The sequence below is a fragment of the Terrabacter sp. Soil810 genome (assembly GCF_001429645.1).
Classification (GTDB): Bacteria; Actinomycetota; Actinomycetes; order Actinomycetales; family Dermatophilaceae; genus Terrabacter.
Genome location: NZ_LMSW01000001.1, coordinates 371,959 through 702,055 on the forward strand (window position 1 = coordinate 371,959; position 330,097 = coordinate 702,055).

The 330,097-nt window shown below is 71.7% G+C and carries 298 protein-coding genes, 1 tRNA gene and 1 pseudogene; 170 read left to right on the forward strand and 130 right to left on the reverse strand.

The window, feature by feature from the left end; translation table 11 throughout:
* The 5 genes from ASG96_RS01665 to nhaA form a co-directional block, all read right to left on the reverse strand.
* The coding region (locus tag ASG96_RS01665; RefSeq protein ID WP_162262002.1) for a S8 family serine peptidase at nt 1-2,844 on the reverse strand (2,844 nt) is incomplete at its 3' end.
* A gap of 406 nt (nt 2,845-3,250) precedes the next feature.
* Nucleotides 3,251-4,078 carry a serine hydrolase gene (locus ASG96_RS01670; RefSeq protein ID WP_057586204.1) on the reverse strand — a complete coding sequence of 276 codons (828 nt, stop codon included), beginning with the start codon at nt 4,076-4,078 and terminating at the stop codon, nt 3,251-3,253.
* A 1-nt stretch (nt 4,079) separates the two neighbouring features.
* Nucleotides 4,080-4,991, reverse strand: coding sequence for an alpha/beta fold hydrolase (locus ASG96_RS01675; RefSeq protein WP_057586206.1), 912 nt, complete (start codon nt 4,989-4,991; stop codon nt 4,080-4,082).
* A 22-nt stretch (nt 4,992-5,013) separates the two neighbouring features.
* Nucleotides 5,014-5,565: a phage holin family protein gene (locus ASG96_RS01680; RefSeq protein WP_057586208.1), complete on the reverse strand. Its 552-nt coding sequence runs from the start codon at nt 5,563-5,565 to the stop codon at nt 5,014-5,016.
* A 99-nt stretch (nt 5,566-5,664) separates the two neighbouring features.
* On the reverse strand, nt 5,665-7,038 hold the full coding sequence (gene nhaA, locus ASG96_RS01685) for a Na+/H+ antiporter NhaA (RefSeq protein ID WP_057586211.1): 1,374 nt from the start codon (nt 7,036-7,038) through the stop codon (nt 5,665-5,667).
* Nucleotides 7,039-7,362: 324 nt separating this feature from the next.
* On the opposite strand from nhaA, the gene ASG96_RS01690 reads away from it, so the two are divergent.
* From ASG96_RS01690 to ASG96_RS01710, 5 genes are all read left to right on the forward strand, one after another.
* A complete protein-coding gene (locus tag ASG96_RS01690; RefSeq protein ID WP_057586212.1) occupies nt 7,363-7,608 on the forward strand; it encodes a hypothetical protein in 246 nt (81 codons plus the stop codon).
* 125 nt (nt 7,609-7,733) lie between these two features.
* On the forward strand, nt 7,734-8,915 hold the full coding sequence (locus ASG96_RS01695; RefSeq protein WP_057586214.1) for a nucleotide sugar dehydrogenase: 1,182 nt from the start codon (nt 7,734-7,736) through the stop codon (nt 8,913-8,915).
* Nucleotides 8,912-9,667 (forward strand): glycosyltransferase, encoded by a 756-nt coding sequence (locus ASG96_RS01700; protein WP_057586216.1) that lies wholly within the window; start codon nt 8,912-8,914, stop codon nt 9,665-9,667. Before ASG96_RS01695 ends, ASG96_RS01700 begins: the two co-directional genes overlap by 4 nt.
* Nucleotides 9,664-10,686, forward strand: coding sequence for an NAD(P)-dependent oxidoreductase (locus ASG96_RS01705; protein ID WP_057586218.1), 1,023 nt, complete (start codon nt 9,664-9,666; stop codon nt 10,684-10,686). Before ASG96_RS01700 ends, ASG96_RS01705 begins: the two co-directional genes overlap by 4 nt.
* Before the next feature lie 12 nt (nt 10,687-10,698).
* The gene (locus tag ASG96_RS01710) at nt 10,699-11,370 is read left to right on the forward strand and encodes a bifunctional 2-polyprenyl-6-hydroxyphenol methylase/3-demethylubiquinol 3-O-methyltransferase UbiG (protein WP_057586220.1); all 672 of its coding nucleotides are present in this window, start codon (nt 10,699-10,701) and stop codon (nt 11,368-11,370) included.
* 40 nt (nt 11,371-11,410) lie between these two features.
* Here the strand turns inward: ASG96_RS01710 and ASG96_RS01715 are convergent, their stop codons facing one another.
* The gene (locus tag ASG96_RS01715; RefSeq protein ID WP_057586222.1) at nt 11,411-12,898 is read right to left on the reverse strand and encodes a glycosyltransferase family 39 protein; all 1,488 of its coding nucleotides are present in this window, start codon (nt 12,896-12,898) and stop codon (nt 11,411-11,413) included.
* Nucleotides 12,899-13,333: 435 nt separating this feature from the next.
* Here ASG96_RS01715 and ASG96_RS01720 point away from each other — a divergent pair, with 435 nt between their 5' ends.
* The 3 genes from ASG96_RS01720 to ASG96_RS01730 are packed head-to-tail and all read left to right on the forward strand — an operon-like array spanning nt 13,334 to nt 15,329.
* Nucleotides 13,334-13,822, forward strand: a complete 489-nt coding sequence (locus ASG96_RS01720; protein ID WP_082591557.1) for a GtrA family protein — start codon at nt 13,334-13,336, stop codon at nt 13,820-13,822.
* Nucleotides 13,819-14,739, forward strand: coding sequence for a glycosyltransferase family 2 protein (locus ASG96_RS01725; protein WP_057586225.1), 921 nt, complete (start codon nt 13,819-13,821; stop codon nt 14,737-14,739). Before ASG96_RS01720 ends, ASG96_RS01725 begins: the two co-directional genes overlap by 4 nt.
* A complete protein-coding gene (locus ASG96_RS01730) occupies nt 14,736-15,329 on the forward strand; it encodes a bifunctional 2-polyprenyl-6-hydroxyphenol methylase/3-demethylubiquinol 3-O-methyltransferase UbiG (protein WP_057586227.1) in 594 nt (197 codons plus the stop codon). The genes ASG96_RS01725 and ASG96_RS01730 overlap by 4 nt, the downstream gene beginning before the upstream one ends.
* Before the next feature lie 16 nt (nt 15,330-15,345).
* Here ASG96_RS01730 and ASG96_RS01735 read toward each other — a convergent pair whose 3' ends face one another.
* The gene (locus tag ASG96_RS01735; protein ID WP_157610596.1) at nt 15,346-16,719 is read right to left on the reverse strand and encodes a hypothetical protein; all 1,374 of its coding nucleotides are present in this window, start codon (nt 16,717-16,719) and stop codon (nt 15,346-15,348) included.
* 194 nt (nt 16,720-16,913) lie between these two features.
* Here ASG96_RS01735 and ASG96_RS01740 point away from each other — a divergent pair, with 194 nt between their 5' ends.
* Entirely contained in the window at nt 16,914-18,062 is a 1,149-nt protein-coding gene (locus tag ASG96_RS01740) for an acyltransferase (protein ID WP_162262003.1), read from the forward strand.
* Here ASG96_RS01740 and ASG96_RS01745 read toward each other — a convergent pair.
* Both ASG96_RS01745 and ASG96_RS01750 read right to left on the reverse strand, forming a co-directional pair.
* The gene (locus tag ASG96_RS01745; RefSeq protein WP_057586233.1) at nt 18,038-19,423 is read right to left on the reverse strand and encodes a hypothetical protein; all 1,386 of its coding nucleotides are present in this window, start codon (nt 19,421-19,423) and stop codon (nt 18,038-18,040) included. The two genes, ASG96_RS01740 and ASG96_RS01745, sit on opposite strands and share 25 nt — an antisense overlap.
* A complete protein-coding gene (locus ASG96_RS01750) occupies nt 19,420-20,595 on the reverse strand; it encodes a glycosyltransferase 87 family protein (protein ID WP_057586235.1) in 1,176 nt (391 codons plus the stop codon). Before ASG96_RS01750 ends, ASG96_RS01745 begins: the two co-directional genes overlap by 4 nt.
* A gap of 666 nt (nt 20,596-21,261) precedes the next feature.
* On the opposite strand from ASG96_RS01750, the gene ASG96_RS01755 reads away from it, so the two are divergent.
* The 10 genes from ASG96_RS01755 (at nt 21,262) to ASG96_RS01805 (ending at nt 32,700) form a co-directional block, all read left to right on the forward strand.
* Nucleotides 21,262-21,669: a TadE/TadG family type IV pilus assembly protein gene (locus ASG96_RS01755; RefSeq protein WP_057586237.1), complete on the forward strand. Its 408-nt coding sequence runs from the start codon at nt 21,262-21,264 to the stop codon at nt 21,667-21,669.
* Between the two features lie 17 nt (nt 21,670-21,686).
* Nucleotides 21,687-22,874, forward strand: coding sequence for a hypothetical protein (locus ASG96_RS23060; protein ID WP_157610597.1), 1,188 nt, complete (start codon nt 21,687-21,689; stop codon nt 22,872-22,874).
* Nucleotides 22,875-22,919: 45 nt separating this feature from the next.
* On the forward strand, nt 22,920-23,717 hold the full coding sequence (locus ASG96_RS01770) for a Flp pilus assembly protein CpaB (RefSeq protein ID WP_057586243.1): 798 nt from the start codon (nt 22,920-22,922) through the stop codon (nt 23,715-23,717).
* Complete coding sequence (locus ASG96_RS01775; RefSeq protein ID WP_057586246.1) at nt 23,714-24,886, forward strand: AAA family ATPase; 1,173 nt, start codon at nt 23,714-23,716, stop codon at nt 24,884-24,886. Before ASG96_RS01770 ends, ASG96_RS01775 begins: the two co-directional genes overlap by 4 nt.
* Nucleotides 24,883-26,280 (forward strand): CpaF family protein, encoded by a 1,398-nt coding sequence (locus tag ASG96_RS01780; protein WP_057586247.1) that lies wholly within the window; start codon nt 24,883-24,885, stop codon nt 26,278-26,280. The genes ASG96_RS01775 and ASG96_RS01780 overlap by 4 nt, the downstream gene beginning before the upstream one ends.
* Nucleotides 26,277-28,259, forward strand: a complete 1,983-nt coding sequence (locus ASG96_RS01785) for a type II secretion system F family protein (protein ID WP_057586249.1) — start codon at nt 26,277-26,279, stop codon at nt 28,257-28,259. The genes ASG96_RS01780 and ASG96_RS01785 overlap by 4 nt, the downstream gene beginning before the upstream one ends.
* Nucleotide 28,260: 1 nt before the next feature.
* Nucleotides 28,261-29,178, forward strand: coding sequence for a type II secretion system F family protein (locus ASG96_RS01790; protein ID WP_057586251.1), 918 nt, complete (start codon nt 28,261-28,263; stop codon nt 29,176-29,178).
* An 8-nt stretch (nt 29,179-29,186) separates the two neighbouring features.
* Nucleotides 29,187-30,617 (forward strand): hypothetical protein, encoded by a 1,431-nt coding sequence (locus ASG96_RS23545; protein ID WP_056760202.1) that lies wholly within the window; start codon nt 29,187-29,189, stop codon nt 30,615-30,617.
* Nucleotides 30,614-31,513: a glycosyltransferase 87 family protein gene (locus tag ASG96_RS01800; RefSeq protein ID WP_162262004.1), complete on the forward strand. Its 900-nt coding sequence runs from the start codon at nt 30,614-30,616 to the stop codon at nt 31,511-31,513. The genes ASG96_RS23545 and ASG96_RS01800 overlap by 4 nt, the downstream gene beginning before the upstream one ends.
* 101 nt (nt 31,514-31,614) lie before the next feature.
* Nucleotides 31,615-32,700: an acyltransferase gene (locus ASG96_RS01805; protein WP_057586255.1), complete on the forward strand. Its 1,086-nt coding sequence runs from the start codon at nt 31,615-31,617 to the stop codon at nt 32,698-32,700.
* 373 nt (nt 32,701-33,073) lie between these two features.
* Here the strand turns inward: ASG96_RS01805 and ASG96_RS01810 are convergent, their stop codons facing one another.
* The 10 genes from ASG96_RS01810 to acs form a co-directional block, all read right to left on the reverse strand.
* Nucleotides 33,074-34,915 (reverse strand): DEAD/DEAH box helicase, encoded by a 1,842-nt coding sequence (locus tag ASG96_RS01810; RefSeq protein ID WP_369813558.1) that lies wholly within the window; start codon nt 34,913-34,915, stop codon nt 33,074-33,076.
* 82 nt (nt 34,916-34,997) lie between these two features.
* The gene (locus ASG96_RS01815; RefSeq protein WP_082591561.1) at nt 34,998-35,828 is read right to left on the reverse strand and encodes an NYN domain-containing protein; all 831 of its coding nucleotides are present in this window, start codon (nt 35,826-35,828) and stop codon (nt 34,998-35,000) included.
* Between the two features lie 119 nt (nt 35,829-35,947).
* Nucleotides 35,948-36,589, reverse strand: a complete 642-nt coding sequence (locus ASG96_RS01820) for a hypothetical protein (RefSeq protein ID WP_057586257.1) — start codon at nt 36,587-36,589, stop codon at nt 35,948-35,950.
* A 24-nt stretch (nt 36,590-36,613) separates the two neighbouring features.
* Nucleotides 36,614-36,742 carry a hypothetical protein gene (locus ASG96_RS24430; protein ID WP_255359533.1) on the reverse strand — a complete coding sequence of 43 codons (129 nt, stop codon included), beginning with the start codon at nt 36,740-36,742 and terminating at the stop codon, nt 36,614-36,616.
* A 344-nt stretch (nt 36,743-37,086) separates the two neighbouring features.
* On the reverse strand, nt 37,087-37,632 hold the full coding sequence (locus tag ASG96_RS01825) for an NADPH-dependent FMN reductase (RefSeq protein ID WP_235509020.1): 546 nt from the start codon (nt 37,630-37,632) through the stop codon (nt 37,087-37,089).
* A 118-nt stretch (nt 37,633-37,750) separates the two neighbouring features.
* Nucleotides 37,751-38,368 (reverse strand): hypothetical protein, encoded by a 618-nt coding sequence (locus tag ASG96_RS01830; protein ID WP_056760188.1) that lies wholly within the window; start codon nt 38,366-38,368, stop codon nt 37,751-37,753.
* A complete protein-coding gene (locus tag ASG96_RS01835; RefSeq protein ID WP_057586261.1) occupies nt 38,365-41,520 on the reverse strand; it encodes an ATP-binding protein in 3,156 nt (1,051 codons plus the stop codon). Before ASG96_RS01835 ends, ASG96_RS01830 begins: the two co-directional genes overlap by 4 nt.
* Nucleotides 41,517-42,665, reverse strand: a complete 1,149-nt coding sequence (locus ASG96_RS01840; RefSeq protein WP_056760184.1) for a hypothetical protein — start codon at nt 42,663-42,665, stop codon at nt 41,517-41,519. The genes ASG96_RS01835 and ASG96_RS01840 overlap by 4 nt, the downstream gene beginning before the upstream one ends.
* Nucleotides 42,653-43,705 (reverse strand): trypsin-like peptidase domain-containing protein, encoded by a 1,053-nt coding sequence (locus ASG96_RS01845; RefSeq protein ID WP_057586263.1) that lies wholly within the window; start codon nt 43,703-43,705, stop codon nt 42,653-42,655. The genes ASG96_RS01840 and ASG96_RS01845 overlap by 13 nt, the downstream gene beginning before the upstream one ends.
* 360 nt (nt 43,706-44,065) lie before the next feature.
* The gene (gene acs, locus ASG96_RS01850; protein WP_057586266.1) at nt 44,066-46,060 is read right to left on the reverse strand and encodes an acetate--CoA ligase; all 1,995 of its coding nucleotides are present in this window, start codon (nt 46,058-46,060) and stop codon (nt 44,066-44,068) included.
* 280 nt (nt 46,061-46,340) lie between these two features.
* Between acs and ASG96_RS01855 the strand changes: the two genes are divergently transcribed.
* Nucleotides 46,341-48,005, forward strand: coding sequence for an alkaline phosphatase (locus ASG96_RS01855; RefSeq protein ID WP_057586268.1), 1,665 nt, complete (start codon nt 46,341-46,343; stop codon nt 48,003-48,005).
* A 107-nt stretch (nt 48,006-48,112) separates the two neighbouring features.
* Here the strand turns inward: ASG96_RS01855 and ASG96_RS01860 are convergent, their stop codons facing one another.
* The gene (locus ASG96_RS01860) at nt 48,113-49,177 is read right to left on the reverse strand and encodes a hypothetical protein (protein WP_157610598.1); all 1,065 of its coding nucleotides are present in this window, start codon (nt 49,175-49,177) and stop codon (nt 48,113-48,115) included.
* A gap of 183 nt (nt 49,178-49,360) precedes the next feature.
* Here ASG96_RS01860 and ASG96_RS01865 point away from each other — a divergent pair, with 183 nt between their 5' ends.
* Nucleotides 49,361-50,227 (forward strand): 1-acyl-sn-glycerol-3-phosphate acyltransferase, encoded by an 867-nt coding sequence (locus ASG96_RS01865; RefSeq protein WP_200962639.1) that lies wholly within the window; start codon nt 49,361-49,363, stop codon nt 50,225-50,227.
* Here the strand turns inward: ASG96_RS01865 and ASG96_RS01870 are convergent.
* The 3 genes from ASG96_RS01870 to ASG96_RS01880 form a co-directional block, all read right to left on the reverse strand.
* The gene (locus ASG96_RS01870) at nt 50,188-50,805 is read right to left on the reverse strand and encodes a nucleotidyltransferase domain-containing protein (RefSeq protein WP_057586272.1); all 618 of its coding nucleotides are present in this window, start codon (nt 50,803-50,805) and stop codon (nt 50,188-50,190) included. The two genes, ASG96_RS01865 and ASG96_RS01870, sit on opposite strands and share 40 nt — an antisense overlap.
* 38 nt (nt 50,806-50,843) lie before the next feature.
* Entirely contained in the window at nt 50,844-52,010 is a 1,167-nt protein-coding gene (gene trpS, locus ASG96_RS01875) for a tryptophan--tRNA ligase (protein WP_200962640.1), read from the reverse strand.
* Between the two features lie 162 nt (nt 52,011-52,172).
* The gene (locus ASG96_RS01880) at nt 52,173-53,102 is read right to left on the reverse strand and encodes a hypothetical protein (RefSeq protein ID WP_057586275.1); all 930 of its coding nucleotides are present in this window, start codon (nt 53,100-53,102) and stop codon (nt 52,173-52,175) included.
* 53 nt (nt 53,103-53,155) lie between these two features.
* Between ASG96_RS01880 and ASG96_RS01885 the strand changes: the two genes are divergently transcribed.
* The 8 genes from ASG96_RS01885 to ASG96_RS01920 all read left to right on the forward strand — a co-directional run bounded on the left by ASG96_RS01885 (nt 53,156) and on the right by ASG96_RS01920 (nt 59,684).
* Nucleotides 53,156-54,082 (forward strand): Fic family protein, encoded by a 927-nt coding sequence (locus tag ASG96_RS01885; protein WP_082591563.1) that lies wholly within the window; start codon nt 53,156-53,158, stop codon nt 54,080-54,082.
* A 698-nt stretch (nt 54,083-54,780) separates the two neighbouring features.
* Nucleotides 54,781-55,578, forward strand: a complete 798-nt coding sequence (locus tag ASG96_RS01890; protein WP_057586277.1) for a hypothetical protein — start codon at nt 54,781-54,783, stop codon at nt 55,576-55,578.
* On the forward strand, nt 55,575-56,930 hold the full coding sequence (locus ASG96_RS01895) for a TadA family conjugal transfer-associated ATPase (RefSeq protein WP_082591564.1): 1,356 nt from the start codon (nt 55,575-55,577) through the stop codon (nt 56,928-56,930). The genes ASG96_RS01890 and ASG96_RS01895 overlap by 4 nt, the downstream gene beginning before the upstream one ends.
* Entirely contained in the window at nt 56,927-57,880 is a 954-nt protein-coding gene (locus tag ASG96_RS23550) for a hypothetical protein (protein ID WP_057586280.1), read from the forward strand. The genes ASG96_RS01895 and ASG96_RS23550 overlap by 4 nt, the downstream gene beginning before the upstream one ends.
* Nucleotides 57,877-58,542 (forward strand): type II secretion system F family protein, encoded by a 666-nt coding sequence (locus tag ASG96_RS23555; RefSeq protein ID WP_162262005.1) that lies wholly within the window; start codon nt 57,877-57,879, stop codon nt 58,540-58,542. Before ASG96_RS23550 ends, ASG96_RS23555 begins: the two co-directional genes overlap by 4 nt.
* Nucleotides 58,543-58,618: 76 nt before the next feature.
* Nucleotides 58,619-58,822: a DUF4244 domain-containing protein gene (locus tag ASG96_RS01910; protein WP_056760167.1), complete on the forward strand. Its 204-nt coding sequence runs from the start codon at nt 58,619-58,621 to the stop codon at nt 58,820-58,822.
* Entirely contained in the window at nt 58,819-59,187 is a 369-nt protein-coding gene (locus tag ASG96_RS01915) for a TadE family type IV pilus minor pilin (protein WP_235509022.1), read from the forward strand. Before ASG96_RS01910 ends, ASG96_RS01915 begins: the two co-directional genes overlap by 4 nt.
* Complete coding sequence (locus ASG96_RS01920; protein WP_304437873.1) at nt 59,184-59,684, forward strand: Rv3654c family TadE-like protein; 501 nt, start codon at nt 59,184-59,186, stop codon at nt 59,682-59,684. The genes ASG96_RS01915 and ASG96_RS01920 overlap by 4 nt, the downstream gene beginning before the upstream one ends.
* 72 nt (nt 59,685-59,756) lie before the next feature.
* Here ASG96_RS01920 and ASG96_RS01925 read toward each other — a convergent pair whose 3' ends face one another.
* The 7 genes from ASG96_RS01925 to ASG96_RS01955 all read right to left on the reverse strand — a co-directional run bounded on the left by ASG96_RS01925 (nt 59,757) and on the right by ASG96_RS01955 (nt 67,571).
* Nucleotides 59,757-60,221 carry an Rrf2 family transcriptional regulator gene (locus ASG96_RS01925; protein WP_056760160.1) on the reverse strand — a complete coding sequence of 155 codons (465 nt, stop codon included), beginning with the start codon at nt 60,219-60,221 and terminating at the stop codon, nt 59,757-59,759.
* A gap of 533 nt (nt 60,222-60,754) precedes the next feature.
* Nucleotides 60,755-61,765 carry a sulfate/molybdate ABC transporter ATP-binding protein gene (locus ASG96_RS01930; RefSeq protein WP_057586284.1) on the reverse strand — a complete coding sequence of 337 codons (1,011 nt, stop codon included), beginning with the start codon at nt 61,763-61,765 and terminating at the stop codon, nt 60,755-60,757.
* A complete protein-coding gene (cysW, locus tag ASG96_RS01935; RefSeq protein WP_057586286.1) occupies nt 61,762-62,568 on the reverse strand; it encodes a sulfate ABC transporter permease subunit CysW in 807 nt (268 codons plus the stop codon). Before cysW ends, ASG96_RS01930 begins: the two co-directional genes overlap by 4 nt.
* Entirely contained in the window at nt 62,565-63,572 is a 1,008-nt protein-coding gene (gene cysT, locus ASG96_RS01940) for a sulfate ABC transporter permease subunit CysT (RefSeq protein WP_082591566.1), read from the reverse strand. Before cysT ends, cysW begins: the two co-directional genes overlap by 4 nt.
* The gene (locus tag ASG96_RS01945; RefSeq protein WP_057586288.1) at nt 63,569-64,606 is read right to left on the reverse strand and encodes a sulfate ABC transporter substrate-binding protein; all 1,038 of its coding nucleotides are present in this window, start codon (nt 64,604-64,606) and stop codon (nt 63,569-63,571) included. The genes cysT and ASG96_RS01945 overlap by 4 nt, the downstream gene beginning before the upstream one ends.
* Nucleotides 64,607-64,848: 242 nt before the next feature.
* The gene (locus ASG96_RS01950) at nt 64,849-65,040 is read right to left on the reverse strand and encodes a DUF5818 domain-containing protein (RefSeq protein WP_056760150.1); all 192 of its coding nucleotides are present in this window, start codon (nt 65,038-65,040) and stop codon (nt 64,849-64,851) included.
* Between the two features lie 203 nt (nt 65,041-65,243).
* Nucleotides 65,244-67,571: a DEAD/DEAH box helicase gene (locus ASG96_RS01955; protein WP_235509023.1), complete on the reverse strand. Its 2,328-nt coding sequence runs from the start codon at nt 67,569-67,571 to the stop codon at nt 65,244-65,246.
* Between the two features lie 176 nt (nt 67,572-67,747).
* Here ASG96_RS01955 and ASG96_RS01960 point away from each other — a divergent pair, with 176 nt between their 5' ends.
* Together ASG96_RS01960 and ASG96_RS01965 are read left to right on the forward strand one after the other, a co-directional pair.
* Entirely contained in the window at nt 67,748-68,119 is a 372-nt protein-coding gene (locus ASG96_RS01960; RefSeq protein WP_056760146.1) for an anti-sigma factor antagonist, read from the forward strand.
* Complete coding sequence (locus tag ASG96_RS01965) at nt 68,116-69,702, forward strand: methyltransferase (RefSeq protein ID WP_057586293.1); 1,587 nt, start codon at nt 68,116-68,118, stop codon at nt 69,700-69,702. The genes ASG96_RS01960 and ASG96_RS01965 overlap by 4 nt, the downstream gene beginning before the upstream one ends.
* Nucleotides 69,703-69,755: 53 nt before the next feature.
* Here ASG96_RS01965 and ASG96_RS01970 read toward each other — a convergent pair whose 3' ends face one another.
* A complete protein-coding gene (locus ASG96_RS01970; RefSeq protein WP_056760141.1) occupies nt 69,756-71,321 on the reverse strand; it encodes an OFA family MFS transporter in 1,566 nt (521 codons plus the stop codon).
* Nucleotides 71,322-71,491: 170 nt separating this feature from the next.
* Between ASG96_RS01970 and ASG96_RS01975 the strand changes: the two genes are divergently transcribed.
* The 3 genes from ASG96_RS01975 to ASG96_RS01985 all read left to right on the forward strand — a co-directional run bounded on the left by ASG96_RS01975 (nt 71,492) and on the right by ASG96_RS01985 (nt 76,168).
* Nucleotides 71,492-72,238, forward strand: a complete 747-nt coding sequence (locus tag ASG96_RS01975; protein WP_235509025.1) for a TetR/AcrR family transcriptional regulator — start codon at nt 71,492-71,494, stop codon at nt 72,236-72,238.
* Nucleotides 72,239-72,311: 73 nt separating this feature from the next.
* Nucleotides 72,312-74,042 (forward strand): ABC transporter ATP-binding protein, encoded by a 1,731-nt coding sequence (locus ASG96_RS01980; protein WP_056760139.1) that lies wholly within the window; start codon nt 72,312-72,314, stop codon nt 74,040-74,042.
* The gene (locus tag ASG96_RS01985) at nt 74,042-76,168 is read left to right on the forward strand and encodes an ABC transporter ATP-binding protein (RefSeq protein ID WP_056760138.1); all 2,127 of its coding nucleotides are present in this window, start codon (nt 74,042-74,044) and stop codon (nt 76,166-76,168) included. Before ASG96_RS01980 ends, ASG96_RS01985 begins: the two co-directional genes overlap by 1 nt.
* 91 nt (nt 76,169-76,259) lie before the next feature.
* Here ASG96_RS01985 and ASG96_RS23065 read toward each other — a convergent pair whose 3' ends face one another.
* Both ASG96_RS23065 and ASG96_RS01990 read right to left on the reverse strand, forming a co-directional pair.
* Nucleotides 76,260-76,415 carry a hypothetical protein gene (locus tag ASG96_RS23065; RefSeq protein WP_157610599.1) on the reverse strand — a complete coding sequence of 52 codons (156 nt, stop codon included), beginning with the start codon at nt 76,413-76,415 and terminating at the stop codon, nt 76,260-76,262.
* Nucleotides 76,416-76,502: 87 nt separating this feature from the next.
* Entirely contained in the window at nt 76,503-79,697 is a 3,195-nt protein-coding gene (locus ASG96_RS01990; RefSeq protein WP_057586295.1) for a BTAD domain-containing putative transcriptional regulator, read from the reverse strand.
* A gap of 327 nt (nt 79,698-80,024) precedes the next feature.
* Between ASG96_RS01990 and ASG96_RS01995 the strand changes: the two genes are divergently transcribed.
* Nucleotides 80,025-80,570, forward strand: coding sequence for a murein hydrolase activator EnvC (locus tag ASG96_RS01995; RefSeq protein WP_057586297.1), 546 nt, complete (start codon nt 80,025-80,027; stop codon nt 80,568-80,570).
* 285 nt (nt 80,571-80,855) lie between these two features.
* Nucleotides 80,856-81,386: a hypothetical protein gene (locus ASG96_RS02000; protein WP_056760133.1), complete on the forward strand. Its 531-nt coding sequence runs from the start codon at nt 80,856-80,858 to the stop codon at nt 81,384-81,386.
* Between the two features lie 100 nt (nt 81,387-81,486).
* Here the strand turns inward: ASG96_RS02000 and ASG96_RS02005 are convergent, their stop codons facing one another.
* The 14 genes from ASG96_RS02005 to ASG96_RS02070 all read right to left on the reverse strand — a co-directional run bounded on the left by ASG96_RS02005 (nt 81,487) and on the right by ASG96_RS02070 (nt 97,856).
* Nucleotides 81,487-82,161: an N-acetylmuramoyl-L-alanine amidase gene (locus ASG96_RS02005; RefSeq protein ID WP_057586298.1), complete on the reverse strand. Its 675-nt coding sequence runs from the start codon at nt 82,159-82,161 to the stop codon at nt 81,487-81,489.
* Nucleotides 82,162-82,349: 188 nt separating this feature from the next.
* The gene (soxR, locus tag ASG96_RS02010; RefSeq protein ID WP_056760129.1) at nt 82,350-82,781 is read right to left on the reverse strand and encodes a redox-sensitive transcriptional activator SoxR; all 432 of its coding nucleotides are present in this window, start codon (nt 82,779-82,781) and stop codon (nt 82,350-82,352) included.
* Nucleotides 82,782-83,345: an AAA family ATPase gene (locus tag ASG96_RS02015; RefSeq protein WP_057586300.1), complete on the reverse strand. Its 564-nt coding sequence runs from the start codon at nt 83,343-83,345 to the stop codon at nt 82,782-82,784. It abuts the gene before it with no gap.
* A 158-nt stretch (nt 83,346-83,503) separates the two neighbouring features.
* On the reverse strand, nt 83,504-84,382 hold the full coding sequence (locus ASG96_RS02020; protein ID WP_057586302.1) for an FHA domain-containing protein: 879 nt from the start codon (nt 84,380-84,382) through the stop codon (nt 83,504-83,506).
* On the reverse strand, nt 84,379-85,677 hold the full coding sequence (locus ASG96_RS02025; protein WP_057586304.1) for a VWA domain-containing protein: 1,299 nt from the start codon (nt 85,675-85,677) through the stop codon (nt 84,379-84,381). The genes ASG96_RS02020 and ASG96_RS02025 overlap by 4 nt, the downstream gene beginning before the upstream one ends.
* Nucleotides 85,670-86,974, reverse strand: coding sequence for a protein phosphatase 2C domain-containing protein (locus tag ASG96_RS02030; RefSeq protein ID WP_057586305.1), 1,305 nt, complete (start codon nt 86,972-86,974; stop codon nt 85,670-85,672). Before ASG96_RS02030 ends, ASG96_RS02025 begins: the two co-directional genes overlap by 8 nt.
* Nucleotides 86,971-89,406 carry a serine/threonine-protein kinase gene (locus tag ASG96_RS02035; RefSeq protein ID WP_057586307.1) on the reverse strand — a complete coding sequence of 812 codons (2,436 nt, stop codon included), beginning with the start codon at nt 89,404-89,406 and terminating at the stop codon, nt 86,971-86,973. The genes ASG96_RS02030 and ASG96_RS02035 overlap by 4 nt, the downstream gene beginning before the upstream one ends.
* A complete protein-coding gene (locus ASG96_RS02040) occupies nt 89,403-90,632 on the reverse strand; it encodes a hypothetical protein (RefSeq protein ID WP_057586309.1) in 1,230 nt (409 codons plus the stop codon). The genes ASG96_RS02035 and ASG96_RS02040 overlap by 4 nt, the downstream gene beginning before the upstream one ends.
* 5 nt (nt 90,633-90,637) lie before the next feature.
* On the reverse strand, nt 90,638-91,624 hold the full coding sequence (locus ASG96_RS02045) for a glutamate ABC transporter substrate-binding protein (protein ID WP_057586311.1): 987 nt from the start codon (nt 91,622-91,624) through the stop codon (nt 90,638-90,640).
* A complete protein-coding gene (locus ASG96_RS02050) occupies nt 91,621-92,955 on the reverse strand; it encodes a hypothetical protein (RefSeq protein ID WP_056760116.1) in 1,335 nt (444 codons plus the stop codon). Before ASG96_RS02050 ends, ASG96_RS02045 begins: the two co-directional genes overlap by 4 nt.
* Nucleotides 92,952-94,664: an AAA family ATPase gene (locus ASG96_RS02055; RefSeq protein ID WP_056760114.1), complete on the reverse strand. Its 1,713-nt coding sequence runs from the start codon at nt 94,662-94,664 to the stop codon at nt 92,952-92,954. The genes ASG96_RS02050 and ASG96_RS02055 overlap by 4 nt, the downstream gene beginning before the upstream one ends.
* 16 nt (nt 94,665-94,680) lie before the next feature.
* Nucleotides 94,681-95,247 carry a hypothetical protein gene (locus tag ASG96_RS02060; protein ID WP_056760313.1) on the reverse strand — a complete coding sequence of 189 codons (567 nt, stop codon included), beginning with the start codon at nt 95,245-95,247 and terminating at the stop codon, nt 94,681-94,683.
* 191 nt (nt 95,248-95,438) lie between these two features.
* On the reverse strand, nt 95,439-96,698 hold the full coding sequence (locus tag ASG96_RS02065; RefSeq protein ID WP_056760311.1) for a toxic anion resistance protein: 1,260 nt from the start codon (nt 96,696-96,698) through the stop codon (nt 95,439-95,441).
* Between the two features lie 378 nt (nt 96,699-97,076).
* Entirely contained in the window at nt 97,077-97,856 is a 780-nt protein-coding gene (locus ASG96_RS02070) for a class III extradiol ring-cleavage dioxygenase (protein WP_056760112.1), read from the reverse strand.
* A 465-nt stretch (nt 97,857-98,321) separates the two neighbouring features.
* On the opposite strand from ASG96_RS02070, the gene topA reads away from it, so the two are divergent.
* The 5 genes from topA to ASG96_RS02095 all read left to right on the forward strand — a co-directional run bounded on the left by topA (nt 98,322) and on the right by ASG96_RS02095 (nt 104,287).
* The gene (gene topA / locus ASG96_RS02075; protein WP_057586313.1) at nt 98,322-101,093 is read left to right on the forward strand and encodes a type I DNA topoisomerase; all 2,772 of its coding nucleotides are present in this window, start codon (nt 98,322-98,324) and stop codon (nt 101,091-101,093) included.
* A gap of 120 nt (nt 101,094-101,213) precedes the next feature.
* Nucleotides 101,214-101,714, forward strand: coding sequence for a GNAT family N-acetyltransferase (locus ASG96_RS02080; protein WP_235509026.1), 501 nt, complete (start codon nt 101,214-101,216; stop codon nt 101,712-101,714).
* 34 nt (nt 101,715-101,748) lie between these two features.
* A complete protein-coding gene (locus tag ASG96_RS02085; RefSeq protein WP_056760108.1) occupies nt 101,749-102,540 on the forward strand; it encodes a PIG-L deacetylase family protein in 792 nt (263 codons plus the stop codon).
* Nucleotides 102,541-102,594: 54 nt separating this feature from the next.
* On the forward strand, nt 102,595-103,062 hold the full coding sequence (locus ASG96_RS02090; protein ID WP_056760106.1) for an SCP2 sterol-binding domain-containing protein: 468 nt from the start codon (nt 102,595-102,597) through the stop codon (nt 103,060-103,062).
* A 10-nt stretch (nt 103,063-103,072) separates the two neighbouring features.
* Entirely contained in the window at nt 103,073-104,287 is a 1,215-nt protein-coding gene (locus tag ASG96_RS02095; RefSeq protein WP_057586315.1) for an acyl-CoA dehydrogenase family protein, read from the forward strand.
* Nucleotides 104,288-104,483: 196 nt separating this feature from the next.
* Here ASG96_RS02095 and ASG96_RS02100 read toward each other — a convergent pair whose 3' ends face one another.
* Nucleotides 104,484-106,706, reverse strand: a complete 2,223-nt coding sequence (locus tag ASG96_RS02100) for an NADP-dependent isocitrate dehydrogenase (protein WP_057586317.1) — start codon at nt 106,704-106,706, stop codon at nt 104,484-104,486.
* 168 nt (nt 106,707-106,874) lie between these two features.
* On the opposite strand from ASG96_RS02100, the gene ASG96_RS02105 reads away from it, so the two are divergent.
* Together ASG96_RS02105 and ASG96_RS02110 are read left to right on the forward strand one after the other, a co-directional pair.
* Nucleotides 106,875-108,281 (forward strand): serine hydrolase, encoded by a 1,407-nt coding sequence (locus ASG96_RS02105; RefSeq protein WP_235509027.1) that lies wholly within the window; start codon nt 106,875-106,877, stop codon nt 108,279-108,281.
* Nucleotides 108,281-108,880: a GNAT family N-acetyltransferase gene (locus ASG96_RS02110; RefSeq protein WP_235509028.1), complete on the forward strand. Its 600-nt coding sequence runs from the start codon at nt 108,281-108,283 to the stop codon at nt 108,878-108,880. The genes ASG96_RS02105 and ASG96_RS02110 overlap by 1 nt, the downstream gene beginning before the upstream one ends.
* 140 nt (nt 108,881-109,020) lie before the next feature.
* Here the strand turns inward: ASG96_RS02110 and ASG96_RS02115 are convergent, their stop codons facing one another.
* Nucleotides 109,021-109,758 (reverse strand): TetR/AcrR family transcriptional regulator, encoded by a 738-nt coding sequence (locus tag ASG96_RS02115; RefSeq protein ID WP_057586319.1) that lies wholly within the window; start codon nt 109,756-109,758, stop codon nt 109,021-109,023.
* A gap of 103 nt (nt 109,759-109,861) precedes the next feature.
* On the opposite strand from ASG96_RS02115, the gene ASG96_RS02120 reads away from it, so the two are divergent.
* Nucleotides 109,862-111,430 carry an MFS transporter gene (locus ASG96_RS02120; RefSeq protein ID WP_057586321.1) on the forward strand — a complete coding sequence of 523 codons (1,569 nt, stop codon included), beginning with the start codon at nt 109,862-109,864 and terminating at the stop codon, nt 111,428-111,430.
* A gap of 130 nt (nt 111,431-111,560) precedes the next feature.
* On the opposite strand, the gene ASG96_RS02125 is transcribed toward ASG96_RS02120, so the two are convergent.
* Nucleotides 111,561-111,869, reverse strand: a complete 309-nt coding sequence (locus ASG96_RS02125; protein ID WP_056760095.1) for a hypothetical protein — start codon at nt 111,867-111,869, stop codon at nt 111,561-111,563.
* A gap of 85 nt (nt 111,870-111,954) precedes the next feature.
* Nucleotides 111,955-114,018, reverse strand: a complete 2,064-nt coding sequence (locus ASG96_RS02130; protein ID WP_235506806.1) for an MMPL family transporter — start codon at nt 114,016-114,018, stop codon at nt 111,955-111,957.
* Between ASG96_RS02130 and ASG96_RS02135 the strand changes: the two genes are divergently transcribed.
* Nucleotides 114,011-114,664: a MarR family winged helix-turn-helix transcriptional regulator gene (locus ASG96_RS02135; protein ID WP_235509029.1), complete on the forward strand. Its 654-nt coding sequence runs from the start codon at nt 114,011-114,013 to the stop codon at nt 114,662-114,664. The two genes, ASG96_RS02130 and ASG96_RS02135, sit on opposite strands and share 8 nt — an antisense overlap.
* Nucleotides 114,665-114,667: 3 nt before the next feature.
* Here ASG96_RS02135 and ASG96_RS02140 read toward each other — a convergent pair whose 3' ends face one another.
* The 8 genes from ASG96_RS02140 to ASG96_RS02175 form a co-directional block, all read right to left on the reverse strand.
* Nucleotides 114,668-115,570, reverse strand: coding sequence for an anti-sigma factor (locus tag ASG96_RS02140; RefSeq protein ID WP_056760090.1), 903 nt, complete (start codon nt 115,568-115,570; stop codon nt 114,668-114,670).
* Complete coding sequence (locus ASG96_RS02145; protein ID WP_056760088.1) at nt 115,554-116,126, reverse strand: RNA polymerase sigma factor; 573 nt, start codon at nt 116,124-116,126, stop codon at nt 115,554-115,556. The genes ASG96_RS02140 and ASG96_RS02145 overlap by 17 nt, the downstream gene beginning before the upstream one ends.
* A 23-nt stretch (nt 116,127-116,149) precedes the next feature.
* A complete protein-coding gene (locus tag ASG96_RS02150; protein ID WP_082591570.1) occupies nt 116,150-116,908 on the reverse strand; it encodes a class F sortase in 759 nt (252 codons plus the stop codon).
* Nucleotides 116,909-116,938: 30 nt separating this feature from the next.
* Entirely contained in the window at nt 116,939-117,760 is an 822-nt protein-coding gene (locus ASG96_RS02155; RefSeq protein WP_056760084.1) for a DUF4397 domain-containing protein, read from the reverse strand.
* Nucleotides 117,761-117,881: 121 nt separating this feature from the next.
* On the reverse strand, nt 117,882-118,574 hold the full coding sequence (locus tag ASG96_RS02160; protein ID WP_056760082.1) for a fasciclin domain-containing protein: 693 nt from the start codon (nt 118,572-118,574) through the stop codon (nt 117,882-117,884).
* Between the two features lie 119 nt (nt 118,575-118,693).
* On the reverse strand, nt 118,694-119,941 hold the full coding sequence (locus ASG96_RS02165; RefSeq protein WP_056760080.1) for an NAD(P)/FAD-dependent oxidoreductase: 1,248 nt from the start codon (nt 119,939-119,941) through the stop codon (nt 118,694-118,696).
* Between the two features lie 198 nt (nt 119,942-120,139).
* Complete coding sequence (ddaH, locus tag ASG96_RS02170) at nt 120,140-120,910, reverse strand: dimethylargininase (RefSeq protein ID WP_056760078.1); 771 nt, start codon at nt 120,908-120,910, stop codon at nt 120,140-120,142.
* 51 nt (nt 120,911-120,961) lie between these two features.
* Nucleotides 120,962-121,936 carry a LysR family transcriptional regulator gene (locus ASG96_RS02175; RefSeq protein ID WP_057586325.1) on the reverse strand — a complete coding sequence of 325 codons (975 nt, stop codon included), beginning with the start codon at nt 121,934-121,936 and terminating at the stop codon, nt 120,962-120,964.
* Nucleotides 121,937-122,054: 118 nt separating this feature from the next.
* Between ASG96_RS02175 and ASG96_RS02180 the strand changes: the two genes are divergently transcribed.
* From ASG96_RS02180 to ASG96_RS02210, 7 genes are all read left to right on the forward strand, one after another.
* A complete protein-coding gene (locus tag ASG96_RS02180; protein WP_235509030.1) occupies nt 122,055-122,843 on the forward strand; it encodes a MerR family transcriptional regulator in 789 nt (262 codons plus the stop codon).
* Between the two features lie 71 nt (nt 122,844-122,914).
* On the forward strand, nt 122,915-123,949 hold the full coding sequence (locus ASG96_RS02185; protein ID WP_056760073.1) for an aspartate-semialdehyde dehydrogenase: 1,035 nt from the start codon (nt 122,915-122,917) through the stop codon (nt 123,947-123,949).
* 165 nt (nt 123,950-124,114) lie between these two features.
* Nucleotides 124,115-124,774 carry a dTMP kinase gene (gene tmk / locus ASG96_RS02190; protein ID WP_057586330.1) on the forward strand — a complete coding sequence of 220 codons (660 nt, stop codon included), beginning with the start codon at nt 124,115-124,117 and terminating at the stop codon, nt 124,772-124,774.
* On the forward strand, nt 124,771-125,931 hold the full coding sequence (locus ASG96_RS02195; RefSeq protein WP_057586332.1) for a DNA polymerase III subunit delta': 1,161 nt from the start codon (nt 124,771-124,773) through the stop codon (nt 125,929-125,931). Before tmk ends, ASG96_RS02195 begins: the two co-directional genes overlap by 4 nt.
* 189 nt (nt 125,932-126,120) lie before the next feature.
* A complete protein-coding gene (locus tag ASG96_RS02200; protein ID WP_057586334.1) occupies nt 126,121-127,674 on the forward strand; it encodes an alpha/beta hydrolase in 1,554 nt (517 codons plus the stop codon).
* Nucleotides 127,668-129,449 (forward strand): alpha/beta hydrolase, encoded by a 1,782-nt coding sequence (locus ASG96_RS02205; RefSeq protein WP_057586335.1) that lies wholly within the window; start codon nt 127,668-127,670, stop codon nt 129,447-129,449. Before ASG96_RS02200 ends, ASG96_RS02205 begins: the two co-directional genes overlap by 7 nt.
* A gap of 113 nt (nt 129,450-129,562) precedes the next feature.
* Entirely contained in the window at nt 129,563-131,161 is a 1,599-nt protein-coding gene (locus ASG96_RS02210) for an alpha/beta hydrolase (protein WP_162262006.1), read from the forward strand.
* Nucleotides 131,162-131,347: 186 nt separating this feature from the next.
* On the opposite strand, the gene ASG96_RS02215 is transcribed toward ASG96_RS02210, so the two are convergent.
* Nucleotides 131,348-132,274 carry an NADP-dependent oxidoreductase gene (locus tag ASG96_RS02215; RefSeq protein WP_200962644.1) on the reverse strand — a complete coding sequence of 309 codons (927 nt, stop codon included), beginning with the start codon at nt 132,272-132,274 and terminating at the stop codon, nt 131,348-131,350.
* 281 nt (nt 132,275-132,555) lie between these two features.
* On the opposite strand from ASG96_RS02215, the gene ASG96_RS02220 reads away from it, so the two are divergent.
* Nucleotides 132,556-132,632: transfer RNA gene (locus ASG96_RS02220), tRNA-Thr, on the forward strand.
* Nucleotides 132,633-132,983: 351 nt separating this feature from the next.
* Here ASG96_RS02220 and ASG96_RS02225 read toward each other — a convergent pair.
* Both ASG96_RS02225 and ASG96_RS02230 read right to left on the reverse strand, forming a co-directional pair.
* Nucleotides 132,984-133,685 carry a peptidylprolyl isomerase gene (locus tag ASG96_RS02225; protein ID WP_235509031.1) on the reverse strand — a complete coding sequence of 234 codons (702 nt, stop codon included), beginning with the start codon at nt 133,683-133,685 and terminating at the stop codon, nt 132,984-132,986.
* Between the two features lie 285 nt (nt 133,686-133,970).
* Nucleotides 133,971-134,891, reverse strand: coding sequence for a helix-turn-helix transcriptional regulator (locus tag ASG96_RS02230; protein ID WP_057586343.1), 921 nt, complete (start codon nt 134,889-134,891; stop codon nt 133,971-133,973).
* A 148-nt stretch (nt 134,892-135,039) separates the two neighbouring features.
* Here ASG96_RS02230 and ASG96_RS02235 point away from each other — a divergent pair, with 148 nt between their 5' ends.
* From ASG96_RS02235 to ASG96_RS02250, 4 genes are all read left to right on the forward strand, one after another.
* On the forward strand, nt 135,040-136,029 hold the full coding sequence (locus tag ASG96_RS02235; protein ID WP_057586345.1) for an aldo/keto reductase: 990 nt from the start codon (nt 135,040-135,042) through the stop codon (nt 136,027-136,029).
* A gap of 859 nt (nt 136,030-136,888) precedes the next feature.
* The gene (locus ASG96_RS02240) at nt 136,889-137,458 is read left to right on the forward strand and encodes a dihydrofolate reductase family protein (protein WP_056760055.1); all 570 of its coding nucleotides are present in this window, start codon (nt 136,889-136,891) and stop codon (nt 137,456-137,458) included.
* A 463-nt stretch (nt 137,459-137,921) separates the two neighbouring features.
* Entirely contained in the window at nt 137,922-139,061 is a 1,140-nt protein-coding gene (locus tag ASG96_RS02245; protein WP_057586347.1) for a hypothetical protein, read from the forward strand.
* A complete protein-coding gene (locus tag ASG96_RS02250; RefSeq protein ID WP_057586350.1) occupies nt 139,058-139,534 on the forward strand; it encodes a GNAT family N-acetyltransferase in 477 nt (158 codons plus the stop codon). Before ASG96_RS02245 ends, ASG96_RS02250 begins: the two co-directional genes overlap by 4 nt.
* Nucleotides 139,535-139,738: 204 nt before the next feature.
* Here ASG96_RS02250 and ASG96_RS02255 read toward each other — a convergent pair whose 3' ends face one another.
* Nucleotides 139,739-140,983 carry an MFS transporter gene (locus tag ASG96_RS02255; protein WP_056760049.1) on the reverse strand — a complete coding sequence of 415 codons (1,245 nt, stop codon included), beginning with the start codon at nt 140,981-140,983 and terminating at the stop codon, nt 139,739-139,741.
* Between the two features lie 261 nt (nt 140,984-141,244).
* A complete protein-coding gene (locus ASG96_RS02260; RefSeq protein WP_057586725.1) occupies nt 141,245-143,713 on the reverse strand; it encodes an HAD-IC family P-type ATPase in 2,469 nt (822 codons plus the stop codon).
* A gap of 172 nt (nt 143,714-143,885) precedes the next feature.
* Here ASG96_RS02260 and ASG96_RS02265 point away from each other — a divergent pair, with 172 nt between their 5' ends.
* The 3 genes from ASG96_RS02265 (at nt 143,886) to ASG96_RS02275 (ending at nt 147,151) form a co-directional block, all read left to right on the forward strand.
* Entirely contained in the window at nt 143,886-145,334 is a 1,449-nt protein-coding gene (locus ASG96_RS02265) for an NAD-dependent malic enzyme (protein WP_056760047.1), read from the forward strand.
* Between the two features lie 15 nt (nt 145,335-145,349).
* Nucleotides 145,350-146,681: a nitrate/nitrite transporter gene (locus ASG96_RS02270; protein WP_057586352.1), complete on the forward strand. Its 1,332-nt coding sequence runs from the start codon at nt 145,350-145,352 to the stop codon at nt 146,679-146,681.
* Nucleotides 146,682-146,785: 104 nt separating this feature from the next.
* A complete protein-coding gene (locus tag ASG96_RS02275) occupies nt 146,786-147,151 on the forward strand; it encodes an MmcQ/YjbR family DNA-binding protein (RefSeq protein WP_057586354.1) in 366 nt (121 codons plus the stop codon).
* Nucleotides 147,152-147,245: 94 nt separating this feature from the next.
* Here the strand turns inward: ASG96_RS02275 and ASG96_RS02280 are convergent, their stop codons facing one another.
* From ASG96_RS02280 to ASG96_RS02295, 4 genes are all read right to left on the reverse strand, one after another.
* On the reverse strand, nt 147,246-148,472 hold the full coding sequence (locus ASG96_RS02280; protein ID WP_082588872.1) for an MFS transporter: 1,227 nt from the start codon (nt 148,470-148,472) through the stop codon (nt 147,246-147,248).
* Nucleotides 148,469-148,930 (reverse strand): MarR family winged helix-turn-helix transcriptional regulator, encoded by a 462-nt coding sequence (locus ASG96_RS02285; protein ID WP_057586356.1) that lies wholly within the window; start codon nt 148,928-148,930, stop codon nt 148,469-148,471. The genes ASG96_RS02280 and ASG96_RS02285 overlap by 4 nt, the downstream gene beginning before the upstream one ends.
* Nucleotides 148,931-149,022: 92 nt before the next feature.
* Nucleotides 149,023-149,949, reverse strand: a complete 927-nt coding sequence (locus ASG96_RS02290) for an LLM class F420-dependent oxidoreductase (protein WP_057586360.1) — start codon at nt 149,947-149,949, stop codon at nt 149,023-149,025.
* Between the two features lie 17 nt (nt 149,950-149,966).
* Nucleotides 149,967-150,515, reverse strand: a complete 549-nt coding sequence (locus ASG96_RS02295) for a TetR/AcrR family transcriptional regulator (RefSeq protein ID WP_056760037.1) — start codon at nt 150,513-150,515, stop codon at nt 149,967-149,969.
* Between the two features lie 231 nt (nt 150,516-150,746).
* On the opposite strand from ASG96_RS02295, the gene ASG96_RS02300 reads away from it, so the two are divergent.
* Both ASG96_RS02300 and ASG96_RS02305 read left to right on the forward strand, forming a co-directional pair.
* Entirely contained in the window at nt 150,747-151,001 is a 255-nt protein-coding gene (locus tag ASG96_RS02300) for a hypothetical protein (RefSeq protein WP_057586363.1), read from the forward strand.
* Between the two features lie 8 nt (nt 151,002-151,009).
* On the forward strand, nt 151,010-152,518 hold the full coding sequence (locus ASG96_RS02305; RefSeq protein WP_082591572.1) for an MFS transporter: 1,509 nt from the start codon (nt 151,010-151,012) through the stop codon (nt 152,516-152,518).
* 240 nt (nt 152,519-152,758) lie between these two features.
* Here ASG96_RS02305 and ASG96_RS02310 read toward each other — a convergent pair whose 3' ends face one another.
* The gene (locus ASG96_RS02310; protein ID WP_056760033.1) at nt 152,759-153,277 is read right to left on the reverse strand and encodes an inorganic diphosphatase; all 519 of its coding nucleotides are present in this window, start codon (nt 153,275-153,277) and stop codon (nt 152,759-152,761) included.
* 146 nt (nt 153,278-153,423) lie between these two features.
* Between ASG96_RS02310 and ASG96_RS02315 the strand changes: the two genes are divergently transcribed.
* The 5 genes from ASG96_RS02315 (at nt 153,424) to ASG96_RS02335 (ending at nt 158,833) form a co-directional block, all read left to right on the forward strand.
* A complete protein-coding gene (locus tag ASG96_RS02315) occupies nt 153,424-155,025 on the forward strand; it encodes a D-alanyl-D-alanine carboxypeptidase/D-alanyl-D-alanine-endopeptidase (protein WP_056760030.1) in 1,602 nt (533 codons plus the stop codon).
* Between the two features lie 123 nt (nt 155,026-155,148).
* On the forward strand, nt 155,149-156,255 hold the full coding sequence (locus ASG96_RS02320; protein WP_057586365.1) for a zinc-dependent metalloprotease: 1,107 nt from the start codon (nt 155,149-155,151) through the stop codon (nt 156,253-156,255).
* A gap of 21 nt (nt 156,256-156,276) precedes the next feature.
* A complete protein-coding gene (gene tilS / locus ASG96_RS02325; RefSeq protein ID WP_056760027.1) occupies nt 156,277-157,275 on the forward strand; it encodes a tRNA lysidine(34) synthetase TilS in 999 nt (332 codons plus the stop codon).
* 166 nt (nt 157,276-157,441) lie between these two features.
* Nucleotides 157,442-157,993, forward strand: coding sequence for a hypoxanthine phosphoribosyltransferase (gene hpt, locus ASG96_RS02330; protein WP_056760026.1), 552 nt, complete (start codon nt 157,442-157,444; stop codon nt 157,991-157,993).
* A 15-nt stretch (nt 157,994-158,008) separates the two neighbouring features.
* On the forward strand, nt 158,009-158,833 hold the full coding sequence (locus ASG96_RS02335; protein WP_056760024.1) for a DUF1028 domain-containing protein: 825 nt from the start codon (nt 158,009-158,011) through the stop codon (nt 158,831-158,833).
* 100 nt (nt 158,834-158,933) lie between these two features.
* On the opposite strand, the gene ASG96_RS02340 is transcribed toward ASG96_RS02335, so the two are convergent.
* Entirely contained in the window at nt 158,934-161,114 is a 2,181-nt protein-coding gene (locus ASG96_RS02340) for a translation factor GTPase family protein (protein WP_057586367.1), read from the reverse strand.
* Nucleotides 161,115-161,460: 346 nt separating this feature from the next.
* Here ASG96_RS02340 and ftsH point away from each other — a divergent pair, with 346 nt between their 5' ends.
* The 5 genes from ftsH to ASG96_RS02365 are packed head-to-tail and all read left to right on the forward strand — an operon-like array spanning nt 161,461 to nt 166,441.
* Nucleotides 161,461-163,566 carry an ATP-dependent zinc metalloprotease FtsH gene (gene ftsH, locus ASG96_RS02345; protein ID WP_057586370.1) on the forward strand — a complete coding sequence of 702 codons (2,106 nt, stop codon included), beginning with the start codon at nt 161,461-161,463 and terminating at the stop codon, nt 163,564-163,566.
* Nucleotides 163,567-163,568: 2 nt separating this feature from the next.
* Complete coding sequence (gene folE, locus ASG96_RS02350) at nt 163,569-164,141, forward strand: GTP cyclohydrolase I FolE (RefSeq protein WP_056760016.1); 573 nt, start codon at nt 163,569-163,571, stop codon at nt 164,139-164,141.
* 46 nt (nt 164,142-164,187) lie between these two features.
* On the forward strand, nt 164,188-165,078 hold the full coding sequence (gene folP / locus ASG96_RS02355) for a dihydropteroate synthase (protein WP_057586373.1): 891 nt from the start codon (nt 164,188-164,190) through the stop codon (nt 165,076-165,078).
* Entirely contained in the window at nt 165,078-165,965 is an 888-nt protein-coding gene (gene folK, locus ASG96_RS02360) for a 2-amino-4-hydroxy-6-hydroxymethyldihydropteridine diphosphokinase (protein WP_056760014.1), read from the forward strand. The genes folP and folK overlap by 1 nt, the downstream gene beginning before the upstream one ends.
* On the forward strand, nt 165,962-166,441 hold the full coding sequence (locus tag ASG96_RS02365) for a DUF3180 domain-containing protein (RefSeq protein WP_057586375.1): 480 nt from the start codon (nt 165,962-165,964) through the stop codon (nt 166,439-166,441). The genes folK and ASG96_RS02365 overlap by 4 nt, the downstream gene beginning before the upstream one ends.
* Before the next feature lie 105 nt (nt 166,442-166,546).
* Here the strand turns inward: ASG96_RS02365 and ASG96_RS02370 are convergent, their stop codons facing one another.
* Both ASG96_RS02370 and ASG96_RS02375 read right to left on the reverse strand, forming a co-directional pair.
* Nucleotides 166,547-166,777 (reverse strand): hypothetical protein, encoded by a 231-nt coding sequence (locus tag ASG96_RS02370; RefSeq protein ID WP_057586377.1) that lies wholly within the window; start codon nt 166,775-166,777, stop codon nt 166,547-166,549.
* Nucleotides 166,778-166,785: 8 nt separating this feature from the next.
* On the reverse strand, nt 166,786-167,973 hold the full coding sequence (locus ASG96_RS02375; RefSeq protein ID WP_057586379.1) for an NADH-quinone oxidoreductase subunit D: 1,188 nt from the start codon (nt 167,971-167,973) through the stop codon (nt 166,786-166,788).
* An 82-nt stretch (nt 167,974-168,055) separates the two neighbouring features.
* Between ASG96_RS02375 and ASG96_RS02380 the strand changes: the two genes are divergently transcribed.
* The gene (locus ASG96_RS02380) at nt 168,056-169,270 is read left to right on the forward strand and encodes a cytochrome P450 (protein ID WP_057586381.1); all 1,215 of its coding nucleotides are present in this window, start codon (nt 168,056-168,058) and stop codon (nt 169,268-169,270) included.
* 32 nt (nt 169,271-169,302) lie between these two features.
* Entirely contained in the window at nt 169,303-169,698 is a 396-nt protein-coding gene (locus ASG96_RS02385; RefSeq protein ID WP_056760005.1) for a glyoxalase/bleomycin resistance/extradiol dioxygenase family protein, read from the forward strand.
* Between the two features lie 97 nt (nt 169,699-169,795).
* Here ASG96_RS02385 and ASG96_RS02390 read toward each other — a convergent pair.
* Both ASG96_RS02390 and ASG96_RS02395 read right to left on the reverse strand, forming a co-directional pair.
* A pseudogene (locus tag ASG96_RS02390) lies at nt 169,796-170,327 on the reverse strand (copper resistance protein CopC); the annotation flags it as partial.
* Between the two features lie 5 nt (nt 170,328-170,332).
* A complete protein-coding gene (locus ASG96_RS02395; RefSeq protein ID WP_057586384.1) occupies nt 170,333-171,418 on the reverse strand; it encodes an SAM-dependent methyltransferase in 1,086 nt (361 codons plus the stop codon).
* A 23-nt stretch (nt 171,419-171,441) separates the two neighbouring features.
* Here ASG96_RS02395 and ASG96_RS02400 point away from each other — a divergent pair, with 23 nt between their 5' ends.
* The 6 genes from ASG96_RS02400 to ASG96_RS02425 all read left to right on the forward strand — a co-directional run bounded on the left by ASG96_RS02400 (nt 171,442) and on the right by ASG96_RS02425 (nt 178,391).
* The gene (locus ASG96_RS02400) at nt 171,442-172,350 is read left to right on the forward strand and encodes a Rossmann-like and DUF2520 domain-containing protein (protein ID WP_057586387.1); all 909 of its coding nucleotides are present in this window, start codon (nt 171,442-171,444) and stop codon (nt 172,348-172,350) included.
* Between the two features lie 77 nt (nt 172,351-172,427).
* Nucleotides 172,428-173,300, forward strand: a complete 873-nt coding sequence (panC, locus tag ASG96_RS02405; RefSeq protein ID WP_057586729.1) for a pantoate--beta-alanine ligase — start codon at nt 172,428-172,430, stop codon at nt 173,298-173,300.
* A 61-nt stretch (nt 173,301-173,361) separates the two neighbouring features.
* On the forward strand, nt 173,362-173,796 hold the full coding sequence (panD, locus tag ASG96_RS02410) for an aspartate 1-decarboxylase (RefSeq protein ID WP_056759998.1): 435 nt from the start codon (nt 173,362-173,364) through the stop codon (nt 173,794-173,796).
* A gap of 12 nt (nt 173,797-173,808) precedes the next feature.
* Nucleotides 173,809-175,635 (forward strand): L-aspartate oxidase, encoded by a 1,827-nt coding sequence (locus ASG96_RS02415; protein WP_057586389.1) that lies wholly within the window; start codon nt 173,809-173,811, stop codon nt 175,633-175,635.
* A complete protein-coding gene (gene nadC, locus ASG96_RS02420; RefSeq protein ID WP_057586391.1) occupies nt 175,632-176,516 on the forward strand; it encodes a carboxylating nicotinate-nucleotide diphosphorylase in 885 nt (294 codons plus the stop codon). The genes ASG96_RS02415 and nadC overlap by 4 nt, the downstream gene beginning before the upstream one ends.
* Nucleotides 176,517-176,750: 234 nt before the next feature.
* A complete protein-coding gene (locus ASG96_RS02425) occupies nt 176,751-178,391 on the forward strand; it encodes a LuxR family transcriptional regulator (RefSeq protein WP_057586393.1) in 1,641 nt (546 codons plus the stop codon).
* Nucleotides 178,392-178,504: 113 nt separating this feature from the next.
* Here the strand turns inward: ASG96_RS02425 and ASG96_RS02430 are convergent, their stop codons facing one another.
* From ASG96_RS02430 to ASG96_RS02440, 3 genes are all read right to left on the reverse strand, one after another.
* Entirely contained in the window at nt 178,505-179,620 is a 1,116-nt protein-coding gene (locus ASG96_RS02430; RefSeq protein WP_057586397.1) for an NAD(P)/FAD-dependent oxidoreductase, read from the reverse strand.
* 160 nt (nt 179,621-179,780) lie between these two features.
* Nucleotides 179,781-180,479: a class I SAM-dependent methyltransferase gene (locus ASG96_RS02435; RefSeq protein WP_056759988.1), complete on the reverse strand. Its 699-nt coding sequence runs from the start codon at nt 180,477-180,479 to the stop codon at nt 179,781-179,783.
* The gene (locus ASG96_RS02440) at nt 180,476-181,276 is read right to left on the reverse strand and encodes a hypothetical protein (RefSeq protein WP_056759986.1); all 801 of its coding nucleotides are present in this window, start codon (nt 181,274-181,276) and stop codon (nt 180,476-180,478) included. Before ASG96_RS02440 ends, ASG96_RS02435 begins: the two co-directional genes overlap by 4 nt.
* A 251-nt stretch (nt 181,277-181,527) precedes the next feature.
* Here ASG96_RS02440 and ASG96_RS02445 point away from each other — a divergent pair, with 251 nt between their 5' ends.
* From ASG96_RS02445 to ASG96_RS02470, 6 genes are all read left to right on the forward strand, one after another.
* Nucleotides 181,528-182,754 carry an ankyrin repeat domain-containing protein gene (locus tag ASG96_RS02445; protein WP_082591575.1) on the forward strand — a complete coding sequence of 409 codons (1,227 nt, stop codon included), beginning with the start codon at nt 181,528-181,530 and terminating at the stop codon, nt 182,752-182,754.
* 9 nt (nt 182,755-182,763) lie between these two features.
* The gene (locus ASG96_RS02450; RefSeq protein ID WP_056759984.1) at nt 182,764-183,390 is read left to right on the forward strand and encodes a TetR family transcriptional regulator; all 627 of its coding nucleotides are present in this window, start codon (nt 182,764-182,766) and stop codon (nt 183,388-183,390) included.
* Between the two features lie 10 nt (nt 183,391-183,400).
* Entirely contained in the window at nt 183,401-184,162 is a 762-nt protein-coding gene (locus ASG96_RS02455) for an ABC transporter ATP-binding protein (RefSeq protein WP_056759982.1), read from the forward strand.
* Nucleotides 184,159-184,893 (forward strand): ABC transporter permease, encoded by a 735-nt coding sequence (locus tag ASG96_RS02460; RefSeq protein ID WP_056759980.1) that lies wholly within the window; start codon nt 184,159-184,161, stop codon nt 184,891-184,893. The genes ASG96_RS02455 and ASG96_RS02460 overlap by 4 nt, the downstream gene beginning before the upstream one ends.
* A gap of 173 nt (nt 184,894-185,066) precedes the next feature.
* Nucleotides 185,067-185,996 carry a Ppx/GppA phosphatase family protein gene (locus ASG96_RS02465; protein WP_057586399.1) on the forward strand — a complete coding sequence of 310 codons (930 nt, stop codon included), beginning with the start codon at nt 185,067-185,069 and terminating at the stop codon, nt 185,994-185,996.
* Between the two features lie 70 nt (nt 185,997-186,066).
* Entirely contained in the window at nt 186,067-186,864 is a 798-nt protein-coding gene (locus tag ASG96_RS02470) for a sugar phosphate isomerase/epimerase (protein WP_057586400.1), read from the forward strand.
* Between the two features lie 111 nt (nt 186,865-186,975).
* Here the strand turns inward: ASG96_RS02470 and ASG96_RS02475 are convergent, their stop codons facing one another.
* The 3 genes from ASG96_RS02475 to ASG96_RS02485 all read right to left on the reverse strand — a co-directional run bounded on the left by ASG96_RS02475 (nt 186,976) and on the right by ASG96_RS02485 (nt 190,219).
* Nucleotides 186,976-187,743, reverse strand: coding sequence for an SDR family oxidoreductase (locus ASG96_RS02475; protein WP_057586401.1), 768 nt, complete (start codon nt 187,741-187,743; stop codon nt 186,976-186,978).
* Between the two features lie 153 nt (nt 187,744-187,896).
* Nucleotides 187,897-189,123 (reverse strand): acetyl-CoA hydrolase/transferase family protein, encoded by a 1,227-nt coding sequence (locus ASG96_RS02480; protein WP_057586404.1) that lies wholly within the window; start codon nt 189,121-189,123, stop codon nt 187,897-187,899.
* Nucleotides 189,124-189,244: 121 nt separating this feature from the next.
* The gene (locus ASG96_RS02485; RefSeq protein ID WP_057586406.1) at nt 189,245-190,219 is read right to left on the reverse strand and encodes a Ku protein; all 975 of its coding nucleotides are present in this window, start codon (nt 190,217-190,219) and stop codon (nt 189,245-189,247) included.
* Nucleotides 190,220-190,237: 18 nt separating this feature from the next.
* Here ASG96_RS02485 and ligD (ASG96_RS02490) point away from each other — a divergent pair, with 18 nt between their 5' ends.
* Nucleotides 190,238-191,185 (forward strand): non-homologous end-joining DNA ligase, encoded by a 948-nt coding sequence (gene ligD / locus ASG96_RS02490; protein ID WP_057586408.1) that lies wholly within the window; start codon nt 190,238-190,240, stop codon nt 191,183-191,185.
* Nucleotides 191,185-192,069, forward strand: coding sequence for a non-homologous end-joining DNA ligase (gene ligD / locus ASG96_RS02495; protein ID WP_057586410.1), 885 nt, complete (start codon nt 191,185-191,187; stop codon nt 192,067-192,069). The genes ligD (ASG96_RS02490) and ligD (ASG96_RS02495) overlap by 1 nt, the downstream gene beginning before the upstream one ends.
* A gap of 233 nt (nt 192,070-192,302) precedes the next feature.
* Here ligD (ASG96_RS02495) and ASG96_RS02500 read toward each other — a convergent pair whose 3' ends face one another.
* Both ASG96_RS02500 and ASG96_RS02505 read right to left on the reverse strand, forming a co-directional pair.
* Nucleotides 192,303-192,635: an Lsr2 family protein gene (locus tag ASG96_RS02500; RefSeq protein ID WP_056759964.1), complete on the reverse strand. Its 333-nt coding sequence runs from the start codon at nt 192,633-192,635 to the stop codon at nt 192,303-192,305.
* A 198-nt stretch (nt 192,636-192,833) separates the two neighbouring features.
* Nucleotides 192,834-193,040: a hypothetical protein gene (locus ASG96_RS02505; protein WP_056759962.1), complete on the reverse strand. Its 207-nt coding sequence runs from the start codon at nt 193,038-193,040 to the stop codon at nt 192,834-192,836.
* 71 nt (nt 193,041-193,111) lie between these two features.
* On the opposite strand from ASG96_RS02505, the gene radA reads away from it, so the two are divergent.
* From radA to ASG96_RS02520, 3 genes are read left to right on the forward strand one after another with little or no spacing between them, the layout of a single operon-like run.
* The gene (radA, locus tag ASG96_RS02510; RefSeq protein ID WP_056759960.1) at nt 193,112-194,527 is read left to right on the forward strand and encodes a DNA repair protein RadA; all 1,416 of its coding nucleotides are present in this window, start codon (nt 193,112-193,114) and stop codon (nt 194,525-194,527) included.
* A gap of 55 nt (nt 194,528-194,582) precedes the next feature.
* A complete protein-coding gene (gene disA, locus ASG96_RS02515) occupies nt 194,583-195,659 on the forward strand; it encodes a DNA integrity scanning diadenylate cyclase DisA (protein ID WP_056759959.1) in 1,077 nt (358 codons plus the stop codon).
* Nucleotides 195,660-195,682: 23 nt separating this feature from the next.
* The gene (locus tag ASG96_RS02520; protein ID WP_056759957.1) at nt 195,683-196,576 is read left to right on the forward strand and encodes an A/G-specific adenine glycosylase; all 894 of its coding nucleotides are present in this window, start codon (nt 195,683-195,685) and stop codon (nt 196,574-196,576) included.
* Nucleotides 196,577-196,692: 116 nt separating this feature from the next.
* Here ASG96_RS02520 and ASG96_RS02525 read toward each other — a convergent pair whose 3' ends face one another.
* The gene (locus tag ASG96_RS02525) at nt 196,693-197,082 is read right to left on the reverse strand and encodes a PPOX class F420-dependent oxidoreductase (protein ID WP_304437874.1); all 390 of its coding nucleotides are present in this window, start codon (nt 197,080-197,082) and stop codon (nt 196,693-196,695) included.
* A gap of 109 nt (nt 197,083-197,191) precedes the next feature.
* Between ASG96_RS02525 and ASG96_RS02530 the strand changes: the two genes are divergently transcribed.
* From ASG96_RS02530 to ASG96_RS02540, 3 genes are read left to right on the forward strand one after another with little or no spacing between them, the layout of a single operon-like run.
* Nucleotides 197,192-197,986: an ABC-2 family transporter protein gene (locus ASG96_RS02530; RefSeq protein ID WP_057586733.1), complete on the forward strand. Its 795-nt coding sequence runs from the start codon at nt 197,192-197,194 to the stop codon at nt 197,984-197,986.
* Nucleotide 197,987: 1 nt separating this feature from the next.
* Nucleotides 197,988-198,794, forward strand: coding sequence for an ABC transporter permease (locus ASG96_RS02535; protein WP_369793633.1), 807 nt, complete (start codon nt 197,988-197,990; stop codon nt 198,792-198,794).
* On the forward strand, nt 198,791-199,723 hold the full coding sequence (locus ASG96_RS02540) for an ATP-binding cassette domain-containing protein (RefSeq protein WP_057586412.1): 933 nt from the start codon (nt 198,791-198,793) through the stop codon (nt 199,721-199,723). The genes ASG96_RS02535 and ASG96_RS02540 overlap by 4 nt, the downstream gene beginning before the upstream one ends.
* A gap of 78 nt (nt 199,724-199,801) precedes the next feature.
* Here the strand turns inward: ASG96_RS02540 and ASG96_RS02545 are convergent, their stop codons facing one another.
* From ASG96_RS02545 to ASG96_RS23560, 11 genes are all read right to left on the reverse strand, one after another.
* Entirely contained in the window at nt 199,802-200,308 is a 507-nt protein-coding gene (locus tag ASG96_RS02545; protein WP_057586414.1) for an amino-acid N-acetyltransferase, read from the reverse strand.
* A complete protein-coding gene (locus tag ASG96_RS02550; RefSeq protein ID WP_157610600.1) occupies nt 200,305-201,453 on the reverse strand; it encodes an LCP family protein in 1,149 nt (382 codons plus the stop codon). Before ASG96_RS02550 ends, ASG96_RS02545 begins: the two co-directional genes overlap by 4 nt.
* 133 nt (nt 201,454-201,586) lie before the next feature.
* A complete protein-coding gene (locus ASG96_RS02560; protein ID WP_157610601.1) occupies nt 201,587-202,918 on the reverse strand; it encodes an FtsX-like permease family protein in 1,332 nt (443 codons plus the stop codon).
* Nucleotides 202,915-203,805 (reverse strand): ABC transporter ATP-binding protein, encoded by an 891-nt coding sequence (locus ASG96_RS02565; RefSeq protein WP_235509033.1) that lies wholly within the window; start codon nt 203,803-203,805, stop codon nt 202,915-202,917. Before ASG96_RS02565 ends, ASG96_RS02560 begins: the two co-directional genes overlap by 4 nt.
* Nucleotides 203,806-203,970: 165 nt before the next feature.
* Nucleotides 203,971-206,589 carry an ATP-dependent Clp protease ATP-binding subunit gene (locus tag ASG96_RS02570; protein ID WP_056759944.1) on the reverse strand — a complete coding sequence of 873 codons (2,619 nt, stop codon included), beginning with the start codon at nt 206,587-206,589 and terminating at the stop codon, nt 203,971-203,973.
* Between the two features lie 271 nt (nt 206,590-206,860).
* Nucleotides 206,861-207,601: a hypothetical protein gene (locus ASG96_RS02575; protein WP_057586735.1), complete on the reverse strand. Its 741-nt coding sequence runs from the start codon at nt 207,599-207,601 to the stop codon at nt 206,861-206,863.
* Between the two features lie 400 nt (nt 207,602-208,001).
* Nucleotides 208,002-208,487 (reverse strand): nucleoside deaminase, encoded by a 486-nt coding sequence (locus ASG96_RS02580; protein ID WP_056759943.1) that lies wholly within the window; start codon nt 208,485-208,487, stop codon nt 208,002-208,004.
* Nucleotides 208,484-209,236, reverse strand: a complete 753-nt coding sequence (locus tag ASG96_RS02585) for a cyclopropane-fatty-acyl-phospholipid synthase family protein (RefSeq protein WP_057586424.1) — start codon at nt 209,234-209,236, stop codon at nt 208,484-208,486. Before ASG96_RS02585 ends, ASG96_RS02580 begins: the two co-directional genes overlap by 4 nt.
* Nucleotides 209,237-209,342: 106 nt before the next feature.
* Nucleotides 209,343-210,629 (reverse strand): lactate 2-monooxygenase, encoded by a 1,287-nt coding sequence (locus ASG96_RS02590; RefSeq protein WP_056759939.1) that lies wholly within the window; start codon nt 210,627-210,629, stop codon nt 209,343-209,345.
* 85 nt (nt 210,630-210,714) lie between these two features.
* Nucleotides 210,715-211,518 carry a maleylpyruvate isomerase N-terminal domain-containing protein gene (locus ASG96_RS02595; RefSeq protein ID WP_235509034.1) on the reverse strand — a complete coding sequence of 268 codons (804 nt, stop codon included), beginning with the start codon at nt 211,516-211,518 and terminating at the stop codon, nt 210,715-210,717.
* Nucleotides 211,518-212,249: a hypothetical protein gene (locus ASG96_RS23560; protein WP_162261993.1), complete on the reverse strand. Its 732-nt coding sequence runs from the start codon at nt 212,247-212,249 to the stop codon at nt 211,518-211,520. Before ASG96_RS23560 ends, ASG96_RS02595 begins: the two co-directional genes overlap by 1 nt.
* 175 nt (nt 212,250-212,424) lie before the next feature.
* Between ASG96_RS23560 and ASG96_RS02600 the strand changes: the two genes are divergently transcribed.
* From ASG96_RS02600 to ASG96_RS02615, 4 genes are all read left to right on the forward strand, one after another.
* Nucleotides 212,425-213,375 (forward strand): proline dehydrogenase family protein, encoded by a 951-nt coding sequence (locus ASG96_RS02600; RefSeq protein WP_157610602.1) that lies wholly within the window; start codon nt 212,425-212,427, stop codon nt 213,373-213,375.
* A 12-nt stretch (nt 213,376-213,387) separates the two neighbouring features.
* On the forward strand, nt 213,388-214,194 hold the full coding sequence (gene proC, locus ASG96_RS02605) for a pyrroline-5-carboxylate reductase (protein WP_056759936.1): 807 nt from the start codon (nt 213,388-213,390) through the stop codon (nt 214,192-214,194).
* Nucleotides 214,195-214,209: 15 nt separating this feature from the next.
* Nucleotides 214,210-214,722 (forward strand): N-acetyltransferase, encoded by a 513-nt coding sequence (locus ASG96_RS02610; protein ID WP_056759934.1) that lies wholly within the window; start codon nt 214,210-214,212, stop codon nt 214,720-214,722.
* Nucleotides 214,723-214,814: 92 nt separating this feature from the next.
* The gene (locus ASG96_RS02615; protein WP_056759932.1) at nt 214,815-215,342 is read left to right on the forward strand and encodes a GNAT family N-acetyltransferase; all 528 of its coding nucleotides are present in this window, start codon (nt 214,815-214,817) and stop codon (nt 215,340-215,342) included.
* Nucleotides 215,343-215,438: 96 nt separating this feature from the next.
* Here the strand turns inward: ASG96_RS02615 and ASG96_RS02620 are convergent, their stop codons facing one another.
* Nucleotides 215,439-216,107 carry a TrkA family potassium uptake protein gene (locus tag ASG96_RS02620; RefSeq protein ID WP_057586425.1) on the reverse strand — a complete coding sequence of 223 codons (669 nt, stop codon included), beginning with the start codon at nt 216,105-216,107 and terminating at the stop codon, nt 215,439-215,441.
* A 50-nt stretch (nt 216,108-216,157) separates the two neighbouring features.
* Here ASG96_RS02620 and ASG96_RS02625 point away from each other — a divergent pair, with 50 nt between their 5' ends.
* The 6 genes from ASG96_RS02625 to ASG96_RS24520 all read left to right on the forward strand — a co-directional run bounded on the left by ASG96_RS02625 (nt 216,158) and on the right by ASG96_RS24520 (nt 223,019).
* On the forward strand, nt 216,158-217,354 hold the full coding sequence (locus ASG96_RS02625) for an acetoin utilization protein AcuC (protein ID WP_057586428.1): 1,197 nt from the start codon (nt 216,158-216,160) through the stop codon (nt 217,352-217,354).
* 411 nt (nt 217,355-217,765) lie between these two features.
* Entirely contained in the window at nt 217,766-219,082 is a 1,317-nt protein-coding gene (gene aspS / locus ASG96_RS02630) for an aspartate--tRNA(Asn) ligase (RefSeq protein WP_057586430.1), read from the forward strand.
* A 183-nt stretch (nt 219,083-219,265) separates the two neighbouring features.
* Complete coding sequence (locus tag ASG96_RS02635; protein WP_020145054.1) at nt 219,266-219,466, forward strand: helix-turn-helix domain-containing protein; 201 nt, start codon at nt 219,266-219,268, stop codon at nt 219,464-219,466.
* A gap of 227 nt (nt 219,467-219,693) precedes the next feature.
* Complete coding sequence (locus tag ASG96_RS22460) at nt 219,694-219,792, forward strand: 30S ribosomal protein bS22 (protein WP_003792170.1); 99 nt, start codon at nt 219,694-219,696, stop codon at nt 219,790-219,792.
* Nucleotides 219,793-220,062: 270 nt separating this feature from the next.
* On the forward strand, nt 220,063-221,109 hold the full coding sequence (locus ASG96_RS02640; RefSeq protein ID WP_056759924.1) for an NAD-dependent epimerase/dehydratase family protein: 1,047 nt from the start codon (nt 220,063-220,065) through the stop codon (nt 221,107-221,109).
* On the forward strand, nt 221,106-223,019 hold the full coding sequence (locus ASG96_RS24520; protein ID WP_057586432.1) for a 1-acyl-sn-glycerol-3-phosphate acyltransferase: 1,914 nt from the start codon (nt 221,106-221,108) through the stop codon (nt 223,017-223,019). Before ASG96_RS02640 ends, ASG96_RS24520 begins: the two co-directional genes overlap by 4 nt.
* A gap of 82 nt (nt 223,020-223,101) precedes the next feature.
* On the opposite strand, the gene ASG96_RS02650 is transcribed toward ASG96_RS24520, so the two are convergent.
* Together ASG96_RS02650 and ASG96_RS02655 are read right to left on the reverse strand one after the other, a co-directional pair.
* Nucleotides 223,102-224,403, reverse strand: coding sequence for a DUF5667 domain-containing protein (locus tag ASG96_RS02650; RefSeq protein WP_057586434.1), 1,302 nt, complete (start codon nt 224,401-224,403; stop codon nt 223,102-223,104).
* Between the two features lie 347 nt (nt 224,404-224,750).
* Nucleotides 224,751-225,488 carry an RNA polymerase sigma factor gene (locus ASG96_RS02655; RefSeq protein ID WP_056760292.1) on the reverse strand — a complete coding sequence of 246 codons (738 nt, stop codon included), beginning with the start codon at nt 225,486-225,488 and terminating at the stop codon, nt 224,751-224,753.
* A gap of 165 nt (nt 225,489-225,653) precedes the next feature.
* Between ASG96_RS02655 and ASG96_RS02660 the strand changes: the two genes are divergently transcribed.
* The 7 genes from ASG96_RS02660 to ASG96_RS02690 all read left to right on the forward strand — a co-directional run bounded on the left by ASG96_RS02660 (nt 225,654) and on the right by ASG96_RS02690 (nt 232,273).
* Nucleotides 225,654-225,956: a glutaredoxin family protein gene (locus tag ASG96_RS02660; protein WP_082588867.1), complete on the forward strand. Its 303-nt coding sequence runs from the start codon at nt 225,654-225,656 to the stop codon at nt 225,954-225,956.
* Between the two features lie 143 nt (nt 225,957-226,099).
* Complete coding sequence (locus ASG96_RS02665) at nt 226,100-226,783, forward strand: redox-sensing transcriptional repressor Rex (protein ID WP_056759918.1); 684 nt, start codon at nt 226,100-226,102, stop codon at nt 226,781-226,783.
* A complete protein-coding gene (gene hemA / locus ASG96_RS02670) occupies nt 226,780-228,162 on the forward strand; it encodes a glutamyl-tRNA reductase (RefSeq protein ID WP_056759916.1) in 1,383 nt (460 codons plus the stop codon). Before ASG96_RS02665 ends, hemA begins: the two co-directional genes overlap by 4 nt.
* Entirely contained in the window at nt 228,159-229,127 is a 969-nt protein-coding gene (gene hemC, locus ASG96_RS02675) for a hydroxymethylbilane synthase (RefSeq protein ID WP_057586436.1), read from the forward strand. The genes hemA and hemC overlap by 4 nt, the downstream gene beginning before the upstream one ends.
* Nucleotides 229,124-230,773 carry a bifunctional uroporphyrinogen-III C-methyltransferase/uroporphyrinogen-III synthase gene (locus ASG96_RS02680; RefSeq protein ID WP_057586438.1) on the forward strand — a complete coding sequence of 550 codons (1,650 nt, stop codon included), beginning with the start codon at nt 229,124-229,126 and terminating at the stop codon, nt 230,771-230,773. Before hemC ends, ASG96_RS02680 begins: the two co-directional genes overlap by 4 nt.
* Nucleotides 230,774-230,786: 13 nt before the next feature.
* Nucleotides 230,787-231,752, forward strand: a complete 966-nt coding sequence (gene hemB / locus ASG96_RS02685; RefSeq protein ID WP_056759910.1) for a porphobilinogen synthase — start codon at nt 230,787-230,789, stop codon at nt 231,750-231,752.
* Nucleotides 231,753-231,787: 35 nt separating this feature from the next.
* Nucleotides 231,788-232,273 (forward strand): MarR family winged helix-turn-helix transcriptional regulator, encoded by a 486-nt coding sequence (locus ASG96_RS02690; RefSeq protein WP_056759908.1) that lies wholly within the window; start codon nt 231,788-231,790, stop codon nt 232,271-232,273.
* Nucleotides 232,274-232,331: 58 nt separating this feature from the next.
* On the opposite strand, the gene ASG96_RS02695 is transcribed toward ASG96_RS02690, so the two are convergent.
* Nucleotides 232,332-232,943, reverse strand: a complete 612-nt coding sequence (locus ASG96_RS02695) for a GNAT family N-acetyltransferase (protein ID WP_057586440.1) — start codon at nt 232,941-232,943, stop codon at nt 232,332-232,334.
* A 114-nt stretch (nt 232,944-233,057) separates the two neighbouring features.
* On the opposite strand from ASG96_RS02695, the gene hemL reads away from it, so the two are divergent.
* Nucleotides 233,058-234,395: a glutamate-1-semialdehyde 2,1-aminomutase gene (gene hemL / locus ASG96_RS02700; protein ID WP_057586442.1), complete on the forward strand. Its 1,338-nt coding sequence runs from the start codon at nt 233,058-233,060 to the stop codon at nt 234,393-234,395.
* A 195-nt stretch (nt 234,396-234,590) separates the two neighbouring features.
* Nucleotides 234,591-235,211, forward strand: a complete 621-nt coding sequence (locus tag ASG96_RS02705; RefSeq protein WP_056759902.1) for a hypothetical protein — start codon at nt 234,591-234,593, stop codon at nt 235,209-235,211.
* A 12-nt stretch (nt 235,212-235,223) separates the two neighbouring features.
* Here the strand turns inward: ASG96_RS02705 and ASG96_RS02710 are convergent, their stop codons facing one another.
* Nucleotides 235,224-235,841 carry a LysE family transporter gene (locus ASG96_RS02710; RefSeq protein WP_057586444.1) on the reverse strand — a complete coding sequence of 206 codons (618 nt, stop codon included), beginning with the start codon at nt 235,839-235,841 and terminating at the stop codon, nt 235,224-235,226.
* Nucleotides 235,842-236,039: 198 nt separating this feature from the next.
* Here ASG96_RS02710 and ASG96_RS02715 point away from each other — a divergent pair, with 198 nt between their 5' ends.
* From ASG96_RS02715 to ASG96_RS02740, 6 genes are all read left to right on the forward strand, one after another.
* Nucleotides 236,040-236,708: a histidine phosphatase family protein gene (locus tag ASG96_RS02715; protein WP_057586447.1), complete on the forward strand. Its 669-nt coding sequence runs from the start codon at nt 236,040-236,042 to the stop codon at nt 236,706-236,708.
* Complete coding sequence (locus ASG96_RS02720; RefSeq protein ID WP_082588865.1) at nt 236,708-237,322, forward strand: TlpA disulfide reductase family protein; 615 nt, start codon at nt 236,708-236,710, stop codon at nt 237,320-237,322. The genes ASG96_RS02715 and ASG96_RS02720 overlap by 1 nt, the downstream gene beginning before the upstream one ends.
* A gap of 9 nt (nt 237,323-237,331) precedes the next feature.
* Nucleotides 237,332-238,075 (forward strand): cytochrome c biogenesis CcdA family protein, encoded by a 744-nt coding sequence (locus ASG96_RS02725; protein ID WP_057586449.1) that lies wholly within the window; start codon nt 237,332-237,334, stop codon nt 238,073-238,075.
* 148 nt (nt 238,076-238,223) lie between these two features.
* Nucleotides 238,224-239,858 (forward strand): cytochrome c biogenesis protein ResB, encoded by a 1,635-nt coding sequence (locus tag ASG96_RS02730; RefSeq protein ID WP_057586738.1) that lies wholly within the window; start codon nt 238,224-238,226, stop codon nt 239,856-239,858.
* Nucleotides 239,855-240,853, forward strand: coding sequence for a c-type cytochrome biogenesis protein CcsB (gene ccsB / locus ASG96_RS02735; RefSeq protein WP_057586450.1), 999 nt, complete (start codon nt 239,855-239,857; stop codon nt 240,851-240,853). Before ASG96_RS02730 ends, ccsB begins: the two co-directional genes overlap by 4 nt.
* A gap of 2 nt (nt 240,854-240,855) precedes the next feature.
* Entirely contained in the window at nt 240,856-241,182 is a 327-nt protein-coding gene (locus ASG96_RS02740; RefSeq protein WP_057586740.1) for a DUF4229 domain-containing protein, read from the forward strand.
* Between the two features lie 32 nt (nt 241,183-241,214).
* On the opposite strand, the gene ASG96_RS02745 is transcribed toward ASG96_RS02740, so the two are convergent.
* The 5 genes from ASG96_RS02745 to ASG96_RS02765 all read right to left on the reverse strand — a co-directional run bounded on the left by ASG96_RS02745 (nt 241,215) and on the right by ASG96_RS02765 (nt 246,651).
* Nucleotides 241,215-242,444, reverse strand: coding sequence for an NAD(P)/FAD-dependent oxidoreductase (locus ASG96_RS02745; RefSeq protein ID WP_057586451.1), 1,230 nt, complete (start codon nt 242,442-242,444; stop codon nt 241,215-241,217).
* 113 nt (nt 242,445-242,557) lie between these two features.
* Nucleotides 242,558-243,433 (reverse strand): 1,4-dihydroxy-2-naphthoate polyprenyltransferase, encoded by an 876-nt coding sequence (locus tag ASG96_RS02750; protein WP_056759892.1) that lies wholly within the window; start codon nt 243,431-243,433, stop codon nt 242,558-242,560.
* 18 nt (nt 243,434-243,451) lie between these two features.
* Complete coding sequence (locus tag ASG96_RS02755; RefSeq protein ID WP_056759890.1) at nt 243,452-243,769, reverse strand: PLD nuclease N-terminal domain-containing protein; 318 nt, start codon at nt 243,767-243,769, stop codon at nt 243,452-243,454.
* A 12-nt stretch (nt 243,770-243,781) separates the two neighbouring features.
* Nucleotides 243,782-244,966, reverse strand: coding sequence for an o-succinylbenzoate--CoA ligase (gene menE / locus ASG96_RS02760; protein WP_056759888.1), 1,185 nt, complete (start codon nt 244,964-244,966; stop codon nt 243,782-243,784).
* A complete protein-coding gene (locus ASG96_RS02765) occupies nt 244,966-246,651 on the reverse strand; it encodes an MFS transporter (protein ID WP_235509036.1) in 1,686 nt (561 codons plus the stop codon). Before ASG96_RS02765 ends, menE begins: the two co-directional genes overlap by 1 nt.
* A 130-nt stretch (nt 246,652-246,781) precedes the next feature.
* Here ASG96_RS02765 and ASG96_RS02770 point away from each other — a divergent pair, with 130 nt between their 5' ends.
* Entirely contained in the window at nt 246,782-247,759 is a 978-nt protein-coding gene (locus ASG96_RS02770) for an alpha/beta hydrolase (RefSeq protein ID WP_082591579.1), read from the forward strand.
* 24 nt (nt 247,760-247,783) lie between these two features.
* On the opposite strand, the gene ASG96_RS02775 is transcribed toward ASG96_RS02770, so the two are convergent.
* Entirely contained in the window at nt 247,784-248,743 is a 960-nt protein-coding gene (locus tag ASG96_RS02775; RefSeq protein ID WP_056759883.1) for a 1,4-dihydroxy-2-naphthoyl-CoA synthase, read from the reverse strand.
* A gap of 35 nt (nt 248,744-248,778) precedes the next feature.
* Here ASG96_RS02775 and ASG96_RS02780 point away from each other — a divergent pair, with 35 nt between their 5' ends.
* The 4 genes from ASG96_RS02780 (at nt 248,779) to ASG96_RS02795 (ending at nt 251,438) form a co-directional block, all read left to right on the forward strand.
* Nucleotides 248,779-249,279, forward strand: coding sequence for an NUDIX domain-containing protein (locus ASG96_RS02780; protein ID WP_057586454.1), 501 nt, complete (start codon nt 248,779-248,781; stop codon nt 249,277-249,279).
* Between the two features lie 135 nt (nt 249,280-249,414).
* On the forward strand, nt 249,415-249,675 hold the full coding sequence (locus ASG96_RS02785; RefSeq protein ID WP_057586456.1) for a hypothetical protein: 261 nt from the start codon (nt 249,415-249,417) through the stop codon (nt 249,673-249,675).
* A gap of 21 nt (nt 249,676-249,696) precedes the next feature.
* Nucleotides 249,697-250,701 carry an o-succinylbenzoate synthase gene (locus ASG96_RS02790; RefSeq protein ID WP_057586458.1) on the forward strand — a complete coding sequence of 335 codons (1,005 nt, stop codon included), beginning with the start codon at nt 249,697-249,699 and terminating at the stop codon, nt 250,699-250,701.
* Nucleotides 250,698-251,438 (forward strand): 3-keto-5-aminohexanoate cleavage protein, encoded by a 741-nt coding sequence (locus tag ASG96_RS02795; protein ID WP_057586460.1) that lies wholly within the window; start codon nt 250,698-250,700, stop codon nt 251,436-251,438. Before ASG96_RS02790 ends, ASG96_RS02795 begins: the two co-directional genes overlap by 4 nt.
* A 115-nt stretch (nt 251,439-251,553) precedes the next feature.
* On the opposite strand, the gene menD is transcribed toward ASG96_RS02795, so the two are convergent.
* Together menD and ASG96_RS02805 are read right to left on the reverse strand one after the other, a co-directional pair.
* Nucleotides 251,554-253,299, reverse strand: coding sequence for a 2-succinyl-5-enolpyruvyl-6-hydroxy-3-cyclohexene-1-carboxylic-acid synthase (menD, locus tag ASG96_RS02800; RefSeq protein WP_057586462.1), 1,746 nt, complete (start codon nt 253,297-253,299; stop codon nt 251,554-251,556).
* A 10-nt stretch (nt 253,300-253,309) separates the two neighbouring features.
* Complete coding sequence (locus ASG96_RS02805; protein WP_057586465.1) at nt 253,310-254,605, reverse strand: isochorismate synthase MenF; 1,296 nt, start codon at nt 254,603-254,605, stop codon at nt 253,310-253,312.
* A gap of 94 nt (nt 254,606-254,699) precedes the next feature.
* Between ASG96_RS02805 and ASG96_RS02810 the strand changes: the two genes are divergently transcribed.
* From ASG96_RS02810 to ASG96_RS02900, 19 genes are all read left to right on the forward strand, one after another.
* Nucleotides 254,700-255,392 carry a demethylmenaquinone methyltransferase gene (locus ASG96_RS02810; protein WP_056759869.1) on the forward strand — a complete coding sequence of 231 codons (693 nt, stop codon included), beginning with the start codon at nt 254,700-254,702 and terminating at the stop codon, nt 255,390-255,392.
* A gap of 129 nt (nt 255,393-255,521) precedes the next feature.
* Nucleotides 255,522-256,841, forward strand: a complete 1,320-nt coding sequence (locus tag ASG96_RS02815) for a geranylgeranyl reductase family protein (RefSeq protein ID WP_057586467.1) — start codon at nt 255,522-255,524, stop codon at nt 256,839-256,841.
* 136 nt (nt 256,842-256,977) lie between these two features.
* The gene (locus ASG96_RS02820; RefSeq protein ID WP_056759866.1) at nt 256,978-257,337 is read left to right on the forward strand and encodes an NADH-quinone oxidoreductase subunit A; all 360 of its coding nucleotides are present in this window, start codon (nt 256,978-256,980) and stop codon (nt 257,335-257,337) included.
* Between the two features lie 69 nt (nt 257,338-257,406).
* On the forward strand, nt 257,407-257,961 hold the full coding sequence (locus ASG96_RS02825) for an NADH-quinone oxidoreductase subunit B family protein (RefSeq protein WP_056759864.1): 555 nt from the start codon (nt 257,407-257,409) through the stop codon (nt 257,959-257,961).
* The gene (locus ASG96_RS02830) at nt 257,958-258,740 is read left to right on the forward strand and encodes an NADH-quinone oxidoreductase subunit C (RefSeq protein ID WP_057586469.1); all 783 of its coding nucleotides are present in this window, start codon (nt 257,958-257,960) and stop codon (nt 258,738-258,740) included. Before ASG96_RS02825 ends, ASG96_RS02830 begins: the two co-directional genes overlap by 4 nt.
* On the forward strand, nt 258,740-260,128 hold the full coding sequence (locus ASG96_RS02835) for an NADH-quinone oxidoreductase subunit D (RefSeq protein WP_056759859.1): 1,389 nt from the start codon (nt 258,740-258,742) through the stop codon (nt 260,126-260,128). The genes ASG96_RS02830 and ASG96_RS02835 overlap by 1 nt, the downstream gene beginning before the upstream one ends.
* Nucleotides 260,125-260,895 (forward strand): NADH-quinone oxidoreductase subunit NuoE, encoded by a 771-nt coding sequence (gene nuoE / locus ASG96_RS02840; RefSeq protein ID WP_056759857.1) that lies wholly within the window; start codon nt 260,125-260,127, stop codon nt 260,893-260,895. Before ASG96_RS02835 ends, nuoE begins: the two co-directional genes overlap by 4 nt.
* Nucleotides 260,892-262,223, forward strand: a complete 1,332-nt coding sequence (gene nuoF / locus ASG96_RS02845; protein ID WP_056759856.1) for an NADH-quinone oxidoreductase subunit NuoF — start codon at nt 260,892-260,894, stop codon at nt 262,221-262,223. The genes nuoE and nuoF overlap by 4 nt, the downstream gene beginning before the upstream one ends.
* The gene (locus tag ASG96_RS02850) at nt 262,220-264,661 is read left to right on the forward strand and encodes an NADH-quinone oxidoreductase subunit G (RefSeq protein ID WP_057586471.1); all 2,442 of its coding nucleotides are present in this window, start codon (nt 262,220-262,222) and stop codon (nt 264,659-264,661) included. Before nuoF ends, ASG96_RS02850 begins: the two co-directional genes overlap by 4 nt.
* A complete protein-coding gene (gene nuoH / locus ASG96_RS02855; protein ID WP_056759853.1) occupies nt 264,658-266,079 on the forward strand; it encodes an NADH-quinone oxidoreductase subunit NuoH in 1,422 nt (473 codons plus the stop codon). The genes ASG96_RS02850 and nuoH (ASG96_RS02855) overlap by 4 nt, the downstream gene beginning before the upstream one ends.
* Nucleotides 266,072-266,887, forward strand: coding sequence for an NADH-quinone oxidoreductase subunit NuoI (gene nuoI, locus ASG96_RS02860; protein ID WP_082588862.1), 816 nt, complete (start codon nt 266,072-266,074; stop codon nt 266,885-266,887). Before nuoH (ASG96_RS02855) ends, nuoI begins: the two co-directional genes overlap by 8 nt.
* Entirely contained in the window at nt 266,884-267,672 is a 789-nt protein-coding gene (locus ASG96_RS02865) for an NADH-quinone oxidoreductase subunit J (protein WP_057586473.1), read from the forward strand. Before nuoI ends, ASG96_RS02865 begins: the two co-directional genes overlap by 4 nt.
* A gap of 5 nt (nt 267,673-267,677) precedes the next feature.
* Nucleotides 267,678-267,968 carry an NADH-quinone oxidoreductase subunit NuoK gene (nuoK, locus tag ASG96_RS02870; RefSeq protein ID WP_369793636.1) on the forward strand — a complete coding sequence of 97 codons (291 nt, stop codon included), beginning with the start codon at nt 267,678-267,680 and terminating at the stop codon, nt 267,966-267,968.
* Between the two features lie 15 nt (nt 267,969-267,983).
* Nucleotides 267,984-269,969 carry an NADH-quinone oxidoreductase subunit L gene (nuoL, locus tag ASG96_RS02875; RefSeq protein WP_082588861.1) on the forward strand — a complete coding sequence of 662 codons (1,986 nt, stop codon included), beginning with the start codon at nt 267,984-267,986 and terminating at the stop codon, nt 269,967-269,969.
* Between the two features lie 8 nt (nt 269,970-269,977).
* The gene (locus ASG96_RS02880) at nt 269,978-271,579 is read left to right on the forward strand and encodes an NADH-quinone oxidoreductase subunit M (RefSeq protein ID WP_057586476.1); all 1,602 of its coding nucleotides are present in this window, start codon (nt 269,978-269,980) and stop codon (nt 271,577-271,579) included.
* The gene (nuoN, locus tag ASG96_RS02885; protein WP_056759845.1) at nt 271,576-273,189 is read left to right on the forward strand and encodes an NADH-quinone oxidoreductase subunit NuoN; all 1,614 of its coding nucleotides are present in this window, start codon (nt 271,576-271,578) and stop codon (nt 273,187-273,189) included. The genes ASG96_RS02880 and nuoN overlap by 4 nt, the downstream gene beginning before the upstream one ends.
* A 34-nt stretch (nt 273,190-273,223) precedes the next feature.
* Complete coding sequence (locus ASG96_RS02890) at nt 273,224-274,243, forward strand: polyprenyl synthetase family protein (RefSeq protein ID WP_057586478.1); 1,020 nt, start codon at nt 273,224-273,226, stop codon at nt 274,241-274,243.
* Nucleotides 274,244-274,420: 177 nt separating this feature from the next.
* Nucleotides 274,421-275,602 (forward strand): alanine racemase, encoded by a 1,182-nt coding sequence (locus tag ASG96_RS02895; RefSeq protein WP_056760278.1) that lies wholly within the window; start codon nt 274,421-274,423, stop codon nt 275,600-275,602.
* 13 nt (nt 275,603-275,615) lie between these two features.
* On the forward strand, nt 275,616-276,938 hold the full coding sequence (locus tag ASG96_RS02900) for a D-arabinono-1,4-lactone oxidase (RefSeq protein WP_235509037.1): 1,323 nt from the start codon (nt 275,616-275,618) through the stop codon (nt 276,936-276,938).
* Nucleotides 276,939-276,959: 21 nt separating this feature from the next.
* Here ASG96_RS02900 and ASG96_RS02905 read toward each other — a convergent pair whose 3' ends face one another.
* Nucleotides 276,960-277,274, reverse strand: a complete 315-nt coding sequence (locus ASG96_RS02905; protein WP_056759843.1) for a hypothetical protein — start codon at nt 277,272-277,274, stop codon at nt 276,960-276,962.
* A gap of 117 nt (nt 277,275-277,391) precedes the next feature.
* Here ASG96_RS02905 and ASG96_RS02910 point away from each other — a divergent pair, with 117 nt between their 5' ends.
* On the forward strand, nt 277,392-278,258 hold the full coding sequence (locus ASG96_RS02910; protein WP_057586479.1) for a VOC family protein: 867 nt from the start codon (nt 277,392-277,394) through the stop codon (nt 278,256-278,258).
* 57 nt (nt 278,259-278,315) lie between these two features.
* Here ASG96_RS02910 and ASG96_RS02915 read toward each other — a convergent pair whose 3' ends face one another.
* On the reverse strand, nt 278,316-279,728 hold the full coding sequence (locus tag ASG96_RS02915) for an aspartate ammonia-lyase (RefSeq protein ID WP_056759834.1): 1,413 nt from the start codon (nt 279,726-279,728) through the stop codon (nt 278,316-278,318).
* A gap of 150 nt (nt 279,729-279,878) precedes the next feature.
* Between ASG96_RS02915 and ASG96_RS02920 the strand changes: the two genes are divergently transcribed.
* The gene (locus ASG96_RS02920; protein WP_157610604.1) at nt 279,879-281,618 is read left to right on the forward strand and encodes a sialidase family protein; all 1,740 of its coding nucleotides are present in this window, start codon (nt 279,879-279,881) and stop codon (nt 281,616-281,618) included.
* A gap of 53 nt (nt 281,619-281,671) precedes the next feature.
* On the opposite strand, the gene ASG96_RS02925 is transcribed toward ASG96_RS02920, so the two are convergent.
* The 4 genes from ASG96_RS02925 to ASG96_RS02940 all read right to left on the reverse strand — a co-directional run bounded on the left by ASG96_RS02925 (nt 281,672) and on the right by ASG96_RS02940 (nt 287,284).
* Nucleotides 281,672-283,234: an MFS transporter gene (locus tag ASG96_RS02925; protein ID WP_056759832.1), complete on the reverse strand. Its 1,563-nt coding sequence runs from the start codon at nt 283,232-283,234 to the stop codon at nt 281,672-281,674.
* A gap of 77 nt (nt 283,235-283,311) precedes the next feature.
* Complete coding sequence (gene rarD / locus ASG96_RS02930) at nt 283,312-284,313, reverse strand: EamA family transporter RarD (RefSeq protein WP_056759831.1); 1,002 nt, start codon at nt 284,311-284,313, stop codon at nt 283,312-283,314.
* Complete coding sequence (locus tag ASG96_RS02935) at nt 284,310-285,389, reverse strand: 2-oxoacid:ferredoxin oxidoreductase subunit beta (RefSeq protein WP_057586483.1); 1,080 nt, start codon at nt 285,387-285,389, stop codon at nt 284,310-284,312. The genes rarD and ASG96_RS02935 overlap by 4 nt, the downstream gene beginning before the upstream one ends.
* Nucleotides 285,386-287,284: a 2-oxoacid:acceptor oxidoreductase subunit alpha gene (locus ASG96_RS02940; protein WP_056759824.1), complete on the reverse strand. Its 1,899-nt coding sequence runs from the start codon at nt 287,282-287,284 to the stop codon at nt 285,386-285,388. The genes ASG96_RS02935 and ASG96_RS02940 overlap by 4 nt, the downstream gene beginning before the upstream one ends.
* 283 nt (nt 287,285-287,567) lie before the next feature.
* Here ASG96_RS02940 and ASG96_RS02945 point away from each other — a divergent pair, with 283 nt between their 5' ends.
* From ASG96_RS02945 to ASG96_RS02990, 10 genes are all read left to right on the forward strand, one after another.
* Nucleotides 287,568-287,927: an NADH-quinone oxidoreductase subunit A gene (locus tag ASG96_RS02945; RefSeq protein ID WP_057586485.1), complete on the forward strand. Its 360-nt coding sequence runs from the start codon at nt 287,568-287,570 to the stop codon at nt 287,925-287,927.
* Nucleotides 287,928-288,052: 125 nt separating this feature from the next.
* On the forward strand, nt 288,053-288,619 hold the full coding sequence (locus ASG96_RS02950; protein WP_235506821.1) for an NADH-quinone oxidoreductase subunit B family protein: 567 nt from the start codon (nt 288,053-288,055) through the stop codon (nt 288,617-288,619).
* Nucleotides 288,616-289,140, forward strand: coding sequence for an NADH-quinone oxidoreductase subunit C (locus tag ASG96_RS02955; protein WP_057586489.1), 525 nt, complete (start codon nt 288,616-288,618; stop codon nt 289,138-289,140). Before ASG96_RS02950 ends, ASG96_RS02955 begins: the two co-directional genes overlap by 4 nt.
* Nucleotides 289,137-290,105, forward strand: a complete 969-nt coding sequence (gene nuoH / locus ASG96_RS02960) for an NADH-quinone oxidoreductase subunit NuoH (RefSeq protein ID WP_056760274.1) — start codon at nt 289,137-289,139, stop codon at nt 290,103-290,105. Before ASG96_RS02955 ends, nuoH (ASG96_RS02960) begins: the two co-directional genes overlap by 4 nt.
* A 317-nt stretch (nt 290,106-290,422) precedes the next feature.
* Nucleotides 290,423-291,346: an NADH-quinone oxidoreductase subunit I gene (locus tag ASG96_RS02965; RefSeq protein ID WP_057586490.1), complete on the forward strand. Its 924-nt coding sequence runs from the start codon at nt 290,423-290,425 to the stop codon at nt 291,344-291,346.
* On the forward strand, nt 291,343-291,918 hold the full coding sequence (locus ASG96_RS02970) for an NADH-quinone oxidoreductase subunit J (protein ID WP_056759818.1): 576 nt from the start codon (nt 291,343-291,345) through the stop codon (nt 291,916-291,918). The genes ASG96_RS02965 and ASG96_RS02970 overlap by 4 nt, the downstream gene beginning before the upstream one ends.
* Nucleotides 291,915-292,343: an NADH-quinone oxidoreductase subunit NuoK gene (nuoK, locus tag ASG96_RS02975; RefSeq protein WP_157610605.1), complete on the forward strand. Its 429-nt coding sequence runs from the start codon at nt 291,915-291,917 to the stop codon at nt 292,341-292,343. Before ASG96_RS02970 ends, nuoK (ASG96_RS02975) begins: the two co-directional genes overlap by 4 nt.
* Entirely contained in the window at nt 292,340-294,253 is a 1,914-nt protein-coding gene (locus ASG96_RS02980; protein WP_057586491.1) for an NADH-quinone oxidoreductase subunit L, read from the forward strand. Before nuoK (ASG96_RS02975) ends, ASG96_RS02980 begins: the two co-directional genes overlap by 4 nt.
* Nucleotides 294,244-295,749, forward strand: coding sequence for a NuoM family protein (locus tag ASG96_RS02985; RefSeq protein ID WP_057586493.1), 1,506 nt, complete (start codon nt 294,244-294,246; stop codon nt 295,747-295,749). The genes ASG96_RS02980 and ASG96_RS02985 overlap by 10 nt, the downstream gene beginning before the upstream one ends.
* Nucleotides 295,746-297,329, forward strand: coding sequence for a proton-conducting transporter membrane subunit (locus ASG96_RS02990; RefSeq protein WP_056759815.1), 1,584 nt, complete (start codon nt 295,746-295,748; stop codon nt 297,327-297,329). The genes ASG96_RS02985 and ASG96_RS02990 overlap by 4 nt, the downstream gene beginning before the upstream one ends.
* A 54-nt stretch (nt 297,330-297,383) precedes the next feature.
* Here ASG96_RS02990 and ASG96_RS02995 read toward each other — a convergent pair whose 3' ends face one another.
* The gene (locus tag ASG96_RS02995; RefSeq protein ID WP_235506790.1) at nt 297,384-297,983 is read right to left on the reverse strand and encodes a hypothetical protein; all 600 of its coding nucleotides are present in this window, start codon (nt 297,981-297,983) and stop codon (nt 297,384-297,386) included.
* A gap of 195 nt (nt 297,984-298,178) precedes the next feature.
* Here ASG96_RS02995 and htpX point away from each other — a divergent pair, with 195 nt between their 5' ends.
* The 4 genes from htpX to ASG96_RS03015 all read left to right on the forward strand — a co-directional run bounded on the left by htpX (nt 298,179) and on the right by ASG96_RS03015 (nt 302,992).
* Nucleotides 298,179-299,054 carry a zinc metalloprotease HtpX gene (htpX, locus tag ASG96_RS03000; RefSeq protein ID WP_056759812.1) on the forward strand — a complete coding sequence of 292 codons (876 nt, stop codon included), beginning with the start codon at nt 298,179-298,181 and terminating at the stop codon, nt 299,052-299,054.
* A 70-nt stretch (nt 299,055-299,124) separates the two neighbouring features.
* Nucleotides 299,125-301,623, forward strand: a complete 2,499-nt coding sequence (gene pepN, locus ASG96_RS03005) for an aminopeptidase N (protein WP_057586495.1) — start codon at nt 299,125-299,127, stop codon at nt 301,621-301,623.
* A gap of 5 nt (nt 301,624-301,628) precedes the next feature.
* Nucleotides 301,629-302,453: a hypothetical protein gene (locus ASG96_RS03010; RefSeq protein ID WP_057586497.1), complete on the forward strand. Its 825-nt coding sequence runs from the start codon at nt 301,629-301,631 to the stop codon at nt 302,451-302,453.
* On the forward strand, nt 302,450-302,992 hold the full coding sequence (locus ASG96_RS03015) for a GNAT family N-acetyltransferase (RefSeq protein WP_057586499.1): 543 nt from the start codon (nt 302,450-302,452) through the stop codon (nt 302,990-302,992). Before ASG96_RS03010 ends, ASG96_RS03015 begins: the two co-directional genes overlap by 4 nt.
* A gap of 171 nt (nt 302,993-303,163) precedes the next feature.
* Here the strand turns inward: ASG96_RS03015 and ASG96_RS03020 are convergent, their stop codons facing one another.
* The 7 genes from ASG96_RS03020 to ASG96_RS03045 form a co-directional block, all read right to left on the reverse strand.
* Nucleotides 303,164-303,562 (reverse strand): VOC family protein, encoded by a 399-nt coding sequence (locus tag ASG96_RS03020; RefSeq protein ID WP_057586501.1) that lies wholly within the window; start codon nt 303,560-303,562, stop codon nt 303,164-303,166.
* Between the two features lie 198 nt (nt 303,563-303,760).
* A complete protein-coding gene (locus ASG96_RS03025) occupies nt 303,761-305,281 on the reverse strand; it encodes an SDR family NAD(P)-dependent oxidoreductase (RefSeq protein ID WP_057586503.1) in 1,521 nt (506 codons plus the stop codon).
* Between the two features lie 221 nt (nt 305,282-305,502).
* Nucleotides 305,503-306,789 carry a S1C family serine protease gene (locus tag ASG96_RS03030; protein WP_057586505.1) on the reverse strand — a complete coding sequence of 429 codons (1,287 nt, stop codon included), beginning with the start codon at nt 306,787-306,789 and terminating at the stop codon, nt 305,503-305,505.
* Between the two features lie 68 nt (nt 306,790-306,857).
* Nucleotides 306,858-308,399 (reverse strand): cell wall metabolism sensor histidine kinase WalK, encoded by a 1,542-nt coding sequence (locus ASG96_RS03035; protein WP_057586507.1) that lies wholly within the window; start codon nt 308,397-308,399, stop codon nt 306,858-306,860.
* Nucleotides 308,400-308,403: 4 nt separating this feature from the next.
* Nucleotides 308,404-309,126 (reverse strand): response regulator transcription factor, encoded by a 723-nt coding sequence (locus ASG96_RS03040; protein WP_057586509.1) that lies wholly within the window; start codon nt 309,124-309,126, stop codon nt 308,404-308,406.
* Nucleotides 309,127-309,176: 50 nt separating this feature from the next.
* The gene (locus ASG96_RS23725; RefSeq protein WP_200962641.1) at nt 309,177-309,353 is read right to left on the reverse strand and encodes a hypothetical protein; all 177 of its coding nucleotides are present in this window, start codon (nt 309,351-309,353) and stop codon (nt 309,177-309,179) included.
* A 312-nt stretch (nt 309,354-309,665) separates the two neighbouring features.
* Nucleotides 309,666-310,199 carry a hypothetical protein gene (locus ASG96_RS03045; protein ID WP_157610606.1) on the reverse strand — a complete coding sequence of 178 codons (534 nt, stop codon included), beginning with the start codon at nt 310,197-310,199 and terminating at the stop codon, nt 309,666-309,668.
* Nucleotides 310,200-310,358: 159 nt separating this feature from the next.
* On the opposite strand from ASG96_RS03045, the gene ASG96_RS03050 reads away from it, so the two are divergent.
* Nucleotides 310,359-310,607, forward strand: coding sequence for a hypothetical protein (locus tag ASG96_RS03050; protein ID WP_057586513.1), 249 nt, complete (start codon nt 310,359-310,361; stop codon nt 310,605-310,607).
* A gap of 126 nt (nt 310,608-310,733) precedes the next feature.
* Here ASG96_RS03050 and ASG96_RS03055 read toward each other — a convergent pair whose 3' ends face one another.
* Nucleotides 310,734-312,389 carry a DNA repair helicase XPB gene (locus tag ASG96_RS03055; protein WP_057586514.1) on the reverse strand — a complete coding sequence of 552 codons (1,656 nt, stop codon included), beginning with the start codon at nt 312,387-312,389 and terminating at the stop codon, nt 310,734-310,736.
* A gap of 104 nt (nt 312,390-312,493) precedes the next feature.
* Here ASG96_RS03055 and ASG96_RS03060 point away from each other — a divergent pair, with 104 nt between their 5' ends.
* Complete coding sequence (locus tag ASG96_RS03060) at nt 312,494-313,426, forward strand: hydroxymethylglutaryl-CoA lyase (protein WP_057586515.1); 933 nt, start codon at nt 312,494-312,496, stop codon at nt 313,424-313,426.
* A gap of 76 nt (nt 313,427-313,502) precedes the next feature.
* Here the strand turns inward: ASG96_RS03060 and ASG96_RS03065 are convergent, their stop codons facing one another.
* Entirely contained in the window at nt 313,503-313,874 is a 372-nt protein-coding gene (locus tag ASG96_RS03065) for a DNA polymerase ligase N-terminal domain-containing protein (RefSeq protein ID WP_235509038.1), read from the reverse strand.
* Between the two features lie 9 nt (nt 313,875-313,883).
* Nucleotides 313,884-316,301, reverse strand: a complete 2,418-nt coding sequence (locus ASG96_RS03070) for a helicase-associated domain-containing protein (protein ID WP_057586516.1) — start codon at nt 316,299-316,301, stop codon at nt 313,884-313,886.
* Between the two features lie 70 nt (nt 316,302-316,371).
* On the opposite strand from ASG96_RS03070, the gene ASG96_RS03075 reads away from it, so the two are divergent.
* Complete coding sequence (locus ASG96_RS03075; RefSeq protein ID WP_057586747.1) at nt 316,372-317,313, forward strand: aldose 1-epimerase family protein; 942 nt, start codon at nt 316,372-316,374, stop codon at nt 317,311-317,313.
* A 47-nt stretch (nt 317,314-317,360) separates the two neighbouring features.
* On the opposite strand, the gene ASG96_RS03080 is transcribed toward ASG96_RS03075, so the two are convergent.
* On the reverse strand, nt 317,361-317,837 hold the full coding sequence (locus ASG96_RS03080; protein ID WP_056759778.1) for an SRPBCC family protein: 477 nt from the start codon (nt 317,835-317,837) through the stop codon (nt 317,361-317,363).
* A gap of 156 nt (nt 317,838-317,993) precedes the next feature.
* Between ASG96_RS03080 and ASG96_RS03085 the strand changes: the two genes are divergently transcribed.
* Together ASG96_RS03085 and ASG96_RS03090 are read left to right on the forward strand one after the other, a co-directional pair.
* Entirely contained in the window at nt 317,994-318,389 is a 396-nt protein-coding gene (locus ASG96_RS03085) for a cold-shock protein (protein ID WP_056759777.1), read from the forward strand.
* Between the two features lie 4 nt (nt 318,390-318,393).
* Complete coding sequence (locus ASG96_RS03090; RefSeq protein ID WP_057586517.1) at nt 318,394-319,314, forward strand: DUF3027 domain-containing protein; 921 nt, start codon at nt 318,394-318,396, stop codon at nt 319,312-319,314.
* 73 nt (nt 319,315-319,387) lie between these two features.
* Here ASG96_RS03090 and ASG96_RS03095 read toward each other — a convergent pair whose 3' ends face one another.
* Nucleotides 319,388-319,654: a DUF2530 domain-containing protein gene (locus ASG96_RS03095; protein ID WP_057586519.1), complete on the reverse strand. Its 267-nt coding sequence runs from the start codon at nt 319,652-319,654 to the stop codon at nt 319,388-319,390.
* Between the two features lie 59 nt (nt 319,655-319,713).
* On the opposite strand from ASG96_RS03095, the gene ASG96_RS03100 reads away from it, so the two are divergent.
* The 4 genes from ASG96_RS03100 (at nt 319,714) to ASG96_RS03115 (ending at nt 323,879) form a co-directional block, all read left to right on the forward strand.
* On the forward strand, nt 319,714-321,210 hold the full coding sequence (locus tag ASG96_RS03100) for an NCS2 family permease (protein ID WP_057586521.1): 1,497 nt from the start codon (nt 319,714-319,716) through the stop codon (nt 321,208-321,210).
* A 200-nt stretch (nt 321,211-321,410) separates the two neighbouring features.
* Complete coding sequence (locus ASG96_RS03105; protein ID WP_057586523.1) at nt 321,411-321,860, forward strand: MarR family winged helix-turn-helix transcriptional regulator; 450 nt, start codon at nt 321,411-321,413, stop codon at nt 321,858-321,860.
* Nucleotides 321,857-323,143: an MFS transporter gene (locus tag ASG96_RS03110; RefSeq protein WP_056759770.1), complete on the forward strand. Its 1,287-nt coding sequence runs from the start codon at nt 321,857-321,859 to the stop codon at nt 323,141-323,143. The genes ASG96_RS03105 and ASG96_RS03110 overlap by 4 nt, the downstream gene beginning before the upstream one ends.
* 205 nt (nt 323,144-323,348) lie before the next feature.
* Complete coding sequence (locus ASG96_RS03115; RefSeq protein ID WP_056759768.1) at nt 323,349-323,879, forward strand: ferritin; 531 nt, start codon at nt 323,349-323,351, stop codon at nt 323,877-323,879.
* A gap of 101 nt (nt 323,880-323,980) precedes the next feature.
* Here the strand turns inward: ASG96_RS03115 and ASG96_RS03120 are convergent, their stop codons facing one another.
* Complete coding sequence (locus ASG96_RS03120; RefSeq protein WP_057586525.1) at nt 323,981-325,315, reverse strand: lytic transglycosylase domain-containing protein; 1,335 nt, start codon at nt 325,313-325,315, stop codon at nt 323,981-323,983.
* Between the two features lie 163 nt (nt 325,316-325,478).
* Nucleotides 325,479-326,603, reverse strand: a complete 1,125-nt coding sequence (serC, locus tag ASG96_RS03125; protein ID WP_057586749.1) for a phosphoserine transaminase — start codon at nt 326,601-326,603, stop codon at nt 325,479-325,481.
* Nucleotides 326,604-326,974: 371 nt separating this feature from the next.
* On the opposite strand from serC, the gene ASG96_RS03130 reads away from it, so the two are divergent.
* On the forward strand, nt 326,975-327,256 hold the full coding sequence (locus tag ASG96_RS03130) for a hypothetical protein (protein WP_057586527.1): 282 nt from the start codon (nt 326,975-326,977) through the stop codon (nt 327,254-327,256).
* 67 nt (nt 327,257-327,323) lie between these two features.
* On the opposite strand, the gene ASG96_RS03135 is transcribed toward ASG96_RS03130, so the two are convergent.
* Both ASG96_RS03135 and ASG96_RS03140 read right to left on the reverse strand, forming a co-directional pair.
* Entirely contained in the window at nt 327,324-328,016 is a 693-nt protein-coding gene (locus tag ASG96_RS03135) for a helix-turn-helix transcriptional regulator (protein ID WP_056759764.1), read from the reverse strand.
* A gap of 126 nt (nt 328,017-328,142) precedes the next feature.
* Nucleotides 328,143-329,264 carry a citrate synthase 2 gene (locus ASG96_RS03140; RefSeq protein WP_057586529.1) on the reverse strand — a complete coding sequence of 374 codons (1,122 nt, stop codon included), beginning with the start codon at nt 329,262-329,264 and terminating at the stop codon, nt 328,143-328,145.
* A 95-nt stretch (nt 329,265-329,359) separates the two neighbouring features.
* Between ASG96_RS03140 and ASG96_RS03145 the strand changes: the two genes are divergently transcribed.
* The gene (locus ASG96_RS03145; protein ID WP_057586531.1) at nt 329,360-329,986 is read left to right on the forward strand and encodes a pentapeptide repeat-containing protein; all 627 of its coding nucleotides are present in this window, start codon (nt 329,360-329,362) and stop codon (nt 329,984-329,986) included.
* Nucleotides 329,987-330,097 lie beyond the last annotated feature (111 nt).

The window sequence follows — 330,097 nt, forward strand, 5'->3', positions numbered from 1 at the left end:
GGTGTCGCCGTACGTCTTCGACTTGGCTACGGCGTTGACGTTGAGCGTCGCCTTCTTGGCTGCCACGGTCTGCGACACATCAGTGGCGGAGTTGTAGCTGCCGTTGCCTGCTTGCGAGGCGACGAGGACACAGCTGGTTGTGCTGCTCGTCATGGTGACGTCCCAGCCGCTGGCTGCGGTTGCGAGAGAACAACCCCCACTGGCCGCCAGTGTGACAGAGAGCCCGGAGCTTGCGGTCGGACTGACGTTGAACGTGGAGCCGTAAGCCGCGGGAGTGGTGGGCTGCACGAAGGTAATGGTCTGGTTCTGCTTCGCGATCCTGGCCAGGAACCTGTTGTCGGCACTGGCGCCGGTGACGTTGCTGCCCGAGGGGAAGACGACCTTGATCACGTCGTCGGACAGGGCGGTGGTCGTTGCGCTCGGGACGTCGGTGCCCTTGGTGGAGCCGGTCGACGAGTACCCAGAGGGGTTGGTCCGAACCACGAAGAACGTCCGGATGGTGCTCGCTCCGAGGTTGATCGGGCCGAAGGACCAGTCACCGGTGCTCGTCGTCGTGATGCTGTTGGTGGTGACGCCTGTCGAGACCAGGTCCGTCCCCACGTTGTAGGAGCCGTTGTTGTTCGTGTCGAGGTAGAGCTTGACCGTCGCGCCGGGCAGACCGGGATCCGTCTCGTCCCAGCCGTTGGCGTTCGCGTCGTCAAACACCGTGCCGGAGACACCCGGGACGACGACGGTGGTCGTGACCTTGCTGTAGTTGTCCGCGAGGTTCGCCTCGTTCTCGGCGCTCAGGATCTTGGCGTCGTTGGTGAAGGTCGCATTGTTGGCAAGACTCCCCACCTTCACCCGGTAGGTCCGAGTCACGCTCGTGGAGCCGCCGTTTATCGTTCCGAGCTTCCACGACAGAGTGTTGCTCAGAGCGTCGTACTTGCAAGGGCTGGAGCAGCTGTTGGCCACGTAGGAAACGCCTGCGGGCAGGACGTCTGTCATCTGCACCTTGGTGGCAGCATCCAAGCCCGCGTTGCGATAGGCCAAGCTGTAGGTCACCGTCTGGCCGGGCGCTGCGGTGGCGAGAGCGGTCTTCACCAATCGCAGGTCCGGAGCACCGGGCGCCGCCTGAGGCTTGGTGAAGCCGATGGTCCCGCCGCCCGGCGTGAGCTGGACTGACAGCGAGTTGCCGGTGAAGTTGTGCGCACCTGCCATGAGCGCAGTGGTGAAGGCGATGAAGCCGGAGTTGTTGTCTGTCAGCTTCACGTCGAACGCGTAGTTGAGGGTCTCGGCACCGGCGCCATTCGTGGTCCTCGAAAACACCACGTTGGTCAAGGTGACGTTGGGGCTGCGGTTCGCTGCGTCCTGCAGACCCTCGAGGATGTCGAGGCCCTGGCTCCCGGACTTGGAGTGGTCAACGGCAATCTGGAAAGTGGTCGTCGCCGCGCTCTGCTGCCCCGCCGGGAAGAAGACCCGCATCGGCACGGTGGCGAGCTCGCTCCAGCCGGGGCTGGTCGAGTTCAGGCTGGTGGTCTGCCACGGCGACGTGCAGCCGGATCCGCTGATGCAGAACGGATTGTCCTGGGCTTGGAGCTGTCCGCTCACATTTGCCGCGGCGACGTACGGTCCGACGATCGGACCGCCGTTGCCGGCGACACCAACGGGCACGACGGCATCGGTCGAGTCGTCGCCCAGCGCGCGCGCCAGGTTCACGCGACCGTTGCCGGTGTCGGAAACCGAACCGGCGGCATCCGTGGTGCGGGCCAGCCGTCCGACGATGACGCCGTTCGAGGCGGCGGGGTCGTTGGCCTTCACGAGGGCTGCAGCACCCGCGGCGATGGCGGCGGAGGCCGAGGTGCCGGTGACCGCTCCGGCTCCGGAGGCGATGTCATCTCCAGGCGCGGCCAGGAAGGTGTCGTCGCCGGAGTTGGAGCCGGCCCATAGGTTGTCGTCACGGGTCGTGGCGGAGACCCCCACGACCTTGGCGAGACCCGCGGGGTACGTCGCCACGGTGGACGCGTCGTTGCCGGTCGCTGCGACCAGGACGACGCCCTTCGACCAGGCGTAGTCGGCGGCGGCCTGGAGTGCATCACTGCGGCCCGGGTTCGAGAAGGCCATCAGGATCACGTCGGCACCGTGGTCGGCGGCATACACAACTCCGGCGACGATGTCGGAGTCCTGACCGGTGCCATCCGCGCCGAGGACCTTGACGGGCATTACGGAGACGCCCGCGAAGCCGACACCGGCGATGCCGGTGCCATTGTTGGTGCCGGCCGCGACGATGGAGGCCATTGCGGTGCCGTGCCCGTTGGGGTCCGCAGTGTCACTGACCCCCTCGAGCATGGAAGCGCCGGCAACGAGGTTGCCGGTGAGATCTGCTGTGGGGTCGACGCCGGTGTCCAGCACCGCGACGGTTGCCGATCCGGCGGGGGTCACAGTGCCGTACGCCGAGTCCCAGCCGATCTTGGGTAGCGCCCACTGGCTGTCGTATGCCGGGTCGTTCGGTGTTCCTTGTGCCTCGCGCACCTTGTCGGCCTCGACCCGAGTGACGTCCGGGTTGGCGCGAAGCGTGGTCACCCCTGCGTCGGTAAGGGAGGCGGAGTGCATGCGTAGCGCAGGAATGGCTTGAGTGCTCACAGCGTCTGCCGCGTCCAGGGCGTCCTGCTGTTGAGCGGCGGACGTGCCAGAAATGAACTCGACGATGTAGCTGTTGCGGGGTTCGGTCGCTACCGTCGTGGAACTCGGTGCCGTCGACGGTGTTGGGTCGCTGGTTGCGGTGGGGGAAGGGTCGGAGGATGTCAGAGCCCCGGCCGGAAGGGTGGTCCCGCCCAGCACCGCCACGGTGGCCATGACGGCCATGGCGGCAGTTGTTCGACGTGCCCAGCGGAATGGCCGAAGTCGGCGCCCGTTCTTCTTAATAGTCGGCGCAGCGAGAATTCGGCGTGCAGGCATGGCGTGGGTCCCTCCCCTTTGAGCGTCGACACTCCCGCCCCCGCGACTCGACGTGGGCACAAAGTAAGACGACGAGAGGACGCGCGTATGCGGAATCCATATATCTGGGTTCCTTTGAGGGGCATGGGAATTGGCTGTGTCTGAATTGCGGTGTTTTGCTCCCGCATAGGTGAGGCCTTTACGACAAATCACGCGTCTCACCACCACCGATCCCATAAGAATGAGTGGCGTTCGGTGAAGGACAAGTGCCTTCCATCGGCGCAGCCTGTTGATGATTGCTTCGGTTTGCGCGGGGATGCCGGTTCGGTATTCCTCAGAGCTGGGTGAGGACCTGCTCGCCGATGTGGCGCATCCCGCGAAGCACTGCCCAGACCGTGAGGTGGTCGAGCGTCGTGCCGGGGGAGGGGTCCCAGTTGGCCACTGCGGCCCAGGTGACCGTCCGGTCGCCCGCGGTCACCGCGCCGACGTCGGCCCGCACGCCTGCATCGGTCCCGGTCTTGTTCCAGAACGTCGTCGGCAGGTCCAGCGACGCATGGTGGGCGATCGGGTCGAGGCCGCCCTGCTCGACGAGGGCCGAGCCGACCATTGACTGGTCGACGTTGGCCGAGAGCCACTGGCGCACCAGCCGATCCGCGTCCGGGCCAGCCGCGGTGCCCGACGCGAGTCGTGCCATGAGCTGGCTCAGCTCGGCGGCGGTGCCGGTCGACAGGGTGGCCGGGTGGTCGGCGCCGCGGACGTCGCGCACCCGGTCGTGCAGGGCGGTTGCACGCAGGCCGAGGGACGTGGCGCGGGCTGCGACCTCGGCGAGCCCGACGCGCCGGAGCAGGACGTTGGTGGCGAGGTTGTCGGAGACGGCGCCGATGAGGGCCGCGACGTCGATGAGGGGCAGCGTCTCGACCGACAAGGTGTGCCACAGGCCGGAGTCGCCGACCCAGAGGTCGACCGACCGGGTCAGCGGCTCGTCGGGTGAGAGCTCGCCGGCAGCGATGAGCCGGGCCGTCTCCACGAGGAGCAGCACCTTGCCGACGGAAGCCGTGCGCAACGGAGCGTCGGCACCCGCGGAAGCCAACGGCATACCCAATCCGTCACGGACGCACACCGACCACGTGACTCCGCCGGCGTCGGGAAGCTCGAGATCCATGTCAGGCAAGGGAACCCAGCCAGGTGAGGAGGGCGGCGTTGACCTGGTCGGGGGCCTCCTCGGTGAGGAAGTGCCCGGCACCGGGGACCTTGACGTGGCGGTAGTCGCCGAGCACGAAGGCTCCGGACCCGTGGGTGGCGGGGGCGATGACGCACCCGTCGTCGCTGCCCTGCAGCTGGAGGACCGGGACGCGGACCGCGTGCCGGATGCGGCGCATGAAGATCGGGCCGTCCGGGCGCACCGACGACCGGCCGAGCCAGCGGTAGTGCTCCGCGGCCGAGTGGGCGACGAAGGGGATCATCATCGCGTCGCCGTACCGGGAGACGTCCGCGGCCGTGGGGAACGAGCCGAAAGGCGAGGCCCACGAGCGGAGGAGGTCCTCGACGTAGGCGTGCGACTTCGTCATCTCGCGCTCGGGGGAGAAGGGCTTCTGCAGCCCGGCGATCCACGACGAGGCCCGGCGCTGCTTGGGGTTGGACCACGTCGCGTGCCGCATGATCCGCGGGTGCGGCATCGACAGGGACGTGATGGCGCGGGTCACGTCGGGTCGCAGGGTCGGCATGCACCAGGCGATCCAGCCGCCGAGCCCCTGGCCCATGACGACGGCGTCCTTCTCACCGAGGGCCCGGATGACGCTCGCAGCGTCGAGGGTCGCCATGTATGTGTCGTAGCCGCGCGGCGGCTTGTCGGATCCGCCGTAGCCGCGGAGGTCCATCGCCGCGACGCGGTAGCCGGCATCGGCCAGGGCGACCATCTGGTGGCGCCACGCGTACCAGAACTGCGGGAAGCCGTGGAGCATCAGCACCAGCGGTCCATCGCCCATCTCGGCCACGTGGAAGCGGGCGCCGTTGGCGGAGACGTAGCGGTGCTCCCAGGGGCCGTCGATGTTGACGAAGGCAGCGTCGACGGACATGGGTGCGGTCAGGAGCTCCGGGTCAGGCGTCGCGAGACGGGTCGGGCGTGCCGGGAGCGTTCCCGTTGCTCGACGACGTGGGCGCAGCGGGGGTGCCGGGTGCGTCGGCGCGCACCGGGGCCGGGAGGCCCGGGCGGTCCCACTCGGGGCGCGGTGCCGGGACCGTCGTGCCGGGGTGCTCGACCGCTGCCTTGATCGCCTCGATCGTCCCCTGCGCCTCGGCGATCGTCTTCGCCGGAGTCGGGTCGACGGTCTTCATCTTCCGCACGCCGAGGTAGCCGAGGACGGCGGCGACGAGCAGCATGAAGACGGTGACGATGAGGAAGCTGGCCCAGCGCGGCAGGCCCAGCGCCTGGAGGCCCTCGGCGATCGTCGTGAACAGGAAGTAGACCGAGTAGAAGACGATGACTGCCGCTCCAGCGAGCAGGCCACCGCCCACGCCGGCCTTCTTGACCTGCACCGAGACCTCAGCCTTGGCCAGGGCGATCTCGCTGCGAACCAGTGCCGAGATGTCCTGTGTGGCGGACGCGACCAGCTGGCCGAGTGTCCGCTCCTGCCGGGGATCCGTGCTCATCGGCTCACTTCCTCGGTGATCGTCGGTGACTGCGCGGTCGCGCCTACCAGATGCAACCCTACTGCGCAGTCCCTACCCGAACGTGCAGGGCAGGCACCATCACGCCGGATCGAGTCGTCCCTCGGTCTCGTAGACGTCCGGGACGCCGTCGTTGTCACGGTCCGCGGTCTCACGGACCTCGACGAGCCGGTAGTGCCGATTGCGCACCCGCAGCACGACGCTCGAGAGCAGTGCGGCGATGAGACTGCCGCAGAGAACCGCGAGCTTGACGTGGTCGTCACGCTCGGAGCCGTTGCCGAAGGCGAGCTCACCGACGAGCAGGCTGACGGTGAAACCGACCCCCGAGAGCATGGAGAGACCCAGGACGTCGGTCCAGGCCAGGTCCTCGTCGAGCTCGGCGCGCGTGAACCGGGCGACCGCCCACGTGCCCCCGAGGACGCCGACCGTCTTGCCCACGACGAGCCCGACGACGACGCCGACTGCGGCCGCGTCGCCGAGAGCTGAGCCGAACCCGCCGCCCACGACGGTGACGCCGGCAGCGAAGAACGCGAAGACGGGCACCGCGAAGCCCGCGGAGAACGGCCGGATCTTGTGCTCGATCCGCTCGGCCAGCGAGTGCCGGTCCGGGTCGTCCTCGACCTCGCGGTTGACGGGCACGAGCAGGCCGAGCAGGACGCCGGCCACCGTGGCGTGGACGCCGCTCGAGTGGACGAAGACCCACGCGAGCAGGGCCGGGATCGCGAGGACGAGCGGGTTGGTGATCTTGCGCTTGAGGAGCAGGCGCCAGGCGGCCAGGGGGACGACCGCGGCGAGAAGCCAGAGGAAGCTGACCGTGTCGGTGTAGAAGACGGCGATGATCGTGATGGCGATGAGGTCGTCGACGACCGCGAGCGTCAGCAGGAACGAGCGCAGGGCGCTCGGCAGGTGCGTGCCGATGACGGCGAGCACCGCCAGCGCGAACGCGATGTCCGTGGCCGTCGGGATGGCCCAGCCACGGAGTATGCCGCCGAGCTCGCTCGCGCTCTCGCCCCGGCTCATCAGCGTGGCCGTGACGACGAACAGGATCGCGGGCAGCGCGACACCGCAGACCGCTGCCGCGATCGGGAGGGCGGCCTTGCGACGGTCGGACAGGTCGCCCGCGACGAACTCACGCTTGAGCTCGATGCCCGCGACGAGGAAGAACACCGCGAGCAGGCCGTCGGCCGCCCACGTCCCCAGCGAAAGGTCGAGGTGAAGGGCGTGCGGGCCGATGACGGTGTCACGCAGGGCGGCATAGCCGTCACGCCACGGCGAGTTCGCCCAGACGAGGGCAGCCACCGCGGCTGCCAGGAGGATCGCGCCGCCGACGGTCTCGGCCCGAAGCGCGTCGGCGACGAAGCGAGCCTCGTGCCAGCTGCCGCGGCCGAGGAGCTTGTTGCCGGGGCCGCCTCCGTCCGGTGTCGACGGGGTCGCGGTGGGGTGCGGGTCGCTCACCTTGTGGTCCCTTCAGGGGATGGGTCATGCGTCGCCGACCAGACTTCCCGGCACACCATGGCCACTCGCATCGTCGCCGTGAGCCGCTTCGATCCTAGCGAGACGGTGCGAGCGGCCTGGGCGGTGTACCGGTAGCCGGAAGAGATGGCGTGGCGCGCTGCGTCCAGCCGGTGCGTTGACGCGCCATCAGTTCGGCCGGAACTCGTTGCGCCACGGTCAAATCGGACTAATTAGACATCAGTGGTTTGCGACCGGTTGGCGGCCCTAGATTGTGTCTAGGGAGGGGGAATCCCACACGTGTGGATTGAGTCTTGGGGGTCACCTATGAGCGAGAAGCCGGCGGGTTGGTACTACATCGGCGACGGCACGCTGCGCTACCGCGACGACTACGGGTGGACCGAGTACTACATGGACACCAAGGACCCGCGCGCGCAGGACTGGCCCCCGCCGAAGCCGAAGACCATGCTCCAGCAGCTGCGCGAGGACGAAGCGGCCCGCTCGGCTGCGGCCGCGGCCCACCGAGGCTCCCGCATGTCGACCATCTTCGGGCGACGGCGCGCGCGACACTGACCTATGCCCGGCGGCGCGCCATTCTGTGCCGTGACGATTCCTCCATTCTCCTGCGCGCCCCGTCACCTCGGGGAATACTCCACCGCTGAGGGGCTGAAGTGGCCTTCCGGGGATCAGGGGGACCAATGCGCATCTGCATCGTTGGCGGTTGTGGGCACGTCGGACTGCCGCTCGGACTCGTCCTGGCTGCCGCCGACTGTGACGTGGTTGCGCTCGACACCGATGCCGACGCCGTCGCTCGTGTGAACTCGGGCGTCATGCCCTTCCAGGAGGAAGGAGCCGCCGACACCCTGCTCGCGGTCCGAGCGGCCGGCCGCTTCTCGGCGACGACGAATGCCCGTGCGATCGCCGACGTCGATGTCGTCATCGTCGTGATCGGAACGCCGGTCGACGACCACCTCAACCCCGACCCGAACGCTGTGGTCGCAGCGATCGAGGAGTGCCTCCCTTACCTCAACGACGGCCAGCTCGTCATGCTGCGAAGCACCATCTACCCGGGCGTGACGAGGTCGGTCGGTCGAATGCTCGAGGAGCGAGGCGTCAGGGCGCCGGTTGTGTTCTGCCCCGAGCGCATCCTCGAGGGTCACGCGCTGCGCGAGCTGCGCACTCTGCCGCAGATCGTCGGCGCCATGTCGCTCGAGGGCGCCGAGCGAGCCACTGCAGTCTTCGACCATCTCAACGTCCAGTGCATGGTCGTCACCCCGGAGGAAGCAGAGCTGGCCAAGCTCTTCACGAACACCTGGCGCTACATCAAGTTCGCCGCTGCCAACCAGTTCTGGGAGATGGCCAACGACGCCGGTCTCGACTTCGCACGAATTCGCGAGGCGATCACGTTCGACTATCCGCGAGCAGCTGACCTGCCCGGCCCGGGATTCGCTGCCGGCCCATGTCTTTTCAAGGACGCCATGCAGTTGTCTGCCTTTGCCAAGAACACCTTCGCACTGGGTCATTCGGCCATGCTCGTCAACGAGGGAATGCCGCTCTACGTGGTCGACAGGCTCGCTGGGCGCTTCGACCTCGAGAACATGACCGTGGGCATCCTCGGGATGGCTTTCAAGGCCGAATCTGACGACTCCCGCTCGAGCCTCTCGTACAAGCTGAAGCGAACCCTGCGGTTCAGGGCGAAGCGAGTGCTCACAACCGATCCCTACGTCACGAGCGATCCATCACTGAGCCCGCTCGACGTCGTCCTCGACCAAGCGGACTTGCTCGTCATCGGGGCGCCGCACCAGGAGTACAAGGCACTGTTCACGGACAAGCCCGTCGTTGACGTGTGGGACCTCCAGGGGAACGGGACCCTCGTATGACGGCTCCTCGAGCCACGATCGTCCTGCCCGCCTACAACGAACACGAGTCAATCGTCACGGCGCTGAGGCGCATCGAAGACGCGGTGTCACTGCCACACGAGATCCTCGTCGTGGTCGACTCCGAGGCCGACACCACCATCGCGGCAGCCCGGGATGAGATCAGTCGTATGCCGCATGCGCGCGTTGTCGTCCAGGACTACGGGCGGGGCCCCGCCAACGCGGTTCGTTACGGGATCGACCATGCACAGGCGCCGTGCGTGGTCGTCACGATGGCTGACGGATCCGACGACGTTCGCGTCATCGACGACCTCGTACGTCTCGTGGAGCGAGGCTTCGTCGTCGCGTCCGCGTCCCGCTACATGCCCGGGGGAGCCCAGCGCGGGGGTCCGGTCGGGAAGCGGCTGATGTCGGAGACAGCGGGGCGAAGTCTCAACCTGCTGGCCCGCGTGGGCACACGGGACGCGACCAACGCCTTCAAGGCATACGACACCGCCTTCGTGCGTGAGGTCGGGATCGACTCGCGATCCGGCTTTGAGATCGCGATCGAGCTGGTGGCCAAGGCTCGGCGTGCGCGCAGGCCAGTCGCCGAGGTCCCCACGATCTGGCTCGACCGTGAGGTCGGGGCCTCGCACTTCAAGATCCGAGAATGGTTGCCGAAGTACCTCTACTGGTACTCCTTCGCCTTTGGCCCGGCTGTCCCTCAAGAGAGCGTGCACGCTCACGTCAGCCCGAAGGTGATGGGTTCACGATGAAGGTTTTGGTCACGGGGTCCGCCGGCTTCATCGGCGGCTACGTCGTTCAGGAGCTGCTCAGGCAGGGCTGGGACGTCGTCGGCATCGACAACTACTCGAAGTACGGTCCAGTCCGGCACTCCTACGACGACCACCAGCGCTACGCGTTCGTCGAGGGGGACGTGCAGGACACGGCCCTGATGCGCCGGCTCATGGGAGACGTCGACCACGTCATCGCCGGAGCGGCGCTCATCGGTGGGATCACGTACTTCCACAAGTACGCCTATGACCTACTGGCGCAGAACGAGCGGATCATCGCCTCGACGTGCGACGCGGCCATCGCCGTCCGCCGCGAGGGCGCACCGCTGCAGAAGGTCACGTACCTGTCGTCGTCGATGGTCTTCGAGTCGACGGACCGCTGGCCATCGGCTGAGGGCGACCAGCGGCTCGTGCCGCCCCCGCGATCGAGCTACGGCTTCCAGAAGCTGGCCGTCGAGTACTTCGCCCAGGCCGCCTGGGACCAGTACCAGCTGCCCTTCACCATCCTGCGTCCGTTCAACTGCGTCGGGATCGGGGAGCGCCGTGCACTTGGCGACCTCGAGGTGTGGTCGGGCAACGTCCCGTTGGCCATGAGCCACGTCGTCCCGGACCTTGTCCAGAAGGTCATCAAGGGCCAGGACCCTCTCCACATCCTGGGCGACGGCAGCCAGGTCCGGCACTACACCTACGGGGGCGACCTCGCGCGTGGCATCGTCAGGGCGGTCGCCCACCCCAAGGCGATCAACGAGGACTTCAACCTCTCGACCGCGACCGGGACGACCGTGACTGAGCTCGCCCAGGAGATCTGGACCAAGGTGAACGGTGAGCGCCCGATGACGGTCGTGAACGACCCTGCGTTCGAGCACGATGTACAGAAGCGCGTGCCCTGCGTCGACAAGGCGAAGCAGGTTCTGGGGTTCGAGGCGACGACGACTCTCAGCGACATGCTCGACGAAACCATTCCGTGGATCCGCTCGGCCGTCGCGTCGGGGATCCTCTAGTAGGGCGGCACCATGGACTCCGACTACCTCAAGGCCACGTACGAGGCCCGGTTCTCAGACGCCGAGCTCGGGGACAAGCAGACTCTCTGGTCGGTGCTCTGCGAGGAGCAGTTCCAGCAGTACGTGCCCGTGGACGGTACGGTCCTCGACCTCGGTGCTGGCTACTGTGAGTTCAGCAACAACATTCGAGCGAGGCGACGCATCGCCGTCGACCTCAACCCGGACACCGCAGCCTTCGCTGTGGAGGGCGTCGAGGTGCTCGAGACGAACTCGGCTGACATGCACCGGATCGCGGACGGCACGGTCGACACGGTGTTCACGTCGAACTTCTTCGAGCACCTCCCCGACACCGAGGCGTTGCTCGCGACTCTCGGCGAGAGTCAGCGGGTCCTACGTCCGGGCGGTTGCATCGTCGTGCTCATGCCCAACATCAGGAACCTTCCAGGCGCCTACTGGGACTACCTCGACCACCATCTCGCGCTGACGCAGCACAGCCTCTCGGAAGCGTTGACGTTGACCGGTTTCGAGGTGACGCGAGTCGTACCGCGATACCTGCCATATACGGTGCGCAACTCGCGAATGCCAGTGTCCCGAATGTCGATTCGCGCGTATCTTGCCTTCAAGCCAGCTTGGCGGGTGCTCGGCAAGCAAATGCTCGTCGTCGCCCGGAGTCCCAGCAACTGACCGGCGACCGCTGAGGTCGACGCGGCCGTCACAGCGTTTGTCACTCGTCTTTACGACCGATGGTGTAGATCTGGCGGTCGGCGGTCGGCGTAGCCTGCCAACCGGCCGGGAGGTAGTCCGCGGGGTCGAGTCTCGGGTCGCACGAGACCAGGTGCGTGTAGGTGTGCATCGACGACTGCGGCGGCAACGCGTCCGCCGTGTCGTTGCGGATCATGAAACCCGTTCGGTCGGCCCCATAGAGAAGAGTCGGGTCCCAGTCGCAGCCGATCACGAGCAGTTGATCGTCTGGACCTGTCTGTTCGGCGACTCGTGCCGGCAATGATGGCACGGTGTTGGAGTGCTTGAACTGGGAGACCTCGTCGGACCCCAGGGGAACGACCGCCGCAACCATGATGACCACTCCAGTGAGCAGGGCGGTCACCCCGGGAAGAGCCGGCGCGCCCATTGTCAGGCGTTCTACCGCAGCCAGAATGCCCAAAGCCATCAAACAGGTCAGGGCCGGGAACGACGCAATCCAGTAGTACGAGTGAATCGCGTACAGGTTGAACAGGACGAGCGGGCCAGCGACAACCGTCATCAGAAGGCCCGCCCGGTGCCACGCAGTTCCGACCCCCAGAAACGCGCCGACGAGCGCGAGGACCAGGCCCAAGCCGACTGGTCCCCCCACCTCGAGCAGCGCGTGGTACGCCAAGCCCTTGTTGGACGTGAGCGACAGGCGGCTCTCGATGGTCCCGAAGTTCCAGTCGACCAGCTCCGTGCTGGTGAGGAACCGAGTAGCTGCTTCGCTGGCCTTGATCGAGTCCGCGTATCTGCTCCACGTCGTCGCGAGGAGGAGGCCGAGACCGGGTCCGAGGATCGCGGCTGCAGCTGAGCGGAATACGGCTTGTCTGGTACGGGCGAGCGATAGTGCGGCGAAGACGAGAAGCACCGCCCAGGGCACCAACGTCGTGACTTTGACGAGGGCGCACGTCCAGGCGGCCACAGCCCCCACCGCCAAGTGAACTCGGGTGCCTCGACGCAGGTAGGTGTCCAACGCAACCACCATGGCAAGGCCAAAGGCCACCGCCATGAACTCGATCAGCGCGGCAGCTCCCCACGCAAGTGCGAACGGTAGGAACTGCATGAGTGCCAGCGCGACGTGCGCCGCTCGAATGGAGTGCCACCGACGGACGAGGACCCACAGCAGGAGCGTAGAGAGCTGGAAGAACGTCAAACCCAACAGCCGAGCGGACATGTCGACGCTCAGTCCCGTGTGTGTCAGGAGGGCGGCCAAGGCTTGAAAAAGGGGGAGCTCGAAGGGGACGTCTGCTCCGGCGCCGAACACAGGCAGTGGCGTGCTGAGCAGATCGATGCCGAAGCGGCTGTACTCGCGGATGACCAAGGCCGTCTGTGTCTGCCGGAAGGCATGTGACTCGTACAGAAGGTGTCCCAGCTGTGGGAGTCGGATCGCCGTTCCCAGGGCGATGATCGCCACGACCAGGAGCCCGTCTCGCCGCCCGACCGGTGGGAACGCTGGTCCGTCGCTCATCTGTCCGTTCCTGTGTTGGCCTCGTGCTTCGGCGAAAGTACAAGATTCGCCGCGAAAAGGTGGTGAAATGCCACCTGCCGCAGCTGACCGGCTATTCGTCCACCGGGGGTTGCAGGTGATGCCAGTGACGGGTCGACCATCGCGAGGCAGCCGGTGTGTCTCGGCCTGGGTGGTGCCGGTTGTCAGCGCGGTCGCTCGGCTGATCCTGGTGTCGCGACTCGCGCCCTTCGATCCCAGCATGCCCGGCGCAGGACGGGATCCTTCCTGGCAGTGGGCGCTCAACGAGGCCGTCCCGCGCAGGATGCCGTTCGCCTCGCACGCTGTTGCGCAGGACCAGTCGAAGTTTCTGATTCGGCGGACATGAGTTCTTTGTCAAGGCATGCTGGGCCGCGGTAGGCGCCAAAAGGGGAGCGTCGCCGGCTCTGGGGAGGGCACATGACGGCACAGGCGGACAGCGGGGTGGAGGTCCTCGTCGTACGGCCTGCCGCCGTGCGGCCGATCGACCGGCTGGTGGGTCTCGGTCGCCGTGTTCTTGCCGACAAGCGCGTGAAGTTCGTTCTCACCGGCGCCCTCAACACCGCCTTCGGCTTCGGGTGCTTCGTGGCCTATCAGTACCTCGTGGGTGTGCGCTTCGGCTACATGTGGACTCTCGTTCTCGCTCACATCACGACGGTGCTCTTCGCCTTCGTCACCCATCGTCGCCTGGTGTTCCAGGTGTCCGGTTCAGTGCTGCGCGACCTCTGGCGCTTCGAGTCGGTCTACCTCGTGGCGCTCGGCATCAACGCCCTCCTGCTCCCGCTCGCGGTTGAGGTGGCGGGGCTGCCGGTGCTCGTCGCCCAGGCCGGCATCACGGTGCTCAACGCCTTCGTCAGCTGGATGGGTCACAGCCGGTTCAGCTTCCACCGGAAGGCGGTCGAGGCATGAGCGCCAGGGCGACTGAGCCGCTGGTTTCAGTCGTCGTCCCGACCTACAACAACGCCGCCTTCGTGCGCGACACCCTGCGCTCGATCCTGAGCCAGACGTTCACGGACTTCGAGCTCATCGTCAGCGACCATTCGAGCACCGACGGCACGTGGGAGCTGCTCCTGCCGTTCGCGTCAGACCCTCGCGTGCGACTCCTTCAAATGCCGCGCACGGAACATCCGCACGACAACTGGGCCAACGCGAGCCGGTCCGCCACCGGCAGGTACATCAAGCTCGTCTGTGGTGACGACCTGCTCGCTCCCGAGTGCCTCGAGCGACAAGTGACCGCGATGCGCACCCACCCGGGTGCTGTCATGGTGGCCTCGCGCCGCAACGTGGTCACCGCTCGTGGCGAGGTCGTTCTGCGGTCGTGGGGGTTGCCCAAGATGGTGGGCGAGCTCCCGGGCAGGACGGCGGTGCGCCGGGCCGTCCGGTCGGGCACCAACACCTTCGGCGAGCCAGCCTGTGTCCTGCTGTGCCGAGCGGGCCTCGAGGCCGTCGGGGGCTGGGACGGCACGCACTCCTACGTGCTCGACCAGCACACGTACTCCAAGGTGCTCACGCGTGGGACGTTCGTCGGCCTGGCCGAGCCGTTGGCATCCTTCCGTCTGAGCGACAGCCAGTGGAGCCACGCGCTCGCGCGCAAGCAGTACGGTCAAGTCGTGGCTTTCCACCGAGACCTCGCTGCATCGTGTCCCGATCTACTGTCTCGAGCTGACCTCGCTCGCGGACGTGCTCGCGCCAAGGTCCTCGCCTACGCGCGGCGTCTCGCGTACTTCTCGCTGGCCCGCGAGCTGCGTACGCCGCTGCCGCCCATCGAGATGCCCGTCTCGTCACCGGCGGTAGCCGTCCCGGTCACGGGCCTGACCGCCGAATGAGCGGGGACACCGCAGATCCCGATTACGCGGACCGGCTGGAGCATGCCCAGCGTGTCTGGTGGAAGCGTGTCGTCCCGGTCCAGCTGCCGTACCAGCTCCACCTTCGACGTCAACGTCTCGGCCGGACGCTCGATGTCGGATGCGGCATCGGGCGCAACCTACGGACGCTGGGCCCCGGCTCCGTCGGGGTCGACCACAACCAGGCGGCTGTGACGTACGCCCGCGGTCTGGGCTTCGACGCGATGACGGTCGACGAGTTCCTGGCGAATGATCGGGCCCAGCCGGCGGCCTTCGACTCGATCCTGCTCGCGCACGTCATCGAGCACATGGCGCGACCCGATGCCGAGGCCCTGCTCCGGACGTACCTGCCGTACCTCAAGACCGGCGGCACTGTCTTCTTCATCTGCCCACAGGAGCGTGGTTACGCGTCGGATCCGACGCACGTCTGGTTTGCCACCGGTGATGACCTTTTCCAGTTGTCCCGGACCGTTGACCTGGAGCCACAGCGTGCGTGGAGCTTCCCGTTCCCGCGGCGCGCCGGAAAGTTCTTCGTCTACAACGAGTTCTGCGTCAGGGCGACCAAGCCCTGACGGGGCACGCCCTCGCTCATGGCACCTGCACCAGCTCTCGCGAGACGATGAGGCAGTAGCGGATCCACCACCACTGTGCGGCCACGCCGACCAGCGCGAACACCACGGCGACGAGGACCCGCTGGCGTGGCCGGTCCTCGGGGACTCCAGCGCGGACGAGCGGCCAGAAGACGGGGATCGCGAGCAGGTAGTAGCGGACGGCACTCCAGTTCCAGTCGACAACGGCCAGCACGTAGACGATGTAGGCGATCGTCCACGCTCGAAGCATTGGCTCTTGCTGCCCGAGCGTGAAGAGCCAGATCAGCAGGACGGCCCACAGTGCGGCAACGACAGCCGCGGTCGTCACCCCACCCGGCATGTCGCTGTTGCGCTCGAGGAATCGGGCTATGGGAGTCGACGTCAGTTCCGGGTTCCACGCTTGTTGGGTCAACAAATAGGCCCGGGGCATCCCGGTGGCCACACCGACGATGACCGGCCAGATGATACCGACGAGTCCGGCCCAGACCGCCAGCAGGCCGAGGGCGACGGTGCGTCGACGCGACAGTGATCCCTGGCGCCACAGAAGGAACGCGTACAGGACGAGCGCCGGCGCGAACGCCACGGCAACCCCCCGGGTTAGCCCGAGGAGCAGGAGTACGAGGGCCGCCCACCAGTAACGCTGCTGCGTGATGCATGTGATCACCGCGAGCACGAACGCAAGAGCGAGCCCCTCCGTGTAGCCGATCTGCATCACGGGCGCGCAGATGAACGTGCTCATCGCCAGCACGGCGATGATGCCGCCCACTGATCCATGGGGGCGGGCCACGAGTCGGTAGAGCAGGAGCATCGCAACCGCGCCCGATACGAGCGAGACGGCCACAGAAGCGAGAGGGAAGTCGAGCCGCGTCACGAACGTGACGCCGCGCACGAGGTAGGGGTAGAGCGGGAAGAAGGCCCAAGGGTTCTGCTCGACGTTGCCGGACGCGTCGGTGGGCAGCTCGGACGGGTAGCCGTGGGCAGCGATCTCCCAGTACCACTGCCCATCCCATCGGGTCACGGCGGTGAGATATCCAGGCGGCGCGGTCCCGGCATCGGTGCCGAAGTGAAGGTGGCCGCGACCGACGAACTCTTCGAGCGTGATGGAAGAGTTGCTCGCGACCACGATCATGACGGCGTTCACCAGGCGGGTGCCCAGATAGATCACGAGCGGCCACAGCCACCAGCGCCGCGGCAGCGGGTCTGTTCCTGCCGGCCACCCCTGGACTGATCTGACCGGTGAGCCGGTTGCACGCGGAGCATGGTCGCCGACGTGCTGCCGAGCCATCTGGTGGTCCCCGTTCCTGGCCTGATCTGCGCCCGGAGCATTTGTGCGGGCACCCGCGGCGTCACGATATCGCGACGAAATGGACACGGTCGCAGTTTGGTCGATTGGACGACCGCCATGGTCACTCGACGACGGCAACCCGGCCAGGGTGACGAATCGGACCTTTCGGAAATGCCCTCCCGGGGGCGGTGTCCCACCCCTACTCTCGGGCTCGGGGATGCGGCAGGCGCAAGGCTCGAGTCGCAGGGTTGCGGGCCCCGCGCCCGCGGGTTGGGGGAATCGTGACGGCTTCACCCGGCGCACATCTGCGTTCACTGACCGGTCTGCGCTTCGCCGCAGCCCTTCTCGTCGTCGTCTTCCATCTGTCCTTGGTTGCACCCGGCCTCGGTCAGCTGGGGCGCCTCGCAGCGGCCGGTTACGTCGGGGTCACGTTCTTCTTCGTGCTGAGCGGCTTTGTGCTGACGTACTCGTGGGGCGGTGACGCCACCGCCCCGCGCTTCTATCGACGGCGGTTCGCTCGGATCTATCCCGTGCACGTTCTCTTCGTGGCGCTCGCGATGCTGCCTTGGGGGGCGAGGCCGAACTGGGGAGCACTCCCTGCGAATCTTGCCCTGCTGCAGGCGTGGTCGCCGGACGATGCTGTCGCACGGTCGTTCTCCGGGGTCTCGTGGTCGCTGTCGTGTGAGTTCTTCTTCTACGCGACCTTCCCGATCCTCGTGAGGGTGTTCTGGCGCTGGGTCCGACGGCCCTTGGTGGTCGGCGCCGCTACCGTCGCGCTGGCTTTCGCCGTCGGGGTGGCGATGCAGCTGCATGATCCCGAGTGGGGCGCATGGCTCTTCCACCTTCCGGCTTTCCGCATGGTCGAGTTCGTCGCCGGGTCGCTCGCCGCCCTGGCGATGACGCGCGGATGGGTGCCGCGCCTGCGACTGCGTTGGGCCGGCGTCTTCGTCGTCGTCTCGTACCTCAGCGTGCTCGTGATCCCCGTCGCCATCGGCTACCGCTTCGAGGATCGGTGGGCGTTGTCCCTCGCGATGGTTCCGAGTCTCGTCATGCTCATCGCGGTCTGCGCGCATGTCGACCTTGTCGGTGCGCCGTCACCGCTGCAGGGCCGCACCGTGGTGAGCCTCGGCCAGTGGTCCTTCTGCATCTACATGGCCCACCCGCTCGTGCTGGGGTTCACTCAACCCTTGCTCGCCTCCGCGGGTGTCTTCGGTTCGCTACTGGGCTGCGCGCTGGTCGTGCTCGCTGTCGTGGGGGTTTCGTTCGTGCTTCACGTCGCTGTGGAACGGCCACTCGAGCGACGGCTGCGCGGCGCAGGAGACGTGCGCGCGTCCGGCGCCGTCGACACAGTGAGCGACGGGGTGCCCGTGCCGCTGGTCACGAGGCCGTCGGTCATCGCGACCAGCTATCCCCGGCGAAGCAGCACGTAAGCGCCGACTACCTGCCGCTGGGTGTAGCCGCTGGCCAGGGCTGCACGCGCAGGGGCCGAGCCAGGCTCAGCCACGACGACGTCCGCTTGGTCGAGCGCGCGCGCCGCGCCTGCGGCGTCGCCATCCGTGAACGCAAGGTATGCCGTCTGGTCGGCGTGGTCGAACGCATCGAGCGGGTTGCTCACCCACACCGTGGCGCCCGCTGCGGCCATCGACTCGGCGAGCGGCTCGGCCACGAGCACGACCTGCCCACGGGTGGCCGAGGCGAGCCGTGACGCCTCAGCGTCGGCGACGCGGAACGTGGGTGACCGAACGGTCAGCAGACCAATCACGGCGATGATGACCGTCACGGTGGTCGCCGCGGGCACCAGCCACGGCCTGCGCGTCGGCGCTGGGGCGCGGTCTGACGGAGCCGTTAGGGTCAAGGTCGCGGGGACGGCCAGGAAGAGCACCAGCCAGATGCCGTGTCGGGCCGCGAGAACGCTCGCTCCAGCGAGACCCAGCCCGGCGGCATACTCCCACGTCGGTCGACGATGACGAAACGCCATGTATGCCAAGACGATCGAGGCCGCGAGCAGCATGACGTCGAACGGATTCGAGAGGCTCAGCCGGCTCCACATCCCTGAGTCGTCACTCGTCGCTGCACCTCCGAAGACGCCGAGGTAGTACTGGGGCGCTCGGAGCAGGCCAGGGTTGAGGCACGTTGCCGCGAGCGATGCGAGCCCCACTCCGAATGCCGTCCACGGTTCGAGGCGCAGGCGTGAGAAGACCAGGTAGCAACCCAGCACCGCGACGCCGACCAGCACCGCCCCGTGGAGGTTGCCCCAGAGTGCGATGAGCGGGATCGCCACCCAGATCAACCTCGACGGGCGATCGTGGTCGCGGCGGAGCAGGACGAGAAGCGCGGCATACGGCACCAGAGACAGCAGCTGTGCCCGCGCGATGAGCAAGGGCGCGGCGCCGCCGACCAGGACGAGCACCAGCACCGAAACGATCACGGTCGCCCGTGCGCCGCCACGCCGCGCGGCTGCCACGAGGAGCCACACGGTCCACGTGACCGCTACGACCTGGGCCGCGACGATGCCGATGCTTCCGCCGATGTACAGAACGGAGAAGACGACCTGCCCGAGTGCCGTCGTGTTGACCCAGTCGCCGGACGGCGCAGCCGCGAAGGGCACGCCCACGGGGATCCGGCGATCGGCGCGGATGGTGTCACCAAGGGCGCTCAGCCACAGCGCGTCAGAGCCGACGATCGAGAGCCACGTGACGACGCAGGCGAAAGCGCCGAGTGCGACCAGAGCGATGGTCGAGGTGGTCCCGGACTCGCCTGCCCTGTCCCAGCGCTCGCGCGCCCCGGTCATGGTCGCGGCGCCACGATCTGAGTCGGTCCGGATCGCCGCCGATTGGTCAGGGCAGTGGCTGCGGACGCCAGCAGAAGCAGGACGGCGACCCAGAGGTAGGCGTAGGCGACGAGGAGCTGGGCGGCGGTCAGTGGTCCGGTCTCCGGAACCGTCCACATGGGGGCCACGTAGAACACCAGCCCGATGATGGCTGCAGCGACAAGGTGCCGGAGGCGGACGAGTGCGACGAGCGTCGGCACGACCCACACCCAATGATGGGTCCAAGAGATCGGAGAGAGGAGCAACGTCGCGCCCGCCAGACTCAACGCGACGCTGGTCCAGTGGCCACGACGTGCTTGTAGGACGGCCGTGGACAGGGCGAGCACCGCGGCAGCGGCGATCACGGCCCACATCACCCAGGGTGGGGCGTCTGCTGCGGCGCGGGACACGAACGACCGCACCGACTGGTTCACCGGGGAGAACGCCAGTTCGCCGAAGCGGTCGAACTTGTCGAAACCGCCCAACCAGTAGCCCTGCGAAGAGCCAGGCGCGGCAATCCAGCCCACCGCGACGGTCGCAGCGCCGGCCGCTGACGCGATGGCTGCGGCACGCCAGTCACGCCGGAGGAGGAAGTAGACGACAAAGAGGGCGGGCGTGAGCTTGATCCCCGCCGCGATGCCGACGAGCAGGCCGCGGAAGCGCGCCGGCATCAGGAAGCAGTCCGCCAGGACGAGCGCCATGAGGATGACGCCGACCTGCCCGAGGACCAACGTCCGGACCACGGGCTCGAGTGACAGACCCGCGACCCCGAGGAGGATCGTGGTGGCCCAACGAGCGCCGACGGCTCGCCTCACGGCGATGAGGCACATGGCGTAGGCGATGAGGGTGCCCACGGTAAAGGCCACCTTCGACGCCGAGAGTCCGATGACGGCGAGCGGGACGAAGGCGACCGCGGCGAACGGCGGGTAGTTGAAGGCCAGGACACCGGGACGCGGCGCGTAGACGTCGACACCGTCGAGGACTGAGACGCCGCCGTAGTAGAAGTCCGTCAGGTCGACGAAGTTCCAGGTGACCGTGGCGCTCCAGCGGAGATACAGCGCTGCCAGCACCACCAGCCACACGGCCACCAGTGAGATGCCAGGCGGTCGCCGGAGGTGGCGTCGCGGCGCGGTCAGCGTGCCGTCGGTGGTCATTCGTCTCCTCTCGGTGTCCATTGGTGCAGTCCAAGCCACCCAGGTCGGCTGCGGCTTCCAGGCCATGAGACCGGTCTGCGGTGACCGCCACAACCGTGCCATCTGACGCTGTCCGAAAGGTGCGTTTTCACAAGGCGTCGTGAACTTCAAGCATTCTCAGGACACGTCGACAGCGCCCGCCTACTCTCTCCTCAGCGGGGGGCACATTCGGGTGGCCCTGCATCACTGGGAGGAACCCTTCACCATGACCAAGATTGCTGCCAAGGTCCAGACGCTGCTCAACAAGGAGCGCGGCGCGACCGCCGTCGAGTACGGNTTGTCCACGACGTTCAACAACGTCGCCGGCAAGATCTGAGCACGACCACGGGTGCGGGGCCGGGGGTACGGCTTCGCACCCGTGACTCGCTCGTGGGCGGGGGTCACACGAGTCCAAACAGACATCTGCGCTGTGACACCACCGACAAACACCCACTAGGGAGTAACCAGAATGACCAAGCTTGCTGCCAAGGTCCAGACGCTGCTCAACAAGGAGCGCGGCGCGACCGCCGTCGAGTACGGTCNTCGACGACGTTCAACAACGTCGCCAGTCAGATCTGATCTTTCGTACAACGTCCGCGCCGGGGGGCACGGGACGACACTGCACAACTCTGGGGAGGGCGATCTGGCATGGCCAGAACTGAGCGCGGCGCGTCTGCCGTGGAGTTCGCGATCGTTCTCCCTGTGTTGTTCCTCGTCCTCGCCGGGATCGTCGACTTCGGTCGCGCATATTTCGCACAGATCGAGCTGTCCAATGCCGCCCGAGAAGGTGCTCGGGCCGCGGTGGTGCTGCCGTTGGGTTCGACGCCCGCGCCGACGACCGAGGTCGCAGCTCGTGTGGCCGCGGCGCTTCCCGGGATCTCTGACGCAACGGTGACGCCCGTCTACTGCCCATCCGCCAACTCCACACTGCGAGCGACGGTCACAGTTTCGCGGCCGTTCCAGTGGATCGTCCTGGGCCCCGCCATGCGCATCATCGGCGGCTCCCTTGCGGACGGCACCATCCGAGCGACGGGAGTCATGCAATGCGGTGGTTGAAACGAGTGCGGCAATCCATGCGCCCCGACCGTGGTGCGGCCGCCATCATCGTCACGGTCCTCGTCAGCTGCGGGGTGGTGATCGGGATGCTTGCCATCACCGCTGACCTCGGATCGGTCGCGTCCCAGCGCCGTTCCGTGCAGAACTCCTCCGACGCCGCTGTGATGTCTCTGGCCGTCGCATGTGCCAAGAAGGACGCAACCATCTGCTCGACGGCCAACGCGACGACGGCGCTGGCGGGCCTGGCCGGGGCCAACTCGACCGGGGCTACCGTCGACGCTGCCTGTGCCTCGACAGTGGCCCAGGCGTCCCCCTTGCTGGTCCCGATCTCCACGACGTGCGCAGCCGGGGTCACGAGCGACCTCGGTGCGTGTCTGCCAGCCTCCACGGCAACCGCCCTGCTGCCCTATGTGGAGGTTCGCACTTCCAACTCGGCAAGCACGCCTTTCGGTGGCGCAATGGGGTCGGGCGATTCCCGACCGGTTCCGGCCTGTGCCCGCGCGGCGTGGGGGGCGCCCGGCGACTACACCGCCCAGGTCCCCATCGTGGTCTCCGAGTGCGAGTGGAAGAACAACACGTCCGACGGCTCGGTCTACCAGACCGGACCGGCCGGGCCCGCTCCCGGATATGGCACTGCCGCGGGACAGACCCCGTGGCCAGCGGCCTCGTCGGAGATCACGATCTACCTCAAGAGCACGACGACAGTCCCGTGCGCCATCAACGGCAAGGACACCGCGGGCGGTTTCGGCTACGTGGACGACACGGCGGGGCTCTGTGCCGCTCTCGTCAGTGTCAACGGCTGGGCCTCGATCGACACCGGTAGCTCGGCACCCAGCGGCTGCGACGCCGCCATCGCTGCCCTGCGGGGCAAGGTGATCGAGCTCCCGATCTTCGACTGCCTCGTCAAGCAGCTGACCCAGCCCACGGGACCGATCTCCGGCTACCCCGACTGCACCGGGGCCGGTGCTGGTGGCGCGAAGTCCTGGTACCACATCGCGGGTTGGTCCAAGTTCTACCTCTCCGGCTTCAAGGTCGGCGGATCGCAGGAGGCGGCCAGCCTCCGCAGCGGCGTCGTCCCCTGCAGCGGCGGCGACCGCTGCCTCTCCGGCTGGTACGTCACCGGCACGCTCACCGGCTCCGGAACCATCGTCCCGCCAACGCCCGGCAACTCGTTCGGCGCGGTCCTCGTGGCACCCGCCGGCTGATCATCAACGCAACACCATGAACACCTTCTCTGGGGGCATCTCCGCATGAACCGTCGTATTCTCGCCATCGTCGTTGCACTCGCACTCGCCATCGGCGGCGGCTTGCTTGTCATCAGCTACGCCCGCAACGCCGACGCGCGGGCCATCGCGGAAGCGTCACCGGCGCCGGTGTGGGTGTCCCAGCAACCCGTTCCCGTCGGCACGACCCTCAAGGACGCCCAGCGGACCGGTCTCATCGCACAGACCTCCGTCAGCTCCAAGGCCGTGCCTGCCGGCGCGCTCCAGGAGATCAACGCGGACAACAACGCGCTCCTTGCCACGTCTGACATCCCGGCCGGAGAGTACCTGCTCGCCGCTCGATTCGGCACGACGCCACAGGGCACGAAGGCGATCGAGGTGCCGAGCGGCATGCTCGCGGTTTCCCTGGCCCTCTCCGACCCGGCGCGCGTCGGGAAGTTCGTCACGCCCGGCTCGCACATCGCGCTCTTCCAGACCTACACGATCAAGGACCTGAGGGACACGCCTGAGGCCAAGATCCTCAACGAGAACCAGGTGCATGGCACGAGCCTCCTGCTCCCCGACGTGCTCGTCATCGCCATGGGTGACGCCCCCCTTGCCGGGCAGGCTGCGGCGCCGCCGGCCGAGGGCCAGCCGGCGACCGCCGCCGGCGCGGCGGGCGGGTACCTCGTCACCGTGGCCGTGAAGCCGGCAGACGCCACGCTCCTCATCCACGGCATCGCCAACCGCCAGCTGTACGCGGGTCTCCGTGGCTCCGACGTCAAGGTCGACCCGAAGCTCGAGGTCACCGACCTCCAGCTACGAGACGCGGTGGCCGGCCCATGACCATCCTGTGGGACTACGACCCGGCCGCGGTCGACACCTACCGCTTCGCGCTCGGCGGTGACGCGGTCCACCTCAACTCGGCGCCCCGCGTCAGCCGCGCCCTCGAGGAGGACCGCAACCAGTCGCTCGTCGTCATCGGCCCCGACATCGACCTCGACTCGGCCTGCGAGCTGGCCGAGCGGGAGCGCATCGACCGGCCCGAGCTCGGCGTCATCCTGCTCCGTCACCGCCTCGACGTGACGGCCCTCGCCCAGGCGCTGCGCAGTGGTGTCCGCGAAGTCGTCCAGGCCGACGACCAGACGGCGCTGGCCGACGCAGTCCGCCGGTCGGTGGCACTGACCCAACAGCTGACCGGCCACGGCACCAACGTGGGTGGCCGTGACGGCAAGATCATCACCGTCTTCAGCGCCAAGGGTGGCGTCGGCAAGACGACGATGTCGACCAACCTCGCCGTCTACCTCGCCTCCGTGGGGGCCAAGACCCTGCTCGTCGACCTCGACCTGATGTTTGGCGACGTCGCGATCAGCCTCCAGCTCCAGCCGCACGGCTCGGTGCGTGACGTCGTCGCGATGAGCGGGCACCTCGACGACGCCGGCGTGCAGTCCGTCGTGACGCGCCACGAGGAGAGCGGCCTAGACGTCATCGCGGCGCCGGCCGACCCGGCCGACGCAGACCGCGTCCCGTCGCACGTCGTCATCGAGCTCCTCCGTGTCGCCCGCGGGCAGTACGACTACGTCATCGTCGACACCCCGCCGTCGTTCACCGAGCACGTGCTCGCGGCGTTCGACGTCAGCGACCTCACCATCCTCATCGCGACACTCGACATCCCGGCCGTGAAGAACCTCCGGATCGCGATCAACACACTCGACACGCTCGGGGCGTCGAGGGAGGCCCGGACCATCGTGCTCAACCGCTCCGACGCCAAGGTTGGGCTCAAGCCCGACGACGTCGAGGCCGCCCTGAAGGCGCCCATCTCGGCCAACGTCCCCAACAGCCTCACGGTGCCGGCGTCGGTCAACCGCGGCGTCGCGCTCGTCCTCGACGACCCGCGCAACCCGGTGTCGCTCGCGATCCGCGACCTCGCCGACCACGAGATCCGACGTCGCTTCGGCGAGGACCTGCAGAACGGCGCCAAGCGCAGCTTCGGCCTGTTCGGAGGAAAGAAATGAGCAACCTCGCCGACCGCCTGGAACGGGCCCGTCAGTCCAGCCACATCAACGATCCGGCACCGACCAACGGCGGCCAGATCCGCATCACCAACGGTGCGGTGCCCGTGCGTCGCCGCGGTGTCGACCCCTTCGCAGGCGTCAAGGAGCGCGTCCACCAGGCGCTCGTGGCGTCGTTGGGCCCTCGTCTCTATGACCCCAACCTCAGCGAGGGCGAGCTCGCCACGCAGGTGCGCACGACCCTGCAGGAGGTCATCGACTCCGAGCAGACCCCGCTCTCGCACGCCGACCGCACCCGCATCGCCCAGGACGTCTCCGACGACATCCTCGGCCACGGTCCCCTCGAGCCCTACCTGCGCGATGCAGAGGTCTCCGAGATCATGGTCAACGGCGCCGAGGACATCTACATCGAGCGCGCGGGCAAGATCTACCCCGTCGACGCGCGCTTCTCCGACGAGACCCACCTGCGCCGCACCATCGACAAGATCGTGGGTCGCGTCGGTCGTCGCGTCGACGAGTCCAGCCCGATGGTCGACGCGCGCCTGCCTGACGGCTCGCGTGTCAACGCGGTCGTGCCGCCGATCGCTCTCGACGGGTCGATGCTGACGATCCGCAAGTTCTCGGCCGACCCGTTCACCGACCGCGACCTCATCTCGTTCGGCACGATGACCGAGAACGTCCGTGACTTCCTCGACGCCTGCGTCAAGGGCCGCCGCAACATCATCATCAGCGGCGGCACTGGCTCGGGCAAGACGACGACGCTCAACGTCATCAGTTCCTTCCTGCCGAACGACGAGCGGATCGTCACGATCGAGGACGCCGCCGAGCTCCAGCTCCAGCAGCAGCACGTGCTGCGCCTCGAGGCCCGACCGGCCAACATCGAGGGCCGCGGACTCGTCTCCATCCGCGAGCTCGTCAAGAACACCCTGCGCATGCGCCCCGACCGCATCATCGTCGGTGAGATCCGAGACGGCGCCGCGCTCGACATGCTCCAAGCCATGAACACCGGCCACGATGGCTCGATCACCACGGTCCACGCCAACACCGCTCGAGACAGCCTCGCGCGTCTCGAGACGATGGTCCTCATGGCCGGTGTCGACCTGCCCGTGCGCGCCATCCGCGAGCAGGTGGCAGGCGCCGTCGACCTCATCGTCCAACAGTCACGCCTCAAGGACGGCACACGTCGCATCGTCGCGATCTCCGAGGTCGTCGGCATGGAGTCCGACGTCATCACCCTCCAGGACATCTTCACCTTCAACTACGGGGCTGGCCGCGACGAGAACGGTCGATTCCTCGGCGGCCTTGTGCCGACCGGCATCCGTCCGAAGTTCACCGCCGACCTGGCCGATGTCGGTGTCGAGCTGCCTGTCTCACTCTTCGCGCGGTCGGTTCTGTGAGCGGCACGACTCGTCGCCTCGTCACCGCCCTGACCGCCCTCGCGGTCGGACTCGTGGTCCTGCCGGCAGGCGTCGCGCAGGCGGCCGACGTGTCGGTCGGCCTGAGCAGCGTCAAGGCGACCTCGACCAGCTCGGGTTCGACGCTGACCGGCGTCATCACACTGAGCAGCAAGGTCGACGTCCAGGTCGACCCTGCGTCGCTGAAGGTGAAGGTCGACGGTCAGGAGTTCCCGACCACGGTCAAGCAGGCCGCGAAGCTGGACCGCAAGGCGATGCTCGTCATCGACACCAGTGGCTCCATGGGATCCCAAGGCATGTCGACCGTCCGCAAGGCTGCCGCCACCTACCTCAAGACCGTGCCGGCCGACGTCAAGGTCGGCGTCGCGTCGTTCGCCAACACCGCCGGCGTCGACCTCGCCCCTACGCTCGACCGCGCGGCCGCGCAGCGCGTCATCAACGGCCTCGACTCGCGCGGCGACACCAGCCTGTATGCCGGGATGCAGAGCGCCGCTGCGGTGCTCGGGGGGAGTGGTGACCGCAGCATCGTCCTGCTCAGCGACGGAGCCGACACCACTGCCGACAACAAGGCGCTGGCCCTCAAGAACACCGTCGCCAAGCTCAAGGCCGGCGACATCCGGGTCGACGTCGTGCGCTTCAAGACCAACGACCCGGACGCCACGGGCGCGCTCAAGGCCTTCGCCGACACCAACGGCGGAACCGTCGTCGGGGCCGACAACACGGCTGGTGTCTCGGCAGCGTTCGCCGCATCGGCCCGGGCGCTCAACCGTCAGGTCCAGTTCTCGACCGCGATCCCCAAGTCGCTGTCGGGACTCCACCAGTTCGACGTGTCGGGAGTTGCCGGCACCACCGCTTTCGGGTTCAGCCGTCAGGCCACCTTCGGTGCACCGGTTGCAGCGCCCTCGCCGACACCGTCGGCCACGCCGGGACCTGGCGCCCCTGCTCCCCAGGCCGCGGGCATCGGACCGGTCACCTTCACCGACCGGACGCCCTACATCGCCGGTGGACTGCTTGCCCTTGCCCTGTTCGTCCTGCTGTCGACGTCGCTCATGCCGACGCTCCAGACCAAGCGCGAGCGTCGGATCGCATCGATCGGCTCCTACGTCGTCGGTGACAGCGTCGCCCTCTCGCGGCAGGAGATCAAGGCAGCCCAGAGCACCATCGCGGCGCAGCTGCTCGACATGGGTGACCGGGTCATGAAGGACCGGAAGTCCACGAGCAAGACGATGGCCCTCATCGAGCGCGCCGACCTGCCCTTCCGTGCCGGTGAGTGGCTCATCCTGCGTGTCGTCGCCGTCATCGTGGGGGTGGCACTCGGAATGGTGCTCGTCGGTAACGCCAAGGTCCTCGGGCTCATCCTCGGTGGGGTCCTCGGACTGATCCTCATGCCCGTCGGTCTGCGTTTTGCTGCTTCGCGCCGGTCGCGGAAGTTCGAGGCCCAGCTGCCACAGATCCTGCTCCTCATCTCCACGAGCCTCCGCAGCGGTTTCGGTCTGCCGCAGGCACTCGATGCGGTCGCCCGTGACGCGGCGGAGCCGGCGGGCAAGGAGTTCAGCCGAGCGCTTGCCGAGACCCGGATCGGCACCGACATCTCCGATGCTCTCGAGCGAGTCGCCACGCGCATGGAGAGCACGTCGATGCACTGGACCGTCATGGCGATCCGCATCCAGCGTGAGGTCGGCGGCAACCTGGCTGAGACACTCCGCACGACGGCCGGCACGCTCCGCGAACGCGAGTCGCTCCAACGACAGGTGTCGACGCTCTCGGCCGAAGGTCGCCTCTCCGCCTACATCCTCATCGCGCTGCCCATCTTCATCTTCATCTACATGACGCGGGTGAACTACGGGTACGTCAGCCTGCTGTGGACGACGACTGTGGGCCTCGTCATGAGCGTGGGCGGGCTGGTCGCGCTCGGTGTCGGCATCCTCTGGATGCGCCAAGTCGTCAAGATCGAGGTGTGACGTGAACCTGAACCCCGTCTACGTCGCTGCAGGCCTCTTCGCCATCGGCGTGCTCGTCGCGGTGCTCAGTCTCGGCTTCAGCAGCGGCGAACCCCGCGGCGTGGCCAAGTCCCTCATGCTCATCGACCAGTCGGTCGACCGACGCGAGGTGGTCACGACCGACCTTGCGGCGAAGGACCGGCTGGTCGCACCGTTCCTCGAGCGCACCAAGGGTCTGGCCCGTGTTCTCTCGCCGGGAGGCACCGACGACCGCTACTCGAAGCTGCTCGACCAGGCCGGCAATCCTGAGGGCTGGACGGTGGAACGCATCCTCGGTCTAAAGGGCGCCGGACTGCTGCTCGGCATCCTCCTCGGCGCGCTCTACGGCAAGTTCCAGATGCCGAATGCCCTCCTCTTCGCCGTGATCGGCGGCGCGGCCCTCTTCTTCCTGCCCGACCTGCTCATCAAGAACGTCGCGCTCCGCCGACAGGAGCAGACGAGCAAGAGCCTCGCCGATGCGCTCGACATGCTCAGCGTCTGCGTCGAGGCCGGACAGGGCTTCGACGCCGCGCTGCTCCAGGTCGCGCGCAACGTCGACGGCCCGATCGCGGGTGAGTTCGCCCGAGTGCTGTCCGAGATCCAGATCGGCAAGTCGCGCGGTGAGGCGTTCTCCTCGATGGGCGAACGCGTCACGCTGCCCGAGGTGAGGAACTTCATCACGGCCCTGGTCCAGGCGGACCGCCTCGGACTTCCCATCGCCGCCGTGCTGCGTGAGCAGACCGTCAACATGCGCCTCGTCCGTCGTCAGAAGGCGGAGGAGAAGGCGCAGAAGGTCACCATCAAGATCCTCTTCCCGCTGATGTTCTGCATCCTGCCGGCCCTCTTCATCGTCATCATCGGCCCCGGTGGCATCCGCATGATGCAGGCCTTCGGGGGCTGACTCCTTCCGTGGCCGTCGTCGCGGACGCGGAGGCCAAGGCCGCGCAGACCCCGGGCACCAGCCCCCCGGCTGCGCGAATCGGTTGGATCATGCCGCCGCTCGTCCTGGCCCTCTACGCCCTGAAGCCGCTCGGTCCGATCAAGGATCCCGACGCCTTCTGGCACATCGTTGCCGGTGAACACCTACTGGGGACAGGGCAGTTCGTTCTCGAGGACCCGCTCGGTGCAGCGACGGAGAAGATCTGGATCCTTAACCAGTGGCTGCCCGAGGTGCTCATGCACTGGGCGCACACGGCATACGGCCTCCCCGGAGTGGCGTGGCTGCTCTGCCTGACGTCGTTACTCGTCGGGCTCTCGGTGTATGCCGCCTGCCGACGCCGGTCGTCGGCGTTGGTCACGGCACTCGTGCTCGCGGTCGCCTTCGTCGCCCTGAGCGGCAGCCTGTCGCCGCGGCCCCAGCTCGTGACGTTCGCGCTCGCTGCAATCACGACCAGCACGTGGCTGCTGACGCGCGAGGACGGGCGCGCCCGCTGGTGGCTCGTGCCGCTCACGTGGCTCTGGGCGTGCAGCCACGGAATGTGGTTCGTCGGTCCGGTCATCGGTGGCGTCGTCGTCGTCGGCATGCTCCTCGAGCGACGGGTGACGCTGCGCCACGCGGCTCGTCTGGCCGTGGTGCCTGCGCTCTCCGTTGCCGTCGCGGCTCTGACACCCGTGGGGCCGCGCCTGTTCAGCTCGCCCTTCCAGGTGAGCGGCGTGACCGCGATGATCAGCGAGTGGCAGCCGCCGGGCCTGACGGATCCGGGCCTGGTCGCGGCGCTCCTGCTCGTCGCTGTGGTGGTCGTCGACCAGGTGGTGCGTGGCCGTGGTGAGTGGACCGTCGCGCTCCTCACGGTCCTAGCCCTCGCGCTCGCCGTCACGTGGTCGCGGACGACGGGGCTCGCCGCGGTCGTGCTGGCGCCGCTGGCGGCCCTGGCGATTCAGCGACTGACCCGGCAGCAGGTCTCAGGCGTGCCACGGCGCGAGCGGGTGGCGGTCCTGGTGTCGGGGGCCGTCAGCCTCGTGCTGGCCGGTGCGCTCGCCCCCGCGGCCGCGGCATCTCCCGGGATCGGGCCGAACGGGCTCGACGCCGCGCTCGCCCGACTGCCGGCCGGCACCGTCGTGTGCAACGACCAGGCGGACGGTGGATGGCTTATGCTCCAGCACCCCGGCCTGCGCGCGACGATGGACACGCGCGTCGAGCTCTACAGCGTGGAGCGCATCAGGGCCTACCTCGGATTCATCGCAGCCGAGCCCGGGTGGCAGTCCTATCCCGAGCAGGTTGGATGCACGTATGCCGCCCTCCCGGCCGACGCCGCGGTCGTCTCCGCGATGCGCGCCACCGGTGTCTGGCAGCTGGTCGAGCAGGCCGGCGGCTACGCGTTGCTGAGGTCTCGGGGATGATGGGCGACGGTCGGGCTGACCTCCACGGAGACGAGGACGTCGTCCCTGCGGCGGAGGAGGCGGATCCGAGCCGCGGTGCCGGTGCCGGGGAGCGACCGCTCGCGGACGTGGGCCGGACGGCGCTGTGGATCGCGCTGCTGCCGACGCTCTGGATCCTCTTCGGCAGCCGCCTGGCGTCCTTCGGCACGGACTCCGCCCACGCGTACTGGAACGTCTGGAGGGTCGGCCCGTACACGCTGCCTCCAGGGTCTCCGGACGCCTTCAACTACACCCCGGCCTTCGCACAGGTCATCTTCCCGTTGACGCTCCTGCCGTGGCCCGTATTCCTCACGGTGTGGTCGGTGCTGCTCGGATCGGCCCTGGTCTGGCTCCTGTGGCCGCTGTCGCCACGGTGGCGCTGGCTCGTGCTGGCCTACGTCGCGCCGCCTGCCCTGCTCATCGGCAACATCGAGGCGTTCCTCGCCGTAGCCGCTGTGATCGGCATGCGGCATCCGGCTGCCTGGGCGTTCCCTTTGCTGACGAAGGTGACCCCGGGGCTGGGGCCGGTGTGGTTCGCCGCCCGGCGCGAGTGGCGCCAGGCAGCAGCTGCCGTGCTCGGTACCGCTGCCGTGGTCGCGGTGTCCTTCGCCATCTCGCCCGAGCTCTGGCGGCAGTGGTGGGACTTCATCGTCGACGCGCCGACGCCCCCCACGCAGGCGGGCTACCCGCCACTCGCCCTGCGGCTGGGTGTCGCGGTCGTCGTGGTCGTGTGGGCAGCCCTGAGAGGTCGGCGAGGGGCCATCGCGGTGGCGATGGTGCTCGCCATGCCGCTGTGGTCGAGCGGCATCCTGGTCCTGCTGACGGCTCTCCCGAGACTGCGATCCGGCGATTCGACGGCCGGCCGTCGGAAGGACTGACAGTCCGTTTTGACATGGCTTGTCTGCATTTGAATTGGCTTTGACCCCAGTCGTTTTCGCGTTTCCGTGAGGGCTCGGTGGCGGTCGGGCACTCTTGCCCCATGGCACCGAGGGGGAGCGTCGAGACGGCTCCCGTCGGCTTGCGTCTGGACGACCGCGACAACGCGCTCAACGCCATCCGCCTGCTGCTCGCGGTCTTCGTCGTCGTCGACCACTCCTACAAGGCCGCCACCGGTGTGCCCGGTCCCTGGGCCCACATGGGCGACTTCGCGGTCGAGGGCTTCTTTGCGATCTCCGGCTACCTCATCGCCGGCAGCCGGGGTCGGATGGCGATGCGGCCCTTCCTCTGGCGCAGGGGCCTGAGGCTCATGCCCGCCTACTGGGCCCTCCTGCTCTTCACCGCGTTCGTCGTCGCGCCGCTGTCGACCTTGCTGACGCGCAGCACCTATGACTGGGCGAGTGGCGCCGGCTACGTGGTGCACAACTCGTTGCTCTTCACGACGCAGATGGGCATCGGCGGCACGCCCAGTGGAGTCCCCTACTCCGGCCTCTGGAACGCTTCGACGTGGAGCCTCCCCTTCGAGGCGGCCGCCTACGTCATGTTCGGGCTGCTTCTCGCCATGCCGGGCTTCGGCCGGCGCGCGGCAGCAGCCGTGTGCGCAGCGCTGACGGTCGCCTCCGTCGTTGTGAGCGCGGCCGGTGGTGGACCTGGTGTCTCCCTCGATCTGACCCGCCTCTGGACGTTCTTCGCGGCGGGGGTGTTGCTCTGGTTCCTCCGTGAGCGGCTACCAATGTCCAAGGTGGCCGGTGCAGCAGCCGGGGGCGTCGTGGTAGCGACACTCCTCCTCGACCGATCCCTCTACCTCGCGATCGCCCCGGTGCCGGTGACGTTCCTCCTACTGTGGCTCGGCGCCCGACTGCCCGTCAGGATCGGCGCACGGAACGACATCTCGTACGGCGTCTACCTCTTCGCGTTCCCGCTCCAGCAGCTGATGGCCGTCGGCAGGGTGCCGGAGGCCGTCGGACTTGAATGGTTCGCCGTGATCTCGGTCGCCGTGACGGTACCCGTCGCCTGGGCGTCCTGGCTGATCGTCGAACGGCCGTCGATGCGGCTGCGTCGACTCGTCCCGGCCTCCGGCCCTCCCTCACCCGTCGGCCCCGTCGAGGCCGTCGCCCCCGCCCAGTAGCTCGGCTCCGGTCTCGCCGGAGCCGAGCTACTGGGCGGGAGAAACGGCCGATGTCGGGACGACGGGGACGGCATACGCCCGGCCCAGTTGTGGTTCCTGCTCGGCCTCCTACCATGCGGCGGCGGCTCTGCCGCGGAGTCGACTGCCGTGGCCGTCAAGGTGTCCGAAATGACTCTCGACGCAACACCGCGACGGCCTTCACAATGGCACGAACAGGGTGGACGGGTTCGTGGCGGATCGCGTGGTCAGGGAGGACCAACGGGCTGCCACGGGCTGACGGAACGGCAGGGTGTGCTGCAGAGAGGGGAGTACACCGTGCGCCGTCGGGAGGGCCTCGACGTCGACCTGCACCCTCCAGCACCCTGAGGGCGGGTCAGTCGCGCGGGCGCTTCCCATATGGCTTGGACGGCGCCGAGCGGCTGCCCCGCTCCTGCGACTCGCTCAGCTCGATGAGCTGGCCCGAGATGCGGGTGGAGCGCAGCTTGTCCCACGTGCCCGGCGGCAGGGTCGCCGGCAGCTCGACGAGGGAGTGGTCGGCGCGGATGTCGATGTGCCCGAAGTCCTGCCGCCCGAGGCCGCCCTCGTTGGCGAGGGCGCCGACGATCTGTCGCGGCTCGACCTTGTGGCGGCGTCCCACGGCGATCCGGTACGTCGCCATCGGGCCCGACGCGCCACGCCGCGGTCCACGGTCAGCCCGGTCGTTGCGGTCGTTGCGAACCGGCCGGCCGCCGCGGTCACCGCGGTCGTCACGCCGGTCACGCGGGCCGCGGTCGTCGAACGTCCGGGCGGGGCGGATCGGCTCCGGGTCGAGGAGCATCGGCTCGTCGCCCTGGAGCACGACGGCCAGGGCCGCCGCCACGTCGGCCTCTGGCACGTTGTGCTCGCTGACGTAGTGGGCGATGACGTCGCGGAAGAAGTCGACCTTGTCGGTCGAGAGCGCCTCGGTGATGGCATCGTCGAAACGGGTCAGGCGCGTCGCGTTGATGTCGTCGACCGTCGGCAGGTTCATCGGGACGAGCGACTGGCGCGTCGCCTTCTCGATGGCCTTGAGCAGGTGGCGCTCGCGGGGCGTGACGAACGAGATCGCGTCTCCGCTGCGGCCCGCGCGCCCGGTGCGGCCGATGCGGTGGACGTAGGACTCCGTGTCGGTGGGGATGTCGTGGTTGACGACGTGGCTGATGCGGTCGACGTCGAGGCCACGGGCCGCGACGTCGGTCGCGACGAGGATGTCGAGCTTGCCCGACTTCAGCTGGTCGACGGTGCGCTCGCGCTGGTTCTGCGCGATGTCGCCGTTGATGGCCATCGCCGAGAAGCCGCGCGCCCGAAGCTTCTCCGCGAGCGTCTCGGTCTCGTTCTTGGTGCGGACGAAGACGATCATCCCCTCGAAGTTCTCGACCTCGAGGATGCGGGTCAGGGCGTCGACCTTCTGCGGATAGCTCACGGTCAGGTAGCGCTGCGTGATGTTCGGTGCCGTCGACGTCGTCGACTTCACCGTGATCTCGACGGGGTCGTGGAGGTACTTCTTTGAGATGCGACGGATCTGCGCGGGCATCGTCGCCGAGAAGAGCGCCACGTGCTTGTCGTCGGGGGTGTCGGCAAGGATCGTCTCGACGTCCTCGGCGAAGCCCATCTTGAGCATCTCGTCGGCCTCGTCGAGGACGAGGAAGCGCAGCTCGCTCAGGTCCAGCGTGCCCTTCTCGAGGTGGTCCATGATGCGGCCCGGTGTGCCGACGACGATGTGCACGCCACGGCGCAGCGCGCTCAGCTGCACGCCGTAGGCCTGCCCGCCGTAGACGGGCAGCACGTGAACGCCCTTGAGGTGGGCGGCATACCGCTCGAACGCCTCGCAGACCTGGAGCGCGAGCTCACGCGTCGGCGCGAGGACCAGCGCCTGCGGCTTCTTCTGCCCGAGGTCGAGCCGGCTGAGGATCGGCAGTGCGAAGGCCGCCGTCTTGCCGGTGCCCGTCTGGGCCAGGCCCACGACGTGGCGTCCGTCGAGCAGGGCCGGGATCGTCGCCTCCTGGATCGGCGACGGGAACTCGTAGCCCACGTCACGCAGCGCCTTGAGCACCTTGTCGTCGAGACCCAGGTCGGCGAACGAGATCCTGTCGGGTTCCGGCTGGACGTCCGAGGTGACCTCGGGCGCGGCCTCCGCGACCTGCGGCCCGTCCTCGGACGACTCGTTGACGGGGGACTCCACACTCGGCTCGCTCACCACTCGACGGTAGTGCGTCCGAGCGCTCGCGGAAACCAGCACGCCCAGGACTGGCGCCGCCAGCGGTGATCGCGCTCTGCTGTCAGACACGACTCGGCGGCGCGACCTTCCTCGTCGAGGCCTTCTTGGCCGGCGCCTTCTTCGATGCGGCCTGCGTGACTGCGCCACCACCGGTGGAAGGAGTCTCCCGCTTGGGCAGCGGCGCAAGACTCACCCGTCCACCGGTCCGCGTCACGGTGAATAGTCCGATGACCTCCGCGAGCTCGCTGAGCTTCGCGTATCCGTAGCGACGAGAGTCGAAGTCCGGGGTCTGCTTGACCAGGAGGGAGCCGACGAGCGCGAGGTCGGCCACACCGCTCTCACCCCCTGCAGCCTGCACCGCTGCCCGGAGCTGGCGCACGAGCGTCGTGTCCTGACGGAGCTCGGCGCCAGTCCGGCGGCTGGGCGGAAGGGCCTCCGGATCCGACGGCGTGCGGAAGACGCTCACGTGGATGAACTGGTCGCAGGCGGTCACGAACGCCCGAGGGGTCTTCTCCTCGCCGAAGCCGATGACCCGCTTGCCGGCTTCACGGATTCGAGACGCGAGGCGGGTGAAGTCGCTGTCGCTGGAGACGAGGCAGAACCCGTCGAAGGTCCCCGTGTGGAGGAGGTCCATGGCGTCGATGATCATCGCGCTGTCTGTGGCGTTCTTCCCCGTCGTGTAGGCGAACTGCTGCATCGGCTGGATGGAGTGCGCCAGCAGCGTGTCCTTCCACTTGCCGAGTTGCGGTGTCGTCCAGTCGCCGTAGACCCGCTTCACACTGGCCACGCCGAACGTCGACACCTCCGCAAGCAGCTGCTCGATGATGGAGGCGTCGGCGTTGTCCGCATCGATCAGGACGGCGAAGTGGGCATTGCCCTCGGCAGTCGTCATGGACCCATCCTGTCGGCGTGTCCGTGGTCGTGGTGGGTTCCGGCTTCGGTCGGTCGCCGGTCAACGGCATACGCAATGACAGGAGAGGCGTTCGGGCCCGCTGCTCGCTGTGCCCTCCGTCAGTCCGACGGGAAGAGCTCGTCGGCGATGCTCCGGAGCGCCTGGGTCGACCCGGTCGCCGGGGCCTCGAGGCCACGGGTCCGCCCACCCGCCGGTGAGCTCTCGTCGCCCCCGCCGCCACCGGAGTCCGCCTCGGTGAGGGAGTGCACGGCTCTCGCGAGGATGTGGCCCTTGGTCTGGGCAGCTTCGGCGCGCGAACGCTCTTGTGCCGCAGTGTCCTTCGCCGAGTCGGCACGGTTCTTCTCCAGCGTGGCGACCTGCTTGGCCTCGTCGGCGTGCTTCTGGGCCTCCTTGGCCTCCCCGCGGTGGACCTCTCGGCCGAAGAGCCAGCCGACGGCGGTGAATGCGAGGGCCTCCACACCGAGCAGCACGTAGACCGACCTGCTCCAGTCGGTCTCGGGCAGTGCGTCATCAGCGCGGACGAAGGCGAGCAGCACGAAGCCGATGTAGGCCGCGACGATCGCCATGGCGGCGAAGAAGAGCCAGCGCCAGCTCGCGCCGCTCGCCGAGGCGCTTTCCAGCGGCGTGGGCGCCGGGGTGGTCGGAGGCGTCGGGCTCGGCTCGTCGGGCGGCTGTCCCGGGCCGGGCGGTGGGTCGGGCTTGGGCTCGGGCCTGGGCTCGGGCCTGGGCTTCGTGGGCATGTCGTCCCCCTCGTGTCGTACCGGTCAGCCGTCGGCGTTGTCGTCGAACGACGGGCGGTCGGCCTCGTCCTGCCAGGACGTCGTCAGCGACTCGCGCGGGTCGACGTCATCGGGCGGGGCCTTGACGGGCACCGCGTCGAGGAAATGCGTCATGGCGCATCCTCATCCGGCCCGCGCAGCTGTGTGCCCATCACAACCGCCTTCCCATACCTGGCGCCCAACCAGTCAAGCACCGGGCGCAGCTCCCTTCAGGGCGAATGCCCGAAACCGCTGCGCCGTCATGGAAGTCCGCGCTCTCCCGTGACGGTGGCGGACGGCATACGGCCGGTTGGTTCGGTGCCCTTGTGAGACGGAGCGCACCGCGTCGCGTCTGATACAGCGGCGGACGGCCTGGGGTGTCACCCGGGACCGACGGCGAGACGGCATACGCCCTCGATGCATGACGACGGGGGCCGCCCGTGGTGGGCGGCCCCCGTCGGGGAGTGCGGGTGCTGGGATCAGGCGGAGGCGGCCACGGGCTCGTCGACCCTGGCGGCCAGCGCGTCGAGGAGCGCACCGAGCTCGGTGCGGCGCTCGTCGGTGACGTCGAGCTCACCGGCGGGGGAGACGTCCTGGGTGAAGACGAGTCCCGTCGAGCCGACGACGTCGGCCTTGACGTGGCCGAGCACCTTGGTGAGGTCGGCGGTGGCGTCGCTCGCGCCGCTCCAGCCGTAGCCGACGAGCGCGATGGGCTTGGCGTCCCACTCGGCGAAGAGGTAGTCGATGGCGTTCTTGATCGGGGCCGGGAAGCTGCGGTTGTACTGCGGCGTCACGACGACGATGGCGTCGGACTCGAAGACCTTGGAGGCCCAGTCCTTCGTGTGCGGCTTGGCGTAGTTGCCGTTGCGAGGCATGTCCTCCTCGTCGAAGAACGGCAGCGACGACAGGTCGAGCAGCTCGACCTCCCACTCGGTCGCGGGCGCCTGGGCGGCGACCCACTCGGCGACCTTCGGGCCGATACGGCCGGGGCGGGTGGAGGACACGACGATACGAAGTTGCTTCACGGTTCAACCAACTATCACAGTGGGCTGGGCATTCCGTGAGGGCCCGTGCTCGGCCTGTGGCTCGGGTCACACCCAGATGGCGTATGCCGGTCCGTCCGTCCGTCCGTCCATCCGTGGGTCAGCGAGGCGGGAAGAGGCGGTCGGCGAGCGCGACGAGGTGGTCGGGAACCGCGTCCACGGCCGGTCCGGCGCTTGTCGAGCCGGCCGGAGGCAGCGAGCGCGTCCCGTCGTCGGCCGGCGACAGCTCGTCGCCGCCTTCCGCATCCCGGCCGGTAGGAGCGCCGGCGCCGCTGGGACCGGCCTGTGCCCGTGCGAGGTTCGCCACGCGTATGCCTTCGGCGAGCTCGCGGCCGCGTGACTCCGCGTCCTGCCCGCGCAGCAGGGCGGCCGTCTTCTCCTCGCGCACCTGCTCGGTGGTCGCCTGCGCCGACGTGGCGGTCTCCTGGGCCTGCTCCTTGTCCTTCTTCGCACTCTCGGCCTCGCTGCGGTGCACCTCACGGCCGAAGAGCCACCCGATGGCGGTGAACGCGATCGCCTCGACACCGTGGAGCACGAACGTCAGCCGCGTCCACGCGTCGGCGGTCAGGTCGCTGTCATCGGCCCGCACCCACGCCGCGACGGACAGCGACACGTAGACGACGGTGACGAGGGCCGCCACGACGAAGAGCGCCAGCCACGGGACGCCGTTGCCCTTGGCGGTTTGGGGGTTCTTCCCGGTGGTGTCGGTGGTGCTCATGGCGCGCTCCCCTCGCTGGAGCCCTCGTCGTAGTCGTACGAGGGCTGGTCGGCCTCACGCTGCCAGTACGTCGAAAGCGACTCCTTGAGCTCATCATCGCCAGGGCTGGTGCGCAGCGCGTCGGCGATGGTCGATCCGTAGGAGTTGGACGTGCCGGGCGGCTCGCTGTTGACGAGGTCCGCGGGTGTCGGTGGGGCCGGGTCGGGTTCGGCAGTTGGACCCGCGGACACCGCCTGGGCGGGAGGCTGGCCTTCGGCGCCGGGCTCTTCGGTGACGGGCTCTTCGGCAACGGGATCGGCGGGTGAAGGCCCGGTCCCAAGAGGGATCGACCGCGTGCCTGTCGCTGTCTCGGCCAGGACCGACCTCGTGGTGCTCGGCAGGTCGCGTGCGGTCGCGCCGAGCGCGTCCACACCCAAGGTGTCGGCGGCCGCGATGAGCAGTGAGGGCAGTTGCGAGCCGAGCTCGGCAGCCAGCTCGCGCAGCAGTCCCGGATGCCGCGTGACCTCTTGCGTGGTGAGCGCCGTGATCTCCTTGACGAGCATCGATCGCAGTTCCGCGTCCCGCTCGGGGTCGGGCCAGGGAGGCAGCGCGGCGACGGCCTCCCGGGTCAAGGTGCGGCGCAGCCCTTCGAACCGGCGCGTCACACGCAGTGCCCCCGCGGCTGCCGTCAGCGCCTCCGCCGGCGCTCCGAAGTCGACGGCCGCATCGCGAGCGTCGAGATAGTGCCGGCGCGCGATGGCAAACCCCGAGCCAGGATCATCGGTGTCGGCGCCGTCCTCCGCCACGCGGGCGGCCAGGATGCCGAGGTGCACTGCCTCGAGGCTGAGCCCGCGGCCGGCATCGACGATGCCCTGCTCTGCCACGGCGAGGGCCTCGGCATCGTCGCCCTGAGCGGCGAGGGCTTCGACGACAAGACGGGTGATCGTCGGATCGGACGGCTCGAGCCTGCGGCCGCGCAGGATCTCCAGCGCGAGGGCCGGCTGTCCGGCGTCGAGCTGCGCCTGCGCTTGGTACGTCGCCTGCCGGACCCACGCGATCCGATCGGCCGCGGCCAGGTCCGCGGGGTCCGCGTCGACCATGAGCTTCCCGGCGAGGTAGACGCGTCCGTCCGGCGGGTACTCGGTCCACGCGTCCGAGAGGAACGGCGCCGCGGAGTCCACCCAGTACCGGTCGAGGGTCGTCGACGGCTCACCGAGCATGAGTCGGTGGTAGAGGTGCTCGACCTTGTCGTCGAACTCCGGCCGTGTCGCGTAGTACGCGACGGCGCGCTCATGGATCTCGCGCACCCGGGCTGGAGCCTCCGTCTCGAGCAGCGGCAGCATCTCGCGGCGTACGTCGGCGCGGTGGACGAGCACCCCGGGCCGGGCCTCGGTGACCAGCGAGACCTCGCGGCGCAGGGTGTCGAAGAGCCGCTCGGCCTTCTTCGGCGTCAGGCGCGCCAGCCCGCACGGCTCGGCCAGGACCTCGAGGATGACATCGCTCGTGATCTTGCGGACGACGAGGCCCGGGTTGGCGAGTGGCCGCACCGAACGGTCGACGCGGTCGAGGATGCGACGGTAGAGCACACCCTGCACCTGCTCATCGCGCAGGTCGAACAGGAGCCGATTGCGCCCGCGGCTCGTCGAGAGGCTCGCCGCACCTTCCCTTCGGGTGAGGTCCGCGGCGAGGCGCAGGCTCAGCGGGTTGCCCGACACGTTCGAGGCCACCGTGTCGACGAGGTCGTCCGGCACTGCCATGCCGCGCAGCGCGTTGCGAAGCAGCGCCCGCGCCTGGGCGGGGTCGAGCCCCTCGAGCGGGACGTTGTGCGCCTTCATCCCGGCAACGGGGGCCCGCCCGGCGATGACGAAGCGCAGGGACGGCATCCGCGACTGCATGCGCCCCAGGGCGGCGCCCAGCTGGCCGAGGAACGAGCCCCGGCGGCGCTGTGCCATCTCGAAGGTGTCGAGCAGCACGAGGATCGGCGCGCCACCGGTCGTTTCGTTGACGACCTTGGCGAACTGCTCGGCGAGCACGGCCTGGTCGGCCCGGTTGCGCGCGGCGTCACGGCTCGACCGCCCGCGGGCCAAGGAGTGCTCGTGCGCCAACCTCAGCTGCGCCGTCAGCACCTCGTCGATCGCGGCCCGCACCGGAGTCAGCGGCTGGACGAGCATCGGTGCCTGGAGCGAGAGCTGTCGGCACGCCTCCGCGACGAGCGTCAGCGGGAACTGCGCGTCGAGCTCACCCCGGTCGAACGTGAGGTATGTGAAGAGCAAGGGGTCGCCGGTGCGCTCGACGTGCTCGAGCACGAAGTGCGCGAGCAGCGTCGACTTGCCCACGCCGCCAGGGCCGTGAAGCGCGAGAGGCCTCGTCGGCGGGGGCCCGTGCAGGTACGTCTGGAGCAGCTTCAGCTCGCGCTCGCGCCCGACGAAGTCGTCGGTCGACACGGCTCGTAATGGGGCGAGGACGTTGGCGAGGTCGAGCTCGCACCCCACGTCGTGCTCGCTCGGCAGGGAGATCCCCATCCCGGAGAGCCAGTCCAGGGCCCGGAGTGTGCCGGCCAGCTCAGTGGGCGAGAGACCGCGCAGCGCGGTCGAGCCCTCGAGCAGGCGGTGAGCCATGCGGTGAGCGACGTCGTCGCGAGCCGGCTTGACGGCATACGGGCTCGACAGGAGGGCGAGCGCCCCTGTTCGCCCCAAGGACTCAAGCGTCATCCGTCGCACGTCGAGGCGCAGCTGCCACGCCGACCCGCGTCGGGTGGCCACCACGTCGCAGTCCTCACGGACGAACGCGTCGAGCTCGTCGTGGTTGGCGCCATGGCTGGTCCGGTTCGGTGCGTTCGAGCCGGACGGGAGGTCGTCGGGGTGAAACATGCCCCGCACCGCGCGCACGGCCGAGTCCCACAGGGAGCTCGTAGGCGCCCTCCGGGTCGGGGGCGGAGAGGCCTCGCGGCCGTCGCCGTCGAGGTCCTCGAGAGAGAAGTAGTCGAGCAGGCACACGTGCTCACGCCAGTGCCGGCGCTGTGGGCTGAGCGGCCGAACGACATCCGGTGTCTCTGTCGCCGCCGCCTCATGGGCTGCCTGCGCCTCGCGTGACTCGAGGGCGTCCAGCCGCGCCGCCATGTCCTCGGCGGTGATGATCGGCGGTTGCCTGCGCTCGGCTTCGTCGCTGGTCACGGCTCGTCCCGGAAGAGCGTCAGCGCGCGCTGTCGGGCCAGGGGGCCGAGCCGGCTGATCGGGGTCGTGGCGAGAGGCCCGTGCCTCGCGTCGAAACGGTCGACGAGCTGATCGAGAGCCGCGTCTGCAGGCTGAGTTCCCTGCAGTGCCAAGGCTGCCCGCGCGAAGAACTCCTTGACCTCATCGCGCGTCGGGGCGGCCAGCGCCTCGCACAGTGCCGCTGCGGTCAGCGCCGGGTTGCCGTTGTAGCCGAGCACGATGACATGCACCGGGCCGAGCTCACCGTTGGCGGCGGCCTGGGCGAGCTCGTTGACGAGCTGGATCGCGCCGGCTGTGGCGGTCTTCGGCGTGAAGCCGTCGAGCACGAGCCAGATCGGACGGGTCGACTCCTCGAGCTCCCCGCTCAGCCACGTGCGCATCCGGCTCACGACAGCCTCGGGCTGGGCCGTCGGGTCGAATGTCGGTGGCTCCTTGCCGAGCAGGGCGTCGGCAACGAGCGTGGCCAGCTCGCGTTCGTCGACAGGCAGGCCGGCGCGCAGCGACATGTCGATCGGGCGCAGCTGCATCGAGCCGCCGTTCTCCTTGAGGTACCGAAGGAACTGGCGCGTCCACGTCTTGCCGGAGCCCTCGTTGCCGATGACGAGCAGCGAGCGGTGCGGGGCCGGGGGCACCATGAGCTTGAGGCTCTCCCGGAGGGAGTCACGACCGATGAACGGCATGTCCTTCCACAGCAGGCCCTCGTCGTAGACGTCGGCAGCCACGGCGTTGACGGCTGCGGCCACGGCGGCGACCGCTGCTGCGGCGGTGGGCCCAGTGCCGGGTGGGGGTGCCTCCGCGGGGATGACGTCCTCGGGCTCTGCGAGGAGCTCGAGCATGAGCGCCTGCGCCTCCGGGTCGGCGCTGTTCGGGTCGGCCTGGATGGCTGCGATGAGCTTGCGCAGCAGCCGCTGCTTGCCCGCCGCGCGGAGCACGTCGAGCCACAGCGGGTCGATGGGGCCACCGACGTCGATCATGCCCGTGGCCACGCCGGCGGTCTGGGTGAAGACCTTGACCGAGTCGGGGCTGTCGAAGGTCACCCGGACGAAGTCGTAGAGCGCCTTCGCGTTCGGGTTGGTGACGTGGAACTCGCCGTCTAGCTGACCCATGGCGTGCCCACCCCCTCCGCCTCGAGACCGGCTACCACCCGGTCGACCCGCCGACCCTGGTTGTAGTACTCGGTGCGACCGGCTCGGGTCGTGCTGACCCAGCGGTGGTGCAGGCCGACGACCCGCCATGACTCGTCGAAGACGGGTGAGCCCGAGGAGCCCCCGGCGGTGTCGGTGCGGTACTGCAGCACGTCGTCCGTGACTGCGGTGACGACGTTGTGCGCCATGCCGATCTTCTTCACCTCACCGTTGGGGTGCTGCACGATGTAGACCCGGTCGAGCACGTCGGGCAGGGGACCCGTTGGGGGCAGGGGGCGTGCGTCGTCGGGGAGCGCGTCGCTCGCGCGTACCACAGCCCAGTCGTGGTCGGCCCGCCCGACGATCGACGCGGGGTCGCACGGCACCACGGTGTGGACGCGCTCGCCGCCGTCGAAGGACTCCTCGTAGCCGAACCACGCCTCGACCGACGAGGCAGGCGCCCCCTTGGCATAGAGGACGTGGTGGTTCGTCAGCAGCATGCCCTTGCCGATGTGGAAGCCAGTGCCGTGGAAACGCCTGCCGCCGTGGACGACGACGAGCTTGCACACCGAGGCTGCCACCTCGAGGCCACGCTCGAGGAACGAGATGTCGAGCAGCGTCGACTCGCTCTCGATGACCCGCTCGAGTCCGCTCTCGTCGGCCGGGTCGACCTTCCAGGCGAGCGCGTCGGAGCCGGCCGCGTCGCTCGTGTCGGTCGAGTCGGTCGGGGTGTCGGCGACCAACGAGTCGAGCAGCGGCCGGATCGCCGCGGCGTTCGGGTCGCGCGCGGCCGTCGAGAGCAGCACGCGCAGCTTGTCCTGCTTGCGGGCGACGGCCAGGGCGTCGGTCCAGACGTAGTCCACTGCCCGGGCCAGGTTGATGCTGCCGGTGCGGACGCCAGCCTGCTGGAGCAGGTCCTTCAGGGCGTCGGCGCTGTCGAAAGCGTTGATCAGCGCCGTTCGCACGTCCTGGACGTCGGACTGCGAGAAGTCGAGGGGATAGGTGTCGAGGGGGTGCGTCATCAGAGCCCTCCGAGGTCGGTCGGAGCACCCCGCGCTCCAGGTCCCCGTCGCGGGGTCACCGTCAGTCATTCCAGTGAAGCACCACGGCGTCGGCGGCACGTCCCGTTTGCGACAACGCGGGACATGCGCCGTGCAACCGGTGCGGTTCGGCCCACGCCGGGCCATACCGGACAGAGGATGCGCGTCGCGTCCGTGATACGTCGTACGCGTCCGTTCCGGAGGTGATCACGACACCCGCGCGCGGGGGGAAGGCGAGGCTGGACGCACGCGCTGCGGGCGTACTGGACCGCCGACGCACAGCGCCCGCCTCACCACGAAGGTGAGGCGGGCGGCATACGTGCTCGGAGCTGTGAGGGGACGTCAGCCCTTCGTCATGCCCGTCTTGATGAGGTCCATGACCGAGCTGTCGGCGAGGGTCGTCACGTCGCCGACCTCGCGGCCCTCGGCCACGTCGCGCAGCAGGCGGCGCATGATCTTGCCGGAGCGGGTCTTGGGCAGCTCGCTGACGATCATGATCGAGCGCGGCTTCGCGATCGGCCCGATCTCCTTGGCCACGTGGTTGCGCAGCTCCTGGACGAGGTCCTTGCCCTCACCGACCTCGTCGGCCTCCTCGACGAACTCCTGGCGCAGGATGACGAACGCGCACACGGCCTGGCCGGTCGTCTCGTCGTTGGCGCCGACGACCGCGGCCTCGGCGACCTTCGGGTGCGACACGAGCGCCGACTCGATCTCGGCCGTCGACAGGCGGTGGCCCGAGACGTTCATGACGTCGTCGACGCGGCCGAGCAGCCAGATGTTGCCGTCGGCGTCGTACTTCGCGCCGTCGCCGGCGAAGTAGTACTTCTCGCCGAACCGCGACCAGTAGGTCTCCTTGTAGCGCTCCGGGTCGCCCCAGATGCCGCGCAGCATCGACGGCCACGGCTTCGTCAGCACGAGGTAGCCGACCTGCTCCGCGGTGGTGAAGGGCTTGCCCTCGTCGTCGAGGATCTCGGCGCTGATGCCGGGGATCGGCTTCTGAGCCGATCCGGGCTCGAGCGTCGTGACGCCGGGCAGCGGGCTGATCATGATCGCGCCCGTCTCGGTCTGCCACCACGTGTCGACGACCGGGGCGCGGCCGCCGCCGATGTGCTTGTGGTACCAGAGCCACGCCTCGGGGTTGATCGGCTCGCCGACCGAGCCGAGCAGGCGCAGCGAGCTCATGTCGAACTTCGCCGGGATGTCGGCGCCCCACTTCATGAAGGTGCGCACCGCGGTCGGGGCGGTGTAGAGGATCGTCACCTTGTAGTCCTGCACGATCTCCCACCAGCGACCCTGGTGCGGGGTGTCGGGCGTGCCTTCGTACATCACCTGCGTGACGCCGTTGGTGAGCGGCCCGTAGACGATGTAGGAGTGGCCGGTGACCCAGCCGATGTCGGCGGTGCACCAGTAGACGTCGGTGTCGCGGTGGACGTCGTGGACGACGGCGTTGGTGTAGGCCGCCTGGGTCAGGTAGCCGCCGGTCGTGTGGAAGATGCCCTTCGGCTTCCCGGTCGTGCCCGAGGTGTAGAGGATGAAGAGCGGGTGCTCGGCCTCGAAGGGCTGCGCCTCGTGCGTCGGGGCGGCCTTCTCGAGAGCCTCGTGCCACCAGACGTCGCGGTCGTTCCACGCGATGTCCTGGCCGGTGCGCCTGACCACGAGCACGTGCTCGACCGACGTGTCGCCGTGGTCGAGGGCGGCGTCGACGGCCGGCTTGAGGGCCGATGGCGCGCCACGGCGGTAGCCACCGTCGGACGTGATGACGACCTTGGCCTTGGCGTCGTCGATGCGCGAGTGGAGCGCCTCGGCGGAGAAGCCGCCGAAGACGACCGAGTGCGGCGCGCCGAGGCGGGCGCAGGCGAGCATCGCGACCGCGGCCTCGGGGATCATCGGCAGGTAGATCGCGACCGTGTCGCCCTTGCCGACACCGAGGTCGGCGAGGGCGTTGGCCGCGCGCTGCACCTCGGCGTACAGGTCGCCGTAGGTGATGTCGCGGGTGTCGCCCGCGGGCTCACCGACGAAGTGGATCGCGACCTTGTCGCCGCGGCCGGCCTCGACGTGGCGGTCGACGGCGTTGACGCACGCGTTGAGCTCGCCGTCGGCGAACCACTTCGCGAAAGGTGGGTTGCTCCAGTCGAGCGACTGCGTGAACGGCGTGCTCCACGTCAGGTAGGTGCGCGCCTGCTCGGCCCAGAAGCCGTCGTGGTCGTCGGCCGCCTGGGCGTAGAGGTCGGCCGTGCCGTTCGCCTGCGCGGCGAACTCGGGCGGCGGTGGGAAGGTCAGTCCCTCATGGACGAGGTTCTCGAGCGGCTCTTCGCTCACGGTGTCACCCTTTCGCATCGACGATGGTGCGGTCGCGCCGCCCGCGCACGTGTCGGCGGGGCGTCGTGGTTGATGCACAACTCAAACGCAGGCTAGTTCGCGCATCAAGGGGCGAGTGAGGCGGGTCTCATCGCTACCGGCGAGTAGCCCGCCGAGCGGTCCCGCTCCGAGGACGAGCGGTCGGACCCCGTGGGCACCCGACGCGAGCGGACGGCATACGCCATCTCACCCCAACGCTTCACCTGAGGTTCTCCGATTGGTGGGCCGGGCCGGCTGCGGAGTGACGAATGTGGACGACATGGACACGACTCACCAGCTCCCCTCTCGCCGAACCCTGCTCCGCGGTGGCCTCGCAACCGGGACCGTCGCCCTCGCCGGAGCGGGCGTCGTCGTCGACAGCCGCCCGAGCGCGGCCGCCGTCGTCCCCGCCGCCAACCCCTTCACCCTCGGCGTCGCGAGCGGCGACCCCGAGCCCGACGGCTTCGTCATCTGGACCCGCCTCGCCCTCGAGCCGCACGCCGCCGACGGGCTGGGCGGTATGCCGTCCGCCACCTACCAGCTGAACTGGCAGGTCGCGTCGGACGAGCGCTTCGCCGACGTCGTCAAGGCGGGATCCGTTGAGGCACAACCCGGTTGGGCCCACTCGGTGCACGTCGAGGTGCATGGCCTGCAGCCCGGACGCGAGTACTTCTACCGCTTCCGTCTCGGCAGGCACCTCTCCGAGCCCGGTCGCGCGGTCACGTCGCCGAACGCCTGGGAGACGCCGTCGGCGCTCGCCATGGCGTTCGTGTCGTGCTCCAACCTCCCCGCCGGCTGGTTCACGGCCTACGGGCGACTCGCGGAGGAGCGGCCCGACGTGATCCTGCACCTCGGCGACTACCAGTACGAGGGTGGAGGCAACGGCATCGGTCGCAACCACGCCGGCCCCGAGACGACGACGCTCGCCGGCTACCGCCAGCGCTACGCGCAGTACAAGACCGACGTCGACCTGCAGGCCGCGCACGCCGCCGCGCCGTGGCTCGCCGTCTGGGACGACCACGAGGTCGACAACAACTACGCGGGCGACATCCCCGAGAAGGTCGCCGAGACGCCGACCTTCCTCCAGCGCCGGGCCGCCGCCTACCGCGCGTACTACGAGAACATGCCGCTCCGGCGCTCGTCCGTGCCCGACGGCCCGAACCTCGACCTCTACCGTCGCGTCCGGTGGGGCCGGCTCGCGAGCTTCCACATGCTCGACACGCGCCAGTACCGCTCCGACCAGGCCTGCGGCGACGGCTACAAGGACTGCCCCGCCGCCGACGACCCGACGCGATCGCTGCCCGGGATGGCGCAGGAGCAGTGGCTGCTCGACGGCTTCCGCCGGTCGGAGGCTCGGTGGGACCTGCTCGGACAGCAGGTCTTCTTCGGCCAGCGCGACAACAACCCGACCGCTGCCACGACCGTGTCGATGGACGCATGGGACGGCTACCGCGCGTCCCGCCGACGCGTCACCCAGGGCTGGGTCGACGCGGGCGTGCGCAACCCCGTCGTGCTGACCGGCGACGTCCACGCCCACTGGGCCTCGGACCTCTACCTCGACTACGCGAACCCCACGGATCCGGTCGGCTCGGAGCTCATCACCAGCTCGATCACGTCGGGCGGCAACGGCTACGACAGCCCGACCGGCCAGCACCCGTGGGCCGCGTGGAACCCGAACCTGCGCTTCTGGACCAACCTGCGCGGCTACGTCTCGACGACGGTCACGCCGACCGAGCTCACCGCGCGGTTCCGGTGCGTCCCGGTGGTGACGACGCCCGGTGCCGAGGCGTTCACGCGGGCCGAGTTCGTCATCGACGACGGGGTGCGTGGGCTGCGCCAGACCGCCGACACCCCGCTGCCGACGACGACGCTGCGCCGGTCGACCCCGAGCGACGAGCAGATCGTCGCCGACACGATCCGCGAGGAGACCCACGGCTCGGCCTGACCGCGCACGGCCCTGTCCACCCGGCGTCGAGTTGGCCGCATCGTCACACACACGACACGACACAGAGGTCGAGTGCGGTCCCGGCGCCCTGCCGGGACCGCACCCGCTCAGGACTTGTTCCGTGGCACGTAGACGACGAGCCGCTCGGCGAAGCCGGACCCGAAGGCGCCGAGCACGATGAGCAGGTCGGCGTGCGGGCCGGGGACGGTGATGATGCCGCCGGCCGTGGCGAAGTAGAAGGTCAGGGCCGCGACCGACCCGATGAGCGCGTGCACGATGGCGGTCGTCAACGACCCGAGGTGAGCCGGTGGCTGGGCGCGCGGATGTGCGCAGAGGCGCTGCAACGCGCTCGTCACCGCGCCGATGGTCCCGGCCACAGCCGCCGAGGAGGCGAGCCAGGGCGTGTCGAGGGCGTGCGACCGGGTGCCCAGATGGGCCCAGATGAGCCAGCCGGCGACGGCGAGCAACCCGACGAGGATGAGCGAGAGCCAGATCCGCTGGGCCGTGTTGGCCTCCATCGCGGCATACCGACTGCTGTTGAGGTCGTTGCGGATGCGGCGGGCCTCGCGCAGGTACTCGCGGTCGGCGCGCAGGTCCGATGCCGTCGCCCTGCGGGTGGGGACGGCATCGCCGTCGGAGGCCGGGTCGGCAGGGTCGGCCGAGTCGGCCGAGTCGGCCGGATCCCTCGGGTCGGTCGAGCGGCTCACCGCCATCGCGCCCGGTGACATCCGACGGAGCAGGTCGAGGGCGGCCTCGCGCCACCACCCGGCCTCGTCGTCGAGGGCGATCTCGCAGCGAAGGCTGTGCCGAGCGGCGTCGAGCTGGTGGCGTCCGAGGAAGGAGACCTCGAGCTCCTCGGCACGACTGACCAGCGCCCAGCCCTTGCCGGCGTCGTGCTCCTCGCACGCGGCCCTGGCCTTGTCGAGGAGGCGGAGGACGTCGTCCATGGGGTCCGGATGGTCCTTCCCGTCGCCCCTGCCCTCCCAGGCCTCCGTGGACCGCGACGGTTGGCCCGACAGGCGTGCGCGGACGCTCTCGATCTGCCAGTCCAGGCGGGCGAGCTCCCGGTCACGCCCCGTCACGTGGTCCTGTGCCCAGTGCACCACCGTGCGCCACGAGGCGGTGTCACGCACCACCGGCGCCACGGTCAGTCCCACCGAAGCCTGTGCCATGACCGCCCTCCTGACGGGTCCACCCGGGTCGTTCTGAGCCCGCCGGGGTCCTCCGGGGCGAGCGGCGAGGAGGGGTGGACCGCCTCGCACCAGACAGACGTGCGACCCGGAACGCCTGATACCGCTGGGGGCGCCCTCGTGTCGCTCCCCATCCGGGTGGAGGTCCGGTGACGAAGATGAGGTGTGACCGACCGGACCTATCGCCTCGTCATCCGTGCTGCTCTCGGCCTGTTCCGGGTGCTCGGGCTGCGCCTCGACGTGCGCGGGGCCGAGCACCTGCCGCGAGACGGCGGTGCCGTGCTCGCCGGCAACCACGTCGGCTTCCTCGACTTCCTCTTCGTCGGCCTCGTCGGTCGCAGGCGGGGCCGGTTCGTCCGGTTCCTCGCCAAGCAGGGCATCTTCCTCCCGACCCTCGTCGGCGCCGCGATGCGGGCGATGGGCCACGTGGCGGTCGACCGTGCGCACGGCGAGGTGGCGCTACGCCATGCCGTCGCCAAGGCGAGCCAGGGTGAGGTGGTCGGGCTCTTCCCCGAGGCGACGATCTCCCACTCGTGGGAGCTGCGGCCGTTGCGCCCCGGTGCGGCCGCCGTCGCGACGTGGTGCCAGGTGCCGCTCGTCCCGGTCGCCGTCTGGGGCAGCCAGCGGATCCACACCGTCGGCGGCCGCCTCAGCCTCCGTCGCGGGACGCCGGTCACGATCCGCGTCGGGGAGCCGCTGGTGCCCGGTCCCGACGCCGACCCGTATGCCGTCTCCGAGCAGCTCCGGTCGCGCCTGGACACGCTGCTTGCCGAGGCGATGGACGCCTATCCCGAGCAGCCCCGGGACGACGCCGACCGCTGGTGGCTCCCTGCCTCACGCGGAGGCAGCGCGCCCGGGCCCGAGGAGGGGATGCGCCTGGACGAGGAGGGGATGCGCCAGGCAGACCTTGCAGCAGAGGCGCGAATCCGTCGCTCTCGCAAGGTCGCCCCCGTCGGTCGCCCTCGACGTCGGCGGGTGGCGACCGGTCGCTCTCAGGTCGCGCCTCCGTCGACCCGCGAGAGCGCCTCGTAGTCCGCCCGGTCCTTCGCGGCGTCGTCCGCATCGTCCGTGCGCGGGTGGCTCTTGTCGCGAAGCATGATCTCGAGCGCGGGCACTCGTGCCGTGACCCCGTCGAGAGTCCTCCGGGCGTCACCCAACGCCTGCTCGGACCACACCGCGGCCTCCGGCTCGAACGGGATCAGGACCCGTCCGCCGTCGTCGAGGACGAATGTCAGCTCGAGAAGCACTCTGCCGCGCCGGTATCGCGTCCCGACGACCTCGTCCTCGAACGGCGTGTGCTCCCAGCGTTCCTGGAGGAGGGCGCGGTGCACCGCAGGGCGGTCGTCCCGGCGGACGGCGAGGTCGACGTCGTGGTGCGGACGCGTGACCCGACCGACCCAGAAGTCGACGCCCCAGCCCCCGAAGAGCCAGTGGTCGACGCCGGCGCCGTCCAGTGCGGCACCCACCTCAGCGATCGCGGCCAGCTGCTGCTCGGGGGTCGCCTCAGCGAGGCTGCCTGCGTTGTCGTCTGTGGTGTCGGCTGTGGTGTCGTCGATGTTGTCGTCGCTGGTGTCGTCGCTGGTGCCGTCTGCCGTGTCGTCCGCCGCCATGGTTCAGGTTAGGCCCGGGCCACCGCGCGCGGGCTGTGTCAGTAGCTCATCCCCATCACCGCCCGCACCGTCGCCAGCGTCCGCTCGGCCACCTCGTTGGCCCGCGCGTTCCCCTCGTGGAGCACCGACGTGAGGTATGCCGGGTCGCGGGCCAGGTCGGCCCGCCGTGCCCGGTGCCCAGCGAGGGCCTCGTTGACCGCGTCCGTGACGACGCGCTTCAGGGCCTGGGCGCCGCCGTCGCGGACGCGCTCGGCCACCGACTCCGGTGCCGCACCGAGGAAGAGGCCGGCGATCGTCAACAGGTTGGCGACGGCCGGACGGCCCTTGGGGTCGAACGTGATCCGTCGGTCCGAGTCGGTCCGTGCCGCGCGGATCCGGGCCGCCGTCTCGTCGGCGGTGTCGCGCAGGTTGATGACGTTGCCCTTGCTCTTGCTCATCTTCGTGCCGTCCGTGCCGAGGAGCAGCGGGACCTCGCTGAGCAGGGCCTCGGGCTCGGCGAACACGCTGTGCCCCGCGGCATACCTCTGGTTGAAGCGGCGCGCGATGGCGCGGGTCTGCTCGAGGTGCGGCAGCTGGTCGCGCCCGACCGGCACGATCCGGCTGTGGCAGAAGAGGATGTCGGCGGCCTGGTGCACCGGGTAGGTGAGCAGCAGGCCCGACAGCGGCCGACCGTCGGACAGCGCGAGCTCGTCCTTGACCGTCGGGTTGCGGCGCAGCTCCGCGTCGGTGACGAGCGACAGGAACGGCAGCATGAGCTGGTTGAGCGCCGGCACCGCGCTGTGCGTGAAGATCGTCGTCCGTGCCGGGTCGAGGCCGGCGGCGAGGTAGTCGAGCACGAGGCCCTGCACGTTGGCGCCCATCTCACCGACCGAGTCGCGGTCGGTGATGACCTGGTAGTCGGCGATGACGACGAAGGTCTCGACCCCCTTGTCCTGCAGTCGGACCCGGTTGCGGAGGCTCGCGAGGTAGTGGCCGATGTGGAGCGGGCCGGTGGGTCGGTCGCCGGTGAGCATCCGGAAGCGGGCGCCGTCCCCGGTGTCGTCAACATCGGAACCCGAGGCGCGCTCGTCGATGAGCGCGTCGAGGACGGCGCTGCGATCCAGCGCCGCGGCATACGTCGCGCTCTCGTCGGGGTCGGGCGGTGCGAGCGGCGTGGGAAGGGCGGCGGCGGGGGTGATCGTGCTGGTGGTCGTGCTGGTGGTCATGGTCTCTCCTGGTCGTGGTCGGTGCCCACGGGAGAGACCTCGCCGCACGTCCTGGACATGCGAGGAGCCGCCCGTGGGCGGCTCCGGATCTCGGGTTGGTTCGAAGGGCCGCCTCAGCTGGGCAGCCACCACGCGCGGGTCGGTGCGACGGTCGAACTCATGTCAGTCAGGATACGCGAGGAGCACCCGCTCGGCGATGAGGGTGACCCACGGACTGGGCACGCCCACCCTCTCGTTGGGCACGTGGGTCAGGCCGGGGTAGGCGCGGGCGGGCGTCCAACGGCCGTCCGGGCGACGGCGACCTCGGATGATCGCCAAGGCCTCGTCCATGCGCTCGTCGCGCGGGATCCGAGCGCCCGCAAGGGAGTCGAGTCCCCGCAGGACGTCGTAGTGCCACCGTGCCGGGTAGTGCAGCCCGGCGAACTCCGCCCGGATGACCTCCCCCGTGCGCTCGCTCCTCAGGAGCCGGTGGCGCAGGAGGAACTCAGCCGCCGACAGGCGTGCCCGGTCCAGCTCGTCGGCGCGGTAGGCGGCGCCCGACGCGAGGTAGCCGGTGATGCCCTCGATGACGCACACCGTCGTGTGCACCGACGAGTGCGTGACGGCGGCGCCGGGACGGTTGTGCCGGCAGTTGAAGCCCCCGTCCGCCACGACCTCACGCAGGAGGAAGTCGACGACGCTGCGCAGCTCGCCCTCCGGCGCTCCGAACCAGCTCGAGTAGCCGAGGGCCATGCCGTTGATGCAGGCGTCGCTCGGCTTCGTGGGTGGGGACGGGCTGACCCCACCGTCGGCAGCCTTGTGCGAGCCGAGGACGAGGGCCACGGTCTCGCGGGCGGCGTCGTGGGCGCCCGGGAGTCCGATCTGGCTGAGCTGCAGCAACGTGTAGTGGCTGGAGGTCCACTTCGGCTGGTAGAAGCCGCGTCCCCAGTGACCCTCCGGCCCACGCGCGGCGAGCAGCGCCGCGCCGATGCCCTCGGTGGCGATTCGTGCCTGGAGGCTCGCGTCCTCGTGACCGAGCAGGTCGCGCGTCGCGAGGTGGGCCACGGCGACGTCACCGTCGAGGAGCCAGCCGAGGACGGCGGAAGTGGTCACCGTCTCATCGTGACAGTCGGGCTGCCCCCGTCGACAGACCTAGGCTGACAGGCGTGCCAGACCCGACCCCGACCAGCCCTACCAGCCCTACCAGCCCGACCAGCTCGGCCTCGAGCCGCACGTCCCAGCAGGCGGCGCTGCTCGACCAGCTCGCCGCACTGACCGAGCTGCCCGACGTGCGCGACCGCGCGGACGCGGCTCGTGAGGCCTGCACCCGGCTGCGTTTCCACGAGGCCCTGCGCCGGCGTATCCCCGAGGCCTCCGCCGAGTCGCGCGTCCGCGGTGCGCAGGCCAGCGCGGCCCTCGACGGCGCGGAGTTCCCCGTCGATGTCGTGCGCGAGCTGATGAGCGGTGCCCGCGACTGGCCGGACGACCTCGACCCGGGCCTGCGCACCCTCAAGGGCGCCGTCTCGGCGACGGCCGAGAGCGAGCGCGTCGTCGCGCTCGTGCGCACGGCCCCGCTCCAGGCGCTCGCCCGGCTCCACGTCGCGGCCGCCTCGCCCGTCGTCCGCGGCGAGGCGCTCGGGCGTCCCCGCATCGGCGACGAGGACTGCACCGAGCTCGTCGACCTCGGTCCCGCGCCCGCCCCGACCGTCGTGGCCGCACGCCTCGCCTCGCTGTCCGACGTGGTCGTCGCCGGAGCCGGCAGCAACCGGGTCCCGGCAGCCGTGGTCGCCGCCCTCGTGCACGCCGAGATCGCCTCCATCCGCCCCTTCGTCCACGGCAACGGTCTCGTCGCGCGGGCCATGGAGCGCGCGCTCGTCCAGGCCCTCGGGCTCGACCCGACGGGCGTCGCCGTCCCGGAGGCGGGCCACGTCGCGAACGGTGGGCCGGCCTACCTCGGTGCGCTCACGGCATACGTCCAGGGTGGCGCCGCAGGCGTGGGTCTCTGGCTCTCGCAGGCCGAGGAGGCGATGGTCCGCGGCGCCGCCGAGGGCGCGCGGATCAGCGACGCGGTGCGGGCGGGGCGGCTCACCTGAGTCCCGGCTGAACGCCTGGTTGCGACGATTCGTGCGGCATGTCCACGGGGGTGGACAGTTTCTTGCCGCCGCGAGGAGGTGGGGGGTGTCGCCACGCCGACGCCGTGGAGTAGAACGGAGTCAGGAACCACATCGCCGAGAGGCGTAGATCCGGATCCACGCAGAACAGATGTCTCGAGAAGAGGCCGAGTACCCACGCGAGAGCAGTTCCCTTGGAACAGTCCACCCCCGGGCGCACAACCGGGGCGACATATTTGAGAATGCACGCCTGGTAGCCCGGAGCTTCTCTGGAGGCCCTCCGACCGACGGTCGGGGGGCCTCCGCCCTGTGTGCGAGGATCGTTCCTCGTCGCCGGATTTGAACGTTTCCCTCGTGTCATGACAAATCATGAGAAATCATCGCGTGTCGTGACTTCTCGGTTTGCAATCCGGTGGACTAGCGTCCAGCATTGTTGGTGGTGCTCCCCTCCTGGGTCGAGCACCGACGCGATCTGGCCCCTCCCCCCCGGTGCCAGTCTCGTGAGGTGGCCTTCGTCTTCCCCCGGACGAAGGCCACCGCCATTTTCCGGACCTTTGCGGGTCGGCGCGCCGGGCTCGGCTTGGCTTTCGTTGTCCACACCCCTCGGGCGCGGGGGCGCTCTGTCCACCGGCTCGCGTATGCCGCTGGGCGGGCCCGTGTGACTGCGTGACGGTGGGCGCATGGGAAACGTCATCGCCTTCGTGCCGGCCTCGGGTGGGGTCGGGTCCTCGACCCTGGCGGTCGCCGTCGCCGTGCGGGCCGCCGCGGCCGGTCGCTCGGTCGTGGCCGTCGACCTCGACCGGGTGTCGGGGTGTCTCGACGTCGTCTTCGGGCTCGAGCAGGAGCCGGGCTGGCGCTGGCCCGAGCTCGCCGACGTCGCCGGCCTGGTGGACGGTCTCGGGCTGGCCGACGAGCTCCCGGTCTCGTGCGGGGTGGCGGTCCTGTCGGGAAGCGGAGGCGCGGGTTGGGTGTGGCCCGCCGCCGACGAGGGTGACGGGGCCGGCGGTTGGGCCGAGAGCCTGCCGGACGTCGTGGCCGGCCTGGCCGACGCGCACGACCTGACGGTCCTCGACCTGTCGCGCGACCCGTCCGTGCTGGCCGGGGTGGCCCTGCTCGTCGACGCGGTCGTCGTCGTGTCGGGCACACAGGTGCCGCAGCTCTGCGCCACCTCCGCCGTCGTCACTGGCGTGCGCCGCCTGCTGCGCCGGCTGCGTGACGCGGGCCGGTCGTGGGATGCCGAGCCGCTGCTGCCGATCGAGCCCTGGGTGGTGCTGCGGGGCGACCGCATCGAGCCCGACCTCGAGGACCTCGTCGTCGACGGGCTCGACGTGCCGCTCGTTGCGACGATTGGCGACGACCGGCGCCTGGCCTCCGAGGTGACCGAGGGGCTGCCGCCGGGCGCGCGTGGGCGTGGTGAGGTCGTGCGCGCCGCCGACGACCTGCTGCTCCGGCTCACCGACCAGGCGGTCGCGGCATGAGCGTCGAGCCACGCCCGGGCGGTTCGCTCACGCCGGCGATGTGGCAGCGCGTCCGGGGCGGCGTCGGTCCTGACGGCGTCGCGGTCGCCGAGGTGGCCGCGCAGGAGCGCGGGGCCCTCGGGGCCCAGCGCGTCGCAGAGACCCGGTCGGCGCTGGCCGCGAGGGTCCTCGGCGCCGGGCCGCTGGACCCGTGGCTCGCCGAGCCGGGCGTCACCGACATCGCCGTCAACGGCGACGGGCGCATCTGGGTCGACCGCGGCCACGGCATGGAGTGGGCGGGTGAGCGACTCGACGCCGACGACGCGCGCGGCCTCGCGGTGCGCCTCGCCGGCATCGCGGGCCGGCGCCTCGACGAGGCGAGCCCGTGGGTCGACGGCCAGCTCCCGTCGGGAGCCCGCCTCCACGCGATGCTGCCGCCCCTCGTCGACGGCGGTCCGCACATCACGATCCGGGTCCCGCCACGGGAGCCGGTGTCGCTGTCCGAGCTCTGCGACCGCGCGATGCTGCCTCCCGAGTGGGAGCCCGTGCTGCGTGCGCTGGTCGCCCGGCGGCTCGCGTTCGTCGTCTCGGGCGGCACGGGAGCGGGCAAGACGACGCTCCTCGCGGCGCTCCTCGGCTGCATCGACCCGGTCGAGCGCCTGCTCGTCGTCGAGGACGTGCGCGAGCTGACGGTCGACCACCCGCACCTCGTGCGGCTCGAGGCGCGTCCGGCCAATGTCGAGGGGGTCGGCGAGGTCACGCTCACGACGCTGGTGCGCCAGGCGCTGCGCATGCGCCCCGACCGGATCGTCGTGGGAGAGGTGCGTGGGGCGGAGGTCCGGGAGCTCCTCGCAGCGCTCAACACCGGACACGAGGGTGGCTGCGGCACGGTGCACGCCAACGCTCCCGTCGACGTCCTGGCCCGCTTCGAGGCGCTGGGCGCCCTGGCGGGCCTGACGCCCGAGGCGGTCCGGGCCCAGCTGGCGGCGGCCATCGACGTCGTCGTGCACGTGACACGCGACCGCGGTGGCCGGCGCGTCGCCTCCGTCGCGGCGCTCTTCCGCCGCGACGGCGACCCCTGCATCGTGCCCGCGCTCGAGTGGGACGGCCCGGGCCAGGAGCCCCGCCTCGGCCCCGCGTGGTCGGCGCTGGCGGGCCGCCTCGGGCTGGAGACGGAGCTCGCACGGCACGCCCCAGCGCTGTCAGGCGGCCCCGTGCTGGCAGTCGGCCCCGTGCTGGGGGCGGAGGCCGGGCGGATGGGCCGTGCGCTCGCTGACTCCCACCCGGGCCCGCCGGCCGCAGTGACGGCGTGCCCTGATCCGACCTCTTCGGCTGCGCCAGACGACCCCGTCCGAATAGGGGAGGCGTCGTGAACGCCGGGTCAGCGGGGGTGGTCGCGGCGGCCCTGCTCGGTCTGGCGGTGCTCGTGTGGCCCCGTCGGGTGCCGCGGAGGTCGACCGACGTCGACGTCCGCGTCGGCGCCGTGGGCGGGACCGGGGTCGGGACCGGGGGCGGGACCCGGGGCGGGCAGCGCGCTGGTCGCGACCCGGCAGCGGACGGGTCGTCGCCGGGCTCTGATGCCACGGGACAGAGCGTGTGGCAGCGGGATCCGGTCGACCTCTTCCGCCGGTGGCGACTTCGTCGTCGGCCGGGAGCGCTCGTCGACGACGTGCTCGACCTGCTGCGGGGCATCGGACCTGCGCTCGGGGCAGGGCTGACGCCGAGTCGGGCCATCGAGCTCGCGGCCACGTCGACGCTCGGCGCCGAGCGGGTCCGTCTGGCCCGCGAGGCCTCGGGGCGGAGGAGCCGGCGGTCGTCCGCAGCCTCGTCGCCCCGCCGCCGGCGGGGGTTCGGTTTCGCGAGCGAGGAGCACCGGACCGTGCCCGTCGCCGACATCGACCGGCTCGTCGGGGGCCTGCTCGAGGCGACCGACCGAGCGGAGCCCACGTCGCCGGTCTGGGCACAGTGGGCAGCGCGCAGCGCGTCCCAGGAGCTGGCGCTCGTCGCCGCTGCCTGGCGCCTGTCCGAGAGCACGGGTGCGCCACTCGCGTCCGCGGTCGACCGCGCGGTCCGCGGGCTCCTCGACGCCCGGGCACGACGGGGCAAGGTCGCCGTCGCCGTGGCCGGCCCGCGTGCCACCGTCACGGTGCTGACCCTGCTGCCGCTCACGGGCCCGCTCTTCGGGCTCGCCTGCGGCATCGACCCGGCCACGCTCTACCTCGGCTCCCCGGTCGCGACGGTCTCGGTCCTCCTTGGACTGCTCCTCGTGTCGGTCGGGCGGGTCTGGTGCACCCGGATGGTCCGACGGGCGGTGCGACCGTGACACCCGAGGTCCTCGTCGACGCACTGCGAGACGCTCCGGCGCTCGGCCTCGTGGCGGCCGGCCTGACCGCCCTGGCCGTCCTCGTCCTCCTCGGAGGCTGCGGCGACACATCCGCTCGGGGGGCCGATGACCTCCTCACTCACCGCGGCGTCGGCTCGACACCCGAGACGGGCTCGGCGGGACGTCCAGGTCGTCCTTCTGACGACAGCAGCGCCGGCGACGGTGAGGCGACAGAAGCCGAGGTGTCTGCGGCGCTCTCCCTGCTGGCCCTGGCCTACCGCTCGGGTCTTCCCACGTGGGACGTCCTCGAGGCGGTGGCCACCGGCCTGACGGGTCGTGCGTCCAGGGACCTTCGCCAGGTCGCGGCCGCCCTGAGGTGGGGAGCGACGGAGGCCGAGGCCTGGGCGTCGGTCGGTCCCACGTGGGCGCCGGCCGCCCGGGCGGTCGCCATCGCCCACCAGGCGGGGGTCCCGCCCGGAGCCATGTTGCTCGCCGCCTCGGACGACCTCCACGCGGCCGAGCTCGAGCGGCTCGAGGTCTCCGCGGCCAAGGTCGGCGTGCGTCTCGTCGCCCCGCTCGGTCTCGTGCTGCTCCCGGCCTTCTGCCTGACCACCGTCGCGCCGCTCGTCATCGCCCTCGCCGGTGACCTGCTCCGCAGCTGACCGGCCCATCGACCGTCCCTCGACCCACGAGGGCACGCATCCCGGGCATCCCGTCCGGGTGAGGAGAGGAGAACCCATGACCCACAAGCTCATCCGACTGCGCGCGAGGTGCAGGGCGATCGCGGGGGCTCAGGACCGAGGGATGACGACCGCGGAGTACGCCGTCGGCATCATGGCGGCCTGCACCTTCGCGCTCGTGCTGCTCGGAGTCGTCAAGTCCGACGCGGTGCGCGGCGCCCTGGCCGGCATCGTTCAGAGCGCCCTGGGGATCGCGGGGTGAGGTCGCGACGCGCCCGACCCGATCCGGGCCGGGAGCGCGGGATGGTGACGGCGGAGCTCGCCGTCGCCATCCCGTCCATCGTGCTCGTCCTGGCCTTCTGCCTCGTCGCCGTCAACGCCGCCGTCGACCAGATCCGGTGCGTCGACGCGGCACGCGTGGCCGGTCGGGCTGCGGCCCGGGGTGACGACCCCCCGCGGGTACGGGCGCTCGCGGCCGAGTCGGCCCCGGCGGGCGCTCGGGTCCAGGTCGCCGGCGTCAGCGGGGGAGTGCGGGTCACCGTCTCGGCGCGCACCGGGGGCTGGGGACTGCTCCCTGGCTGGGAGCTGAGCGCGTCCGCCGTGACCCCGGTCGAGTCGCCGTCATGAGCGCCCCGCCGCCCCAGCCATCGCCGGAGCCCCTGCCGTCGCCGTCACGGTCACTCGCGCCGACGGTGTCACCTCCGCCCCCGCCGTCACCCGCGCCGACCCTGCCATCTCAGCCGGCACCGTCACCCGCACCGACGCCGACGTTGCGGCGCAGGCCGGAGGGCGAGCGCGGGGCGGCGAGTGTCATGGTCCTGTCGCTCGTGGCCGTGGTGCTCGCCCTCACGGCGGGTGGCCTCGTCGTGGCCTCGGTGGTCGTGGCCAGCCACCGGGCCCGCGTCGCCGCCGACCTCGGCGCACTCGCCGGCGCCGCGGCGATGCAGGACGGAGTGTCAGCAGGACAGGCCTGCTCCGTCGCGCACCAGGTGGTTCGCGCGAATGGTGCTGCGACGCAGTCGTGCTCGTCGACGGGAGGTGACCTCGAGCTACGGGTCGAGGTCCGTGCCGCCCTCTGGCCCGAGCCTGCGACGGCTCGTTCACGCGCCGGTCCCGAACGCTGACGGCAGGCTCGTCGGTGCCGCTACGCGTCAGCGGTTCGCCCCGGGGTCAGCCGGTGTGTCGGGTGCTGAGCGTCAGCGGTTCTGCCAGGCGTCCGGGGCCGTGAGCAGCTGGCGCACCCGGTCGGGAAGGTCGCCGGTGCGCAGGTCCTCGAGGGAGGTGTCGTCGAGCACCTCGCGCAGGCTTGCACGGACAGCGACCCAGAGGCTCGGCAGATGGGTGGCGACCCCTTGGTACTCCGTCTCGTGCGGTCGCAGGCCGCGCACCTCGGCGAGCGGTCCGTCGACGGCGCGGAAGATGTCGCCCACACTGATGTCCCCGCGTGGGCGCCCCAGCACGTAGCCACCACGGGCGCCGCGACGGCTGAGCACGAGGTTGCCGCGCCGCAGGTCGGCGAAGATCGCCTCGAGGAACTTGCGCGGCAGCTCCTGCCGGGTCGAGAGGGTGTCGATGCTGATCGGGCCCGACCCCTCCGCGTCCGCTTCGGCGAGGATGAGCATCGCGCGGACCGCGTAGTCGACTCGTGCCGAGATGTCCACCCGTGCAGTCTGCCGCACACGACGCCCGCGCCGCGCCGATGCCCGCACCCGACCCTCCCGAATCGGCCGCTGACCTCCCGTCACACCAGTGAGCGGGGTCGCGTCGCCCGAGGTGGGCGACCCGACCGCCGGGCCAGAGGTGCCCACTCGATCACGAGAGCGCCCGGCACCCTGTGTTCCTGGAGAACGTGTCCCCTGGTCACGAGAGCGCCCGGCATCCTGTGCTCCGGGAGAACGTGCCCACTCGACGTGGGAGACCCCGGAGTCCCGTGCGCGAGGGGAGGGGTCCACTCGACGTGGGGAGACCCCCGAGGTCGGTGCGCCGAGAGAAGTGCCCACTGAGGGGGTGGGGAGTGGGGAGTGTGACTGAGGCGGCGAGGTGTCGTCCCCTCGCCGCCTCAGTTCACTCGGTGACCCGAGCCGCCCACCCACGTCGCTCGGCGACGAGAGGGGCTTCACGGCATACGTTATGCCGTTGCCTGTGCCCGTGCGAGACCTGTCCCACCTTGGTTCACGCACCTGGACGGCGAGCGTCAGATGGCGAGCGCGGGATCGTGCTCAACGACGCTCGACCGGCCGACGGCGCGCGCGTGGATCGTCTCGCCCTCACGCAGCTGCAGCTCGGCAGCGTCGCGCCGGGTGATCTGGGCGGCGAACCGCTCGCCGGAGTCGGCGCGCAGGTCGACCCGCACCTCGAAGCCGAGGGGCACGACGCGCTCGACGACGGCGTCGATGACGCCGGGGGAGTCAGGGACCTTCGCGTCGAGGGCCAGCGCCGTCTCGCGGCTGCGCTCGAGGGCGATGTCGTGCGGCCGGACGAGCTGCCCGCCGAGGTGCGCGACCGAGCCGAGGAAGCCCATGACGAAGTCGTTGGCGGGGCGCTCATAGAGCGTGACGGGGTCACCGACCTGCTCGATGCGTCCCCTGTTGAGCACGGCGATCCGGTCGGCCACGTCGAGCGCCTCCTCCTGGTCGTGCGTCACGAGCACCGTCGTCACGTGGACCTCGTCGTGCAGCCGGCGCAGCCACTGGCGCAGGTCGGTGCGCACCTTGGCGTCGAGCGCGCCGAACGGCTCGTCGAGCAGCAGCACCTGCGGGTCGACGGCGAGGGCCCGGGCGAGCGCCATCCGCTGGCGCTGCCCACCCGACAGCTGCGCCGGGTAGCGGTGCTGGAATCCGTCGAGCCCGACGATCTCGAGCAGCTCGTCGACCTTCTTGCTCGTCTCGGCCTTGGGGCGCTTGCGGATCGTCAGTCCGAAGGCGACGTTGTCGCGGACGGTCATGTGCTTGAACGCGGCGTAGTGCTGGAAGACGAAGCCGATCCCACGCCGCTGCGGCGGCTCGTCCGTGACGTCGCGGCCCTCGATGGTCACGGTGCCGGAGTCGAGCTCCTCGAGTCCGGCGATCGCGCGCAGCAGCGTCGACTTGCCCGAGCCGCTCGGCCCGAGCAGCGCGGTCAGCGAGCCGCTCGGGATGTCGAGGCTCACGTCGTCGAGCGCGGTGAACGAGCCGTAGTCCTTGCGGGCGCTGGTCACGGTGATCATCGGTCGCTCCTCTTGCGGTCGAGCAGGGTCATGAGCAGCAGCACGACGAGCGCGATGCCCATGAGGAGGGTGGCGGCGGCATACGCGCCGTAGGTGTTGTGGTCGTCGATGTAGCGCGAGTGGACGAGGAGCGTCAGGGTCTGCGAGACCCCGGGGAAGCCGGAGCTGACCATGATCACCGCGCCGAACTCACCGAGGGCCCGCGCGACCGTGAGCACGACGCCGTAGGTCAGCCCCCAACGGATCGCGGGGAGCGTGATCCGCCAGAACGTCTGCCACCCGTTGGCCCCGAGCGTCGAGGCGGCCTGCTCCTGGTCCTGGCCGATCTCGTGGAGCACCGGCTCGACCTCGCGCACGACGAAGGGCAGCGTGACGAAGATCGTCGCGAGAACCATGCCCGGGATGCCGAAGATGACCTGGAAGCCGGCCCGGTCGAGGGCGCCGAACCACCCGCCTGCGCCCCACAGCATGATGAGCGAGACGCCGACGACGATCGGCGACACCGCGAACGGCAGGTCGACGACGGCCTGGAGCAGCCCGCGTCCGCGGAACCGCCCGCGCACGAGGGCGAGCGCGGTCGCGACGCCGAAGACGACGTTGACCGGCACCGTGATCGCAACGATGAGCAGCGACAGGTTGAGCGCCGACTTCGCTGCGGGCGTGGAGATCGAGGCGATGAACTCCGACAGGCCGGGCTCGAAGGTGCGCCAGAGGATGACCCCGATCGGCACGGCGAGCAGGACGAAGAGGTAGCCGAGCGCCACGACGCGCAGCGTCAGGCGGGTGCCCCGGGAGACCCTCATGCGTCACGCTCCTCGCGTCGCTGGCTGCGGCTCGACACGACCCGCAGCAGCAGCAGCGTGACGAACGCGATGGCCAGAAGGGCCACAGAGACGGCGGCGGCGTTGAGCGGCCGGTCGATCTCGATCTGCTGCTGGATGTACTGCGAGGCCACCTGCGTCTCGCGGGGGATGTTGCCGCCGATGAGCACGACCGAGCCGTACTCGCCGATGGCGCGTGCGAAGGCGAGGCCGGTGCCGCTGAGGATGGCCGGCGCGAGGGTCGGCAGCACGATGCGGCGGAAGGTCGTCCACGTCGTGGCGCCGAGCGAGGCGGCGGCCTCCTCGACCTCGTGGTCGGCCTCGATGAGCACCGGCTGCACCGACCGGACGACGAACGGCAGGGTGACCAAGAGCAGTGCGACGACGAGCCCCCAGCGCGTCGCGTTGAGCTCGACCCCGATGGGGCTGTTGGGGCCGTAGAGCGAGAGCAGCACGATGCTGGCGACGATCGTCGGCAGCGCGAACGGCAGGTCGATGACGGCGTTGACGAAGCGCTTGCCGCGGAACTCGTCGCGCACGAGCACCCACGCGACGAGCGTGCCGACCACGGCGTTGACGAGCGCGACGACGGCCGAGACGAGCACGGTCACCCAGAGGGACGCGAGCGCGGCGGGCGCGGTCACCGCCTCCCAGAAGCCGGCGAGGCCCTCGTCGAAGGCCGCGACCGTCAGGGCCGCGAGCGGCAGGAGCACGATGACGCTGAGCCACAGGGTGACGATGCCGATGCCGAGGGGTCCCCGCAGTCGCCGGAGGCCCTTCCCGTGGCGCCTGGCTCGCGCCGCGCCCCTGGATGGCTCCCCCGGGCGTCCGGTCGGGAGCGTGTCCGGGGGCGTGTCCGGGAGCGCGGCGTCGCCGCCGTGAGGGCGTATGCCGTCCGGCGCGGTCGCGTCCGGACGCGGCGGCAGGGGCGCCGCGTCCGTCTCCGGATGCGGGCCCCTGCGCTGCTGGTCGGTGTCAGGCGTCACTGCGTCGCCTGGTCGTAGATCTTGGCGATGTCACCGACGTCCTTCTTGAAGAGCGTGCTGTCGACGGTCTTCCAGCCACCGAGGTCGGCGATCGTCCAGAGCTTCGTCGGCGCGGGGAACTTGGAGGTGTACTCCTGGGCGACGGTCGGGTCGACGGGGCGGAAGCCTGCCTCGGCGAGGAGCTTCTGCGCCTCCGGCGTGTAGAGGTAGTCGTTGAACGCCGTGGCCGTGGCGAGGTTCTTGCTGCCCTTGAGCACGGCGGCGGGGTTCTCGATCTTGAACGTCGTGGGCGGCGTCACGTGCTCGACGGGGTCGCCGTTCTTCTCGATGAAGAGGGCCTCGTTCTCGTAGCTGAGGAGCACGTCACCGCTGCCCTGCAGGAACGTCTCGGTGGCCTCGCGACCCGACTTCGGCTGGACCTTCACGTGGTCCTTGACGAGCGCCGAGACGTACGCGAGGCCGGCGGCCTTGTCGACGCCGCCGTTGCTCTTGGCGGCATACGGGGCGAGGAGGTTCCACTTGGCCGAGCCGGACGAGAACGGGTTGGGCGTGACGACCTCGAGGCCGGGCTTGAGCAGGTCGTCCCAGTCCTTGATGCCCTTGGGGTTGCCTTTGCGCACGACGATCGTCACGACGGAGCCGAAAGGAATTCCCTTGTGCTCGTTGGCATTCCAGTTCGGGTCCACGAGCCCGGCATCGACGAGGCGCGTGATGTCGGGTTCGACCGAGAAGTTGACGAAGTCGGCCTCGGCGCCCGCGGCGACCTTGCGGCTCTGGTCGCCCGAGGCGCCGTAGCTCTGCTGGAACTGCACTCCCTGCCCGGCCTTCGTCTTCTGGAAGGCGGGGATGACGACGTCGAAGCCGACCTTCGGGACGGCATACGCGTAGAGGTTGATGGTGCTCGTCGCAGCGCCCGCGGCAGCAGCCGTGCCGGCCGCCGCGGCGGAGTCGCTGGCCCCACCGCCGGCACACGCCGTCAGGCCGAGGGTCGCGGTGACGGCGATGGCGGCGATGGCGATCGAGGGGCGGCGCATGTCGGGCTCCTGAGGGGTGAGGTCCGGATCGGGGTCGCGCCGCGGGGTGCGGCGGGACGGGTCGGGTTGCGGCCGTCGGATGGCTGCTTTCCTATCCGTTGCATGGGAGTTTCGAATAGCGAGGCGTTACTGGTCAAATAACGCAGCATTATGTCTCAGAGTGTGGTCCGTCCCGCCCGATCCCCCGCTGACCCCCTGCCTGGCCGCCCGTCTGGCCCGAGGAGGCCGCGTCCAGCGCTGGCTCAGTCGCCGCGCGACAGGGACCGCACGCGCAGCACCGGCCCGACCGTCGACGTCGTGGCGACGTCGGTGGCGGCGTCCCCGCTCACGGTCACCCGGGCGCCCGGCTCGGCCTCGAGCGCCCACCCGGGCGGGAGCAGCAGCTCCCACGTCGTCCCGTCGTCCGCGTCCAGCACGAGGGGTCGCTTCTCCACCTCGACCCGGCGGAGCGTCCCTCGCGCGACGACCGTTGGCGCCTGCCTACCGGTCGTCCCGCCTGTGATCTCGTGCCACGGGCCCGATGGGCCCGAGGAGCCCGACGGCCCGGAGGAGCCCGACGGGCCGGACGAGCCCGAACGACCCGGCAAGCCCGGCGAGCCCGACGAACCCGATGGGCGCGGTCGGCGGGGTGGTCGGTTCACGTCGGCCTCCGTGGTCCGGGACCGGCGTGGCGCAGCACGAGGTCGAGCAGAGCCACGGCGCCGCGCTTGTCGAGGGGCTCGTTGCCGTTGCCGCACTTGGGCGACTGGATGCACGACGGGCAGCCCTCCGGGCACTCGCACGAGTCGATGGCATCACGGGTCGCGCTGAGCCACGGGCGGATCCGGCGGTAGCCGCGCTCGGCGAAACCCGCACCGCCGGGGTGTCCGTCGTAGATGAGGATCGTCGGCAGCCCGGTGTCCGGGTGGAGCGCGGTGGACACGCCGCCGATGTCCCAGCGGTCGGCGGTGGCGAAGAGCGGGAGCATGCCGATCGCCGCGTGCTCGGCCGCGTGCGCGGCACCGGGTATGCCGTCCTCGGCCACTCCCGCGGCCGCGAGCTCCTCGACGGGCATCGTCCACCAGACGGCCTTCGTCGCGAGCGAGCGCGGCGGCAGGTCGAGCGGGTGCTCGCCGAGCACCTCGCCGCCGGGCAGGCGGCGCAGGAACGAGGTCACCTGGTGGCGCACCGTGACGTGCCCGAAGGAGCAGCGCAGCGGCCCCCAGTCCTCGTGCTCGGTCTCGTGGACGATCCGGAAGTCGCTCACCGACTGCGCCTGCGTCGTCCAGCCGGGGTCGCCGCGCACGGCGAAGGCGGCGTGGTCGTCGAGGTCGAGCTCGGTGACGACCCACGCCTGGCCCTGGTGCAGGTGCACGGCGCCGGTGTGCACCTGGGCGTGCGCGCTCGCGTCGTCGACGGTGCCGACGACGCGGCCGGTGCGGGTCTCGATGATGCGCACGGGCTCGCCGGCCCCGCGCAGCGAGAGGTGGTCGGCGGGCCGGTCCTCGCGCCCCCAGAACCAGCCGCGTGGCCGCTTCTTGAGGATGCCGCGGGCGACGAGCGCGTCGAGCAGGACTCGCGTCTGCGGCCCGAAGATCTCGAGGTCGGCCTCGGTCACCGGCAGCTCGGCCGCCGCTGCGGCGAGGTGCGGCGCGAGCACGTGCGGGTTGTCGGGGTCGACGACGGTGGCCTCGATGCCGCGGCCGAAGATCGCCTCCGGGTGGTGCACGACGAACGTGTCGAGCGGGTCGTCGGCGGCCACGAGCACGGCGAGCGAGCGCTCGCCGGAGCGCCCGGCCCGACCGGCCTGCTGCCACAGCGACGACAGGGTCCCCGGCCATCCGGCGAGCAGCACGGCGTCGAGGCCGCTGACGTCGACGCCGAGCTCGAGCGCGTTGGTGGCCGCGAGCCCGAGCAGCTCCTTCGCGCGGAGCGAGCGCTCGAGCTCGCGCCTTTCCTCGGGGAGGTAGCCGCCGCGGTAGGCGGCGACACGGTGCTCGTCGGTGACGGGGACCCGCTCCTTCGCGATCCGGGCCACGACCTCGACCCCGGCCCGGGACCGTGCGAAGGCCACGGTCTGCACGTGCTCGCGCACGCACCCGGCGAGCAGCTCGCCCGTCTCCGTGATGGTGCTGACGCGGGACGGCTGCCCGGTCTCGTCGACGAGCAGCGGCGGCTCCCACAGGGCGAAGGTCATCGACGCGCGGGGCGACCCGTCCCGCGTCACCGGGGTGACCGGCATACCGAGGAGCCGGGAGGCGTGCTCCTCCGGGTCGGCCACGGTGGCGGACGCGAAGACGAAGGTCGGCTCGCTGCGGTAGCGCGCGGCCACGCGGCGCAGCCGTCGCAGCACGGCCGCCATGTGCGCCCCGAAGACCCCCTTGTAGACGTGGCACTCGTCGACGACCACGTAGCGCAGCGCCCGCAGGAACGAGCTCCACCGCTCGTGGCCGGGCAGCAGGGAGTGGTGGAGCAGGTCGGGGTTGGTCAGCACGAGGTTCGCGTGGTCGCGGATCCAGCGACGCTCGTCGGTGGGCGTGTCGCCGTCGTACGTCGCGGGGCGGACCGCGGGTAGCGCGAGCCGGTCGATGCGGCTCAGCTGGTCGGCGGCGAGCGCCTTGGTGGGGGAGAGGTAGAGCGCCGTGGCGCCGCGGCCGTTCGGGGCGTTCGCCCCGGCGATGATGTCGCTGAGGATCGGCAGGTGGTAGCCGAGACTCTTGCCCGACGCGGTCCCGGTGCTGACGACGACGTGGCGCCCGGCGTGGGCGGCCTGCGCCACCTCGACCTGGTGCGACCAGGGGGCCTGGATGCCGGAGGCGAGGAGCGCGCCGAGGAGCGTCGGGTCGACCCAGTCGGGCCACTCGCCGAGCATCGCCCGGCGTGCGGGCACCTCGTGGACGTGCACGAGACGCTCGGGATGGTCGCCGACGAGCGTGCGCAGGAGGTCCTCCGGCACGGGTCCCGTGGGCGATGGCTCCCCGTTCATGTGGAGCAACCGTATGCCGTCGGGGTACGGTAACCGACGTGCGGGGGATGTTACTGCGCAGTCAGTCACACAGGGGGAACGTGACGGGCGGGGAACGGTCAGCGCGACGTCAGGACCGGACCAGCGCGACCTCGCGACCAGAAGCTTTGCAAGTGTGGGCACAGGAAGGGAAACAGGTGGATCTCTCGATCACCCGAGCCGACCATGGCGAGCAGACCGTGGTGCACCTCGGCGGTGAGATCGACGTCTACACCGCGCCGCTCGTGCGCGAGAAGCTCGACGAGCAGATCCAGAGCGGGCGCACCCAGCTCGTCGTCGACCTCACGGACGTGACCTTCCTGGACTCGACGGGGCTCGGGGTGCTCGTCGGGCGGCTCAAGCTGACCCGCACCCGGGGCGGCTCGATGCGGCTCGTCGGCACCGACGACCGCGTCCTCAAGGTCTTCTCGATCACCGGCCTCGACAAGGTCTTCGAGATCCACCCGACCCTCGACGCGGCGCTCGCCGCGAGCGAGGCCGGGGCGAGCACGCCGGGCGAGCAGTCCTGAACGACACCCCCGTCGTCGACCGGTCCCTCGTCGCGCTGCTGCGTGCGGACCTCTCGGCGGCCGGTTTCACCGTCGACGGCGTCGCCGACCGGCTAGGCCCGGTGGCGTCCGCCGCCCTGCACCGGGAGCAGCCACTGCCCGCGCTGCTCGAGACCGACGCGTCGGCCACGTCGGTCGACGACGCGTGCGGCGTCCTCGTGCGCCTCTTCACGCTCGGCCGTCCGGTGCGGGCCTCGGCCCTCGCTGCGACCCTGCCGTCGCTCGGCGTCGACGGGGCCGTCGCCCTCGGCCTCGTGCGTCTCGAGGGCGGCCGTGCCGGCTTCGCCGCCGACCGCTGGGCACCGCCTGACCGCGACGTCGTCGCGACGTGCGACCTGCGGCCCTACGGCGACGATGCCCACGACTGGTGGGTCGCCTCCGACCTCTCCGAGCTCGCCGTCGGCGGGCCGCTGCGTCCTGACCACGTGCTCGGCATCGGCGGCGCCTCGACCACCCTCGCGTCGTGGACCGTCCGGCGGTCCGTCGACCGCGCGCTCGACCTCGGGACCGGGTGCGGTGTCCAGGCCCTGCACCTGACCGGCCACGTCGGTGCGATCGTCGCCACCGACATCTCCGAGCGAGCCCTGGCGTATGCCGCCTTCAACCTCGCGCTCGCCGCCTCCGAGGGTGCCGACGCGGTCCCGGGCGTTCAGCTGCTCGGCGGTGATCTGCTCGATCCCGTTGCGGGGCAAGAGTTTTCGCTCGTCGTCAGCAACCCGCCCTTCGTCATCACGCCCCGTGACGAGGGCCTGCCACTCTACGAGTACCGCGACGGCGGCCGGGCCGGTGACACTCTCGTCCGTTCGCTCGTCCGCCAGGTCGGCGCCGTGCTCGAGCCGGGCGGCATCGCCCAGTTCCTCGGCAACTGGGAGGTCCCGGCCGGTCTCACGTGGCAAGAGGTGTGGGCCGACTGGCTCGACGAGCAGGCCGGTGAGGGTGTCGCCCTCGACGCCTGGGTGATCCAGCGTGAGTCGCAGGACCCCGCCGAGTATGCCGAGCTGTGGGCGCGCGACGGCGGTGCCCAGCCCGGGAGCGAGGCCCACTCGAGGATGTATGCCGCGTGGCTGCGCGACTTCGCCTCGCGCGGTGTCGAGCGGGTCGGGTTCGGGGTCGTCACGCTCCAGCGTCCGGCGACGGACCGGGCGACGTGGCGTTCCCTCGACGAGGCCCACGGCCCTGTCGCGGCTCCGATGGGACCGGCGGTCGACGCCGGCCTGCGCGCCCGGACGTGGCTGGCCGAGCACTCCGACGACGACGTCCTCGACGTCGCCTGGTCGTGCGCCCCCGACGTGACGGAGGAGCGCCACGGCACACCCGGCGCCGAGGACCCGAGCGTCATCCTCGTCCGGCAGGGCGGCGGGCTGGGACGCGTCGTCCGTGCTGGGACGCTGCTGGCGGCATACCTCGGTGTGGCCGACGGTGAGCTGACGGCGCGGGCCGCGCTCGACGCCATCGCGACGGTGCTCGACCTGGATGCCGGCGACGTGCGGTCCGAGCTCGTCCCGCAGGTGCGCGATCTTGTGGCAGACGGCCTGCTCGTCTGAACGAGCAGGCCGCCGCCGTAAGGGTTTTCGCGCTCCTCAGCGCGCGATGGAGGTCAGGCGAGGAGCTTGGCCGCCGTGGTGATCGTCTGGATGACGCCGTAGGCGAGGATGACGGCGATGACCGCCCACAGGGCGACGACGCGCGCAGGTCCCGGCATCCGGGACGAGCCCTCACCGTCGTCCACCGGCGCCGGCTTGGCCGCCTCGACGACGTCGTCCGACTCGTGGAAGCGGTCGGCGACCGGGCGCACGAGGAGGTTGGCGACGAAGCCGACCGCCAGCACGCCGACCATCGTCAGCAGCGCCGGCGTGTAGGCGTCGGCCGTCAGGGTGCCGGGCTTGCCCTGGGCGTCGAGGAAGCCGTTGATGATGAGCGGGCCCGCGACGCCGGCGGCCGACCAGGCCGTGAGCAGCCGGCCGTGGATGGCGCCGACCTGGAAGGTGCCGAAGAGGTCGCGCAGGTAGGCGGGAGCGGTCGCGAAACCGCCGCCGTAGAACGAGATGAGCACCGCGGCGATGAGGACGAAGAGCCCGATGGCGACGTGGCCGGCGAGGGCGAGACCGATGTAGGCGAGGATGCCGACGCCGAGGTAGACCATGTACATCGGCTTGCGGCCGATGGCGTCGCTCGTGGAGCTCCACACGAAGCGGCCGGCCATGTTGAAGAGCGACAGCAGGCCGACGAATCCGCCTGCGGCAGCAACGGTCACGGCGGACGAGCCGTTCTCCCGGAAGAAGTCCTGGATCATCGGGCTGGCCTGCTCGAGGATGCCGATACCGGCCGTGACGTTGCAGAAGAGGACGACCCAGAGCAGCCAGAACTGCGGCGTGCGGATCGAGCTCGCGGCCGAGACCGACTTCGTCGTGACGAGGGCGGCGGTGTCGCTCGCGTCGGCGGGCGGGGTCCAGCCCTCGGGCTTCCAGTCGGGGTGCGGCACGCGGATGTTGAAGACGCCGATGAGCATGACGAGCGCGTAGACGATCCCGAGGGTGACGAAGAGGAGGGTCAGGGCGTGCCCGTCGGCCGTCGACGTCGAGTCGGAGGGGGTGTAGCCCGGGTCGTAGCGGCTGAGCAGCTGGCGCGAGAGGGGGCTCGCGACCATGGCGCCGCCACCGAAGCCCATGATCGCGAGGCCCGTGGCGAGGCCCGGACGGTCCGGGAACCACTTGATGAGCGTCGAGACCGGCGAGATGTAGCCGATGCCGAGTCCGATGCCGCCGATGACGCCGTAGCCGAGGTAGAGCAGCCACAGCTGGCTCGTCGCGATGCCGGCCGCCCCGACGAGGAAGCCGGCGCTCCAGCACACCGTGGCGACGAACATAGCCTTGCGGGGGCCGTTGCGGTCGACCCACGTGCCGAAGACGGCGGCGGACAGGCCGAGCATGACGATGGCGATCGAGAAGATGATGCCGATCGCGGTCTGCGAGGTGTCGAAGTGTGCGACGAGTGACGTCTTGTAGACGCTCGTCGCGTAGACCTGGCCGATGCACAGGTGGACGGCGAGGGCGGCCGGCGGGATGAGCCAGCGGTTGAAGCCGATCGGGGCGACCGTGCGGCGACGGTCGAGGAATCCCGGGGAGCTGGTGGTCGTGGCGGTGCGCTGCGTCGTTGCAGTCATGCGGACCTCGGATCGACGAGAGGGACGGGTGGGCGTGGGACCGCGCGCGAGGTGGCGGTGGCGCGGACGAGGGATCCGGAGGGGTGCATACCCGGGTTCAGGGCGAAATGTGTCATCCGTACCGGGCAATCGACTTGTGAGTGAGCACTCACTCATTCATGATGGACTGCATGTCGACACGAGTGGACGGCCAGCGCGCCGGTCAGCGGGCCGCCCCGATGAACCCCGACGACCGCCGGGACGCCCTCATCGAGGTCTTCGTCCGGCTCGCCCACCGCGAGGGACGCAAGCCGACGACGAGCGAGATCGCCCAGGAGGCGGGTGTCGCCGAGGGCACGATCTTCCGGGTCTTCCCGACCAAGGAGGTTCTCGAGAACGAGGCCGTCCAGGCCGCGTTCTGCCCGGCTCCCGTGCGGCGGCGCATCGCGGCCATCGACCCCGAGGGCTCGCTGCGTGACCGGCTCGTCGACTTCACCCGGATCATGCAGATGCGCTTCACCGAGGTCTTCGGTCTGATGGGCGCCCTCGGCCTGAGCGAGCCGCCCAACCGCGGCCCGCACCGGGCCTGCTATGACGCTGGTCGGCACCTGCGCGGACACGCCGACGAGGAGGAGCACGAGGCCGCCCACCAGCCGCTGCTCGAGTCGATCCACGAGCTGCTCATCCACGACGAGGAACACCTCGTCGTCCCCGGCCCCGACGTCATCCACCGCATCCGGCTGCTCACCTTCTCGGGCAGCCACCCCGGCATCGCCGACGGGCAGGTGCTGACGCCCGAGGAGATCGTCGACACCGTCCTTTTCGGACTCGTGAGACGGCCCAGCCCCACCGAGAGCGGCCTGTCGATCGCCGAGCTCCACGCGCAGCTCGGCGGGGATCCGCGGATGCTCGCACCGAGCGGGGAGCCGCGACCGTGACAAACCAGTTGACCCTCACCCCACGTGAGTCCCTAGCGTTCCTCAGCGACACCACGCACCGAAAGGCACCGACATGCTGATCCGACTGCTCCGCAGTCACCTGCGCCCCTACTCGGGCCAGATCGTGCTCATCGTCCTGGCCCAGCTGGTCAGCACCATGGCCTCCCTCTACCTGCCGAGCCTCAACGGCGAGATCATCGACGAGGGCGTGGCCAAGGGCGACACCGCCTTCATCATCAGCCACGGCGGCATCATGCTCGCCGTCAGCCTCGTGCAGATCGCCGCGTCCATCGCGGCCACCTTCCTCGCCGCCCGCGTCGCCATGGGCATGGGTCGCGACATCCGGGGCAACGTCTTCGGCACCGTCGTCGACTTCTCGGCCCAGGAGGTGACGCGCTTCGGCGCGCCGACGCTCATCTCGCGCAGCACCAACGACGTCACCCAGGTGCAGATGGTCGTCTTCATGGGCTTCGCCCTGCTGGTGACGACCCCGATCATGATGGTCGGCGGCATCATCATGGCCCTGCGTGAGGACGTCGGCCTGTCGTGGCTCGTCGCCGTCGCGGTGCCGCTCCTCGGCCTCGTCGTCGGCCTCGTCATCTCCCGGATGGTGCCGTGGTTCGGGCGCATGCAGACCTCCCTCGACGGGGTCAACCGCGTGATGCGCGAGCAGATCACCGGCATCCGCGTCGTGCGCGCCTTCGTCCGCGAGGAGCACGAGGAGGCCCGCTTCGCCGAGGCCAACGACCAGCTGACCAACGCCGGTCTCCAGGTCGGGCGGCTCATGGCGCTCGTCTTCCCGATCGTCATGGTCATCTTCAACCTCTCGACCGTGGCCGTCATGTGGTTCGGCGCCCACCGCATCGCCTCCGGCGACATGCAGATCGGCGAGCTGACGGCGTTCCTGTCCTACCTCGTCCAGATCCTCATGGCCGTCATGATGGCGACCTTCATGGCCACGATGATCCCGCGTGCCTCGGTCTCGGCCGGCCGCATCCAGGAGGTCCTCGACACCGAGTCGTCCGTCGTGGAGTCCGTCCAGCCCCTGCGGATGCCGGCCGCTGCCGCCGGGCTCGAGTTCGTCGGCGTCGACTTCCACTACCCGGGAGCCGAGGCGGCCGTGCTCCACGACGTCAGCTTCCGGGCCGACCCGGGGCGCACGACGGCCATCATCGGCTCGACCGGTGCCGGCAAGACGACCCTCCTCGGCCTCGTGCCGCGCCTGTTCGACGCCTCGACGGGCCGCGTGCGGGTCGGGGGCGTCGACGTGCGCGACCTCGAGCTCGACGACCTGTGGAGCAAGATCGGGCTCGTCCCGCAGAAGCCGTACCTCTTCAGCGGGACCGTCGCGACCAACCTGCGCTACGGCAACCCCGACGCCACCGACGACGAGCTGTGGGACGCCTTGCGCATCGCGCAGGGACAGGACTTCGTCGAGGCGATGGGCGGCCTCGACTCGGCCATCGCACAGGGCGGCACCAACGTCTCGGGCGGCCAGCGCCAGCGCCTCGCCATCGCCCGGGCGATCGTCAAGCGACCCGACATCTACCTGTTCGACGACTCGTTCTCGGCCCTCGACCTGTCGACGGACGCACGCCTGCGCCGGGCCCTGCGCCCGGCCACGGCGCACAGCACCGTCGTCATCGTGGCCCAGCGCGTCTCGACGATCGTCGACGCCGACCACATCATCGTGCTCGAGGACGGCCGCATCGTCGGCCAGGGCACGCACGACCAGCTCGTCGACTCCTGTGAGACCTACCAGGAGATCGTCGAGTCCCAGCGCAGCGCGGAGGAGGCGGCCTGATGGCCGAGGGAGTCAAGACGGCCGAGGAGAAGGCCGCGGAGAACCGGCGCGGTCCGGCCCGTCGGGGCGGTCCGCCCCACATGCAGATGGGCCAGCCGGGCGAGAAGTCGCTCAACTTCGGCCCGTCGGCCAAGCGCCTGCTGGGCCGGCTGCGCCCGCACCGCGTCAAGGTCATCGTCGTCCTCGTGCTGTCGGTCGCGAGCGTCGCGCTCAGCTCGATCGGGCCGAAGATCCTCGGCCGCGCGACCGACCTGATCTTCGCCGGTGTCATCGGTAGCACGATCCAGGCGCCGCCCGGTACCACCAAGGAGCAGGTCATCGAGACCCTGCGGGCGCAGGGCCAGACGACGTATGCCGACCTGCTGAGCAACGTCGACTTCACCCCGGGCGAGGGCATCGACTTCGAGGCCGTCGGCAGCGTGCTGCTGGTCGTCGTCGCGCTCTTCGTCGTCGCGTCGCTGCTCATGTGGATCCAGGGTTGGATCCTGCAGGGCGTCCTCCAGCGCACGATGTACGACCTGCGCCAGGAGGTCGAGGCCAAGCTCAACCGGCTGCCGCTGCCCTACTTCGACAACCAGCCGCGTGGCGAGCTGCTCAGCCGCGTGACCAACGACATCGACAACGTCGGCCAGTCCCTGCAGCAGACGATGTCGCAGCTGCTCAACTCGCTCCTCACGGTCGTCGCCGTGCTCGGCATCATGTTCTGGATCTCGTGGGAGCTGGCGCTCATCGCCCTCGTCTCCATCCCGATCTCGATCGTCGTGACGGCCCTCATCGCCAAGCGCTCGCAGAAGCTCTTCATCCAGCAGTGGCGCAACACCGGCGAGCTGAACGGCATCGTCGAGGAGACCTTCACCGGCCACGGGCTCGTCAAGGTCTACGGCCGCCAGAAGGAGACCCAGGCGAACTTCAAGCAGAAGAACGACGAGCTCTTCGAGGCGTCGTTCGGTGCCCAGTTCATCAGCGGCATCATCATGCCGGTCATGATGTTCGTCGGAAACCTCAACTACGTCGCCATCGCCGTCGTCGGTGGCCTGCGGGTCGCCTCCGGCACGATGAGCCTCGGTGACGTCCAGGCCTTCATCCAGTACTCCCGCCAGTTCACGCAGCCGCTGACGCAGGTCGCCTCGATGGCCAACGTGCTCCAGTCGGGCGTCGCGTCGGCCGAACGCGTCTTCGAGGTGCTCGACGCCGAGGAGCAGGAGCCAGACCTCGCCACCCCGACCCGCATCGACGACCCGCACGGCGCGGTGGCGTTCGAGTCGGTCGCGTTCTCCTACACGCCCGAGAAGCCGCTCATCGAGGACCTCGACCTGTCGGTGCGGCCCGGACAGACCGTGGCCATCGTCGGCCCGACCGGCGCCGGCAAGACGACGCTCGTCAACCTCATCATGCGGTTCTACGAGCTCGACGGCGGACGCATCACCCTCGATGGCGTCGACATCCGCGACCTGACGCGCCACGACCTGCGCGCCCGCATCGGCATGGTGCTGCAGGACACGTGGCTCTTCGGTGGCACGATCCGCGACAACATCGCGTACGGCCGGCCGGGTGCCACGGACGAGGAGGTCGTCGCGGCCGCCAAGGCCACCTACGTCGACCGTTTCGTGCACTCGCTGCCCGACGGCTACGACACGGTGCTCGACGACGAGGCGTCCAACATCTCGGCCGGCGAGAAGCAGCTCGTCACGATCGCCCGCGCGTTCCTCTCCGACCCGGCGCTGCTCATCCTCGACGAGGCGACGAGCTCGGTCGACACGCGCACCGAGCTGCTCGTCCAGCACGCCATGGCGGCGCTGCGGTCCGATCGCACGAGCTTCGTCATCGCGCACCGTCTCTCGACGATCCGCGACGCCGACCTCATCCTCGTCATGGAGGAGGGGCGCATCGTCGAGAAGGGCTCGCACGCCGAGCTGCTCGCGACCGATGGGGCCTACGCGACGTTGTATGCCGCCCAGTTCGCGGGTGCCGCGGCCGACCTCGACGAGACGGCGGGGGCACCCGGTGCGCCGGACGGCATACCCGAGCTTGCCGGTGTCGGGGCGGGCGCGCCCGGCCCGACCGGTGGACCCGGCGTCCCTGCGCCGGACAGCGCGGTGCCGGCGGACGGTGCTCCGCCGAGCTGACTCGCGGGAGCCCGCCGGGGCGCCGGTGCAGACCCGACTGCCGCGCCGACCACGAGGTCGGCGCGGCAGTCGCGGTGTGGGAGAGGGCGGGTCAGGCCGTCTGCGGCGGAGTGGGGTGGCAGGAGCCGTCCGCGCTCTGGTAGGCGCACCAGCTCGGCGGTGCGGCCTGGGCGTTGGTGGCGGCACCCGACATGCCGAAGAGGCCGGTGACGATGACGGCGGCGGCGACACGAGCGACAAGCTTCATGATGGTGACTCCCCTTGACCATGAGGCCCGTCCGGTGAGGGCCTGTGCTGATGCACCCGACCCTACGGAGGGTGCGCCAACAAACGGCTAACAACCGTTAGCCGGTCGCTGCCGAAGGTGTGCCGGGAGGCGCAGGGCGTCCCGAGGCAGGTCGAGCCGCCCGAGGATCGCCCGGTACTCGGCCGCGGCCGCGCGGACGGCACCGGGCGGTGGCTCGCCGGAGTCGTCGGTCGAGGCGGTGGTGGGGGCGGCGTAGGGCAGGTGCTCCTCGCACGTGGCCTGGCGGGCCAGGTCACGCGCCAGCTCCAGCTCGTCGCCGGACGCCCGCCGAGCGGCGACGAGCCGCGTCACGCGCGGGTGGGCGTCGCCCCAGCGTTGGGCCGCCGTGTCGAGGTCGATGCGCAGCCGCAGGAGGTCGAGGTCCTCACCCGACCGGGACTGCGCGTCGAGTCGTGGTCGCGCGGCGTCGTAGTCGGCCATGGCGCCGGTGAGCGCGCCACGCCCGAGGTGAGCCCGGGCGCGTGCGAGGTGGCAGTGCGCCTCGCCGAGGTCGTCGCGCACCTCGTGGGCGAGCTCGAGGGCCTCGTCGAGCAGGGACTCGGCCTCGTCGAAGAGGTCGAGGTCGATGAGCCCCTCGGCGCGGGTGACGAGCCAGATGCACGTCGAACGGCGGGAGCCGTGCCGACGCGACTCGGTGACCATCGCGGCGAGGAGCGGGTCGCCTTCGGTGGGCCGTCCCATGTTGCGCAGGAGCACTCCCCGATGGGCGTCCGCCGTGGTGCGGGCCGTCAGGTCGTGACGGGTGGTCGCCAGCTCGGCCGCCTGCTCGTACCAGCGGAGCGAGGCGGCGAAGTCCCGCTGCGTCATGGCTGCCCATCCGAGCTGTGAGAGCGCCCGCTGCTCGAGTGGCCCGTCGCCGACACGTCGGGCCGCGGCGAGGAAGCGGGTCGCCACGTCGGTCAGCTCGTCGTGACGGTGCTCCTGGGCCAGGACGCCGAACAGGGCAGCGAGGAGCTGTGCCGCCAGACGCTGGTCGGCCTCGTCGGGGTAGTCGTCGAGGGCGATGCGCAGGACGCGTTCGCGCTCGTCGTCGTAGGCCCGGATCGTGAGGAACGTACGGATGGACAGGGCGATGCGTGCGGCGAGCTCGCGGTCGTCGCGGGCCACTGCCGCGTGGACGGCGCCGACGAGGTTGAGCCGCTCGGACTCGAACCAGTCGGCCGGGGACTCCGAGGCGGCGCGGGCCGCGGCGTCTGCGGACGGACCCGTCGTCCCGTCGTCCACCCGGGCGTCCCCGGGGTCGAGCCGGGCGTCGGCCACGTCCGCGAGGGCGAGCCACTGCCACGCCAGGACGGCAGCGAGCTCGTCGACGTTCGGCGACGGCTCGGCTTCGCCCAACGCCTCGCCTGCGAGCTCCGCGACGAGGCTGTGCACGCGAAACCGGGGCTGCCCAGCGGTGTCGCGCCCGGTCGGCTCGACGAGGTGGCAGTCGATGAGCTCGTCGAGGGCGCGGGTTGCTCTGCTCACGCGGAGCCCGCGTCCCCGGGGGCCGTCGCCCTGCGCGCCCTCGCGTTGCGCGCCCTCGCCCTGCGCGCCCTCGCCCTGCGCGCCCTCGCGCTGCGCACCGGACGGCTGTGCTGGCGGATCGAGCAGGAGCGATGCGACCCACCCGGGCCAGTCGCCCGAAGGAGCGACAGCGAGGCGGCGGAAGAGGATGCCGGCGGCGGGTGACAGGTCGGTGACGGAGGTCGTGATGCTGGCCCTGACGTCGATGTCGCCGACCGACAGCTCGTCGAGGCGGGCGTGCTCGTCGCTGAGGCGGTCCCGGAGATCCTCCAGCCGGAGGTGCTCGTCCGTCGCGAGCTTGGCGGCTGCGACGCACAGTGCCAGGGGCAGGTGCCCACAGAGCGTGCCGATCTGCTCCAGGACCCCGCGGTCGTCGCCCTCCGGCGTCCCGGACAGCTCCGCGAGCATCGAGGTCGCGTCCTCCGCCAGCAGTGGGGGGATGGTGTGCCGGTGCACCCCGGGCAGCCCGGCGAGCTTGCTCCGGGAGGTCACGAGGGCGGCCGACCCGGGCGAGGTCGGGAGCAGCCGGCGCACCTGGGCCTCGCCCGAGGTGTCGTCGAGCACGACGAGGACGCGCTTGCGGTCGACCGTGCTGCGGTAGAGCGCGACCCGCTCGTCGGGGTCGGCCGGGATGGCCGCGTGCTCGACGCCGAGGGCGCGCAGGAACCGGCCGACGACCTCGTGGCCGTCCGCGGCCCCGGACGGTCCTGCGCCCAGCGCCGCATGCAGGGTGCCGTCGGGGAACGCATCGGCGAGCTGGTGGGCGGCCGCGACGGCGAGCGCCGTCTTGCCCACCCCGCCGACCCCGGCGAGGACGACGATGGACGGGGGCCCCGATGACGGGATCTCCGCGCGACGCCGCGTGAGCTGGGACATGACCGAGCCCAGGATCGCGTCGCGTCCCACGAGGGTCCACGTCATCGCGGGCAGCTCGCGGGGCACGATGCGTGGCTGCGGCCGGGCGGACGCCAGCGGCGAACCGTCGAGGATCCGCGTGTTGAGCTCGCGCAGCCCCCGGCCGGGCTCGACCCCGAGCTCGTCGAGGAACTGGCGGCGGACCTGGCGGTAGGTGTCGCTGGCCTCCTGCCGGCGCCCGGTCGCCGCGAGCGCGCGGATGCGGTGCTCGTGCAGCCGCTCGTTCCACGGGTCGACCGTCAGGTGCTCGGAGGCCGCCCTCAGGACCGCCTCGTGCTGCCCGCCGGAAGCGAGGGACTCGAGCAGCAGCTCCACGGCGGCGATCCGCTCCTCCGCGAGGCTCTGGATCAGGGCCTCGGTGCCGGCGTCGGAGCTGGCCGGGACCGCGTCGCTGAGCGGGGCGCCCCGCCAGAGGTCGACGGCACGGGAGGCCGTGCGGGCCGTGTCGTCGTCACCGGCGGCGCGCTGGGCCCGAGCCTGGGTGCAGAGGCTGCGGAACTCGGCGAGGTCGAGCGAGTGCCGGGTCATGCGCAGCTCGTAGCCGAACGGCCGGGTCGTGACGAGGCCCGGGTCGTGGGCGACCAGGCGCCGCCGCAGACGCGCGATGAGGTTCTGCAGCTGCTGCCGCGCCGTCGGTGGTGGCTCGTTCCACAGCGAGTCGATGAGCTGCTCCGTGGGCACGAGTCGATCGGCGCCGACGAGGAGGAGGGCGAGGACGAGACGCTCGCGGCCACCGCCCAGCGGAATGGGGGCGCCGTCGTCGTCGAGAGCCTCCACCGGCCCCAGCACCCGGAACTGCACAGGGACATTGAACCCGACCCCGGACGTGACCGCGCGGCACGACCTCGGCCCGGCGCCGGATGGGGAGGTCGTCCGCGACGTGGCAGGGCGTCGGCGGCCCCCGGGAAGGGGCGCCCTTTCACCGGAGAATGGCGCGCGCCGTTAGGGGTTAACGAATTGTTAGCGGCGCGGTGGACATTCGACACAAGCCAGGGCGCGGTCATCCCCGAAACGCGTCCGGCGGTGAGGCGACGCGGTCGCATCACGCCTTTCGCACTTCCCGTCCGACGGACGAGAGATCGCGGAACCAGCCACCGGGAACCGTCAGGAAACGAAGGAGTCAGTCTCATGAACATCTCCATGCGGATGAAGCGCACCGTCGCCGCCGTCGCCACGCTCGCCGCCGTGGGTGCGGGCACGGCCGTGAACGCCGTCAACGCCGACGCGGCCGGCACCCGCCCGCTGCTCAAGGTGCCCTTCACGTGCCAGCAGGAGTGGCGGGGCCAGACCTGGCAGGGTCACAACCCGGACCGCGCCATCGACTTCAACCAGGGGTCGGGCGACTTCGACCTCGGCAAGGCCGTCAAGGCGAGCGCCGGCGGCCGGGTCTCCGCCGCCGGCAACGTGGGCAGCGGCTACGGCAACCGCATCATCATCGACCACGGGAACGGCTGGAGCACGCTCTACGCCCACCTCAACTCGATCAACGTCAGCGTCGGACAGAACGTCGCGGACACCACGACGATCGGCACCGTCGGCAAGTCCGGTGGCCAGGCCACGTCCCACCTGCACTACGAGCAGCGCGCCGACGGCAGCCCGGTGAGCATCAAGTTCGGCACCAGCACGTGGGTGTCCTACTACACGACCGACTACTTCACGCGCACCAACTGCTGAACCGTGCTCCCGCGGGCCCAGGGGTTCCGCGGGGGGACGCGTTCGACGGCGTATGCCGCTGGGTGGACTCGTGCACCACGAGTCCACCCGGTGGCGTACGCCCATTTCCGTAAGGCCCCGACCTGCCGACAGCGAACCATTCTCCGCGGCATTTCCACGTGTTAGCGAATTGTTGGTCCGTGATGGCAGGTTCGGCATCGCCAGAAACACCAGGTGAAACCACCACAACAAAAGGCGCCGAATCGTGAGAAGGCTCGCGACGGCCCCCGATAAGGAGTTGAAACCATGTCGACGATGTCCCGCCGCACCATGATCCGTTCGGCCCTCGCCACCACGATGATCGCCGTTGCGGTCACCGCCGCACCCGCCGCCCCCGCCAGTGCGGCCCCCAACGACCCCATCAGCAGGGCCGACGTCATCGACAGGGCGCAGAACTGGATGGACCGCAACATCCAGTACAGCCAGAGCGGCACCGCGACGGGGCCCGACGGCGTCTACTCGTGGCGACGCGACTGCTCGGGCTTCGTGTCGATGGCCCTCAAGCTCGGACCCACCGGCCTCAGCGCCCCGAACACGTCGGCACTGGCCACCTCCACCTACAGCTTCGGCATCTCGCGCGCCAACCTCAAGGCCGGCGACTTCCTCGTCGACCCCGGCAACCACACCGTCCTCTTCCAGAAGTGGGCCAACGCCGACCACACGCAGTTCTGGCTCTACGAGGAGTCCAACCCCACCGACGACATGAACCACCGGATCGCCAACCTCAGCAGCTACTCCGGCTACCTCGCCCGTCGCGCGAACAACATCCGCGACTGACTCCGGTTCTCGGCCCACGACACGGCGCCTGCCTCCTCGTGGGGGCAGGCGCCGTGTCGTGGGGCGGCCGGCGGTCGAGCGAATGCGACGGCCCGGGCTCTCAGCCGGTCCGCTCGAGGGCCTGGCGCACCGAGTCCCGGATCGAGACCATGTCCCAGTTGTAGGGGTCGATGGCGGCCGCCGGGCTCGTCTCCCGGTGCGCGCGCACGTGGCGCTGGTCGCGACCGAGGCGAGCGACGATCGTCGCGGCGGCCACGATCGCGGTCGACTTCTGCACGCTCGTCGCGTACTGCGTGGGGTCCTGGGTCGTCGCGGCGTACTCGACCTCGACGCCGACGTAGACGGCATCGCCGTCCCCCTCGGGCATCGGGCCACTCGTGTCGGCCCGGCCGGCATGGCTCGCGCGCCCCGCGGCGACGACCCAGCACTCCCCGTTGCGGTCCACGAGGACGTGGCAGAGGGGGCCGAGGCGATCGGCGTCCCCGGCGACCACCAGGTCGAGCGACGGGTGGGGGTCGGACGGCGTCGCGAGGACGGCGGTGTGGTGGAGCAGCACCCCGCCGGGCTCGAACACGCCGGGCCCCAGTCGCGTCGTCCATCCAGAGGTCTCGTGGACGACGAGCCCGGCGTCCCGCAGCGCGTCGGCCAGCCAGGTCAGGGGCAGCGGCTCGCCCTGGCTCGCGAGGGCTCCCGGCTCGTGTGATGAGGTGGCGGTTCCGGTGCCGGCAGAGTCGTCCGCGGCGGCCCCGGACCCGCCGAGCGGCAGCGCGCGCATGCAGGTCTCCGTTCGGGTTCGGACCGGACAGTCCGGTCACGAGCCGACGATCCCAACTCCCAGTAACAACGGGCTAACCCGAGCGCCGGCGGAGCAGGGATGGAGGGCGAACGGCAACGCGCGTGGGAGAGGACGCGTCCACGGAGCCGACCGGACGGCATACGCCCTCGGGCCCGGCGGCGGCGCGCTCAGGGCTCGAGGAGGACGGCCCCGGGCCCGTGCTCGGCCAGCACGTCGGACGGGTTGTTGAGCGCGCACGTGCGCAGGCTGAGGCACCCGCAGCCGATGCAGGAGTCGAGCTGGTCGCGCAGCTTCTCGATGCGGCGGATCTGCTCGTCGAGCCGGCCGCGCCACGCGCGCGAGAGCCGGGCCCAGTCCGTGGCGGTGGGGGTGCGCGCGTCCGGGAGCGTTGCGAGTGCGGCCCCGATCTCGTCGAGCGACAGGCCCACCCGCTGGGCCGCCCGGATGAACGACACCCGGCGGATCGTCGCCCGCTCGTAGCGGCGCTGGTTGCCGGTCGTGCGGACCGAGCTGATGAGCCCGAGGTCCTCCCAGTAGCGCAGGGCGGAGGTGGCCGCGCCGGTGCGCTCGGCGACCTGTCCGATCGTCAGGCCCGACATCTAGGCCACCCTTGCCTCGGCGAGGCGGGCGAGGATCTCCTCGACCGTCTCGTCCGGCGTCTGCTGCGAGCTGTCGAGCCACAGGCCGATGTGCGGCGTCTCCGTGCGCACCTTGTGGTCGAAGTCGCGGATCGACCAGAGGTCGCCGTAGCCGACCTTGACCCGCTCGGACTCGCGCTGCATGACGGTGCCCACGTCGGGCGCGAGCATCACGAGGCTGAGCGGTCGCGCGGTCAGCTGGTCGAGGAAGGGCCGAAGGGTCGTCCCGACGAAGAGGTCCTGGAGGACCACGGTGAAGCCCGCCGCGGCGTACTCGTTGGCGGAGTGGGCCGCGATGGCGTGCCGCAGGGCGAGCTGCCGCTCCGCCTCGGGGTCACCGTGCGGCGACATGTCGACGCGGCCGCGCACGACGACACGGCGGAACTCGTCGCCGCGCAGGTGCACCGCACGCGAGAAGCGCTCCGCGAGGAGCTGGGAGACGGTCGACTTGCCCGCGGCCATGACGCCGGTGACGACGATGATCTGCGGGAGGTCGACGGCGGAGTGGAGGGGCCGGTCGCTCACACCGCACCACCCTAGGCGCCGCGGGGTGAAAAGTCGCCAGAGTTCATGTGACGTTCAAGTAGCGTCCGCAGCCCTCCGCCGCCCGGCACCGATGCCGTATGCCGTCACCGCCCCTGTGGAGTGGCCCTGTCGGTCCCACGGACGGTGGCCCAGTCCCGTCAGGCGTAGGCCTCGACCTCGTCGGGGGTGGCTCGACGCACGACGACACGCGTCCAGGCGCCGACGTAGAGGCGGTCGTCGTCGCCCAGCTCGGTCTTGGGGCCGACGGCGATCGCGCGCTGGGGGAGCGGCCCCGACGCGGGCCCGACGAAGGTGCCGTTGGAGCTGCCGAGGTCCTCGACGAACCAGCGGCTCCCGTCGGTGGTCAGCTGCGCATGGCGGCGGCTGACTCCGGGGTCGGACGAGAGGTCGATCTCGGGGTGGGTGTTCTTGCTCGTCGACACGCGGCCGAGCAGGACGCTGCGGTGGCGCAGCGGCATGATCGTCGGCAGCCCCGGTGACGGGCAGGGGTCCTCGGCCTCCTGGGTCTGGTACCAGTCCGGGTCGACCCAGACCTCGGCCAGCCACTCGAAGGACGTAGTGGACTCGCCGGTCGAACCGTCGGACGCAGCGGCTGCGGCACCCGCGGGGCCGGCTGACGCGTGACCGACGGCTTCGCCCTCGGGCTCCGTGTCGGCGAGGTCGCCGGGTCCGGCCGCCGGGTCGCGTGGCATCGCGCCGGTCGTGAAGTCGTAGCCGCAGGCCTCGCAGAAGAGCGCGCCGTCGGGGTTCTCGGTCTGGCAGTGGGGGCACACGAGGGCGGCCGGAGCGACCGGGTCCGCCGTCTCGGGAGCCGTGGCGGCCGAGGCCGGGGGGTCGAGGTCGAGGGAGGAGCCTGCCGTCGGAGCACCGGCTGCAGGGGCGGAGGCGAGGTCGCCCGCGCTCGCCGCGACGCCGCCACCCGAGGCCGGCTGGGCGCTCGCGTCGATGGGCGAGCCGCACGTGTCGCAGTAGTCCTCGGCCTCGGACGTGTGCCCGTTGGGGCAGACAGCGCTCACCGGCGCACCCTGCTCGTCTTCGTCGAGGCCGTGTCGAGCGACATCTCGTCGATCTTCGAGGCCCCCTTCTTGAGGCGGACGGTCCCGGTGTCGGCGTCGTCGATCTCGACGACCTTCTTGAGGCGGGAGGTCATCTCGTCGTTGCCCGTCTGGTCGGCGAGCTGGACGGCCCGGCCGAGCTTCGACGTCGCGACGTCGTCCTGGCCGGCGGCCTTGGCTGCGAGGCCCTCCTGGATGACGGTGGCGAGCTCGGCCTGCCCGGTGTAGGCGGCGACCGCGGGGTCGATGCGCGTCGTCAGCGAGTCGTCGTTGCTCCACTTGGCCTTGACGAGCGCCTGCGCGACGGGGTCACCACCGAGCGAGAACTGCACGCGGGCCGCGAGCTGCTCCTGGCCGAGCGTGCGGGCGGGGAGGCGGACGGCCACGTGGTAGTCGCGGCTCTCGTCGGACCACGCGCCGGTCGGGTAGGCGCCGGTGAGCGGGTTGACGACGGTGCGACGTGACGTGAGGTCCTCGAGCGTCGGTGACACCTGCTTGACGAAGAGCAGCTCCGCGCCCTGCGGCACCCACACGCGCAGCTCCGAGTTGGCGACGCCGCGTGACATCGACGTGCGCATCATCGCCTCGAACTCGGCGGCCATCTCCTCCGGCGCCGGGATGAGGTCGACGGTGCCGAGCAGCGCCGAGGCGATGCCGCGCACCTCGTCGACGCGCCACTGGTCGCCGACGCCGCGGCAGTCGCACTGGAAGGCACCGACGCAGCTCTGGACCGCGGCCTGCAGCGACTGGGACGTCTCGCCCTCGTTGACGCCGTCGGTGAGCAGGATCGCGTGGCGCTTCGTCACGTGCGGCACGGTCTCGAAGATCTGGCGGGCGAGGGAGAGCCAGGTGCCCATCGCCGTGCCGCCGTTGGCGCGGAGGCCGTCGATGGCGCGGCTGGCCTCGCCGCGGGTGTGCGCCGACATCGGGACGAGGGCGCCCTGGTGGCTGTACGGGTAGACGATCTGGGCCGTGCCGTTGCCCGACACGATGGAGAAGAGCGTGCCGTCGACGATCTCGGCGAGTGCGGCCTTGGCGGCCTCGCCGGCGGCCGCGACCCCGCGCCGACCCATCGAGCCGGACGTGTCGATGAGGATGACCTCTGCGGCCGAGCCGGGATCGGCCAGCCCCGCCGAGGCCGTGGACGACGTGCCTGTGGACGCCCCCGTCGAGGTCACGCGCACGATCGCGTGCACGTCGGTGCCCCCGTCGGGCAGGAACTCGTTCTGGAACACCTCTGCCGTGAAGTCAGCCATCGGTCGGGTCCCCTTCCACCGGCGCCGCCGCTGCGGTCGCCTCGGTCGTCGTCGTGCTCGATCCTCGCCCAGCCAGTCTGGCGAGGGCAACCGTGATGTTGTCGCGTCCACCCTGCTCGTTGGCGAAGTCGACGAGCGCCGACGCCAGGGTGGTGGGCGTGGCGTCGTCGAGCCGAGCCGCCGCGTCGTGCAGCAGGGTGCGCAGCGCCTCGGCCTCGGAGCAGTAGTTCCACAGCCCGTCGGAGCAGACCATGAGCCAACCCGGTGTCGGCGTCAGCGTCGTCAGGTGCGGCGTGAGGTCCTCGGGTGCGTCCTTGCCGAGCCAGCGCGTGATCGAGTGCGCGTGCGGTCCGGTCTCGGCCTCGAGCCTCGGGACACCCGCGGTCATCTGCTCCTGCGCGAAGGAGTCGTCGCGGCCCAGCTGACGCGCCGGCTCGTCGGCGGCGTCCGGCAGCCAGTAGACCCGGCTGTCGCCGACGTTGCCGGCCACGACGACGTCGTCCTCGACGACCGCGGCCGCGAAGGTGCACGACGGCGGGTTGGGGACGTCCTCGACGACCGAGGCCGCGACGGCCTCGTTGGCGCGGGTGACGGCGCTCGTCAGCGCCCGCGCGGCACCGGACGCCCACGAGTCCGGGGTGCCGACGCCCTTGGGGAACGGCTGGTCGAGCACGGCCCGGGCAGCTTTCGCGGCGGCGAGCGAGGCGATGTGCGAGTCGGTGGCCATCGAGACGCCGTCGCAGACGACGAGGACGGCCCGCGACCCCGGTGGGTCGGTGGCGCTGAGCGACATGGCGTCCTCGTTGCGGGCGTGGCGCCTGCCGATGTCGCAGACGCCCCCGACCCAGGCCGTCGGCGAGTCGACGAGGTGGTCGCGGGGGTTGGGCGGCGGGGTGCCGCAGTGGTCGCAGTAGCCGTCGACGATACGGCCCTGGCCGCAGGCGTGGCAGGTGAGGTCGTCGGTCGCGGGGGCGGTGGCCGAGGAGGGCACGGCTCCGGTCCAGCCGACGTCGAGGGGGGACTCCTCACCGGCGGGCGCGGTCTGCGGCGTCGCCGAGGCGAGCACCGTGCCGTCCGAGACGTCGGCCGGCGGATGTGCCCCGTCGGAGGCGCGGGCCGCGACCACGAGGTCGGCGCCGCACGCCTCGCAGAAGGTCGAGTCGGCCGGGTTGGCCGTGCCGCAGGCGGGGCAGTCCCGCGAGGCGGGTGGCGCGGGCGCGGTCGTGACGCTCGGCAGGGACCCGGGCGCAGGCACGGGAGCGGGTTGTGGCGCTCCCGCGGTCGGGATGTCGGTCACCAGAGGCTCCAGGGTCGGATGGCGTTGGCCTCGTCCACGAGGGGAACGCGCTCGGACAGGTCGGGGGTGCGCTTGGCCAGCTCGCGCAGGGCCTCCTCGAGCCCGAGACGCAGGCCGTTGGGGGTGCCCTTGTGCTCGCCGAGGCGGACGTCGGCCTTGTTGCCGGTCTTCTCCACCGTCACGAGCGCCTCACGGTAGATCAGCGTCGTGAGCTCGGCACGGCGCCGCGCCGACAGCGACGTGTCGTCGAGGGTGCGCAGGGCCTCGGCGAGGTCGGGCAGTCCTCGGTTGGCCTTGGCGAGCAGCTCGGCGAGACCCGCGCGTGCAGTGCGGTAGGCGCTCGACTGGACCGGGACGAGGCGGTATGCCGCCACGGCACCGTCGACGTCGGACCGTGCGGCCCGGATGCGGGCGAGACCGAACGCGGCCATCGGGACGTAGGTCGCGTCGGTCCGCGCGCAGGCCACGTAGAGGTTCTCGGCGACGGCCGCGTCACCGGCCTGCTCCGAGGCCTGGGCGAGCGCCAGCTTGGGCGCCAGCTCGCCGGGCACCTGACCGTAGACGGCGTTGAAGGCGGCCTGGGCGGCGCGTGAGTCGCCGCGCTCGAGTGCCGCGAGACCCTGGATCCAGACGGCCCGCCACTCCCACGGGTCGGCGCTCAGCAGCTCGCCCGCGGTGGTCTCGGCGACGTCGGGCCTGCCGGCGTCGAGAGCGGTGCGTGCCTGCTCGAGGAGCACCTCCGTCGTGCGCACGGCCGCCCGCTTGAGCGTCGCGAGGCGTTCCTCCGGCGAGCCGGACACCGTGGTCAGCCAGCCCGTCTGGGGGTCGTGCGGGTCGCGGCGCAGCGCCGGCAGGTTGCGCCAGTCGTCGGGCTCGACGCCCGGGGTCGGCACGTCGAAGAGGAGTGAGCTGACCGTCGTCGCCGCAGCGCCCGACCCCCGGTCGAGGGCGACGACCTCACGCAGCACGCCGACCATCTGCGAGCGCAGCTCGTCGGCCGAGACGAAGCGGTCGTCGCGGTTGGGCGCACACGCCTTGGCGACGAGTCGGTAGAAGGAGTCGTAGCGCTGGAAGACCGGGACGGTGTCCTGCGCGGGCAGCGTGTTGAGGTAGGTCGTCTGGTAGCCGCGGAACTCCATCGTCAGGACGACGAGCGTGCGGCCGATCGTGTAGATGTCGGAGGCCGCGGAGACGCCGAGCTCGGCGACCTCCGGGGCCTGGTAGCCCACGGTGCCGAAGATCGCCGAGTCGTCGTCGTCGGCGCGGCGCACGCCGCCGAGGTCGATGAGCTTGACCTCGTCGCCGACCTGGATGATGTTGTCGGGCTTGAAGTCGCAGTAGACGAGCCCGAGGTCGTGGAGGTACTGGAACGACGGCAGGATCTCGAGGATGTAGGCGAGGGCCTGGTCGACGGGCAGCGGGTCGTACCTCCCGGCGGCCTGGAGGCGCTGCTTGAGGATCGACTTGAGCGACGTGCCGCCCACGTACTCCATGACGATGTAGCCGGCGTCGTCGTGCGTCACGAAGTTGTAGATCTCGACGATGCTCGGGTGCGACACCTGCGCGAGGAAGCGCTGCTCGGCGATCGCCGCCGCGAGGGCGTCGGGGTCGGCGGAGTTGAGCAGGCCCTTGAGCACGACCCACCGGTCGGACACGTTCTTGTCGCGCGCGAGGTAGATCCAGCCGAGGCCACCGTGGGCGAGGCAGCCGGCGACCTCGTACTGCCCGGCGACGAGGTCGCCCGCCTTGAGCTTGGGGTCGAAGGAGAAGGGGTGGCGGCAGTTGGCGCAGAAGCCGGTGGTGCGGCCCGGCTTGCCGTCTCGACCGCGGCCGACGGGCTCGCCGCACTTCGGGCAGAAGCGCTTGTTCTCGGGCACCGACGGGTTGGTGAGCAGGGCCTTCTCGGCGTCGATCTCTGGAGCCGGCCGCACCGAGGTGATGCCGCCACCGAGGCGGGCCGAGCGCAGTCGCTGCGAGCCCCCGGTGCGTCGTGTCGCGATCGACCCGGACTCGCGGGCCCGCTTGGAGCCCAGGGCTGCCGATGCGAGGTTGCTCGAGGCGGCCGACCGCGTGGAGATCTCGGGGCCGACGCCCCCGGTGGCCGCGGTCGCGGCGGTGGCACCGGCTGTGGCGGGTGGGTCGGAGGGCGCGGCGTACCCGGCGACGCCGAGCTGGTCGGCCGGGGTGCCGCACACGTTGCAGTAGCCCGCGTCGATCGTCCCGCTGCAGCCGGGCTGCTGGCACGCGCCCCCCTCGGGGATCGACGGACCGACGGCCGGCGCCGCGGCTCGGGCCGGGGCCGCGACGGGCGTGGACGCCGCGCCGACGGAGGCGCTCGCGACGGGGACCGGGCTCGACCCGGCGGCCATGCCGCACACGTCGCAGTAGCCATCGACGATCGTTCCGGTGCAGCCCGGCTGCGTGCAGTTCATGGGCGAGGCCTCTGGGGTCGGGGTGCGGACGGACGGGGGGCGAGGCGGCCGGAGCGAGGCTGCGGGCGGGTCGCCGTGTCGACGTAGGCGGAGAAGGCGGCCGCGAGCGCGCGGGCGCGGCCGATCGGCAGGGGACGCGAGGCGAGCGTCTCGTCGAGACGGCGACGCAGCTCGGCCACGTCGGCCTCCGCCTCGGGCGTCAGCGTCGCCGACGCGGCCATGGCGCCGACGGCACCCACGAGCCCGACGACCTCGTCGCGCTCGGCCAGCCCGGCGGCATACGTCTCGTGGGCGAGGTCGAGGGCCCGCGAGACCCGCTCGAGCTTGCCGCGGTATGCCGTGAGCTCGGCCGCCGCCTGCGGCACGGGTCCCAGCGCGCGGACGTTGGGGATCGCGAGGTGCGGTGCGGGCGTGATCGCCTCGAGGCAGGCGCGCTCGAGGGCCCGGATGGCGGCGGCACGCGCGTCGAGCTCCTCGACCTGCTGCTGCGTGCGCACCCGGCTGCGAGCGGCCGAGGCGCGCTCTGCGGCGGCGACGATGAGGTCGCGCTCGAGCACCGCGACGTCGATCTCGAGCGGACCGATGATGCCGCCGACGTCGGCGCCGCGTCGGGCGCGCTCGACGAGGTCGCCCATGCGCCGGTCGAGCCGCACGAGCTTCTCGGTGGCGTCGTCGCGCTCCGCACCGGCGGGGACGAGGGGGACCTGGTCGCGAGTGCGCTCGATCCCCGCGCGCACCAACGTGATCCGCTGGGTCGCCTCTGCCGCGCCCGGCGCGAGGGAGGCACGCGCCTGGAGGGTGCGGGTCAGCGAGTCGAGCAGTCGGCACGCCTCGGGGAGGCTCACCGCGAGCGAGCCGCTGGATGGCAGTGCCAGGTGCTCGGTCGTGTTGGAGTCGAGCCGCCCGTGGATGAGCGTCGAGAGCCGTTCGGCCTCGACCGGCCCGACCCGGCCACCGTCGAAGGTCGTCTCGAGGAGCGTGAGCCGGTCGCTGACGGCCTTCCAGAAGGTCAGCGCCACAGTGAGGTCGGTGGTGATCGCGACCTGCTCGGCCTGCGAGAGCTTGAGGACGGCGCGGTCGACCTCGCCGAGGTCGGCACGGCGCTGAGCGACCCACTCGCGCAACGCGTTCAGGTACGTCTGGGCCTCGCCGGCCTGGACGGGCACGCCGAGTCGCCCGGGCGCCGTCGGGGCGACGGTGCCCGGGTCGGGATTGCTCTGCGGCACCGCGCTCATCGTCCGTAGACCGGGGTCGGGGGTGCGGGCGCGGGCCCGAGCGGTGCCGCGAGCCAGCGGTTGTAGATCGCCTTCCACTCGCCGTCCGCCTCGAGGTCGGCGATGACCCGGTTGAGGTAGCGGGCGAGGTAGACGTCGGACTTGTTGACGCCCAGGCCGTAGGGCTCGACGGTGATCGCCTTGGCGCTCGTGACGACGGTGTTGGGGTCCTGCGCGGCGAGGCCGGCGAGCACGGTGTCGTCACCGGTGATGGCGTCTGCCTTGCCCTGCTGGAGCAGCACGAGGCATCCGGTGTGGGTGCCGGCCGTCACGACGACCGGCCCCTTGACCTGCTGCAGCTTGGCCAGCGAGGTCGTGCCGGTGGGGGCGCAGACCCGCTTGCCCTTCAGGTCGGCGAGCGTGAGGTCCTTGGCGCCGGGCAGGGCCTTGCTGACGAGGACCTTCTGGCCGGACCGGTAGTACTCGGCCGAGAAGCCGATGTCGTTCCAGCGATCGCACGTCATCGACATGTTGCGTGCGACCATGTCGATCTCGCGGTTCTTGAGCAGGGGCTTGCGGTCGTCGGCCGTGATGACGCGCAGCTGGACCTTCGAGGAGTCGCCGAAGATCGCCTTGGCGACGGCCCGGGCCATGTCGATGTCGAAGCCCTCGATGCCGCCGGTGAACGCGTTGCGGGCCCCGAAGAGGTACGTGTCGGCCGAGACGCCGACCGTGATGAACCCCTTGTCGATGATCCGGCGCATCGACGCATCGGTGATGTCGCCACGGCTCGGCAGGCTCGGCAGCGGGTCGTAGGACTGTGTCGCGTTGCTGCACGTCGGCGCCGGGGCGGCGGGTGTGCTGCTCGTCGGCTTGGGTGCGGCGCTCGCCGGCAGCTGGGTCTCGGCGTAGGTGACGCCGGAGCAGCCGGCGAGAACCCCGACGCCGGCGACGGCGACGAGGGCCACGAGGCGACGCCGCAGCGCCCGGGTGATGGTGCTCATCGGTACTCCTCGATCCGCTGGCCGACTCCTCGGACGATGAGCCACGACGCGACGAGGGCCGCGAGGGCGACGACGACGGCCATGAGTGGCGCCGCACGGCCGAGCGTCTCCAACGTCGTGACGGTGGCCTTGGCGGCGCTGTCGCGGGCCTGCGTCACGGCGACGTCGAAGGTGCTGAAGGTCTTGGCGGCACCGCCGTCCTCCGTGCTCGTCGACAGCGTGACCGCGTCGTCCCAGTGACCGCCCTTGTCGAGGGAGCGCACCTTGACGTGGGCGTCGACGTAGTCGGCCCACTGGTCCTGGAGGGCGCTGTCGTCGAGGGTGGCCAGCGTCGCGTCGACGGCCTTGCGGTCGGCGACCCAGGCCTGTTCGTTCGAGGCCCCCGAGCCCCGGCGGATCAGGGTGAGGCTCTCGTTGGCGCGGGCGTCGTTGGCTGCGGTCGTCACGTTCGCGAGGGCGACGGCCCGCTGGTAGCTGCCGTTGGAGACGTCGCGCGTCGCGCTGCCGACGCCGGTGATCACCGTCGCGGTCACGAAGAGCGCGACGAGGAGCAGGGCGATGGCTCCCGTCAGGGACGGGTTGAGGTAGCGGTGTGTGCGCTTGGCCAGCCAGACGGCGAGCGCGACGAGGCCGATGAGGGACACGACGCCGACGAGCAGCTGGAGGCTCGAGTTGCTGCGCTCGAACTCCTTCTTGGCGCGCTCCTCGTTGGCCTTGACGACCTGCGTCACGATCGGGATGGCATCGGCGCGCAGGCCTGCGCTGGCCTGGGTGAGGTACTGCGCGCCGACGGGCAGGCCGAGCCGGTTGTTCGATCGGGCCTGCTCGACGAGGGCGGCATACGTCTGCACGCGCTGCGAGAGCACCCCGAGGGCGTTGCCGTCGGCGGGCTGGGCGGCGGCGGCCTCGGCGATCCCGGCGGCGACCCGGCCCATGGCGCCCTCGTAGCTGGCGCGTGACTCGGGCGACTCGAGGCCGCCGACGAGGAACGCGTTGGTGGCGACGGCGTCGGCGCGCAGGAGGTCGACGTGGATCGACTGCGCCCGGACCACCTGGGCGCTGTTGTTGGCGGCGCGCTCGACGGCCGCCTCCGAGGCGAGGAGGGCGTTGGCGCTGACGGCTCCGAGCAGCACGGCGGCAACGACGCCGAGGAGGCCGAAGAGGCGCATCCGCCCGGGAGTGCCGTGCAGGAGCCGGCCGGCGAGGCCGCGGGCGCCGGGGATACCCCCGGAGAGGCTGCCGGCGATGGTGCGCGGCCGCTGGCCCGCGGGCGCGCCGGACGACGCACCCGCCGGGATGGCGACGGGGATGTTCGTCGTCGGTGCGCTCATGCGGTGTCCTCGTGCTCGGTCGCGCTGGTGTCGTGCTGCTCGTGCTGCTCGGTCTGCCCGTCCTGCTCGGTCTGCCCGTCCGAGACTGCCTCATCGGCGTCCGCCGGACCATCAGGGTCTGCCCTGACCGCCGCCGGGTCCTGCTCGGGGGCGCCGGGCGCGTCGTCTGCCGCAGTTCCGTCGGCCGGTGGGTCGGCGGGCGCGTGGGCTGGTTCGTCGGCCGGCGTGTCGGGCTGGTCGGTGAAGTCGTCTGCAGTGAGTAGACGCAGGTCGTCGCGCGTCGGCTCCGTCGCGTCCTTGAGGCGCCACGCGTGGCGACCGACGGCGTGCTCGAAGACGTTGCGCGAGAAGCGGCCGTTGCCGAACGCAGGTGTGCGCGGCGTGGCCTCGAGCTGGTGCCGGACGCGGGTGCGGGCGTCGTCGGTCAGCTCGTAGTCGCTGCCGGCGGCGATCGAGTCGAGGATCGCGAGCAGCTCGTCGTCGGAGTAGTCGTCGAACTCGATCGTCGTCGTGAACCGGCTTGCCAGGCCGGGGTTCTGGGCGATGAAGCCGACCATGGGGTCGGGATAGCCGGCCACGATGACGACGAGGTCCTCGCGGTGGTCCTCCATCTCCTTGACGAGGGTGTTGACGGCCTCCGAGGCGTACTGGTCGCCGGTCAGGGCGTAGGCCTCGTCGATGAAGAGCACCCCGCCCGTGGCCTTGGCGCAGACCTCGGCCGTCTTCATCGCTGTCTGCCCGACGTAGCCGGCGACGAGCTCGCTGCGGTCGACCTCGACGAGCTGCCCGGTGGGCAGCAGCCCGAGGGCCTTGTAGATGCCGCCGACGAGGCGCGCGACGGTGGTCTTCCCGGTGCCGGGGTTGCCGACGAAGATGAGATGCCGGCTCATCTTGTGTGCTTTGAGGCCGGCCTCGGTGCGCATCTTCTCGACGGTGAGCAGCGCGACCTGGCGGTGGATCTCCTTCTTGACGCGCTCGAGACCGATCATCGCGTCGAGCTCGGCGAGGAGCTCCTCGACGGACTTCTCGGGCTCGGCCGGCGTCCTGGGCTCGGCCGGTGGGTCAGCAAGGGCGGCTGACGCCGTGGCACCGCTGTCCTGGCCTCCGGGCGGGCCGCCTTGTGCCGCAAGGCGATCCGGTTGCAGGAGATCGAGGAGCCGTGGGTCGATGGGGCCGGGAATGCTCGGACGCATCGTGTCGGGGGACCCGAGGCCCATCCCGGGTGTGCCGCCGAGGAGCCGGCGCTCTGCGTCGGACTCGCTGCCGGGGAACGCGGGCACCCGCTGGGAGGACAGGCGTGCGGCGGCGAGGTAGGCACCGGACGCGGCCGAGGCGTTGGCGATGACCCAGATCGGCGCCGTCCCGAGCATGACGGCGGACGACGCGACCTCGGTCAGCGCCTCGGCGTACTCGGGGGCGAGCGTGTGACGGGAGGCGACGAGCGCCTCGAGCAGGTCGGTCGGGGCTCCGCGCCAGCGCCGCCCGCGCGAGGCGGCGTCGAAGAACGCCTCGTTGATGCGGGCGAGGTCGGTCAGGCCCGGGTGTGCGACCTCGGCCCAGGCGGGGGGCGCCCCGGGCACGGCCTCGGCGAGGGCGGCGGCGACGCGCAGCCCCTCGTCGCGGGCCGCGGCCGGGTCGAGACCGGCCTCCGCGGCGACGTCGCTCAGCTGGTCCAGGCTCTCGGCGAGGCGGGACTCGTCAGCGTTCATGCTCGGTTCTCATGCATCACTCCGGCGGGGCCAGTGGGCGGGGGGAGGCGGACGGTGACGTGCTGACGGCACCCGGAGGACTCGGGGTGTGGGCCGAGCCGGTCTCGGGCGGAGGGGCGACGCGAACCGGGTCGGGACCTAGCCCGAGCACCCCACCGTCGGAGGCCTGGCCGAACTTCTGCTCGAGGAACGCCCCGTGCACGATGATCGCCTCGGCGTCGGCACGGCATACGGCGTCGTAGACCTTGTCCATCGTCGTGCCGAGCAGGTCGAGCTGGTCGACGAGGAGCATGACCGAGCTCTTGCCCGCGGCGATGGGACGCGTGTCGGCCCAGTCGCGCGGGAGGCGCAGGTAGTTGCCGATGGCGACCGGGAGGTAGTCGGTGGCGGTGGCCATGACGCTGAAGCCCTCTCGGCTGCCGAGGCCGAGGTTGTCGAGGCGCGGCAGGGTCTGGCGCACGATGCGGGTGACGCGCAGCAGGCGGGAGAGCACGACGCCGGGCACCTTGCCCTCGCGGGCCTGCGTCTCGATGGCGTCGAGCGCCCCGAGCAGCTGCTCCGTGGTGGGTGGGCCCGAGCGCACGGGCTCGGGTGCCTCGGGCCTGTCCAACCCGAACCACGACCGGATACCCACTGCTGTGTCCCCTCTGGTGTGTCGCGCGCGCCGACCGTCGACCGGCCACGCACATCCTGCTGTACGAGTCGCGCCACGGCGACCCTGCCTCACCTCACCCGCGTCGCGGGCCCGTCACCGGCTCCCGGTCCCAGCCACCCTCACCGGCCCGAGCCGAGGTCGAGCAGTCCGGGCGCGGCGTTCTCGGCGCGGCGGGCGTCCTGCTTGGACACGCGGTCGAGGTAGGAGCGCGACTTGGCCACCTCGGTCTCGAGCGTGCCGATCGTCGCGGCCATGTTGTCGAGCGCCCGCACCTTGAACTGGTCGATGGTGTCCATCGTCTCGTAGATGTTGGCGAACGCCTTCTGCAGCGACTCGATCGACAGCGTCGCGCTCGCCGACTGCTCCTGGATGCGGGCGGAGTTCTGCTTGAGGGCCTCCGACGTACGCTCGATGATGCCCGAGGTCGTCGTGTTGAGGGCCGTGATCTGGTCGAGCACGAGCTGCTGGTTGTTGAGCGCCTGGGCCACGATGACGGCGGTGCGCAGGGCCGAGACCGTGGTCGTCGTCGCGCGGTCGACGCCCTTGATGAGCTCGATGTTGTTCTTGATGATGATGTCGATCGCGAGGTAGTTCTGGATCGACACGGCGAGCTGGGTCAGCAGGTCCTGGTGCTTCTGGCGGACGTAGAAGAGGACGTCCTCGCGCAGCGCCTTGGCGCGTTCGGGGTCGGTCGACTCGAGGGTCGCGACCTGGGCGGCGAGCTTGGCGTCGAGGCGCTCGGCGACGTAGACGTACTGGTTGAGCCGGCCCATCGACTCCCAGAGGTTCTTCTTCTCGAGGTTGAGGGCGACGTTGTCCTTGACGAGCTCGTCCTGGCCGGACTGGAGCGAGTGGAGGATGCCGTTGAGGTGGCTCTGCGCCGACTGGTACTTGCGGAAGTAGTCGTTGACCTTGTCGCCGAACGGGATCATGCCGAGGAACTTCTTGGCGCCCGCGGCCTGGCCCGGGTCGAGGTCCTCGACCGTGCGCCGCAGGTCGAGCAGCGTCTTGCCGACCTTCGAGTTGCCCGACAGGCCGCCCTCGTTGAGCGCCTTGACGGGCATCTGGAGCATCCGGTTGGACGACTCGGCGGCGAACCGCACCTCGTCGTTGCCCATGCTGCGCACGTCGGCGGCCTTGGTCTCCCACTCGGGCGAGCGGGCCGCGGCCTTCGTGAGGGAGTCGAGGTAGGTGTCGACCTTGGCGTCGAGGCCGGGCAGGGCCGCCTCGGGGACGGCCGGTGCCATCTTCGGCGCGGCGGTCTCGGCGACGGCGGCCGTCGGCGCGGGGGCCGTGAGGATGAACGCGTCGCCGGGCGGCGGCTCGAGGGGGGCGACCTGGGCGGGCGCGGCTGCCTGGGCGGCGGGCTGGTCAGTCATGTGGAGCGGGTCCTTCCCTCGCGTGCCGGCCGCGTCGGCGACGCGACCGAAGTCCCTCGCCCGTCGGCACCACGGACGGCGCACGAATCACGCCTGCGGCGCGCTCGTCGGGCGTACGGCCACTCTACGTGCCGTGCGCCTGCGACGGGTGGGCGAACGCGTGGGTTCCGTCGCCCCGCGGACCCGTCCGGAGTCCCTGACGAGGCCCCGGTGGAGCCCCGGTGGAGAGGAGCGGCCGCGGCTCGGAGTCAGGGGAGGTTACGAGCCGCGGCCGCGTGTGTGGGGCACCCACACCGGAAGAACGGACGGGGTTACCCGCCGGTTCCCGGGGTGATCCGGGGCCGCGCACGGGTCGCCCCGGGCGCGGGCCCGGGTCGCTCAGTCGAACTGCCAGGAGCGCTTGCTCAGGCCGAACCAGAAGCCGTCGATGACGCTCTTGTTGTCGAGGCCGCCCGACTCGTAGGCGGCGCCGAGGGTCACGAAGAGCGGCGCGAAGTGCTCGGTGCGCGGGTGTGCCTCGTGGGCCGCGGGGGCCTTGTCGAGGAAGTCGAGCAGGCCGTCGACGTCCTTGGCCTTCATGGCCTCCTGGGCCCAGTGGTCGAACTCGGCGCTGGCGCGCGGCGGCTGGCCGTCGGCGCCGGCGTGCGGGTTGAACCAGCGCAGGTTGTGGGTCGTGAAGCCGGAGCCGACGATCATCGTGCCCTGCTCGCGCAGCGGGGCGAGGCGCCGGCCGATCTCGAAGAGGCCGCGCGGGTCGAGGGTCGGCATCGACATCTGGAGCACCGGCACGTCGGCGTCGGGGAACATCTCCTTGAGCGGGACGTAGGCGCCGTGGTCGAGGCCGCGCGCCTCGTCGCGGTGCACCTCGTGGCCGGGCCACGTCAGCAGCTTCGTCACGTCGTCGGCGAGCGCGGGCGCCGCGGGCGCGTCGTAGGTCACCTCGTAGTACTTCTGCGGGAAGCCCCAGAAGTCGTAGGTGAGGGGGGCGCCGGTCGTCGAGCCGAGGGTCGTCGGGGCGTCCTCCCAGTGCGCCGAGACCATGAGGACGTCCTTGGGCTTCGGCAGGTCCGCGGACCACCCGGCCAGCTCGGCCGTCCAGCGCTCGTCGTCGGCGAGCGGCGGGGCGCCGTGGCTGAGATAGAGGACGGGGGCGGACATGGCGGTTCCTTCCGAAGTTGTTGAACTCTAAACTACCATGGGAACGTGGCTCCGCGCGTCATCATCCCCGAGGACGTATGCCGTGTGGCCCCGTTTCTCCGCACCCCCGCCGAACCGTCGAGAGGCCACCTCTAGCCCACCCTCAACCCTCGAGAGGCCACAAGGGCGGCGTCCGCGCTTGGCCTCGACGTGTCAGACGCGGCCACACGTGGCCTCTCGACGTGTCAGACACGGCCACACGTGGCCTCTCGACGTGTCAGACGCGGCCACACGTGGCCTCTCGACGTTTGAGGTGGGCGGGGCGCGGTGGGCGCGGGACGAGCGGGTCGCCAGGGGACGGCATACGCCCTCTCCGGCGGATGTCGTGAGACCACACCCGGCGCGGGCTGTTACGGTCGGTCCGCGTCCACGTCGGGGCAGCGACGAATCCGCTGCACGTGAGATGCGGGAAGTTGAAGGTGCACCATGGCCGCAGGCAAGGGCCGCAAGCTCGTCATCGTCGAGTCGCCCGCCAAGGCGAAGACCATCGCCGGATACCTCGGAGGCGACTTCGAGGTCGAGGCGTCCGTGGGTCACATCCGTGACCTGCCGAACCCCTCCGAGCTGCCGGCCGACATGAAGAAGGGCCCGTTCGGCAAGTTCGCCGTCGACGTCGACAACGGCTTCGAGCCGTACTACGTCGTCGACCCGGACAAGAAGAAGAAGGTCGCCGAGCTCAAGCGCCTCCTCAAGGACGCCAGCGAGCTCTACCTCGCCACCGATGAGGACCGCGAGGGCGAGGCCATCGCGTGGCACCTGCTCGAGGCTCTCAAGCCGCGGGTCCCCGTCAAGCGCATGGTGTTCCACGAGATCACCCGCGAGGCGATCCAGCGCGCCGTCAACGACACCCGCGAGATCGACACCGCGATGGTCGACGCCCAGGAGACCCGCCGCATCCTCGACCGCCTCTACGGCTACGAGGTCAGCCCGGTGCTGTGGCGCAAGGTCCGTCAGGGCCTCTCGGCCGGCCGGGTCCAGTCCGTCGCGACCCGCATGGTCGTCGAGCGCGAGCGCGAGCGCATGGCGTTCGTCCGCTCCTCCTACTGGGACGTCGAGGGCGACTTCACGCCCGACAGCGCGAGCCAGCAGTTCACGGCCCGGCTCTCGTCCGTCGACGGCGTCCGCGTCGCCACGGGCCGCGACTTCGCCGACGACGGCCGCCTCACCGGCAAGGGCGTCGTCCACCTCGACGAGGCGCTCGCGACCCGCATCGCGCAGGCCTGCCTGCCCCTGGCTGCACGTGTCACCGACGTCCAGGAGAAGCCCTACACGCGCCGCCCGTCGGCGCCGTTCACGACCTCGACCCTCCAGCAGGAGGCCTCGCGCAAGCTGCGCATGTCGTCCAAGAACGCGATGCGCGTGGCGCAGCGGCTCTACGAGAACGGCTACATCACCTACATGCGTACCGACAGCACGACGCTGTCCGACGCCGCCATGACCGCCGCGCGCAGCCAGGCGCGTGACATGTACGGCGCCGAGTACGTCCCGGACAGCCCGCGCCGCTACGAGAAGAAGGTCAAGAACGCCCAGGAGGCCCACGAGGCCATCCGCCCCGCCGGTGACCGTTTCCGCTCGCCGGCCCAGGTCGCGGGGTCGCTGCGCGGCGAGGAGTTCGCGCTCTACGAGCTGATCTGGAAGCGCACCGTCGCCTCGCAGATGGCCGACGCCCGCGGCTCGACCGCCACCGTCAAGCTCGCTGTCGACACGGCCGTCGAGGGTGCGCAGTCCGTCGAGTTCAGCGCCAGCGGCACCGTCATCACCTTCAAGGGCTTCCTCGCCGCGTACGAGGAGGGCCGCGACGACGAGGCCGCCGCCCGCGCCGACGCCGCCGCCGAGGAGCGCCGCCTGCCCAAGCTCAGCGCCGGCGTCCCGCTCGAGGTCGTGCGCGCCGAGGCCGACGGCCACGAGACGAGCCCGCCCGCCCGCTTCACCGAGGCCACCCTCGTCAAGGCGATGGAGGAGCGCGGCATCGGCCGACCCTCGACGTATGCCGCGACGATCGGCACCATCCAGGACCGCGGCTACGTCTTCACCAAGGGCCAGGCCCTCGTGCCGACGTGGCTCGCCTTCGCCGTGACGCGCCTGCTCGAGGAGCACTTCGGCAACCTCGTCGACTACGAGTTCACCGCCTCGATGGAAGAGGACCTCGACCGCATCGCCAACGGCGACGAGGGCCGTGTCGCGTGGCTCAAGCGCTTCTACTTCGGCGAGGAGGCCACCTCGTCCGCCGGCCTGCGCAACCTCGTCGAGGACCTCGGCGAGATCGACGCCAAGGAGATCTCCACGATCCCGATCGGCGACGGCATGGTCGTGCGCGTCGGCCGCTACGGCCCGTACGTCGAGGAGCTCGTCCCCGCGGGCGTCGACCTCGAGACGGGCGAGGTCGCCGACGGCGCCGAGGTGCCGGCCACGCCGCGCCGCGCGACGATCACCGACGACATCGCGCCCGACGAGATGACTCCCGAGAAGGCACGCGAGCTGCTCGAGGTCGCCGCCGACGACGGCAAGGTGCTGGGCAAGGACCCCGAGACCGGTCGCGACATCATCGCCCGCGCCGGGCGCTACGGGCCCTACGTCACCGAGGTCATCGAGGACGACGACGCCGCTGCGGCCGACAGGCCCAAGGCCAAGAAGGCGGCCAAGGTCAAGCCCCGCACGGCCTCGCTCTTCAAGGACATGGAGCTCGCGACCCTCGACCTCGAGTCGGCGCTCAAGCTGCTCTCGCTGCCGCGCGTCGTCGGCACCGACGCCGAGGGCGTCGAGATCACAGCGCAGAACGGCCGCTACGGCCCGTACCTCAAGAAGGGCACGGACTCGCGCTCGCTCACGACCGAGCAGCAGCTCTTCGACATCACGCTCGACGAGGCGCTCGCGATCTACGCCCAGCCCAAGCAGCGCGGGCGCGCGGCTGCTGCACCGCCGCTCAAGGAGCTCGGCGCCGACCCCGTCAGCGGCAAGCCCGTCGTCGTCAAGGACGGCCGTTTCGGCCCCTACGTCACCGACGGCGAGACCAACGCTACGCTGCGCAAGGACGACGACCCCGAGGCGATCACGCCGGAGCGCGGCTACGAGCTGCTCGCCGAGAAGCGCGCCAAGGGCCCGACCACCCGCAAGCGCGTCGTGAAGAAGACGGCGAGGAAGACCGCGAAGAAGGCGACGACCCGCACGACGAAGAAGGCCGCCACCAAGAAGGCCTGACCCGCGCACCGCTCGAGTGAGCTCTCACTCGAGGGTGGTTCGGCGATCACTCGAGTGGCTCATTGCGTATGCCGTGTGGTGGCCCTGCCGGGGACGCTGCGCTCGCGCTAGCGTCGGGACGTGATCGAGACCCGACGCCTCGAGGCTGCCGACCGGGACCGGTGGGAGGAGCTCTTCCGCGCGTACATCAGCTTCTACGAGCGCGAGCTCGGCCAGGCGGCATACGACAGGGCATGGCGCGAGATCGCCTCTGACGCAAGGCTGCACGGGCTCGGGGCATGGCTGGACGGCGAGCTCGTGGGGATCACCCACTTCCTCGTGCACCCCAGCTCGAGCGAGCCGGACCTCTGTTACCTCGAGGACCTCTTCACCGACCCGGCGGTGCGCGGCCGGGGCGTCGCGAGCGCCCTCATCGCAGCCGTGCGCGACTGGGCGCGCGGGCAGGGCTGCGGCAGCGTCTACTGGCAGACCCACGAGTCGAACGCCGTCGCCCGCCGGCTCTACGACGAGGTCGCGACGTTCGCGGGCTACGTCGTCTACACGACGCCGGTCGGTGGCGCGGGTGGTGGCGCGGGTGGTGGCGCGAGTGGTGGCGCGGATGCTGGCGACGGGCCGCGGTGACGGGAACGTCGGCGCGCGGTGAGAGGCTGAGTCCATGTCAACCGTTGTCTTCGTCCACGCCCACCCCGACGACGAGGCCTCGCAGTCCGCCGGCTCGATGGCTCGCGCCGTCAGCGAGGGCCACCGCGTCGTGCTCGTCGTCGCCACCAACGGCGACCACGGCGACGCGCCCGACGACCTGGCCGAGGGCGAGACCGTCGTCGAGCGGCGCCGGGCCGAGGCCGCCGCCTCCAACGCCGTCATCGGCACCCACCGCGTCGAGTTCCTCGGCTACGCCGACTCCGGAATGACCGGGTGGGCGCAGAACGACCACGAGGAGAGCTTCGCCCGGGCCGACACGGAGGAGGCGGCGCAGCGCCTCGCGGCGGTGCTGCGCGAGGAGGCCGCCGACGTCGTCGTCGGCTACGACTGGCACGGCGGCTACGGCCACCCCGACCACGTCAAGGTGCACGCCGTGACCAGGCGGGCGGCCGAGATCGCCGGCACGCCGCGCTACCTCGAGGGGTCGATGAACCGCGACGCGATGATCCGCTCGCACCAGGCGGCGATGGCGGCCGGCCACGACGTGGGGGAGTGGGACCCGAGCCAGCCGATGGACGACGGCAACCCGCTCGGCAGCCTCGAGAGCGAGCTGCACTGGGCGTGCGACGTGGGCGAGTTCCTCGAGGTCAAGCGCTCGGCGCTCAAGGCGCACGCGAGCCAGTCCGACGCGCAGGGGATGCTCCAGATGCCGGTGGAGATGTTCGCGGTGGCCTTCGCCCAGGAGCACTACATCGAGCCCGGCCGTCCCGACGGGATGGTCGCGGGCTGGTTCCTCGACGGCTGAACCGTCCGGTAACCTACTCGCGGTAACAATGCCGTTTCCTCCGGAGGGACCCCGATGCCCGAGATCGACTTCACGACCGCCACCGCTGAGCAGCTCGCCGCCGTCGAGCCCGGCGACTTCATCCGCATCGTCAAGGAGATGTCCGACAAGGACGTCAAGGAGGTCATGGAGAGCGACAACCGGGGCGCCATCGTCGACGCGATCTTCCGGCGCATGCCCGAGCTCTTCCGGCCCGACCGGGCCGGTTCGACGACCGCCACGACCCACTGGAGCATCACCGGGCGCCCCGACGGCTTCGCCGACGAGTGGACCGTGCGCTTCGCCGACGGCACCTGCACCTCGGTCCCCGGCCACGACGGCGACTCGACGCTCTCGCTCGCGATGTCGCCCGTCGACTTCACCAAGGTCATCACCAAGAGCGGCAACCCGGTGATGATGTTCATGACCGGCAAGATCAAGGCCAAGGGCGACCTCGGGCTCGCGGCCAACATCGCGAACTTCTTCGACATCCCCAAGGCCTGAGGAGCCCGTCGTGGTGGAGTTCTCGCTCGCCCTGAACGACGACCAGACCGAGCTGCGGGACTGGGTGCACGGCTTCGCCGCCGACGTCGTGCGGTCGGCCGCCTCCGAGTGGGACGCCCGCGAGGAGACGCCGTGGCCCGTCATCCAGGAGGCCGCGAAGAACGGCCTCTACGGCTTCGAGTTCCTGGCCCAGTGCTGGTCCGACCCCACCGGCATCTCGATCAACCTCGCCAACGAGGAGCTCTTCTGGGGTGACGCCGGCATCGGGATGTCGATCTTCGGCACGACCCTCGCGGTGGCCGCGATCTACGGCTCGGGCACGCCCGACCAGATGGTCGAGTGGCTGCCGCAGTGCTACGGCGACGCCGACGACCCGAAGCTCGCCGCCTTCGCGACGACCGAGCCTCAGGCCGGCTCCGACGTCGGGGCCATGCGCACCCGCGCCCGCTACGACGAGGCCGCCGACGAGTGGGTGATCAGCGGCCAGAAGGCCTACATCACCAACGGCGGCATCGCGAACGTCCACGTCGTCACGGCCGTCGTCGACCCCGAGCTCAGGGCTCGCGGGCAGGCGGCCTTCGTCGTGCCACCCGGCACGAAGGGCCTCGAGGGCGCCAAGAAGCTGCGCAAGCTCGGGCTGCGTGCCTCGCACACCGCCGACGTCTTCCTCGACGACGTGCGCGTCCCCGGGTCGTGCCTGCTCGGCGGCAAGGACAAGCTCGACGAGCGCCTTGCCCGGGCCCGCGAGGGAGGGTCGTCGAGCGGACAGGCGGCCATGCGGACGTTCGAGATCTCGCGTCCCACGGTGGGTGCGCAGGCGCTCGGGATCGCCCGGGCGGCATACGAGTACGCCCTCGACTACGCCAAGGACCGCGTCGCCTTCGGCCGGCCGATCATCGAGAACCAGGCGATCGCGTTCGCGCTGGCGGACATGCGGACCGAGATCGACGCGGCCCGGCTGCTCGTGTGGCGCGCGTCGTGGATGGGTCGCACCAACCAGCCGTTCACCGCTGCCGAGGGCTCGATGAGCAAGCTCAAGGCCGGCGAGGTCGCGGTGGCCGTCACCGACAAGGCCGTGCAGATCCTCGGCGGGGCCGGCTACGTCACCGACCACCCGGTCGAGCGGTGGTCGCGCGACGCGAAGATCTACACGATCTTCGAGGGCACGTCCGAGATCCAGCGCCTCGTCATCGCCAGGGCCATTAGCGGCGTCCGCATCCGCTGACCCGTCGAGTGGCCGGCTGTGGCCGCCCCCGACATGTCGAAAGGCCAGTCTCGCGACGAGAACTGGCCTTTCGACGGGCACGAGGGGGCGAGACGTGGCCTCTCGACGGGCAATAGGGGGCGAGACGGCCTCTCGACGGGCAGCGCCCACCCGACCCCGAGGGTCGAGTGGGCGCTCCCGCGCGGTGCGGCGTCGCTCAGGCGAGCGCGTCGATGATCTCGTTGAAGGTCGTGGACGGACGCATCACGGAGGCCACCTTGGCCGGGTCGGGGCGGTAGTAGCCGCCGATGTCGACCGAGTGGCCCTGGGCGTCGACGAGCTCCTGGGAGATCGTGGCGATGCTGTCGGAGAGGGCCTTGGCCACCGGGGCGAAGGTCTCGGCCAGCGCGGCGTCGTCGGTCTGAGCCGCGAGCTCCTGCGCCCAGTAGAGGGCGAGCCACACGTGGCTGCCCCGGTTGTCGATCTGGCCGACCTTGCGGGCCGGGCCCTTGTTCTCGTCGAGGAGCGTGCCCGTCGCGCGGTCGAGCGTCTCGCCGAGCACCCGGGCCCGCGGGTTGTCGGTGACATCCGCCAGGTGCTCGAAGCTGACCGCCAGGGCGAGGAACTCGCCGAGGCTGTCCCAGCGCAGGTAGTTCTCCTGGACGAGCTGCTGGACGTGCTTGGGCGCCGAGCCGCCGGCGCCCGTCTCGAAGAGGCCACCGCCGTTGATGAGTGGGACGACCGACAGCATCTTGGCCGACGTGCCGAGCTCGAGGATCGGGAAGAGGTCGGTGAGGTAGTCGCGCAGGACGTTGCCCGTGACCGAGATCGTGTCCTCGCCCTTGCGGATGCGGCCGAGGGAGTAGGCGATCGCGTCGGTCGGCTTCATGATCCCGATGATGAGGCCGTCGGTGTCGTGCTCGGTGAGGTACTCGGTGACCTTGGCGATGAGGTTCGCGTCGTGGGCGCGGTCGGCGTCGAGCCAGAAGATCGCCGGAGTGCCCGTCGCGCGGGCGCGGGTGACCGCGAGCTTGACCCAGTCGCGGATCGGCACGTCCTTGGTCTGGCAGGCGCGCCAGATGTCGCCGGCCGAGACAGCGTGCTCGAGCAGCGCCGCTCCGGAGCCGTCGACGACGCGAACCGTCCCGTCGGCCGGGATCTCGAAGGTCTTGTCGTGGCTGCCGTACTCCTCGGCCGCCTGTGCCATGAGGCCGACGTTGGAGACCGAGCCCATCGTCGACGGGTCGTAGGCGCCGTTGGCGCGGCAGTCGTCGAGGACGACCTGGTAGATGCCGGCGTACGAGCTGTCGGGCAGGACGGCGAGCGTGTCCTGCTCGGCGCCGTCGCGGTCCCACATGTGGCCCGACGTGCGGATCATCGCCGGCATCGACGCGTCGACGATGACGTCGCTCGGCACGTGGAGGTTGGTGATGCCCTTGTTCGAGTCGACCATGGCGATGGCCGGGCCGTCCTCGAAGCCCTGCTTCACGGCGGCCTCGACCTCGGCCCGCTCGTCGGCCGGCAGTCCCTCGACGGCCTTGAGCACGGCGCCCAGCCCGTCGTTGGGGGACGCGCCGACGGACGCCAGCGAGCCGGCATACGTCTCGAAGACGTCGGGGAAGAAGGCGCGCACGACGTGGCCGAAGATGATGGGGTCGGAGACCTTCATCATCGTCGCCTTGAGGTGCACCGAGAAGAGGACGCCCTCGGCCTTGGCCCGCTGGACCTGCTCGGAGAGGAAGTCGCGCAGCTTGGCCACGTCCATGAACGTCGCGTCGACGACCTCGCCGGCGAGGACGGGGATCGACTCCTTGAGCACGGTGGTGGACCCGTCGGCACCGACGAGCTCGACGCGCAGGGTGTCGTCGGCCGACAGCACGACGGACGTCTCGTTGTGCCGGAAGTCGTGCGCCGCCATCGTCGCGACGTTCGTCCTGCAGTCGGCGCTCCACGCCCCCATGGAGTGCGGGTGCTTGCGGGCGTAGCTCTTCACCGACGCCGGCGCGCGGCGGTCCGAGTTGCCTTCGCGCAGAACGGAGTTGACGGCCGAGCCCTTGATCTTGTCGTAGGCCGCCCGGGCCGCCTTCTCCTCGTCGGTGGACGGGTTGTCGGGGTAGTCGGGCAGGGCGTAGCCGGCGGCCTGCAGCTCGGCGACCGCGGCCTTGAGCTGCGGGATCGACGCCGACACGTTGGGCAGCTTGATGATGTTGGCCTCGGGCGTCTTGGCCAGGGCGCCGAGCTCGGCCAGGGCGTCGCTGACGCGCTGCTCAGGCTTCAGGGCGTCGGGGAACGCGGCGATGATGCGACCCGACAGCGAGATGTCACGCGTCTCGACCTCGACGCCGGCCTGCTTGGCGAAGGCCGAGACGATGGGCAGCAGCGAGGCCGTGGCCAGGGCGGGCGCCTCGTCCGTGTGCGTGTAGATGATTGTCGAGTCCAACGCGGGTGCTCCGTTCGGGTTGCTGTTCGTGCCGAGATCCGGTCTTCGTGGATCTGCGAATAAATCTTGATGTCAAGATATCCGATGCGGGGCGACCGTGGGGCCGCCGTCCCATCCTGCCGGGGTGGCCTGCGCCACGCCAGAGACCCCCGCCCTAGGCTGGAGCGGGTGAGCACCGACCCGCGCAGCGACGCCGACGTCCCCACACCTACCCGCGGCATCGACCCGGCCACCGCCCGGCACCTGCACCACGTGCTGGCCACAGAGCAGCGCCGCGGGCGGCTGCCGTCGGTCGCCGCCGGGATCGTGCGCGACGGCGACCTCGCCTGGTCGGATGCCGTCGGGACGCTCGACGGGCGCGCCGCAGGGGAGGCGGCCGACACCGACACGCAGTACCGCATGGGTTCCATCACGAAGACCTTCGTCGCAGTGGCCGTGATGCGTCTGCGCGACGCCGGTCGCCTCGACCTGCTCGACCGGTTCGAGGACCACGTGCCCGGCTCGGCGCTGGGCGGCGCGACGATCGCGCAGCTGCTCTCGCACGGCGCCGGTGTGCAGGCCGAGACGAACGGCGCGTGGTGGGAGCGCACGCCCGGTGGCGACTGGGATGAGCTGGCAGGGCCGGGCGCGGGATCGCCTGTGGAACAGCGGTTCCGGGCCGGTCGGCGCTTCCACTACACGAACGTCGGCTTCGCGGCGCTCGGCGAGCTCGTGGCCAGGGCGCACGGCACCGACTGGTTCGACGTGGTCCGTCGTGACCTGCTCGAGCCGCTCGGCATGTCTCGCACGACCACACGCCCCACCGGTCGCGCGGCCCACGGGCTCGCGGTGCACCCCTTCGCCGACGTCCTCCTGACCGAGCCCGAGCACGACGCCGGCGCGATGGCCCCGGCCGGCCAGCTGTGGACCACGGTGCAGGACCTGTCGCGCTGGGCCGCCTTCGCCGGTGGTGAGACGGGCGACGTGCTGTCGGGGGACACGCTCGCCGAGATGTACGAGCCGCACACCGTCGTCGACAACCCCGGCCAGGCGTGGACGACCTCCCACGGGCTCGGCTGGCAGGTCTGGAACGTCGACGGCACGAGGTATGCCGGTCACGGCGGCTCGATGCCCGGTTTTCTCGCGGGCCTGCGGGTCGACGTCGAGAGCGGAGACGGCGTCGTCGTCCTCGCGAACTCGACGAGCGGCATGGGCCAGGTGGCGACCGACCTGCTCGCGGCCTTCGTCGAGCGCGAGCCGCGCACCCCGGAGCCCTGGCACGCGGCCGGCGACCCGACCGCGCTCGACCTGGTCGGCACGTGGCACTGGGGCCCCTCGGTGTCCACTGCCCGCCTCGTCGGTGAGCACCTCGTGCTCGGCGAGCCGGGTCAGGCCCGCGGATCGCGCTTCGCACCGACCGGACCTGACGAGTGGGTCGGCCTGGACGGCTACTACACGGGCGAGCCGCTCCGGGTGGTGCGGGCCACCGACGGCTCGCCTTCACACCTGGACCTCGCGTCGTTCCGGTTCACGCGTACGGCCTACGACCCGGCGGCCGACGTGCCCGGCGGCGTCGACGAGGGCGGTTGGCGCTAGTGCCGGACTCACCCGACCTGTCGAGGCTCGTCTGGCCCCGGCTCACCGACCGGCTCGCGCTGCGGCCGCTCACCCTCGACGACGTCGACGCCGTCCACGCGTACCGCAGCCTGCCCGAGGTCGTCGTCCACCTCAGCCACGACGTGCTCAGCCGTGAGCAGGTGCTGACCCGGGTCGCCCAGCGCGTCGAACGCGGCCGCGCCGGTGCCGAGGAGCCGCTCCTCGGTCTCGCCGTCGAGGAGCGGCGCACGGGTCGCGTCGTCGGCGACGTGATGCTGCGGCTCGAGCCGTGCCACAGCATCGCCAGCACCCCGGCGCGCGAGTGGGAGGGGACGATCGGCTACGCGCTGCACCCGGACGCGCAGGGCCGCGGACTGGCGGCCGAGGCGGCTGCCGAGCTGCTCGTCATCGGTTTCCGCGACCTGGGGCTGCGCCGGATCACGGCCGACGCCTACGCCGACAACATCGCCTCGAACCGCGTGCTGCGCCGCATCGGGATGCGTCACGAGGCCACGATCCGGGCGAAGTCGCTCGGCAAGGACGGCACCTGGCTCGACGACAACATGTGGGCCCTGCTGCGCGAGGAGTGGCCCGTCTGAGCCGAGCGGCGCCCCCGCAACCCGCCCGTCGTATGCCGTCCCCACTCGCCGACCGAACGCGGCGTTCGGTGCCGAACGCGCTGCTGGAACACTGAGTTCGAGACCGAACGCCGCGTTCGGGGGAGCTGCGGGGCGTGGCGTCAGCTCGTGTGGTCCGACCGTGCGACGAGGGCCTCGATGCCGTCGAGCAGGAGCCCCAGGCCGTAGGCGAACTCCTCGTCGAAGAAGTCCTCGTCGTCGTCTCCGAGGGCCTCGGGACCGGCTGTCGCGAGCCGGGGGAAGCTCGCGGGGTCGATGAGGGCCCCGATGAGCTGGAGGTAGGCGCCCTGCGGACTGTCGGGGTCCACGGGCCCGGTGAGTCCCATCTGGATCGTCTGGCGGACGTGGTTCTGGCCCCAGCCGTCGATGGCGAGCAGGGCGGAGAGTCGTTGCTGGCTCGTCAGGGGGAGGCCTTCGAGGGCTTCGAGTCCCGACTCCATCCAGCCGATCATGTTGGGGGTCAGCGGCGGCGCGCTCTGGCGCGCCTCGGTGGTCCACGGGTGGGCGAGTCGCCGCGCACTGATCTCCCGGGCCCACCGGGTGATCCTCCGGCGCCAGTCCTCGTCGGCGGCGTAGCGCAGGTCCGGCGGCCCGTAGGCGACGTCGACCATGACGGACGACAGCTCGTCCTTGCTGTCGACGTAGCGGTAGAGCGACATCGTCGTGAAGCCGACCGCCTGGGCGACGCTCTTCATCGAGATGGCGTCGAGCCCCTCGGCGTCGGCGATCTCCACCGCGGCAGCGCCGATCTCGCGGATGCTCCGTCCCGGCTTGGGACCGCGGCGCCCCTCGGACTCGCGGCCCCAGAGCAGCTGGAGGTAGCGCGGCAGGTCGGTCATGGGCCCATCCTAGTCAACTGCTTGCGCGATACGCAGATGCGGCGTACCTTTCCGTGTGCCAGATAAACACTATGTCACATACGCAGATTGTGAGGAGCTCGCTGTGTCATCGTCCGTCACCTCCCCGCCTCGAGCCGGCCGTCGCGAGTGGACCGCGCTCGCCGTCCTCTGCCTGCCCCTGCTCATCGTCTCGATGGACGTCTCCGTCCTCTTCTTCGCCGTGCCGCACATCGCCGAGTCGCTGTCACCGACCGCGAACCAGCTGCTCTGGATCTTCGACATCTACGGGTTCGTGCTCGCCGGTCTGCTCCTGACGATGGGCGGCCTGGCCGACCGCTTCGGCCGGCGACGGCTGCTCCTCGCCGGCGCGCTCGCCTTCGGCGTCGCCTCGGTCCTCGCGGCGTATGCCCCGACCGCCGGTTGGCTCATCGCCGCCCGGGCCCTGCTCGGGGTGGGCGGCGCTACGCTCATGCCGAGCACCCTCGCGATCATCCGCAACCTCTTCAACGCCGACGACGAGCGTGCCAAGGCCGTCGGGGTCTGGTCCGCGGTCATGGCGGGCGGCGTCGGCATCGGTCCGATCATCTCCGGCATCCTGCTCGAGCACTACTGGTGGGGCTCGGTCTTCCTCATCAACGTGCCGGTCATGCTCGCGCTGCTCGTGGTGGCGCCGTTCCTGCTCCCCGAGTCGCGCTCGGAGGCGAGCCGGGTCGACGTCGTCAGCGCGGTGCTCTCGCTGCTCGCCATCCTCCCCGTCATCCACGTGCTCAAGCAGCTCGCCTCGGACGGCTGGTCACCGGCACTGATGCCGTATGCCGTCGTAGGCCTGGGCGCGGCCGTGGTCTTCGTGAGGCGTCAGTCGCGCATCGACAGCCCGATGGTCGACCCGCGGCTGTTCGCCCACCGGGGGTTCGGGGGCTCCATCGCCGTGCAGGTGATCGGGATGTTCGGCGTCATGGGCAATGCCGTGCTCATGACGCAGTACCTCCAGTCGGTCCTCGGCTACAGCCCGCTCGCGGCGGCGCTGTGGAGCCTGCTGCCCTCGATCGCCGTCGGTGCGGCGGCTCCGACGGCTGCCGCGGTGTCGCTGCGGGTCGGTCGCCCGATCGTCATGGCGACCGGGTTCGTCGTGGCCGCCGTCGGCTACATCGCCATGAGGTCCGCCGGAGCCGAGTCGTCGATCTGGGTCGCTCTCGTCTGCGCGTCCCTCGTGGCGATGGGCCTCGTGTCCGTCGCGACGCTCGTGACGGAGTACGCGATCGGCGTGGCGCCGGCCGAACGTGCCGGATCGGTGTCGGCCCTCGTCGAGACGGCGGGGGAGCTCGGCGGGGCGCTCGGGATGGCGGTCCTCGGCAGCGTCCTCGGGGCCGTGTATGCGGCCCGGATGGACGTGCTGCTGCCCGCGGGTCTCCCGCCGGGGGCCCGTGATGCCGCCCAGCAGACGCTGGGGGAGGCCGGGGTCGTCGCGGCGCGGCTCGGCGGAGCGCAGGGGCAGGCGGTCCTCGAGGCCGCGCGGACGGCATACGTCGACGGGATGCACGTCAGCGACGTCGTCGCGGCCGGGCTGCTCCTCGTCGGCGCGGTCGTCGCGCTCACCACGCTCCCGCGGCACCGACCCGATGAGCCCGCCCGCACCGGTGTCGAGGTCGACAGGTCGTTCCAGTCGACGTGACGTCGGCTGACACGGGTGTGGGCCACGCACCGGAAGGGAGTCCGGCGCGTGGCCCACGGTCTGCCGCGACCGCTTGGGTAGGAGTCGGTCGGGCCTCGAGACACGTCGAGGGGTCAGGCGTGCTGTCGGGTCAGCACCAGGGGTAGACGAACAGGCTGCTGTCGCCGGCGCGGTGGTCGGCGAGGAGCAGGCTGAACGGCACCGGGTCGGGCACGCCGCTGATGTCGGCCCCGGGTCGGACCGTGACGCCGAGCGACTCGACGGCGTAGGTCAGGTCGACCCCGTTCTTGGCCACGGCCCCGAGCAGTCCGGCGCTCCGCAGGGTGGAGATGCCGGACTGCATGCAGGACGTGTCCGGAGATGCGGAGGCCGAGCCGGCCGTCGTCAGGACGGCGGCGGAGGCCAGGGCGGCCGCTGCGGCGATCGGGAACATCCTCATGCGTGACTCCTTCGTCAGTCCCCGAGTGTCTATGGTTTGTCCAATGTTTGGACAGTCCTGATTCAAGGGCCCGTGGCGCCTGTTGTCAATGGTTTGTCGAGGGTTGAGTCTCACGATCCCGACTGGTGGTCGGCGTTGCCTCGGGCGCGGCAGTCCGATCGGCCGGCTCGGGGGTCGGGTGCGGCCGGCGGGGCCACCAGAAGCGGTCGCCGAGGACCACCGCGATGGCCGGGACGAGGAGCGTGCGCACGACGAGCGTGTCGAGCAGGACGCCGATGCAGATGATGACGCCGATCTGGGCCAGGACGACCAGCGGCAGGACGCCGAGCACCGCGAAGACGGCGGCGAGCAGGATGCCTGCACTCGTGATGACGCCACCCGTCGCCGCCAGGCCGCGCAGCATGCCCTCACGAGAGCCGTGGCGCCGGGCCTCCTCTCGTGCTCGCGTCACGAGGAAGATGTTGTAGTCGACACCCAGGGCCACGAGGAAGACGAAGGCGAAGAGGGGTGCGCTGTCGTCGAGCGCGGAGAAGTCGAAGACCTTGCTGAAGATCCACCACGAGGCGCCGATGCTGGCGAGGTAGGTCGCGACGACGGTGGAGACGAGCACCATCGGGGCGACGATCGACCGCAGCAGCACGACGAGGGCGAGCAGGACGAGGGCGAGCACGAGCGGGAAGATGACGAGCCGGTCGCGAGCCGAGGCCTCCGCCTGGTCGAGGGCCACGGCCTCGGTGCCCGCGACGTGGCTCTCGGGCAGCGAGGTCAGGGCGGCGCGCAGGGCCACCACGGTGTCTGCGGCAGCCTCGGACCCTGGGGCCGCCTCGATGACGGCGTCGATCTCTGCCACCCCGTTGCCCTGGTTGACCATCCGGGCGCCGGCGATGCCCTCGACCCCCTTGGCAGCGGCGGTCACGGCCTGCGGGTCGTTGGTCGTCATGATGATGGCGGGGTCGGCGCTACCGGCGGGGAACGACTGGGCCAGGCGCTCGCCCGCCGAGATGGCCTCCGGCTTCTGAAGGAACTGGTCCGAGGTCTTGAGGCCGGTGTCGATGAAGGCGATGCCCGTGGCCAGCACCGCGAGCCCGACGAGAGTGATGCTGATGATGCGCTTGGGGTGCGCGGCGACGCGGTTGCCGACCTTGCGCCACAGCGACGTGCCGTCGGCCAGAGCGGCCTCGCCCTCACGCGGCACGCGCGGCCAGAAGATCCATCGGTCGAAGATGACGAGGGCGGCGGGCAGCACGATGAGCACGAAGGCCGCGGCCACGACGATCCCGACGGCGCAGGCGAGCCCGAGGCCACGCGTCGCCGGGAAGAGCGAGAGCAGTAGCGTCAGCAGGCCGATGACGACCGTGACCGAGCTGGAGAGGACGGCCTCGGCCGTGCGGCGCAGGGCGAGCGACATCGCCTCGCGCCGGTCGTGGTGGCGGCGCAGCTCGTCGCGGTAGCGGGAGATGAGCAGCAGGGCGTAGTCGGTGCCGGCGCCGAACACGAGCACCGAGAGGATGCCGATCGTCGACTCGTCCCACACGACGTCGAACACCGCGAGGGTGTGGGTGGCGAGCACGGCGGCCAGCCGGTCGGCCACGCCGACGACGATGAGCGGGAAGATCCAGAGGATCGGGCTGCGGTAGGTGATGACGAGGAGCAGCGCCACGACCGAAGCGGTCGCGATGAGCAGGCGCGTGTTCGCCCCGGAGAAGACGGCTGCCAGGTCCGCCTGGACCGCGGCCGGGCCCGTGACCTGCGCGGTGACCCCGTCGGGCAGGTCGGCCTTGACGGTCGCCCGGATCTTCTTGACGGCCTCGGCGGTCGCGGTGGCGTCGCTGTCGTCAACCGGCACGACCGCGAGCACTGCCGTGCCGTCCTGGCTGCGCTGCAGCGGCACCCGGCCGGCACCCGGCACCTGCGCGAGCCGGGCCTCGATCGCGCTGTCGGTGCTGGGCGACAGCTGTCCGGAGTCCGTGCTGAAGACGATGACGGCCGTCGACCCCTCCACCTCGGGCAGTTGCTCGCGAAGCTCGATCGCCTGCGCGCTGTCCGAGCCGATGGGCAGGGCGTCGGTCGCTGACGCGGTGCGCGTCGCCTCACCGACGGCGCTGACGACTCCCATCGCCCCGGCCAGGGCGAGGATGACGATGGCCACCGCCCACCATTTGCGTGTGATCCTGTCGGTCACCGAGCTCACGAGTACCTCCGCTAAGATGAGTAAGCAAGTTACTCAGAAGATTACTAAGTTGGTGAGTGACATTAGCAGCAAACAGAGCGACCGCCAATCGCCGCCTGAGGGCGGTGCTGCCGTCGGCAGCGCCAGAGGCAGTGTCGAGGCTGCGCCGCGCCTGAGCGCGGCGACCGGCGTGCCGAACTGGCGGCTCACCGGAACACTCTCGGCCCTGCAGGAGCTCGTCGAGGTCGCCGAGGCGGTGCCCGCGGTCGTGGCGCGCCAGGCCGGTCTCAGCACCTCTGAGCTGCACTCGCTCCGTCACCTCATGCGCGGTCCCATGGGGCCCGTTGACCTCGCCAAGGTGCTGGGGGTGACCTCGGCGGCTTCGTCGGGCGTCGTGGACCGCCTCTGCAGCCACGGCCACGCCGTGCGGCGTCCGCATCCCGACGACGGCCGTCGCACCGAGGTGGTCATCACCGACAGCGGGCGCGCCGAGGTGACGGCCCGGATGCGGCCGATGTTCGTGGCACTGGCGGAGCTCGACGGCTCCCTGACGGACGACGAGCGGGTCGTCGTCGAGCGCTACCTGCGCGGCGCGACTGCCGCGATGCGCAACCTCACGACCTGAGGCTCAGGCGGGCAGCTGCCCCCTCAGCAGGCTGTCGCCCGAGTGCGCCGGCTTGTCGTCGAACTGCTCCTTGGAGACGTCGACGACGACGTAGCCCTGGTCGATGAGGTCCTGGCTGATCGGGAAGGTGTCCGACTCGCCGGGACGCAGCACGCCGACGGAGACCATCCGCTTGCCGTCGGTGTTGATGAGCCAGACCTCGAGGTAGCCGTCGCCGGCATCGAGCGGACGGTCCGTCACGACGCTGAGGTCGAGCCCGTCCCCGGCGCGCACGACCGAGGCCTCGCCCTCTCGCTGGCGTGTGTCGAGGGTCTCCAGGGCGACCTGCGAGACACGCCCGCTGTCGTCAGGGGCCCAGATGGCCCGCCCGGCGAGCAGTCCCACGACGAGGCTGGCCGCCACGAGAGCGGCGCCCCACGCCGCGGCACGTCGGCGCGTCGCACGAGCGGACGCCGCCGTGATCGGCCTGACCGTCGCGTCCGCGGGGACGGGTTCGGGGGCGTATGCCGTCCCCGCCGTCGCCGGGGGACCCGTCGGGTTCGCGGGTCGGCCGGGTCGGTCGTCGGCGTCCGTCCCGGACGGACGCTCGTCCCGTGGCTGGGAGGTCTCCGCGGGCGTGGTCGCGGGTCCGGTGTCGGGTCCCGCCACGGTGGCGGGGGCCGGTCCGGCATCGGCTGGGGTGTCGGGCTCGGCGTCGATCTGGGCGGCCACGCGCGCCCAGACGGCGTCGTCGGGAGCCTGCCAGCCGGCATGCGCCAGCGGTCCTGAGGCGAGGCGCAGGGTGCGGCGCAGCTGCTCCACCGACGCGGAGCACACGGCGCACTGCTCGACGTGGGCAGAACGATCGGCCTCGACCTTCTCGCCCAGGGCGAGGTCGACGAGATCGTCGTCAGTCGGATGCGACACGTTCCACCTCCTTGAGTCGGTCTCTCAGCTCGAGCAGTCCCCGCCTGACGTGGCTCTTCACGGTGCCGAGGGGCATCTCGAGCGTGCGGGCGATGTCATCGTGCGTGCGGTCCTCGATGAAAGCCATTCGGAGCACGGTCGCTCGCGGATCGCCCATGCGCTCCAGCTCGTGGACGAGGAGCAGTCGTTCGGCCCAGTCGGAGTCGTGCGTGGTCGTCGGCTCGGTGACCACCTCGGACGCGAGCGCCTGCAGGTTTCGGTGGGTGCGGTAGCGCTGCGTGCGCACGTCGGCGACGCGGTGCTTCGTGATGCCCACGAGCCATGCCGCCGGCGACCCGCGGTCGGGTCGGAGGGTGGCGCGTCCCCGCCAGGCGGCGACAAACACCTGCTGGACGACGTCCTCGGCGTCCTCCCTGGTGCCGAGGGCGCGCAGGGCGATGGTGTGCACGAGGGGGGACCAGCGGCGGTACATCTCGGCGAGGGCCTCGCGGTCCCCGCCGATCAACCGGACGGCGAGCTCGGCGGACTCGACGTCAGGGTCCTCGTGCACGTGCACGGACCCACCTAACCACGTCCGGCTCACGCGAGCGGCTCGGCGGTCACGACGACGTTCTCGTCGTAGCGGTGCTGCTCGCGGTCGAAGTCGCCCCCGCACGTCACGACGTGGAGCAGTGCAGGTCCGTCGCGGGCGAAGAGGGCGGCGAGGTCGAGCGTCGTCTTGCGGACCTGGGTCACCGACGTGACGGCATACCTCGTCCTCATCTCGCCCGACCGCACCGTGATGACGTCGCCCGTGCGCAGCTCCTCGACGGCCGCGATGGGGCCGATCCCGTAGCCCGGCATGTCGAGGTGCGCCGCGAGGACCGTCGACCCGGCGTCGTCGCCGGGCCGCGGGCCGTAGCGGTACCAGCCCATCTGCGCCGGCGTCTCCGGGAGCGCCATCTCGCCGTCACGGGCGACGCCCACCGGCACGACCCGCATGTCGATGCCGAGACGGCGGATCGTCAGGCGGTCGGGGGCCGCCGCGGTCGCGCCCGCCTGCTGCGTCGCCGGGCGGACCCCCGGTTGTGTCAGACCGGCCGACCCGGTCGTCCCGGCCGGCGACCCCGGCGACCCCGGCTGCGGGGGAGAGGTCGTGGGGTCGCCGGCGGTGGGTGCGGCGGTGCCGGTGACGCCCGCCCCGGACGCCGCTGGGAGGGCGGCGTCGGAGTCACGCGTCAGCCACGCCGTGCCCACGCCCGCCAGGAGGGCGGCCGCGAGCGCGGCGACCGCCCCCCTGGACGGGCTCGACGCCCGGGCCCGGGAGCGGCCCGATCCTGGGTCGACGGTGCGGTTCATCTCGGTCGTTCGCGACGGGTGCGTAGCGGGTCAGCGGATCCCGGCGGCGCGGCGGCGCGACACGAGGACGAGCCCGCCCACGGCGGCAGCGGCACCGATGACGGTCGCGTATCGGGCCACCTCCGAGGAATCTCGGGCCGCAGCGGCCTGGCCGCCCGCCCCGGCCGGGACTCCACCCGGGGCCGAGTGCATGCCGGAGAGGGTCTGGACCGCGAGCTCCAGGTTCTTGTCGGCGGCGCTGCCCCACGCGTACACGATCGTGTTGGTGCCCTCTTTGAGGTCGAGGTCAGCTGGGCCGATCGCGACGGTGTCGGTCCCCGCGAGGACGACGTCGGCCGAGATCGTGCCGGCGGGCACGTCGGCCTTGGCCTCGTTCGGGTTCGTGAGGTTCTTGAAGGCCGCCGTGCCGTTGGCCCGGACGTCGACCGCGGGGGCGGCGGCCGTGTGGCGCACGGTGATCCGCGCCTTGCCGGCATCGATCGTGGACGTGTCGTTGACGAAGGGTGTGAGGACCGGCTTGCCCGCCTCGGACAGGTGCGCGACGACCGTGACGTTGGCGCCGCCCGGCACCTTGACGTCGTTGGCCTCGATGACGGCTGCGCCACCGGCGCCCGCCCCGGCCTGCGTGACCTTGAGGTCGTAGGTGCCCTCGGGGAGCATCAGCGGATCGGTCAGCGTGCCGGGCTTGAAGTCTGTCAGAAGGGCCTTGCCGTTGGCGTAGACGTCGACCGTCGCGCCGGGCACGGCGTGGAGGATCGAGACCGTGGCGTCGGCCGCGTGGGCCGGGGCCGCGAGGAAGGCGGCCGGAGCGAGGGCGAGGGTCGTGGCGGCGGCGATGCGAAGCGACTTCATGGTCGTTCCTTTCCAGAGGGGTGAGTGCTCGAGTGCGACGGGGCCGCGCTCGGGTGGGAGGTGCATCCGGGAGGGGAGGCGGTGGCGTGCGGTGCGGACCTCGGGGCCGCGCGGGAGGGCGTCAGAGGTCGGCGGGGCGCAGGACGAGGACGATGCCGTGCGCGATCTGCCGGTTGCCCTGGTTGATGTCGAGCGCCCGCGGGTTGAGCAGGGGGTCGGCATCGTTGCGGTCGCCGTCGACGAGGCGGACGAGCTTGAGCCAGCGCGACAGCACGTCGACCTTGATGCTCGTGCCGGGGAGCGCCGTCGCCAGCATCGCGCCGTCGGACCGGAGGGCCTGCGACGAGGTGATGGGGCCGCCCGGGACGACGTGATAGAGCAGCACCTGCTCCAGGACGTCGATGCCGACGGCGCCGGCGAGCGCCTGGAAGACCTTCGTCTCGGAGCCGTACCAGCGGCCCGTCAGGTCGGCGGCGAGGACCTGGAAGGCCCGGTCGTTGGGGATGAAGGCCGTCAGCGGCACGTCACCGTGCGTCAGCAGGCCCACCGGGCTGTCGGGCTTGGCCGCGAGGACGGCGAGGACCGCCTCGGTGACGATGTCGTAGTCGTACCAGTTGCCGTCGAACTGGTTGCCGTCCGCGAGCAGCACGTCGGCGAGGCTCGTGGTTCCGCTCGGGGTGGCTGCGGCGACCACCGATGACTGGGCGCGCGATGCACTCGATGCGCTGGACGCAGCAGGGGCGGCGACAGCGGCAGGGACGGCGAGGGCGCCGGCCAGGGCCGCGACGACGGGGACGAGATGACGCTTCTTCACGGTCGGTCCTCTCTTCGGGAGCGACGGCGTCGTGTGCCGTCTGCTCCTACTTCCGAGAACGTGCCGTGCAGGGATGCACCTACCGCGAACTTTCTTCTCGCGGTGGGGGGCGTGCTGCGTCAGAGGTGCGCGTTGACCGCCTCGGCCGCGCGCTGGCCGGAGACGAGGGCGCCCTGGATCGACGCCGTGTCCCGGTGGTCGCCGCACACGAAGACGCCGTCGCCGAGCGTGACCGGGGCGCGGACCACGAGGGGTGGCGTCATCGCCGGCAGCGCGGCCTCGACGCGATGGCGGGTGACGACACGCCAGTCGGAGGTGTCGCAGCCGTAGATCTCACCGACGTGTCGCAGGACGTCGGCCTCGGACGCGTCCCCGTCGGGCCGGTCGAGCAGGCACGTCGCCTCGACGAGGTGCTTCGTCGGTGGGGCGTAGCTCGGGGCTGCTGCCGTCATGACGGCGGTGTTCCACACAGGGCCGGGTGGGGCGGAGTCGTGGCGCCGCCCGTCGACCGCGACGAGCGGGAGGGAGTGGGGCGGCTCCGGTGCGTCGAACCACCACGTGACGAGGCCCTTGGTCGGAGGCTCGGGGAGGGTGGTGAGGTTGGCCGCGCCGATCGGGTCGGTGGCCACCACGGCGCTGCGGGCGTGCAGGTGCCGGCCGTCGACGCGGACGTCCACGCCGCCGTGCACGGGCGTGATGGACTCGACGTGGCTGCGCAGCCGGACGCGGTCGCCGAGCGGCTTGGCCACCTGCTCGGGCAGGGCGTGCATGCCCGTCGCCGGCACCGCCGGCCGGCCGAGGGCGAACATCCGCACGAGCAGCTTCGTGAAGTTGGCCGACGACCCTCCGTGGCTGTCGACGAGGACCCCGGCGAGGAAGGGGTCGAGCACCTCACGGCGGAGGCGGCCGGTGACGCCGGCCTCGTCGAGCGACTCCGCGAGGGTCGAGTCCTGCTGTGCCAGAACGGTCTTCGGGTCTGCCATGACGCGTGCCGTCCACCGGGTGACGCCGGCGAGCTCGCGTGGGTGGAGGTAGCCGCTGCGCATCGTCTGGGCGAGGAGCCGGGGCTCGCGCATCGGGTCGGCGAGCACCTGCAGGCCGTTGGTGCGGCGCACCAGCACGCCGGACCCGAAGGGCTTGAGGTCGAGCGTCGACACGTCGACCCAGCGTCGGACCGCCGGGTAGGCGGGGTTGAGCACCTGGAAGCCACGGTCGCACCGGAAGCCGTCGACCACGTCGGTGCGGATCCGGCCGCCGACACCGTCGCTCGACTCGAGGACGACGACCTCGTGACCGAGCTCGGTCAGCCGTCGCGCGCACCGCAGCCCTGCCAGTCCTGCCCCGACGATGACGACGTCAGCGTCCACGAAGGATCACCCCACTGCTCGAGTCCGGCCCCCGTCGCAGCGTAGACCTCGCGGGGTGGCCGCGGGAGGGGCCGAGGACGGCGTCCGCAGCCCGCGCCCTGCCGGCGTCGCGTCGCGCCGCCCGCGGTCTCCTCGACGCGTGCCGAGCAGGCCGACGCCGAAGGGCGCCCCGACCCCGCGAGGTTCTCGGCGGCGACCTCAACCGCGCAGGCGCACCGACAGGCAGGTGACGCAGCCCTCGAGCTTCTCGAACTCGGAGATGTCGACGGTCGTCACGTCGTGCCCGCGAGCCGCGAGCAGCTGGGCGGTGCGAGGCGCGGAGGCCGACATGAGCACCGACATGCCACCGAGCAGGACGACGTGGGCGCCGGACTCCTCCGGGACGGCGAGGAACTCGGGCCACGCAGACAGGTCGTCGACGAGCGGCGGGTAGCCCAGCACCGTGCCGTCGGGCAGGGCCGTCACCGCGGACTTGAGGTGCAGCACCTTCGACACCGGCACGGGGACCACCTCGACGCGATGTCCGTCCCAGGCGCGTCGCAGCTGGTCGACGCCGGCGAGGTTCGTGCGCCCGCCGACACCCACCCAGACGACGTGTCCGTGCTTGAGCACGTCCCCGCCGTCGAGGGTGCCGGGCTCCTCGACCTCGACGGTGCGGTAGCCGTATGCCTCGACGGCCTCGCGGACGCCGGCCCGCTCGGCCCGTCGCTCGGGCGCGCCGGACCGGCACAGCACCGCGACGTCCCCGTGCACGACGACCTGGTCCTCGATGAACACGCCGTCGGGGCAGTCGTCGACGGGTGGCGCCTCGACGACGGACCAGCCGCGCCGGCGGAGGACGTCGACGTACTCCTGCCACTGGCGCAGTGCCAGCCCGACGTCGACGGATCCCGAGCGCTCGATGTGCGTCACGATCCCGTCCGCGAGTCGGGGGGAGGGTCGGCGGACGAGCGCGAGACGACGGTGCACGCGCTCACTCTAGGGGCGTCGCACACCCCGGCCGACGGGGCGCGTCCGCCCTCAGTGGGCGAGGGTCGGCTTCTCGTCCGACCGTGCCGTCGGCCACCAGCCCTGCGTCTGCGCCGTGTGGGTCAGCTGCTCGCGGTAGGCCGATCCGGCCGCGCGCACGCATCGCTCGACGTCCTCGTCGTCGAGCGCCCCGAGGCGCCACCGCAGGAGGCGTCGGGCCGTGATCGGCTGGTCGCACAGCGGACGCAGCACCCCACCCGGCGGGGCGGACGCGGTGGGGACCGCGAAGGACACCGCTCGCCCGGCGACCACGGCCGGCCACAGCGGTCCGAGGTCGTGCGGTCCGTAGGTCGACCGCAGGGTGACGCCGAGGCGAGCGATGACGGCGCTCGTCGTCTCGGAGCCCGGGTCGACCTCGGTCGGCGGCAGGATCCAGTCCTCGCCGGCCAGCTCCGTGATGTCGACGCACCGCTGCGACGCGAGCGGGTGCGACGCGGACAGGGCGACGAGCAGCGGCTCGCGCTCGACGATGACCCGCTCGCCGATCATGGCGCGCGGCCCTTCCTCGCGTCGGTCGGCCACGAGCGCGATGACGACCGCGACGTCGACCCGGCCGTCGCTGATCGCCTCGGTCGTGGTGCCGCCGGTGAGCGGCGGCACCGGCATCAACGGACGTCGCATGTCCGTCGCGTAGGCGTGGCTGACGAAGGACGTGAAGTAGCGCATCGAGTCCGACGTGATCCGCAGCGGCGCGTCGCTCGCCCGGTGGGTGCGGACGTCCTCGCGCAGTGCCGCCACCTCGTCCAGGACCGTCCGGGCCCGCGACACGACGCGCTCACCGATGGCGGTGCAGGCGACCCCGTCCCCGCTCGGGCGGAACAAAGTGCACCCGAGGGCTCGCTCGATGCGCCCCACCTCGGACCCGAGGGTCGCCGCGGACACCCCGAGCACGGCCGCGGCGGCGGGGATGCTGCCCTGCTGCGCGACCACCGCGACGACGCGCAGGTGTCCGACCTCGAGCTCCACGTACCCGAGCGTAGGGCGCACGCCCGACGGCGCCACCCGGGACGCCGTGGGCCTCCCGCGGCGATCCGGGCTTCAATGGGATTGACCCTCACGTGGCGTGAGGCGTCAGGCTCGATCCATGACCGGAAGGACGCAGGAGATGACCACCTGGACGGTGGGGCAGGTCGCCGACCTCTTCGACGTGACGGTGCGCACGCTGCACCACTACGACGAGATCGGCCTGCTCGTCCCGAGCGAGCGCTCGCGGGCGGGCTATCGGCTCTACACCGCCGAGGACCTCACGCGGCTCCAGCAGGTCGTGGTCTACCGGCGGCTCGAGATGCCGCTCGAGGAGATCGCGACCCTGCTCGACCGCGGCGAGGACGCGGCCGACCACCTGCGCCGTCAACGCGCGACGGTCATGACCCGGCTGGACGAGCTGCGCGAGCTCGTCTCGGCCATCGACCGAGCACTGGAGAGAGAGATGAACGACCAGCCCGCCACGACCGAGGACCTCAAGGAGCTCTTCGGTGACGGCTTCACGGACGAGTACGAGCAGGAGGCTCAGGAGCGCTGGGGCGAGACCGACGCGTGGAAGCAGTCACGGTCGCGCACGAAGCGCTACACCAAGGCCGACTGGGAGCAGGTCAAGCAGGAGGCCGACGCCGTCAACGCGGCCTTCGTCGCGGCGCTGCGTTCGGGTGAGCCGGCGTCGGGCGAGGCGGCCATGGACGCCGCCGAGCAGCACCGCCGGCACATCCACGACCGCTTCTACGACCTCGACCACACCTTCCACCGGGGCCTGGCCGACATGTACGTCGCCGACCCCCGCTTCACGAAGACGTACGAGGACATCGCACCCGGCCTCGCGGCATACGTCCGCGACGCGATCCACGCCAACGCCGACCGCCACGCGACGGGCGGCTGAGCACGGGACGCGCCTGACCGACAGGTGAACGCGGCGGGGGAGGGCGACCTCCCCCGCCGTAACCTTGGCGCATGCGAGTTGGTGTCTTCGGTGCAACGGGTCAGGTGGGCGGCGTCATGCGCGCCCTTCTCGAGGAGCGGGACTTCCCGGTCACGCAGGTGCGGTTCTTCGCGTCCACGCGCTCGGCCGGCACGACGCTTCCCTTCAAGGGTGAGGACGTCGTCGTCGAGGACTCCGCGACGGCCGACTTCTCCGGCATCGACATCGCGCTCTTCTCCAACGGCGGCGCGGCCTCGAGGGAGCTCGCGCCGAAGGTCGCCGCCGCCGGCGCCGTCGTCGTCGACAACTCCAGCGCCTGGCGCAAGGACCCCGAGGTCCCGCTCGTCGTCTCGGAGGTCAACGCCGCAGACCTCGGCGACATCCCGAAGGGCATCGTCGCCAACCCCAACTGCACGACGATGGCCGCAATGCCGGTGCTCAAGCCGCTGCACGACAGGGCCGGCCTCGTGCGCCTGCACGTCTCGAGCTACCAGGCCGTGAGCGGCTCCGGCGGCGCGGGCGTCCAGGAGCTCGACCGCCAGCTAAGGGGGGCGTATGCCGCGGGCGACCCCACCGGGCTCGCGCTCGACGGGCGCGCGGTGGCCGTGCCCGAGGCGCAGCTGTATGCCGTCCCCGTCGGCTTCAACGTCGTGCCCCTCGCGGGGTCGGTCGTCGACGACGGCTCCCTCGAGACCGACGAGGAGCAGAAGCTGCGCAACGAGTCGCGCAAGATCCTGCACGCCCCCGACCTCCGGGTCTCGGGCACGTGCGTGCGCGTCCCCGTCTTCACCGGGCACAGCCTCGCGATCCACGCCGAGTTCGAGGGTGACATCTCGCCCGAGGAGGCGCTCGACCTGCTCAAGAACGCACCGGGCGTCATCGTCACCGACGTGCCCAACCCACTCGAGGCGGCCGGTCGCGACGAGGTCTTCGTCGGGCGCGTGCGGGCCGACCAGGCGGCGCCCGAAGGCAAGGGCCTCGTGCTCTTCGTCGTCGGCGACAACCTGCGCAAGGGTGCGGCCCTCAACGCCGTCCAGATCGCCGAGGAGCTGCTCGCCCGCCGCTGAGGCCCGCCACCCCACTCGCGCACCACCCCACTCGCCCAACACACCGTGCAGGTCACAACCCACCGGGATCGGATCGCGGTGGGTTGTGACCTGAACGGTGTGTTGCGGGGAGACTTCGTTCGGGGACGCCGGGGCGGTGTCCGGGCGGTCGCATAGGCTCGGGGCGTGACGGAGAACCTCGCGGCCGCGACCCATCGGACGGCCACCGCCCCCGGGCTCTTCGTCTGCTTCGAGGGAGGTGACGGGGCCGGCAAGTCGACCCAGGTGCGCCTGCTCACCGACGTGCTCGAGCAGCGTGGACGTGAGGTCGTCGTGACGCGCCAGCCCGGCGGCACGCCGCTCGGCGCGCAGATCCGCGAGCTCGTGCTGCACGGCGACCACGTGGCGGCCCGGGCCGAGGCACTGCTCTTCGCGGCCGACAAGGCCCACCACGTCGACCAGCTGATCAAGCCGGCGCTCGCCGGTGGCTCCGTGGTCATCACCGACCGCTACGTCGACAGCGCGATCACCTACCAGGGGGCCGGTCGCGAGCTCGGTCGCGACGAGATCACCGCGCTCCAGCACTGGGCCGTCGGAGGCCTGCTGCCCGACCTGACGATCGTCCTCGACGTCTCGCCCGAGGTGGGGCGCCAGCGGCGCGGCGACACCCACGACCGCCTCGAGTCCGAGGCCGACGCCTTTCACGCCGCGGTCCGTCGCGGCTACCTCGAGCTCGCGGCCGCCGACCCCGAGCGCTACCTCGTCCTCGACGCGAGCGAGTCGGTCGAGCGCCTCCACGCCGGCATCGTCGACGGCGTCGACCGTGTGATGGCGGCCCGTCGATGACCGTCTGGGCCGACCTCGTCGGCCAGCAGCCCACCATCGAGACGCTGTCGCGCGCCGTCAGCGACGAGTCGGCGATGACGCACGCCTGGCTCTTCACGGGCCCGCCCGGGTCCGGTCGCTCGACCGCGGCCCGGGCGTTCGCCGCGGCCCTGCAGTGCCCCGACGGCGGGTGCGGTCAGTGCCGTGAGTGCCGCACCGCCCTCGACGGCAGCCACGCCGACGTCAAGGTCGTGGCCACCGAGGGACTGTCGATCAAGGTCGCCGAGGCACGCGCGCTCGTGCAGGAGGCCGCACTCCGACCGTCCGTCGGCCGCTGGCGCATCATCATCATCGAGGACGCCGACCGTCTCACCGCTTACACCGACGCCCCGGCCGACGCGCTGCTCAAGGCCCTCGAGGAGCCGACGCCGCGCACCGTCTGGATGCTCTGCGCCCCGAGCCTCGAGGACGTCATCGTCACGATCCGCTCGCGTTCGCGCCACGTGCGGCTGCGCACCCCTCCCGTCGAGGCCGTCGCCGAGCTGCTGCAGCGCCGCGACGGGGTCGACCCCGCCATGGCGTTGTATGCCGCCCGCGCCGCCCAGTCGCACGTGGGCCTCGCGCGCCGGCTGGCTCGCGACGAGCAGGCCCGCATCCGCCGCCGCGACGTCATCGCCATGGCGACGAAGATCCTCGGCGTCGGCGACGCCATCGGTGCAGCCGCCGACCTGGCCCAGATCGCCGACGAGGAGTCGACCTCCTCGAGCGCCGAGCGCGACGCCGCCGAGAAGGCCCACCTCATGGAGACGCTCGGCGCCGACCCGAGCGCGCGCACCCAGCCGCCCCACATCCGTGCGCAGGTCGCTGCGCTCGAGCGCGAGCAGAAGACCCGCGCGACCCGGTCGGCCCGCGACGTCGTCGACCGGGCCCTCGTCGACCTCACGTCGATCTACCGCGACGCGCTCGTGCTGCGCCTGCGCTCCGAGGTCGACCTCGTCAACCCGGACGCCGTCGACAAGGTGCGCGCACTGGCCGGGGTCTTCGGTCCCGAGCAGCTGCTCGCCGCCATGGACGCCATCAGCGAGGCCCGCGACCGCATCAACGCCAACGTCTCGCCCCTGCTCGCGCTCGAGGCCATGGCCCTGCAGCTGCGGGTGCCACGCGACCTCGGCATCTGACATCCCTCGCGGGCGCCGCCGTGTGAGGTTGTTCATGCACGAAACGGGCAGCCTCGGCGGGTCCGGGCCCCGGCGCGTGCGACAGCCGGCGCGACGGGCAGCCCGCGCGACCCGGCATACGGCCTCGATGCGGTCACGTCCGCAGCTCGGAGGCGGCTCCCGACAGGTCGACCGGTTACGGTTTCGGGCATGACGACACGCCCTGCCGCCATCTCCCGCGCCCTCACCGCCGCCGCGGCGACCATGGCGCTGGTGCTGGCAGCAGCGGCCTGCACGACGAGCGAGCCGCCGATCGGCCCCGCCTCGAAGACGGGGCTCCCGGCGGCCACGGCGGCGCCCACCGAGGCGCTCGCCTCCTACTACTCGCAGAAGCTCGACTGGAAGAAGTGCGGCAGCCTCGAGTGTGCCGACCTCCGGGTCCCGCTCGACCACGCCCACCCCGACCCGTCGAACGACCTGACGATCAAGGTCGCGCGCGTCAAGGCCCGCGACCAGGCCAGGCGTCTCGGCTCGCTCCTCGTCAACCCCGGCGGTCCCGGGGCGTCCGGCATCGACTACGTCCGCGGCGGCGCCGAGACGATCGGCGGGCCGGAGGTCCGGCGCTACTACGACCTCGTCGGCTTCGACCCGCGCGGCGTCGCGAGCTCCGACCCCGTCGACTGCCTCGACGACAAGGCCCTCGACCGTTTCCTCTCCGCCGACCCCACGCCCGACGACGCGGCCGAGGAGCAGGCCCTGCTGACGCAGGCCAAGGCCATGGCCGACGGGTGCCAGAAGGACAACCCCGCGCTCGTCAAGCACCTCTCGACCGCCGACGCGGCGCGCGACATGGACATCCTCCGGGCCGCCGTCGGCGACCCCCAGCTGAACTACCTGGGCAAGTCCTACGGCACGTTCCTCGGCTCCAGCTACGCCGACCTCTTCCCGCAGCGGGTCGGCCGGGTCGTCCTCGACGGGGTCGTGCCGCCCGACCTGACGAGCGCCGAGCTCGGCGAGGGCCAGGCCCGCGGCTTCCAGATCGCGACCCAGGCCTTCATCGAGGACTGCGTCACCGAGGACTGTCCCCTCGGCGACACCCCCGAGGCGGCGCTCAAGGGCCTCGACGACCTCTTCCGCGAGGTCGACCGCCAGCCGCTGCCCACGGGCGACCCGAGCGCGCCGCTGCTCACCGAGGGCTGGGCCCGGCTCGGGGTGGCCGTCGCGCTCTACGACCAGGGCGCCTGGGGCATCCTCACCGACGCCCTCAAGGAGGCGAAGGCCGGCAACGGCCAGAGCCTCATGCAGCTGGCCGACGCCTACGCCGACCGGCGCCCCGGGGGTGGCTACGACGGCAACCTGATGGAGTCGATCTACGCCGTCAACTGCCTCGACCGGCCCGACAGCCCCGACCTGTCCGCCTACGAGACGTATGCCACGGACTTCTCCGCGAAGGCGCCGACCTGGGGCGCCAACCTCGCGTGGGGCGCCCTGCCCTGCGGCGTGTGGCCGGAGAAGTCCGCCGTCGGCCCCCACAAGGTCACGGCGCCCGGCAGCGACCCCATCGTCGTCGTCGGCACGACGCGTGACCCCGCGACGATCTACGAGTGGTCGGTGCGGCTGCGCGACCAGCTCGACAACGCCGTGCTCGTGTCCTACGACGGTGACGGCCACACGGCCTACGGCCGGAGCAACACGTGTGTCGACAGCGCCATCGACGCCTACTACGTGCAGGGGCGCGTGCCCAAGGACGGACTCAAGTGCTGAACGAGGACCCGCGTCCCGACGACCTTCCCGACGCTCCGAGCGGGTATGCCGCCCTGCCGCCCTCCTACCCGGCGCCCTCAGCGGGTGCCGGCGGGGGCGCGCCGGTCGGGAGCGGTGGGTCCGGCGTGTCCGGCGTGTCCGGCCTGTCCGGGCCGGGCAGGCCCGGGCGTTCGCCGCTGCGCCCCGTGCTCGCGGCCGTCGCCGTGGTCGCCGTGGTCGCGGTCGTCGTCCTCGCCGCGTGGCGCATCGGCAACCCGCCGAGCGTCGCCGTGCCTCGACCCACCGTCTTCCCGTCCGGCTCGGTGACGCCGAGCCCGTCGTCGATCCAGCCGTCGCCGGGCGCGGCGCTGTCGCGGGACTACCCGGCCGCGCTCGCGCCCTTCTACACCCAGCAGCTCGACTGGTCACCCTGCGCCGACAACGCCAAGCACCGGTGCACCACGATGGAGGTGCCCGTCGACTACGCGAAGCCGACCGGCGACCGCTTCACCCTCGCGCTGCGCAAGGCCCCGGCGACCAAGCCCTCCGAGCGCATCGGCTCGCTCGTCATCAACCCCGGCGGCCCCGGTGGGTCCGGGGTCGAGTACGCCCAGTACTCCTCGTTCGTCTTCTCACCGGCGGTGCGGGAGGCGTACGACGTCGTCGGTTTCGACCCGCGCGGGGTCGGGGCCTCGAGCCCCGTGCGGTGCCTGGCGGACTCCGACATGGACGAGCTCTTCAGCGCCGACCCGACGCCCGACTCGGCGGCCGAGCGCTCGACGCTGCTCGCCGACGTCGACGGCGTGACGAAGCGCTGCGCGGCACGCGGTGGTGACCGCGCGATGCACATGAGCACGACCGAGGTCGCCCGCGACATGGACGTCATGCGGGTGCTCCTCGGCGACGAGAAGCTCAACTTCTTCGGCGGCTCCTACGGCACGTTCCTCGGCGCCGTCTACGCCGACACCTTCCCGAAGAAGGTCGGGCGGATGGTGCTCGACTCGGCGATGTCGCCGAACCAGACCGAGCAGCAGGAGATGACCTACGACATCCAGGGCTTCGAGTCCTCGATCGACGCCTTCATCGACTGGTGCGTTGCCCGGCCGGACTGTGCGCTCGGCAGCGACAAGGCCGGCGCCCGCCAGAAGATCGTCGACCTGCTCGACAACGTCGAGAAGAACGGCCTGACGACGAACAAGCCCGGTCTGACCCGGATCGGCGAGGGGTGGGTCGGCTTCTCGATCTTCATGTGCCTCTACTCCGACCAGTCGTGGCCGACGCTCAACAAGGGACTCGCCCAGGCGTTCACCGGCAAGGGCGACATCCTCCTCGCCAAGGGCATGTCGGTCGTCGAGCGCGGCATCACCGGTGACTACGCGCCGAGCACCTACCTCCAGGCGATGATCCCGGTGCGGTGCGCGGACTGGCCGCGGTCCACGGCCGACCCGTCCCTGGCCGCCGAGCAGAAGAAGGCCAAGGCGGCGCACCCGCTCTGGGCCCGGATGACCGGTGAGCTCTACGACAACTGCCGCACGTGGCCCACGGCCGGTCGCACCCCCAAGGGCACGACGCTCGCGGTCGGTGCCGACCCGATCCTCGTCATCGGCAACGAACGCGACCCCGCGACACCCATCGGCGGCACGAAGCAGCTCGCCAAGGACCTCGCGTCGGGCATTCTGCTCACTTCGGACCACGACGGGCACGGCACCTACTACGCTGGCAACCCGTGTGTGGACTCCGCCGTGGACGGGTACCTGCTCAGGGGAACGGCGCCGGCCGACGGCACGACCTGCTGAGCAGACTGCTCGCGCCCCTCGTCTCCGTCGCGGTCCTCGCGACACTCCTCCTGCTCGCCAGCAGTCCCTCCTACGCGCCCGGTGCCGGCTCGTCCGGCGGTTCGGTCACGGCGGTGACCGAGGGCGCACCCGACCCGGGTTCGTCGGATTCATCGGGGCCGTCGGGTTCGTCGGGGCCGGACGACGACGCCGCCGCGACGGACGGCGAGGCGGCGCCGCGCGACCGGGTGGAGCTCGGTACGCCGACCTCGAAGCCGGCCCAGGGGCTCGACGTCTTCTATGACCAGGCGATCAGCTGGCGTCCGTGCGACGACACCGGTGACGGCAGGGGCTCGGACGCCGACCGGTGCGGCACGGTGCGGGTCCCCGTCGACTACCTCGCGCCGCGAGGCGAGACGGTCGAGATCGCCCTGCGCAAGGTGCCGGCCGCGAACTCCAAGGCGCGCAAGGGGACGCTCTTCGTCAACCTGGGCGGACCCGGTGCCTCGGGCCTCGAGTTCGCGATGGAGGCCCGTGACTTCTTCTCCGACGACGTCCGCGAGGTGTGGGACGTCGTCGGCTTCGACCCGCGGGGCATCGGCGAGTCGGGTGGCTTCGCGTGCCTGCGGGGGAGGGACCTCGACGCGATGTATGCCGCCGACCCCACGCCCGACACGAAGGCGGAGAAGGCCGCCGCAGTGTCGTCGCGGACCGCGCGCCTCGACGGCTGCCTGGCGCGAGGCGGTGCGCTCGCGCGCAACATGGGCTCCGAGCAGGTGGCTCGCGACCTCGACATCATGCGTGACGCCGTGGGGGACGCCCACCTCAACTACTACGGGATCAGCTACGGCACCCTCATCGGGGCGCTCTACGGCGCGCAGTTCCCCGACCGGATCGGGCTCATGGTCATCGACTCTGCCGTCTCGCCCGACTACGTCGCGATGGACTCGGCGACGCAGGACGACGTCGACGGCTGGGCCGAGGGCGAGGCAGCGACGGTGGAGGAGGGCCTCGACGCCTTCCTGGAGGACTGCGTCGACCAGGGCGACTGTGCCCTCGGCGACGACGTCGACGCCGCCCGGACCCGGCTGCTCACCTTCCTCGACCGGCTCGACCGCAAGCCGCTCACCAGCGACGCCGAGGGCATCCCGCTGCTCACCGAGGGCTGGGCCGTGACGGCGATCAACGCCGTGCTCCTCTACGAGGACTCGTGGGAGGACGTCGACGACGCCCTGCACGTCGCGCTCGAGGACGGTGACGGCACCGACCTCGTGTGGACCGCGATGGACGCGGTCATGCGCGACGACGACGGCTCGTACGTCGGTGGCTACGAGGCGAGCCACCTGCCGATCCACTGCGCGGACTGGCCGCTGGACGCGACCTCGGAGATGGAGCCGAGCCGCTCTGTCCTCGTCGACCATCCGGTCTACGCCCATCTCTACGGAGTGGTGACGGACTCCTGCGACGGCTGGGTGGGCACCCAGCGGACCAACCTCATCCTCACCGTGGATGCCACCTCGCCGGTCCTCGTCCTCGCCAACGAGCGTGACCTCACCACGCCGCCGGACGGCACCCGAGAGATGGGACGTGGCATCTTCGGGTCGCGCTTCGTGCTCGTCGACGCGGACGGCCACGGGGTCTACGCCAACGGCAACGACTGCGCCGACGCGATCGTCGACGACTACCTCGCGCGGGGACTCGCGCCACGCAACGGCGAGCTCTGCGACGCCTGAACGGCCCCACGCGCGTCGAGGGGGCACCTTGCCGATGGAAGGTGCCCGTTCGACGGTGGCGAGGGCGTATGCCGGGTGGCCGGCGACGCGCGTCCGCCCGGTGGGCTGGTCCGCCCGATGGGCTGGTCCGCCCGGTGGGCTGGTCCGCCCGGTAGGGCTCGTCCGCGCCGGTAGGGCTCGGCCCGGTCAGTCAATCGAGACCCGGACGACGATCTTGCCCGCCGTGTGCCCCTCCTGGTTGAGCCGGAACGCGTCCGCCAGCTCCTCCAACGCGAAGGCGCGCGCGATCGGCACCGACAGATCGCCCCGCTCGACCAGCTCGGTCAGGCGGGTGAGCTCGGAGCCGTCCGGGCGCACCCAGACGTAGTGCCCACCGGCCCCGGCGACCGACCCGTCGGCGATCGACGCGTGACGACCGCCCTCGGCGAGCACGGCGGTCGTCACGTCGAGGACACCGCCCACGAAGTCCGCGACGGCGTCGACACCCTCCGGAGCGAGCGCCTTGACGCGCTCGACCACACCGTCGCCGTAGGCCACCGGCTCGGCCCCGAGCTCGCGCAGGCGATCGTGGTTGCGCTCCGAGGCCGTGCCGATGACCCGGGCGCCGAGCGACCGGGCGATCTGCACCGCGAGCGAGCCGACTCCACCGGCGGCGGCGTGCACGAGCACGGTGTCGCCCTCGCCGACCTCGAGGCGGGTGAGCAGACGTAGGGCGGTGAGGCCGGCGAGGGGCAGGCCGGCGGCCTCGTCCCACGACATCGACGCGGGCTTGGCGGCGACGGCTCGCACCGGCACGCTGACGAGCTCGGCGAACGTGCCGCCGTGGACGTAGTCCTTGCGGGCGTAGGCAAGCACCTCGTCGCCGGGGGCGAACTCGGGGGTGTCGTAGCCGACGGCCTCGACGACCCCGGACACGTCCCAGCCCGGGCCCACCGGGAACCGGACGTCCATGACGGCGTCGAGGCCGCCCGACATGAGCTTCCAGTCGACCGGGTTGACCGACGCCGAACGGACGCGCACGAGCACCTCGCCGGGGCCGACCTTGGGCTGCGGCTGCTCCGTGAGGGCCAGCACCTCGGGGCCGCCGTAGGTCTCGTAGGTCATGGCACGCATCGTCGGGGTCGTCGTCTGGGTCGTGTCGGTCATCCGTGGTCCTCCTGGGTCGTGCAGGTCGTGGGCTGGGTGGTGAGCAGGTCGCGCGGGCGCCCGGTCTCGCGGTCTCCCCAAGGACAAGTCGCGGCGGTCGGCGCGGCATTCCCAGGCGCCGGCAGGGTGCTTCGGCGGCGTCCGGACCGGCCCTGCCGGGGTGGCCGGGGCACGATTTTTCTCCGGCAGGGGTCGTGCGTATACTCAACCTCCGTGTCCGGTCGCGCTCGTCGCGGCCCTCACGACCAGCCGCTTTAGCTCAGTCGGCCAGAGCGATTCACTCGTAATGAATAGGTCATCGGTTCGATTCCGATAAGCGGCTCCAGCAACGCCCCCGGCTTCTGCCGGGGGCGTTTCTGCTGGTCAGAGGCTTGAACTGCCTCATTGAGTAGGACGCTGCCAGCCCGGCGGGGCTCCGCTCGGCGGCGGATTGCCTCCGGGTGACCATCTATGTCCATCTACCTTCGCTTGGCGCACTCCCGGCGCCGCGCACCACCAGCCGGGCTAAGCCTCCGATACCGACCTGGAGTCTGACCTGGGCAGGCGGACTGGGGGAGGCCGGCAGTGTTCGAGGGCGTTCGAGGGCGTTCGTGAGCGTCTGGATCTGCCGATGAGGGCTAGTTCGGTTCGCGCGGCGTCTCCGTCGCTGCGTTCGAACGCGCCGCCGCTTCAGTCGTCACAGAATCGGTCGCGCAGCGACGCCGAGAACGCTGACCGGCTGCAGCGGCGGCCCGTCCGGCCGTTGGTCTTTGCCACCTCGGTGGGCGATGAAGTCGACCACCTCGAGCCCATAGGAGACATGTCCCACGACGGAGTACAGCTGGCCTCCCGGTGGGACCTGGAACGTGTCATGCACGATGAAGAACTCGCCGGCTGTCGCGGCCGCGCGATCGCCGCGGGCCAGCCCGACGTCTCCGAGATGATAGGTCCGGTCAACGGGGACGTTCTCCAGAGGCAGGGAGAACCCGAGATCCGCCGTGCCGCGGCCGGACGGGTCGCCGCACTGCAGAAAGTGCGTTGGAGCCCGCAGTGTCGTCAACCGGCGACACACGCTGTCCCCCCAGTACCCGGCTCGGGCAAGCATCACGAATGAGGCGACACTGCGTGGGGCGGCGCGTCCATCCAAGGAGATGCGGACGTCGCCGCACGTCGTCGATAGCGAGACGTCCCATGTGCTGCCTTGTGCGGCGCTCCCGGGCGGCGCGGCCGTGAAGGTCGGGTGGTCAGTCGGCAGCGCACGGGGCGCTCCGCACGTCACTGGACGCGTGGTGAGGTCCGAGGCCCCTAGGTGCTTCTTCGGGCCGGAGTTCAGGTACATCACGAACGCAAAGCAGGCGACGACGATGCAGCCGAGGACGACCAGGGACACGGCAAACATGAGGCTACGGACTGGACCCCACTTCTCCCTGGACATGCACAGAACCTAGACGCTGCGCGAGCGACCACGGTTGATACGCGTCCACGAGGCTCCCCTCGCGATACCGGACCGTCCGCGTCCAAGCCGGCCGTCGCGACATCCGATCATGCCGCACTGAGGACGGCTACGCTCGCCCGATCGTGCCGCCGAGCGCAGGTGGCTCGCCGCCCCGGGTCGCTGGCGTGCGACCGCTTGGCCGGGCCGGTGCTGAAGCGATCGAGACGTCTGGCGGCGCTCAGTGCTGGTTCAGGGTCGCTGCTGGTCGGCCGGTGCGCCGTGAGAGGGGAGCGGCTCGCTGGCGGCCCAGCTGGCGAGTAGGGCTAGCGCGTCGTGGGTTGGTGTGCCGTGCTCGGGGAGGTAGGTGACCAGGCTGGTGCTGGCGCCGGGCTCGAGTGGCAGTGACTCGAAGGGCAGGTCGAGGTCGCCAACGATTGGGTGGTGCAGCTTCTTGACGCCCGTGCTGTGGATGCGGACGTCGTGGGCGGCCCAGCGGAGCCGGAAGTCCTCGCTGCGTGTGGACAGCTCACCGATCAGGTCCGAGAGCCCTCGGTCGTAGGGGCTGCGGCCGGCTTCGGCACGCAAGAGGGCGACGGTGTCGTTCGCGACGGTCTCCCAGTCGCGGAACAGGGAGGTCGCGCGCGGGTCGAGGAAGACCAGGCGGGCGTTGTTCACGGGCTCGTCGGTGTCGTACCAGGGCGAGAACAGGGCCCGGCCCAGGGGGTTGGCCGCGAGCACATCGAGGCGCCCGTTGAGCACGACTGCCGGCACGGTCGGCATCGCCTCGAGCAGACGTTGGATGGTGGGGCGAACCCAGGTGGGCGCCGGTGGTCGCCTATTCGTCGCGCGTGCTGGCGTGCCCGCGGTGCGGAGGAGATCGAGCAGGTGCGCCCGTTCGGCGGCGTCGAGGCGCAGCGCGTGGGCGATCCCGTCGATGACGCTCTCGGACACGCCGGTGGCATCGCCTCGTTCGAGGCGGATGTAGTACTGAGGGGAGACTCCGACAAGCAGGGCGGCCTCCTCTCGTCGAAGTCCGGGCACCCGGCGGCGGCCGTCGCCGTAAGTCGGCAGGCCGGCCTGCTCGGGCGTGATTCTGGCTCGACGGGTGCTGAGGAACTCCCGAATCTCAGCCCTGACGGCGTCTCGGGGGCGCGGGTCCGGTGCGGTCACGTCATCAACTGTAGGAGAGCCCAAGCCAAGGTTGGGGTCCCTCTCAGTGGCCCCCACGACAGGGACTGCCACGGCTTCTCGTCTGCTGCTTCTCTGGCTGGAGGGACCACAACCGCGTCGCCCACCCAATCCACCCACAGGAGCACTCATGCAGACCGCACACCTCGGAGGCCTCGTGGTTTCCCGCATCGGCCTCGGTGCCATGACCATGGCCGGCACCTACACGTCGGAGGGCGCACTCGACCACGACGAGTCGACCCGCACCATCCACCGAGCCCTCGATCTCGGCGTCACGCACATCGACACCGCCGAGATCTACGGACCCTTCCTCAGCGAAGAGCTCGTCGGACGCGCCATCGCCGGCCGGCGCGACCAGGTCGTGCTCGCCACGAAGTTCGGCCTCGTCTCCCACCACCCCGGCACAGACCCCCAGCCCGGCAAGATCGACAGCAGCGCCGCGAGCGTCAAGGCGGCCGTCGAAGGCTCGCTGCGACGCCTCGGCACCGACCACATCGACCTGTACTACCAGCACCGGGTGGACCAGTCGACGCCGATCGAGGAGACCGCACAGGCCGTCGCCGACCTGATCGCCGAGGGCAAGGTGCTGCACTTCGGCCTGTCGGAGGCGTCGCCCGAGACCATCCGACGCGCCCACGCCGTGCAGCCTGTGTCGGCGCTGCAGACCGAGTACTCGCTCTGGACCCGCGACGTCGAGGCGGAGATCCTGCCGCTGCTGCGCGAGCTGGGCATCGGCTTCGTGCCCTACTCGCCGCTCGGCCACGGCCTCCTCACCGGCCAGATCCGCACCGTGGACGACTTCGCCGACGATGACTGGCGTAAGACCAACCCGCGGTTCGTCGGCGAGAACTTCCAGCGCAACGTCGCGCTAGTCGACGAGGTCACCGCCATCGGCGCCGAGATCGGCGCCACCCCGGCGCAGACCGCGCTCGCGTGGATCCTCACGCGCGGCATCGACATCGCGCCCATCCCCGGCACCCGCCGCGTCGCCCGTGTGGAGGAGAACACGGCCGCCGACGCGATCGAGCTCGCCACCGGCCAGATCGCGCGCCTTGAAGCGCTGGAGCCCGCGGCGGGAGCACGGCACGACGACGTCAACATGGCGTCGATCGACCGGTGACGCCCACCCGCTCTACGACATGCGCAGGGATTTCCACCCGTACCCCGACTACCAGTGGGAGGGTGCTCAAGGCGTTTCTGGCCGGCGAGATGGACCCCGGAGAGGTAATTGACCAGAGCACCGAGCGGGCGAGCAGCCGTGGCCGGACATGTACGCCGAGGGGCATGCTGAGCATTGGCTGACGACACCCCAGCTCAACGAGGCCAATCAACGACAGTGGGAACTGGCCTGCAGCGCACCCTGGGCCTGAACTCGGGTCGGCGCAGCCCTCCGCTATTGCCGCCGAGAGGTGATCACCCGCCGCGTATGCACGGAGTTGGGTCGCGAGCGTCGCGCGTGCTGAGCGGCGCGTCCTGAGCCGTCCAGGGCTCGCGTTCGTACATCCAACTGGCCATCCATCGCTGCGTATGGGAGCGGTCGTCGCTGGACGCCGGTGGACTGTGATTCGGGTGGTTGCGGAACGTCGCATGAGTGGCTCAAAGCGCTCGTAATGAATAGGTCATCGGTTCGATTCCGATAAGCGGCTCCAGCAACGCCCCCGGCTTCTGCCCGGGGGCGTTTCTGCTGTTCAGATGCTTGAACCGCCTGACTGAGCAGGGCGCTGCCAGCCGGCACGGGCCTCTGCCCGGGGGCGTAACGCTTTCGGGTGTTCATCTGTGTCCGTCAACTGCGCTTGGCGCACTCCCGCCACCAAGCACCAGGCAGATCGCCGAATCGGTCGCGCGCTCGGTCCGGGTCTGGTTCGCACCACGACGGTGTCGAGGAGGTGGGATCGGGCGCGCCGATGGAAAATGGCGCCGACCGCAGTTCGAGTACGGTCCGATGAAACGCGGTGCGCGCATCAAGGGAGAGCAACGAGATGAGACCACTTCGATACTCGATCAACGTCACGCTCGACGGCTGCTGCCATCACGAGGCAGGGCTGCCCCCCGACGAGGAGTCGATGCGCTACTGGACCGCTGAGATGGAACGAGCCGATGCTCTGCTGTTCGGCCGGGTGACCTACGAGATGATGGAGTCGGCGTGGCGGCAGCCGGCCACGGGCACGTGGCCCGACTGGATGGATGAGTGGGAGATCCCGTTCGCCGAGGCCATCGACCGGACGAAGAAGTACGTCGTGTCGAGCACGCTGAGCGGGGTCGACTGGAATGCCGAGCTGGTGCGAGGCGATGTGGGGCAAGCGGTGCAGCGGCTCAAGCAGGAGCCGGGCGAGGGCCTGTTCGTGGGTGGCGTGACGCTTCCCCTGGCGTTGGCAGATCTGGGACTGATCGACGAGTACGTGTTCCTGGTGCAGCCGGTCCTTGCCGGACACGGGCCGACGTTGCTCGCCGGTCTGCGCGAGCGCATCCAGCTCGAGCTCGTGGATCGCCATGAGTTCCGGTCGGGGGCGGTCGCCCTGCGATACCGGCCCGCGCGAGTCACGGCCTGACGTGACGTGTCCTCGCACGTTGGCCGCTGCCTCGCGACGGAACGACGGCTCTCGCGCCTGATGCGTGCGGAGGGTTCGGGCCCCCCAACCGCGGGGACAGGACGGCTCTACGCCCCGTCACCTGCGTTCGTCGCAGGAGGCGGGGCCGCCGTACCCCGGCAGCGCGGGGATCTCACCCGCGGAGGACGGTGACGGCATACGCCCGGGAATGACGAAGGAGCCCACCTGCGCGCAGGACGGGCTCCTTCGAGGCTGGTGCGGATGGGGGGGTGCGTGCCAGCCGTGGGGGTGTTACAGGTGTGACAGTAATGAAGCTGTCGACCCTTGTATGCGTTTTCGGCAAGATTATGTGCAGAAGTTTCGTAATGATCCTTAATGGGGGTTTTGTGCCCCGCCGGCAGCGGAGACACGGGGCCGGCCCCTCCTCGCGCTCCGGGGACGGTGGGTCTGGCACAGTGACCCGGTGAGCGCGACCCTGCGGGAGCTGAGCCCGGACGTCCTGGCCGAGACGCTCGAGGTGGCCTCCGGCCTCGTCGGCGCCCGACTGCGGGCGATCGGTGAGCCCTTCCCGGGCAGCCGCCGCACCCTCGTCGTCCGCGCCGCCAACGCCGCCGACGCCTCCCACCGTTCGTTCGTGGTGAAGCGCTACCTCAGCCACCAGGGACGGGAGGCGTATGCGAGGGAGGCCTCGGCCCTCGAGGCGCTGGCGGGCGTCGCGCAGACGCCCACCCTCGTGGCGGAGTCCGACGACCCGCGCCTCGTCGTCATGGGAGACCTCGGCGACGGCACCCACCTCGCCGACGCCCTGCTCGGCGCGGACGCCGGGCTCGCCGCCACCACGCTCACCGGGTGGGCCGCGGCGGTGGCCGGGCTGCACCTGGCCGGGCACCACGTGCGAGACGGGTTCGAGGCCGGCGTCCGGGCCCGCTCGGCGGAGCCGATCGACGTCGACTACCTCCCCGGTCAGCTCGCCCACGCGGCCTCCGAGTGGACCCGGCTGGCCGCAGCCCTTGGTGTGGCCGTCCCCGAAGGCACCTTCGACGTGCTCGCCGCCCTGCCCTCGCGCTTCCGCGTCGACGCGAGCAGCCTCTCGGCCGCGGACATGTGCCCCGACAACAACCTCGTCGGGGATGCTGGGCTGGTCCTGCTCGACTTCGAGTTCGCGCTGTGGCGCCCGATCGCGTGGGACGCCGCCTACCTGAGCGTGCCGTGGCCGACGTGCTGGTGCGCCTGGTCGCTCGAGGAGGCCGCCGCGCGGACGGCCCTCGAGGAATGGCGCGACGCGGTGGCGGTCCAGTGGCCCGACGTGCGCGGCGCCGACTTCGACCACGACCTCGACCTCGCGACAGAGGGGTGGGCCTGGCTGGCGGGCAGCTGGTGCCTCGGCCCGCTCGTCGCCGGCGAGCCCCAGCGGGTCAACCCGGTCAAGCCGATGCCGCGCATGCCCGACCGCGTGCTGCGCTTCATGCGCACCGCCGCCGGCGGACGCGCCCTGCCGGAGCTCGCCGAGGTCGCGCGACGACTGGCCCGTGCCGTCGAGACGACGTATGCCGCCGCCGACGTGCCACTGGCACCCGCCTTCACCGCGGGCGGGTTCCGATGAGCGCGTGGACGACGCGGCGGGCGACCGCCGCCGACGCCGCCGCCGTCGTCGAGCTGCGGGCCCTGATGTTCTCGGCGATGGGCGTGCGCGGCGTCGACGACCCGGGCTGGCGGGAGGCGGCCACCGCGTGGTTCGAACGGGAGCTCGACGGGGGCCGGGCCTGCGTCGTCGTCGCCGTGGACGCGGATGGGCAGGTCGTGGCCGGGGCCATGGGCGGGCTGCGCTTCGAGACCCCGTCGCCGGTCAACCCGAACGGCGTCTGGGGCCTCGTCAACAACGTGGCGACCCAGCCCCGGGCTCGCCGACGGGGGCTGGCCCGGGCCTGCGTCGTCGGTGTCCTCGACTGGCTGCGTGACGAGACGGCCGCCACCGTCGTCGAGCTCTTCGCGACGGGGGAGGGGGCGGGGCTCTACGAGGAGCTCGGATTCGCCCCGACCGCCTGGTCCGCGATGCGCCTCCGCCTCGACCGCTGACGCGCGGCTCCGTTCTGGGGCCGCGGCGCCGACGTGGTCGGGTTCGGGGGCTGGTTCGCGTCGTTTGGGGGCCGCGGCGCCGGGGTGGTGGGACGTGCGCGGTCGTGCCAGAGGTGTGCGCTCAGTTTCCAGGTGCGCGGCGCACCGCGCACTGCTGGGTCGAGCCCGCACTCGTGGTGCGACCGCGCACCCGCCAGTCTCGGCTCAGGAGGTCGCGGCGGGCTCGGGCTGGTGCGACCGATGGGACTGAGCCCGCTCGAGAACCCGGCGGGAGCCCCACGACACGAGGACCGCGGCGGCCCCGGCGCCGACCGTGACGGCATACGCAGGCGTGTGTCCGCCCCAGTCGGCCAGGCGGCCGGCGAGAGCGGCGCCGAGCGCGTAGCCGAGCCCGGTGGCCGCGGCGAGCGCGGTCATCGCGGCACCCGTGCGCGACGGCGGCGTGACGCGCTCGCCCAGCGTGAACGTCGTGATCATGTAGGGCGCGACGGTGAGGCCGAGCACGAGCAGGACGGGGACGAGCGCGGTCAGCGACCCGACGAGGAGCAGCGGGGCCGAGAGGGCGAGCAGGCCGACCGCGAACCACCGCAGCCGAGCCGACAGCGCGAACCGTGCCGGCAGCCCCGCGACGGCGAGACCCGCGATGACGCTGCCGACCCCGAGCAGGGCGTGGAAGTAGCCGGTGAGGCCGGGAGAGCCCGCGTTCGTCGCGAGGACCGACGTGCCGGTCTGGACCGAGCCGAAGACCGCGCCGACGAGCAGCTGCGCGGCGCACAGGACGACGAGGGCGGGGGTCAGGAGCCGTCCGACGGCGCCGGTGGCCCTCGACGTCGCGGCGTGCGTGACGGCCGCGGTCTCGTGCAGGGCGAACCACGTGCCGAAGACCGCGAGGCCGGCGGCGGCGAGAGCCAGGGCAGCCGTCGGGCTGGCGACCGAGACGCCGAGTCCGACGAGCGCCGGTCCGAGGACGAAGGAGGCCTCGTCGGCCGCGCCCTCGTAGGAGAAGGCGGCGTCGACGAGGCGGTGCTGACGCGACCCGGTGTCGGCTGTGATCGGGCGCCAGCGCACGCGGGCCAGCGGGCCGATCTGCGGCAGGAGGAGTCCCGCGACCGCGCTCGCGACGGCAGCCACGCCCCACGGGAGCCCGGCGTCGACCACGAGGAGGATGCCGACCAGGCCAGCGGCCCCGGCGAGGGACTGGAGGGCGACGACCCGGCGCTGGCCGAGCCGGTCGGCGCGGGCGCCCCAGAAGGGCGCTCCGACGGCGTTGGCCACGGCGAGCGCGCCGGCGCAGAATCCGCCGGCGCCGTAGCTCCCGGTGGCGGTCGACACGAGCAGGAGGGTGCCGAGCTGGCTCATCGCGAGCGGCATGCGGGCCAGGAAGGCGACGACGATGTAGGTCCGGCCGGTGAGGCCGAAGAGGTGACGGTACGAGTCGATGGGTGACACGAGGGACGCTCCGGATCTGGTCGCGGGGTGCGCGACAGCGGTGCGTGCCTACCCGCCCAACAGGTCACGCCAGATCCCTGTGCACCTCCAGTGTAGGGCGTCGCGAGCCACGGCCCGGTCAACGCCGACGGCCCCGCCGGGAGCGACCGTGTCGTCAGGCGGGGTCCGTGTCGTCACGCGCCGTCCGTGTCGTCACGCGCCGTCCGTGTCGTCACGTGTCGTCACGTGTCGTCCAGCGTCGTCAGGCGTCGTCAGGCATCGTCAGTCGCGGAGGTGGTGGGCGCCGCGGACCGAGGGCGAGAGCCGGTAGATCGCCTCGACGAGGGCGGCGCCCACTGCCCCGACCGCGAGCGACTGCCACACGAGCGGGAGGGGTGCGTCGAGGTTGAAGAACTGGGCGGCGAACGGCCAGAGGAAGGCCGTCGTCGCGAGCCCGACCATGGTGGCGACGAGGGCGGCCTTCCAGAGCCGGAAGGGCCGTGAGAGGACGACGAGGATCCAGAAGAAGACGGTGAGCAGCGTGATCGTCGCGCCGCTGCCGGGCTGCCAGCACGCGACGTCGGCGACGGTCTTGGCCCCCGCGTCGACGGCGCAGCGGGTCGCGAACTCATCGGGCGGCACGCCGTAGCGGCTGCCGGCGAGCAGGTAGGAGGTGATGACGGCGAGGCCCGCGACGGCGCCCGACGGCACGGCGAAGCGCAGGATGCGCCCGAGGAAGCCGGCGAGGTAGCGGCGCTTGTTGGGCCCGAGCGCGAGGAAGAACGCCGGGATGCCGATCGTCACGGCCGACACGAGCGTCAGGTGCCGCGGCAGGAACGGGAAGGGCACGGCGGTCAGCGCGGCGGCGAGGATCGCGACGAGGCTCATCGCGTTCTTGGCGACGAAGAGGTTGGCGACCCGCTCGACGTTGCCGATGACGCGGCGCCCTTCGGCGAGCACGTCGGGCAGGTGCGAGAACCGCCCATCGAGCAGGACGAGCTCGGCGACGGCCTTGGTGGCCTGCGCGCCGTTGCCCATGGCGACCCCGATGTCGGCGTCCTTGAGGGCGAGCGCGTCGTTGACGCCGTCGCCGGTCATCGCGACGATGTGGCCGTCGGCCTGCAGGGCGTGGACGAAGGCGCGCTTCTGCTCGGGGGTGACGCGTCCGAAGACCGTGTGCGTGGCGAGGGCCTGACGCAGCGCGTCCTGGTCGTCCGGGAGCGTGCGGGCGTCGACCGGCTCGCCGACGTCGAGCCCGACGGTGCGGGCGACGGCGGCGACGGTCACGGGGTTGTCGCCCGAGACGACCTTGATGGCGACGTCCTGCGCGGCGAAGTAGGCGAGCGTCTCCCGCGCGTCCGGGCGCACCTGCTCGGTGAGCGTCACGAGGGCGGCCGGGGTGAGGTCGGCCGGCAGCGTCGCCTCGGTGACGTGCTCCTCGCTGCGGGCGAGCAGCACGACCCGGCGTCCGGAGTCGGCGAGCTCGGCCACCTGCGCCCGGATCGCCTCGATCACCGCCGTGGGGGACGGCTGCGGGTCGGCGGCGAGCAGGACCTCGGGCGCACCGAGCACCCACGTCGAGTGCTCCGCGAAGCAGGCCGCGCTCCACTTGCGCGAGGAGCTGAACGGGATCGTCTGCGTGCGCTCCCACCCCGGCGGTGCGACGACCGCGCCGACCGCCGTCAGGGTGCCGTTGGCGTTCGGGTCGTCGGCGAGCGCGCCCAGGGCGCAACGGATCTCGTCGGCATCCTGCCCGTCGAGGGTGTGCGCGTGCTCGAACACGATCTCGCCTGCGGTCAGCGTCCCCGTCTTGTCGAGGCACACGACGTCGACGCGGGCCAGGCCCTCGACGGCCGGGAGCTGCTGCACGAGGACGCTGCGACGGGTCAGCTGCACGGCCGACAGGAGGAAGGCCACCGACGTGAGGAGCACGAGGCCCTCGGGCACGAGGCCGACGACGCCCGCCGCCGACCGGATGACGACCTCGCGCCAGCCCTGGTCGCCGACGGTCTGCCACTGCGACCAGATCGCGATCGGCAGGGCGCCGACGATGACCCACGTGATGTAGGTCAGCAGGGTGTTGATCGAGTCCTGGATCTCCGAGCGCGTGCGCGTGAACTTCCGTGCGTCGGCAGCGATCCGGTTGACGTAGGCGTCGGCCCCGACCTGGCTCGCGTGGTAGCGGCCCGACCCTGCGACGACGCTCGTACCCGACATGATGTCGTCGCCCTCGCCGTGCGGCACGGGGTCGGACTCGCCGGTGAGGTTCGCCTCGTTGAGCTCGAGACCGGCGCTCGCGATGAGCGTGCCGTCGGCGGGGACCTCGTCGCCGGTGCGCAGCTCGATGAGGTCGTCCTGCACGACGTCGGTCGTCGGTACGACGCGCACCTCGCCGTCGCGCACGACGCGCGTCGTCGGGGCGTTGAGCAGGGCCAACCGGTCGAGCTTCCGCTTGGCGAGGTACTCCTGCACGATGCCGATGGCGGAGTTGACGACGAGGACGATCCCGAAGAGCCCGTCGGCGAACGACCCCGTCACCATGACGAGGACGAAGAGCGCGCCGAGGATCGCGTTGAAGCGCGTCAGCACGTTGGCGCGCACGATCTCGCCGATGGAGCGCGACGTCCGCTCGGTCAGCCGGTTGACGGCGCCGCGCGAGACGCGCTCGGCCACCTCGGCACCGGTCAGTCCGTCGGGCCGGGTCAGGGTCGCCCGCTGCCTCGTGCCCTCCGTCGCCCCGGATGTCGTCACCGGCCCATTGTCGTATGCCGGGTGCTCGCCTCCGTGGCGGAACGCGGGCGAACGCTCGGTGGCGTCGAGCGGGAGGCGGCGGGACGGCATACGCCCGCGGTGGCCGGTGGCGGACAAAGGTTACTGATCGGTCTTCGGACGAGGTCCGGGGCCTCGTCCAGGTCGTGGGACGATGGGGCGCGTGACTGAGTCGATCCAACGTGCCCGCGCCACCACCGCCTCCTACTCGATCACGATGCGGATCCACGCCGGCACCGACCCGGCGGTCATCGGGGCCCTCGCGGTCAAGGTCGCCGAGAGCGGCGGCATCACGACGGCGCTCGACATCGTCGACTCGCACCCCGACCGCCTCGTCATCGACCTCACCTGCTCCGCGAGCAACGCCGAGCACTCGACCGAGGTCGTGGAGGCCGTCGAGACCCTCGAGGGCGTCCACGTCCACCGGGTCTCCGACCGTGTCTTCCTGTTGCACCTCGGCGGCAAGATCTCTGTCGAGTCCAAGGTCAACCTGCGCAACCGCCAGGACCTCGCCATGGCCTACACGCCCGGCGTCGGTCGCGTGAGCCAGGCCCTCGCCGACCACCCGGAGGACGTCCCGAAGCTGACGATCAAGGGCAACTCGGTCGCCGTCGTCACGGACGGCTCGGCGGTGCTCGGGCTCGGCAACATCGGCCCGATGGCGGCGCTGCCCGTCATGGAGGGCAAGGCCGCGCTCTTCAAGCGGTTCGCCGACATCGACGCGTGGCCGATCTGCATCGACACCACCGACGTCGACGAGATCGTGCGCACCGTCGAGCTCATCGCACCTGGCTTCGGCGGCATCAACCTCGAGGACATCGCCGCGCCCCGCTGCTTCGAGATCGAGGCCAAGCTGCGCGAGCGCCTCTCGATCCCGGTCTTCCACGACGACCAGCACGGCACGGCCATCGTCGTGCTCGCCGCGCTGAAGAACGCCCTGCGCTGCATCGACAAGAAGCTGCCCGACGCCCGCATCGTCGTCTCCGGCGGCGGTGCAGCCGGTTCGGCGATCGTCCAGCTGCTGCTGGCTGCCGGCGCCATCGACGTCACCGTCTCCGACCGCCCCGGCCTGCTCAACCGGGACGACGAATCGCTGACACCGGCGTGGCGCGACCTCGCCGAGAAGACCAACCCCCGCGGCCTGACCGGCACCTTGCGCGACGGCCTCCAGGGCGCCGACGTCTTCATCGGCGTCAGTGCACCGCACATCCTCGCGCCCGAGTGGATCAACGAGATGGCCGACCAGCGCATCGTCTTCGCGCTCGCCAACCCCGACCCCGAGGTCGACATCTACGAGGCGACGCAGCGCGCGACTGTCGTCGCGTCGGGCCGCAGCGACTACCCGAACCAGATCAACAACGTCCTCGCGTTCCCCGGGGTGTTCCGCGGTCTGCTCGACGCGCGTGCGACCGACGTCACGACCGAGATGCTCATCAAGGCGGCCGACGCCATCGCGTCCGTCGTCACCGACGAGCAGCTCAACCCGAACTACATCATCCCGAGCGTCTTCCAGCCCGACATGAGCAAGACCGTCGCCAAGGCGATCGTCGACTGCGTGCCCAAGGCCCCCGCGAAGAGCATTCCGATGACCGGCGCCAACTGAGGAGCCGGCTACCGGATGACGAGCTCGACCCATCCCGGGCAGCGCTACCCGCTCGACGGCCACCGCGCGTGGGCGGTGTGGGCGGCGGCCATCTCGGTCTACGTCCTCGCCGTCTTCCACCGCACCTCCCTGGGTGTCGCCGGGCTCGAGGCCGCCGAGCGCTTCGGCATCAGCAGCTCGCAGCTGTCGACCTTCACGATCCTCCAGGTCCTCGTCTACGCGGCGATGCAGCTGCCCGTCGGGGGGCTGCTCGACCGCTACGGCAGCAAGCGGATGCTCGGGGTCGGCCTGACGCTGCTCACCGTCGCGCAGTTCGGCTTCGCGTTCGTCGAGTCCTTCCCGGCCGCCCTGCTGTGCCGTGTGCTGCTCGGCATGGGCGACGCCATGGTCTTCATCTCGGTGCTGCGCCTCGTCGCACTGTGGTTCTCGCCGCGGCGCACGCCGATGGTGACGCAGCTGACCGGCGTGCTCGGGCAGCTCGGGGCGCTCGTCGCGGCCGGACCGCTCGCGGCCGCGCTCCACCACTTCGGGTGGACCCCGTCGTATGCCGCCGCGGCCTCCGTCGGCGCGCTCACCGGGGTCGCGCTCGTCGTCGTCGTCAAGGACAGCCCCTACGTCGACCACCACCGGGACGAGCTGAAGCTGCGGGCGATCGCGCGCACCCTCCGCGCGGCGTGGCTCGTGCCGGGCACCCGGCTCGGGCTGTGGTCGCACTTCACGTCGCAGTTCGCCGCCAACATGTTCACGATGCTGTGGGGGTTCCCGTTCCTCGTTGCCGGACAAGGGCTCTCGTCGTCCACGGCCAGCATCATGCTCATGGTCATGGTGGTCACGACGGTCGTCTCCAGCCCTGTCATCGGCACGTTGACGATGCGCTACCCCTTCTCGCGCAGCACCCTCGTGCTGTGGATCGTGGCCGCAGCGATCGCCGCGTGGACGCTCGTGCTGCTCTGGCCGGGGCGGGCGCCGCTGTGGATGCTCGTCGTCCTCGTCGTGCTCATCGCCATCGGCGGACCCGGCTCGATGATCGGCTTCGACCTGGCCCGCACCTTCAACCCGCCGACCCGCATCGGCAGCGCCTCGGGCATCGTCAACACCGGTGGGTTCATCGCGACGCTGACCGCGGTCGCGCTCGTCGGTGTCGTGCTCGACCGGGTGGCGCCGGGCGGCCCGTCGACGTGGGACGTCGACTCGTTCCGGGCCGCGATGACGGTGCAGTACCCCGTGTGGGCGCTCGGGATCGTGCAGATCCTGCGCTACCGCCACAAGGCCCGGCGCGCAGCCCTCGAGGCCGACCCCGCCGCGTACGCCGCCATGCAGGCCGGCCGGTCCGTCACCTTCCACTGACCCCCCGCCCCCCAACCGTCGAGAGGCCACGTCCTGTCGGTGCGGACCCGTCGAGAGGCCACCTGGGGCCGGGTCAGGTCTAGCCTGCTCGGGAGGGAGGCGCGATGGCGACGACGTGGGCCGACGTGGACGAGCTGGCCGGGCGGCTGCCCGGCGCCGAGGCCAGGGTCGCCCACGAGGGGTCTCCCGCCTGGCACGCCGGACGGCATACCTTCGCTCGTCTGCGGTGGGACGACGACGGGCGCGAGCTCGTCCAGGTGTGGACGGGCGAGATGGACACCGAGCCGGCGCTCGCCGACCGGCGCGACACGTTCGTGCGCATCGACACGTTCCGCTACCGCGTCACGATGTGGGCGCGGCTCGACCGCCTCGACCGTAGTGAGCTGGCCGAGCTGCTCCTCGAGTCCTACGACATCCGCGGCGGCCGCCGCCGGCGCGGCACCACCGGCCTCGACGACCTCCTCCGCTGACCTGACGCGCGAACGCGGCGTTCGGTGTCGAGCTCAGCGTTCTACCAGTGAGTTCGACACCGAACGGCGCGTTCGGTGAGGGAGTCGGGGTCGGTCAGGCGTCGCCGACGGTGAGGGCCTCGGCCTCGGTGCGCGACGTGACCTCCTCGGCGCCGTGCCCCGGCGCCTCGTCGAGCGCGCTGATGATCCGGCGAGCCGTGAGGAGCACGAGGACGGCGAGCACGACGGCGACCGAGCCGACCCAGAAGGGCAGGTGGATCGACTTCTCGCCGAGGTTGCCCGCGAGCCACGGTGCCACGGCACCACCGCTGAAGCGGACGAAGGAGTACGCCGCCGACGCGACCCCGCGCGGGGCGGGGGAGACCTTCATGACCGTCTCGGTGATGAGGGTGTTGTTCACACCCAGGAAGGCCCCGGAGACGATGACGCCGACGACGAGGACCGTCTTGTCGTCCGTCCAGATCGCCATCGCGGCGAGGATGACCGCGAAGCCGAGCAGGGCGCCGACGATGCCGGCGAGCGTGCCGAAGCGACGCTGGATCACCGGGGCCGCGAAGACCGACGTGATGGCGAGCAGGACGCCCCAGCCGAAGAAGATGAAACCGATCTCGTGGGCGCCCATCGCGAGCGGGAACGGCGTGAAGGCGAGCAGCGTGAAGAAGCCGAAGTTGTAGAGCAGTGCCGTGATGCCCACCGTGAGCAGGCCTCGGTGTCCCAGGGCGCGCAGCGGCGCGGTGATCGAGGTCGGGTTCTCGGCCGGCGGGGTCTTCGGGAGGGTCGTCAGGGTCGCGACGAAGGCGACGGCCATGAGGACCGCCACGCCGTAGAACGGCCAGCGCCACGAGATGCCGCCGAGCCAGCCGCCGAGCAGCGGGCCGGTGGCGATGCCGACACCGAGGGCGGCCTCGTAGAGGATGATCGCCTGCTTCACCGAGCCCGCGGCGGCGTTGACGATCGTCGCCAGGGCCGTCGCGATGAAGAGCGCGTTGCCGAGGCCCCACAGGGCGCGGAAGGCGACGATGCCGCCCACGGTGTCCTGGCTGCCGGCGAGGCCTGCGCCGACGATGATGAGCGCCAGCCCGAGCAGCAGGGTGCGCTTCGCGCCGACGCGGCTGCTCACCCAGCCGGTGCCGAGCATCGCGATGCCCATGACGGCGAGGTAGCTCGTGAAGAGGAGCGAGACCTGCGAGGGGCCCGCACCGAGCTCGTCGGCGATCGGCTTGAGGATGGGGTCGACGAGGCCGATGCCCATGAAGGAGATCACGCAGGCGAAGGCGATCGACCAGACGGTCTTGGGTTGGCGCCACATGGTGGTGGTCATCCGTCCTTTCGGGTGGGGTGCGGGGCAGGGCCGTCCGCCGCGGCGGCGAGCAGCTCGTCCATGACGTCGATAGCGACCCGGACGCGCTCGAGCGCGGGTCCGTCGAGCTGGTCGAGGGCGGGGGACAGGACGGCCAGTCGGGCTCGGCGCACGCTCTCGAGCGCGGCGTGGCCCTCGTCGGTGAGGGAGATCACCGTGGCGCGCGCGTCGTCGGGGTCGGACGCGCGGCGCACCCATCCCGACGCCGCGAGGCGCTGGAGCTGGGTGGTGATCGTCGGCTGGCTGCTGTGATCGGCGGCCGCCAGGGCGCTGACGCGGGAGGGGCCCAGCTCGTCCAGCAGGGCGAGCAGCCGGGCCTGCGCGAAGGGCACGTCGAACGACGCGTGCCGGCTGGCCCAGCGCGAGAGTCGCGCGGCCGAGCGCAGCAGGTCGTTGCCCAGGGTGGTCGGTTCGGTCACTAGCGCCAATTTACATAGACAACCTATGCATATCAAGCCGGCCCTCGTGTGACAGGTGGGGTGGGGCGCTCACTCGTGTGGCGGCGGGGCGCTCACTCGAGGGCGGCGTCCGCGATGTCGGCGAGGTGGTCGAGGTCGGTGAGGTCGAGGACCTGGAGGTAGAGGCGCTGGGCGCCGGCGGCCTCGAACGTCGCGATCTTCGTCGCGACCTCGTCGGGCGAGCCGGCCAGGCCGTTCGCGCGCAGCTCGTCGAGGTCACGCCCGATGGCGTCGGCACGCCGCCGCAGGGTCGCCTCGTCCCCACCGACGCAGACGACCTGGGCCGCGGAGCACGTCAGTGCCCCGGGCTCCCGACCCGCATCGCACGCCACCGCGCGTACCCGCTCGAAGAGCCGGCCGGCCTCGGTGGCCGACACGAACGGCGCGTTGAACTCGGCGGCATACCTCGCGGCCAGCGCGGGCGTGCGGCGCTTCCCGCCGCCGCCGATGATGATCGGCACGCCACCGTCCTGGGTGGGCTTGGCGAGGGCGGGGGAGTCGACGACGGGATAGTGGGTTCCATTGTGGCTGAACGTCTTCCCGGGCTCGGTAGCCCAGAGTCCGGTGATGACCGCGAGCTGCTCCTCGAGTCGGTCGAAGCGCTCGCCGAGCGGCGGGAAGGGGATGCCGTATGCCGTGTGCTCGGCCTCGAACCACCCGGCGCCGAGTCCCAGCTCGACGCGTCCACCGCTCATCCGGTCGACGCCGGCGACCTGGATGGCGAGCGGGCCGGGGAGGCGGAAGGTCGCGGAGGTGACGAGCGTGCCGAGCCGGATCGTCGACGTCTCCCGCGCCAGGCCGGCGAGCGTCGTCCAGGCGTCGGTCGGGCCGGCCCCTCCGTCGCCGCCCATGGCGAGGTAGTGGTCGGAGCGGAAGAAGCCGCTGAAGCCGAGCGCCTCGGCGGCACGGGCCACGGCGAGCAGGTCGTCGTAGGTGGCGCCCTGTTGGGGCTCGGTGAAGATGCGCAGGTCGACGGTCATGCCCCTGCAACCACGGGTCAGGCGCGAACAATCCCGTCGACGACGACCTCGAGCATGGGCCGGACGTCGAGGTCGGCGTGGCTCGTGTCGGCGACGCTCGCGACACCGCTGACGAGACGCATGACGTTGGCGGCGTCGACGCCGGGGCGCAGGTCGCCGCTCTCGTCGAGGTGGTCGATGACGCGGCGGTTGGCGTCGCCCATGACGCGGCACTTGCGGTACATCGGCGACGCGGGGTCGTCCATGGCGGCGCAGATCTTGCTCGCCGCACCGCGGTGCAGGGTGATGTGGTCGATGAAGTGCTCGAACCAGCCCAGCAGCATCTCGCGGGCAGGCAGGCCGGTGGCGATCGCCGCGTCGGCGTCGGCGGACACGCGGTCGGTCCAGTCCTGCATGAGGGCGTCGACGAGGGCCTCGCGGGTGGGGAAGTGGCGGTAGAGCGTGCCCGGGCCGACCCCGGCCCGCTTGGCGATCTCGTCGAGCGAGGAGTCGGTGCCGCGCTCGGTGAAGACGATGCGGGCGGTCGCAAGGATCTTGTCGTAGTTGCGCCTGGCGTCTGCGCGCATCGGGCGAGGCAATTTCTCGGGGCCCTCCTGAGCCGGTCCGTCAGCCGAATCCCCTTGGGTGGCAACAGATCCCGGCGACGCTTCGAGCGTCGCGCTGCCAGCTTCGGCAGGCTTCACGAGGAATCTCCCTTGCTAAAACGGAGACAGTCTCCGTATTGTGGGTCAGGCAGAACCGGAGTGGTTCTCCGCTAATCGTAGCGCCGATCGTCGTCACAGAGGAGTCCGGCACCCATGACCACCACGATCCAGCCCACCCGACAGGCCCGCCGCGTCCACCTGTCGCACCTCGCCACGACGCACCGTGCCCCCCTCGTCCCCCGGGGCACGCACGGCACGCACGGCACCGAGGGCACGCACGGCACGCAGGGCGCCGCGACCGACGGCGGTCGTGTCCGCCGCGCCCGCGCCACCTCCTTCACTCCCATGGCTCGCGACCCGCTCACCGACGAGAGCTCGCGCCACCCGTCCCGCTACCACGAATCCTGAGGTCAGAGATGTCGACCAGCACCACCGCGTCACCCACCACCCGACAGCCGGCGTCACCGGCGCAGAGCAACGAGCGGGCCGCCCGGGCCGCCCGCCGCGGCGCCATCGGGCTCGGCGTCGTCCTCGTCGCCCAGCTCATGCTCGTGCTCGACGCGACCGTCGTGAACGTCGCGCTCCCGCACATCCAGGCCGACCTCGGGTTCACGCCCGCGGGCCTGTCCTGGGTGCTCAACGCGTACACCCTCGCCTTCGGCGGGCTGCTGCTCCTGGGCGGGCGCCTCGGCGACGTCTTCGGGCGGCTGCGCATCTTCGAGATCGGCCTGGCGATCTTCACCGTCGCGAGCCTGCTCGGTGGCCTCGCCACATCCCCCGCATGGCTCATCGCCGCGCGCACCCTCCAGGGCGTCGGCGCGGCGTTCGCCGCACCGAGCGTCCTCGCGCTCGTCACGACGAGCGCCCCGAACGAGGCCGCGCGCAACCGCGGGCTCGCGCTCTTCACGGCCGTGTCGTCCGCCGGCGCGTCCATCGGCCTGCTCCTCGGTGGCATCCTCACCGACTACGTCAGCTGGCACTGGACGCTCTTCGTCAACGTCCCGATCGGGGCCGTCGTGCTCGTCCTCGCGCGCCGCTACGTGACCGAGACGCCGAGGATCCGTGGCCGCTTCGACGTGGTCGGCGCGATCACCGCCACCCTCGGGTCCGTCTCGGTCGTGCACGGCTTCATCAGCGCCGCCGACCGCGGCTGGGCCTCGCCCGTGACGATCGGCTCGTTCGTCGTCGGCGCGCTCCTGATCGCGCTCTTCGTGCGCACCGAAGGTCGGGTCACCCACCCGCTGCTGCCGCTCGCGCTCGTCCGCAACCGCACCCGCGGTGGCGCGCTCGTGCTCATGGCGCTCGTCGTCGGCGCGCAGTTCTCGACGTTCTTCCTCGTGACGCAGTACCTCCAGCGCGTCCTCGGCTTCAGCCCGGTCGCCACCGGCGCCGCGTTCCTCCCGCTCAGCCTCGCGATCTTCGCGACCTCTCGGGTCAGCGCTCGCCTCGTCGCGAAGGTCGGTCCGCGGCCGATGCTCCTCGTGGGCACGCTGGGCCTCACGGCGAGCTTCGTGTGGCTGAGCACGATGTCGACGACGAGCACGTATGCCGCCCACCTCCTCGGCGCACTGGTGCTCAACGGCGTCTCGGCCGCGCTCGTCTTCATGCCGGTCACGGTCGTCGTGCTCGGCGGCGTCGACCGCGCCCAGGCCGGCACCGTGTCGGGCCTGCTCCAGACCGCGCAGCAGCTCGGTGGCGCCGTGGGCCTCGCGGCCATCGTCAGCGTCTACGCCTCGCAGGCGGTTCCCGGCCAGTTCGTTCCGGGCGTCGAGCCGGCGTTCCTCACGTCGGCGGCCTTCACCCTCGTGGCGCTGCTCGTCGCGGCGTTCGTGCTCCGGCCCCGCCCCGCACGCGTGGTGGCACCGGTCGAGCCGACCCGCGAGACCGTCGCCGTCGCGACCGCGGACGGCGCCGAGGCCCAGTGAGCGCACCTGGCGGCTGACCGGATCTGGCTCCGGCAGATCGAACAGCAGATCGAACAGCAGATGGACCGGCGTCCGGTGGGGTGATCACCCCACCGCACGCCGGTCCATCGCGCATCTCACCTGCAAGCCCCGCCCTGAGGCCGCACCGCCGCCGGAGACGGCTGACCCCCGCGACCCGGACGGGTGGCGGGGGCCAGGCACACGGCATACGGACGCTTGCGGGCAGGTGTTGCGGGAGGCTCAGTGCCCCTGTGGCATCGCCCAGCGGGCCGTCGAGACGCCCTGCTCCTTGGCGCGCTCGATGGCCTCGCTGATGATCTTCTCGGCGGCCTCGCGGTTGCCCCAGTCGGAGCCCTCGACGTGCTTGCCTGGCTCGAGGTCCTTGTAGCGCTCGAAGAAGTGCTGGATCTCCTTGAGCGTGAACTCGTTGACGTCGCCGATGTCCTTGATGTCGACGTTGCGCGGGTCGACGGGCACGCACAGCACCTTGTCGTCACCGCCGGCCTCGTCGGTCATGTGGAAGACGCCGATCGGGCGGGCCTCGACGACGACGCCGGGGAAGAGCGGCTCGGGCAGCAGCACGAGGGCGTCCAGGGGGTCGCCGTCCTCGCCGAGCGAATCCTCGATGTAGCCGTAGTCGGCGGGGTAGGCCATGGGCGTGAAGAGGTAGCGGTCGAGGCGGATCCGACCGGTCTCGTGGTCGACCTCGTACTTGTTGCGCTGTCCGCGCGGGATCTCGATGGTGACGTCGAACTCCACGTCTTCCCCTTCTTCACGGTCTTCGGGTGGCGGCTCGGGTGCCGAAGCACTCGCCGGCGGCTGACAGAATCGTCCGCGACAGTGTGGCAGCAAGGACGGTCCTTGCGCGAAACAGCGACGGACGATCGGACGGGGGGAGACGCGCGATGGCGCACGAGACGCAGCCGGGTCGACGCGGTCCCCGCCTCACCTACGGCATGGCTGCCGTGTGGTCGGCCGTCGCCGTGCTGCTCGGGTATGCCGTCCTCGACGTCGCCGATGCGGCGCCCGGTGCGCTGACGGTGCAGCCCCTGCCGCCGCCCCCGCCCACCGAGACGATCGCGACGCGGACGCTGCCCTCGGTCCCGCAGCCCACCATGGCGACCTCCGTCGCCCCGCCGTTGCCGTCGCTGGCCGGCGACACCGCCGCCCCGTCGGCGGCGGGCATCGAGCAGGCACTCGCCTCGGTGCGGGCCCTGCCGGCGCTGGGCGACTCGGCCCTCGTCGTGCGCGACGGGCAGACCGGCGAGGTGCTGCTCGACCAGGGCGGCGACGAGCTGCGCATCCCGGCCTCGACGACGAAGCTGCTCTCGGCGGCGGCCGTCGGCCAGACCTTCGCTCCCGACGAGACGCTGCGCACCGTCGTCCGCGAGGGTGACGAGCCCGACCAGATCGTCCTCGTCGCCGGCGGCGACTCCCTGCTCAACCCGGGCAAGGGCGACCCCGACGCGGTCGCGGGCCGTGCCGGCCTGCGCGACCTCGCCGACCAGGTGGCCTCGGCCCTCAAGGCCCGGGGCACCGGCAGCGTCAGGCTCTACGTCGACGAGACGTATGCCGCCGGGCCGACGACGGCTCCGACGTGGGCCCCGACATTCCGCAGCTCCGGCATCACCGGCGCCGTGGCGATGCTCGGGCTGTCGACCCAGCGGGCTCACGGCGGGTCGCCCGGCCCGGCCGACCCCGTCGCCTCCACCCGCGCGGCCTTCGCCCGGCAGCTCGAGGCGCGCGGGGTCGACGTGACGCTCGCCGCGCGCGGTCAGGCTCCGGGGGTCCCCGGCTCGCCCATGCCGACGCCCGCCGGCACCGGTGCGCCGTCGGCGACGCCGTCCGACGGTGCGACCCTCTCCGAAGGCGGCACGTCCACGGCAGGCGCGCAGGCGCCGACGACCCCGGCTGCCACACCGACGGTGCCGGCGAGCGGTCCCGGCTCCGTCCTCGGCAGCGTCGAGTCCGCGCCCGTGCGCGAGCAGCTCGCCCTCGCCCTCACCGACAGCGACAACGCGCTGACCGAGATCCTCTCCCGCCAGGCGGCCTACCGCTCGGGGGCCGGCACCGACTTCGCCGAGGTCGGCTCGTGGGTGGTGTCGCAGGTGGCGGCGCTCGGCCTCGACACGACGGGCGTGACGCTCTCCGACGCGAGCGGCCTGTCCCGCGAGAACCGCGTCCGCGCCTCCCTCCTGTCCGACGTGCTCGTGCTCGGCTACGACGGGAAGCACGCGGTGCTCCGGCGTGCTCTCGACGGCCTGCCGATCGGTGGCCTGACCGGCACCCTGGCCGACCGGTTCACCGGGGCCGACCACGACGCGGCGGGCCGCGCACGCGCCAAGACCGGCACCCTGACCGGGGCCAACGCCCTGGCCGGGAGCGTCGTCGACGACGACGGTCGGCTCCTCGTCTTCGTGGGTATGGTCGCCGGAGTGGGAACCAACGACGCGCGAGCGGCGTTGGACCGTTTTGTAGCGGCGATCGCCTCGTGCGGGTGCCGCTGACGGGCCGGTGGGCCGCTCGGGGTCCTGGTGCGCGACCGTGGTCGTGACCTCTCCGTGTGGCCGGCTGGGCCACCCAGACACCTCGCGCGACGTCGACACCGTCACGGCACCGAAAGGGCTGGCATGACCGACACGACCCTCCCGACCCCTGTGGACGCCAACCGTCCCGACCGTCCGGGGGGTGGGGCACCGGTCGCGTCCGTCGACTACGAGTTCGCCAAGCGGACCGGACGGGCCATCGTCAACCCCGGCCCCCAGGTCTCGAGCGACGAGGCCGCGGCCATCGTCGCCGACCTGCGCGCGGCCGCCGCCTCCGCCGTCGGACCCGTCGCCGAGACGAGCGCCCTGACGGCACCGGCCGACGCGCCCGCGCCCCTCGTCGTCGACCGCGCCGGCTGGATCAGCGCCAACGTCGACTCGTTCAGGTCGATGCTCGACCCCGTCGTCGACAAGCTCAACGCGACGAAGAAGTCGTCGACGAACGCCACGGCCGCCGCGATCGGTGGCAAGGTCACCGGCGCCGAGATGGGCGGGCTGCTCGCGTTCCTCTCGAGCAAGGTGCTCGGCCAGTACGACCTCGCCCCCGGTGGCACGCCGCGCCTGCTGCTCGTCGCCCCCAACATCGTCGCGGCCGAGCGGCGCCTCCAGGTCGATCCCACGGACTTCCGGCGCTGGGTCGCCATGCACGAGGAGACCCACCGCGTGCAGTTCACGGCCGTGCCGTGGCTGCGCGACCACATGGTGTCCCGCACCCAGGCGCTCGCCGTCGACCTCGCGCCCACCCCGGAGGACCTCTCCAAGCGGTTCGAGCAGCTGACGAAGAACCTCCCCGAGGTGTTCAGCTCCGGCGAGGGCATCGGCCAGCTCTTCGCGACACCCGAGCAGAAGGCCCAGATCGCCGAGCTCACCGCCGTCATGTCTCTGCTCGAGGGCCACGCCGACGTCGTCATGGACGCGGTCGGCCCGCGGGTCATTCCCAGCGTCGACGAGATCCGCCGCAAGTTCGACGAGCGCCGCAACAGCTCGGTCGGCATCGACCGCCTGCTGCGCAAGCTGCTCGGCCTCGAGGCCAAGATGCGCCAGTACCGCGACGGCGCCGTCTTCGTCCGGGCCGTCACCGACCAGGTGGGCCGCGACGGCTTCAACGCCGTGTGGACCTCGCCCGAGACCCTCCCGCACGCCGCCGAGATCCTCAAGCCGGACGCCTGGGTGCGTCGGGTCCACGGCTGAGCGATGCGAGGTCCCGCAGAGATGCCCGGTCCCGACCCCGCCGTCGCCGCCACCCGCCTCGCGGTGCGTGAGCACCTCGCCGACGTGCCCGAGGGCAGTGTCGTCCTCGTCGCCTGCTCGGGCGGTCCCGACTCCGTGGCGCTCGCAGCCGCGCTCGCCTTCGAGGCGCCGCGCTCCGGCGTGCGAGGTGGCGCCGTCGTCGTCGACCACGGTCTGCAGGAGCGCTCCGCCGAGGTGGCCGAGGACGCCGCGGCCGTGTGCCGCGAGATGGGACTCGACCCCGTCGACGTCGTCCGCGCCGACGTGCGCACCAGCGGCGCCGGGCTCGAGGCCGACGCCCGCGCGGCCCGCTACGCCGCCATCGAGCGGGCCGCCGACCGCGTCGGTGCCGCCGTGGTGCTCATCGGCCACACCCGCGACGACCAGGCCGAGCAGGTGCTGCTCGGCCTGTCCCGTGGGTCGGGTGCGCGGTCGCTCAGCGGTATGCCGGTGCGCCGGGATCGCTTCGTGCGTCCCCTCCTGGGCCTGCCGCGCGCGACCACCCTGGCCGCCTGCGCGGCCTACGGCATCAACCCCTGGGACGACCCCCACAACAGCGACGACTCGTTCCGGCGGGTCCGCGCCCGCAGGCTGCTCGCCACCCTCGAGTCCGACCTGGGCCCCGGCTTCGGCGCGGCGCTCGCGCGCAGCGCCGACCTGCTGCGCGAGGACGCCGACTACCTCGAGAGCCTGGCCGTCCGGGCCCGCGCCGACCTGCCGACCGGCCCGGCCGGCGACGGTGTCGACCTCGACGCGCTCGCCGCGCTGCCCCGGGCGATCCGCACCCGTGTCTGGCGGCTGCTGGCCGCCGAGGCGGGCGCACCGCTCGCCGACGTCAGCGCCGCGCACGTCGAGTCGCTCGACGCGCTCCTGACGTCGTGGCACGGACAGGGCCCGCTCCACGTGCCCGGCGGCATCGCCGTCGCCCGCACCGGTGGTGCCATCGTCTTCAGCCCCCTGCGCCAGACCGCCAACGCGTGAGCGCGACGGCGCCGCCCGGTGCCGCCCGGTACCGCCCGGCGCTTCCCGGCCCTTCCCGGCCCTTCCCGGGCCGCCTCCCCGGCGGGGACGGCGCCCGTCCCGGTGCGGTTGAATGGACCCGCCCCGCACGACCCTGCACCACCCCGCATCGCACTGAGGAGCCTTCGTGGACCACGAGCACATGGGAGATGACCTGGCCAAGGTCCTGTTCACCGAGGAGCAGATCCAGACCCGCCTCTCCGAGCTCGCCGCCGACATCTGGAAGGACTACGAGGGCAAGGAGTTCCTCCTCGTCGGTGTCCTCAAGGGTGCCGTCGTCGTCATGGCCGACCTCATGCGTGCCCTGCCCGGCACCGCGCCGATGGACTGGATGGCGGTCTCGTCCTACGGCTCCGGCACGAAGTCCTCGGGTGTCGTCCGGATCCTCAAGGACCTCGACACCGACATCAGCGGCCGCCACGTGCTCATCGTCGAGGACATCATCGACTCCGGCCTGACGCTGTCGTGGATCAAGTCCAACCTCGAGTCGCGCAAGCCGGCGTCGGTCGAGATCTGCACGCTGCTGCGCAAGCCCGACGTCGTCAAGGTCGACATCCCCGTCAAGTACGTCGGCTTCGACATCCCCAACGAGTTCGTCGTCGGCTACGGCCTCGACTACGCCGAGAAGTACCGCAACCTCCGGTGCGTCGGCACCCTGGCCCCGCACGTCTACGCCTGACCGCGGCGGGGACCGGTGACCTTCTCGATCGTCGCCCGCCAGGGTGACGCCCACGGCATCGCCGTCGCGAGCAAGTTCCTCGCCGTCGGTGCTGTCGTCCCGGCCGCCCGCCTCGGTGTGGGTGCGGTCGCCACGCAGTCGTTCGCCCGCGTCGCCTACCTCGACGAGCTGCTCGACCGCCTCGCCGCGGGTGAGCCGGCCGACGTGGCGCTCGCCGCGGCGACGGCGCTCGACGAGGGCCGCGAGACCCGTCAGGTCGGTGTCGTCGGGCTCGGCTCGGCCGCCACCTTCACGGGCTCGGAGTGCAACGAGTGGGCGGGGGGCGTCGCGCGCGACGACGGCGACACGGCATACGCCATCCAGGGCAACATCCTGACCGGGCCCGAGGTCGTCGCGGCCATGGAGCGCGCCTGGCACGACACCGCCGGGGAGCCGCTGGCGCGGCGGCTGCTCGCGGCGCTCGTCGCCGGTGACGCCGCAGGCGGCGACTCCCGGGGGCGCCAGAGCGCTGCCATGTATGCCGTCGAGCCGGGTTCCGGCTACGACGCGTGCGGGGTGCTCGCCGATCTGCGCGTCGACGACCACGCCGACCCGGTCACCGAGCTCGGCCGCCTGCTCTCGGACTGGGAGATGTACTTCGGAAAGCCCGAGGACGTCGCGCCGCTGCAGGGTGGGCTCGCCGACGAGGTGCGTGCACTCCTCGCGGCCAAGGGCTTCGCCGACGCCGATGTCGCGACCGCGCTGGCCGACTGGGCCGGCAACGCGAACTACGAGGCCCGCCTCAGCCCCGACGGCATCGACCGCCGGGTCCTCGAGGCCCTCCGCGCCGCCACCCCCTGACCCACCCTGCTCGCCCGAACGCCGCGTTCGATCTCGAACTCACAGTCAGGACGCTGAGTTCGGCACCGAACGCGGCGTTCGGTGGGGGAGGCGCGGTGGGTCAGAGCTTGCCGGCGACGCGGAGGAGGTACTCGCGACGGTGCAGCGGGTCGAGGTCGGTCCGCGACCGCACCGGCGGCCGACCGGTGACGGGCCGGTAGCCGTCGAAGCTGCACGCGAGGTCGCCGAGGCCGCTCGTGAGCCCGGGGACCCGTTGCTGCAGCTCGTGCAGCCGCTCGGCGGGCACCTCGCCCCGCAGCCGCGTCACCGGCCCGAGCACCGCCGTCGCGCGCGGGGTCGCCCGCACGTGGCCGAGCATCGTCAGGGCCGCGCCGAGCACCTCGCTCGGCACCTCGAGGTCGAAGCGGTGCACCGGCTCCTCGACCGCCGTGCCCGCGAGGCGCAGCGCCTCCATGAGCACGAGCGGGGTCAAGGTGCGGAAGTCGCCGGCGGTGCTCGACATCGACTTGTCGAACTTCTGGTGCATGTGGCTCTGCCGCGGCCAGTAGCCCGAGTGCGTCATCGTGACGACGCAGTCGGTGACCGGCCAGCCCTGAAGGCCCTGGCCGAGGGTCGCGTGGACGGTGTCCTCGACAGCCGTGAAGAACGACGCCGGCATCGAGCCGAGCTCCACCTCCAGCGCGAAGCGCACGCCGCAGCCCGACGGGGCCGGGTCGACGCGCAGCCCGACCGTGGCGAGGAACGGGTTGGGTGGCACGTCGATGACCTCGAACGCGGCGCCCGACCCCGTGACCCGCTCGCGGCAGATGACGGTCGTCGTGCTGAACGTCGCCTCGACGCCGAAGTCGGCCTCGAGGGTCGCGCCGATGACCTCCTTCTGCACCTCGCCGTAGAGCGACACGTGGGTCTCGCCGCGGACCTCGTCGTGGCGCAGGTCGATGAGCGGGTCCTGCTCCGCGAGGTGGGTCAGGGCCGTGTGCAGCCGGGCGCGGTCGGCGGGGTCGCGGGCCTCGACGACCGTCTCGAGGGTCGGCGGCGAGAACTCGTGGACGAGGGGACGGGCGATCCGCACGTCGCCGACGAGGTCGCCGATCCGGGCCCGCTCGAGCCCGACGACCCGCGCGATGCGCCCGGCCGGCACCCGCGGGACCCGCTCCACCTCGCCGCGGACGTGCACCGACAGGCCGGTGACCCGTTCCTCGCGGCACCGCGCGTCGCCGCGGCGTTCGCCCCGGTCGTCGGGGGCGGAGGGCGTATGCCGTGTGCCCGGGTCCGCCGGGTCCGCCGGGTCCGCGCGGCCGTCGTGGACGAGCACCCGGTCGCGCACCGCCAGCGAGCCCGAGGTCACGCTGACGAGCGCGACCTTCTCGCCGGAGCCGCCGCGCTGGATCGCGAAGACGGTGCCGGCGAGGGGCGCGTCGGGGTCGGGTGCCGGCGTCGGCAGCAGGTGCGGCAGGGCCCGGGCGAGGTCCTCGACGCCGACCCCGGTCATCGCCGAACCGACCAGCACGGGGCACACGAGTCCCCGGACGGTCTGGTCGCCGAGGACGGTCCGGAGCCGACGCCCATCGATGCGGTGCGGGGCCTCGACCCAGTCGGCGAGCAGGCGGTCGTCGACCCGGCTCAGCGCCTCGACGACGCGTTCACGGGCTGCCGCGGTGACCTGGTCGCCGCCGTCGCGCTCCGCCCGGCCCAGTGCCGCCAGGCCCAGGGCCGCGAGGCCGTCCGGGACGACCGCGGCGCCGCGCGTGCCCTCGTCGACGACCCGGCCGAGGGGCACGGGCGTGACGTCGAGCCGATCGACGACCTCCCGCAGCACCGCGTCCGTGCGGGCACCGGAGCGGTCGACCTTGTTGACGAAGAGCACGGTCGGGATGCGCAGGCGTCGCAGTGCCCGCATGAGCACCCGGGTCTGGGCCTGCACGCCCTCGACCGCCGACACCACGAGCACGGCGCCGTCGAGCACGGCGAGCGAGCGCTCGACCTCCGCGATGAAGTCCGAGTGGCCGGGGGTGTCGACGAGGTTGACCGTGACGGGGTCGTCGGCCGGGCCGAGCTCGAAGGAGACCACGGCGGCCTTGATCGTGATGCCTCGGGCGCGCTCGAGCGCGAGGGTGTCGGTCTGCGTGCTGCCGTCGTCGACGCTGCCCGGCTCGGCGATGACGCCGGCGTGCAGCAGCAACCGTTCGGTCAGGCTCGTCTTGCCCGCGTCAACGTGGGCGAGGATCCCGAGACCGAGGGCGCGTCCGGGACGCGCCGGTGGGGTGGGTGGGGTGTCCAAGGTGCTCCATGTCCTGTGCGTGGGTGTGGGTGACCTGCTCGGGTGACATGAAGCTGCGGCGCATCCCGGTGCCCTCTCTCCTCGGCCGTGCCTGGCGTCGACGGGACCGTCGACCGCTCCAGTGCAGCAAGGTGGGGGAGCGTGCGGCAACCGGTTTTGGGCCGGGAACCCGGCACACGGCATACGCGAGTGGTGCCGCCGGCCCGGGCACGGCGTCGATCCGGCGTGGGCTGGTTGGTCACCGGGCCGCCGCATGCGGAACACTGGTAGTCCGCCGGACGTTGTGCCGGTGGACAAACTCACCGGACGAGCAGGAGGACCGGGGTCTCACAGACCCCGCACGTACATGGACGCTAAGCGGATTCTGCGCACACCACTGTTGTGGATCTTGGTCCTCATCAGCGCGCTCGTCTTCGGCATGATGTTCTCCGAGTCCGGCCCGCCCCGGATCGACACGTCGGCTGCCATGAAGCAGATCACCGACGGCAACGTCGAGTCGGCCAAGCTGCTCAACAACGAGCGGATGGAGCTGACCCTCAAGACGCCCTACACCTCGCCCGACGGCACCGTGAAGGACGCGAAGTCGGTCTACGCCTACTACGTCGACGCCCGCGGCACCGACGTCGTCGAGGCGCTCAACACCAAGCCTCCGACGAAGGGCGTCGACGACCAGATCGACGAGCCCAGCTGGTTCGGCTCGCTCCTCTTCTCGATCCTGCCGATCATCATCATCCTCGGCCTCTTCTGGTTCCTCATGGGCCAGATGCAGGGCGGCGGCAACCGCGTCATGCAGTTCGGCAAGTCGCGCGCCAAGCTCGCCACCAAGGACACCCCGAAGGTCACCTTCGCCGACGTCGCCGGGTGCGACGAGGCCATCGAGGAGCTCCAGGAGATCAAGGAGTTCCTCCAGGAGCCGGCGAAGTTCCTCGCCGTCGGCGCCAAGATCCCCAAGGGCGTGCTGCTCTACGGCCAGCCCGGCACCGGCAAGACGCTGCTCGCCCGCGCCGTCGCGGGTGAGGCGGGGGTGCCGTTCTACTCGATCTCCGGCTCTGACTTCGTCGAGATGTTCGTCGGTGTCGGCGCGAGCCGCGTCCGCGACCTCTTCGAGCAGGCCAAGGCCAACGCGCCCGCCATCGTCTTCGTCGACGAGATCGACGCCGTCGGACGCCACCGCGGCGCCGGCATGGGCGGCGGCCACGACGAGCGCGAGCAGACGCTCAACCAGCTGCTCGTCGAGATGGACGGCTTCGACGTCAAGACCAACGTCATCCTCATCGCGGCGACCAACCGCCCCGACATCCTCGACCCCGCGCTGCTGCGGCCGGGCCGCTTCGACCGCCAGATCGCCGTCGACGCGCCCGACATGATCGGCCGCCACCGCATCCTCGAGGTCCACGCCCAGGGCAAGCCGGTCACGGCCGACGTCGACCTGCTCGCCGTCGCCCGCCGCACGCCGGGCTTCACCGGCGCCGACCTCGCCAACGTCCTCAACGAGGCCGCCCTGCTCACCGCCCGTGGTGACAAGAAGGTCATCGACAACGAGGCCCTCGACGAGGCCATCGACCGCGTCATCGCCGGCCCGCAGAAGCGCACGCGCATCATGTCGGCCAAGGAGCGCAAGATCACGGCCTACCACGAGGGTGGTCACGCCCTCGTCGCCGCGTCGCTCAACCACACCGACCCGGTGACCAAGGTGACGATCCTGCCGCGTGGGCGGGCCCTCGGCTACACGATGGTCATGCCGCTCGACGACAAGTACTCCACGACCCGCAACGAGATCCTCGACCAGCTCGCGTACGCCCTCGGTGGCCGCGTCGCCGAGGAGATCGTCTTCCGCGAGCCGACGACGGGTGCGAGCAACGACATCGAGAAGGCGACCGGCATGGCCCGCAAGATGGTCACCGAGTTCGGCATGTCCGAGCGTGTCGGCGCCATCAAGCTCGGCCAGAGCACCGGCGAGGTCTTCCTCGGCCGCGACATGGGCCACCAGCGCGACTACTCCGAGGAGGTCGCACGCATCGTCGACGAGGAGGTCCGCTCCCTCATCGACGCGGCCCACGACGAGGCCTACGCCGCGGTCAACGCCAACCGCGACCTTCTCGACCACCTCGTCCTCGAGCTGCTCGAGAAGGAGACGCTCAACGTCCACGAGCTGGCCGAGCTCTTCAAGCCGGTCGTCAAGCAGCCGGCCCGCCCGACGTGGCTGTCGTCCCAGACCCGCCAGCTCGGCGACCGCCCGCCGGTCCTGACGCCCGCCGAGATCGCCGCGAAGAACGGCTCGGGCGGTCAGAACGGCTACCTGCCCCCGCCCGTGCCGGCCGACAAGGTGATCGAGGACAAGATCGACGAGGCGGCCGCCGTCGGCGCGCACCCCCTCGCCGAGGAGCACCCCGCCGAGCAGGTCATCGAGGTGCCGGACGACCAGGTCGTCAACCCCGGCGAGAAGAGCTGAGCGTGGCGGTCGACCACGCGCGCGCCGAGGCGGCGGTCCGCGAGTTGCTGCTCGCCATCGGCGAGGACCCCGATCGCGAGGGACTGCGCGACACGCCTGGGCGTGTCGCGCGGTCCTACTCCGAGATCTTCGCCGGCCTCGACCAGACGGCCGAGGAGGTGCTCAGCAGGACCTTCTCGATCGACCACGAGGAGCTCGTCATCGTCCGCGACATCGAGCTCTACAGCACGTGCGAGCACCATCTCGTGCCGTTCCACGGCGTCGCCCACGTCGGCTACATCCCCGACAAGGACGGCCGGGTCACCGGACTGTCCAAGCTCGCCCGCCTCGTCGAGGTGTTCGCCCGTCGTCCGCAGGTTCAGGAGCGGCTCACGTCGCAGATCGCCGACGCGCTCGTCGAGCACCTGTCGGTGCGCGGCGTCATCGTCGTCATCCAGGCCGAGCACCTCTGCATGTCGATGCGCGGCATTCGCAAGCCCGGCGCGAGCACCATCACCTCGGCGGTGCGCGGCCAGCTGCGCGACCCGGCCACTCGAGCAGAGGCCATGGCGCTCATGCTCGAGGGCAACAAGTGACCGACGGCGCGACACCCGCACCACCGACCGCGACACAATGGCGCCCATGACCGCGCGCCGCCCCGACCTCGACGCGACCTCCCTGCTCGGCGTGCGCGACCGCACCCTGGTCATGGGGGTCGTCAACGTCACGCCCGACTCCTTCTCCGACGGCGGGGAGTGGTTCGAGCATGACGCGGCCGTCACGCACGGGCGTGACGTGCTCGCGGCCGGTGCCGACATCGTCGACGTCGGGGGCGAGTCGACCCGTCCCGGCGCCGAACGCCCGTCGGTCGAGGAGGAGCTGCGCCGGGTCGTCCCCGTCGTGGCCGCCCTTGCCGCCGACGGCGCCGTGGTCTCCGTCGACACGATGCGCGCCACGGTCGCGCGTGCCGCCGTCGACGCCGGTGCCTCCATCGTCAACGACGTCTCGGGCGGCCTCGCCGACCCCGACATGGTCCCGTGGGTGGCCGCCGAGCGGCTGCCCTACATCGCGATGCACTGGCGCGGCCACAGCACCGGGATGCAGTCGCGCGCCGTCTACGACGACGTCGTCGAGGAGGTCCTGCGCGAGCTGGCAGAGCGTCGCGACGCCCTGCTGGAGGGTGGCATCGACGAGGAGCACCTCGTCCTCGACCCGGGGCTCGGCTTCGCCAAGAACGCCGACCACAACTGGGCCCTGATGGCCGCGCTGCCGGCGCTGCACGACCTCGGCCACCCGATCCTGCTCGGAGCCTCCCGCAAGACCTTCCTCGGACGTCTCGGGCGCGACGAGGGCGCCACGCCGAGGCCCGCCGCCGAGCGTGACGTCGAGACGACCGCGACCTCCGTCATGGCCGCGATGGCGGGGCTGTGGTGCGTCCGCGTCCACGACGTCGCCTCGACGGTGCGCGCCCTGACGGTCGTCCAAGCCGCGCTCGAGCACGCCCCCGACGACCTGACCGAAGGCCCCGACTGATGGCCGACCGGATCGTGCTGCAGGGCGTCTCGGCCCGCGGCAACCACGGCGTGCTCGCCGTCGAGAAGCGCGACGGCCAGACCTTCCTCGTCGACGTGATGATGCTCTGCGACCTCGAGCCCGCGGGGCGCACGGACGCACTCGAGGCCACCGTGAACTACGCCGAGGTGGCGAACGACGTCGTCGCGCGGATCACCGGGCCGTCCTTCGACCTCATCGAGCGCCTGGCCGAAGTCATCGCCGACGACGTCCTGCGCCACGATCTCGTCGAGGAGGTGGAGGTCGTCGTGCACAAGCCCGAGGCACCGGTGGGCCACCCCTTCACCGACGTCCAGGTGCGCGTCGAGCGAAGGAACGCCGCCCACGTCGTCATCGCTCTTGGCACCAATCTCGGCGACCGTGGGCAGACGCTGGCCGACGCGGTCGCCGCCCTCACCGCGCTGCCGGGGCTCACGGTGACGTCGGTGTCCGACATCGTCGCCACCGAGCCGGTCGGTGGTCCCGAGCAGCCCGAGTACCTCAACGCCGTCGTCACCGGCCGGTCGCTGCTGCACCCGCACGACCTGCTCGTCGAGCTCCACCGCATCGAGGCCCTGCACGGACGCACGCGCGAGGTTCGCTGGGGCGCCAGGACCCTCGACCTCGACCTCGTCCAGTACGGCCTTCCCGGTGGATACCGCGAGGTCGTCAGTGACGACCCGGAGCTGACACTGCCCCACCCCCGCGCCCATGAGCGCGCCTTCGTCCTCGTGCCCTGGCTGGACGCCGACCCGCGAGCCACGCTGCGCGTCTCCGAGGGCCGCGACGGCATACGCCCGGTGGTCGACCTCCTGGCCGACCTCGACCGATCGGGCGTGCGTCCCGGTCCCCGATGGGAGCAGCAGTGACTCCACACTCCGGCATCCGCGCCACGACGCTCGTGCTCGCGGGACTGGCCATGACGGTGGTCGCGTGGCTCGGGCTGCGCTGGATGATGTCCGGCGGCAGCGCCGTGCCCGAGCCGGGCTGGGTCGGCGCCGCGGCGATGCTCTTCCTCACCGGGGGGCTGGTCCTCGCGGGCTGGCAGGTGCGCAAGGTACGGGACGGGTCGCCGAACCCCGCCGTCACACCCCTGCGAGCCGCCCGCACGCTGGTGCTCGGCCAGGCCGGGGCGCTGACCGGCTCGGTGCTCGTCGGCTGGTACCTCGCCAACACCCTCGTCCTGCTGCCGGACGCCGACGTCGACTCCCAGCGCGGGCGCCTCCTGCCGTTCGTGCTGCACGCCGTCGTCGCGCTGCTGCTGGCCGTGGCCGGGATGGTCGTGCAGAACTGGTGCCGCCTGCGGCCGCGCGACGACGAGGACGAGGACCAGCCAGCGGCCTGACCGCCGCGTATGGTCGGCCGGATGATGTGCGTCATGGTGCCGCGTCCGGTGGGGTGATCACCCCACCCGATGCAGCACGATCCGGCGGTCGTCGAGCACGCCAGGTCAGGTGGTGCCGGCGACGGTGATCGTCGAGGTGGGTGCCGGTGTCGTGGTCGACACCGACGGCGGCTGGGGCGGTCCGTCCGGCGTCGTCGTGCGGACGGGCCACGGCGGCGGGATCGTGTCGACGGTGTCCTCGTCGGAGCAGGCCGCGGCGAGCGTGATCGCCGCCGTGATGAGCGTGACGGCGACGGCGCGCAGGGCACTCTCGCGCGAGACCCGGGCGGACGGCATACGACCCCTCACTTGTCGACGTCCCCGACGACGAAGAACATCGAGCCGAGGATCGCGACCATGTCGGCGATGAGCTGGCCCGGCAGCATCTCGCTCAGCACCGAGACGTTGTTGAACGACGCCGAGCGCAGCTTGAGCCGCCACGGCGTCTTCTCCCCGCGGGAGACGAGGTAGTAGCCGTTGAAGCCGAGGGGGTTCTCGGTCGCGCTGTAGATCTCGCCCTCGGGGACCTTGAGCACCTTGGGGAGCTTGACGTTGATCGGCCCCTGCGGCAGCTGCACGAGCCGGTCGAGACAGGCCTGGGCGAGGTCGAGCGACACGTGCACCTGCTCGAGCAGCACCTCGAGGCGCGACAGGCAGTCCCCGGCCGTGCGGGTCACGACGCGGCCAGGACCCTTGTCGCCGAAGAGCTCGCCGTAGGCGAGGTAGGGCGCGTCCCTGCGCAGGTCGACGTCGAGGCCACTGGCGCGCGCGATCGGGCCGGAGACGCCGTAGGCCTCGACGGTCGCCAGGGGCAGCACTCCGACGCCCCGGGTCCGTGCCTCGAGGATCTCGTTGCCGACGATGAGGCGCTCGAGGTCGGGCAGACGCTTGCGCACGTTGGCGATCGCCTTGTCGACACGGCCCATCCAGCCGGCCGGGAGGTCCTCCTTGAGGCCGCCGACGCGGTTGAACATGTAGTGCATGCGCCCGCCCGAGACCTCCTCCATCACGGCCTGGAGCTCCTCGCGCTCGCGGAACGCGTGGAAGACGGGCGTGATGGCGCCGAGCTCGAGGGGGTAGGAGCCGAGGAACATCAGGTGGTTGAGCACGCGGTTGAGCTCGGCGAGGGCGGTGCGCGCCCAGACGGCGCGCTCGGGCACCTCCATGCCGAGCATCTGCTCGACGCCGAGCACGACGCCGAGCTCGTTGGAGAAGGCGCTGAGCCAGTCGTGGCGGTTGGCGAGCACGAGGATCTGGCGGTAGTCGCGCACCTCGAAGAGCTTCTCGGCGCCGCGGTGCATGTAGCCCACGATCGGCTCGGCGCTGATGATCCGCTCGCCGTCGACGACGATGCGCAGCCGCAGGACGCCGTGGGTGGCCGGGTGCTGCGGGCCGATGTTGAGCACCATGTCGGCGGTCGCGAGCCCACCCGCGCCGAGGCCGACGGTCAGGGCCCGATGCCGTCCCGGCGCCGAGGCGGTGGTCTCCGTCATGCGCCCGAGCCTACGGCCCACACCCGGGTCGTATGCCGTGTGGCCCCTCCCCGGGGCGCGCCCGGTCGGGCAGAGTGTGGGGGTGACCGCCTCGTTCGACCTCACCGACCCCGCGTTCGTCGCCGACCCCTACCCGGCGCTCGCCGAGGCCCGCCGGCACGGACCGGTCCTGCGACACGAGGGCCTCGGGCTGTGGGTGACGACGACGCACGCGGCGGCGAACGACGTGCTGCGCGACCGGAGGCTCGGTCGCATCCTGCGGCCGCGCTCGCCGGGGGACGACGCGTGGACGACGTTCGACTGGTTGCACGCCGACTCCATCCTCGACTCGGAGCCGCCGAAGCACACGCGGCTGCGACGCCTCGTTGCCGGCGCCTTCGCGCGTGGCCACGTGACGCGGCTGCGCCCGCGGGTCGAGGAGATCGCGGCCGGCCTGCTCGACGACGTGGAGCGGGTCCTGGCTCGTGATGGCCGGGTCGACGTCATCGCCGGCTACGCGGAGCCGCTGCCCGTCCTCGTCATCTGCGAGCTGCTCGGCGCCCCGACGGCCGACTGGAAGGTGCTCCGCGACTGGTCCCAGGCGATCGTCCGGATGTACGAGGTCGACCCGGACGACGAGGCCCAGCGGGACGCCCAGCGCGCGTGCGACGAGTTCGCCTCCTACGTCGAGGCGCTCGCCGCCGAGCGGGCCCAGGCTCCCGGCGACGACCTGCTGACCTCGCTCGTCCAGGAGCGTGACGGCGGCGACCGCCTCTCGCCGCGCGAGCTCGTCGCGACCGTCGTGCTGCTGCTGAACGCCGGGCACGAGGCCAGCGTCAACGGTTTCGGCAACGGCCTGGCGTCGCTGCTCGTGGACACCGCGCAGCGCGACGCCGTGAGCGCCGGACTCGATCACCCGGTCGTCGTCGACCGGCTCGTCGAGGAGATGCTGCGCCACGACTCGCCGCTCCACCTCTTCGAGCGCACCGCCACGGCCGACGTCGAGCTCCACGGCGTGACGGTCCGGGCCGGTGAGAAGGTCGCCGCCCTGCTCGGCGCCGCCAACCGGGATCCGGCCGTCTTCGCCGAAGCCGACCGCTTCGTCGCCGACCGCGACCCGAACCCGCACCTGGCCTTCGGCGCCGGCATCCACTTCTGCCTCGGGGCGCCGCTGGCCCGGATGGAGCTGCAGATCTCGACGCGGGCGCTGCTCGAGCGGCTGGGGTCGCTCGAGGTCGTCGAGGCGGTGCGTCGCCCGACGTTCGTGCTCCGCGGCTACGAGCGGCTCGTCGTCGCACGGGCCGGTCGCTCGACCTGAACGGACCCACAGGAACAGGGAAGGAGAACGCCATGGGTGAGCTGACGCCCTACATCTGCGTGGCCGACTCGAGGGCCGCGATCGAGTGGTACCGCGAGCACCTCGGCGCCGAGGTGACCGTCGACCCCATCGTCATGGAGGACGGGCACGTCGGACACTGCGAGCTGGCCGTCGACGGCGCCCGCTGGATGATGTCGGACGCCTTCGAGGCCGTGGGCGTCGCGCCCCCGGACCCCGCCCGCGGCAACGCCGTGACGCTCCACCTCACGGTCACCGACGTCGACGAACGCTGCCGCCGGGTGCAGGAGGGAGGGGCGACGCTCGACCGGGGGCCGGAGGACAACCCGCCGATCGGCCGCCTCGCGGTCTTCCACGACCCCTTCGGGCACCGCTGGTTCCTCAACCAACCCCTGCCGGAGCCCGACTGACGGCAGCCGGGCGAGGTCAGGCCGGGTCGCTCCGTCAGGCCCGGTCAGGCCCGGTCAGGCCCGGTCAGGCCCGGTCAGGCCCGGTCAGGCCCGGTCNCGCTGTCGGCGCCGCGACCACGGAGCACGAGGAACCCGCCGACCCCCAGCAGCACGACGGTGCCGACGATGGTGAGCAGGATCGGCACGAGGAGCGAGCCCTGGGCGTCGTCGGCGCCGGAGACGGGCTTGACGTGCACCGTCGCACCCGCGGTGGTGGCGGTGGACCCGTCGAGCCCGATCGTGGCGTGGAACGAGAAGGTGCCGGTGACGGGGTGGCCGTCGTCGGAGGTGACGCGGTAGGAGACCGTGTAGTCGCCGCCCGGTGCGTTCGGGGCGAGCGGCTGCGTGACGGCGCGGCCCTCGATCGTCGGGCTGCCGGACGACACGGGCCCCGACGGTCCGGTGACGACGACCTGGGTGCCGATCTCGAGCGGGGCCTCGGAGAAGGTGAGCACAACCGCTCCGGGCAGCTGCGCCACCGTCGTCCCGTCGGCCGGGTCGGTGCGCTCGAGGACGTCGTGGGCGAAGGCCGTCGTCGGCAGTGCGACGAGAAGTCCGAGGGCGAGCAGCGCAGAGGTGAGACGACGCATGCCGCTCAGGTTACGTCGTGCCCGGGGACGCGCTTCACCGCCCACCAGAAGCCGCCGAAGCCGTGCCGGTCGAGCAGCCGCGCCTCCGTGCTGGCCCGCTCGAGCGCGGCGAGGTACGCGAGCGGGGCGCTGCCGGCGAGTGCGTGCGCCGGGGTGGCTCCCGTGAGCCCGAGTGCCCGCAGCGCCTCGCGCTGGGTGCGCACCTCGTCGGCGTCAAGGGTGTCCATGGCGACGTGGGCCGTCACGTCGCACGAGCCGTCGGGCACGGGTGCCGTCAGCCGACCGCCGGCGTATGCCGTGAGCGTCCCTCCGGGGGGACGTGTCGTCGCGACGTGGCCGTAGTCCACGGCGAGCAGGAGGCCGGAGTCGACGCGCGAGACGAGGTCGGCCCAGGCCTCGTCGCGGGCGAGGCCGATCTCGAGGCGGTCACCGGGGATCCTCGTGGGCCAGTGGGCCTGCGCCCAACGTCGGTCGGCGCCCGCAGGCGCATCGCCGAGCGACTCCTCGCCGGTTGCGGGGTCGACGAGCACCTCGCGTGCGGTGCCGTCGGCGTCGACCTCGGCGACGGTGCACGGCACGACGTCGAGCCACTCGTGGGCGATGACGAGGGCGTCGTGCAGGCCGGACAGCTCGGGCGGCAGGGCCGCGCCACCCGCGGAACGGAGCCACTCGACCCGGTCGTCGAGGCCCTCGGGGCGCTCGACGACGTCGACCGCGACCACCCGCGGTCGAGGTGGTCCGTCGTGACCGGCCGCGACGGCATACCCCGACCCGGAGGAGGCGTCGTGGGGTCGAGGTGCTTCGTCGTGACCGGGCGCGACGGCATACCTCGAGCCGAGGTGGTCGAGGGCGGCGAGCAGGTGCGTCGCGAGCTCGCCGCGTCCTGCGCCGACGTCGACGACGACCGAGGGGGCGGCGGTTCCGTGCTCCGCGGTCCACAGCGCCAGCAGGGCCTCGGCGAGCACCCGGCCGGTCGGGCCGTGCGCGGCGGTGGTGAAGTGGGCGGCCGGGCCGCCGCGCGTCACGTAGAAGCCCCGCCCCGCGGCATACAGCGCCTCGTGCCACGCGTCGCGCCAGGGAAGGGGATCCACGCCTGCCGACTGTAGGCGATAGCGTGCCGTGGGTGAGCACCCCGCACGAGCGTCCCGCGCGCTTCGACGTCGGCGTCGTGGGCGCCGGACGCGTCGGATCCGTCCTCGGAGCCGCCCTGGCCCGGGCCGGCCACGTCGTCACCGGCGTCTCCGCCGTCAGCGAGGAGAGCCTCGAGCGGGCGGCGGCACTGCTGCCCGGGGTGCCGGTCAAGGCGATCCCCGAGGTTGTCTCGGGCGCGCACCTCGTGGTGCTCGCCGTGCCGGACGACGCCCTCGCCGACCTCGTCGCGGGCCTCAGCGCCACGGGCACCTTCACACCGGGCCAGCTCGTCATGCACACGTCCGGGGCGCACGGCATCTCGGTGTTCGAGGCGGCGGTGGACAGCGACATCGTTCCGCTCGCGCTGCACCCGGCCATGACGTTCACGGGCACCGAGCTCGACCTCGACCGGCTCCACGACTGCTGCTTCGGCGTGACGACGACCGACCTCGCGCGACCGCTCGGCGAGGCGCTCGTCATCGAGCTGGGCGGTGACCCGGTGTGGATCTCCGAGGAGGACCGCGTCACCTACCACGCGGCCCTCGCGCACGGCTCGAACCACCTCGTCACGCTCGTGGCCCAGTCGATGCAGCTGCTCGGCGAGGCCGGCGTCGACGACCCGGCGCGTGTCCTCGAGCCGCTGCTGACGGCGGCCCTGTCCAACACCCTCCAACGGGGTGACGCAGCCCTCACCGGTCCGGTCGCGCGCGGCGATGCCGGTACCGTTGCCGGGCACGTCGCGATGCTGCGCAAGGTCGCCCCGGACATCCGCCCGACCTACCTGGCGCTGGCCCGCGCGACGGCACAGCGGGCCCTGCTCAGCGGGCGCCTCCGCGCCTCCGACGCCGGCCCGCTGCTCGAGCTGCTCGCGCACGAGGAGGACCAACCGTGACCGACACCACCGCAGACACCACCACACACACCACCACCGAGACGAGCGCCGACACCACGGCGCCGCCCGCGGCTCCCGTGGTCGCCCGGACGAGGGACGAGCTGCGCGAGGCGCGTGCGGCGCTCGACGACGGCGACGTCGCCGTCGTCATGACGATGGGAGCCCTGCACGAGGGGCACGCGACCCTCATCCACCAGGCCCGCAAGACCCACCGCCACGTCGTCGTGACGATCTTCCTCAACCCGCTCCAGTTCGGGCCCAAGGAGGACCTCTCGCGCTACCCGCGGACGTTCGACGCCGACCTCGACATCTGCACGGCCGCGGGCGTCGACCTCGTCTTCGCCCCGACGCCCGACGTCATCTACCCCGACGGCGACCCGGGGGTGCGCGTCTCGGCAGGACCGCTCGGCGACGTCCTCGAGGGCCAGGCCCGTCCCGGGCACTTCGACGGCATGCTCACGGTCGTCGGCAAGCTCATGCACCTGACCCGGTGCAGCGCGGCCTACTTCGGGCAGAAGGACGCCCAGCAGCTGCTCCTCATCCGCCGGATGTGCCGCGACCTCGACTTCCCGGTGCGCGTCGTGGCGGTGCCGACCGTGCGCGAGCCCGACGGCCTCGCGATGTCGAGCCGCAACACCTACCTCACCGACTCCGACCGTGAGACGGCCCTGTGCCTCTCGGCCGCTCTCCGCGCCGGGGCCGACGCCGCCGTCGAGGGCCCGTCGGCCGTCCGTCGCGCCGCCCGGGCCGTCCTCGTGCGCGAGCCGCTCGCCCTCGTCGACTACCTCGTGCTCGTCCACCCGGACACGCTCGAGGACGTGCCGGAGTGGTACCGCGGCGAGGCACTGCTCGCCGTGGCGGGGCGAGTGGGTACGACTCGTCTCATCGACAACCTGCCGGTGCTCGTCGGACCGGGCGGCGGCGCGCTCGAGACCTTCTCCCAGCCCTGACCGACCAGAGTCCCCTTCTCGCGCAACGACGCTCCAGCCAGCAACCCGAGGAAGCCACATCGTGCAGCGTTTCATGCTCCACTCGAAGATCCACCGGGCCACCGTGACGCAGGCCGACCTGCACTACGTCGGCTCACTGACGATCGACCGCGACCTGCTCGACGCCGCCGACCTGTGGCCGGGCCAGCAGGTCGACGTCGTCGACGTCGACAACGGCAACCGCCTGACGACCTACGCGATCGAGGGCGAGCGCGGCACGGGCATCGTCTGCATCAACGGGGCTGCCGCCCGGCTCATCTCGCCCGGTGACACGGTCATCATCATCGCGTACGCCGCGATGGACGATGCCGAGGCACGCACCTTCGAGCCGCAGGTCGTCTTCGTCGACGAGCACAACCGGGTGGTCGAGGTGGGGCACGATGCAGGTGACGTGCCCGACGGCTTCGGTCTGCTGACCTCGGCCGTCACCGAGCGTCACCACGAGTACCAGGACTGAGAGGCCAGCCGTATGCCGCAGAGCGGGCTCCCCGACGTGACCGTCCCCCGGCGGCTGCGCGCGCCCGCGCCCGGCTGGACGGCGACCGCCGACGTCATCGTCGTCGGCTCCGGCGTCGCCGGTCTCACGACGGCACTGCGGCTGAGGCGCCGCGTCGACCGCGTGCTCCTCGTGACGAAGACCGTGCTCGACGAGGGCTCGACGGCGTGGGCGCAGGGCGGCATCGCCGCCGTCATGTCCCCGGAGGACAGCGCCGCCGAGCACATCCACGACACCCTCGTCGCCGGCGTCGGCCTCTGTGACGTCGACGCCGTGGAGGCTCTCGTGCACGAGGGCACCGACGCCGTCTGGGACCTCATCGCGCTCGGCGCGGAGTTCGACCGCGGCGACACCGGCGGGCTGTCGCTGACGCGCGAGGGCGGCCACCACCGCGACCGCATCCTCCATGCCGGTGGCGACGCGACCGGCCGCGAGATCAGCCGTGCCCTCATCGCCGCCCTGGACCGGGTGCGCGACGACCCCGGCATCGAGGTCATCGAGCACGCGCTCGTCGTCGACCTCCTGGCCGACGCCGACGCCCGCGTGTGCGGCGTGACGCTCCACGTGATCGGGGAGGGCCAGGTCGACGGCGTCGGCGCCGCGCACGCGCGCGCCGTCGTGCTCGCGACCGGTGGCCTCGGCCAGATCTACGCCTCGACGACGAACCCGTCCGTCGCCACGGGTGACGGCATGGCCGCCGCGCTGCGGGCCGGCGCCGTCCTCGCCGACCTCGAGTTCGTCCAGTTCCACCCGACGGTCCTCTGGCTCGGTGAGGGCTCGCGCGGGCAGCAGCCGCTCATCTCCGAGGCGGTGCGCGGCGAGGGTGCGTTCCTCGTCGACGAGGCGGGCGAGCGCTTCATGCAGGGCCAGCACCCGCTTGCCGACCTCGCACCCCGTGACGTCGTGGCCCGCGCCATCATCGCGCGGATGCGCGAGAGCGGCACCGACCACGTCTACCTCGACTGCCGCCACCTCGGCGCCGAGTTCCTCGAGCAGCGCTTCCCGTCGATCGTGCTGCGCTGCCGCGAGCTCGGCTTCGACCCAGCCACTCAGCTGCTCCCGGTCGCACCCGCACAGCACTACGCGAGCGGCGGCGTGCGCACCGACCTGCGTGGACGGTCGTCGCTCGAGGGGCTCTACGCGTGCGGCGAGACGTCGTGCACCGGCGTCCACGGCGCCAACCGCCTTGCGAGCAACTCGCTCCTCGAGGGCCTCGTCTTCGCCCGCCGCATCGCCGACGACCTCACGGCCCGGCTCGGTGCCGGCGAGCTGCCGGAGACCGCTCCCGTCGCGGTCGACGGCGAGCCGGAGCTGATCCGCGGCAAGCGTCGCCTCGACGTGCAGCGCGCCATGACCGCCGGTTCCGGCACCGTGCGCTCGGCCGCCTCGCTCGCGGCGACGCAGGAGACCCTGGCCGCGCTCGCGACCCGCGCCGTCACCGACGACGCCGACAAGCTGGGCGGACCCAAGAGCTGGGAGACGACCAACCTGCTCCACCTCGGACGAGCGCTGACGTATGCCGCCGCGCTGCGTGACGAGACCCGCGGCGGTCACGTGCGCGAGGACTTCCCGGCCCGCGACGACGAGCACTTCCTGCACCACGTGCACCTCCAGCGCTCCGACGCCGGCGTGCTGGAGGCCATGGTCGTGCCCGTGCCGCGCTCCAACCTCGACGGCCTCGACCTCGACGGCTCGGTGCCGCTCGACGTGCTCGACGAGGACCGCGCGGACGGGACGCGACCCGCGAACGGGGCCGGACGGCATACGCAGTCGGTGGGATCGACGGAGGAGACGCAGTGAGCGACGACGGCCTGAGCGGGTTCCCCCACGAGTGGGCGCGCGAGCTCGTCACGGTGGCGCTGCGCGAGGACCTCGGCCCCGAGGGCGTCGACGTGACGACGCTCGCGACCATCCCCGCCGACCAGACGCGCACGGCCGAGATCGTCGCGCGGGCGCCGGGCGTCGTCGCCGGCGTGCCGGTCATCGGGCTCGTGCTCGCGGCGGTCGCCGAGCAGATCGGCGGCGCGGTGCCGTCGGTCGAGGTGGTGAACGACGACGGCGCGCGCCTCGTGCGCGGTGACGTCATCGCGCGGCTGACCGGGCCTACCCCGGTCGTCCTCGTGGCCGAGCGCACCATCCTCAACATCCTGAGCCGGCTCTCCGGCGTCGCCACCCACACGCGGCGCTGGGCCGACGCGCTCGAGGGCACCTCGACGATGGTGCTCGACACCCGCAAGACGACACCCGGCATGCGCTGGCTGGAGAAGTACGCCGTGCGCTGCGGCGGGGGCACCAACAAGCGCATGGGCCTCTACGACGTCGCGATGATCAAGGACAACCACAAGCTCGCGGCAGGCTCTGTCGCGGCGGCGTACGCGTTGGTGCGCGAGCGCTTCCCCGACGTCGACGTGCAGGTCGAGGTGACGACGCCGGCCGAGGCGCAGGAGGCGTACGACGCGGGGGCGCGCTTCATCATGTGCGACAACATGTCGGTCGACGTGCTGCGCGAGACCGTCGGGCTGCTCAGGGCCGCAGGCGAGCCCGTCGAGATCGAGGCCACCGGCGGGCTCACCCTCGAGGTCGTCGCCGAGCACGCTGCGACGGGGGTCGACTTCGTGTCGGTCGGCGGTCTGACGCACAGCTCGCCCATCGTCGACATCGCCCTCGACCTCGTCGACTGACCCGTCGAGAGGCCACCACTGGCCGCCCGTGACCCGTCGAGAGGCCACAACTGGCCGCCCCTGACGCGTCGAGAGGCCACGACTGGCCGCCCGTGACCCGTCGAGAGGCCACCTGTGGCCGGGGACTGGAATGGCCACTCGACCGCCGCGAAGCGGCCGATCGTGGCCTCTCGACGGTTGGTGATGGGGTGACGCTCCGGGCGGCGGGCGTAGCCTGCGACGGAGGAGGGTGCCGTGGGTGTCGTCGACGAGCTGGTCCGCGCGAGAGCCGAGTTCGAGCGCGGTGAGTGGTCTGCCGCCCTGGACCGGTGGTCCGCCGTCGACGCCGACGGCCTCACGGCGGACGACCTCGAGTCCTCCGCCGCCGCGGCCCACCTGCTCGGTCGGGTGGGCGACGCCGTCGAGCGCTACCGGCGCGCCTTCGACACCCGCGTCTCCGACGGCGACACCGCTGGAGCCGCGCGCTGCGCCTTCCACCTGTCGATGATCGGGCGGACGAGCGGTGACCAGTCCGCGGGCGCGGCGTGGCTGGCGCGCGGCGAACGCCTCGTCGAGGCGCTGCCCGAGGGGAGCCTCGAGTCCGGCTACGTGGCCTTCGCCCGCATGTTCTCGCACCTCGGCGCCGGCAGGTTCGCGGAGGCCGGCACCTGTGCGGTCGAGGCGACCGAGGCGGGCCGCCGCCACGACGACGCGGCCCTCCTGGCAACCGGGCTGTGCGCCCAGGGGCGGATGGCGATCTACGGCGACCGCATCCCCGACGGCCTCTCGCTCCTCGACGAGTCGATGCTCGAGGCGACGAGCCGCATCGTGGCGCCCGTCATGCTCGGACACGTCTACTGCACGGCCATCGAGGGCTGCCAGGAGGTGTCGGACCTGCGCCGGGTCGTGGAGTGGACGCAGCTGCTGCACCGCTGGTGCACCGAGCAGCCCGGGCTCGTCACCTTCACCGGCCAGTGCAGTCTGCACCGCGCCCAGGTCATGCGGGCCCACGGGGCGTGGGATGCCGCCCTCGAGGAGCTCACCGCCGCGATCGAGCGCTACCGGCTCGCGGGCGCCATCGATGCCGTGGGCCAGGCCGCGTGCGAACGCGGCGACCTCCTGCGGCTGCGCGGTGACCTCGAGGCTGCCGAGGCGGCCTACCAGCGCAGTGCCGAGCACGGCTACGACCCGCAGCCCGGTTCGGCCCTGCTGTGGCTCGCTCGGGGGCAGACCGCAGCGGCGCTCGGGGCCGTCCGGCGGCTCCTGGCCGAACCCGGGCCGTCGGTGCGTCGCAGCCGGGTCCTGCCCGCCGCCGTCGACGTCCTCCTCGCCGCGCACGACGTCGACGCCGCCCGCGACTGTGCGCGGGAGCTCGACGGACTCGCCGAGTCGTTCGGCTCCGAGGTGCTCGCCGCGGCGGCCTCGACGGCGTGGGGTCGGGTCCAGCTCGCCTCGGGCGACCCGGCGGGGGCGCTGCCCTACCTGCGCAAGGCGCACCAGGCGTGGGTGCGCCTGGACATGCCCCACGAGGCGGCGCTCGCGCAGGCGGGCACGGGTCGGGCGTTGGTCGCCCTCGGTGACCACGAGTCCGCCCGCCGCGCGCTCGCGTCGGCGCGCCGGGTGCTCGTGTCGGTGGGGGCCGGCCCGGACGTGGACGACCTCGACGGCGTGGGCTCGACCGCCTCACGCCCCGCCCGTCTCACCGAGCGCGAGGTCGAGGTGCTGGGTCTCGTCGCCGAGGGGCGGAGCAACGCGCAGATCGCGTCGGCACTGGTGCTCAGCGACCGGACCGTGGCCCGCCACCTCAGCAACATCTTCACCAAGCTCGGGGTCGGGAGCCGAACGGCCGCAGCGGCTTTCGCCTTCGAGCACGACCTCGTACGCCGTCAGGGCTGACCGTCCGGCGCCCGACGGGTGCCCACCGTGCCAACGGACGGCGGACCGTGCAAGACGGGTGCCGGACCGGTCGCACGCATCCGACCGGTCCGGGACCGTCCCTCCCCGGACGGTCAGCGGCCCGCAGCCTCGACCGCGGGCGCCCTCGAGGTCGTGGCCGAACGCCGGGCGATGTGGCTCGCGACGTGGGCGGCGTCGCGACCGACGCCGGGCAGCACCATCGAGGCGAACGCGTACTGGAAGGCCAGCCCGCAGAAGAAGAGACCCGGCACGTCGCTCGAGACGCCGCGGTACTCCCGCGGCCACCCGTCCTCGCCGACGACGGGCACGTCGATCCAGTCGAAGCGCTGGTCGAAGCCGGTGGCCCAGACGACGTTGGCGGCGTCGACCACCGTACCGTCGTCGAGGGTGGGGCGCCCGTCGGTGACTCCGGCGACGCGCTGCACGTGGCGCTCGACGCCGCGGGCGGCGAGGTCCTCGCGCTTGACCCGCAGCATCGGGCCGCCGTGGTGGCGGATCTCCGCCATCATCCTCCGGCCGACCGGTGTCCGGCGCGTCAGCACGTGGCGCCACGCGAAGAGCAGGACGGGGAAGGCGACGTGCACGGCAGGCGTGTCCCAGCGCACCGGGATCTGCCCGCAGTCCCGACCGGCCAGGACGGTCGGTCGGCTCTCGGCGAGCTCGTAGGCGATGTCGCAGCCCGAGTGCGAGGCGCCGACGACGAGCACCGGGCCGTCCCGCAGCTGGCTGGGGCGCCGGTACTGGCTCGAGTGCAGCTGGAGGATCGACGGGTCGAGGTCCGACGCGAAGGCCGGCACGTGAGGCGCACGCCCGAAGGTCCCGGTCGCCACGACGACGTTGCGACAGGCGATGCTGCCGCGGTCCGTCGTCACGACGAAGCCGTCACCGGCCGCGGCGGCGGCGAGCTGCTCCACGCGCACACCCAGCCGGACGGGCAGGCGGAAGTGGGCGGCATACGACTGGAGGTAGGCCGCGACGTCGTCCTTGCCGGGGAAGGACCGCGGGTCGCCGGGGAAGGGCATCCCGGGCAGCGAGTCGTGCCGCACCGAGGAGTAGAGCCGGAGCGAGTCGTACTGCTGTCGCCAGCCGTCCCCGACGGCCTCGTTGCGTTCGAGCACGACGCACTCGTGCCCGCGGTCGACGAGCTCGCGCGCCGTGGCGAGGCCGGCCTGGCCTGCGCCGATGATGACGGTCTCGATGGTCTCCATGGTGTCCCTCCGGGTGGTCGATGTCTCGACCGTAGGAAGGGCAGGGCCGTCACCGCGTCGGCCGCGGTGCCCATCCCCGGGGTAGGGCATGGGTAGGAATGACCACGCGCCCCTGGCCTCTCGACCGGGTCTGGGCGGCCAGAGGTGGCCTCTCGACGGGTCAGTAGCGGCGGTGCCAGAGGTTGAGGGCGTAGTCGACGCCGGTCGCGTCGGGGTGCTCGGCGAGGATGAGGTCGGCGTGCTCGGGGGCGAACTCGATGCCGACGACGGCCTCGAAGTCCGCCCGCGAGTCGAAGTCCCAGCGGATGTCGAGCCGCTCGCGCTGCCAGCCCTGGCGCTCCCAGAACCGCTCGACCGCGCGCGGGTCGTAGCCCGGCAGGGCCCGCCGGAACCACTGCCCGAACGTCGACCGGGTCGCGTCGTTGTCGATGACGAACGCCGCCCCACCCGGGCGGACGATGCGTTCGAGCTCGGCGAGACCGGGCTCGCACCCGGGCCCGAAGAAGTAGGCCCACCGTGCGTGCGCCACGTCGAACGACCCGTCGGGCACCCCGATCGCGGCGGCGCCCTCCTCGCGGACCGACACGGACGGCATACCCGAGACGCGTTGTGCCGCAAGCGAAGCGAGCGGTGGGTGCGGTTCGACGCCGACGACCGAGCGGGCGTCGTGCGCGAAGAAGGGCAGGTGGTAGCCCGTGCCGCAGCCGATGTCGACGACGTCGAGCCCCGACCAGTCGAGCACGGCACGCATGGCGTCCTCGATGACGTGGGCGCGGTCGACGCCGCGGTTCTCGACCTCGTAGACGTCGGGTGTCTCCCAGACGTTGGGGGACGGGATGATCTCCGGCGCGCCGCTCACGTGGACCGCTGGGCCTCGATGGTCGCCGGGTGCACGAGCAGCGGCAGCAGCTTGCGCACACCGCGCGCCCGGACGGCCTTGACCTGGGCCAGGTGCGCCTCGGCGCGGATCGCCAGCTCGGCGTAGGCGAGCGGCCCCATCAGCTCGGTGAGCTCGGGCGCGTTGGACCGGTAGACGGGCTCGCGACCGACGTGCGCCTCGGGGTTGCCCGAGCAGTACCAGTCGAGGTCGTGGCCACCCGGACCCCAGCCGCGGCGGTCGTACTCGGTGATCGTCACCTCGAGGTAGCTCGTGTCGTCGGGCAGCTCGACGGTACGGAAGGTGCGTCGGATCGGCAGCTGCCAGCACACGTCGGGCTTGAGGGTGTGCGGCTCGACGCCGGTCAGGACCGCGTGCTGGTGCAGGGCGCACCCGGCGCCGGCGGGGAAGCCGGGACGGTTGAGGAAGATGCAGGCGCCGTCGACGACCTTCGTCTTGCGCGCACCGTCCTCCTTCTCGGTCCAGTCGTCCTTGCTGCCCGTGGCTCGACCGACGGAGTGGTACTCCCACTCGTCCTCGCCGAGCTCCTCGACGGCCTTCGCGACGCGCTTCCAGTCGTCCTTCTCGGTGAAGTGGGCGCCGAGGGTGCAGCAGCCGTCGTCGGGCCGGCCGGCGTAGATGCCCTGGCAGCCGCTTCCGAAGATGCACGTCCAGCTGCTCGTGAGCCACGTCAGGTCGCAGCGGTAGCGCTGGTTCGTGTCGGCGGGGTCGGTGAACTCGACCCAGACGCGGGGGAGGTCCAGAGGTGCTTCAGCCACCGGCTCACCCTATGCCGCGGAGGTTTCCGGCGCGCCGACGAGGACCACCTCGTGGATGGTGCGTCTCGGGCGGAGACCGCCGGCGTATGCCGTGTGCTCCCGCGTGCGGGGACGCGAGCGTACGCTGGCGGTGGCGTCCAGGTCGCCTCCGGTGCGCGGGAAGGGGCTCAGCCTCCCTGGGCACGACAGCATGCGGTCCGACCTCCTTTCGGCCCGGCGAGCGCACGCGGGCACGACGAGAGGAGGCCGTCATGGCCCTGTCCCTGCCCGGCAACCCCGACCTCGAGCGCCTGCGACGCGATGCGCGTCGGCTGCAGCGCGGTGTCCGGTCCGCCGATCCCGCTGCACTGGCCCTCGTGGCACGACACCACCCCGCGGGGCTGCCGGACAAGACGGCGTCGTTCTCGCTGTCCGACGCGCAGCTGGTCGTGGCGCGCGGGTACGGCTTCGCGAGCTGGCCGCGACTGCGCGCCTACCTCGCGGTGGCCGCAGACCTTGGTCGTGACCCGGTCGTGCTCGATCCGGTCGCGGCCGATGGAGTCGATACGGAGGCCGAGTCTGCCTCTGTCACAACGGCGCTCGCGTGCCTGACGTACACCGACCGTGACGAGCCGGCACGGTGGGCCCGTGCCGCCGAGCGGCTCGCGGCCGACCCGAGGCTCGTGGAGCGCGACGTTTTCGTGGCGGCGGTCGCCGGTGACGCCGAGGCCCTGCGCGCCCACGTCGCCGCCGACCCCGGCGCGGCGACGAGGGAAGGGGGGCCGTTCCGGTGGGCACCGCTCCTCTACGTCGTCTACTCCCGGATGCCCCAGGTGGACCCCGTCGCGTCGGCCCGGCTCCTGCTCGACGCCGGCGCCGACCCCGACAGCGGCTACCTCTGGCAGGGGTTCCCGAGCGCGTTCACCGCACTGACCGGCGCCTTCGGCGAGGGCGAGGCGGGACCGTCGCGCCAGCCGCGACACCCGCAGTGGCGCGCCCTCGCCGAGCTGCTGCTCGATCGCGGCGCCGACCCCAACGACCGGCAGACGCTCTACAACCGGATGTTCAACCGCGACGACAGCCACCTCGAGCTGCTCCTCGCGGGCGGGCTGGGCCGGCCGGCCTCCGAGGTGTGGGCCCGACGCACGGGCGAGCCGGCCGAGACCATCGACGAGATGCTCACCCGTCAGGTCGAGTGGGCGCAGGGCCACGGGTTCGCGGCGCGGCTGGAGCTCCTCGTCGCGCACGGCCTGGCCGATCCCGAGGTGACCGCCGCCGCCCCCGGGACGGCGGCGTCGCCGGGCAGGACGCCTCTTCACGAGGCTGCCTTCATGAACGACGTCGAGCTGGTGCGGGCGCTCCTCGGCTCCGGGGGGGATCCGGAGGCGCGCGACGCGGTGCACGGGACCCGACCCTACGAGTGGGCGGCGTGGGCGCGTGCCGACGACACCGCGGCCGTGCTGCGCGAGGTCACGAGCGGCCTCACCGCCGAGGGCTAGCGTGAGGGCATGACGTCGAGGGCGAGCAGCGAGGCGACGCCGAAGGGGCGCGGACGTCGCCCGGGCGGCGTCGACACGCGCGCCGCCATCGTCGACGCCGCGCGAAAGTCCTTTGCCGCCAAGGGCTACGACAAGGCGAGCATGCGTGGCATCGCTCGCGAGGCGGGCGTCGACCCGGCCCTCGTGCACCACTACTTCGAGGGCAAGGCGGCGCTCTTCGCGGAGACGCTCGACGTGCCGGTCAACCCCGCCGAGCTCATCGAACGGATCACGGCGGGCGACGTCGACCGGCTCGGCTGGCGGATCGTCGAGACGTTCCTGACGGTGTGGGAGCCTCCGGAGCGGCGCGACGCCCTCGTGGCCCTCGTGCGTTCGAGCATGACGAGCGAGGAGGCCGCGCGGATGCTGCGGGAGTTCCTCGGGCGGGAGGTGTTCGGACGCATCGCGGCGAGCACGGGCGCGGCCGACCCGCAGCTGCGTGGCGCCCTCGCCGCGTCGCAGATGATCGGGCTCGTCGTGGCGCGCTACGTCATCCGGGTGCCGGCGATGGCCGAGGCGACGCGCGAGGAGCTCGTCGAGCGGATCGGCCCGGTGCTCCAGCACCATCTCGTGGACAGGCTGCCCGAGCAGGAGTAGATTTCATCACATGATGAATAACAGTGGTCCGGCGGTCGCCGTGAGCGGCCTGCAGGTCGTGCGCGGGAAGCGCCGCGTGATCCCGGACCTCGACCTCGAGATCCCCGCCGGCCAGGTGGTGGGCCTGCTCGGGCCGTCCGGCTCGGGCAAGTCCACGCTCATGCGCTGCATCGTCGGCGTGCAGATCATCGAGTCGGGCACCGTGACCGTGCTCGGCCATCCGGCAGGCTCGCCCGTGCTGCGCGACCGCGTCGGCTACGTCACCCAGAGCCCCAGCGTCTACGCCGACCTCAGCGTCCGCGACAACGTCGTCTACTTCGGCCGCGCGGTCGGCCTGCGCGGGACCGAGCTGCGCGAGGCCGTCGACCGCACGCTCTCCGAGGTCGACCTCGTCTCCTACGCCGACCAGCTCGTCCAGGACCTCTCGGGCGGCCAGGAGTCACGCGTCTCCCTCGCCGCCGCGCTCGTCGGCCGCCCCAGCCTGCTCGTCCTCGACGAGCCGACCGTCGGCCTCGACCCGGTGCTGCGCCGCGACCTGTGGGAGCTCTTCCGCCACCTCGCCGAACGCGGGCACTCGCTCGTCGTGTCGAGCCACGTCATGGACGAGGCCACCCGCTGCGACCGGCTCGTCCTCCTGCGGGAGGGTCACGTCCTCGCCGACGTCACGCCCGCCGAGCTGCTCCAGCAGACCGGGGCCGTCGACGCCGACGCCGCCTTCCTCGCCCTCATCGACGCCGAGACCACCCGGTCCGGGGAGAGGAGCGCGTCGTGAACGCCGGGCTCACCGCTGCCACCTCGGGCCGCGTCCTGCGCCAGGTGCGCACCGACCACCGCACCATCGGGCTCATCATCATCGTGCCGTGCGTCCTGCTCGGCCTGCTCGCGTGGATCTACAACGGGACGCGGGTCTTCGACGCGATCGGCCCGGCCCTGCTCGGGGTCTTCCCGATGGTCGTCATGTTCATCGTCACGTCGGTCGCGACCCTGCGCGAGCGCCAGTCCGGCACCCTCGAGCGCCTGCTCACCACACCGATGGGCAAGGGCGACTTCATGCTCGGGTATGCCGTCGCGTTCGGAGCGCTCGCCGTCGTGCAGGCCGTGATCGCAACGGGATTCGCCGTCTGGGTGTGCGGCCTCGGCGTCGCCGGGCCGGTGTGGCTGCTCGTCGTCGTCGCCGTCTTCGACGCCGTCCTCGGCACCGCGCTCGGGCTGCTCGCGAGCGGCTTCGCGCGCACCGAGTTCCAGGCCGTGCAGTTCATGCCGGCGTTCCTCCTGCCGCAGTTCCTGCTCTGTGGGCTGCTCATCCCGCGCGACCAGCTGCCGACCGTCCTCGAGTGGGTGAGCAACGTCCTGCCGCTGTCCTACGCCGTCGACGCGATGAAGGAGATCGCGCGCAACCCCGACCCCGTGACCGCGGTGCTCGGCGACCTCGGCATCGTCGCGGCCTTCATCGGCGGGGCCCTCGCCCTCGCCTCGCTCACCCTGAGCCGCCGCTCCGCCTGACGGGCCCACCCCGCAACACGGCATACGCCCCCTCGCCCCGCTTCCCCCACCGAACGCAGCGTTCGGTCGCGAACTCAGCGTTCTGCCAACGCGTTCGCCGCCGAGGGCCGCGTTCGGTGGGGAAGGGAGTCGGGGCTCGAGGGGGCCGGAGGTCGCGGCACTAGGGTTGGGGCATGCGCCTGGGCGTCATCGACATCGGGTCCAACACGGTCCACCTCCTCGTCGTCGACGCACACCCCGGCGCGCAGCCGCTGCCGGCGTTCTCGCACAAGACCGAGCTGCGCCTGTCGGAGAGCCTCGAGGCCGACGGAAGGGTCAGCGACTCGACGGCCGACCGGCTCGTCGCCTTCATCCTCGAGTGCCTCGGGGTCGCCGAGGACCAGGGCGTCAGCGACCTCTTCGCCTTCGCCACGTCGGCGCTGCGCGAGTCGCCGAACGGTGACGCCGTCATCGAGCGCGTGCGCGCCGAGACCGGCGTGGAGCTCGAGGCGCTCAGCGGCGCCGACGAGGCGCGCATGACCTTCCTCGCGGTGCGTCGCTGGTTCGGCTGGTCGAGCGGGCGCCTGCTCGTCGTCGACATCGGCGGCGGGTCGCTCGAGCTGGCGAGCGGTCTCGACGAGGAGCCGGACGTCGCGCTCAGCCTGCCGCTGGGAGCCGGACGCCTGACCCGCGAGCGCCTGCCCGGGGACCCGCCGAGCGTGGCCGCCGCGCGCGAGCTGCGCGCTCACGTCCGCTCGGCCCTCGCCGAGCACGTGCGCCCGCTGCTGACGTCCGGCAGCCCCGACCGCGCGGTCGGCACCTCCAAGACGATGCGATCGCTGGCCCGCATCGCCGGTGCCGCGCCGCGCGCCGACGGCCAATTCGTGCCGCGCACCCTGTCGCGCGACGACCTCCACGCGATCGTGAACAGGCTCGCGGGCCTCGACACGGCCGCGCGCGCGACCCTGCCCGGGGTCTCCGAGGGCCGCGCCCGCCAGCTCTACGCCGGCGCGCTCGTCGCCGAGGCGGCGCTCGACCTGCTCCAGGTCGAGCAGCTCGACATCTGCCCGTGGGCCCTGCGCGAGGGCCTCATCCTCCGGCGGCTCGACCACCTCATCTCGTGACGCACCCGCCCCGCCCGCCGCACCCGGACCGGCCCGCGGCCGCCCCGGGACGGTGGCGCAGAATGGCCGCATGACCATCCGGGTCGGACTGTCGACCGCCTCGCTCTACCCCGACAACGCGGCGACCGCCTTCGCGACCGCTGCGCGGCTCGGCTACGACGCGATCGAGGTCATGGTCTGGACCGATCCGGTCACGCAGGAGGCGGGGGCCCTGCGGGCGCTGTCGGAGCTGCACGCCCTGCCGATCGTCTCGGTGCACGCGCCGACCCTGCTCCTGACCCAGCGCGTGTGGGGCACCGACCCGTGGGGCAAGGTCGACCGCTCGATCGACCTCGCGCTCGAGGTCGGCGCGGGCACCGTCGTGCTGCACCCGCCCTTCCGCTGGCAGCGGGAGTATGCCGCCGGGTTCGTCGACGGGGTGGCGCTGCGTGAGCACGAGTCGGGCATCAGGCTCGCGGTGGAGAACATGTACCCCTGGCGCACGGCGCGACGCGAGGTGATGGCCTACCTCCCGCACTGGGACCCGGTCGCCCAGCCCTACGACAACGTGACGCTCGACCTCTCGCACACCGCGACGGCCGGGTCCGACGCGCTCGCCATGGCACAGGCGCTGGGCGAGCGGCTGGCGCACCTGCACCTCGCCGACGGTCTGGGCTCGTTCCTCGACGAGCACCTCGTGCCGGGGCGTGGAGCCGAGCCGTGCGGGGCCGTGCTCGAGCACCTGGCCGACAGCGGCTGGGTCGGCGACGTCGTCGTCGAGGTGTCGACGCGCAAGGTCGGACGCGAGCAGCGGGAGGTCGACCTCGCCGAGGCGCTGGCCTTCGCCAGGCTCTCCCTCGTGCCGACCCGCGGAGCCAGCCGCATCTGACGCCCCCGCCTCGCAACACACCGAGAAGGTCGCAACACACCGGCACCCGATCCCGGTGCGTCGTGACATTCTCGGTTTGTTGCCCGGAGTGGGGCTGGGGTGTTGGGAGGGTCAGGTGGTGGTGGCGCGGCGCCAGCCACGCGGGCGCACCGACACCATGTCGACGCTCGCATCGGGCCCGGCGTCGATCGCGAGGCGTGCGGCCCGCACGACCGAGTCGACGTCGAGGTAGGAGTCCGCGTCGTACTCCGCGCCCTCGAACTCGACGAGCTCATGCTGCATGTCCGTGTCGACGCGGCCGGGGTGCAGCGACGTGACCCGGACGCCGCGCTCGCGCTCCTCCTGACGCAGCGAGTCGCTGAACGCGCGGAGGGCGAACTTCGAGGCGCAGTAGGCGCCAGAGGCCGGCGTCGCCGTGAGCCCCGACCCGGAGTTGATGGTGACGACGAGGCCGTGGGCGGCGCGCAGCGCGGGCAGGAGGGCCCGCGTGACGGCCGCGACGGCGACGACGTTGACGGTCATCGAGTCGGCCCAGTCCTGGACCGGCGATTCGGCGACCGTGCCGTTGCGCAGGACGCCGGCCGAGTGGACCAGCACGTCGACGCGGGGGAGGTGACGCACGATGGAGTCGAGCGCGGTCGCGAGCGACCCGCCGGGGGAGCAGTCGGCCAGGTCGGCGACGAACCCCTCGGCCGAGCAGAGGAATGCGACGACGTGGGCGACCGAGTCGGCGCTGCGACCACCGATGACGAGGTGGTGTGTCGGCGCCAGGTCCCGGGCGATGGCGAGCCCGATGCCGCGCGTCCCACCCGTGACCACCGCAACCGGCCGCCGGTCCGGGTTGGTTGCGCGGGCGTCGGACAGGGGCGCAGAGCTCATGGCGCCACCCTACGAGCCCACCCCCACTCGAGTGAGCGCGCAGCCTCACGAGCCGCGGTGCCGGTGTGGTGGGGCGCTCACTCGACGGGGAGGGTGGGGGCTGACTCGCAGAGGGAGGCGACGGCATACGCCATCGGTCGGGCGGGCAGGAGGTCAGGCGAGGCCGAGGGCCTGCGCCTCCTCCCACAGGTCGTCGCGGACGCGCGGGTGGGCGCACTTCTCGATGATGTCCTGGCACTGGTCCTTCTCGCTGCGGCCCCACAGCGGCGCGACGCCCAGCTCGGTGACGATGGCGCTCTGCTGGAAGCTCGTCACCGGCTCGTCGAGCAGCGGGACGATCGTCGACACGTCGGCCCGCGGGTGCCACGAGCGCAGCGCGATGAACGACTGGCCGCCTGCGGAGTGCAGCGCGCCGACGATGAAGTCGGTCTGTCCGCCGAAGCCGGAGTGGATGCGGGCGTTGATGCGCGAGGCGTTGGCCTGCCCGAAGAGGTCGACCTCGAGCGCGGTGTTGACCGACGTCATCTGCCGCTGCGAGGCGATGAGACCGGGGTCGTTCGTCTTCTCGGTGCGCATCATCCGGACGCGCGGGTTGCCATCGAGCCAGGCGTAGAGGTCGGTCGAGCCGAAGCTGAACGACGTGACGAGCGGGTGGTCCGGGTCGAGCGCGCCGGCCTCGTCGAGGGCGAGGACGCCGTCGGAGAACATCTCGGTCCACATCCGGATACCGCGGCGCGAGGTGAGGGCCGAGAGGGTCGCGTCGGGCACCGCGCCGATGCCGAGCTGCATCGTGGCGCCGTCCTGGACCATGGCGGCCACGCGCTCGCCGATGAGACGGCTCTCGGGGTCGGGCTCCGTCGCGGCGTGCGAGGGCATGGGCGCGTCGACCTCGACGAGCAGGTCGACGTGCTCGAGCGGCACCTGCGCGTCACCGAAGGTGTAGGGCATCTGCGGGTTGACGACCGCCACGACGAGCCCACCACGGGCCCGGCACGCCTCGAGGGCGGCAGGGAGGACGTTGACCTCGAGCCCCATGCTCACCTGGCCGTCGCGCGGGGGCGCGCAGTGCAGCAGGACGGCGTCGGGTGGCAGCGCCCGGTCGTAGAGCAGCGGCACGAGCGAGAGACGCGACGGCACGTAGCGCAGCCGCGGGTGCCGACGCATACCCGGGCCGACGAAGCACGTCTCGACGGTCACGCCGTCGCGGTCGGGCAGCCCCGCGGGCGCGTTGAGCGCGTGGAGCACGTAGGTCGGCTGGGCCGCGTCGAGCGCCCGGACCGCCTCCCACGGGACCGCCATGTTGCCGCTGACGACGACACGAGGGTTCTCCGGGAGCGCTCGAAGCCGTTGGGTGAGCTCGTCGATCGTCGCCGTTCGCACCCCTTCATCCTCGCGCAGCGCGTGCCGCGGCGAGGGCGTATGCCGTCCGACGTGACCAACGTCGCTCGGCGGGGGCGACGAGAGGCGAGTGGCGAGCGACGAATGGCGAGCGGCCGAGGGGTCAGCTGGCCTTCTTGGCGGCGGTCTTCTTCGTCGTGGTCTTGGCGGCGGACTTCTTGGCCGTCGTCTTGCTCGCGGCGGTCTTCCTCGTCGTCGCCTTGGCGGTGCTCTTCGATGCGGACTTCGCCGCCGTCTTCGACGCGGTCTTCTTCGCCGGCCCGTCGTCCGACGATCCGGACTCGTCGGAGGACCCACCGGTCCTGGCCGCCTTGGCCTTGTCGACGCTGCGCTGCAAGGCGGCGAGCAGGTCGACGACCTCGGTCTCCTCGCCCTTGGCCTCGGGCGTCTCGGTGATGTCGCCGCCTTCGATCTTCGTCGCGACGAGCTGGGTCACGGCCTCGGCGTAGTCGTCCTCGAACTCCTCGGGCTCGTAGTCGCCCGACAGGGAGTCGACGAGCGAGGAGGCCATGGCGAGCTCCTTCACCGTCGCGTGCGTCTCCTCCGACAGCGACTCGAACTCGGGGGCGCGCACCTCGTCGGCCCAGAGCAGCGTCTGGAGCACGATGACCCCGTCGCGCACGCGCAGCACCGCGAGGGTCATGCGGGTGCGCACCGAGACGGTGACGAGCGCCATCCGGTCGGCCTTCTCGAGGGCGTCGCGCAGCAGCACGTACGGCTTGAGGCCGGTCTTGTCGGGCTCGAGGTAGTAGCTCTTGTCGAAGAGCAGCGGGTCGATCTGCTCGGACGGCACGAACTTCTCGATCGAGATCTCCTTGGTCGACCGCGTCGGGAGGCTCTTGAGGTCCTCGTCGGTCAGCACGACCATCTGGCCGTCGGCGGCCTCGTAGCCCTTGGCGATGTCGGCGTAGGGCACCTCCTCGCCGTCGATCGAGCAGACGCGTTGGTACTTGATGCGGCCGCCGTCCTTCTCGTGGACCTGCCGGAACTGCACGTCGTGGTTCTCGGTCGCCGAAAAGAGTCGGACCGGCACATTGACGAGGCCGAACGACACGGCGCCTTTCCAGATGGCTCGCATGAGAACAAGAATGCACCCATGCGCCCCATGCTCGCGACGCCCACGACGACCATTCCGGTCGGCGACCGCTGGCAGCACGAGGTCAAGTGGGACGGCATGCGGGTGCTGGCCGACGTCGTGGACGGCGAGATCCGCCTCTTCTCCCGCACGGAACGCGACGTCACCGTGGCCTTCCCCGAGCTGCGGGGGCTCGCCGACGAGTACGCCGACATGCTGCTGGACGGCGAGATCGTCTCGATGCGCGACGGCGTGCCGTCGTTCGCCGCGATGGCCGAGCGCTTCCACGTCACCGATGCGCGCCGGGCGACGATGCTCGCCGAGGCCGCGCCCGTCACCCTGATGACGTTCGACCTGCTGCGGCTCTACGGCGTCGACCTCATGCCGCGCACCTGGGCCGACCGGCGCGCCACCCTCGAGCGGCTCGAGCTGGCGGGCCCCCGGTGGCAGACGCCGCCGACGTTCGGCGACGGGGTGACGCTCCACGCCGCGACGAAGGAGCAGGGCCTCGAGGGCATCGTGTCCAAGCGTGTCGACTCGGTCTACGTGCCCGGCCTCCGGTCGCCCCACTGGCTCAAGTCTCCCCACCGCGGCACCGTGTCCGTCGTCATCGGCGGGTGGCGCCCGGAGTCCACGGGCACCGTGTCCCGCCGCCTCGGCGCGGTCCTCGTCGGCGTCCCCGGCCCGGGTGGCCTGCGCTACCTGGGACGCGTCGGCTCGGGCCTCGCGGGCAAGACCGGACAGGCCCTGATGCGTGACCTCCAGACCCTCACCTCCGCCGAGTCCCCTTTTGCCACAGACGTCCCCGCCGAGGACGCGAACGGCGCGACGTGGGTGCACCCGGTCCTCGTCGCCGACGTGCAGTCGCTGGGACTGAGCAGTCAGGGGAGACTGCGCCAGCCGGCATACAAGGGCCTGCGCAGCGACCTCACCCCCGGTGACGTCGACGACCACGGGGACGGTGAGTGATGCCCTACGAGGCGCCGAAGGTGACCGTCGAGGTCGACGGACGGCGGATGAGGCTGTCGAGCCTCGAGAAGGTGATGTACCCGAAGGCCGGCACGACCAAGGCCCAGGTCATCGACTACTACGCGCGCATCGCGCCGGTGATCCTCCCGCACCTGCGCGACCGTGCCGTCACGCGAATCCGCTTCCCGCACGGGGTGGGCGACATGCAGTTCTTCGAGAAGAACATCCCCGCCGGCACCCCGTCGTGGATCCGCCGCGCGGGACGCGACCCCGTCTTCCCGCTCATCGACGACCTCGCCGGGCTGACGTTCTTCGCCAACCTCAACTCCCTCGAGCTGCACGTGCACCAGTGGCGCTACGCGGGGGAGGGGCGCGACGCGGAGGCGCTGAAACCCGACCGTCTCGTCATCGACCTCGACCCCGGGCCGGGGACCGGCCTGCACGAGTGCGCCCGCGTCGCGCTCGTCGTGCGCGAACGGCTCGGCCGCATCGGGCTCGACACGGTCCCGGTGACCAGCGGCAGCAAGGGTCTCCAGCTGTATGCCGTCCTGCCCGGGGCGCACACGAGCGACGAGATCCGCGACACCGTGCAGCAGCTCGCGCAGGAGCTGACCAAGGCCCACCCAGACCTCATCGTGTGGAAGATGGCCAAGGAGCTGCGCCCGGGCAAGATCTTCCTCGACTGGAGCCAGAACGTCGCCGCCAAGACGACGGTCTGCCCGTACTCCCTTCGCGGACGAGACCGTCCGACCGTGGCGGCGCCCCGCTCGTGGGACGAGATCGAGTCGGGCGCCGACGGCGGAGAGCTCGAGCAGCTGACGGCCGACGAGGTCCTCGACCGGGTGGCGCGTGACGGCGACCTCGCCGCCGAGATCAGCGCCTGAGGCGTCCACGGCCCGCGGCCGCCCCAGCCGCAGCAGTCAGGCGACGCACATGTGCACGTGGCCGTCGTGGACAGGCTCGAGGAGGTCGTATGCCGTGTGGTGGCCCGGGTGCCCACGGCGGGGTGTGCCCGCCGGAGAGAGCGCAAGGGACGTGACGGCATACGCCCTCGGAGCATGCGAGAGGGCCCGGCACGTGGAGTGCCGGGCCCTCTGACTGCGTCGGTGACCGGAGGTCAGTGCGCCTTGTCGTAGGCCGCCTGGACGTCGGCCGAGATGCGGCCGCGGTCCGAGACCGTGTGGCCGTTGGCGCGGGCCCACTCGCGGACCGCACCGAGGTCGCTCCGCTTTGCCGTGCTCGCGCCGGCCCGACGACGCGAGGCGGCCTTGGCTGCACCCGCCCGACGTGCATGGCCCGTCCACGTCGCGAAGTCATCGCGAAGCTTGCGGGCATTCTTGTCGGACAGGTCGATCTCGTACGAGACGCCATCCAGGGCGAAGGTCACCGTCTCGGCAGCCTTTCCACCGTCGATGTCGTCGATCAACACCACTTCGACACGCTGAGCCATGTTTCTCCATCTGAAGTTGTCTGCTATTCGGAGGGGATTCCGCGAATGCGCGACTCGCGGGCAGCATCAATTTAGCGCGAAGAGCCCGCAATTGCATTTCCTTCGAAAGCAATGGCGCGCATCGATAGGTAAAAGAGATGCGCCAAACTGTGCCGGAATGACAGAAAAGCCCCTGTCCGTGCCGTGTGCGGCGAACTGTCAGCGCTCCGTCGTCGGGGTCACGGAGTCGGCCTCGGTCGAGGTTTCGGCGGCCTTCGCCCGGCGGTCGTGCTCGGACTCCCACCGGGCCTGGGCGAGGCGCTCGCGACGGTCTCCTTCGAGGATGCTCTTGATGACGAAGTAGAAGAGGACGCCCACACCGACCGTCGGGACGATGGCGAGCACATAGGGCATGACCGATTCCATGCCGACATTTTCTCACGCCGCCACGCCCGCCCCTCACGAGCGGTGTCGCACCCCGGCCCTACGGTCATGCCATGGCTACAAGGACGACGACCCGACGCACGCCCGGCTTCCGCTGCGGTGAGTGCGGGTGGACCACCGCCAAGTGGGTCGGTCGCTGCGGTGAGTGCCAGGCCTGGGGCACGGTGGCCGAGACGGGTGCGCCCGCGGCCGCTCGCACCACCGCCGCCTCCGTCGTGACCCCGGCGCTGCGCATCGCCGACGTCGACGTGACGCGCGCGGCCGCCAGACCGACGGGCGTGGCGGAGTTCGACCGCGTCCTCGGTGGCGGCCTCGTGCCGGGCGGCGTGGTCCTCGTCGCCGGTGAGCCCGGCGTCGGCAAGTCGACGCTGCTCCTCGACGTCGCCGCGCGCGCGGCCCGTTCGGGCTCCGAGGTCCTCTACATCAGCGGTGAGGAGTCGGCTGCGCAGGTGCGCACCCGCGCCGAGCGCATCTCGGCGATGGCCGACACGCTCTACCTCGCCGCCGAGACCGACCTCGCCACCGTGCTCGGCCACGTCGAGGCGCGCGCGCCCGGACTGCTCGTCGTCGACTCCGTGCAGACCATCGCCAGTGCCGACGTCGAGGGCCAGGCCGGCAACGTCTCGCAGGTGCGTGAGGTGGCCGGTGCCCTCATAGCGGCCGCCAAGGCGCGCGGCATCGCGGTCCTCCTCGTCGGACACGTGACCAAGGACGGCTCGATCGCCGGTCCCCGCGTCCTCGAGCACCTCGTCGACGTCGTCATCCAGTTCGAGGGCGACCGACACTCGCGGCTGCGCCTCGTGCGCGCCGTCAAGAACCGCTTCGGGCCGACCGACGAGGTCGGCTGCTTCGACCTGTCCGACGTCGGCATCACCGGGCTGGCCGACCCGAGCGGGCTGTTCCTGTCGACCCGCGACCACGCGGTGCCGGGCACGTGCGTCACCGTGACCCTCGAGGGCCGACGCCCGCTCGTGGCCGAGGTGCAGGCGCTCGTCGCGACCTCGACGCTGCCGTCACCCCGGCGCACGTCCAGCGGGCTCGACGCCTCTCGGCTCGCGATGATCATCGCCGTCCTCGACAAGCGCGCCGGGGCGCCGGTGGGCTCGCGAGACATCTTCGCGGCCACCGTCGGAGGGGTGCGCATCACCGAGCCGGCCGCCGACCTCGCCATCGTCTGCGCCGTCGCCTCGTCCGTCATCGACAAGCCCCTCGCCACCGACGTCGTCGCCTTCGGGGAGGTGGGGCTGGCCGGTGAGGTGCGACGCGTCACGGGCCTCGACCGCCGCCTGGCCGAGGCGGCCCGGCTCGGCTTCCGGCACGCCCTCGTGCCCGCCGGCAGCCTCACCGACTCGTCCGTGCCCTCCGGGATCCGTGCCGTCGAGGTCGCCGACGTCCCGAGGGCCATCGAGGCGATGGGACGCCTCGCCGGTGGACGGTCAACGAACGCACCGGCCGTCGGCACCGTCTAGACTGCGACCGACCGGGGTGGACGCGCTCGGCGCCCCCATTGCGAACAGGGAAGTGATGGACCGGAACGACGAGCTGCTGCTGCGTGCGGCCCTCGCCGCCGTGGCACCCGGAACGGAGCTGCGCGACAGTCTCGAACGCATCCTCCGTGGACGCACCGGAGCCCTCATCGTGCTCGGTTTCGACCGCGTGGTCGACTCGATCTGCACGGGCGGCTTCGTGCTCGACATGGAGTTCTCGGCGACGCGCGTGCGCGAGCTGTGCAAGATGGACGGCGCCGTCGTGCTCGACCGTGAGGGCACCCGCATCCTGCGCGCCGCGACCCAGCTCGTGCCCGACTCGCGCATCGAGACCACCGAGTCCGGCACGCGCCACCGCACCGCCGAGCGGGTGGCCAAGCAGACCGGCTTCCCCGTCATCTCGGTCAGCCAGTCGATGGGCGTCGTCGCGCTCTACGTCGGCGACCTGCGCCACGTCATCGAGGGCTCGCCCACGACGCTCTCGCGCGCCGACCAGGCGCTGCAGACCCTCGAGCGCTACAAGGCGCGCCTCGACGAGGTCACGGGCACGCTGTCGGCGCTCGAGATCGAGGACCTCGTGACCATCCGCGACGTCACCGCGGTGCTCCAGCGCCTCGAGATGGTGCGGCGCATCTCGGCCGAGATCCAGGACTACGTCGTCGAGCTCGGCACCGACGGGCGCCTGCTCAGCCTGCAGCTCGAGGAGCTCGTCGGCGGCCTCGGCAACGACCGCGAGCTCGTCATCCGCGACTACCTCCCGGCGACCAAGTCCGGGCTCAGCCTCGGCGACGCCCTCGCCAACCTCCAGGCCCTCAACTCCGTCGAGCTGCTCGACCTCGCCGCGGGCGCCCGGGCCGTCGGCTTCTCCGTCGTCGGCGACAGCCTCGACGCCCCCGTGTCGCCGCAGGGCTACCGCCTCCTGACCAAGGTGCCGCGTCTGCCCACCGCGATCGTCGACCGGCTCGTGTCGCACTTCGAGTCGCTCCAGCGTCTGCTCGCCGCCGGCATCGAGGACCTCATGCTCGTCGAGGGCGTCGGCGAGGGACGGGCCCGCGCCGTGCGCGAGGGCCTCTCGCGACTCGCCGAGTCGAGCATCCTCGAGCGTTACGTCTGACCGGCTCTGCCGCCGCTTGCCGTATGCCGTCCCGTGAGGTCCCGCTGTCGCTGCTCCACGAGCGCGTCAACGGGTGGTACGCCGAGGCCGGGCGCCAGCACCTGCCGTGGCGCGAGCCCGACTGCAGCCCCTGGGGCGTCTTCCTCTCCGAGGTGATGTCGCAGCAGACGCCGCTCGCGCGGGTCGAGCCGATCTGGCGCGAGTGGATGGAGCGGTGGCCGACGCCGGCCGACCTCGCGGCCGCTGCGCCGGGAGATGCCGTGCGGGCCTGGGGACGGCTCGGCTACCCGCGCCGGGCCCTCCGGCTGCACGAGGCGGCAGGGGTGATGGTCGAGCTCCACGGCGGCGAGGTGCCGGACACGCCCGAGGGGCTGCTGGCCCTTCCCGGGGTCGGTGCCTACACGGCCGCAGCGGTGTCGTGCTTCGCCTTCGGCATCCCCGAGGTCGTCGTCGACACCAACGTCCGGCGTGTGCTGGCCCGCACCCTCGAGGGCAAGGCCTTCCCGAACCTCACGCTCAACCGGGCCGAGGCACGGCTGGCCGCGGACTCGATGCCCGCCGACCGCGCGACCGCGAACACGTGGAACGTCGCCGTGATGGAGCTCGGTGCCCTCGTCTGCGTGGCACGAGGTCCGCGCTGCGACGAGTGTCCGATCGCCGACCTGTGCGCGTGGAACGTCGCCGGTCGGCCGGCCTACGACGGACCGCCCCGGCGCGGCCAGTCCTGGCACGGGACCGACCGTCAGGTCCGGGGCGAGCTGCTGCGCCGCCTGCGCGACGCCCACGCGGCGCTCCCGCTCTCGCGTCTGGAGGACTCCGCCGACGACCGGGTGCAGGTCATGCGCTGTCTCGACTCGCTCGTGGCCGACGGTCTCGTCGAACCCCTGTCCCGCAACCGCTTCAGCCTCCCCACCTGACGGACTCTCCTTCCCGCCCCGACCACCCTCGAGAGCGTGGGACGCAGCGCCCAGTCGACTGTGACCAGGCGCTCACCCGAGGCGGCGGGGGCTCGGTCGAGGGGACGGGCGGGCGTTCAGAGGTTGCCGAGGACGGACCGCACGTCGACGGCGATCACCACGCGCTCGGGGTTGGGGCGAGGCTCGCGGTAGCGGGCGGCATACCGCTGCTCGGCATCGGCCACGGACGCCGGGTCGTCGAGGACGCGCGCCGTGCCCTGGAGCGAGAGCCAGTGGCGGCCGTCGACCTGACAGAGCACGGCCTGGCAGCCGGCAAGGGCGTTGCGCGCCTTGCGGCTGCCCCGGCTGGTGATGACCCGGGCGATCGACGTCTCCGGGTCCCACGTGAACCCGACGGGCACGACGTGCGGCGAGCCGTCCGGTCGCAGCGTCGTCAACGTGGCGAGGTGGCGCACCGACATGAACTCGAGGGCGGCAGAGGACAGGTTACGGGGAGGGGTCGCCACCCGGGCCAGACTACGAGACGCCGTGTCCGGCGGTCCCGGACGTGTCCCGTTGAAGCCGAGCCGGCTCCTCGGTAGCGTGGCCCCTTGTGCCTGCCCTCGTCCGACCGTCGTGAAGACCTTCTGGCTGCTCGTCCGAGCCGGCTTCAGGAGGCACTCGACGTACCGGTTGGCGCTCCTCGCCGGGATGACGACGAACTCCGTCTTCGGTTTCATCCGCGCCTCGATCCTGCTCGCAGCGCTCGCCTCGGCGGGCACGGCCATCGGCGGCTACGACGCTCCCACGACGATCGCGTTCGTCTGGTGGGGTCAGGCGCTGCTCGGCACGGTCAACCTGTGGGGATTCGCCGAGGTCAAGGACCGGGTGCGCACGGGTGACATCGCCGTCGACTTCCTGAGGCCCGTCAATCCCCAGATGGCTTATCTCGCAGGCGATCTCGGACGGGCGGGCATCAACCTCGTCGGTCGCGGCCTGCCTGCCCTCCTGCTCGGTGCGCTCCTCTTCGACATGGCCTGGCCGCCGTCCGCCGTCAGCTGGGCCTCGGGCGCGGTGTCGGTCCTGCTCGCGGTCGTCGTCGCCTTCGCCGGCAACTTCGTCATCAACCTGCTCGCGTTCTGGCTCGTCGAGATCCGCGGCATCACGCTCCTGTGGATGATCACGGGTGGCCTGCTCTGCGGTCTCTACCTGCCCGTGCCGTGGTTCCCGGACTGGCTGCGCACCATCGCCAACTGGTCGCCCTTCCCGTCGATGCTGCAGAACCCGATCGACATCCTGGCCGGTCGCGTGGTCGGGGTCGACATCGTGTCGGCGGTCGGGGTGCAGGTCTTCTGGGCCGCCGTGCTGCTCGTCCTCGGACAGGTCGTGCTGCGCGCCGGTCGCCGTCGTCTGGAGGTGCAGGGTGGCTGAGGTGACGCTCTCCCAGCGGCTGCGCCCCTACCGGGTGCTGCTCGCCTCCCGGGCCCGCGCGCAGATGCAGTACCGCGCGTCCTTCGTCACCGACATCCTCGGAACCGTCGGCGTCGGTCTCGCCGAGTTCGCGGAGGTGTGGGTGATCTTCCACAACGTCGACGTGCTCGGCGGGCTCGACTTCACCGCGGCCCTGCTCGTCTTCGCCCTGTCCAACCTGGCGTTCTCGCTCGCCGACATGTTCGTCGGTCACCTCGACCAGCTGCCGCGGTACATCCGCGCCGGTCAGGTCGATGCCTTCTACGTCCGTCCGCTGCCGCTGCTGGCCCAGCTCATGACGAGCGACCTGTCGCTCCGGAGAGTCGGGCGCCTGTCCGTGGCACTCGTCGCCCTCACCGTCGCACTGACGACCGCCGACATCACCTGGTCGGCGGAGACCGTGGCGCTCATCGTGCTGAGCGTCGTCAGCGGCACCGCGATCTTCTCGGCCCTCTTCACCGCCGCGGGCGGCCTCCAGTTCTTCCTCGTGGACGGCGCCGAGTTCACCAACGCCTTCACCTACGGCGGGTCGTATGCCGCCCAGCAGAGTCAGCAGGTCTTCCCCGACCCGCTCCGCATCTTCTGGACGTTCGTCGTGCCGACGGCGTTCGTCGCCTACATCCCGGCGGTCGCGATCCTCGACATCGAGGACCCTCTCGCGCCCACCTGGCTCGCCTGGCTCACACCCCTGGCCGCACTGCTGGCCTGGGGCATCGCGGCGGCGTGCTGGCGACTCGGGACCCGTCACTACCAAGGAGCAGGCGGATGAGCATCATCGAGACCCGCGACCTCGTGCGCGACTTCAAGAAGACGCGCGCCGTCGACCGGATGACCTTCTCGGTCGAGCCCGGTGAGGCGGTCGGATACATCGGCGCCAACGGCGCCGGCAAGTCGACGACGATCAAGATGCTGACCGGCATCCTCAAGCCGACGTCCGGGCACGTGCGCACGTGCGGGCTCGACCCGATGCGCCAGCGGGTGGAGGTCGCGCGTCGCGTCGGGGTGGTCTTCGGCCAGCGCTCGCAGCTGTGGTGGGACCTGCCGCTCCGCGACTCGTTCGCGATCCTCGGGGCGATCCACCGGATGGACGAGCCGTCGACCCGGGCCCGCACCGACGTGCTCGTCGAGCAGCTCGAGATGGGGCCGCAGCTGGGCACGGCGGTGCGCTCGCTCTCGCTCGGCCAGCGGATGCGGGCCGAGATCGCCGCCGCGCTGCTGCACTCGCCGGAGCTGCTCGTCCTCGACGAGCCGACGATCGGTCTGGACGTGCTGTCCAAGCAGCGGCTGCGTGAGTTCCTCGTGGCCGAACGTCGGGAGCAGGGCACCACCCTGCTCCTGACGACGCACGACATGGGCGACATCGAACGGCTCTGCGACCGGGTCCTCGTCGTCGACCACGGCCGGCTCGCGTTCGACGGCACGTTGACCGGCCTCGCCCGCACGGTCGGCGCTCAGCGCATCCTCGTCATCGACCTGGCGCAGCCGACACCCGACCTCGCCGACGTCCCCGGCGCGACCCTGGTCGAGAGCGAGTCGGACGGGCTGCGCCAACGGCTCTCCTTCGACGCCGAGGCCACGACGGTGGCAGCCGTGCTCGCCCACGTGTCCTCGCGCCACGAGGTGCGCGACCTGACGATCGAGGAGCCCGACATCGAGGACGTCGTCCGGCGCATCTACGCGGCCTCCGGTCGCGGCTGACGTCAGCGTAGAGAGACCACGTCCCCGCTTCGTCGCCTTTCGACGGTGGGGAGGGGGCCGGACGTGGCCTCTCGACGGTCAGAGGGCGCGGAGCATCCGGGTGTTGCCGAGGGTGTTGGGCTTGACGCGCTCGAGGTCGAGGAACTCGGCGACACCCTCGTCGTAGGAGCGCAGCAGCTCGGCGTACACGTCCATCGGGACGGCCTGGCCCTCGATGACCTCGAAGCCGTGCCGGACGAAGAAGTCCGTCTCGAAGGTCAGGCAGAAGAGCCGCTCGACACCGATCTTTCGCGCGTCCTGCACGAGCTCCTCGAGCAGCCGGCCACCGAGGCCGGTGCCGAGCTGGTCGGGGGCGACGGCCAGGGTACGGATCTCGGCGAGGTCCTCCCACATGACGTGCAGCGCGCCGCAGCCGACGACGCGACCGTCGAGCTCGGCGACCCGGAACTCCTGGAGGCTCTCGAAGTACGTCACAGCCTCCTTGCTGACGAGCACCCGGCGCTCGGCCAGCGGCGCCACGAGGGCCCGGATGGCACGGACGTCGGAGGTCCGGGCCCGCCGGATCACGGGAGTGTCGCCGCTCACGAGAGGTTCCCGTCGCGGAACTCGGCGAAGAGGCTGCGCGCCTGGTTGCCGAGGACGACGATCGACTGCTGGCCCGCCCAGCCGAAGGCCCCCTGGGCGACCCCCCGTCCCACCTTGAGCGGGCTCAGCTGGTGCAGGCCTGCGGTGAAGGTGAGGATCTGCTCGGCCGAGAGGTTGCTCTTCCCGACCTTGCTGAAGCTCGTCAACGCCGACGGGATCGCGATCGGCCCGGCGAGCTTGGCCTTGATCGCCGCGGCCAGGATGACCTCACCCTGGTGTCGAGACCTGCCGAAGTCCCCGTCGGGCAGGGTCTTTCGCTCGCGTGCGTAGGCGAGTGCCTCGGCGCCTGACAGCGTCTGGGCGCCCGCCTGGATGACGAGGTTCTTGGCGTGCGATGCCACCACGGTCTTCGGGATGACGATGGGGACGCCGCCCTCGGCGTCGACGATCTTCTTGAAGCCGCTGAAGCCGAGCACGACGTAGCCCTCGACGGGCAGCCCCGTCACGGACCTGACGGTGCTCACCTGGGCGCGCGGGCCGCCGAACACCATGGCCGAGTTGATCTTGCCCTTGCCGCCGGTCGACAGGGGGACCCACAGGTCGCGGGCCATGCCCATGACAGCGCCGCCGCCCTTGCCGTCGACGCCGATGACCTGGAGCACGTCGGCGCGGGTGCGCTCGAGGGGCTGGCCCTTGCGGGCGTCGGACCCGATGGCGAGCACCCAGCGCGGTCCGCCGCCGAGGCTCGGCGTCGGCACCCCCAGGGACGGCCACCAGCCGCCGACGACCTTCCACGTCGGTCCGACGGCCAGGGTCACGTCGTCGCCGGCGGTGACCACGGCGACGGGCGTGCCCATCCACGACCCCACCTTCGCCGTGGCGTCGACCGAACCCGTCGCGGCCTTGCGCGTCGTGAGCGCCTTCGCCGCGGTGGGGGAGGACGTATGCGTGAGGTCGCCTCCGGCATACAGGGTGGAGACGAGCGCGGCGAGCGGCGCAGGCGCCCCGCTGACGTGGACACCCGAGGTCGCGGAGCCGGATCCCGACGGGCTTCCCTCGGACGAGGAGGCGGGGCCCGACGACGCGCCGGGACTGCTCGGGGCGCCGCTCGAGCACCCGGCGAGCGCCAGGGCTGAGACCGTCACCGCCGACCCGACGCGCACCACGACGGACCTGTGAGCACGCGCCGGACGACGGACGACGGACGGGCTCACGGGCGGGTCCACGGGGTCGGCGGGGCGGTGCTCTGAGATCACCGCCCCACCGTAGACGAACCGTTCATGCGACGCGGGACGCCGTCCGCACGAGCGACCGCGATGCCAGCACGGAGGCCAGGACGACCGCCCCGGCGACGGCCGACGTCACGACGAACCGCACGACGAGGCCCCCGTCGAGAGCGCTCGAGAAGGGCAGCATGAGCACGAGCACGAAGCCGGCCGACAGGGCGATCGTCATCGCCAGGGGCAGCGCGACCTCGAGGGCGCGGGCACGGTGCAGCGAGCGCTCGCTCGTGCCGGCGAGGGCCAGTGCGCGGTACTGCTCGCCCTGGTCGAGGACCCGGGCTGCCTGGACGACGCCCGTCGACGTCGCACCGACGATGGTGATGATGACGAGCGTGACGAGCGCGCCCGTGCCGAGGTCGTCGGCGAGGTAGCGCTCGAGCGGCGTCGTGGGGTCGTCGACCGAGGCGAGGCTGGTGAACCCCACGACGACGACGGCGAGGCCGAGGGCGCCCACGGCGCGCCACGTGCTCTTCGGGTCGTCGGCGATGCGCCTCGCTGCGAGCAGGCTCGCGGCGGTGGGGGCGAGTCGGGCTGCGACGCGGCCGGCCACCATGACGACCCACGGGCCGACGGCGTTGACGGCGAGGATCATCGCGCCGAGGACGAGCACGATCGTCATCCGCTGCGGCTCCTTCATCGGGGTGATGACGAGCACCCAGGCGGCCCCGGCAGCCAGCGCGAGGACCACGCGCAGGACGCTGAGGCGCTTCGGGCTCGTGCGCGCCGCGACGCCGAGCGGGCTGATCGCGACCCGTGCGAGGCTCGACGCGCCGGACACGATCGCCACGACGACCACGGCCGCGACGACACCGAGCGTCTGCCCGAGGGGCAGCACGAGTTCGCGCAGCTCGAACGGCCGGCCCTGGAAGCTCAGCCGGGCCACGAGCGGGAGGACCGCGAGGTAGACGACGACGCCGGCCAGCGCGCCGAGGACGGCCTGGGCCGCCGCCTCGGCGAGCGTCATGAGCGTGACCTGTCCGGACGTGGCCCCGGCGAGCCGGAGCGCGGCCAGGCGCTGGTCGCGGCGGGCGATGGCGAGGCGCGCGGCGACGCCGCCGAGGGTGAGGATCGGGATGACCATGCACGTCGTCGCGATCCAGGCGAGCGTCACGTAGAGGTTGCCGAGCGCTGCCTCCTCGGAGAGACGGCCCTCGAGTCCCCCGGGCGGGAGCGGGTTGCGCGCCTCGAAGGCCCGGAGCCCCGCGACGCAGACGAGCAGGGCCGCCGTCGCCACGGCGAACGAGACGACCGCGAGGACTCCGGGCACGCGGTTGTCCGCAGCTCCCGCGCGACGGAGTCGCCACCACAGACCGGTCGCAGCCCTCATCGCGCCACCACCGCAGCCGGATCGGCCGGGTCGACAGCGTCGACAGCGTCGGCTGCGTCGGCAGCGTCGGACCCGGCGGCGATGCGACCGTCGCGGACGCGGACGACCCCGTGGCACCAACGGGCGACGTTCTGGTCGTGGGTCACGACGACGAGGGAGGCGCCGGTGTGCGCCGCGAGCTGCGTCAGGTGGTGCATCACCTCGGCGCTCGTCGTCTGGTCGAGCGCACCGGTCGGCTCGTCGGCGAAGACGACGCCGGGACGGGCGACGAGCGCGCGGGCGATGGCCACCCGCTGGGCCTGCCCTCCCGAGAGCTCGCCCGGGCGGCGCTTCTCCAGGCCGGAGAGACCGAGGGGTGGGAAGAGGGCCGCCGCTCGTGCCGTGGCCTCCGAGCGGGACGTGCCGCCCAGCATGAGCGGCAGGGCGACGTTCTCGATCGCCGGCAGCTCGGGCAGCAGCATCCCCTGCTGGAAGACGAAGCCGAAGTCCTCACGGCGCAGCACCGTCCGCTCGCGGTCGGACATGCGTGCGATGTCGCGGCCGCGCCACAGCACCTGGCCGCCCGTCGGTCGCAGGATGCCGGCGAGGACGTGCAGCAACGTCGTCTTGCCCGAGCCGGACGGACCCATGACGGCGAGGCTCTCGCCGGCCCGGATCGTCAGGTCGACACCGCCCAGCGCCGGCGGACCCGCGGAGGCCGAGCGTCCGTAGGTCATCACGAGGCCGCGGGCCACGAGGTCGCTCCCGGGGTCGCGGCCGGAGTCGCGCCCGGGGCTGCGCCCGGCGTCGACCGCCGGCGCAGGCGACGGGACGGGCGGGGCGAGCGAGGGGGAGGTCGGGCGCTCGGGGGCACCGGCCGGCATACGGGACGGGTCGTAGTAGCTCATGGACCCACCCTCGCCGCGGCGGGACCGGCCGCACATCGGGCCGTGGTCGCGTTCCGCGCGGGACGGCATACGACCCCGGTATGAGCTCGGGAGGGCGGCGTACGCCGAAGGGGCCGGGGACGTGATGTCCCCGACCCCTTCGGTCAGTCGCGCGACTCGCGCCGGTCAGCGCTCGGTGCCGGCCAGACCAGCATCCGGGTAGATCTGGTCGTCGGGCACGGCCGGACCGGTGGTGATGTTGACCCCGAGCGCCTCGTCGAGGGCAGCACCCTCGGGAAGCTCCGGGAGGTCGTCGGCCGGCCGGTGCGCGGCGTCCGGGTGGGCCATGTTGGAGAAGGTGAACGTCTCCGCCTTGCCCTCGCCCTCCGTGTCGACCTTGACGTACTGGCCGGAGGAGAAGTCCCCGAAGAGGATTCGCTCCGACAGGGCGTCCTCGATCTCGCGCTGGATGGTGCGGCGCAGCGGGCGAGCACCGAGCACGGGGTCGTAGCCCTTCTTGGCCAGCAGGTCCTTGGCGGCCTGCGTGAGCTCCATGCCCATGTCCTTGTCCTTGAGCCGCTTGTCGAGCTTGGCGATCTCGAGGTCGACGATCTGGATGATCTCGGCGCGGCTCAGGTGCGGGAAGACGATCGTGTCGTCGACTCGGTTGAGGAACTCGGGCCGGAAGTGCTGCTTGAGCTCGTCGGTGACCTTCGCCTTCATCCGCTCGTAGTCCGAGCGGCTGTCGGGTCCGGCCGAGAAGCCCATGTTGGCCTTGGAGATGTCTCGCGTGCCGAGGTTGGTCGTCATGATGATGACGGTGTTCTTGAAGTCGACCATCCGACCCTGCGAGTCGGTGAGGCGGCCGTCCTCGAGCACCTGTAGCAGCGAGTTGAAGATCTCCGGGTGGGCCTTCTCGACCTCATCGAAGAGCACGACGGAGAACGGCTTGCGGCGCACCTTCTCGGTGAGTTGGCCGCCCTCCTCGTAACCGACGTAGCCGGGAGGCGAACCGAAGAGCCGGCTCACCGTGTGCTTCTCGGAGTACTCGGACATGTCGAGCTGGATCAGCGCGTCCTCGCTGCCGAAGAGGAACTCGGCGAGCGTCTTGGCGAGCTCGGTCTTACCGACACCGGTGGGGCCGGCGAAGATGAACGAGCCACCGGGGCGGCGCGGGTCCTTGAGGCCGGCACGGGTGCGGCGGATCGCCTGGGACAGCGCCTTGACGGCGTCGTCCATGCCGACGATGCGCTTGTGCAGCTCGTCCTCCATGTGGAGCAGGCGGCTGGACTCCTCCTCGGTCAGCTTGAAGACCGGGATGCCGGTGCTCGCCGCCAGGACCTCGGCGATGAGCTCCTCGTCGACCTCGGCCACGACGTCCATGTCGCCCGACTTCCACTGGGCCTCACGGGCGGCCTTCTCCTGGCGCAGGCGCTTCTCGTCGTCGCGGACGCGGGCCGCGCGCTCGAAGTCCTGGCCGTCGATGGCCGACTCCTTCTCGCGCACGAGCGCGGCGATCTTCTCATCGAACTCGCGCAGGTCCGGCGGAGCCGTCATGCGGCGGATGCGCAGTCGCGCGCCCGCCTCGTCGATGAGGTCGATCGCCTTGTCGGGCAGGAAGCGGTCGTTGACGTAGCGGTCGGCCATGTTGGCCGCCGCGACGAGGGCGCCGTCGGTGATCGTCACGCGGTGGTGTGCCTCGTAGCGGTCACGCAGACCCTTGAGGATCTCGATGGCGTGCGGCAGCGTCGGCTCCTGCACCTGGATCGGCTGGAAGCGCCGCTCGAGGGCCGAGTCCTTCTCGATGTGCTTGCGGTACTCGTCGAGCGTCGTCGCACCGATCGTCTGCAGCTCACCGCGGGCGAGCATCGGCTTGAGGATGCTCGCGGCGTCGATGGCACCCTCGGCAGCACCGGCACCGACGAGGGTGTGGATCTCGTCGATGAAGATGATGATGTCGCCGCGGGTGCGGATCTCCTTGAGGACCTTCTTCAGCCGCTCCTCGAAGTCACCGCGGTAGCGGCTGCCGGCCACCAGCGAGCCGAGGTCGAGGGTGTAGAGCTGCTTGTCCTTGAGCGTCTCGGGCACCTCGCCCTTGACGATGTCCTGGGCGAGGCCCTCGACCACGGCGGTCTTGCCGACGCCGGGCTCGCCGATGAGGACGGGGTTGTTCTTGGTGCGGCGGCTCAGCACCTGCATGACCCGCTCGATCTCTTTCTCACGTCCGATGACCGGGTCGAGCTTGCCCTCGCGGGCAGCCTGCGTGAGGTTGCGACCGAACTGGTCGAGCACGAGGGAGCCCGCGGGCGTGCCCTCGGCCTGGCTCTGGCCGACGCCGGCGCCGGCCTTCTCGCCGCTCTGCCCGCCCTGGTAGCCGGAGAGCAGCTGGATGACCTGCTGGCGGACCTTGTTGAGCTCTGCGCCGAGCTTGACGAGGACCTGGGCGGCGACGCCCTCGCCCTCGCGGATCAGGCCGAGCAGGATGTGCTCGGTGCCGATGTAGCTGTGGCCGAGCTGGAGCGCCTCGCGGAGCGAGTACTCGAGGACCTTCTTCGCGCGGGGCGTGAAGGGGATGTGGCCGGTCGGGGCCTGCTGCCCCTGGCCGATGATCTCCTGGACCTGGGCCCGGACCGCTTCGAGCGAGATGTCGAGCGATTCGAGGGCCTTCGCGGCGACGCCTTCGCCTTCGTGGATCAGACCCAGGAGGATGTGCTCGGTCCCGATGTAGTTGTGGTTGAGCAGGCGAGCTTCCTCCTGCGCGAGGACAACCACCCTTCGGGCCCTGTCGGTGAACCGTTCGAACATGTTCTTCTCCTGACTGATCGAGAGACATCTCGATGCTATCCGTGCCCGCTGTGGACGAGCACACCCCGACCAACGCCGGTCGTGTCCCTCCTGTTCCCATCCTGAGCGTGATCGGCTCAGGTTCGGCTTCTGTTCGCCGTGAGCGGACAGATGCCGAGAGGCGTGTCCTGATCCTTGCGTATGCCGTGTCGTGCCCGCACGTCGCGACGGCGCGTGTCCCCCGGGCTTGCCTGCACCTGCGCGCCGACGCCATTCCGGCGCCATTCCGGCGTCAGGCCGGGACGGCCAGGTCGCCCGGTCTGCTCGGGAAGTACCGGCGCCACTCGTCGTTCAGTCGCGGCACGATGACGAGCCGCCGGATCCGCGCGTCGTCGAGGGCCTCGTCCCGACCGAGGTCGGTGAGCCACTGCTCGTCCGACTCGGCGTGCTGCCGACCGTCGTACTCGATGATGTGGGGAAAGGGGAGGTACGTCAGGTCGTAGCGGCGTAGCAGGGTGCCGTCGTCGTCGTGGACCCTGTGGTCGACCTCGGGCTCCGGCAGGCCGGCGAAGACGATGAGCAGTCGCAGCCGCGTCTCCATCGGTGAGTCGACGCCGGCCCGGACGAGCGTCGCTGCGCGGCGAGCCAGTCGGGAGTAGGGCCCTCGATGCTCGCGGGTCGCCGACACGAGCTCCTCGGGCGTCGTGCGACGCCGTCGCACGAGCGAGTCCCCGAGCACGACGAGGTCGACGAGCGAGAGCTGGTGGGCGAGGTCGAGGAACGTCTGCACCGGCGATGTCATCCGGATGCCTCGCCAGCGCACGACCCGCTGCCCGACCTTCGCTCGGTGGCCGGCGAGCCCCTCGCCCCTGACGCGGTGACGACGCGACGTGACGTGGACGTCGGGATCATCGGGCACCACTGCGCCGAGCAGCCGCGCGGCCGTGTGGTGCGAGACGTAGCTGTCCGGCTCCGCGACCAGAAGTGCGGCACGGGCGAGCAGGGCAGCGGTGAGCGGCTGGTAGACGGACACGTACACACCGTGGAACGGTGCGCGGTACCGACGCCGCAGGTCCCAGGCGGTGAGCCCCGCAGGCGCCTCGGATCGCCGGAAGGGCGAGCCCGCTTGTACTGTCATGCAACCGACGATCCAGCACATCGTGAGGCTCGCGCCGTCGTTCTCCACAGCCCTCCATCTCGGGGCCGCGGCGTGGGTGTGGGCTGGGTTCTTGGCTCCGGCCCTCCATCTCGGGGCCGCGGCGCGGGAGGGGTGGTGACTCGAACCGTTCTGCCACCACTCGGGGGCCGCGGCGCGGGTGTGGGCTGGCTTCTTGGCTCCGGCCCTCCATCTCGGGGCCGCGGCGCGGGAGGGGTGCGCGGAAGGGTGGTGACGTGACGGCTGGCTGGGTGCGGTCGTATGCCGGGGGGCTGCGTCAGGGGCGGCCGTGGGCGAAGCGGTCGTGGAGGTCGCGGACCTCGGCCTCGAGCTCCGGGGCCGGACCGTCGACGACCGCGCCCGGCACGACGTCCCGGATCGACAGCGCAGCGACCGGTGACGCCGCGGCACCCCACGCCGACCGCCACGCGCCCAGCTGGGCCGAGCTCACGGCATACGCGATCCGGCCGAGGCCGACCCAGGCGTGGGCGGCCGAGCACATGGGGCAGTGCTCGCCGGAGGTGTAGACGGTGGCGGCCGCGCGCTCCTCGGCGGTCAGGTGCGCTCCCGCCCAGCGGGCGATGGCGAACTCGGGGTGCTGCGTCGCGTCGAGCGCCACGACGTGGTTGTGGTCCTCGAAGAGCACCTCGCCGTCACCCGAGACGAGGACGGAGCCGAAGGGCTCGTCGCCGCGCTCGAGGGCGAGGCGGGCGAGCTCGACGGCCCGTCGCAGGTGGACGAGGTCGGTGGCGTCGAGGCTCATGCGACCCTCCCGGTGACGAGCGCGAACGTGACGAAGGCACCGCCGTCGGCCTCGAGCATCCCCTGCACGGGCGAGGTGGGCGCTCCCTTGAGCTCCATGACGGCACGTTCCCACAGCAGCCAGTTCGCGCAGGCGTCCGGCTGGTTGCGGGCGGTGACGGACGCGAAGGCGCGGCTGAACTCCCACTGGCTGCGCAGCCAGTCGGCGGTGTGCCACGCCGCGGACTCGGCGCCGACGACGCGGTCGATGTGCTCGGGGATCTCGCCGAGCTCGCGCACCTCGCTCGTCAGGGCGGGCGTCGCGACGCCGACCTGGCCACCGGGCTTGAGGAAGGTCGCGAGGTAGGGCGGGTAGTGGTCGCCGGTGCCGAAGTACTCCCACGCGTCGATGCTGACGATCGCGTCGAACGAGCCGCGGCCGAAGGGGAGCGCGTGCGCGTCGACGCGCATCGCGAGCACACGGTCGTCGACACCCTCCTTCCGGAACACTGCGGCTGCCTCGGTGGGGTCGACCCACAGGTCGGCGGCGACGACGCTGACGCCGTACTCCCTCGCGAGGAAGACCGACGTCGCCCCGAGCCCCGAGCCGAGGTCGAGCACGCGCATGCCGGAGCGCAGGTCGAGGTCGGCGGCGAGGTCCTCGAGCAGCCACAGCGGGTGCGGGCCCATGTCGAGGTCGACGAGCCACTTCGCGTCGTAGCCGTTCGACTTGGGGTAGGCGTCGCGGGTCAGGTGGTCGAGAGCGGGCATGCCTCGATCCTCCGGGATGGGACCTGACGGCGTCGACTCCGTTCCATGCGGCGAGAAGTGGCCGCTCGACCAGGACGAGGTGGCAACAGTTGGCCTCTCGACGGTGTCAGGGGGCGGGAACCAGGCGTTCCGGGGTGAGGTCGGCGAGCGACGTGCACCCCGTCAGCGCCAGCTGGAGGTCGAGCTCGGCCCGCAGGTTGCGGAGCACCTCCGACACCCCGTCAGCGCCGGCCAGGGCCAGGCCGTAGACGTGCGGTCGCCCGATGCCGACGGCCGTCGCGCCGAGGGCAAGGGCGACGAAGGCGTCTGCGCCGCAACGGATCCCGCTGTCGAAGATCACTGGCACCGACGACCCCGCCTCGCGTACGGCCTCGACGACGCCAGGCAGGGCGTCGAGGGCGGCCACCGTCCGGTCGACCTGCCGGCCGCCGTGGTTGGAGACGTAGACGCCGTCGACCCCGGCCTCGACGGCACGACGGGCGTCGTCGGGATGGAGGATCCCCTTGAGCACGATCGGCAGGCTCGTCAGCGCCCGCAGCCGCGGCAGGTCGTCCCACGTCAGCGACGGACGGCTGAAGACGTCGAGGAAGGTCTCGACGGCCGCGCGCGGCTCGGGTGCCGTGAGGTTGTGGCGGGTGTCGCCCGGGTGGTTCCGGCTCATCGACACGAGGGTCGCGACCGCCGCGGGCGTGGGACGTGGCCGGACCGTCGGCCCGGCGGCCGCCACCCGCTGGCGGACGAGTCGCTGGAAGACGGGGTCCGACGTGTACTGCGCGATGCCCTCGCCCCGGGCGAACGGCAGGTGCCCGAGGTCGAGGTCGCGTGGACGCCACCCGAGGTATGCCGTGTCGAGCGTGACGACGAGGGCGTCGCTGCCGCACGCCTCGGCCCGCGAGACGAGGCTCTCGACGAGGTCGTCGTCGCTGCTCCAGTAGAGCTGGTACCAGTGCCCGGTCCCGCCGAGGGCGCGGGCGACGTCCTCCATCGGCACGGAGGCCTGGGTGCTGAGGATCTGGGTGACGCGCTGCTCCCGGGCGCCACGGGCGACGGCGAGGTCGGCCTCGTCGTCGGCCATCGACAGCACACCGACGGGTGCGACGAGGAAGGGGCTCTCGTGCCGTCGACCGAAGAGCTCGACCGACGTGTCGCGCTCGGTCGTGTCGACGAGCATCCGCGGCACGACGCACCACCGGGAGAAAGCGGCCACGTTGGCATCGGCGCTCGCCTCCGAGCCGGCCGAGCCTGCGACATAGGCGAACCCGCGTTTCGACATCACCTTGCGGGCGGCCGCCTCGAGCCGTGTGCCGTCGGTGGGGACCGCCGGTCGGTGGCCGAAGGCGCCGGCCCGGTAGATGGCGGACTGGACGGTCCTGCCGATGCCCTCCTGCGGCATACGAGCTCCTCTGGTCGCGCGGGTCCCGGTGCTGCGGGGGTGCGGCCCGGACTGGGCCCATCCTGCTACGCGGCCGACCCGGGGGTCACCAGGTGACGGAGACGGTCTCGCGCCACCAGCGTTCGAGCTCGTCGACGGGCTCGGCGGCGCCTCGGGTCCACAGCCGGAGGTAGAGGTCGACGGGGTCGCCGGTCAGGGTGTGGTCGGCGGCGGCCTCGGGAGACCCTGGCCTGACCCGACGGGTCCGGATCGGCCGGCCGGTGTTGAGCTCGACGAGCCAGGCGACGTCGGCGCCCTCGGGACTCACGAGGAGTCGGGTCGGCGCGCCGGGTGACGCGCCCTCCCTGCGGCGGGTGACGAAGCCGACGAGCAGCTCGTCGATGCCGTCGAGCGCGATGGCCGGCCGGATCCAGGTCTCGTCGGCGCGGGCGGGCCGTCCGAGCCGGGCCCCGAGCGCGTCGACGGCGTGGATCGTCGTCTCGTGGCACTGCCGGCGGGTCCAGAAGAGTCGTGCCGGCGGAGCCTCCTTGAGGAAGACGAACGCGTGGAGGTCGTCGGGGGCATCGACGACCGCCTGAAGCAGCGCGGTCGCGCCGTCGTCGAACCAGCCGAGCACGTCGGCTGACTCCCGTCCCTCGCGCTCGAAGGGCTCCGCCTCGTCGACGGTCTCGCCGCGCAGGTGGCCGGCGGCCCAGCGGTGGACCATGCCCTGGTGCGCGACGAGGTCGAGCACCGTCCAGCCGGGGCACGTCGGGACGGGGGCGTCGAGACCGGCGGCCATCGCGTTGGCGCGCAGGACCGTCGCCGCGGCCCCGAGGGCCTCGCCGAGATCGTCGAGGCCGACGCCGAGCGGTCCCGGCGCGGCGAGGGCGGCATCGTCGGTCGTCATCAGAGCTCCTGGACTCCGCGGGCCAGCAGCGCGAGGGCCGTCGACCCCTTCTCGGTGGCGACCTTCGCGTCGGGGGCCGAGTAGGTGAGGCGCACGAGCACGTTGCCCACCTGCACGACGCCGACATAGTCGTGACGCGTCTCGTCCGGGGAGGTGCGCGTCACGTCGACCCGGCCGAGCGGCATACCCTCCGCCACGTCGCGGCGCTGGTTGGCGACGGTCGTCGTGACGCCCTGCGCCGGCCGGGGCGCCCGGCAGGCCGCCGCGGCGTCGAGCAGCGGCTCGACCGCCGTGGCGGCGGACGCGAGGTCGGGGTAGGTGATGGCGGCGACGTCGGCGCGGACACCTCCCGGGCCCTCCCAGGCCCTGGCGTATGCCGTGGGGCCGACGTCCCGGGCCACCGTGGGCCCGCCGGGGCACGACCTGACGACTGCCTCGGTCACGGCTTCCCGGTCCGTGCGGGTCAGTCCGCTGAGGTCGTGGCCGGCGAGGTAGGAGGCGACCGCAGCCCGGTCGTGGACACGGGGCGGCACCAGGCTCGCCGGTGGCGTGAGGGGCGCGTCGGACGTGGGCCCGCTCGAGGTGCTGCCGGCGCGGGTCGTGCCGGAGTCCGGGGGCGTCGCCGACCCGGTGGCGGCGGGCGCCGCGGAGCACCCGGCGAGCGCGAGCGGCACGGCAGCGACCGCGAGGGCAGCGGCTGCGGATCGGCGGGCGGCGGTCGGTCGTCGCATGCCAGCGAGTCTGCCCCATGGCCCGACCGGCACCGCGTGCGGCACGGGGAGGCGGGCGAGTGGAGGGGACGGGCCGGCGCAGGCTCCCGGCGGCGGTAGATTTGCCCGGCGGGACGGTCACCACCGCCCGCCGCCGTCACCCGAGCGACATCCCGAGCACCACCCGGAGGCCCCCGTGGACGCCAGCGACCTGCTGCGCAACTCGCTCCTGCAGCTGTCCAAGCAGGAGAAGATCCGAGACGTCATCGAGAAGGCGCCCGTGTCGCGCTCGGTCGTCAAGCGCTTCGTGCCCGGCGCCGAGCGCGCCGACGTCGTCGGGGCCGCCTCCGAGATCGCGGCGTCCGGCCGCCTCTCGACGATCGACTACCTCGGCGAGGACACGACCGACCTCGCGCAGGCGCGAAACACCCGTGACGCGTACGTCTCGCTGCTGACGGCGCTGCGCGACCAGGGGCTCACCGAGGGCGGCACCGTCGAGGTCTCGCTCAAGCTGAGCGCCCTGGGCCAGGCCCTGCCCGGCGACGGCAACGCGATCGCCCTCGACCACGCCCGCGAGATCTGCGAGCTGGCCAGGCAGTCCGGCACGACCGTGACCCTCGACATGGAGGACCACACGACGACCGACCTGACGCTCGACGCCCTGCGCGAGCTGCGCGCCGACTTCCCGACCGTCGGCGCCGTGCTGCAGGCCTACCTCTACCGCACCGAGGCCGACTGTCGGGACCTCGCCCACGCCGGGTCCCGCGTGCGCCTGTGCAAGGGCGCCTACAAGGAGCCCGAGTCGGTCGCCTTCCAGGCCGGCGCCGACGTCGACAAGTCCTACGTGCGCTGCCTCAAGATCCTCATGCAGGGCGAGGGCTACCCGATGGTGGCCTCGCACGACCCGCGGCTCATCGAGATCGCGGGAGCGCTCGCGGGCCAGGCCGGTCGCGACCCGAGGTCGTTCGAGTACCAGATGCTCTACGGGATCCGGCCCGAGGAGCAGAAGCGGATCTCCGACCGCGGCGACCAGATGCGCGTCTACATCCCGTACGGCCAGGAGTGGTACGGCTACCTCATGCGTCGGATGGCCGAGAAGCCCGGCAACGTCATGTTCTTCCTGCGCGGCATCGCGACCAAGAGCTGAGCGGGGCCCACGATGACGACGACGGCCATCTTCGGTGCGGGAGTCATGGGCGAGACCCTCGTCTCCGGCCTCATCCGGTCGGGCCGCACGCCGGGCGACCTCGTCGTCACCGGACGCACCCCCGACAAGGTCAACGCGCTCGCCGAGCGCTACGGCGTGCGCGTGCTGGCCAACGCCGAGGCGGCCGACGTCGCCGACACGCTCGTGCTCTGCGTCAAGCCGCAGGACATGGCGGCGCTGCTCGACGAGATCCACGACCACGTGGTCCCCGGCAACGCCGTCATCTCGCTGGCCGCCGGCATCACGACCGAGTTCCTCGAGTCGCGGCTGCCCGACGGCACGTCGGTCATCCGCGTCATGCCCAACACGCCGGCGCTCGTCGACCAGGGCATGGCGGGCATCTCGCCCGGCAGCCACTGCACCGACGACCACCTCGCCGAGGCCGAGGCGCTGCTCAGCTCGTGCGGCCGGGTCGTCCGGCTCGCCGAGAAGCACCTCGACGCCGTCACCGCCATCTCCGGTAGCGGGCCGGCCTACATCTTCTACGTCGTCGAGGCCATGATCGAGGCCGGCGTCGTGCTGGGCCTACCGCGGGCCACGGCTACGGAGCTCGTCGTCCAGACGCTCTACGGTGCGGCGACGATGCTCAAGGAGACCCGGGAGCACCCGACCGTGCTGCGCGAGCAGGTCAGCTCGCCCGGTGGCACGACCGTCGCCGCCCTGCGCCAGCTCGACGATCACAAAGTCCGGGCCGCGTTCGTCACGGCCATCGAGGCCGCGGCGGCACGCTCCAAACAGCTGGCGTCCGGCCAGGTCTGAGGGCATCGTGGGGTGATGGCCGAGCCCCAGCCCCACGACCAGCGCCTGCACCTGCACCCCGTCTCGCCCGACGACTGGGAGTCGCACCGCGACGTCCGTCTCGCGATGCTCCAGGACGCCCCCGACGCGTTCTGGTTCACCTACGCCGACGAGGCCGCCTACGACGAGGCCGACTGGCGCGAGCGCATCGAGGGCGCGTGGCTCGTGCAGGCCCGGGACGCCTCGGGAGTGCTCGGCAGCGCCGGCCTCGGCTCCCACTGGGAGCCCGAGCGGGCCACGACCGCAACGTTGTTCGGCATGTACGTCGCACCGCAGGCGCGCGGCCGTGGTGTCGGCGAGGCCCTCGTCCGGGCCGTCCTCGAGCACGCGCGACGCCTCGGCAAGTCCGAGGTCGTCCTGGAGGTGACGAGCTCCAACACGGCCGCGGAGACGTTGTACGCGCGGTGCGGGTTCGTGCGCTCCGGCGCGGTCCACGACCACCCGCGGCGGCCGGACCTGCGCGAGATCGAGATGGTCCACCGGCTCTGAGTCGCACTGTCGGGCAGTCGGTCCCGGCGTGCACCCGAACGTTCACCGGCCCGCGGGTGCGATCCGGCTGCCTGTCGTGCGAAGGTGGACCCATGAGCGACATCACCGTGCGTCCCCTCGGCGAGGACGACTGGGAGGACTACCGGTCCGTCCGCCTCGCCGCACTGCGTGAATCGCCCGAGGCGTTCGTGGCTTCGGTCGACGACGAAGAGTCCTACGACGAGGACTTCTGGCGTGAACGCATGCAGCGCTCCGCGCGGCTGGTCGCCGAGCGCGACGGCCTCGCCGTCGGCGTGGTCAGCGTCGGCACCGCCAAGGAGAGCGACGGCTCGGCCGGCGAGCTCTTCGGGCTGTGGGTGCGCCCCGAGGCCCGCGGTTCCGGTGTCGCGACGCACCTCGTCAAGGACGGAGCCTCGCTCGCCGCCGAGCGCGGCCACTCCCACCTCGTCTACTGGGTCGGCACCGAGAACGGCCGTGCCGTCGCCTTCGCGAGCGGCATGGGCTTCCGCCCGACCGACTACCGCCGACCGATGGGCGTCGTCAGCGAGGAGGACGGCGAGGAGGAGATCGCCATGGTCCTGCCGCTCGGCGTCGACAACGGGCCGCAGCTGCGCCTCTGACCCGGGCCGAGGCGCTGCGCCTCCGCTGGACGGCACGAACCCACCCCCTGCGCTCGGGGACGGTGGGTTCGCCTGTGCCACAGGGCAGGTGAGCGCTCAGGGGCGAGCGGCGAACCGTTCGATGAGCTCGACGGGGCCGCTGACGATGAGCATGTGGTGCGCCGAGATCTTCGTCTGGGGCACGGCATACGTGAAGTCGTCGCCGAGCGCCTTGACGCCGACGACGGTGACGCCGTACTTGCGGCGGATCTGGCTCTGCTCCAGCGTGAAGCCGATCGTCTCGCTCGGCGGTTTCAGCTTCACGATGGCGAAGCCGTCGTCGAACTCGATGTAGTCGAGCATCTTGCCGTTGACGAGGTGGGCGACGCGGCGGCCCGAGTCGGCCTCGGGGGAGATCACGTGGTGCACCCCGATGCGGTCGAGGATGCGCTTGTGCTCGGGCGACAGGGCCTTGGCCCAGATGGACGGCACTCCGGCATCGACGAGGTTGGCCGCCGCGAGCACCGAGGACTCGACCGACGACCCGATGCCGACGATCGCGATCCGCGGCTGCGCGGCGCGGATCATGTCGAGCGCCGTGGACTGCGCCATGTCAGCGTGGACGACCTTGGCCACCATGTTGACGTAGCTCTCGGCGATGGCGTTGTCGCGCTCGACGGCGATGACCCGGTGGCCCAGCTTGGTGAGCTCGAGAGCGACGGCCGAGCCGAAGCGCCCCAGCCCGATGACGATCACGTCGTCGTCGAAGAGCCGGTTGCGGCCCATGGGTGTTACCTCCGTCGTCCGTGGCGCGTTTCCGCGATAGCGTCTCAATCATGCCAACTCAGGCCCGGGTCGTCTGGGACTCCTCCTTCACGAGGTACGACTTCGGTCCTACGCACCCGATGGCACCCGCACGTCTCGACCTCACCGCCCGACTCTGCGACGCGCTCGGGGTCTTCGACGTCGACGGCGTGGAGGTGGTCGGGGCCGAGGTGGCCTCCGACGCGCTGCTCGCCACCGTCCACGACGACGACTACGTCGCCGCCGTCAAGGCCGCGTCGGTCGACCCGTCCGTCGCGGACGACGCCTACGGCCTGGGCACCGACGACGACCCGGCGTTCGTGGACATGCACGATGCCAGCGCCCGGGTCGTGTCGGGCACCGTCGACAGCTGCCGCGCCGTCTGGGAGGGCGAGGCCGAGCACGCCGTGAACTTCACCGGCGGCCTCCACCACGCGATGCCGGGCAAGGCGAGCGGCTTCTGCGTCTACAACGACATCGCCGTGGGCATCCAGTGGCTGCTCGACCACGGCGCCGAGCGCGTGGCCTACGTCGACGTCGACGTGCACCACGGCGACGGCGTCGAGCGCATCTTCTGGGACGACCCGCGGGTGCTGACGATCTCGGTCCACGAGACCGGGCGGGCGCTCTTCCCCGGCACGGGCTGGCCCAGCGACATCGGCGGCCCCGACGCCGAGGGCACCGCGGTGAACGTCGCCCTGCCGCCCGGGATCGGCGACGCCGGCTGGCTGCGCGCCCTGCACGCCGTCGTCATGCCGCTGGTCCGCGCCTTCAAGCCCGACGTGCTCGTGACCCAGCACGGGTGCGACACCCACGCCGAGGACCCGCTCGCACACTTCGCCGTGACGGTCGACGCCCAGCGGGCCGCGGCCGACGCTCTCCACCGCCTGTCGCACGAGGTGTGCGAGGGCCGCTGGGTCGCCCTCGGCGGCGGTGGCTACGAGGTCATCGGCGTCGTGCCCCGGACGTGGACCCACCTGACCGCCATCGCGGCCCACGCCCCGATCCAGACGACCGCCCCGATCCCTGAGGACTGGCGCGCCCACGTCGAGCAGGTCTTCGGCCGACCCGCTCCGCGACGCATGGGCGACCTGACCGCCGAGGACGGGCCGCTGTGGTGGCGCTCGTGGGAGATGGGGTACGACCCCGCGAGCGAGGTCGACCGCGCGGTCATGGCCACGCGCACGGCCGTCTTCCCGCTGCACGGCCTCGACGTCCACTTCGACTGAGTTCTCTGCGCCTCGCTTCGCTGCGGCGCGTGCCGCGGCGTACGTCAGCCGTCGCCTTCCTCCGTTCCGCTCGCTCGTTCCTCGCTCGCTACGCTGCGTCCAGGCAACGCCGACGCCGCGGCCGTCTGTTGTCGTCGGCGCCTCGCTTCGCTGCGGCGCGTTCCTCGCTCGCTGCGCTGCGTCCAGGCAACGTCGGCGCCGCGGCGATCCTGATAGGGTCCGCCGAATCCCGGTCGCACGCCCGCCGCGATCGCACGTATCCTTGCTGGACACGGCGACGACGGGCCTGACGATCCTGAGCCGAGCACGACCAGAGGCCGTCCGCGATCCGCGGCGGCGAAGGTGTGGTGGCACAGCGACATTCCCCATCGCCCACACCTCCGGGGCACCAACCCTCTGGAGGTGAACGGAATGCAACCAACCCGACCCACGACCCGTGCTCCGCGCGTACTCGCGCGTGACCTCACAGCCGTGCGACCCGGCGAGCGGGCCACGCTCGCCGGCTGGATCCATCGACGACGCGTCCTCGCGAGCGTCACGTTCCTCGTGCTGCGCGACCGCTCCGGCCTGGCCCAGGTCGTCGTCAAGGACCGCGAGACCGTCGAGCAGCTGGCCGGGCTGCCCGAGGAGACCGTCGTCGAGGTGACCGGCTCCGTGTCGGCCAACGAGTCGGCTCCCGGTGGTGCCGAGCTCGTCGAGCCCGTGGTCACCGCGCTCACCGAGCCGGCCCTCGCGCCACCGACCGAGCTGTGGCGCCCGACCTTCGGAGCGGGACTGCCGACGCATCTCGACCATGCGGCGGTGACCTTGCGCCACCCGCGCCACCGGGCGGCCTGGCAGCTGGCGAGCGCGTCGATGCGAGGCTTCCGAACGGCTCTCAGCACTCGCGAGTTCACCGAGATCGCGACGCCCAAGCTCGTCGGCACCGCCACCGAGTCGGGCGCCAACGTCTTCACCGTCGACTACTTCGGGCGCACCGCCTACCTCGCGCAGAGCCCGCAGCTCTACAAGCAGATGCTCGTCGGGGTCTTCGAGCGCGTCTTCGAGGTGGGGCCGGTCTTCCGTGCCGAGCCGCACGACACCGTGCGTCACCTCGCGCAGTACACCTCGCTCGACGCCGAGCTCGGCTTCATCCGCGACCACCGCGACGTGCTGGCCGTCCTGCGCGAGGCCGTCGCCGGAATGGTCGAGGGCATCCGCGAGCATGCCCCCGACGCCGCTGCACTCCTCGGCGTCGAGCTGCCGCAGGTGCCCGAGGAGTTCCCGGTCATCCACTTCAGCGACGCCCTGGCCAAGGTCGGCGCCGACCCCGACGAGCCGGACCTCAGCCCGGCCCACGAGCGAGCGCTCAGCGAGTGGGCCATGGCGGCGTACGGCTCGGACTTCCTTGCGGTGGAGGGCTACCCGATGGGCAAGCGGCCCTTCTACACGCATCCGCAGCCGGGCGACGAGCGGTGGAGCAACAGCTTCGACCTGCTCTTCCGGGGCCTCGAGCTGACGACCGGCGGGCAGCGCCTGCACCGGCCGTCGGACTACGCCGCGGCCCTCGAGCGCACCGGCACCGACCCCTCGGTCCTCGCCGGCTACCTCGACGCCTTCGCCCACGGCATGCCTCCGCACGGCGGGTTCGCCATCGGTCTGGAAAGGTGGGTCGGGCGCCTGACGGGCGCCGAGAACATCCGCGAGGTGACGCTCTTCCCGCGTGACCTGCACCGTCTGGAGCCGTGACGAGCCGGGAGATCCACAACGGTCCCACCGGCGTGTCGAGTTGCGCGCGAGCGATTCGTTCTGCTGTTCGCTTCCCCTCCAGTCACATCTGCCCCTAATGTTGCTTCTTGCACCTGCGTGCTGTTTCGCCGGAGGGGAAGCCGTCGACGCGCGGGTGCAACCCACCGAAGATCGGGGTAACACATGTCGAATGAGCGCCAGCTCGCCGAGGTGCGGTTTCTGACCGTCGCCGAGGTCGCCTCGATCATGCGCGTGTCGAAGATGACCGTCTACCGGCTCGTCCACGGCGGAGATCTTCCGGCCGTACGCGTCGGCCGCTCCTTCCGGGTTCCGGAGGATGCGGTGCACAAGTACCTCCAGACGTCCTACATCGACACCGCGTGACAGCACGCGTCACCACGCACCCGAGGGGGCGGCCGCGACCACCCGGTCCGGCCGCCCCCTCGGCGTTCACGCCGGTGGGCACTGGTGTGCTTTTGGGGTAGTGACCCCGCACGCGCTACCCTGTGAGCCTGTTCGGCTCGTGAAGTTCGACCTACCCTTCCTCGAGGGGTGTCGACGCAGGTCGGCACCAGCTCAGTTCAAGGACAAGTCTCACGACAAGGACAAACATGGGTTCTGTCATCAAGAAGCGCCGCAAGCGGATGGCGAAGAAGAAGCACCGCAAGCTGCTGCGCAAGACGCGTCACCAGCGTCGCAACAAGAAGTGACCTGACCAGCTCAGGTACCGGCGGCATCGCACCGCACGCTCTCGACCCTCACCATCGGTGGGGGTCGTTCGCGTTCCCGGCCCCGGAATCCGCCGAGAGTCTCGACACATCGGGCCATCTGCCACCGCGCCCGGGCACGGATGCAGCAGGCTCTCGGTAGGCTTCGAAAGCGGGGGAGCGAGAACTCCTCCGCAGTGCGCGCAGGCTCGGGCCCACCCGGGCAGCGCCCGCGCAAGACGCGTCCCAACCGACCGACGACAGGAGGAGCCGATGGCCAAGGTCGTCCTGGTCACGGGGGTGTCCCGCTACCTCGGTGGTCTCTACGCCCGCCGGCTCTCGACCGACCCCTCGATCGAGCGCATCCTCGGCGTCGACGTCGTGCCGCCCAAGCACTCCATCGGTCGGGCCGAGTTCGTCCGCGCGGACATCCGCAACCCGATGATCGGGCGCATCATGGCGCAGGCCGAGGTCGACACGGTCGTGCACATGAACGTCATCGCGACGCCGAAGGACACGGGCGGCCGCGTGACGCAGAAGGAGATCAACGTCATCGGCACGATGCAGCTGCTCGCCGCGTGCCAGAAGTCCGAGTCGGTCTCGCGGCTCGTCGTGAAGTCCTCCGCAGCCGTCTACGGCTCCTCGCCCCGCGACCCCGCGATGTTCAGCGAGGACATGAACCCCAAGACGCTGCCGCGCACCGGCTTCGGCAAGGACTCCGTCGAGGTGGAGGGCTATGTCCGCGGCTTCTCGCGGCGCCGTCCCGACGTCGAGATCACGATGCTGCGCCTGGCCAACGTCGTGGGACCGAGCATCCACACGGCCATCACCGACTACTTCTCGCTGCCCCTCGTGCCCATCCCGCTCGGCTACGACGCGCGGTTCCAGTTCATCCACGAGGACGACGCGACGGCGGCCATGATCCTCGCGACCACGGGTCCGCCCGCCGGGATCGTCAACGTCGCGGGCGACGGCTTCCTGACGGTGACCCAGTGCACCGCGATCGCCCGTCGGCCGGTCGTCCCGGTCCCGCTCTCGGCCGCCGGCCTCATCGGCAACATCGTCAAGCGCAGCGGCTTCGCCGACTTCTCGTCCGACCAGCTGACCTTCCTCGCCTTCGGCCGCGGGCTCGACACCACGCGGATGCGCTCCGTCCTGAAGTTCGAACCGCACTTCACCACGCGCGAGGCCTACGAGGACTACGCACGTCACCTGCGTCCCGCCGTGCCCGGCGTCGAGGGCGTCGGTGAGGTCGTCAGCGACGCCGCCGGTGGCACCGCCGCAGCCCTCTCCCGCGTCTTCGACAGGATCCAGCCGTGACCGCCGACCCGAGCAAGGCCGCCGACACCACACAGGCGACGTCCGGGCGGGCGCCGGCCCAGACGCCCGGGACATCGTCCCCGAAGAAGAAGAAGGCGACGAAGGCGTCCGCTGCCGCGAAGGGGTCCCCGAAGAAGGCGTCGGCCGCGGCCGGTGCGAAGCCCGGCACGAAGCAGGCCTCAGCGCAGCAGGCCTCAGCGAAGAAGGCCTCAGCGAAGAAGGCTTCAGCGAAGACGGCCGCGCCGAAGAAGGCCGAGCCGGGCTCCGGCACGACCACGACCGCCACGATGACCGCGTCGACGTCCGCTGCCGATGCCGCGGTCGCGACTCCCGTCAAGGCCACCTCGACGTCCGTGCGCCCGTCCCGCGGTGCCTTCGCCAAGGGCGCGGCGCGGGCCTCGGGTGAGCGCCGGCGACGCAGCGGCACCCCCCTCATCCCCACGGCGCCGGTCGAGGTCAGCGCCGCCCGACGCCTCGCGACCGGCGCGAACCCCGACTCCGCCGCCGACGACGTCATCGAGGCGGCCGTGACCGAGGGCCCGACCGAGCCCGAGGCGCGCCCGACGACGACGAGGGCCGGCGCCGCGGGGCACGACGACACCGCGCGGGCAGGCACCGAACCCGTCGAACGCGTCGAAACCGCCGAGCTCGTCGCACCGGTCCCACACGACGAGCCGGTCGACGTCTCCGACGGCGGCGACCCCGCCGATACCCTGCCCGCCGAGCCGACGCCGCCGCGCACCCGGCCGAGCCGGGCCTCGATGCGTTCACCGCGTCATGCGGCGGCCGGTGAGCCGGCGCGGCTGCGCGCCGTCCCGCCCGTCGAGGAGGCACCCCCACGCGACGAGCCGTTCGAGGCGGAGCCGGACACCCGGCACACGGCAGCTGTCGAGGGCGGTGCCCGGGAGCACGCGCTGACCTCAGGGCTGCAGTCCCGGGCCGAGAAGCTCGTCGGCGCGGTGCTCGAGGGTGCCGAGTTCTCGTCGGAGTCCCGCCCCGGCCCCGCCGAGCTCGTCGAGCTCGCCGTCAACGTGTTGCGGGCCGCCGCCACCTCGGCCGGGATGCCCGCCGAGGAGGTCGAGCGCCAGGTCGCCGAGACGCTCGCCTACCTGCGGCGCCGGCTCACGGGCGACTACGTCGTCGACGAGTTCGGCTTCGACGAGGACTACACGATCAACGTCCACCTCCCGCTGCTGCGCCCGCTCTACCAGAAGTGGTTCCGGGTCGAGGTGCGCGGCATCGAGAACATCCCCGACGTCGGGGGAGCCCTCGTCGTGGGCAACCACTCCGGCACCATCGCGATGGACTCGCTCATGACGCAGGTGGCCGTCTACGACGAGCACCCGCGCAACCGGCACCTGCGGATGCTCGGCGCCGACCTCGTCTTCCAGATGCCGTTCATCGGCACCATGGCCCGCCGCTCCGGCACGACCCTCGCGGCCAACTCCGACGCCGAGCGGCTGCTCAGCGGCGGCGCCCTCGTCGGGGTCTGGCCAGAGGGCTTCAAGGGCGTCGGCAAGCCGTTCAGCGAGCGGTACAAGCTGCAACGCTTCGGCCGCGGCGGCTTCGTGTCGGCGGCCCTGCGTGCCGGCGTGCCGATCGTGCCGGTCTCGATCGTCGGGGCCGAGGAGATCTACCCCATCCTCGGCAACATGCCGGCGGTCGCGCGGCTGCTGGGGCTGCCCTACGCCCCGATCACGCCGACGTTCCCGCTGCTCGGCCCGCTCGGCCTGGTGCCGCTGCCGAGCAAGTGGCTCATCGAGTTCGGGCCGCCGATCGAGACGACGAGCTTCGGTCCCGACGCCGCCGACGACCCCATGCTCGTCTTCGACCTCACCGACCAGGTGCGCGAGACGATCCAGCAGACGCTCTACAGCCTGCTCATGCAGCGCAAGTCCGTCTTCCTCTGACCGACGCCGGCCCCGGGTCGTGGCGGCACCGCCGCCGCGTGCTGCGACGGGTCGCCTGGGCCGGTCGCCTCGGCCGGCCGCGTCAGGGCAGGATCTTCGTCGGCAGCGGCAACGGCACCGTGGGGACACCGAGGGTCACCGACGGCAGGGGGACGGTCGCGCCGGGCACCGTGACGCCACCGCCGCCGACGCCGATCGTCGAGGACGTGATCCCCACGCCCGGCAGGCTGACCGTGGCGCCGGGCAGCGTGACCCCGCCGCCGCCGACGCCCACCGAGGAGCTCGTGGCCCTGACGCCGGGCAGGTTGATCGTGCCGCCGGGAAGGGTGACGCCACCCGTGACGGTGACGCCCGGTGCCGGCAGACCGCCGGGGAGCGTCGCCGAGACCACCGGTGGGCGCGGAGCCGAACCCGCCGGCCGGCCGGTCGTGGCGCCGGGCCCGGCCGGCGTGCTGCCCGGGGCGGACGTGCCGCTCACCGGGCTGCTGGGCCGGACCGCGCCGGGCAGTCGGGCCAGGATCTGCCGCGCCTGGGCGGACCGGTCACCGCACACGCCGCAGGCGGCCAGCTCCTTGAGCGTCGCCACCTGGCCCGCACCGAGCAGGTCGCGCAGGCGCTGCCACGACGCGAGGGAGCCGGCCGGCACCCGAGGCCGCATCGCGTCGACCTGAGGAATGGCCCGGGTGTAGAAGTCGGCCAGCTCGGTCAGCGCATCGGCGCGCTGCTCCGTGCGGTAGACCTCCATGAGGATCGTCTGGGCCCGCCCCGTGGCGTCCGTGGCGGCGTCGTACGCGGTGTCGAGGTCGTGCGTCGAGGGGGCGCCACGGTCGATGAGGTCGCGGGCGTCGGCGATGTGCTCCTGCGCCTGGTCGAGGTAGGTCAGGCCCTCGTCGTACCGCGAGCCGGCCAGCTGGACCGCGGCCCGGTCGAGCAGCTGCTTGACGCCGTAGAGCGCGTCGCCGGGGACGGCCGAGCGGGACGCGAAGCCCAGGGCACCGCCGATGACGAGGATGCTGGCGGCCGCGGCGGCGATGAACTTCAGGGGCCTGGCCGCGACGCGCAGCACCGACACCGTGCCGCCCGCGTCGCGGCCGTCACCCTCCGTGGCTCGTTCGTCGGCCGACGGCGTCGGGTCCGTGGGGCCGCCGGCCTCGCCGTCGAGGGGCACGAGCGGCACGGCGGGCACGACGGCGGTCGCGTCGTCGGCGAGCAGCCGGGCGCGCAGGTCGGACACGAACTCGGCCCGCGGCGCCAGGCCGGCCTGGTCGACCGACTGGACGGCGTGCAGCACGGCGACGAGCTCGAGGATGCCGGGCTCTGACACCTGCTCGCCGTCGAGGGCACGCTGGAGGAGCTCGCCGTCGGCGTTCGCACCGAGGTCCATGTCTCCTCCTTCGTCTCTCGAGTCCGTGGGTCCGTCGTCTGGCCTGTGGTCTGGTCTGTCGTGCTGGTCGCGCCCGTCGTGCCGGCCGACCCGTCAGGGGGTGGAGGAACCCCACGCCCGACCCGGCGGCCCCGGGGGGCCGGCGACACGGCATACGCCACGGTCTGCGAGGGGTGGGTGGTGCGGGTCGTTCGCCAGGGGCCGCAGCACCGTCGTCGCTGCCACCCCGCCACCTGCGTTCACGCGGTCCACGGTCGCACCGGTCGGCGCGCCGATCGTCGGTCCGGGCCCACACGCACCGTCCCTACGCCATGAGAACGACACCGCTGCCGGTCGGGTTACGCGCCTCACAGCTCGACTCCGTCGAGCGCCTTGCGCAGGGCCCGCGTCGCCCGCAGCTGGAGCTGCTTGACGGCACCCTCGGACTTGTCGAGCACCCTGGCCGTGTCGGCGAGGCTGAGGCCCTGGAGGAAGCGCAGGGTGATGCACTCGGCCTGGTCGGAGCCGAGCTGCTTGATCGCCGACACGAGCCGCTCGTCGCGCAGCCGCGTGAGCACCTCGGTGTCGGGTGCGTCGACGCGCTCGTCGGCGTCGCGCATGTCGGCGGTCGCGACCTCGAAGCGGAACTTCGCCGACTTCACGTGGTCGGCGATGAGGTTGCGCGCGATGGTGACGAACCACGCCGCGATGTCCTTGCCCTGCCACGTGAAGGAGTCGATGCGGCGCATCGCCCGCAGGAAGGTCTCGGACGTGAGGTCCTCGGCGAGCGCGCGGTTGGCGACCCGGACGAGGACGTAGCGGAAGACGGTGTCGACGTAGACGTCGTAGAGCTGGGCGAACGCCTCCTTGTCACCGCGCTGGGCGAGCTCGACCAGCGCGGCGATGCGGGCCTGCTCGTCGGCGTCACGCTCCGGGTGGCGCCGCGGCCCGGGCCCGGAGCGGGTCAGGGCGCCCCGGTCCGTTCCCTCGTCGGCGAGGGCGGCCCAGAGCGCGTCGAGCGCGGAGCGCCAGGTCGGCAAGGCGTATGCCGTGGGCCCGAGGAGCGCTGGGAGCGTGCCCGCGGCGGCCGGGCGGGCAGGCGTCATCGACACCCGCGCCGAGGCCCTTCCCGGTGCGGGGACAGGTGGGGGCCGGCGGGCCGACGTCCTGTTCGCGCGCATTGCGGACAGTCTGTCGGAATGCGCCCCGGCATGGGACCCCGACGACGTTTTGTGGCGCACCCGACGTGTGGCTCCGTGAGCGTGCCTACAGTGGTTCTCATGACGAGCGAGCAGCCCACCGACGCTCCCGGCGGTCACGACGACCCCGCCGCGTCGGTCCCGCCGCGCGTCGTCCTGCTCGGCCGGGCCGGCTGCCACCTGTGCGACGAGGCCCGGGCCGTCGTCGAGCGGGTGACGGGCGAGCTCGGGGTGGGCTGGCAGGAGCAGTCCGTCGACGACGACCCCGAGCTGCTGCGGCGCTACGCCGAGCAGATCCCGGTGACGTTCGTCGACGGGAGGCGCCACGACTTCTGGCGGGTCGACGAGGCGCGCCTGCGTGCCGCACTCCGGTGACCTGCCTCACGGGTGCATCCCATGCCGTGGTAGGCCGTCGAAGTCAACTTTGTGCATGGGTTCACAAACGTCTAGCCTGATCGGGTCCCCACGTGCTCCACGTGTGGGAGAACGCCTCGTTCGAGAGGAGCCGGTGAGCAAGAGTGTCCGCCGACCCAGCACTGCGTCGAGAGATCCCCGACGCGACCGTCGCGCGGCTTCCCGAGTACCTCCGGACGCTCTCGCGCCTCGCTGAGGACGGCGTCCTGTCGGTCTCGTCGGAAGAGCTCGCGGCCGAGGTCGGGGTGCGCTCCGCGCAGCTGCGCAAGGACCTCAGCCACCTCGGTTCCTACGGGGTGCGCGGCGTCGGCTACGACGTCGAGACGCTCGCCCTCGAGATCTCCCGCGCCCTCGGGCTGACCGAGGACTGGCCCGTCGCCATCGTCGGGATGGGCAACCTCGGGCACGCGCTCGCCTCCTACTCCGGCTTCGTCACCAAGGGCTTCCGCATCGTCGGCCTCTACGACGACGACCCCGCCCTCGCCGACGAGAGGATCGTCGGAGTGGCGATCCGTCCGCTCGCCGAGCTCACCGAGCACCACGCCGTCGACCCGATCGCCATCGGGGTCATCGCGACGCCGGCGCCCGCCGCCCAGGCGGTCTGCGACGCCCTCGTCGGCGCGGGCATCAGCTCGATCCTCAACTTCGCACCGGCCGTGCTCTCCGTGCCGAGCGGCGTGGACGTGCGCCGTGTCGACCTCTCGACGGAGCTGCAGATCCTCGCCTTCCACGCCCAGCGCAAGTCCCTCGCGGCGGGCGACCTCCGATCGGCGGTGGCCGCTCCGTGAGCCTCCTCGTCATCGGCCTGTCCCACCACACCGCCCCGCTGGCGGTGCTCGAAGCACTGTCCGAGCGCCCCGACCGCGCCGAGGCCATCGCGGCCTCCGTGCTCAGCTCGGCCACGGCCACCGAGGCGGTCGTGCTGTCCACGTGCAACCGTCTCGAGGTCTACGCGTCGGTGCCGGCCTTCCACCCCGCGGTCGCGGCCATCGGTGAGGCGCTCGCGCTCGCTGCGGGCATCGAGGAGCCCGACGGTGCGCGCCGCGTCGCCGAGCTGCCGCCGGGCGACCCGGCCGACGCCCTCGCGGCCCGCGCCGAGGCGCTCGCCGACCACCTCTACGTCCGCTACGACGACGCCGCCGTGGCCCACGCGTTCACCGTCGCCTGCGGACTCGACTCGATGGCCGTCGGCGAGGCGCAGATCCTCGGCCAGATGCGTGACTCGCTCGCCGGGGCCCAGGGGCGCGACCAGGTGGGGGAGTCGCTCAACGCGCTCTTCCAGGGCGCCCTGCGCGTCGGCAAGCGCGCCCACACCGAGACCGACATCGACCAGCACAGCGTCTCGCTCGTGCAGATCGCGCTCGAGGAGGCCGCCGCGATCCTCGGCCCGCTCGACGACGTCTCGGCCGCGGTGGTCGGCGCCGGCGGGATGAGCGGCCTGGCGGCCGCGACCGCCCGCCGCCAGGGCGTCGACTCGCTCACCATCGTCAACCGCACGCCGGAACGGGCACAGCGCCTCGCGGCCGCGACGTCGGGGGTGGCCCGTCCCTGGACGGAGCTGTCGGACGTCCTCGCCGAGAGCGACCTCGTCATCACCTGCACCGGCGCCGTCGGGCACGTCATCACCGCCGAGATGCTCGCGGCCAGCTCGGCCCGCCGCGACGGACGGCCCCAGGTCGTCGTCGACCTCGCGCTCCCGCGCGACGTCGAGCCCGTCGTCTCCTGGCCGCACGCCGTGCCGGGGGTGTCGCTCGTCGACCTCCAGTCGCTGGGGCTGCTGCTCGAGGGCCGCGCCGACACGACCCAGGTCGTGCGCGTGCGCGAGCTCGTCACCGGCGAGGTCGCCGACTACCTGACGCGGCGCATGGAGAAGTCCGTCGCGCCCACCGTCGCGGCCCTGCGGGCCCGCGCCGCCGCGCTCGTCGCGACGGAGATGGACCGGCTCGACCAGCGGCTGCCGGGGCTCGACGAGACGACCCGCGCCGAGGTCGGCCTCGCCGTGCACCGCATCGTCGAGAAGCTGCTCCACACGCCGACCATGCGGGTCAAGGAGTTCGCGATGGAGGGCAGCGGCGACGACTACGCCGCGGCCCTGCGCGAGCTCTTCGACCTCGAGCCCAAGGACGTCGCCAACGTCTCCACGCCGCCGAAGCGGGCCCAGCCATGACCGCCCTGCGTCTCGGCACGCGCCGCTCGGCCCTCGCCACCACCCAGTCCGGGTGGGTGGCCGACCGGCTCCGCGAGGCCGGTCACGAGGTCGAGCTCGTCGAGATCACGACCGAGGGCGACGTCTCCGGTGAGCTGCTCACCGCCATCGGCGGCACCGGGGTCTTCGCCGCCGCCATCCGGCGCGCCCTGCTCGACGGTCGCATCGACGTCGCCGTCCACTCGCTCAAGGACCTCCCGACGACACCTGAGCCCGGGCTCGTCGTGGCTGCGGTGCCGGTGCGCGAGGACAGCCGCGACGTGCTCGTGGCCCGCGACCGCCTGACGCTGGGCGAGCTGCCCGCAGGCTCGGTCGTCGGCACCGGATCGCCGCGCCGCACCGCCCAGATCGCCGCGCTCGGGCTCGGCATCGAGATCCGTCCGATCCGCGGAAACGTCGACACCCGAATCGGGTTCGTCACCTCGGGCGCCCTCGACGCCGTCGTCCTCGCCCGCGCCGGCCTCGCCCGGCTCGGCCGCCTCGACGAGGCCACCGAGGTCATCGACCCGATCCAGGTGCTTCCCGCGCCCGGTCAGGGCGCCCTCGCCGTCGAGTGCCGGTCCGACCGCGACGACGTCGTGGCCGCCGTCTCCGTGCTCGACGACCCCGACACCCGCGCCTGCGTCGAGGCCGAGCGCTCACTGCTGTCGACCCTCGAGGCCGGCTGCACCGCACCCGTCGGGGCGCTCGCCGAGGTCGTCGAGGGGGAGGACGGCCTCGAGCTGTCCCTCCGCGCGTTCGCCGGCTCGGAGGACGGCTCCGTCGAGCTGCGCCGCTCTCTCGTCGGGCCCTACGACCAACCGCAGGCCCTCGGCTCGCGCCTCGCCCGGATCCTGCTGGAGGACGGCGCCGCCGACCTCCAGGTCGCCACGTCAGCTGGACCCGTCCCAGACCACGCCCCACACCAACCGGAGCAAGTTTCGTGACTCCTTCCCGCCAGCCGTCAGAGCAGACGGAATCGACCCCCACCCACGCCACGACGCCGGCGCGTGTCGCCTTCGTCGGCTCGGGCCCGGGCGACCCCGGCCTCATGACGCTCCGCGGCCGCGACCTGCTCGCCGCCGCCGACATCGTGGTGCTCGACCGCATCGCCCGAGACGACGTCGTGCTCCAGCACGCCCGACCCGACGTCGAGATCATCGACGCCGGCCACGGCGAGCAGGGCCAGGAGCTCACCCACGCAGTGCGCGCCAAGCTCGTCGTCAAGGCCGCGAAGTCGGTGGCCCCCGGTGGGCTCGTCGTGCGCCTCATGGACGGCGACCCCGCGACCTTCAACGGCCTCGTCGAGGAGGTGCGTGCCTGCCGCAAGGCCGGCATCACCTACGACGTCGTGCCCGGTGTCTCGGCGCTCACCGCCGGGCCGACGTATGCCGGCGTGCCGCTGACGTCGAAGTCCACCGGCGCCGTCCACGTCGTCGGGGTCGACCGCTCCGGCATCGACTGGTCCGCCTACGCCGCCGACACCGACACGCTCGTGCTCCTCGGCGGCACCGAGGGCATCCGTGTCGCCCTCGCCGCGCTGCGTGCTGCGGGACGTCCGGCGGACGCCCTCGTGGCGCTGACGGCATACGGCACCACCGTCCGGCAGTCGTCCGTCGCGACGACTCTCGGCGACGCGGACTCGGTCTTCGGCGGCAAGGAGCCGCTCCAGGTGTCGCTCGCGGTCGTGTCGCCCAACGTCGGCCTCCGTGACGAGTTCTCGTGGTTCGAGTCCAAGCCGCTCTTCGGCTGGAAGGTGCTCGTGCCGCGCACGCAGGCCCAGGCCGGCTCGATGGTCGACCGCCTCGCCGGCTACGGCGCGACGGCCGACGTCGTGCCGACCATCTCGGTCGAGCCGCCGCGCACGCCGCAGCAGATGGAGAAGGCCGTCAAGGGCCTGGTCACCGGACGCTACGAGTGGATCGGCTTCACGTCGGTCAACGCCGTGCGCGCCGTGCGCGAGCGCTTCGAGGAGTTCGGGCTCGACGCCCGGGCCTTCGCGGGCCTCAAGGTCGCCGCCGTCGGCGGGGTCACCGCCGCCGCCCTGCGCGAGTGGGGCATCAACCCCGACCTCGTGCCCTCCGGCGAGCAGTCGGCTGCCGGCCTGCTCGAGTCGTGGCCCGAGTTCGACGAGGTCCTCGACCCGATCAACCGGGTGCTGCTGCCGCGCGCCGACATCGCGACGGAGACGCTCGTCGCCGGCCTCCGCGACATGGGCTGGGAGGTCGACGACGTCACGGCCTACCGCACGGTGCGCGCAGCCCCGCCGGCCGCGTCGATCCGCGACGCGATCAAGGGCGGCGACTACGACGCCGTGCTCTTCACGTCGAGCTCGACGGTGCGCAACCTCGTCGGCATCGCCGGAAAGCCCCACGCCGCAACGGTCGTCGCGTGCATCGGACCGGCGACGGCCAAGACGGCGCAGGAGCACGGCCTCCGGGTCGACGTCCTCGCGCCGGAGGCCTCGGCCCTGAGCCTCGTCGACGCCCTCGCCGGCCATGGCGTCGGTCTCGCCGTGGCCGCGGCCGAGGCAGGTCAGCCGGTGCAGCGTCCCAGCGACAAGCGTCCGGCCTCGCGCCGCCGCGCCCGCTGAGCCGAGGCACCCGGTGATCGAGCGTCCCCGTCGCCTGCGGCAGAACCCCGTCCTGCGTTCACTCGTGGCCGAGACCCGGCTGCACCCGCGTGACCTCGTGCTGCCGGTCTTCGTCGGCGAGGGCCTGACGCAGCCGCGACCCATCGCGAGCATGCCGGGCGTCGTCCAGCACACCCTCGAGACGGTCGTCGAGGTGGCCCACCGCTGCGTCGCGGCCGGTCTCGGCGGGATCATGCTCTTCGGCGTCCCGCAGGAGAAGGACGCGACGGGCTCGGGGGCCGTCGACCCCGACGGCATCCTCAACGTCGCGCTGCGCACCGTGCGCGAGGCCGTCGGCGACGACCTCGTCGTCATGGCCGACACCTGCCTCGACGAGTTCACCGACCACGGGCACTGCGGCGTCCTCGACGAGCACGGCCGCGTCGACAACGACGCGACCAACCTCCTCTACGCCGAGATGGCCGTCGCGCAGGCCCGCGCGGGCGCCCACGTCGTCGCGCCCTCCGGGATGATGGACGGCCAGGTCGCCGTCATCCGCGAGGCGCTCGACGCCGAGGGGCTCACCGACACGGTGATCCTCGCGTATTCCGCCAAGTACTCCTCGGCGTTCTTCGGACCGTTCCGTGAGGCCGTCCAGTCGAGCCTGCAGGGCGACCGCCGCACCTACCAGCAGGACCCGGCCAACATCGTCGAGTCGCTCCGCGAGATCGACCTCGACATCGCCGAGGGCGCCGACATGGTCATGGTCAAGCCCGCGATGTCATACCTCGACGTCGTCGCCGCCGCAGCCGAGCGGGCGTCCGTGCCGGTCGCGGCCTACCAGGTGTCGGGCGAGTACTCCATGATCCACGCGGCCGCCGCCAACGGCTGGATCGACCTGCGGGCCGCCGCGATCGAGTCTCTGACCTCGATCCGCCGGGCCGGTGCGCAGGTCGTGCTCACGTACTTCGCGCTCGACGTGACCGAATGGACCGCCTGACACCACTACCATCTGTGACATCGCAGGAGGTTGACATGTCAGGTACAGGGGATGACGGCGTGCAGTGGCTCACTGACGCCGAACAGGCGTCGTGGCGGGCCATCCTGCGCGGCACGAGGCTGCTCGAGCGTGCGCTCGACGACGCGCTCGGCGACGCCGGGCTGCAGCTGAGCGAGTACGAGATCATCTCGATGCTCTCCGAGAGCCAGAACCACCGGCTGCGCATGTCCGAGCTCGCGGCCATGGTCGTCCAGTCGCGCAGCCGGTTGACGCACACGGCGAAGCGCCTCGAGGACCGCGGCTGGGTGACCCGGGAGCAGTGTGCCGACGACAAGCGCGGGGTCGAGCTCGTCCTGACCACCGGTGGGCTGGCCGCCGTCCGCGACATCGCCCGGGTCCACGTGCAGAGCGTGCGCGCCAACCTGGTCGACATCATGACCCCGACGCAGTTCACCGCGATCGGCGACGCCATGGCCATCGTGCGCGACCACCTCGACCCGAACGGCACGAGCGGTCACTGAGCACCCGGCCCGGTCCTCGGGATCCGCGCCGGCGCAGGACCCCCACGGTCCGGTTGTCTCAGAAGGTGATACGCACGACGGCACGCCGCAGGCTGGGACGCAGCACCTCGCTGAAGCCGGCGTCGAGGAAGGTCGACAGCGTGCCGACGTGCAGCTCCTGGAGGATGGCGCCCGTCGTCGTCGTCATCGGATAGCCCTCCAGTGCGTGCGCACCACCGCGGCGGGCGTGGTCCACGGCCGCCAGCACGAGGGCGCGACTGATCCCGCGACGCCGGAAGCCCGCGCGGGTGAAGACGCACGTGACCGCCCAGACGGACCCGTCGGACCGGTCCTCGTCGCGCCCGACCCAGGCCGCCCGGCTCGAGTTGCGCACGAGCCCTTCGTAGGCCGGTCGCGGCTCGACGGCGCACCACCCGACGGGCTCCCCGCCCAGCCGGGCGACGAGACCACTGGTGGACTCGGCGTCGGGGTCGCCGCAGGAGGTCTGCTCGCGCAACCGCCGCGCGCGCTCCTCGACGGGGAAGGACCCGAACGACTCACGCCGTGCCAGCTTGAACCGCTGGCACTGGCAGCCCGAGGCGGGGCCCCGGGTACCGAGGACCGACTGGAGCTCCTCCCACGTGGCCTCGTTGGCCGGCACGACGGAGACCTCGACGTTCGCAGCGCTCATGACGACCAGTGTGGGGCCGGAGGGGCGCCCGTGGTGGTCCTGGTGGCCGCGGCCACCAGGACCACCACGGCCCCGGCGGCGCGAGCACCCAGCCTCGGTTGAGAGACTGGGGGCATGAGCTCGCAGCCTGTCACCGTCCAGACCACCATCGACTCCCCGGCGTCCGCCGCGCTCCTCGCCCGGGCCAGCGAGGTCATCCCGGGCGGCGTGAACTCGCCGGTGCGTGCCTTCCGGGCCGTGGGGGGCACGCCGCGCTTCATGGCGAGCGGGAGCGGGCCGTGGCTCACGGACGCCGACGGCAAGCGCTACGTCGACCTCATCTGCTCGTGGGGCCCCATGATCCTCGGCCACGCCCACCCCGACGTGCTCGCGGCGGTGACCGAGGCCGCCGCACGCGGCTTCTCCTTCGGCACGCCGAGCGAGAACGAGGTGCTCCTCGCCGAGGAGATCGTCCGGCGCGTCGAGCCCGTCGAGCAGGTGCGCCTCGTCAACTCCGGCACCGAGGCGACGATGTCGGCCATCCGGCTCGCGCGCGGCTTCACGGGTCGCGACGTCGTCGTGAAGTTCGCCGGCTGCTACCACGGCCACGTCGACGCCCTGCTGGCCTCGGCCGGCTCCGGTGTCGCGACCTTCGCCCTGCCCGACTCCGCCGGCGTGCCGCGTTCGAGCGCGGGCGAGACGATCGTCCTGCCCTACAACGACGTCCCGGCGCTCGAGGCCGCCTTCGCCGAGCGCGGGCACGAGATCGCCGCGGTCATCACCGAGGCCGCGGCCGGCAACATGGGTGTCGTCCCGCCGGCCCCCGGCTTCACCGAGGCGATGCTGCGCGTCACGAAGGCGCACGGTGCCCTGCTCGTCTCCGACGAGGTCATGACCGGCTTCCGGTGCAGCGCCTCCGGCTTCTACGGCCTCGAGGGTCCTTATGCCGCAGGGGCGCCCGACCTCTTCACCTTCGGCAAGGTGATGGGCGGTGGCTTCCCGACCGCGGCCTTCGGTGGTCGTGCCGACGTCATGGCGCTCCTCGCACCTCAGGGCCCGGTCTACCAGGCCGGCACGTTGTCCGGTAACCCCGTCGCCTCGGCGGCCGGGCTCGCCACGCTCCAGGGCTGCACGCCTGCCGTCTACGAGCGCCTCGACGTGGTCTCGCACGCGATCGCCGACGCCGTCGCGACCGAGCTCTCTGCCGTCTCGGTGCCGCACACGATCCAGTGGGCCGGCTCGATGTTCTCGGTCTTCTTCCGCGACGGGGCCGTCGCGAACTACGACGACGCCAAGGACCAGGACACCGGCGCCTTCCGCCGGTTCTTCCACGCGATGCTGAGCCAGGGGGTCCACCTGCCGCCGAGCGCCTTCGAGTCGTGGTTCGTCTCGGCCTCCCACGACGACGAGGCCGTCGACCACGTGCTCGCCGCCCTGCCCGCCGCCGCCCGCGCGGCCGCCACCCCGGACTGAGCAGACCACCGCGCTCGCGCGCGCCGGTTCGAGGTGATCCGGGGCGCACCGGCCGCCGCGACCACGTCGAACGGGCGTCCGGGACCGGGCCACACGGCATACGACAGGGGCATTGTGGCCCCGCCCCTCGTGGAGGAGGCTGGTCGGTGACGGCGGCGCCGTCGGGGTGCCGCCCCGACCGAGGGAGGTGGGGTCGTGCACGCACGCTCCACGACGGTCCTGGGCCGTCCCGGCATGATCGAGAGCGGCATCGCACACGTGCAGGACGTGGTGATGCCGCAGGTCAGGGCGATGGACGGCTGCGTCGGACTGTCCATGGTCGCCGACCGTGTCAGCGGCCAGTGCATCGTGACGACGGCGTGGCGTGACGAGGCAGCGATGCGCGCCACCGCTGACACCGTCGTCCCGCTGCGTCGGCAGGCAGCCGACCTGCTCGGCGGTGAGGCCACCGTCGAGGAGTGGGAGATCGCCTACCTGCACCGTGACCACCGCGTGGCCGACGGCTGCTGCGCCCGGGTGACGTGGACCGACGGCGACCCGGCCATGGTCGACCGGATGCTCGACGCCTTCCGGATGGGCATCATGCCGCGGGTCGAGCAGCTCGAGGGCTTCTGCAGCGCCAGCCTCTTCATCGACCGGCCCTCCGGACGGTCGTGCGTCACCGCGACGTACGACTCGCCGCAGGCGATGATGGCGACCCGGAATGCAGCCATGGGCCTGCGGGCCGACCTCGTGCAGGAGACCGGTATGCGGATCACCCAGATCGGCGAGTTCTCCCTCGCCATCGCGCACCTCGACGTGCCGGAGCTCGTCTGACGCCGAGGCGCCCTAGCGGACGGCGGCGAGGAGCATGCCGACGCCGACGAAGAGCCCGCCGAAGACGCGGTTCAGGGTGCGCCGGCCCGACTCTCGCCGGGTCAGCCGCCCGAGCCCGCGTGCCGCCGCGGCGAAGAAGAACCACATGACGACGACGTCGATGGTGACGACCGTCGCGGCGAGCACGGCGTACTGCGGCAGGAGCGGCTGCTCCGGCCGGATGAACTGCGGCATGAAGGCGAGGAAGAAGACGACGGCCTTCGGGTTGGTGAGGTTGACGAGCAGCCCACGGCGGAACATCGAGAACGCCGGCTCGGGCGCCACGTCCGCGACCCCGGCCGCCGCGGCGCGCGAGCGGAACTGCCGCACCCCGAGAACGACGAGGTAGGCCGCGCCGGCGTACCGGATGACGTCGAAGAGCACGGGCGAGCTCGCCACGAGGACACCGACACCCGCGGCCACGACCGCGATGTGGGCGAGCAGCGCGACCTGCTGGCCGAGGATGCCCCAGATCGAGCGGGTCCAGCCCGACCCGAGCGAGTTGGCCATCGTGTTGACGGCCCCCGCCCCGGGGGTGAAGGAGATGAGCGCGCCCGTCGCGACGAGCGTGAGCCAGAGTGACCACGACACGTCCCGGAGTGTAGGTCGCGGCGGACGGCCGTCGCCCGGCGTTCCACGAAGGGCGTGACGTCCGCCACCCGCGTCGCGCGGGCTCACCGAGGGCGTACGCGTGGGGCGCGGTGAAGCGGCGTCGCAGCTCGTCACAGGGGGTGCACAGGCTCGGAGGCGGATTCGGTCCTGAGCACGACGTTTGAGAGACTGTCGCGCATGGGTGAGAGCACGAGCGGGGCGGCGCCGGGCGCCGACGACCTCACGGTCGTGCACCTCATGCGACACGGCGAGGTCCACAACCCCGACGGCGTGCTGTACGGCCGCCTCGACGGCTTCCACCTCTCGGCCCTCGGCCTCGAGATGGCGGGCCTCGTCGCGGCCCACCTCGAGGTCAACGACATCACCCACGTCGTCGCGTCGCCGCTCGAGCGGGCCCAGGAGACGGCGGCCCCGATCGCGGCCGACCACGACGTCGAGATCGTCACCGACGCGCGCGTCATCGAGTCCGAGAACGTGTTCGAGGGCCGCAGCGTCAGCTTCCGCGACCTGCTCCACCCGCGCAACTGGCACCTCTTCAGCAACATCACGAAGCCCTCGTGGGGCGAGCCCTACGAGGACATCGCGACACGGATGCTCGCGGCCGTCGCCGACGCGCGCGACGCGGCCCGCGGCCACGAGGCCGTCGTCGTCAGCCACCAGCTGCCGGTCTGGACGGTGCGCAACAAGCTCGAGGGCCGGCGCCTCTGGCACGACCCGCGCAAGCGCGAGTGCACGCTCGCCTCGCTGACGTCGCTGACCTACCGCGGCGACGAGCTCGCCTCGATCGCGTACTCCGAGCCGGCCGCGGCCCTGCTCGCGAGGGCGAGCAAGAGCGTGGGCGCCTGATGGACCACCTCGATCGACGCGCCGCGCTGCGGTGGGGCGCCGTCGCCATGGCCGGAGGTCTCGTGACCTTCGCCGCAGCCTGCTCGTCCGACCCGAACTCCGTTGCGGACCAAGCCCGCTCGGGTGACCGCAAGGGCTACGTCGCCGGCGACGGATCCATCGAGCAGCTGCCCGCCACCGACCGCGGCGAGCCCGTGAAGCTCGAGGGCACGACCCTCGAGGGCAAGCCGTGGAGCAGCGCCGAGCGCCCCGGGACCGTGCTCGTCGTCAACGTCTGGGGCTCGTGGTGCCCGCCGTGCATCGAGGAGACCCCCGCCCTGCAGAAGGCGTGGGAGACCGTGCAGGCCAAGGGCAAGAAGGTCGAGTTCATCGGTCTCGACAAGCTCGAAGGCCCCGAGACCGGGCTCGCCTTCCAGACCGCCAACAAGGTCACCTACCCCTCGCTCGCCTACGACGGCGGCATCCCGATCCTCTCCCTCCAGGGCAAGGCCTCGGCCACCCCGACGACCCTCGTGCTCGACCACCAGGCCCGCATCGCGGCCCGGGTCTCCGGTCCCGTCTCCACGACGACCCTGCTCGGCCTCGTCGACGACGTCCTCGCCGAGAAGGCCTGAGGTCGCGCCGTGGGCACCGAGCTCGCCTCCGGGTCGCTCCTCGCGGCCGCGCTCGTCGCGCTCGTGGCCGGGTTCGTCTCGTTCGCGTCGCCCTGCGTGCTGCCGCTCGTGCCGGGCTTCCTCGGCTACGTCACCGGCCTGTCCGACGTGTCGCTCGAGAAGCGGTCGCGCGGGCGGCTCGTCGTGGGGGCAATGCTCTTCGTCCTCGGCTTCACCGTCGTCTTCCTCATCGCGGCGGCCGCGGTCTCGGCCCTCGGCCTCGCGTTCCGCGAGCACCAGAGCGCGCTGCTGCGCGTCGGTGGCGCCGTCGTCCTCGTCATGGGCCTGCTCTTCCTCGGGCTCGGTCGGTCGTATGCCGCCCCGGTGAGCTGGCGACCGCGTGCCGGACTCGCCGGTGCACCCCTGCTCGGCGCCGCCTTCGCCATCGGCTGGTCGCCGTGCATGGGACCGACGCTCGGGGCCATCCAGGCCATGGCCGCCCCGATCTCCGCCGAGTCCGGCTCGATCGGCCGGGGCCTCGCGCTCGCCGCCGTCTACTCCACCGGGCTGGGCCTGCCGTTCGTGCTCATGGCGGCCCTGTGGGAGCGCGCCGGCACGGCGAGCGACTGGCTCCGCCGGCACCGCCGGGCGCTCCAGAACGTCGGCGGACTGCTCCTCGTCGCCGTGGGTGTGCTCATGCTGACCGGGGTCTGGGAGGACGTCATCGTCTGGATCCAGGTCCGGCTCGTCAACGGCTTCCAGGTGGCGATCTGACATGAGCACCGACACCAACCCCACGACCAGCCCCGCCACCGAGCCGGGCCGCGGCCCGGGCACCGACCCCACCACCGACCCGGCCACCGACCCGGTCACCGCGAAGGGCACGCCGGACACCGGGGCCGGCGAACGCGTACGCAAGGGGATGCGACCCGACCGGCAGGAGCCGACGCTCCCGACGCTCGGCACCGTCGGGATGCTCCGCTGGGGCTGGCGCCAGCTGACGAGCATGCGCACCGCGCTCTTCCTGCTCCTGCTGCTCTCGATCGCCGCGGTCCCGGGATCGATCTTCCCGCAGCGCAACATCGACGCGGGCCGGGTCGCCGACTACATCGCGCAGAACCCGACGAGCTCGCCGTGGCTCGACAAGCTCGGCTTCTTCGACGTCTACGCGTCGCCGTGGTTCTCGGCGATCTACCTGCTGCTCTTCGTCTCCCTCGTCGGCTGCATCGTCCCGCGCACCAAGGTGCACCTGTCGGCGATGCGCTCGACGCCGCCGCGCGCCCCCGCCCGGCTCCAGCGGCTCGACGAGCACGCCGAGGTCACCACGACCCTCTCGCCCGACGAGGCGCTCGCCGCCGCGCGGGCCGTTCTGAAGCGCAAGCGGTTCCGGCTCCACTCGCACGACGCGACGAGCGTCTCGGCCGAGTCCGGCTACCTCCGCGAGACCGGCAACCTGCTCTTCCACCTGGCCCTGACAGGCATCATCATCGGGATGGCCGTCGGGCACCTGCTCGGCTGGCGCGGCGACATCATCCTCGCCGAGGGCGACAAGTTCGCCTCGTCCGCCGGCACCTACAACACGATCTCGCCCGGACCGTGGGTCGACACCGAGACGCTGCCGCCCTTCGTCCTGTCGCTCGACAAGCTGCACGTCGAGTTCAACGAGACGCCGGGCCGCTCGTTCGGCACGCCGCGGCTCTTCGACGCGCAGACGACGCTGCAGAGCTCGCCCGGTGCCCCGGCCTCGAGCGAGAACGTCTCGGTCAACCACCCCATCACCGTCGACGGCGCCGACATCTTCCTCCTCGGCAACGGCTACACGCCGGTCATCACGGTGCGCGACGCCAAGGGCGCCGTCCTCTACCGGGAGGCGACCCCGTTCCTCCCGCAGGACGGCAACTACCGCTCGGTCGGCGTCATCAAGGTGCCGTCGGCCTCGCCCAAGCAGCTCGGGTTCACCGGCTTCTTCCTGCCGACGGCCGAGCCCACCTTCACCAACGGGCCGGTGTCGATCTTCCCCGACACCAACAACCCCGAGGTCGCGCTCTCGGTGTGGGAGGGCAACCTCTTCCCCGGCGGCGCGCCGCAGTCGGTCTACACGCTCAACACCGACGAGATGAAGCAGGTGACCAAGGCCGACGGCTCGCCCACCCTGATCCGCCTCAAGCCCGGCCAGACCTACCAGCTTCCCGGCGACCGAGGCTCGATCACCTTCGACAGCGTCAAGCGCTTCGCCGGCCTGTCGGTGCGCACCGACCCCGGGGCTCCGATCAGCCTCGTCAGCGCCATCCTCGCGACCCTCGGCCTCATCCTCGGCCTGACGATCAAGCGCCGCCGCGTCTTCGTCCGCGTGCGCCCGGCCGGGTCGGGTGCGGCGGCGGGTGGCAGCACGCCCGACGGCGGCCTCGACAGCCCTGCCGGCGCCGACGGGCGACCGGCTACCGTGGTCACCATCGGTGGCCTCTCGAAGGACTCCGACCCCGGGCTCGCCGCGATCGTCACCGCGATCGCGGCCGGCGTGCCTGACCGCCTTGCAGAACGGACCGACCGCTCGTGAACCTCGCAGCCAACGCCAACGCCGCGCTCTACGCGTCGATGATCGTCTACACGCTCGCCATGCTCGCCTTCACCTGGCACCTGGCCGCGCGGGCACCCACGGTGGCCGATTCGTTGGCCACGGCCGGGGCCGTGGCCAACGAGCGCGAGGGCGTCCTCGTCGGTGCCGGCGCACCCGCCCCGTCCGAGCGTCGCTCGGCGACGCCGTACGCCGCGGGGCCCGGATTCGAGGAGAGCCTCAAGAGCCGCCAGCGCGGCAGCATCGCCCTGATGCTGACCTACCTCGCCTCGGCGCTGCTCGTCGCGTCGGTGCTGATGCGCGGCCTGGCCGTGGGCCGGCCGCCGTGGGGCAACATGTTCGAGTTCGCCACGGCCGCCGCCGCCGCGGTCGGCGCCGCCTACAGCGTGCTCGCCAAGCGCAACAACTGGCAGTGGCTCGGCGTCTTCATCGTCACGCCCATCCTGCTCGTGCTCGGCCTCGCGCTCACCGTGCTCTACACCGAGGCCGGCGAGCTGATGCCGGCCCTCAAGTCCTACTGGCTCGGCATCCACGTCTCGGTGGCCTTCCTCGCCGTCGCCTTCTTCACGCTGGCCTTCGCGATCGGGCTGCTCTACCTCGTGCGCGTGCGCCGCGAGGAGAAGCCGCCGGCCAAGCCCAGCTTCATCGAGTCGCTGCCCTCGTCCGCCTCGCTCGAGCGGACGGCGTACAGCCTCAACATGGTGGCCTTCATCCTCTGGACGTTCACGCTCATCGCCGGCGCCATCTGGGCCAAGCAGGCGTGGGGCGCCTACTGGCAGTGGGACCCGAAGGAGGTCTGGACCTTCGTCATCTGGACGGTCTACGCCGCCTACATGCACGGTCGCGCGACCGCCGGGGTCGACCACCGCAAGTCGACGTACATCGCCCTCGCGGGCTACGTCGCCGTCATCATCAACTTCACGCTCGTCAACCTCGTGTCGACCTTCGTGGGCATGCACAACTACTCGGGGATGTGACCGTGGTCCGCTACTCGCTCCTGCGGATCCTGATCTTCTTCGGGTTCCTCTTCCTCTTCTGGCTCATCGGCCTGCGCAACAACCCCGTGCTCCTGCTCGGGGCGTCGGCGATCGCCTCGGCCGCGGCGTCCTACATCCTGCTGCGCGGCATGCGCGACGAGATCACGGCCAAGCTCGTCGAGCGGCACGAGGCCAAGCTCGAGGCGAAGCAGACGGTCGACCCGACGAGCGACGAGTTCGCCGAGGACCTCGAGGACGATGGGCCGCTCCGCGACGCCGACACGACGGGCGCCGCGGCAACCGAGGACCCCCACAACGCCGACCGCTGACGGGGCGCTCACTCGAGCTGGGGAGGGGCGGGTCAGGCGGGGACGCCCAGGCGGCTCGCGACCCGGGTCGCGGTGACGGCCGCGTCCGCGCCGACTCCGAAGAGCAGCGCCGAGGAGCGCCGGCGCAGGAAGTGGACCCCGACGAAGTGCAGGTCGGGGGCCGCGGTGCTCTCGCCGTCGTCATGCACCGGGAAGCCCTGCTCGTCGACGAGGCAGGGGACGTCCACCCACGACGCGTAGTCGGGCCTGAAGCCCGCGGCGACGACCACCGACCCGAGCTCGCGCACCGGCACGAACTCGACGCCGCGTCGGGCCAGGGGCGGCGGGTCCGGCAGGTCGGGAGCCTCGATGCCCTCGCGAGCACAGAGGTCGAGGACGAACCCACGGATGAGGCGGTAGCCGTCGTCGCCCGCGGCCACCGACGCGTCGAGGTCCGGCGCGAGCCGCACGACGTCGTCGTCGGCACCGACGAGGTGCCCGCCGAGCCGGACACCGAGACCGGCGAGCGTGCGGTAGTTGAGGTCGTGCCCGCCGGCAGCACCGCTCAGCTGCGGGTTCGCGCCGAAGCGCGCTGCGGGGGTGGGCAGGTCCTCGACGCGTTGGTCGAAGAACGGCGTGTCGAGCAGCCACTCGAAGACGTCGCGGTCGCCGGCGCGGCGCGGGAACCACGGCGCCCGCCCGCAGGCCATGACGACGTCACGGCCGGCCAGCGCGAGCTCCTCGGCGACCTGGCACGCGCTCTGGCCGCTGCCGACCACGAGGACGGGCCCGTCGGGCATGGCATCCGGGTTGCGGTAGCCCGCGAGGTCGAACACGGGGAGCCCCTCGGGCAGGCTCGCGCAGGCGGGCGGGCGGTGGGGACGCTGGTACGCGCCGGTCGAGGCGACGACGACGCGGCTGACGACCGTCCCCGCGTCGGTGTCGAGCGCGAAGCCGCCTTCGTCCCGCTGCCGCAGCCGTCGCACGGGGCAGCCTGAGCGCACGGGGGCGCGCAGCCGGCCGGCCCAGGCGTCCAGGTGGGCCGCGATCTCGGTGCGTCCCATGAAGCCCTGGGGGTCGTCGCCGGTGTAGGGCGCGCCGGGCAGCCGGACCGTGTGGTTCTGCCCGACGAGGGTGAAGCCGTCCCACCGGCCGAGCCATGCGGAGCCCGGCACGTCGGCCTCGAGGACGACGTGCTCGACGCCGCGCTGCTCGAGCTCGTGACTCGTCGCGAGACCGGCCTGGCCGGCCCCGATGACGACGACGTCGATCTCCTCGGCCACCCGTCCACGGTGGCACCTCCGCCCGGCTGCGTCAGCCGAATGCCGCACCCCGGGTGGGTATGCCGTCGCGCCGGGTCGCGAGGGACCACCTCCACCCAGGGCGGCTCAGCGGGTCAGGCGCGCCCGAGCGCGAGACCGACGGCGAGCAGGAGCGACCAGGCCAGCTGGAACTGCCCCGTGCCGGCCAGCGCCGGGATGAGGCCGGGACCGGTGGCGCGCCCGACGACGGCCTGCATCGGTCGCACGACGAGCGGCGCGGCGAGGAGGGAGAGCAGCGCCCACGGCGAGGTGAGCGACGCCAGGCCGGTCATGACGAACGCCACCGCGACGAGCGCGACGTAGAAGGCACGCGTGCCCGACTCGCCCATCCGCACCGCGAGCGTGAGCTTGCCGTGCTCGCGGTCGGTCGGGATGTCGCGCAGGTTGTTGGCGACGAGGATCGCCGAGGCCAGCGCCCCCACCCCGATGGCGCCCCACCAGCCGGCGGCGGTGGGCGGTGTCATCGTGGCCATCGTGCCGAGGGTCGCGACGAGCCCGAAGAAGACGAACACGAAGAGCTCGCCGAGACCGAGGTAGCCGTAGGGGCGCGAGCCGCCGGTGTAGTACCAGGCCGCGACGATGGCGGCCGCGCCGATGGGGATCATCACCCAGAGCTGCGACAGGCCGACGAGCGCGAGCCCCATGAGGCCGGCGAAGAAGAAGCAGGCGAACGCCGCGATCTTGACCGACCGGGGTTCGGCGAGTCGCTGGCCGACGAGCCGCACGGGCCCGACGCGCACCTCGTCGGTGCCCCGGATGCCGTCGGAGTAGTCGTTGGCGAAGTTGACCCCGACCTGCAGGGACAGGGCCACGACGAGTGCGAGGACGGCATACGCCCAGACGACGTGACCGGTCTGGTAGGCGGCGCCGGTGCCGACGAGGATGGGGGAGACGGCGGCGGGCAGCGTGCGGGGGCGGGCGCCCTCGATCCACTGGGACAGGGTGGCCATGGAGTCGGGAGGGTCCTTCTACAGCTTGCGGAGGAAGTCGGGGTCGTCGTCGGGGCCCATGGGGCCGCGGGGCCCGGGCGGTCGCCGGCCGGGGCCGCGCGAGGCGGGACCGGGTCCACCCCGGGCGTCGCTGCGCCCGGCGACGAGCCAGAAGATCGGGCCGAGCACGGGAACGAGCACCGCGATGAGCCAGACGGTCTTGGGCATGACCCGCACGAGCCGCCGGTCGGTCTGCAGGCAGTCGACCAGGGCGTAGATCGTGGCGAAGACCACGAGGGCGACGAGCACGACGCGCAGCACGACGACCTCCTTCGGCGACGGGTGGGACACCCTCATCTTGCCACCCGTTCAGGCGGGGCCCTGCACGGCGCGTCGGATGGCGGCCCGATCGGGTTTGCCGGGCCCCCGCTGGGGGATCGCGGCGAGCACGAGCACCCGTCGCGGCAGCGCCGCGTCCGGGAGGATGCCGCGGAGCCGCTCGCGCACCTGGCGGGTCGTCAGGTGCCCGGTCGGGTCGACGAGCGTCACTGCGGCACAGACGGACTCGCCCCACTCGGGGTCGGGCAGCCCCAGCACGACGACGTCGAGGACGTCGTCGAGGTGCCGGGTCATGGCGTCCTCGACGACACCGGGGTTGATCTTGAGGCCCCCGGTGTTGATGACGTCGTCGGCTCGGCCGTCGATGACGAGCAGGCCGTCGTCGTCGAAGTGGCCGAGGTCGTCGGTGCGGAACCAGCGGACGCCGTCGGGGTCGACGGTGAACGCGTCCCGGCTCAGGCGGCCCCCGCCGAGGTAGCCGTGGGCGACGGTGTCGCCGCCGAGCACGACGTGCCGGTCGTTGTCGACGTGGACCCGGCTGACGGGCAGGGGCATCCCGTCGTAGACGCAGCCCCCCGCCGTCTCGCTCATCCCGTACGTGAGGCTGAGGGTGACCCCCAGCGTGCGGGCGCGCTCGACGAGGGCCGGTGGGGTGGCGGCGCCGCCGACCAGGACACCGTCGAAGGCGCGCAGGGCCTCGAGCCCGACGGCGTCGTCGACGAGACGGGCCAGCTGCGTCGGCACGAGCGCCGTGTAGCGGCGGGGCGCGGCACTCGTGGGGCGCACCAGGTCGGCGGCCCGCGCGAAGCCCGCGACCGAGAAGCCGTCGCGCAGGTCGAGCACCTCGGGCGTGACCCCCGAGGCCAGGGACCGGAGCAGCACCTGCAGCCCGGCGACGTGGTGCGCGGGCATGGCGAGCAGCCAGGCGCCGCTGCCGCCCAGCACCTGGTGGGTGGCCCAGGCGGACCGCTCGAGCGCGTCGGCAGTCAGCAGCGCGCGCTTGGGTCGTCCGGTCGATCCCGACGTGCCGATGGCGACCGCGAGGCCGTCGGGCAGCTCGGCGGGGTCGTGGGACGGCAGGGACGGCGGCGGGTCGTCAGCGGCATACGGCAGCACGGGGGAGCGGCCGGTCAGGGCCGCCTCGAGGTCGGGCAGCACGTCGAGGACGGCGGGCCCGGCGGGGACCGCCAGGGGGCGGGGGGACGGCGCGGCCATCAGGCACGTCTCGCTCTCGGGGGTGCGGTGGGTGCGGTGGGGGCGGCGCGTCGGCGCTGCCGGGCGGCCACGAGGACGGTCCAGACGAGCGCGACGGCGCAGACCGGGAAGCCGATGTGGGGGTTGAGGGGGAGCACGATGCCGAGGGTGCCGCCGACGACCCACAGCACCTGGAGCATCGTCTCGGACCACGCGAAGACCGACGTGCGGACGTTCTCGGGGACCTCGCGCTGCACGAGGGCGTCGAAGCCCAGCTTGGACAGCTGCGCGGACATGCCCTGGACGAAGCCGAGGATCACGAGCGTCCACACGGCGTACCAGAGGCCCGTCGCGATGCAGCAGACCGTGGCCGCGAGCACCGACACCATGGCGATGCGTTCGGGCCGCTGGTCGCGCACGACGTTGCCGACGACGCTGCCCATGCCGTTGCCGACGCCGATGGCGACCGCGATGAAGGCGAGGACGAGCTCGCCGCGGACGCCGTCGATGGGGTGCTCCTTGGCGAGGAACGCCATGAAGAGGATGAGGAAGCCGGTGAGCACGCGCGTGCCGCCCGTCGACCACATGGCGTGCATGACGGGCCACGGGATCGCCTGCTTGCGCCGGCGGAAGCGGCCGACGGGTCCCAGCGAGTCGACCGTGAGCGCCTCGCCCTCCGAGGGCGTATGCCGCCGGGCCGGGTCGTCACCCCAGCCGCGCTGGGTGCCGCGGAGCGAGCTGGGCGCGGGCGCGACGCCGCCGTCGGCGCTGCGCACCGGGATCGGGGTCGTGTCCTCGATGGAGACCTCGCCGAGCGAGCTGTCGACGCGCGCCGGCAGGCGGATCGCCTGGACCGTGCCGATGACGAAGACGACGAAGGCCACGCGCAGAGCCCAGGCCGGGCCGGCGAGCAGGGCCACGCCACCGAGGGCGCCCCCGACGACGGCACCGACGACGCCGGCCATCGAGACGCGCGAGTTGGCCTTCACCAGAGTCGTGCCCGGCGGCAGGAGCCGTGGGACGGCCGCCGCCCGCGTGATGGTGTAGGCGCGGGAGGCGACGAGACAGCCGAGCGCGGCGGGGAAGAGCCAGCTGCTGTCGGTGGTGATGGCCTCGGCGAGCACCCAGCAGAGGAAGGCCCGCACCGCGAGCGTCGTGCCGATGGCCCAGCGCCGCCCGTGCGAGAAGCGGTCGAGCAGCGGCCCGATGAGCGGCGCGACGAGGACGAACGGGACCATCGTCAGCAGCAGGAAGGTCGCGACGTCGCTGCGGGCCTGAGCCGTCTGCGGGTTGAGGAAGAGCGTGCCGGCCAGGGCCAGCGTCATGATCGTGTCGCCCGCGGTGTGGCTGGCGTGCAGCTCGGTCATCCGCGCCAGGCCGCTCTCGCCGGCCCCGCCCGAGTGGGTGTACGCGTGCGCCTTGGCGGCGGCGAAGCGTCCGGAGCGGGCGGTCAGGCGGGCCGTGCCGGAGGCGGCGCGTCCGAGCCCGCGACCGACGGCGCGCGTCGCGTTGGCCACGGTGGTGCGCGGTGGCTGGCGGAAGTCCGCCGGTCGGCCGCCCTCGGGCACGTCCGGGGTCTCGGGGGCGGGAGGGGGAGCGGCCGAACCGTCGGGCCCGTGCGGGGTGCGCGCCGCGGCGGGATCACGCGGCGCGGAACCGGGCGCGCGACGGCCAGCGCTGGCGCGGCGGTCGTCGCTCGGTTCCACTCCAACATCCTGCCTTGTCCCGGTCCCGGTCGTGCGCCCGACACCGGCTTCGGCACAGTCCGCCGTCCTGCCCACGGAACGGCGGCGTCCCCGCCGCCGCTGGGCCCTGCTCCGTGGTTACCCTCAGGTCGTGACGACCGTGCCGGACGAGGGAGTGACGGGCACCGGTTCGACGGCTCCCCGTCGCCCGCGAGCCCGCTTCACCGTCGTGCTCGGGATCCTGTGGCTGGTCGTGCCCCTCGTGCTCTTCCTCCTCGACCGGTCCGTCCTGCTCGCCGGCAACCCGGCCCAGGTCATCGCGCTCGCCGCGAGCGGCCTGATCGGCGTCGTGCTCCTCGTGCGGGACCGCTCGGACGACCCGCGAAAAGCTCCCGTCCGGCCATGGCTGACGGTCGTCGGTCGGGTCGTGGCGGTGCTCGCGACCGTCGTCGTGCTCGGGGCGCTCATCTGGCTGCGCCCGTTCGGGGCGACGCCCGCAGCGGTGTCCGCGATGTCGGGCAGCGCGGACGTCCGCGTCACCGACGCCCCGGCCCACATCGTCATCGAGCCGACGAGTGGCACGCCCACCCGCGGCCTGGTCTTCCAGCCCGGAGCCCGCGTCGATCCGCGCGCCTACGTGCCCATGCTCTCGGAGGTGAGCCGGCAGGGCGTCATCGTGTTCGTTGTCAAGCCGCCCTTCGGCATCGGCTTCCTCGCCATGACGGCACCCCACGCGTTCATCGACCGCCACCCCGAGGTGACGTCGTGGACCCTGGCCGGGCACAGCCTCGGTGGTGTCGTCGCGGCCACCTTCGCCCACGACCACCCGGGCCTCGTCCGGGGACTGGCCCTGTGGGCGTCCTATCCCGTCGACTCGCTCGCAGACCGCGGCGACCTGGCCGTCGCGTCGGTGAGCGGCACCCGCGACGGCTTCACGACCCCCGCCGACATCGAGGCGAGCCGGCCCCTGCTCCCGGGCGACACGGCATACACCCCCGTCGAGGGGGCCGTGCACTCCTACTTCGGCGACTACGGCGAGCAGCCCGGCGACGGCACGCCGACGGTCAGCCGCCCCGAGGCGCAGCGACAGATCGTCGCGGCCACCGTCGCGCTCCTCGACACCCTCTGACGCCCAGCGGCGCCCACGGGCGTCTCAGAAGTACCAGGGGAACGGCGACCAGTCCGGCTCGCGCTTCTCGAGGAACTGGTCGCGGCCCTCGACGGCCTCGTCGGTCATGTAGGCGAGGCGCGTCGCCTCGCCGGCGAAGACCTGCTGGCCCATGAGGCCGTCGTCGGTGAGGTTGAAGGCGAACTTCAGCATCCGCTGGGCCTGCGGGCTCTTGCCCATGATCTCCGTGGCGACCTGCAGGGCCTCGCGCTCGAGGTCGGCGTGGTCGGCGACGATGTTGACGGCGCCCATCCGCTGCATGTCCTCGGCGGAGTAGGTGCGGCCGAGGAAGAAGATCTCGCGGGCGAACTTCTGGCCGACCATCTTGGCGAGGTAGGCGCTGCCGTAGCCGGCGTCGAAGGAGCCCACGTCCGCGTCGGTCTGCTTGAAGCGGGCGTGCTCGCGGCTCGCGACGGTCAGGTCGCAGACGACGTGGAGCGAGTGGCCACCGCCGGCGGCCCAGCCGTTCACGACCGCGATGACGACCTTCGGCATGGTGCGGATGAGCCGCTGCACCTCGAGGATGTGCAGCCGGCCGCCCTGGGCCTTCGTGCGCGCCGCGTCGACGGTGTCGGCCGTCTCGCCCTCGGCGTACTGGTAGCCGGAGCGTCCGCGGATGCGCTGGTCGCCGCCGGAGCAGAAGGCCCACTTGCCGTCCTTGGGGCTCGGGCCGTTGCCGGTGAGGAGCACGACGCCGACGTCCGGTGTCATGCGGGCGTGGTCGAGTGCGCGGTAGAGCTCGTCGACGGTGTGCGGGCGGAAGGCGTTGAGCACCTCGGGGCGGTCGAAGGCGATGCGCACGACGCCCGACTCCGCGTGCGGGCGGCCGGCCACGGGCCGCCTGCGGTGGTAGGTGATGTCGGTGAGGTCGAAGCCCTCGACGGGCGCCCACTCGCTCGGGTCGAAGATCTCGGACACGGCGCTCTGGCCCGGCTCGCTGCTCACGGACCGACCCTATCGGCGGCGTTAGGGTCGGCCGTATGCCGATCCCTCCCTACGTCTCCCACCTGCGCACCATGGTCGGCACCGAGCTGCTGTGGATGCCGGGCGTCACGGCGGTCGTGCTGCGCGCGGCCGCTGACGGCGCCGACGAGGTGCTGCTCGTCAAGCGCTCGGACAACGGCGCGTGGACGCCGGTCACCGGCATCGTCGACCCGGGCGAGGACCCCCACGTCACGGCGGTCCGCGAGGTCGAGGAGGAGGCGTGCGTCGTCGCCGAGGTGGAGCGGCTCGTGTGGGTCTCGGCGAGTGGTGTGGTGACGCACGTCAACGGCGACCTGGGGCAGTACCTCGACCACACCTTCCGGTGCCGCTGGGTCTCGGGGGAGCCGCGCCCGGGTGACGACGAGTCGACGGACGCGCAGTGGTTCCCGCTCGACGCGCTGCCGCGGATGGGGCAGGTCTTCCACGACCGCATCGCCGTGGCCATCGACAACCCCACCGACGTCCGCCTCGGCCCCCTCCCCGTCCCCCACGAGTGAGCGCGCCGTCCCGACCCGGAAGGGGTGACATCTGTCAGGGGGAGGTGCTGACAGAGGGACGGGTCCAGCGGGCCGCATCGGGCCTACCGTTGAGGGAGCAGGGGCCGGCCGGTCCCACGGACGGAGGAGACCCACGTGTTCTCGCCACGCAACGTCATGATCGCCGGAGCCGTGCTCGTCGCCGTCGCGCTCGGCTCGTCGGGCCACGGCATCTGGTGGCTGTTCGGCCTCCTGTGGGTGCTGCCCCACGCGGGCCGTCGCGGCCACCGTCACGGGTACGCCTGCGGGGGAGCGTCCCGACGGCGTCACGACCGTGGGCTCCCGCACGACGAGCCCGTGCCCACGTCGCAGCCCGACCCGACGCAGGACCGGCACCAGGCGTTTCCCGTCCGCTGACCGGTCGGTGAGGATGGGGGCATGACGACGCTGCCCCCTGCCGACGAGCTCGTGGCCCGCGCCCGCGTCGTCGCCCTGCCGATGCGGGTCCGCTTCCGCGGCGTCGACGTGCGCGAGGCGCTCATCATCGACGGCCCGGCGGGCTGGGGCGAGTTCAGCCCGTTCGTCGAGTACGCCGACAGCGAGTCCGCGCGCTGGCTGGCCGCCGGGCTCGAGGCCGCGTATGCCGTGTGGCCGGCTCCCGTGCGCGACGCCGTGTCCGTCAACGCGACCGTCCCGGCCATCGGCCCGGATCGCGTGCCCGAGGTGCTCGCCCGCTTCGACGGGTGCACGACGGCGAAGGTCAAGGTCGCCGAGCGCGGCCAGACCCTCGACGACGACGTCGACCGTGTCGCCGCCGTCCGGTCCGCCATGGGTCCGTCGGCGCACATCCGGGTCGACGCCAACGGCGGGTGGGACGTCGAGACTGCCACGGAGGCGCTGAGGCGGCTCACGGCATACGACCTCGAGTACGCCGAGCAGCCGTGCGCGGGCGTCGAGGAGCTCGTCGAGCTGCGAACGGCGTTGGCGCACAACGGGATCGACGTCCTCATCGCCGCCGACGAGTCGATCCGCAAGGCCGATGACCCGATCCGTGTCGCGAGACTCGGCGCGGCAGACGTCGTCGTCGTCAAGGTCGCGCCGCTCGGCGGGGTGAATGCTGCGCTCGAGGTCGTCGAGGCGTGTGGCCTCCCCGCCGTCGTGTCGTCCGCGCTCGACACGAGCGTCGGGATTGCGGCCGGGGTGGCGCTCGCCGCGGCGCTGCCGTCGCTCGACCACGCGTGCGGGCTCGGCACGGTCGGCCTCTTCGAGCGTGACGTCTCGGCGACGCCGTGGCGCCCGACGGGCGGACTGCTGACGACGGGACGTGCCGTGCCCGACCCGGAGGCACTCGCCGACCTCGCGGCGCCACCCGACCGGCAGCAGTGGTGGCGCGACCGGCTCGTCCGCTGCCACGCCGTGCTCGAGAGCGGCGGCGCCCCGTGATCAAGGCCTGCCTCAACGGCGACCGCACCCGGGCCCAGCACCGCACGGTGCCGCAGACCCCGGACGAGCTGGCTCGGGCCGCCTCCGAAGCGGTGGCGGCCGGCGCGTCCATGGTGCACGTGCACCCGCGGGACGGGTCCGGCCGCGAGACCCTCGACACGCGGCACGTCGTCGACGCCGTCGTCGCGATCCGCGCCGCGACGCCCGGTCTGCGGGTCAGCGTCTCGACGCGTGACGGCATCGTCGACAGCGCCCGTCGCAAGCTCGCCCACGTCTCGGAGTGGCCGTCACCCGATCTGGGCGGCCCCGACTGCGCCAGCGTCAACTGGCACGAGGACGGCGCCGTCGAGGTCGCAGCGGCCTTGCGTGACAACGGATCCGGTGTCGAGGCCGGCCTCTGGACCCCTCTGGCGGCCAGCAGTTTCGCGGGGACCAGCTGGCCGTGGCAGGTCGAGCGGGTCCTCGTCGAGCTCATCCCCGGCGTGATGCCCGGCTCCGACGGGCCGTGGGCGGCCGAGCGCATCCTTGCCGCGCTCGGCATGTCGCCGGTGCCGGTCCTCGTGCACGGGGAGGGGCGCTGGGCCTGGCGGGTTCTGCGCTGGGCCCAGGCCGCGGGCTACGACGTGCGCATCGGTCTCGAGGACACGCGCTACCTGCCCGACGGCAGGGAGGCGCGAGACAGTGCCGAGCTCGTCGCTGCGGCGGTGCGCTCCGAGCCGAGCGCTGCGTCGCAGTAGCCGGTGCCCGACGCGCCGGGCTGACCACCGCAACACACCGAGCAGGTCGCAACGCACCGCGATCCGATCCCGGTGGGTTGCGACCTGCTCGGTGAGTTGCCGGGTGGCTCCCGACTCAGCCTTGTCCGTCCCCGGGGCGAGGCACGGCCTGCTGGGCCAGCTCACGCAGCCACGCGCCCTCGGCCCGGCGGTCGGCGCGCGAGACCGGGACCTCGAGCACCCTGGTGCCGGAGAACTCCTCGGCCAGTGCCACTCCCAGTCGGCCGAGGTCGTCGACGCGTTCGTATGCCGTGTGGTGCGCCGCGCACAGCGCCCCGAGGTCGGTGCCGTGCGGGGTCGCGAAGACGCGTTCGAAGGCACTCGCATAGCGGCGGTCGCCCTGCTCGAGCGTGCTGAAGATCGCGCCGCCGTCGTCGCTGAGGACGACGAACGTGAGGTCCGGTCGTCGTTCGTCCCGACCGGTCAGCAGGCCGTTCGTGTCGTGGAGGAAGGTCAGGTCGCCGAGGTAGGCGATGGTGCGAGCAGCCCGCGATCGGCCGAGTGCGATGCCGACCGCCGTGGACACCATGCCGTCGATGCCGGCGAGGCCGCGGTTGCCGACCACGAACCGGTGCTCGAGCGGCGTCCATGGTGTCGCCATGACGTCGAGGTCGCGCACGGGGTTCGACGAGCCGACGACGAGCGTCGTGTCGGCTCCCACGGCCGCACCCACGACTGCTGCGACGGCGAGCGGCGACAGCGCCCTGTCACCCGGCGCTCGCGACGGATCTCCTGCTGGCGCAGTGAGTCCAGCATCGATGAGGCGACTCAGGCGGTCGTCGGAGACACGCCAGGCGTCGAACCAGGCCGGGTCGTCGGGACGGTCGACCCGCGGCACGACGTCGAGCACGCGGGCGACCCGACCGGGGTCGGTGGCCACGCCGTCGCGACCACGGACGGAGAGGACCTCGAGGCCCGGGTCGCTGATCAGGCTCGTGACGGGGCGCGACAGGGTCGGGTGGCCGACGACGACGACGCGCTCGACGTCGCCACGCAGGGCGGTCCCGAGCAGCAGACGGCCCGTGCGCAGGGCCTGGCGGCCGATCCGCGCCCCCGACGTGGGCTCGGCGACGAGCGGCCAGTCGGCGGCCTCGGCGAGCAGGCGTGCGGCCGGTCCGGCGTCGTCGCCGGCCACGACGAGGGTGCGTGGCCCGAGCGGCAGGACCTCACCGTCGGTCGGCACCCACACCGACGCCTCGACGTTCCCGTCCTCGCGCGACCCCGTGCCCGGCTGGGACTGCGCCGTGGCGCGGTCGGCGTCCTCGGAGGGGCGCTGCCACCAGGTGTCGGGGCCGGCGGCGGACGGCAGCAGGTCGCCGTCGAGCTGGACGTTGAGCTGGGTCGGCCCCCGCCGCGAGCACGCCTGCGCCACAGCATCGCCCAGGTCGGTGTCAGCCGTCGCGTCCGTCAGGTCGTGGCACGGGGCGAAGACGCCGAAGATTCCGGCCTGGTGCGTCGTCTGGTTGGCCCCCGTGCCCCGCAGCCGGTCGGGCCGGTCGGCGCTGACGACGACGACCCGACGCCCTGTGTGGTGCGCCTCCATGACCGCCGGGAGCAGGTTGCCCACGGCCGTGCCCGACGTCGTGACGACGGCGACCGGTCGCCGCGAGCCGGTCGCGAGACCGAGCGCGAGGAAGCCGGCGGACCGCTCGTCGACGCGCACGTGCAGCCGCAGGTCGCCGTCCCGGTCGGCCGCGTCGAGGGCGAGCGCGAAGGGGGCGGAGCGTGACCCCGGTGCGAGCACGAGGTCGCGCACGCCGCCGAGCCACAGCCGTTGCAGCACGTGCAGCGCCAGGTCCGGCGCACTCCGACGACCGGTCACCCTCGCCCCGTCAGTCGCTCGCGAGCGCGTCGCGCATGGGGATGAGCTTGGCGTTGGACTCGGCCACCTCGGACTCGGGATCGGACCCCGCGACGATCCCGCACCCGGCATACAGCGTGATCTGCGACGGGTTGCCGGCGTCGAAGGCGCCGCTGCGCAGGGCGATGCCCCACGCGCCGTCACCGCTCGCGTCCATCCATCCGACCGGGCCGGCGTAGCGCCCACGGTCCATGTGCTCGAGCTCGCCGATCAGCTCGACCGCGCGCGCCGTCGGCGTGCCGCCGACGGCGGCCGACGGGTGCAGCGACGCGGCGAGCGTCAGGGCCGAGGCGTCGTCGGCGCTCACCGCGGCGACGTCGGTCGCGAGGTGCATGACGTTGGGCAGGTGGAGCACGAAGGGGGCCTCGGGCACGTTCATCGACGAGCAGTGCGGGGCGAGGGCATCGGCGACCGAGCGCACGGCGTACTCGTGCTCCTCGAGGTCCTTGGACGAGCGGGCCAGGGAGGCTGCGAGCGCGAGGTCCTTGGCGTCGTCACCGGTGCGCCGGATCGTGCCGGCGAGCACGCGCGAGGTGATGAGTCCCTGGTCGCGCCGCACGAGCAGCTCCGGCGTGGCGCCGACGAGGCCGGCCACCGAGAAGACCCACGTGTTCTCGTAGCGCTCGGCGAGGCGACGCAGCAACCAGCGGGGGTCGATGGGTCCGGATGCCGTCGCGACGAGGTCGCGGGCGAGGACGACCTTGTCGACCTCACCCGCCCCGATGCGCTGGACCGCCTCGGCCACGGCATGGGCGTAGTCGGCGGGGGACACCCGACCGTCGGCAAAGGCGACATCGCGCGGAGGCTCGGGATCGCTTGCGACAGAAGGCTTCTCGAGGAGCGTCAGCTGCGGGTCGAGTGAGACGGTGGTGAGCCACGTCTGGCCGTCGCGGCGGCCGACGATGGTCGACGGCACGACGAGGCGTGCCGCCTCGGCCGAGTCCGACGCGAAGGGGAACGAGCCGAAGCACACGAGGCCCGTGCCCGGCCGGCCGACCTCGTCGCGCACCACGGCGTGCTGGCCGATCTCGCGCCACCAGGCCTCGGCCTCGCGGAAGCGGTCGGCGCCGTGGGCCTCGAACGTCAGCGCGGAGCCCCACCCGACGAGGCCCTCGCCGCGGCGCACCCACGACACCAGCTCGTCGTGCGGGACGTCGGCGGGAAGGTAGGCGAGCAGGGGGTCCGCGGCCTCGAGGGGCACCGTGCGGACGACGACCGTCGGGCCCGCGGCGGGGGACGGCGCTTCGGGGGCGGGAAGCGTGGACATCGGTGGCAACTCTACGGCCGAACCCGGGCGGGCTCGTTCGCGCGGTCGCCGGTGCGACCCGACCCACACCTGTCGTGGGTGCGAGGATGAGCGCATGACCCGTGCGCACCTGGACAAGAAGCCGGTCGACGTCGCGTCGATGTTCGACACCGTCGCCGAGAAGTACGACGTGACCAACGACGTGCTCTCGCTCGGCCAGGACCGGCTGTGGCGCCGGGCCGTCGTCAAGGCCGTCGACGCGAAGCCGGGCGAGCGCATCCTCGACATCGCCGCCGGCACCGGCACGTCGAGCGAGCCGTGGGCCAACGCGGAGATCGAGGTCGTCCCAGCCGACTTCTCGCTCGGCATGCTGCGGGTCGGCCGGCGCCGCCGCCCCGACATGGCCTTCACGGCCGCCGACGCGATGAGCCTGCCGTTCGCCGACGAGAGCTTCGACGTCGTGACGATGAGCTTCGGGCTGCGCAACGTCGCCGACGCCGAGACCGCGCTGCGCGAGTTCCTCCGCGTCACCAAGCCCGGCGGGCGCCTGCTCGTCTGCGAGTTCAGCCAGCCGGTCAACAAGGTCTTCCGCACCGTGTACACGAACTACCTCATGCGGGCGCTCCCGCCCGTGGCGCGCCGCACGTCGAGCAACCCCGACTCCTACGTCTACCTCGCCGAGTCGATCCGCGCGTGGCCGCCGCAGGGCGAGCTCGCCCGCGTCGTCGAGGCCGCCGGCTGGCAGCAGGTCGGCTGGACCAACCTCACGGGTGGCGTCGTCGCGCTGCACCACGCCACCAAGCGCTGAGCCTCTCCCCACGGCTGGCTTGTCGAGAGTTAGGCATGCCTTATCTGACAAGCGCGAAATCGCGGGAATAGACTCCCGAAGTTAGTTCGTGAAGATCTTCACAAGCGGTTCGGAAGCGTGCAGGGAGACATGACCAGTTCGAGCGTCGCACCCAGCCCCACGGGGGCTGGCGGTGCACCCGTCGAGCGGGCCGACGTCATCGTCGTCGGTGCCGGTCCGGGTGGCAGCGCGACGGCCGCCTACCTCGCGGACCACGGTCTCGACGTCGTCCTCCTCGAGAAGTCCGCCTTCCCGCGCGACAAGATCTGCGGCGACGGCCTGACTCCGCGCGCGACGAAGGAGCTCATCTCCCTCGGCGTCGACACGACCGGCTGGCAGCGCACCAAGGGCCTGCGCATCAAGGGCGGCGGCCACACGCTCCAGCTCGACTGGCCCGAGTCCGACGCCTTCCCGGGCTACGGCATGGTCCGCACGCGTGCCCAGCTCGACGAGACCCTGGCCCGCCACGCGGAGGCCAAGGGCGCCCGCCTGCACGAGCGCACGAGCGTCTCGACCCCGGTCCGCGACTCCTCGGGGCGCGTCACCGGCGTCACGGCCAAGCGTCTCGACGACGCCGGCCGCGCCACGGGCGAGACCGTCACCTACCGTGCACCGGTCGTCGTCGCGAGCGACGGCGTCTCGAGCCGCCTCGCCACCGCGGTCGGCCGGCCCAAGCGCGAGGACCGCGTCATGGGGGTCGCCGTCCGGGCCTACTACACGACGCCGAAGCGCGACGACTACCTCGAGAGCCATCTCGAGCTGTGGAGCCGCGACGACGACGGCAACCGCATCCTCATGCCGGGCTACGGCTGGCTCTTCCCGCTCGAGGACGGCCGCACCAACGTCGGCCTCGGCACCCTCGACACCACGTCGGCCTTCCAGAAGACCGACTACAAGGACGTCATGCGTCGCTGGGTCGAGGACATCTTCCCGGAGTGGGAGCTCGAGCACGACGTGGCGGCCGGGCCGATCCGCGGCGCCGCGCTGCCGATGGGCTTCAACCGCACGCCCCTCTACGCCGACGGCCTGCTCCTCGTCGGCGACTCCGGCGGCATGGTCAACCCCTTCAACGGCGAGGGCATCGACTACGCCCTCGAGGCCGCGCGTCTCGGCGCCGAGCTCGTCGCCCAGGCGATGGCGCGCCCGAGCGACGCTGCGCGCGAGAGGGTGCTCGCGGCCTACCCCAAGGTCATGAAGGACGAGCTCGGCGGCTACTTCACGCTCGGTCGCTGGTTCGCCCACGCCATCGGCAACCCCGAGGTCATGCGGCTCGCGACGAAGTACGGCCTGCCCCGCACGAAGCTCATGCCGCTCCTGCTCAAGATCATGGCCAACCTCGCCGACCCCACGAGCAAGGGCGCGAGCGACCGCCTCATCACCACCCTCTCGCGACTGGCTCCGAGCGCATGAGCCACCCGCCTGTCGGCGCCATTGTGACGCCGAGCACAATCGATGCCGACGCCCCTAGGATGGGTGCGCCGCGCACCTGCGCCCCTGCAGCCCATGCTTTGCACGTCAAGCACGACCGAAAGGCACGTGACCTCGGATGAACTCCTACGTCCCGATCCTGTTCATGCTGGGGCTCGGCTTCGCGTTCGCCGCGCTGTCGGTCTTCACCTCGCTCGTCGTCGGGCCCAAGCGCTACAACCGCGCCAAGCTCGAGGCGTACGAGTGCGGCATCCAGCCGTCGCCGCATGCGGCCGGTGGTGGCCGCGTGCCGATCAAGTACTACCTGACGGCGATGCTCTTCATCATCTTCGACATCGAGTCCGTCTTCCTCTACCCGTTCGCAGTGGCCTTCAACAAGCTCGGCCTCTTCGCGCTGGTCGAGATGGTCCTGTTCATCGCCACGGTGTTCGTCGCGTACGCCTACGTCTGGCGTCGCGGCGGCCTCGAGTGGGACTGACGCCGAGGAGCACCCGCAGCAGCGGGCACGCGTCCACCGGGTTCGTCAGGAAAGGTTAAGGAGTAAGCAATGGGTCTCGAAGAGAAGCTCCCAGCCGGGTTCCTGCTCTCGACCGTCGAGGGTCTCGCCGGCTACATGCGCAAGGCCTCGATCTGGCCGGCCACCTTCGGCCTCGCGTGCTGCGCCATCGAGATGATGGCCGTGGGCACGCCCGACTACGACATCGCCCGGTTCGGCATGGAGCGCTTCTCGGCGACCCCGCGCCAGGCCGACCTCATGATCGTGGCCGGACGCGTCAGCCAGAAGATGGCCCCCGTCGTGCGACAGGTCTACGACCAGATGCCCAACCCCAAGTGGGTCATCTCGATGGGTGTCTGCGCGAGCTCGGGCGGCATGTTCAACAACTACGCGATCGTCCAGGGCGTCGACCACATCATCCCCGTCGACATCTACCTGCCCGGCTGCCCGCCGCGCCCGCAGATGCTGCTCAACGCGATCATCGAGCTGCACCACCAGATCGAGACCTCGCCGCTCGGCGTCAACCGCGAGAAGGCGGCCCAGGCCGCCGAGGCCGCAGCGCTCTCCGCCACCCCGACGCACCAGATGAAGGGTCTCCTCGCATGAGCGACGGCGAGAAGAAGCACGACGCGAGCTCCGTGAACGCCGACACGACGAAGGACCAGGCCTCGGGCCTGACCCCCGGAGAGGTCGAGCTCGCTCGGCCGGGCGGCCCGGCCGAGCCCGAGGTCGTCGGCGTCCGCCACGGCATGTTCGGGGCGACCCAGGGTGCCGACACGACCGGCTACTCCGGCCTCGTGCGCCCGATCCTCGTCGCAGGCGCCTCCGAGCGCCCCTACGGCGGCTACTTCGACGAGATCGCCGACAACCTCGAGCGCGGCCTCGTCGGCGGCACGGCCTCCTACGCCGAGGCCGTCGACCGCGTCGTCGTCGACCGGGGCGAGATGACGATCCACATCCGCCGCGAGCACCTGCTCGCCGTCGCCCGCGTGCTGCGGGACGACGCGTCGCTGCGCTTCGAGATCGTCACCGGCGTCTCGGGCGTGCACTACCCGAACCGCACCGGCGAGGAGCTCCACGCCGTCTACCACTTCCTGTCGATCACCCACGGCGGCAGGCGGGTCCGCATCGAGGTCTCGTGCCCCGACGACGACCGCCACATCCCGTCGATCGTCTCCGTCTACCCGGCCAACGACTGGCACGAGCGCGAGACGTGGGACATGTTCGGCATCGAGTTCGACGGCCACCCGGCCCTCACCCGAATCCTCATGCCCGACGACTGGCCGGGCCACCCGCAGCGGAAGGACTACCCCCTCGGCGGCATCCCCGTCGAGTACAAGGGCGCCACCATCCCGCCGCCGGACCAGCGGAGGTCGTACAACTGATGAGCACGCACACCGAGTTCACGCAGACAGAGGTGCCGGAGCCCGGCGCCAACGACGTCTACGCCACGTCCGTGGCCGACGAGCAGGCCAGTGAGGGCGCCCACGTCTTCAACGCCGCCGGCGGCGACTGGAACGACCTCGTCGACGAGGCCACCTCGCTCGGCGAGGAGCGCATCGTCGTCAACATGGGGCCGCAGCACCCGTCGACCCACGGCGTGCTCCGCCTCATCCTCGAGATCGACGGCGAGACGGTGACCGAGGCTCGCGCGGGCATCGGCTACCTCCACACCGGCATCGAGAAGAACATGGAGTACCGCACCTGGGTGCAGGGCGTCACGTTCTGCACGCGCATGGACTACCTCACGCCCATGTTCCAGGAGGCCGCCTACTGCCTCGCCATCGAGAAGCTGCTCGGCATCACCGACCAGATCCCCGAGCGGGCCAGCGTCATCCGCGTCCTCATGATGGAGATGACGCGCATCAGCAGCCACCTCATCTGCCTCGGCACGGGTGGCATGGAGATGGGCGCGACCACCGTCATGACGGTCTCCTTCCGTGAGCGCGAGCGGCTGCTCCGCGTCATCGAGATGGTGACCGGCCTGCGGATGAACAACGCCTACATCCGCCCCGGCGGTGTCGCGCAGGACCTCCCGCCCGGCTGCATCGACGCCCTGCGAGAGATGATCCCCGAGGTCCGCCGCGGTCTCGGCGAGCTCGAGGCGCTGCTCAACGAGAACCCCATCCTCAAGGGCCGCACCGTCGACGTCGGCGTGCTCAACCTCGCCGGCTGCATGGCGCTCGGGATCACCGGCCCGGTGCTCCGCTCGACGGGCCTGCCTCATGACCTGCGCAAGCTCGACCCGTACTGCGGCTACGAGACCTACGACTTCGAGGTCAAGACCCGCACGAGCATGGACGCCTACGGCCGCCTGCGGATCCGCATCGACGAGATGTACGAGTCGCTGAAGATCATCGAGCAGGCGACCGACCGCCTCCAGGCCGACGAGGGCCCGGTCATGGTGGCCGACAAGAAGATCGCGTGGCCGGCGCAGCTCGCGCTCGGCAGCGACGGTCTCGGCAACAGCCTCGACCACATCCGCGAGATCATGGGCACCTCGATGGAGTCCCTGATCCACCACTTCAAGCTCGTCACCGAGGGCTTCCGGGTCCCGGCGGGCCAGGCGTACGTCGCCATCGAGTCGCCGAAGGGCGAGCTCGGCTGCCACATCGTCTCCGACGGCGGCACGCGCCCCTACCGCGCGCACTTCCGCGACCCGAGCTTCAACAACCTGCAGGCCGTGGCCGCGATGTGCGAAGGCAGCCAGATCGCCGACGTCATCGTCGCCGTGGCCTCGATCGACCCCGTCATGGGAGGTGTGGACCGTTGAGCGGTCACGACGCTTCAGGCCACCTGCACGTCAGCCCCGAGTCCAAGGCGCCGTATGCCGCCGACGTCCTCGAGCGGCTCCACGTCGACGCCGCCGAGGTCATCTCGCGCTACCCGCAGAAGCGCTCGGCGCTGCTGCCGCTGCTGCACCTCGTGCAGTCGGTCGACGGCTACGTCGCGGGTCGCGGCGTCAGCTTCTGCGCCGAGGTGCTCGACCTCACCGAGGCCGAGGTCAGCGGTGTCGCCACCTTCTACACGCAGTACAAGCGCCACCCCAACGGTGACTACACCGTCGGCGTCTGCACCAACACGCTGTGCGCGGTCATGGGCGGCGACCTCATCTTCGACCGGCTCTCCGAGCACCTCGGCATCGGCCACGACGAGACGACCGAGGACGGCAGGATCACCCTCGAGCGCGTCGAGTGCAACGCCGCGTGCGACTACGCGCCGGTCGTCATGGCCAACTGGGAGTTCTTCGACAACCAGACGCCGGAGAGCACGATCGGCCTCGTCGAGGACCTCCGCGCCGGCAAGGACGTCGCGCCGACGCGCGGCGCCGCCAAGGTCTGCACGTTCAAGGAGGTCTCGCGAGTGCTCGCGGGCTTCGAGGACGGCCGCGCCGACGAGGGCGTGGGCGCCGGCCCGGCGTCCCTGCTCGGTCTGAAGATCGCCAACGACCGCGGCTGGGTCGCCCCCGGCAGCAACGGCGCCCAGCGCGCCGACGCCTCGCACACGTCGCTGGCCGACGGGAAGGACGGATCGCAGTGACCGACACCCTGACCCCGATCCTCACGAAGTTCTGGGACGACCCGCAGTCCTGGACCCTCGCGACCTACGAGCGCCACGACGGCTACAAGGCCCTCACGAAGGCCCTCGACATGGAGCCGCAGGCGATCATCGACGCCGTCAAGGACTCCAGCATCCGCGGCCGTGGTGGCGCCGGCTTCCCGACCGGCATGAAGTGGTCGTTCATGGCGCCGCCCGACGGCGGCCCGCGCTACCTCGTCGTCAACGCCGACGAGTCCGAGCCGGGCACGTGCAAGGACGTGCCGCTCATGATGGCCAACCCGCACGCGCTCATCGAGGGGGTGGCCATCTCCTCGTACGCCATCGGCTGCGAGCACGCGTTCATCTACCTCCGCGGTGAGGTCGTCCACGTCTACCGCCGCCTGCTCCGCGCGGTCGAGGAGGCCCGTGCCGCGGGCTACCTCGGCGACAACGTCGGGGGCAAGGGCGTCACCGTCGACATCACCGTGCACGCCGGCGCCGGCGCGTACATCTGCGGTGAGGAGACGGCGCTGCTCGACTCGCTCGAGGGCCGTCGCGGCCAGCCGCGGCTCAAGCCGCCGTTCCCCGGCGCCGCGGGCCTCTACGCCCGCCCGACGTCGGTCAACAACGTCGAGTCCATCGCCTCGGTGCCCGGGATCATCCTCGAGGGTTCCGACTGGTTCAAGGGCATGGGCACCGAGAAGTCCACGGGCTTCGGCATCTTCAGCCTCTCGGGCCACGTCGCCAACCCCGGCCAGTTCGAGGCCCCGCTCGGCATCACGATGCGCGAGCTCATCGACCTCGCCGGCGGCATGCGCGGCGGCAAGAAGCTGAAGTTCTGGACGCCGGGTGGCTCCTCGACGCCCATCTTCACCGACCAGCACCTCGACGTGCCCCTCGACTTCGACTCGGTCGCCGCGGCCGGCTCGATGCTCGGCACGCGCGCCCTGCAGGTCTTCGACGAGACCGTCTCGGTCGTGCGCGCCGTCGCGCGCTGGACCGACTTCTACGCCCACGAGTCCTGCGGCAAGTGCACGCCGTGCCGTGAGGGCACGTGGTGGCTACGCCAGATCATGAACCGCATCGAGGCGGGCCAGGGCACGCAGGACGACATCGACAAGCTCGTCGACATCTGTGACAACATCCTCGGCCGCAGCTTCTGCGCCCTCGGTGACGCGGCCACAAGCCCGATCACCTCGGCCGTGCAGTACTTCCGCGAGGAGTTCGAGGCCGGCATGCACACGCCGGCCCACGAGCTCTTCCCGCCCGAGAAGTCGGTCCTCTTCGACGTCCAGACCAAGGAGTCCAGCGGGATGGTGTCCGCATGACCGCCACGACGGAGACGAAGGCGCCCGCGGCGCCAGACCACGTCAGCCTCACGATCGACGGCGTGCCCGTCAGCGTCCCCAAGGGCACGCTCGTCATCCGCGCCGCCGAGACCATCGGGGTCGAGATCCCGCGCTTCTGCGACCACCCGCTGCTCGACCCCGTCGGGGCGTGCCGCCAGTGCCTCGTCGACGTCGCCATGCCCGACCGCGAGGGCAATGTCCGCCCCATGCCGAAGCCGCAGGCCTCGTGCACGATGACGGTGTCCGAGGGCATGGTCGTCAACACGCAGGCCACGTCCAAGGTCGCCGACAAGGCACAGCAGGGCGTCATGGAGCTGCTCCTCATCAACCACCCGCTCGACTGCCCGGTCTGCGACAAGGGCGGCGAGTGCCCCCTGCAGAACCAGGCGATGAGCGCCGGCCGTCCGGTGTCGCGCTTCGAGGACGTCAAGCGCACCTACCCCAAGCCGATCAACATCTCCTCGCAGGTCCTGCTCGACCGGGAGCGCTGCGTGCTCTGCGCCCGCTGCACCCGCTTCTCCGACCAGGTCGCCGGCGACCCGTTCATCGCGCTCGTCGAGCGGGGTGCGCTCCAGCAGATCGGCATCTACGAGGACAAGCCCTTCGAGAGCTACTTCTCGGGCAACACCGTTCAGATCTGCCCGGTCGGCGCGCTCACCGGTGCTGCCTACCGCTTCCGCAGCCGTCCGTTCGACCTCGTGTCGACCCCGTCGGTCTGCGAGCACTGCGCGAGCGGGTGCGCGACCCGCACCGACCACCGCCGCGGGGTCGTGCTGCGCCGGATGGCGGCCGAGGACCAGGCCGTCAACGAGGAGTGGAACTGCGACAAGGGCCGCTGGGCGTTCACCTACGCCACGCTGCCCGACCGTGTCGAGCTGCCGATGGTGCGTGACGCCGACGGCGTGCTCCAGGTCGTCGGCTGGCCCGAGGCCCTCGCCGCAGCGGCAGCCGGCCTCGCCGGCAAGAAGGCCGGCGTGCTCGTCGGTGGCCGCGTGTCCGCCGAGGACGCGTACGCCTACGGCAAGTTCGCCCGCGTCGTGCTCGGCACCAACGACGTCGACTTCCGTGCGCGACCGCACTCGGCCGAGGAGGTCGCCTTCCTCGCCGAGCACGTCGCCGCCACGGGACCCGATGGCGGCGCCGTCACGTATGCCGACCTCGAGGCCGCGAAGGCCGTCCTGCTCGTGGGCTTCGAGCCCGAGGACGAGAGCCCGATCGTCTTCCTGCGCCTGCGCAAGGCGTTCCGCAAGCACCAGACGCAGGTGTATGCCGTCGCGTCCCACCCGACGCGCGGCCTGACCAAGGTGGGTGGCACGCTGCTGCCCACCGTCCCCGGCCACGAGGCCGCGGCGCTGTCCGACCTCGGCTCGACCGAGCTCGGTGCGAGGGCCCGCGAGGCCCTGGGTGCCGGCGGCGTCGTGCTCGTCGGCGAGCGCCTCGCCACCTCGCCCGGTGCCCTGCGTGCCGCGGCCGACCTCGCCGCCGCCACCGGCGCCCGCCTCGCGTGGGTGCCGCGTCGTGCGGGGGAGCGCGGAGCCCTCGAGGCCGGTGCGCTCGGTGCGCTCCTGCCCGGTGGGCGCCCGGTCTCCGACGCCTCGGCCCGCGCCGAGGTCGCCCGGGTCTGGGACGTCGACCAGGTCCCGGCCACCCCGGCCCGCGACACGGCCGGCATCATCGCGGCTGCCGCTGCCGGCGAGGTCGAGGCCCTGCTCGTCGGTGGCGTCGACCCGTCCGACCTCGGCGACCCGGCTGCCGACGCAGCCCTCGAGAGGGCGTTCGTCGTCTCGCTCGAGCTGCGCGAGTCGCCGGTCACCGCCGTCGCCGACGTCGTGCTGCCCGTCGCCCCGCAGTCCGAGAAGACCGGCACCTACGTCAACTGGGAGGGCCGCGTCCGCGCCTTCGAGGAGGCCCTCGAGAGCAACGCGGTCAGCGACCACCGCGCCCTCGACATGCTCGCCAGCGAGATGGGCGTCTTCCTCGAGACCCGCACCCAGCGCGAGATCCACGCCCAGTTCGAGGCCCTCGGCCCGTGGGGCGGCGCCCGTGCCACGAGCGCCCCCGACGGCCAGCGCGTCGCCGCGGCGCCCCACGGCAGCGGCGACTTCGTCCTGTCGAGCTGGGCCACGCTCCTCGACGCCGGCCGGATGCAGGACGGCGAGCCGTTCCTCGCCGGCACCGCGCCGCTCGCCGTGGCCCGGCTGTCCGCGGCCTCGGCTGCCGGGCTCGGACTCGGCGAGGGTGACCACGTCACGGTCTCCGCCCCGGCCGGCAGCGTCACGCTGCCCGCGGTCGTCACCGAGGGCATGGTCGACGGCGTCGTCTGGGTCCCGACCAACGCCAAGGACTGCTCGATCCGCTCGGGCCTCGGCACCGACGCCGGCGGCCGCGTCCACGTCACGAAGGGTGGTGCGGCATGAGCCTCGGCCTGACCGCATACGGGGTGGCAGCTGCGCTGCCCATGAACGAGAACCCCACGGCCGACTTCAGCGACACCCCATGGTGGCTGGCGCTGATCAAGGCCGTCGGCATCTTCGTCTACCTGCTCGTCTCGACGCTGCTCGTCATCTGGTTCGAGCGCCGCGTCATCGGCCGCATGCAGCAGCGCCCGGGCCCGAACCGCAACGGCCCCTTCGGTCTGCTCCAGACCCTCGCCGACGGCATGAAGTCGATGCTCAAGGAAGACATCACGCCGGCCAACGCCGAGAAGCTCATCTACACGCTCGCGCCGCTCCTCGCCGCGACGATGGCCTTCGTGTCGTTCGCGATCATCCCGGTCGGCGGCACCGTGTCGATGTTCGGCCACGTGACGCCGCTGCAGGTCACCGACGTGCCCGTCGCCGTCCTGCTCGTGCTCGCCGTCGCGTCGGTGGGCGTCTACGGCATCATCCTCGCCGGGTGGAGCTCGGGCTCGACCTACCCGCTGCTCGGTGGCCTGCGCTCGACCGCCCAGGTCATCAGCTACGAGATCGCCATGGGCCTCTCGCTCGTCGCGATCTTCCTCTACAGCGGGTCGATGTCGACCTCGGCGATCGTCTCGGCGCAGAGCTCGCTCTGGTACATCCTCCCCGCGTTCTTCAGCTTCGCCGTCTACGTCATCACCATGGTCGGCGAGACCAACCGTCTGCCCTTCGACCTCGCCGAGGGCGAGGGCGAGCTCACCGGTGGCTTCCACACCGAGTACTCCTCGATGCGCTTCGCGATGTTCTTCCTCGGCGAGTACGTCAACATGTTCACGGTCGCCGCCCTCGCCACCACGCTCTTCCTCGGTGGCTGGCAGGCCCCGCCGTTGATCTCGGCGATCAACGACAACATGTTCGGCGGCGGCTGGTGGGGCCTGCTGTGGTTCACCGTCAAGCTGTGGCTCTTCATGTTCGTGTTCGTCTGGCTGCGTGGCTCGCTGCCGCGCGTCCGCTACGACCAGTTCATGCGCTTCGGCTGGAAGTTCCTCATCCCGATCACCCTGGCCTGGGTCGTCGCCGTGGCGTTCATCCGCGGTGCGCAGCTCGGCTTCCTCGGTGACAGCAAGCTGACCTTCGCCGGCCGGGAGCTCTCGGTCGCGACCGTCGTCATCGTCAGCGTCGTCGCCGTCATCGCGCTCGCCGCGGCGTGGATCTGGGACGACAAGCGCGCCGCCCGCGCCGCCGCGGAGGACGAGACCCCGCCCGAGGAGATCGACCCCTTCCAGGACGGCTACCCCGTCCCGCCGCTGCCCGGCCAGCGCCTGACCGAGCCGACCCCGCGCCTGGCCGCGTCGCGCGAGCCCGTGCTCACGACCGCCGGCGCCTCGAGCAGCCCGAGCACCTCGACCGCCGTCAAGGAGGAGGACCATGGCTGACGACACCGTCGGCAAGGACGTGTCGCCCCAGAGCCCCAGCAGCACCACGGGCTCGGAGGTCGGCGCGCCACGCGACCAGCGATCCGGCGAGGACCAGCGCGAGAAGGGCTTCCTGTCCGAGCTCTTCGCGCCCGTGGCCGGTTTCGGGGTGTCGTTCTCCACGATGTTCCGCAAGGTCGCGACCGAGGAGTACCCCGAGAAGCCGCGCCCCACGGCGCCGCGCTTCCACGGTCGCCACCAGCTCAACCGCTACCCGGACGGCCTCGAGAAGTGCATCGGCTGCGAGCTGTGCGCCTGGGCCTGCCCGGCCGACGCGATCCTCGTCGAGGGTGCCGACAACGACGACACCCCGCTCGACCAGGGTGGCAAGGGCCGCTTCAGCCCCGGTGAGCGCTACGGCCGCGTCTATCAGATCAACTACCTGCGCTGCATCTTCTGCGGCCTGTGCATCGAGGCGTGCCCGACGCGCGCCCTGACGATGACGAACTTCTACGAGCTCGCCGACAACGACCGCGGCAAGCTGATCTTCACCAAGGACCAGCTCCTCGCGCCGCTCCAGGGCGGCATGCTCCAGACGCCCTTCCCGATGTCCGACGGGCTCGAGGAGCGCGACTACTACCAGGGCAAGGTCAGCGAGCCGACCGACGCGCAGCGTGCCTACGTCGACGCCCGTGACGCGGTCGACGACGACGAGGACGACTTCGCCGGCGGGCCCGGCAACGTCGGGGCCTCGGTGCCCGGGGTCCACGACCTCGTGCACTCCACCCACCCGACCGCGCCCGAGACCAGGGAAGGGGCCAACCCGTGACCTCCACCGCCGAAGCCGTCGGCTTCTGGGTGCTCGCCCCGATCGCGGTCCTCGCCGCACTGGGGCTGCTCTTCGCGAGGAAGGCCGTCCATGCCGCGCTCGGCATGGCCCTCGTCATGTGCATCCTCGGCGTCTTCTACATCATGCAGAAGGCCGACTTCCTCGGGATCGTGCAGATCTTCGTCTACACCGGCGCCGTGATGATGCTCTTCCTCTTCGTCCTCATGCTCGTCGGCGTCGACTCCTCCGACTCGATGGTCGAGACGATCAAGGGTCAGCGTTGGACCTCGCTGCTGCTCGTCATCGGCCTCGCCGGCATCCTGATCTTCTCGCTCGGCCAGGTCGTCCTGGACGAGCAGAGCGTGCAGGCCGGCATGGACAAGGTCGTCTCGACCAACACCGACACGGGCAACGTGACCGGCATCGCCGAGCTGATCTTCGGCCAGTACGTCTGGATCTTCGAGGTCACCTCCGCGCTGCTCATCACGGCCGCCCTCGGCGCCATGGTGCTCGCGCACCGCGAGCGACTCACGCCCCGCATCACGCAGGCCGAGTGGGCCGCCAAGCGCGTCCGCGACAACAAGAACGTCGCGGGCCTGCCCGCGCCGGGTGTCTACGCCCGCCACAACGCGGTCGACACCCCGGCGCTGCTGCCCGACGGCACGCCGAGCGCCCTGTCCGTCTCGCGGGTCCTCGTGGCCCGTGACCAGGTCGCGACCGCCGAGGGCCTCAAGGACGTCGAGCGCCACATGGAGCGCGAGATCGAGGAGGGTCGGTCCAAGTGAGCCCGATGCACTACGTCTACCTCTCGGTACTGCTCTTCGCCATCGGCGCGGCAGCCGTGCTGGTGCGCCGCAACGCGATCATCGTCTTCATGGGCGTCGAGCTCATGCTCAACGCGACGAACCTCTCCCTCGTCACCTTCTCCCGGATGCACGGCGCCCTCGACGGGCAGGTCATGGCCCTGTTCGTCATGGTCGTCGCAGCCGCGGAGGTCGTCGTGGGACTCGCCATCATCATGGCGATCTTCCGCGCCCGCCGCTCGGCCTCGGTCGACGACGCCAACCTGCTGAAGCTGTAAGGAGCGCCGGCCAGAATGGGAACTCTCGTCCAGACGCTCACGAGCTCGTCGAGCACGCTGAGCACGTATGCCGCGGGCCTCGCCACGCACGAAGGTGAGGCGCACGCCGCGACCGGGGTGACGGCATACGCGTGGCTGCTCGTCGCGCTGCCGCTGCTCGGTGCCGCCGTGCTCCTCCTCGGCGGCCGCCGCACCGACAAGTTCGGGCCCGTGCTCGCGACCGCCCTCTCGTGGGGTGCCTTCGTCGTCGGCGCACTCGTCTTCCTCGCGATGCTCGGCCGTGGCGCCGAGGACCGCGCGGTCGGCATCGACCTGTTCGACTGGATCGCTGCCGGGTCGTTCAAGGTGAGTGCGGGGCTGCTCGTCGACCAGCTGTCCATGGTCTTCGTGCTGCTCATCACCTTCGTCGGCTCGCTCATCCACGTGTACTCCATCGGGTACATGGAGCACGACCCCGACCGGCGGCGCTTCTTCGCCTACCTCAACCTCTTCGTCGCGGCGATGCTCCTGCTCGTCCTCGCCAACTCCTACCTGCTGCTCTACGTCGGCTGGGAGGGCGTGGGCCTCGCGAGCTACCTGCTCATCGGCTTCTGGAACTACAACCCGGCCTACGCGACCGCGGCCAACAAGGCGTTCGTCGCCAACCGTGTCGGTGACTTCGGTCTGTCCATCGCGATCATGGTGATGTTCTTCCACTTCGGCGCCGTCGACTTCGCGACGGTGCTCGGTGAGGCCGGCAGCAACGCCAACGAGGGCTTCATGACGGCCATCGGCCTGATGCTCCTGCTCGGTGCCTGCGGCAAGTCGGCGCAGTTCCCGCTCCAGAGCTGGCTCGGTGACGCCATGGCCGGCCCGACCCCGGTGTCGGCGCTGATCCACGCCGCGACCATGGTCACGGCCGGCGTCTACCTCGTCGTGCGCTCGGCGCCGATCTTCGAGGCGGCGCCCACGGCGCAGCTCGTCGTCGTCATCGTCGGCGCCATCACGCTGCTCTTCGGCGCGATCGTCGGGTGCGCGAAGGACGACATCAAGAAGGCCCTCGCGGCCTCGACGATGAGCCAGATCGGCTACATGATGCTCGCCGCGGGCCTCGGCCCGGTCGGCTACGCCTTCGCGATCTTCCACCTGCTCATGCACGGCTTCTTCAAGGCCGGCATGTTCCTCGGGGCCGGCTCGGTCATGCACGGCATGAACGACCAGGTCGACATGCGCCGCTTCGGCGGCCTGTCCGGTGCCATGAAGATCACGTGGGCGACGTTCGCCGTCGGCTGGCTCGCCATCCTCGGGGTGCCGCCGTTCTCGGGCTTCTGGTCCAAGGACAAGATCATCGAGGCCGCCTTCATCGGCGAGGGCTGGCGCCCATGGGTCTTCGGCATGGCCGCCCTCATCGGCGCCGGCATCACGGCCTTCTACATGTCGCGTCTGTTCTTCATGACCTTCCACGGCAAGAAGCGCTGGACCGACGACGTGCACCCGCACGAGTCGGGCAGGCTGATGACCGTCCCGATGATCGTCCTCGCGGTGGGCTCGGCCTTCCTCGGTCTCATCCTCGGCCCGACGGGCATGTTCACCACGTGGCTCGAGCCGGTCACCGGCGCCGAGCCCGAGGGTGCCCACCCGGTCATCCCCGTGCCGGTCCTCATGGCCCTGACCCTCGTCCTCGTCGCCGCTGGCGCCGCCCTCGCGTGGCTGCGCTACTGGCGAGACGACGTGCCGGTCACGGCGCCTGCCGGTTCCCTGCTCACGCAGGCCGCGCGCAAGGACCTCTACCAGGACCAGGTCAACGAGGCCCTCCTCATGCGACCCGGCATCCACCTCACGCGCTCGCTCGTCTTCGCCGACAGCAAGGGCGTGGACGGTGCGGCCGGTGGCCTCGCCGCCCTCGTCGGCGGGACGAGCTCCCGACTGCGCAAGCTGCAGAACGGCTTCGCGCGCTCCTATGCCCTGACGATGCTCGCTGGTGTCGTCGCCATCCTCGGTGCTCTTTGGGTGATGTCCTGATGACCGCAATGTCCACCGTCCCCTGGCTGACGATCCTCGGCCTCATCCCCCTCGTGGGCGCGCTCGTCGTCGCCTTCGTGCCGGGCAGCGCCGAGAACGCCAAGCGGATGGCGATCGGGTTCTCCCTCGTCACGCTCGTCGTCGGCATCATTGCCGCGACGCAGTTCGACCGTGCCTCGAGCGCGCAGTTCCAGCTCGGTGAGCAGCACTCGTGGATCCCGCAGTTCGGTGTCAGCTACGCGCTCGGCGTCGACGGCATCGCGCTCGTGCTCATCCTCATGGCGCTCGTGCTGACCCCGATCTGCCTGCTCGCGGCCTGGCACGACGTGCCCGAGGAGGCCGGCCCCCGCGGCGGCCAGCGCGTCAAGACGTACTTCGCGCTCATCCTCGTGCTCGAGACGTTCATGGTCGGGGTGTTCGCCGCCACCGACGTGTTCCTCTTCTACGTCTTCTTCGAGGCCATGCTCATCCCGGTCTACTTCCTCATCGGTCGCTTCGGCGGCCCGCGCAGGCAGTACGCCGCGATGAAGTTCCTGCTCTTCTCGCTGGCCGGTGGGCTCGTGATGCTCGTCGCCGTCATCGCCCTCTACCTGCAGGGTCCGGGCGGCACCGACGGCTTCCTCATCGAGCGCCTCACCGGTCTCTCGCTCGACCCCACCACCGAGCGGCTGCTCTTCGTCGGCTTCTTCTTCGCCTTCGCGGTGAAGGCGCCGATGGTGCCGTTCCACACCTGGCTGCCCGACGCCGCCACCGAGTCCTCGCCCGCGACGGCGACGCTGCTCGTCGGCGTGCTCGACAAGGTCGGCACGTTCGGGATGATCCGCTTCTGCCTCCAGCTCTTCCCGGAGGCGAGCACGTGGGCGACGCCCGTCGTCGTGGCCCTCGCGGTGCTCTCCGTCATCTACGGTGCGCTGCTCGCGATCGGCCAGACCGACATGATGCGCCTCGTGTCCTACACGTCGGTGAGCCACTTCGGCTTCATCGTGCTGGGCATCTTCGCCTTCACCAACGTCGGCCACGCGGGCTCCACGCTCTACATGGTCAACCACGGCTTCTCGACGGCGGCGCTCTTCCTCTTCGCGGCCATGCTCGTACGCCGTCGCGGCAGCAAGCGGATCCCCGACTACGGCGGCTGGCAGCGGATCACGCCTGCCCTGGCCGGAATCTTCCTCGTCGCGGGCCTCTCCGGCCTCGGCCTCCCGGGTCTGGCGACCTTCGTCTCCGAGTTCACCGTGCTCGTGGGCAGCTTCCCGACTCAGCCGGTGGCCACCGTCATCGCGACGACCGGCATCATCCTCGCCGCGCTCTACATCCTGCTCATGTACAAGAGGGTCATGACCGGCCCGAAGCCCGAGGGCCTCGTCGGCGAGCGCGAGCACGACCGGCTCGACGAGCCCGGCCGTCGCGGGCTCACCGCCGTGCGTGACCTGACGACGCGCGAGAAGCTCGTCGCCGCACCGCTGATCGCTGCGTTCGTCGTGCTCGGCGTCCTGCCGAACATCGCGCTCAACGTGATCAACCCGGCCGTCGACAAGACCCTGGCGCACGTCCAGCAAGCCGTTCCGACCCTCAACCCGGCCGGCACCGTGGCCGAAGGGAGCTCGAAGTGACCGCCGTCGCTCCGCTGGCGCTGCCCACGCTTCCCGCAGCGTTCCAGCAGTCGACCGTCGACTACCTCGCGATCCTGCCGTTGCTCATCGTCTTCGGCACGGCCCTGATCGGCGTCCTCGTCGAGGCGTTCGCCGCGCGCGAGCGTCGCCACGCGATCCAGGTGACGCTCTCGGTCGTGGGCCTGCTCGCGGCCGCCGCGTCGATCATCGTCGCGGCCAAGCACCAGGGCCTGACCATGGGTCTGACGGACGGCTCGACCAACCGGCAGCTCTTCGCCCTCGCCGTCGACGGCCCGGCCCTGTTCATGCAGGCTGCGATCCTGCTCATGGGTGTCCTCGGTGTCCTGACGATGGCGGAGCGCTTCGGCGGAGTGGGCCCCGACGCGTTCACCCCGAGCGGGGCGTCGACGCCGGGCTCGGCCACCGAGACGGCGGCCGCCCGTGCGGGTGCGCTGACGTCCGAGGTCTTCCCGCTGACGATGTTCGCGATCTTCGGCATGATGCTCTTCCCCACGACGAACGACCTCATCGGCATGTTCGTCGCGCTCGAGGTGCTCTCGCTGCCGCTCTACATCCTCTCGGGGCTGGCCCGCCGCCGTCGCCTGCTCTCGCAGGAGGCGTCGCTGAAGTACTTCCTGCTCGGCGCCTTCAGCTCGGCCTTCTTCCTCTTCGGCACGGCCCTGCTCTACGGCTACGCCGGCTCGGTCTACTTCGGTGACCTGAGCAAGGCCATCGCCTCCGGGCCGCTCGCGATGAACGGCCTGCTCGTGCCGGGCGCGTTCCTCGTCTTCGTCGGCCTGCTCTTCAAGGTCGGTGCAGTGCCGTTCCACGCGTGGACGCCCGACGTCTACCAGGGCGCCCCGACGCCGGTCACCGGCTTCATGGCCGCCTGCACGAAGGCCGCTGCGTTCGGCGCGATCCTGCGCCTGGCCTACGTCGGCCTCGACACCGGTCGCTGGGAGTGGACCAACGCGCTCGTCCTCGTCGCCCTGCTGACGATGGTCGTCGGGTCGGTGCTCGCGGTCACGCAGACCGACATGAAGCGCCTGCTCGCCTACTCCTCGATCGCGCACGCGGGCTTCATCCTCGTCGGTGTGCTCGCCTTCGACCGCAAGGGCGTCGGCGCGGTGCTCTTCTACCTCGTCGCCTACGGCTTCTCGACGATCGCGGCCTTCGCCATCGTCTCGCTCGTGCGACAGAACGGCGCCGAGGCCACGCACCTGTCGCAGTGGGCCGGGCTCGGCAAGCGCTTCCCGGTGGTGGCCGGCGCGTTCGCCTTCCTCATGCTCGCCTTCGCCGGCATCCCGCTGACCTCGGGGTTCGTCGCGAAGTTCGGCGTCTTCTCGGCGGCGATCGGCACGGGTGGCGCGACCGGCACGGTCCTGGCCGTCGTCGGTGTCCTGTGCAGCGCGATCACGGTCTTCGTCTACGCCCGGGTCATCGTCCTGATGTTCTTCAGCGACGCCCCCGACGACGCCGTCGAGGTCGTCATCCCGTCGGTGTCGACGACGTTCTCGATCGCCATCGGCACCCTGGCCACGCTCGCCCTCGGCGTCCTGCCGTCGGCGCTGCTCGACCTGGCCGACCGGGCCTCCCAGTTCGTCCGATGACGGCTCGCGCACGGCTGCACGGTCACGGGGCTCGATGACGACACACGCCACCCCGCCGGTCCTCGGGATCCCCGGGGCCACCGCGGACCTGTCGGCACGCCTGCGTGACGGGCTGGCCCGGGTCGACGCGCTGCTGACGCAGGTCGTCGACCACGACGACCCGTTCATCGCCCGGGCCTCGGGGCACCTCGTCGAGGCGGGCGGCAAGCGGTTCCGGCCGCTGCTGACCCTCCTCGCGGCCGAGCTCGGTGAGGGCATCAACGACGACGTCGTCAGTGCCGCCGCCGGCGTCGAGCTGACCCACCTCGCCTCGCTCTACCACGACGACGTCATGGACGAGGCGAGCGTGCGCCGCGGGGTCGCGTCGGTCAACGCCGCCTACGACAACTCGACGGCGATCCTCGTCGGCGACCTGCTCTTCGGCAAGGCGTCCGAGCTCGTCGCCGGTCTCGGCGCCGAGGCCGTGCTCATCCAGGCGCAGACGTTCGTGCGGCTGTGCTCCGGTCAGATCCGCGACGACCGGGCGTGCCCCGAGGGTGTCGATCCCGTCGACTACTACCTCGGTGTCCTCGCCGACAAGACCGGCGTGCTCATCGCGACGGCCGGGCGCTACGGCGTCATGTTCAGCGGTGGGTCGCCCGCGGCGGTCGAGACCATGCGCTCCTACGGCGAGAAGGTCGGCGTGGCCTTCCAGCTCGCCGACGACCTCATCGACATCGCGTCCGACGCCGACGACAGCGGCAAGATCCCCGGCACCGACCTGCGCGAGGGTGTCGACACGCTCGCCGTGCTGCGCTTCCGGGCCATGGCCGACCGCGACGACGCCTCGGACGCGCGTCTGCTCGAGCTGCTCGACGCCGACCTGTCGACCGACGACGCCGCCCTGGCCGAGGCGCTGGGGCTCCTGCGGGCCCATCCGGCCCTCGCGCTGGCGCGCGACGAGACGTATGCCGTCGCCCGCGAGGCGCAGGCCCTGCTCGACCCGCTGCCCGACAGCGACGCGAAGGCGGCCCTGCAGGCCCTCGCCCTCTCCGTCGTCGACCGCGTCGGCTGACCCACTCGCCTCACACCCCGGGGAGTGAGCGCCCGCCACAGTCGACCGAGCGCTCCGCCACTCGATTGGGACGGGGCGCTCAGCCGAGTGGGACCGGGCGCTCACTCGAGGGGGAGGGAGAAAGAGTGTGGGCGACTCCCAGGTAGGGGTGGGGTGACGCTGGGTAGGGTGCAGGGCATGCATCGTCGCCTGTCGCCGCCGGTCGCGGCGCGCCTCTCGGCGGCGACCGCCGACCTCCCCGGTCCGCTCGCCGTCGTCGACCTCGACGCCTTCGACGCGAACGCCGCCACGCTCGTCGACCTGGCCGCCGGGCTCCCGATCCGGATCGCGACCAAGTCGCTGCGCAGCCGGCCCCTCATCGAGCGGGCGCTCGGGCGCGACGGCTTCCAGGGCCTCATGTGCTACGCCGTGCGCGAGGGGCTGTGGTGGGCGCGTGCCGGCCACGACGACGTCCTCGTCGCCTACCCGAGCGTCGACGTCCCGGCCCTGGCCGAGCTCGCCGCCGACCCGGCGCTGACCCGGGCCGTCATCGTCATGATCGACAGCGTCGAGCACGTCGACTTCATCGCCCGCGAGGTGCCCGGTCACGAGGGGCTGCGCGTGGCGATCGACGTCGACGCGTCGCTGCGGGTCGGCCCGGCCCACCTGGGAGTTCGCCGCTCGCCGACCCGGACCCCCGCGGACGTGGAGACGGTCGTCCGGCGCGCCCAGGAGCGCGGTCTCGTCGTCGCCGGGCTGATGTTCTACGACGCCCAGATCGCGGGCCTGCCCGACTCGTCGCCGGTCGTGCGCCGGATGAAGAAGGTCTCGGACGCCGAGCTGCGCACCCGCCGCGCCGAGGTCGTCGCTGCCGCGCGCTCGCTCGCCGACCTCGAGGTCGTCAACGGCGGCGGCACCGGCAGCCTCCACGTCACCCACCTCGACCCCGCCCTGACCGAGCTCGCCGCCGGGTCGGGGCTCTTCGCACCCACGCTCTTCGACGGCTACGACGCCCTCTCCCTGCGGCCGGCCGCCTACTTCGCCGCCCCGGTCGTGCGCCGGCCCGGCGAGGGGATGGTGACGGCATACGGCGGCGGCTACGTCGCGTCCGGTCCGCCCGGGTGGTCCCGGGTCCCGAGCCCGCTGCCCGAGCACGACCTCGCGCTGATCCGACGGGAGGGCGCCGGTGAGGTCCAGACGCCCCTCGAGGGAGCCGGGGCCGACCGGCTCTCACTGGGTGATCGGATATGGTTCCGGCACGCCAAGGCGGGGGAGCTGGCCGAGCGCTTCACGGAGTTCGCGCTCGTCAGCAGCGACGGAGGCGACCGGGTCGTCGGACGGGCCGCGACCTATCGTGGGGAAGGGCAGTGTTTTGGCTGAGAGCGTTGGCGGCGTGACACGTCGCGTCGTACGCAGCATCGACTGGTCCAACTGGGCCGGCACCGAGTCCTCGAAGCTCGCCCGGGTCGCGACCCCGCGCAGCGAGGCGGAGGTGGTCGAGGAGGTCCTGCGGGCCGCCGACCGAGGGCTGCGCGTCAAGGCGATCGGCGCCGGCCACTCGTTCACCGGCGTCGCGGTGACCGACGGCGTCCAGCTGCGCCTCGGCGCCCTCAGCGGGGTCACCTCGATCGACTCGACGCGCGGTGAGGCCACGGTGCGCGCGGGCACGCCCCTGCACGTCCTCAACGAGGAGCTCGCGGCCTTCGGCTACGCCCTGCCCAACCTCGGCGACATCGACCGGCAGAGTCTCGCGGGCGCCACCGGCACCGGCACGCACGGCACCGGACTTCGGCTCACGGGCCTGTCCGCGGGCATCCGGGCACTGCGCATCGTCCTCGCGGACGGCTCGGTGGTCGAGTGCTCTCCGACGCACGAGCCGGCGCTCTTCCAGGCCGCCCGCCTAGGGCTCGGCGCGCTGGGCATCGTCACCGAGATCACCGTCGCCGTCGTGCCTGCCTTCCTGCTCCACGCCGTCGAGCGCCCGGAGTCGCTGACCGACGTGCTGGCCCACGCTGAGGTGTCGGCGGAGGCCAACGACCACTTCGAGTTCTACTGGTTCCCGCACACCGACCGGGCCCAGACCAAGCGCAACAACCGCGTCCCCGAGGGCACGGCGAAGCGCCCGTTGCCGGGGTGGCGCGAGAAGCTCGACGACGACCTGCTGAGCAACCGCTTCTTCGAGCTGACCAACCGGGTCGCCACCCGGATGCCCCGCTCGACGCGGAGCATCAACGCGATCGCGTCACGGGCCCTGAGCGAGCGGCAGTTCACCGACAGCTCGCACAAGGTCTTCGTCACGCCGCGCGAGGTGCGCTTCATGGAGTCGGAGTGGGCGTTCCCGCGCGCGAGCCTCTCGGAGGTGCTGCTCGAGCTGCGCGAGTGGGTCGACACCCACGACGAGCACATCTCCTTCCCGGTCGAGTGCCGCGTCGCCGCGGCCGATGACGTGTGGCTCTCGACGGCCTACGAGCGCCAGAGCTGCTACATCGCGATCCACAAGTACCACCGGCAGGAGCGGGGCGCCTACTTCGAGGCCTTCGAGGCCATCGCCGTCAACCACGGCGGGCGTCCGCACTGGGGCAAGATGCACACGCGCGACGCCGACTACCTGCGCAGCGTCTACCCGCGGTTCGACGACTTCCTCGCCGTGCGCGACCGCGTCGACCCGGAGCGCCGCTTCGGCAACCCCTACCTCGAGCGGGTCCTCGGGTCCTGAGCCCGTATGCCGTGTGCCGCGTCAGGCGCCGGTGCGCGCCGTGCGTTGCCGCTCCCAGGCGAGGCGCAGGGCGCGCCGGACCGCGTCGGCGTCGCCGGCGAGGTCGGCCTGCAGCTTGGTGTGCGCCTCCCACCGGGGCGGCACGCCGAACGTGTCGGGGTGGGCCGTCACGAGCTCCTCGCGGTCGCGGCCCCCGAGCCGGACGAGCACGGTGCCGGCCTCGTCGGCGCGGGCCACGAGCAACCCGTCGACGTACCACGCGCGGCGGCCGCCGGTGCGGCGGGCACGGCAGCCCTCCAGGGTGGCGAGGTAGGCGTCGACGTCGTCGAGGGTCATCCACCGACCGTAGACCGGGCCGCCGCCGACCTGGGGCTTCGGTCGCGCCGACCCGCGGCGGCTGTCGGCGGCCCTGCCTACGGTGGATGCGGACCGACCGACATCGAGGAGGATGGCATGAACCAGCAGGCGACCGAGCCGAGGACCTACCCCGAGGGCGTGACCTCGTGGGTCGACACCGAGCAGGACGACGTCGATGCCGCCGCGGACTTCTACAGCGGCGTCTTCGGCTGGACCTTCAGCGAGGCGACCCCGCCCGGGGTGCCGTTCCGCTACCTCATCGCCCAGCTCGACGGCCGCGACGTCGGTGGGCTCGGTGGCCCGGCGACGCCTGCCGGCCAGAGCGGTGACGCGGGTCGCGAGAGTGCTGCGCGGTGGCACACCTACGTCGCCGTGGACGACGCCGACGCGACGGCCCGACGTGTCGAGCAGGCCGGGGGAGCGGTGGTCCAGCCGCCGACGGCTGCCGGTGAAGGTGGTCGGTCGGTGGTCGTGCGTGACCCGCAGGGGCTCGAGGTGCGCCTCTGGGAGGCCAAGCGGCGTCTGGGCTCGCAGGTGACCAACGTCCCCGGGGCGTGGAACTTCAGCGACCTGCACACCGACGAGCCAGCAGCCGCGCAGCAGTTCTACGCCCGGGCCTTCGGCTGGGTGTTCGCCGACGTCGGCTTCGCCACGATGATCCGAGTGCCCGGCTACGGCGACCACCTCGCGTCGACGATCGACCCCGACATCCACGAGCGACAGTCCGGGGCCAAGGTGCCACCGGGCTTCGCCGACGCCATCGGCTGGGTCGTGCCCGTCGCGCCCCGCGCCGAGCCGGGGTGGCACGTGACGTTCACCGTCGCCGAGCGCGACGCGGCGGCCGACCGGGTCGTGCGGCTCGGCGGGTCCCTGGTCCGCACCGGCGACAGCGACTGGACGCGCACGGCTGTCGTCCGCGACCCGCAGGGCGCCGAATTCACGGTCAGCCAGTTCCTCGGGTGACCGCGGGGCCGGGCGCGACCCGGCCCGGCGGCATACGTCCTCGGCGTGGGCGGCCGGTCAGGCGCCGGCGTCCGGCCGCGTCATCGAGAGCACGTCGAGGGCCTCGTCGAGCTGCTGCTCCGTGAGCCTCCCCTCGGCGACGTGACCCTGCGCGACGACGACGTCGCGAATCGTCCGGCGCTCCCGGACGGCCTGCTTGACCACCGCGGCAGCGGCCTCGTAGCCGAGGTAGCGGTTGAGCGGCGTCACGATCGACGGCGACCCCTCGGCGAGGGCCCGGGCGTGCTCGACCTCGGCGGTGATGCCGTCGACGCACCGATCGGCGAGCAGTCTGCTCGTCGAGGCGAGCAGGCCGATCGACTCGAGGATGTTCTTCGCCAGGACGGGCAGCATGACGTTGAGCTCGAAGTTGCCTGCGGCGCCCGCGGTCGTGATGGTGACGTCGTTGCCGATGACCTGCGCGCAGGCCATGAGCGTCGCCTCGGGCACGACCGGGTTGACCTTGCCGGGCATGATGCTCGATCCGGGCTGCAGGTCGGGCAGGTGGATCTCGCCGAGCCCGGTGCGCGGCCCGGAGCTCATCCAGCGCAGGTCGTTGCAGATCTTCGTCAGGCTCACGGCGACGACCTTGAGCGCCCCCGACAGCTCGACGACGGCGTCCTGCGCCGACTGCGCCTCGAAGTGGTTGGCCGCCTCCCGGAACGGGATGCCGGTGACTCCTGACACGCGCTCGATCACCCTGCGGGCGAAGCCCGGTGCCGCGTTGAGCCCGGTCCCCGCGGCCGTGCCGCCCAGGGGCAGCTCGCTCGTCGCCTCGGCGGCGGCGCGCACCCGGCTCGCCCCGAGCTCGACCTGGCGCCGGTAGCCGCCGAACTCCTGCCCGAGGGTCACGGGCACGGCATCCATGAGGTGGGTGCGTCCGGCCTTGACGACGTCGACGAACTCCGCCTCCTTGCGGGCCAGGGCGAGCGCGAGGTGCTCGAGCGCCGGCACGAGGTCGAGCACGGCCGCCGACGTGGCTGCGATGCGCAGGGCGCTGGGGAACGTGTCGTTGCTCGACTGCCCGGCGTTGACGTGGTCGTTGGGGTGCACGTCGAGGTCGCTCGCGAGGTGCGCGAGCCGCGCCACGACCTCGTTGACGTTCATGTTGGTCGACGTGCCGGAGCCGGTCTGGAAGACGTCGATCGGGAACTCGTCGTCGTGGTCGCCGTCGGCGACCTCCCCGGCCGCCTGCGCGATCGCTCGGGCGCGGCCGGCGTCGAGCACCCCGAGCTCGGCGTTGACGTCGGCGGCGGCGGCCTTGAGGCGCGCGAGCGCGTGCACGACGCCGGACGGCACCGGCTGGCCGCTGATCGGGAAGTTCTCGACCGCCCGCGCCGTCTGCGCGCCCCACAAGGCGTCGGCGGGCACCTGCACCTCGCCCATCGAGTCGTGCTCGGTCCGGAAGCCCTGCGCTGCGACGTCGCTCATGCCCCCATCATCCACGGGGCGGTGAGGTGTCGCGCCGTGGACGCCTGTGGCCATTTCGGCTGCGGGCCTTGTCGTACGCCGTGGCGCGGGCGCACTCTGGTGGGTGCGGGCGCCGACGCGATCCTTTGCCGTATCACCTGAGGAGAGGTCATGGCTCACCGTCGAGTTCTCACTGCGTGCATCGTGTCCGTCGCGACCGCCCTCGCCGGAGCGGCGGTAGCGGTGGCCTCGCCGGCGACCGACGGCATCGTCAGCGTCGCCAGTCCGCCCGGGCCCTTCTCGCAGAACAAGCAGAACGAGCCCGCCGTCGCGATCGACGCGCATGAACCGGGCGTCGTCGTCGCCGGGTCCAACGACGAGATCGACGAGGAGTCGTGCGCGGCCGGCGACCCGACCACGTGTCCCTTCACCCCCGGCGTCGGGGTGTCCGGCGTGTACTTCTCGTTCACGGGAGGCTCGAGCTGGACCCAGCCGACGTACACCGGCCTCACGGCTCGCGACTGCCTCGGCCCCGTGGCCTGCACCGCCCACACCGGTCCGATCGGCACCCTCCCGGGATACGCCGCCAAGGGCCTCGTGTCCGACGGTGACCCGGCCGTCGCCTTCGGACCGCGACCGGGCTCCGACGGGTCGTTCTCGTGGGACAACGGCTCACGTCTCTACTACGCCAACCTCACCTCGAACGTGTCGGCGGACAAGGAGTCCGCGACCTTCAAGGGCTTCGAGGCGATCGCCGTGTCGAGGACCGACGACGTGCGTGCCGCTGCTGCGGGCCACGCCAGCGCGTGGAAGGACCCGGTGATCATCTCGAAGCAGTCGTCGACAACCTTCTCCGACAAGGAGCAGGTGTGGGCCGACAACGCGCAGTCGAGCCGGTTCTTCGGCAACGTCTACGTCTGCTGGGCCTCGTTCCGGAGCAACAGCCACGGCAACGCCTTCCCGACGCCGCTCATCGTCGCGCGGTCGACGAACGGCGGAGCCACGTGGACGACGAAGCAGGTCGGTCCCGCCACCGACAACGGGATCAACGGGCAACCTGATGGCTGCACGGTCCGCACCGACAGCCACGGCAACGTCTACGTCTTCGGCATCGGCAGGCGTGCGGGCGCCGATCTCCAGCTCATGTACCGCTCGACCGACGGCGGCGCCCACTGGACGGGTCCGACGATGGTCGCTCCGGTCACGTCGCCCGGGGTCTTCGACCCCGTGCTCGGCCGGCCGACGATGGACGGCATCGCGGGAGCCCGCGTCGACCTGGCCTCCGGGCCGAACGTCGACATCGCCAACGGGGCCCCGAGCGGGGCCGGCGCCACGAACCAGATCGTCATGACCTGGGCCGACGGTGCGTCGGGGCTGGACCACGAGCGGCTGCTGTGGACGAGCTCCACCACGGCCGGTGCCAGCTGGACCGCGCCGGCGGCGCTCGCGCTCCCCACCGGGGACCGCCCGTTCTACACCGCACCGGCGCTGTCTCCTGACGGCACCGACCTCTACGTCGTCGAAAACGCCTTCACGACGCCCTTCCGGCACGACACGTCGTCGCCTCGCGGCCTCGTCGGTCAGGTGTGGCACGCGAACGTGGTGGCCGGCGTGCCGAGCGGGTGGTCGTCGCTCGACCGCAGCGCCGTCGGCGACCCGCGCGGGACGAGCCAGAACGGCCTGACCGCCGAGTTCCTCGGCGACTACGTGTATGCCAGCGCGACGCGTGACGCCGTCGTCGGAGTGTGGAACGACGCCTCGCACGCGGCCGACTGCCCGGCGATCGACGCGTACCGCGCCTCGCTCTACACGGCGACGCCGACCAGCCCGCCCAACGTGCTCGTCGCGTGCCCGAACACGTTCGGCAACAGCGACATTCGCGGAGGGAGCTGGCCCGACCCCACACCGTGACGACGGGGCCGGCCGGACACGCTGACTCGCCCCGACTCTCGGCGGGGACGCGCTCAGCGCCCGGCCGGAACCTCGCCCGCGGGCAGGTCGCCGGCGTGGTGGCTCGTGCCCGGGCATCCCTCCGATCCCGCGCACGACCACCCGGCGGGTGCCGTTCGCGTATGCCGTGTGGTGCCCGCTGCGACCGCGCGGCCCTCCCGCTCGGCACCGGTCGCGGCGGCGGCCGACGGCTCGCGGGAGGGGTTGCGGATGAGCAGCCACGACACGACGCCGCCGGCAGCGAGCAGTCCGGCACAGATGAGCATCGCCGTCCGGTAGGCCGACGAGAAGGCCTCGGGGACGGCGTAGTCCGAGCCGCTGAGGCCCACGACAGCCGGTAGTGCGGCGACGGCGAGGAGGCTGCCCGCCCGGGCGACGGCGTTGTTGACCCCGCTGGCGACCCCGGCGTAGCGGTCCGGTGCGGCGGCGAGGACGGTGGCCGTCAGGGGTGCGACGAGCAGCGTGAGCCCGAGGCCGAAGACGGAGATGCCGGGCAGTACGCCGGTCCAGTAGGTCGAGCCCTCGTCGACGCCCGACAGGAGCAGGGCGCCGACGCCGCAGACGACCGGCCCGACCGTCATCGGCAGGCGCGGTCCGATGCGTGACGCGAGCTCTCCGCCCCGGGCGGCGAGGAGCAGCATGAGGACGGTCACCGGGAGCGAGGCCATGCCGGCGAGCAGCGGACCGTAGCCGAGGACCGTCTGGAGCTGGAGGGTGAGGAAGAAGAAGACCGCGCCGAGGGCGGCATACACGAGCAGCGTCATCGCGTTGGCCGCGCTGAACTGCCGGGACGCGAAGAGGGCCGGCGGCACCATCGGGTGCGAGGTGCGACGCTCGACGACGACGAAGGCCGCGCCGATGGCGAGGCCGAGCAGGCCGACGCCGGTGGCGGCCACCGCACCCAGTGGCTCGTGCTGGATCAGGGCGAAGGTCGTCGTGCCCAGGGCGAGCGTCGCCAGCACGGCGCCGGCCACGTCGAACCGGTGGTCGGCCTTCTCGTCGCGCGTCTCGGGGACGTGCAGCTGGGCGATCCACACCGTCGCGGCGCCGAGCGGCAGGTTGACGAGGAAGGCCCAGCGCCAGCTGGCGTACTGCACCAGCCATCCACCGACGAACGGCCCGAGGGCGGAGGCGATGCCGCCGAGTCCCGACCACGTGCCGATGGCCTTGCCGCGGTCGTCGGGACGGAACGAGGCCTGGATCATCGACAGGCTGCCGGGCGTCAGCAGGGCGCCACCGACGCCCTGCAGCACCCGCCCGACGATGAGCTGGACGGGCGACTGGGCGAGGCCGCACGCGGCGGAGGCGACCGTGAACCACACGACCCCGACGACGAAGACGCGGCGCCGCCCGAAGCGGTCACCGAGCGAGCCGCCCAGCAGGATGAGCGAGGCGAGCGCGAGCAGGTAGCCGTTGGTGATCCACTGCAGCTCGGCGAGGCTCGCGCCGAGCTCCTCGCCGATCCGCACGAGGGCGACGTTGACGACGGTCCCGTCGAGCAGGGCCATGCCCGAGCCGAGCACGGCGGCCGCGATGACGAACCGACCGGTGCGGGAGCCGAGGACGATGTCGCTCACACCGGCAGTCTGTCACCGCGGGCACGCGGCGAACGGCTCCAGCGCGTGCGGCGAACGGCTCCGACGCGTGCGGCTGGTCAGCGCGGGCAGTCGTCGACCGGCAGGTCGCGTCGTGCGGCGCGGGCGCCCCGCAGGCTGACGAGCGAGTCGACCGTGAGCACGATGAGCGCGAGCCAGACGATGCCGAAGCCGATCCACCGCTCGGACGGCATGTGCTCGTCGAGCAGGACCACCGCGCAGAGCAGCTGCATGACCGGGGTGATGAACTGGATGAGCCCGATCGTGACGAGAGGGATGCGGCGGGCGGCGGCGGCGAAGCAGAGCAGCGGCACCGCGGTGACCAGTCCGGAGAGGACGAGCAGCGACGTGTGCACGCCTCCGTGCAGGCCGAACTCGAGGCCGCCCTGCGCGCCGACGACGAGCAGCAGCACGACGGCGACCGGGGCGAGCACGACGGTCTCGACGGTGAGGCCGTGGATCGCGTCGAGGCTGACGCCGACCTTCTTCTTCGTCAGGCCGTAGAGCGCGAAGGACACCGCGAGGGTCAGCGCCACCCAGGGTATGCGTCCACCCGAGACCCCGAGGTAGACACCGGCCACGACACCGATCCCGACGGCCACCCACTGGAGCACGCGCAGGCGCTCGCCGAGCACGACGACGCCCAGCGCCACGGTGACGAGGGGGTTGAGGAAGTATCCGAGGGCCGCCTCGGAGGTGTTGCCCGAGGTGACGGCCGCGACGTAGACGACCCAGTTGACCGCGATGAGCACGGCCGCGACCGCCGTGCCAGCGAGCAGCCGCGGCCGTCGCAGGAGCGGGCGGATCCAGCCGAGGTCGCGCATGACGAGCAGCACGACGACGCAGAAGAGCAGGGTCCAGAGGATGCGGTGGGCGAGGATCTCCCACGGTCCGGCGGGCTTGAGCGCGTCGAAGTAGAGCGGGAAGAGCCCCCAGAGGCCGTATGCCGCGAAGCCGAGGAGGGTGCCCCGCCCGACCTCGCCGTGCGGCGCGCTCGATCCGGCTGCACGCGTGTCGGGCCCGGTGGGCGCGACGGACGAGACGGTCTCGCGGGCGGTCACGCCCCCACGGTCCAGGTGTCCCGACCGGCGAGCAGGGCGTCGATGTCGGCATCGGTGACCTCGCCCGTGCGGGTCGAGGCGATCTGCTCGCGCAGCGAGTCGTCGTAGGTCGGGCGCTGCACGTTGCGGAAGATCCCCATCGGCACGTGGCCGAGGTCGGGGCTGTCGAGCCGCGAGAGGGCGAACGCCGCCGACGGGTCGGTCGCCGAGATGTCGTGGCGCACGATGCGGGCCGGGTCGGCCTCGCCCCGCGGCACGACGTCGAGCGACCCGCGGTCGTCGCGCACGACGACGGTCTCGGCCGTGCCGACCTCCTCGCCGTCGGCGAGGTGCAGGATGCGGGCGGCGGCCTCGGTGCGGTCCTTGAGCACGTCGAAAACGCCGTCGTTGAAGATCGGGCAGTTCTGGTAGATCTCGACCAGCGCCGACCCGCGGTGCTCGGCCGCGGCACGCAGCACCGACGTCAGGTGCTGACGGTCGGAGTCCATCGTGCGGGCCACGAAGCTCGCCTCGGCCCCGAGCGCGAGCGACACCGGGTTGAAGGGCGTGTCGAGCGAGCCGAGCGGCGTCGACTTCGTCACCTGGCCGACGTGCGAGGTGGGGGAGTACTGCCCCTTCGTCAGGCCGTAGATCTCGTTGTTGAAGAGCAGGATCTTGAGGTTGACGTTGCGGCGCAGCGCGTGGATGAGGTGGTTGCCGCCGATCGAGAGGGCGTCGCCGTCACCGGTGACGACCCAGACCGAGAGGTCCTCGCGCGTCGCGGCCAGCCCGGTCGCGATGGCGGGGGCGCGGCCGTGGATCGAGTGCATGCCGTAGGTGTCGAGGTAGTAGGGGAAGCGCGAGCTGCACCCGATGCCCGAGACGAAGACGATGTTCTCGCGCTTGAGGCCGAGCTCGGGCAGGAAGCCCTGCACCGCAGCGAGGATCGCGTAGTCGCCGCAGCCGGGGCACCAGCGCACCTCCTGGTCGGACGTGAAGTCCTTCTTCGTCAGGGCGGTGCCGTCGGTGAGGTGCGGGACGCCCGCGGTGCCGGTGGCACCCGGTGAGCGGGACGGCATACCCAGGTCGGTGGTCACTTCGCGGCCTCCTTCAGGGGCACGTCGGAGACGGACGCCACGGCGGTCGCGATGACGTCGGCGAGCTCGCCGGCCTGGAACGGCAGGCCGCGGACCGACGTGTGGGACTCGACGTCGACGAGGTACTTGGCGCGCAGCAGCATCGCGAGCTGGCCGAGGTTCATCTCGGGCACGATGACGCGCTGGTAGGGGCGCAGGACCTCGCCGGTGTTGGCGGGGAACGGGTTGAGGTGGCGCAGGTGCGCCTGGGCGACGCGGGCGCCGGTGGCCCGCGCGAGGCGTACGGCCGCGGCGATCGGCCCGAAGGTCGAGCCCCAGCCGAGGACGAGCACGTCGGCGTCGCCGGTCGGGTCGTCGACGACGAGCGGCTCGATGGTGTCGGCGATCCCGTCGATCTTGGCCTGGCGCAGCCGCGTCATGTGGTCGTGGTTGTCGGGGTCGTAGGAGATGTTGCCGGTGACGTCGGCCTTCTCGATGCCGCCGACGCGGTGCTCGAGTCCGGGAGTGCCCGGGATCGCCCACGGCCGGGCCAGGGTCTCGGGGTCGCGCAGGTAGGGGTGGAAGGTCGGCTGCCCCTTGTCGTCCACGGCGTTCGGCTCGGTCGCGAACTCCACGACGATGTCGGGCAGCTCGGCCGTGCGCGGCAGCCGCCACGGCTCGGAGCCGTTGGCGAGGTAGCCGTCGGAGAGCACGATGACGGGCGTGCGGTAGGTCGTCGCGATGCGCACGGCCTCGACGGCGATGTCGAAGCAGTCGGCCGGGGTCGCCGGCGCGACGACGGCGACCGGTGACTCGCCGTTGCGGCCGAAGAGGGCCTGGAGGAGGTCGGCCTGCTCGGTCTTGGTGGGCAGACCGGTCGACGGGCCGCCGCGCTGGATGTCGCAGACGATGAGCGGCAGCTCGAGCGACACGGCGAGCCCGATGGTCTCGGCCTTGAGCGCGAGGCCCGGGCCCGACGTCGTCGTGACACCGAGCGCCCCGCCGAAGGACGCGCCGAGCGCGGCGCCGACACCAGCGATCTCGTCCTCGGCCTGCATCGTCGCGACGCCGTAGCGCTTGAGCCCCGCGAGCGTGTGCAGGATGTCGGAGGCCGGCGTGATCGGGTAGCTGCCGAGGAAGAGCGGCAGGTGCGCGCGGTGGGCCGCCGCGACGAGGCCGAGCGACAGCGCGACGTTGCCGGTGACGTTGCGGTAGGTGCCGGCGGGCATCGTGGCCGGCGCGACCTCGTAGGCCACCGCGAAGTCCTCGGTCGTCTCGCCGTAGTTGAAGCCCGCGCGCAGGGCGGCGAGGTTGGCCTCGAGGATGTCGGGCTTGTCGGCGAACTTCGCCTTGAGGAACGCCTCGGTGCCGTCCATCGGACGGGTGTAGAGCCACGACAGCAGCCCGAGCGCGAACATGTTCTTGGCGCGCTCCTTCTCCTTGCGGGTCAGGTCGGTGAACGAGGCGAGGGCTTCGACCGCGATCGAGGTCAGCGCGACCGGGTGCACGTCGTAGCTCCCCAGCGAGCCGTCCTCGAGCGGGCTCTCGGCGTAGCCGACCTTGGAGAGGTTGCGCTTGCTGAACTCGTCGGTGTTGACGATGATCGCCGCACCGCGGGGCAGGTCGCGCAGGTTGGCCTTGAGGGCCGCCGGGTTCATCGCGACGAGCACGTCGGGGGCGTCACCCGGCGTCAGCACGGCGTGGTCGGCGAAGTGCAGCTGGAAGCTCGAGACGCCGGGCAGCGTGCCCTGGGGCGCCCGGATCTCAGCGGGGAAGTTGGGCAGCGTCGACAGGTCGTTGCCGAGCAGCGCCGTCTGCGACGTAAAGCGGTCTCCGGTGAGCTGCATGCCGTCGCCGGAGTCCCCGGCGAATCGGATGACCACGCGATCGAGCTTCTGGACCAGTTTGGCGCTCATGCTCTGCGACGTCCTCGAACTTCCATACGATTCACTGCCCGGGGCCCTGTGCGGCGGGCAACTTCCATGCTATGTCGCTCTGCGAGCACAATTGCGCAGGTTGCCATCACGTGGACAGGCGCGCCGCGCTCGGCCTCGGGCACGCGGCGGCCACCGAGGGCGTATTCCGTCGGCCGCCCCGCCGGAGCCGGCCCGGCACGAAGCGCCCGGCGAGAGCGCGGCTGCGCCAAGCCGCCCCGGGGGACGGCGCCACTCGCGTACCGGCATGGATAGGCTGGCCGTCATGTCCGGGTACGTGGCCGTCGCAGCGGTGCTGGGGGCGGGCGTCCTGCTCGTCACGGCGGCGATGGTCGTGCGACGACTGCTCGCACCGCGCGCTCCGCACGCGGCGAAGCTGACGACGTACGAGTCCGGTGTCGACCCCGTCGGCGAGGGCTGGGCCCAGACGAAGGTCCGCTACTTCGTCTTCTCCTTCCTCTACGTCATCTTCGCCGTCGACGCGATCTACCTCTTCCCGTGGGCGACCGTCATCCGCGACGCCGACCTCGGCCGCGCGAGCCTCGTCGAGATGGGCATCTTCATCGGCTTCATCGTGCTGGGCCTGGCCCACGCGGGACGCCGCGGCCTGCTGAGGTGGGTGTGATGGAGCAGCCGGGACGACCCGACGCACCGGCGAGCCAGCCGACGAGCCAGCCGGTCAGCCAGCCGGTCAGCCAGCCGGTCAGCCAGCCGGTCAGCCTGCCCATGCCGACCATCGGGCCGGCCTCGATGGGCGTCCTCGGCGGCCACGCGCCCAAGCCGATCAAGGTCGTCCTCAACTGGGGCCGGCGCTACTCGCTGTGGGTCTTCAACTTCGGGCTCGCCTGTTGCGCCATCGAGTTCATCGCCGCCTCGATGGGCCGCCATGACTTCATCCGCCTCGGCGTCATCCCGTTCGCCCCGGGCCCGCGCCAGGCCGACCTCATGATCGTCTCCGGCACGGTCACCGACAAGATGGCCCCGGCCATCCGCCGGCTCTACGACCAGATGCCCGAGCCGAAGTACGTCATCTCCTTCGGCGCCTGCTCCAACTCCGGCGGGCCCTACTGGGACTCCTACTCCGTCACCAAGGGCGTCGACCAGATCGTCCCCGTCGACGTCTACGTGCCCGGCTGCCCGCCGCGTCCCGAGGCGCTGCTGCACGGCATCATCCGCCTCCAGGAGCAGATCGCGACCGAACGGCTCTCGACCCAGAAGCTCAAGGGGAGGTATGCCGGCAACCGCGTCGGCAGCGCCGGTGACGTCCGTCGCCCTCTCCTGCGCCGTGGCGCGAAGCCGGGGGAGGGCGGCCAGTGAAGGTCACCGACGTGCGGGACGTGCCCTTCGGGGAGTGGTCGAGCACCGTGCTGTCGCTCCGCGAGGAGGGCTACGCGTACTTCGACTGGCTGACGGCCGTCGACGAGACCGACCGTGAGACCGACGCGGGCTTCGACATCGTGTGCCACCTGCTCGACACCCGCGAGCCGGGCTCCCTGGCGTCGGTCCTGCTGCGCACCCGGGTCCCCGACGGGCTCCCGGTGCCGTCGCTGACGGGGATCTTCCGCGGTGCGGCGTGGCACGAGCGCGAGACGCACGAGATGTTCGGCATCGAGTTCGACGGCTTCGACGACGGCTCCGGGCTGGGGCTGCGCCCCCTGCTGCTGCCCGACGGCTTCGAGGGCACGCCGCTGCGCAAGTCCTTCGTCCTCGCCGCGCGCGCCTCGAAGGCGTGGCCCGGTGCCAAGGAGCCCGGCGAGGGCCACGACTCCGCCCGCGCGCCGGGCCGTCGGCGCGTGCAGGCGCCCGGCGTCCCCGGCCCTGAGTGGGGGCCGCGATGAGCGACCTGGCGCCCTGGGTCGAGGTGGTGCTGCGCGCCGTGGCCGTGCTCGCCGCCTTCCTCGTGCTGCCGCTGATCGTGGGCCAGACCGAGCACAAGGTCATGGCGCACATGCAGGGCCGGCTCGGGCCGATGTATGCCGGTGGCTTCCACGGGTGGGCCCAGCTCGTCGCCGACGGCGTGAAGTTCGTGCAGAAGGAGGACATCACCCCGGCCCGGGCCGACCGGTGGGTCTTCCGCCTCGCCCCGTTCGTCGCGCTCATCCCCTACCTCGTGGCGCTCGCCGTCATCCCCCTGTCACCGACGGTCGTCGGGGCCGACGTCGACGCGAGCGCGGTGCTCGTGCTCGCCGTCATCGGGGTCGGCATCATCGGCACGCTCATGGCCGGGTGGGCCTCGGCCAACAAGTACTCCCTGCTCGGGGCGATGCGCGCCGGCGCCCAGCTCGTGTCCTACGAGCTGCCGATGGTGCTCGCCGTCGCCTCCGTCGCGCTCGCCGCCGGGAGCCTCTCGCTCGTCTCCATCGCCGAGGCCTGGAAACCGTGGTGGCTGCTGTGGCAGCTGCCCGGCGCGGTCGTCTTCCTCGTCGCCGCCCTCGCCGAGCTCCAGCGTCCGCCCTTCGACATGCCCCTCGCCGACTCCGAGATCGTCTTCGGCGCGTTCACCGAGTACACCGGCCTGCGCTTCGCGTTCTTCCTGCTCGCCGAGTACGCCGGCATCGTCGTCATGTCGCTGCTCTTCGCGGTGCTCTACCTCGGCGGCTGGTCCGGTCCGTTCGAGCAGTGGCTCGGCTGGCTCTGGACGGTGCTCAAGGGCTTCCTCGTCGCCGTCGTCGTCATCTGGCTGCGCGTCTCGTGGCCGCGCATGCGCGAGGACCAGCTCCAGCGCCTCGCCTGGGTGTGGCTCGTGCCGATGGCGCTCCTCCAGCTCGCCCTCACCGCCGTCGGGGTGGTGGTCTTCCCATGACCCCACCCCACCCCACCCCACCCCACCCCACCCCCGAACGTCGAAAGGCCACGTGTGGCCCCCACTCCACCGTCGAGAGGCCAGGTCGTGCTGCCTCCCGCGCGTCGAGAGGCCACGTGTGGGCCCCACTCACCCGTCGAAAGGCCACCTCTGGTCGCCCTCTCGACCCACGGCATACGGCAACACCTGGCCTTTCGACCGCAGGGGCTGGGCCAGACCTGGCCTTTCGACCGCAGGGGCTGGGCCAGACGTGGCCTTTCGACCGCAGGGACTGGGCCAGACGTGGCCTTTCGACGGTGGAAGGGAGGTGAGGACTCGTGGCTGACGGCATGATCCCCGGGCTCGTCAAGGGGCTCGCGACCACCGCGAGGTCCCTGACGCGGCACACCCACACGGCCGAGTACCCCGACGTCTCGCCCGCCCTGCCTCCGCGGTCGCGCGGCGTCATCGCGCTCACCGAGGAGAACTGCACCTCGTGCATGCTCTGCGCGCGCGAGTGCCCTGACTGGTGCATCTACATCGACTCGCACAAGGAGGAGCTGCCCGCGACGACGCCCGGTGGGCGCGCCCGCCAGCGCAACGTCCTCGACCGCTTCGCCATCGACTTCTCGCTCTGCATGTACTGCGGCATCTGCATCGAGGTCTGCCCGTTCGACGCCCTGCACTGGAGCCCCGAGTTCGAGTACGCCGAGGTCGACATCCGCGACCTGCTCCACGAGAAGGACCGCCTTGGCGCCTGGATGGCCACCGTCCCGGCGCCCCCGGCCCTCGACCCGGGCAGTGCCGACCCCGCCGAGGTGACCGCGGCGGCGAAGCCGGCCCGCGGCTCGGCGGGCGCCGCCGGCGCCGCTGGTGGTACGCGTGGGGCCGGGTCGCCGACCCGCCCGACCCGCGTGCGCCGCGAGACCGCCACGGCGACGACCCCGCCCGCACCGGCTCCTGCTCCGACGGCGGAGCCCCAGCCCGCGACCGAGGCCGAGCCCGCGACCGAGCCCGCGACCGAGGCCGCGGCCACGACCGAGCCCGCGACCGATCAGACCCGGGTCATGCCGGCAGTCGAGAGCACGGCGGCGCTGCCCGTCGCCGAGCGCACGGCGACCCTCCCTGCTGCGGAGCAGACCTCGATCCTCCCGCCGGCCGACGGCGCCGAGGCCGAGCAGGCGGCCGATGAGGCTGCGGCACAAGGGGACTCGACGCAGGTGCTGCCGACCGTGTCCACCGACGAGGAGGGTCGCGAGTGACGACCCGCGACCTCGTCTTCACCGCCGTGGGGGCCGTGACGGCCCTGTCGGCGTTGCTGTCGGTGACGACGAAGCAAGTCGTGCACGCCGCACTGTGGCTGCTCGTGTCGCTCGGCTCGCTCGCGGGTGCCTACCTCGTCCTCGGCCAGGAGCTCGTCGGCCTCGTCCAGCTGCTCGTCTACGTCGGCGCCATCGTCGTGCTCGTCCTCTTCGCGCTCATGCTGACCCGCGCGCCGATCGGTCCCCACGCCGAGATCGACACCCCGGCGTGGCAGCGGGTCGCCGGTGCTCTCCTCGGCGCCGCGACGACCACGCTGCTCGCGTCCCTGCTGCTCCCGCTCTTCGCCGGGGCCACGGCGGACCTCGACACCCCGACGACGACCACACCTCAGGTGGCGCAGGCCGTCTTCGGCACGTGGGTGTGGCCCTTCGAGCTGCTCTCGGTGCTGCTCCTCGTCGCGCTCGTCGGCGCCTTCGCCGTGTCGCGCCTCGTCCTGCACCGTGAGGGCGCCGACCCGGTCAGCCCGCGGCGCACCGTGACCTCGGACGCACCGGCGGGCGGCCGCGGATGATCCACCTGTCGCTGCCCGCCGCCCTCGCGGCCCTGCTCGCCGGGATCGGTGTCTACGGCGTCCTCGCGCGTCGCAACGCCGTCCTCGTGCTCATCGGCGTCGAGCTCATCCTCAACGCCGCCAACCTGCTTCTCGTCACCGCCGGGTCACGCCCCGGTGCGCCCCTCTCCGCCGGCCCGGTGCTGACCCTCTTCGTCATCACGATCGCGGCAGCCGAGATCACCGTGGCGCTCGCGATCATCCTCGTGATGTTCCGCCGCACGGGACACATCGACCTCACGGCGGTCCCCGACCTGACCGACGACCCCGACGAGCCCACGGACGATGGGCGGGCCGACCTGCCCGGCCCGAACGACCCGCCCGAGGCCTCCGAGGCCGCAGACGCCCGACGTGAGCCGGCGGCGGCAGGGGAGGGCGTCTCGTGAGCTGGATCGTGCGGATGATCGTCCTGCTCCCGGCGCTCGCCGCCCTGGTGGGACTGCTCGCGCGGCGCCAGCGCGCCCTGGCGGCAGCCGTCGCCGTCGCGGTCTCTGCCTACGTCGCGATGCTCGGGCTCATCCAGTGGATCGCGCCCTCGCGGACGGCCGACATCGACACCATCGGCAGCCTCCCGCTGGGTGATCTCTCGGTCCCGCTGCACCTGCTGTCCGACCGTGTCTCCGGACTCGTGTCGTTCGTCGTGGCGCTCGTCGTGGTCTGCATCCAGGTCTTCACGGTGTGGTACCTCCGCGACGACCCGCGCTACGGCCAGTTCGCCGCGACCGTCTCGCTCTTCGCGGCCGGCATGCTGCTCCTCGTCCAGTCGGGCGACCTCGTCCTCATGCTCGTCGGCTGGGAGGTCATGGGCTGGTGCTCGTGGCTGCTCATCGGCCACGACAGCGAGCGTGCAGCGGCCCGCCGGGCGGCCTACAAGGCGTTCATCGTCACGCGGGTCGCCGACATCGCCATGGTCGTGGGCATCGTCGCCCTCTCGGCACGGGCCCGCTCGACCGACCTCATGGCGGTGCTCACGGCGACGGGCGACGGCACGCTGCTGACGATCGGGCTCGTCGGCGTCGTCATCGGCGTCGCGGGCAAGTCGGGTCTCGTGCCGTTCCACGACTGGCTGCCCGACGCGATGGAGGGCCCGACGCCGGCATCGGCCCTCATCCACGCGGCCACGATGGTCGCGGCCGGCACCTACGTCATCGCGCGCCTCTTCTCGCTCTACGCCGGGCACGACGGTGCCCGAACGCTGCTCGCCGTCCTCACCGCCGTGACGATGGTCTACGCCGCCCTGCTCGCGCTCGCGCAGACCGACCTCAAGCGGATGCTCGCCTACTCGACCCTGAGCCAGATCGCGATCATGCTCTCGGCGCTGGCCGCGGTACCCGCCGAGCTCGGGCCCGGCGCCGGCATCTCGCACCTCATCGGCCACGCGTTCTTCAAGGCGCTGCTCTTCCTCGGGGCCGGCTGGCTCGCGGTGCTCGCCGGCGCGACGGCCCTCGCCGGCCTCCGCGGCCGGCTGCGGCCGACGGGCGGCCTGCGCTGGTCGATGGGGATCGGCCTCGCCGCCCTGGCCGGGGTGCCGCCGCTCATCGGCTTCTTCACCAAGGACACCGTCATCGACGCCGCGCTCGAGGGTGCGACGGGCGGAGGCGGCCCGCGGGCCTGGATCGTCGTCGTCGCGCTCTTCGTCACCGTCGTGCTCACCGCCGCGTACTGCACCCGCGCCTGGCTGCTCCTCGACACCCCGGTGGCCGCGACGGGCGACCTGCCCGATCCGCATCCCGCCGTCGTCACCGAGGAGGACGTCGCCGTCGTGACCGCCGCAGACAGCGCCGACGACGCCGAGGTCGAGCGCGTCCACGCCCACGGCCACCCGGGCATCACGCTGTCGGCGGCGCTCGTCGTGTCCGTGCTCGCGGCGCTCACCGTCGTCGGCACCCTCTTCCTCACGAGCTTCAGCGGGGGCGTGCATATCGGGCTGTTCAGTGCCCTGCTGTCCATCCTGCTCGTCGCCGGCGCCGCGTATGCCGTGTGGTCCCTCAGCGACCGCGGCCGGGTCGACGTCGCCGACCGTGTCCCGGGCCGCGTCCGGGAGTCAGCGGTGCGCGGCTTCGGCGTCGACACGGCATACGTCGGCTTCGGTCGGGCGGTCACCGCGGTCGCGCGTCTCGTCGTCGCGCTCGACCGTGACGTCGTCGACGCCTACCCGCGGGCGACGGCCGTCGTCGCGCGCGCCGCCGGTCGGGCGGGGGAGCGCGGCCACCGAGCGGTGCCCTCGCTGTCCCTGCTCAGCCTGCTCGTGGGCGTCGTGGTCGTCGCCGTCCTGGGGGTGGCCGCGTGGCGCTGACCCTCATGCTCCTGCTGCCCCTGCTCGCGGCGATCGCGCTCATCGCGATCCCCGGCGAGTCGACGGTCGAGCGCGGCATGGCGCTCGGGTCCTCCGTCGTCACGGCGGTGCTCGCCGTCGTCGTGGTCTGGGGCCGCCACGAGGTCGACGTGCCGTGGATCCGCTCGCTCGGCGTTCGGTGGCACTTCGGCGTGGACGGCATCTCGGCCGCGCTCGTGCTCCTCACCGCCCTCCTGACCGTCGCCGTCGTGGCGCACACCCTGTCGGGCCCGATCCCCAAGGGGGGCACCGGTTCGACCTTCCTCGGCTGCATCCTGCTCGTGGAGGCCGGGGCGCTCGCGACCTTCATGGCGCGCGACGCGATCCTCTTCTTCATCGCGTTCGAGGTCGTCCTCGTGCCGATGTGGGTGCTCGTGCGTCGGTTCGGCGACGACCACGTACCCGACGAGACGCGCGCCGACGCCGCTGGTCGCTTCGTCCTCTTCACGGTGCTCGGCTCGACGCTGATGCTCGTCGGCATCCTCTTCCTCGTCCACCACCAGGGCACGAGCGACCTCACCGTCCTCGCCGAGCGCCACGGCGTCGGCCTGTCCCGCCCGTTGCAGGTCGCGATCGCCGCGATCCTGCTGCTCGGCCTCGGCATCAAGGTGCCCCTGTGGCCGCTGCACACGTGGCTGCCCTCGGCGCACACCATCGCTCCCACCGCCGGTTCGGTGCTGCTCGCCGCGGTGCTGCTCAAGATGGGCACCTACGGCATCGTCAGGCTCGCCGTCGCCACGGTTCCCGTAGGCGTGGCGCAGCTGAGCCCGGTCCTGGCCATGTTGGGCGTCGTCGGGATCCTCTGGGGAGGCCTGGCCTGCCTCGTCGAGCGCGACCTCAAGCGCCTCATCGCCTACAGCTCCGTCGCGCACATGGGCTTCGTCGCCCTCGCCATCGCGTCCGGCAGCGAGACGGGCCTGCAGGCCGCACTCTTCGGCAACATCGCGCACGGCGTCGTCGCGGCCCTGCTCTTCTTCGTCGTCGGCGACCTCAAGGAGCAGTGGGGGTCGTCCGACCTGCACGTTGCGCGGGCCGCCCTGCGCGACAAGGCTCCTCGCTTCGGGCTCGTGCTCGTCGTGGGTCTCGCCGCGGCCCTCGGGCTCCCGGGCCTCGTGAGCTTCTGGGGTGAGTTCCTCGCGTTGTATGCCGCGTGGTCGCCCGCGCCCGACCGTCCCGTCACGCTGCTGCGCGTGTGCGTCGTGCTCGGCGCCGTGGGCCTCGCACTCGCGGCCGCCTATGCGCTCCGGGTCGCCCGGATCGTCTGGGCCGGCGAGGGCAGCGATGCCGCGGAGGGGGCCGCGGCAGAGCCGGTGGCCGACGCCCGTGGTGCCCGCTGGGCCGTTGTCATGACGCTCGTCGTCGTCATCGTCACCCTCGGGGTCCTGCCGGGCCTGCTGCTCGGCCTCTCGGACGCCGCGACGACGGGCCTGCTCTCCGGTCTGGGGGTGTCGCCGTGAAGGGCCTCGCCATCGACTACGCGATCCTGCTCCCGGCGCTCCTGCCCGTCGCGGGTCTCGTCCTCGTGCTCGTCGCCGACCTCGTCAACCCGCGCCTGCGGCGCGTGCCCTACGCCATCGCCGGGCTGGCGGCCCTCGGGTCCGCGGCCGCCACCGTGCCGGGGCTCGGGCTGGGTGGTGGGTCGACGCGCGAGACGTTCTGCCTGACCGGCCGCGAGCTCGCCGGGACGGCACCGACCGTCGACGGGCTGCCGCAGGTGTGCCTCTGGCAGGCCGACGCCCTCGGTGGCACCCTCCAGCTGGCGGCGGCGGTCTCCGCCCTCGTCTGCATCGCCCTCGCCTGGCCGGGTGCCCACCGTCGTCGTCCGGCCGACTGCACCCGCGAGCCGGTCGAGGCCGTGCTGCTCCTCGCCGCCCTGGCCGGCACCGTCGTCGTCGCGGCCAGCCGCGACGTCGGCACCTGGCTCGTCGCCCTCGAGCTCGCGACCCTGCCCGTCATCGCGCTGGTCGCCCTCTCGGGCCGGCGGTCGGCGGTCGCGGGAGCGACGCAGCTGCTCGTGACGTCCCTCGTGTCCTTCGCCCTGCTCGTGCTGGGTGTGGCGCTGTGGTTCGCGGCGACGGGCAGCCCGTTCCTCACCCCGGACGCTGCGCTCGCCTCGGGTGGTGCGTTCTCCGCGGCGCCGGGGGCCCCGACGACCGTCGTCTTCCCGTCCGTCTCGGGCGGGGTCGTCGCCCTCGCCACGGTCCTCGTCGTCGCCGGTGTCGGCTTCAAGCTCTCGCTCGTGCCCTTCCACGCGTGGACGCCCACGGCGTACGCCGGCTCGTCGGTGCCCGTCGCGACCTTCCTCGCGACGGTCTCCAAGATCGCCGCGCTCGCGGCGCTGCTCGTCGTGCTCCGGGCGGTCGCCGCCCTCGGGACCCCTGCGCTGCTGTCGATCGCGCTGCTCGCGTCGCTCAGCATGACGCTCGGCAACGTCATGGCCCTGCGCCAGGACGACGTCGTGCGCCTGCTCGCGTGGTCGACGGTCGCGCAGGCCGGCTGGGTCGTGCTCCCGCTCGTCAGCATCTCCGCGCTCGGTGTCGGCGCCAGCGCCACCTACCTGCTCACCTACGTCGTCGCGACGCTCGTCGCCTTCGCCGTCGTCGCGGTCACCGTGCGCGAACGGCCGGGTCAGGGACGCTCCATCGCCGCGTACGAGGGCCTGTGGCAGCGCAGCCCGTGGCGCGCCGGGGCCCTCGCCCTCGCGCTGACGTCGCTCGCGGGGCTCCCTCCCGGCGTCATCGGCCTCGTCGGCAAGATCACGGCGCTGCGGCCCGTCGTCGCCGAGGGCTGGGTCTGGCTCGCGGTCGTCGCCGCGGTCAACGCCGTCATCGGCGTCGCCGTCTACCTGCGCTGGCTGCGTGCGGTGATCACCGCTCCTGCCGCGGCCGTCGGCGCCCCGGCAGGCACTGCCCCTACCGCTGCGCCCGTCGCCGTGGCGCGCCGACGCCCGGTCATGGTGGCCGGGCTCGTCCTCGCCTCGGCCGTGCTCGTCGTCGTCAGCGTCCAGCCCGACCTGCTCCTGCGCCTCCTCGGCTGACGACGACCCCGAGCCCGCGGAGGGATCGGGGTCGTCGTCGGACGGACGATGAGGTCAGACGGTCTGGGGCACCATCGGGGTCTCCGGGGCGGGCTGGGCGCTCACGTCCTCGGCAGTCTTGGCGTGGCGCAGGCCGAGCAGCGAGAGCACGAGCAGGATGGTCGCGCCGATGAGGGAGGCGATGCCGGCGTAGAGGGCGATCGTGCCCATCGTGCCGAAGGCGTAGGCGTTGAGCAGGAGGCCGCGCAGGGTGTTGCCCATGAAGAGGCTCTGGCGCAGGTCGCCGAGCGCCTTGACCTGGGCCGGGTCCGCGTTGGGGTCCTTGACGGCCTTGAGGTACTCACCCGAGACCTCGGAGTAGGTCTTGTTGTTCGACTGGGTGTTCATGTGCACGAGGATGTAGTGGTCGGCGAAGGCCTTGGCCTGGGCGCCGTTCTCCATCGTCTGGCCGGCGTACTGCAGCAGCGCGTCCTTCTGGTCCTGGGTCTCGAGCGCGGCGGCCACCGGCATCGTGATGTTCTGCTGGCTCAGCTGCTCCTTGACGTTGTCGGCCACGAAGCTGCTCGCGTAGATCAGCAGCGCGCCGGCCACGGCCAGCACGACGGCCATGACGAGGCCCGTCCACGAGATCAACCGGTCGAGTGTCTTGCGCATCATTCGCTTCTTTCATCGGATGGGATGTCGGGTTCCCCAACACCGCCAAACTACTACCGCGTGTAGTAGACAAGTTGCCGCTTCAACCGGGTCGGCCGCGAGATGTGGGTCACAGAAGATGCCGAGAGTGCGTCCAGTGGGCTCCCAGCGATCTCTCAGTGGGAACACGCGTTGCGGGCCGGTCGTTCACCCGACATGCACAACCACTTCAACGGGCTCAAGACCGCCGCCCTCTTCGGCGGCATCTGGGCCCTCCTGCTCGGGATCGGCGCGCTCGTCGGTGGCGGGCGCTTCATCTGGCTCTTCGCCCTCATGGGTGTCGCGATGACCTTCTACGGCTACTGGAACAGCGACAAGCTCGCCATCCGCGCCATGCACGCCTACCCGGTCTCCGAGGCCCAGGCGCCCGTCATGTACCGCATCGTGCGCGAGCTCTCCACGGCCGCCGGCAAGCCGATGCCACGCCTCTACATCAGCCCCACCCAGGCGCCCAACGCCTTCGCGACCGGTCGCAACCCGCAGAACGCCGCCGTCTGCTGCACCGAGGGCATCCTCGGCCTGCTCGACGAGCGAGAGCTGCGGGGCGTCCTCGGCCACGAGCTCATGCACGTCTACAACCGCGACATCCTGACGAGCTCGGTCGCCGCTGCGGTCGCCGGAGTCATCACCTCGATCGGCCAGATGCTCATGTTCACGAGCATCTTCGGTGGCGGCGGCTCCGACGAGGACCGGCCCAACCCCTTCGCGCTGCTCGCGATGAGCCTGCTCGCGCCGCTCGCCGCGATGATGATCCAGATGGCCATCAGCCGCACCCGCGAGTACGACGCCGACGAGGACGGCGCGAAGCTGACGGGCGACCCCCTCGCCCTGGCCTCGGCCCTGCGCAAGCTCGAGGCCGGCGTCGCTCGCGCGCCGCTGGCCCCGTCGCAGGACATCGTCAACGCCAGCCACATGATGATCGCGAGCCCCTTCCGGGCTCAGGACGTCACCCGGTTCCTGTCGACGCACCCGCCGATGGACCAGCGCATCGCTCGTCTCGAGAGCATGGCGGGCGGCCCGCTCCACCGCTGATCCCGGCCGTCCGTCGCGCCGAGGGCAACCCGAGCGACGGCGAGCGGCTCCATCTGGCAGGCTCGCCCCTATGCGCAGTCTCACCCTGGCCGAAGCCCGCGAGCGATCCTCGCTGATCACCGTCACGTCGTATGCCGTCGAGCTCGACCTCGACCAGGGCGCGGAGGTCTTCGGCTCGCGCACCCGGGTCCGGTTCTCGTGCGCCGAGCCCGGGGTCGGCTCCTGGGTCGACCTCAAGGCGCGCTCCGTCGAGACGATCTCGCTCAACGGTGCCCCGCTCGACCCGGCCGACGTCGTCGACGGACGCCTCGCGCTCCCGAGCCTCGCCGCCGACAACGAGCTCGTCGTCGCCGCGACGATGGCCTACAGCCACGACGGACAGGGTCTGCACCGGGCCACGGACCCCGCCGACGACCTCGACTACGTCTACGGCCACCTCTTCCTCGACGCCGCCCCGAGCGTCTACGCGTGCTTCGACCAGCCCGACCTCAAGGCGCCCTACGACGTCACGGTCCACGCGCCGCTCGACTGGACCGTCATCGGCAACGGCGCCGCCTCGCAGGAGGGCGCCGGCACCTGGACCCTCGCGACGACGAAGCCGCTCGCGACGTACTTCGTGACGGTGTGCGCCGGACCCTACGTCTCCGTCCACGACGAGCACGACGGCATACCGCTGGGCATCCACGCACGGGCCTCGCTCCGCGAGCCGCTCGAGCGACACGCCGCCGAGCTGTTCGACGTGACGAAGCGGTCGTTCGACTACTTCCACGGTCTCTTCGGCATCCGCTACCCCTTCGGGGAGTACCACCAGGTCTTCGTGCCGGAGTTCAACGCCGGCGCGATGGAGAACCCCGGCTGCGTGACCTTCCGCGACCAGTACCTCTACCGGGGCGCCGCGACGCGCGACGAGCTGCTGACGCGGGCCAACACGGTCAGCCACGAGATGTCGCACATGTGGTTCGGCGACATCGTGACGATGAAGTGGTGGGACGACCTCTGGCTCAACGAGTCGTTCGCCGAGTACATGTCGCACCGGTGCCTCGTCGACGCCACCGACTACACCGACGCCTGGGTCGACTCCTCGATCGTGCGCAAGGTGTGGGGCTACGGCGCCGAGCGCTCCCCGTCGACCCACCCGGTCGCCGGCGTGGAGGCGCTCGACGCGCAGAGCGCGCTGCAGAACTTCGACGGCATCTCGTACGCCAAGGGCGCGGCCACGCTGCGCCAGCTCATCGCGTACGTCGGCGACGACGAGTTCATCGCCGGCGTGCGCGCCTACCTGACCGACAAGTCCTACGGCAACGGCACCCTCGCCGACTTCCTCGCCGCGATCGAGACGGCGAGCGGCAAGGACCTCGAGGCCTGGTCTCGGGCCTGGCTGCTCACGGCCGACCGCGACACGATCTCGGTCGAGGTCGAGGAGCAGGCGGGCGTCGTCGAGTCCGCGGTGGTGCACCGCGAGGCGCCGGCCGACCGACCGGCCGACCGGCCCCACGCCTTCGACGTCGCGGGGTGGACCGACGGGCGCGAGCTCGGGCGCGTCCGGGTGACCGTCACCGGACCCGAGACGAGCGTCGGCGAGCTCGAGGGCACCCCGGAGCCCGCCGTCGTCGTGCCGAACGCGTCCGACCTGACATGGGCGCGCGTACGCCTCTCCGACTCGACGGTGGCCGCGCTGCCGTCCCAGCTCGGGCAGATCCCCGACGAGCAGGCCCGCGCGGTCGTGTGGTCCGCCCTCATCGACGGCGTGCACGGCTCCACGGTGTCACCGGAGGCCTTCCTCGACGTCTTCGACGCCGCGTGGCCCCGCGAGACGAACTCCTCGATCCTCACCCGGGTGGCGGCCTACGCCGAGCACCGGATCGTGCCCTACTTCGTGCCGCGCGCGTCGCAGGAGGCGGCGACGGCCCGCCTCAACCGGGCCGCAGCCGGGCTCCTCGAGCGCGCCACCGCCGGCACGACGGAGTCGCTGGCCGCGGCGCGTCTCGTCGCCGGCACGAGCGACGACGAGGCGCTGCTGCGCGCCTGGGCCGACGGGCAGGGCCTGCCGGCCGGGCTCGAGGACGACGGCGACTTCCGCTGGATCGTCGTGCGCAACCTCGCGGCGCGCGGGCTCGTCGGTGTCGCCGAGGTCGACGCGTTCCGTGCCAAGGACGACACCCTCCAGGGCGGCCTCAACGCGCTCATGTGCCGGGCCAGCCTGCCCGACGCGGAGGCCAAGGCCTGGGCGTGGGAGCAGCTGACCGGCCGCCAGGGGCGCTCCAACTACGAGATGGTGCACCTGGCCCGCGGCTTCTGGGTCGCGCCCGACGACTCGCTCGTCGCCGACTACGTGCCGCGCTACTTCACCGACGTGCCGGCGATGTCGGCCTGGGTGGGTGAGGACGCCCTGTCACGCGTCGTCCTCGTCGCCTTCCCGCGGGTCTTCGCCGACGAGACGGCCCGGCTCAGTGCCGAGACCATCGAGCGCGACGACCTCACCCCGGCGGTCCACCGCTCCCTCGTCGATGCCGACGCCGAGCTGCGCGAGGCCCTCGCGTCGCGGGCGACGTTCGGCGCGGCCGTCTGACGGCGGTGGGCGTCCCGACCCGCGACGAGCTGCCCGACGTCGTCCGCGACGTGTGCGGCTCGCACCTCGCGCTCCTCGACGAGCGCGTGCCGGGGCTGGTCGACGGGCTCTACCTGCACGGCTCGCTCGGTTTCGACGGGGAGTTCCACGGCGGCAGCGACATCGACTTCGTCGCGGTCACCAGCAGGCGTCCCACGCAGGTCGAGACCGACGCGCTGCGCGGGATCCACGCCGAGATCGACAAGCGGTGGCCGGAGCCGCACCACGACGGCTTCTACGTCACGGCCGACGACCTGGCGGGCAGTCCCGACGTCGTGCCCGACGGACCCGGCGTGCTGCACCAGTGGTTCGACGTCGGCACGCACTGCGATGTCAAGCACATCACGTGGCGCGAGCTGCGAGACCACGGGATCACGTTGCGCGGCAAGGACCTTCGTGACCTGACGATCTGGAGCGACGACGCCGCGTTGCACGCGTCGACCCGCGAGAACCTCGACACGTTCTGGCGCTCGCAGCTCGAGGCGATGGAGCACCACCCGCGGGAGGCGTCGTTGCCGCAGGCCGCCGAGTGGGGTGCCCTCGGTGCGCCGCGGCTCGTCCACCTGCTCGTGACGGGTCGGCCCACGTCCAAGAGCGGGGCCGGGCGGTGGGCGCGAGAGGCCTACCCGCACCACCGCGAGATCGTCGAGGAGGGCCTTCGGGTGCGGGAGCGCCCCGACGACCCGTCGACGTATGCCGCCGACCCCGACCGGCGTCGGCGCGACCTCATCGCGTTCATGACGGAGGTCATCGCCGACGGCGTCGCGGTGCCCGGTCCCGCCGAGCGGTGAGCCGGGCGTCCCGGGCCGGGTGGGTCGTCGAGCGCGCCGACGTCGCGGCGGCGGAGTCGGCCGTCCTGCTGCGCGACTACCTCGTCGACGTCAGCGACCGCTGGTTCCGGCTGCACGAGGACCGCGACTCGACACCGGAGGAGATCGAGCAGAGCCTCGCCGAGATGCCGAGCGACGACCTCGCGCCGCCGACCGGTGCCTTCGTCGTCGCCCGGTCCGGCGAACGGCTCGTCGGCTGCGTGGGAGTGCGGCTCGTGCCCGACCGGCCCGACGTCGCCGAGCTCAAGCGGATGTTCGTGCGGCCGGAGGTCAGGGGCTCCGGTCTCGCGGCTGCGCTGCTGGCCGCGGCGGAGGAGGCCGCGCGCGACCTGGGTGCGACGACGGTCCGGCTCGACACCCGGCTCGACCTCGTCGAGGCCCGGGCGCTGTACCTGCGCCACGGCTTCGTCGAGGTGCCGGCCTTCAACGAGGGCGACTACGCCGAGGTCTGGTACGCCAAGCGGCTGGCCGCACCGCGACGCGACGGCTCGCCCGGCTGAGCGTCCACCCGACTCCGCGGCGTCGGACGGCCCGGTCCGTCGGCAGCCGCGCACCATGCGACGTCCACTCGCCGAGGGCCGACGACCCGGCGAGGTCGTGGAGATCCTCCGGCACCAGGCGCCGGCAGATCTCCACGACCCGGCGTCGCGAGATCGTGCGTCCGCGGGAGGTCAGCGGTCGTAGGCGGTGGTGTGGCGGGGCTCGTAGAGCTGGATGTCGTCCGCACCGGGCACCGCCATCATGACGACGAGGCCGTAGCCGTGGTCGGTGGGGTCGGTCGTGAAGACCGCTCCGCGCGAGATGAGCTCAGCCATCGTCAGGCGCAGGTCGTCGCACATGAGCGAGATGGCATGGTGCCGTGGGGAGGTCCACGACGAGCCCTGAGGGCCGCGGGTCGGGTGCACCCCGAGCTCACTCGGACCCGTCCCGAAGATGAGCCAGGCATCGGTGTCGTCGGCCCCGTCCGAGTCGTCGTCGGTGACGAAGGGCCACTGGAGGACGTCGCGGAAGAAGGCCCGCGTCGCCGCCGCGTCGTCGGAGTACACGAGGTTGTGGACGGCAGTGATCATGGACGGGACGCTACGCCCGAAGCGCGCCGGACGGCATATCACTGTCCGGCGGTGCACCGACTGTCACGTTTGTGGGCGTGCGCGCGCCCCGGCCCTGACATTTCCGGCCCATGGGCGCGGAGCGGGAGGTTGGAGGAGTCCTACCGGCACCGGGTGCCTGAGAAGCTCCACGAACCGTTCAGGTGCCGGCGACGGAGGTCACCAGGGGCTGGGCTCGTAGTCCTTGACGAAGCAGCCGTAAAGATCGTCGCCGGCCTCGCCGCGCACGATCGGGTCGTAGACCCGCGCCGCGCCGTCGACGAGGTCGAGCGGCGCGTGCCAGCCCTCGGCCGCGATGCGCAGCTTCTCGTCGTGCGGGCGCTCGTCGGTGATCCAGCCCGTGTCGACGGCCGTCATGAGGATGCGGTCGGTCTCGAACATCTCGCCCGCGCTCGTGCGGGTCATCATGTTGAGCGCCGCCTTGGCCATGTTCGTGTGCGGGTGGCCGGGCCCCTTGTAGCGGCGGGAGAACTGGCCCTCCATGGCGGACACGTTGACGACGTACGCGCGGCGCGCGCCACCTGCGACCGCGGCCCGCATCGCCGGACGCAGCCGCGAGACGAGGATGAAGGGCGCCGTCGAGTTGCACAGCTGCACCTCGAGCAGCTCGAGCGGGTCGACCTCCTCGACCTTCTGCGTCCACGAGTTCGTCCGCTGCAGGTCGGGCAGCAGGCCACCCGCGTCGACGGCGGTGCCTGCCCGGTGCGCCTCGAGGCTCGCGTGGCCGGCGGTGAGGGCGAGTGCCGTCATCGACGCGGCCGTCTGGGCGGCGATGGCGTGCTCGAGGGACTCGCCGTCGTGGTGCGCGACGGCGTGGGTGCCGAGGGCGCCGGCGATCGAGGCCGGGTGCGCCTCGCTGATCCGGTCGAAGGTCACCATCTCGGGCAGGGCCACGCCGTCGGGCAGCGGCGCCGTCTCGAGCTCGACGAGGTTGCTGTAGGCGCCGGGGGAGCGGCGCACCGTCTGGGCGGCGTTGTTGATGAGGATGTCGAGCGGGCCGGCAGCCGTCACCTCGTCGGCGAGGGCGACGACCTGGGTGGGGTCGCGCAGGTCGATGCCGACGATCTTGAGCCGGTGGATCCAGTCGACCGAATCCTCCATGGCGGAGAAGCGGCGCATCGCGTCCTTGGGGAAGCGCGTCGTGATCGTCGTGTGGGCGCCGTCGCGGAGCAGGCGCAGGGCGATGTACATCCCGATCTTGGCGCGGCCGCCGGTGAGCAGGGCGCGCTTGCCGGTGAGGTCGGTGCGCTGGTCGCGCTTGGCGTGCGAGCGGGCCGCGCAGTCGGGGCAGAGCCAGTGGTAGAACGCGTCGACGAGCGTGTAGTCGTTCTTGCAGATGTAGCACCCGCGCGGGTTGACCAGCTCCCCGGCGAAGGCGCCGGTCGCGTTGGACACCAAGGGGATTCCCTTGGTCTCGTCGTCGATCCGCATCGGCGATCCGGTGGCCGTCGACTCGATGACCTGCCGGTCGGCCTTGCGCTCGGCCCACGTCTTCGCGTTGCGCCGGTCCTTCTTGAGCCGCTTGTACATCAGCGACGCGGCCCGCTTCAGGGTCTCGAAGTCCGGGTCGTCGATCTCGAGCGAGGGCGCGAGGGCCAGCACACGCACGGCCGTCGCGACGTCCTCGGGGTCGAGGTGCACGACGGCAGCGGGGTCCAGCTCGTTCTCGGTCTCACTCACCGCGCAAGGGTACGCGGGCGACTCGCTCCCTCCCCAATCCGCGGTCCCGGCCGGGAGACGACGTATGCCGCCGGGCCGGCGACCGTCCGGGCCACCGGAGTGTGGTGGCGGGGACGGGCGCGAGCCCGACGGCATATGGTTTCGGAGGAGCTGGCCTCGCCCGGGTCACGTCCAGCGTGTCGTCACCCTGTCCGTGTCCCGGTGCGAAGTGGAAGCGTCGGTCAGTTGGAGCTGGCCGGCTTGACCGCGAGCGTCACGGGGACGTCCTGGCGGGCGCCGTCGCGGATCACCGTGAGGGTGGTCTTGTCGCCGGCCGTCATCTCGCGGATCTGGGCGACGAGGGCCGTCGCGGAGTCGATGCGCTGGCCGTCGACGGCGATGATGACGTCGCCGTTCTTGATGCCGGCGTTGGCTGCGGGAGTGCCACTGCTGACCGAGACGACCTGGGCTCCGGCCCGCTTGGCGCTGCCGTCGGAGACGACCGTGTCGCGGGTGCTGACCCCGAGGAAGGCGTGCTGGGCCTTGCCGCTCTTGATGAGCTGGTCGGCGATCGACTTGGCCTCCTTGACCGGGATCGCGAAGCCGATGCCGATGTTGCCGCTCTGGCTGCCGCTCGAGCTCTGTCCCAGCGAGGCGATCGAGCTGTTGATGCCGATGAGCTCGCCCTTGGCGTTGACGAGCGCGCCGCCGGAGTTGCCGGGGTTGATCGCGGCCGACGTCTGGATGGCGTTGGTCACGACCTCGTCACCGGTCGCCTGCTGCTGACCGAGAGGGGACTCGCTCGACGTGCCGGTGCTGACCGGGCGGTTGAGCGCCGACACGATGCCGGTGGTGACGGTGCCCGACAGGCCGAGCGGGTTGCCCACGGCCATGGCCGGGTCGCCGACCTTGAGGGCCTCGGAGTCCCCGAGGGTGATCGGCATCAGGTCGCTCGGCCCGTTGGTGAGCTTGATGACGGCCAGGTCGGTCGAGGGGTCGGTGCCGACGATGGTCGCCCCGTAGGTGCGCCCGTCGTTCAGGGTCACGGTGATGGCGCCGTTGCCGGTCGCGTCGCCGACGACGTGGTTGTTGGTCAGGATGTGGCCGCTCTTGTCGAAGACGACGCCCGAGCCGGCGCCTGACCCCTGCTGGGTCGTCACGTCGATGCTGACGACGCTCGGCGTCACGGCGGCGGAGACGGCGGACCAGTCGGGTGCGGTGGCGTTGCCCTGCACGACCGTCGGCGACGATCCCTGGTTCTGGTTCGTCGTCGAGGAGGCGGACGTCGTCGCACTGGCGGTGCCCTGGTCGCCGAGCTGCGTGGCGGCATACGTGCCCCCGCTCGCGAGGACGGCAGCGAGCAGCGCGACGCCGACGGTCTGGCCGAGACGGCTCTCGCGCTTGGGTGCCGGGCGGCTGCCCTCGCCCAGGGGCGGCGTCGGCGGGGCCGGCGGCATGGGGGGTGAGGACTGGCTGTAGTAGCCGCCCTGCGGGATCTGCTGGGTGTGGTCCTCAGGTGCCAGGGTCATGGCTCCTCCTCGCTCTGGTCTGTTGTCTCCATGACATCGACCCAGCTTTGGACCCGGTTGTGGTGTTCCTAGGAATCGGCTGTGCCTTGTCGGGCGACCATGTGATGCCGGTCACCCCGGCTGGTGGCAGGCCGCAGCGGGAGCACGACGACGAAGGTCGCCCCACCACCGGGGGTCTCCTGGACCGTCACCTCGCCTCCGTGGGCCTGGACGATCGCCTGCACGATTGCGAGGCCGAGGCCGTTGCCGCCACCCTGGCCGCGGCTGCGGGACCAGTCGGCGCGGTAGAAGCGCTCGAAGACGCTCTGCCGGTCCGCCTCCGGGACGCCGACGCCGTGGTCGCGCACGTGAAGGGCGACGTGGGCGATGTCGACGCGGCCGACGAGGATCTCGATCGAGGTGCCGTCGGGGGTGTGGACGCGCGCGTTGGTGACGAGGTTGGTGACCACCTGGCGCAGCTGCTGCTCGTCGGCCTCGAGCTCGGTCGGCTCGATGGGCCCGTTGATGCCGGTCGCGACGACGTGTCGGACGGGCGCGATGGTCCGGGCGTCCTGCGCGGCGTCGGCCGCGAGGACGGCGAGGTCGACGGTCTGCAGCTCGAGCGGGCGCTCGCCGTCGAGCCGCGCGAGGGTCAGCAGGTCCTCGACGAGGCCGCTCATCCGGTGCGCCTCGGACTCGATGCGCCCCATCGCCCCGGTCACGGCGTCGGCCGTCGGCAGCGCACCCTGGCGGTAGAGCTCGGCGTAGCCGCCCACCGCCGCGAGCGGGGTGCGCAGCTCGTGCGAGGCGTCGGCGATGAAGCGGCGCATCTTCGCCTCGTTGGCCTGTCGCACGGCGAAGCTCTGCTCGATGCGGGCGAGCATCGCGTTGAGCGAACGTGAGAGGGAGGCGACCTCGTCGTCGGTGTCGGGCACGTCGACGCGCTGGGTGAGGTCGCCGACGGCGATCTGGGCCGCGGTGTCCTCGATGCGGGTCAGCGGACGGAAGGTGCGGGCGACGAGGTACCAGCCGCAGATCCCGGTCAGCAGCAACGTGATGGCACCGATACCGCCGGCATAGAGGAGGAACTGGTTGACGGTGGCCTCAAGCGGCCTGAGAGGCAGGGCCACGACGACGATGGCGCTGCCTTCATCGTTGGGACGAGCCAGTGCCAGCCACTGGCCCTCGCCACTCGTCGAGCCGACCTCGAACGTCGTCGCGTTGATGACATTCGCGTCGGTCATCTTCGGTACCGGGATCGCGGCAACCGCCGGCTCGACCAAGGCCGCCTCGCCGAGCGAATCGACCACGCCGGTCGAGAGGTCGAGAACGCGCGCGGTGAAGTTCGTGGGCATCCGTGAGCCGGTGAGCTGCAACTCGGAGAGGTCGACGGATGCGAGGCTCGTGGCGTACACCTCGAGCTCCTGCTCGGTCTGGTTCACGAGGTAGACGCGGAGGAGGGCGCTCACGACGAGCGCGGTCACGGCGAGGGCGGCCGCGACGAGGCCGAGCGTCACCCCGAGCAGACGCCAGCGCAGCGGCATGGCCCGCAGGCGGCTCATCAGGGAACGCCCGCGCGGGCCTCCGTCGGGGCGGGGTGCGTCCCCCGCCGGGGCGGTCAGGTCGGCCATCCGGTCAGGGGGTGGTCAGCTCTGGGGGCACCCGGAGAACGTAACCCACGCCGCGCTTGGTGTGGATGAGTGACGGACCGTCGGCATCGATCTTGCGCCGGAGGTAGGAGATGTAGGACTCGACGATGCCGGACTCGCCACGGAAGTCGTAGTCCCAGACGTGGTCGAGGATCTGCAGCTTCGAGAGCACGCGGTTGGGGTTGAGCAGCAGGTAGCGCAGGAGCTTGAACTCGGTAGGGGAGAGGTCGATGACCCGGCCGCCGCGGCGCACCTCGTGCGAGTCCTCGTTGAGCTCGAGGTCGTGGAAGCGCAGCGTCGCGCCGTCGTCGGCCTGTCCGCGGGTGCGGCGCAGCACGGCCCGGATGCGGGCGATGACCTCCTCGAGACTGAACGGCTTGGTGACGTAGTCGTCGCCGCCCACGGTGAGGCCCTGGATCTTGTCGCCCGTCGCGTCGCGTGCGGTGACGAAGACGATGGGCTGCTGGCGGCCGCGGTCGCGCAGGCGCCGGGTCACCTCGAAGCCGTCGACGTCGGGGAGCATGACGTCGAGCACGACGAGGTCGGGCTCGGACTCCGCGGCCATGGCGAGGGCGGTCGTGCCGTCTCCGGCCGTCTCGACCTCGAACCCGGCGAAGCGCAGAGACGTCGCGAGGAGCTCGCGGATGTTCGGCTCGTCCTCGACGACGAGCAGGCGGGCCTCGGGTGCCGACGCTGTCTGGGTGTCCACAGCCCCAGTGTCCGGGTGTTCGCTGGGAGTTCGCTGGGAACGCCGAATTCTCAGCGCCTGCGGGCCTTGGCCAGGGCCTTCTTGAAGTCCTTGCCGCACATCGAGGCGCAGTCCTGCGCGCACAGACGCTTGATCACCACGGGGCACTTCGTGCACCGCGGACTGTCCTTGCAGCACTTGGACTTCGGCTTGAGCTTCGCCACGTCCTTGGCCTTGAGCTTGCCCACGACGACGATGGTAAATAGGTCAGGCACATCTGACCTAATTGAGTCGCTGAATGAGACAGAGCCGAGGTCTCAGAGGCGGGCCGTCCGAAGGGCCACACGCTGACCGACGAGAAAGGCCGACGCGCTGCGAGCCACGATGCTCGACGACGCCGTCAAGCTTCCACCCGACCACCTCGCCTGCGAGTGCTGCGGTCGCCGTTCCCGGCCTCGACCGGCATGACGACGAGTCTCCTGCCGCCAACGGTCTCGGCCCAGACGAACGCAAAGCGCCCCAGACCCGGAGGTCTGGGGCGCTGCGGTGATGCGGCTCGGTCAGAGGACGGGAGCCGGGACCACGACCGGGGTGTTCGGCAGGTCGAAGCCGTTGACCTTGAGGCCACCGGTCACCGACATAGTGCCCGGCTGGGTGGGCGAGCCTTCATTCATGAAGAGGACGGTGTCCGCCCCGCAGGTGACGTCGCGGACCACGGTCGAGCCAGCCGGAGTGAAGCCGGTGGACTTGCCGCTCAGGTCGAAGCCGGTGATCTGCCTGCCGTTCCCGAGGTTGAGCACCGGAGTCGCCTCGACTGCGGCCATGCCGGACTGAACGAACAGCCGGTGGCCACCACTGGTGACCGCCCCGGTGTTCAGGTTGAAGCAGCTCATCGGGTAGTCCACGGTGATCTTCTCGGCACCGGCGGTGAAGTTGAGCGTGCCAGCGCCATTGTCGAATGCCTTGTTGTTCCAGCCGAGTGCCAACTGGACGTCGCTCTTGTCGACGTGGCCGACTCCGGCGTCGTTCACGGACACGGCGGCGCTGGCCGAGGAGGCGAAGGCGAGCGGGGCGGCGATCGCGGCGATGGCCACGAGGCCGAGGATGGTCTTGCGCATCATTGCGTGGTCTCTTTCATGGGGGCCCGGCGGCCCTTTGGCAACCGACGCTGTGGCTACTCTATCAGGCTTCTATCAGGCTTCTTACCATGTGTTATCGCGTAGCCAAATGGCAACTGTGATAGCGTGCGCCGAATGGCCCGCCCCTATGGAGACCCCTTAGAGATCGTGACGACACCTGTTGTCGCACAGTCCCCGTTCATCCCCAACGACGCGAAGATCGTCGTCGGGGCGGTGGCCCCAGCGTCGCCGGATCCGATCCCGATCGTGCTGCTGCCGGGTTTCGAGTACCGCCTGCGCGATTGGCGGAACCCGGACACCCACGAGGCGCACTGGCTGCTCGAGCGGAGAAAGTCCGCGCAGCAGGGCGACGCCGGCGAGTAGCCCGGCCGACGCCGCCTGGGCGCACCTCAGACGGGTGCTTGCCACCATCTGAGCGCCGCACGGTGTGCGGTGTCGTGCCTGTCGCCCCGGCCGGTCAGCCCAGCTCTCGTGGGGCGCGGCGATAGGTCAGATCAGATCATCCGCGTCGACGATGCGGTACGCGTACCCCTGCTCCGCGAGGAAGCGCTGGCGGTGCGCGGCGAAGTGGGCGTCCACGGTGTCGCGGCTCACGATCGTGTAGAAGTGCGCAGTGCGCCCGTCGCCCTTGGGTCGCAGGACGCGACCGAGCCGCTGGGCCTCCTCCTGGCGCGAGCCGAACGTGCCGCTGATCTGGATCGCGACGCTCGCCTCGGGCAGGTCGATGGAGAAGTTGGCGACCTTGCTGACGACGAGGGTCGTGATCTCTCCCGTGCGGAACGCGTCGTAGAGGCGCTGGCGCTCCTTGACCGTGGTCTCGCCCGTGATGACCTCGGCACCGAGCCGCTCGGCCACCTCGTGGAGCTGGTCGAGGTACTGCCCGATGACGAGCGTCGGCTCGCCGGCGTGCTGCTCGGCCAGCTTCTCGATGACGGGCAGCTTCGCGTCGGAGCACGACGCGAGGCGGTAGCGCTCCTCCGGCTCGCTCACGGCATACGCCATCCGCTGGCCGTCGGGGAGGCTGACCCGCACCTCGACGCAGTCCGCGGGAGCGATGTAGCCCTGGGCCTCGATGTCCTTCCACGGCGCGTCGAAGCGCTTCGGGCCGATGAGGCTGAAGACGTCGGCCTCGCGGCCGTCCTCGCGCACGAGCGTCGCGGTCAGGCCGAGGCGGCGGCGTGCCTGCAGGTCCGCGGTCATGCGGAAGATCGGGGCCGGCAGCAGGTGCACCTCGTCGTAGACGATGAGGCCCCAGTCGCGGGCGTCGAGCAGGTCGAGGTGCGCGTAGGCGCCCTTCCGCTTCGTCGTCAGCACCTGGTAGGTCGCGATGGTGACCGGGCGGATCTCCTTGCGGGCGCCGGAGTACTCGCCGATCTCGTCCTCGGTCAGGGTCGTGCGCCTGATCAGCTCGTCCTTCCACTGGCGCGCGCTGACGGTGTTGGTCACGAGGATGAGGGTCGTCGCCTTGGCGGCGGCCATCGCGCCGGCGCCGACGAGCGTCTTGCCCGCACCGCAGGGGAGCACCACGACGCCCGACCCGCCGTGCCAGAAGCCGTCGACGGCGTGCTGCTGGTAGGGCCGCAGGTGCCAGTCGGCCTGGTCGAGGTCGATCGGGTGGGCCTCGCCGTCGACGTAGCCTGCCAGGTCTTCTGCCGGCCAGCCGACCTTGAGCAGCTCCTGCTTCAGGGTGCCGCGCTCGCTCGGGTGGACGACGACGGCGAGGTCGTCGAGGCGCTCGCCCGTGAGCGGCTTGATCTTCTTGTGCCGCAGCACCTCCTCGAGCACCGGGCGGTCCGTCGTGCGCAGCACGAGACGGGTCCCCTCCGGGCTGTCGGCGAGACCCTCCTTGGTGAGGGTGAGGCGCCCGTAACGGTCCATCGTGTCGGCCACGTCGACGAGCAGCGCGTTGGGGACGGCATACCGGCTGTGGGTGATGAGCGCGTCGACGACCTGCTCGGCGTCGTGGCCGGCGGCGCGGGCGTTCCACAGACCGAGCGGCGTGATCCGGTAGGTGTGCACGTGCTCGGGGGCGCGCTCGAGCTCGGCGAACGGCGCGATGGCGCGGCGTGCGGCCTCGGCGTTCGGGTGGTCGACCTCGAGGAGGAGGGTCTTGTCGCTCTGGACGATCAGGGGTCCGTCATTCATCGTGTGGGGACAACTCCGAGCGTGGGTCGAGGTATTCCGTCGGGCCCCGGTGCGAGCCGATACCTCGGCCCGGGGGTGGGGCGTGCTGGTGACAGTATGGGCGCATGCGATCCCCACAGGTCGAGGCGGCGACGGGGCTGCCCCCGAAGGTGACGATCTACGAGGTCGGTCCTCGCGACGGGCTGCAGAACGAGAAGACGGTCGTCCCGGCTGCCACGAAGGTCGAGTTCATCCGCCGCCTCGAGGCCGCGGGGCTCGGCACCATCGAGACGACGTCGTTCGTGCCGGCGAGGTGGGTGCCGCAGATGGGTGACGCCGAGGAGGTGCTCGCCGGCCTCGGTGCTGACGGGCTGGGACGCCGCCGGCCCGCCCTCGTGCCCAACGAGCGCGGCCTCGACCGCGCCGAGGAGCTCGGTCTCACGGCCATCGCGATCTTCGGGTCGGCCACCGAGACCTTCGCGCAGAAGAACCTCAACCGGTCGGTCACCGAGCAGTACGCCATGTTCGAGCCCGTGGTGAAGCGCGCGCTCGCCGACGGCATGTGGGTGCGGGCCTACGTCTCGATGTGCTTCGGCGACCCCTGGGAGGGGCCGGTGCCGATCGACCAGGTCGTCGACACCGCCGAGCGGCTCATGGACCTCGGCTGCCACGAGCTCAGCCTCGGCGACACCATCGGCGTCGGCACCACCGGCCACGTGCACCGGCTCCTCGAGGCTCTCGGGACGCATGGCATCGGCACCGACCGTGTCGCCGTGCACTTCCACGACACCTACGGCCAGGCGCTCGCCAACACGATGGCCGCCCTGCGCGACGGCGTCTCGGTCGTCGACGCGGCGGCCGGTGGCCTCGGTGGCTGTCCCTACGCGAAGTCCGCCACGGGCAACCTCGCCACCGAGGACCTCGTGTGGGCCCTGCACGGGGCCGGGGTCGAGACCGGCGTCGACCTCGACGCGCTCGTCGAGACGTCGGTGTGGATGGCTGGCCGGCTGGGTCGTCCGTCGCCGAGCAACGTCGTGCGCGCCCTCGCCGGCGCCTGACCACCCCAACCGTCGAAGGGCCACGAACCGGGACTCGGTTCCTGGCCCTTCGACGGTGGACGTAGGAGGTGGCGCGTCAGGGCGGGGGCTGGTCCTTGGTGAGGTGCAGCAGCCAGTCGCGGTCGGTGCGAATCAGGGCGTAGCGGCGCGAGCCGTCCTGCCCGTGGAGCACGAAGACGATCCGGTGGTCGTCACGCGACTCCTCCTCCCACCACCCGGTGTCGGCGACCGACTTGTGCTCGTCGGTGTAGTCGAGGTGGTCCATGGCGTGGTCGTCGACCGCGACGGCCAGGCGGTCGTGCCGGCTCGTCGTCGGCAGCCCCTTGGGCACCGCCCACGATCGCAGGACGCCGTCCTCCTCGAGCCGCAGGTCGAAGTGCGGCCGCGGCTTCCGGTGGTCGTGGAGCACGTATGCCGGCCGGTGGCCTCCGCGGATGTCGTTGCCCACCGAGGCTGCTCAGCTCTCGAGCGTCGCGCCGGTGATGCGGTGCACCGAGAAGGACTTCTCGTGGCCCGACTCGTCGGTGGCTCGCACCCGTCCGCCCTCGACCTTCTGGGGGTGGATGAGGTGGCGGCTCGTGGCGCCGTGGCCGTCGGAGTAGCCGATCCACACGCCGTGCCGGTCGGCGACCGCGTCACGCAGCAGCGACAGCGTCACGACCGGGTCCATCGCCAGGATGCGTGGACCAGGACGGGTCTCGTCCTCGACGCGGCGCTGGTCGGCCGTCGCCTCGGCAGCGCGCAGCCCGTCGACGAGCGTCTGCGTGTAGGGCCGGTCGACGGGCGAGACCATCGGGCCGGGGCCGCGGCGGCGTGAACCGGCCCTGCGGCGAGGCGTCTCGGCGTGGACGACAGCGCCGTCCTGCCCCTCGTGCACGGGTGCAAAGCCGTTGTCGCGCAACAGGTCGACGAGGACTCGGGGGTCCGCCGACGACACGAGCACGGTCGGCGCGAGACGCCGGAGCCGCAGCGGAGTGAGGTCGCGGGACGCGAGCATCGTGTCGAGGACCGCCTCGTCGTCGGAGCGGATGTAGGCCGCGGCGCCGCCGATGCGGGTCTGGCCGTGCTTGCGGGCGACGTCGGCGACGAGGTACTCGAGCGGCTGCGGGACCGGGGTGCGGCTCGACCGGCGCACCGTCTCGGTGAAGTCGGCCGCGGTCCACCCCGCGTCGAGCGCCCGGCGCACCGACTCGGGGGTGAAGCGGTAGACCGTGGCACCGCCGCGGGACTCGACGTCGGCGGCGAGGCGCATGAACGAACCGAGACCGCCGACGAGCGGCCCGGGGGCGACGGCGGTGAGGTCGGCCTGGACGAGGATGTGGTCGACGGGGGAGGGCAGGTGCGCCGACATCGCCGCGGCGACGGCCTCGGCCACGGCACCCGCCTCCGGCGGCGTCTGCTCGGTCGAAGTGACCCCGCCACCGGAGCCGCTCCCGCGATCACCTCGACCCCGGGCGGCGCGCTTGCCGTTCGAGGTGTTCCCGCCACCGGCCTGGGTGGCGCGATCACCTCGAACCGCGGGGAGGAGGGGGAGGAGCGGGGCGACGAGGGCGCGGCCGGCCTCGGACAGGGCCCCGCGACCGGTGACCCCGAGCCACTCGGACTCGCGCAGCACCGCCTCGACGGCCTCGTCGAGCACGGCAGCGGACCGGTTCGGCCGCCGCCACGCCAGGCGCTCGCGCAGGGAGGCGTGGTCCGGCGCGCTGCCCGGCTCGAGCGAGGCGAGCTCTCGCAGCACCTCGCGGCGGATCGCACGGATCGCCGGCCACTGGACGTCGGGGCCCAGCGCATTGGCCGGCCCGGTGCCGGTGCCACGTCGCCCCACGAGGTGCGGGGCCCGGGTCGACCCGAGCCAGGCCACGGCCAAGGTCGCCCAGCGGTGCCCGGCCTCGCTCGAGCTCCACTCGTCGATCTCCGACGTGGGAGCCCACACCGGCACGACCTCGCCGTCGTCGGCGACCAGCCCGGCGGCATACGCGAGCTCGACGACGAAGGCGGTGTGCTCGGGGTCGAGGTCGAGGGACATCTGGGTGACGCGGAGGTCTCGGACCGACAGGCCGCCGGCGCGCAGCACCCGGGGCGGGTCGGCGCCCCACGCGGCGGCGAGCTCGTCGACGTGCGTCAGGCACTCGCTGGCGGCACCGCCGGCTGCCGCGTCGACGAGCGACACGGGACGGGCCTCGATGTCGGGCGGGGTCAGCTCGGTCGACCGGTGCAGCCGGCCCTCGCGCAGCACGAGCCCGACCTCTCGGGGCAGCGCGACGCGGTCGGTCGACACGGGGACGAGCAGGTGGTGCTCGAGCAGCCAGCGGGCTGTCGTGCGACCCGGGGCGGCGGCGGGCAGGACGCCGAAGGCGGGCCCCCACGTCATCCGCTCGAGCATGGCGCGCGAGTCGTCGGGCGCCTCGGCGACCGTCGCCCGGATGCGGTCGGGGTCGGCGTGCTCGGGCGGCGACGAGGGGCGCAGCTCGCGCATCGGCGCCCCCAGGCCGGCAACCGCCGTGCCGAGCACCTCGGGCACCGTGCGCACGACGTGGTCGCCGTCGACGCCGCGCCAGACCAGCGCCGAGCGCCAGAGGTCCTGCACGATGGCGTCGACCGTCCCGGCGTCGTCGGTGCCGAGCAGGTGCAGCAGCACGCTGCGCTCGGCGGCGTCGCCCGCGACGACGACGGCCTCGAGCACCTGGAGGTGGCCCCGGTCTAGCGCCTCGACGGCGCGCTGCACGCTGGCCCGGGTGCCCGCCCGGGCGGCGAGGCTCGTCAGGTCGGCCGGCGCGGGGCGCGCGAGATCCGGGCGCGCGAGCACGAGGTCGATGAGCTCTGCGTCGCTGCGGCCGCGGATGTCGTCGGCGAGGCTCCGGCTCGGGGTGGCCATCCTCCCAACCTACTGCCCACCTGACGTGGCCTCCGACTCGCTCGGGCGCGTGCCCGCTAGCGTTGCCTCCATGAGCGCGCTCTCACCGGCGTCACCCGCCGAGCCGGCCCCGGCCCACCCGACCGGGCAGCAGTGGACCATCGGGCACGGTCCCTTCGAGGCGACCGTCGTCGAGGTCGGCGGCGGGCTGCGCACGCTGACCCGTGCCGGCGTCGACGTCGTGGCCGGCTATGCCGCCGACGAGACCTGTGCGTCGGGCCGCGGCCAGCAGCTCATGCCGTGGCCCAACCGGATCCGTGACGGCCGCTACACGTTCGAGGGCACCGAGCACCAGCTGTCGGTCACCGAGGTCGCCCGCGGCAACGCGAGCCACGGCTTGGTGCGCTGGGCGCTCTGGGAGCTCGTCGAGCACGAGGACGACCGCGTGACCGTCGGCTACCGCCTGCACCCGCAGCCCGGCTGGGACCACTTCCTCGACCTGCGCACGACCTACCTGCTCGACGAGTCGGGCCTCGTCGTGACGGCGGCAGCCCGCAACGTCGGACCGACGGCCGCCCCGTTCGGCTACGGCGCGCACCCCTACCTCGCCGTCGGCGACACCCTGCTGCCCGACGTCGAGCTGCGCATCCCGGCCGCGACGTGGGTCGAGGTCGACGAGCGCCTCCTGCCCGCCGCGAACCGCCCGGTCTCGGGCGCGCCCTACGACTTCCGCGAGCGCCGCCCCGTCGGCGGTGCCCGCCTCGACACGGCCTACACCGACGTCCTGCGCGACGCCGACGGCATGTGGCGCGCCACCGTGGCCGCCGCCGACCGCACGACGACGCTCTGGGCCGACGCGGCCTTCCCGTGGCTCCAGGTGTTCACCGCCATCGCCGAGGACCGCAAGGGCGAGGTCGGCATCGCCGTCGAGCCGATGAGCTGCCCCGCCGACGCCTTCAACTCGGGTGACGGTCTCGTCGTGCTCGCGCCGGGCGAGGAGTGGACCGGGACCTGGGGCATCTCCCCGTCCTGACCGGACCGCAGGGCCCGCTCGGCAGGTCGGACCGGCCGCCCGGTGGCTCAGCGGCCCAGCAGCACGTCCGACGTCTGCTCGAGGGCCTGTCGCGCGTAGCCCTGCCACATCCGGCCGACGAGCGGCAGGACGCGGGCGGCATACGTGCTCGTCGGGTGCAGCGTCCAGCTCCACGTCACGCGCACGCCCGTGCCCTCGGGCGCGAAGGCCCACCGGCCGTCGACGTGCGACACGAGGGGCCTGAACGCCCCCGTGAAGTCGGTGAGGACGTAGTCGAAGCGCTCGGGCCGCACGACCTCGGTCAGGCGCTCGCGCATCGTGCCGCCGTCGGCCAGGGCGATGGTCCGGGTCTGCCCCACCTCGCCCCACGGTCCGCCCTGGTCGCGCACCTCCCGGATCGGTGGGAGCAGCCCGTAGCGCCGCGACATGAGGTCGGTGAGCGGGTGGGGGAGCAGGCGGTCGTACGCGTCGCCGACCTCGACGGGCACGGCGCGGGACGACTCGAGGTGCAGGGGCGTGGGCATGCCCCAGCGTAGGGCGGCGGGCCGCGCGATCGGAGGCCCGGCGCCTGCGCGGCGGGAAATCCGGCTTGCCCCGAGCCGTTAGGCTGGAGCGGAGCGCAAGGAGCGCCATCGAGTCGTGCCGTGAGGCGGCCGACCGAGATCTGAACGAGGTGGACTGTGCCGACTGGCAAGGTCAGGTTCTACGACGCGGACAAGGGCTTCGGATTCATCTCCGAGGACTCCGGCGCGGACGTCTTCCTGCACGCGAACGCGCTTCCCGAGGGCATCACGACCCTGAAGAAGGGCGTGCGTGTCGAGTTCGGCATCGTCGAGGGCCGCAAGGGTGCCCAGGCGCTGTCGGTCAAGGTGCTCGACCCGGTCCAGTCCGTCGCCGCCAACAAGACCGCACAGACCCGCAAGACGCAGGAGGAGCTCACCGTCATCATCGAGGACGTCGTGCAGCTCCTCGACGGCGTCGGCAACGGCTACCGCGCCGGACGCCGCCCAGACCGCAAGCTCGCCTCCAACGTCGCACGCGCCCTGCGCGGCCTCGCGGACGAGCTGGAGAAGTGAGCTCATGACCGTCACCGCCCCCAAGACGGACGCCGTGCTGCTGGCCGCGTCCGACCTCGCCCGCAGCGTCCTCGAGGAGGTCGCCGAGCCCGCAACCGTCGGCGCGCACCTCGGCATGGACCTGCTCGAGGAGCGCCTCGGCATGCACTGGTTCGAGTGCACCTCGCCGGGCTACCGCGGCTGGCGCTGGGGCGTCAGCGTCGCCCGGGTGTCGCGCGCCAAGGTGGCGACGGTCTGCGAGACCAACCTGCTGCCCGGTCCCGACGCCGTCCTGGCTCCCGAGTGGCTGCCGTATGCCGACCGGCTCGCTCCCGGCGACCTCGGTGCCGGCGACGTGCTGCCCTTCCGTCACGACGACCCCAACCTCGAGGCCGGTTTCGAGGCCACGGGCGAGGAGGACGTCGACCAGATGGCCTTCTTCGAGCTCGGACTCGGTCGTCCCCGCGTCCTGTCGGCCGAGGGTCGCGAGGTCGCCGCGAGCCGGTGGTACGCCGGCGACAACGGTCCGACGGCCGAGATCGCCACCAAGGCGACCGAGCGCTGCACGACGTGCGGCTACTTCCTGCCGATGGCGGGCGCGCTGCGTGCGACCTTCGGGGTCTGCGCCAACGAGTGGAGCCCCTCCGACGGCCGGGTCGTCTCGCTCGACCACGGCTGCGGGGCCCACTCCGAGACCGACATGGACCACCCCGAGCCGCCGCCGATCGGCGAGCCGATCGTCGACGAGTTCGCCGTCGACGTCGAGCCGGCGGAGCGCGCGGCCCAGGCCGGCACGGTCACGGACGAGACGGCCACCAACGAGCAGTCGGTCGACGAGCCGTCGGCCGACGAGCCGGGCGAGCTGCCGGCAGCCGAGCTGGACGAGAAGCCGGCCGAGGCGCCCGCCGAGGAGTCGCACGGCTCGGACGACCCCGTCACCGACTGACAGTCGCCCGACCACGGGACGGCCACCCGGCATACCCGGGTGGTCCGCTGCCGCCCCTGGGCGCGACCGGGTCTCAGGCGGCGTCGCTCGCGTTGCCGCGCCCGCGCCACACGTAGACCCAGCCCATGGCGCCCAGCACGAATCCGGCCACGCACGTCCACGGCCACCAGTCGCGGTCACCCTCGTGGAGGGCGGGCACGACGAGGATGACGACGAGCGCGACGACCCACGCAGCCATCCCGACCTCGATGATCCGCAGCATCGGCACGGGCAGCGGGGCGATCTGCTCGGGCGTCGGGTCGGACGCGGGCGGCAGGTCGGGGGTGGTCTCGTCGGTCACGCAGACAGCCTAGGGTCTCGTCACACAGCCGAAACGCGCCGCCACTAGGGTGGTGCGCCATGTCGACGGATACACGCAAAGCGCCCACACAGACCGGGCTCGACGGCTTCTTCAAGATCACCGAGCGCGGGTCGACCGTCGCTCGCGAGGTCCGGGGCGGCTTCGTCACCTTCTTCACGATGGTCTACATCGTGGTCCTCAACCCCATCATCCTCTCGGGCGTCGTCGACGGCTCGGGCACCATGATCGGTGGCACGACCGACCTGACCGAGAGCAAGCTGCTCGTCGCGGTCGGCACGGCGGTCATCGCCGGCGTCATGTCGATCCTCATGGGCCTCGTCGCGAACTTCCCGATCGCGCTGGCCGCCGGGCTCGGCATCAACGGCCTCATCACCGGCATGGTCATCACCCACTCGGCCGACAAGATCACCTTCGCCGACCTCATGGGCCTCGTCGTCATCGAGGGCGTCATCATCCTCGTGCTCGTGCTGACCGGCTTCCGCAAGGCGGTCTTCAAGGCGATCCCCGCACCGCTCAAGGTCGCGATCTCGGTCGGCATCGGGCTGTTCATCGCCTACATCGGTGTCATCGACGCCGGGTTCGCCCGCCGTCCCACGACACCCGGGTCGGTCCCGAGCGAGCTCGGCATCGGCGGCAGCCTCGACGGCTGGCCGACCCTCGTCTTCGTCTTCGGTGTCTTCCTCATCGCGGTCCTGCTCATCCGCAAGGTCAAGGGCGCGATCCTCATCGGCATCGTCGTGGCGACCGTGCTCGCCATGGTCCTCGAGGTGATCTTCGCCATCGGTCCGCGCGTCTTCGACGACAAGGGCGCCCTGACCAACCCGTCGGCCTGGGCCCTCACCGTGCCGAAGCTGCCCGACTCGATCACCAACGCCCCGGACCTCGGCATCCTCGGCCAGTTCAGCCTGCTCGGCTCGTTCGAGAAGATCGGCGTCGTCACGGCCCTCATGTTCGTCTTCTCGCTCCTGCTCGCCGACTTCTTCGACACGATGGGCACGGTCGTCGCGATCGGCACCGAGGCCAAGCTGCTCGACGAGGACGGCAACCCGCCGCACACCGACCGCATCCTCGTCGTCGACTCGGTCGCCGCGATCGCGGGTGGCGCCGGTGGCGTCAGCAGCAACACCTCCTACATCGAGTCGGCGTCGGGCGTCGAGGAGGGCGCCCGCACGGGCCTCGCGTCGATCGTTACCGGCGTGCTCTTCCTGCTCGCGACGTTCCTCGCCCCGCTCTTCGCGGTCGTCCCCTCCGAAGCGGCGGCACCGGCGCTCGTCATCGTCGGCTTCCTCATGATGACCCAGGTGAAGAACATCGACTGGGACGACATGGAGATCGCGCTGCCGGCGTTCCTCACCATCGTGCTCATGCCCTTCACCTACAACATCACCGTCGGCATCGGAGCGGGCTTCATCGCCTGGGTGCTCGTGAAGATGGCCCGTGGCAAGCAGCGCGAGATCCACCCGCTCCTGTGGATCGTCGCCGCGTTCTTCGTCGTCTACTTCATCAAGGCTCCGCTCGAGTCGATGCTCACCTGAGCGACGCTGCCGCACCAGGCGGTCCGCTCGGCCTAACGCCCGAGAACGTATGCCGTGAAGGCCCCCTCCCGCTCGGGAGGGGGCCTTCCGCGTACGACCGTCGTCGCGGCCGGTGCCCGGTCTGTCCAGGGTTGGGAATGGTTAGCCGAGGTAATGAGTTAGGCTAAGTATCACCAGACTGCACTTCCGAGGATCCGCCCTTGACTTCCAAGCACCCGACCAGCCGGCTCTCCAGAGCCGAGCTCGTCTCGCTCTCCAACGACATCCGACTCGCCTGCATGCGCATCTCGCGGCGGGTCCGTTTCGAGTCCGACCGCGAGCTGCCGCCGCACCAGTTCTCGGTGCTCTGCCGGCTCGAGAGCACGGCCCGCACCAACAGCGAGCTCGCCGACATCGAGCGTGTCTCGGCCCCGAGCATGAAGCGCACGACGAACATGCTCGTCGAGCGTGCCTACGTCTCCCGGGCCGACGACCCCACCGACGGGCGGCAGGTGATCCTGTCGCTGACCCCCGAGGGCCGCAAGGCACTCAAGCGGATCCGCAGGCACCGCGACGAGTGGATGCTGTCGCGCTTCGAGCAGCTCACCGACGAGGAGCGGGAGCTGCTCCAGCGGGCCGCCGACGTGCTGGCCAAGGTGGCCAGCGAATGAGCCCCACCTTCCACTCCCTCTCCATTCCGAACTACCGCATCTACGCCTCCGGCGCGATCGTCTCCAACGTCGGCACGTGGATGGGCCGCGTGGCCCAGGACTGGCTCGTCCTCACGGTCCTGACCGACCACTCGTCGACGGCGCTCGGCATCGTCACGGGACTGCAGTTCCTGCCCTTCCTCATCCTCGCGCCGTTCGCGGGGATGCTCGTCGACCGCTTCCCCAAGCGGCGCATCCTCTTCCTCACCCAGACCGCGCTGCTCGTCACGGCGCTGCTCCTCGCGGTGCTCACCGCGGCCGGCGTCGTCGAGCTCTGGCACGTCTACGCCCTCGCGTTCCTGCAGGGCGTCGCGACGGCCGTCGACAACCCGGCCCGGCAGACGTTCGTCTCCGAGATGGTCGACACCGAGCACCTGCCCAACGCGGTCGCCCTCAACAGCGCGTCGTTCAACCTCGGCCGACTCGTCGGCCCCGCCGTCGCCGGCCTCGTCATCGCGTGGTTCGGCATCGCTCCCGCGCTCTACGTCAACGCCGCGACGTTCGTCTTCGTGCTCGTGGCGCTGCTGCGGATGAACACCAGCCTGCTGACGCCCTCACCGCGCGCCCGCGGCAAGGGCCAGATCCGCGAGGGCCTGCGCTACGTGAAGGGCCGGCCCGACCTCGTGCTCATCATGGCGCTCGTCTTCGTGCTCGGGACGTTCGGCATGAACTTCCAGCTCACGATGGCCCTGATGGCCACGAAGGTCTTCGACAAGGGCCCGGGGGAGTACGGCCTGCTCGGCTCGATCATGGCCATCGGCTCGCTCACCGCCGCCCTGCTCTCGGCCCGGCGCGCCCGTCCCCGGATGCGGGTGCTCCTCGTCGCCCTCGCCGGCTTCACCGTGTCGACGGCCCTGCTGTCCACGGCGCCGAACTACGTGATGTTCGCCGTCTACCTCGTGCCGACGGGCCTCGCCGCCCTGACCGCGTTGACCACGGCCAACGCCATGGTCCAGGTCAGCGTGGACCCCATGATGCGTGGGCGGGTCATGGCGCTCTACATGGCGATCTTCATGGGTGGCACGCCCGTCGGTGCCCCGGTCATCGGCTGGATCGGTGACGCCTGGGGGCCGCGCTGGACGATCGCCATCGGCACCATCGCCGTGGGCCTCAGCCTCGTCGCGGTTGGCCTCTGGGTCGCACGTCGGCAGAATGTCGCGGTGACCATCCAGACCCAGCGGCGCCCCCGACTCCGGATCCAGCTCGCCTCGGTGGTGCCCGCCACCTCCGAGGTGACCAAGTGAACTTCAAGTTCCGCCACCGCATCACCGTCGCGGCGCTTGTGCTCTTCATCGCGATCGCTGTCATCGCCGCGTTCGTCAACCGCTGACCGACCGGCGGGTGGCGGGTGGGCGACCGGCGGGTGGGCGGCCGGCGCGGACCAGTCGGCGCCGCGTCCCTAGGATGGGCGTCTGCCCCACCCGTCGAGACCAGTGCGGAGGAGCCACCATGGCCGCCCAGAGGTTCGTCGACCTGCTCAACGAGCAGATCGGCCACGAGTACGCCGCCCACCAGCAGTACGTCGCGATCGCGGTCTACTACGACACCCTGACGATGCCGCAGATGGCGGCGCTGTTCTACCGTCAGGCGCTCGAGGAGCGCGACCACGCGATGATGATGGTCCAGTACCTCCTCGACACGGACTCGACCGTGGCGATCCCAGGGGTGGGTGCACCGACCAACGCCTTCGCCGACATCGTCGAGCCGGTCGAGCTGGCCCTGGCCCAGGAGAAGCGGGTCACCGACCAGATCAACGCGCTGACCGCCGTCGCCCGCGAGGAGCACGACTTCGCGTCCGACCAGTTCATGCAGTGGTTCATCAAGGAGCAGGTCGAGGAGGTCAGCTCGATGTCCGACCTGCTGACCGTCGTCCAGCGCAACCGTGCCGACGTCGAGAACATCGAGGAGTACCTCCGTCGTGAGGCGAGCAGCGCGGGTGCGGACGCCTCGGCGCCGCCGATCGCGGGTGCCGGCGCCTGAGCCCGCCCGCGGAGACAAGGCAACGGAGACGACGGAAGCGGCCGCCCGGATGGGTGGCCGCTTCCGTGTGAGGGGTGCTGCTCGACCGACGGGTGCCCCGGTCAGCCGAGCAGACCTCCGGTGGGACACGTCACGACCTTGGCGTCGAGGATGCAGACGACCTTGGCCGTCAGCGGGTCGAGCACCCGGACGAGGTCCTTCGGGTCGCCGCTGAGCAGCGGCAGGTGGGGCAGCGCGAGCAGCCGCACGATCTCGGCCGGGATGGTCGGCACGGGCAGCTTCGTCACGGACGGGAGCGGCACCGTGAGGGATGGGAGCGGCACGCCGGGCACGGAGGGCAGCGGGATCGGCAGACCGGGGGAGCCGGGCTTCGGCTTCGACGGTGCCGACGGCTTCGGCGAGGCTGAGGACTTGGAGGTGCTGGACGGTGCGGGTGACGGCTTCGCCGAGGAGCTCGGTGTGGGGCGTGCGCTCGGCGAAGCCGTCGAACGGGGGGCCGGCGACCCGGCATACGCGAAGCCCGAGCCCTCGGGCGTGGCCGAGCCGCTTCCGGCGGCGGGGCGGGCGGCGGGGATCGCGCTCATCGGCACCACGGTCACGCCGCGGCGGTACGCGTCCGCGATGGAGAGGACCGTGCGCACGTAGGAGTCGGAGTGGTTGTAGCGCAGCACGGCGCGGTAGGCCGCACCCGGCTGTCGCAGGTCGGTACCGCCCGAGCACAGCAGCACTCCCGCGCCGGTGACGGCGTCGGTCAGGCTCTGCGGGTTGGCGAAGCCGTCACCGTCGCCGTCGCGACCGGCCATCGACCACGACGTCGGGATGAACTGCATCGGGCCGACGGCGCGGTCGAAGACGGCGTCGCGGTCGAGGGCCCCGCCGTCGGTGTCGGTGATGCGGGCTGTCCCGCGCGAGCCGTCGAGCGGGATGCCGATGATGCCCGGGCGGGCGATGCCGCTCGCGTCGAGGACGTTGCCACCGAAGCGTGCGTGGTTGCTCTCGACCCGCCCGATGGCGCCGAGCACCGCCCAGTCGATGCCGCACCCGGGCTTGATGCTGCCGAGCACGCCGGCCGCGCGCTGGTAGGCCGTGACGGCCACCGCCGGTATGCCGTCGGCGTCCAAACGGACCGGGGCGAGAGAGTCGATGGCCGAGATGGCACCGCGTGACGCCGCCGGGACGTCCACTCGGGCGTAGTCCTCGGTGAACGTCTGGTAGATCGGGGGCAGCTGCATCGGCGCCGGCGCGGGACCGGCCTGCGGGTAGAGCGGGCTGCCGTCGGTGATGGCCTGGTCGGGCACGGTGATCGCCGACGTCGGGGTGACGGCGTCGGTGCCGCGGGTGGCGGCGAACGCGATGCCGGCCGTGGCCAGGGCGATGACCGGTACGGCTGCAGCGACCCGGCGCGCTGTGGTGCCTGCGCGGACGATGCGGACCATGGTGACTCCTCGGATGCGACGCCGCCCCCATTGGCGGTCTGCCGGGATCAACGAGGGACGTCCCGAAAGGTCACGCGTCGGTGCGGCGCGGCCGTGCGAGAGGGCCGGCCCCCCACACGGGAGCCGGCCCTCTCGGGACGAGCTGGGCGACGCGGCCCGGGACTCAGCCCAGGGCGGCGACGACGTGGTCGATGGCCTGCGTCAGCTTCGTGACGTCCTCGGGGTCGACGGCCGGGAACATCGCGACGCGCAGCTGGTTGCGGCCGAGCTTGCGGTAGGGCTCGACGTCGACGATGCCGTTGGCGCGCAGCGTCTTGGCCACGGCCGCGGCGTCGATGGAGTCGTCGAGGTCGATCGTGCCGACGACCTGCGAGCGGGCGGCCGGGTCCGCGACGTACGGCGTCGTCCAGTCGGTCTGCTCGGCCCAGCCGTAGAGGCGGCTCGAGGAGTCCCGGGTGCGGCCGGTCGTGAACTCGAGCCCGCCGTTGCCGTTCATCCAGTCGAGCTGGCTCTTCATCAGCGCCAGCGTCGAGAGGGCGGGCGTGTTGTAGGTCTGGTTCTTCAGTGAGTTGTCGACGGCCGTCGGCAGGCTGAAGAAGTCGGGGATCCAGCGGCCCGTCGCGGCGATCTCGTCGACGCGGGCGAGCGCGGCGGGGGAGAAGGCGGCGAGCCAGAGGCCACCGTCGGAGGCGAAGCATTTCTGTGGGGCGAAGTAGTAGACGTCGGTCTGCGTGATGTCGACCGACAGGCCGCCGGCACCCGACGTGGCGTCGATGAGGACGAGGGCGTCGTCGTCGGCGCCCTCGACGCGCTGGACCGGCGCCATGACGCCGGTCGAGGTCTCGTTGTGCGGCCACGCGTAGACGTCGACGCCGGCCTCCGCCCGCGGCGTCGCGAGCGTGCCCGGGTCGGCCTTGATGATCGTGGCGTCGCCGAGGAAGGGGGCGGCCGCGGTCACGTTGCCGAACTTGCTCGAGAACTCGCCGAAGGCCAGGTGCTGCGACCTTTCGCGGACGAGGCCGAAGGCGGCGATGTCCCAGAACGCGGTCGAGCCGCCGTTGCCGAGGATGATCTCGTAGCCGTCGGGCAGGGAGAAGAGGTCGCGCAGGCCCTGGCGGACCTCGCCGACCAGGTTCTTGACCGGTGCCTGGCGGTGCGACGTGCCGAGGACCGTGCGACCCAGCGAGCTGAGGTAGTCGAGCTGCTCGGGGCGGACCTTCGAGGGTCCGGAGCCGAACCGTCCGTCGGCGGGCAGGAGCTCGGCCGGGATGGTGATGGGCTGGGTCACGGCTGGTGCTTCGGTCACGGATTCACCCTTGCGAAGTGCGGCCACGTTACGGGCACGTGGCGGACGTGTTGAGGTCGGATGACGCCGTTGTCACCGCCGCCATTGAACCTCACGTGCCCACCCCTTGGACATCGCTGCTCGGTGTGTGGACGCCCACACGGCGGGCAGGGGTGTGTGCGCGGACGGCTTCGCAGAGCCGGTCGACGACCGGCAGTACGCGGAAGGTCGTATTCCCCTCGGTTGCGGGCCGGGCGCACGCTCGATGAGTGGCGGGATGGGGGGACCAGCCGTCACCGGCGCGAGGAGCGCCGGCGTGGACGTCGGGGGATCGCGGGCGTGGAGCACACGTCCCCATAGGAGAGAAGCAGATCATGTTCAAGCACCACGTTCTACGCCTGGTCGCAGCGATCAGCGCAGTCCTCGCGGGGTCGGTCGTCGGCGCCACGCAGGCGTTCGCAAGCAAGTTCCGCGACGAGTCGCGAGGTCGCTCGGGTCTGTGGCCGGACGCGGGCACGACGTCAACCGGACCCGCGGCCGACGGCGGGTCGGTGAGCTGGATGCTCGTGCTGGCGCTCGCCGTCGCGGTGGTCGCGGCCGCGGGCCTCGTGTACTCCGTCGCCTGGCGGCACAGCCACCACCACCTGCCAGCCTGATCGTCGCGGGGCAGCGGTCCGGCGCCCGCTGCCCGGACATCGCCGATCGCCCGGTCGTGCCGTCCTCTCAGTGCGGGAACACCATGTTCACGGCCTCCATCCGGCTCGAGACCTCGAGCCGGACGAAGACGTTCTCGAGGTGCTTGCGCACCGTCCCCTCGGCGATGCCCATCTGGTGCGCCACCTGCGCGTTGGTCGCGCCGGTGGCCACGAGGCGCATGATGGCCCACTGCCGGGTGGTCAGGCGCGGCGCCCCGCGCTGCTCCGAGACCCGGCGCAGGTGCAGCTCGGCGAGGTGAGGGCGGGCCAGCCGCAGGAGGTCCTGCTCACGGTCCGAGAAGACGGGTCCGCCGTGGCGGAAGAACAGCGAGCGGCGGTCGAACTCACCGAGCGGCGACATGAAGGCGATGAGCTCGTGAACCGGACCGGTCGAGCCGGCATCGGTCTCGCAGGTCACCCCCGTGTAGCCGTGGACCGCCGACAGGGCACCGCATCCGTCGGGCCCGAACAGGGGGTCGTTCGCGATGTCCTCGACCTGGATGGAGTACTGGTCACGTTGGCCTGACGAGACCTCGACGAGCGAGCCGAAGCCTCGATGCCAGGCATTGACCTGGAACGTCACCTGGTCCGCTGGGACGAGCTCGCTGATCTCGTCGAGGACGGATGCATAGAACAGGTCGTCCGCGTCCAGCTCGTGGGCGTCCTCGAGGATTTCGAGCAGACGCTTGACGTCGCGATCGTGGACGAATGAGTCGGGCATGGCGGCACCTCGGGTGGCCACGACGTTGGCAGACGGACGGCCGCAGCCTGCTTCCCAGCATAGGAGCGTGGGTGCACGACGTCCCGGCTACGCTCGAGACGGCAAACGGCCCCCGAGGGCGTGCCCTCAGTGGGAGATGTCGGGCGTCCAGCCGGCGACGTCCTCGGGCTTGCGCGGACCTTCGCCGATGTAGCGCGAGGACGGTCGGATGAGCCGGCCGGTCTGCTTCTGCTCGAGGATGTGCGCCGACCAGCCGGCCGTGCGCGCACACGTGAACATCGGCGTGAACATCGACGGCGGCACCTCGGCGAAGTCCAGGATGACCGCGGCCCAGAACTCGACGTTCGTCGCGAGCACGCGGTCGGGCCGGCGGGCGTACAGCTCGTCGAGGGCGGCCTTCTCGAGCGCCGCGGCTGCCTCGTAGCGCGGTGCCCCGAGACGCTCGCAGGCGGACCGGAGCACACGGGCGCGCGGGTCCTCGGCGCGGTAGACGCGGTGGCCGAAGCCCATCAGGCGCTCGCCCTTGTCGAGGACGCCCTTGACGTAGGCCGTCGCGTCGCCCTGCTGCTCGACCCCGTCGAGCATGTGGAGCACACGCGAGGGCGCGCCGCCGTGCAGCGGGCCGGACATCGCACCGACGGCGCCGGAGAGCGCAGCGGCGACGTCGGCGCCCGTCGAGGTGATGACGCGGGCGGTGAACGTCGAGGCGTTCATGCCGTGCTCGGCGGCCGAGACCCAGTAGGCGTCGACGGCCTCGACGTGCCTCGGGTCGGGCTCGCCGCGCCACCGGATCATGAACCGCTCGGTGATGGTGCGGGCCTTGTCGACCTCGCTCTGCGGCACCATCGGCTTGTCGAGCCCCCGGGCCGACTGCCCGACGAACGACAGGGCCATGACCGCGGCGCGGGCGAGGTTGTCGCGCACCTCGTCGGCGTCGATGTCGAGCGTCGGCTTGAAACCCCACACCGGCGCGAGCATGGCGAGCGCGGACTGGACGTCCACGCGTACGTCCCCGGTGTGCACCGGCAGGGGATAGGGCTCGGCGGGCGGCAGCCCCGGGTCGAACTCGTTGTCGACGAGCAGGCCCCAGACGTGGGCGAAGTCGACGTGCCCGACGAGGTCGTCGATGTCGACGCCGCGGTAGCGCAGCGACCCACCCTCCTTGTCCGGCTCTGCAATGGTCGACTCGAAGGCGATGACGCCCTCGAGGCCGGGCTTGAAGTCGGGGTCGGGCGTGCTGTCTGCCATGAGGGTCCTTGCTGTGCAGGCGGTACCACCGCGGTGTGGAGGCCGCAGCCGGGACGCGGAGGATGGGCGTCGGTCCCGGCTGACAGACTCACCGTATGCCGTCAGCCGCCGACCAGACCGTCTTTCGTGACGCCGTGTTCAGCACCCGAGACCAACATCACGACGCCGTCCGCTTCGAGGGCACCGACTTCACGCGGGCCCACGCCGAGGGTCACACGTTCCTCGAGTGCTCGCTGCTCGGTGGCACGCTCGACGAGTCGCACCTCGAGGGCTCGCGTTGGTCGGAGTGCGAGTGGGAGCGCGTCGGGGGCGTCGGGCTGACCCTGGCCGAGGCGAGCCTCGTCGAGATGACTATCGAGGGGTGCCGGCTCGCGGCCGTGTCCGCGTGGGGCTCGACGTGGCGTGACGTCACGGTGCGCGGCGGCAAGGTCGACTTCCTCAACCTGCGCGGAGCCCGGCTCAAGGACGTCGCCTTCGTCGACTGCGTCGTCGTCGAGCTGGACCTGCAGGAGGCGACTGTCGACGGGCTGACCTTCGAGGGCTGCACGCTCGTGTCGCCGACCTTCGGTCGCGGGAGGTATGCCGCCCTGGACCTCTCCGGGGCCACGCTCCGTTCGCCGGTCGGCCTGGCCGGGCTCAAGGGCGCGACGATGAGCCGCATGCAGGTCGTCGACCTCGCCGACGCCCTCGCCCTCGAGCTCGGCATCGTCATCGCCGACTGAGCGCCCGCGGCCCGCCCGGGGCCTCGGCGAGCTACGTCACTGCTGCACGGGGTGCAACAGTGACGTAGCGAGTGGGCCTGGTCACCCGGCGGGCGGTGGGGGTCCGGCGGC

What these genes read in the sequence shown, in the direction of transcription:
- ASG96_RS03070 (WP_057586516.1), bottom strand. Translation starts at nt 316,301, where the DNA reads ATGGCCACCCCGAGCCGGAGCCTCGCCGACGACATCCGCGGCCGCAGC.
- ASG96_RS02295 (WP_056760037.1), bottom strand. Translation starts at nt 150,515, where the DNA reads ATGCGCGCAGACGCCAGGCGCAACTACGACAAGATCCTTGCGACCGCC.
- disA (WP_056759959.1), top strand. Translation starts at nt 194,583, where the DNA reads ATGGACCGGAACGACGAGCTGCTGCTGCGTGCGGCCCTCGCCGCCGTG.
- ASG96_RS02195 (WP_057586332.1), top strand. Translation starts at nt 124,771, where the DNA reads ATGACCGTCTGGGCCGACCTCGTCGGCCAGCAGCCCACCATCGAGACG.
- aspS (WP_057586430.1), top strand. Translation starts at nt 217,766, where the DNA reads ATGCAACCAACCCGACCCACGACCCGTGCTCCGCGCGTACTCGCGCGT.
- ASG96_RS02045 (WP_057586311.1), bottom strand. Translation starts at nt 91,624, where the DNA reads ATGAGCACCATCACCCGGGCGCTGCGGCGTCGCCTCGTGGCCCTCGTC.
- ASG96_RS02135 (WP_235509029.1), top strand. Translation starts at nt 114,011, where the DNA reads ATGGCCACCGCCCACCATTTGCGTGTGATCCTGTCGGTCACCGAGCTC.
- ASG96_RS03055 (WP_057586514.1), bottom strand. Translation starts at nt 312,389, where the DNA reads ATGAATGACGGACCCCTGATCGTCCAGAGCGACAAGACCCTCCTCCTC.
- ligD (WP_057586408.1), top strand. Translation starts at nt 190,238, where the DNA reads ATGCGCCCCATGCTCGCGACGCCCACGACGACCATTCCGGTCGGCGAC.
- ASG96_RS02635 (WP_020145054.1), top strand. Translation starts at nt 219,266, where the DNA reads ATGTCGAATGAGCGCCAGCTCGCCGAGGTGCGGTTTCTGACCGTCGCC.
- ASG96_RS01995 (WP_057586297.1), top strand. Translation starts at nt 80,025, where the DNA reads ATGAACATCTCCATGCGGATGAAGCGCACCGTCGCCGCCGTCGCCACG.
- ASG96_RS02430 (WP_057586397.1), bottom strand. Translation starts at nt 179,620, where the DNA reads ATGGAGACCATCGAGACCGTCATCATCGGCGCAGGCCAGGCCGGCCTC.
- ASG96_RS02810 (WP_056759869.1), top strand. Translation starts at nt 254,700, where the DNA reads ATGACCCGTGCGCACCTGGACAAGAAGCCGGTCGACGTCGCGTCGATG.
- nuoK (WP_157610605.1), top strand. Translation starts at nt 291,915, where the DNA reads ATGATCCACCTGTCGCTGCCCGCCGCCCTCGCGGCCCTGCTCGCCGGG.
- ASG96_RS02215 (WP_200962644.1), bottom strand. Translation starts at nt 132,274, where the DNA reads ATGCGTGCCATGACCTACGAGACCTACGGCGGCCCCGAGGTGCTGGCC.
- ASG96_RS02615 (WP_056759932.1), top strand. Translation starts at nt 214,815, where the DNA reads ATGAGCGACATCACCGTGCGTCCCCTCGGCGAGGACGACTGGGAGGAC.
- ASG96_RS02650 (WP_057586434.1), bottom strand. Translation starts at nt 224,403, where the DNA reads ATGGACCTCGGTGCGAACGCCGACGGCGAGCTCCTCCAGCGTGCCCTC.
- ASG96_RS01675 (WP_057586206.1), bottom strand. Translation starts at nt 4,991, where the DNA reads ATGTCCGTCGACGCTGCCTTCGTCAACATCGACGGCCCCTGGGAGCAC.
- ASG96_RS02300 (WP_057586363.1), top strand. Translation starts at nt 150,747, where the DNA reads ATGACCACCACGATCCAGCCCACCCGACAGGCCCGCCGCGTCCACCTG.
- ASG96_RS01820 (WP_057586257.1), bottom strand. Translation starts at nt 36,589, where the DNA reads ATGCCCACGAAGCCCAGGCCCGAGCCCAGGCCCGAGCCCAAGCCCGAC.
- ASG96_RS02375 (WP_057586379.1), bottom strand. Translation starts at nt 167,973, where the DNA reads ATGACGGAGACCACCGCCTCGGCGCCGGGACGGCATCGGGCCCTGACC.
- ASG96_RS02450 (WP_056759984.1), top strand. Translation starts at nt 182,764, where the DNA reads ATGACGTCGAGGGCGAGCAGCGAGGCGACGCCGAAGGGGCGCGGACGT.
- ASG96_RS03030 (WP_057586505.1), bottom strand. Translation starts at nt 306,789, where the DNA reads ATGACCCTGGCACCTGAGGACCACACCCAGCAGATCCCGCAGGGCGGC.
- ASG96_RS02025 (WP_057586304.1), bottom strand. Translation starts at nt 85,677, where the DNA reads ATGGCTGACTTCACGGCAGAGGTGTTCCAGAACGAGTTCCTGCCCGAC.
- ASG96_RS02580 (WP_056759943.1), bottom strand. Translation starts at nt 208,487, where the DNA reads ATGAGCCTCGACGCCACCGACCTCGTCCACCTGCGACGGGCCGTCGAG.
- ligD (WP_057586410.1), top strand. Translation starts at nt 191,185, where the DNA reads ATGCCCTACGAGGCGCCGAAGGTGACCGTCGAGGTCGACGGACGGCGG.
- ASG96_RS01730 (WP_057586227.1), top strand. Translation starts at nt 14,736, where the DNA reads ATGAGCGGGGACACCGCAGATCCCGATTACGCGGACCGGCTGGAGCAT.
- ASG96_RS02940 (WP_056759824.1), bottom strand. Translation starts at nt 287,284, where the DNA reads ATGAGCGCCAAACTGGTCCAGAAGCTCGATCGCGTGGTCATCCGATTC.
- ASG96_RS02815 (WP_057586467.1), top strand. Translation starts at nt 255,522, where the DNA reads ATGACCAGTTCGAGCGTCGCACCCAGCCCCACGGGGGCTGGCGGTGCA.
- ASG96_RS02520 (WP_056759957.1), top strand. Translation starts at nt 195,683, where the DNA reads ATGCCGTCCCGTGAGGTCCCGCTGTCGCTGCTCCACGAGCGCGTCAAC.
- ASG96_RS02895 (WP_056760278.1), top strand. Translation starts at nt 274,421, where the DNA reads ATGCATCGTCGCCTGTCGCCGCCGGTCGCGGCGCGCCTCTCGGCGGCG.
- ASG96_RS01910 (WP_056760167.1), top strand. Translation starts at nt 58,619, where the DNA reads ATGACCCACAAGCTCATCCGACTGCGCGCGAGGTGCAGGGCGATCGCG.
- ASG96_RS02445 (WP_082591575.1), top strand. Translation starts at nt 181,528, where the DNA reads ATGGCCCTGTCCCTGCCCGGCAACCCCGACCTCGAGCGCCTGCGACGC.
- trpS (WP_200962640.1), bottom strand. Translation starts at nt 52,010, where the DNA reads ATGACCACCAGCACGACCACCAGCACGATCACCCCCGCCGCCGCCCTT.
- ASG96_RS02620 (WP_057586425.1), bottom strand. Translation starts at nt 216,107, where the DNA reads ATGGGCCGCAACCGGCTCTTCGACGACGACGTGATCGTCATCGGGCTG.
- ASG96_RS03135 (WP_056759764.1), bottom strand. Translation starts at nt 328,016, where the DNA reads ATGCCCGACTCATTCGTCCACGATCGCGACGTCAAGCGTCTGCTCGAA.
- ASG96_RS02890 (WP_057586478.1), top strand. Translation starts at nt 273,224, where the DNA reads ATGACGACACACGCCACCCCGCCGGTCCTCGGGATCCCCGGGGCCACC.
- ASG96_RS01945 (WP_057586288.1), bottom strand. Translation starts at nt 64,606, where the DNA reads ATGCGCCGCCCCTCGATCGCCATCGCCGCCATCGCCGTCACCGCGACC.
- ASG96_RS01780 (WP_057586247.1), top strand. Translation starts at nt 24,883, where the DNA reads ATGAGCAACCTCGCCGACCGCCTGGAACGGGCCCGTCAGTCCAGCCAC.
- ASG96_RS01890 (WP_057586277.1), top strand. Translation starts at nt 54,781, where the DNA reads ATGGGAAACGTCATCGCCTTCGTGCCGGCCTCGGGTGGGGTCGGGTCC.
- ASG96_RS02455 (WP_056759982.1), top strand. Translation starts at nt 183,401, where the DNA reads ATGATGAATAACAGTGGTCCGGCGGTCGCCGTGAGCGGCCTGCAGGTC.
- ASG96_RS02945 (WP_057586485.1), top strand. Translation starts at nt 287,568, where the DNA reads ATGTCCGGGTACGTGGCCGTCGCAGCGGTGCTGGGGGCGGGCGTCCTG.
- ASG96_RS02470 (WP_057586400.1), top strand. Translation starts at nt 186,067, where the DNA reads ATGACCATCCGGGTCGGACTGTCGACCGCCTCGCTCTACCCCGACAAC.
- menE (WP_056759888.1), bottom strand. Translation starts at nt 244,966, where the DNA reads ATGGCCGCGCCGTCCCCCCGCCCCCTGGCGGTCCCCGCCGGGCCCGCC.
- ASG96_RS02950 (WP_235506821.1), top strand. Translation starts at nt 288,053, where the DNA reads ATGGGCGTCCTCGGCGGCCACGCGCCCAAGCCGATCAAGGTCGTCCTC.
- ASG96_RS02055 (WP_056760114.1), bottom strand. Translation starts at nt 94,664, where the DNA reads ATGAACGCTGACGAGTCCCGCCTCGCCGAGAGCCTGGACCAGCTGAGC.
- ASG96_RS02540 (WP_057586412.1), top strand. Translation starts at nt 198,791, where the DNA reads ATGAGCATCATCGAGACCCGCGACCTCGTGCGCGACTTCAAGAAGACG.
- ASG96_RS02610 (WP_056759934.1), top strand. Translation starts at nt 214,210, where the DNA reads ATGGCCGAGCCCCAGCCCCACGACCAGCGCCTGCACCTGCACCCCGTC.
- ASG96_RS03050 (WP_057586513.1), top strand. Translation starts at nt 310,359, where the DNA reads ATGGCCCGCCCCTATGGAGACCCCTTAGAGATCGTGACGACACCTGTT.
- ASG96_RS03035 (WP_057586507.1), bottom strand. Translation starts at nt 308,399, where the DNA reads ATGGCCGACCTGACCGCCCCGGCGGGGGACGCACCCCGCCCCGACGGA.
- ASG96_RS02005 (WP_057586298.1), bottom strand. Translation starts at nt 82,161, where the DNA reads ATGCGCGCGCTGCCGCTCGGCGGGTCCGGGGCCGCCGCGGACGACTCT.
- tilS (WP_056760027.1), top strand. Translation starts at nt 156,277, where the DNA reads ATGCCCGGTCCCGACCCCGCCGTCGCCGCCACCCGCCTCGCGGTGCGT.
- ASG96_RS01830 (WP_056760188.1), bottom strand. Translation starts at nt 38,368, where the DNA reads ATGAGCACCACCGACACCACCGGGAAGAACCCCCAAACCGCCAAGGGC.
- ASG96_RS02290 (WP_057586360.1), bottom strand. Translation starts at nt 149,949, where the DNA reads ATGACCGTCGACCTGCGCATCTTCACCGAGCCCCAACAGGGCGCCACC.
- radA (WP_056759960.1), top strand. Translation starts at nt 193,112, where the DNA reads ATGGCTACAAGGACGACGACCCGACGCACGCCCGGCTTCCGCTGCGGT.
- ASG96_RS02305 (WP_082591572.1), top strand. Translation starts at nt 151,010, where the DNA reads ATGTCGACCAGCACCACCGCGTCACCCACCACCCGACAGCCGGCGTCA.
- ASG96_RS01690 (WP_057586212.1), top strand. Translation starts at nt 7,363, where the DNA reads ATGAGCGAGAAGCCGGCGGGTTGGTACTACATCGGCGACGGCACGCTG.
- ASG96_RS02240 (WP_056760055.1), top strand. Translation starts at nt 136,889, where the DNA reads ATGAGACCACTTCGATACTCGATCAACGTCACGCTCGACGGCTGCTGC.
- ASG96_RS02825 (WP_056759864.1), top strand. Translation starts at nt 257,407, where the DNA reads ATGGGTCTCGAAGAGAAGCTCCCAGCCGGGTTCCTGCTCTCGACCGTC.
- ASG96_RS03115 (WP_056759768.1), top strand. Translation starts at nt 323,349, where the DNA reads ATGGCCGCCCAGAGGTTCGTCGACCTGCTCAACGAGCAGATCGGCCAC.
- ASG96_RS02850 (WP_057586471.1), top strand. Translation starts at nt 262,220, where the DNA reads ATGACCGCCACGACGGAGACGAAGGCGCCCGCGGCGCCAGACCACGTC.
- ASG96_RS01775 (WP_057586246.1), top strand. Translation starts at nt 23,714, where the DNA reads ATGACCATCCTGTGGGACTACGACCCGGCCGCGGTCGACACCTACCGC.
- ASG96_RS01980 (WP_056760139.1), top strand. Translation starts at nt 72,312, where the DNA reads ATGCTGATCCGACTGCTCCGCAGTCACCTGCGCCCCTACTCGGGCCAG.
- ASG96_RS02225 (WP_235509031.1), bottom strand. Translation starts at nt 133,685, where the DNA reads ATGTTTGCCGTGTCCCTGGTCGTCCTCGGCTGCATCGTCGTCGCCTGC.
- ASG96_RS02415 (WP_057586389.1), top strand. Translation starts at nt 173,809, where the DNA reads ATGCCGCAGAGCGGGCTCCCCGACGTGACCGTCCCCCGGCGGCTGCGC.
- ASG96_RS01695 (WP_057586214.1), top strand. Translation starts at nt 7,734, where the DNA reads ATGCGCATCTGCATCGTTGGCGGTTGTGGGCACGTCGGACTGCCGCTC.
- hemC (WP_057586436.1), top strand. Translation starts at nt 228,159, where the DNA reads ATGACCGCCCTGCGTCTCGGCACGCGCCGCTCGGCCCTCGCCACCACC.
- ASG96_RS02805 (WP_057586465.1), bottom strand. Translation starts at nt 254,605, where the DNA reads ATGTCCACGCTTCCCGCCCCCGAAGCGCCGTCCCCCGCCGCGGGCCCG.
- ASG96_RS02250 (WP_057586350.1), top strand. Translation starts at nt 139,058, where the DNA reads ATGAGCGCGTGGACGACGCGGCGGGCGACCGCCGCCGACGCCGCCGCC.
- ASG96_RS01805 (WP_057586255.1), top strand. Translation starts at nt 31,615, where the DNA reads ATGGCACCGAGGGGGAGCGTCGAGACGGCTCCCGTCGGCTTGCGTCTG.
- ASG96_RS01670 (WP_057586204.1), bottom strand. Translation starts at nt 4,078, where the DNA reads ATGGATCTCGAGCTTCCCGACGCCGGCGGAGTCACGTGGTCGGTGTGC.
- ASG96_RS02905 (WP_056759843.1), bottom strand. Translation starts at nt 277,274, where the DNA reads ATGACCCTCGACGACGTCGACGCCTACCTCGCCACCCTGGAGGGCTGC.
- ASG96_RS02485 (WP_057586406.1), bottom strand. Translation starts at nt 190,219, where the DNA reads ATGCGAGCCATCTGGAAAGGCGCCGTGTCGTTCGGCCTCGTCAATGTG.
- ASG96_RS02570 (WP_056759944.1), bottom strand. Translation starts at nt 206,589, where the DNA reads ATGTTCGAACGGTTCACCGACAGGGCCCGAAGGGTGGTTGTCCTCGCG.
- hemL (WP_057586442.1), top strand. Translation starts at nt 233,058, where the DNA reads ATGAGCTCGCAGCCTGTCACCGTCCAGACCACCATCGACTCCCCGGCG.
- folP (WP_057586373.1), top strand. Translation starts at nt 164,188, where the DNA reads ATGACCGCGCGCCGCCCCGACCTCGACGCGACCTCCCTGCTCGGCGTG.
- ASG96_RS02755 (WP_056759890.1), bottom strand. Translation starts at nt 243,769, where the DNA reads ATGAGGGTGTCCCACCCGTCGCCGAAGGAGGTCGTCGTGCTGCGCGTC.
- ASG96_RS02385 (WP_056760005.1), top strand. Translation starts at nt 169,303, where the DNA reads ATGGGTGAGCTGACGCCCTACATCTGCGTGGCCGACTCGAGGGCCGCG.
- ASG96_RS24430 (WP_255359533.1), bottom strand. Translation starts at nt 36,742, where the DNA reads ATGACGCATTTCCTCGACGCGGTGCCCGTCAAGGCCCCGCCCGATGAC.
- ASG96_RS03060 (WP_057586515.1), top strand. Translation starts at nt 312,494, where the DNA reads ATGCGATCCCCACAGGTCGAGGCGGCGACGGGGCTGCCCCCGAAGGTG.
- ASG96_RS01930 (WP_057586284.1), bottom strand. Translation starts at nt 61,765, where the DNA reads ATGATCACCGTGACCAGCGCCCGCAAGGACTACGGCTCGTTCACCGCG.
- ASG96_RS01750 (WP_057586235.1), bottom strand. Translation starts at nt 20,595, where the DNA reads ATGACCACCGACGGCACGCTGACCGCGCCGCGACGCCACCTCCGGCGA.
- ASG96_RS02070 (WP_056760112.1), bottom strand. Translation starts at nt 97,856, where the DNA reads ATGTCCGCCCCCGTCCTCTATCTCAGCCACGGCGCCCCGCCGCTCGCC.
- ASG96_RS02820 (WP_056759866.1), top strand. Translation starts at nt 256,978, where the DNA reads ATGAACTCCTACGTCCCGATCCTGTTCATGCTGGGGCTCGGCTTCGCG.
- folK (WP_056760014.1), top strand. Translation starts at nt 165,078, where the DNA reads ATGGCCGACCGGATCGTGCTGCAGGGCGTCTCGGCCCGCGGCAACCAC.
- nuoH (WP_056759853.1), top strand. Translation starts at nt 264,658, where the DNA reads ATGAGCCTCGGCCTGACCGCATACGGGGTGGCAGCTGCGCTGCCCATG.
- ASG96_RS02320 (WP_057586365.1), top strand. Translation starts at nt 155,149, where the DNA reads ATGACCGACACGACCCTCCCGACCCCTGTGGACGCCAACCGTCCCGAC.
- ASG96_RS02995 (WP_235506790.1), bottom strand. Translation starts at nt 297,983, where the DNA reads ATGCGCAAGACACTCGACCGGTTGATCTCGTGGACGGGCCTCGTCATG.
- ASG96_RS02180 (WP_235509030.1), top strand. Translation starts at nt 122,055, where the DNA reads ATGACCGGAAGGACGCAGGAGATGACCACCTGGACGGTGGGGCAGGTC.
- ASG96_RS02465 (WP_057586399.1), top strand. Translation starts at nt 185,067, where the DNA reads ATGCGCCTGGGCGTCATCGACATCGGGTCCAACACGGTCCACCTCCTC.
- ftsH (WP_057586370.1), top strand. Translation starts at nt 161,461, where the DNA reads ATGGACGCTAAGCGGATTCTGCGCACACCACTGTTGTGGATCTTGGTC.
- ASG96_RS02690 (WP_056759908.1), top strand. Translation starts at nt 231,788, where the DNA reads ATGTCAGGTACAGGGGATGACGGCGTGCAGTGGCTCACTGACGCCGAA.
- ASG96_RS02835 (WP_056759859.1), top strand. Translation starts at nt 258,740, where the DNA reads ATGAGCACGCACACCGAGTTCACGCAGACAGAGGTGCCGGAGCCCGGC.
- ASG96_RS01725 (WP_057586225.1), top strand. Translation starts at nt 13,819, where the DNA reads ATGAGCGCCAGGGCGACTGAGCCGCTGGTTTCAGTCGTCGTCCCGACC.
- ASG96_RS01920 (WP_304437873.1), top strand. Translation starts at nt 59,184, where the DNA reads ATGAGCGCCCCGCCGCCCCAGCCATCGCCGGAGCCCCTGCCGTCGCCG.
- ASG96_RS01815 (WP_082591561.1), bottom strand. Translation starts at nt 35,828, where the DNA reads ATGACGACTGCCGAGGGCAATGCCCACTTCGCCGTCCTGATCGATGCG.
- ASG96_RS03140 (WP_057586529.1), bottom strand. Translation starts at nt 329,264, where the DNA reads ATGGCAGACAGCACGCCCGACCCCGACTTCAAGCCCGGCCTCGAGGGC.
- ASG96_RS02830 (WP_057586469.1), top strand. Translation starts at nt 257,958, where the DNA reads ATGAGCGACGGCGAGAAGAAGCACGACGCGAGCTCCGTGAACGCCGAC.
- ASG96_RS02560 (WP_157610601.1), bottom strand. Translation starts at nt 202,918, where the DNA reads ATGAGGGCTGCGACCGGTCTGTGGTGGCGACTCCGTCGCGCGGGAGCT.
- acs (WP_057586266.1), bottom strand. Translation starts at nt 46,060, where the DNA reads ATGCGAAAGGGTGACACCGTGAGCGAAGAGCCGCTCGAGAACCTCGTC.
- ASG96_RS01680 (WP_057586208.1), bottom strand. Translation starts at nt 5,565, where the DNA reads ATGAGCACGGATCCCCGGCAGGAGCGGACACTCGGCCAGCTGGTCGCG.
- ASG96_RS01985 (WP_056760138.1), top strand. Translation starts at nt 74,042, where the DNA reads ATGGCCGAGGGAGTCAAGACGGCCGAGGAGAAGGCCGCGGAGAACCGG.
- ASG96_RS01840 (WP_056760184.1), bottom strand. Translation starts at nt 42,665, where the DNA reads ATGGGTCAGCTAGACGGCGAGTTCCACGTCACCAACCCGAACGCGAAG.
- proC (WP_056759936.1), top strand. Translation starts at nt 213,388, where the DNA reads ATGACGACGACGGCCATCTTCGGTGCGGGAGTCATGGGCGAGACCCTC.
- ASG96_RS01870 (WP_057586272.1), bottom strand. Translation starts at nt 50,805, where the DNA reads ATGGCGGCGGACGACACGGCAGACGGCACCAGCGACGACACCAGCGAC.
- ASG96_RS22460 (WP_003792170.1), top strand. Translation starts at nt 219,694, where the DNA reads ATGGGTTCTGTCATCAAGAAGCGCCGCAAGCGGATGGCGAAGAAGAAG.
- ASG96_RS02790 (WP_057586458.1), top strand. Translation starts at nt 249,697, where the DNA reads ATGACGACGCTGCCCCCTGCCGACGAGCTCGTGGCCCGCGCCCGCGTC.
- ASG96_RS03145 (WP_057586531.1), top strand. Translation starts at nt 329,360, where the DNA reads ATGCCGTCAGCCGCCGACCAGACCGTCTTTCGTGACGCCGTGTTCAGC.
- ASG96_RS02085 (WP_056760108.1), top strand. Translation starts at nt 101,749, where the DNA reads ATGTCAACCGTTGTCTTCGTCCACGCCCACCCCGACGACGAGGCCTCG.
- ASG96_RS02585 (WP_057586424.1), bottom strand. Translation starts at nt 209,236, where the DNA reads ATGCCCGCTCTCGACCACCTGACCCGCGACGCCTACCCCAAGTCGAAC.
- ASG96_RS01955 (WP_235509023.1), bottom strand. Translation starts at nt 67,571, where the DNA reads ATGAACGGGGAGCCATCGCCCACGGGACCCGTGCCGGAGGACCTCCTG.
- ASG96_RS02125 (WP_056760095.1), bottom strand. Translation starts at nt 111,869, where the DNA reads ATGAGGATGTTCCCGATCGCCGCAGCGGCCGCCCTGGCCTCCGCCGCC.
- ASG96_RS02115 (WP_057586319.1), bottom strand. Translation starts at nt 109,758, where the DNA reads ATGACCGACCTGCCGCGCTACCTCCAGCTGCTCTGGGGCCGCGAGTCC.
- ASG96_RS01975 (WP_235509025.1), top strand. Translation starts at nt 71,492, where the DNA reads ATGTCGACACGAGTGGACGGCCAGCGCGCCGGTCAGCGGGCCGCCCCG.
- ASG96_RS02370 (WP_057586377.1), bottom strand. Translation starts at nt 166,777, where the DNA reads ATGCCGTCCGCCCGGGTCTCGCGCGAGAGTGCCCTGCGCGCCGTCGCC.
- nuoI (WP_082588862.1), top strand. Translation starts at nt 266,072, where the DNA reads ATGGCTGACGACACCGTCGGCAAGGACGTGTCGCCCCAGAGCCCCAGC.
- ASG96_RS01710 (WP_057586220.1), top strand. Translation starts at nt 10,699, where the DNA reads ATGGACTCCGACTACCTCAAGGCCACGTACGAGGCCCGGTTCTCAGAC.
- ASG96_RS02185 (WP_056760073.1), top strand. Translation starts at nt 122,915, where the DNA reads ATGCGAGTTGGTGTCTTCGGTGCAACGGGTCAGGTGGGCGGCGTCATG.
- ASG96_RS03100 (WP_057586521.1), top strand. Translation starts at nt 319,714, where the DNA reads ATGTCGACGGATACACGCAAAGCGCCCACACAGACCGGGCTCGACGGC.
- ASG96_RS02000 (WP_056760133.1), top strand. Translation starts at nt 80,856, where the DNA reads ATGTCGACGATGTCCCGCCGCACCATGATCCGTTCGGCCCTCGCCACC.
- ASG96_RS02920 (WP_157610604.1), top strand. Translation starts at nt 279,879, where the DNA reads ATGGCTCACCGTCGAGTTCTCACTGCGTGCATCGTGTCCGTCGCGACC.
- ASG96_RS02590 (WP_056759939.1), bottom strand. Translation starts at nt 210,629, where the DNA reads ATGCCGCAGGAGGGCATCGGCAGGACCGTCCAGTCCGCCATCTACCGG.
- ASG96_RS01860 (WP_157610598.1), bottom strand. Translation starts at nt 49,177, where the DNA reads ATGGCACAGGCTTCGGTGGGACTGACCGTGGCGCCGGTGGTGCGTGAC.
- ASG96_RS01800 (WP_162262004.1), top strand. Translation starts at nt 30,614, where the DNA reads ATGATGGGCGACGGTCGGGCTGACCTCCACGGAGACGAGGACGTCGTC.
- ASG96_RS01715 (WP_057586222.1), bottom strand. Translation starts at nt 12,898, where the DNA reads ATGAGCGACGGACCAGCGTTCCCACCGGTCGGGCGGCGAGACGGGCTC.
- ASG96_RS02050 (WP_056760116.1), bottom strand. Translation starts at nt 92,955, where the DNA reads ATGAGCGCACCGACGACGAACATCCCCGTCGCCATCCCGGCGGGTGCG.
- ASG96_RS01705 (WP_057586218.1), top strand. Translation starts at nt 9,664, where the DNA reads ATGAAGGTTTTGGTCACGGGGTCCGCCGGCTTCATCGGCGGCTACGTC.
- ASG96_RS02880 (WP_057586476.1), top strand. Translation starts at nt 269,978, where the DNA reads ATGTCCACCGTCCCCTGGCTGACGATCCTCGGCCTCATCCCCCTCGTG.
- topA (WP_057586313.1), top strand. Translation starts at nt 98,322, where the DNA reads ATGGCCGCAGGCAAGGGCCGCAAGCTCGTCATCGTCGAGTCGCCCGCC.
- ASG96_RS02720 (WP_082588865.1), top strand. Translation starts at nt 236,708, where the DNA reads ATGGACCACCTCGATCGACGCGCCGCGCTGCGGTGGGGCGCCGTCGCC.
- ASG96_RS02270 (WP_057586352.1), top strand. Translation starts at nt 145,350, where the DNA reads ATGACGAGCTCGACCCATCCCGGGCAGCGCTACCCGCTCGACGGCCAC.
- ASG96_RS02280 (WP_082588872.1), bottom strand. Translation starts at nt 148,472, where the DNA reads ATGACCACCACCATGTGGCGCCAACCCAAGACCGTCTGGTCGATCGCC.
- ASG96_RS02235 (WP_057586345.1), top strand. Translation starts at nt 135,040, where the DNA reads ATGCAGACCGCACACCTCGGAGGCCTCGTGGTTTCCCGCATCGGCCTC.
- ASG96_RS02150 (WP_082591570.1), bottom strand. Translation starts at nt 116,908, where the DNA reads ATGAACCGCACCGTCGACCCAGGATCGGGCCGCTCCCGGGCCCGGGCG.
- ASG96_RS02915 (WP_056759834.1), bottom strand. Translation starts at nt 279,728, where the DNA reads ATGAGCGACGTCGCAGCGCAGGGCTTCCGGACCGAGCACGACTCGATG.
- ASG96_RS02200 (WP_057586334.1), top strand. Translation starts at nt 126,121, where the DNA reads ATGACGACACGCCCTGCCGCCATCTCCCGCGCCCTCACCGCCGCCGCG.
- htpX (WP_056759812.1), top strand. Translation starts at nt 298,179, where the DNA reads ATGCACAACCACTTCAACGGGCTCAAGACCGCCGCCCTCTTCGGCGGC.
- ASG96_RS01845 (WP_057586263.1), bottom strand. Translation starts at nt 43,705, where the DNA reads ATGACGCACCCCCTCGACACCTATCCCCTCGACTTCTCGCAGTCCGAC.
- ASG96_RS01855 (WP_057586268.1), top strand. Translation starts at nt 46,341, where the DNA reads ATGGACACGACTCACCAGCTCCCCTCTCGCCGAACCCTGCTCCGCGGT.
- ASG96_RS01700 (WP_057586216.1), top strand. Translation starts at nt 8,912, where the DNA reads ATGACGGCTCCTCGAGCCACGATCGTCCTGCCCGCCTACAACGAACAC.
- ASG96_RS02475 (WP_057586401.1), bottom strand. Translation starts at nt 187,743, where the DNA reads ATGAGCTCTGCGCCCCTGTCCGACGCCCGCGCAACCAACCCGGACCGG.
- ASG96_RS01970 (WP_056760141.1), bottom strand. Translation starts at nt 71,321, where the DNA reads ATGACTGCAACGACGCAGCGCACCGCCACGACCACCAGCTCCCCGGGA.
- ASG96_RS02695 (WP_057586440.1), bottom strand. Translation starts at nt 232,943, where the DNA reads ATGAGCGCTGCGAACGTCGAGGTCTCCGTCGTGCCGGCCAACGAGGCC.
- ASG96_RS03110 (WP_056759770.1), top strand. Translation starts at nt 321,857, where the DNA reads ATGAGCCCCACCTTCCACTCCCTCTCCATTCCGAACTACCGCATCTAC.
- ASG96_RS02275 (WP_057586354.1), top strand. Translation starts at nt 146,786, where the DNA reads ATGGCGACGACGTGGGCCGACGTGGACGAGCTGGCCGGGCGGCTGCCC.
- ASG96_RS02035 (WP_057586307.1), bottom strand. Translation starts at nt 89,406, where the DNA reads ATGAACTGCACGCAGCCGGGCTGCACCGGAACGATCGTCGATGGCTAC.
- ASG96_RS02655 (WP_056760292.1), bottom strand. Translation starts at nt 225,488, where the DNA reads ATGACGCCTGCCCGCCCGGCCGCCGCGGGCACGCTCCCAGCGCTCCTC.
- ASG96_RS02910 (WP_057586479.1), top strand. Translation starts at nt 277,392, where the DNA reads ATGAACCAGCAGGCGACCGAGCCGAGGACCTACCCCGAGGGCGTGACC.
- ASG96_RS02715 (WP_057586447.1), top strand. Translation starts at nt 236,040, where the DNA reads ATGGGTGAGAGCACGAGCGGGGCGGCGCCGGGCGCCGACGACCTCACG.
- ASG96_RS02595 (WP_235509034.1), bottom strand. Translation starts at nt 211,518, where the DNA reads ATGACGACCGACGATGCCGCCCTCGCCGCGCCGGGACCGCTCGGCGTC.
- ASG96_RS02315 (WP_056760030.1), top strand. Translation starts at nt 153,424, where the DNA reads ATGGCGCACGAGACGCAGCCGGGTCGACGCGGTCCCCGCCTCACCTAC.
- cysW (WP_057586286.1), bottom strand. Translation starts at nt 62,568, where the DNA reads ATGAGGGTCTCCCGGGGCACCCGCCTGACGCTGCGCGTCGTGGCGCTC.
- nuoH (WP_056760274.1), top strand. Translation starts at nt 289,137, where the DNA reads ATGAGCGACCTGGCGCCCTGGGTCGAGGTGGTGCTGCGCGCCGTGGCC.
- ASG96_RS03080 (WP_056759778.1), bottom strand. Translation starts at nt 317,837, where the DNA reads ATGCCCACGCCCCTGCACCTCGAGTCGTCCCGCGCCGTGCCCGTCGAG.
- ASG96_RS23560 (WP_162261993.1), bottom strand. Translation starts at nt 212,249, where the DNA reads ATGCGACGACCGACCGCCGCCCGCCGATCCGCAGCCGCTGCCCTCGCG.
- ASG96_RS03075 (WP_057586747.1), top strand. Translation starts at nt 316,372, where the DNA reads ATGAGCGCGCTCTCACCGGCGTCACCCGCCGAGCCGGCCCCGGCCCAC.
- nuoL (WP_082588861.1), top strand. Translation starts at nt 267,984, where the DNA reads ATGGGAACTCTCGTCCAGACGCTCACGAGCTCGTCGAGCACGCTGAGC.
- soxR (WP_056760129.1), bottom strand. Translation starts at nt 82,781, where the DNA reads ATGTCGGGCCTGACGATCGGACAGGTCGCCGAGCGCACCGGCGCGGCC.
- ASG96_RS01755 (WP_057586237.1), top strand. Translation starts at nt 21,262, where the DNA reads ATGGCCAGAACTGAGCGCGGCGCGTCTGCCGTGGAGTTCGCGATCGTT.
- ASG96_RS03020 (WP_057586501.1), bottom strand. Translation starts at nt 303,562, where the DNA reads ATGATCACTGCCGTCCACAACCTCGTGTACTCCGACGACGCGGCGGCG.
- nuoK (WP_369793636.1), top strand. Translation starts at nt 267,678, where the DNA reads ATGCACTACGTCTACCTCTCGGTACTGCTCTTCGCCATCGGCGCGGCA.
- ASG96_RS01720 (WP_082591557.1), top strand. Translation starts at nt 13,334, where the DNA reads ATGACGGCACAGGCGGACAGCGGGGTGGAGGTCCTCGTCGTACGGCCT.
- ASG96_RS03130 (WP_057586527.1), top strand. Translation starts at nt 326,975, where the DNA reads ATGTTCAAGCACCACGTTCTACGCCTGGTCGCAGCGATCAGCGCAGTC.
- ASG96_RS02565 (WP_235509033.1), bottom strand. Translation starts at nt 203,805, where the DNA reads ATGAGCTACTACGACCCGTCCCGTATGCCGGCCGGTGCCCCCGAGCGC.
- ASG96_RS02625 (WP_057586428.1), top strand. Translation starts at nt 216,158, where the DNA reads ATGCCAACTCAGGCCCGGGTCGTCTGGGACTCCTCCTTCACGAGGTAC.
- ASG96_RS02155 (WP_056760084.1), bottom strand. Translation starts at nt 117,760, where the DNA reads ATGAAGTCGCTTCGCATCGCCGCCGCCACGACCCTCGCCCTCGCTCCG.
- ASG96_RS02065 (WP_056760311.1), bottom strand. Translation starts at nt 96,698, where the DNA reads ATGACTGACCAGCCCGCCGCCCAGGCAGCCGCGCCCGCCCAGGTCGCC.
- ASG96_RS02780 (WP_057586454.1), top strand. Translation starts at nt 248,779, where the DNA reads ATGCCGATCCCTCCCTACGTCTCCCACCTGCGCACCATGGTCGGCACC.
- ASG96_RS03120 (WP_057586525.1), bottom strand. Translation starts at nt 325,315, where the DNA reads ATGGTCCGCATCGTCCGCGCAGGCACCACAGCGCGCCGGGTCGCTGCA.
- ASG96_RS02505 (WP_056759962.1), bottom strand. Translation starts at nt 193,040, where the DNA reads ATGGAATCGGTCATGCCCTATGTGCTCGCCATCGTCCCGACGGTCGGT.
- pepN (WP_057586495.1), top strand. Translation starts at nt 299,125, where the DNA reads ATGCGCAGTCTCACCCTGGCCGAAGCCCGCGAGCGATCCTCGCTGATC.
- ASG96_RS02265 (WP_056760047.1), top strand. Translation starts at nt 143,886, where the DNA reads ATGGGGCGCGTGACTGAGTCGATCCAACGTGCCCGCGCCACCACCGCC.
- ASG96_RS02730 (WP_057586738.1), top strand. Translation starts at nt 238,224, where the DNA reads ATGCGACCCGACCGGCAGGAGCCGACGCTCCCGACGCTCGGCACCGTC.
- ASG96_RS01745 (WP_057586233.1), bottom strand. Translation starts at nt 19,423, where the DNA reads ATGACCGGGGCGCGCGAGCGCTGGGACAGGGCAGGCGAGTCCGGGACC.
- ASG96_RS02500 (WP_056759964.1), bottom strand. Translation starts at nt 192,635, where the DNA reads ATGGCTCAGCGTGTCGAAGTGGTGTTGATCGACGACATCGACGGTGGA.
- ASG96_RS02640 (WP_056759924.1), top strand. Translation starts at nt 220,063, where the DNA reads ATGGCCAAGGTCGTCCTGGTCACGGGGGTGTCCCGCTACCTCGGTGGT.
- ASG96_RS01895 (WP_082591564.1), top strand. Translation starts at nt 55,575, where the DNA reads ATGAGCGTCGAGCCACGCCCGGGCGGTTCGCTCACGCCGGCGATGTGG.
- ASG96_RS03090 (WP_057586517.1), top strand. Translation starts at nt 318,394, where the DNA reads ATGACCGTCACCGCCCCCAAGACGGACGCCGTGCTGCTGGCCGCGTCC.
- ASG96_RS02750 (WP_056759892.1), bottom strand. Translation starts at nt 243,433, where the DNA reads ATGGCCACCCTGTCCCAGTGGATCGAGGGCGCCCGCCCCCGCACGCTG.
- ASG96_RS02090 (WP_056760106.1), top strand. Translation starts at nt 102,595, where the DNA reads ATGCCCGAGATCGACTTCACGACCGCCACCGCTGAGCAGCTCGCCGCC.
- ASG96_RS01770 (WP_057586243.1), top strand. Translation starts at nt 22,920, where the DNA reads ATGAACCGTCGTATTCTCGCCATCGTCGTTGCACTCGCACTCGCCATC.
- ASG96_RS23060 (WP_157610597.1), top strand. Translation starts at nt 21,687, where the DNA reads ATGCGCCCCGACCGTGGTGCGGCCGCCATCATCGTCACGGTCCTCGTC.
- ASG96_RS23065 (WP_157610599.1), bottom strand. Translation starts at nt 76,415, where the DNA reads ATGAAGCTTGTCGCTCGTGTCGCCGCCGCCGTCATCGTCACCGGCCTC.